This is a genomic window from Labrys methylaminiphilus subsp. lupini (assembly GCF_051161885.1).
Taxonomy (GTDB): Bacteria; Pseudomonadota; Alphaproteobacteria; order Rhizobiales; family Labraceae; genus Labrys.
The window spans coordinates 3,217,963-3,668,538 of the sequence record NZ_JBMDIH010000001.1; the positions used below are offsets into that span (position 1 = coordinate 3,217,963).

Consider the following 450,576-nt stretch of genomic DNA (forward strand, 5'->3'; position numbering starts at 1 on the left):
CCGAAAGACGCCTTTTCGGTCTGGTACGCGGCCTATCCCCGGAAGAAGAGCCCTGACGCCGCTGAGCGAGCTTTCACCAAGGTACGGCGCTCGAAGCGGGTCACATGGGAAGTCCTACTGGCAGCTACCAGACGATTTGCTGCCCAGCCCCATGATCCGAAATTCACCCCACACCCCGCAACTTGGCTCAACTCCGGAAGCTGGAACGATGAACCAGATAGCGAAGCTGTCGCAAACACCCGTCGCCCCGACGCCGGCCGATCTGCCGCTGATCAGGTCATTTCCGCAACCCGTCGCCGACTTGCTCAAATCGATCCAGGCGGATGGTCGCCTCCCGATCGGGGCTTTGATTTCGACCAAGATGCGTCAGCAAATGGCGGAAGCAGCCGACCGGTTGTCATCGATCATGACGGACAAGAGACCAGCCGTCGAGACGATGACGGTGGGTTTTCTACTCTCTTCCTTCGCACGCCAGACAGGCTCTTCGGAGGCCACTGACATGATGATGCGAGCCTATGAAATGGCGCTGGATGAGGTCCCTACGTGGGCCGTTGAGGAAGCTGCGCGGCGTTGGAATTCAGGCAAGAGCGGCCCTCAGCGCTTTGCTCCTTCGCCGCCGGAATTGCGCTGCCTGGCCGATGAGGTGGTGTTGATCACCAAAGGCAAGATCGCTGCGCTTCGGCGCCTCGCAAAGATCGAAGTGTCCATGGCGTTCGGCGATGTGCCGCAAGAGACGCGAAACCGCATGGCCGCTGAACTCCTCAAAGCCATCGACCACGCCGACGTAGGCGACAAGAAAACCCGCACCGCCGCCCAATCAGGAGTTGCAGCATGACCGACTACAACGCGATGAACCTGGATGAGCTGTACGGGGAGTTGGAGACCCGTTGGTTTGATAGCATCCACGAGGCTGACGAAATGGAGCGAGAGGCTCAACGTCGTTCTGCTGTTGTTACTGCCCTCTGTCATCTCGCGGCAGATCTGGATGCCGAGGGACTCGTGGTGGTGCCGAGGGAGGCAACTCTGATGATGGCTCACCGAGGATACTATGATCACGAGCCGTCGCCGGTAGACGCACGCAATTCTTGCGCTGACATCTATCGCATCATGGTCGAGTACGCGCCCCTTCCGATCGCCGCCGCTCCCCTCGCTCCGGAGGTGGGGTGATGCGTGAGTATTGGGTTGTCTACTTCAGCCATCTGCGCACGAAAGGGGTTCGTCACTCCTGCCGCGACAGCCTTCTATCAACGAGCAACGGCCGAATAAAAGCCATGCGGTATCTCGGCCATAAGGTTCTCTACCGCATCCACGTCAAGCTCAAGGAGGGCGTGTGATGGTGACGGTCTCAAAGCATACCTGTGACGGCTGCAGCAAGATTGAGGAAACCAGGGCTGGGGGAAATCCAGCTTACTGGAGCCGCGTCTCTCTCTCGATTGAGGGCATACCAGCATATCAATCGTCCCACTGTTATCCCCGCCATATGGACCTGTGCCCCTCCTGCCAGAGCCAGATCATTGACTGGTACGAAAAGCAGGCGTGGAAGAAGGAGGGCGTATGATGGACTGGCTCCGCATAATATACCCACCAGCTTGGTTCCAGAACTCTCCCACCTCATTGGAATGGGATGCAGAGCTGAACAAGGCTCTCGATCATTTCGAGGTCATCAATGGCTGCGGCTATATTGTTGAGATTGGGCCGTACAAGGTTTGGATCCGCAATTGGCCCTATGCATTTGGTGGACCGAGTGACGACACCCACATTGCTGGGTGTGTCCTTCCTCGATTGGCGACACGTTTCCGACTGAAAAGAAAACTCAAATCATGGAGGCCTCGGCAGTCCGTGGACGAGTTCCTTCGCGCCCAAGCAAAGGAGCCCTGAATGCCTCGCCGCACCCGCAAGCGCAAAGCAGTCATCCGAGAACCAAACGGAAGAGCATCACGCCGCAAGGAGGATATCCAAGTGCACCAGGAAATGAGCGAGCGCGAAGCAAAGTCGGTGGGGCTGTCCGCCCGCATGCGCAAGACCGGCCTCCCCGAGCATCTCGTCGACGGCAAGCCCGAGACCGGCAAGCCCAATGTCGGAACCCAGCAAGGCTATCTCTGCCTCATGGGCTACATCGACGCCGATCAATGGACCGCCGCTGAGTGGTATCTGCACCGCCGCAACGAGTACCTCCAGGCCGTGAAGGCGCCCGGGGCACAGTGGCAGCGCCATGATGAGCCGGTCTCATCCGATCCTGATGCCTACGCCCGCTGGTGCGAGAACGCCAAGGCTGCATGGGCCTCGATCCGTGCCTGCCTCCAGCGTGTAAGCATCGAAGCTCGCTCGCCTGTCATGGCGGCGTTCGATCATATCCTGGATCGGCAGACTGAGCGCCTACCCCACATGCATGGCGATCTCCGCATCGGGCTCAATGCGATTTCCCGTGAATTTCTTGTGGGAAGACGTGCGGCGGCTTGACGAAGCAGCCCGTAACTGTCATCTAAATGATAATCGGACGCATTAGGTCCCGATACTGATTTTGCGCCCGGCCGGAAGGTTGGGCGTTTTGACTCCTAGGAATGGAACTGCGTCAGGAATCGGGTCGACCACCCGGTTGCTTTCGCTACCACGAAAACCGGCTCTCCTATTGCAAGTAGGAGCAAGCCGGTTTTCTTCAATTCAGAGTTATAGCCCGTCTTTCGGGTGGCATTGGAAGTCCGAAAGACGCTGAAGGCGCGAGCTCCTAACCTCGCGTCTTTTCTTACTCCGCTCGCAATCAGGGATATGGGATGGGGATTCTCGTCCGGCGGCCCTGCCTATTCTGCGATTAGCTGCGTAACTCAGGGGAAGAGTGGTAGCGGTCCATTTGGATGTTTAGCACCGGGCGTTGGTTCGAATCCAACCCAACTAATCGCAGATCCAATTTCATGCGGCGGCGCTGAAGGAAGCGCTGGGAGAGCCCATAGCAGCTAGGCCGAGGTGATGCGCACGCGAGCCTCGGTGGACAGAGTTAGCAGGTATCAAGCCCTGCCCGCATGATGCCCTCGATACTATCGACCTCACCACACCCCTCCGGTTCGCCCGCGGGGCATTCGCATTTGGAGAGAGCTATGAACGCTGGTGATCCTGGCGCCTCTATACGCATCTGGGACTTGGTCAAGCTGGATTCCACTCACTCCTGCGGCTGCATCGGCCCGCAGAACGGAGAGCCCCTCTGCCCCTGCATGATGAGAGGCGTCCAGATCAAAGACGGGCGCTATGTCAGGGTGGAGGATCTTGGTCCAGCTCCTGGGCCGAATGCCAAGATCGACTGGCAGAACAAGATGATCGAGATGCAGCGGGAGTACAATTCGACGGCTGCAAAATGGCTGAGTCAGCGATGACCGACCCCGAAAAGCTCTCCATCGCCAAAGCCTCTATCCAGGCAAGCACCAAGGGCGGTGAACCCCTCGCTCATCTTCTCCGCAATGTCGCAGACGGAATGTTCGGCCCAGAGCCTAAGGGCGTCAGCATCGAGCATTGGGACTTCATTACCCAAACGCCAGATTTGAATGCCAACGAGGTTCGGAACCGTATGGCAGAAGCCCGCGCCGAGATCATGAAGCGCGATGCTGATGTGCTCAAGGCATTGAAGGACGATGGACCCAATGGCTGACAACGTCGTTTGGTTCGGTGGCGGCACTACGTTGGATGTCCCCGCTGATCGCGTTGTCGATGCTGCCAAGGGCCTTAAGAGCGTCGTCGTGGTTGGCCAGAATGAGGATGGAAGCCTGTACTTCGCCTCCTCCCTTGGCGAGCTATCCAAGACCCATTGGCTTCTCTCGCTAGCCCAGAACCAAGTCATGCAGATGGTGAACGCAGATGGCTGATATCCTGCCTCTCGCCACCATCAAGGCAGCACTGGCCCCGCCTCCCCTCGCTGCAATGGTAGAGGCTGAACTGTTTGGCGCCTCCGATCTGCTCGACCAGGGGAAGGATCCGATAGAGGTCGCAAAGGCCACGATCAAGGCGCTGCAAGAGATTGTGGATGTGAGTGATGGGCACCCTTCAAAACGCTAGGCATGAGCGCTTTGCTCAAGAGCTTGCGAATGGTCGCAGCGCTGTTCAGGCTTACGAAATGGCCGGGTTCAAGGCCGATCGCCGCAATGCGGCTAAGCTACACGCTCAAGACGACATTCTACGCAGAGTGGGCGAACTGCTCGACAAGCGGGAGAAGATGGACGCTACCGCCACTGAGCGCGCCGTTGAAAAGCTCGCCATCACCAAGGAATGGGTGATCGAGCGTCTCGTCGAGAACGTCAGCCGGGCCATGCAGGAGGTCGAGGTCAAGAAGCCCGATGGCACTGGAACAGGTGAATACAAGTACGAGGGCTCCGTCGCCAACAAGGCCCTCGAACTCCTCGGCAAAGAGATCGGCATGTTCATCGAGCGCAAGGAGGTCGGCAAGCCTGGCGCCTTCGACGATATGACGCTGGACCAGAAGCGAGAACGAGCCATTGCACTCACAAAGCAGCTTGGCCTCAGCCGTTTCGGAACTACCGCCGGATCAGCTTGACGGCATTCTGGCGGAGCTTGAGGCACTTCGCTTCAACCGTATCACTCTGTATGAGCCGTACACAAAGCAGGCAGAGTTTCACACACACGGCGCCAAGTATCGTGAGCGCCTTCTTCGGGCCGGAAACCAGAATGGAAAGACCTACTGCGGCGGGTCTGAGGTCGCTTATCATCTGACTGGGCAGTATCCCGAGTGGTGGCAAGGCCGACGCTGGGATCGCCCTATCGTCTGCTGGGCAACTGGCGTCACCGGTGAGACCACGCGAGACAACCCGCAACGTGTCCTGATGGGCATGGTTGGGGAACAGGGCACGGGCACTATTCCTGCTGACTGCATCGTTGACACCGCTCCGGCTCGTGGTGTCGCCGATCTGCTGGACTATGTGAAGGTCCGGCATGTGAGTGGCGGCGTCTCAACGCTGCGCTTCAAATATTACGAGCAGGGCCGGCAGAAGTGGCAGGGCCCCCCTGTTGATCTGGTGTGGTACGACGAAGAGCCACCGGCCGATATCTATGACGAAGGGCTGGCTCGCACGATTGCGACAGGCGGCATTGCCTTCATGACCTTCACTCCACTGCTCGGTATGAGCGATGTGGTGATGCGGTTTCTGTCTGGAAAGTCAGAGGATCGCAAAGACGTGAACATGACCATTGAAGATGCAGAGCATATCCCGGCTGAGGAAAGGGCTAGGGTCATTGCATCATTCCCGGCCCATGAACGGGAAGCCCGCGCCAAGGGTATTCCGATCCTCGGCTCCGGTCGTATCTTCCCTGTCGAAGAGGCGATGATTGAGGTCGATCAGGTCAAGCCAGAACCATTCTGGCCGGCGCTTGGTGCCATGGACTTCGGTTGGGATCACCCCTTCGCCGCGGTCAAAGGCTTCTGGGATCGTGACAGTGATATCGTCTACATCACGAACGCCTTCAGGGCGCGAGAGCAGACGCCGATCATGCACGCTGGCGCCTTGCGAGGCTGGGGCGAATGGTTGCCATGGGCATGGCCGCACGATGGCCTGCAGCACGACAAGGGCTCTGGCGATCAGCTCGCAGAGCAATACAAGGCACAGCGCCTCAACATGCTGCCTGTCCGTGCCACCTTCCAGGATGGGTCAAACGGCGTCGAAGCTGGCCTCATGGAAATGCTGGACCGGATGAACACTGGCCGGCTCAAGGTATCGAAGCATCTGAATGAGTGGTGGGAGGAGTTCCGCCTCTATCACCGCAAGGACGGCAAGGTGGTGAAGGAACGCGACGACCTGATGAGCGCCACGCGCTATCTCATCATGATGCTGAGGTTTGCCACGCTTAATCCTGGGGCTCTCGATCAGATGCGCGTTGAGCAGCCCTATGATCCCCTGGAGTACTGAGCATGACCAAGAACCACACGGTCGTCACCATCCTCTTTTCGAATGGTCAGAAACTTGAAGCCTACTTCGAAGCTGATGGCCTGACCTTTGAGGAAGAGGCAAAGCAGGCCGTCATTAGCATCGATAGCATGAAGCTGCAGCTTGATCCGGCCAAGATTGGCGATCGCGAAGTTGCAATGAGGGCTGAGTTCGCCAAGGCGTTTCCTTCGACCACATGACTACCGATCCAGCGCCACTTTGGTACGCAATTGGATCTGGCACGCTGATCGCGATGATGCTGGTCCTCATTGTTCTCATGCTCATTGATGGCTTGCGGCATTGATCACCATCCGCAAAGAGGCAACCATGACCGACGATCTCACAACAGATGAGATGAAGCTTGTACGCCAGTTGAATGGCCTGACACAGCAAGAGGCAGCTGATCTTATGGGTGTGAGCTTGCGCACTTACCATGGCCTTGAGGCTGGCACGCAGCCAATCCGCAAGCTTCACTCGAACGCATTTCGTTGGGCTCTCATTCACGACCGGCTGATGCGAGAGACTGTCGAGGAAGCGTGCCTAGAGATGGCGAATAGCTTCGCGCAGGACACAAGGCTTGTCGCGCATATCAATTAAGCCCGCCACCCTCCGCGACATGACATGGATCGCGGTTCACATGCGGGAGCAAGACAGGCGTGAAATCCGAGCCGTCATCGACGAGAGCGACACCGCCATCGGAGCCATGCTCTACGGATCGTCTCAGGGCCTCGCCTGGTGCGCTTGGATTAATGACACGCCGGTGTGTGCCTTCGGAGTGACAAGGCTGTTCCATGGTCTCGGCAGCGCATGGGCGTACGGTTCCAAGAGCATGGTACGGACGATCCCAGCCGTGACACGCTTCGCGATGCGGACCATGAAGCCGATGCTGGTTGCAGAGGGGTTCCGGCGGATCGAGGTCAGGACGGCGATAGACCACGACATCAGCCATCGTTGGCTTGAACGATTGGGGTTCACCCTTGAAGGCACCGCTCGTGATTACGGCGCTGGCGGCCTCGACTTTCTCACTTACGCGGCAACGCGCCAAAGGAAAACCTGATGGCAAAGCTCGTCACCAAGTCAGTGGTTCGTCGGCGTATGGATTGGCAGCGCCTGCAAGAAGCCACCAGGCGGATGAAAGAGGCAGAGCGTCGACTGGAAGAAGCCGAAGCACGGCAGCGTCGGGCAATCACAGTCCACAAGATCATGTCTGAAGCACAGTGTGCTTCTGCTCCTACTGAGGATTGACCATGTGCTTTAGCACCCCCTCGCCTCCCAAACTCCCGCCGCCTCCTCCGGTCCCGAACAGGGCGGATGATGCCAACCAAGCCGCGGTTCAGACTGCGCTTCGCCGCGCCCGCAATCAGAACGGCAGTGATCAGACAATGCTGACTGGAGGGTTGGGAGACCCAAATTATGGGCGCAATGTGAGCGCAACTCAGCTGGGCCGTACCGCATGACATTGACAGTCAGTCGGCTCAAGCAACTTGTCACATATGACCCCCTTATGGGGGTTTTTTATTGGGCCAAAGGCTTGAGCGCTCGGAGGCAGTATGGCCGACGTGCTGGCTGGTTCGATATGGAATACGAGCGCATCCAGATCGATGGGAAGGCTTACCGGGCGCATCGGCTGGCATGGCTCTATATGCATGGCGAGTGGCCTGCCGAGGAAGTCGACCATATCAATGGCGACAAATTCGACAATCGAATTGCAAACCTCCGTGCCTGTAGCAAGTCACAGAACCAAGCGAACTGCGGCACTGGCCGAAACAACACCTCCGGCTTCAAAGGCGTGAGCTGGCACAAGGGACGCGGTATGTGGGTGGCTCGCATCCAGGTCGAAGGCCGCCCTCGTTCGCTTGGGTATCACGCCGACAAGAAAGTGGCCGCTGCGGCCTATGATCGGGCAGCCAAAGAGCTTTTCGGCGCATTCGCCCGAACCAATGAAATTATGGCGGCGTAACGATGACCATCGAGAACGACCTCGTTCAACGCATGGACGCGCTCGCTAATCAGCGGACGCAATGGGAAAGCGTGTGGCAGGAGATCGCCACGCTGTGCCTTCCCGATACCTATCGATTCATGCCTGGAACGTCGTCGCTCAATCCGTCCGCCTATGACAACATGGCCAACGCTCCTGCCTCGGTTGAGCGTGGCCGCAAGCGCTATGATGATACGGCGATGCGGGCTGTCGACCGGCTGGCGTCAGGCATGGAAAGCCTCGTCACGCCTCAGTCTGAGAAGTGGCACGGGCTGGCCAGCACCGATCCATTGTCGCCCGAAGAGAGCGATGAGGAGAAGGAATATTTTGAGCGGTATCGCGACTACATGTTCGCCGTGCGCTACAATCCCCGCTCTGGCTTCATTGGTGCCCATCAGAAGGCGCTGCGTTCCGCCATCGCCATGGGAACCGGCATCAGCTTTGCTGAGGAGAACATCGGCGCTACGAGTTCCGCTGCCCCTGTCCTCTATCGCCATATGCCGCTGAGCCAGTGCTATCTGGCCGTCGACAACCAGGGCGAACCCGACACGCTCTATCGCAAGTTCACGATGACGGCTCGCCAGATGGTGCAGCAGTTTGGCGAGGACAAGCTATCCGATGCCGTGAAGCGAGCTGCTGCCAGCCAGGCAGAGAAGGATCGCAACTTCACGATCATTCACGCCGTCCAGCCTCGCAAGGAAACTGGAACGACAGGCTCGACCAACCGCAACGCGGCCTGGGCTTCGTTCTATCTTGATCGAGACAACATGAAGCTCATTGGCGAGAGCGGGTTCTATGAGTTCCCGTTCATCGTCTACTATTGGGCTCCGGTCGATGTGGACAGCCCTTATGCCCAGTCACCTGTCATGTTGGCTCTTGCTGATATCAAGGGCCTGAACGCGATCCGCAAGCTCTCCCTCAAGGGGTTGCAGGGCTACATGGACCCCCCTTGGGGCGTAGCGCACGACGGCGTCATGAACCGGCCCAACATGAACCCAGGCAAGATAAATTATCGGGCCGTCAGCCAAGATGGCCATCAGCTCATCGTGCCGCTCCAGCCCGGAGCTCGCCCCGACTTCGTGAATGAAATTCTTGATGCCGAACGCAAGAACATCAACGACAGCCTCTATGTGACCCTGTTCCAGATTCTTCTGCAGAACCCGAACATGACCGCCACCGAGGCCATGATACGGGCGAATGAGAAGGGTGAGCTGCTTGGTCCTGCTGGCGGCCGCATTCAGATCGCCATGGGGCGCGACGTCGACCGCCTTGCTGGGATCATGGAGCGCAAGGGTGCAATGAAGGCAGGCTCTCCCTTGGCCCCACCTGACAGCCTCCGTGGCCGTGATTTCGGTGCTCGCTTCACGTCGCCGCTCGACAGGCTTCGTCGCAGCCAAGAAGGCATCGGCATTCAGCGTACGCTCTCTACCGTGCTACCGCTGGCACAGGTTGATCCCAGCGTGGTCGACAACTTCGATTTGGATGAGATAGCGCGGTCCGTCACTGAGATTGAAGGCGCCCCGCACAAGATCCTCAAGACCACCGATGAGCGCGATGCCGCACGACAGGCCAAGCAGCAGATGCAGCAGGCCCAGGCCGCCCTCGAAATGGCCAAGACAGGCGGCGAGGCGGCCAAGAACATCGTGCCGGCTGTCGGGCAGGCTGCCGCGATCTTGGGTAACGGCATGGCTGGGGCGCCGGGTCAGTGATCAAATGGCTACCGCTGGCTAAGCGCTTCCTTCGGCCGCGAGGCAGTGAGGCTCATCTCAGGCTAGCCCTCGCCTACCACAACGTTTTCAAGGCCAGCGACGAGGACGTGCAACTCGTCCTTGCCGATCTGGCCGACTACACCGGCTTCTACCGTGTGAACGGTGAAGGAATACCACCCGATGACCGCGCGTTTTCGGATGGCAAGCGAGCCGCCTTCGGGCGGCTTTTTCGTTTCCTCAACCTGACTGACGACGAAAAGCAAGCGCTGGTGCAAGCCGCGCGTGTGGAAGCGATCGCCAGTTCGAACGAAGGCATCATCTGATGACTGATCCGGCAAACCCTGGGGCCGCTCCCGCGGTAACCCCAGCAGACGCCAACGCTTCTCCGGGCAACAATGGGTCGCCGCCCGGCGACGCGCCTGACATCTTTGCGGGCCTGCAGAACGCAGAAAGCCGGCAATGGGTCGAAAGCAAAGGCTACAGGGCTCTTGATCCTCTGGTTGAATCTGCCCGCCACGCGGACAAGGTTCAAGCCGAGTACAACGAGTTCAAGGCGAAGGCCCTCGCACCACCCGCGAACGATGCTCCCAAAGAGCAATGGGACGCGTTCTACGCCAAACTGGGTCGCCCCGAGAAGGCCGAGGCATACGAATTCAAGATGCCGGAAGGTCTGCCCGAGGGCTTCGCCTACGATGGCGAGAGCGCCAAAGCCTATCAAGGCTGGGCTCATGAAGCAGGCCTCAATCCGAGGCAGGCTCAGGCCTTGCACGATCGCTTTGTCCAGTACCAGGCCGGCCAGCAAACCGCCTACGCGCAGTCCATCGTCCAGAAGGGCGAGACCGCACAGGGCGAGTTGGTGAAGGTCTGGGGTGATAAGGCGTCCGAAGGCTACAAGCAGAATGTCCAGTTCGCCGATCGCTTCATTCGTCACAACGGCGGTGAGGCATTGCTTGGCGAGATGAAGGCAAACGGCCTGCTTGATCCCGATGGCTTTGTTCTGTCCCCCGTCCTGGCTCAGGCCATGGCGAAGGCTGGCAAGGCCCTCTACGCGGAAGACCAGTTCGCGACTGGTGGTGCTGCGGCTCAGCCGAAATCGGCCGCTGAGACCCTTTACCCGGTCGATCCGTTCAAACGGTAAGACCTTCCATTAAGGAAGATACCAATGTCCACCATTGGCAACACCTACCCGACGCTTGTCGATGTGGCAGCGCGTTCGGGCGAAGACGGTAAGGTGCAAACCACCATCGCCGAACTGCTCTCGCAGACCAACGAGCCGTTGCAGGATATCCCGTGGATCGAGGGCAACCTGCCCACCGGCCATAAGACCATCGTGCGTACCGGTCTGCCTCAGGCCACGTGGCGCCGCCTGAACTATGGCGTTCCCGCCGGCAAGAGCACCACGGCTGCTGTCACCGACGTGACCGGCATGCTGGAAACCTACAGTGTGATCGACAAGGATCTAGCGGACCTCAACGGCAATACCGCTTCCTTCCGTCTCACTGAGGATCGTGCCTTCCTGGAAGGCATGAACCAGCAGTTCACGCAGGCTCTCTTCTACGAGTCCATCGGCGCCAACCCCGATCGTATCACCGGCTTGTCGCCGCGCTATTCCTCGCTCTCGGCGGGCAGCGGCGCGAACATCGTGGATGCGGGCGGCACTGGTTCGTCCAATACTTCGATCTGGCTGGTTGTCTGGGGTCCTGACACGATCCATGGCATCTATCCCAAGGGGACGATTGCCGGCCTCACTCACATGGACGTGACCACTTCGGCACCAATCCTCGATGTGAACGGCAACCGCTTCCAGGCCTACCAGACCAAGTACCAGTGGAAGTGCGGCCTCACCGTTCGTGACTGGCGTTATGCGGTTCGCATCTGCAACATCGACACGACCACGTCGGCCGGTGGCCTGCAGTCCACGACGCCGCCGAACCTTTATCGCCTGATGATCAAGGCGATGAACAAGATCCCGAACTTCCCGGCGAATGGGAACACTTCTCCCAATCTGGCACCCACCGGCAAGGCGGCGTTCTATGTCAATCGCGCTGTCAAGACCTGGGGTGACATCCAGGCCATGGAGAAGACCACCCTGGCATTCCAGACCATTATGGATGCACAGGGCCGCCCCTTCCTATCGTTCCGCGGTGTTCCGGTCCGCTTGACCGATCAGCTTCTCAATACCGAGACGCGCGTGGTGTGAGGCCTCCAGGCCTCCTCCTTCCCTCATCCCAACATCGGAGATACGTCCATGATCATGGACCAACAGCTTGTGTTGTCGGACAAGCAGGCGCTCACCACGGGCACTGTCGTTTCGACCAACACTATCGACCTGGGCCAGGCCCGCGATCTCGGCATCGGAGATCAGGACCTCGAATTCGTCATTCAGGTCAACACGGCACTCACTGGTGGCACGTCCATCCAGTTTGCCTACATCACGTCGGCCAACGCTGACTTGTCCTCGCCAAATGTGATCGTGCAGACGCCTGCCATCGTCGCTGCTAGCCTCACCGCTGGCACGGAATGGCTGCGTGTGCAGATCCCGGCCCTGTCTCTGTCGACCCAGATGCAGCGCTATATCGGTGCGCAGTACACCATCGTCGGCACCTTCGGCGCCGGCACGGTGAGCGCCTTCATCGTCATGGATCGGCAGGGCATCGTCTACTACCCATCCGGCCTGAACATGGGGGGCTTCTGACATGGCTCGCTATTTGGTGTTGGCCAAGGCCTATATTGATGGCCGCATTGTCGAAGAAGGTGAAGAGGTCGAATTCGCGGGCAAGGTCCGTGAGGAAGACGAGCACCTTTCTTTGATCGATGGGGCCGCCAACAAGAGCCAGGCCAAGGCTGACGCCGAAAAGGTCGATGCCGATATCAGGGCCGAAGCCATCAAGGCCAAGCTTTTGGACGACGGCAACAAGCCGATCGACGACAAGACGTCTATGGAAATCGTCGCGCGCAAGCTTGCCGAGTACAAGCAGGCGAACGTCTTCAAGTGACACCAGGCCGGAGCCAACGCTCCGGCCTTTCTCTTTTCGGAGTTGCGACATGCAAATCACTGATGGCAATGGGAACATCCTTGGCGATGCCGCAGCCCGGCCTCTCTATGTGACGCAAGGCGGAAGCACTGGTGGTGCCCCGGCAGGGTCTACCGCTGTTGCGGCCTCATCCGGCAATGTCGCGGCGGCCACGGCCACGGCCACGCTTGCAGGCGCCGCAGCGAAGACCACCTATATCAGCGGCTTTGAGATCACGGGTGGCGGCGCTACGGCCGGCGCAATCGTGACGGCCACGATCACCGGTACTCTTGGCGGCACGCTCTCCTACAACATCGCAGTGCCCACTGGTGCCACTGTCGGCATCACGCCGCTTGTGGTGTTCTTCAACCCGCCGCTGCCAGCCAGCGCGGTCAACACGGCAATCGTCGTATCATCCCCCAGCTTCGGCGCCGGCAATACCAACGCCGCCGTCACGGCCCACGGCTACCAAGTCTGATGTCCGTCAATCTCGACATCACCGAGATTTCCAATCTCGCATTGGACTATCTGGATGAGGCTCCTTTGACCTCGATCGATGATAATTCCGCTGTCGGACGTTGGTTCAAACGTAACTTCTGGCCCATCGCCTGGAGCCTGATGCGCCGGCATCCGTGGAACTTTGCCATGACGCGGACCATGCTGCCAGCCTCGGCAACGGCGCCTGCGTTCGGCTGGTCCTATGCCTATGATGTCCCGGTTGATTGCCTCCGCGTGATGCCTCTGACCTGCGATGGTGGCGAGGAGAGCCAGACCATCAAACACAAAGTCGAAGGCACGCAGATCCTTACCAATGAGCCGGCGCCACGCCCGGTTCGCTATGTGCGCCGTGTCGACAATACCGGGCAGTTCGATCAGCAGTTCACCGATGTGTTGGCCATGGCCCTGGCTCAGAAGGCTAGCCATTTCATCACAGGCAAGGCCTCCTATGCCCAGCAGATCGGGCAGCAGTTGCAGGCCGCCATGCAGGATGCCCAAGGCATCGATGCTCTGGAGGGCACGCCTGATGATCCCGAAGATTCATTTTGGGAGAACGCCCGCCAATGACCGATTTAACGCCTGATGATGTCCGAAGCGTTCTTCAATATGACCCCGATACCGGGGTTTTTTTTAGCCTCAAAACCAAGAAGAATATCGGAGCTACAGACGGCATTGGCTACCAGCGCTTCAAGATCGGAGGCAAGCTTTACAGGCTTCATCGCCTCGCCTGGGTAATAATTTATGGAGAATGGCCCGCTGGTGATGTTGATCATATTAATGGGAACACTTTCGATAATCGTATTTGCAATTTACGTGTAGCGACGCGCGCCCTGAATATCGCAAATTCAAAGCTTTCAAAGAAAAATACATCAGGATACAAGGGCGTAAGCTATAGCAAATCCAGAAATAAATGGCAGTCATACATTACTGTTGCAAGGAAGCACATTTTTCTTGGCAATTACGACTGTCCAACTAAGGCCCATGCCGCATATTTCGAAGCCGCGAAAAGATATTTCGGCGAATTCGCGAGAGCTTCCTGATGGCCGTCTATGACCTCAAGCCCGTCTTCAGCCGCGGTGAGCTTTCCCCAAAGCTGCACAGCCGCGCCGACTTGGAGCACTTCAAGACCGGACTCAAGGAATGCCAAAACTTCATGGTGATGCGCCAGGGTGGCCTGACCCGCCGCCCCGGCACGCAATTCGTGCAGGAGGTGAAAGATAGCACTCGCCCCGCCCGCTTCATTCCCTTCATCTTCTCTGCCAGCCAAGCCTACATGCTGGTGTTCAATGCCGGCGTGTTCCGGGTCTATACCCTTGGTGGGCGGGTAGGAACGGTTGAGGTCGCGCATCCTTATGCTGATGGCGATCTGTTTCAGCTCGATTTCGACCAGACAAACGACGTCCTGGACATCACACACAAGAGCTACGCGCCGCGGCGGGTGAGGCGCCAGAGCGACACGTCCTGGTCGATCGCAACCGTGAACTTCCGGTTTGGTCCCTTTCTCCCCATCAATGATACCGCTACGTCGCTTACGCCTTCAGCGACCGGCAACCCGATCCCAAAGATGACCAGCAACACCACTCCGAGTGGCACGGCTGATGCATCATCCGTCAATACTTTTCCAGCATGGGGAGCCTTTGATCGAGATAGCTCGACAACGTGGAATGCATCCAGCCCTGCGAACGAATGGCTCTCCTATACGTTCCCATCAGCGCGTATCATCGTTGGATATTCCGTCCAGAGCGGAACCGGCCTCGTTGGTGGAGAGCAATGGATATTGCGAGCACCAAAGGCTTGGACGTTCGAGGGTAGCAATGATGGCGTTAACTGGACGGTCCTAGATAGCCAGTTCGGACAATCAAGCTGGAGCGATGGTGAAATTCGCTTCTTTCGCTTCACCAACACGACTGCCTATGTCGGCTATCGCATCAATATCACGTCCAACAATGGCGCGGTGAACGTCGGCATTGCCGAGATGGCCTTCACCGAGGACATGGCCACTGCGCCAGCGATCCCAATCACCGCATCGTCAACGGCAGGCATCAATGGTGGTGCTGGCTTCACCTCCGATGACATCGGCCGGATCGTTGCTATTCTCGGTTCGAACGCGGTCTATCGCGCATTCGTCATCACCGCGGTTACCTCCACCACTGTGGTGCAGGCCAAGCTCGACGACGCTCCACTTCCGGTCGCTCAGGGCACATTGCAGTGGCGTCTCGGCGCTTGGGGTGTCACGCCTGGATGGCCGGCGCATGTTGCCACCTTCGAACAACGCAAGGTCTACGCCCGCACCAATGCCCAGCCCTCGGGCATCTGGGCCACCAAGACGGGTGGCTATGGCTCCTTCCTGGATTTCTCGGTCACCGTCCCGGTCAAGGATGATGACGCGATCTCCTTCACGCTGACCGATGTGAATGAAATCCAGTGGATTGCGGAGGGCTCTGATCTCCTGATGGGTACGGCCGGTGCCGCTCGCACCATGGGCCGCGATAGTCCGAACCTGCCATTCTCGGCCAACAACTTCCGGCAGATGCTCGCCTCGTCCTTCGCCTCTCAGGCCATCCGCCCGGTGAAGGTAGGCAACTCGACGGTCTTCATATCGAGCTTCGGCAAGGCTATGCGGGAGTTCGTGCAGAGCGATAACGGCGTCGGCTATGCCACTCCAGATATCTCGATCCTCTCCGAACATCTCCTGACCTCAGGCGTCACTGAGGTCTCCTATTCCCAGGAGCCCGATAGCATTATCTGGCTCCCCAATGGCAACGGCGCTCTCATCGGCATGACCTATGAGAAAGAACAGTCCATGGCTGGATTTCACCGTCACCCTGTCGGCGGCAATGGTTTTGTGGAGAGTTCCGGCACCATTCCAGGCCAAGGGCGCAATGAACTGTGGCTCATCGTCCGGCGCACCATTGGTGGCGTCACGAAACGCTACATTGAGCGCATGGCGCCAGCGTTCAACCTCGCCACCATGCCGCTTGCCAATGCCTGGTATCTGGATTGCGCCCTGCAGACCGTAGGAGCGCCGGCAACGGGAGTCACGGGGCTTGGGCACCTTGAGGGCATGACCGTCTCTATCCTGGCGGATGGCGCCCGTGAGGACGATCAGGTTGTCACCGGAGGTGCTGTCACACTGGCCTCGGGCCGGCCAGCGAGCACGATCACCGTGGGGCTGCCTTATACCTCTCGTGCCCGCCTGATGCCGTCCTCTGTCTCCGCGGGCGATGGTTCCGGTCTCGGGCGCCGGAAGAAGATCGTCTTTGCCAAGATCGACTTTCTGGAAACCGGCTCTCTGCGCGTCGGGCGCGACGATGCAACGGCGGAAGAAGTCGCATTCCGCAGCACGAGCGATGACCTCGGAGAGGCTCCGTCCCTTCACACCGGTTTTCATGATGCGCGACCTGAAACCAAGTGGGGCGACAAGGGTGAACTCGTCATGATCGCCGATGGCCCCCTACCCGCAACCATCCGCTCCATCACGCCTGTCACAGATCCGGAGCCGTAGAATGTGCCCACCGATCCTTATCGCTGGTCTCAGTGCTGCCATGGGCGCAGTCGGCGCCATCCAGCAGGGCAGCGCGGCCAAGGCGCAAGCTGATGCTCAGGCGGACGCCTATCGCAGGCAGGCTTTGATCGAGACGCAGACCGGAGAGTATCAGGCCGCCCGCCGTCAGGATCAGGTCAACAACACGATGGGCACGCAGACGGCCCTGGTTGGCGGATCTGGTGTTACTCTTGATGGCAGCCCGTCCGACGTCATCAGCTCAACGGCAAGCGAAGGTGCGCTCGATACATCGGCAATTCGCTGGAACGCCCGCAATCAGGCCGACACCCTGAACTATCAGGCCAAGCTCTCGAACATCTCCGGCAAGAACGCTCAGACTGGCAGCTACTTCAATGCGGCCGGCAGCTTGTTCGGCGGCCTCGGGCAGATCGGCAAGATGTATGACCCGAAGCGCACGATGTTCGGGAATGTCTTCGGAATGGGTTCGTAAATGCCTCGTTTCCCGACTGAGCAGGCCAGCGTTGGGCTCAACCCAGGCTCGACGCCACAGGTGCGCACTGGTGCCGAGGCTATTGGCGCCGGGCTGCAGAACCTTGGCCAGGGGCTGAGCGAGGCGGCTGTAGGGCTGCATCATTACCAGAAGATCCAGGAACAGAAGCGGGCCTTCAATACCGATAACAACACCGACGTTTTCGCTGCGCAACAGAAGACGCTCTATCAGGATTTCCAGCAGAATAGCGCGCCTCAGGATGGCGATGGTCTCCACGGCGCCTGGATGGCCCAGTTCGACGAGAATGCTAAGACGTATGTCGCGAGTGTCCCTGCCGATCAACGCGAGAAAGTCGCGGGGCAAATCTCGTTGCTACGTCAAGGCTGGGAAACGCAATCGGCAGGTGACGAATATACGCTCGGCAACAATTACAGCCTGAACACCGTGAAGGGGCTGTATGAGGCCACTCAAAACGAGGTTCGCAACAATCCTGCTGGCCGTGATGTGGCTGAAAAGACCCTCTTCGACCGCATCGACAATGCCCCTTATCTGACCCCGCAGCAAAGGGCGCTGACAAAGGACAGCTATAAGAATGGCATTGAGATTGCACAGGTCAAAGGTCTAGCCGGCGATGACCCCGATAAGGTCAAGGAAATGGCCGGTCGTGACGGGGCTTCTATTGCTCTCCCCAAGGGCGCCATTGGCCCAGCACAGGCTGACCGTGAAAGCGCTGCGATGTCCTATTTCATCGGCCGCGGCTACAGCCGTGAGCAGGCGGCCGGCATTGTTGGAAATCTCGTGCATGAAAGCGGGGGCCTGAACGTCAAGAGCCGGAACCCCGGCGACGGGTCGGATGGCACCGATAGCATTGGGATCGCCCAGTGGAACAGCACCCGCGCGACAAACCTCAAGGCTTTTGCCGCAGCGCAGGGCAAAGACTGGCATGACCTAGGTGTGCAACTTGCCTTCGTCGATCATGAGTTGAACACCGGCTATTCTGGCGTGAAGCAAAAGCTTCTGGCTGCTAAGACGCCAGACGAAGCGGCAGGTGTGTTCGTTACGGGTTATGAGCGTCCGCAAGGGTCAGAGAGTGGCGCTACTGCCTCACATGGGTGGAGCAACCGTCGCGATCAATCCCGGCGTTTGGCGGGTGGTGACTATAAGCCAGGCGAGACTGAAGCTGGATCGTCGACACCTAATCCTCAGTTCGCTTCCATCACCATGGATCAATGGGATGGCCTCATCAATACGGCCCGCACTGCGCAGAACCAGAACCGTGCTATCGCGCAGGGTGAACTGGAGCCGCGCGTACAGGACGCCTCAGCCGCCCTGATGACCACGGGCCGCTATGATGGGCGCATGCCTACGCAGCAGGACTTCGCTGCCGCCTACGGTCCTCAGGAAGGCGCGCAGCGGTATTCTAGCTTCCGCCAAGTCCAGGACATTGGCCAACACATCGACGCCTTCAAGTCGATGACGCCTGAGCAGATTCAGTCTGATATCGAGGCCTCGAAGCCTATCGGCGCTGGCGATGGTTTCGCCATGGCCCAGTCTCGCTATGAGGCGATGGCAAAGGCGGGCGCCACTACGATCAAGATGCGTCAGGAAGATCCAGCTGGCTACATCAAGAGCATCAATCCGAAGGTCGCAGCATTATGGCAGAGCGCCAACACGCCGGATGGATATCGGAATGCCCTTGCCGCCATGGCTGCTGCACAGTCTCAGATCGGTATCACGCCGCAGAACCAGAAACTGCTGCCAGACGATTTCGCCAAACAGACCTTGGATGCATACAAGAACGATGCCTTGACCGTGCAGCAGCGCATGGCGCCTGTCTTGGGGGCCATCCTCCGCACCAACAACCCCGATCAACAGAAGGCGATCTTCGGACAGCTCGTAAAGGCCGGTCTGCCGACAACGATGACCGGGGCGATCGAGGCCTATTCCCGCGGCGATCAAGGGGCCGGCGATCGGTTGATGTCTGCTGTCATGCTCGATCCTGCCAAGCTTCCCACGGATGGGGCAGTGAAGACGGCTGATATCAATACAGCAGTCGCGGCGCTCATGGCTCCCGGCCAGATCGGCAACATGGCCTATGGTCTCCAGAACGGCAACCCAGACAATATCGGCCGCGCCCAAGATGGCATGGAGATCCTGAAGCGGTCGGCACAGCTTCGCATCGCTCAGGGTGAAACGGACGCCACCAAGGCCGTCAAGGATGCTGCCCAAGATCTATTCGGCAAGCAGCACGCCTACAGCAATACGTTCGGCGGCATGAACTTCTCAGCCATCATACCCGATGGCGCAGACCTGGGCTCTCTCTCCCGCGGCATGATTGCGATGCGGCCACAGATCGAAGCGGCTGCAGCCAATGCTGCAACGCAATTCATTCGTGAGAAAAACATAGCCAAAGGCAACCCGACGACTGAGGCTGTGATGGCGGCCGATATCAAAGCGCAAACCAGCAACGTTATGAACGGCGGCCAGATCATCAACTATGGCCGTGATGGCTTCGCCTTCCTCGACCCCTACACCAACAAGTTTGTTCCCGGCACAGACGGCAAGCCCCTCGTGTTCAAGCTCGGTGATTTCCAGGCAGCAGATCAGGCTGCTCAGCAGCAGAGTCAGCCAACCCAGTCTCAGGGCGCGCCCTGGTTCCTCGGAGGGGCCGGCCAGACAGGCATGAACTTCCTGCCGCCTCAGGCCGCGCCAAAGGCGGGAACCGTGCCACAGATCAAAGCACCGGAACCCCCGACCAACGGGGTTCCAACGTCTGGTTCTGATGCCTTTCAACGGGCCCGGGACATGGTCGATCCTAGTCAGCTCGGAAACTGATAGATGGCATTTTCCTTCATGGATGGTCCTAGCGGCGATGCCTACACGCCGCAGGAGTTCCTGACGCACGCCTTCGATCAGCCGTTCTCGGCCTCGCAATCGTTCGGGGCAGCTGTAACGCAGGGTGCGCTCGATTCCTTCGGCCTCGGCACCACCATCAAGTCGCAGACCATTGATCAGGGCAGGCAGTTCGTCCCGACCGATGATGCAAGCCGCGTTCCGCCGGTCAACATGAATGATCTGCTGACCGATGTGTCGCCGGCGATCAGGCAAGAGACCGATCCGGAGATCAAGCAGCGCGGCGACCAGCCGCTAAACCAGCAGCAATATAAGGCATCGCCCTATTATCGCGAGGCGATCCCGTGGTCAGATAACATGACCGTCAACCGTGCCCGCGATCTCTCGGCCTATTGGGACGTCAAGGCCGTGCGCGAGGAGATGGCAGCCAGTCACCCAATCGTGGCGTTCGCCGGCACGTTGACGGGGAGCGCCCTCGATCCCATCAACTATATCCCTGTCCTTGGTGAAGGCGCTGCATCAGCTGCCGTCGCACGGTTCGGCGTCATCGGCGGGCGGGCTCTTGTGGCCAGTGCCGATGCTGCATTGAACCAGGGCATTGCTGGGCTTCTGACGGCAGGCACCCGAGCGCAGTACGGCGATGATGTCTCCTGGCAGTCTCAGGTTTCACAGATGGCCATGGGCGCCGCCCTTGGCGCTGGCTTTGGTGCTATCGGCGGCATCTTCCATGTCCGCGCCAATGCACGTGCGGCCGCCCTTCGTACGGAACTGGAGCAGAGATTTTCTACGATCCGTGAAGGCCAACAGTCCATGGCCAATTTGCGCGAGGCTGTTGCAGGTCTTGCCAATGATGGCGTCGTTGATCTCAGCGATAACGCCATCACCCATGTGAACGATCTTGCGGGGCGAGTGCAGCGGGAATTGCCATCGGCTTATGCCAGCCGTGTCCTGTCCGAAACGATGCCAGAGGATCTGCGCCGGCTCTCTGAACTCGACACTGCCATTGCAGGCAATCAGGGCGAACTGGCTTCTCTTCGTTCCGAGAGCATGGACAATGAGCGTTTTGGATCGACGCGAGCCGCCTTCATCGAGGCACAGCAGCTCGACGCCACCTATCAACGCCTGTCGGATGCGGCCGATAAAGCCAATTCGGACAAGCAGCGCGCTCAACTGCAGAAGCAAATGGATGACGTCCAAGCCAAGGTGAAGGCCGTCTTCGATAGGCTAGACCCTGCAACGGTCGACCGGCTGCAGGAACTGGAGCAAGCCATTCCCCTTCGCGAAAAGGCTTTGGCTGATGCCAGGGCCGCACGCGAGCCTGTGGTTGACAAGATCGAAACGGCCCGCAAGGATATTCAGGATCGGTATATCAAGGGCGACTTCTCGCCCGAACCGGTGGCCGCACCAGAGCTTCAGCCTCTCAAGGATTTCGAGCGGACGCCCGAAACAAGCTCTCTCGCCAAGAACATCGAAACGCCTACGGCCCAATGGGCACCGGAGAGCAAGGCGCGCAATGATGCCGGCGAATTGGTGTCTGTCTATCATGGCACCTTCAATCGCTTCGAGAAGTTCGACCGCGAAAAGCTCGGCAAGGAAACCGGTGCAGGCTCAGCCAGGGAAGGCTTCTTCTTCACCGAGAACAAGGATGTGGCCGGCGGGTATGCCAAGGACGACCCTTATGAAGTCAGCCCGCTTCTCCGCACTCTGAACAAGCTCACCCTTGGCGGCTATAAGAAGCTGAACGAGGCGGTCACCAAAATGTTTGGCAAGTCGGCGATCACCGAAGGCCGGGTCGTCACTGCACATCTTGATGCCAAGAACCCGCTGGTTGTCGAGTATGGCGGCAGGGAGATCAACGAAAAGGAAGTTGCTGATATCCTCCGCAAGGCCAAGGAAGACGGCCACGACGCGGTACAGTTCAAACAGATCAGCGACCCAGGCTATACCGATGCCAGCAGCGCCGTTGCCGATAATTGGGTGGTGTTCAGCCCTGATCAGATCAAGATCGTTGACCATGGCGACCCCAGCCTGAATGCTCGTGCCGAGCAAGGACGCAAGATGGAGACCGAGCGCGCCAGCCTAATCCAGCGCTTTCAGGAAGAAGGCTCTCGCCCGCAAGAGGCGGCTGCTACCGCCCGCCCCGACACTGTATCATCTGCACCGGCCCCTCTGTCTCGCGACAATATCGCCATGAAGCCGGCACAGGAACGCACCTCTCCCCAGGCCCTCCAGGCGGCGAAGGCCGTCGGCAAGCCAGCCAAACCGGAAGAGGTTGCCGAGGCGAATGGCGTCAACTATGAGACCGGAGAATTCAAGGAACAGGCGTGGCTCGATCAGTTGGACAAGGAAGGCCGCCTGACGGAAGCCGACCGTGCCGCAATGCAAACTGCCAATGACAACTTAGAGACGGCGAAAAGCTGGGGCGAAGCTCTCCGTGCTGCCGTGGCGTGTCTGATATGAATTATCGTCCTGACGCTGCCTGCTTCAATGCCGCCAAGGAAGCCAGCGGCGGAAAGCTGACTGACGATGAAATCCTCCAGGCCTTCCAGAAGGTATCGGACGAGAAGGAACGGCTGATCGCCCGAGGCGAGACAGGCAATCTTGCAGACCGTTTGCAGCAGAAGGCCGAGGTCGAAGCGCAACGTGCCCAGATCGCCGCCTCCATCAACAAGCGGATCGAGGCCATCAACATCCTGACACTCGACAAGCTGGTTGAGGTTTCGGACAAGATGAAGGCCCAGGGCATGAAGCCTCATACGGTGCTTCAGAGCCTGATGCGTGGCACGGAAAGCCGAGTGGAAGGCAGCCGCGTTTCGGTCGATGCCAACTCCCTTTCCTTCCGTGGCATGTTCCTGGGAGACATGTTCGGCCAGATCCAGCGCGAGCGGCCGGAAGTCTTTGAAATGCTGCGCCATCGCGAGTTCGACAATGATGTCGTCCGCGAGATGATGGAGTTGCGCGAAGGCGGAACGCCAGGCATCACCAAGAACAAGGACGCCCAGTACATCGCCAAGGTCTATGCGACTTATGCCGAGATGAGCCGCGTCCAGTTGAACAAGCTTGGAGCCTCGATCGGCAAGCTGGACGGCTGGGCCGGCGCACAGACCCACGATGATCATTTGCTCATGCGCGCCGGCAAGGTGAAGTGGGTCGACGATATCACCAAGCTTCTCGACATGGAGCGCACCTTCCCTGAAGCCCAGTCCATGGCAGAAGTCCGCGATATCCTGGATGATGTGTACGACACCATTGTCACGGGCATCTCATCCAAGCCTGTCGAGCGCCAGTCTTCCGGCCGCGTCAATCCGGCCAACCTCGCCAAGTCTCTTGGCAAAGAACGCGTCCTACACTTCAAGGATGCCGATGCGGTGATCGCCTATCGTGATACCTATGGCTACGGCAACACTTCCTCCTCAATCATGGCGCATCAGAGCAAGGCAGCCAAGCTAGCCGCGGCCATGCAGATGTTTGGCGCCAATCCGGAAAACATGGTGATCAAGCTGGCTGACAGGATGGCCCGCGATATCCGTGACGATCCCAAGATTGACCCGGCCCAGAAGCAGAAGCTGATCCAGAAGTTGCGCACGGATGGCGGTTCGATTCGTGTCGATCTGGACATCATGTCAGGGCTTGCCTCTCGCCCGGTGAACGCCAACATGGCGATGATCAGCAGCAACATCCGCGCTGTTCAGTCCATGGCCAAACTCGGTGGAGCGACGATCTCCTCCATGCCGGCCGACGTTGTGACAAACGCTATCGCCGCACAGTTCCGCGGTAGCGGCTTCTGGAAGGGCTTGACCGATAGCCTCGGCAGCATCCTGGAAGGTCGCCCCAAGGGCGAGCAGAAGGAAATCACCTACCTTCTGAATGAGGGCTTTGAAGGCATCATCGGTCATATCAATGCCGACGCAACGGCGAATGACGCACCTCTGGGAAAAGTCTCCACGCTGATGGAGAAGTTCTTCAAGATGAACGGCATGACGTGGTGGGATGGCATCATGCGTGGTGGCTCCGTCCGCACCATTGCCGCTGAGATGGGCATGCGAGCTTCGAAGGAGTTCTCCAAGTTGCCTCCTGCCTATCAGCATGTCCTGCTGCAAGGCGGCATCGATGAGGCTCGCTGGAACGTTCTCAGGCAGGCAGAAGCGCGGCTTTCAAATGGGCGCTCCTACATCCTCGGTGACAGCATGCGCGATCTCAGTGACGAGGCTGTTGCGCCTCTGATTGGAAAGACCGTTCGCGATGCTGACGAGGCTCGCTTCGATTTGGAAATGAAGGTCCGCGCCTTTGTGGCCGATCAATCCAGGTACGCCATGATCTCCACGGATGCCCGATCGCGCGCCTTCTCCACTCAGGGGCTCAGGGCCGGCACCAAGGCTGGCGAAGCCATTCGCTACATCGGCCAATTCAAGGGCTTCCCCATTGCCTTCACACAGCGAGTTCTGGGCCGCGCCGCCTTTGGTCAGCGGACCGGTGCATTGTCATGGGAAGGCGGCGCACATATCGGCACGATCATTGCTGGCCTTGGCGCTGCCGGATACATGGCCATGGTGATGAAGGATGCCTTGAAGGGCAACTGGCCGCCGCGCGATCCATCGGACCCGAAGACCATGCTTGCAGCCTTCCAGCAAGGCGGCGCGCTTGGTATTTATGGCGACTACCTGTTTGCCCAGAACAATCGTTTCGGTGGCGGCCCTCTTGAGACATTGGCCGGCCCTACGATTGGTACGGCAGCCGATGTCATCAAGGCAGGATTGACCACCCGCGATTATCTGCAGGGTAAGCTGGAAGGTGGTAAATCAGCCAGTCCGGCGGCCCAATGGATCAGCCTGCTCCAGGGCAACGCGCCGTTCGCCAATCTGTTCTATACCAAACCAGCTCTGGACTATCTCATCCTGAACAATGCGCGGGACTGGGCAACGCCTGGTGCTACCGCTCGAGCTGCCCGCCAACGCTTCAAGGATTATGGCCAGACTACTTGGGGGCAGAGGTAGGAATGAGCTTCTTCGCAATGACAGTGGCTATGCCGCCCCATACGATGCTGGCGAACAGACAGGCCAGAAGCAAATGGGATGGGATATCACCTTTGCGCAGAAGCATCCCAATCCCGAGATAGGCAACTGCCGTTGCCACCATTGTTGCTGCCAATGACTTATCCCAGGACAGTTTTCTGAAAAGGATGGCGGCCACAATGGCCACGATCCATCCCAATGGGTCAAGTGTCACACCCGTGAAATAGCCGATGATTGCAGCCGCATTCATCCTTGCCGCCCTCTGCTTGAAACGAACAGCTCTTCTACCACAGCCCGCCCTCACCCGGCGGGTTTTTCTTTACCCGGAGCCCTCATGACAATCCCCAGCTATGACAACCGCCGGAGCTATGCGGGCGACGGGACTACGACCGTATTTGCCTTCCCGCCTCCGTTCACGACGAACACAGATCTTGTTGTCGCAATCAAGGACGCTTCAGGCAATTACACGACCAAGATCCTGGCCACAGACTACACGCTGACCGGCGCCGGCAATCCGGCTGGTGGCACGGCGACAATGGTGGCGGCGCCCGTCACTGGCTCGACACTGATCATCCTCCGCAAGGTGCCGCCTACGCAGAACATGAACCTGCAAGACGGCGGCCCGCAACCATCCAAGACCGTCAATGGCGCCCATGACCGCCGGGCCATGGTCGAGCAATACATTCTCGACATGATGGCACGCTCGCTTACCAAGGGCGAACTGGACGACGGGACTGGCCCTTTCAATGCCGGTGGATCGCAGGTCATTGGCGCCGCGGATGCAACGCGCGGCGACGGGCTGGTGACTTTTTCTCAGCTTGCGATCGCGATCGGTACCGGGGTGATCGGCCCGGCCGGGTCGGTGACGAAACGCCAAGTTTATCTTGCACTACAGGATACGAGCAATCCGGCCGGGTCGAACATGGTCCCCAACGTGAATGCCTATGCCGATCCGTTGTCGACCGATCCAACTATAGCGGCTCAAGCTGCGCAGTGGTTCGCCGGCTCGGCCATGGCCCCGAATGATCCCCTCTATACCCTAATCCAGACTGCGACTGGCTGGAGTAGCCCGCAGATGGCCACCTTCATGACACTCGCCCGGAGTAAGCCAGTATGACCCGTTTCCTCGCCTTTCTCCTGGCACTCTTTGCGACCGTTGCCGTTGCGCAAGCTAAGGGCACGCCGACATTCCAGATCGACAACTCCGGCACGACCCGCTGCCTCACCATCTGGGATCTGACGTCGCCGAATGTCGATAAGGGCATTCAGATCGGGTGCACAGATACGCGCATCGGATCTTGGGATCTCCCGATTGCAACGCGGAACCTGTCTCAAATCACCGAGCGCGAGCTGAGGGCCTTCGGCTACCGCGGTGATAATACATCGCGCACGCTGGCCTCCGCTCCCACGATCAATGGGCGCCCAACAACGGGGTGGACCCTCGGCCAATGGCAGGCGATCTTGCCAGCGGCTACGGCCCTTACCGATGAACTCGATTGGGTGGTTCTGCAATCGTTCATCACCGCTGCTGGCTCCAATCCCATCTCGATCAACCTTGGCCCCAGCAAGCCCACAGTCAACAAGACGCTGTCGGCGTGCGGCCCCAATGTCCGCATTAATGGCTCAGGAGCACAGGCGACGATCTTCAACGTCAATGCAGATGTGGATCTCATCAACTATTGCCAGGGCGGCTCTGATCCGCTCGTCTCTGCACGCCTGGAATTGGAGAACTTCGGGGCGATCAAGACAGCCAATACCAGCGCCAATTATGCCATTCAGGCGCGCTTTCGCCCCCAGACAAACTTGCTGGCCAAGAACCTTAATTTCCAGGGGTTTAACAATTGCATCCGCACCGAGAACGGCGCTGGCATGGTCATCGACTCGGTGTTTTGCTACACGCAGCGCGCCGGCGGCTCCACCGGGCTCGGTACTGGCTTGGAGATCCAGGGCGGCCCGCACACTGACACAGGCACTGGCCAGGCTGTTGGTGGCACCTTCATCAACCACATCTCCAATAGCCTGATGCAGGGGTACGAACTTTGCTATCGGTTCTATGCCCTTGGTGCTGGGCTTGAAGATCAGCGTATAACCAATTCGGGTGGCGGCGGCTGTCGCCGTGGGCTCCAGATCACTGGTGCGATGACCGGCACTGCCGGCAATTACTCGCCATTCGAGTTCTCCATCGACAACTTCTCCTGCGATGCGACGACGACTTGCCTTGATGTCGATCGTGGCTGGCACGTAATCGTTCGTGGCGGCGATTTCTTGCTTGCCCCGGCTATTCCGGCAACCACCTGGAACGGCACCGGAGCAGACTTCATCCGCATCTGCCGGGCGAATACGGTCAATATCCGGGACGCCTTTATTTCGAACAATGCCCAAGCTATCGGGATCGGCGACTTCATCCATGTCCGCTCTGACAATGCATGCGGTCTGACTGGTCCGATCAATCCTCTGGTTTCCCAGATCACCAATAACACCATCGAGGTTGGCAACCTCGCTTTTACGTCCAGCGTATTCAAGGCGGATGCTGGCTCAGTCGGCATCCTGTTCAAGGACAATGTGTTCACCTCGGCCTTCGTGCCGATTGAGCCGGCTGCGAACTATATCGTCTGGAACAACACCGACAACAATTCGGCGCTTTTCCGGAACGTCAACCTTGGGTTCACTGCTCAGAGCAACCCGGCCGCCTTTGCGATCACAACGAATGTGAACTTCAACGCGGCTTCGCTGGCTCTGCCTCCTGGTAAGTGGCTATGCCAGGGGAATATCCAGTATCTGCCAGCTGGTGGCACAACCCTGGCTGTTGTCCAGGGGGCCTTGAACACGACCTCGGTAACGATCCCGGCCAATGGCGTCCAAGGTGGTTTTCAAGAGGTCACCAATCAGGCGGCGGGCCAAGGCGGCATCTTCAACACCGGTAGCTATGCCTTTGACCTGACAGCCTCAAGCACGATTTATTTGGTGGGTGTCGCTCAGTTCTCCGGTAGCACCTCCAACGCCAACGGCAATCTTCAGTGCGTCCGCATCAGATAACCCTCTTAGCGGCGTCGTGCCTGTACATCCATCTGAGATGGAATTCTCCGTCATCTTCCCTGACGTAGATATCGGCGTCTCTGCGCTGCGCCGCCGATTGTGCCTCTGATGAGCTTTTGGCGAACTCAAAGGCCTCATCCTTGGTCGGGTAAACCCTTGATCTCATGCCGTCCCGCTCGATTTGGACGTCGAAGCCAAAGCCGGTCGGGTCGCGGTCGACATAGTAGCTTCTGCGAATAGTCATCTCTCAACCTCTCAGCGGCCATGCATCCTGCCGATGACGGTAGGCCGGCGCAATACCCGATCCCCAACAAGGACAACTTCCATGTTCCGCACCCTGCTTCTCGGGGCGACTTTGCTCGCCCTGATGTCCTGCACCACGATCTGCTTTTCGCCCTCAAATTGCGGATGGCGCAGCACCAGCGGCGATATGTCGAACCGTGATGCTGCCGCGCTGTCCAAGATGATTGGGGGCAAGTGATGATCGGCGCCCCCTTCTTCGCCAAGGTGAAGAGCGCGTTCGGCAAGCTCACTCAGGATCAGGTCAATGGCTTCAATGTCCTGTCGGCCGCATGGGATAAAGATGGCGACGGCGATCTCCGAAAGTTCGCCTATGTGCTGGCAACCGCTTGGCACGAGACGGCCGAGACCATGCAGCCCATTGCTGAGTACGGAAAGGGCAAAGGCCGCGCCTATGGCTCGCCGGACAAGGTGACGGGCAAGACCTATTACGGCCGCGGCTATGTCCAGCTCACCTGGAAATACAACTATGAGCGCGCCAGCAAGGAACTAGGCGTCGATCTGGTGAGTAACCCAGACAAGGCCATGCAGCCTGAGATCGCCGCCCCTGTCGCTGTGCTTGGCATGATGGAGGGCTGGTTCACCGGCAAGCGTCTGGCGAGCTATTTCAACAGCACAAAGAGTGACCCGATTTGGGCAAGGTCAATCATCAACGGAAAGCGCAAAGGCGAAACGCTTCCTGACCGTGCCGTCCTGATCTCTGCCTACCACATCAAGTTCCTCTCAGCCCTGAAAGCTTCAGCATGACTGGCTTTCTTCTGCTCTGCCTCGTCTGCGGCGTCTTCTATTGGCTCGCCGGCCGCGTCGGCGTGTAACCGCGTCTCCCCTCCCCAACAAGGACCATTCCTCATGAAACTTCGTGCTCTCCTTGGCGCGGCGATGCTGGTGCTCGCCCTCGCCTCGTGCTCGACCCTCAACAAGATCGCCGGCTACACCGTCTCTCAGAAGCAGGTCGCTATCGCCGTCCAGGGCTTCGACGGTGTGAAGGCTACCGCCACCAACGTCCTCAACCTGCCCGACTGCAAAGAAGGCCAGAAGGCCATCAAGGACGGCTGCATCACGCAGAGCCTTGGCCGAACCATCGTCGCAGACGTGGATGCCGGTACAGCGGCCCGCAACAGCCTGTGGGTGGCTTCCAAAGGCACCACCGAGGGCATCGGTGTTCGCGCTGCCTATGACGCCGTGGTGGCCGCGACAGCCGCCCTCAACAAAGACATCAAAGGCTAGGAGCCATCCCCATGGATATCACCACCATTGGCCTCGTGCTGAACATCATCCTGAACCTCGTCCAGAACCTCACCGACAACAAGACCGTCGACAAGATCGTGACACTGCTCGAACAGTGGATTCCGGTCATCCTGAAAGAGGCACAGGATCTCATCCCGGTTGTGACCGGCATCATCGCCACCCTTCAGGGCAACGATGTGCTCACACCAGAACAGGTCGCCACGATCGATGCCTTGAACGCGAAAGTCGACGCTGATTTCGATAAGGCTTCCGCTCGCTTCCGGACTGGAGGCGCAACATGAAACTCTCGGATTATCTCAACTGGCAGCAGATGCTTGCCGCCTTCTGGAAGCTCATGCCTCTCATCGCCGGCATCCTGATCGGCAAGGGCTGGCTCTCTCAGGAGCAGTTCGACTACATCATGCAGAACCAGAGCGCTGTCACCACGGCGGTTGGTGGCGTGATCGCCGGCGCGACGGTCTTTTATTCGTTCTGGAAGAACCGGCCCAACAAGCGCGCCGCGGATGTCGCCAATGATCCCGGCAAGGCTGTCGTCGTCGATGACGCCAAGGACGCCGCGAACATCGTCAAGATCGACCCCAAAACCGCATCGTCGGTCACGGTGGCGCCATAGCCTGGCGCCTCCATCCTCCACCTGTTGTGCCACTGCTTAACTGAAGGATACTCCACCAGTGGAGGACATTGCGAACCAACCAGAAGAGGATCGCCCCATGCATATGCAACGGCCATCATGGATCAGTTCAACCTTCGACGCAGGGAATCTGATCACGCTTGCCGTCATCCTCGTAACCGTGGTCACCGCATGGAATAGGATGGAGGCCAACCAGGCGGCCAATCTGGCCTGGCAGATCAACCAGGACAAAGCCTATGCCGAGATACGGAGCAACACCGAAGCTCGGTTTGTCGCGATAGAGACCAAGATTGCCCCGGTCGATTCGATCGTCTACCGCCTCACCAAAGCGGAAGGAGAGATCATCAATACCAATGTCAGGGTTGACCGCATCGTCGACAGCTTTGGCGACCGGTTGGAGGTCCTGCGCAAGGACATCAATTCGGTGGGTACCAAGGTGGAGGTCCTGACAACCACCATCGCCGATCAGAACCGCCGCCTGCAGGGCATCACGCCAACGCGCTAAGGGAGGGGCCTTGACTCTCCTCCTCCCCAAGAACAAACTGGGAACATGGAGGCGGCCATGTCCATTCAGGTCTCAGTTTTGATGCATATGTTTTTCCGGCCGCGACCGGGTGGCCTGAACTATTGCGTGGAGGATTGGGGCCATGTTCACGAGCCGGAGAAGGATTACGAGACCATTGCCGCCTGCGATGGAATTCTGATGGCGCGCCGTGCCTTTGGTGCTGCCGTCGAAGAGCACCCGCATAAGCGCATCCTATTGCGCCACGGCATGCGGGTGGTGTTGAGTTCGGAGAATTTCTCAGAGCGCCATGATCCGCTTAACTATCCGAGTGGGGAGTGAGCCCATTGGCGCGGACAGCATCCAAAGCGCTCTGGCCAGCCTTGGTCAGGCTCCACATGCAATGGTAATAGGGGCTATTTTCCTTGCCGTTGCTCACCAACCCGCGAGTTTTGAGCTGGCGCAGCGTTGCCGATATCTGAGGGGCAGTCATCGGCGTATGGCGGCTGAGCCAATATGAAGAGGCCCCTGTTGCGCTCGCTTCCTCGCAACGCTGCAATGCTCGAATCTGGCGCGGCGAAAATTCCTTTTTTCTCATGGCTACACCTCACCTCTTCGGCATTGTGGAAGTGGCATCCAGCAATCCGGCCCGTACTTTCCCTCTTGCCTGCCATTGGTCATATTGGTTGGATCAAGGATAACCCACGGGTATTTTTCATCACCCCCAGTAGTGTTTGGGGCGAGGCCCCAGTATGCGGCTTCGACATAACCATCCGATGAGATGAGGATTACGGTGCCATCCTTCGGCGCCGTCACAATTGGTTGCCAATCACTCATCGCCAAGCCCTCCCATTCAGCCAATCACGGCTTTGGCTTCCTGGCGTCGGGAGGGGATAGGAGAACGAATCAGGCCGAACGCTTCCCCACTTTCCCCCACTTGGGGAGGGATGTTCCGGATTCGTTGCGCACCGGTAGGCACAAGCCTGGATAGGTGGCCCGAAGGCCAACCTATCGCAAGACATTGATATGTTGAGAGTTTTTAAGTGGTCCACTGGAGCGGGAGAAGGGATTCGAACCCTCGACCCCAACCTTGGCAAGGTTGTGCTCTACCCCTGAGCTACTCCCGCATCCGTGGGCCGCAGATGCTCGTTGCATCGGCGTGGGCGCTCTATGCCAAAGCCCGTGACGGATTGCAACAGGCAAGTTTCAGTTTTTTTGCATTGCGTGATCAATCCACAGGCCGCGCTTATATCGCCGGGGGTGACGCGAGCCCCGTTTCGTGCCAAAAGCGCGCCAATTCCCGATGATCGCCCCCGCTTCTGGGCCTCAAACTTTTCTGTGGTTCCGCCTTGAACGATCTGTCACACACTTCGGCCATCACCCCGCTCGCCCGCGAAGTCGAGCGGCGGCGCACCTTCGCCATCATTTCCCACCCGGACGCCGGCAAGACCACGCTGACGGAAAAGCTGCTGTTGTTCGGCGGCGCGATTCAGCTGGCTGGCCAGGTCAAGGCCAAGGCAGAAAAGCGCAATACCCGCTCGGACTGGATGTCGATCGAGCGCGAGCGCGGCATTTCGGTGGTCACCTCGGTGATGACCTTCGAATATGAGGGCCTCGTCTTCAACCTGCTCGACACGCCGGGCCACGAAGACTTCTCGGAAGATACCTATCGCACGCTCACGGCCGTCGATTCGGCGGTAATGGTGATCGACGCGGCCAAGGGCATCGAGGCGCGCACGCGCAAATTGTTCGAGGTCTGCCGCCTGCGCGACATTCCCATCGTCACCTTCATCAACAAGATGGACCGCGAGGGGCGCGACCCCTTCGAGCTGCTCGACGAGATCGAGAAGACGCTGGCCCTCTCCACCGTGCCGATGACCTGGCCACTCGGCCGCGGCCGCGACTTCGCCGGTACCTATGACCTGGCCGCCAGCCATGTCCGCCTGCTCGACAAGGACACCGCGCCGATTCCAGTCGAGGCTGGCGATGCGGCCGCCCTCGCCCGCGCCGTGCCTTCCATCGACGCCGAAGCAGCATCCGAGGAGATCGCGCTGGTCCAGGAAGCCTGCGGCGAGTTCGATCTCGCCGCCTTCCGCGAAGGCCATATGACGCCGGTGTTCTTCGGCTCGGCCATCAAGAATTTCGGCGTGGGCGACCTGCTCAAGGGCCTGGGCGATTACGCGCCCCAGCCGCGCGACCAGGAGGCGGCCACCCGCATGGTCGAAGCGACGGAGGACAATTTGTCCGCCTTCGTCTTCAAGATCCAGGCCAACATGGATCCCAATCACCGTGACCGCATCGCCTTCGTACGGCTGTGCTCGGGCAAGCTGACGCGCGGCATGAAGGTGAAGCAGGTGCGTACCGGCAAGTCGATGAGCCTCAACGCGCCACAATTCTTCTTCGCCCAGGATCGCGCTCTGGCCGAGGAGGCCTATGCGGGCGATGTGGTCGGCATTCCCAACCACGGTGCCCTGCGCATCGGCGACACGCTCACCGAGCGCGAAGAGATCGCCTTCCTCGGCGTACCCAGCTTCGCCCCGGAAATCCTGCGCCGGGTGCGCCTGCCCGACGCCATGAAGGCCAAGAAGCTCAAGGACGCCCTGCAGGACCTCGCTGAGGAAGGCGTGGTGCAGGTGTTCCGTCCGCGCGACGGCTCCCCTGCCCTGGTCGGCGTGGTCGGCGCCCTGCAGCTCGACGTGCTGCAGGGCCGGCTGGCCGCTGAATACGGGCTGGAGATCCGCTTCGAGCCCTCCGAATTCGCGCTGGCGCGCTGGGTTTCGGCACCGACGAAGCAAGAGCTCGACAGTTTCCTCACTTCCCACAACTTCTCGATCGCCGACGATCTCGACGGCGATCCGGTGTTCATGGCCAAATCCGCCTTCGACCTGCGCTATCAGGGCGAAAGGTCACCGGCCATCGTCTTCGCCGACATCAAGGACGTGAAGAAGGCTAAGTAAAGGAGCGCGGAGATCCTAGAGCAAAGCGCGTTTAGACGGAAACGCTGTTCTTGGTGATTCCACCAAATCGCAAAACGCTTTAGCGACATGCCTGCATGTCGCGATGTCCGCTCTTGGAAACGCTGCGCGTGCAGGACAGGAAGAGCGGACTGGAAGTCCGCGCTCCCAGGAGGATCACGCCGGCACTTCTTCCAGCGCCGGATAATCCGTATAGCCCTCGGCGCCCTTGGCATAGAAGGTCGCGGCATTCCACGGGGTGAGCGGTGCGCCGAGCGACAGGCGCTTGGGCAGGTCCGGATTGGAGATGAAAAGCTTGCCGAAAGCCGCCGCATCGGCTGCGCCGCTCTCGACCAGGGCTTCGGCGTCTGCGGCCGTCAGCTTTTCGTTGGCGATGAAGACGCCCTTGAAATTGCTGCGGATCACCGGAGCAACGCTGGAACCATCGGCGTATTCGCGAGCGCAGATGAAGGCGATCCCGCGGGCGTCCAATTGCCGGGCGACATAGCCGAACAGAGCCGGCGCGTCGGAATCGCCCATCGAATGCGAATCACCGCGCGGGGCGAGATGCATGCCAACCCGGTCGGCACCCCAAACCGAAATCACCGCGTCGGTGATCTCAAGCATCAGCCGCGCCCGGTTCTCGATCGAGCCGCCATAGGCGTCGGTGCGCTTGTTGGTGGAATCCTGCAGGAACTGGTCGAGCAGATAGCCGTTGGCGCCGTGGATCTCGACGCCGTCGAAGCCGGCCTCCTTGGCATTGGCAGCGCCCTGGCGATAGGCCTCAACGATAGCGGGGATCTCGTCGAGTTCGAGTGCACGCGGCGTGACATAGGGCTTTTCGGGCTTGATGAGGCTGACATGGCCTGCAGGCGCGATGGCGCTCGGCGCTACCGGCAGGGCCCCGTCGAGATAGACAGGATCGGAAATGCGACCGACATGCCAAAGCTGCAGGGCGATGCGCCCGCCGGCCTCGTGCACGGCCTTGGTGATGACCCTCCAGCCCTCGACCTGCTCCCGCGACCAGATACCGGGGGTATCGGGATAGCCCACGCCCATCGGCGTGACGGCGGTGGCCTCGGTCAGGATCAGGCCGGCCGAGGCGCGTTGGACATAGTAATCACGCATCAGCGTGTTGGGCACGCGGCCTGCGCTGGCGCGGGTACGGGTCAACGGGGCCATGACGACGCGGTTGGGCAGGTCGAGCGCGCCGATACGAATGGGATCAAGTAAGGAGGGCATTGGAAGAACCTTGTTCCAAATGGCTTTTCTGGGTGATCGCTTGACACTCCTGCACCTGGCTTACACAGACTTAACTGGTGGTCGGCTCGCCGAGGCGTTAAAGTTTCAAAGTTCGATGTTCGTCGAATATAGGTATAAGAAGCCATGAAGCAACACCCTCACCCCGATGTGAACAACATCAATCTGATCGGCGTTCTGGCCGCCCTCGGTGATCCGGTGCGGCTGCACATCGTCACCACGCTGCTCGCGGAGGGCGAGAAGGGATCGACGGAATTCGATTGCCAGGTCGCCAATTCGACGCTGAGCCATCACATCAAACAGTTGCGCGAGGCAGGCGTCGTCAGCCACCGCAAGGAAGGCACGCGCTGCTTCGTCGCCCTGCGCCCGGATATCGATGAAAAATTCCCGGGTTTGCTACAATCCGTGCTGAAATTTGCCGACTAAACTTCTTAGATCGCAGGCTTTCAGCCCATAGGCGCTCACTTTGTGGAACTCGGTGCTTATCTGGTGGGTCGATCTCCAGATCGACCATCTTGGAAGCGCCGTGCTTGCCGGCAGGAAGATGCCGATCTGGAGATCGGCACACCTCGTTTCAGGCGCCTCCACTCGCAAAGTTGGCGCCTATGGGCTTCCAGCCTGCCTTGGACAGGCTCCGGCTAGGAAGAAGCAGGCTGGAAGCCTGCAATCTCAGGAAGAGCTACCCGCCGTAAAAGCGCGCCCGATAGGCCGCAGGACTGACGCCCACGCGACGCCGGAAATGATGGCGCATCGTCTCCAGCGAATTGAAGCCGCAGCTTGCGGCAACGTCACCGAGCGAGGCGCCGAGATTGCGCTCGAGCTGTTCCCGAGCCAGCCGCACGCGCTCGGCCACCAGCCATTCTCCCGGCGGCAACCCCGTCGTCTCCTCGAAACGGCGCTGGAAGGTGCGCTGGCTCATGCCGGAACGAGCGGCAATCGTCTCGATACGATGGGGGAGGGCCAAATTCTGCCGCAGCCAGTCGATCAACGGGGCGAGCCGGGCGGACTCGCGCTCGCGTGGCACCGGCCGTTCGATGAACTGGGCCTGGCCGCCATCGCGATGCGGGGGCACCACCAGCCGGCGCGCCACGGTGTTGGCGGCATCCGGCCCGAAGTCCCGCCGGATCACATGCAGGCACAGATCCAGCGCCGCCGCGCTGCCGGCAGCGGTGAGAACGTCGCCGAGGTCGACATAAAGCCGGTCCGGGTCGAGCACGATACTGGGATGGCGAGCGCCGATATCAGCCGCATAGCGCCAATGCGTGGTCGCCTCCCGGCCATCGAGCAGGCCGCAGGCGGCGAGCACGGCGATACCGGAACACAGCGACATCAGGCGGGCACCGCGCCGATGCACGGATTTGAGACAGGCGATCAGATCCGCCGGCACCGGCGTGTCGATACCACGCCAGCCCGGCACGATGACGAGATCGGCCTCGTCCAGCAGTTCCAGGCCGGCATGCGATTCCACCGTCAGCCCGCCTGCCGCCCGCAACGGGCCGGGCTCGATGGCGCAGGTGGCATAGCGATACCAGAAAGGCCCCATCTCGGGGCGCGACAGGCCGAACACCTCATAGGCCACCCCGAACTCGAAGGTGCACAGGCCATCATAGACGAGCACGGCCACGAGGGGACCGGCGGGAGAGGAAACATCTGGCATGATCTTGACGGAATGTGCCAGTTCGGCCAGGACGGCGCAAGGGACTGTAGGTTTCCAACCTCCTTGGAGGGTCGATCTCCAGATCGACCTCTTTATCCGCACACTCAGCGTTTCCAAGAGGTCAATCTGGAGATTGACCCTCCAGTACCCCTAATCCTGCCGAACCTCGTTACGACGCATGCGCTGCTCCAGCCGGCGCACCAGGAGGGTCAGGCCGATGGTCATCACCAGATAGAAGAAGGCCACCACCGTATAGGTCTCGAAGAAGCGGAAGGTGGAAGCGGTATAGGTTTTGCCGTTCTGGGTGATGTCGGCGATGCCGAGCACGGACACCAGCGAGGAATCCTTCAGCATGGAGACGAGGTCGTTGCCGAGCGGCGGCGTCATCGTCTTGAAGGCCTGCGGCAGCACGACCAGGCGCATGGTCTTGAAGCGCGTAAGGCCGAGGGCCTGCGCGGCTTCGAACTGTCCTGCGGGGATGGATTGGATACCGCCGCGCACGATCTCGGCGATGAAGGCCGAATAGGCCAGGGTCAGCGCGAAGATCGCGCGCCACTCGAAACTAAAATCGCGGATGGTGATCTCCGGCATGAAACCGGCGGCGATGGCTGGGCCGAACAGCGCGACATAGCCTTCGATCAGTGCCGGGCCGACCGCAAAGGCGATATAATAGAGCAGCACGATCATGGGCACGCCGCGCATGACCTCGACATAGGCCTTGAGCGCCTCCCCGAGCCAGCGCGAGTGCGACACCAGGCCCAGCGCAAGAATGGTGCCGAGAACCAATGAAGCGGCGAAGGCGATCACGGTCACCCGGATGGTGACGAAGAGCCCCTGCCCGACCACGCCGAAGATGATGCGATATTGCTCGCTGGCCAGGCCGCCGATCAGGACGGCGGCCCCCAGCACGACGAGGATCACCAGCCACCAGGGCACTTTCGACAGGAAGGAGGGCGGCGGCGGTGGCGCGTGGCGGGGCGTGCCGGCGGCGGGAGATGTCGTCATCTGCAGAAAGGAAGATCCGGAAGTGAGGCAGGCGGCCCGAGGATCGGACCGATGGGCATTTTCGTCATCGCTTCGTTCCGCCCGCCATGACGCCATGGCACCAGGCGGCCGGCACCGGCTCAGTTCGCGGTCTTGTAGTCGAAGAACCACTTCTTATCGAGAGCCTTGGTCGTCCCGTCGGCCTTCATGGCAGCCAGGGCAGCGTTGACAGGACCGATGAGATCGGAGCCCTGCTTGAGGATGAAGCCGAACTCGTCATGGCCGAGGCCATTGCCGACGATCTTGAAGCTGTCGGGCGAAGCGGCGATGTTGCCTTCGGCGCCGGCCTTGTCCATCAGCACCGTATCGACATCGCCCGATTTAAGCGCCTGTACCGAGGCCCCGAACGTCTCGAACAGCTTGAGGCGTGGGCTCTTGTCGTTGCCGCCAAGCAGATCGGTGACCGAGACGAAGAAATTGGTGGTGCCGGACTGGGCACCGACGAACAGCTTGTCGTCGGTTGCGAAGCTCTTGGCGTCGGTGAAGCGCTTCTCATCGGCCCGCACCAGCATGAACTGCTCGGACACCAAATAGGGGTCGGTGAACGCGACCTGCTTCTTGCGCTCATCGGTGATGGAGATGCCGTCCATGCCGATGTCGAACTGGCCATTCTGCACGGCCTGGATCATGGCGTCCCAGGACGAGGTCTTCCATTCGATCTTGGCATTGAGGCGCTTGCTGATCTCGTTGATCGCATCATATTCCCAGCCGATGCCCTGCCCCGTCTTCGGATCGGTAAAGTTCAGCGGAAAATAGGCGTTCTCGGTGACGGCGACGATGGTGCGGCCCTTGAGATCGGGTAGCGTCTGGGCCTCGGCCGGTCCCTGGGTCAATCCAAGGGGAACGGCCATGGCGGCGAGGGCGCCAAGGGCAAGAAAGGTGCGGCGAAGCATCGGGAAACTCCGGTGTGGCGGGCTCAAGCCGCAACCTTGCCACGCAGGTTTCATGCCGAACAGGGGATTTTCACGGTCCCCACATGGAAAAGGCCGGTCTCGGGACCTAATACGGTTCACTTAAGGAACAAACGCTCCGAATTGTCATAGCCTGGCTTGACCCGGCGATGACAAAGGTCGCGCTAACTCGAAGACGTTTAAGTGAGCTGCATTGGGTCTCGGGACCGGCCTTTTGGCTATTCCGCGATCTTCGTGGCCAGCAACGCCACCGTCTTGCGATAGAGCTCGCTGCCATTCCAAGCCTTGAGGGCATCGAAATTCGGCTCGCCAGGGTTCCAGCCGGCGCCGCGCTGCCAGCGGCCTGACAGGAACTTGGCCACGGAACCGATTACGTCGGCCTGGCTCTTGACCAGATCCTTATGGCCATCGCCGTCAAAATCCACCGCATGCTTGAGATAGGAAGTCGGCATGAACTGGACTTGGCCGATCTCGCCCGCCCAGGCGCCGCGCATTTCGTGCAGCGGCACGTCGCCCTTGTCGACGATGGTGAGGGCGGCAAACAATTCGGGGCGGAACCTGTCACCGCGGCGGCAATCGAAGGCGAGGGTCGCCAACGAGCGGATGCTCTCGAACTTGCCGACATTGGCACCGAAATCGGTCTCGAGCGCCCACAGGGAAGCGATGATCGGCGCCTGCACGCCATATTCGGCCTCGGCCTTGTCGAACACCGCCTGGTACTTCTTGATCACCTGCTTGCCGCGTTTGATGCGGTAGGCATTGACCATGCGGCCCGAGAATTCCTCGAAGGTCTGCGAAAAGGTCTTCCGTTGGGCGCGATCGAGCCCGATCACCTTGGGGTCGTAGCTGACGCCGTCCAGAGCCGCCATTCCCTGAGTGCCGATGCCCCTGGCCAGCGCATCCTTCTTGAAATTCTCAAGCCAGGCCGGGAAGCCGGCGGGATCGGTGGGCGTGGTGCAAACCTGGACTTGAGTCTGGGGCTGCGGCTGTGCCTGCCCCTGGGGCTGTACGGCGGGCTGCGTCCCGGATTGCGGCTGGGCTTGGGGAGCAGGTTGGGCTTGGGGAGCGGGTTGACCTTGAGGCTGCTGTTCGGCCTGAGGCTGTGGCTGGGCTTGGGGCGGCGAAGGTTGCGGCTCCGTCTGGGCCAGGGCTGGCGAGGCCATCAGCAACAGGGCAGCAAGCAGGGGGGCAGTGCGCATGAAACCATCTCGGAGGGAAGAAGAGCCACAAAAGCCAAACAAGAATGCGCAAAATGTGGCGGTTGCCGGGAAAGAGCAAGGCCTAGGCGGATTCCCTCTGGTCGAGCCCGTGGCTCGACCAGAGGGAATCCGCTGGATCTCAAACGCCTGCAGAATTTCCTGATAGTGCCCGTTCGTGGGTGCTATCAGGAAATTCTGCTTGACCGGAAGGCGCGCTTCTCATGGCTGCAATCGTGGCATGACGCAAGAGGAAAGCGGCAACCGGCGGAGCGTCGCATTGTTGCGGGCACGAATCTGTGGCACGGGAGGCGCTTTGGGGCATCTCGAAGAGCTGCCCGTCGTGAGGAAGCATGGCCTATCGTCCCGTTCTGTGTGCAGGGGGCTGCGTCATCGACCGCGTCGGCGAGACCGCCGATGCGAAGGAGCGCCTCTACACCTCGAACATCGGCACGATGCGCACCAGCCTGGGTGGCGTTGCCCGTAACGTGGCGGAGAATTTGGCGCGTCTTGGCGTCGATGTCGGCCTCGTGTCGCTGGTCGGCGACGACCTGGAGGGTCGCCGAGTCATGGAGGAAAGCAGCCGGGCCGGCATCGACATGACCAGCGTCATCGCCACAAGCGGTGCGACGACCGCCTCCTACACCGCCATCTTCAGCGGCGAGGGCGAACTGGTGATCGGCCTCGCCGACATGGCGATCTTCGACCGGATCGCGCCCGAAGCCATCGCCGCCCGGCTGGCTGCCTTCCCTTCGGATGGCTATGTGTTCGCCGATGCCAACCTGCCGCCAGCTGCATTGCAGGCCGTGGCAGAGGCCAAGGGTGCCCGTCCCCTCGCCTGCGTGCCCGTCTCGGTACAGAAACTGGCCAAGCTCGTACCCATCCTGGCTGCGATCGACATCCTCTTCCTCAATCTCTACGAGGCGCGCGCCCTGCTCGGGAGCGAGGACGAAGCGGAGGATCTGGCTGCCAGGCTCGCTGCCGGCCCGGTGCCGCGCGGACTGCTCACGCTCGGTCCCCGAGGGGCTCTCGCCTGGGAGGGGGGCAAGGTCACGCCGATCGCGGCGCTTCCCTCCCGCCCGACCAACGTCAACGGTGCCGGGGATGCGCTGGCCGGCGGCACGCTGGCGCGCCTTGCCGCCGGCGACACCTTTCTCACGGCAGCCCGTCGCGCCATGGCCGCCGCCGCCCTTACGGTCGAATCACCCCAGACTGTGCGCTCCGATCTCACCATGCAGGCCGTGCTGGCCCGCCACGCCCTTTCCCATCCCCTCGAAACGATAGAGCCATGACCTCCATTACCCATTCGCCCGCCGTCGCCGCAGCCCTCCGCGAGGGCAAGCCGGTGGTTGCCCTCGAGTCCACCATCATCACCCATGGCATGCCATGGCCCCAGAATGTCGAGACAGCCCGCAAGGTCGAAGCTGCCGTCAGGGCTGGAGGCGCCGAACCGGCGACCATCGCGGTGCTGGAGGGCGTCATCCATGCCGGGCTCGAGGACAGCCAGCTCGAAGCCATGGGCCAGGCCACGGGCTTCCTGAAGCTCAGCCGCGCCGATCTCGGCTATGCCGTGGCCACCAGGAAGAACGGCTCCACCACGGTGGCAGCCACCATGATCGCCGCCGACCGTGCCGGTATCCGCGTCTTCGCCACGGGCGGCATCGGCGGCGTGCACCGCGGTGTCGAGAAGACCTACGACATCTCGGCTGACCTGCAGGAACTGGCGCGCACGCCGGTCTGCGTCGTCTGCGCCGGCGCCAAGGCTATTCTCGACCTGCCCAAAACCCTGGAAACGCTGGAAACGCTCGGCGTGTCGGTTGTCGGCTACGGCTCCGACGAATTTCCCGCTTTCTGGAGCCGCAAGAGCGGCCTGGCGGCGCCGATTCGCCTCGATGATCCCGCCGACATCGCCGCCCTGATCCGCGCCCGCGCCGAATTGCGCCTCGATGGCGGCGTGCTGGTCGGCAATCCCATCCCGCTGGCCGACGAGATCGCCGCCAATGAGATCAATCCCGCCATCGAGGCGGCCGTGGACGAAGCCGATGCCATGGGCATTTCCGGCAAGGCTCTCACGCCGTTCCTGCTCTCGCGCATGCTTGACCTCACCCAGGGGCGCAGCCTGATCGCCAACATCGCCCTGGTGGAAAACAATGCGCGCCTGGCGGCGAAGATCGCCGCCGCGCTTTAAGCCCAGATCATTATACCGGGTCGCGAAAAGAGTGACTCACGGCAAGCCGATACGGGAGGCGACATTTGGAGGGCGGGTCTGATGACCACCCCTTTCAAGATGTTGAGTTCTAAAGTCCAGATAGAGCGGTGCAACCCCTCATCCGCTTGCCAGCACCTTCTCCCCTTGCGGGTATCGTCCACTCCACTTGGAGTGGACTGGGTGCCCCGAGGGGGCGGATGAGGGGTCGCAATGCCCTATCCAGCCTTCGCCGGGTTTTAGATTCGAAAGACCTTGAAAGGCGTGGGTATAACTACAAGCCGAGAATGCATGGGCAACGCCGTCAGCGGGGCGCGGCTTCCCGGCTGTCTACAGCGTGCGGCTCGTTCGCCGCCAGATCGTTCGCCGCCTGGCGCTCCGGTCCGGGCACCACGCCGACGGCCCTGCGGGTCGCCGCCTCGCGGGCGATCTCGGCAGCGACCTGTGCCATTTCACGCCGCAGCAGGCTGTTGTCGGCTTCGATGCGCAGCCAGGATTCATGAGCCTCTTCGCGAAGAGCGGCAAGTTCGGCCTGCAAGCGAGCCCGCTCGATCTTGAGGGCACCGATTTCTTCCTCGGCCGCGCTCGGCTCCGCGCTGCGGCGCAGGCGATTGAGCTCGGCGATCAGTTCGGCCTCCCGTCCGGCCGCCAGCGCAAGCCGCGCATCGCGCTCGGCCAGCAGGGCGTCCTTGCGGCGCAGGTCTGCCTCCCAATCCGAGAACCGGACCTGACTGTCCGATTTCTCCGTTTCGGCCACCTGCCTCCTGTCGGCCATCGTCTGCAATTCGCGCTGCAACGAGGCCGTGCGCGCCTCGAGGGCGGCGATCGCAGTATCGCGCCGCATCAACTCGATGGACTGGGTGGCGAGGCGATCATCCTTGCCGGACGCCAGTTCCAGCACTTCCTGCAATTCATGCTGATGCAGAACCGCGCCATCTTCCGCCGCAGCGAGCTTGGTGCGAAGAGCGACCACTTCGATGCGCAGGCTGTCATTGCTTCCCCGCGCCGAGGCAAGTTCGCGGCCATGATCGAGCGCTTCGTCGTCGCGCAGCGCAATGGTTACCCGCGCTGCCGCCAGTTCTGCCTTGAGGGCTGCAACATCCTGCTGGGCGGCGAGCACGCCGCGCTGGGCGTTGGCAGCACCTTCTTCCATCTGGGCAAGCCTGGCAGCATCAACTCCGAGCAGGGTTTCGAGCCGGCGCAGCCTTTCGGTCTGCCGGCCATGTTCAGCCATGAGCTGATGGCGCCGGGCTCTCTCGTTCTCAACCTTCTGCTCAAGGCGGCGATGCCGTATGGCCGCTTCCGCGCGGACATGATCCTGAGCAGCCCGAACCTGCGCCATCGACAGGGGCAGCGCAGTTTCCATTTCACGGCGGATCAAGCGACGCGCACGGCCCCAGATCGCGGGCACCATGGCCAATGCGGCCAGGGCGGCGAGCGCTCCTCCCAGGAAAAAGGCAATCGCATAATCGAGCACGGCAGAGTCTCAGTACGGCGATATCTTCGCTGTACTATACGTCAATTCGACGACATTGCAGGGTGAAAACGCACAGCGTGCTTAAAATCGCACTTCGATGTCCCGCCAGCATCCATGACGTGCGGTTTGCCTAGATGATCTGATGGCGGCTCTGGCATCGGCATTTTTCTGCCAAGATCAAAGCCAGCAACCGCCCTCAGGATCCCGCAAGGTTGTGCGTGATCAGAAGGGATTCCACGTCGCGGACGGCGTGAATTTGAGATAACCCAGATTGATGCCGAGGCGGGCTCCGACGCCGGACTTGATGGGCACCACCATCATATTGCCATCGCCCAGCGCGGTCATGCCAAAGCCACCGATAATATAGGCTGAACCGGCGATTCCGGGGAAGCGGCTGTAGATCTCGTCGATCCGGTCCATATTGTAGACCAGCATCATGGTGCGCGCGCCGTCGCCGCCGAAATCCCACCCGACGGAGGGGCCCTGCCAGTAGACCTTGCGGTCGCCGACATTGCGGGTGAACATCGTGCCCTCGCCGTAGCGAAGCCCTCCGATGAAGGCGCCCGAGCCTTCCTGGCCGAGGATGTAGCCGTTGGGCTCACCCCAGCGCGCCACGGCCTTCTGAATGGTGAGCGCCAGGTCCCTCGACACGGTGCCGAAGAAACGATGGCCTGAATTGACGAGTTCGTTGGAGGAGATGCGCTCCGGCCGCTCCGACTGCGCAAGCGCCAGAGACGGGGAGACGAAGCCGGTCGCGGACAGAGCCATGCCGGCCATCATGGTAAGAGCCTTGCGGCGGGGAAGAATATCGTTCATCGCGAGCCTCGTTGGCTGAGGGTCTGGCCTCTGTGAGCCCTATTTTGTGGCCCATCAGCGTTAACAAATTGCTTCCAAGGGCAAAGTGCGTCTGCAAGGCAGCGCTGCCTTGCCCTCGTTCTTCGTTTCGACGCGTCCGCGCGGGTCCCGGTGAGGCCACCAGATCGCAGGAGGCTTTGGCGATACGACCATGCGATTCCAACAGGCAAAACGCCCGGAAGCATGGCTAGATTTACGCAGGATTGAGGCAAGGAGGCCTGCAGGATTGCACCGACCCGGGATCGAGCGGGGCCGCCGCAAGGGCTCGACCGTGGCTATTTACGGGGAGCGAGCTTATTTGCCAGGAGTGTCTTGCTTGGGAGGCGTGTCTTATTTGCGGGGAGTATCTTGGCCCCAGGCCACGAAGGCGACATTGCGGAAGCCGGCCTCGGTCTTGCCATAGAGAAAATCTTCGCCATCGGGCATCAGAACCTGCCCCCCAGCAGCGGAGAGCACGGCATGGCCGGCGGCGACATCCCATTCCATGGTCGGCCCGAAGCGCGGATAGACATCGGCGACGCCTTCCGCAACCCGGCAGAACTTCAGCGATGACCCCGCCTCGCGCCGGTCGGCAATGGGGTATTCAGCCAGAAAAGCCTCGCTCTTGGCGTCAGGATGCGAACGGCTGCACAGGGCCGTCAGTCCTTCGGCCGGGTAGGCCCGCGTGGAGATCGACTCTTCGACGCCGTCCTGCACGCGCCACGCCGTGTCGCCGCCAGCGTAAAGCGTATCCACAGCCGGCGCGAACACGCAGCCCGCCACCGGCTTGCCATCTTCGATCAGGGCGATGTTGACGGTGAACTCGCCGTTGCGGTGAAGGAATTCCTTGGTGCCATCAAGCGGGTCGACCAGGATGAAGCGGGTTCCGACCTCGGGAATTACGCCCTTGGCCGCGCACTCTTCCGCCACCACCGGCACATCAGGCATCACATCCGCCAGCCTTCGCAGGATGATCGCCTCGGCCAGTTCGTCGGCCTCCGTCACGGGCGAGCGGTCATCCTTGATGCGGGCCGTGCATTCCTTGGCATAGACCTGCATGATGGCGACGCCCGCTTCACGGGCAATGTCGGCAAAGACACGCGCAATAGCATCGGGCGTGGAAGCGAGCGGGGACGAGGACTGAGCGGTCTGGTTCAAAGGGGCCTCCGATAACAGGGCCTGTTTAGTCTCATGGACACCATGCCGCAAGAATATTGGGTCTGCCTTGCCTTTCCGCATCCCTTCGAGATCGCTCTTCTGGGTTGTACAAAGCGCGGAACGGAAAGGCGGAATGCCCAGGCCGTGCTTACCGATATCGCCCATGAACAGGCGATATCGGTAAGCACGGCAACCGTTTGAGATTGTGCCGATTCCCCCTGATCGAGCCTGGCTCGATCAGGGGGAATCGGCTTAGCGCCTTCACATCCCGTGCGGCAGAGTCTATCTGAAAACCTTATTTCCGAGACTTGATTCTCTCTTGATTTACCCTGGGTGCTGCGATGACCGCTGGTTTTCAACTCGATGCGCTTGATCTGGCCGCCCTGCTCTGCTCTCGCGTGTGCCATGATGTGATCAATCCGGTCGGCGCCATCGTCAACGGGCTCGAAGTCCTCGAGGACGAGGACGATGCCTCGATGAAGGCTTTCGCCCTCGACCTGATCAAGAAAAGCTCCAGGAATGCCTCGGCCCGCCTGCAATTTGCACGGATTGCCTTCGGTGCCGCCGGCTCGGCCGGAGCCTCGATCGACCTCGGCGATGCCGAGAATGTGGCCAGGGGCTTCATCCAGGACGAGAAGGTGACGCTCAGTTGGTCGGCGCCGCGCCAGTTCATGCCCAAGAACAAGGTCAAGCTGCTGCTGAACCTGCTCGTGGTCGCCACCACCACCATTCCGCGCGGCGGCTCCATCAATGCCAAGGTGACGGGAGATCCCGAGGCTCCGACCTTCGAGGTGATCTCGCTCGGGGGCAATTCGCGCATTCCGCCCGGCCTGATCAACCTTCTCGCGGGCGAGCCGGAGAACGGCACGCTCGATAGCCATCTGATCCAGCCCTATTATACCGGGCTGATCGCCCGCGCCGCCGGCATGTCCGTCGCCGTCGAGACGATCGATGGCGGCGTGCGCATCGCGGCCACGCCGGTGTGAGGAAATATCCATGCCCCGCAAACTGATCTCGACCGGCTCCCCGCTCGAACGCAGCGCCGGCTATTCCCGCGCCGTGGTGCAGGGCGACTGGTGCTTCGTTTCAGGCACCACCGGCTATGATTATGCCAGCATGACGCTGCCGGAAGATGTCGCCGCCCAGACCGAAAACACGTTGGCGACCATCGAAAAGGCGCTGGCCGAGGGCGGCTTTGCCATGAGCGAGGTGGTGCGCGCGACTTATTATGTGACCGGCACCGAGCATGTGGAGACCGTGATGGCGGTGACTGGCCGGGTCTTCGGCGAGATCAGGCCGGCAGCCACAATGCTGATCTGCGATCTCATCAAGCCAGAGATCAAGGTTGAAATCGAGGTTACGGCATTTCGCGGCTGACGCACTTTGCTCTAGGATCCCCACCGAGAAGGCCGATTGCAGGGAGTATGTCTCATGCGCAGCGTGCTGATCCGCCTGTGTCTGGCTGCGGCCCTGCTGACCGTCGGCCAGGGATGGTGGCCGGTGCTGGCGCAGGACAATCAGGCCAAACCGGCGGAGCCTCCGGCTCCTTCCCAGCCTGTTGCCCCTGACGACCGCGTGTTTTCCTTCATCGCCGGTCACCCCGATTGTACTGAAATCACCGATGAATGCATCATTTGTGCGGTGGTGAACGGCAAGCCGATGTGCTCGACCCCGGGTATCGCCTGCGTGCGCAAGGATCTGCGCTGCACCAGTACCAAGCCGCCGACACCCAAGCAGTGAGCGGCGGCCCCGTATCATCCCGATGGTACCCAAGCCGGAGGCCGGCCGGGCCTGTACGTCCAGCGTCGGTATCTATTGAGCGGCGATGCTGCGCTCGCTTGCCTTCTCGCGGTCATCGAGCGTCTCGACCATCTTCAGATCCTCCAGGGCATCGGCGAGCGCGCTCCTGGCATCTTCCAGCTTGACCTTCAGATCATCGGCAGAGCCACGCAGATTGTCCCGACGCGCAGTCGCTGCGCGGGCATAGGTCGGATAGGCAAAATGGCTTGGATCGGTGATGCCGGCCTTGGCTTCCTCAGCCTTGATTTCGCGGTCCAGTTCGGCTGCCATGCGCTCGAACTCAGCCACCATGGTTTCGATCTGGACGACCTGGCGGCGTCTCTCGTCTGCCTGGAAGCGCTTGAGACGAATAAGGGTATCGCGCGACTTCATTACTCATTACTCCATCAGCCGCATCGGCCCGCCGCCCTATGGTGGAGGACAGGCCGCACAATCGGATCGCCAAGCCATCGGCCCGGCGAAGACCCACACCATCCGGCATGGACGTGAATTCTTCCTTACTCGCCGCAAAAAAGCCGCGAACCAAGGCGGGACAGTCGACAGTCAAGAAAATCGTGCGCCATGATTTACCAAGTCGATACATCACTTCTCCATGCGGCGGCCGCTTTTCTTAAGATTTCTCCTGGGATCGGCCGACTGCGGAAAGACTACCGGCTCCGGTCGGCACTATGCTTCACACTGGGCAGCGACGGCAGAATTAATACTGCGTTCACTTGTTTCTAACAGCTTGAAGAAGCAAGCAGATTCGATGAAGCGGCCCCGCAATGAACCGACCAGCCTCTTTCCTCGCCGATGAAGCAGCCGCCGCTCTCGCCATGGGACGGGGCACTCGAGGAAAGCTGTTGATTCGTTCTAAATCCCTAAGAACCTGCCCCGACGGTAACCATTAATTTACCTGCCTCGTTAATGATCCCTAACAACGGTCAACGAACTCACCGCCACGTTTGTCCAAATCCTGCGGCGAATGGGTGAGTCGGTTGAATCGCTTAGGCAGGTTTCTTCATGTGAATGTTGACGCTTGCTGCTCACCGAATCTGTCTTTCAGGCAATGTGTTACAGGGAGTTTTGTACCTTGTTTTCAAGTTTCGCTTGCATGAGAGAATCACAATTTGTTAACCATGCCTGCGTAGCGTCGCGGTTGATCATCGACGAGGTGACTTCACCGTGCCGTCTGCGCATTCGCGACGGCGGTCGACCCTCCGAGGCCGCAGTGGGGGATTGAGATGCGCGTACTTCTTGTCGAAGACGATAGCGCCACGGCGCAAAGCATTGAGCTGATGCTCAAGTCAGAGAGTTTCAACGTCTATACGACGGATCTGGGCGAGGAAGGTGTCGATCTCGGCAAGTTGTACGATTACGACATCATTCTGCTCGACCTGAACCTTCCCGACATGTCGGGCTACGAGGTTCTGCGCTCCCTCAGGGTGGCCAAGGTCAAGACGCCGATCCTGATTCTATCAGGCCTTGCCGGCATCGAGGATAAGGTGAAGGGTCTCGGCTTCGGCGCCGACGACTATCTGACCAAACCTTTCCACAAGGATGAGCTGGTTGCGCGCATCCACGCCATCGTCCGCCGTTCCAAGGGCCATGCCCAGTCGGTGATCGCCACCGGCGACCTCGTGGTCAATCTCGACACCAAGACGGTCGAGGTCCATGGCTCGCGTGTGCATCTGACCGGCAAGGAATATCAGATGCTGGAGCTGCTCTCGCTGCGCAAGGGCACCACGCTGACCAAGGAGATGTTCCTCAACCATCTCTATGGCGGCATGGACGAACCCGAGTTGAAGATCATCGATGTCTTCATCTGCAAGCTGCGCAAGAAGCTCGCCAACGCCACCAACGGGTCCAATTACATCGAGACCGTCTGGGGTCGCGGCTATGTGCTGCGCGAGCCCAACGAGATCGAAGAGCGCATCGCGGTCTGACGCCGCGCCTCCCCCATGAACGAGACGAGGTGGCCGGGCTCAGTCCCGGCCTTTTCTTTTGGCAAGGCCGGCGGCCGCCTCGGAATGGCTTGACATCAAGACGATGAACGAATGGCCTATGGTGTCTGTTCCCGCCTTCGCCGAACCGCCCTCCCCCGGAAGCCCCCATGACAATCTCTTCTACCTCGCCCCTCGGCATTCTCGTCCCGCTCGCCGAGGAGGCCGAAGCGCTTTTCGCCCTGATGAAGCAGGACGGCGCCACACAGACACTGCGCATCGGCGGCAGGGATTATCACAGCGGCCATCTCTTCGGCCGTCCCTGCGTGCTGACGCTCTCGCGGGTCGGCAAGGTCGCCGCCGCCACCGCCACTGCGGGCCTCATCCATGCCTATCAGGTCGGCGCCATCCTCAATGTCGGCGTGGCCGGCGGCGCGGCCCGATCGGTGAAGGTCGGCGATATCGTGGTCGGTGATGCGATGCTCCAGCACGATCTCGACGCGAGGCCGATCTTCCCGCGCTATGAGGTACCCTTGACGGGCATGTCCCGCTTTGCCGCCGATGCCGCCATCAGCAACAGCCTGTCGCGGGCGATCGAGGCCTTCCTGGCCGAGGATCTGCCGCAGCTCTCCGCCGAGATTCGCGACCGGTTCGCTCTCGCCGCCCCCCGCCTCCATCGCGGCCTGATCATCAGCGGCGACCAGTTCGTCAACGGCCATGCCGCGGTCGCAGCCCTGCGCAACGACATTCCGGACGCTTTCGCCATCGAGATGGAAAGCGGAGCGATTGGCCAGATCTGCCACGACTATGGTGTGCCCTGTGCCGTGCTGCGTACCATCTCCGACAGCGCCGACGACAATGCCCATGTCGATTTTCCGGCTTTCCTCGCCACAGTCGCCAGTTTTTACTCCCATCACATCCTGCGCCGCTTCCTGCAGCACACGGACTGGTAATCGGACCGAAGGGCCTGTGCATGCGCGCGCCTGCCGGACTGGCCGAAGCCGAACGGCATGCTATAAGGACGCCGTGCATTCAGCGGAGCGTGACGATGGTTGGCAGTCAGTATGGCGTCTGGGCGGCTCGTAGCGCCCTGTTGGCAGGTGTGGTCGCCCCGGCGCTCCTTCTCGGCGGCTGCACCAGCAGCATGATCACCGGTGTCTATGGCACGCCGACGGAAACGGCTGCGCCAACGCAGACGCAGACCGCCTCCCAAGCGCCGCTGCGGGTGGATTTCGACCCCGATACCGAATGCCCGCAGATCAACATTCCTACCGGTGCTGCGGCCTATGGCCCTCCCAGCGCGCAATTCTCGATCACCAATTTCGCCCGTGAGTGCGACCTTGCCAGCGGCAATACCGTTACCATCAAGATCGGCGTGGAGGGCCATGTCGCCTCGGCCGGGGGCGGCGGCTATTCGGCGCCGGTGCGCATCACCATCCGCGACCGCGACGAGAAGCCCGTCTACACCAAGGTGATCCGCGTCTCAGCCGCGGCGACGCCTGGCGGCGGCCCGGGCAGTTTCCGGGTGGTCGATACCTCGGCACCGATCACCATCGGCCTCGAACAGCCACTCAGTTCCTATGACATCGTGGTCGGTTTCGACGGCAAGGGCGGCACGGTCACCAAGAAAAAGCGGCGGGGCTGAGCGCCTTAAAATTCCTCAGACCTTTTCTCATCGCGCCGTATTCTGTTGGGTTGACGACAGGTGAGGCCAGGGATAGCTTCCCGGCATTCGGCCGATCCCCGCGGAAGAGTTCGGTCTGATTCTCTTGGGAATCACGGACCGGCGCCGAAGGAGCAACCGCCCCGGAAACTCTCAGGCACCCGGACCGCGGGGGAACGAAACTCTGGAAAGCGGCACGAATGCGCAAGCATTCGGGCTCACCGAAGGGCGTAAGTGGTTCCCCAGGGTGCGGAATCGCGAAATCTCTCAGGTAACCGCGACAGAGGGGGCACAACCGGACATTCGTCCGGCGTGCACCCTTTTGCCGGAGTCCCCATGGCCGAGCCAGCCGCAAGCCCAGATCCGCAAACGCTCCTAAAGACTCCTCTTCATGCCGAGCATGTCGCCCTCGGCGCGCGCATGGTGCCGTTTGCCGGCTACGACATGCCGGTCCAGTATCCCACCGGAATCATCGCCGAGCACAACCACACGCGCAGCGCCGCCGGCCTGTTCGACGTATCGCATATGGGGCAGGCCTATCTCATCGCCGACAGCCATGACGCCGTCGCTGCGGCCCTGGAAACCCTGGTGCCGGCCGATATTCTCAATCTCGCCCCTGGCCGCCAGCGCTATACCCAGTTCCTGAACGACGAGGGCGGCACGCTCGACGATTTGATGGTGGCGCGCTCGACCGACCCCGCCGAAGACGGCAAGCTCGCCCTGGTGGTCAATGCCGGCTGCAAGGAAGCCGATTTTGCGCTCCTGCGCGACAAGATCGGCGACAGTGCCCAGCTGGTCGTCGCCGCCGACTATGCCCTGCTCGCGCTGCAGGGCCCTCTCGCTGCCGCCGTGCTGGCGGATCATTGCCCGGACGCTGGAGCCATGCCCTTCATGGCCTCCCACCGCTCGACCTTCGACGGCATTGCGGTCGGCCTCTCCCGCTCGGGCTATACCGGCGAGGACGGCTACGAGATTTCAGTTCCCAACGACAAGGCCGTTGCGCTCTGGCGCACGCTTCTCGCGGACGAACGGGTCAAGCCGATCGGCCTCGGCGCCCGCGACTCGCTGCGCCTGGAAGCCGGCCTGTGCCTCTATGGGCATGAACTCGATCCCACGATCTCGCCGATCGAGGCCGGTCTTCTCTGGTCGATCCAGAAGCGCCGGCGCGAACAGGGCGGCTTTCCCGGCGCTTCCCGCATCCAGCGCGAAATCGCGGAAGGGCCCGCTCGCATCCGCGTCGGCCTCAAGCCGGAAGGGCGCTCGCCCGTACGCGAGGGCGCGGCCCTGAAGAACAAGGCCGGCGAGACCGTCGGCATCGTCACCTCGGGCGGCTTCGGCCCCACCGTGGCCGGCCCCATTGCCATTGGCTATGTGGCCCCTGCCCTGGCGGCCGAAGGCACCGGCCTCACCGTCGAATTGCGCGGCAAGGATGTGCCGATCCAGGTCGTACCGCTGCCCTTCGCCCCGCACCGCTTCCACCGTTCCTGAGCTATCCAGAGATTGAGGAAAACCATGGCCACGATTAAGTTCACCAGCGACCACGAATATGTGTCCGTCGAGGGCGACGTCGCCACGATCGGCATCACCGACTACGCCCAGTCGCAGCTCGGCGACGTGGTGTTCGTCGAGCTTCCGGCCACCGGCAAAGTGCTCAAGCAGGGCGACGAAGCCGCGGTGGTTGAATCGGTGAAGGCCGCCAGCGAAGTCTATGCCCCGGTATCCGGCACGGTGATCGAGGCGAACGAGGGCCTGCCCGACTCTCCCTCCACGGTGAACGAGGACCCGCTCGGCAAGGGCTGGTTCATCAAGATAAAGCTCTCCAATCCGGCCGAGCTCGATGCCCTCATGGACGATGCGGCCTACAAGGCCCATATCGGAGCCTGATCCATGCGCTATCTACCCCTGACCGCCGATGATCGCAGCGCCATGCTGGCGAAGATCGGCGTCAACGGCATCGACGATCTCTTCGCCAACGTCCCCGCCGACAAGCTTCTGAAGGCGCCCCCCGTTCTGCCCAATACCAAGAGCGAAATGGCGGTCGAGAAGATCATGATCGCCTTCGCCTCGCGCAATGTGACGGCGTCCTCGGTGCCCTTCTTCGTCGGGGCCGGCGCCTACAAGCACCACGTGCCGGCAACCGTCGACCATCTGATCCAGCGTTCGGAATTCCTCACCTCCTACACGCCCTATCAGCCCGAGATCGCCCAGGGCACGCTGCAATATCTCTACGAGTTCCAGACCCAGGTCGCGTTGCTGACCGGCATGGAAGTCGCCAATGCCTCGATGTATGACGGCTCGACCGGCACGGCCGAGGCCGTGCTGATGGCCCATCGCGTCACGCGCCGCTCCAAGGCGATCCTCTCCGGCGGCCTGCATCCGCACTACACCGATGTGGTGCACACCATCTCGAAAATGGCCGGCCATCACGAAGTGGCCATGCCTGCCGACGTCGACGGCAGCGAGGATCTGATCGCTGAAATCGACGGGGAAACCTCCTGCGTGGTGGTGCAGAACCCGGACGTCTTCGGCAATCTGCGCGACCTTACTCCGATCGCCGAGGCGGCGCACAAGGCCGGCGCCCTCTTGATCGCGGTGTTCACCGAAGCGGTTTCGCTCGGCCTCGTCAAATCGCCGGGCGAAATGGGCGCCGACATCGTGGTCGGCGAAGGCCAGTCGATCGGCAATGCCCTCAATTATGGTGGGCCCTATATCGGCCTGTTCGCGACCAGGCACAAATATGTACGCCAGATGCCGGGCCGCCTGTGCGGCCAGACGGTGGACGCCGAGGGCCGGCGCGGTTTCGTGCTGACCCTGTCCACCCGCGAGCAGCATATCCGCCGCGACAAGGCGACCTCCAACATCTGCACCAATTCCGGCCTGTGCGTGCTCGCCTTCACCATCCACATGGCGCTGCTCGGCGAGAAGGGCCTGCGCAAGCTCGCTCTCGTCAACCACGCCAATGCGGTGAAGCTGGCCGACATGCTGACCAAGGTGAAGGGAATCGAGATCATCCAGAAGAGCTTCTTCAACGAATTCGCCATTCGGGTGCCCGGCAGTGCCGCCTCGCTCTTAGAAAAGCTGGCCGCCAGGGGGATTCTGGGAGGCGTGCCCTATTCGCGGCTGTCGCCCAATGCCGAGCTGAAGGATCTGTTGATCATCGCTTCCACCGAAGTGAATACCGACGAGGACCGCACCGCCCTCGTGAGTGCCCTGAAGGAGCTGGTCTGATGTTGAACCGTCAGGGACGCCCCTCCTCCCCCGGCGATGGCGCCGAGGCGTCCCATCCCACCTTCACCGGCAACCGCGCCCTCATCATCGAGGAAGCTTTGCTGTTCGAGACCGGCCGCACCGACGTGACCGGCGTCGACGTCGAGGAGGTCGAGGATTTCGAGCCGAGGCTCGGCGCCTTCGAGCGCAAGGATCCGATCGGCCTGCCCGGTTTCTCCGAGCCGGAGGCGATGCGCCATTTCGTGCGCCTGAGCCAGAAGAATTTCGGCATCGATACCGGGCTTTTCCCGCTCGGCTCCTGCACCATGAAGCACAATCCGCGCCTCAACGAGAAGGTGGCGCGACTGCCAGGCTTTGCCGATATCCATCCGCTGCAGCCGATCTCGACCGTGCCCGGCGCGCTGGCGGTGATCGACCATCTCGCCCATTATCTGAAGACCCTCACCGGCATGCCGGCCGTAGCGATGAGCCCGAAGGCCGGGGCACATGGCGAGCTTTGCGGCATGATGGCGATCAAGGCCGCCATCGCGGCCAGGGGCGAAGGCGATACGCGCAAGGTCGTGCTGGTGCCCGACTCGGCCCATGGCACCAATCCGGCCACTGCCGCTTTGATCGGCTTTTCGGTGGAATCCATCCCCGTGCGCGAGGACGGCACCGTCGATCCGGCCGAAATCAAGAAGGCTTTGGGGCCGCATGTCGCCGCGATCATGCTGACCAACCCCAACACCTGCGGCCTGTTCGAGCGTGATATCCGTGCCATCGCCGATGTGGTGCACGAGGCGGGCGCCTATTTCTACTGCGACGGCGCCAATTTCAACGCCATCGTCGGCAAGGTCCGCCCCGGTGATCTCGGCGTCGATGCCATGCATATCAACCTGCACAAGACCTTCTCGACGCCCCATGGCGGCGGTGGGCCGGGCGCGGGGCCGGTGGTGCTTTCCGACAAGCTCGCGCCCTTCGCGCCCTTCCCCTATGTCGTCAATGCCCGCGTGCTGGTCGAGCGGGCCGAAGAGGTGATGAATGGCGAGACGCCCTTCGGCCGCCTCACCGCCTTCCACGGCCAGATGGGCATGTTCACGCGGGCGCTGACCTATATGCTCTCGCATGGCACGGACGGCATGCGGCAGGCCTCGGAGGACGCGGTGCTGTCCGCCAACTATATCCGCGCCAGTCTGCAGGATTTGATGTCCGCCCCCTTCGGCGACCAGCCCTGCATGCACGAAGCGTTGTTCGACGACACCTGGCTCAAGGACACCGGCGTGACCACGCTCGATTTCGCCAAGGCGATGATCGACGAGGGCTATCATCCGATGACCATGTATTTCCCCCTGGTGGTGCACGGCGCCATGCTGATCGAGCCGACGGAGAGCGAATCCAAGGCCTCGCTCGACCTCTTCATCGCTACGCTGCGCGACCTTGCTTTGGCCGCCAGGCGCGGCGAGACGGAGCGCTTCTCCGGCGCCCCCTATCACGCACCGCGCCGGCGCCTGGACGAAACCAGGGCCGCCCGCCAGCCCGTGCTGCGCTGGACGCCGCCGGAGCCGATCAAGGACGCAGCGGAATAGGGGCGAAATAGGAAACGATCATTCCCGCCGGGCTCAGATCCGGCGGGATTTTTACATCTACGGGCAAGGCATGGGCTTCTTCCAGCTTTTCATCGACCGTCATCTCGATACCGAGACGATCAAAGGCGCCGTCCGACACTATTTCGAGCCGGACCGGACGATCGCCTATTTCGGCTCCAAGGACGAGATGATTGAGAGCTGGGGTGCGGGTGGCGACACGCCGCTCGACGTCCATGTCATCGTGCGGCCCCTGAGCGAAACCTATCCTTTCCTGATGGAAATCTGGCAGCCCGGCGCTGACTCGATCGAGGAGGAGCGGCGCTTCGCCCTCTATTTTTCGAAGGCCGCGGATTGCCGCTCAATCATCACAGACGAGGAACTGAACCCCTATAGCTGGTATTGCGTGCATCCATCGGGAACGATCGAGACGATCTACCTCACCGATGCCGATATGGGCACCGAGGAGGGCTGATGCCTGCAGGGCAATTGCCCTATCCCCGCCGATGCTCGCTTACCTTCACCCGCCCTGGCGCGAAATGAGCCTCCAGCACCGGCAGGGCCTGGCGGGGATCGCAGCGCCCGCACATGAAGATGTCGAGGGCGGCATAGCCGGTCTCGGGCCAGGTGTGGATGCTGATATGGGACTCGGCGAGCAAGGCGACGCCGGTGATGCCGCCGGTGTCGCCGAAGCCATGCAGCTTGACGCCGAGCACCGTGGCCCCACAGGCGGCCGCAGCTTTGCACAAAGCGTGCTCGATGCCCATGGCGTCGGTGAGGCCCTGGCAGTCCCAGAAATCGATGAGCAGATGCAGGCCGGGGGCAAAGGCCCGGGCCTGGACGGCGGCTCCATCCGCCATCGAGTCTGGCTCGGCTCCCGAGGTTTGTGCCTGCACTGCCAATGGCTTTCCCTGCTCTGCCCGCGCCATCACAGCACCGTTTCGAAGGGATGGGCAAGAGAGGCCATGGCGTTCTCGGCCGCACGCACGCCATGCGTATAGGCTTCCTCGAAGATGGAAACGCCGCTCATGTCGGAATGGGCGGTGAAGACCGGCGGCCGCTGCTGCAGTCCCGCCCGCCGCTGTCCACCCCAGATGAAGCCCGGCACCGGCCGGATCATGGCGTGTCCCCAGATCCAGACATCGGCCCGCTCGACATGGCCTTCGAGCTCGGGATGCACGGCAAGGAGTTCCTTCAGGAAGACCGCCTGCCATTCCGCCAGGGGACGGGCAAGAGCCTCGCGGCGGGCGTCCTCGGGCGGCAGATGGCTGATCGGCCAGTAATAGGTCAGCACCGTCTTGGTCGGGCGCATCTGCGTGATCTGATGGGTGGCGACGACATAGCCGAGCAGGGGGCTGTCGAATACGACATTGTCCCAGCTCAGATTGGCGCCGGTGCCGCCGGGCAGGCGGCTCAGCGTAATGTTGGCGACCGCCCAGGGCGCATAGGAGAAGCCGGCGGCAAGGTTCTGGTCGCGCAGCAGCCGCGCTGTGACGAAATGCGGCGTCGCCAGGATGGCGGCCTTCGCCTCGATGCGGAAGACCTTGTCTTGAGCCGCGTCCCAGACGTCGACGGCGACGCCGCCCTCTCCGGTCTCGACGGCGTAGGCCAGAGAGCGCGTCCGTATGCGGGGACCGAGCGCTTCGGCGAGGCGGCGCGCGAGATAGCCATTGCCCTCCGGCCAGGTGACCAGGCCCTGGTCCTCGGCATCGGCGCCGCGGCCATTGCGGGCAGCGAAATAATGAATGCCGGCCCAGGCCGACACGTCGCGCGAGCGCGTGCCGTAGTCGTCGCGGCAGCAATAATCGACATACCAGGCCAGGGACGGCGAGCGATACCCCTCCCGCTCCATCCAGGCCGTCATGGTGATGCCGTCGAGCGCCATCAAATCGGCATCCTGCGAGCTCAGATCGAGCGGGATGGCGAAGGCGCGCCGACCGTCACTGCCGATACGCTGGCGAAACGCCTTCATCGCGGCAAAGAAGCGCTTGCCGTCGGCCTCTTCGTCGGCGTTGAGACCGATAGCGGGCATCAGGCCTTCCTGCCAGCGCCCATAGCGATAGAGCCGCTCGGAGGGATCCGCGCAGAGGGCATAGTCGTCATAGATGGCCGTGCCCTTGGCGTCGTAGCCGGTGATGATGCCGAAATCCCGGAACAACGCCCTGACAGCCCTCGCCTCCTCGGTGAGCAGCGGCACGTAATGGGCACCCCAGGGGAAGGCACAGACCTCGTTGCGGCCGCTGGCGGCATTGCCGCCGGGTGAAGCCTCGAGATCGAGCAGCAGGAAATCGTCATAACCGGCCTTGGCCAGGCGGTAGCCCGCGCCGAGACCTGCGATCCCCCCGCCCACGATAAGGATGCCGGTTTTCAGGATCTCCCCCGGGCTGGAGAAGCCACCGCTCCGCAGCCTGTGGCCGATGCGAGAGGAGGCGCCGACCAATTCACCGGGAACAGCGCCGCCCTCGCCGCCTCCCGGCAGCCCCTTGCCCGCCAGCAAGTCTCCTCCGACCAGCCCGGCACCGGCTAGTCCGAGCGAGGCAGCCCCCAAAGCGAGGAATTGCTTGCGGCTGATCCGGGTCACGGTGAAGGTCGCCCTGAAAGCGGTAAGCTCGAAGCCGAATGTCTAATAAATGAGGTAATTGCCCCACTCCTCGTCGAAATAGCGCACCAGCGGCTGGTCATCGAGGCGCTGGATGGCGGTGGCGACATGGGCCATGTCGGGCGGGAACTGAAACATCGCCTGCATGGTCGTGAGGTCGAGGAAGCGCAGCCCCTCGGGCAGGCGGTCCGGCTGACGATAGGGCGAGAAGGAGCCGATTATGAAGCCCCACTCCCCGAAAGAGGGCACGAAGAGGTGATAGGCCGCGGTCTGATAGCCGGCCGCCGCCAGCGTGTTGTTGACACACCAGAAGGATTTGCGCGCGACCAAAGGCGAGGTGCTCTGGATCACCACCAGGCCATCTTGGTTCAGCGCCGATTTCAAGAGGCGGTAGAAGGTGAGCGAATAGAGCTTGCCGATCGAGAAATTGGATGGGTCGGGCAGATCGATGATCACCGCGTCGAAGCGCATCTCGGCCGGTTTCTGCTCGCGCAGCCAGAGGAAGGCGTCGGCGTTGATGAGGGTTAGCTTGGGCGAGGACAGCGAACCCCCATTGAGGCCCGTCATCATCTCGTTGTGCGAGAACAGGCGAGTCACGGCCGGATCGAGATCGACCATGGTGACCGCCTCGACCGCCGGATATTTCAGGACCTCTCGTAGCGCCAGCCCGTCGCCGCCGCCGATGATCAGCACCCTGCGCGGTGCCTTGAGCGCGCTCATCACCGGATGCACCAGCGCCTCGTGGTAGCGATATTCATCGAGTGAGGAGAATTGCAGGTTCGAATTGAGGAAGAGGCGGACGTCGCGCTGCTGGCGCGTGACCACGATGCGCTGATAGGGCGTGGATTCGGCGTAAACAACCGTGCCCGGATAGGCACTCGCCTCCGCTACCGACTGGATGCGTTCGGACCAGACGAAGCCGGCGCCGAGCGCGATCAGAACGACAAAGGCAGCCACCTTGTGCGCGCCGCGGCGGAGTATCGGCGCCTTGATCGCATACAGCACCCAGATCGCCACCAGGGTGTTGAGGATGCCGAACAGGAAGGCCGAGCGGATCAGGCCGAGATAGGGCACCAGCACCAGCGGAAACAGCAGGGAGGCGAAGAGCGCACCGATATAGTCGAAGGTGAAGACCTTGGAGACCAGGTCCTTGAAGGCGAGCCGCCCTTCCAGGATGCGCAGCAGCAGCGGAATCTCGATGCCGACCAGGATGCCGATCACCCCGACCAGGGAATAGAGCCAGAGGCGGAAAGAGGCGACATGGTCGAACAGGATGAAGAGGGCAGCAGCCGAACTGCCACCGACCGCCCCGACCAGCAGCTCGATACGGACGAAATGGCCGAGCAGGTCGCGCTCGATATAGCGTGAGAGCCAGGAGCCGACACCCATGGCGAAGAGATAGGTACCGATGATGGTGGAGAACTGCGTGACGGAATCGCCGAGCAGATAGCTCGCCAGCGTGCCGGCGATCAGTTCGTAGATCAGCCCGCAGGTTGCGATCACGAAGGCCGAGAAGAGCAGCAGGATTTCCACGAACGCGCCTTACCCCAATCTGCTTCGAGACTGCTTCTTCCTGGGACCACAGGAGTCTCGCCTGCTCTTTCTATCGGCCTGCCTCTGCGCTTCCAAGTGCAGGCGAGACGCCTGCGGTCCCTGGAGCATTAGGGCCATCAGCCATGGATGGCCGAGGCGATGATGATGGCGATGCCGAGCGCCACGGCGCCCAGGAAGATCGCCAGCGCCGTGTTCCGTTTCTCGCACAATTCCTTCCAGACCTGCACCTTCGGGGTCAGCAGGTCGAGCAGCCAGAAGGCGATGACGAAGACGACGAGGCCGATGCCGGAATAGACCAGCGAGGCAACCACATATTTCAGTTCGATCAGGCCCGAGACATCCATGAAAGCCCCCTATTTATGATATGAATAGCCGCCGCCGGAGCTTCTACCGCCGCCGAACCAGCCGGAGGAGCCGCCATCGTCGCTGCTCCTGATGCCGCGGCTGGTCGTCTGTTTGCCGTGCCACATAGTGGCCAGCGAATAGCCGCCGAAATTGCCGAGGGTCATGCCGAACACGACCGCAGCGGCGTAGATCATCTGCATCCTGCTCACGTGTCCTCGCTTTTGGAACTGCTGCTGGAATCATCGCTGGACGAGGAACTATCGTCGTCATCGTCGTCGCTCGACGACCACCAATTGCCGGTTCCGGAATCGGAGTCGCTGCTGGCGCCGCCGGCGATGAAGCCTCCCGCCGCCAGACTGCCAGAAACCGAGGGCGCTTCCTCATCGATGCCACCCTGTTCCCAGCGGTTCTGTTCGAAACGCCTGTCCCGGAGGAAACCGAAGCCGGCACCAACGGCCAGGAGGCCGACGGCACCGAGATAGTTCGACCAGATCGGCACGTCGTGGCGGACCGTCACGGTGAACGTCTCCGAAGGCAGGGGCTTGGGCGGTGCGGGGGCGATGGCGGGCTGCGAGGCAGGTGTACTGCCGGCCTGGCCATTGTTGCGCAGCCAGGTCTGCAAATAATCCTCCCGCGCGACCATCGGCGTGGTCTCCGCCACCTTGCTGAACAGGCCGGCATTGGCATCGATCAGCAATTTGTAGGTGCCCGCCGGCACCGGCGCCAGCAATTCGCTGGTGCGCTCGGTGACCCGCCCGCTGCTGTAATTCTCCAACCCCTGGGTGGCGCGATAGCTGCGATTGGTCTCGACATTGACCAGAGCGACGTCGAGCTCCAGCCAGTCATCCTTCAGTTCGGCGCTGGTCTCGAACTCGACATTGCCACGGCCGTCGAGGCGGAACGGCTCGGAAGCGAAGGTCTTGCCCTTGTCGGCGGAGGTCAGGGTGAAGGTCTGCGAGGCGACCTGGCGCCCGGGCGAGAGGGCGAGCGAGCCGAACTGCAGCAGCGTCGCCACGCCGAGAGCGGCGAGCGGTACCCTCAGCCAGCGCCGGTGCGGATTGGGCTGGTTGACGCCGGGTCTATGGCGTTCGTCCGCAAGCGGCAGCTTGAAGGCTTCGGCCACCTGACTGGGTTCGAGATAGATGCCTTCGGAGACGATGATTTCCTCGTCGTTGCTCTCCACCATCAGCCGATGAGGCGACGCGATATAATCAGCCGTCTCGGTGACATCCGCCGTGGAAGCCCGCCAATAGAACTCGCCGGCGACATATTTGGTGCGCGCCTGCCCCTTGCTGAAGAAGGCGTAGCGGCGCCCCTCGACCGTGAGGTCGATGGTGCTGCCGGCCGCCGGCACGTCGCGGGTGAGCATCTTCACCACGGTCCAATGGCCGGCTTCCCGAACCAGGAAGCGATAGCCCCGATAGGGATTGAAGAGCAGATATTCGATCCACTCGTAATATCCCGTCCGGTCGCTCCGGCGCATATAGCCGACGACCTCCCATTCGACGTCCTGCAACCGCCCGCGGGTGCCGATCGGAATCTCCGAGGGTTCGAGCACGGCCTCGGCCTTCTGGATGATGCGCAGATTCTCGTCGGCGACGTCGATCAGCGAGGAGCACTGGCTGCAGGTGGCGCTGATCGACTGGCCAACGGCGCGCAGCGTCACCGACCCGCCGCAATTGGGGCAGGCAAAGGTTCGCGGCCGACCGGGAGGCCGCGGCGCAGGCACGGATGGTGCCGATGGTGGCGGTGCGAGAGGCTCCTCCATCACCAGCCCTCCAGCGGCCTGAGATTGGAGAAGCGCAAGGCATCCCATTCGAGATAGCGACCCAAATAGGCACTGGCCTCCTCGCCATCATGTTCGAGCGTGGCGAATTCGCCATCGGCACCGACACAATCGATCGACACGGTGCGCCGGCCCTTGGGGGCTGCGAAAGGCAATTCGCCTTCCGAGCCCAGGCAGGTCGCCAGCTTGATGTCGACGGCCCTGAGCTGAACGCCATTCACCGACACCGAAAAGCCCGGCCTTATGTCGGCAGCGCCATTCTCGCTCGCCGTCAGCAGCGGCTGGCAGCGATCCAGCGCCTCGCGCACGCCGCCCCAGGAGGTCTCCTCCGCCTCCAAGCTCACCGAGAAGAAGCCTTGCGCCTCGCCGATCCAGCCTTCCCGGCCGTCATCCATCAGCATGTGCCATTCATTCCACAGCCCGTCGCTCCAGCCGATCTTCAGGCGCCCGATAATGGTGAAGGACTGCCCGTCGAAGACACCGCCGGTGCCGAGCTGCAGGGGGCTCATGTCGTCGGGCAGCGCCGCCATCACGCCGAGCGACGTCACGTCGACATCGGTTCGCACCACCATGGACTGGCAATAGGCACAGACGGCATAGACCGACTGCGCCGACCGGAACACGACATCCGCTCCGCAGGAAGGGCAGGCGAATTTACGCATTGGGCCTCGTATGGATCACGGGATTGACCGGCCTGTTCGGCCAAGATGACCGTTCCGAAATTAGGGCTTCGTCATCCCCGGCGAGGCCATAGGCCGAGGGAAGGGGATCCAGGGGCCAATAGGTGTGATTCATGGCCCCTGGATCCCCTTCCCTTCGCTCTCCCTCGCTACGCTCGTGAGTAGCTCAGCCGGGGATGACAGGCTCTTCAATTCGTTTATCGGCAAACGGTTCTCAAGCAGAGTTTCCCGGCGAGCGGGGCGAAGTCCTGTCTATTTGATCCGTGACAGCAGTTCGGCTTTCTTGGCGTCGAATTCCTGCTGGGTCAGAATGCCCTTGGCCAGCAGCCCGCCGAGCTTTTCCAGGAGCTGGATCGGATCCTCCGCCGGCTGCGCAGGCGCGGCCGGCTGTGCCGGCGCTGACGGGGCCGGCGCCGGCGCCGCATTGGCAAAGCCCTGCGCCATGGCCTGGCCTATCGCCATGCCGGCGCCGAGCCCTGCCCCAGCCCCTGCGAGGCCACCCGGATTCTCGGCCGCCAGCGGGATGGATTCGGCCGTCTGGAACTGGGCGTAGCGATTGAGGTCGCCCAGCATGTTCATCGAACTCGCCTTGTCGAGGATACGCTGGAGTTCCTCCGGCAGCGACAGGCTCTGGACGTAGAAGCTCTTGACGTCGATGCCATAGTCCCGGAGCGCCGGGCGGATGGCTTCCGCCAGCTTCTGCGAGAAGGCCTCCTGATTGGCGGCCATGTCGATGAAGGCGACATTGCTCTGGCCGAGCGTCGAGGCGATGGCGGTGAGCACGGCGCCGCGAAGCTGGCCCTCGATCATCTCGGAGGTGCAGCGCTCGGCCGTACCGACCAGGCGCGACCAGAACGCGCCGACATCGCCGATGGCATAGGAATAATTGCCGAAGGCGCGGATGCGGATCGGGCCGTATTCCTTGTCGCGGATGGTGAGGGGCTGGGTGGTGCCCCATTTGCGGTCGATCTGATCTTTGGCGTCGAAGAAATAGACGTCCGACTTGAAGGGCGATTCGAAGAACTTGTCCCAGTTCTTCAGATAGGTCAGCACCGGCAGGGTCTGCGTGGTGAGCGTATAGGTGCCGGGGCCGAAAATATCGGCGATCTTGCCTTCGTTGAAGAAGGCCGCCTTCTGCGTCTCGCGCACCACGAGCTGGGCGCCGTTCTGGATTTCCATGCCGGACATCGGGAAGCGGTAGGCCAACAGCCCCGCTTCCTCGGCCGTCCATTGGATGACATCGATAAATTGCTTGGAGATGAAGTCTAGAATGCCCATGCCCGTATGCTCCATACCGACGGATCGCAAGCCGCAGACAGCCTACTCTACCTAGCACGCGTGGCAATGGGAAAGGGTAACCCAAGGGACAGGCATCATGCGCGTCAGTATAGAACCTGCAGGAGCCCCCACCCGAGAACGGCGCACGCCTCAATCGCCTGTTTGCGGGAGAATATGACAATCAGTGACGGATCAAGGGCATCGCCGCGGTCGATATAGTCTTTTCGTGTCTTCCTGCCTGCCGGTCTACCGGCAATGCTGATGTCATGTCGAACCCTGCGACGGGAGAAGATACCGTGACCCTGAACCCTGCTGCATGCGGATGGAACCGGCGGCGCCGGCGAACGTGACATTAACGCACCAATTGGTTACTTAATTCAGGAAACCCTGGCAGCTTTGTTTGCACCGATTCCAAAAACGTGAAAAAAGCACGGGCACTCCAAGCTATTTCAAAACCACCGGAGACTTCTCGATGACCGACAGTGCCGATCTCGGCCCCCGCGAGGCGATGGAATATGATGTCGTCGTGGTCGGCGCCGGACCTGCCGGCCTGGCGGCCGCGATCCATTTCAAGCAGCTCAACCCCGAGACCAGCGTGGTGGTGGTGGAGAAGGGCTCGGAGGTCGGCGCCCATATCCTCTCCGGCGCGGTGATCGATCCCATCGGTCTCGACAAGCTGCTGCCCGAATGGCGCGAGGCGGAGGACCGCCCGCTGGTGACGGAGGTCACCGAGGACCAGTTCTACTATCTCGGCCCATCCGGCGCCCTGCGCCTGCCCAATTTCGGCATGCCCAAGCTGATGTCGAACCATGGCAATTTCGTCGGCTCGCTCGGCAATGTCTGCCGCTGGCTGGCTGTTCAGGCCGAAGCGCTGGGTGTAGAGATCTACCCGGGCTTTGCCGCCGCCGAAGTGCTCTATGACGACAAGGGTGCGGTGATGGGCGTCGCCACCGGCGACATGGGCATCGGCCGCGACGGCCAGCCCAAATCCGGCTTCACCCGCGGCATGGAACTGCACGGCAAATACACCCTCTTCGCCGAGGGCGCCCGCGGTAGCCTGACCAAGACGCTGATCGCCAAGTTCAATCTGGCCGACGGCCGCGAACCCCAGAAATACGGCATCGGCATCAAGGAACTCTGGCAGATCGATCCGGCCAAGCATGTCCCCGGCCGGGTGCAGCATTCCTTTGGCTGGCCACTGGATTCGAAGACGGGCGGCGGCTCCTTCCTCTACCATCTGGAGAACAACCAGGTGGTGGTGGGTTTCGTCATCCACCTCAACTACACCAACCCCTATCTCTCGCCCTTCGACGAGTTCCAGCGCTTCAAGCACCATCCGCTGATCGCACCGACCTTCGAGGGCGGCAAGCGCATCGCCTATGGCGCACGCGCCATCACTGAGGGCGGCTACCAGTCGGTGCCCAAGCTCTCCTTCCCCGGCGGCGCCCTGATCGGCTGCGCGGCCGGCTTCGTCAACGTGCCGCGCATCAAGGGCAGCCACAATGCCGTGCTGTCGGGCATGCAGGCGGCCGAGCATATTTCCAAGGCGCTGGCCGAGGGCCGCTCGCATGACGAGCCTGCCTCCTATGAGGCGGCCTGGCGTTCCAGCGAGATCGGCCGCGACCTCTACAAGGTGCGCAACGTCAAGCCGCTGTGGTCCAAGCTCGGCACCATCGCTGGCGTAGTGCTCGGCGGCATCGACATGCACCTCAACGAAAAGCTCGGCTTCTCCCTGTTCGGCACGCTCAAGCATGGCAAGCCCGACTACGCCACGCTGAAGCCGATCGCCGAAAGCAAGCCGATCAACTATCCCAAGCCCGATGGCAAGCTGTCCTTCGACAAGCTTTCCTCTGTCTTCCTGTCCTCGACCAATCACGAGGAAGACCAGCCTGTTCATCTCACATTGAAGGATCCCAAGGTTCCGATCGAAAAGAACCTGCCCCTCTATGGCGAACCGGCCCGGCTCTATTGCCCGGCCGGCGTCTACGAGGTTGTCTATGGCGACGAGGCAGCCAAGAAGGATCCGCGTTTCGTGATCAACGCGCAGAACTGCGTGCACTGCAAGACCTGCGACATCAAGGATCCCGCCCAGAACATCAACTGGGTGACGCCGGAAGGCGGCGGCGGCCCGAACTATCCGAACATGTAAGCGGATCTCGGAGCTGTCTTTATGAAAACCTTCCTTTATGCCGGCCTCGGGATCGTTCTCCTGGGTGTCGGCCTCTATCTGCAGTTCGGCACGGTTGGGGTTTCCCCGGCCGACCGGTTGCGCTGCGAGCAGGCCATCGAGAAGATCTATGGCGACAGCGACGAAGCCAAATACACGCTCCTGCCCAAATGCGGCGAGCCGGGCATGGTCGCCATGATGGATGCGAGGGCCGGGGGGGCCGGCGCCGAACAGGCTGCTCAGGCGATCGCGACCGCCAATCGCAGCGATCTTATCGGCATACTGCTCAATTGCGCTCTGATCGGCGCCGGTATCGGCGCCTTGGGCGCGGCCGCCGCTGCCTCCCGACAGTCGAAAAAGCGGGCCGCATAACGGAGCGAAAATGGGGGGCGGGTCTTCATGCCCGGCTTCCTATGAAGCGGCAGCGCAGGCGGGTCCGAAGACCCGCCCCCAAGAGCAAAGCGCGTTCACGACTGAACGCTTTTTCGCTCTAACTCATTGTTTCGACGCGTCTTTGCGGTTCTTGGTGACTCCGTCGAATCGCAAAACGCTTTAGAGCAACGCCTCAAGCGTAGATGGCCTTGATGGCGGCCTTCTCCAGCAGATCGCGGGTGCGGGGCGTATCTTCGGTGACGAGCGTGTCGATCGACGATAGCGCAGCGAAATGGTGTGCCGCCGCGGTGCCGATTTTATCCGGGGTCGCCACTGCGACGATCTCGGCAGCCGCCTTCATCATGGCGGCCTTGATCGCGGCCTCGTCATAGCCGGCGGTGGTCAGCCCGAACTCCTCATGAATGCCGTGCACGCCGATGAAGCACAGATCGGCATTGATGGCGTGAAGCTGATCGAGCACGCGCGCGCCCAGGACCATCTGGCTGCGCTTGTCGAAGACGCCGCCGAGCAGGATGACCTCAAGATGCGGATGCTCGGTGGTTGATGTCGCCACCAGCGGACTGTTGGTGACGATGGTGGCCCTGAGATCGCGCGGCAATTGCCTCGCCACTTCGAGATTGGTGGTACCGCCGTCGATGATAACCACCTGACCCGGCAGCACGAGCTGCGCCGCCGCCCTGGCCAGGCGCGTCTTCAAGGCGGCCGCGATCTTGTAGCGTCCCTGGAAGGGCAATCCTCCCGGCGAGACCGGCAGGGCAGCACCGTGGACACGCTTGATCAGGCCTTCCGCCGCCATGTCCCGGAAGTCGCGCCGGATGGTGTCCTCGGAAACCTCGAAATGCGCCGAGACCTCCTGCGTCGACAGCCTGCCCTTGGCCTCCAGCTTCGACAGGACGAAGGCGCGCCTCTCGTCAGGCGTTGATTCGATGGGCAAGGCGATTCCTCAATTGCACGTTTGTGACGATATCGCTAGATACATGCATTCCCTATCACAACAGCTATCGCCGGATCCAGCATGAAAGAGCTTCTCCTGAAGGGGAACGTTATCCTCGAAGATGCCATTCTCGAAGACGCCGTGATCCACTGCGTAGACGGCCGGATAGAAGCGATCGAGCCGCCTGCTTCCAAGCATGAAGGCAAGGAATGTCTGGATTTCAGCGGCCGCTACCTGTCGCCGGGTTTCGTCGACATTCACGTGCATGGCGGCGCCGGCGCCGACTATATGGACGGCACGGTGGAAGCCGTGCGGCGAACGAATATCGCCCATGCCAGGCACGGCACCACCTCGATCTTCCCGACCACCACGACGGGGTCCTTCGCCCAGCTCGATGCGATGGTGAAAGCGTGCGAAAACGTGCAAGCCTCCTGGACACCTTCGGATGGCGCCCGCATCGCCGGCATCCATTTCTACGGTCCCTATTTTGCGGAAGACAAGGTCGGCATCCACGCGCCCGAGGGCCGGCGTGATCCAGTGCGGGAGGAATATGAATATTTCCTCGGCCGGGAGATCATCAAGATCGCCACCTGCGCCTCGGAACTGCCCGGCGCCCTCGATTTCTTCGACCATGCCCGCGAACGGGGCTGCTTCATCACCTGCGGCCATTCCAACGCCTGCTGGGATGAACTCGAGGCGGCCTTCGCGCATGGCATGCGCCATGTCGACCATTTCTGGTGCGCCATGAGCTCGGTCGCCTCCCTGCGCAAGCGTTTCGGCACGCCGATGCAGGCGGGCATGGAGCAATATGTCCTCGCCAATGAGGGGATGAGCACCGAGGTGATCGCCGACGGCATCCACCTCTCCGACGACTTGCTACGCTTCGCCTTCCGCCTGATCGGGCCGCTGCGCTGCTGCCTCGTCACCGATGCCAACCGCGCCATGGACATGCCGCCGGGCAAATATCGCTTCGGCTCTAGCGAGGATGGCAGCTGGGTCTGGAGCGACGGCCATTCCGTCCGAGGCGAGGACGGCAGCCTGGCAAGCTCGATGCATGGCATGGACCGCATGGTGAAGACCATGGCGCACGCCGTTGGCAAGGACCTCCCCGCTGTCATCCGCATGGCCTCGCTGACGCCGGCCGAGCTTGCGGGCATCGCCGGCCAAGTCGGCAGCCTCGCGCCAGGCAAGTGCGCGGACATCGTGGTTCTGAGCGCGGAGCTGGAGGTCGAGCGAGTGTTCATCGGCGGCGAGCCCCTGCCTGCCGCATATGCGAGGCCCGATCAGGCAGCCTGAACCCGGACCACCTGCGCACGCCGCACCCAACAGCGGGCAGCGAGAGCGATCAGGGCGAGGATGATGCCGACGACGGCTGGCTCCGCGTGCTCGTAAAGACGAAATCCTCGGGAGGCAGCGAGCCGTAGACGAAAGGTTCCTGCCGGTTGTCGGTTCGCGACATCACATCACTGGTCACGAAGCGAAACACCTTGTTGATCTCCAGCCCCGGCTCCACCAGCCGTCTGGCAAAGGCCTCCGCGAAAGCGCTGTGCTGGCTATCGCCATCCTCGGCCACCGTGCCCTCCTTGGCCGAATAGACCACCAGCGTCGCCCCCGAGGGCTCGACCCGTGAGAGACCGCGCCCGACCGAACGGGTGGGCGTGGTCATCGTCATCTGTGCGGCGAAGGGATTGTTGCGGCAGGCATCCAGCACCACCAGCTTCAGGCGCCGCGCGCCGCTCAGCGCCGACAGCACACGCTGGAGGCTGACGGTCTCGTCGGGGACATCGCGATCGGACTGCAGGCGGGCATCGACGGGTATGAGATAGTTCTGCCCCGTCAGCTCCATGCCATGGCCGGCATAATAGAGGATGGCCCAGTCGGCCGCGTCGGCCTTGGCGGAAAAGGACCGGAGGGCGTCGACCATGCCGGCGCGCCCGAGATCGTAGGCGACCGTGACGTCCTGCACGCCGGCTGTCCGCAGAGCCCCGGCGATGAGATCGGCGTCTCGCCTGGGATTGGGCAGTTGCGACACCCCCGCATAGCGCGAATTGCCGATGACGAGCGCGACCCGCCGAGAGCCTTCCGCAGCAGCCTTCTGCGTGGGTACAGGCTCATTCTTCTTGCTGGCCCCGGCCTGCTGCACCGCCTTCGAGGCACGAAAGAGCGTCACATAGCGCTGGACATTGGGCAGGTTCGGATTGATCGAGAAGGCCATCTCCATGTCGGACAGGCCAGCTTCTCTCTCCTCGAGGCGCCAATGCGCCAGCCCGCGATTGAGGTAGGCCTCGGCATAGTCGCGCCGTGCCGCGATGGCCGTATCGCAATCCGTCAGTGCCTCCCGCAGCGCTCCCTTCGCCAGATAGAGCGCGCAACGGCCCGAATGGAATTCCGCCATGCCCGAATTCAGGGCGATCGCCTTGCTGACATCGGCAATGGCTGCGTCGATCTCCCCTTTGGCGTAATGCAGGTTCGCCCGGTTGTTATAGGCATTGAAATTGCCGCCATCGGCCGCGATCGCCTTGTCGAAATCGGCCATGGCGAGGTCGTAGTGCTTGAGATTGACGTAGGAATTGCCGCGATTGTTGTAGATCAGCGAGACACCCTGCTTCAGCGCGATCGCCTTGGTATAATCGGCAACGGCCTTATCGTGGCGGCCGAGCCGCTGCTGCAGATTGCCACGATTGGCAAAAGCAGACCTCATGCCCGGATCGAGATCGACTGCGCGCGAATAATCGGCGACGGCGTTTTCGACATCGTCCTGCTCCGAGCGGGAATTGGCGCGGTAGAAATAGACTTCCGCCGATCCCGGCTTGATGGCGATGGCCTTGTCATAATCGTCGATCGCCGAATTATGGTCGCCGAGCTCGGCATAGCTCAAGCCGCGAAAGACATAAGCGAGGTAGCTCTTGCCGTTATGCCGGATCGACGCGCCTAGATCGTTGATCGCCAGACCATATTGCTTCTGCCGGTAATAAGCGCGCCCACGCTGCAGATAGGCGGTAGCCTGGCTGCCGGGCGTCACCGCGATGCGATTGATGGCGGTGGTGCAGGCAGGAATGGCAACAGCCGGATCATCCGAGGCGCAGCCGCCTTTGGGAGCTGCGAACGCCGGCGCGGCCAACCATAGGGGCATAGCAGCAACCAAGATCATCAGGCGAAATGCGTTCATGATCCCGCTCCCCGGCGCCCGTCTCGATTCTACTAGAGTAAAAGTGCGATTTCTCCGAACCGCACTTTTACTCTAACTCTTTGTTTCCAAGCCAATCCAACGGATCGGGCTAGAGCGTCTTTGCGATTCCAGGTGACTCGGTCAAATCGCAAAACGCATTAGCGGCACGACGACGACATAGTCGCTCGCCTCCCCCTTGTCTGTATCGCGCCGAACATGACCGTCAACCAAACGCAGGTCGATACCTTTGTTCACCTGAAGCTGTCTCCTCGCATCCGGCATCGAGGCAGGCGCGTTTGCGAACTGCCGGCTCCTTCATCATCGCAGGCGGCTGCTCCCTAGCCGCACCGCGCATCCGATGGCGAGCCCGATCAGGAGCAGTGTGAATCCGACCACGGCCGGCCATCCTCCTACACTCCAGAACCAGCCACCGGTCGAGCCCACGATGCTGGCGCCGAGATAATAGGCGAGCATGTAGAGGGAGGCGGCATGACCCTTGCTGTCACCGCCCAGCCGGCCGACCCAGCCGCTCGCTACCGCATGGCAGGCAAACTGGCCCGCCGTCAGCACCGCGATGCCGGCAATGATGCCGGTGAGGGTCGAGGAGAGCGTGAGGCCGATGCCAACAGCCATGGTCACGAGGCTGGCGATCAGCACCGGTGCCCGCCCCAGCCGGTCGGCCGCCATGCCGCCGAGCGAGGAAGAGATGGTACCGAACAGATAGACGGTGAAGATCAGGCTGGTCTGCGTCGGGCTGAGATCGAAGGGCGGTGCCATCAGCCGGAACCCGGCGTAATTGTAGACGGTCACGAAGCTGCCGAAACCACAAAAGGCGATGGCGAACAGCAGGGGCTTCGCCAGCACGGCGCCGGGCCTTTCCCGGCCGAAATGCGAAAGCCATGCCCTGAGGTGATAGCGAAGATCGAAGCCCTTGCGCGGTGTGAAATGCCGCGAGGGCGGCAGGAGCAGCACGAAACCGAGCGCCAGGACGAGGCCGCCGATGCCGACGATCGCCAGAGCGAAGCGCCAGGTCAGGAATTCGGCGAGGATGCCGGTCAGCACCCGGCCCGACATGCCGCCGAGCGCAGTGCCGGCGATGTAGAGCCCCATGGCGAAGCCGAGGCCATCAGGCTCGATCTCCTCGGCCAGATAGGCGATGGCGATGGCCGGCACCCCGCCAATGGCCAGCCCCTCGACCGCGCGCAAGGCGAGGATGGCGTGCCATCCCGACGTGACCGCCACGGCAAGATTGAGCAGGCTGGCGAGGCCGATGGATGCGAACATCAACTCGCGTCGACCGAAGCGCTCGGACACCGCCGCAGCAGCGAAGATGGCAAAGGCGAGAGCGCCGGTGGTCAGCGATAGGGCGAGTGAACTCTGGGCTGCACCGACATGGAATTCCTCGGCCAGCAGCGGCAACAGCGGCTGTACGCAATAGATCAGCGAAAACGTGCCAAAACCGGCGAGAAACAAAGCGAGGCTGATCTTGCGGTAGGTGGCCGAACCACGTGCGACATGGGGCACGGGCGAGGAACAAGCGGCGGGAACTGACATGCCCAAGGCGTCGTCCCGTAAGGTGAGCTTGTCAAGCGCCGATCCCGGACCAACCCAAGAGGGACGGGCGATACCCCTGCACAAAGCCGCTATCTGGAGTTGTCATGCCTGGCGCCGAGGGCTGAAAGCTCGTCGGGCCCACATGCAAAATCGCGGTTTTCGAGCCCCAGACGGGTTGTTCCCTCGCCTCAAAGCAGCCATGGTAGCGGCGAATAATTCGCGACTGCGTCGCCTGTGTCGAGGCGGCCGGCTGATTCGGAGTTTTCTTAGCAGTGCCCCTGTCTTCCCGCACGTCTTTTTCCGCCGCTTTGCTGGCGATCGCCTTCTCGACGACCCTGATGGCGCCGGCATTGGCGGCCAAGGCGGTCGAGCGCCCGTTCCGGCCGACCTCCGCCTCCGGCAGCCTGTTGGCCGGGCGACTGGCCGCCAATGTGCGTGACGACGACAACGCGGCCTCCTTCTATGCCAAGGCGCTGAGCAGCGGCCTGTTCAAGGACGAACAGGCTCGCCAGGAGCTGACCAATCGTACCTTCATTGCGCTGCTGACCTCGGGCGAGATGGACAAGGCCGTCACTTTCGCCCGGCGCGTCGTGGCGATCGACAAAAAGAACCCGATCGCCCATCTCGTACTCGGTATCCGGGCGCTGAAGGGCCGGGACTACACCAAGGCCCGCGACGAACTCGCCTTCACGCTCGACAAGCCTATCCTGCAACTGGCGACGCCCCTGATCTCGACCTGGACCTATGCGGGTGCCGGCCAGACCAAGAAAGGCGTGGTGGCCGGCGACGACATTTCGTCCAATGACGGCTTTTCCACCTTCAAGAATTTCTCCACCGGCATGATGCTCGACATGGCGGGCATGCGGGATGAGGCGATCGCCCGGCTCAAGGACGCCCATGAGCGCGACGCCAATGCCGTCTCCATCGTCGACGCCTATGCGCGCGCGCTGGTGCGTGCCGGCAAGAAGGACGACGCACTCAAGGTGCTGGACGCCTATTCGGCCAAGGTGCCGCGCCAGCCGATCGTCACGGCGCTGACCACCGACATCAAGGCCGGCAAACGCATCGGCCCGGCCGTGACATCAGCCCAGCAGGGCGCCGCCGATATTCTGGTTTCGGTCGCCGCCGGCATCGCCAAGCAAGGCGGCGCCGACTATGCTGTGGTGTTCTACCGTCTGGCGCTCTATCTGGAGCCCAACAACGCCACTGCCCTGATCGGCCTCGCCGAGCTTTACAGCGATCTCAAGCAGCCCCAGACTGCCGAAACCCTGTTCAAGGCCGTGCCTGCCTCCTCGCCGCTCAAGCGCAACGCTGAGATCGAGCTTGCCACCACGCTGGACGAGCTCGACAAAACGGATGAGGGCGTTGCGCATCTCAGGAAGATCATCTCGGCCAATCCGCAGGATCTCGACGCCATCATCTCGCTCGGCGGCATCTTCAATCAGCGCAAGCGCTGGGAAGAGGCTGCGGTAGCGTTCTCGCAGGCGGTCGACGCAATCGGCAAGCCCACCCGCAATGACTGGCCCACCTTTTACTATCGCGGCATCGCCTATGAGCGCACCAAGCAGTGGCCGAAGGCCGAGGCCGATTTCAAGAAGGCTCTCGAGCTCTTTCCCGACCAGCCATCGGTGCTGAACTATCTCGGCTATTCCTGGATCGATCAGGGTATCCATCTCCAGGAAGGCATGGAGATGATCAAGAAGGCGGTCGATCAGCGTCCCGATGACGGCTACATCGTCGACAGTCTCGGCTGGGCCAATTACAAGCTCGGCCAATATGACGAGGCGGTCGAACAGCTGGAGCGCGCCGTCTCCCTCAAGCCGAGCGACCCCACCATCAACGACCATCTCGGCGATGCCTATTGGAAGATCGGGCGCAAGCTGGAGGCGACCTTCCAGTGGCGCCACGCCCTCGACGCCAAGCCCGAACCTGACGAGAAGGCCAAGATCGAGCAGAAGATGAAGGACGGCATGCGGGACACGGCCTCGGCCGATGCCGGCAAGGCCGGTGACGCAGACAAGTCCCCTGACGCACCCAAGCCCGTGGATGAGGCAAAACCTGCTGATGCTCCGAAGGCACCGGATGCCGCCCAACCCTCGCAGCCCGAAAAGCCAGCCGAGCCCAGCAAGCCGACCGGTGCCGACAAGCCCGTAGAAGCGCCCAAACCGGCGGATGCGCCTAAGCCCGCAGACGAGACGAAACCGGCCGACACCCCCAAACCGGCCGACGCGCCCAAGCCGATGGAAGCTCCCAAGCCCGGCGATACACCTAAGCCTGCTGACGCACCCAAGCCGACGGACGCGCCTAAGCCGACGGACGTGCCTAAGCCGGCAGAGCCCGTAAAGCCTGCCGCACCGTCCAACAACAATGGTGGCTGACGTTCCGGCGGCCGGAGAGGCGGGAGCCTCGCCTGTCCGGCTGAACGAGAAAGCCCGCGCCAAGGTCAATCTGACCTTGGCCGTTCTGGGGCGGCGCGCGGACGGCTTTCATGTGCTCGACAGCCTGGTCGCTTTTGCCGATATCGCTGACGAGCTCAGTCTCGAACCAGGCCTCGGCCTTTCCCTGGAAGTCTTTGGTCCCCGCGCGAATGAGGCAGGTACCACCACCGACAATCTCGTGCTCAAGGCCGCCAGGGCCCTCGCCGAGAGGCGTGATGGCCTCACTCTCGGGCATTTCAGACTCGACAAGCGCCTGCCGGCAGCGGCCGGCATCGGTGGCGGCTCGTCCGACGCCGCGGCGGCCCTGCGTCTCATCGCTCGAACCAACGGCCTGCCGCTGACCGACCAGAATATCCTGGCCGCCGCCCGCGCCACGGGCTCGGACGTGCCGGTCTGCCTGGAAGGTATGAGCCGCTGGATGCGTGGTGCGGGGGAAACCCTGTCCGCTCCAGTCCCTCTGCCGTTCCTGCCCGCCGTCCTCGTCAATCCGGGGGTTGCCACGCCGACGGCGGACGTCTTCCGTGCCCTTGCCCGCCCTGCAGGCTCGGTCGCTTCTGCGGATCTTTCCCTGGCCGCAGCCATAGAGGGCGAGCGCGACCCGATGGCATTGATCGACAATCTCGGCCAGGGGCGCAACGACCTCGAGCCGCCAGCCCTTGCCCTCCGCCCAACCATCGGCGAGGCGCTCGCCGCCCTGCGTGACCAGCCTGCCTGCCGCCTCGCCCGCATGTCGGGCTCGGGCGCCACCGTGTTCGGTCTGTTCCAGACGGCCGAGGCCGCAACGGCGGCAAGACAGGCGATCGCAGAGCATCGGCCGGGTTGGTGGGTGGTGGACACGGTCATCGGTTGACGCTTCGACATTGCATCACGGCGCCCGATCGGGCAAAGGTCCGGCCAATGAGTTTCAGCACTTCGAGCAGGCGGTGACGATGAACATTCTTCTGATCGGATCGGGCGGGCGCGAACATGCCCTGGCCTGGGCTGTTTCGGCGAGCCCGCTTTGCGAGAGGCTCTATGCCGCGCCCGGCAATCCCGGCATGGAGGAATGTGCGATCTGCGCCGCCGTCGACGCGACCGACCATCAGGCCGTCATCGCCTTCTGCCGCGAGAACGAGATCGACTTCGTGGTCGTGGGTCCGGAGGCTCCGCTGGTTGCCGGCCTGGTCGACGATCTCGCTGCTGCCGGCATCAAGGCCTTCGGCCCTTCCAAGGCCGCCGCCCAGCTCGAGGGCTCCAAGGGCTACACCAAGGACCTCTGCCAGGAATTCTCCATCCCGACTGCTGCCTACCGCCGCTTCACCGACGCTGCCGCCGCGCGCACCTATGTCCGCGAACAGGGTGCACCAATCGTGATCAAGGCCGATGGCCTGGCCGCCGGCAAAGGTGTGGTGGTGGCGATGACCCTGGAAGAGGCTCTCGCCGCCGTCGATGCCATCTTCGCTGGCAGCGTCGGAGAAGCCGGCCACGAGGTGGTGGTCGAGCAGTTCCTCGACGGCGAGGAGGCGAGCTTCTTCGCCCTGTGCGACGGTACCACCGCCATTCCCCTCATCTCCGCGCAGGACCACAAGCGCGCCTTCGATGGTGACAAAGGCCCAAATACCGGCGGTATGGGTGCCTACTCCCCTGCCCCCATCATGACGCCCGAGATGGAAGAGCGCGTGATGGAGACCATCATTCGCCCCACGGTCCAGGCCATGGCCGCCCGTGGCACGCCCTTCAAGGGCGTGCTCTTCGCCGGCCTGATGATCACCAAGGACGGGCCTGAGCTGATCGAATACAATGTTCGCTTCGGCGATCCGGAAACGCAGGTGCTGATGCCGCGGCTGCGCTCGGATCTCTTGCCGGCCCTGATCGCTTCGGCCGACGGCGTGCTCTCCACCATCTCGCTGCGCTGGAAGACCGATGCGGCGCTGTGCGTTGTGATGGCGACCAAGGGCTATCCCGGCAGCTTCCTCCGTGGTTCGGAAATCCGGGGCCTCGCCAAGGCGGCCTCGCTCGATGAGGTGTTGGTCTTCCATGCCGGCACCAAGCGCTCGGGCGATCACATCCTGGCCAATGGCGGGCGCGTGCTCGGCATCACTGCCAGCGGCAAGAGCGTGGCAGAGGCGCAGAAGCGCGCCTATGAGGCCGTCGATCTCGTCGACTGGCCCGAAGGTTTCAGCCGCCGCGACATCGGCTGGCGTGCCATAGGCAAGGCCTGACATGACGACCACGGTCAAGAGTTCTGCCAAGACCGTGGCATTGGCCCTGGGCGGTGGCGGAGCACGCGGCCTCGCCCATATCCCCATGCTGGAGGTCTTCGACGAACTCGGCATCCGGCCGGTCGCCATGGCCGGCACCTCGATGGGAGCGATCTACGCCGCCGCCTATGCCGCCGGCCTCTCGGCCGCCGAACTCCATGCCTATACGCTCGCCACGCTCGCCGACCGGCGCGGCACCCGCAGCAAGCTGATGGCGGCCCGCACCGGGCGGTTGGCCGATCTGTTCTCCGGCCTCGGCAATCCGGTGATGATCGATGCCGAAGCCTTCTGCGAAGCCTTTCTCCCTGAAGCCGTCCCCCAGACCTTCTCCGAGCTTGCCGTCCCGCTCACCATCGTGGCCACCGACTATTACGGTCGTCGCGAACGGGCGTTCACCTCGGGCCCGTTGCGCCAAGCCGTCGCCGCCTCCATGGCGATCCCTGGCGCAATCCGGCCGGTGCGCATCGACGGCCAGGTGCTGATCGACGGCGCCACCGTCAATCCGCTGCCGCTCGACCATCTCGCCGGCAAGGCCGATATCCTCGTGGGCATCGATGTCTCCGGCGCAGCCACCATCGCCATGGAGACCGATATGCCCGGCACCTTGGAGGCGATGTTCGGCGCCCTGCAGATCATGCAGGCGGCGATCGTCGACGCCAAGGCCGCCCATTATCGTCCCGACATCCTGATCCGGCCCAATGTCGGCAGCATCCGCGCCCTCGATTTCGCCCGTTCCAGCGTGGTCTTTCGCCTGGCGCGGCCAGCCAAGGATGAATTGAAGAGACGCCTCGGCGAACTTATGGAAAGCCCATAAGGCGTAAACCGGGCCGGCGGCCCAGCGAGCGCACAAGCCTGCGCGGCCCCTTGTCTCTTCCCAGCCCGGCTTCGAGGGCTTATGTGAGGGACACCGACATCCTGCCGCCCCTGACTTCATTCGACCGAAAGGCCCTGTCTTGGCTTCCTCGCCCCGTCTCATCCATGGCTTTCGCGAGATTGCCAGCGCCTATGACCTGATCTTCTGCGACATCTGGGGCGTCATCCACAATGGCCACAGGGTGTTCGACGGCGTTGCCGATGCGCTCATCGCCTATCGCCGGCAGGGCGGCACCGTGGTGCTGGTCTCCAATGCGCCGCGGCCGGCCCAGTCGGTGATGCCGCAGCTCGACCGGCTCGGCCTGCCTCGCGAATGCTGGGATGCCATCGTCACCTCGGGCGACGTGACACGGGCGCAGATCGCCGCCGTGGCAGCCAAAAAGGTCTTCCATCTCGGCCCGGATCGCGACAGGCCGCTTTATGAGGGCCTCGGCATCCGTTTCGCCGACACGGCCGAGGCAGCCGAAGTGGTTGTGTGCACCGGCCTGTTCGACGACACCACGGAGACGCCGGAGACCTACAGGGACATGCTGGCTGGCTTCAAGGCACGTGATGTGCCGATGATCTGCGCCAATCCTGACCTCATCGTCGATCGCGGCGGCACCATCATCTATTGCGCCGGGGCGCTGGCAGAAGCCTATCGCGCCGTCGGCGGCGAGGTGGCCATTTGCGGCAAGCCCTACAAGCCGATCTATGACGCCGCCTTCGAGGCCGCCGCCTCGCTCCGCGGCAAACCGACACCCTCCGAGCGCACTTTGGCCATCGGCGATTCGGTCCGGACCGACCTCGCCGGCGCAGCCGCCATCGGGTGCGGCGCGCTGTTCATCTCCGGCGGCATCCATGCGCTCGAAGCCGGTCACGAAGGCGATGGCGTCGACCCCGAGGCGCTCGCCGCCTTCCTCGCCGACAAGGGCGTCATTCCCGACGCGGTCATGCCGCGGCTGATCTGGTAGACATCATGGCCTTCGAGCAGTTTCTCGATCCCGTCACCTTACCCTCGCGTCTCACCGGCGCCGCCATCGCGATCGGCAATTTCGATGGCGTGCATCGCGGCCACCTGGCGGTAATCGAGGCAGTCGAGGCTCTCGCCAGGGGCTCGCAGCCGGGACCCCATCATCGGCCGCGCCCCGCCATCGCCCTCAGTTTCGAGCCGCATCCGCGCAGCCTGTTCCGGCCGGACGAACCCTTGTTCCGGCTGACCCCGCCCGCCTTGAAGGCCCGCCTCCTGGAGAAGGCCGGCCTTGACGCCCTGGTCACCCTCACCTTCGACCGGGCGCTTGCCGGCATGACGGCGGAGGAATTCCTGGAAGAACTGGTGGTGCGGCGGCTCGGCGCCCATGCCGTCGCCGTGGGTTACGACTTTCATTTCGGCAAGGACCGACGCGGCACCCCTGAATTCCTGGTGCAGCATGGCCGCGCCCTCGGCCTCGACATCGCCATCGTGGCGCCGACGCGCGAGAGCGGCGAGGCGGTATCCTCCTCGGCCATTCGCCGTGCCCTGGCGGCGGGCGACATCACGCGCGCCAATCGCTTGCTCGGCCATGAATGGTCGGTGCTATCAACCGTTGTCCACGGCGAGAAACGAGGCCGCGAGCTCGGCTTTCCCACGGCAAACATGGCGCTCGATCCGCAATGCGGCCTGGCTCTCGGCATCTACGCCGTGCGTGCGATGATCGACGGCGTCGTGCATGCCGGTGTCGCCAGCTTCGGCCGACGCCCGACCTTCGATAATGGCCCGCCCCTGCTGGAAACCTTCGTGTTCGATTATTCCGGCGATCTCTATGGCAAAGAAATCGAGATCGCCTTTGTCGGCTATATCCGCGGCGAGCTGAAATTCGATTCGATCGAGGCGCTGGTCGAGCGCATGAACGAGGATAGCCGCATCGCCCGGCAGATGACGGCACTGGACGCACCATGAAACTCGGATTCATCGGTACGGGCGCGCTGGCATCGGCGATCGTGACCGGCCTCAAATCCGTCGCCGACAATGACGTGTCGGTTCTCCTGTCGCCCCGCAACGAGGCTATTGCCGCCGACCTGGCGTCGCGCTTTGCAGATGTTCGGATCGCAGCCGACAATCAGGCCGTCCTCGACGCCTGCGACACCATCATGCTCGCCGTCCGGCCCCAGATCGCACATGACGTGCTGCCGAGCCTGCGGTTCCATCCGGACCATCGCATCATCAGCCTGATCGCCACCTTGTCCCGCGAGGAGATCACTTCGCTGGTCTCTCCCGCCAGGCATGTCACCAAGGCGCTGCCGATGCCGATGGTCGCCCAGCGACAGGGCCCTACGATCATCTATCCACCCGATCCCGACGTCGTGGCCTTCTTCGCCCGGCTGGGCAAGACGATCGCGGTGGCGGATGTCGGCGAGTTCGATGCGTTGAGCGTCGCCACCGCCACCTTCGCCACCTATTTCAAATATCTCGATACGCTTCACGGCTGGCTGCAGGGCCATGGCGTTGCCGATCCGACGGCCCGCGACTATGTCGCCGCCCTCTTCAAGGCCCTGGCTCACGCTCCGGAAGCCGCGCCCGATGCTGATTTCATGCATCTGGCGCAGGAATATGCCACACGTGGCGGCATCAACGAGCAGGTCCTGCGCGAACTGACCGATCGCAAGCTCTTCGAGACTTTCGCCGAGAGCCTCGACGGCGTGCATCGGCGCATTACCGCGCCCTGAGTGTTCCCTCGGACGAGTTTCGATATCGGTCACGCCGCCATATGGCTGTGGCAAGCCTGGTTGATCATGCGCAAAGCCCCCAAGGGGGAAAGGCGGGATATCGACAATGCTGGAGGATTTCGGCGACGGGATTTGGATTGCGAATGGCCCGACCACCTCGGTGGCCGGCTTTCATTATCCCACCCGCATGGCCGTGATCCGATTATCGGGCGGCGGTCTCTTCGTCTGGTCTCCGATCACCCTTTCGCAAGATCTGCGCGCGCAGGTCGATAAACTGGGCGAGGTGCGTTACCTGGTGCCGCCCAATTCCCTGCACCACCTGTTCCTGGGCGATTGGCAGCGCGCCTATCCGAAGGCCGAAGTCTATGCGCCGCCTGGCCTCAGGGCCAAGCGCAAGGACATCCGATTCGACGGCGATCTCGGCGAGGCCCCCATGCCAACCTGGGCTGGTGACATCGACCATGTCCTCGTGCCGGGCAATCTGATCACGACCGAGGCGGTGTTTTTCCATCATGCGAGCAGAACGGCCCTATTCACCGATCTCATCCAGCATTTCGACGCCGCCTGGTTCGACGGCTGGCGGGCAGTGGTGGCGAAACTCGACCTCATGGTCGCCGCCGAGCCATCGGTGCCCCGGAAGTTCCGCATGGCCTTCGTGAACCGGCCCGCCGCGCGCGATGCCATTAAGCGCATTCTGGCATGGCCGACCGAGAAGGTGCTGATGGCGCATGGCGAGCCTGTAACCGGGGTCGGCCAGGCTTTCCTCGGCAGGGCTTTCACCTGGCTGGTCAAATGATCCGCCGATCAGGCGTCGGGGGTCCGGCGAGCCATGATGGCCGGCGACCGCGCCACGATGACGATACCGGCCAGGGACACCACCAGCCCCGCAACCATGGCCCATGACAGCGGCTCGCCAAACATCAGCCAGGCCCAGATCATCGTCACCGGCGGGCTCAGATAGAGAACCGAGGTGACACGGGTGGGCGACGACTTGCGAAGCGCGATGTAGTAGAGGCTCCAGGCGCCGAAGGTCGCGACGAAAACCAGCCAGAGGATGCCGCCGACAAAGCCGGGATCGAGCCTGGGCAATACGCCGCCCTCATGCCAGGCGAACAACGCAAAGATCGCGGACGCCGACAGGCACTGGATGCACAGGCTCTGATGCACCGGCATGGCGCCGGCCGGGCTGCGCTTCTGCAGCAAGGTCGCCAGGGCCAGCGACAGCGTGCCGAGGACCGGCAGGCCATAGGCCCAGAGCGGCACGTGCCCCATGTCGAGGGACCAGCCCGAAGCGATCAGGACGCCTGCCAGCCCGAGAATGGAACCGAGCCACTGGCGTGCGCTCAGACCTTGCCCAAGCACCGGCCATGACAGCAGCGCCACCGCCAGCGGCAGCATGTCTGCGATCAGGGCGACAAGGCCGGTTGGGACCCCGAAGGCGATCGCCAAGGCGAAACCGGCGAGGTAGCCCGACATGGCCAAAGCGCCGAACAGGATCTGCCGCCAAATGTCTTTCCAGCGCAGCGGCGGCCCGATCGCGAGTGCGAAGGGCAGCAGGACGAGGCCGGAGACCAGGCTTCGCCACAGCAGGATCAGGAAGATCGGTGCATGGTCGATGGCAAACCGCACCCCGACGAATCCGGCGCTCCACGAGACCACCAAGGCGGCCTCGAGCACGAGCAGCGTGGCGACCGCCAAAACCCGGTTCTCCCGGCGACAGGGCGCGGTGACGGCTTCGCTCATCGGTGCGGCCCAGCCTCAGAATTGATCGAGAATCGAGGCGGCGATCCTGCGCGCGGTTTTCAGGCGCCCGTCATGGCCGTCCAGCCCCGCCCGCGCCATCGCGCCTTCGAGCATGAAGGAAAGATGCTCGGCGGTCTCGTCGATCGCCGTGCCTGCGTCCGGCCGCATCTCGCCGAGATAGGCCTTGAACAGCCGCTCGACCTCTTCCTTCTGCGAAGCGACTGACGCGCGGCCGGGATCGCCGACGGGAAGTTCCGCGGCCGCATTGAGGAGCCCACAGCCTCGGAATCCCCAGGCATAAGCCCCTGTCGCATGATCCAGATAGGAATCGAAGATCGCGAGCACCCGTTCCTGGGGGGTCGCTGCAGCCTTGAGTCGTTCCTGATAGATCCCCCGCCATTCGGCATGGCGCCCCTGGAGATAGGCGTTCACGAGATCCGCCTTCGAGGAGAAATTGTTGTAGAGGCTCATCTTGGCGACCCCCGCGCGTGCCGTGATGGCATCGATCCCCGTCGCACCAACCCCTTCGCGATAGAAGAGTTCAGCTGCCGCCTTCAGCAGACGCTCCCTGGCTGGCATTCTGTCGGTCATGAGCTCGGCTCCAAAATTATGTAGACCGATCTACCTAATTTTGTCTTCTGTCAAGTTCCTTCTTGACGACGGGACGCCCCCGCGAGTGCCTACTCTTCGGATTTACAGACAGCCTCGATGCGATGACCGTCCGGATCGATCACGAAAGCGGCAAAATAGGTCGGGCCGTAATGAGCACGAAGACCGGGCGCACCATTGTCGAGGCCGCCATGCACGAGGGCCGCCTGGTGAAATTGCGAAACGGCCGGGCGGCTGGAGGCGCCAAAAGCGAGGTGAAAGCCCGCTCCCGGCGAGCGCGCACTCTTGGCACGCAGCTTGATCGTGAATTTGTCGCCACCGCCGGGCATCCCGTAGCCGACCGCCTGATCCGGATCACCCGGCTCTAAGTCCTCCCAGACCCGCATATAACCGAGCGCTCCGAGAACGGCGTCGTAGAATGCCGCGGAACGCTGGATGTCCGCGACGCCGAAGGAGATATGATGCAGCATGTCGGGCTTCCCTGAAGCAAAGTGCGATTTCTCCGAACCACACTTTTCTCTAACTCTTTGTTTCCAAGCCAATCCAACGGATTGGCTAGAGCGTCTTTGCGATTCTGGGTGACTGCGTCTAATCGCAAAACGCTTTAGCCAGCGGCCGGTCGACGCCGGCGGGAATCACCCGGCGATCATAATGCGTCATGTCTCCCGAGTGCCTGCCGGTGATGATCAGACGGCATCCGCCTGCGACACGGCCTCTCCGCTCGCCTCGACCCGCTCTTCGGCGGGACCGGTATGCCGCGCAAGATTGAGGGCAGTGTTGATCAGCCCGATATGGCTGAAGGCCTGCGGAAAGTTGCCGAGCATGCGCTCTGCGATCGGATCATATTCCTCCGACAGCAGCCCCACATCGTTGCAAAGGCCCACCAGCCGCTCATAGAGGCGGCGCGCGTCGTCCTCGCGGCCCTGCAGCACGTAGACATCCGCCAGCCAGAAGGTGCAGACCAGGAAGGCACCCTCGCCCGGCGGCAAGCCGTCATCGACGTGGTCGGTGTTGTAGCGCAACAGGAAACCATCACGCATGAGCATGTTCTCGACCGCCTTGACCGTGCCGATCACCCGAGGGTCATCCGCCGGCAGGAAGCCGACAAGCGGGATCTGAAGGAGACTGGCGTCGATCGTCCTGGAGCCATAGGCCTGCACGAAACTATCGAGATTGGTATCGAAGGCCTTGCTGCAGACATCTTGGTGAATCTCGTCGGCCACGCGCTGGCAGTGCTCGGCAAAGGCAGGCCTGTCACCGGATTTGATCGCCATGTTGGCAGCCCGGTGGAAGGCGACCCAGGCCATCACTTTGGAATGGGTGAAATGCTGCGCCCCGCCGCGCACCTCCCAGATCCCCTCGTCAGGGCGGCGCCAGGCCGTTTCGAGGAAGTTCATGATGACTTCGCTGAGCGCCCGCGTCCTGGGGTGACGCGCCAGGCCGCCCGCGGCCGCCTGCATCATGGCATCAGCGACCTCGCCATAGACGTCGAGTTGGAATTGCTCGGCGGCGGCATTGCCAATCCGCACCGGCCGCGAGCCCTCATAGCCGCTGAGCCAATGGGGCTCCCATTCCAGCAGGTTCCGCTCGCCCGACAGGCCATACATGATCTGCATCTGCTCGGGCGCGCCAGCGATAGCCCGCATCAGCCATTCACGCCAGGCGGAAGCCTCCTCGTAATAGCCGAGCTTCATGAAGGCCTGCAGCGTCATGGTAGCATCGCGCAGCCAGCAATAGCGGTAATCCCAGTTGCGCGGGCCGCCGATCTGTTCAGGCAGCGAGGTGGTGGCTGCCGCCACGATGCCGCCCGTCGGCATATAAGTGAGTGCCTTCAGGGTGATCAGCGAGCGTTTGACGACATCGGTCCAGGCACCGACCGATGGGCAGCGCCCGGCAAAATCGCGCCAATAGCTCTCCGTATTCGTCAGCGCGGTCTGGACATCCGGCTGGGCTAGAGGCGGCGTCGTGGAAGGACTGTAGGTCAGGACGAACGGCACCTGTTCACCGGCGCTGACCTTGAACGTGCCGGCGGTATGCAGATCTTCGCCTTCCAGGGGCACCGGGGTCGAGAGAATCAGCCGATCGGGTCCGGCCACGGCCGTGATGGTGCCGTCATCGGCCCGGGTAACCCAGGGCACGGTACGGCCATAGTCGAAGCGCACGACGAAATCGATGCTGAAATCGACGCTGCCCTTCTGGCCGACCACCAGCCGGATGAGGTCGTTGCTGCCATCGCGTAACGGCATGAAGTCGATCAAGGTGGCAACGCCCTCCTCCGTTTCGAATGTCGTTTCGAGGATGAGGGTATCGGGCCGATAGCGGCGGCTGACGCGGGCCTTCCTGTCGGTGGCGGCAATACGCCAGCGCCCATTCTCCGACGTGCCGAGCAAGGCCGCAAAACTGGCGGGCGAGTCGAAGCGAGGAAAGCAAAGCCAGTCGATGGAACCGTCGCGGGAGACGAGGGCTGCCGTTTCGCAATCACCAATCAGGGCGTAGTCTTCAATCCGAGACGTCAAGGGCATCACTCCTTTTGACAAATGGGGATGAGGCTTGGCTATTCTCTTGTCCTGAATGCGGCGATTTAGCGCCAAAAACGCAATTCATCCCCGATTTGGTCCGTTCAGGCTCCGGCACCACCCTGTCCCTGGTTCGGCATGGAGGCAATCGCCCACACTCTTTAGCTCGTTGCTCTCGACCATGACTACCCCTGCCCTTTGCCGCAAGCTCGTCAATTTGATGCCTCGGCGGGGTTTCGCAGCACGCAGCCGCGCGAGAGACCCAAAGAAAGCCACGAAAGTATAGGCTGGTAACGGGATAGTATGATTAACACATCACGCGAGGTAAAATATTACTTTTGTGGCAAAAATAATCCAATCCTAAAGACTTAATTTCAATGGATTGAAGTTATGAAGATTACAATATATAGGTGAATTATATACTTTTATTAAAGCATGTCTTCGGCAACGAGAGTATATTAACTATCCTTGAAACAAGGAGGAAAATAGACTTACTGAGGAATCCGCATGAGCGATCTGCAATATGTTGGCAATATAGCCTTGATCAGCAGCAATGTATTAATACGGGATTGCCTCAATTTTATTCTTACTCTTAATTTTCCACAATACAGAATACAAGTATTTTATGCCGTAGATGAATGGGGCATTTCTTCTTCGCCTGTGCAGACGCGATTGGTGATCCTGCACGACCGGGGGTATATGGATGCCTCAAGGACCCTGGCGACCGCGCGCGCCAATGACCCCCACATTCCCGTGCTCGTCCTCGCAAATGCCAGCGACGCGGCGAGCATCGTCCAGGCTATCGATCTGGGCGCCAGAGGCTATGTCCCCAGTTCCTTGCCCGTCAGCGATCTGATCTTTGCGGTGAACCGCATCCTGGCGGGAGGAACGTTCGTTCCGCCTGAAACGAAGTTCGGCAAACAGGCATGGAAGCCCCTGACGCCTCGGCAATTGTCCATTGTCGCCGCCATCCGGCAAGGCAAGACCAATGCGCAAATAGGAAAAGAGCTCGGCATCAGCGAAAGCACCGTCAAGGTGCATGTCCGCCGAATCATGAAGCAGATGCAGGTCATCAACCGGACGGCTATCGCCCATCGATCGAAGGACATTCTGTCCACCGACGAGGATTAGGGCGTTTCGGCTTAAACGCACCTTGCTCTAGAGGCAGTGGTGTCGATGCAGATGCGAGGGCCTTGGCGAGCACAGCCTTCGATTGCTATGGTTCACACCGAAATGGGCACCGCGGCGTGTCGGCATCGTGAGGTTGCAAATTTGTCGGCGCTCGCCAAGCTTCCACCCACATGGATGGCGCTGCTGCGGCGCTACTGGCCGCATTTGATGGCGCTCTGGCTGGTTGGCGTGTTGGCCGAGGACGTGTTGACCGAAATCGCCGTGCGTGTCGGCTTCCTCAACCAACTGGCCGGGCTCTCGACGCTCACATTGGTGGTGCTGGTCAAGCTGGTGGTGATCGTCGCCCTGTTCGAGATCGTCCGACCGGGGCTGCCCTCGCTGCAAGCCGCGGCCAAGGCCGCCGAAACATCGCACGCCGACAGGCCCGAAGGAGAATCGGCCGGCTTCACTACGGCGCTCTCCCTGGCCTTGGTTCCCTTCTTCGCCTTCTACGCAGCCTGGGGCTTTCTCGGCGACACGGTCCGCGAATATTCCAAGCTCGCGCTCGACCTCACCCCCTTTGGCCAGAACGCGCGTATCCTCGAGGTGAGTGGCGGCTGGCTCCTTCTGGCCTCCGTGGCCATCGCCTGGCTGGTACGGCTCGGCGCCAAGCAGATGCACAAGCGCTCCAAACATGTGTTCTGGCCGTTTCTGATCGTGGTGTGCGAAGCGAATTGGGCTTTCATTGCGCTCTATGTGCTGTCCAACTGGCACAATGAGATCATGGCGTGGGTCTCGCACCTGCCCGAGACCTTGAATGGCTGGCTGTTCCCAGCCGCGCGAGCCGCGGCGATCGCACCGCCCGTGGAGTATGCGCCCGCCTCGTGGTTCGACATGCTGTCGGCCCTGTTTATCTATGCGCTCTATCCCATGGTCTGGCTGACGCTGGCCGCCCTGGTCTACGGCTATGACATCGGCCGGGCAGGCCTGCCGGTTGAAGGTCGCTGGAGCAAAGCAATCGGGCATTGGGGCCGATTGCCCAAGTTCTTGCGCGATTTTCTCACCCATTTCGTGGCTGGTACAGCCAAGCGCTACCGCGCGCTTGCAGAGGGCGTCGGCCTGACCTTCGGCACGGGCCTTACCCTCGTCGTCACCGTCATCGTCGCCTTCCGTCTCCTCGACTGGAGCGCGGCCTGGGCCTGGTACGGTGCTGCACGCCTGATCGGGCCGCATGAAATCGGCCTTTGGCAGATCATCGCCCATGCCCTCTCCGTCTTGCTGGGCAGTCCAAGTGCGCCCGGCAACGGAGCGTTGGTCATGCCCTTGAAGATCACCCTGCTCGCCGCAGGATTGGAGACGGGCTTTGCTCAGGGACGGCAGTGGCGTAGCGCCCGTCGGCCGATCAGCGCAATTCCAGCGGGAAGCTGAGGGCGTCCGGCAGGGCCGAACGGAAGGAGAGGCGCGCAGAAAGCCCCGCAGCGGCCTCGGCCGGGATCAGGAACTTCTCTTCGACCAAAGTTGGCTGGCCATCCAGCCCGATGGAGCGAGAGGCTTCCAGGCACCCCGCCACGGGCGTCGCCGTCGGCTCCAGCGCGCGGCTGATGTCTCGGGACAAGACGAAGGATAGCGGGCTCCAGCGCTGCCCCCCGCCATCGACCAGGGTCAGGCTGCAGCCCATCCAGGCCGACTGCCGATCCGCTTCATCGATGATCTTCCCGTCAGGTACCGCCTTGAGGCGAACAATGAGAAGCTTTCGGTCTTTCGATAGGGGCAACCGCGCGCCTTCGCCGCCATCGACGAGTTGTGCCGATGCGAGCGACCAGGTAGCGCGGGCATAGGGAGCGGCCTCACCCGGCTTGACAGCGGCGATACGAAACTCATGCGAAGCGAGATAGTCCGTGATGTCGACCCGGGCACCGAAGGCGAAAACGGCGACAAAAAGCACGGGTATCGCAATCATGCTGCGCCAATACCAGCGCGCCGCAGGCCGGCCTTCGGGAGCTGCCTGTTCAGAGAGGGTCACGGCCGATCTCCAGGACGGTACGACGGATGGCGGTGCCCCCATCCAGCGCCACGGCGAGCTGGGATGTGAGCCGGGGAAAGACTTCCCGCGAGACCACCAGTTCCGCACCCGCGAGTTCATCGGCTGGCAGTTCGAACACGAAAAGGCCACGCTGCCGCAGGCCGGGCTGCAATTCCTTGCCGGAGAGCAACTGAGACATGCCTTCGATCCGGGGGCTCTGCATATAGGTCCGCCCGCTTGCTCCCCGAAGCGCGACACCACCCAGCATCAGAGAGCGCTGTTTGCCCGACACGTCGGCGGCGACCACCGCCCAGATGCCGCCGGTGCCACGCTCGACCCTCTTGCCATAGCGCTGGAAGATCAGCAGCTCGGACAGGATCAGCCTGTCCACCTTGAGACTGAACTCGCTGGTCCCGGCGCGCGTCCCCTGCCTGCCGGCCGTCTCGATCGGGCCAGTGAGGACGGCATAGCCAGGCGTCGTCCAGCGCAGCAGCGCCAGCACGGCAATGCCGATCAGCACGATCGCCACGGTGACGGCGGCATTCTTCATCCCGGGCTCCCCGCGGCATTGAGCGGTACGCTCACGCGCGCGACGTCATGCGGGTTGAACCAGCCCGGGGCACCATAGAGATTGTCCCTTGGCTTGAAGGTCGCGCCGGCCACGGTGAGCTCCAGAGCCTTGGGCAAAGCACCATCGCCCGGCAGGGTCCAGACGGCCTGCAGGCGTTCCGGCAGGCGAGGCTGCAAATCCATCAGCCGCTCCTTGTCGCGGACGAGGTAGAAATCCGGTCCCTCGGCATTGGCCACATTGGTGAGCTTCAGGATGCCGGCGACGGCATTGGAAGTGCGCTCCGTCCGGTTGGTGAGCACGAGCTCGAGCACCACGGCCCGGCGCCCGGCCTTGATCGGGCGACCGTCGGGCAACGCCGTGGCGAGGGCGGCCGAGTTCGGCGTGACGAGCCAGCGCCCCGCCTCGACCGCCTGCCCGGCCGTCATGACCGGCACTTGCTCGGGATTGCGCAGGTGATAGAGCGAGGCGCCCAGCGAAATCGCCGCCGCTGCAAAACCGCCGATGCCGGTCAGCACCTTCGCCTTGAGGCTCTGGCGCGAAAACCCGGCGCGCAGCTTCGACAATGTCCCGTTTGCATCGGCCATGAAACCGACTTAGTCGCTGAACGTCGCCTGGGCAAGATGCCGCGAACGGGGAGAAGACCGGACTCGCGCGCATTTTCTGCGCCATGCACGCGTCATGATCGTCACATTCACCGGGTTCTGCCGTCGCGGCATTCAGAGCATGATGCCTGATGTCGCGAGTCGCGGGAGGGAAGATGGCCGATGCGGATGCCATTGTCGTGGGGGCGGGCCTGGCCGGGCTGGTCGCGGCCACCGAGCTCACCACCGCCGGAAAGCGGGTGATCCTGCTCGACCAGGAGCCGCGCCAGAATCTGGGCGGCCAGGCCTTCTGGTCGCTCGGCGGCCTCTTCCTGGTCGACAGCCCCGAACAGCGCCGCCTCGGCATCAAGGACAGTTTCGAGCTCGCCTTGCAGGACTGGATCGGCACGGCAGCCTTCGACCGCGAGGAGGATTACTGGCCTCGACGCTGGGCCGAGGCCTATCTCGCCTTCGCGGCCGGCGAGAAACGTGCCTGGCTGCGATCGATGGGCCATCGGATTTTCCCGGTCGTCGGCTGGGCCGAACGCGGCGGCGGCAGCGCCGGTGGCCCGGGCAATTCGGTGCCGCGCTTCCACCTCACCTGGGGCACGGGTCCGGGCGTGGTCGAGCCTTTCGAAAGGCTCGCATCGGCGGCCGAATCGGAAGGCAGGCTGGCGCTGCGGTTTCGCCATCGCGTCGACGGCCTGATTCGGAGCAGCGGTGCGATCACCGGCGTGGAGGGCAGCCTGCTCGCTCCCAGCGAAGTCCCGCGCGGGGTCGCCACATCACGCGAGGTGGTGGGTCACTTCTCCCTGACCGCACCGGTGACGATCATCGCCAGCGGCGGTATCGGCGGCGACCTCGATCTGGTGCGCCGCCATTGGCCGCGGCGCCTCGGCCAACCACCAGAGACGATGGTCACCGGTGTCCCCGCTTATGTCGACGGGCGCATGCTCGCCCTCGCGGCACAGGCCGGGGCACGGCTGATCAATCGCGACCGCATGTGGCACTATGTCGAAGGTCTCAGGAACTGGGATCCGATCTGGCCCGGGCACGGCATCCGCATCCTCCCCGGCCCCTCCTCGCTCTGGCTTGACGCGCGCGGCAACCGCCTGCCCGGCCCGCTCTATCCGGGCTTCGACACACTGGGAACGCTGGCCCATCTGCGCACCACCGGCTTCGACCATAGCTGGTTCATCCTGACCCAGAGCATCATCCGCAAGGAATTCGCACTATCGGGCTCGGAGCAGAACCCCGACCTCACCGGCCGCGACTGGAAATTGACGCTACGCCGCGCCATCGGCCGGCGGGCGACCGGACCGGTGGAGGCCTTCAAGCAGCATGGCGCCGATTTCGTGGTGGACGAGGATCTCGAACGCCTCGTCGCCGGCATGAACACCCTGACGAAAGAACCCCTGCTCGACGCCGCCGCGATACGGCAGCTGATCGAGGCGCGCGACCGCGACCTTGCCAACGGCTTCGGCAAGGACGGCCAGATCATGGCTATCCGCAATGCCCGACATTATCTCGGCGACCGGCTGATCCGCACGGCACGGCCGCACGCTTTGCTCGATCCCGCCCACGGGCCCCTGATCGCGGTCAAGCTCAACATCCTCACGCGCAAGACTCTAGGAGGCCTGGAAACCGATCTCGACGGCCGGGTCTTCGGCGAGGATCTCGCTCCTCTGCCCGGTCTTTATGCCGCCGGCGAAGCCGCCGGGTTCGGCGGTGGTGGCATGCACGGCTATCGGGCCCTGGAAGGCTCCTTCCTCGGCGGCTGCCTGTTCAGCGGCCGGCAGGCTGGCCGTGCCGCGGCGGGCGCGGTATAGTCGCGGATCTGGTCTTGGGTGCGCCTCAGGCGCTGCCGAGGAAGCGGCTCACAGGCCGCCGAGGAAGCGGCCGAGATCGACGATGCCGACCGAATAGGCAAGCTGGACCAGGCAAATCGCGGCCGCGACTGCGGCAAGCGCCGTTCGCGGCAACCAGCGCTGCGCCCAAGGCCCGTCATTCCATAAGAGCCTGGCCGTGATGGCCAGGCCGATGCCGGCCAGCACAAGGCCGAGAATGTTGAAGCGCGACTGCGAGACCAATTGCCCGTTCACCGAGAAGCTCTCGGAGGTCCCCACGAACAGCCAGAGAGGCAGAATGCCAAGGACAAGGCCCGCCAATGGCGGGCGCAGACGCTGAAAGGGGGTCTGCGCTGCAAGGGGAAGCTCCATGTCACATCCCTCATGAAGACTGAACCGGGCAGCAGGCACGCTGCCAGCCCATAATTGACCTTGGGAGAAGGCACTCGCTGTTCCAAAAGGGACAGGCGCCGGCAGCACCCTCGCCCCCAGGGCTTCCCGGCGCCAGTTTGCCGCTCGACGATATCGACAAGCGTTCCAGGCGGCGGCAGAATGCCGGCATGAGCATTCGCCTGCCCCAGAACCTCTCCCCTGCTGCCGCGCGTACAGCCCTCGATGTCCTCGGCGCCGAAATCCACGTGGAGAAGGCCGCATCGCTGGGGCGCGCGGGCGAGGCCGCCGGCCGGGCCATGGCGGCGCTGCTGCGTGCGGCGCCCGACGATCCAGACCGCCCAAATCTGTTGGCTGAGGCCGTCGACGCGGTCTATGGCTATTTCATCCAGAGGGAGCTGATGGGCATGGCCTCCCATGGCGGTGTCATCCGCGAGCTCAAGATACCGCCCGAAGTGCTGGCGAGACTGGGCGTCAGGCGCTGACGCGTCCGATCACTTACAAGTCACCGATGCTGCCATCAGCCAGGCGCCGCGCATAGACGGCAAGGACCAGGCGCTCGGAATGGACGAGGTAATCGCCGAGCAATGCCGCCGCCTTTTCGAAACTGCCAGCTTCAGCCAGTTCGAGAATGGCGAGGTTCCTGTCGACGAAGGGAGCGTGCAGGAATTCGGCATCCTGCAGCATGCCGAAGGCGAGCCGCAGCTCGGCCAGGACCTGGGCGAACAACAGGTTCAACCTTTCGCTGTCGGCCAGTTCCACTACGGCCATATGAAAGGCCATGTTGGCGGTACCCACTCCAGGCCAGTCATCCGCCACCCGGCAACGCATGGCCTCTTCGAATGCATCGCGCATGCGCTTCTTGGCAGGATGGCGCGGATAGGCCTGCGCGAGAGCCTGACACTCGATCAGGCGCCGGACCCGGTAGATGTCGATGATCGAGGCGATACTCGGCACCGCCACGAACACACCGCGATTGGGAACATGCCTGAGCAGGCCATCCTTCGTCAGCACCCGGAAGACCTCGCGCAGCGTGTTGCGGGAAATGGCAAGATCATCGCTGAGCGCCTGCTCGGACAGCCGCTGCCCGGGCGCGAGTTCGCCTTGGGTGATCTTGCGCCGCAATTGCTCGGCGACGCGTTCGCCCAGCGTCAGGGCGAATGCCGCGGGACGGGGATCACCCCGCGGGGTCATGGGCGGTGCCTGGTGCCATTGTCCGATCTTCACTCAACGCTGCCATTCCGACTGTCCATGACGCCGGGCTGGATTGTAGGGCAATCCTGGGGATTCACAACGAGGCAGCGCCAAGATCTCGACAGGGATGGACCGTGGAGCTCCCCTTTGAGCGGAAGATGCGCTGGCCGGCGAGCCACACAAGGCCATCCCTGCGCAGACTAAAGCCCACCTGCCACCGGCTGCGGATTGGGCAGACCTGCCGCCTGCCCTTTCGGCCCCGCTTTTTGATCGCTCGGGAGCATCGACATATTGTTGAACAATATTAGTGTTACGTTCAATCAAAATGCTTGATCAAGCCATCAATTTAGATGATATTGCCGACAGATCGGGAAATATCACCCTACAAGAACCGGTCGAAATTCCAGACCATCCAATGTCCCCGGGGAGCGAACACCGTGCCTAGTGACATCAGCCTATGGCCCCTCATCGGCGTGGCCATCATCGTCGTGGGCTTCGTCCTGCGCTTCAATCCCATGCTCGTCGTGATCGTTGCCGCCATCGGCACGGCTCTCGCGGCGAGCTTTCCGCCACTGCAGGTTCTCTCGGCCATCGGCACCGGCTTCCTGAAAACGCGCAATCTGGCGGTGATCCTGCTGCTCCCGCTCGCCGTAGTGGGCCTGCTTGAACGCCATGGCCTGCGCCAGCATGCACAGGCCTGGATCAGCAAGATCCGCTCGGCGACATCGGGCCGCCTCCTCATCGTCTATCTGGCCGCCCGGCAATTGACCGCTGCGGTGGGCTTGACCAGTCTTGGCGGCCATCCCCAGATGGTAAGGCCGCTGATCGCGCCCATGGCGGAGGGTGCGGCCGAGGTTCGGCATGGCTCGCTCACCGAGCGCGTGCGCCATAAGATCAGGGCCTTTGCGGCCGCTACCGACAATGTCGGCCTGTTCTTCGGCGAGGACATCTTCGTCGCCTTCGGCGCCATCGTGCTCATGACGACATTCCTGAGGGAGGCTGGCGTCGAGGTCGAGCCGCTCCATGTCGCCCTATGGGGCATTCCCACTGCTGCCACCGCCTTTGTCATTCATGCGTTCCGGCTGTCTCGCCTCGATGCGGCTATCGCCCGCGAGCTGGCCGAAGCGCCGTCCGAAACCGGCCTGCGACCCGAAACGCAGTCGGAGAGCTGACATGATCCTCTCGCTTTCCCACCTGTTCTATCTCGTCGGGGCAATCCTCGCCGTCACAGCCGCCATGACCCTGGCCGACCGCAACCATCCCAAACGCTTCAGCAGTGCCCTGTTCTGGGGTCTCTATGCGTTGGCCTTTCTGGTCGGAGATTTCCTGCCGCCGGCCGTGGTCGGCGTGGGTGTTGCCGCCCTGGCGCTGATCGCGGGGCTCGGCGGAGTCGGCGCCGGCCATCACAGCATTCCTAGCGTCGCCGAAGCGGTGGCCAGTGCAAAGCGGCTCGGCAACAAGCTGTTCGTGCCGGCGCTCGCCATTCCGCTGCTGACCGTGGCGATCACGCTTTCGGGCCATTACGTCACCCTCGGCGGCACGCCGCTGTTCGATCCCAAGAATACCACCCTGCTCGCCCTCGGCCTCGCCTGCATCGTCGCGCTGGGGCTCGCCTGCTGGCTGACGCGCGAAACGCCGGCACAGGGCCTGCGCGAATCCCGCCGTCTCACCGATGCGCTCGGCTGGGCCCTGGTCCTGCCCCAGATGCTGGGCATGCTTGGCCTGGTCTTCTCCGATGCCGGCGTCGGCAAGGCGGTCGCCCATCTCACCACCAGCTATGTCAACATGGACCTGCGCCTGGTGGCAGTCGCCCTCTATGTCGTCGGCATGGCATTGTTTACCGTGATCATGGGCAATGGCTTCGCCGCCTTCCCGGTGATGACGGGCGGGGTCGCCGTGCCGGTCCTGATCGGTGTCTATCACGGCAATCCGGCGGTCATCGCCGCCATCGGCATGCTGTCGGGCTATTGCGGTACGCTGATGACCCCCATGGCCGCCAATTTCAACATCGTGCCGGCCGCGCTCCTGGAAATCGACAAGAACGCGGTCATCCGTGCGCAAATTCCGACGGCGCTAGCCCTGCTCGCCGCCAATATCGTACTGCTCTATGTCCTGATGCCCCTGTAGGACATTATTCGCGGAAAGCCGTCATGAGCCCCAAAAAGCCGCCAGACAAGACGCCGCCAAACGTGTTGATCACCGGCTTCGAGGCGTTTGAAGACGATGAGACCAACGCCTCCTGGGAGATTGCCCGGGCGTTGGACGGCTGGATCTGCAAGGGAGCTCGCGTCCGCGCCGTGCAATTGCCCTGCGTGTTCGGGGCAGCCATCGAGCGACTGGACGAGGCTCTGAGGCAATGGCAGCCCCGTCTCGTCGTCAGCCTCGGGCAGGCGAGCGGGCGCCCCGAGATCACGCCCGAGCGCGTTGCTGTTAATCTCGACGATGCGCGCATTCCCGACAATGAAGGCCGCCAGCCGATCGATATCCCGGTGATATCAGGTGCGCCGGCCGCCTATTTTTCTTCCCTGCCGGTCAAGGCGATCGTGCGGGACCTCCGGGCGGCGGGGCTGCCGGCCTCGCTGTCCAACTCCGCCGGCACCTTCGTGTGCAACCACATCTTCTACGCCCTGATGCATCGGCTGGCGACACAACGCCCACTCGCCAAGACGCGAGGCGGGTTCGTGCACGTGCCCTGTCTGCCCGAGCATGCCGCACGCCGGCCTGGACTGCCGAGCTTGGCGCTGGGGACGCAGGTCGAGGCTATCAGACATCTCACGCACACCGCCCTCACCGTCCAAGAGGACGTGCGAGAGAGTGGCGGACAAATCCATTGAGCCGCCAGGCATCTGAGCAGCAAAAATTATCGGGAGCTTCGTGCCATGAACATCGACCTCAACAGCGATCTCGGCGAAAGCTTCGGCGCCTGGCGCATGGGTGATGACGAGGCGGTGCTCGGCATCGTCTCCAGCGCCAATGTGGCCTGCGGCTTTCATGCCGGCGATCCCACCGGCATCCTCGCCACGCTGCGGGCCGCCAAGGCCAAGGGCGTGACGGTCGGGGCGCACATCGCCTATCCCGATCTCGGCGGCTTCGGGCGGCGCAACATGGATGTCGCCAGCGAGGACCTGATCGCCGACGCCATCTACCAGATCGGCGCGCTCAAGGGCCTGGCCACCGCTGCCGGCACCACCGTGCGCTACGTCAAGCCACATGGCGCCCTCTACAACACCATCGCCAAGGACCGGCGGCAGGCCGAGGCCATCATCGAGGCGATCCGGCAGATCGATCCCGAGCTCACGCTGGTGGCCCTGGCCGGATCTTCCCTCATCGGATGGGCCCGCGCCGCCGGCCTCACCGTGGTCGCCGAGGCCTTCGCAGACAGGGGCTATATGCCCGATGGCTCGCTGGTGTCGCGCCGCGAGCCCGGCGCGGTGCTGCATGACCCGCAGGAGGTGGCGGCGCGCATGCTGCACCTGGTGACGGAAGGCACGGTTCCCGCGATCGACGGCAGCGCGGTCCGCATCGAGGCGGATTCGATCTGCGTCCATGGCGACAGCCCCGGCGCCGTCGCCATGGCACGCGAAATCCGCGCCTTGCTGGAGCGATCGGGCGTAGCCATTCGCTCCTTCATGGCCTCGACGGGCGGAGAGCGTTGATGCGCTTCCTGCCGGTCAATCTCGATGCCCTCATGGTGGAGCTCCCAGACCTGCCGCAGACGTTGGCTTTGCAGGCCTCCCTGCGCGCCGAGCCCATCGCCGGCATCGAGGATATCGTGCCCGCGGCCCGGACCCTGCTGGTGCGCTACCGTCCAGCGGCGATCACGCAGCGGGACCTGATCACCGCCATCGGCCAGCGACGCCTCGATGCCGATGTCGAACAAAGCGGCACTCTGATCGAGATCCCGGTCCGCTACGATGGGGAGGATCTCGCCGAAGTCGCCGATTTCCTCAAAATTCCGGTCGACGAGGTGATCCGGCGCCATACCGGCAGCGAATACGCAGTGGCCTTCACCGGCTTCGCACCGGGTTTTGCCTATCTCAGCGGCGGCCATCCGAGCTTCGATCTGCCCCGGCGTGCCACGCCGCGCCCGCGCTTGGCCGCAGGCTCCGTGGGCCTGGCCGGTCGCTTCAGCGCCGTCTATCCGCAGGCGAGCCCCGGCGGCTGGCAGATCATCGGCGTGACGGACCTGCCGATGTGGGACCTTGCGCGCGAACGCCCCGCTCTGCTGCAGCCTGGCGACCGTGTGCGCTTCGTCGAGGTCGGCGAAGGTGAGAGCCCCCACCCCCTCTCACCATCGGGGAGAGGGGAGATGGCGAGACCTGCACCCCTCTCCCCGGTGGGGAGAGGGGCCGGGGGTGAGGGAAACGACCCCGCCTCCCCCCTCTTCGAGGTCATCAAGCCAAGTCCCCAGATGCTGTTCCAGGATCTAGGGCGCCCCGGCCAGGCGCGGCAGGGTGTCAGCGTTTCCGGCGCGATGGACCGCGCCGCCCTGCGCAGCGCCAACCGGCTGGTCGGCAACCCCGGCCCACTGCCTGGCCTCGAGATCGCCTATGGCGGCTGCGAACTTCTCTGCCTCGGCGAAACGGTGGTCGCCGTCACCGGTGCCGACGGGCCGCTCACTTTGACCACCGCCGAAGGCTCCCGCCACCCCGTACCGCGTCACGCCGCCATCGCGCTTGCCACCGGCGACAGACTGCATTTCGGGGAGCCGCAGGCCGGCATGCGCTTTTACCTCGCCGTGCGCGGCGGTTTCGCCATTGCCCCGGTACTGGGCAGCGCCGCCACCGACACGCTCGCCCAGATCGGGCCGCCGGCCGTCATGGTCGGCGATCGCCTATCCGGGCTCGCGCCGCCGCCCGGCGCCGTGACGGCGTTGCCGGATGTGCCACCCGTGCTGCCTAGGCTCGGCGAACTCGTCATTCTCGACGTCGTCATGGGGCCGCGCAGCGACTGGCTCTCCGAGGCAGCGCTCAAGGATTTTGCAAATCAGTCCTGGTCGGTGACGCCCCAGTCCAATCGCATCGGCATCCGCCTCTACGGCGAGCGGGCGCTGAAGCGCGCGCCGGCGAGCGAGGGCAAGGAACTGCCGAGCGAGGGCACGATCCAGGGCTCGGTCCAGGTGCCGCCGTCAGGCCAGCCGGTGCTGTTCCTCGCCGATCATCCGCTGACCGGCGGCTATCCCGTCATCGCGGCGGTCGCCCCCTACCATCTCGACCGCGCCGGCCAGATTCCCATCGGAGGGCAGATCCGTTTCCGGCCGATCACCCAATTTGCCGAAGCGTCTTGCGATCTGGCGGAATCGCCTGGAGTCGCAAAGGCGCGTCGAACCAAAAAACCAGAGTAAACAAGCCTTTCCGCTTTAACGCGCTTTGCTCAAGGGGACGATAATGCCCATCAAGAAGGTCCTGATCGCCAATCGAGGCGAGATCGCCGTGCGCGTGATACGGGCCTGCGCCGATTACGGCGTCGCCTCGGTCGCGGTCTATGCCGATGCCGACATCGACGCGCTGCACGCCCGCATGGCGGACGAGGCCTATGGTCTGGAAGGCGACAAGCCAGCCGAGACCTATCTCGACATCGACAAGCTCATCGCCATCGCCCGCCGCAGCGGCGCTGATGCCGTGCATCCAGGCTATGGCTTCCTCTCCGAGCGCGCCGGTTTTGCGCAGGCCGTCATCGATGCCGGCCTGACCTGGATCGGCCCGCCTCCATCGGCCATCGAGCAATTGGGCGACAAGGTACAGGCCCGCAAGCTCGCCATGGCGGTCGGAGCGCCCCTGGTCGCCGGCACCGCCGATCCCGTTGGTGGCCCTGACGAAGTTCTCGCCTTTGCCGAACAGCACGGCCTGCCGATCGCCATCAAGGCCGCCTTCGGTGGCGGCGGGCGCGGGCTGAAAGTCGCCTGGCGCATGGACGAGGTCGCCGAACTCTATGACTCGGCCGTACGCGAGGCCGTCACCGCCTTCGGCCGCGGCGAATGCTTCGTCGAGCAATATCTCGATCGCCCCCGCCATATCGAAGCGCAGGTGATCGCCGACAGCCATGGCAATGTCGTGGTGCTCGGCACGCGCGACTGCTCGCTGCAGCGCCGCAACCAGAAGCTGGTGGAAGAAGCCCCGGCGCCCTTCCTCAGCGACGAGCAGCGCGCCCGCATTCACCAGGCGGCGCGCGATATCTGCGCCAAGGCCGGCTATGTCAGCGCCGGCACGGTGGAATTCCTGCTGAGCGCCTCGGATGCGATCTCCTTCCTGGAGGTCAACACCCGTCTGCAGGTGGAGCATCCGGTAACGGAGGAGACGGCGGGCATCGATCTGGTGGTCGAGCAGTTGCGCGTCGCCGACGGTCATCCTCTCAGCATCAGCGAAACGCCGGCGCCACGAGGCCATGCCCTGGAGTTCCGCATCAATGCCGAGGATGTCGGACGCGGCTTCCTGCCGACGCCGGGCCTCATCACCGCCTTCGAGCCGCCCTCCGGCCCCGGCGTCCGCCTGGATACCGGCGTCACCACCGGCTCGACCATTCCCGGCAGCTTCGATTCCCTGATGGCCAAGCTCATCGTCACCGGCGCGACGCGGGGCGAGGCCATTGCGCGAGCCCGGCGCGCCCTCGCCGAGTTCCGCATCGAGGGGGTCGCCTCGGTCCTGCCCTTCCATCGCACGGTGATCGGCCATACCGACTTTACCGGTGAGCGGGATTTCAAGGTCCACACCCGCTGGATCGAGACCGACTTTGCCGCCACCCTTGCAGCCGCCACGCGGCCAGAACCGCTGCCGGCGGCGACATTGCTGCGCACCGCCGTGGAGATCGACGGCCGGCGCGTCACTCTGGGTCTGCCCCCCGCCTTGCTGGGCGGCCTCCAGGCCGTGCCATCAGCGGCGCCGGCAGCAGCCGTGCAAGCCGAAGTCTCGCCCGATGCTGTGGTCGCGCCGATGGCCGGCACACTGCGCTCCTGGCAAGTGGAAGACGGCGCCGAGGTCGCGGAGGGCGATGTCGTCGCCGTGATGGAGGCGATGAAGATGGAAATGCAGGTCAAGGCACACAGGACCGGAAAGCTGGCGCAGGAAGTCCAAGCTGGTGCCACCGTGACGGCCGGCATGGTGATGGCGCGCATTGGATTGGACAACGATCTATAGGAAAGGCACGGATAGCCTTCTCCCCCTTGCGGGACCGGGCACTTCCGATAGAAGTGCCATGGGTGGCCGAGCGTAGCGAGGTCGGATGAGCGGTCGCACCATTCTTTAAGTACTGTCGCGAAACCCCTCATCTGCCCCTTCGGAGCACCTTCTCCCACAAGGGGAGAAGGCTATCCGCGCCTGTCTGGAAAGAGCCTGCCGTGATTCCCTGGAAACACCTCGACACCGCGACGATCCCCAATGGCGGCGCAGAACTGCGCCTCAAGCAGCGCGGTAGTGAATTCTCGATCAGGCTCGGCAGCATCGAGCTGATGAACAGCCGGCTCAGCGGCTCGGAAGAGGCGCTGGCGACGATGACCGCCGAGCGCCTGGCGGCACGCAAGCATCCGCGCATCCTGATCGGCGGGCTCGGCATGGGCTTCACCCTGCGCGCCGCCCTGGCAAGCTTTCCCGAGGATGCCGAGATCGTGGTCGCCGAACTGGTGCCCTCTGTCGTCACCTGGGCCCGGGGCCCCATGGCCGAGATCTTCGCAGGCAGCCTCGATGATCGGCGCGTCAGCATCGAGCTCGGCGATGTCGACAGAATGATCCGCTCCGGGCGCCGTTTCGACGCGATCCTGCTCGACGTCGACAACGGTCCGGAAGGGCTGACCCATGCCGGCAATGATCGCCTCTACAGCCTGGAAGGCCTCGCGGCGGCACGGGGAGCACTGACCGCAGGCGGCCTGCTGGCCGTGTGGTCGCAAGGTCCTTCCTCGGCCTTTGCCCGGCGGCTGCATCAGGCGGGCTTTGCGGTGGACGAAGTTCGCGTGCGCGCCAACAAGGGGCGCAGCGGCGCCCGGCACGTGATCTGGTTCGCGAAACGGAGCTGAGTGCGGTCCGGCCGATACGGCGCGAAACTCGCCAGGAAGAAGCCTTCAAGCGACCAGATCGGCCAGCCGCGATCGGCCTCCCGTCATCATGGCGCTTCCCCTTATGCCCTTGCAGCACGACGCCAGGCTGCATACCTCTAGGAAATCTTCATTGCCCGGATTGCGGGTGTTGCGCATGCTGCCTTGCTGCAGGCGCCCTTCACCAAGATGAAAGCGATGACACTTCGTTCGATCATGCGCTCGGTCGTGGCCGTGCGGGCCAGGATTCCACAGGACGCCTTCACCGCGGCTGCGCTCGGCACCGAGCGTGAAGGCAGTGGCGTGGTCATCCGCGACGACGGGCTGGTGCTCACCATCGGCTATCTCGTCACCGAAGCCGACGAGGTCTGGCTGACCACGCAGGAGGGGCGTGTGGTTCCCGCCCATGTCCTGACTTATGACCAGACAACAGGCTTCGGCCTGTTGCAGGCGCTCGGCCAACTCGGCCTGCCGGCCCTGGGGCTTGGCAGTTCCGGCAAGACGGCGGTCGGCGAGGAAGCCGTTTTCGTCGACGGCACGGGGCGCCATGTCGAGGCCCGCATCGTGGCCAAGCAGGAATTTGCAGGCTATTGGGAATATCTGCTCGATGAGGCGATCTTCATCGCACCCGCCCATCCTGCCTGGGGCGGTGCGGCGCTGGTTGGCGAAGACGGCAGGCTGCTGGGCATAGGCTCCCTGCTCCTGCAGATGGAACGGGGCGGCGAGGATTTCGACATCAACATGGTCGTGCCCATCGACCTCCTGCCGCCCATTCTCGACGATCTCCTGACGCGTGGCCAGGTCGATAAGCCGCCGCGTCCCTGGCTCGGCGCCTTCTCGGCGGAAAGCAACGGCAAGGTCGTGGTCGCCAGCGTGGCCAAGGGCTCACCGGCGGCCAAGGCGGGACTGAAGGCGGGCGACGTCATTTCGGACATCCGCAACGAGGAAGTCCAGGGCCTTGCCGACTTCTATCGCAAGGTGTGGAGCGGCGGGCCCGCGGGCGTAGAAGTGCCGATGCGCGTGCTGCGCGGTGGCCGGGAGAGCTGGCTTCGCGTCAAATCGGCCGATCGCAACGCCTTCCTGCGCAAACCGCCCTTGCAGTGAGGCCGACCCGTCCTGGGATCGCAGGCATCCTTGCCTGCTCTTCCCATCCATCTGTCGCAGTACTTCAAGAGCAGGCAATCGTGACAATTTTCGATGAAGATTGTCACTGAGATGCCGACGATCCCGAGAGAGCCGCGCCTCAGCCCGCGGCTTCCAGCTTGTCCTGCGTCTTCGTCTCGAAATCGCTGGCGTCGTGCCGCTCGCGCAACTGGCTCGCCGGCTCGCCTGAGGTGCGGTTGACCATTCGCCCGCGCTGCACGGCCGGACGCTGGAAGATCGCCTCGGCCCAGCGCTGCACGTTCTTGTAGTCCTCGACCTGCAGGAACTCGGCCGCGCCATACTGCCAGCCCCTGGCGAGGCCGCCATACCAGGGCCACACCGCCATGTCTGCGATGGTGTAGTCGCTGCCGGCCAGATATTCCAGCTGCGCCAGACGGCGATCGAGCACATCGAGCTGGCGCTTGACCTCCATGGCGAAACGATCGATGGCGTATTCGATCTTGGTCGGCGCATAGGCGTAGAAATGGCCAAAGCCGCCGCCGAGATAGGGGGCGCTGCCCATTTGCCAGAACAGCCACGACATGCACTCCGCGCGCGCAGCGGCATCCTTGGGCAGGAATTCCCCGAACTTCTCGGCGAGATAGAACAGGATCGAGCCGGATTCGAACACCCGGATCGGTTCGGCGCCGCTGCGATCGAGCAATGCCGGGATCTTGGAGTTCGGGTTGACGTCGACGAAGCCCGAGCCGAACTGGTCGCCCTTGCCGATCTCGATCAGCCAGGCATCATATTCGGCGCCCTTGTGGCCGCGAGCCAGCAATTCCTCCAGCAGAATGGTGACCTTGACGCCGTTCGGCGTGCCCAGCGAATAGAGCTGGAGGGGATGACGGCCGACCGGCAATTCCTTGTCATGGGTGGGGCCCGCAATCGGCCGGTTGATATTGGCGAACGCACCGCCATTCGCCTTGTTCCAGGTCCAGATCTTCGGGGGCGTGTAGTCGGGCGAACCGGTCATTCTCGAACTCCAGATCAGAGCATGTCAGTGAAAGGGCCAGCAAGCGCAAAGGCTGCCTTCATGGCAGATAGGGAGGGGCTGAAGCTCATGCTAGGGCAACGTAGGCGGCTCTGCCCCAGAAAATCCCGGCCTCTCCTTCCCTCCGCGCTTTATCCCGAGCGCAGAGCCTGCTATCACGCGCGCTATGAATTACGCGTTGCGCATAGCCCGAATTATCGTCCCGGCTTCCGCGTGCGGGCTCGGCTGAGCTCCGCGGAAGGTCCGGGTTTGCGCCGCTTTTCCTTTTCCTCCGTATCGACGGACCACTGTTCATGACCGATGTTGCGTCCCCCTCCAGCGAGACCGCCGAAGCCTCGAAGGCGAGTCCTGAGGGTTTCGACTATTCCAAGACCCTGTTCCTGCCGCAGACGGCCTTCCCCATGCGCGGCGGCTTGCCGCAGAAGGAGCCTGAGATCCTGGCGCGCTGGCAGAGTCAGAATCTGCGCCAGCGCCTGCGCGAGGCTTCGGCCGGCCGGCCGAAATTCGTGCTGCATGACGGCCCGCCCTATGCCAATGGCAACATCCATATCGGTCACGCGCTCAACAAGATCCTGAAGGATTTGGTGGCGCGCTCCCAGCAGATGCTCGGCTTCGATTCCAACTATGTGCCGGGCTGGGACTGCCACGGCCTGCCGATCGAATGGAAGATCGAGGAGCAGTACCGCGCCAAGGGCAAGAACAAGGACGAGGTGCCACTGGTCGAGTTCCGCCGCGAATGCCGGGCCTTCGCCGAGCATTGGGTTGGCGTGCAGCGCGAGGAGTTCAAGCGCCTGGGCGTCGAGGGCGACTGGGCCCATCCCTATCTCACCATGGCCTTCTCAGCCGAGGCGCAGATCGCCCGCGAGATCATGAAATTCGCCATGAGCGACCAGCTCTATCGTGGCTCCAAGCCGGTGATGTGGTCGGTGGTGGAGAAGACCTCGCTCGCCGAAGCCGAGATCGAGTATGAGGATCATACCTCCGACATGATCTGGGCGAAATTCCCGGTGCGCTCGGGGGCCACGCGCGACGAGGTGGCCACGGCTGCCTTCGTGGCCTGGACCACCACGCCCTGGACCATTCCCGGCAACCGCGCCATCGCCTATTCGAGCCGCGTCGCCTATGGCCTCTACCGCGTCACTGCTGCACCCGAGAACAATTGGGCCAAGGCAGGCGACAGCTTCATCCTGGCCGACAAGCTCGCCGAAGAGGTGTTCAAGGCCGCCAAAGTGGAGGCCTATGAGCGCGTCGGCGGCGTCGAGGCCGGTGAACTCGCGAGCCTTACGGCCGCCCATCCGCTGGCGGGCTTCGACCCCTTCTATGGCTTTGTCGTGCCCCTGCTCGAGGGCGAGCATGTCACCGACGAGGCGGGCACCGGCTTCGTGCACACCGCCCCCAGCCATGGCCGCGAGGACTTCGACGTCTGGACCGCGCATCAGCGGGAACTGAACGCCCGCGGCATCAGCACCTATATCCCCTATCCCGTGGATGGCGACAGCTTCTACACCGCTGATGCTCCGGGCTTTGCCGGCAAGCGCGTCATCACCGAGAAGGGCGACAAGGGCGATGCCAACGACGCGGTGATCAAGGCGCTGGTGGCCGAAGGCAACCTCGTGGCCCGCGGCCGCATCAAACATCAGTACCCGCATTCCTGGCGCTCGAAGAAGCCGGTGATCTTCCGCAACACGCCGCAATGGTTCATCGCGATGGACAAGCCCATCGATGTCGTGCCGCCAGGCACGGTGCCGGCAGCGACGCCGGTCCGCATGGAAGGCGGCGCTTTGCGCAACGATATCGGGCCGACGCTCGGCGACGGCTCCTCGCTGCGCGAACTCGCGCTTAACGCCATCCGGCAGACGCAATGGGTGCCGGCCGCCGGCGAGAACCGCATCACCGGCATGATCGCCAACCGCCCGGACTGGGTGGTCTCGCGCCAGCGTGCCTGGGGCGTGCCGATCGCCGTGTTCATGCGCGACAAGCCGGGCGGCGCCGTCGATATCCTCAAGGATGAGGCCGTCAACCAGGCCATCGCCGCGGCGTTCGAGGCCGAAGGCGCCGATGCCTGGTACCAGGAAGGCGCCGCCGAGCGCTTCCTCGGCGCGCGGGCCGGCGAAGGCTGGGTCAAGGTCGACGACATCCTCGACGTCTGGTTCGATTCAGGCTCCACCCACGCCTTCACGCTCGAGGATCCCAGGCACTTCCCAGGCCTTGCCGGCATCCAGCGCAAGATCGACGGTGGCGATGATACCGTGATGTATCTGGAAGGCTCCGACCAGCATCGCGGCTGGTTCCATTCCTCGCTCCTGGAAAGCTGCGGCACGCGCGGACGGGCGCCCTACGACATCGTCCTCACCCATGGTTTCACCATGGCGGAGGACGGCAAGAAGATGTCGAAGTCCCTGAAGAACGGCGTCGATCCCCAGGACGTGATCAAGCGCTCGGGCGCCGACATCCTGCGCCTGTGGGTGGCAACCTCCGACTATACGGACGACCAGCGCATCGGCCCCGAAATCCTCAAGACGGTGGAGGATACCTATCGCAAGTTGCGCAACACCATGCGCTGGATGCTGGGTACGCTCGCCCATTTCGAGGCCGGTGACACCGTTGCCGCCGCCGAGATGCCGGAACTCGAGCGGCTGATGCTGCACCGGCTGGCCGAGCTCGATCGCGAAGTGCGCACCGCCTATGAAAGCTATGACTACAAGCGCGTGGTCGCACTGCTCGCGACCTTCATGACGGCGGACCTGTCGGCCTTTTACTTCGACGTGCGCAAGGACGCGCTCTATTGCGATCCGAAATCGTCCCTGCGCCGTCGGGCGGCGCTGAGTGTGGTCGACAAGCTCTTCACCTGCCTGGCCACGTGGCTGGCGCCGGTGCTGTGCTTCACCATGGAAGAATCCTGGACCTCGCGCTTCGGTGAACAAGCTTCCGTGCATTTGCAGCCCTTCGCGGCGGCCGATCCGGCCTGGATCGATCCGGCACTCGCCGAAAAGTGGGACCTGGTGCGCGAGGCACGCCGCGTGGTCACCGGCGCTTTGGAGCATGAACGCGCGGCCAAGCGCATCGGCTCCTCGCTGGAAGCCGCGCCAACAGTCCATGTCGCCGACGAGGCGACGCTGGCGGTGCTGCGCAGCGTCGATTTCGAGGATGTCTGCATCGTCTCAGGGTTGACGCTGGCGGCCGGCGAGGGTCCCGCCGAGGCCTATCGCCTCGACGGCGTCCCCGGTATCGCGGTGGTTCCCGGCCGGGCGGGTGGCGTCAAATGCGCGCGCTCCTGGCGCTATTTCGATCCCAGTACCGCTGATCCCGCCTTCCCCAACATCACGCCGCGCGATGCGGCGGCGATGCGTGAATGGCAGGCGGCGGCAGGGGCTCAGCAATGAAGTCCTGGTTTATCGGACGGCATTCATTCCTTGGCGTGGTGGCGGCAATTCTCGCCGTCGCCATCGACCAGGGCCAGAAATATTGGGCGCTCTATATCCACGACATCGCCAATTCAGGCCCGGTCGACTGGACTCCCAATCTGCAATTCGTGCTGGTGTGGAACCGCGGCGTTTCTTATGGCATGTTCCAGCAGGAAACCGAGTTCGGCCGCTGGGCGCTGATATCCTTCCGCATCGCCGCGGTGGTGCTGTTGCTGGCCTGGCTTGCCCGGATATCCACGAAAATCGGCGCGATCGCCATCGGCCTGATCATCGGCGGCGCACTCGGAAATGCCATAGACGGCGTGCTCTACGGCGCCGTCGCCGACTTCTTCCTGCTCCATGCCGGCGATTTTTCCTGGTATGTCTTCAACCTGGCCGATGTCGCCATCGTTGCGGGCGTGGCCCTGCTGTTGTATGACATGGTGGTGAACAAAGAGCCACAGACGCACGGGTCCTCCTGACTTTTCAGGTACTGGTTGCCCGAAAGTGTATCGGTTTCTTGGTTTTGACGCATTTTTCGGGCAGTAGAGCGAAGATCTCTCCCGGAATTTGCACCGAAATCTAGCAGTGATTGGGATATAGGATGCGGACAAAGATTTGGCTTGGCCTGGCTGCGGCGACGGCACTGGTTGCCCTGGCGCCGGCCGGCGCGGCGAATGCGCAGTCCCTTGGGCAGAACTTCTTCCAGAAGATGCTCGGCACCGGCGACGATGCCCCGGCTATCAACTATTCCGACCGTGCGCCGCTGGCAAAACCGGGCAAGCTCGACCTGCCGCCGCCTGGTACGGCCGCGACTTCCGACAATGATCCGAACTGGCCGGTGGACCCAGACTACAAGAAGCGCAAGGCCTCCGGCGTCATTCCGCGCGGCAAGGCCGAGCATGGCGATGGCCGTCTCTCCCCTGATGAGATGGCGGCTGGCCGCGTTCCGGGCGCCGGTCGGGTCGATGCGCCGGAGCCGTTCGACGCGGCCAAGGCCAGCTCCGTTCCGCTCAAGCCCAGCGAACTGCAAAAGCGCCTCAACCTGGGTGAGGACACCACACCGCTCGCGGCTGGCGTCGAACCGCCGCGTCGCTCACTGACCGAGCCGCCGGTGGGTTACCGCAAGCCGCTCGCCTCGGCGCCGCTGGCCGGCAATGAGCCCCTGCCCTCCGAGGGCAACAAGAGCGAGTCCTGGTTCGACCGAGTGTTCAAGACCCAAAAGGTCAAGTAAGAAACGCTCAAGCAAGCACAATGCCGAAGGCCGGTCCAGCTCCATCTCTCGATGGAGCTGGACCGGCCTTTTCATTTGTATACCGCCGAGCTTATCGCCGCCCGAACAGGGCCTCGATGTCGCTGAGCTTCAGCGTCACATAGGTCGGCCGGCCGTGATTGCACTGGCCGGAATTGGGCGTGATCTCCATCTCGCGGAGCAGCGCATCCATCTCGGCTGGCAACAAGCGTCGCCCGGCCCGCACGGAACCGTGACAGGCCATGGTGGCGGCGACATGGTCCAGGCGCCGTTCCAGCACGATCTCCGACCCCCATTCGGCAAAGCCGTCGGCGAGGTCGCGGATGAGCGCAGCCGGATCGGTCGTGCCCAGTGCGGCCGGCGTAGCCCGGACTAGCAGGGCACCCGGCCCGAACGGTTCCACCACCAGGCCGAGGGCCGCCAGATCCTCACCCGCTGCCGTCAGGCGCTCGACATCGGCGGGATCGAGATCCACGACTTCCGGGATCAGCAGCAATTGCGACTTGGCGCCGGCAGCCGCGCGCTCCCGCTTCAAGCGCTCATAGACGAGGCGCTCATGGGCGGCATGCTGGTCGACGATGACGACGCCCTCCCGGGTCTGCGCCACGATATAGGTCTCATGCAGCTGGGCGCGCGCCGCGCCAAGCGGCCGGTCGAGGCTGTCGGGCGCGGGAGATACCACCGTGGCCCGCGCATCGGCGGAAGGCAGCACCAGCGTGTCGAATCCGGCCTGGGCCGGCGCGGCAAAGCCGCTTCCACCGCCGCCCGTGCCGATCCCCCCCGGGCGAGGCGCTGCGGGCGAAGCCCGCCAGTCCCAGTCGAGATCGGCGGGGCGCTCGAGACTGCGCGCAAGCAGGCCGAGGGCGACATCGGCATTGCCGCTTGAGCTGCGGCCGGACTCGCGTTCCAGCGCAGAGCGGATGGCCGAGACGATCAGGCCGCGCACCAGGCCGCCGTCCCGGAAGCGGACCTCGGCCTTGGCCGGATGGACATTCACGTCGACATTCTGCGGGGCAATGTCGAGGAAGAGGGCCAGAACCGGAAAACGGTCCTTGGGGAGATGATCGGCATAGGCGCCGCGTACGGCGCCCAGCAGCAGCTTGTCGCGCACCGGCCGCCCGTTGACGAATAGATATTGATGCTGCCCCGTACCCCGATTGAAAGTCGGCAAGCCGATATGGCCATGCAAGCGGGTATCGCCGCGCGTCACGTCGATGGCGATCGCATTGTCGATGAAATCGGCCCCCAGCAAGGTACCCAGGCGCGTCTCCTCGTCACCACCAGGCCAGGTTGAGGGCGAATGATCTTCGCCCGCGAGGGTAAAGGCAATGGCGGGATTGGCCATGGCGAGGCGCTTGACGATATCGCCGATCGCCGCCGCCTCGGTACGCTGGGTCTTGAGGAATTTCAGACGGGCCGGCGTGGCATAGAAGAGATCGCGCACCTCGATGCGAGTGCCCTCCCCGATGGCGGCCGGGCGGATCGCCTGGTGCTCGCCCGCCTCGATGGCGATCATCGCCCCCGTCGCGGCGCCACGCTCGCGTGTGGTGATGCTGAGGCGCGACACCGAGGCGATGGACGGCAAGGCTTCGCCGCGAAAGCCCAGCGTGTTGATAGCGAGCAAATCTTCCGTCGGCAGTTTGGAGGTGGCATGCCGCTTCACGGCCAAGGCCAGATCCTCGGACGACATGCCCGAACCGTCATCGACGATGCGGATCAGGCGCTGCCCGCCTCCCTCGGTGACGACCTCGATCCGACTGGCACCGGCATCGATGGCGTTCTCCACCAATTCCTTCACGGCGCTTGCCGGCCGCTCCACCACTTCGCCGGCAGCGATGCGGTCGATCAGGATCTGGGGAAGAGCGCGGATGGCCATGGGGCGAATCGTCCATCGGCGGCTGATTTTCACCAGTGAGAAATCAGGCGCGAAATCAAAGACTTGATACATTCTATCCCCCACCTGGGGAACGAATGCATCACGTGCTTGAGACAATACACCATGGGACCGGCCATCGGAACGGCCGGCAGACGCGCCTCAGACTCCAAGGCGTTTTGCGATGAGACGGACTCGCTTCACCGAGACGTTCCAGCCAATCCGTAGGATTGGCTGGAAACGAGGAGCTAAAGCATACAGGCGTTCAGTCATGAACGTGCTTTGCTCATTGCACGTCGACATTGACGACGACGTCGAGCACCTTGCCGTCGGGAAAAGCCTTGCGATAGGCAAATTGATCGGGACCATGATAGCCGGGGGCAGAGCTGTAGAGTACTTGCCAGACCGGCACACGCTTCGAATTGCAGCCGGCACTGGAATTGCCGGCCTCATAGGGCGAAAAGTCGCGCGCCCGGCGGATGCTCGCCCGGCCATAGGCTGCCTGCTTGGTGACATGGGCCGCAACGCCGGGCACTTCCCTGCAGGCGGGGGTGATGTAGGAAAATTGATCGATCTTGCTGACGCGCCCGGACGACACGGCAACGGCAGCGCCGCTGACGTCGGAACCACGCGAAGTTCCAGAACCACTGGTCGCACAGCTTGCTGCCATCAGGCCAACAAGGACGACAGCCGAAACACTCCAAAGCGTCATGACATCCTCCCGCATCAGCGACCCCCGCCGCTTCTCGACGAGCGACAGGGTGATGCAGACAGCCCCTTCGTGCAATAGTCAGTGTGACGTAAGCAGAACGATTTAACCTTGCTCGGCGAGAAGAGAACGATCGGGACGGCTCGCTTTTCTCGCCATTTCTTGCGGATCACCGCTATTTTCTTGGCGCTGTTCCGTTGGCCTCGCCGAAAAGCTCGGCTTAGGACAATCCCTCCGGACGCCCGACGGCGACGACGAAGGGCTTGCCGCCCCCGAACATGCGTCGAGCCACGCGCTTGGTATCGTCCAGTGTCACCGCTTCGACCAAGCCGTTGCGGCGGTCGATGAAATCGATGCCGAGCTGCTCGATCTGGATCATGGTGAGCTGGTTGGCGATCTTGGTCGATGAATCGAAGCGCAGCGCATAAGAGCCGATGATGTATTTCTTGGCGCTTTCCAATTCGGCGGCGGCGGGCCCATTGCGGGCGAGTTCGGCCATCTCAGCCTCGATGATGGCGAGACTTTCGGCAGCCTTGTCATTGCGGGTGGCGACGCCACCACCGACGAAGGCAGCCCGGGCAAGTGCGCCGAGCTGGGTGGAGACCGAATAGGCCAGGCCCCTCTCCTCCCGCACTTTCTGGAACAGGCGCGAAGAGAAGCTGCCGCCACCGTAGATGTGATTGAGCAGGAAGGCGGCCATGAAGTCTGGATCGTCGCGCTTCACGCCGGGCGTAGCGAATTGCAGCACCGTCTGCGGCACGTCGAGGTCAATAATCTTGCGCACGCCCAAGCCGGCGAGTTCCGCTTCGGGCACCGGCTGCAGCAGGGCCGTGGTCGGTAGCGAGCCGAACACCGTGTCCAGCATTTCCTCGGCGTCATGGGCATCAATGGCGCCGACGATGGACACCGTCAGCCCATCCTTTGCCAGCAGGCGCCGATGCTGCGCCGCGATCTCGTCGCGGCTGACGGCGCCGACGCTCTCCAGGGTGCCGCGCGACGGGCGGCCATAGGGATGGTCGGGGAAAAGCCCTGCAAAAAAAGCCAGCGATGCCATGGCGTTGGGATCACCGGCCTCGCGGCGCAAGCTGGCAAGCAGGCTCTGGCGCACGCGCTCGACCGCGGCTTCCTCGAAGCGCGGTTCGCTGACGGCATAGTGCAGAAGATCGAAGGCGAAGGCCTTGCGGTCGGCCAGGGTGCGCAGCGAACCATTGATCTGGTCGCGCGCGGCATGGAACGACAACTCGACCGCATTCTCCTCCATCAGGCGCTGGAAGGCCTCGTCGTCATGGGGACCGGCGCCCTCGTCGAACAGCGCCGACATGATATGGGCCAGGCCTGGCCGGTCGGCCGGATCCTGTGCGGCTCCCCCCTTGAAGGCGAAGTCGATTGCGATGACGGGCACGGCATAGTCCTCGACCAGCCAGGCTTCAATGCCAAGGGGCGAGACGATCTTCTGGATCATGGAAACACTCGTTCACAAAAGCCGATCGTCATGGCCGGCAAAGCCGGCAATGACGGCAAGAGCGTCTGGCGATCTGGCGGAACCGTCAAGAATCGCAAAGACGCGTTGAAACAAAGAGTTAGAGCAAAAAGACGTTTCCACTTAAACGCGTTTTGCTCCTGGACTGACGCGCCGCTGCAAGACTGTCCCGCCATTGGAGGCGCGGCGAAGCAATCCAGATAATCAAATGCGGCGCGGCCGGATTGCTTGGCTGCGCCCGCGATGGCGGTTCGAAACGGATCAGGCCTGCCCTTCGAGCAGGCCGACCACCGACTTGCCCTCCAGCAGGACGGCACGGCCCAGTTCCGGCAGCCGCCCGGCCGGCACAGCGGCGATGCGCTGCGGCCAGAGCTGCAGATCCTCCACCTTGCCGCCGACGGACAGGGTGGCGCCATAATAGCGCGCCAAGGTCGACTGATTGTCCTGGGCATAGATCGCATCGGCGACAAGGCGTGTCTTGGCACGCTCCAGTTCCGCCTCGCTGACGCCCTCCTCGACGACACGGCCGATCTCCTCGTCAACAGCCGCCTCCAGCGCTTCGAAGCTGACGCCTGGCATCGGGATGGCCCAGACGCCGAAGCGCGTCTCGTCCACGGCGGAGCCGCCATAAAAGGCGCCGGCCGCCGACGCCACCTTCTTGTCGACCACCAGGGCGCGATAAAGCCGCGAGGTCTGCCCGCCGCCAAGGATCTGCGACAGAAGATCGAGCGCCTCGCCCTCGCCATTGTGGGCCTGGATATAGGAAGGAGCGCGCCAATGACGCTGATAGATCGGCTGCTCCACCCGCTTGTCGGCCAGACGAACGCGGCGGTCGGCACGCTGCCTGGGTTCCTGCGGTCGCCGGCGTGGCGGCGGATCGGCGCGCCGGGCCACCAGGCCGTAATGGCTCTCGGCCAGTTCGCGCACCTCCTCGGCCGTCACGTCACCGGCCACGATCAGCGTGGCATTGTTCGGCGTGTAGAAACGGTTGTGGAAATCGATGGCGTCCTGCCGGGTCAAGCCCTCGATCTCGTCCTCCCAGCCGATGATCGGCGTGCCATAGGGATGGTGCGTGAACAGGGTCGAGGCAATCTCCTCGGCCAATTGGGAATTGGGATCGTTGTCGACGCGCATCTTGCGCTCTTCGAGCACGACATTGCGCTCGGGATTGACGACCTCGTCGGTGAGGGCCAGCCCGGTCATGCGGTCGGCCTCGAACGCCATCATGGCGCCGAGATGCTCCTTGGCCACCCGCTGGAAATAGGCGGTATAGTCATAAGAGGTGAAGGCGTTCTCCTGCCCGCCGAGTTCGGCGACCTGCTTGGAAAAGCCACCCGGATTCTTCTCCGTGCCCTTGAACATCAGATGTTCAAGGAAATGCGCGATGCCCGACTTGCTCTTGGGTTCGTCCGCCCCACCCACCTTGTACCAGACCATGTGGGTGACCACCGGCGCACGGCGGTCGGGAATGACCACGACATGCAGGCCGTTGGGAAGCGTGAAATCCGTGATCGCCGGGCCCTGGGCATGGGAAGCACCGCCGAGACCGGGGATAAGCGCAAGCGTCATAGAAGGTCCGATCGGGAGGGAAAGCGAAGGGGTCCACCCAATATGGGTAGAAAACGGGTGAAGTGAAGTATCCCTTACCTCCTGGAGCATGGACCTAGCAAGGTATAGGTCAGAAGAAAGCCATCCGCCTGGCTTCTGCGATCCTTTTCGGCACGCTTCTCCAGAATGCGTATGTCGCCGATGCGCCCGTTCACGCCGCCATCTCGATGCTGGCAGGCATGCCGCGGTGCAGAGAATTGGCCACCACGCACATCGCCCTTGCCCGCTCGATCACCGGTTGCGGATCGGACCCGTTACGCATGCGGCAACGCACTTCCAGCGTCACAGCCGTCGCGATAGCCTTTTCCCTCTCCGTGATGTCGTCGGACTAGGGCAGCAAGGCAGGGGGAGCGGAAGCGACTGAAGTAGCGGTCAGCCCGGCTCGTAGCTGAAGAAGGTCAGCCTGGTGCCCGTATAATCGCGCTGATCGGCCAGGGCGAAGGAGGGCGGCGCTTCCAGAGGCGCATCCGTCGCTTCCTCGACCACGCACAAGGCTCCCTTGGCCAGCCAGCCGCCATTGGCGAGGCTGGCGAGGGCAAGGGAAGCCAGCCCCTTGCCATAGGGAGGGTCGAGGAAGGCAAGCGAGAAGGGCTCGCTCGGGCCGATCATGCCGAGCTTGGTGGCGTCCCGGCGAAACAGTCGGGTGCGTCCGCCCAGGGACATCGCCTCGATATTGCCGCGGATCAGGCCGCGTGCCTCCGCGCCCTCGTCGACGAAGGTGGCAAAGCTGGCGCCACGCGACAGGGCCTCGAAACCGAGAGCCCCGGTGCCGGCGAACAAGTCGATCACCCGGGCATCGCGCACGGGATTGTCATAGCCATGGGCCAGGATGTTGAACAGGGTTTCACGCAGGCGATCCGAAGTCGGCCGGATCGCGTCCGACTTCGGTGTCGCCAATTGCTTGCCGCGAAATTGCCCGCCGACGATACGCATCGACCAGCCCGTCAACGCCCCCGGCGCGGCGAGCCGCCCGGCTTACCGCCGGGACGCGGCTTGGAGGGACGCTCACCGCCTTCATTGCGATCCCTGAAGGGGGCACGCGGCTTGAACGGACGATCACCGCTCCCCTCATCACGCGAGCGAAAAGGTTTGCGCGGACGCTCGCCATCTCCATCGCGGGAGGGAGTGCGCGGCTTGAAGGGACGATCACCACCCTCTTCGCCCCGCGGGCGGAAAGGCTTGCGCGGGCGCTCGCCACCTTCGTCGCGATCACGGAAGGACGGACGCGGCTTGAACGGACGATCACCGCCCTCCTCGCTGCGCGCACGGAAAGGCTTGCGCGGGCGCTCGCCACCTTCGTCGCGGTCACGGAAGGACGGACGCGGCTTGAACGGACGATCACCGCCCTCTTCGCTGCGCGCACGGAACGGCTTGTGTGGACGCTCGCCACCTTCGTCGCGATCACGGAAGGACGGACGCGGCTTGAAAGGACGGTCGCCGCCCTCCTCGCTGCGCGCACGGAACGGCTTGCGCGGACGCTCGCCACCTTCGTCGCGATCACGGAAGGACGGACGCGGCTTGAAGGGACGGTCACCGCCCTCTTCGCTGCGGGCACGGAACGGCTTGCGCGGACGCTCGCCACCTTCGTCACGATCACGGAAAGCGGGGCGCGGCTTGAAGGGACGGTCACCGCCCTCTTCGCTGCGGGCACGGAACGGCTTGCGCGGACGCTCGCCACCTTCGTCACGATCACGGAAAGCGGGACGCGGCTTGAAGGGACGATCGCCGCCCGCCTCATCACGCGAGCGGACAGGCTTGCGCCGAGCCGGCTTGTCATCAGGAAGGTCGGTAACGCGCTGAACGAGCACACGGCGGCCATGTCGATCCTCGACCAAACTGCCGCGCATCACGCGTTCCTTGCCCCCCTCCTCGGACTTGACCCGCAGCCCGCGCACCGGACCGCCTTTGGCGGGCTTGGCTGCAGCCTTGGTCGGTTTCTCGCCGACGGCTTCATGGATCGGTGCTTCGAATTCGCAGCCGGCCTCGGCAATCAGGTCGGGACCGAGCTGATCCATCAGAACCCGGGTCTTCACTTCCTCGACGGCACCCTCGGCAAGATCGCCGAGTTGGAACGGCCCATAGGAAACTCGGATCAGGCGGTTGACCTCCAGACCAATGGAGCCCAGCACATTCTTGACTTCGCGGTTCTTGCCTTCGCGCAGCCCCAGAGTCAGCCAGGAATTGGACCCCTGCTCCTTGTCGAGGCGAGCCTCGATGCGTCCGTAGTCGACGCCGTCGATCGTCAGCCCTTCGAACAGTGCGTCGAGCTGGACCTGGTCGGTCTCGCCGAAGGCCCGCACGCGATAGCGCCGCAGCCAGCCGGTCTTAGGCAATTCGAGCTGACGCGCCAAACCGCCGTCATTGGTCAGCAGCAGCAGCCCTTCGGTGTTGATGTCGAGTCGGCCGATCGACATCACGCGCGGCAGGGACGGATCGAGGTTCTCGAACACGGTAGGACGCCCTTCGGGATCCTTTTCCGTGGTCACCAGGCCGCGCGGCTTGTGATAGAGCCACAACCGCGTGCGCTCACGCCGGGGCAGGAGCTTGCCGTCGACCGTGATCTTGTCATCAGCCAGAACGTTGAGCGCCGCGCTGGTCAGCACTTCGCCATTGACGGCAACCCGGCCTTCCTCGATCCAGGTCTCGGCGTCGCGGCGCGATCCGAGGCCAGCTCGCGCGATCACCTTGGCGACGCGCTCGCCGGCAAAGGCGCCTGCCTCGGCTGCGGCCGCAGCTTCGGCCTTGGGCTCGGCACGACGCGGCGGACGCTTCGGGCTGCGTTTTTCCTGCCCGCGTTCTTCCTGCCGATCATCGAAACGCGGCTCGAAAGCCTTGCGGCCGCCCTCCCGCGGTTCGACGGAAGTATCGAAGCGGCGCGGCGCGAAGGGCCGTTCCCCGTCGCCGGTGCTCCGGCCGGGCTTGCGGCTGAAGGAGCGCTCGCCACCCTCCCCGCGCTCTGCATCGCGGCGCGGCCGAAAGCCACCCTCCACGCGCTCGCCGCGGTCCTCGAAGCGGCGAGGCTTGGGACGCTCCTCGCCGCCGTCGCGCTCGCGGAACGGGCGGCGGGCGGGGCGGGCCTGGAAATCCCCACCTTCCCGCGGCTTGGAACGGGCCGGACGACGCTCGCCATCCTGTCGTTCGGCAAAGGAACGGGCCGGACGCTCCCGGCGGCTCTCGCCGCCCTCGTCGCGATCCCGGAAGGAACGGCGTGGGGGCGCGTCGCCATCCACGCCGCGCCGACGAGGTCCGGCGTCAGAGGAGGTCTTTTTGGGGCCAAATGGCTTCTTGCCCCCGCTTGGGGGCTTGCGGCCGCCGCCGCCAGATCGTTTATCGTCGGACATGGATTGTTGCTGGAATGGCCCCCGCTACCATCGTATCGGAGGGTATTCCAAAACTCCTTGAAAAGAGGGGCGTCCTTCCGATCCGCAGGGATCGTGAAACGCTTTAGCAGAAAAGGCGGCTTGTCACGAGATGAAGCGCTCGATCATGGAACTGGCGCTGGAGGAAGCACGTGCTGCCGCAGGTCGCGGGGAGGTACCCGTCGGCGCGGTTGTCGTCAAGGACGGAGTGGTGCTTTCGCGCGAAGGAAACCGCACCTTGGCGCTAAAGGACCCCACCGCCCATGCCGAAATGCTTGCCATCCGCGCTGCCGCGCAGGTGCTGGGCAGCGAGCGCCTCATCGGCGCCGACCTCTATGTCACGCTCGAACCCTGCCCGATGTGTACAGCCGCAATCTCCTTTGCCCGCATCCGGCGACTCTATTTCGGCTGCGACGATCCCAAGGGCGGCGCAGTGGAGAACGGCGTGCAATTCTATGCTTCCCCCACCTGTCATCACCGTCCCGAAGTCTATTCCGGCATCCACGCCAGCGCGTCGCGCACCTTGCTGCAGGATTTCTTCCGCCAGCGACGTTGACCCGCGTCCACTTTCCGGTGCGACGCTCTGTAAAATCCGTCAGGAGCCCAGATGTCCGGGCTCCCTCGGCACGCCCTTCAGCGAAAGATGTTCTGGAGGCTCGGCCGGCGAGCCGTCGCTGGCATAGTGGGATATCTGGTATTCGTCGCCCGGCAGGCGCTCGACCTTCATATATTTGGCCTGGCCGAAGGGCATGGTGCCGTTCACATAAAAGACCGACGGATCATATTGCTTGATCGCAACCGTCTTGCCCATCGCTTGCGCCGTCAATTGCATGAGCTGGAACTGGGTGGGACGATCGAGTTGGCGGAAGGCGTTGGCGATCGCCGAGTCCGGTCTATTGGTCATCAGCATCACTGGCACGACTGCCGTCCGCAGGTGGCGGATCAGGTGTCCCCACAGCCCATCCTCGCCCATCAGCTCGTTATGATCGGAGGTGACGAAGATATAGACCGGATCCTTCTCGGCCAGCATGGTGTCGATGATATCGCTAGTGCTGCGGTCCCAGCACTGCAGGCCGGTGTCGTAGCGTGCCCGCCGCGCCTCGTCCGCATTGGCGTCGGGTGGCGAGAATGCCTGGAACTCGCCCGCATATTTCTTGCAATTGTCGAGATAGGGCTCGTGATCGGCGCGCTGATGGACATAGACGAAGCGCCGCGCGGCCGGCGGCACGCCCTTGACGTCGTCGGCAAGCGACTCCTCGGCCGATTTTTCGGCCGTTTCGTCATAGGTCTCCACCGTCTTCGACTCACGGGCATGCCGGGCTCCACCGGCAATCTGCATGGTGTGAATAGCCTGTGCCGAATAGTAATAGCTGGCGAAATCGCCATCCTTGGCGATGTCGAAAACGTTCACCGGCTGCCGTTCCGGCAAATTGGGGAAATAAACGAGCCTCAGAGCGGAGGGAACGCTGGCAAGCGTTGCCACGCCGCCGGAAAAGCCAATCTTGGCAAACATCCGCCACCCTGCCGGCGGCTCCCTGAACAGGTGATCGAGACGGGGGGTGGTCTGTCGTGCCGCGCCGAAAAGCGACATCCGCACCGGATTGATGGATTCCCCCATCACGAACACGACGGTCGCCCGGCCCTCCGGTATCTCGGCCTTGCCGAAGACATGATCGGCCAGGCCATTGAGGGAAGCCGGAGGCGCGGGCGCCCGGCTGGCGCGATACGCCAGCACGCCCGCATTGGCACTGGAGATGAAGGAAGCGGAATAGGTATTGGCCTGCACCACACTCGGCAATTTGTGCAGTTCCCATCGCGCCGCGACGCCGCCGAGCGCCAATACGAGCAGGAAGGAGAATGCCCAGGATCGACCGGTCCGCAAGGAGCGAAGCAGCGTGAGCACCCCGAGCAAGACGGCCGTTGCCAGTGCCAGAAGTATCGGCAGCAGGAATTCGCTCTGGACCTGCAACCCGGTCGAAACGGAATCGGCCGTATCGCTGAAAAACAGCCTGACCTGCTCGGGCGTGAGCGGCGCCCCGAAATAGGCGAGAGAACTTAGCCAGATGGCCTGATTCAAGAACACCACGACAATGATGAGTATTCTGAACCATGTGCCGGCCGAGAGGGCGAAGAGCACAGAAAATGACAATAATGTTACAAAATATTCCCTCGTCCGGAACGGAGCGATATCCCACCCGAAATAAGAAAATATTACATCAGGAATACTCAAGAGAGCAACCACAAGGCCAATCTCTAGTATCTTTTTAGCAAAGATTCGTGAAAATGAAGTCATGTAAACCGCGTGCATCAAGATTATATTCTTAGATCCGATGCACCTGCCGAGCGCATCTGTATCGGTCCGGCTGAAGATTTAATCCAAATTGCTTAAAAACAGAACAATAATGACAAAATTAGGAACTGCCCCGTGCATTGGCAAGGGCCGCATCAAACGCTGTCACCCCAGCGTCACTCCTGCTAACCTTCAGGTTCTCAAATTCTGGAGGTCACCATGGGCGGGTTCGCGATCATACATTGGCTCATCCTGATCGCGTTTCTTCTCGCCTTCATCTATGTGGTGCGTATCGTCACGCGACGCCGCTGAAACGCCGTTTCGCTCCGGCCCGGTCAGGCTTCGGTCGCCAGGACATCGACGAGCCATTCGATCAATGCCTTCCCGGCTGCGTGTCCGGGATCGCGGCTGGGATCGTAGATCGTCACCTGCAGGCCAAGAGCGCCCCGTTTCAGGGCGGTGGCGAGCAGCGCAGCAGCCTCCTTCCAATCGAGGCCGTCCGCCTGCGGGGAGTCGACCGCCGGCATCAGCCGGCTGTCGATGGCGTCGACGTCGAAATGGATCCAGAACCCTTCCCTGTCGGCATCGATCAGGTTCAGGGCTGCGTTGACGCAGGCCTCCATCCCCTCGTCGCGAAGCCGTTCCAAGGGCCTGTAGACCATGCCGGACTCGGCAATAGCCGGAATAGAGCTCGGAGGCGCCCCCTCGTGATCGCGATTGGCCAGGGCGGCGACCCGCCGTGTCGTTACATAGGGCCAGCGCCCTTCCAGGTCGGTCAGGGCCGACGGACCCCATCCGGTCACCAAGGCCAGATCCATGCCGGCACCGCCGCCCGTGGCCGATTGCTCGGGCAGGTAGAAATCCGTATGGCCGTCGACATAGAGGAGAGCGGCCTCACGCTGCCGCGCCAGGCCGAGCATCGAACCGATCAGGATGCTGCAATCGCCGCCGAGAACCAGGGGAAAATACCCGGCCTCGACAGCCTCTTCCACGGCATCGGCCAGACGTATGGAATATTCGGCAATGGCGTCAATGTTGCGGATATTGATGCGACGTTGGTCGTCGCGGCTATAGGGCGGCGGCTCCACCGTGACGACGTGCTCCGCTGCCAGCCGGTCATGCAGGCCGAGCTGGCGCAACGTTGCCGGGGCATGCCGCGTTCCCGGCTCCGCATCGTCGCCCAGCGCCATCAATCCCAGATTGCTGGGGGCCTCGATGATCGCCAGCCGTCGTTTCGTCATGCCGTCCAGCCTCCCCACCACGATCATTCAGCACGCCCAAGAGATTCTTCCTGATATTGCCCATTCGTGGGTGATATCGGGAGGCTGTGCTTAGGGTTCCGCTATTTGACCCAGCAAGGCAAGACACAGACTGCGTCTTCATCGCAGGCTTTTGACCGGCAATTGCGGATCGCCAGCGATAATTCTTGCGCCAAAACTTGCCCCAGCCGGTTTTGCTGCCTAAACAGCGGCAAGAATTTTGAAGGTTTGCAGCGATGTCGGGCGAGAAGAAGCAGAAATTGAAGGCAAGACAGGCACGCGGTTTTGTCGACCGCAATGCCGGCGAGATCGCGGCAACGCGCGCCATGGTTTCGGTGATCCAGGAAGTCTATGAGCGCTATGGCTTCGACCCGGTCGAGACGCCCTTCGTCGAATATACCGATGCGCTCGGCAAATTCCTGCCTGACCAGGACCGGCCCAATGAAGGCGTGTTTTCCTTCCAGGACGATGACGAGCAGTGGCTGTCGCTGCGCTATGACCTGACCGCACCGCTCGCCCGCTACGTCGCCGAGAATTTCGACGCCCTGCCCAAACCCTATCGCAGCTATCGCGCCGGTTATGTCTTCCGCAACGAAAAGCCCGGCCCCGGCCGCTTCCGCCAGTTCATGCAATTCGATGCCGACACCGTGGGCTCGGCTTCTGTCGCGGCCGATGCCGAGATCTGCATGATGGCCGCCGACACCATGGAGAAGCTCGGCATACCCCGCGGCTCCTATGTGGTGCGCGTCAACAACCGCAAGGTCCTCGACGGCATCATGGAGGCGATCGGTCTCGCCGGCGATGAGAACGCCGCTGGCCGTCTTACTGTGCTGCGCGCCATCGACAAGTTCGATAGGCTGGGCCTGGAGGGCGTCAGGGCGCTGCTCGGCGCCGGCCGCAAGGACGAGTCCGGCGACTTCACCAAGGGCGCCGGCCTCGATGACAGCCAGGCGCAGACCATCCTCGACTATGTGGCGGGGCAGAGTGGCAGCAACGCCGACACGCTGGCGCGGATCCGTCCGCTGGTCTCGGGCTCGGCCACGGGCAGCGAGGGCGTCGAGGAACTCGCGCGTATTGCCGAGCTGGTCGAAAAATCGGGCTACGACACCGACCGCATCCTGATCGACACCTCGATCGTGCGCGGCCTCGAATATTACACCGGTCCTGTCTACGAGGTGGAACTCACCTTTGAGGTCAAGGACGAACAGGGCCGGCCGGTGCGCTTCGGTTCGGTCGCCGGCGGCGGGCGCTATGACGGCCTCGTCGCCCGCTTCCGCGGCGAGCCGGTACCGGCGACGGGCTTTTCCATCGGTGTCTCTCGCCTGCTCTCGGCCCTGACCGCGCTCGGCCGGGTCGACACGGCCGGTGTCGCCGGACCTGTGGTGGTCTGCGTGATGGATCAGACCCGTCTCGCTGATTATCAGGCGATGGCCAACGAATTGCGCCAGGCCGGCATCCGCGCCGAGGTCTATCTCGGCGGTTCCGGCATGAAGGCCCAGCTCAAATATGCCGACCGCCGCAAGGCCCCGGTTGCGGTGATTCAGGGCTCGGACGAGGCCGAGAAGGGTGAGGTCCAGCTCAAGGACCTGGCGCTCGGCGCCGAAATGGCCAAGGGCATCGAAGGCAACACCGAATGGCGCGAGGCACGGGTCGCCCAGCGCCTGGTTCCGCGGGCCGAGTTGGTCAAGGTGGTGAAGGAGATGTTGGGGTAGGCGACACGCTGTCATCCCCGGCGAGCGAAGCGAGGGAAGGGGATCCAGGGGCCGAGAATGCGTTCTAGCCTCAGGATTGCTTTTTCCGGCGACAACCCCGCCAGAAATGGTAGGAAAGCCCAAATATTGGAGCGGGCGCGCGCGATTGTACTTCGTCTACATGCTCGCCAGCCAACGCAACGGAACCCTCTATGTCGGTGTGACAAACGATCTTCATCGACGTATCGAGCAACACCGCTCCGGCACTGTTCCAGGTTTCACAAGGAAATACCGTGTTTACACTCTCGTTTGGTTCGAGATTTTCGAACGCATCGACGAAGCCATTATGAGAAAGAAGCAGCTCAAGGGATGGAATCGCGCCTGGAAACTCAAGCTCATCGAGGATGCAAATCCTCAATGGCTCGATATGGAATATAGCATACCGAACGAATGAGGCTGCGGCCCCTGGCTCCCCTTCCCTCGCTTCGCTCGCCGGGGATGACAACTCGCATAAACCTCGTTTGCCCTTTCCAGTCGCACCCCGCCGCCTGCCCTGCTAGAAGACCCCCGACATTCACTATGGACCGCCGGCATGCCCCATCCCGCCTATGAAGCTTTCGACGCGCTCGCCTCGCGCTCGGGCTATCAGCTGGTCGATCCGCCGATCCTGCAGCCGGCGGGCCTGTTCCTCGATCTGCTCGGCGAGGACATGCGCCGCCGCGCCTTCCTGACCACCGATGCCGAGGGCGGAGAATTCTGCCTCAGGCCCGATTTCACCATTCCGGTGTCGCTGCATCATCTCAAGGCCGTAAAAGCCGGGGATGTCGGCGCCTATGCCTATCGCGGCCCGGTGTTCCGCTTCCGCACCGACGGTCCGAGCGAATTCCTGCAGGCCGGGTTCGAGAATTTCGGCCGCAACGACAAGCCGGCCGCCGATGCCGAAATGCTGGCCATCGCACTGGAAGCGGCTGGCGATCTCGGCCTTGCCAGACCAGACATCCGCATGGGCGATGCCGGCATCGTCACCGCCATGCTCGATGCACTCGATTTGCCGCCGGTATGGCGCCGGCGCCTGACCAGCGACCTCAGGCGCTCCAAGGACCTCGACGAAGACCTTGCCCGCCTCGGCAGTTCCGCGCCCAAGAATGGCGCTGCCGCCTATGCCGGCTTCCTCGCGGCCCTCGAAGGCTCAGACCCGGGTTCGGCCCGTGCCGCCGTCGCCGACCTCCTGTCGATCGCCGGCATCCAGCCGATTGGCGGGCGCAGCGTAGACGAGATCGCCGACCGCTTCCTGGAACAGGCGGCGCTGTCTTCCGGTCTTGGCGTCGATGCCGACAAGGTGGCGATCACCCGGCGGATCTTTGCCGTCACCGGCGATCCCGACAGCGCCAGCACCGAATTGCGCGCCATCGCCGGCGAAGCCAGGCTCGACCTCAACGCGGCTCTCGATGCCTTCGACGAACGCACCGGCTTCTTCGCTGCCCGCGATATCGACGTTGTCAGGATCAAGTTCGCCACCGGCTTCGGGCGCCGCCTCGATTATTATACCGGCTTCGTCTTCGAGCTGACCGATCCGGCAGAGCCGGAAGCCCCGGCCCGCGTCGGCGGCGGACGCTACGACCAGTTGATGGCGCAGCTCGGCGCCGCCGAGGCCGTGCCGGCGGTGGGCTGTTCGATCTGGCTCGACCGGTTCGGCGGAGACGCATGATGACTAACCCCTCTCCCTCTCCGCTGCTTCTGGGCATCCCGTCGAAGGGCCGGCTGCAGGAAAACTGCACTTCCTTCTTCGAGCGCGCCGGCATCCGTTTCGTGCAAGAACGCGGTGCACGCGACTATCGCGGTTCCGTGCCCGGCATGGACGATGTGGAGGTGCTGTTCCTCTCGGCCTCCGAGATAGCCGGCCAGCTCGCCTCGGGCGCCATCCATTTCGGCGTCACCGGCGAGGACCTGGTGCGCGAGAACATTCCGCGCGCCGATGAACGCGTCACGCTCGTACAACCGCTCGGCTTCGGCCAGGCCAATGTCGTGGTCGCGGTGCCCCAAGCCTGGATCGACGTGCGCTCCATGGCCGACATCGAGGACGTCGCCGCGAGCTTTCGCCAGCGCCATGGCCGCCGTCTCAAGGTCGCGACCAAATATATCAACCTCACCCGCGCCTTCTTCTCGGCGCACGGCGTCGCCGACTATTTGATCGTCGAGAGCCTCGGCGCCACCGAAGGTGCACCGGCCTCCGGGGCAGCCGATCTCATCGTCGACATCACCACCACCGGATCGACACTCACCGCTAATGCGCTGAAGGTGATCGAGGACGGCATCATGCTGAAGAGCCAGGCCAATCTCGTTGCCTCGCTCGGTGCCGACTGGAACGAGCGTGCCCGCGCCGGCGCGGCCGCCATGCTCGGCCGCCTCGCCGCCAAGGCCAAGGGCAGCGCCCAGCGCGAGATCCGCTGCCTCCTGCGCGGAGTCAACCAGCAGCATCTGCGGGATGCCGGCGAGCTCTTCGGCGCCAGCGCTCCCTTCGGCCTGCCAGCCCAGGGCCAGCCCCTCACCTTCCTCGTCCCGGCCGGACAGGTCTTCGACTTCGCCGCCTGGCTGACGGCACAAGGCGCTGCCTCGATCGCAGTGACCAGCCTCGATTTCGTCTTCGAGCCGCAGAGCGCGCTTTACGCGGAGTTGGAAAAGAAGCTGGGATAATCCCTGGGATCGCAGGCATCTCTGCCGGCTCCTGGAAACATCGCAGTTTCAGGACAGAAAGAGCAGGCAGGCGTACCTGCGATCCCCGAAAGAATTCACGCCTCGAACAGTTCCGGCAGGAGTGCCTTGGCGACGGGACGCAATCGCTCCGCCTCGCTCTCGGCAATCCAGCGGTAGGGACGCCTGAGGCGCGGGCCGACCGGGCCCCAGGCGCCGATAGCCGCCAGGAGCTTGTCCAGTGCGGCGTTGGAATAGCCGAGATCGCGCCTGAAGGGTACGATGTGCTCATCCATGAAGCGGCGGAGCCGCCGCTCCAGATCGAGTGCGGCCTCAATGTCGTCCGTCATGCCATCGGTCCAGGCCTGCGCACCGCGGGGGCTGAGGCAAGCGACGTTGGAAAAGGCGCCGGCCGCCACGCCCGCCTTGATGCCGGTGGCGAGATGATGGCCGGGAACGAAAAGCGCGATGCCGGCCAAATGCCGGCGCGCAGCGGCGTACCAGGCTTCATCCCCATCGGCGAGCTTGATGGCCTTGACGGATGGCACCGCCCGCGCGAGCCCACCGAGCGCCTCCGGCGGCAGGACGCGCTTGGCATGCGGCGGATTGTAGAGCACCAGCGGCAGGCTCCGCGCCGCCTCCGCCATCATATCCAGGAAATCGATCGCTTCCTCGTCGGTCACCGGCCACCAGTCCGGCAGGATGATTTGGATCGCCACCGGTTGCAACCCGGCCGCCCGCTGCAGCCGCTCCAGCGACTGGCGGGGATCGCCCTGGCAGGCACCGATCACGAAGGGCATGCCGGCCGCTTGGCATTTTTCAGCCAGCAAAGCCTGGATCGCCTCATATTCGGCTTCGGTCTGGTTGTGGAACTCGCCGGCCGTGCCGTTGGAGTAGATGCCGTCGACGCCGGCCGCGATCAGGAGGTCGATCTCTTCTCCGAGGCGGCCGAAGTCGATCGCATCGTCGGGTGCGATCGGCAGCAGCAGAGTCGCCCAATTGCCGCGAAGGGTCATGCGCTGATGTCCTGGCGAACACAGGCCTTGAAATGACCCGGCTCGACTTCCTCGAGCTTGGGGATTTCACGGGCGCAGGCCTCGATGGCGTGCGGGCAACGGGTGCGGAAGACGCAGCCCGAGGGCGGATTGGCGACGGAGGGAATGTCGCCCTTCAGGATCTGGCGCTCGCGCGGCCGATCTGGGTCCGGTTCCGGGATCGCCGACAGCAGCGCCCGCGTATAGGGGTGCTTGGGCGCCTCATAGAGCCGGTCGCAAGGCGCGATTTCCATGATGCGGCCGAGATAGAGCACGATGACGCGGTCGGCGATGAACTCCACCACGGCAAGGTCATGTGAAATGAACAGCATGGTCAGGCCGAGGCGGACCTGGAGATCGCGCAGGAGATTGACGATCTGGGCCTGGATCGAGACGTCGAGGGCAGAGACCGGCTCGTCGGCGACGATCAGGTCCGGTTCGAGGATCAGCGCCCGCGCGATGCCGATACGCTGGCGCTGACCGCCGGAAAATTCGTGAGGGTAGCGATCGAGCGCATCGGGCGGCAATTCGACCGCTTCGAGGGTGGCGCGAGCCTTGTCGAGGCGCTCGCGCCGGGTGCCGATGCCCTGGATGGAAAGCCCCTCCATCAGGATCTCTCCGATGGTCATGCGTGGCGACAGGCTGGCGAAGGGGTCCTGGAAAATATACTGCATGCGCCGGCGCTGCCGGCGCAGATGCCCGGCCGACAGGCGGGCGATGTCGTTGCCGTCGAACAGAATCTCGCCGGCGCTCGGCTCTATCAGGCGCAAAATCGAACGTCCGATCGTGGTCTTGCCGGAGCCGGACTCACCGACAAGCCCGACCACCTCGCCGCGCTTGACCTCGAAGGAAATATCCTCGAGCACCCGTACCGGCGCTGATCGACCGGAGCCACCGTACTGCTTGGCAAGTCCACGCACACTGAGAAGCGGCGTGAGCGCACTGAGAAGCGGTGAAGATGGGCCGAGAGAAGACGTCTCCATGTCACAACTCCTGCGAACGGATGCAGCGGCTGGCATGCCCGGCCCCGATTTCGGCCAGCGCCGGCATGGCCTCGCGGCAGGCCGGCAAAGCAAGGGAGCAGCGGGGCGCGAAGGCACAGCCCTGCGGCATGGTGGCAAGGCTGGGAACGGCGCCGGGAATGGCGGCCAGGCGCCCGCCGGCCTTCTTGAGCCGCGTCGCCTCGCCCAGCCTCGGCACAGAGGCCAGCAGGCCCTTGGTGTAAGGATGTCGGGGATGTCTGAAGACATCGCGAACGGAACCCTGCTCGACGATGCGGCCGGCATACATCACCGCGACACGATGGGCGATTTCGGCGACCACGCCGAGATTATGGGTAACGAACAGGACGCCCATGCCTTTCTCCGCCTGCAGGCGCTGCAAGAGGTCGAGGATCTGGGCCTGGATGGTAACGTCGAGCGCCGTCGTCGGCTCGTCGGCGAAAAGCAGCACCGGGTCGCAGGCGAGCGCCATGGCGATGGTCGCCCTCTGCCGCATGCCGCCGGAGAGTTCGTGCGGATATTGGCGGGCCCGGCGGGTGGGATCGGGGATGCCCACCTTGTCGAGCAGCTCGACGGCGGCGGCCATGGCTGCCTTGCGGGACCAGCCCTTGTGCACGCGGAGCGGCTCGGCGATCTGATCCCCGATGGTATAGACTGGATTGAGGCTGGTCATCGGCTCCTGGAAGATCATGCCGATCTCGTTGCCGCGGATGCGCCGCCGCGCCTCGGCATCCAAGGCGACGAGATCGCGAGTGGTGCCATCCCTGCCCCGGAACCGCATCGTCCCGCCGGCCACGCGTGCGATCTTGCCGGGCAGCAGCCCCATGATGGACTGGCCGGTCACCGATTTGCCGGAGCCGGACTCACCCACCAGCGCCAGCGTTTCGCCGATGCCGATGGCGAGGTCGAGATCCGACACAGCCGGCACTTCGCGCCCGCTGACGCGGAACACCGTGTTCAGGCCTTCGATGGCGAGGATCGGCTGCGCGGCCATCACCATGCTCAGCTCAACAGGCCGGTCTGGCGCAGGATCGTCTCGATCGTGGCTGCCTCGGCTTCGTTCAGCGCCCGCTGCGGACGCGCCATCTCATTGGTTTCGATGATGCCGAGCCGGCGCATCGCCGTCTTGAAGGCACCGACGCCTGCCGAACCGGCACTGACGCGCGGGGCCGCGACCCAGACCATCTCGAACAGGCGGCAGAGGCGCTCCTGTTCCTGGCGCGCACCTGCCCAGTCACCCTTGCGGCAGAGGTCATAGAGCCGGACATAGCCGGCTGGGTCGACATTGGCGAGGCCGGGCACGATGCCATGGGCGCCCATCAGCAAGGCACTGTCGCAGACGATTTCCGAGCCCGTCATCATCATGATCTCGGGACGGTCGGCGAGATCCATCAGGGCATAGCGGAAATTGCCGTCGTCGCCGCTCGAATCCTTCAGGCCGACGATGCTGCCTTCCCGGGCCAGCGTCACCACCGTATGGCGGTCGAGCTTGAAATGCACGCAGACCGGTATGTCGTAGGCGACCACCGGCACGTCGATCGCCTGGCGCAGATAGCGGAAGTGGTCGATCACCTCCGGCGCGCTCGTACGGGCATAGAAGGGAGCGGTGGCGACCACGGCGCTCACCCCGATCGACTGGGCCGTCCTAGCATGGGCGATGACGCGATCGGTGGTGGGATCGACGACGCCGGCCAGGACCGGCACCCGGCCGTTGACGGTTTCGACCGCGAATTCCAATACCATCCGGCGCGTCGCCTCGTCGTGAAAGACGACCTCGCTGGTCGAGCCCAGCACGAAGAGGGCGTGCACGCCGCCGGCGATCAGATGCTCGATCACCCGGGCGAAGGAGGGATAATCCACTTGGAGATCGGCGGTCAGGGGCGTGACGACCGGCGGCACGACGCCATGAAACAAAGGGGATGGAAACAGAGGGGATGCGGGGGACATGGAGAACCTTTTTGCAATCAGTTGAGTTCGGAACGAGGATCGAAGGCATCGCGCAGGCCGTCGCCGACAAAATTGATGGCGAGCACGGTGAGGACGAGGGCGCCTCCGGCGAACAGCCATTGCCAGGGGTATTGCTCCAGCACGACGGTGCTGCGGGCGGCGTTCAGCATGTTGCCCCAGCTCGCTTCCGGTGGCGGAATGCCGAGGCCGAGAAAAGAGAGGCCGGCCTCCAGCAGGATGGCGGCGGCGAACTGCAGGGCGGCATAGACGACGAGGATGTCGATCGTGTTCGGCAGGCCATGCCGCCAGAGCAGATGGCCGAGCGAGGCACCCATGCCGCGCGCGGCGATGACGAAGTCGCGCTCGCGCAGTTCCATCAGCCTGGCCCGTACCATGCGCGCCAGGACCGGCCAGGACAGCAGCGAGATCACGGCAATGGTGGAGACGATGCCGGCGCCGGTGATCGAGGCGATCACCAACAACAGGATCACCGGCGGCAGTGTCATGGCAAGGTCGACCAGGCGCATGACCACGGCGTCGACGATGCGCCCGGCCATGGCGGCGAGCGCGCCGACAACGTAGCCGATGACCAGCGAGATCACCACCGAGCTGCCTGCCACCAACAGGGAGATGCGACCGCCGCGCAGGACGCGCGCGAGAATATCGCGCCCGACACCGTCCGTGCCAAACCAATGGACAGCGCTAGGGCCCTTGTTGATGGCCAGGAGATCGATGTCGTTGGGCTTGTAGCGCAGCAGCCAGGGATGGAAGACCACCAGCGCCAGCATGATCAGCAGAATGGCGAGGCCCACCAATGTGACTGAGTTGGCGGCAAAGCGTCTCATCGCCCGAGCGAGCGGGCCGTTGCCGCGGGACCGGAGCTGTGTCGAAACCGCCATCTCAAGCAACCTTGATGCGCGGATCAACAGCCGCATAGGCGACGTCGGTGAGGATGTTGACAACGATGACGCAGGCGCCCACCACCAGGGTCGCGCCCATGATCACCGGATAGTCGCGGGTCGAGACCGCATTGACCAGCAGCAGCCCCATGCCGGGCCAGTTGAACACGCTTTCCAGGAAGATCGCGCCGCCCACGGCAATGCCGATGGTAGAGCCGATCAGCGTGACCACCGGCAGCAGGGCGTTGCGCAGCGCATGCTTGACGATGACCCAGAACTCCTTGACGCCCTTGGCGCGGGCGGTGCGCACATAGTCCTGGTTGAGAACTTCCAAGAGCGAGGCGCGCATGTAGCGCATGATCAGGGCAGCATGGCCGATCGACAGCAGCAGGGCCGGCAGGATGAGATGGCGCAGCAGGTCTCCCACCGAAAAGGGCGCGCCCGGGGTGAGCATACCGCCCGAGGGTGCCCAACGCAGCAGCACCGAGAAGACGTAGAGACCGACCAGGGCCGTCAGGAACGCGGGACTGGAGATGCCGAAGAAGGCAGCGATCGACAGGCTCACATCCGTCGGTGAGTTGCGCCTGACAGCACCGAGAATGCCCGTGGCGATACCGACGACGATGGCGATCGCCAGGCCTGCTCCCATCAGCAGCAGTGTCGGTCCGATGCGGTCGCCGATCAGGCCCAGCACGGTGTCGCCATTGCGCTGCAGCGAGAAACCCAGGTCCCCCCTGGCGGCGCTGGCGAGCCAGGCGGCGTATTGCACCGGCAAAGGCCGGTCGAGCCCGAGCCGGCTGCGCACGGCTGCCATTTCCTCCTGCGACATCGCGACATTCGGATTGATATAGGCGTCGATCGGATCGCCGGGCGCCAGGCGCAGCAGCACGAAGACCAGCAGGCTGAGGGCGACGAGCATGGCGGCCCCGACCAGCAGGCGATTGAGGTAATAGCGCAGCATGGCGTTCCTCGTTGGGAGCGGGGTTTGATCTATCGAGGTTCCAGGATAGCGCGCGAGAATCCTTCCCCGACTTCGGGGAAGGTGTCGACGCGTAGCGTCGACGGAAGGGGGAGAGTGGTGTAGGTGATCGGAAGAAGGCGAGACCGCACCACTCTACCCCACCCGAGCCGGCTCTGCCGGCCCACCCTCCCCGAAGTCGGGGAGGGATTCTCGCCTCTCTATTCCACCGCCCATTTCTCCGGATGAGCCGCATAAGGCCCACCGCCGGGAGCGGGCAGCCACACGAAATTCTTGAGCTTGCTCGAAGCCACGCCATAGCGGTTGGCGACCCAGAGCGTCGCCCAGGGCAGGTCCGCATTCATCGCCTTGCACACCGCCTGGTAGCGTTCGGCCTGCTTGGCGTCATCGGCCTCGTTCAAGGCCGCGTCGAAGGCCCCACTCACCGACGGCATCTTGATGCGCAGGAAATTGGCGCCCTGCGGCGGGATCTGCTTCTCGTTGAGGCCCATGTTGAGGCCGCCGGGATCCGGGCCGTTGCGCAGGCCGGCATAGACCAGCGGGAATTGCGACCAATCCGGCTTCTGGGCATAGATGGTGCCGTTATAGGTCGGCGTGTCGACGGCACGCGGCACCACGTTGATGCCGACCTGGGACAACATGGCCTGCACGGCGGCAAGCACATTGGTGGCCTGTGGGGTATTGTAATAGGTCAGCAGGGTGATCGGCTTGTCGCCATTGATCTTGTCCCAGCCGGCCTCGGCCAGCAATTGCTTGGCCTTTTCAGGATCATAGGCATAGGGGTCGAGATCGGCGGACTGAAGCCGGTCCGCGACATAGCCGCAATTGGCTGTTTTGGCGGCCCCGCCATAAAGGCTCTGGACGATCGCATCGCGATTGATGGCATGCATCACCGCCTGGCGCACCTTGAGGTCCTTCCACAGGGGCGCTTCCTGGTTGAAGCCGAGATAATTGACCACGAAGGAATTGCCGTCGATGACGCGATAGGCGTCGTTGCCCTTAAAGGAGGCGGCGTCATCGGCCTCCACATAGCTGAAGCTGATCTCCCCGGCGCGCAGGGCCGCTACGGCTGCCGCCGTATTGGCGAAATAGCGGTTGATGATGCGGCCCGTCACCGGTTTGCCGCCGCGATAATCGTCATTGGCGGCGAGTTCGACATATTGGTCGGTGACATAGCGCGAGAACTTGTAGGGGCCGGTGCCAACAGGCGTCTTCGACCACCAGGGGTTCTTGGCGAGCGTCTCCGCCGGAATGTCCTTGAGCGCGTGCTGGGGCAGCATCATCAACTGGGTCAGCGTGTCGAGCAGGCCGGCATTGGGGGCCGACAGCTTGAGGACCACGGTACGGGGATCCGGGGTCTCGACCGCCTGGATCGCCGCCAGGCGGGCGGCGAAGACCGAGCCGCTGGCGCCGTTCTTGGCGGTTTCGATAGTGAATTTCACATCTGCCGAGGTGAAGGGCTGACCGTCATGCCATTTGGTGTCGGCCAGGGTAAAGCTGTAGGAGAGCCGGTCGGCACTGACATCGAACTTGGTGGCCAACGCCCCCTCGATCTTCTCCAGCTTGCCGTCATAGATGACTAGAGGCTCGAAATAGAGATTGAGCCAGGTGAAGCCACCGGTGGCCGCCAGGGGGTTGAAATTGCCCTGGAACCCGCCCGGGCCGACATCGAAAGCGCCGGTTATCGCCGGACTGTCGGCGGCTTGGGCCTGTCCGGCGGCAGGTATTGCCATGATCGTCGCGGCCAAAAGCGCGAGCGCAATCTTCCTCAGTGCCATGATCTCTCCCCTCGTCTCTTGTTGTTTGATCGCGCCGGCCGCAAGGCCCTCAATCGGGCGTCGGCGCTGTCTTCCTGGTCGCAAGCAGGCGGGCGATGCCGTCATAATGCTGGTCGAGGCGGCTGCGGGCGGCCTCGACGTCCCGCGCGGCCACGGCGGCATAGATGTCGTAATGATCCTGCCAGGTGGCCATCGGATCGATATTGGCCAGGTTGACGAAATCCGAGGCCTTGTAGAAGGCCAGCCAGAACACATCGATCAGGCTGGTCAGCATGCGATTGTCCTGGCAGCGGAACAGCAAATTGTGGAAGCGCTGGTCTTCCGCGGCGAAGCTCTGATTGCGCTCGGCGGCCTGGCGCATCTGCTCGACCGTCTGGCGCAATTCCTCGACGTCGTCCTCGCCGATCAACGCAATCGTCTTGGCGATCAGGCCGACTTCCAGCACGCGGCGGATCTCCAGCACCTCCTCGACCTCGCGCAAGGCTCCGCCCAGGCCATAAGCGAGATTGTCGAGCAGCGGCGCAAAGGAGAAGGCCTTGACGAAGACGCCGATGCCTCGCCGAGTCTCCAGGATGCCGACCGACTCCAATGCCTTGATCGCTTCGCGCACCGAATTGCGGCTGACGCCCAATTGCTGCCCGAGGAAGCCTTCCGGCGGCAGCGCCGAACCGGGCCCGAGCTGATTGTCGGCGATATAGCTCTTCAGGCTCTCCTGCACGGAGACATGCAGAAGCGGCGGCCGGTCGAGCGGCTTGATCGCCTTCACCTTGCCTGCCCTCGTCATGTCTACAGCCATTTGCCCGCCTCGTTGTCCGTTGCTTGATAGTGATTGACTTGTAGGATATCTGTCAAGTCGATCTTCAAAAGATGGAGGAAGCGACCATGCGCATCGCCCTGGCCGGCGTCGGACATTGGCATGCGAGCATGCAACGGGAGGCGGCCCATCATGCCGGAGCTACCGTTACGGGCGTCTGGGACGAGGATGCCGACATCGCAGCGCGCTTTGCCCTGGAAAACGGCATTCAGGCCTATCTTTTCTTCGAAGCCGTGGTGGCGGCCCGGCCGGATCTCGTGGTGTTGATGGGCAGGCCGGCAGGTTTGGTGGAGCGCGCGCTTGCCCTGGTCGATGCGGGCCTGCCCGTGCTGCTGGAGAAGCCGGCAGCGCTAAAAGCGTCCGAACTCGAACCGCTCAGGGACCGCGGCCGGCATGGCGCCTTCATCGCCGTGCCGCTTCCCAATCGTTGCAGCCCGATCTGGGCGCGCATGACAGAACTTGCCGCAAGCGACCGGCTTGGCAGACTTTCCCACGCCCAGTTCCGCCTCGTGAACGGGCCGCCGGAGCGCTATCGCATCGATGGCGTGCCCTGGCTGCTGGCGCCGCAGGCCAGCGGCGGCGGCGCCTTGCGCAATCTCGGTATCCACGGCATCGACGCCGCGCTGGCCCTGGCGGGTGACAGCGACCTGGAACTGGTTTCCGCCTCTCTCGGCCATCTGCATGGCGAGGCGGTCGAGGACTATGCGGTGGTGACCCTGCGTAGCCGCCAGGGCTTGATCGTCACGGTGGAGGCCGGCTACACCTACGCCTCGATGGCGGCGGGCGGCGACTTCGAATGGCGGGTCTCCAGCGCAAACGCCTACCTCGTCGACCGCGGAGACCATTGCCGCATCACGACGCTCGACGACGAGGTCACACGCGAAGAACCGCCCCTTCCGCCAGGCGAGCGCTACAGAGCCTTCATGGCAGATACGCTCGGCCGCCTGTCGCGGGGCGAGGCCCCACTCGTCGGCATCGAGGATTATTGGCGGGCCATGGCAATGATCGACGAGGCCTATGGGACGGCGATGGCATGATCGGCATCGGCATCATCGGCGCAGGCCATTTCGGCACGGTTCACGCCAAGGCGATCGCCGCAACCCGAGGCCTGCGTGTCGCAGCCGTCTGCCGCGAAGACGCCGCGGCGGCGCAGACCTTCGCCCGCGAACATGGTGGCAACGTCCACACCGACTGGCGGGCAGTGCTCGACGATCCCGCCGTCGACGCCGTCGTCATTGCCACGCCCCATCAGTTGCACGCCGAGATGGCCGTGGCGGCGGCTGAGGCCGGCAAGCATATCCTCCTGGAAAAGCCAATGGCACCGACGATCGCCGAATGCGACACCATAAATGCTGCGGCTCAGCAGGCCGACATTCAACTGATGGTGGGCCATGTCATGCATTTCGCCCGTCCTTGCCTCATCGCCCGGGAGATTCTCGACAGCGGGACGCTCGGCCAGCCGGTGCTTGGCAGCAGCTGGATGATCAAATTGTGGATGGAAGCCAACCGGCGCCCCTGGCATCTCTCCCACGCATCGGGCGGCGGCATGCTGATGACGGCCGGTATTCATGCCCTCGACCGCCTGGTCTGGCTGATGGGCGGCGAGATCGCCGCGGTGAGCGCTCTCTCCGGTACCTGGTTCCACCGGCAGGAGGCCGACGACAGTGCCTTGATGCTGCTGCGCTTCACGGATGGGCGCATCGGCCAGGTCGCCAGCATCGGCTATCGCGATGGCGCCGTGAGCTTCGCCATGGATCTCGTCTGCGAAGGCGGCACGCTACGCATCGATTTCGAGCACGGCGTCTCGATCGGGCGTGGCGGCACGTGGACCCCGATCGCCCATTCCGCCGATCCCGACTGGATGCAGCGTGCCGTCGAAGCCGAATGGCGGGCCATGGCGGCGGCCATCGAGGGAAACACGCCGGTTCCCGTCGATGGGGCCTATGCACGACACCTGATCGCCTGCCTCGACGCTGCCAACCGCGCCAACACCGAAAGGCGGGAGATAGTCCTGACCCGATATGGTTAAAAAAAGGACAATTAAAAGCCGGCTATTCATCAGCCAAACTATATGGCCTATATGATTTTACCGCGCTTATTGAGACAGGCCCCTGCTTCTATGTAAGATGCCTCACCTTTGCTTTCCAAAGAGATTGTCATGTCAGAAATTGCAAAGCCCGTCTGGTTCATCACCGGCTGCTCCACCGGTTTCGGCCGCGAACTGGCGCGCCATACGCTTTCGCTGGGCTATCCCACCGTGGTCACGGCCCGCAACCCTGCCCAGCTCGAGGACTTCGTCATGGAGTTCGGGGACACGGCGCTGGTGCTCAAGCTCGACGTGACGAAGCAGGCCGATATCGATGCCGCCCTGGCCGTGGCACTGGAGCGGTTCGGCCGCATCGACGTCCTCGTGAACAATGCGGGCATCGGCTATTTCGGCTCGTTCGAGGAAAGCGACCTCGGCGAGGTCCACAAGATGTTCGACATCAATGTCTGGGGCCTGACGGCGATGACGCGTGCTGCGCTTCCGGCGATGCGCGAGCAGCGCTCGGGAACCATCGTGAACATCTCCTCGCTCGGCGGGCTTCGGGCGGCCCCCTCCGTCAGCTTCTACACCGCCACCAAATTCGCGGTGGAGGCCCTGTCGGAAGCCCTGTCCCAGGAGGTCGCTCCGCTCGGCCTCAAGGTGCTGATCGTCGAGCCCGGCCCGTTCCGGACCGATTGGGCCGGGCGCTCGGCCAACGAGGCGCCGCAGACCATCGACGCCTATCGCGAGACCTCCGGCGCCCGCCAGAGCCAGATTCGCGGCTATAGCGGCCAGCAGCCTGGCGACCCCGTGCGCGCCGCCCAGGCGATCATCAAGGCCGTCGAAGCCGACAGCCCGCCCCTGCGCCTGCTGCTCGGCAACATCGCACTCGAAGGCGCGCGTACCAAGATCGCCCAACTCACGCAGAACTTCGATGCCTGGGAAGAGGTGACCAAGGGCGCCGATTATCCCGAAGGACAGTAAGCGGAACGGCGCCATTCATGCGCGCCGCCTCCGGCCTTGCCTAGGGCGTCGCGCGATTTGACGGGATCGCCGAGAATCGCAAGGCGCCCTAGCGATAGCGAGCCACGCATTGCATCAGCGCGCTCAACGCCGACGATGTGCCGTTCAGGGTGACCGAGAAGGACTTGTTGCCGCGAGGCTGGAAATAGAGGACCCGGCCGCCGCGGATCTCCTGGAAGAGCTGGGTCGAGTCGGCCAGCGGAATCAGCAGCCGGGTCGGCGCCGTGGCTTTGGCGCCACTGGCACGCGAGCGGTAATTGTCGACCCAATAGGTGACATCGCCGCGCGAATCCCTGACCCAGTTCCAGTTCGGATTCTCGATGACCATGCCCCAGGCCGTCTCGCGGGTCAGCAGGAAATGCACCGCCGCTCCCCTGGAGTATTTGCCGCTGGAAGCGCAATATTCGAAGCGGCCATTGCTGGCATTGGCTTCGATCACCCATTGCCCCATGTCGTAACGGCCGATGACCTCGCTTTTCGCGCTTCCGATCGGGAGCAAAGCAATACTCGCCGCCACGAAAGCGATATAACCTTTATGCTGCATGCCAGCCCCTTCCCTGTTCACGATTCAATCGAAATCGTCGGAGATCATTCGAGCTTGCTTTCGTGCTCGGCAAGAACTCCTCAGCCCCTCGCAATGAGATACATGCCACGGCATTTATAAGTGTCGGGGGGACTTAGTATAGATGCGGGGTCAACCTCTGTTCCCTGCGGAACTTTTTATAAACCGACTGCGCTTTTCGAATGACGCTTCCTCCCAGGAAGACAAACCGCGGCCTCAGGGCCCGGGTTCTAATTCTCAGCCAACTCTGGTCCAAACAGGACGAATCCTGCTATTGCGCCTGTCATGACTGACCGTCCCAAGCTCGTCCTCGCTTCCGCCAGCCCGCGCCGTCATGCCCTGCTCGAGCAGGCAGGTTGCGAGCCGGATGCCTTGCTGCCCACCGATATCGATGAAACGCCCCGGCGTGGCGAGGCGGCGCGCATGCTGGTGCAGCGGCTTGCCAGGGGCAAGCTCGAGGCGGCCCTGACCACTCTCGCCAGCCGGCCCGATCTTGCCGGCGCCTATACGGTGTCGGCCGACACGGTGGTGGCCTGCACCGGGCGGATCCTGCCAAAGGCCGAGACCCGCGAGGATGCCGAAGCCTGCCTCAGCCTGTTGTCGGGCCGCAGCCATATCGTGATGACCGGTGTCGCCGTCGCCGATCCGCATGGCACAATCCGGACCCGGCTGGTTGAAACACGGGTGCGCTTCAAGCATCTGTCGCACGACGAGCTCAATGCCTATCTCGATTCCCGCGAATGGCACGGCAAGGCGGGCGGCTACGCCATCCAAGGCCGCGCCGGCGTGTTCGTATTGCGACTTGTCGGATCCTACACCAATGTCGTCGGCCTGCCGCTCTATGAGACGGTGAGCCTTCTCGAAGGGGCGGGCTTCCCGGTCCGTGGTACCTGGAGGGACGAATTGTGAGCGAACCGACCCCAACCCCTCTGCGCAAGCGCAAATGCCCGATCTGCGGCAAGCCCAGCGTCGAGGCCAGCAAGCCTTTCTGCTCGAAGCGTTGCGCCGACATCGACCTGTCGCGCTGGCTGAAGGGCGTCTACGCCATTCCCGGCGAGGAGACCGACAAAGTCGATCCGAGCGACCAGGATGATTATCCGAAGACAGAGCATGACCGATGAGCGAACCGCAGCGTTATACGAGTAGCAGCCTCGAACCCTTTCTCGAATCCGCCCTCCTGGCCGGCGGAGCCGACGTGCCCTCGGCACGGGCCGCCACCCGCGCCATGATGCATGCCTCGCGCCTCGGCGTGGACAGCCATGGCGTCCGACTGCTGCCCTATTACCTCTCGGTGCTGGCCAGTGGCGAGATCAACGGCCATCCGCAGCTCGAAGTATCACGCGGCGAAGGTGCGACGGCCATTCTCGATGCGGATGGCGCCATCGGACACCTGGCCTGCTACCGGGCCATGGAAGTGGCCGTCGACATCGCCAGGACGCAGGGCATCGGCGCCGTCACCATCCGGCGCTCCTCCCATATGGGCGCTGCCGGTGCCTATCCGATGTGGGCTGCCGAACAGGGTTTCATCGGCTTGCTCACCGCCAATTCCGACGCAGCCGTGCGGCTGTTCGACGGGCGTGACGCCTTCCATGGCACCAGCCCGATCGCCATCGGCGCCCCGGTCCCCGGCCAGCGCCCCTGGCTGATGGACATGGCGACCAGCGCAATCCCGCAAAACCGCGTGCTGCTTTACCGTTCGCTCGGCCTCACTCTGCCTCAGGGCGTGGCCGTCGACGAGAAGGGCGTCAACACCACAGATCCCGAAGCGGCCCGCGTGCTCTCACCGGTAGGCGGCGAGCAGGGTTTCAAGGGCGCCGCGCTCGCCGGGCTGGTGGAGATCCTGTCCGCCCCCCTCACCGGCATGGCACTCTCCACCGAGCTGGTGCCGATGTACGGTCAGCCCTCGACCGGCGCTCCACGCGACATGGGAGGCTTCGCCCTCGCCATCAATCCTTCGGCCTTCATCGCACCCGAGATCTATGGCGCGATCATGACACGCTACCTCGCCAATATCCGCGCCGCCATGCCGGCCGAGGGCGCGAGCGGCAAGCCGATGGCGCCGGGTGATCGCGAATGGGCCGTGGAGGAAGAACGGGCGCGCAAGGGTGTGCCGGTCGATCCCGTCAGCGAGGAGGCCTTCGTCGAGCTCGCCGCCAAATATGGGCTGACCTTGCCGCAGAAGGCGTGAAGTCCGCGCTCCAAGGAAGTTCTTGACTCTTGTACCGATTGGTCCACATTGTACCAACCGGTACAGATAAGGAAATTGCCATGCCCGAACAACGCCCGCCGCTGCCTCCCTTCACCCGGGAAGCGGCGATACAAAAGATCCGCGCCGCCGAGGATGGCTGGAACAGTTGCGATCCCGAGCGCGTCTCGCTCGCCTACACGACTGACAGCCGCTGGCGTAACCGCTCCGATTTCCTGACCGGACGCACGGAGATCGTGAGCTTCCTCACTCGCAAATGGCAGCGGGAGCAGGACTATCGCCTGATCAAGGAGTTGTGGGCCTATGGCGACAACCGCATTGGCGTGCGCTTTGCCTACGAATGGCATGACGATGCCGGCAATTGGTTCCGCTCCTATGGCAACGAGAACTGGGAATTCGACGAGAACGGCCTGATGGCAGTGCGCCATGCGTCCATCAACGATGTGCCGATCCGCGAGAGCGAGCGCAAGTTCCGCTGGGATCGCAGCGCTCCGCGCCCCGCCGACCATCCCGGACTCAGCGATCTCGGCCTTTAGAGCAAAACGACTTCTCTCCGAATCGTCGTTTTGCTCTAACTCTTTGTTTTGACGCTTTTTCTTAATCGAAAAGTCTGTCAACTTTTCTGGAAAACGCTCTAGATGAAGACGGTCCGCGAGCGCGCCGATATCCTGCCCGCCCTCACCGAGGTCTTTCGCAGCCATGGTTATGAGGGCGCCAGTCTCGCCCTCATCGGCCAGCAGACGGGCCTCGGCAAGGGCAGCCTCTACAACTTCTTCCCGGGCGGGAAGGAGGAGATGGCGGGCGCCGTGCTCGACCATATCGACGGCTGGTTCCGCACTCATGTCTTCGAGCCATTGCGGACCACTGCGGATCCTGAAGCCGCGATCGCGGCCATGTTCGAGGCGACGGACCGCTATTTCCATTCGGGCGGGCGTGTCTGCATCGTCGGCGTGTTTGCCCTGTCGGATGTGCGTGACCGTTTCGCAGAGCGCATCAACGGCTATTTCGCCGAATGGCGCGACGCGCTGGCGCAAGCCCTGCAGCGCCTCGGCAAAGATCCGGATTCCGCAAGCGAACTTGCTGAGGACATCGTCGCCGGCATCCAGGGGGCGCTGGTGACGGCGCGCGCCCTCGGCAACCCCTCCCTGTTCGGCCGCAGGCTGGCGCGGCTGAAAGCGCTCATTCCGTTGCGCTGAATCCTTCAGGCATTGGACAGCGGCAGCACCGTAGTGTCCTTGAACATCTCCATCGAGATATAGGAAGAGATGTCGTTGAATTGCAGCTTGGCGACCAGCTTCTTGTAGACCAGGTCGAGGCTTTCGACGTCGGGCAGCACGATCTTGAGCAGATAGTCGATATCCCCCGTGAGGCGGTGCATCTCGACGATCTCCGGCGTGTCGGCGACGAGAGCGCGAAAACGCTCCAGCCAATCCAGTGAGTGGTTCGCCGTGCGGACCATGACATAGACCGTGGTCGGCAGCCCCACCTTCTTGCGATCGAGCAGCGCCGCGCGCCGCACAATGTAGCCCTCCTCCTCCAGGCGCTTGACGCGCCGCCAGCAAGCCGAGGGCGATAGATGAGTCTTCTCGGCGAGATCGGCGAGAGGATGGTCGGCCTGGAGCTGCAGCAGGGCCAGGATCTGTTTGTCCCGATGGTCGAGCTTCATGACTCCCTCACGCATCCAGATTGTGTAGAAGAAATCTACGACGCAAAATCTTTGCCTGTTCTAATTTCAGACGCAATATACTTGTTCCTTCAGCATCCCAAACGCCCAAAAAATGCAAACCATTTTCATCCATTTCGAGGCATTATTCAGGCATGATAACCAACCCCGGATGGGAGACGGATATGCGGAAAATCGGCCTGATCGGCGGCATGAGCTTCGAGAGTTCGGCGATCTATTACAAGCTCATCAACGAGGCAGTGCGCGCTCGGCGCGGCGACCTGCATTCGGCCGAGGTCATGCTGCATTCGGTGAATTTCCAGGATATCGTCGACATGCAGAAGGCCGGACGCTGGGATGTGGCGGCCGAGAGGCTGGCAAGCGTGGCCCGCGACCTCGAAGGCGCCGGTGCCGGCTGCGTGCTGATCTGCACCAACACCATGCATCTGGTTGCCCGCCCGGTGCAGGAGGCGATCGCCTGTCCGCTGATCGACATCATCGACGAAACCGCCAAGGCATTGACCGCAGCCGGCCGCAGCCGGCCTCTCCTGCTCGCCACCCGTTACACCATGGAACACGGCTTCTACGCCGACCGCATGGGCCAGCATGGCATCGAGGTGATGGTTCCCGATGCCGAGGGCCGGGCCATCGTGCATGATGTAATCTTCTCCGAACTCTGCGCCGGATTGGTGAAGGATAGCTCGCGCCGCAAGCTCGAGGCCCTGATCGAGCGGGCCAAGGCCGAAGGCGCCGACAGCGTGATCCTTGGCTGCACCGAGATCTGCCTGATCCTCTCCCCCGACAGCCTCGGCCTGCCCGGCTTCGACTCCACCACGATCCACGCGGCCGCCGCCGTCGATTTTTCGCTTGCGCCAGGCCCCAACGCTGCCCAACTGGCAGCATGATGGATCAGCGAACAGGAGGCAGGTCATGAAGCAGGCAGCAGATCCCGACAGGACGGAAAGCGCGAAGGCCGTCATGGAGGGCGAGATCGGCATTCTCGCCCGCCGGCGGATCGAGGCCGGCATCATCGCGCCGATCTATGAGGAAATGCGTGAACGCCTCGGCGAGGAACTGGCGCAGTCGATCCTTGATTCCGCCATCCGCAAGGCCGCCATCGCGGCCGGCCGCAGCTTTGCCGCCAAGACCCCGGGCGGCACCGATCTGCGCAGTTTCCAGGATTTGCAGGCCCTGTGGACCCAGGACGACGCGCTGGTGATCGAGGTAGTCAAGGCCACCGACACCGAGTTCGACTACAACGTCCATCGTTGCCGCTATGCCGAGACCTACAAGGAGATGGGGCTCGGCAAGATCGGGCACCTGTTGTCCTGCAACCGCGACGGCGTGTTCTGCACGGGCTACGATCCGCGTATCACACTCGAGCGCACGCAGACGATCATGGACGGCTCCAGCCACTGCAATTTCCGCTACAAGCTGCAAGAAGCCGCCAAGGCGGAATGATGGACCAGCCTCTCGCCAGCCGGATCGGCCCGACGCCCCTCCTCGATGCGGCGCAGCTCAATGCCGATATCGAGGCCACCGCCCGTTTCGGTGGCACCGGGAATGGCGGCGTCTCCCGCCTCACGCTGACGCCGGAGGACAAGGCCGTCCGGGACTGGTTCGTTGCCCGCGCCAGCGAGCTCGGCTGCAGCGTGACCATCGATCCGATCGGCAATCTGTTCGCTTCCTATCCCGGGCGCAATGCCGCCCTGCCCGCCATCATGACCGGCAGCCACCTCGACACCCAGCCAGGTGGCGGGCGCTATGACGGCATCCTCGGCGTGCTGGCCGGGTTCGCCGCTCTCCGCGCCCTGAAGAGCTCAGGACTTGTCACCGAGCACCCGCTGACGGTGGTGAACTGGACCAATGAGGAAGGCTCGCGCTTTTCCCCGGCCATGTTCGGCTCGGGCGTGCATGCCGGCGCCATCGCGCTCGACGAGGCGCTCGCGGTCCGCGACCAGTCCGGCGTCAGTGTCGGCCAGGCCCTCGACTCCATCGGCTATCGCGGCAGCCGATCCCATACGGAGAATCCGGCCGCCTATGTCGAACTCCACATCGAACAAGGGCCCGTTCTGGAGGCCGAGGGGATCGCGATCGGCGCCGTCACCGGCGTGCAGGGCCTGCGCTGGTTCGACGTGGAGATCAAAGGCACCGAATCCCATGCCGGCTCGACCCCGATGGCGAACCGGCGCGATGCGCTGACCGCCGCCGCCCGCCTGATCCTCGATGTCGAGGCGATCGGCCGCGCCCATGCCCCCGGCGTGCTGACGGTCGGCCGCGCCGGTGTCTTCCCGAACTCCCGCAATGTCGTTCCGGGTCGGGTCAGCCTGCAGATCGACATGCGCCATCCCGGCGAAGCCGGGCTGGAAGCCATGGAAACCGCATTGCGACAGGCCGTTGCCGGCCAGACCGACAGCCGCATCGAGCGGATCTGGGCCAAGAAACCGGTCGCTTTCGATCCCGCCTGCATCGATGCTGTCCGCCAGGCCGCCGCCGATTGCGGCCTGTCCTGCCGCGACATCGCATCTGGCGCCGGCCATGACGCCGCCCATCTGGCGACCCTCGCGCCGACGGCGATGATCTTCATCCCGTCCCGCGACGGGCTTTCCCACAATGAACGAGAATATTCATCGCCCCGGCAATGCGCCGACGGCGCCGAGGTGCTGCTGCGCACCCTTCTCAAACTCGACCGTCGGCTGGCCTAGCGCCACCCGTCAGACGCCGTAGAGCGTCCCCGGCGCAATAGCGCCGCCGGGGCCTTTGCATCGTTCAGCTACTGCTTGGGCACCAGCACACCGAGATCGACGGCCTTGGCCATGGCCTCGTAGCCGGCGTCATTGGGATGCAGGTGGTCGCCGCAATCATAGGCAGGATTGATGCGACTGGAATCCTTTGTATCCTGCAATACCTTGTCGAAGTCGATCAGCCCGTCCGCCGTCTTGTTGGCCCGGATCCAGGCATTCACCTCCTGGCGGATCTTTTCCTTCTCCGGCGTGTAGTAACCGGAGGTCGGCAACCCCTTGAAGGTGTCGACGAAGGGCGAGAGGGTGACGCCGACGAAACGGATGCCATGGGCATGGGCGCGATCAATGATCTGCTTGTAGCCGGCGATCACGTCCTCGGCCGTCGGTTCGGGATCGGCCGGGGTGATGGCATCCTTGCCCGGCCAGCCGATATCGTTGATCCCCATCATCATCACCACGGTCGAAACCTTGGGATGGCTGAGCACTGACATGTCGAACCGGCTTAGGGCGTTGGTTCCCATGCCGTTGGAGAGCACGCGATTGCCCGAATAGGCCTCGTTGACCACCGCAACATCCTGATGCCCCTCGGCCTGCAGCCGCTCGGCGATATGATCGGGCCAGCGATTGTTCTTGTCCGGCGAAGAACAGGCGCCATCGGTGATGGAATCGCCGAAGAATACGATGGCCTTCGACTCCGGCTTGGCCGTGGTCAGGATACGGCTGAGCAGCAGGCGCGACTTGTTGGTGCTCACCGCCTTAAAATCGGCCTCCTTGGTCTTGTCGCCGGGCTCTGACACATAGCCGGTCTGGGCCCCATCCCAATGAACCGAGGTGATGCCGGCCCTGTTGGGCAGGTAGAAGCTGACCGCCAGGCTCGACAGGGCCTTGACCGGCAGATCCACGGGGTCGCTGAGCAGGGGCGCGCCGGGCGGAATGACGGCCGATGGCTTACCGCCGAAGGTCAAGGGCTTCACGGAGCCCTCATCGATGGCGCTGCCGCCCTTGGACAGCGCCACGCTGGCCGAGCCAATCGCAACCGGACGCGTGCCGAACTCGTTGGAGATGACGACACGCACTTGTTCGCCCCCGACGCTGATGCGTGCGATCTGGCGGACGGTCTGATCACCGAGCACCTCGGGCACATCGAAGGGCGCCGGCAATTCCTCGGCCCAGCGTGGGGCTGGCGTGGCGGCCCATGTCGTGATCCAAGGCTCCGGGCCTTCCGCGCTTGCCGGGGTCGCAGCCACGGCCAGGGTCAGTGTCCCCGCGACAAATGAAGTCCTGGCGGCCGATCCGATCAATCTGACATGCGTGATCCGATGCAGACTTAATCCGGGCCAATAATAATCCGAATAGGAAACCATGGCGCTTTCCATCCCGCTTTGACAATATTGTAGAATGACGTTGTCTTGATTGCGTATAGAGATGAAGTATCCGGCATTGCAGCGCGGGAGACTTCTAAAGCGCCGGGAGAGTGTGACGTTTTCCTGGATCTTGCAAGCTGAATACCGGCCGGCATGCTCGCACCGGCCTGATGTGCGAGAGGCCGGAGCGTGGCGGTCGACGTGTCGGATCCCTGTGTGGAACCGCTTAAACTTGGCATGGGGCAAAACGCGTTCCGCTCGAACACGCCTCACCCGGGGGCTCAGAGCCGGTCCCTCAGCGCATAATAGCTCATGCCGGCCGCCAGGGTCGGCCAGCGCAACAGGCGCCCGCCCGGGAAGGGCGGTGTCGGCAAAGCGGCGAGGCGATCGAATTCGCCGAGGGTGGCGGCGGTGACATCCGCCAGGATCTTGCCGAAATAGGGCGCCAGCATCACCCCCTGCCCCGAATAGCCCGAGGCCGTCAGCACGTTGGGCGCCAGTCGCCGCACGAAGGGCAGGCGCGTGGTGGTGATGCCGAGCGTGCCGCCCCAGGCATAGTCGATGCGCTTGTCGGCAAGCTGGGGGAAGACCTTGAGCATGCGAGTGCGTACGAAGGCCTTCATGTCGGCCGGAAAGCCCGAGCGATAGTTCTCGCCGCCGCCGAAGATCAGGCGCCGATCCGCCGACAGGCGATAATAGTTCACCACGAAGCGGCTGTCGGCGACGGCATAATCGTTGGCGATCAAGGCCCTGGCTTCATCGTCCGAGAAAGGTTCGGTCGCCAGGATGAAATTGTTGATCGGCATCACCCGCGCCTCGGTATAGGCGTCGAGCCCGGAGAGGTAACCGTCGCCCGCCAGGATCAGCCAGTCGGCGGAAACGCTGCCTTGCGCAGTACGGACCACCGCCCTGCTGCCCTCGGCCCGGTAGCTGACGGCACGCGAACGCTCGAAGATCCGCACACCGGCGCCAATCGCGGCCGCGCCCAGCCCCAGAGCCAGGTTCAGTGGGTGGAGATGGCCGCCATCATGATCGACGAAGCCACCGTAATAACCGGTCGCACCGAGGACGGCGTCGAGCTCGGCCTTGCCGATGGCCTCGACCTTGTCATAGCCGTAGACCGTCCTGAGCTTCTCGGCATAAGCGTGCGACATCGCCACATAATGCGGCTTGTGGTCGGCGATCAGGATGCCCTGCTTGTAGTCGCAGGCGATCTGGTGCCTGACGATCAGGCCCTTGAGATGGGCCTTGGCGTCCTCCGCCATCCGCCATAACGCTTTGGCGCCGTCCAGGCCCGCCAGTTTCTCCAGATAATCCTGGTCGCGGCGCTGGCCCGAATGAACCTGGCCGCCATTGCGCCCCGAGGCTCCCGAGCCGATCTCGGCAGCCTCGAGCACGATCACCGAAAGCCCTTTTTCGGCGAAGGCGAGCGCGGCGCCGAGCCCGGTATAGCCGGCGCCGACGATACAGACATCGGCCCGCTCCTCGCCCAGGAGCTGAGGCTGGGCGGGAAGGCGGTTGGCGGCGGCGGTGTAATAGGAATTGGCCGGATGGCCGGTGTTGTCGGTCATGATCCTGGGAGCGCGGACATCCTGTCCGCCCTTGGAAACGTTATGCCAAGCGATGGGAAGAGCGGACATCGCGACATGCCGGCATGTCGCTGTGAAAGTCCGCGCTTCGAATTCTACACGTTCAAGAGCAAATGCTCGCGTTCCCAGGGGCTGATCACCTTCATGAAGGTCTCGTGTTCCTGGCGTTTGATCGCGGCATAGGCGGTGACGAAGGAAGTCCCCATCACCTGGCGGATCGCCTCGCTCTCGTCCATTTCCGCGACCGCCTCGAGCAGGCTCTGGGGCAGCTCGAAATCGCGGTTCTTGGCATCCGACTCGATCGGCGCCGTCGCATCGAGTTCTTCGGTCATGCCGAGATAGCCGGCCGCCAGGCTCGCGGCGATGGCGAGATAGGGATTAGCGTCCGAGGAAGGAACCCGGTTCTCGACGCGCCTTGCGTCGGGGCCCGAGGGCGGCACACGCAGGCCCGCCGTGCGGTTGTCATAGCCCCATTGCACGTTGATCGGTGCCATGGAATCGCGCGTCAGCCGGCGGTAGGAGTTCACATAGGGCGCCAGCATGCACATGATCGCCGGCAGATATTTCTGCTGGCCGGCCAGGAAGGAGAAGAACAGCGGGGTCGGCCCGCCCGTCTCCGGATCGGAGAAGATGTTCTGGCCGCTTTCGGCGTCGACGATCGACTGGTGGATATGCAGCGCCGAGCCCGGCTCGCCCGACATGGGCTTGGCCATGAAGGTGGCATAGATCTTGTGCTGCAGCGAGGCCTCGCGGATGGTGCGCTTGAACAGGAAGACCTGGTCGGCCAGTTCAAGCGGATCGCCATGGCGCAGATTGATCTCCATCTGCGCCACGCCGTCCTCGTGGATCAGCGTGTCGATCTCCAGGCCCTGATGTTCCGAATATTTGTAGATGTCCTCGAACAGGGCGTCGAATTCGTTGACGGCCGAAATCGAATAGCCCTGGCGGCCAAGTTCCGGGCGGCCGGATCGGCCGATCGGCGGCTTCAGCGGATAGTCGGGATCGGTGTTGGGCTCGACCAGATAGAACTCGATCTCCGGCGCCACCACCGGCTGCCAGCCCTTCTTGCGGTAGAGTTCGCGGATGCGGCGCAGCACCTGGCGGGGCGCCTGCTCGACGGGGCGGCCGTCGCGCGTCATCGCGTCGTGAATGACCTGCGCTGTCGGATCCATCGCCCACGGCACCGCGGTCAGGGTCGACCAATCAGGCTGCATGAACATGTCGGTATCGGCTTCCACCGCGTCCACCAGACCGTCATAGGCGGGATATTCGCCGGTGATGCACTGATAGAAAATCGAAAGCGGCAGGTTCATCACCGGCGAGGCCAGGAATTTCGACACCGGCATGATCTTGCCGCGGGCCACCCCGCCCTGGTCTGGAACGAGGCACTCGATTTCCTCGATATTGCGGGCGCGAAACCAGTCTCTCGCGTTCTCCATACCGGAGATGCCACGCGCGGATTCGATATCCGGCACGCTAGAATGCTCGGGCTTGTCTGACTTTTTCTTTTTGCTCATCGTCGCACACATGCGGCTTCCACCCCGCAGGAAATGCGGAGCGGCGACCCGAAACAAGCGCCGGCGACCTGTTTGACAGCCCACGAGGGGCCATCACGCGACTAACCTCCGGTTCGGGCCCTTGGTTTAGGAGGGCGGAGGCGCACGCGCCGCGCATCGGGGAAGACGCGCAAAAGAGGCATCGGTGGACCGACGCTGGCGCACACTGCCTTTAGCCGCGTCCAAAAGTCAAATGGGTTGGCCAAAAAATGTGATCACAAAAAATGTGATCACATTTTTGCGTGGAATCGCATTTCCCCTGTAGACCACCGCCGACTTCCCGGTCTAGGCTGAAACCAATCACCACAAACAGATGGGATACCATGCGTGATACAGGCGGGGATGGCGCTACGGCGCCCGTGAAGTCGCAGAAGGCGATCGGGGGCGTTCGCCGGAAATTCCAACCCTGGTCCGATCCAACCGCCGTTCCCCTCATTCGCTTCGAGAACGTCACCAAGCGTTTTGGCGATTTCGTGGCGGTGAACGACGTTTCGCTGGACATCCATCAACGTGAATTCTTCTCCCTGCTCGGCCCCTCTGGCTGCGGCAAGACCACCTTGATGCGCATGCTGGCCGGCTTCGAACAGCCGACGGGCGGACGCATCACCCTGGCGGGCAAGGATCTGGCCGGCGTCCCGCCCTATGAACGCCCGGTCAACATGATGTTCCAGTCCTACGCGTTGTTCCCGCATATGAGCGTGGCCGACAATATCGCCTTCGGCCTGAAGATGGACAAGATGCCCAAGGCCGAGATCGACACGCGCGTCGGGCAGATGCTGAAGCTGGTCAAGCTGGAGAAATTCGCCAGCCGCAAGCCGCACCAGCTCTCCGGCGGCCAGCGCCAGCGTGTCGCCCTTGCCCGTGCCGTCGCCAAACAGCCCAAGGTGCTGCTGCTCGACGAGCCACTGGGCGCCCTCGACAAGAAATTGCGCGAGGAAACCCAGTTCGAGCTGATGGACATCCAGGTCGAGCTCGGCATCACCTTCGTCATCGTCACGCACGACCAGGAAGAGGCGATGACGATGTCCGACCGCATCGCGGTCATGGACCATGGCAAGCTGGTGCAAGTGGCGCCGCCCGGCGAAATCTACGAGCAGCCCAATTCACGCTATGTCGCCGACTTCATCGGCAACATCAACATCCTCGAAGGCAAGATTTCCGCCCAGAACGGCAGTTCCCTCACCATTACTTCGCCGAGCAGCCAGGCCTTCAGTGTCGACAGCGCCGAAAGCTGCTCCGTCGGCCAGAGCGTCTTCCTGGCCATCCGCCCCGAAAAGATGCGCATCTCGCTCGATGCGCCCACCACACCGGGCAATTGGCTGGCGGGAGAGGTCTTCGACATCGGCTATCTCGGCGACTGGACCAATTATCTCGTCGACATCGCCGGCACCGGCCAGCGCATCCGGGTGTCGCAGGCCAATATGAGCCGCTTCGTCGAGCGCCCGATCACCTGGGAAGACAAGGTTCATGTCAGCTTTGCGCCGGATGCCGGCGTCGTCCTGACCAAATAGGAGGGCGGCGGGATGACCGACAATCTGGCCGACAAGACCCGAAAGGGCTTCTTCTCCGGACGCACCGGGGTGATCGCCATTCCCTATCTGTGGTTGACGATCTTCTTCGCCCTGCCCTTCCTGATGGTGCTGAAGATCTCGCTGAGCCAGACGGCGCTGGGACAGCCGCCCTATACACCGGTCTTCAATTTCGACGGCACCTGGCAGAGCATTACGGGCTTCATCTCCGAGCTGAACCTCGACAATTACTGGACGATGTTCAACATCTGGGGCGAGGACGGCGATACGCTCTATCTGAAAGCCTACCTGTCCAGCGTGATGATCGCCTTGGTCTCGACGATCCTGCTGCTGATCGTCGGCTATCCCATCGCCTATGGCATGGCGCGTGCCCCCAAGAGCGTGCGTCCAACCCTGCTGATGCTGGTGATCCTGCCGTTCTGGACCTCGTTCCTGATCCGCGTCTATGCCTGGATCGGCATTCTCAAGCCGGAGGGCCTGCTCAACCTGGCGCTGATCAAGCTCGGCATCATCGACCAGCCCCTGCAGATCCTCAACACCAATTGGGCGATTTTCATCGGCATCGTCTATTCCTACCTGCCCTTCATGATCCTGCCGCTCTATTCGACCCTGGAGAAAATGGATGACACTCTCCTGGAAGCGGCGGCCGATCTCGGCTGCAAGCCGATCAAGGCCTTCTGGCTGGTGACCTTCCCGCTCTCCCTGCCCGGCGTGATCGCCGGCTGCATGCTCTGCTTCATTCCGGCGGTCGGCGAATTCGTCATCCCGGATCTGCTCGGCGGATCTTCCACGCTGATGATCGGCAAGCAGATGTGGGACCTGTTCTTCTCCAACCGCGACTGGCCGGCGGCCTCCGCCGTCGCCGTGATCCTGTTGATTATCCTGGTCGTGCCGATCACCTATTATCAGCACAGCCAAGCCAAGGCGCTGGAGACCGACCGATGAGAAAGGGTTCCTCCTGGTTCAGCATGACCTCGGTCGCCCTCGGCCTGGCCTTCCTCTACCTGCCGATCGTGATCCTGGTGATCTATTCGTTCAACGACTCCAAGCTGGTGACGGTCTGGGGCGGCTGGTCGACGCGCTGGTACGTCGAACTCTTCCACGACGAAGCCTTCATGAACGCCGCCAAGATCACGCTGATCGTGGCCGCCGTATCAGCCACCATCGCCACCATACTCGGCACGCTCGCCGCCGTGGTTCTGGTGCGCATGGGACGCTTCCGCGGCCGCATGACTTTTTCGGCCATGGTCTATGCGCCGCTGGTGATGCCCGAGATCATCATCGGCCTGTCATTGCTGTTGTTCTTCATCTCGCTGGGCATCGACCGCGGCTTTTGGACCATCACCCTGGCCCATGTCACACTCACCATGTGCTTCGTGACCGTGGTGGTGCAGTCGCGCCTGCTCAGCTTCGACCGCTCCATCGAAGAGGCGGCCCTGGATCTGGGCTGCCATCCCTTCAAAGCCTTCTTCCTGATCACGCTGCCGATCATCGCGCCGGCCGTGATCTCGGGCTGGATGCTGGCCTTCACCTTGTCGCTCGATGATCTCGTGCTCGCCAGCTTCACTTCCGGCCCGGGCTGGAACACGCTGCCGATGCGCATCTATTCGTCCGTGCGCCTCGGCGTGACGCCGGAGATCAATGCCGCCTGCACGCTGATGCTGGCCGTGGTCGCGCTCGGGGTGGTGGCCGCCGCCATCTATACCAGCCGTGCGGAGAAGGAGCGCGAACGCGCCGAGAGGCTGGCCGCAGCCGGCTGATCCGGCCCAACCATCAGCAGCCCGAAGCTTCAGGCCCTCGCCCCCTCCACGGGGCGGGGGCTTTGTCATTTACGGGCATGTCCCAACGTGGCAATGGCCGAACCACCCATCGCTTCACTGTAGATTCACGGGCCGAGACAGATTCTAACATTTTCTAACATAATCGCTCTTGCGATGTTATATTTTGTTGAATAGCATGCCTCATCAATCGTGGAGTCGGGGCTCGCCTCTGATGACGAATACGACATCAGACCAGGTGAATAACCGCCGCGCACCTCAGTTTTTGGGTGTTCCCCGTCAGAAAAAGGGAGCAACATCAAAGAAATGAGGAGCAAAATTGTACCAGGGAATGGAACATTGGTAGTCGGAATCGTTGCTTTACATGTTTGATTCTGTTCTTTCCTGTGTCTCGACGCCCGCCCCTCTTGAACGTCGCCGCAGCGTCTTGTGATCTGGCGAAACCGCCGAGACTCGCAAAGACGCGTCAAAACAGGGAGTTAGAGCAAAAAGGCGTTTTCAGTTAAACGCGCTTTGCTTGGGAAGGCACCATGGCGTCCATCGAACTCGATCATGTTTCCAAGCTCTACGCCAATGGCGCCTATGGCGTACGCAACGTCGACCTGACCATACCGGACGGCGAGTTCGTCATCTTCCTCGGCCCCTCCGGCTGCGGCAAGTCGACGACGCTGCGCATGATCGCCGGGCTCGAAGGCATTTCTTCCGGCGATCTGCGCATCGGCGGCAAGAGCATGACCCATGTCGCCCCACGCGACCGTAACATTGCGGTGGTGTTCCAGAGCTACGCCCTCTATCCGCATATGAGCGTGCGCCAGAACATGGCATTTGGCTTGAAAATGCGCGGCGTCGACGCCACCACCATCGATGCCAAGATCGCCGACGCCGCTCACTTGCTCGGCCTGCAGAACCTGCTTGGCCGCAAGCCGGCGGCGCTTTCGGGCGGCCAGCGCCAGCGCGTCGCCCTCGGCCGCGCCATCGTGCGCGAACCCGCCGCCTTCCTGCTCGACGAACCGCTTTCCAACCTCGACGCCCAGCTTCGGGCCGAGATGAGGCTCGAGCTCATCAAGCTCCATCGCCGCCTCGGCCGCACCATCGTGCATGTCACGCATGACCAGGTCGAGGCGATGACGATGGGAGACCGCATCTGCATCATGCGCGAAGGCCAACTGGTCCAGGCCGGGCGACCGCTCGAGGTCTACGCCAACCCGGCCAACACCTTCGTCGCCCGCTTCCTGGCGACCCCGCCGATGAACCTGATCCCGGCCAGGCTGGAGAGTGCGCCGGCGGAGGGCCTTGCAGTGGTGAGCGACGCGGGCGCGAAGCTGAGCGTGCCGGCCCGCCACCACGGAGCCTATGGTGGCCAGGCCGGCCGCCGCGTCATCCTCGGCATCCGGGCCGAGGATTTCTACGAAACCCAGCAGCACCCCGAGTGGCAGAAGATGCCGATCCGTGTGGTCGCCATCGAAGCCCTCGGCGCCGAGAACATCCTGATCGGACAGATCGCCGGCGAGCAGGAGACCAGTGACAGACCGCTGGAGATCGCGGCGCGGCTCGGGCGCAATTTCACCGCCCCGATCGGATCGACGGTGGAACTCTATGTCGATGCGCTGCCCATGCACCTGTTCGACCCCGAAACCGAACAGGTGATCGCCAGGCCGGCGCTGACGGGAGGGATGTGATGACGATGCGTAGCGACAGCCAGACCGTTCCCTTCCGCCGACGTTTCGGCTTGCATTTCGGCCTTGTCCTCGTCTGCGCCCTCATCCTGCTGCCGCCACTCTGGGTGCTCAGGACCAGCTTCCTGCCCGAGCAGCTCTCCTATAGCAACGAGTTGATGCCGGCCTTCACCACCGAGAACTATGCGGCGCTGATCTCCAGCCGTTTCGGCGGTTCCTATCTCAACAGCCTCATCGTGGCACTCGGTTCGGTGCTGGTTGCCCTGCCCTTCGCGGCGACCACCGGCTATGCCTTCGCCCGCTTCCGCACCGGCGGGCGCTGGGCACGCTTCATCGTGCTGGCCACCCAGATGCTGCCGCCGGTGGCGCTGGTACTGCCGACCTTCACCCTCTTCCGCAGCCTGGAACTCTCCAATTCGCTGACCGGGCTGATCATCGTCTACGCCGCCCTCAACCTGCCCTTCCTGACCTGGATCCTGATGGGTTTCTTCGAGGGCGTCCCGATCGACCTCGAATGGGCCGCCATGACCGACGGTGCCACCGCCTGGGGTGCGTTCTGGCGCATCGTGCTGCCGGTGTCGCTGCCCGGCATCGCCGCCGCCGGCGTGCTCGGCTTCATCCTGGCCTGGAACGAGTTCCTGTTCGCCCTGGTGCTGAGCGGGCCGACCACGGCGACGATACCGGTGGCACTCGCCGCGCTGCAGACCTCCAACGGCGTGCAGATCGCCAAGGTCTCGGCCGGCGTCATCCTCGCCATCCTGCCCCTGGTGATCGCCTCGCGCTTCATCCAGCGCTTCATCGTCCAGGGACTGACCTTCGGCAGCGTCAAATAAGCCAGCAATATGGAGAGCGGCGACAAAGCCGCACATTACGGAGAGAGGGATAGAGCCATGATCTGGAACGAAAATCGCCTGAAGACGACCCTGCTGGCGGCTGCCGGCGCGGCGATGCTGCTGGGGGCGTCGCTGTCGTCGGCCGCCGCCGAGACCGTCACTCTGCGCGCCCTGATGGAGGACGTACCGGAGACCAAGATCATCGAGGCATTGCTGCCGGAATTCGAAAAGAAGACCGGCATCAAGGTCGAGTTCGAGAAGATCGGCTATCCCGACATGCACGACAAGCTGGTGGCCCAGCTCACCGGGCCGCAGAGCTACTACAATCTGCTGGAGGTCGACTTCCTCTGGGCCGGCGAATTCCCCGCGGCCAACTGGCTGGTCGACCTCAAGCCATTGGCCGAAAAGAGCAAATACGACCTCGGGGCCTTCATCCCTTCCACCATCGAGTTGCTCGGCGGCAGCCAGGACAAGCTCCATCTCATACCGATGTACAATTATTCGATGGGCCTGCTCTATCGCAAGGACCTCATCGCCGACGAGAAGCTGAAGGCGGCCTATAAGAACGCCACAGGCAAGGAGCTCGCTCTGCCCGCCACGCTGGAAGACTATGTGGCGATCTCCAAATTCATGAAGGCCAATGCCAAGGTCGCGGGTGCGGCGATGCAGGGCCAGCGCGGCGATCCGAACAGCATGGAATTCTCCAACTATCTGTTCTCGGCGGGCGGGGCCTATCGTGACGCTGGCGGCAAGGCCAATTTGAACACGCCGGAGGCCAAGAAGGCACTCGACCTCTATGTCGACAATATCCAGAACGGAGCCCAGCAGGGCGCGATCTCGGCCACGCTCGACGACACCATGCGCCTGATGTGTTCGGGTTCGGCCTTCAGCATGGTGACCTATTGGTGGATGCTGCCGCAGATGGACGATGCCGCCAAATGCCCGACGGTGGCCGGCAAGGTCGGCCTTGCGGTGATGCCCGGCGGCCATGGCGAGAGCGGCGGCTGGGGCTGGGGCATTCCCAAGAACACCACACCGGAAGAGCAGGAAGCGGCCTGGACCTTCATCCAGTGGGTGCAGAGCAAGGAGGTCTCGGTGAAGCGGGCCCTGCAGGGCCACGCGCCGGTGCGCAGCGATGTCTACAAGGACGCCGAAGTGCTGAAGAAATACCCCTTCTACCAGACGGCCGAATCCGTGGTGGCGAGCGGCAAGTCCTTCCCGATCTTCACCTATTCGGCCCAGTACGAGGACGTGCTCGGCACGCAGCTCTCGCTTGCGGCCGGCGGCCAGGCGACATCCGAAGCGGCCCTGAAGGCGGCCTCGGACGGCTTGCAGCAACTGCTCGACAAGTGACCTTCTTCCGGCGCGGTCCTTCGGCCGCGCCGGTTCTACAGACCTGAGCAAAGTGCGATTCTCTAAATTGCATCTTTTCTCTAAATCCTTGTTTTGACGCGTTTTCTTGATCGAAAAGTCTATCAACTTTTTTGGAAAACGCTCCAGTGGTGTAACAGATGAGCGCGATGGGATTGGCCGGACGCAGCCGGGAATGGCGGATCGGATGGGCTTTCGCCCTGCCCGGCCTCTTGCTGCTCGCTATCGTGATGGGCTTTCCCCTCGTTTATGCCTGTATCCTGTCGATCTCGTCGATGACGCTGATCAAACCCAGCCTGATGCCGCTGGTCGGCTTCAAGAACTTCGCGTCGATGCTGGCCGACCCGTTGTTCTGGAACGCCCTATGGCTCACGGTACGCTATTCGGCCATCACGGTGATCGGCGAATTCGTGATCGGGCTTGGCATCGCCCTGATGCTCAATCGCACCGTGCACATGAAGCCGGTCTATTTCGCCATCCTCACCATCCCGATGGCGATGTCGCCGATCTCGGTGGCGCTGATCTGGCGCATGCTGCTGCAGCCAAATCTCGGTATCGCCAACCATCTGATGGAAAGCTTCGGCCTACCCCGGCTCGACTGGCTGGGCACGCCGGGCATGGCGCTGTGGACAATGGCGGCCATCGACATCTGGCAGCAGATGTCCTTCGTGGTGCTGATCCTGGCCGCGGGCCTTGCCGCCCTGCCGCGCGACCCCTACGAGGCGGCCGAGGTCGACGGTGCCAGGGCCTGGCAGCAATTCTTCTACATCACCCTGCCAATGCTGCGGCCGGTGGCGGCCATCACCATCATCATCCAGCTCATCAACGAATTCCGCACCTATGACCTGCCCTATGTGCTCACCAAGGGCGGGCCCGGCAACGCCACCGAGGTGCTGAGCTTCTTCGCCTATCGCCGGGCTTTTCTCGGCCTGTCGCTCAATGAAGGTGCGGCAGCGGCCTTCGTGCTGCTGGTGATCGTGCTCGTCCTCACGGTGATCTTCTTTGCCGTATTGGAACGCTCGCAAGCCAGCGAATCGGGGCGCTGAAACGTCTCCTACTGCGCCGCCGAGGCAGGTGGATTCTTGCCGGTGTCCTGCGTGACGTCACGGCCCGGCCGGATGAAGCTGCGCAGCAGAGGAGCGGCGGCACCCGAACGGCGGATCAGCGCCTCGGTATCGGGCTCGACCACCGGCACCTCCCACCCCCCATAGACGCGGAAAGGCAGTCGGAAGGGATTGGCGGCATCGGCGTCGCTCCAATTGGCCACGCCAGCCATGTCGAGGCTGCGCAGGGCGATATTGGCATCCCCCGTCAGCGAAACTGAAAGGGAGCCGTTCTCCATGCGGCAGTCGGCGGTCTTGGCCATGCCGTCGGCGATTTTGAAGCTCGCCTTGGCAAGGTCGAAGGTGGTGCGGCCGCCATAGGAAGATTCAAAACGGGCAGAGAGCGGCCGCCGCTCGATCTTCTGCATCAGGCTGGCGAGATCGATGCCGACTAAAGAGCCTCCGGAGACGCTGATATTGGCCTGTCCCTGCAGCGAGCGCGACAGCTCGGCGATGGAAGCGCCGGTGCCGTTCACCGCCATCGTTCCCGTGCCGGTTCCTTCCAGACGCCGAAAGGCGAAGAGATCGCCCAGCGCACTGCCCATGTCGATGCCTTCGAAGCTGGCAGTCGCGGCGAGTACGGTCATTTTGTCAGCGGGCTTGAGCGCGATATTGCCCTTGAGCGTGCCGCCATAGGCGACAGCCTCGCTGAGGGCGAGTTCGAGCTGGCCGTTGCGGGTGGAGACGGTGGCCGCAGCACGGCCGAGATGGACCTTGTCGATGGTTGTCTCGCCGGCGGAAATGCGCAGATCGAGATCACTGACCAGCAGACTGTTGATGCTGATATGATCGGCACGCCATTTGCGTGGCCGACCGTCCGCGAGCTGGAGTTCGTTGGAATAGGCACTCAGATCGAGCGTATCGGCGGCAAGCGTGCCGCTGACCTTCGGGCGCTCCCTGCCGAATTCGACGGTGAGCGAGCCTTCGGCTTCATTGCCGTCGAGCGAGAGTTGCACCTCGTTGAGGGAAATGGCGCTGCGGTCGAGCGACAGCGGCGACTGCAGGTCATAAGCGGCAAGGCTGTGTCCGGCGGGCAAGGCAAATCCGAGCCAGCGCAGCGTGTCACGCAGCGAAGCGCCGCTGGCCGAGACCTTGCCGTCAAGCCGCCCCTCCCCGTCCAGCATGCCGCTGGCGGCAAGGTTGAGCGTGTCACCCTTGATGCGTGCCCGCAGATCCGACTTGCCGCCGGCAATCAAGCTGGCGGGATCGGCAAGCGCCACGGCGATCTCGGTCTCACGGTCACGCCAATTGATTATGCCGGCCGCCGACATCGCGTCACTGCGGCCCGCCCAGGCGAAAGTAACATCGCCGACCGAAACGGAGGTCGCCCGGCCCGAGGCATTGTCGTTATAACGAATGGTGCCGTCCACGAGCCGGATGGTCTTGACCGGCATCGGCTTGTCGAAGTGCCCGGCAGCCGCCTCGGCCAGCACACCTTCCTTGAATTCCCAAGAGCGCGCGCCACCCTTGCCCGCGGTAAGGCCAATGCTGGCGCGCTTGAGCATCAGGCTTGATATCTCGATGCGTCCGATCACCAGCGGCGCCAGGCGGAGCGTGCCCTGCATCTTGTCGGCCACCAGCAATGGCGGCAGGCCCTCCTGCCCGGACAAGCCCTCCTGCCCGGGAATGGTCACCTTCTCGATCATCAGCGTCGGCAGCGGCGCCCAGGCCAGATGCACCTGCCCCTCGATAATGGGCGTGCGGCCGGTCAGGGCGACGATTTCGCGGGTGAACGTGTCACGCAACACGCTTTCCGGCGTCAGCCAAGGAACGGTCAACACCAGTGCAACAAGCGCAGCGGCGATAGCGGCCAGGGATAGCCCAATACGCTTCATGCCGTTTCCGCGCCTCGCTCGATCAAAGAGTGGTTGGTGACATTTGCCATGCGCCCGGGCGACGGAGCTGAATCACAAACTCGATCCATTATAAATGGCAGTCCATCATGGTAAAAGCGAGGCTTGGTTGTGGCAAAGCCGCCATGCGGGAAAAGCGGCGCAGCAGGTCGTCGACCAAGCACAGTTTTCTGGCGCGGTCCACGGATGCGTCGCGCCTGAAAACTCTGCAAATGTTCGATATTTTGCAAATTCCTCCTGATCGTGCCCATGGGCACGATCAGGAGGAATTTGCTTAGACGGGTACGATACAATCGCGTGCCTCCAATCCCGCCATGATGGGTCGGCATGGTTAAGAAAGCCGGAAGAGAGAGGCACCGTGTTCGGCCCTGCGGCTCGTGCATTTCTCATCCGGCAGGCGCGCCGATCACATATACCACGTGAAACGGCTCCTGCCCCGGTTCCCCAAGCGATACCCGCTCGCGCCGCCAGGGCCATGCCGAGGCCACCAGATTGGCTTCGAAAGCCGCCGACTGGGTGGCCGACCACAGGCCGGCGATACCGCCCGGTGCGAGGGCCCGAACAATGCGGGCAATTCCCTCGCCTGAATAGAGCGCGTGGTTCGGCTCGTGCACCACATAATCGGGGCCGTTGTCGGTATCGAGCAGGATGGCATCGAAACCGCCGGGCTTAGCGGCAATGATATCGGCGACGCTACCAGTGTGCACGATCACGCGGCCGTCCGCCAGCGGATGCTCCGCGAGCGGGGCAAGGACGCCCCGATTCCAGGCGACGACCTCGGGCAGGAGTTCGCAGACCAGGATGCGCGCCCGAGGGCCGACGGCGTCGAGCGTCGCCCTCAGCGTGTAGCCCATGCCGAGGCCGCCGATCAGGATGCGCGGTTCCTCCTCGCCCAGACACTGGCAGACGGTTCGAGCCAATGCGATCTCCGAGCGGGGATCATGGTTCGACATCAGCTCCCAGCCGTTGAAACGGATGTCAAACAGACCGCCGCGCCGGCGCAAGGCGATCTGGTCGCCATCCGCCGTCACCACGCTGTCGAGTTCCGTCCAGATCTCCATCGGCCCTGCTCCCCGGCCCGAGAAGCGGCCCTTATAGCAAGAGTAATGGCAAAGGGGCGGTCTTTGGAGCGGTCGGGATGAATATCGCCGAGCCTCACCGGCACGCCTTCTTTGGCAAGCTCGAGATAAATACATGCCTTGCCGATATCCCGGCGAAACCATCAAGCCTCTTCCTTAGCGAGCAAAATCGTCATACTGCAGTTGCGAAGAGCGATGCGCGCTGTGGCTTAGGGAAGCGCCGAAGCAAAGGGAAACAGCCGAGGACATGGTCAAGGAAACCACTGCCAAGGAAACCACCAGCAAGGAAACGACGGCCAAGGACGACAAGGCCCGGAAACCATCCAAGCCAGTGTCCGACGAAGCGCTGGCGGATGCCGCAGAGGCGCCTGCCGAACCGGCCGACGACAAGCCGTTATGGATCCCCTCGCCAGCGCGTGTCGCGGGAACGCAGGTCGCGGCCTTCATCGCCACCGCCAATGCCCGGCATGGCCTGTCGCTGAAGACTTATCACGACCTGCATCGCTGGTCCGTCGAGAGCGCCGCCGACTTCTGGAACCTGATCTGGGACGACAGCGGCATCAAGGGCGAGAAGGGCGAGCGGCTCACCAGCGATCTCGACGACATGCTCAAGGCGCGCTTCTTCCCGGATGCCAGGCTGAATTTCGCCGAGAACCTGCTGCCGCGCAGCGACGACGAGCCCGCCTTGATCTTCCAGGGTGAGGACAAGGCAAGCCTGACCCTGAGCTGGCGCGAGCTCACCGACCTCGTCTCGCGCCTGCAGCAGGCGATGCGTGCCGAGGGGGTCCAGGTGGGTGACCGTGTCGCCGCCATGATGCCAAACCGTCCGGAGACGGTGGCAATCATGTTGGCAGCCGCCTCGATCGGCGCAATCTTCTCCTCCTGCTCGCCCGATTTCGGCGAGCGCGGCGTGCTCGACCGCTTCGGTCAGATCGCCCCCAAGCTGTTCTTCGCCATCGACGGCTACTGGTATGCCGGCAAGCGCATCGACAACGGCGCCAAGGTGATCGCGATCGCCGCAGAACTCGGCTGCAAGACGGTGGTGGTGCCTTATCTCGGCGAGGCCGAGACGGTGGCGGCCAAGATCCCGGAAGGCACCACACTGGCCATCCTCACCGCGCCCTACCGGGCCAAGCCGGTGGTATTCGAGCCGCTGCCCTTCAACCAACCCCTGTTCATCCTCTATTCCTCCGGCACCACGGGCGTGCCCAAATGCATCGTGCACGGCGCCGGCGGCTCGCTCCTGCAGCTCGTCAAGGAGCATCGCCTGCAATGCGATTTGCGGCCGGGCGAGCGCAGCTTCTACTTCACTACTTGCGGCTGGATGATGTGGAACTGGCTGATCGCAGGCCTGGCCAATGGCGAGACGCTGCTGCTCTATGACGGCTCGCCCTTCCACCCCGAGGCGAGCGTGCTGTTCGATTTCGTCACACGCGAGAAGGGCGTGATGTTCGGCACCTCGGCCAAATATATCGATGCGGCCCACAAGGCCGGGCTGAGCCCGCGCCAGACTCACGACCTGAGCGGGCTGAGGCTGATGACCTCGACCGGCTCACCCTTGTCGCCCGAGGGCTTCCGCTGGGTCTATGAGGAGGTGAAGGCCGATCTCCACCTCGCCTCCATCTCGGGCGGAACAGATATCGTCTCCTGTTTCGTGCTGGGCGATCCCACCGGGGCGGTGTGGTCAGGCGAGATCCAGGCGCCGGGCCTCGGCATGGCGGTCGACGTGTGGAACGACGACGGCAAGAGCGTGCGCGAGGAAAAAGGCGAGCTGGTGTGCACCCGTCCCTTCCCCTCCATGCCGGTGATGTTCTGGAACGATGAAGGGGGCCACAAATACCGAGCGGCCTATTTCGAGCGCTTCGACAACATCTGGCACCATGGCGATTTTGCCGAATGGACGGTTCATGGCGGGCTGATCATCCATGGCCGTTCGGACGCCACGCTCAATCCGGGCGGGGTGCGCATCGGCACCGCCGAACTCTATGCCCAGGTGGAGAAGATCCCGGACGTGCTGGAATCGCTCGCCATCGGCCAGGATTGGGAAGGTGACGTGCGCATCGTGCTGTTCGTGCGCCTGCGCGAGGGCGTGGCCCTGGACGATACCCTCATCGACCGCATCAAGCGCCAGATCCGCACCGGTGCCTCGCCACGCCATGTGCCGGCCAAGATCATCGCCGTCGCCGATATCCCGCGCACCAAGTCCGGCAAGATCACCGAGCTTGCCGTGCGTGACATCGTCGCCGGCCGCACCGTCAAGAACCAGGAGGCCCTGGCCAATCCCGAGGCGCTGGCCCTCTACAAGGACCTGCCGGCGCTGAGGGATTGACCCCCGCGGGTCGGCATGCACCGACTCGGCTTAAGATACGCGACAAAGTTGTTTCTTGCCGGGCCGAGCCCGGCAATGACAAGATGATCATGGCGCCGGCATTCATCCGGCGCGCCTCGGCAAGACCCATCAGGAACCGGCAGCAGTGCTCGCTTCGCGCATAAGCAGGGACATCACGAAGGCCGCCATCACGGCCCTCGCTGTCTATGCGCTGCTGGTCAACAGCCTGCTGATGGGCGTGCTGATGGCCCCGCAATTGCGGGCCGACACACTCGACCGCAATCTCGCCGCGCTCGAAATCGTCTGCGCCGGCGACGGCATGGGCATCACCGATGCGGGGTCTGGCCCGCCCTTAGACCATCGCGGCCATGAGGCCGAGTGCTGCATACTTTGCCCCGGCTTCGGCGGGCCTGCCTCGCCGGCCGGCATCGACCTGCCGCGGCGCCTGGCCGTCCTGGCGGCCCTCGCCCCCTGGGCGGCGGACACCCACATTCCTCCTTCCCTGCATCGCACGGCCGCCCAGCCGCGCGGACCACCGATGGCGTGACCTGAGAACGACCTCCCTTTTGTTTTCGGCCTGACGCCGTACGCAGCCCCTTGGCTATGCGCGGGCGAAGGGCAACTCAGGACACAACCATGACCGTCTCCCATGGCGCGGACGCCCTCGCGGTCGCTCCGCCTTCGCGCCTGTCGCTACAGCGCGCCATCTGGCGCTGGCATTTCTATGCCGGCCTGCTTTGCGTCCCCTTCATGATCCTGCTGGCCGTCACCGGCTCGCTCTATCTGTTCAAGGACGAGATCAACCACACGCTCTTTGCCTACCGCACCATCGTCGCCAATCCCGGTACGCCGGCCTTGTCGCCGGAAGAGCTGGTCGACAAGGCCCTCGAAGGCAAGCCCGAGGCCGCCGCCACCGCCTATACCGAACCCGCGGACGCAACTTCCTCGGCCAAGGTCACCTACAAGGACGACGGCGGCAAACATTATGTCTACCTTGATCCCTATAGCGGCGCGGTGCTCGATACCGTGCGCGCCGACCGTGAGCCGATGTGGCTGATCAAGAAGATCCACAGCCTGGAACTGTTCGGCACCTTCACCAACCGGCTGATCGAGGCTGTCGGCGGCTTTGCCCTCATCCTGGTGACGACGGGGATCTATCTGTGGTGGCCCCGCGGCCAGAGCGGCGGCGTGGTGAGCCTTCGGGGCACGCCGGCACGCCGGGTGTGGTGGCGTGACCTCCACGCCGTCACCGGCGCCTTCGCCGGACTGGTGATCTTCTTCCTGGCGGCAAGCGGCCTGCCCTGGGCCGGGTTCTGGGGCAAGCAGCTCAATGGCTTCGCGACCCAGGCGGGGCTGGGCTACCCTACCCAGCTCTGGGACGAGACGCCGACGTCCACCGTGCCGCTACAGGACGTCGTCAGCAAGGCCGGCTGGACGGTGGAGAATTCGCCGGTGCCGCAATCTGCCCAGCCCTACACCCGCGCGATCGGGCTCGACCGCGCGGTTGCCGTCGCGCGCGGTTTGGGCATCGCACCCGGCTTCGAGACGGCGCTGCCGACCGAAGAAAACGGCGTCTACACCGCGGCGATCTTCCCGGACGAATTGGCCAAGGAGCGCACCATCCATATCGACCAATATTCGGGCAAACCGATCGTCGATCTCAAATTCGCGGATTTCGGCGGCGTCGCCAAGGCGATCGAATTCGGCATCAACGTGCATCAGGGCCAGCAATGGGGCCTCGCCAACCAGCTGGTGATGCTGGCGACCTGCCTTGCCATCATCCTCGCCAGCGTCTCCGGCGTGATGATGTGGTGGAAGCGCCGCCCGAGCGGCAGGCTCGGCGTGCCGCCCTATCCCAGCGATCCCCGCGTCTATCGCGGCCTGTGGATCGTGGCCAACGCCGTCGGCCTCGCCTTTCCCATCACGGGGCTCGCCATCGCCGTGATGGTGGCGCTCGATCTCCTGGTCATCCGCACCGTGCCGCCTTTGCGCCGCGCCTTTGCCTGAACGGCGCCATTCGCAGCTTCGAGGCGGCGGGGTCTGCCTTCACCGCCTCGCTATCGCTTCCATCCTGCCCCGCCGATGATGGCGGACTAACCATGAAAGTTCACATCATGTCTCTCATGCGCAATCTCTCGCTTCTTTCGCTCACCGCCGCCCTCAGCCTGACGGCAGCCGGCTCGGCTCTGGCCCACGCCCATCTGAAATCCGCGGCACCGGCCGACAATGCCGTGGTCGCGGCTGCGCCCGCCGCATTGGAACTGCATTTCAGCGAAGGCGTCGATCTCAAATTCTCGGGTGTCAGCCTGACCGGTCCGGATCAGAAAGCCGTCGCCACCGGCGATCCCACCCATTTCGGCGATGACGAGGCCAGCCTCTCCGTGCCCGTTACAGCCAAGCTCGCGCCGGGCAAATATACGGTGCAATGGCATGTCCTTTCCAAGGATGGCCATAAGGTCAAGGGCAGCTATTCCTTCGACGTGAAGCCCTGATGGATCTCGAAGCCGCTCTCCAGGCCTGCCGCTTCCTGCATTATGCCGCAGCGATGGCCCTGTTCGGCACCAGCGCCTTCCTCGCCATACTGGCGCCGAAGGAACTGGCCGAACGGCTCGGGGAGCGGTTGAGAATTATACTGGTCGTGGCGGCAGGCCTTGCCGCCGCGACCATCCTGGCTTGGCTCCTGCTGAAAACCGGCGAGATCGGTGACGGTTGGGCCGACACGCTCGATCCAGCCCTGATCACCTCGGTGCTGACCGACAGCAGCTTCGGTCGAGCCTGGCAATGGCGCCTCGTCTTTGCCGCGTGTCTGCCAGCCGTGTTTCTGCTTGGGCCGCGCCGGTTGCCCGCACTTGCCCTCTGCTCGGGCCTGCTTCTCGCCAGCCTGGCCTTGACCGGTCACTCCGCCATGCTGAGCGGCTGGCCTGGCCTGCTGCAGAGGGGCAACCACATGCTGCATCTGCTCGCGGCAGGCGCCTGGCTCGGTGCCCTCATCCCTCTCCTCCCTTGCCTGATCATGCTCGGGGATGCCTTTCCTGCCCCTCCCGCCACCCAGGCGCTTCGCCGTTTTTCGACCGCCGGCCATGTCGCGGTGTCGCTCGTGGTCGTCACCGGCATCGCCAATACCACCCTCGTTCTCGGCCGCGCACCGACGGATTGGTCCTCCCCCTACCAGGCCCTACTCGCCGCCAAGATCGGCCTCGTCGGTGTCATGATCGCGATCGCCCTGATCAACCGTTACTTCCTTGTTCCCCGAATCCGCCTGGCGCGGACGAGGTCGCTGCGGCTGCTGAGCTGTCTCACCGTCGCGGAATTGCTGCTCGGATCCGGCGTACTCGTCCTCGTCAGTCTCTTCGGCATGATCGAGCCGACTTGACAGGCACGCCGTATCACGGTTTGCCTTGCCGGAGAGCTGCCCTCGGGGGCAGAGGCAGTCGAAGGCAGGGCCGGATGCCGGGCAGGAATACAACAAGCGGAGTGCTCAGCCTCGCCGGCCGCCTCATCGGAGCCCTGCTGCTTGCCCTGCTGGCGACCTCCGCCTTCGCCCATCGCCAGACGTCCGATGGCGATGGTACGGGGGCAGGCATTCCCATCCCCAATCTCACCCATGGCCAGATGGCTGTCATCGCCGACAATATGCCGGCGATTCTCGCCGTCGCCGACCGCCAGACCGGCCTCGACGAGACCGCGCGCCGGCTACGCGCCTTCGTCGACTGGCAGTATTTCTTCTGTTTCCGTGGCCTGGTACCCGGCAGCCTGAAGGACGAGGAAAGCCCCTTCAACGAATGCAGCCATGCCTATCTCGCCGGCACCCAGGCCCTGCTGCTCGAACTCAGGCAGACCCGCGGAGACCGCGCTGACGTGCGCGCCCTCGTCGACAAGGTCGGGCTCGACATGGTCAGGAACAATGCCGCACTGGTGCTTTGCCGTTTCAGCGGCGAGGCGTTCAACACTGCCGACGTCGTATCGCCGCGCTGGAGCGAGGTGCCCGCGCATCCGCCAAGCCTGGCAACCTTCGGCGGCTTCGCCTTTCTGGTCGGCGGTGTCCTCTGGCTCGGCCTGCGGCGACGCACCGCGCCTGTTTCGGGGCCTTTGCCGGCCGGATGAGGGTTTCGGAGCGACAATAGGGCTTGCACGAAGCGATGATTGCTTGTCGGATGGTCTGACCATTCGATTATTGACGGCTTTCATCCCGCCATGCGCATCCTCGTCCTCCAGCATCTTGCCTCCGAGCATCCCGGCATTTTCCGCTCCTTCTTCGCCCGCGACGGCATCGAATGGGATGCCGTCGAACTCGACGAAGGCGGCACCATCCCCGCGCTCGATCCCTATGATGCGCTCTGGGTCATGGGGGGTGCCATGGATGTGTGGGACGTCGACCAGTTTCCCTGGCTGGTCGAGGAGAAGCGTGTCATTCGCCGCTGGGTGCGCGAGCTCGGCAAGCCCTATCTCGGCATCTGCCTCGGCCATCAGCTTCTCGCCGACGCGCTTGGCGGGACCTGCGGGCCGCAGACACCGCCCGAGGTCGGCGTCTTCGATGTGGATGTAACGGAAGCCGGCCAGGCCGACCTGTTGTTCGAAGGCTTCGCGCCGCGCTTCCGCGCCCTGCAATGGCATTCGGTGCGCGTCGCCCAGCCGCCCGAGGGCGCCGCGGTGCTGGCCTCTTCGCCCCTTTGCCCGGTTCAGGCCATTCGTGCCGCGCCACGGGCCTGGGGCATGCAGTATCATGTCGAGGCCGAAAACGCCGCCGTGCAGCAATGGGGCTGCGTGCCCGAATACAGGACCGCGCTCGAGCGCACCAATGGCGAAGGCGCCATGGAGCGCCTGCAGGCCGACATCGCTGCCCATGCCGAGGGCTTCGAGGCCAACGCGGCCATTGTCTATCGAAATTTCATGCGGCTCGCGCGATAATGGCGGCAAAAATTCAATAAAGCATGCATGGTTACTACCTTGAGGCCGTAAAAATGGCCCCTGGTAGGGCCTGACACATCGGCGCGATGCCGGATTCGGCATCGCTGGAGGAAACCAACCATGCCTGAAGGCACGCCATCGACCACCGGCATTCCAATGCCGCCTCCCGACCCCGCCATCCTGGCGCGGCGGCAGGCTGTCATCGAGGGCCTGGCCAAGCTGGTGCCCGCGGCGAACCTGATCATCAGCGAGGACGAGCGCCGCGCCTATGAGACCGACGCCTTCACCGCCTATCGGGCCGTACCGCTCGCCGTGGTGCTGCCCGAGACCACCGAGGAAGTCGCGGCGATCCTGAAATTCCTCAACCAAGAGGGCGTTCCCGTCATCCCGCGCGGCGCCGGTACCTCGCTCGCCGGCGGTGCCCTGCCCCAGGCGGACGCCGTGGTCGTCGGCCTCTCCAAGATGAGCAAGGTGCTGGAACTGCGTTTGCCGGACAGGCTTGCGCGCGTGCAGGCCGGCATCACCAATCTCGGCATTTCCGGCGCCGTGGCGCACGAGGGCTTCTTCTACGCGCCCGACCCTTCCAGCCAGCTCGCCTGCACCATCGCCGGCAACATCGCCATGAATTCCGGCGGCGCCCATTGCCTGAAATATGGCGTCACCACCAACAACATCCTCGGCGTACGCCTGGTGACGATGGCAGGCGAGATTCTCGACATCGGCGGCGACGCCATGGATGCCGACGGCTATGACCTGCTCGGCATCGTCATCGGCTCAGAAGGCCAGTTCGGCATCGTCACCGAGGCGGTGGTGCGCATCCTGCCGATGGCCGAGGGCGCCCGGCCCATGCTGGTGGGCTTTGCCGCACCCGAGGAGGCGGGGCGCTGCGTCGCCGCCATCATCGCCTCTGGCATCATTCCCGTCGCCATCGAATATATGGACAGGCTCGCCATCGAGATCACCGAGGACTTTGCCCATGCCGGCTACCCCCGCGATGCCGGCGCCATGCTGATCATCGAGGTCGAAGGTTCGGACGCCGAGATCGACCGGCTGCTCGACCTGATCTCGACCATGGCGCGCCAGCACGGAGCCACCACCATCAAGATCTCGAAGTCGGAGGCCGAAAGCGCGGCGATCTGGAAGGGACGGAAATCGGCTTTCGGTGCCACCGGCCGCATCGCCGACTATATCTGCATGGATGGCACCATCCCGACCGGCCAACTGCCGATGGTGCTCAAGCGCATCGATGAGATCACCGCAGCCCATGGGCTGCGCGTCGCCAACGTCTTTCATGCCGGCGACGGCAATCTGCATCCCCTCGTACTCTACAATGTCAACGACGCCGACCAGCGCGAAAAGGCCGAGGCCTGTGGCTTCGACATCTTGCGCCTATGCGTGGAAGCCGGCGGCTGCCTGACCGGCGAACACGGCGTCGGCATCGAGAAGCGCGACCTGATGCGCGAGCAGTTCGATCAGGTCGATCTCGACCAGCAACGCGACCTCAAGCTCGCCTTCGATCCCAAATGGCTGCTCAACCCGGCCAAGGTCTTCCCGCTCGACATGAAGCCGGGAGGCTGGGCGGCATGACGGCGTTCTCCCCTACCAGCGAAGCTGAGCTGGCCGGCATCGTCACCGAGGCCTTCCGGAACAAAATTCCACTCGCCGTGACCGGCGGCGGCTCGAAGGCCGGCATCGGCAGGCCTGTGGATGCCTCCGCCATCCTGGAAACACGCGGCATCACCGGCATCACGCTCTATGAACCGACCGAGATGGTGATCGGCGCCCGGGCCGGCACCTCCCTGGCCGAGCTCACCGCAACCCTCGACGCCCGCGGCCAGATGCTGCCCTTCGAGCCGGGCGACTGGCGCCGCCTGCTCGGCACCGCCCCGACCGAGCCGACGATCGGCGGCCTGGTCGGCGCCAATCTCTCCGGTCCGCGCCGGATCGTCACGGGTGCCTGTCGCGACAGCCTGATCGGCGTCCGCTTCGTCAACGGCAAGGGCGAGACGGTCAAGAGTGGCGGACGGGTGATGAAGAACGTCACCGGCTACGACCTGACCAAGCTGATGGCGGGATCCTGGGGCACGCTGGGCATCCTTTCCGAGGTGATCTTCAAGGTCCTGCCCAAGCCGGAGGCCAGCACCAGCCTGGTCTGGCAAGGTCTTGACGACAACCAGGCCATCGAACTGATGTCCTCGGGCCTCGGCAGCCCCTTCGAGGTCTCGGCCGCCGCCCATGTCCCGGCCGACCTCTATGCCGGCACGGCTCTGACCGCGCTCCGGCTGGAGAATTTCGAAAGTTCCGTCGCCTATCGCCGGGACCAGCTTGGCCGCCTGCTCACGCGCTTCGGCGACCATGCCGTGCGCGACCGTGACGATTGCTGCAGTTTCTGGTTCGATATCGCCGATGTCGCGCCGCTGGCGCAGCAGGACGGCATGATCTGGCGCCTCTCGGTGGCCCCTTCCAAGGCTGCCGCCCTCGGGGCCTCGCTGCGCTGGCTCGGCGAGATCAAGCTGTTCTACGATTGGGGCGGCGGCCTGATCTGGCTGCTGGCCCCCGAAACGACGGAATTTTCCAAGGCGATCGTCTCGGCAACCAAGGCCGAGGGCGGCCATGCCATGCTGATCAAGGCCAGCGCCGACTTCCGGGCCGAGGCCTTCCATTTCGGCGCTCAGGAGGGCCCGCTCGCCGCCCTGAGCGCCAGGGTGAAGCAGGCCTTCGACCCCGCCAACATCCTCAATACCGGGCGCCTGGGAGGCTGACCGTGCAGACGAATTTCTCGCTCGCCCAACTCGCCGATCCGCATATGAAGGAATCCGAGCAGATCCTGCGCACCTGCGTGCATTGCGGCTTCTGCACCGCTACCTGCCCAACCTATGTGCTGCTCGGCGACGAGCTCGATTCTCCGCGCGGGCGCATCTACCTGATCAAGGACATGCTGGAAGGCGGCAAGCCGGCCACGGCCGAGGTGGTCAAACATGTCGACCGCTGCCTGTCCTGCCTGTCCTGCATGACGACCTGCCCCTCGGGCGTCAATTACATGCATTTGGTCGACCACGCCCGCGCCCATATCGACAAGACCTATCGCCGCCCGGCCAGCGAAGCCCTCTTGCGCACGCTGATGGCCAAGGTCCTGCCCAACCGCCGGGCCTTTCGCTGGAGTATGGCGCTGGCGCGGCTCGGCCGTCCCTTTGCGGGCCTTGCGGCGAGGCTTCCCCAGGGCAAGCGGCTGGCCGCCATGCTGGCTCTCGCACCGACGTCCCTGCCATCAGCCTCCTCTGCCACACGCCCCGGCAGTTTCGCGCCGAAGACCGCCAGGAAAGGCCGCGTCGCGCTCCTCACCGGCTGCGCCCAGGCCGAGCTCGCCCCCGGCATCAACGAGGCCGCGATCCGTCTGCTCAACCGGCATGGTATCGAGGTGGTGCTGCCCAAGGGCGAAGGCTGCTGCGGCGCGCTCGTCCACCACATGGGCAAGGAAAAGGACGCCCTCGCCTACGCCAAGGCCAATATCGACGCCTGGACGGCGGAAATGGCCAAAGGACTCGACGCCATCCTGATCACTACGTCGGGATGCGGCACCACCATCAAGGATTACGGCTTCATGCTGCGCGGCGACCCCGCCTATGCGCAGAAGGCGGCCGCGGTTTCCTCCATCGCCAAGGACATCAGCGAATATCTGGAGACGCTGCCGCCCCTGCCGGTGACGGTCGAGACCGGCCAAAGCGTCACCTACCATGCGGCTTGCTCGCTGCAACACGGCCAGCAGATCAAGACCGCGCCCAAGACCTTACTCAAGCGCGCCGGTTTCCAGGTGAAGGAGGCGGCGGAGGCCCATCTGTGCTGCGGCTCGGCCGGCACCTACAACATGTTGCAGCCCGAGATTTCCGAGCGCCTGCGCGAACGCAAGCTCGGTAATATCGCCGCCACCAGGCCACAGATCATCGCCGCCGGCAATATCGGCTGCATGACGCAGTTGGCGCTGGGGACCACGACGCCGATCGTGCATACGGTGGAACTCCTGGATTGGGCGACCGGAGGACCGAAACCGAAGGGGCTGTAATTCCTGGGATCGCAGGCTTCCAGCCTGCTCTTGCCTTGCCTGCATGCGCGATGTTTCCAAGAGCAGGCTGGAAGCCTGCGATCCCAGGACAAGGATGGAGAACTCGATGACGAAGCTCGGCAGCCTGTTCCTCGCCATGCTCCTTGCCTTGACTGCCAGCGCCTTCGCTCAGGACGAGCGGTCTCCCAACGAAAAGCCGGTCAAGGTCATCGCCGACGGGCGCATTGCCGTTCCCGGCGGCGGCGAACTGCCGCTCTATGTCTCGGCGGACTGGTCCAAGCCGTTGCCGCAGATCGATCGCGCCGTCCTGGTGCTGCATGGGAGGCTGCGCGATGCGGATGTCTATTTCCGCTCCGCCCTCAAGGCCCAGGCTGCCGCCGGGCCGGCAGGGCAGACAGCCTTGATGATCGCGCCGCAATTTCTCGCCAAGACGGATGTGAAAGCCTTCGACCTGCCGCCCGATATCCTGCGCTGGACGCTGACGAGCTGGCAGGGTGGCGAGGATGCCCTCGGCCCCAGGCCGGTCAGTTCGTTTGCAGCCCTCGACGCCATCCTGGCCCGCCTCGCCGACCGTCGGCTGTTCCCGCATTTGCGGGAAGTGGTGGTCGCCGGCCATTCCGGCGGTGGGCAGGTGGTGCAGCGCTACGCCATTGCCGGCAAGGGCGAAAGCACCCTAGTCGCGATGGGCATCGGCGTGCGCTATGTCGTCGCCAATCCCTCTTCCTACGCCTATTTCTCGTCTGAACGGCCAGCGCCTGATGTCGCCGCTTCCTGCCCGGGCTTCGACGACTGGAAATACGGCATGCAGGCCCGCCCGGCCTATCTCGCCTCCCCCTCGCCGGATATGCTGGAGAAGACCTATATCGCCCGGCGCGTGATCTATCTGCTCGGCACGGAGGATACCGATCCCAATCATCCCGCGCTCGACAAGACCTGCATGGCCGAAGCCCAGGGTCCTTATCGCCTGGCCCGCGGCGAGGCCTATGTCTCGACGATGCGCCAACGCGACGGCGGTACGCCCCGTCACAGCCTGTGGCTGGTGCAGGGTGTGGGCCATAGTGGCGACAAGATGCTGACGTCGTCCTGCGGCCTCGCCGCCCTGTTCGACCTGCCGGGCTGTCCGACAGCGAAGGCGTCGCCCTGAAGGCTGTTTGCTTCCGCTCTCACGACAGCCACGTTTCGGCCATCACCGAAGCATCCCAGTCTCCGCGCTGCTAGATTCGAGCATCTCAAAAGCATTTCGCTCTCGGAGATCTCCCATGCGGTATACTGAATTCCAAATCTCTGCGCAGCTCTCGAAAGCCCACTCTCAACTCGGTGTGGCCTCGACCTCGGCAACGAGCCAGGCTAGAAGGCCGGGAAATTTCGCCTCGATATCCGCCCGGCGCAGATAGGTCTTACGGCAATTGCCATAGTCGACCATGCCGATCAGGCCAGCCTCGCGCAGCATGCGGAAATGATAGGTACGGGTCGCCTTGGTCACCGGCAAGCCAAAGGACGAGCAGCCGATCTCCGTGCCATCGGGGGCAAGGACGAGCGTCGCCACCACGCGTCGCCGATGCGGATCGGCAAGGGCTGCCAATACAGGGCCGAGAGTGATCTCCTCGCGGCTTGGAGGATCGTCCTGGTCAGGTATTGCCGCCTCCGTTGCGATCCAAGCCCCATCCGAAGAAGTCGTCCCGCGTTGGCTGATTGCCAATGGGTGCACTTCCAGGTATGAATAATATCATACTTAAATGACATCGCAGATGCGATAAATTTTCAAGAAGAGATTTCATCATGACAAGCCTGCAGCCGGCTGTATCGGAACCATGCGCAGCAGGAAGCGAGCCGGTTTGGGCCTCGGCAGCCGGGTCGACCGGTTCCGGACTCGGCAGGCCGATCCGCCCAGCGGCTCGGCTGACCGCTCTCAGCCTCGGGGTCGCGCTGGTGCAGCTCGACGTCAGCATCGTCAATGTCGGCCTCGACCAGATGCGCGGCCTGATGGCGGGCGGCGTCGCCGGGCTGCAATGGGTGGTGAACGGCTATACGCTCGCCTTTGCCGGGCTCCTGCTCACCGGCGGCGCGCTCGGAGACCGGTTCGGTGCCAAGCGCCTCTATCTTCTCGGTCTCGCGCTGTTCACGCTTGCCTCGCTCGCCTGCGGCCTCGCACCGAGCGGCACCACTCTCATCGCCGCTCGCGTGCTGCAGGGCATCGGCGCCGCCCTGTTGATGCCTCCTTCGCTGGCCCTGGTTGTTCATGCCTATCGCGACCCCTCCGAGCGCGCCAAGGCCATCGGCGTCTGGGGCTCCGTCGGCGGTCTTGCCATGGTGGCCGGCCCCGTCCTCGGCGGACTGTTGATCGCCCTGTTCGGCTGGCGCAGCATCTTCCTGATCAACCTGCCCGTCGGCCTGCTCGCCCTTTGGATGGCGTATCGCTTTACCGAGGAGACGCGCGAGCGCCATGCTCGCGCCATCGATTTGCCGGGCCAGGTTCTCGGCATCATCACCGTGGTGGCGCTGACGGCGGCGATCATCGAGGGAGAGCCCCTGGGCTGGAGTCACCCTGTCATTCTCGGCGCTGTTGCCGTCTTCCTCCTGGCGGGCGCACTATTCCTGGCCGTTGAATCCCGTACGGCGGAACCCATGATGCCGCTCAGCCTGTTCCGCAACCCGATCTTCACGGCCGCAGCCCTGGTCGGTACCCTGCTCAATGTCAGCTTCTACGGCACCATCTTCCTGCTCAGCCTGTATTTCCAGGATGGTCTCGGCATGTCGCCACTGAACGCAGGCCTCGCCTTCCTGCCGATGACCGGTCTCATCGCGATCACCAATATCCTGTCGGGACGCGTTGCCGTGCGTTGGGGCAATCGGTTGCCCATCGTGCTCGGCCTCGCGATCGACACTTTCGGTTTCGTCGTCCTCGCGCTGCAGCTGCGAGGTGATGCCGGCTACGGTCATATCTGGTGGCCGCTGCTGCTCATCGGCTGCGGCATGGCGCTCGCCGTGCCCGCCATGATCGGCGCCCTGCTCGCCACGGTCGAGAAGACCCGGGCTGGTATTGCCTCCGGCGTTCTCAATGCCCTGCGTCAAACCGGAGGAGCGGTCGGCGTGGCGGTGTTCGGCGTGATCGGCGCCGGCGGCAGCTCCCTCTCCGGCATGAGCACGGCGATGTGGGTTGCCGCCATCGGTCTCTTCATCGCCCTGCTGCTCGGCGCGTCGTGCATCAAACGAATGCCCACGCCATAAGGCAGGCTTTCATGCCTATGCGGCCGTCTCCGTTGTTCGACGAGGAGGCTGTGTGGAGAAGACAAAAACTGTGCCGAGACGAGCCAACTGGTGAGCTTCACACAGAATCCGTTGCAAAATTCAGATGCAAAAGGAATACTCTAATCGGGATGGAGGCGCCAATTCGGTAGCCATCCACACCCAAGATATACGTGCATCCGCCATGTCCAATTTTGTCTACAATCTCATTACCATTGCGGGAAAGCAGGTCGAGATTGATGCCTTTGTCCAACGGTTCTGTGAGGCCTCGGATAAGAAGATTGAACTAAGTCTCGAAAAGGCGGTGCCAATGCCCCGGTCGGCAGGAGTCGCTTGGGCCCGCGCCAATTGGGGCACGCCGGAGGTCGAAGACACACTGGTGATGCACAAGAAAAAAGGTCGGCTCACGCTTGGCTTCTGCAGTACCGATGGGCCGCCTTTTCCGGTCTACGAAATTTACACCAAAGCTTTCCCCGACCTCACTTTTGATGCTCGCTATATCGATCCCGCGAATGAGACCGGCATGGCGGCGCTGGGACAGAAAGGCGAGGTCACGCTGACGGAACTTCTCTTCAGCGAAGAACTTGAGGCAGAATTCGAGCCCATCATTTATGCGGGTACAGAGGACGAAGCCGCATCCGAGAAAACTGAACCACCGATCCCTACGGCTGCGCAGGGTTTCTTCGAACGACCGTTGTCCCCCTTCAAGCATTGGCGTTTTCGCAGAATACAGCACCAATTGGCCGACTATCCCGCCTATGCCCCACCAATCCCGATCCAAACGCATGCCGCCTATCTCAGTACCGCCGAAGGGAGGGTGAACTTCGATGCGCTGATGGCTTCAAAAAACGAGCGTATCAGTTATTTGAAAGCTCTTATGGCGAAGCAAGGGCTGACGCTGGCCCCTACGCAGGAAAGCTTGGCTGACGTCGCCGCTTGGTTTGATCGCAATGGTGGCTACCTCGTTCCCTATGGAGGCCATTACGTCCTTTCCTCTAGGAACTCGGGGAGAAACTTTTCTCGCGTCTGGCATGAACACGCTGTGCCCTGGATCGGCCGATGGGCCGGGCTCAATGTCATTCTGGACCTGTCACTCTATTTCGGTGACCGGCTCATTTCCGCGAATCCCGGGCTGCAGTGGAAGCAATATATTTCGAAAAGGCGCCACAAAGAGCCGCCGTCATGCGAAAATCTTGCCTGTATAGGAAGTGCGGCAAACGACGATCCCTTCTCCATCATCGAATACGTTGAACGCAGGGCCTTGAGCCTTTCTTACGTCCTTCAAGGAGAGCATCGCACGCCGCGCGAGAGTACCTGTGGGGAGCTGAACGCGATGGTGTCACTGCACGAGAGGCCTCGCCCAAATCGGTTTCTCTAGAGAGGCGACATCAATGAAGAACGACGTGCGAATACAACCTCTAAGCAATTCGAAATCGATCATGCGAACGAGTTTTCGGGATGTTTTGACCCACAACTGAACCGTTCAAACAGGTTCTGGAAAGAGCCGGCTCCAAGGCTAGGGTAAAACACGGCGTTAAAGCCAAGCGGCAGTTTGGCTGAAAATGGACATTGCTCGAGGAGGGCGAGGCCGTCGCAAGGTTTCCGTCAGATGGAAATTCGATACCCAACCGTGGATGTTTGGCGTATCCACACGGAACCCGCCATGATCATGACAATTGCTGACTGATAAGGGAGCACCATGAACGATACGGCTGAAGCCGGACACTCGGCCACTCGCGTGGCGCGCGGCGATTTGCTTGTCGCGCCCGAGCTTGCATCCTTTCTGGAGCAGGAGGCCCTGCCCGGCACCGGTTTGGAGGCGCAGGCCTTCTGGGATGGGTTCTCAGCGCTGGTCCGTGACTTCGGACCGCGCAACAAGGCGCTTTTGCAGCGGCGCGATGAACTGCAGGCTCAGATCGACGCCTGGCATCTCGCGCGCCACGGCCAGCCGCATGACCGCAATGCCTACAAGGCTTTCCTCACCGAGATTGGCTATCTGCTGCCGGAGGGCGACAACTTCACCATCGCGACCGAGAACGTGGATCCCGAGATCGCCACGGTCGCAGGTCCCCAGCTCGTGGTGCCGATCACCAATGCGCGATTCGCGCTGAACGCCGCCAATGCGCGCTGGGGCAGCCTCTATGACAGCCTCTACGGTACCGACGCAGGGGGCGGCCCACCGCCGGCCGGCAGCTATAACCGGGGCCGCGGCGCCCGCGTCGTGGCAAAGGCACGGGTTTTTCTCGACGAGGCCTTCCCACTCGAGGGCACGAGCCATGCGGATGCCCGGCGCTATCATGTCCACAACGGCGCGCTTCTTGTCGACGACATGCCACTGGTCGAGCCGGAGAAATTCATCGGCTATCGCGGCCATCCACGCGCGCCCGACGCCGTGCTGCTTCGCAACAACGGATTGCACGTCCAACTGATCTTCAACCGGGCCCACTCGATCGGTAGTCGCGATCAGGCCGGTCTTGCCGACATCCGGCTGGAAAGCGCCATCTCGGCGATCATGGATTGCGAGGATTCGGTTGCCTGCGTCGATGCCGAGGACAAGGTGGTCGCTTATCGCAACTGGCTGGGGCTGATGCGGGGCAACCTGACGGAGACCTTCCGCAAGGACGGTGCCGAGATGACGCGCAAGCTCAACCCCGACCTGACCTTCACGGCACCCAATGGCGGCGAAGTCACGATCAAGGGTCGGGCGCTGATGCTGGTGCGCAATGTCGGCCATCTCATGACCAATCCAGCCATCCTCGACCAGGATGGCGGAGAAGTCTTCGAGGGCCTGATGGATGCGATGGTGACCACGCTGATCGCAATGCATGACCTGAAAAAGTCCGAGGGCCTGCGCAATTCGGTCGCCGGCTCGGTCTATGTCGTCAAGCCCAAGATGCACGGGCCCGACGAGGTCGCCTTCGCCGACGAGGTCTTCGCCCATGTCGAAGCGGTGCTGGGCCTGCCCAAGCATACGGTCAAGCTGGGGGTGATGGACGAAGAACGGCGCACCAGCGTCAACCTGATGGAGTGCATCCGAGCGGCGAAGCATCGCATCGTCTTCATCAATACCGGTTTCCTCGATCGCACCGGGGACGAGATCCATACCTCGATGGAGGCCGGCCCGTTCAGCCGCAAGGACTTCATCAAGCGCAAGGACTGGATCGTCGCCTACGAAAACCAGAACGTCGACATCGGCCTGCAATGCGGCTTTTCGGGCAAGGCCCAGATCGGCAAGGGCATGTGGGCGATGCCGGACCGGATGGCGGCCATGCTGGAAGCCAAGATCGAGCACCCCAAGGCCGGCGCCAATTGCGCCTGGGTACCGAGCCCGACGGCGGCAACGCTCCATGCCCTGCATTACCACAAGATCAACGTCTTCGCGGTGCAGGCCGCGCTGGCGAAAGGCGGCAGGCGCGCCTATGTCGAGACGATCCTCGAAATTCCGGTCGCAAGCTACCAGAAGTGGCTGCCCGAGCAGATCCGCCGTGAGGTCGAGAACAATGCGCAGGGCATCCTCGGCTATGTCGTGCGTTGGATCGATCAGGGCATCGGGTGTTCGAAGGTGCCAGATATCAACGATGTCGGGCTGATGGAGGATCGCGCGACCTGCCGCATCTCGGCGCAGCATGTCGCCAACTGGCTTCACCACGGCATCGTCGATGAGGACGAGGTCAGGCAGATCATGCGTCGCATGGCGGAGGTCGTGGATCGCCAGAACGCCGGCGATCCCCACTACCGTGCGATGGCTCCCGCTTTCGACGGGGTGGCATTCCGTGCGGCATGCGATCTGGTCTTCGAGGGCCGCTCGCAGCCGTCGGGCTATACCGAGCCGCTGCTTCATGCGCGCCGGCGCGAATTCAAGGCAGCCCAGGCGCTTAGTTCTGCTGAGTGAAAGAAGCATCCTTACCCTCTTCTCCCGAGGAGGGTAAGGAAGGCTGGTTATCCCAGCTCGGACAGGGTCTGCCTGGCCTCCACATGCTCGGGGTCGAGCTCGACCAGCCTCTCGAAGATCTTCCGGGCTTCCTCGCTCTTGCCGAGGGCGCGTGCCGAACGGCCAAGGCCGACAAGGGCCTCCGGCGAGGAGGGCCTCAAGGCCACGGCCTGCTGGTAATGGGCAGCGGCCGGCTCGGCCCGTTCATTGTGCAAGAGGAGATCGCCAAGGCCGATATGGGCTTCGGCATGGTTCGGTTCGAGCTTCAGGCAGGCAAGATAGGCCTGCAGCGCCTCGTCGCCTCGCTCGAGCGAGGCAAGCAGATTGCCGTAATTATAATGGGTGTCGGCCGCCTTGGGATCGAGCTTCAAGGACGAACGGAAGCAATATTCCGCACGCGAGGCATTGCCGAGGCCACGATTGGCGAGGCCCAGCCGCATCTGTGCGTCGGCGCTGCCGGGATTGATCTCGACCGCCCGGCGGAGCACCTTCTCGGCCTCGTCATGCACGCCGCGCTGCAGCAAGAGCGTGCCAAGCAGGTTCAGGGCGTTGAAATCCCCAGCGCGACTGGCCAGGATCTCGCGATAGCCGGCCTCGGCGGCATCGAGCCGGCCTTCGCGATGATGCTCGACGGCTTTCTTCAACTTTGCTTCGGCGGCCATGCTGCGGTGTCCGGATGGTGCGGGAGAGATTGCCGGACCTTGTGGCGGATCGGGCTGCAAAGGTCAATCCAGACCCGCACCTAAGCGTTTTGCGATTTGGTAGATTCACCGAGAATCGCAAAAGCACAGCGAAACAAGGGCTTAGAGCAAATGGACGTCCACACTCGAGGCGTTTTGCTCAGAGGGCGTCGAATGCTTTGTTCAATGCGTCCTGCCTGGCATAGAGATCCTTCAGGATGCCCTGCATCTGCGCCAGGATCGCCGGATCGTCGGTGAGCAGACCGTTGCCTTGTACCTGGATCTTGCTCTGGTTCTGCCGCACGAAGGTGACGAGCTTCTTCATCTGGTCGGTCACCCCCGTCCATTGCGGCTCCAGATTTGCCCAGTCGCGACCGCGCTTGGACACAGTACGATCATAGGCCTTGTCGTAGACGGCCTTCAATTCATCCGGCAACTGCAACCGGGCCCTGGCCGTATCCGCCGTGTCGACCAAAATCTTGGTTTCCTTGACCCGTCGCAGGAAGCTTTCACTGAACTTGTCGAGCAAAGTCGGATCGGCGATCAACTCCGGTGCGCCGGGCATGCGCATGGCCTTGTTGCCGTTGCGACCCACGCCCGTGCGCTGGTTCATGCCATCGAAGAACGCCTGCATGACCTTGAAGCTGTCCGCGTAAGGGCCGAAGGCTTCTTCCTGGCGGGGTGTCATGACCGGAAATGTCGTCTCATCCTTGTTATCGACCAAGCGGGCCTGCAAAAACTCCATATAGGCCTTGCGCTGCTCTGGCTCCTTGCTGAAGCAAGCCGCTAGAAGCAGGCACAGCCCGATGGACAGCCACAACGGCGATTTGCGAAGCATGGTTTTCACGTGACCCTTGATTGGAAATGAGTGGATAGGGCTATGGAACAGCTGCCCTTGTTTTGGCAATAGGCTCATCCGCCGAAATTACCTTCCAAGAATGTTGGGAATTTCTTCGGTAACTGTCCTTACGGAATCGCTCCAATGATCTCGGACAATGACGCTCCTGACGTGCGTCTTCTGCCAGATCAGAGCACAGAACATTGTCATTCTCGCGAGAATAACCCTACGTCTTAGCGAGCCGTGCCCCCGCTTGGTTGATATGGGGGTGTAGTCGAATACTCCTTGTCCACGACACCTGGATGTAACGTACGGGACTCTGTTTCTCCATCGGAGCCACTAGGATAGCTTGCGTCAGGGCCCCCAGCCTGCCGAAATGCATACTCACTTCTATTGAATTGTGTTGGCGCCTTGCTCGTATAGGCTGGTGCGAGTGCGCTCCGGAATTGATCATGAGCAAAGGAACTCTCATGTCCGTCGTCTCGCCGTCATCCGACCAGCCAGGAAGCAAGCCTCTAGGCATCGGACAGATCATCGCCGATGCCTTCAGCGTCAGCCTGAGGAATTATGGCTGGGTGTTCCTGCTCCAGCTCGCGGTGTTCGCCATTTTCTTCGGCTTGCTCGGCTCGTTTTTCTGGGCGGCATTGAGCGGTGACCGGTTGGCGGCCCAATTGGCGATCCAAAGGAACATCGCCTTATTCTACCTGCTGCTCCTGGCGGCGGGCTTCCTGTCGCTCGCCTTCTATTGCGCGATGATCCGCTTGCTTCATGATCGTTACGCCGATCCCGCCAAACCTTTCATGGCAGCCTGCCTGGCCGGCGCCAGGAGATTCCTGCCCGTCTTCGGTTTATTGCTGATCTATATTCTTGCCTACATCGCGTTCTACCTCATCGCCGCTTTGATCAGCCTTGTGTTCCTTGGCATTGGCGCTCCGCCCGGCTTCCTCATCGTCGCTGCGTTGATCATCGGCATTCTTGGTCTCTTCCTGGTCTTTCCCTACCTTCTTTCCTTCGTCATCTGCATCAACGAGGATGTGGGGCCAATCCGCGCGCTCCGCCGCAGCCGCTATCTCAGCGCCGGATACCGCTGGCCTCTTTTCGGCATGATGCTCCTCACCTGGGTGATCTGGCTCGCTTATCTCGTGGTCGTGAATGTCCTGGCTCGCATATTCGGTCCCGGCGGCGGCATCGCGGCTTTGATCATGATGCTGCTGATTTTACCCCTGATGTATGCGTGGCTGATCGGGGTCTATTCGATCGCGGCCTATCGCCTGCGCCTGCTCAAGGACGGAATCGATTTGACCGGCTCCGTCGCGAATGTGTTCGATTGAGACCTCGCGCCTAGAAAAGTTCCCTCTTCTTAGACTCGGGCCGCGAAGCCGTTGCGGCGCTCGCGGCCTCTGCTTATCCAACCATCTTTCAGGCGGGCGGCATCCGATTCCCGGTATGCGCCCTGCCGATCCGGGAATGACGATGCGCTATTTGCTGACATGGGCCGCGGCCGTCACGATGACGGTGGTGTTCTCCTTCGCACCGGCCAGGGCCGACAGCCCGGCCTCGGCCCTGTTCCAGAGCTATCTCGGCCAGGGGCGTATCAGCGAAGCGGACGAACAGATGCTGGCCCTCGCCACCAAGGCCAGCGGCAATGCCGACGCCAGGCTCGGCCTCGGCATGGTGCGCACGGCGCGGGCGCTCGAACATTTGTCGCAGGCCCTCTACAAATATGGCTTCGCCACCGAAATGCCGGCGATGCGGGCGCTCGGCCTCTCGGGCACCGTCTTCAGCACCAATCCCGATCCGCAGCCCATCACCTATAAGGACTTTCGCGGCATCCTCGCCACGTTCCTGGCCGATCTCGAAAAGGCCGACCAGACCCTGGCTGAGGTCGGCGACAGCCCCGCCAAGCTGACGGTCGATCTTTCCGTCACCCGCTTCGACTGGAACGGCGACGGCATCATCGACGAGCGCGACCATATCGGAGCAGCCATTTCCGACATCGACGATGCCGGCAAGCCCAAGCCCTTCATCGTCGCCTTCGACACGGCCGACGCCAAATGGCTGCGTGGCTACTGCAATTTCCTGATGGCCCTGACCAAGACCCTGTTGTCGCACGACATGTCGCGCAGCTGGGACGCGGGCTTCGGCAGCCTGTTTCCACATGCCATCAGCGGCCTTGCCAAGGCCAATGGCGGCGATGGTGGCGACGGATTGGGCATGACCCTGTTCGGCACGAGCAAGCGTGACACCGACGCCATCGCCGATCTGATCAGCCTGGTGCATACGATCGACTGGCCGGTGGCCGACAAGGCGATGTGGCTGGAGGTGCGCGACCATATCAAGACGGTAATCCGGCTCAACCGTGAGACCTGGGCGCTGATCGGCAAGGAGACCGACGACGATCACGAATGGCTGCCGGGCCCGCGGCAGAAGAGCGGCGTCCTGCCCTCCCTCGACGTAACGCAGGAGCGTATCGACTCATGGCTTGCGCTGCTCGGCCAGGTCGAGCAGGTGCTGGACGGCAAGTTGCTGATGCCGCATTGGCGTTTCACCAAGGGCGTCAATCTCGCCAGGGTCTTCGAGCAGCCCGGCAATTTCGACCTGGTGCTGTGGATCACCGGCCCAGGCGCCTTGCCTTTCCTCGACAATGGCAAGGTGATGGATGCAGAGGCCTGGGGCCAGGCGACCAGTATCTTCGGCGGCGACGTCGCGAGCTACGCCTTCTATTTCAATTGAGCGGGCGCCCGGCCGCGGCATCCGGCGCAAGCAGGCGTCTCTTCAGGCGAACGATCGCCTCGCGCTGCAAATCGCTGGCCTCGCCATAGGCATTGGCGACCTCGCCCAGCATATCGATAAGCTGTTGGCGCTCCGGCAGGGACAGGCGCGCCCGCAGAAGGGGCGCCAATTCCTCGGCGACCGGCGTGAACACCCGGCCGCGATCCGTCAATTGCAAGGCCTGCTCATACACATGCTCGCGATCGCCGATCCCGAGTGGATCGGCCATAAGAGCGAGGATCGTGTCCCGCTCGGCCCGGGTCAGCAAGCCATTGGTGCGGACAAGCTGTATCATCAGGACGACGGCCGCGAGCCTCGGATCATCGATGGTCTTGAGAGAGGCGCGCTCGAGCGCCTGCGGCCGAACCGTGTCGGAACCCCGGTCGAGCGGAAGGGGGACAACTTTCGGCACGGTCTCGAGGCGGCGGCCCGCCGCCGGCTTGCGGGCCTTGCCGCGCAACAGCCAGAACAGACCGACGAGGGCGGCCACGAATGCCCCGATCAGGATCGCCCTCGGCCCCTCCAGCAAGACCAGGCTGGTAATCAGCAGTGCGATAATCCAGATCGCATTCTTACGCAGGAAATCCATCGGCCGTGCCACCCGATCGAGACGGCGCGCATCTGCGCCGGCCACCCCAAAGCGTCTTTGCGCTTTGCTCTGTCAACCAGCATCCCCCATAGCCGTCCGCATGGCGGCGAGCAAGGGATGGTCGGGCCGCTGGCCGTCCCAGGCGTCGAAGCTCAGCACGGCCTCCGGCGGCAGGCGCTGGCGCCAGCCCTTCACTTCCAGCTCCGGCCGGGCATAGGCTTCGTGCACATAACCAAGGCACAGATAGGCGACCGGAATTACGCGCTCGGGAATGCCCAGTGCCGCACGCAGGCGCACGGGATCGACGATGCTGACCCAACCGACCCCAACGCCCTCGGCCCGTGCCGCCAGCCAGATGTTCTGCACCGCGCAGACGGTGGAGTAGCGGTCCATGGCCATGTCATGGGTGCGGCCGAGCACCACGGGGCCGGCGCGGTCTGGATCGCAGGTGATGCACAGATTGACCGGGGAATCGAGGATGCCGGCAAGCTTCAGCGAGCGGTATTGCGCCTGCTTCTGCGGCGGAAACATCGCCAACGCTTCCGCATTGGCCTCCTCGAAGAGGGCCTGCACCTTGCCCCGGGCCTCAGGGCACCGCAGCACCAGGAAACTCCAGGGCTGCATGAAGCCGACCGACGGCGCATGATGCCCGGCCACGAGGATGCGCGCGAGGACATCGTCCGGAACGGGTTGCGGACTGAATTGGCTGCGGACGTCCCGCCTGGTGAAGATGGCGCGATAGACGGCGTCGCGTTCGGCCGGTGAAAACGGCCCGGAGGGCGCAAGCGCTCCCGTGGATGGGTCCATCGTCATTCCCCTTGCGATGGCAATCGCCGCGCCGTCCACGCGCGCCGATCTATCGCCTCCGGCCGGTCTTCTGACTTGGGATCCACCCATCCGGACGCCTTCCCCGCAGAGCGAGTGGCCTGAAACCTGCCCGGATAGTCCCCCTTACAGCGTTGGGCACGTCGCGGCTTCAAACCGCGTTCCCGATTCTCCCGCAAGCGGGCACCGAAGGTCTTGCGGATGTAGCATGGGAGGTGCCGGCTGCCCAGCCGTTTGGGACGCTGATGCCGAGCGGCCGGCGGCGAAGTGGACAGGGTGCAGGCTTGTGGCCTAGAATCGTCGGCTAGGCTTTCGGGCAATGAAGCATCCTGGCAATCGCGCAATGAACAAGATCGACCTCAAACGACGCGCCGGCGATCACCCCGATCCCCTGGAACAGGCCAATCCCGTGCGGCTCGGCACCCGCCTTCGCCTGGCCCGGCAGACAAGGGGGCTGACGCTGAAGGCCCTGGCGACGGCCGCGGACTGTTCGGAAAGCCTGCTGTCCAAGATCGAGAACGGCAAGGCCTCCCCCTCCCTGCCCATGCTGCATCGCCTCGTGGAGGTCCTCGGCACCAATATCGGCTGGATGTTCGAGGAATCGGATAGCGAAGAGGGTATCGTCTTTCGCGCCGGCTCGCGCCCCCTGATCTCGCTGGACCCGCTCCGCCGGGGCGAGGGCATCTCGCTGGAACGGGTGATCCCCTATTCGCCCGGTCATCTCCTCCAATGCAACATCCACCACATCGAGGCCGGCGGCGAGAGCGCCGGGCCGATCCAGCACCAGGGCGAGGAAGTCGGCTATGTGCTGACCGGAACCGTGGAGCTGATGGTCGGTGAGCGTACCTTCAAGCTCTCTGCCGGCGATACCTTCGTGTTCAAGTCGGAATTGCCTCATTGGTACCGCAACACCGGAACGGAGCGCGCGAGCATCTTCTGGGTCAACACGCCTGCCACCTTCTAACGCCTCACGCCGTCGGCGTTTCAAGAATCCCCGAGACCGCCATTCAAGTAACTTGACATGAATTCAAGTCTCTTGAATGATGCTGATGTCAGAACTGAGAATGAGCCCGGCACGGGCCATCCATGAAGGGAACTGAAATGCGGCTTTCAAAATATCTCGCCGGCTGCTCGGCAGCGGCAGCCCTGGCGCTGTCCCTAGGATCGGTGTCCGCTTTGGCCGACACCTTCGCCCTGGTCACCATCAACCAGCAGGCCCTGTTCTTCAACCAAATCAACGAAGGCGCTGAGGCCGCCGCCAAGGCGGCCGGCGCCAAGCTCGTCATCTTCAACGCCAACAATGTTCCGAGCGCCCAGAACGATGCGATCGAGAACTACATCACCCAGAAGGTCGACGGCATCATCCTGATCGCCATCGACGTCAACGGCGTGAAGCCCGCCATCACCTCCGCCAAGAAGGCCGGCATCCCCGTCATCGCCATCGATGCCCAGATCCCCGACGGCGACAATGTCTCCTTCGTCGGCGTGGATAATCTCAAGGCCGGCGAGGACATCGGCAAGTTCTACGCCGACTACGTCAAGTCCAAGCTGGATGGCACCGCCAAGATCGGCGTGGTCGGCGCTCTCAATTCCTACATCCAGAACCAGCGGCTGGATGGCTTCAAGAAGGCGGTGACGGCCAGCGGCCTCAAGGTCACCTTCCTCGACACCGTCGACGGCCAGAACGTGCAGGACGTGGCGCTGAGCGCGGCCGAGAACCTGATGACGGCCAATCCCGACATGACCACGCTCTATGCCACCGGCGAACCGGCCCTTCTCGGCACCGTGTCCGCCGTGACCAGCCAGGGGCGCACCGAAGGCGTCAAGGTCTTCGGCTGGGACCTGACCAAGCAGGCCATCGAAGGCATCGACCAGGGCTGGGTCACCGGCGTGATCCAGCAGGATCCGGCCGGCGAGGGCAAGGCCGCGGTGGAAGCCCTGGCCAAGCTCAAGAAGGGCGAGAAGGTCGAGCCGATCATCAACGTTCCCGTGACGATCGTCACCAAGGAGAACGTCGACAAGTTCCGGGGCATGTTCAAGTAACGGGCTGACAGGCCCCCACGCATAGTTGGGCCCAGGCCCGCTGCTCTTCGAGCCGCGGGCGGGGCATCTCATTGCCAGGCGGAACCATGATGGACAGTGGCGACCCCTACCGCGTCAAGATGACCGGTATCTCCAAGCGATACAACACGATCCAGACCCTGGACGACGTATCGCTGATGCTCAGGCCCGGCGAGGTGCTGGGACTGGTCGGCGACAATGGCGCCGGTAAATCGACCCTGAGCAAGGTGCTTTCGGGCGCCGTGATCCCCGACACCGGCACGATCGAGATCGACGGCAAGGTGCAGTCCTTCGCCTCCCCTGCCGATGCCCGCGCGGCGCGGGTGGAGATGGTCTATCAGGACCTGTCGCTGTGCGACAGCGTCGATGTCGCCGGCAATCTCTTCCTCGGCCGCGAGCCCAGGCACCGCATCCTCGGCGTTCCCTTCCTCGACCAGCGCCGCATGCACGACCAGGCCCGCGACATGCTCGACAAGCTCGGCATCGTCATCGCCGATACCAGGCTGAAGGTCGAGAACCTCTCCGGTGGCCAGCGCCAGTCGATCGCCATCGGCCGCGCCGCTTCCTTCAATCCCTCCGTGCTGATCATGGACGAGCCTACGGCCGCCCTGGCCGTCGCCGAAGTCGAGGCGGTGCTCGAACTGATCCGCACCGTCAGCGCCCGCGGCGTCAGCGTCATCCTGATCACCCACCGCCTGCAGGACCTCTTCCTCGTCTGCGACCGCATCCAGGTGATGTATGAGGGTCGCAACGTCGCCGAGCGCCGGATCGAGGACACCAATATCGAAGAGGTGGTCAACCTCATCGTCGGCCGCAAATTCAACGCCCGCTCCGCCGGCGCCGCCCAAAAGAACGGCTCTCCCCAGGACAACGGAGCCCGCGCATGACGGCCTCATCCACCACCCCCGCCCATCGCCCCCGCGTCCACAAGGCGCGCTGGCGCGACAAGGCGATGGCGAATGGCAGCATCATTTCGATCGCCCTGTTCTTCATCTTCGTCTGCCTGGTCTTCTCGATCTGGACCGACGCCTTCCTCACCACCCCCAACCTGCTCAACATCGTGCGCCAGTCGGCACCGCTGCTGATCGTGGCGGCCGCAATGACCTTCGTGATCACGACGGGCGGCATCGATCTTTCGGTCGGCTCGGTGCTGGCGCTCGCGGCGACTCTGTCGGCGGCCTCGCTGCAGGCCGGGATTCCCTGGCCCCTCGTCATCGTGCTGATGCTGGCAATGGGCGGCGTGATCGGCGCCATACAGGGCTTCTTCATCGCCTATGAACGCATTCCCGCCTTCATCGTCACCCTGGCGGGCCTGTCGGTGATCCGAGGCCTCGCTCTCCTGATCACCGCCGGCTATTCGATCCCGGTCGAGGCCCAGAGCCCCTTCACTGCGATCGGGCGCGCCTGGTTCCTCGGCGTGCCCGTGCCCGCCCTGATCGCCCTCGTGGTGCTGGTGATCGCCTTCCTCGTCTTCAACCGGACGCCCTTCGGCCGCTATGTCACCGGCGTCGGCGCCAATGCCGAGGCTGTCCGGCGCGCCGGCATCAACACCCGCTTCGTGGTGCTGTGTGTCTATATCCTCTCCAGCATGGCGGCCGCCGCGGCCGGCGTCATCCTGGCGGCGCGCCTTGGCTCCGGCTCCTCCAATGCCGGCCAGGGTTTCGAGCTCGACGTCATCGCCGCGGTGGTCCTGGGCGGCACCAGCCTGTTCGGCGGGCGCGGCACCGTTGTCGGCACGGTGCTGGGCGCCCTGACGGTGGCGGTCATCGCCAACGGCCTGGTGCTGGCGCATATGTCACCCTTCCTGACTCCGATCGTCACCGGCTCGATCATCCTGATCGCCATCTGGCTCAATTTCCGCCTGTTCAAGGGCGCGATGAGGAGCCATTGAGCATGGATCACCTGTTCCAGCCCCGTCCCGCCGAACGCAAGCCGATCGGCATCCGATCCGGCACCGCCATGACCGTGCTCGGCCCGGTGCCGGTGGACGACCTCGGCATCACCCTGATGCACGAGCACATCCTGCTCGATGGCGCCCGCACCTGGAAATGCCCCTGCCATCCGGACGAGAAAGCGATCGCCGAGCAGGCGGTGAATATCGAGATCATCGGCGAGTTGCGGATGAACCCCTATATGAATCGCGACAATGTCTCGCTCGACGACAGTGACCTCGCTTTGTCCGAGCTCAAGCGCTTCCAGGCGCTCGGCGGCCATACGGTGATCGAGGCCACCAATATCGGCATCGGCCGGGCACCCGAGAAGCTGGCACGCATCTCCCGCGCTTCCGGCATGAAGATTATCATGGGTACCGGCTTCTATCTGGAGCCGACCCATCCGGACTGGCTGAAGGCAATGGATGTCGAGGCGGTGACGCAGTTCATCGTCAACGATGTCGGCGGCGGGCAAGAGCAGCCGCAGATCATGGCGGGGATCATCGGTGAGGTCGGCGTCAGCAAGGACTTCACGGCGGAGGAGGAAAAGTCGCTGCGCGCCTCGGCGCGCGCAGCCGGGATCACCGGCCTGCCGCTCTCCATCCATCTGCCGGGCTGGGAGCGTCTCGGCCATCGCGTGCTCGACATTGTCGAGGCCGAGGGCGCCGATCCCAGGCATACCGTGCTCTGCCACATGAATCCGAGCCATGCCGACCTGCCCTATCAGCGGGCCCTGGCCGAGCGCGGCGCCTTCCTCGAATACGACATGATCGGCATGGACTATTATTTTGCCGACCAGGACGCCCAGTCCCCTTCCGACGAGCAGAACGCCACCGCGATCCGCGCGCTGGTCGACATGGGCTTCACCGACCGCCTGCTGCTGTCGCAGGACGTCTTCCTGAAGATCATGCTCACCCGCTATGGCGGCTTCGGCTACGGCTTCATCCTCAAGCATTTCGTGCCCCGCCTCCTGCGCCACGGCGTGGAGCAGGCCGCGATCGACCGCGTGCTCGTCGACAATCCCAAATCGGTGTTCTCCGCCGCGGCGTGAGCCCACGACCCCTTTTCCTGGAGCAAAGCGCTTTTTATCGAAAACGCACTTTTGCTCTAACTCTTTGTTCGAACGCGTCTTTGCGATTCTTGGTGATCCCACCAAATCGCAAAACGCTATAGGAGTGACCATGTCCAAGAAGAAGATCCTGCTCGCCGGCGAATCCTGGGTCTCGACCTCGACCCATATCAAGGGCTTCGACCAGTTCCCGACCGCCACCTATCACACCGGCGCGGACGAGCTTCTCGCCGCCCTGAAGGACGGCGCCTTCGACGTGACCTTCATGCCTGCGCATGAGGCCCAGCGCCATTTCCCGCAGACGATCGAGGCGCTTTCCGCCTATGACGCCGTCGTGCTCTCCGATATCGGCGCAAACACGCTGCTGCTCCATCCCGATACCTGGATCCACTCCAAGCCCACCCCGAACCGCCTGCGCCTTCTGCGTGACTATGTGCAGAACGGCGGCGGCCTGTTGATGTTCGGCGGCTATTTCAGCTTCCAGGGCATCAATGGCGGCGCGCGCTACCGCAAGACGCCGGTGGAGGACGTGCTGCCGGTCGAATGCCTTGCTTTCGACGATCGCGTGGAAGTGCCCGAGGGCTACGCCCCCGTCGTCACCGGCGCGGCCGATCATCCGATCTTGCAGGGTCTCGGCACGGAATGGCCCATCCTGCTCGGCTACAACGAGGTGACGCTCAAGCCGGGCGCCGAGGTGCTCGCCACGGTCTCGTCCGACTATGGTTCCCAGCCGCTGCTGGTGACCGGCACCTACGGCAAGGGCCGCACCGTGGCCTGGACGTCCGATGTCGGCCCGCATTGGCTGCCGCCGGGCTTCATCGCCTGGGACGGCTACAAGAAACTGTTCGAGCAGATGCTGGCTTGGGCGACCGAGAAGAATCGGGCGACCACGAAGGGCTGAACCATGGCAGTGCATGTCGTCGGCAATGTCTGTGTCGACACGACCTTCCGGCTGGAGCGTTTCCCGGTTCCCGGCGAAACGCTCAATGCCTCCGGTCACGCCGACGGCATCGGCGGCAAGGGCGCCAACCAGGCCATTGCCGCCTCCCGCACAGGCGCGGACGTGACGCTGTGGGCGGCTGTTGGCGACGACCTGGCGGGAGGCTGGATCACCGATCGTCTCGCCGCGGAAAGTCTCGCCTGCCGCCTCACCGCCAAGCCCCTGCCCACGGATCGCTCGGCGGTGCTGGTGGAAACCGGCGGCGAGAACATCATCGTCACCGGAAGCCTGTGTGCCGAAGCCTTCGATCCCAACGCGGAAACGGATATCGCCGAGCGGATTGCGCCCGGCGATATTGTGGTGATGCAGGGCAACCTGTCGCCCCGGGCCACTTCGGCTTGTCTTGATATGGCCAGGCACCGCGGCGCCTGCACCATTCTCAATCCCAGCCCTCTCCCCGCCGAAACAGGCCCGGCACTGCCGTCGGCCGATATCGTCATCGTCAATGAGGGGGAAGCCCAGGCGCTGACCCGCTGCGACGATCCCGAGCAGGCCGCCGCTGAACTCCTCCGCCAGAAAGCCGGCATCGTCCTCGTCACCCTCGGCCCCCGCGGCTGCCTCATTGCCGAGGGCAGGACCGGAAGCATTCGCCGCCTGCCAGCCCCGGCGGTCACCGCTATCGATACCAGCGGCGCGGGCGATGTCTTCTGCGGCATCTTCGCCGGCGGCATCGATCTCGGCATGGCGCCCGTCGAGGCGACCAGCCTCGCCATTGCCGCCGCTGCCATCGCGGTTGGCCGCAGCGGCACATCGGAGTCCTGCCCCAGCCGGGCGGAGATCCGCGACCTCATCAGGAAATTGGAAACGGAAAAGCCATGACACCCTCCTCCAAACCCATCGGCCAGGCTGCCGGCGATGCGCTGACCAGCCTCTATGGCAGAACCAAGGTCGTCATCGGCGTGGTGCATCTCGCCCCGCTTCCCGGCTCCCCGCGCTATCAGGGCGAAGCGATCGAAGCCATCTATCAGCGCGGCCTCGACGATGCGAAAGCCTATCTGCATGGCGGCTGCGAGGGCGTGATCGTCGAGAATCATGGCGACATCCCCTTCGCCAAGCCCGACGACATCGGCCCCGAGACATCGGCTTATATGTCGGTGATCTCCGACCGCATCCGGCGCGAACTCGGACGCCCCATCGGCATCAACGTGCTGGCCAATGCCGCCATCCCCGCCCTTTCCATCGCCAGCGCCGCCGGCGCGGGCTTCATTCGAGTCAACCAATGGGCCAACGCCTACGTCGCCAATGAAGGCTTCGTCGAGGGCGAGGCTGCCCGCGCCATGCGCTTCCGGGCCAAATTGCGCGCCAACGGCATCCGCATCTTCGCCGACGCCCATGTGAAGCACGGCTCTCACGCCATCGTCGCCGACCGACCGGTGGAGGAACTGGTGAAGGATCTCGTCTTCTTCGACGCCGATGCCATCATCGCCACCGGCCAGCGTACCGGCCATGCCGCGGATCTTGGCTATATCCGCATGATCAAGGAGGCAGCCGGCCTGCCGACCCTCGTCGGCAGTGGCGTTACCCCGGACAATGCCAACGACATCCTCTCGATCGTCGACGGCGTGATCATCGCCAGCGCCCTCAAGCATGACGGCGTATGGTGGAACCCGGTCGACCCCGCCCGTGTGACCGCTTTCATCGCCGGGCTGGCCCGATGACATCTCCGGCTATCAATGCCGAACGATTGCAGCAGCGTCTCGAGGCCTTCGCCCGCATCGGTGCCACGCCGGCGGGCGGCGTCAACCGCCAGGCCCTCAGCCCGGAGGATCGCGCCGCGCGGCGCCTGCTGGCCGAACTGGCCCAGGCCCGAGGCTTCGGGGTCTTCCAGGACGCCATGGCCAATCTCTTCATCCGCCGCGGCGGGCGTGACGACAGCCTGCCGCCTTTGCTGATCGGCAGCCATCTCGACAGTCAGCCCACCGGCGGGCGCTATGACGGAGCGCTCGGCACACTGTCGGCCTTCGAGGCACTCGAAGCATTGGAGGATGCAGGCCTGCAGACGCCGGGTCCCGTCGAGGCAGTCGCCTGGACCAATGAGGAAGGCAGCCGCTTCGCACCCGGCGTGATGGGATCGATGGCCTTTGCCGGCGCTGCGGATCCGGCGCAATGGCAGTTCCTGACCGGGAGCGACGGCGCCTCCTTCTCGGGCGAGTTGGCCGCGACGCTTGCATCCCTGCCTGAAGCGGCCCTGCGCCCCCTCGGCCCCCCCCTGTCGGGCTATATCGAGCTGCATATCGAGCAGGGCCCCTCGCTCGAAAAGGAAGGTCTCGCCATCGGCGTGGTCACGGGCGTCCAGGGCACGCGCTGGCTCAAGGTCACCGTCACCGGCGAGGCCGGCCATGCCGGCACCACGCCGCTACCTTATCGCCGCGACCCGATGGTGGCGGCCGTCGGCATGATGCATCAACTCCAGACCAGCGTGATGCCCTCCGATGCCGATGCGAGGCTGACGGTCGGGCGGATCGCCACCATCCCGGGATCGGTCAACGCCATACCCAAGGCCGTGATCTTCAGCCTCGACCTGCGTCATCCCTCGGCTGGCCGGCTCGAAGCCATCGAGGGCGAGGTGCGGGCCATCTGCCGCGCCGAGGGTGAGAAGCAGGGCTGCTCGGTCGAGATCGCCACCGCCTTCGACATGCCGCCCGGTGTCTTCGCGCCAGAGATGATCGACACCATCGAGGCAACGGCCAACCGTTTGTGCCTGCCCAGCAAGAGGATGGTCTCGGGCGCCTTTCACGACGCGCTGTTCCTTGCCCGCGTGGCGCCGACGGCAATGATCTTCGTACCCTGCCGAGACGGCATCAGCCATAACGAGGCCGAGCATGTCGAGCCTGCGAGCATAAGGGACGGTGCTCGGCTGCTGCTCGAAGCGACGATCGCGGTGGCGCATGGATCGGCAAGGACGGCGTGAAGAAACCTGGTCGGGAAAGAGCACGCTATATGAATAGGACAGGCTGCTCTATTTGATGAATTGGCCCTGCCAGTCTTTAGGACGCCAGTCGGGCTCATCGACCCAGAGCTTGAACGTCAGGGGCTTGTCCGTATCGCCGTTGACGGCAAGGCGGCGGGCATCGCGCAGGGCGATGGCTTCATCGTAAAGTGCCATGTCGCTATCCATAAAGCGGACTTCGACGACATAGTGAGGCGGGGCATCGGCCGGCCGTTGCGCGGTGAGGGCTGCGGGCTCCATCATCCCCGGTCGCACATCGCTATGATTGACCAGGGCAATGGCGACCACGAGGCCGGCTTCATTGCACGGCACCCATTCGCCGAGCTTCTCCTGCGTCTTGTTGGGACCGTTTTTGCCGAAATTCTCCGCCGCAATGGCGGCATTGTAATTGAGGCGCTTCCAACCCGCCTTGTCGAACCTCGCAGCGATCTCCTGCGCCAGAGCCATCATTTGATCGAACGACAGTGGTTCACGCGGCAATGTCGCGGCAAAATTCGTCAGAAAGCCAGCCGTCTGCCCGAAAAAGACGTCACGTCCGGCCGGCAAGGAGACCGCACAATCGCCTTTCTCATAGCGCAGGATATAGCCATCAGGCTCGGCCGGCCGATCGGCGAAGGCATGCAGAAACATAAATCCCATATCGGGTAATTCGGCCCCGGCTTGCCCGAGATGGGGCTTGGGATCGATGGTCGGATTGGCGGCGAAGAACTGGCCAGCCGCCTGACCCAATTGGGCGGTGACCATGATGATTGGCCTCGCGGCTCCAGGCTCTACAGAGGCCGCTTCTTGGGCGAAAGCTCGGGCGCCGGCAGGGAGCTGAAAAGTCAAGACAGGCACGACGAAGGCCACCGTCAGAAACGCCCGGCAAGAAGTTTTCGTCGTGGGCAAGGAACCCATACCGACTCGCTCCTCCAAACTCACCAATTTCGGCTGGAGCCCCCTACTCCGCCAACACCCGCGTCGAGGGGAAGGTCACTTCCACCAGCGTTCCCGAATTCTTGGTGGACTGGATGGTGAAGCTCGCCCTGTTGGCTTCCACCAGCGCCTTGGTCAGGGGCAAGCCAAGACCCGTGCCGCCCAGGGTGGTCGAGGCGACCTGGCGGAAAGGTTCCATGGCGATGGTGAGCTCGCGTTCGGTCATGCCGACGCCGGTATCGCGCACACGCAGCACGGCTTCGCCACGCTCCGACAGTGTGGTGGAGATGATCGCCTGGCCGCCCGCCTGGGTGAACTTGATCGAGTTGGACAGCAAATTGAGCACGATCTGGCGGATGCTGCGCCCATCGGCCACGACATTGGGCAAGTTCCCGGCCAGCGCCATGCGGATGATGATGCGGTCGCGGCTGGCCTGGGGCTGCATCAGGCTGACCGACTGCTGCACCACCTCGTTGAGATTGACGCTGGAAAAGCTGAGGTCGAGCTTGCCGGCCTCGATCTTGGAGAGATCGAGCAGATCGTTGACCAGGCTGATGACGTGCTCGCCGGAGGTGTGAATGTCGCGGGCATAGGAGCGGTAGCGCTCGTTGCCCATTGGACCGAAACGCTCCTCCATCATCACCTCGGCAAAGCCGATGATGGCGTTGAGCGGTGTGCGCACCTCATGCGAGATCTTGGCAAGGAAATCCGATTTCTGCGAAGAGGCTTCCTCGGCCTGGCGTTTGGCGGCCGTCAGTTCGCTTTCGGCCTTCTTGAAGCTGGTGACGTCGCGCAGTACGGCGCAAAAGCGCTTGGCCTCCTCGCCCGTCTTCTCGCTCCCCAGCCGGCCGATGGTCATGAACAGCGGCACGGCGCCACCCTGGCGCACGCGGCCGATCACCTCGCGGCCGTCATTGAGCAGGCTCGCCACGCCGTTGGAGCGTAGGCTGTCGAGATAGTCGAAGGCCGCGCGATGGCTCTCCGGTGCGAACAGCAGCAGGAGGTCCTTGCCGATGATCTCGCGCTGCTCATAGCCGAACAATGCCTCGGCGCTGCGGTTGATGCTGACGATGCGTCCTTGCTCGTCGAGAATCACCACGCCGTCGGTCGCCGTGTCGAGCACGGCTTGAAGTTCGTCGGCACGGCGTTCGGCCGCATGCAGCTTGTCGGCACCGACCTCGCCGAGCGGACGGCGAACGGAAATGAGTAGAGCGCTCTCCCCATCCCAATGCGTGGTCTGCACGCGGCCGTCGACGGCGATGGTCTCGCCCGAAGCGGTTTTCAGGAGCACGCCGGGATTGGTATCCTCGCCCGTGGCGATGGGTCCGCTGCCGGCAAAGACATGGTCGAGGCCGCCGGCCTGGCGGATCGCCTCGACATCGGGATAGCCCAGCAGTTCGAGCATGGTCCGATTGGCAAATTGCAGTTCCTCGCCGCGCGCGATGAAGATGCCGATCGGAAGCCGGTCGATCAGGGCGACCGGCACCTTGTCGAGACGCCCAAGCTTGATCGGGCGCGCCACCGGCTCTGGCTCGCCTGCGGGCAGCGTTTCGGGCGAGACTGCCTCCGGTTCGGAAGCGGCGTCCTCCAGCCAGCGGATCTCATCGGCACTCAGGGCCGGCGCAACGGCGGGGTCGGCGGGCTTGGGGTCGGCGGGCTTGGGATCGGGCTGCGCCAGGGCTATCACGGCGCCGGGCTTTTCAAGGCGCGTTTCCGGTTCCGCGTGAGCGACCGGTTGCTCCAGACCAGCGTGATCGGGTTCGGCGGCCGGGGGCGCTTCCTGCTTCGCCGGTTCGACCCGACGTTCACCCTCGATACGCGCCCCCAAGGCCTTGGCAATCTCGTGGAAAGCGGTCCGTTCCGTCGCCGTCAGGCTGTGCCGCTCCGGCCCGGACCGTTCGGATATATGTTTTTCAGATACAGGCCGCTCGGGTGCGTGTTTTTCTTGGGTCACCTTGCTCGGCAAGCGTACCACATTGCTGTCGGCATTCCGCGGGGGCGTACGAACCGACAATGGTTCAGGAGCGGGTGCCGGTTCCTGCCCATCCGCCGGTTCGGCATCCTGCCAGACGACCGCGGCTTTCGCCGGCGGCACTTCAGCCTCGATCGGGGTGGATAGCGCCCTCGGCATACCGGCAATGCCGAAACCACGGAAACCGGCGAACTGACCTTCGCCCTGGAATTGCGGCGAAGCGCTCAGGCTGATCGGCGTTTCCTGTCGGGTGGCAGCATCGGGCCAGAGCACGGACAGCCCGGTCCAGGTCCGGCGCCCGGCAAGGGCCGAGACGATGGCCGTGCTGTCGCGCAGACCATGCGCCGCTGCGATATCGGCGAAACGCCGGCCGGTCCAGTCGGCGGCCCGCTGGCCCAGGGCCTGCGCCAGTTCGGCCGATACGGAGACGAAACGTCCCTCGGCATCGGTCTGGAAGACGAAGCGAAGAGGCTTGGTGCGAGCGATGGGCAACGGCTCGGCGGGCTTGTTCTGCGCGGCCTCCACGGGCGAGGACAGCGGAGCGTCCGGCCTTGCCGGCTCGCTGCGCTCGCCTTCGGCTTCGACCCAGCGCCAGGCGCCGTTCTGTTCGAAGGGTTTGGCCGCAGCCGAGTCACCGGGCGGAATTGCCTCCGTTCCTGCGGCCGGTAAGGGCGGCAGCGTATCCGTCACCGAGGGCGGAGCCCAGCTCTGCTGCCGCCGTCCGCGCGGCAGATCGAGCGATTGCACGAGCAGTCCCAGAAACCCTTCCGGACCGTCGAAGGATCGGCAGGCGCAGGACAGGGTGTCGAGCGCGCCCATGCCGGGCAGGCGCAGGCGATCGAGCCGCATGGCCCCTGGCCTCGGGAGTTTGCGGGCGATGGCCGCGATCTGCGGCGAGAGCGAAACCAGGGCGGAACTCGATTGCTGACGCAGGATGTCCGCCGGCGCCAGGCCCAGGCTCTGGGCTGCGGCGCGGTTGGCCCAGGCAAGCGCACGCCCGTCCAGATGCCAGACGAAGGCTGGGCGCGGGTCGTCCATCAGCGCCTGCAGGCGCTGATCGGCCATCAAAGCCGTCCGCAACATCGCCTCGATCATGCCGTTTTCCAAGAACCTGCCGAAATGACTAACAAAGTATGAATACAGATGGAAAACAAAAGGGTAAATCGCCGGCCCGCCGTCATCCCCCGCTGATCTCAGGCATGGTTAAAACGCCAAGCCTGCGCTATCGTCACCTGCACCGTCACCGGCCTGGGGGCGGGGGCAACGGAGGATACGCCAATGACAACCAAGCCGCCGAACTTCGAAATTCCGTCCGAGATGCGCGACATGGCGGAAAAGAGCGTCGATCAGGCCAAGAAGGCATTCGACGGTTTCATGGGCGCGGCCTACAAGGCAGCCGGTACCCTCGAAGGCACCAGCGATGCAATTCAGACCGGCGGCAAGGATATCGGCCGCAAGGCCCTGACCTATGCCGAACAGAACGTGGCGGCTGCTCTGGACTTCGCCTCGAACCTCGTCAAGGCCAGGGACCCTCAACAGGTACTGCAACTGCAGAGCGACTTCATCAAGGCGCAGCTCCAGGCTTTCGGCGAGCAGGCCAAGGATATTGGTGCCACGGCCAGCAAGGTGGCTTCGGACGTCGCCAAGCCGAAGAAATAGAGATTATCAAGACAGCCGGGCCGGGATTGCCCTGACGGGCAGCCCCGGCAGTGCCGCATTCCTATCTCAACTGGCGCAGGTGCGAGGTAATATATTGCTTGGGGCCCGCACGCTAATAATTCAAAATAACTGAGCTATTCTTGGCGACCCTGCAAAAAGACAGCCCTGTCTTGCAATCCCGGCATATCTCTTCGTCGCGGTGATACGTAATACTTTCCGCCGCGTAACGTTGCGTCTCTCCTCTATGGCGGCAAAGCGCTAATTCGGCCACCAATTGTCATAAAAGTGGCAATTGCAGCGCAATATCGGGTAAAAACCCGTCAATCACCCCTGATCTGACCAAGCGAAAAATTCACCAATAGGCATAATTTTGGGCATGAATCGCCCAAAAATTGCGCTTTGATCTGACGATTGTGCACTGCAACAAAGTTATTGCATCGCACAAAGGCATTTGATATAGATTGCGGCAGGTGAGGTCGCCGCTCGTTGCAGCACGTCATGCCGACGCTTCCTCAAAGTCGTTTCGTTAAGTCCACTGATCCAATTTCACCCTTATCCCAAGGAGCGTTCTATGGTTGCCGCCAAGAACAAGACTGAAACTGAGCTGGCCTTCGAAAATCTCTCCAAGCTGGAAATCCCTGCTTCCGTCCGTGACTTCGCCGAGAAGGGCGCTGCCCAGGCCAAGGACACCTATGCCAAGATCAAGGTTGCTGCCGAGGAAGCCTCCAGTGCTTTCGAAGGCGCTTACAGCACCGCTTCCAAGGGCGCTTCGACCCTCGGCCTGAAGGTTCTGGAGTCGGCTCGCACCAACACCAACGCTTCCTTCGATCATGCCATCGCCCTGTTCGGCGTGAAGACCTTCTCCGACGTGATCGAGCTCAACACCGCTTTCCTGCGCAAGCAGGCTGAAGCGGTCTCTGCTCAGACCAAGGAATTCGGCGAGCTCGCCCAGAAGGTTGCCAACGAGGCGATCGCTCCGGTCAAGGCTCAGGTCGAGAAGACCTTCAAGAGCGTCGCCTGATTTTTCAGCACGTACAGCTCTTTCGAGGCCCGGACATGGTCCGGGCCTTTTCTTTGAGTGGGACGGATTAAAAAATCCCGCGTGCCACACTTGAAATAGCGGATCGATCCCGCTAAACGCATGCCCAGATGCAGTTGTAGCTCAGTTGGTTAGAGCGTCGGATTGTGGCTCCGGAGGTCGGTGGTTCGAGACCACCCAACTGTACCATCACAAGGCTTGATGCGGTGGTGGTGCTTGCGACGTGACCGTCGAGAAATTTCTCCGGTTTGACGTCATTTAAATCAGGTCAAGTCGAGTTCACGCGGATCATGCTGCGCGTCTTGCCTCGACAGCCCGGCAAAACTCAATCTCACTCATGCGACCGATGAAGATTCCCACACCAGCGCGACAATAGAGCATTCGATGGCTATTTTGCGCGGATAGACTCGTTTCCATCACCATAGCAGCCATATCCGGCCCGGAAGGAATCACGACCAAAGCAGGCTCGATATCCCTGCTGGCCCGCGACGAAACTTCTTTCACCGGTACCCGCCACTCTCATCATCAGGCACAGTTGGTCTATGCGGCGAGCGGCGGCGTCTCCGACACCACCGATCGCCGCGGCACCTGGGTTGTGCTGCCGAACAGCGCCGTGTGGGTGCCTGCCCATGTCGGCATGCGGCTGTCGCGCGAGTTCCGTGTCGTGGAAATCTCACCATTCGTGCGTGAATCGATTCTCAGGCTCGACGGCGGCAGGGCCTGCTCGTGCTGATTTTGCCGGGCGCCTTTCGGCGTTGCTCGTCGAGGAACTGGTCTTCTCACCCACGAACCGCTCGGCCCGCCCTTGCCGCGGGCAGCGCAGTTCGGCCAACTCAGCGGAAGACAGTCTCCTGTCAGTACCTCAGCCCATGACGGCTACCAGGGCGATCACGCTGGCGAGCCCGAGCAACCTGCCGAGTAAGAAGGGACTTAGGAGGTCCGCCTAGTCGGCGAACGCTGGTCGCGTCGGAAGTCGCTGGGGTCGTCACAGATTGTTCTCGGCTTTGGACGTCGATGGCTCGGCCGCCGCCGGCGCTGCGCCGGGATCACCCATTCGAACCGTCGGGACGGCATGGGAGAACAACCTTTGTCGAGAACACGCCAGCCGTTCTGGCAGAGCCCTCAGGCAATAAAAAACGCCCCCGGCTATCGCCGGAGGCGTCAAACGAGCGTTCGCCCGTCTTGAATTGAATCAGACGCGTCCTGCGACGCGCCCGCAGGGCTTAGGCAGCCTGGAGGCGATCAGCCGACATCTTGCCGGAACGACGATCCTCGACCAGCTCATAGCTGACCTTCTGGCCTTCCTGCAGATCACGCAGGCCGGCGCGCTCCACGGCGCTGATGTGAACGAAAACATCCTTCGAGCCGTCATCCGGCTGAATGAAGCCATAACCCTTCTGGGAGTTGAACCACTTAACGGTACCTGTGCTCATGACGAACCTTTCCTATGGGCACGATCGAACTTCCTGCAACCGACCGGCGGCACGAAGCTCCATGGGTCGAAATTGGTAGGAAGGTCATCAGCGAGCGTGGTCGCAAAACCACACAGCCAAAACGTCCGGCCGAGATCGATGGGCTTTTATGCTGATATCGGCGCAAAAATGCAAGCGTGACCGTGCCCGTCATATTTGACATTGATTTCGCCTCGAATCGAGCCGTTTTCAGGTCAAATCGGGTCAAGATAGGGGTATAACTGCTTCGGACCAAGTGTGGGCAGATCCACAAGGCGTGCTGGATTCTCGCCACGCGAGTGCCACAAATGGCTTTTTAGGGCGAGCGCCGCCTCTTCCACTCGCCCCCCGGCAAGATGTTCCAGCACAGTTTTATGCATCCCGATCATCTGAGGAATGTCGGTGCGCTCGCCATAATTGCCGAAAGACAGATGTACCGAAATCAGCGGTAATTGACAGCGATAAAGCGTGGCACGCAACTCCTCATTGGCACAGCGCAGCACGATGTCCTGATGCAGATCCGTTTCGAGCCGGTGCAACAAGGATGTATCCGATCGCGCCTCGGCGGTGTGCGCCTGCGACACCCGTTCGAGTCTTTCCTCGATTATCGACGGTTCGAGCCCTGGCGCGGCCTGCCGAAGGGCGGCCGGCTCCAGCAGGATGCGCATTTCGTAGAGCTCGTCGATTCGAGCCGGTGTCAGCGGACCCGCATACCAGCGCGCATTGGCCTCCTGGCGCACCAGGCCGACGCGTTCGAGCCTCAGCAGGAGTTCATGGGCAACGGTGCGGCTGACGCCGAAATGCTCTGCCAGTGCGAGGGTACGAATCTGGAAGCGTCCGAACAGCAGGCATGACGCGACCTGGCGCTCCAGCGTGGGATAGATCAGGCTGCGCCAGTTGCGCTGCCCGAGCTCACTGCCAAGGCCCTCCGGCAGCGTGACGTGGCCGGCGAGATCACCCGGCCTTGCCGGCACCGCTTGGCTGAGGCCTACGACCACCCCCCGCAGCGCCGGCCTGCGATGGACCAGGCGTTCCGCCTCCAGGCGGGTCAGCGCGACCACGGCCGGCATGCGGCCGACACCGAACAGATCGGTGACCGCCTTTTCCCGGATGACGAACCCGGCCGGCAGCGCACCGGAGCGAATATGGGAGGCCAGCGTTTCGCCGACGATCTCGTTCAACCGTCGTCTTGTCGCCGGGATGCCCATGCCGCCCCTCCCCTCGCATCGTGCGTCACGCGCTCAACGGTAGCCCGCTTCCGACAGGGTCCTGATCCGGGCTGCATTGTCGCGGTCGACGATGGCGGCTCCGGCATCGAGGCTTGCCGGCATCAAGCCATACCGCAGATTGAGCACGAGCTGAATCACCGGATAGAAGCCCTGCGCATAGGGTTGCTGGTCGATGGTGAAGGCAAGCTGTCCCGCTTCGATCAGCCGCAATATGGCGGGCGACAGGTCGAAGCCGGCGACATAAAGCGCCCGGCCTTCCTGTTCCGCCGCCAGCCCGGCTGCTTCGGTGTCGGCCTGCCCGGTGGCGAGAATCGCCGAAATGCCGGGCTCTCTGGCCAGAACCGCCAGGATATGCCGGGTGGCCTCCTCGACCTGATGGCCGGTTACCGTCTCGATCCACTCGATGCCAGATCTTTCCAGGGCGGCCGTGATGCCGTCGCGCCGTTCCTCCAGCGCCGAGATGCCGGCATCGTGGAGAGTGAGCAGCACGCGGCTGCCTGGAGCGATGGAAGCGGCTGCCCGCCGGCCAAGGTTCCGGCCGGCCGCGCCGAAATCCTGCGCGATACCGCTGAGCGTGCCGGCGCTGCCGCTGCCCTGGTCGATGTTGAAGGCCACCACCGGAATGCCCCTGGCATGGGCCTCGGCGACCACGGGAGCGAAGGCGGCGCCGTCGAAGGCGACGAGTGCCAACCCGTCCACACCATCAGTCATGCCCCGCCGTGCGAGCTCGGCCATTTCCTCGGTGTCCACCCCCTTGGTTCCCGTGAACACCGCCTCGACATCCATCAGGGCGGCAGCATCCATCATGCCCTTGCGGACGGGGCGAAAGAAATCCTCGTCACAGGTCACGGCGATGAACTGGAGCCTCAGCCGCCTTGCCATGACATTCCTCCTTCCCCTCTTTCGATCAGCGCGCCGTGATCCGCCTCGCCGACCCCTCGGCCTGCAAGGCGGCAAGGGCCCCTTCGTCCCAGTCGATACCTAGACCCGGTTCTGGGGAGGGCAGCGCATAGCCGGCTTCGATGCGCATTGTTTTGCCCGTCACGCCGTCGAGCTGGGGAATGTATTCCACCCAGCGTGCATTGGGCACGGCACAGCACAGGCCGACATGCAGTTCCATCAGGAAATGCGGGCAGACCGCGACATTGAAGCTCTCCGCCATATGCGCCACCTTGAGCCAGGGCGTGATACCGCCGATGCGGGCGACATCGACCTGCACCACCGAGCAGGCGCGCCGCTGCAGATAATCGCGGAAATGGGACGGGCTGTAGATGCTTTCCCCAACCGCGATCGGGATCGAGGTGGAAGCGGCCAGGCGAACGTGCCCATCGACATCGTCGGCCGGCAGCGGCTCCTCGAACCAGCCGATATCCGCCTCGCGATAATGATGGGCACGCCGAATCGCCTCGTCCACAGCGAAGGCCTGGTTGGCATCGGTGAAGATTTCGAAGCCCTCGCCGACGGCTTCACGCACGGCGATGAGGCGATTCACGTCTTCGCGCACCGGACGGCCAACCTTGATCTTGCAACCGCCGAAACCGTCGGCCTTGGCCTTGAGGGCGTCGGCGACAATGGCCTCCTTGTCGAGCTGCAGCCAACCGCCCTCGGTGGTGTAGAGCCGGACCCTGTCCTGGGCACCGCCGGCCATGACATGCAGGGGCAGTCCGGCCTTGCGGCAACGCAGGTCCCACAGCGCGGTATCGATCGCAGCGAGAGCGAGCGAGGTAATGGCGCCCACTGAGGTTGCATGGCTGAGGAAGAGCAGATCGCGCCAGATCTGCTCGACCATGGCGGCTTCGCGCCCGATCAGCGCCGGCGCGAACGTGCGCGCCAGGAGTTCCAGGACGGAATGCCCCCCCGTGCCGATCGTATAGCTATAGCCGATGCCGACGGCACCATCGCTGTCGAAGACGCGGACGATCGGTGTCTCCTGGGCCACGAAGGATTGGATGGCGTCGACCCGCTTCACCTTGGGTTCGAGCACCACCATCGACAATTCGATGCGTTCGATCCTGGCCATGCGAGGCCTCCCCCCTTCTTGCCGAGGCATTCTGCTATCCCGGATCCCGGCCCGCGCAGACGCGGCTGAAATCAGAATATGTCCTGGCTCTGTTTCGAGGTCATCAGAGCGGCCGGCATGCGCAAAGTCAAGCATAGTGCATGGAATATGCATTATGACGCGGGCATCGTCTGGGAGGGGCTGCAGGAATCGACGGATTTGTCGGCGCACGCGCCATGCAACCGGTTCCGTCCCATCGGCGGGCAGCGTATAGTCGTGATCGCTATCCGATCATCCGATAAGAGAGGGGACTGACGTCATGCATGCTACCCCGATTACCGGTGCGCAGATCCGGGCCGGCCGTGCCCTATTGCGCTGGACTGCCCAGAAGCTGGCGGATGCCTCGAGCCTCGGCGTGGCGACAATCCGGCGAGCCGATGCCTTTGACGACATTCCGCAGATCACCAGCGCGAACGCCGCCGCCATCCGCCGGGCGCTCGAAACCGGAGGGGTGGAATTCATCTCGGAGCATGGCCGGGGCGTCGGCGTCCGCCTGGCCCGTCATCGCCTGCTACAAGGCGCGCAATTCGATCATGTCAGCGACGGGAATGAAGGGTGAGGAAGTTTTATCTGGCGGCGGCAGCGGCGGCTTTCATCGGTACGCCGACCGCCCAGGCTTATGACTATATGGCGCTCGGCCTCGGCACGATGCCGTGCAAATATTGGCTCTCCACCACCCGCCTCGAAGGGGAAGGCAATAGCTGGATTCTCGGCTGGTGGACCGGGCTCAACAGCCGCAACGACAATCACTGGGTCGGCAGCCGCACCGATGGCAACGGCATCATCCTGGCGGTGAAGAGCGAATGCCAGCACCAGCCCGACAGGCTGTTGATGAACGCCATAGACAGCGTATTCAAGAAGATGGCCAATCCGAGCAAATAGGCTGCCCCTTCGGAGAAATACCGGAAATTTACCACATAGTCCGCTGTGCGAGCCTATTTTGGCCCGGCAGATTCGTGTGCATTGACACCTGTCGCTTGTATCCCTATACCGGATAACGTAACATTCCCTTACGTTACATAGGCTGGGCGGCAGTTAATATTCACCAACGGAGACGGATACTATGTTAAGAATTGTAAAGATTGCTGCCGCTCTTGGATTCATCGCCGCGACGGCTGGGGGTGCGCAGGCCATGCCTGCCTCCACGCCGATGACGAAAGGCTCTCTGATCGTCAACGAAGTTGCTTTCCGCTGTGGCCCGGGCATGGAGCGTAATCGCTTCGGGCGCTGCGAATTCCGCCGCGCCGACCGTTTCGAGCGCCCTGCCCCGGCCTATCGTCGCCCAGCTTGCCCTCGCGGCATGCACCCGGCTCCGTCCGGCCGGCGCTGCGTTCCCAATCGCTTCTGATCGAAGGCACAGCTTTCCGATGCCGATATGAAAGGGCGGTGTGACCGGTTACGCCCGGGAGGCGTGGCCGGTCACGCTGCCCTTTCCTCAAGCGTTACTCGGCACCGGTGTGCCAGGGGCCATGATGGGCACCGGGCTGGTCGATGCGTTCGAAGCCATGGGCCCCGAAGATGTCGCGCTGGGCTTGCACCAGGTCCACTGTGGCTCTGCTGGCCCGCAGTTGCTGCAGATAGTTGAGGGCCGAGGTCAGGGCCGGCACCGGGTGGCCATTGGCGAGTGCAAGGCCGAGAATCTTGCGCGCGGCCGGCAGGCTCGCCTTGAGCTCGCCGGCAAAATCCGGATCGAGAATCAGCGATTCGGGCGCCGGCGTCGCCGAATAGGCGCGCGACATGCTGTCGAGCATACGCGAACGGATGATGCAGCCGGCGCGCCAGATCTTGGCGATCTCGGCAAGCGGCAGGTTCCAGCCGAACTGCTTGGAACCGGCGGCCAGGACGTCGAAGCCCTGGGCATAGGCCAGGATCTTGCCGGTCAGCAGAGTCTTCTCGATCTCGGCGATGATCTCGGGCGTCGCCGTGCCGATCGCGGCCCGCTCGGCATCGCCGAGGACACCGTTCACCGCCTGGCGCAGGCTGCGCATGCCGGAAAGGCCGCGCGCCTCGACGGCCGCGGCGATGGCGCTTGCCGGCACGCCGAGATCGAGCGCCTCGATGGCGGACCAGCGACCCGTGCCCTTTTGGCCGGCGCTGTCGAGAATGATGTCCACCAGCGGCTTGCCGGTGGCGGGATCGGTCGTGCGCAGGGCCTGCACGGTTATCTCGGTGAGATAGGAGGCGAGTGGGCCCTTGGTCCAGCCCTCGAACACGTCGGCGATGGCCGATGGCGTCATGCCCAAGCCGGCGCGCATCAGGCCATAGGCCTCGGCGATCATCTGCATGTCGGCATATTCGATGCCGTTATGCAGCGTCTTGACGAAATGGCCGGCACCGGCCGGGCCCATATAGGCGCAGCAGGATTCGCCCTGATAGCGGGCGGCGATCGCCGTCAACACCGGCTGGACCCGCTCCCAGGCCTTCTGGCTGCCGCCCACCATGATCGAAGGACCGTGGCGAGCGCCCTCCTCACCGCCGGAAACGCCGACGCCGAGGAATTCGAAACCCTCCGCCGAGAGGGCCTGGTCATGGGCGACGCTGTCGCGGTAATTGGCATTGCCGGCATCGATGATGATGTCGCCCTTGGCGAGATGTGGCTTGAGCTGGGCGATGGTCTCGTCGACGGCAGCACCCGCCTTCACCATCAGCAGCAACGCACGCGGCGGCTTGAGGGCGGCGACCAGTTCCTCGATCGAACGGCAGGCAATCATGTTGCCGGCGAGATCACCTGCCTCGACCAAGGCCTCATCGGTGCGGGCCGAGGAACGGTTGTAGACGGCAACCTTGAATCCCTTCTCGGCAATGTTCATGGCGAGGTTGCGACCCATGACCGCCATGCCGATGACTGCGATATCTGCCTGTGCCATTTTCGGCTTCTCCCTGTTTGCCCGGGGTGCCCCGAGCACATCGATCCTTTCCTTGCGCTATGCCGCCTTTGTCCCAGGATGTACAGGCCTCCCCACCCGCGGAAGCGCTGAATATTTGGGCAATCGCGCCATGAAGTCTTTCCAACAAACCGGTAAGCCGCCCGCTCGTTCAACGGCAGGCCGTCCCGACCGATTTGACAAAATACGGCATTTGCCGCCAGGTCCAGCGCCTTGCTACCAAAGCCCGGGGCTCTCTGCGTGGATTTGACCGCCATCGCCAAAACCGTCGCGCAGGCGCTCGCCGCTCTCGCCATCATCGTCGTGCTGGCCTGCCTCTCGCTGGGGCTGGCCGACGGCCTGCGCCGGCCCGAGGCCATCCAGGAAGCGGTCCGGGCGGCCATCGCCAGCCAGTCCTTCGGCGATCGGGAAGGTATCGAGCGCATCGGGCAGCACCGGCTCAGCCATTTCAGCGAATGCATCGGCCTCTCGACGGCGATCGCTCCAGCCGCGGCCAATCCCATCACCTTCACGCTGCAATCCCCGGCCCTGCTCTGGCAGCCGCCGAGATCGATCTGCGACAGCTTGCGAGAACAGCTTGCCGGCACGGAGCAGCCGCATTTCGCCTATTCGCGCTACTGGCACGGCTATCGCCTCGTCACCGAACCGTTCCTGTCGTTCTTCTCCTATCGCAGCCTGCAGCTTTGGGGCGGCGCCTTTCTCATCCTCTGCGCCTTTCTGGTGCTTGCTCCGTTCCTGCCTCCCGTCATCCGCGGCACGGCGAGCCTGGCACGGATCGCCACGCTGGTTGCCGTTATGGCCCTGGGCCTAGTGATGACGGACCTGCCGATATCAGGCCTCACCCCGACCCACATGGTCTCCCTCTCGGTCCTCCTGCTGTGCTGGGCGGTGGCCTTGCGCAAACAGGGCCCGATGGAACTGCTTCGCTTCGCGCCCTGGGCCTTCGCCATGGGGGCGATCTACAATTTCTTCGACTTTCTCTACAATCCCGACCTTCTGGCCTACGTACTCGGCTGGACCTTTCTGCTGCGCGCCGTGCTGGCCGAGCAGCGCCCGCTCGGCGCCAGCCTGGTGCAGGCGATCCTTCTGCAGGGCGTTGTTATCGCCGGCTATATCGCCATGTGGGCAGCGAAATGGGTCCTGGTGGTGGTCGTCGGCAGGATCTTCGGCGAACAGACCTCGGTGCCGAGCCAGGATTTCGCCCGCTGGTTCGGCGGCGGCGACGGTGTCTACCGGCCCCTGCAAAGCCTCTACGAACTGCTGCTCGAGAGCGCCACCATGCCTCTGGGCTGGTGGCCGATCGCAGCCTGCCTCCTGGCCGGGCTCGCGCTATTCTCGGTAGCGCTGCGGCGCGGCCAGGCAGCGGCCATGCTCGGCGTTCTGGTGCTGACAGTCCTGCCGCTGCTGGTGCTGGAGCTGAAGGCCAACCATAGCATCCAGCATGCGCCCTTCACCTTCCGCCTTATTCCCTTCGCCCTGGTGCTCAGCCTTGCAGGGGCGGCGGCGATGCTGGGCCGCTCGGCACGCATCACCACACTTGCGCCGGGGCACGCGGGACGGGTTCAGTCCTGAAGCCGAAGAGATAGCGTGTCCTGGTCTCCAGGGCCTGCGCCAACTGCTCCATGGTATCGAGGGCGCGCCGCAGTTCGGTGTTGGTGAAATAGGTGAGCAAATGCGCGGCGAGATTCGGCTCGCCGGCTTCGATCAGCACCGCGGCGCTGCGTGCGATTCTCGCATGCTCCACCGCCAGCATCTCCTCCATCGCCTGCCACAGCGTCAGGGCTTCGGGCAGGAAGGCTTCGTGGTGCTGGAAGAGCAGATTGAGCAGCCGCTTGCCGGCGAGGCTGGCCGAGCGGGTCGATTCGATGCCCTGCGGCACCGCCGACAAGGTTTCGGGGCGCCCCTTCTCGGCATGGCGTGTGTCGAGGAAGCGCGAGGCCTCCCCGTCGCTGAGATAGCGGTGCTGACGATATTCCTCCGCTACGGTCTCGATGCCCAGGAACACCGGCACGAAAGGTGCCGCCACCGCGCCGACCTGGGTGTGCCAGATGAGGCGCAAGGCCTCGGGAATCACGCCCAGCAGCGGCACCACCTGGCCGTAGCCGGCAGTGTCGCCGGTCAGCCGCTCCGTGCGCACGGCCCAAAAGATGTCCGCCAGGCCGATCTTCTCCGGCCGGGCTGCCCGTGCCGTCATTTCCTCTTCGATCCATTGCACACCGGGCCAGCGCCCCTTGCCGTCGCCATAGACGGCATTGGCATCGAAAGGCGCACCGGGCCGGTGCCAGCCGCGCTCCTGCGCGAAGGAGACGAAATGCGGTGGATAGAGAAAATCCGTCTGCGCCGGGTCCTCGACCGGCACCTGCCCGACATAGCCGGGCCGGGAGGCGCGAATGGCATCCGGCCCGAGACGCTCCGCCACCCACAAGCCCTGGCCGCCCGAGAACTCGATCACCACCCAGGCCTCGTCAGCATCGGCGATCAGATGCGAATTGCCGCCATAATCGGCATAGCCATGGCGGGCGATCAGATCGGCGATGATCTCGACGCCCTCGCGGGCCGTGTGCGCCCGCTCCAGCACGAAGCGGGCGAGGTCACTGTAATTGGGGCCGGTCTGGTCCGATGGCGTCATCGCCACCAGTTCGGCGCGGGAGGATGACCAGATGTCGCGCACGGCGACGCCATGTTCGTTGAGGCCGCCATTGGTGAGCGGGGCCGGCACCCCCTTGTAGTAGCTGTAGCTGACGCGCAGATGCCGCGCCGTTTCGGGAACCTGCGGAATCTCGCTCATCTGTCCCGGCAGATCGGCCTGAGGCGTCACGCCGACCGCAATCCGCGCATCCGCCGCATGCCGGCATCGAGGCACGAGTTCGAGCCAATGGCTCGAGGGCTCGTCGCCATAGCCGGCGAGATAGGCGATCCCATCCGCCGTATGGTTCCTGCCGATATAAAGACCGTAGCTCACCACCGGCCTCCGCCTTGGAATTCAACAGCCCTGAGGGGCGCCGACAAGGTAGGCCGTCATTCCGCCAAAGGTCACGCGGCATCGTGCCGCGCGCCCTGTGCGCGCCGTCACGGTCGAATAACGAGACATGCGTTAACCTTTGTGCAACCTAATCATCCCTAGCGTAAGGCTACCGGGCGGCGGGGCGCTGCAGGTGAACTGGAGTTCAACCAGGGAATGACAGATATTTCGCAAAACGCTCAGATTTCCAGCGACTGGTTCAGTTATTTTTTTAATTCGACCATGCTCAGCATGATCGTCCTCGATCTTATTGTAGCTCTCGTAATTTTAATTGCTCATCGCTGGTTCGTCTTGAACGAGCGGAAGATTAACGCAACGTCAACCACATCAGCAACTTCAACGGCTTCAGAACAGATCGAAACGCGCCTCCCTGGCATCGCCATACGTCCCGTTGCGCTCGCCTGAGCAGGACGATCGGCTGCCCCCTCATTCGGGGCCAGCCTTTCCACCTCGTTGCCTTTGCGCCTGGCATCACAGACTTTCCTTGATACGGCCTCATCATGGCCCCGGGCGAAGCGTACTCCCTTCAGCCTAGTCCTTTCGGGGCAGGCCAACTCCTAATTGCTGACTTGGCCGCGCGACGCCTCGCTTTATCATGGCGATGTCCGTTTCTTTTCACCCAATCGATTGCAATGACCTCCGAACAAGCCAATCTTCTTCGCGCCTGCTATCTCTCCGGCCAGATGAGCGAGGCTCAGTGGCAGGAGCATCTCCGCAACGGCGATGTGACCGAGGAAGCTCCTTCTCTTGCGGCCGGCGCGAAGCCCTTGCCGGATATGCTCGCCGAACTGGAAGCGACCTATGATCTGCGCCCACCAGCCAAGAAGCTGGCCCGCTCAGAAGTTTGAGGGGGATTGGCGTTCGCCGAGCCACAGGACGATGCTTATGCGGGCCGGACATCCGGCCCGTTTCATTTTGCCCGCGTCTCTTCCTCGGACGAGGACGATTCCCGGCGAATCTGCTTTCGCCCGAACAGCCTCGACCTCCCCGTTTTCGGAGAGCCCGGCCGAGGGCGGACAGGTTGAATGGACGGCTCAACCAGCCGAAGCCACAGCATGAACAATCAATTGTTTCAAGGATTTAGATGGTGCTGCAAGAGAGGATTGAACTCTCGACCTCTCCCTTACCAAGGGAGTGCTCTACCACTGAGCTACTGCAGCATCTGCCAAGGTACTTGCCCGGCGCGGCGCTCTAGTGCCACAAGGGAGGCTTCCGCGCAAGCCGGTTGCTGCATAAAGTCGTCATTTGATGAAAACACCCGTGAAAACCGAGGCCGATAAGCGAGCCGAGCGCCTCGCCAAAGCCCTGCGCGCCAATCTCGGCCGGCGCAAGAGCCAGTCGCGCGGGCGTGACGCCGTGTCGAGTGAAAACCGGGAAAACGCCGATGCGAAAATGCCACAGGACGATGCCGAATAGACCCCGCCGCGATTCCGCCCCGGCTTCGCCCTTGTCCGGCCTTTGCGCTTCGTTTACTCAAACCGGTTAACCTTATCTCTTACGTTGCTCGACTGCTTGCCTTCCGGCCGCCAATGCGCCGATCACGGGCGAGGCCGAAGCCATTCCGAAGGATCGAACATGGATCGAATCAAGATCACCGGCGGCGCGCCGCTTCACGGCGTCATTCCGATTTCCGGCGCCAAAAACGCTGCCTTGCCGCTGATGATCGCGAGTCTGCTCTCCGAGGACGTGCTCACCCTCACCAATGTGCCGCGCCTGGCCGACGTCGCCCTGCTTGCCCGCATCCTCGGCAATCACGGCCTCGACGTCACCATCGCCGGCAAGCGCCCGGGCGAGCTGGAACTGACCGGCCAGACGGTGCGCCTCGATGCCCGATCCATCGTCGATACCACCGCGCCCTACGAGCTGGTCTCGCGCATGCGCGCCAGCTTCTGGGTGCTCGGCCCGCTGCTCGCCCGCATGGGCCGTGCCCGTGTCTCGCTGCCCGGCGGCTGCGCCATCGGCACGCGCCCGGTCGACTTCCTGCTGATGGCAATGGAACGGCTCGGTGCCAAGATCGAGATCGAAAACGGCTATGCCGTCGCCGAGGCGAAGAACGGCCTGAGAGGCGCAGAGATCGATTTCCCGAAAGTCACGGTCGGCGGCACCCATGTCGCATTGATGGCCGCGACCCTGGCCGAGGGCACCACCGTCATCCACAATGCGGCGCGTGAACCCGAGATCGTCGATGTCGCCGACTGCCTGATCAAGATGGGCGCCAAGATCAAGGGCGCCGGCACTGCCACCATGGAGATCACCGGTGTCTCGCGCCTGCAGGGTGCGCATCACCGCGTCATCTCCGATCGTATCGAGGCCGGCACCTACGCCATGTGCGTGGCGATGGCCGGCGGCGACGTCATGCTCGAAGGCGCCCAGCCCGAGCTGTTCGAGAATGCGCTCGACGTGCTGCGCGAGGCTGGAACCGAGATCGCCGCCACCAATGAGGGCATCCGCGTGCGCCGCAATGGTCACGGCATCGATCCGGTGGCCGTGACCACCGAACCCTTCCCGGGCTTCCCCACCGACCTGCAGGCCCAGCTGATGGGCCTGATGACCAAGGCCAAGGGCAAGTCGCGCATCACCGAGACGATCTTCGAGAACCGTTTCATGCATGTGCAGGAACTCGCTCGCCTCGGCGCCCATATCCATCTCGACGGCCAGACGGCGATCATCGAAGGCGTCAGCACCCTCAAGGGTGCCCCGGTGATGGCGACGGATCTGCGTGCCTCGGTGTCGCTGGTGATCGCCGGCCTGGCGGCCCAGGGCGATACCGTGGTCAACCGGGTCTATCACCTCGACCGCGGCTTCGAGAGCCTGGAGCGCAAGCTCGCCGCCTGCGGTGCCCAGATCGAGCGCATTTCCGGCGAAGGCTGAGATTTTCCACTTCGCCAGCGTATGCCGGCCTGGTTATCTTCTGAAGGGGCGCTGCCATGTCGGTTCGCGCCCCTTTTGCGTAACGGACCGTCGAGCATGCTGAGAATCTGGGGACGCCAAAATTCCTTCAACGTCCAGAAGGTGATGTGGCTGGTCGGCGAACTCGGAATCGCCCACGAACATATTCCGGCGGGCGGCGATTTCGGCGGCCTGGATACGTCTGAATTCCTGGCGCTGAACCCGCATGGCCGAGTGCCGCTTATCGAAGATGCGGGCACTATCGTGTGGGAATCACACACGATCCTGCGCTATCTCGCCGCTCGATTCGGAGCCGGACGTTTCTGGCCTGATGGCGCCGGCGACCGCTCACAATTCGAGCGCTGGATGGATTGGTCGCAGACTGCCCTGCAACCGGCCTTCCTGTCCGACGTGTTCTGGGGCTTTTACCGCACGCCGGAAGCACAGAGGGACTGGTCACGCATCCGCCGCGGCATCGAGCACTGCAGTGCTCATTTCCTGCTGCTCGATCGCTGGCTGAAAGGCAGGGACTATATGCTGGGCGATCATCTCAGCCTGGCTGATATCACCGTCGGCACCACGCTCTATCGCTATTTCAATCTCGATATTCCGCGCCCTGAAATCCCGAATGTGCAGGCATGGTACGAGAACCTGGCGACACGTGCCCCCTATCGGGAGCATGTGATGATGCCATTCGACGATCTTCATGGCCGGCTCGCCTACTGAGAAACATTGATCCGCTCCCAAGCTAGAGCGTCTTGTCGAGGCGCTCCTTCAGATAGGCGCTGAACTCACTGGCAAAACGCTCCGCCACCTCGATACCGGTCTGGTTTGCCGCGCGAATCATCTGGAAGCCCGCATCGATGAAGATGCTGAAGGGGCGAAAGACGATGTCCCGGCTCGTGAACTCGCTTGCAGAAGCCGGATCGACCAGTGCGATGCCCGCGCCTTCGGCCACCAAGGTGAGGGCCGTATAGGAAAGCCCTGTTTCGAGCTTGGCCAGGCGTGGCACCCCGGCAAGCGCCAATTCCACCCGCATCGAAAACAGCGTGCCGGGATCCAGGTTGATGACGCGCTCGCCGGCAAGATCGCCTGGTTCGATGACCGGCCTGCCGACCAGACGATGGCCTGCCGGAAGCGCGGCAATGGCGGCAGCCGGATAAGGCTCGATGACAAAGCCGCGCCTGTCGAGCGGCTCATCCGCATAACCGATATCGGCCTGGCCTGACGCCACCGCCTCGATCACCATGGCGGAAGGAAGCGCATTCAAGGACACGTTCAGGCCCGGCTTGTCGCGCAGGAAGCGGGCCAGGAAGCGCGGCAGCAGGCTATTGCCCAAGGCCGGCATGGCTGCGATCCGCAGGGTACCGGCCGAATGCCGCCTGATCTCCTGGGCGAGGAAGGCAATCCTGTCCAGGCCGATAAAGGCCCGTTCCACTTCCTGTATCAAATCGATCGCAGCGCGGGTCGGCCTGATCTGATTGCTCTTGCGTTCGAACAGGATGAGGCCCGTGGCACGCTCCATATCGGCGATCAGGCGGCTGACAGCCGGCTGCGTCACCGACATCAGCTCCGCCGCCAAGGTCATCCGGCCGGTGCGCATGACGGCCCTGAAGGCCTCGATTTGTCTCAGATTGATCGGAGGTCCCATAACATCTGCTTATTCGTGAGCGTCAAATTCGAATTTGCGCGAATACGCTGCCGATGCAAGTCTGCTGCAGCCGAACAAGACGGAGAGACGGCATGGGCTCGCAGACCCTTCTGATGTCGCTATATCGCTACAAGTCCTGGGCCGACGATCTCATGCTGGACGCGATGATCGAGGTAGAGCGCGCCGGCCCGCTCCCTGGTTTCGGCGCGGCGCTGCGTATCCTCTATCATGCCCATATCGTCGATCGCATCTTCATGGCGCATCTTGAGGGGCGCAGCCATGGCTATGACGACAATGAACCGGACGACCTGCCGGCCTTGAAGGATCTTTCCGCTGATATTCGCCAGACGGACAGCGCCTATGTCGATTACATCGCCGGCCTGCCGGCTGAGGAATTACGGGAGACCGTTCGTTTCAGGTTCACGGATGGACAGCCCGGACGCATGTCGCGCGAGGAAATGCTGGCCCATGTCGTCACACATGCCGGCTATCACCGCGGTGAGATCGGCCGGCTTCTGCCGCAGATTGTCGAGGCTGCTTCCGTGGACGTTTTCGCGGGCTATCTGCACCGGTCCGATCCGGATCGCAGAATCTAGAGCAAAGTGCGATTTTTCTGAATCGCACCTTTTCTCTAACTCCTCGTTTTAGCGCGTTTTCTTAATCGAAAAGTCTATCAACTTTTCTGGAAAACGCTCTAGCGGCAAGATGGTGGTTGAAACCCTGCGACTGCTGACAGGCTGCGGTCAGCAGACAAATCCTATATTCTGTCGGACAACGGTTAGCGGAGTTCGACACATGTCCAGCACCGACTATCAGGACGATCCCTGGGGCCGCCATTGGTGCCATGCACCCCGGCATAATGGCTTCCTCCTCACTGGCGGGAAACCGAAGCCGGGCATCTTCCGCATGCTCCTGCAACGCATCAAAGCGATGGCGAGCGGCAAGCCGGTGCCCTCCGATCACGAAGAGCGATCGGCATAGATTGCCGCTTCACGCTTTCTTGCGCGTTCTCGGAGCAGGCCGGGAAACATTTTAGGCATGAGCCGGACTTGGCAAGCCCGTGCTCATTTCCCGTCGAGGAACCCGATCAACGCAGCATTGAACAGGGCCGGATCCTGCAGGAAGGCGAAGTGACTGGCATTGGGCAGGATCAAAAGGCCGGCGCCGGGGATGGTGGCGGCGATGTATTCGGTATGCTCGCGCTTGATCGCCTCGTCACGATCGCCATCAACAACCAGCACCGGCGTCTTGATCGCCTTGAGCTGCACATCGGTCCAGCTCGGCTGTGTCGCCCACATCTGGCTGATCTGGCCGACGAAGGCCTCATACTCCTTCGGGGTCTGCGACAGCTTGGCATATTCCTTGCCGGCCCGTTCGATATAGGCGGCGAAGGTAGGATTCTTGTCGACCCCGTCCTTGACACCGGAGGTCACGGTGTTCGCCGCGAAGGCGAAGATCTTGCCGACGCGGTCGGGATGACGGATGGCGAGATCGATGCCGAGAATGGCGCCGTCGCTCCAGCCGACGACATCGGCCCGCTTGATCTTGAGCTTGTCGAGCAGGGCGACCACGTCATCGGCCATCAGGTCATAGCCATAGGGCTTGGTATCCCGGCTCGAGCGGCCATGGCCGCGGCTGTCGACAAGGATCACCTTGTGACGGCGCGCCAAGGCCTTGGCCTGCAGGCCCCAATAGTCCGAATTGCCGAGGCCGCCATGCAGCAGCACGACCGGCGCTCCCTTTCCCAGGGTGGCGTAATAGAGCTTGATGCCGTTGATATCGGCAAAGCTTCCCTTGGTGACGGGTGCCGGCGTCGGCGGCAGCGTCTCCCAGCGCTCGGCCGCCCGGACCGCACCGAAGGAGGCTAAAAGCAGGACGCAGGCGGAAAAGGCGGCAAGGATGATGCGCATTGGAAGGCCCCTCGACTCGAAATCCGATCGAGCCGACGATCCATCATTTACACACCAACGTCAAAGTCTATTAAAATAGTGATCTATTCTCGGGATGCATAACGGTCGGAGCCTGGGCTTCCTCCACCGGTATTCTGATCAACCCAGCGATACCACGCTTCGGCGCTGCCGTTGAAGACGTTGAGGTCGATCTTCTCGCTGACACCATGCGAGAGCCCCGATCCCGAATATTGCCAGAAGATCCATCTCCGGCCTTCGAACACCTTGGAAGGATGCTGGGCGACCGAGCGCAGCCAGAAGGGATAGTCCAGGAAGGCGCCTTCCAGATTGTCGTGATAGAAGCCCGGCGCCGTGTAGATGATGGGTCGCTGGCCGTAATGCTGTTCCACCATGGTGAGGAACACGCGCATCTTTTCAACGATTTCGGCGGGCGACGGCCGCCGCTTGCAGGCCGAGTCGGCATTCCATTCGACATCGAGCACTGGCGGCAGCGCCCCGTCGACACGCGGTACGTTGCGGATGAACCAGCGTGCCTGCTCGGCGCCGCTGCGGCACCAATAGAAGAAATGATAGGCGCCGCGCCTGAGCCCGGCCTCGTGCGAAGCCCGCCAATTGCGCCTGAAGAGGGGATCGAGATGGTCGCCGCCATCGGTCGCCTTGATGAAGGCGAAGTTGGCACCTTGCTGGCGCAGCGTCTGCCAGTCGATGTCGCCCTGCCAGCGCGAGACGTCGACACCGTGAACCGCGAAGGCGCGCGGCGAAGCCTTGCCGAAATTGATCGGCTTGGCATCCCGGAAGCGGCGGCCATAGATGCGCTCGCGCAGGCTCTGCTTGATCACCGGCGCGGCCATGGTCGCTGCCGCGGGCTCGACGGGGAGTGTCACGGGCCGCAGTGGCGGCCTGGAAATCGGTGGCGACGCCATGGCCACCGTGTCCGGCGGCACGCCCTCGGGGAGTGGCTGCTGGATCGGTTCCGGCTCCGGCGGCGCCGGAATGGAGGAAGCAACCGAGCCCGTGGTCTCCGGCGGCCGGATGGGCCGGTCAGGATCGCCGCTGATGGCACTGCAACTCGCCAGAGCGAGGCAGGCGACGAGAATGGCTGGCAGACCCAGTACGCGCATGGATACTCACGTCAACAAACGCCGGAACGATCGGCCCCAGTCCCCCCGGAAGCCGTAACGAAACGTTTGTGCGCAAATCGCCAACAAAGATTGAATCAGGGCGCCTCACCGTTGATTTCGCGCCACAAGGCGCGCCATTCCCGGAACATGGTAACTTTTCGGCTAGCAATCATGGTTACCACCACGGCTTGTTTTCGGCCGGCTGCTCCGTCTCGGCCCATGCCGTCATCGTAAGCGCCGCCAGGCGCTCGCAACGCGCCGGAGTGCTTCACGCCGTTCGCAATAAGGAGAAGCCGAGTTTCAGAGGCGGGCTTATTCCGCCGCGGCACGCAGCCGGAAGGGCAGATCGAGCTTGTGCCACACCGCCACCAGTGCCTTCGTCAACTCGGCGATCAGTTCCTCGCCATGGAAGGGTGTCGGCGTGATGCGCAGGCGCTCGGTGCCGCGCGGCACGGTGGGATAGTTGATGGGCTGGATGTAAATGCCGTGTTCGGCGAGAAGCAGATCGCTGGCAGCCTTGCAGCGTTCGGCATCGCCCACGATCACCGGCACGATATGGGTTTCGGAAATCGTTACCGGCAGGCCGGCATTGGCCAGCGCCGCCTTGGTGCGGGCCGCATTGGCCTGCTGGGCCGCGCGCTCGCTCTGCGAGGCCTTGAGATGACGGACGGAGGCCTGAGCCGCCGCTGCCACGGCCGGCGGCAGCGCCGAGGTAAAGATAAAGCCCGGTGCATGTGAGCGCACGGCGTCAATGATGGGGGCATTCGCAGCGATATAGCCACCGAGCGTGCCGAACGCCTTGGCGAGCGTGCCCTCGATCACGTCGACGCGTCCCATCTGACCGTCACGCTCGGCGATACCGCCGCCGCGCGGGCCATACATGCCCACGGCATGAACCTCGTCCAGATAGGTCATGGCATTGTAGCGCGCGGCCAGATCGCAGATCCGTCCGATCGGCGCGACGTCTCCATCCATGGAATAGACGCTCTCGAAGACGATCAGCTTGGGACGCTCCTTGCCAGCCTTGCGCAGGAGGTCTTCGAGATGGTCGAGATCGTTGTGGCGGAAGATCACCTTCTCGCGGCCCGATTGCCGTACGCCCTCGATCATCGAATTGTGGTTGAGCTGGTCTGACAGGATCAGACCATCAGGCAGCAGCCTGCCGAGGGTGGAAATGCCGGTCTGGTTCGAAACATAGCCGGAGGTGAAGACCAATGCGGCTTGCTTGCCGTGGAGATCGGCAAGCTCGCGCTCCAGCGTCACCACCTGGTGGCTGTTGCCCGAGATGTTGCGGGTACCGCCGGCGCCGACGCCCAGATGCTGCGCGGCCTCGACCATGGCGGCGATCGAGCCGGGGTGCTGCCCCATGCCGAGATAATCGTTGGAACACCACACCACGATTTCGCGCGAGCCTTCGGGCGCATGCCAGAGGGCGTGGGGAAAACGCCCGGCGATCCGTTCGATATCGGCGAAGACACGATAGCGCTTCTCACGCCGGAGAGCGTCGACAGCCGTTTCGAAAATCGCGGTGTAGTTCATCATCTCAACCCAAACTCGCCTTGAACCGGATTTACGGGGCCTGCCCCAAACCCGGCGACGCTGACCGAAGAAGCCAATGCTCGCTTCGAACTCTTCCAATCTAGCCCAGTCATAACCCGAATTTTGGGCCGATGCACCAGGATGGACAGTAAAGACGGCGATTGGTCGCGGGTCCTTGCGCTTTCGCACGCATCGCAATCTCACGCACCAAGCATAGGAGCAAGCCATCGGCCCGTCTTGCTTCGATTGCTGGAAAGTGCTTCCCGCCAAACGCGTGGGAAAGAATCCGGTCGCGGAAAGGAAGCGAAGCCGAGAAATATTTTCGCCGCCCAATGGACGATTCACCCCCTTCCTCATTAATGAAAGGAAACAAGATTTCCTGACACGCAGCGGTTGTTCCCGTGTTTTTGCCCGATATCGAGATCCGCGCAGCCCGTAACGGTGGCGGCACCGCTGTCGGGCCGCCGACAAGCCGCGCCTGCGCATATCGTGGCCCAAGCAGATTCCTCCTGATCGGGCCACGGGTCCGATCAGGAGGAATTTACAAGATATCAAACATTTGCAGCGTTTCCTGGCGAGACCCATCCGTGGGCCGCGCCAGGAAACTCTGCTTAGCCGTCGCCCCGAAGGTGCGGCCATGAGGAACGAGGCGTCGTTGCGCCCCATCCTGATGTCGGGGCTGGGCGTCACCTTCCTGGCCTTTCTCGACACCGGCATGAAGGTGATCTCGACCACCTACCCGCTGATGCAGGCCATCACCATGCGCTATGGCGCCGGGGCCGTGGTCGCATTGGTGATCTACCTGCTCTTTGCCAAGGGCCGTCCCAGTCCCGCAGCGCTCAAGCGCAACGCCCTGCGCGCCGTGGTAGTCCTGGCGACGGCGGCCTGTTTCTTCACGGCGATTTCGCGGCTGCCGCTGGTCGAGGCAATCACGCTCACCTTCCTCGCCCCGCTGCTGATGGCCGTGCTGGGGCGCATCATCCTGAAGGAGGCGATCGCCGTGCGGGCGCTGGTGGCCATCCTCGTCGGCTTTGCCGGCGTGCTGGTGATTGCTCGCGGCCAGGAGGCCAGCCAGGCCCATGCCTTCGACGTGATCGGCCTCCTGGCGGCGCTCGGCTGCGCTTTCTTCTACGCTCTCTCCATGGTGCTGATGCGTCAGCAGTCGAGCCAGGATTCGACGCTGACCATCGTGATGCTCTCCAATTGCTTCGCCTTCCTGTTCGTGCTGCCGGCCGGCCTGTGGCAATGGCAGCCGGTCAAGCTGGAACATTGGCTGATTACCGCCACCGTCGGCCTGTTCGGCACATTCGGCCATCTCTGCCTGGCCTGGGCCTATGCGCGCGGCCATGCCGCACGGCTCGGCATCATGGAATATACCGCCTTCGTCTGGGCGATGATCTTTGGCTACTATATCTTCTCCGAAGTGCCGACGAACTGGACGCTCGCCGGCGCCACGCTGATCATGGCCGCCTGCCTGTTTGCAACTTTCAGCGTCCCACGGGCTCGCGCGGCATAGAGCAAAGCGCGTTCAGGCGAGAACGCTTGTTTTGCCCTAATTTGCTGTTTCGATGGGTCTTTGCGAGGCGCGGCGTCCGCGTCCAATCGCAAAATGCTTCGGGCGCGCCATTCACCAAATTCGCTTTGGCTAAAATTGTTTACGGGCGCGCTCCTTGACAGTCCCGAGGGGGCTGACTAAATCCGGGTCAGTCGTTAGCACTCGCATTCAATGAGTGCTAACGATCTTTCATAAAATCCCTTCGATGTGGACCAAGGGGCCTAGCCCCTCGCACAAGAGGAAGACCAACATGAAGTTCCGTCCGCTCCACGACCGCGTGGTCGTACAGCGCGTCGATGCCGAGGAAAAGTCCAAGGGCGGCATCATCATTCCTGACACCGCCAAGGAAAAGCCCCAGGAGGGCAAGGTCATCGCCGTCGGCCCCGGTGGCCGCGATGATTCCGGCAAGCTCACTCCCCTCGATGTCAAGGCTGGTGATCGCGTGCTGTTCGGCAAGTGGTCGGGCACCGAGATCAAGCTCGATGGTGAGGATTACCTCATCATGAAGGAATCCGACATCATGGGTATCGTTGCCTAAACGGCAGCTACCATCTCCCCATTCATTCTGAGGACACCCAAATGGCTGCCAAGGAAGTTAAATTCTCCACGGAAGCGCGCGACAAGATGCTGCGCGGCGTGGACATTCTCGCCAATGCCGTCAAGGTCACGCTCGGCCCGAAGGGCCGTAACGTCGTGATCGAAAAGTCGTTCGGCGCACCCCGCATCACCAAGGACGGCGTCACCGTCGCCAAGGAGATCGAGCTCGCTGACAAGTTCGAGAACATGGGCGCCCAGATGGTGCGTGAGGTCGCCTCCAAGACCAACGACACCGCTGGCGACGGCACCACCACCGCTACCGTGCTGGCCCAGGCCATCGTCCGCGAAGGTGCCAAGGCCGTTGCCGCCGGCATGAACCCGATGGACCTCAAGCGCGGCATCGACCTCGCCGTCACCGCTGCCATCAAGGACATCGCTGACCGCTCCAAGAAGGTCGCGAACTCGGCTGAAATCGCCCAGGTCGGCACGATCTCGGCCAATGGCGACGCCTTCATCGGCGGCGAAATCGCCAAGGCCATGCAGAAGGTCGGCAATGAGGGCGTGATCACGGTCGAAGAGGCCAAGAGCCTCGACACCGAAGTCGACATCGTCGAAGGCATGCAGTTCGACCGCGGCTACCTGTCGCCCTACTTCATCACCAATGCCGAGAAGATGATCGCGGACCTCGAGGATCCCTATATCCTCATCCACGAGAAGAAGCTCTCGGGCCTCCAGGCCATGCTGCCGGTGCTCGAAGCCGTCGTGCAGACCGGCAAGCCCCTCCTCATCGTCGCTGAAGACGTCGAAGGCGAAGCTCTCGCCACCCTCGTCGTCAACAAGCTGCGTGGTGGCCTGAAGATCGCCGCCGTCAAGGCTCCGGGCTTCGGCGACCGCCGCAAGGCCATGCTGGAAGACATCGCCATCCTCACGGGCGGCCAGGTGATCTCCGACGACCTCGGCATCAAGCTCGAAACCGTCACGCTCCAGATGCTTGGCCGCGCCAAGAAGGTGACGATCGAGAAGGAAAAGACGACGGTTGTCGACGGCGCCGGCAAGAAGAAGGACATCGAAGGTCGCGTCGCTCAGATCAAGGCTCAGATCGAAGAGACCACCTCAGACTACGACCGCGAGAAGCTCCAGGAGCGCCTGGCCAAGCTCGCCGGCGGCGTTGCCGTCATCCGCGTCGGTGGTTCCACCGAAGTGGAAGTCAAGGAGAAGAAGGACCGCGTTGATGACGCTCTGAACGCCACCCGCGCGGCCGTTCAGGAAGGCATCGTTCCCGGCGGCGGCACGGCTCTGCTCCGCGCCAAGGCTGCGGTTTCGAAGCTGACCTCCGACAACTCCGACATCCGCGCCGGCATCAAGATCGTCGAGAAGGCTCTCGAAGCCCCGATCCGGCAGATCTGCGAGAACTCGGGCGTCGAAGGCTCGATCGTCGTCGGCAAGATCCTCGAGAACAAGTCGAAGACCTTCGGTTTCGACGCGCAGAACGAGGAATATGTCGACCTGCTCGAGAAGGGCATCGTCGATCCGGCCAAGGTCGTGCGCACCGCGCTGCAGGACGCCGCTTCGGTGGCTTCGCTCCTGATCACCACGGAAGCGATGATCGGCGAAGCGCCGAAGGACAAGGGCGCTGCTGCTCCGGCAATGCCGGGCGGTGGCATGGGCGGCATGGACTTCTAAGAAGTCCATTCGCCCAAAAGCGAAAGATCATCAAGTCCGGCAAGCCGGACTTGATTGGGCGGCATGGACTTCTAAGTCCGGCTTCCTCTCTGGCTTGACGAAGGGCGGTGCCGCAAGGTACCGCCCTTTTTCTTTTCCGTGAGCAGACCGATCAACAGCTGCCCTTGAACCGGCATCCGAGGAGATTAAATCTGGGAGACCTCCTCTCTTTTTTCTACCATCCTCCAAGTACCTCCGATCCCTTTCCGGACACTGGTCGTCCCCAAGGAATTGACCTGACCGCTCTCCAATTGCATGAAGGCTCATGGAACATTCCAACGCCAGTTTTCTTCCCAGCCTTCTGCTCTTCCTCGGCGCCGCGGTCGTCGCGGTACCCATCTTCAAGCGCATCGGTTTCGGCGCCATTCTCGGCTATCTGATCGCCGGGCTCGCCATCGGCCCCTCCGGCTTCGCGCTGTTCACCGACACCGTCACCATTCAGCATATCGGCGAGATTGGCATCGTCCTGCTGCTTTTCGTCATCGGGCTCGAGTTGCAGCTCTCGCGCCTTCTGGCGATGCGCAAGGATATTTTCGGCCTCGGCGGCCTGCAGCTTCTGGTCTGCGCCCTCGTGATCGGCGGCATCGCCAACGCATTCGGTCTGTCGGTGATGGGAGCTGCGCTCACCGGCATTGCCTTGGCTCTCTCCGCTACGGCGATCGCCTTGCAGGTTCTGGGCGAACGCGGCGAATTGCAGGCACCCTATGGCCAGCGCAGCTTCGCCGTCCTGCTGTTCCAGGATATGTCGGTGGTGCCGATCCTGGCGCTCATCCCGCTTTTCGCCGTCGAGGCCAGCCACGTCGCCAGTGAAGGCGGCGGCTGGCTGCGCACCGGCATCATGGTCGGCTCGATTGCCGTGGTGGTGCTGGCGGGCCGCTATCTGCTCAATCCGCTGTTCCGCATCCTCGCCACCACCGATGCCCGCGAGGTGATGACGGCCGCGGCCCTGCTGCTGGTGCTCGGCACCGCCCTCCTGATGCAGTGGGCGGGCATGTCGATGGCGCTCGGCGCCTTTCTCGCCGGCGTGCTGCTGGCCGAATCGAATTTCCGCCACGAGCTCGAGGCCGACATCGAGCCCTTCCGCGGTCTCTTGCTCGGCCTGTTCTTCATGAGCGTGGGCATGGACATCAATGGCGCGCTGGTGCTGCAGCACTGGCTGGCTTTGGTGATCGCCGCCCTCGGCCTCATCCTGGTCAAATCGGTCTCGGTCGCCGCCGTCTTCCGCCTCACCGGCTCCACCAGGCTCGATGCCATCCGCTCCGGCATCCTGCTCTCGCCCGCCGGCGAATTCGCCTTCGTGCTGATCCCGCTCGGGCTTTCCTACGGTTTCCTCCAGGGCGAGCAGGCCGGATTCGTCAAGGCACTGGCTGCATTCACCATGCTGTTCGGCCCCCTGATCGCAGCCGGATCCGAACGCCTGCTCACGCGTTTCGCCCCGGCTGAGCTGACCCGGGAGGAGGATTATTCCGACGCTCACGGCAAGGCCCTGGTCATCGGCTTCGGCCGCTTTGGCCAGGTCGTCTCCCAGGTCCTGCGCACCGCCGACATCGAGACGACCATCATCGACAAGGATGTCGAGATGATCGACGTCGCCGCCCGCTTCGGTGCCAAGGTCTATTTCGGCGATGGCGGCCGGCTGGACGTGCTGCGCGCGGCCGGGGCCGGCGAGGCCCGCGTGATCTGCGTGGCGATCGATGACCGCGCCACGGCGGTGAAGATCGTCGAAATGATCAAGGCCGAATTTCCGCTCACCGAAGTCTATTCCCGCGCCTATGATCGCCAGCACGTGCTGGCCCTGCTGAGCGCCGGCGTCGACTTCCACATGCGCGAGACCTATGAGAGCGCCCTCGCCTTCGGGCGATCAACCCTGGAAGCCCTCGGTATCGACAATATCGAGGCCGAGGAGATCATCGAGGACGTGCGTGACCGCGACGCAAGACGCATCGTGGCGCAGCAGCAAGGCGGCATCTATGCCGGCATGGACCTGGTCAATTCCAAGCGCCTGATGAAGCCCGAGCCGCTGGAACGCCCGGACACGGTTGGCGTCACCCTGAACAAGGAAGCCATCGACGCGGCAGAGGAAGCGAAGGAAGACGAAGAGACCGGCTGATACCCCTCGCAATCGCTGCTTCCCTTGCAAGCGATTGTGTGGGGCACAGGCTTGAGCTCTCCCAAATTGTTTGTAGACTAACGATCTTGAACAATTCGGGAGGAGCGCATCATGGCGCATGAGGAAGCCAAGGCCGGCGGTGCCAATGACAAGCTTGTCATCCGCAATATCGGCCTGCTCTTGAGCGGTGACATCGCCAATCCCATCCTCGATGCCGATACGATCGTGGCGGTCGGTGGCCGCATCGCCGCTATCGGCAAGGCGAGGGATCTCGACCTTTCCGGCGCCGCCAGCGTGATCGACGCCTCCGGCACCGCTGTTACACCCGGCCTGATCGACAGCCATGTCCATCCCGTCGCCGGGGATTGGACGCCGCGGCAGAACCAGCTCGGCTGGATCGAATCCAACCTCCATGGCGGCGTCACCACCATGATATCCGCCGGCGAGGTGCACACGCCCGGCCGCCCCAGGGATGTCATCGGCCTCAAGGCAATGGCTGTTTATGCCCAGCGCACCTTCTCGGCCTTCCGGCCCAGCGGCGTGAAGATCCATGCCGGTGCGCCGGTGATCGAGCCCGACATGGTCGAGGACGATTTCCGGGAACTCGCCGCCGCCGGCGTGAAACTGCTCGGCGAAGTCGGTCTCGGCGGCGTCAAGGACGGCCCGACCGCGCGCAGGATGGTGGGCTGGGCCCGCAAATACGGCATCCAGTCGACCATCCATACCGGTGGCCCCTCGATCCCCGGTTCGGGCCTGATCGACAAGGACGTCGTGCTGGAGGCCGACACCGATGTGATCGGCCACATCAATGGTGGGCATACCGCCCTGCCCCTCGACCAGATCCGCTGCATCTGCGAGGGCTGCGGCCGCGGCCTGGAACTGGTGCACAATGGCAATGAACGGGCCGCCCTCTACACGCTGCGCACCGCGCGCGAGATGAACCAGCTCGAACGCGTCATTCTCGGCACGGATGCGCCGGCCGGCTCGGGTGTGCAGCCGCTCGGCATCCTGCGCATGGTCTCGATGCTGTCCTCGCTCGGCGATGTGCCGGCAGAGATCGCCCTGTGCTTTGCCACCGGCAATACCGCGCGCATGCGCTCCCTCGATTGCGGGCTGATCGAAGTGGGCCGGGCTGCAGATTTCGTGCTGATGGACAAGGCCCAGCATTCGGCGGGCAAGAACCTGCTTGAAAGCATCGAGTTCGGCGACCTGCCCGGCATCGGCATGACCGTGATCGACGGCGTGGTGCGCACCCAGCGCAGCCGCAACACGCCGCCGGCGACGAAGGTGCCGGTGATCGAGGGGGCTTGACGGCCGGTCGCGGCTAAGCAGATTCCTCCTGACCGGGCCTCGCCAAGAAACTCTGCTTACGGGCGGACGAACGCCGCTCTCATCGAAACGACGGCGGAGCCACCAATACGGCCCGCTTCAGCGTAGCAGTGCCTTGTCCTGTGCCACAAGGGTGCCCCCGGTCACATAGTCGGTACGCGGGTGCTGTGCTTGGCTGAAGGCCCGCGCGCCCCGATGTCCTGTCTTCCCCTGCATCCCTGTTCGGGGTCTCAGCGCGCCATGTCGGGCGGCGGGGCCAATGACGGATGAGGGCCTATTGGCCCCAGGAGGGGTGACATGAATTATCTTGGTAAAGCATTCGCCATCGCCGGCCTGCTGGTGGGCGTTTCCGCGCCTGCCTTTGCGGGCGAACCGGAAAGCTGCAAGGCGGTGCGGTTCTCGGATGTCGGCTGGACCGACATCACCTCGACCACCGCCATCGCCTCATCCATCCTCAAGGGGCTGGGCTATCAGCCGGAGACGACCGTACTCTCCATCCCGGTCACCTATGCCTCGATGAAGGCCAAGGATATCGACGTCTATCTCGGTGACTGGCAACCAAGCATGGAAAATGACCGCAAGCCCTATCTTGAGGACAAATCCATTACGGTCATCGGCGCCAATCTGCCGGTGGGCGCGAAATATACCCTCGCCGTGCCCGAGTACACCTATGACAAGGGCCTGCACGACTTTGCCGACATCGCCAGGTTTCGGGACAGCCTTCAAGGCAAGCTCTATGGCATCGAACCGGGCAATAATGGCAATCGCCTGGTGCAGGGCCTGATCGACGCCAACAAGAACGGCCTGAAAGGCTTCCAGGTGGTCGAATCCTCCGAGCAGGGCATGCTGGCCCAACTCCAGGGGGCCGTCGCGCGCCACGAGGACATGGTATTCCTGGCCTGGGCGCCGCATCCGATGAACGTCAACTTCAAGATCCGCTATCTTGCCGGCGGCGACGATACCTTCGGGCCTGATTACGGCAAAGCCGTCGTTTACACCAATGTGCGGGCCGGCTGGGTTGAACAGTGCCCGAATGCCGCCCGTTTCATCGCCAATCTGAAGTTCACGGTCGAACTCGAAAACCAGATGATGCAGATGATCACCGGCGATGGTCTGGACGGCCCGACGGCGGCGGAGAAATATCTCAAGGCTAATCCTGCTATGCTGGAAGCCTGGCTCGCCGGCGTCACCGCCTTTGGCGGGCAGTCCGGATTGCCAGCTGTGCGGAAAAGCCTCGGTTTGTAGGGTTGGGCGTTGACGGGCGGGTCCGCGGCTCCCATCCGTCAACCTTCACTTGACATGACCCAGGACCTCGATAATTTATTTGTACACTAACAATTTCTCACTGCGTCGCGAGGTGGGATGTATCTGCGCCCCAGAACGGTGAACGAAGCCTGCGCGGCCCTCGCGGCCGAGCCGATGCGTATTCTCGCCGGCGGCACCGACATCTTCCCCGCGCTCGGCGACAGACCGCTCACTGGCCCCGTGCTCGATCTTTCCGCCGTTGAAGGCCTGTCGGGCATCGATCTTGGCGCCGATGTCATTCGCATCGGCGCGCGCACCAGTTGGTCCACCATCGCCAGGGCAACGCTGCCGCCAGCCTTGCGCGCCCTGCAGCAAGCTGCCCGCGAAGTCGGCGCAATCCAGATCCAGAATGCAGGAACCATAGCCGGCAATCTATGCAACGCCTCCCCGGCCGCGGACGGCGTACCGCCTCTGCTCGCCCTCGATGCGCGCGTCGAACTGCGCTCGGCGGCGGGCAGGCGCGAGCTCCCTTTGGCCGATTTCATCACGGGCTATCGCAAGACGGCCCGACGGCCCGACGAATTGGTGAGCGCCATCCTGGTACCGCGCTGCATCGAGACGGCCCGCTCGGCCTTCCTGAAGCTCGGGGCCCGCAAATATCTGGTCATCTCCATTGCGATGGTTGCCGTCATCCTCGCTTGCGATAACAGGGGTATCATTCGCGATGCACGTATTGCCGTCGGCGCCTGTTCGGAAGTCGCCCGGCGCCTGAACGCCCTGGAGACTGCCCTGATCGGCACCAAGGCGGAGCCTGGCCTGGGTGCGGCGATCCGGCCGGAGCACCTCGCCGGCCTGGCACCGATCGACGACGTCAGAGCCAGCGCGGACTATCGGCGGGATGTGGTGAGAACCTTGATCGCCCGTACACTCGATGCGGCCCTACAATAAGGAGAGGCGGGATGGACCAGAAGCTGCCCGGCTTCACGCTCAACGGCGGGGCCGCCACCATCGCCGCGGCGCCCGGCGCCCGCCTCAGTCAGGTCCTGCGCGAGACATTCGGGCTGACGGGCACCAAAGTCGGCTGCGACGCGGGTGACTGTGGGGCCTGCACGATCCTGCTCGACGGCGAGGCGACCTGTTCCTGCCTGGTTGCGGTTGCTCAGGCCGAGGGACGCCGCGTCGATACCATTGAAGGGCTGACCCGCAGCAACCCGCTCACTCGGGCCTTGCAGGCCTCTTTCCTGCGGCACGGCGCGGCCCAATGCGGCATCTGCACGCCCGCCATGCTCACGGCTGCAACGGCTTTGCTGCAGGATGGCAGCGCGTGCACCGAAAGCGCTGTCGCCGATGCGCTCGGCGGCGTCCTCTGCCGCTGCACCGGCTATCGCAAGATCATCGACGCAGTGCTCGAAGTGGCCTGTGGCTCTTCAACCGCCGCTTCTTCCAGCTCCGAGGGCCCTGTCGGCTCGCGCATCGATCGTCTCGACGGCCTTGCCAAGGTGGAAGGGCGTGACATTTTCGGAGCGGACGAGAAGCCCCGGGATGTCCTGGCGCTACGGGCCATACGCAGTCCTCACCATCGCGCTGCCTTCGAGATCGGTGACATCGACGCCTTCCTCGCCGCGCATCCCGGCCTCCTCAGGGTCTTCACGGCACGGGACGTCCCCGGCCGCAATTGCTACGGCGTCATCCCGGCCTTTGCGGATCAGCCTGTCTTCGCCAGCGGCGAAACCCGTTTTCGCGGCGAGGCCATCGCTGCCGTGGTGGGTGAGCCGGCCGCCGTCGAGGCGCTCGACCTCTCGGCCTTCCCGGTCAGCTGGACGCCGCTCGCCGCCCTCACGGCCATCGACGAGGCCCTCGCCTCGACCGAGCTCCTTCATCCAACCCGCCCCGGTAACATCCTCACCCGCGGCCGCGTCGTGCGCGGTGACGTCGAAGTCGCCCTTGCCGCGGCCGATGTCGTGGTGGAAGGTGAATTCGAGACCGGCTTCGTCGAACATGCCTATATCGAACCGGAAGCAGGCTTTGCCCGCCGCGTGGGGGACCGCATCGAGATCCAGGCCTGTACCCAGGCGCCTTATATGGATCGCGACGACGTCGCCGGCCTCCTCGGCATCCCGCCGGAGAATGTGCGCATCATCCCCACCGCCGTCGGCGGCGGCTTCGGCTCCAAGCTCGATCTGTCGATCCAGCCCTTCATCGCGGTCGCCGCCTGGCAGCTCGATCGTCCCGTCCGCATGGTCTATTCGCGCTCCGAATCGATCGCCACCACCACCAAGCGGCATCCGGCCCGGATGAAGCTGCGGATCGGCGCCTCGCGGGAGGGCAGGCTCACCGCGATGGACTTTTCCGGCGATTTCAACACCGGCGCCTATTCCTCCTGGGGCCCGACGGTGGCCAACCGCGTGCCGGTGCACGCCTCCGGTCCCTATTACATCCCGCATTATCGTGCGCTCGCCAGGGCCGTGCACACCCATCTGGTGCCGGCAGGCGCCTTTCGCGGCTTCGGCGTACCGCAATCCTCGATCGCCCAGGAACAGCTTTATGACGAGCTTGCCGACAGGCTCGGTATCGACAGGCTGGAATTTCGCATCCTCAACGCCCTAACCAATGACCAGCCGACCGTGACGGGCCAGGTGCTTGGCAAGGGCGTCGGCATCAAGGCCTGCCTGGAGGCTTTACGCGCTCCCTGGCGGCGCGCCCGCGAGGAGGCCACCGCCTTCAATGGCGCGCAGGCGGGTCCATTGCGGCGAGGCGTGGGCGTCGCCGGCATGTGGTATGGCTGCGGCAACACCTCCCTGCCCAATCCCTCCACCATCCGGCTGGGCCTCAAACCTGATGGGCGATTGGCATTGCACCAGGGGGCCGTCGATATCGGCCAGGGATCCAACACGGTGATCCCCCAGATCTGCGCGCAGGCCCTTGGCGCGCCGGTGGAGGCCTTCGACCTCGTCTCCGCCGATACGGACCTCTCGCCCGATTGCGGCAAGACCTCGGCCTCTCGCCAGACCTTCGTCACCGGCAAGGCGGCGGAACTCGCGGGGCGGGACCTGCGCGCGCAGATCCTGCGCCAGACCAATGCCGGCGAGACTGCCACGATCCGCTTCGGGGATGCCGTGCTCACGGTGGAAGACGGCGAAAGGGTGCGCACGCTCGCTCTGGCGGACCTGCCGACCAACGAGCTCGGTTATGCCCTCTCCACCGAACAGACCTTCGATCCACCCACCAGCCCCCTCGACGCGGATGGCCAGGGCGACCCCTATGCTCTCTACGGCTTCGGCGCCCATATGGCGGAGATCGAGGTCGATTGCGAGTTCGGCACGATCAAGGTCCTGAAGATCACCGCCAGCCATGATGTCGGCCGCGCCATCAATCCGACCCTGGTGGAGGGCCAGATCGAAGGCGGCGTCGCCCAGGGCCTCGGCCTGGCCCTGATGGAGGAGTTCCATCCCGGCCGTGGCGAGAACCTGCACGATTATCTCATCCCCACCATCGGCGACGTTCCCCCGGTGGAGACGATCCTGATCGAGGATGCCTCACCTGTCGGTCCGTTCGGTGCCAAGGGCGTCGGCGAGCAGGCTCTCATTCCCACCGCGCCAGCTATCCTCAACGCCCTGCACGATGCGGCAGGGATCAGGCTGCGCCGAGTTCCGGCGACACCGGACCGGGTACGGGCGGCGATCTTGGAGCGCGGACTTCCAGTCCCGAAATAGGATTTCCCGGGTGCGCGGGCATCTTGCCCGCTCTTGGAAACATCACGCGTGTGGAGAAAAAAGGGCGGACGGAACGTCCGCGCTCCAAATCACCGCTTGAACAGGCGCGCATCCGCCGGCGTAGGATCACCAGGCAGTTGGGCGGCGCGATGGCAGGCCTTGGCCTCCTCGATGAGCTGGTCGAGCAAAGCTGTGAACAGCACCGGCTTGGCCGCAGCCTCCCAGAGGAAATAGCCGAAGGAGCCCGGGCAGGGATTGACCTCGTTGAGCCAGACCTCGCCGGTCCGTTCATTGGACAGGAAGTCGATGCGCGGCGCGCCGGTGCCGTTCACGGCATCGAAGGCGTCCGTTGCCCATTGCCGGATATTGTTCTCCAGCACCGCCGGCAGTTCGGGATTGATGTCGCGCGTCAGCGACAGCATGCCCTGGCTCGAAGCCCCCGGCTGCTTGCTGCCGCCGGTCTTCTTGGAGCCACCGGACATGTATTTGGTCTTGAAGTCGAGCAGGTCGCTCTGGCGCTTCGGCCGCTCGATGGCCGAGGTGACGATCTCGCCCTTCTCGCGGCGCACGGCGACATTGTATTCGACCAGATTCTCGACGAAAGGCTCGATGATCGCGTGGGTGTCGAACTTGAAGATGCCGGGCAGCACCTGGCGCACGGTGTCGACGTCCTCAGCCCTGGCGACGCCGATCGAGGAGCCCAGATGCGCCGGCTTGACGATCACCGGGAAGGCAATGTTCTTGAGCGCGGCTTCCAGGCCCGCCTTGTCCGGCACCAGGCCGGTCGCGGGGCGCGAGACCACCACATCCGGGAGCATGACGATGCCGCGCCCGGCAAAGGCCCGCTTGGTAATGGCCTTGTCCATCAGGATGGCCGAAGCCATGGTGCGGGCGCCGGTATAGGGCACGTTCGCCGTCTCGAACACGCCCTGGATCTGGCCGTCCTCGCCGATATTGCCGTGGAAGGCGAGCAGGGCGACGTCGAACTCGATCGGCTCGGGCTTCTTGGCAAAAAGGCCCGTCTTGCCGCGCGGAACCAGAAGCCCCTTGCCAGCCGACAGGTCGAGATCGACCCGCGTCAGCGCGCGCCGTGCTTCCTCATCCGGGATGTAGTTCGCGCGATTGCGCAGGGCATCGCCGGTGAACCAGGCACCGTCCCCCGCGATATACACGGGAAAACCCTCATATTTCGAGCTGTCGAGCGCGTTGAGCGCCTGCAGACCTGAAACGATGGAGACGTCATGCTCCGGCGAGCGCCCACCGAACAGTACCGCGACGCGCGTTTTCGACATCGTGTTTCCTTATAGCATTTTGCGATTTGGCGGAATCGCCAGGAATCGCAAAGACGCGTTCGAACAAAGAGGGAGAGCAAAGTGCGTTTCCACTTAAACGCACTTTGCTCCAGAGATTGAACCGAATCGTTGCCTCGAAAATAAGGTGCTGCAAGCGACGAGGCAAATCGCGATCCTGTTGCCGTTCCATGGAAATTCTGTGGCTGGTACACCGGTAGCGGCGATCTTGGGTGCCCGGGCTTGCCACGAGGCGCGCCATGAAGCACTTTGCGCGGCGATGGAGGCCCGCCACGATCGAATTCCGGTCGTGACATTCATGGAATGAACGCGCCTTTCCGATCCCGAAGCGCTTTGCGATTTGGCGGACTCGGCAGGCGCTTCAGCGGAGGAACGATGTCGAATACCCTGTCTCAGATTCCATTGTTCCAATCGTTGGACGAAGCCACGATCAAGGCCTTCGACGGCCGAGTACGCTGGGCCAAGTTCGAAGAGAACGAACTCGTCGTCGACTATGACGACAATTCCAACGACGTCTATTTCCTGCTCTCCGGCAAGGTGCGAGTGCTCTACCGCACCATCACCGGCAAGGAAGTGATTCTGGCCGAACTCGGCGGCGGGCAGTTCTTCGGGGAATTGTCGGCCATCGACGGTGTCGGGCGCTCGGCCAACGTCACCGCGCTCAACCGCTCGCAGATGTGCATCATCTCCGGACCGGTCTTCATGGAGATGCTCACGCAGAACGCCTCGGTGTGCAAGCAGATCCTGCTGCTGCTCGCCGGCCGCGTGCGAGCCCTCAACACCAAGCTCGCCGAGCATTCCTTCCTGCAGACCAAGCACCGGCTCTATGCCGAACTCATCCGCCTCTCGCAGCCCCGCGCCAGCCATCCCGGACAGCGCGTGCTCTCACCGCCCCCCTTCCATCACGACCTCGCCGCCCGCATCGGCTGCCGCCGCGAAGCCGTTTCCCGCGAACTTTCGGCGCTGGAGAAGGAAGGTCTGGTCAGCAAGACCCGCGGAGCCCTCGCCTTGGTCAATCCGGAAGAACTGAACAAGCGGATTTCGGCAGCGCTGGCGGACTAGAATAATCAGTGGCGTACTTAGCCTCTCTGGTCGAGTTCCTTAATTCGGGAAAGCTCGGTCCCCTCTATCCGGGCGTCGGCATCCAACAAGTCATAGACTTGCTCGGACCACCGAAATGGTGGGTTGCGAAAGACGAATGGAATTTTCGTCCAGTTCCGGACTATTGGGGATATGGGCGCCTGGAGTTGCAGCTCGACTTTGGCTCAGAACCGAGCTGCGAGTGGTTCCAACTTGAGGATATCAATCATCTCCGAGGCGAGGTGGATGTCATAACAGGCAACTTTGCGATCACCCTCGACGGCTTGAACGGCGATTCAAACATTTCGGACGTCATCAAATCCATTCGCGACCTCTCCTCGATCTCCATCCACCTTGCCGATGTGACGGGAAATCTAAATCCAACCCTTTTTATCGGCCCACATATACATTTCGGCTTCGGAATCCAGGAAGACACTCATGTCCCCGGAGAAGATCTCAAAACATTGTGTGGGCGCCTCGATCGAGAATGCGTTCCTCTCGACATCTATTCGATGAATGAGACGGTCAGTCAGGAACACGGGAAAAAGGTCCTTCGGGAGAAGGGGTTGCAAGACCTGATCCTGAGCGGATCGGACTTTCTCCGGCTGGTTCAATAAAGGCGCGTATTTGTCAATCCTGCCATCTCGGCTTGAAGCCGTTGCGGAGCGCCGCGACGCTGGCCGGCGGGGTCAGCAGCCGAGCCGCTCGATCCTGCCATTGGACGGCGTGCCAGCCTTCGGGCGACCAGTGCAGCACTCTGCCCTCGCGCCGGGTGAAGGCATCCTTGCCATCGGCCCAAACGGCACCGTCGGGGAGGTCCCCGCTGTCTTCCAACCGATGTTCAGCGAGACGCTCGGCATGCAAGATCTCGTCCATGCGATCGGCACCCGCTCCCTGCTCGGGAAAGGCAGCCTGGTAGGCGAGCGCGTCAGGGCGGCGGCATTCGAAACAGGGGCGATGCCCGGCGGCCAATGCCGTAACCTCATCCAGGAAGAACAAATGCGTGTAGCCGGGGCCCATGACCTCCCGCCAGCGCCCCTTGAAAGAGAGCTCGCAGCAGATCCAGCGCTTGGAGGTCCAGCGCCGGCGCGTCAGGCGCTTGGTCTCGTCATGGATGCGGCCTCCGCGAATGCCCATCATCGTGCCACGTGCCGTCATGGCAACGATCTCACCGAATGGCGTGACGCGATTCTGGAGCGGACGGCTCATGGCTTGGCTTTTCCTTCCGCGTCGAAGGTCGCGAGATAGGCGATGACATCATCCACCGTCGCGTCATCGCGAATACCGGCAAAGGTCATCTTGGTACCGGGAACGACAGCCGAAGGGTGGGCAAGGAAGAGGCGCAAAGAGGCCTCGTCCCAAATCTTGCCCGACGTCTTCAGCGCTTGCGAATAGACATAATCCGGCGCGGAGGCGGCGGGGCGTCCGACAATGCCATTGAGTTGGGGTCCGACCACGTTCTTGGCGCCCTCGCCGACCCGATGGCAGGCCGCGCAACGGGTAAAGCCAGCCTTGCCTTTCACGGCATCGCCGGCAAAGGCAGGCGATGACAGGAGAAGAAGGGCGAGAAGCGCTCCTGGGACCGCCGCGCGAAGCCCGGTGTGCCGATCTCCAGATCGGCATCCGCTTGCCTGATCGACGCACCGTTTCCAAGTATGCCGATCTGGAGATCGGCACACCATTGTCACGCCTGGAAGCCAGTGGTCCCAGGAAGAACCTGTCATTTCGCCAGCGCCTGCTCGCGGATCCTTGCGATGGTGGTCATCGGCGTGATCGCCTCCGGATCCATGCGGCAATGCAGGATGGCGGGCTTACCGGAGGCCGCCGCCCGCTCGAAGGCCGGACCGAATTCGGCCGCCGTCGTCACCGTCTCGCCATGGCCGCCAAAGGCGAGCGCATAGGCGGCAAAGTCCGGATTCCTGAGCTTCGTCGCCGAGACCCGCCCAGGGAATTCCCGTTCCTGATGCATGCGGATGGTGCCGTACATGCCGTTGTCGACGACGACCACGATGATCGGCAGGTCATACTGCACGGCGGTGGCGAATTCCTGGCCGTTCATCATGAAGCAGCCGTCGCCGGCGAAACAGACCACCGTTTTCGAACGGTCGAACGCCTTGGCCGCCACCGCAGCAGGCACGCCATAGCCCATCGAGCCCGATGTCGGCGCAAGCTGCGTGCCGAAGCGGCGGAAGCGCAGATAGCGTTGCACCCAGATGGCATAGTTGCCGGCGCCGTTGCAGATTACCGTGTCCTCGGGCAGGCGGTCACGCAACCAGAGCAGCGCCTCGCCATATTGGAACGTGCCGGGAATGGGCTTGGGCTCGTCGGTCCAGTCGTGGAAGTCCCGGTTCGCCTGGCGCGTCTGCCCCGACCATGACAGGCTGCCCGAGGGCTGAAGCCCGTCCAAGGCTGCGGCGAAGGCCTGGGCCGTCGCATGGATGGCGAGCGTGGGCTGGTAGACCCGTCCCAGTTCCTCGGCTCCGGCATGGATATGCACCAGGCGCTGGCGCGGAGTAGGAATATCGACCAGCGAATAGGAAGAAGACGGCATTTCCGAAAGCCGTCCGCCGGCCAGGATCAGGAGGTCGGCCTCCTTGATACGCTGGGCGAGCTTTGGATTGGGGCCGATGCCGACATCGCCGGCATAATTGGGATGGTCGGCCGGAAACAGCATCTGGCGCCGGAAGGAGGTGCCGACAGGCAGGTCGAAGCGCTCGGCGAAGCGGGTGAGATCAACCACCGCCTCATCAGACCAGCCCGACCCGCCGACGATCAGGAAGGGATTTTTCGCCTCCCCGAGCAGGCCCTCGAGGCGCGCCATCTCGGCCTGGCCGGGATAGGTCTGAACCGGCTCGACGAAAGCGGCGTCGGCAACCGTGGCTGTTTCGACCAGCATGTCCTCCGGCAGGGCGATCACCACCGGGCCGGGGCGGCCTTGCATGGCGACGCGGAACGCGCGGGTCACCAGTTCGGGAATGCGCTCTGCCTTGTCGATCTCGACCACCCATTTGGCCATCGAGCCGAAGAAGGCCTTGTAGTCGACCTCCTGGAAGGCCTCACGCTCGCGCATGCCCGTCTCGATCTGGCCGATGAAGAGAATCATCGGCGTGGAATCCTGCATGGCGATATGCACGCCATGGGAGGCATTGGTGGCGCCCGGCCCGCGCGTCACCATGCAGATGCCGGGCCTGCCGGTGAGCTTGCCGACCGCTTCCGCCATCATCGCCGCGCCCCCCTCCTGGCGACAGACGGTGACGTCGATCGGGGCATCATGGAGGGCATCGAGCACGGCGAGATAGGATTCGCCCGGCACGCAGAAGACATGTTCGACACGCTGCGCGACCAGTGCATCGACGATCAGGCGGCCGCCATTGCGGGGTTGAGACTCGGATCTGGGCTCTACTTTGGACACCGACATGGGCATTGGCACTCTTGGATGAACAGCCCGAGTCATACGCCCAGGATCAGCTTCGTGGAACCGCCATTCTTCCGGGCAGTCTCGGCATCTTGCCATCGGCGCCGGCGTTGTTGCGGAAGGCGTGTCTTGGCGCCCTCGATCTCCGCGACCTCTTGCCGCGAGGCCTGCGGAACATTACATGCAGCTCATGTTGTCGCCTGAACCCCTTAAGCTGCTTGCCTTCGATGGAGAGGACCTGGAGGTCATCTCTACCCATCTGCAGGAGGCGGCCGTCGTGCCGGCCGAAATCGCCTGGTTGCCGCGCGAGAAGCGCTTCGCCTTGGTGATGGATCGCTATGACTGGTGCCGTGCCCAGAGTGGTGAGCGCACGAGGCGGCGCTCTGGCCTGCATTTCGAGCGGGTTCTCGGGGTCAAGCGTTCGCATTTCGAGCAGAACGCCGGCCAGAAGGCAGTTCTGCTTTCGATCTCCTTCGAGGTCAGCGACGATCCAGCCGGGCTGGTGACCCTCTATTTCGAGGGCGGCGGCGCCATCCGCCTCGAAGTGGAATGCCTGGAAGCGGCGATGTCCGATCTCGGTCCGGCCTGGCCCTGTGGCTCCCCGCCACCGGAGCGGGTGTGAGGCAAAGTCTCTCGCCGACGTATTTTTCTTGAAGCGCCCCGGCATTTCTTGTCATTAGCGGCCCGCCCCTTTCGTTCTTCCCGCCGCACAAGGAAATGCCATGCCGGTTCGGCTCCACAGCGTCCAGGCCGATTTCGCCGACGCCTTCGCCACCCTTCTCGCCGCCAAGCGTGAGATCTCGGAGGATGTCGACGCCTCCGTCAAGGCCATCATCGAGGATGTGGTCGCGCGTGGCGACGCGGCGGTGATCGACTATACCGCCCGCTTCGATCGCCTGACGCTCAGCGCCGAGACCATGCGTGTCACGACGGCTGAGATCGAAGCGGCACATGCCCAATGCGATGCCGGTGCGCTCGAAGCCCTGGCACTGGCCGCCAGCCGCATCCGCGCCTACCATGAGCGCCAGAAGCCTGTAGACACGCTGTTCAAGGATGCGCTCGGCGTGGAGCTAGGCTGGCGCTGGACGGCGATCGAGGCCGTCGGCCTCTACGTGCCCGGCGGCACCGCAGCCTATCCCTCCTCCGTCTTGATGAACGCCATTCCGGCCAAGGTCGCCGGCTGCCCACGCCTGGTGATGGTGGTGCCGAGCCCCGGAGGCGTCCTTAACCCACTGGTGCTCGCAGCAGCGAAGCTCGCCGAGGTCGACGAAATCTATCGCATCGGCGGCGCCCAGGCCGTCGCCGCGCTGGCCTATGGCACCCGGACCATCGCGCCGGTCGCCAAGATCACCGGGCCCGGCAATGCCTATGTCGCTGCCGCCAAGCGCCGTGTCTTCGGTCATGTCGGCATCGACATGATCGCTGGCCCCTCCGAGGTGCTGGTGATCGCAGACGACAGCGCCAATCCGGCCTGGATCGCCGCCGACCTGCTGGCCCAGGCCGAGCATGACAGCGCCTCCCAATCGATCCTGATCACCGACAGCCCTGCGCTGGCGGAGGCGGTGGAGCGCGAGGTGGAAGCCCAGCTTGCCACGTTACCCCGCGCCGAGATCGCGGGGGCGAGCTGGCGCGACTACGGCGCCCTGATCACCCTCTCCTCGCTGGACGAGGCTCCGCCCTTGGCCGACCGTCTCGCCGCCGAGCATCTGGAGATCGTCACCCGCGATGCCGAGGTCCTCGCGGGCCGCATCCGCAATGCCGGCGCCATCTTCCTCGGCGGCCACACGCCCGAGGCGATCGGCGATTATGTCGGCGGCTCCAATCACGTGCTGCCCACGGCCCGCTCGGCCAAATTCTCCTCCGGCCTGGGCGTGCTCGACTTCATGAAGCGCACCTCCATCCTGAAATGCGGACCCGAGCAGCTTGCGGCTCTCGGCCCGGCCGCGATCGCGCTCGGCGAGGCGGAAGGGCTTGCCGCCCATGCGCGTTCGGTCTCGATCCGCAGCAATCGCCTTTGAGATTCGTCGGGCAATAAACGGACCGAATTGGCTCGACCTTTGTCATTGCCGGGCTTGACCCGGCAATCCAGCCCTCCTTCCGGGCATGGAAGACGGGGCCGCTCGATGCCCGGATCAAGCCCGGGCATGACAAAGCGGCGTTTCAATTGTTTCTGGACAACACTCCAGGCTGACGCGAAGCCACGTTCCGTTTGACCGCGCTTTGCTCTATGAGAGCCCATGCACCGTGCTATGAGATGCCATGGACAATGAGGAATTCAGCCCCACCTGCCGGTTGATCGCCGTTCATCTCGATGAGCGCAGCATCGGGCGCGGCAATCAGGATCAAGAACATGAGCGGCGGGTCGCCGCCTATGACCTCATCGAGGAGAATGCGTTCTCGCCGGTCGGCTATGACGCAGGGCCCTACGGCCTGCATATCTCCTTGCAGGATGGCCGCCTCGTCCTCGATATCCGCAATGCCGACAGCCAGCCGGTCGTGGTGCATATCCTCTCGCTCACGCCGCTGCGGCGCGTAGTGCGCGACTATTTCACCATCTGCGACAGCTATTACGCCGCCATCCGCAGCGCCACGCCCTCCCAGATCGAAACGATCGACATGGCCCGGCGCGGCCTGCACAATGAAGGATCGGAGATCCTGCGCGAAAGGCTGGCCGGCAAGATCGCCCTCGATCTTTCCACCGCAAGGCGGCTGTTCACTCTTGTTTCCGCTCTCTACTGGAAAGGCTGAGGCGTGAAGGAGGGCCGCCGTCCACAGTCGGTCCTGTTCGCCTGCGCGCATAATGTCGTCCGCTCGCCCATGGCGGAGGCGATCGGGCGCTATTATTTCGGACGTTCCATCTTCTTCGGCTCGGCGGGTGTGCGTCCGGGCGAGCCGGACCCTTTCGTCGCCGCCGCGCTGGACGAAATCGGCATCTCACTCGGCAAGCACCGCCCCCAGAGCTTCGAGGATCTGGAAGAACTGGAAGGACTGAACTTCGACCTGATCATCACCCTCGCCCCGCAGGCTCACCACAAGGCGCTCGACCTCACGCGCACTCTGGCCGCCGACGTCGAATATTGGCCGACCCCGGACCCCAGCCTCGCCAGCGGCAACCGCGAGCAGAAGCTCGATGCCTATCGCGCCCTGCGCGAAAGCCTGATCGACAAGATCACTCACAGACTAGGCTGACGCCGCCTCACTCCGCCGCTGCTGCCCTGCCTCACGGCCTGTTCCACAAGATACAGTTTCGCGCCCGGGAACATCTTTCTCTCCAACGCGTGTATCATGTATAAGCCGCGTTGCGATTTTTCAGCTCCGCCTCTATCGTGCGCAGCAATGAACCGGAGGTTTTGATGCGCGTTCTGCGTTCCCTTGTCCTTGCCGCCCTGTCGGCCGTTACCCTGTCGAGTTGTTCGATGTTCGGTTCGGTGCCGCCGAACAATGTGCCGCCGACTTTGCCCAAGCCCATGGACAGCAAGGCCTCCCGTCCCTTCCCGATGAACCGGACCTTTGCGGCGATCTCCTACAAGGATCAGACCTTCAAGGACGACCGGCCGACCATCCTGGTCTCGGACAGCTATCGCGGCACCGGGTTTTCGGCGTGCAACAACTGGTCCGCCACCATCATTCCACGCGCCGACCAGCGCATGGCCATCGGCCCGGTGGCGATCAGCAAGCGCAAATGCGCCGATCGCCTGATGCACAACGAGCAGGTCTTCCTGTTCGTGATGCGCACCTCGACCGATTGGTCCTATGACGGCTACACGCTGATCCTGCGTGGCCCCTACGGCGAGATGAAGTTCCAGCCGGCGGCGTAAGCCCGGGCTTCGGAACGGAATTGAAAAGGCCGGTCGCGAGAGACCGGCCTTTTGTGCTTCAACGGACCGTGCGCCCGATCATGCCGCCGCAGTGGGCTCGGAATGAGTCATCCTGCCGCTGGTATCCAGCGACGCCTCGAACGCCCGCAGACGTTTGTGAATGGACAGCAATTCGACGATGGTCGTCCACGAATTCACCAGAAACTGGAAGGAATTGGCGACACTGTTGAAGGCACCGGCGATTTGCTGATACAGGCCGAGCGTAAGCGCCCCGGCGGCAAAGGACGGAATCATTAGGAAGACCCCGAAGACATTGTCGGCCTGCAGATAGAGCGACCTCGCCGTATTGAAATAGGTGTAGTGCAGATAGATCCTGAAGTAGTTCTTCCTTACATTGGCGAACAATTCCTGCACCGTAATGGGGCTGGCGCGGTCGGCATGATCCTCACCATAGACCAGTTCCTTGCGATAGGCCGCTTCCACCTTCTGATTGAGGAATTGCAGTCCCGGCAGCTTAATGCCGATCACGCTAAGCAGCACTGTTCCGAATACAGCCCATAGGATTGCTGCTACGACCAGGGGTTGCGGGATGACGCCGACCACCGGCAAGGCAACGATATGTCGTGACAGGGACGACAAAAGCGGCAGAAACGCCACCAGGGTCATAACGGAGCTCACCAGCGAAATGCCGAGCGATTCAACGATGGTGGAGAAGCGCATCGTATCCTCCTGGACACGCTGAGCAGCACCTTCGATGGAACGTAACCTGGCCCAATTGTCCATGTAGAAATCGTTCATCGCCGTGCGCCACCTGAAGACATAGTGGTTCGTCACGAACGAGGTCAGCACGAAGACGGCAACGGCGACCGATGCAATGACGAGAAATGGCAGCAATCCTAGATACAATTCGGAGGCAGACACGGCGTTCGGCGCAGACATCGCCTTCTGGATGAGATTGAAAAAGGGCCCCCTCCAATTGTTGATCACAACGCTGACCTGAACGCCGAAATAGGTCACGAAGATCAGAAAGCCGGATACAAGAATCGACCAGTTCTGCCAGCGATGCGGGCTAAAAACAGCCCAAAATCCGTAGAAAATGCCCAAGAACACGGCAAAGTAGACATAGAACCAAAGAAAGGAATTGGTCCAGAAGTAGGATAGGTCGACCACGTCGCCATCGCCGTCGCTGGCGGGCAATCCGATATATTGGCCCCAGCCTCTCGCTCCTCCGTACCAAAGCAGGATTGCAACAAGCAGCCAGAGGCTGGCCGTCAAAAAGAAGACCTTTGGTTTTGGGAAGAAGGACGTGAACACCTAGAAAATTCCTTTGCGTGCGAGCGCAACAGCGCTCTTGTGGTTCTTGCACCCGCAGCCCGACCTATGGCGCTGCTCATCTGTCATGGAAATAACGGGCCGGAGACAACGGGTGGCTTGTATAAAACGGGCACGTTCTCCGGGCAGAGCCCCTTCTTTCTCGCGCGCGGGAAAGTAAGGGGCTCTGCCGCCTGGCATGAGGGGGTGTATCTTCATCGCGCACCGAATTCGGCCAGTGGGCGTTCCTCGATATGAGCCGCCGTCTCGTCCGGCACGACCGCAAGACGGCGGTCGTGCAATCCGGCAAGCGAGGAGCGGTGCCCGATCGAGACGATCGTGGTATCGGGCAAGGCCCGACGAAGCAGGCCGTAGAGATCGGCCTCGCTCGTTTCGTCAAGCGCAGAGGTCGCCTCGTCCAGCAGCAACCAGGCGGGCCGACGCAGGATGGCGCGCGCCAGAGCGATGCGCTGCTTCTCCCCGCCCGACAAGGTGTTGTCCCATTTGTCGTCGGCATCGAGGCGATCGGAAAGTTCACCAAGACCGACCTGCTCCAGTACGGCACGATAGTGCTGTTCTTCGAAGGCTTCGGCCCCGTGGGGATAGGCCAGAGCCGAGCGCAACGATCCCAGCGGGAAATAGGGCTGCTGCGGCAGCAGCATCACGTCTTCGGTCTCCGGCAGGGCAATGATGCCCTTGCCATAGGGCCAGATGCCCGCAATGGCACGGAACAGGGTGGTCTTGCCGGAGCCCGACGGCCCCGTCACCAAAGTTCGGACTCCCTTGGGGAGGCTGAAATCCGTCTTCTTGAGGAGATTGGCTCCATTGGGCAGCGCCACATCCACATCCTTGCCTTCGATGATCCCTTGCTGCGGAACGGGTATGGCGTGGACGCCCTCATCGCGCGCCGCGTTGGCCCTGACGATGGCCAAGTCGAAGCCGGTAAGACGGTCGATCGTGGCCTTGTAAGCCGCAAGGATGGCGTAGGACGTCACAAAAAAGGAAAGAGCGGGTATGATATTGCCGAATGCATCGGCAGTTTGCATGAGCGTTCCCGACTTCATGGCCTCATTGGCGAAATAAGCCGGGGCTAACAGGAAGAAGGGCAACACGAGATTGAACTGGCCGTAGGCGAAAGTGACCGAAACCAGCTTGAGCTGCCGCATCAGCAGATCGAAGCGTGTCTGATAGACGGACGCGAAACGTGCCAGCAGACCCCGCTTTTCTTCCTCCTCGCCGTGCAGGAGAGCAATCTGCTCGTCATTTTCGCGCACGCGCACCAGATTGTAGCGGAAATCGGCCTCGAGCCTCTGAACCTTGAAATTGAGCGGCACCAGCGGCCGGCCGATAAGATGTGAGAGATAGGTGAACAGGATGGCCCAGGCCAGGAGCATCCACACCAGGTAGCCGGGAATATTACTCAGATCATATCCAGCAATTTTGTAGGGAAATTCAGCCGATATGCCCCACAATATCGTGACGAAGGCGTAGATGTTGAGAAGTTGTGAGAATATGCCGGTATAATTGTCGTAGGAACCCTGGACGAAATCGCGAACATCCTCGGAGATACGCTGGTCCGGGTTGTCCGTCTTATTACCGGCAACCGACAAGCGATAATGGACCTTGTCGGAAAGCCAATCTTTGACATAACGGCCCGAAAGCCAATTGCGCCAACGCAGGGCGGCGTAGCTGCTGATATACAGATCGACCATGCCCCTCAGAACCCAGAAGAAGGCGAGCGCCCCATAAACGCCCATCTCCGTCCAAAAAGCGGCCGCGGCCTTGTCCTGGATGGCTGTATAAAAGCGGTTCTGCCAAAAATTGAAGAGAACGTTGAGATAGACGAACAACACGTTCGAAACGATGACGAGGCCGAGCAGGCCAAGAGCCACGTTCCTTTCCCGCATCGTCCATTTGCCGAAGAGGCCGAGGTTGAGTTCCGCCCGGTCTTCCGCCTCGAAATAGGGGTTTACCAAGTCGACGATCCGTCGAAGCACCGGCACGAAATAGATCAGGTAATGCAGCAGGGCGAGAATACTGGCGACGATGGCGGCGTTGGCAGGAGGCAGATAGGGCTGAACTGTCTCCGAAACTTTACCCGCCTCGTTCAGGGCCGTGACGCCACCGAGGATCAGAAATGAGAAGGCAAATAAGCTCACCAGGAAGCGCAGGACTGTCGGAATGCGGGCGGACAGAAACAAGACAACCGTGAGCACGAGGGATGCCAGGGGCAGATACAGGGGCACCGGACCGACGATGGAACCTGCAGCAAAACCAATCGTGGAAACAGCACTGAGACCCGCGAGGAGCCGGATCATGAAGACGGCCTTTCAGAAGTACGCCATCGGTCAGGCGAGGAATCCATTGCCTTTGACCATGCGGAATTAAGGTTAATACAACCCTGTCGTCCGCCCCCAAGCGGAAGGATATTGAGCATCCTTTGCCGCCTGCCACAAATGATCAAATGGTAAGGTGGTTCAGCATTTCGTGAAGGCCATCCGCGGTTCACAACCGTTTCGACCAATAAAAAAGACGCGCCGGGGCGCGCCTCTGAATGGGATTGGGTGAGAGACTGCCCGACCCTATGCGCCGGAGAGGCCCTCCATTCTTGTTATTCGTCGCTTGCCTTCACGCGAACCGGTGACCCTGCCGCTTGAAGATGCTTTGTCGGGGATCACACAGTCTTGAGGTTGCCGGCTGCCGCCTTGCCCGTCTTGCGATCGGTCAGGATCTCGTAACCGATCTTCTGGCCTTCACGCAGTTCGGGTAGACCGGCACGCTCGACGGCGGTGATATGCACGAATACGTCGTGACCACCGTCATCAGGCTGAATGAAGCCATAACCTTTCTGGGTGTTGAACCATTTTACGGTTCCCGTGCTCATAGATAGATAGTCCTTTACTTCGTTCCAAAGCATGGACGCCCCACGGAAATCCGTGCTTCGCCCGGTTTTGTGAAATTTGGGGAGGGTGTCCTGAACGTACGTCCCGCTAGAGCCGCCCGAAGGCAGCTCAAGTGCATGGATGTACCGGCCCAGTCGTCCGGCCAAATGACGTCAGATCGATAACACAGGTTTGTCGAAATTCACAAGTGCGTGGCCCAAGCAGGCTTAAGAGGCGGGAAAAATCACAGTTCTGCCATTCCCAGCTGCCACGGCTTGGTCTAGAGCAAAGCGCGTTTGGACAGAAACGCTTGTTTGCTCTAGCTCCCTGTTTTGACGCATCTTTGCGGTTCTTGCCGGTTCCGGAAAATCGCAAAACGCTATAGAGGCTGTGCCTGTCGCCTCCTTCTCTCGCCCCGTCAGTGGAACCGTGCCCGGTATGACCGCCCTTCTGCGCCCTGCTCTTATCCTGCTTGCTCTTTGCGCCAGCACGCCCGCTCTTGCCGACAGCGCCGACCGGGATTGCTCGAAAGGGGTGGCCGAGCAGCGCATTCCCGCCTGCACGCAATTGCTCGACCGGAAGCTGGCCAAAACGACGCGGGCGCTGGTGTATTTCCGGCGTGGACAGGCCTATGCGGAAAACAGCGACGACGCCAAGGCGGTGGCGGATTTCGGCGCGGCGCTCGAATTGCGGCCGCGCGACGCCGCCAGCCTGACCGCACGGGCCGATGCCCAGTCCCGCCTCGGCGAGATGGACGCGGCGCTGGCCGATTATGCCGCCGTGATCGCCGTCAATCGGCGTTCGGCCCTCCCGCTGGTCAATCGCGGCTTTGCGCTGCTCCAATTCGACCGCAACGAGGAGGCGATCAAGGATTTCGATGCTGCCATCGCCCTCAACGGGCGCGAGGAAGAGGCGTATAAGGGCCGTGGCGATGCCCATCGCGCCCTCGAGGAGCATATGGCCGCCATCGACGACTACACGCAGGCCATCCGGCTCGACAAGACCTACAAGAATGCCTTCTATGCCAGAGCCCGTTCCCTCATCGAGATGAAGGACTATACTCGCGCTCTGGAAGACCTGCAGAAGGCGCTCGACCTCGATAGCGATTTCGATTCCGCCTATTTCAGCCGCGCTTTCGTGCAGTGGCAGCTCGGCGACACCGAAGGCGCCATCGCCGACTATACCAAGGCGCTCGCGCTCGATACCAGTTTTCCGTCCGCGCGCCTGGAACGTGGACAGCTCTTTGCCGCCCTGCATCGCTATGACGAAGCGATGGCCGATTATGACGAGACTATCCGCGAGCAGCCGACCAGCGACCAGGCCTATGTCTCGCGCGGCATGGTCTGGCGCGAACTCGGGGACTACGACAATGCACTGGCCGATTTCGGCAAGGCGCTCGAACTCACCAAGGACAAGCCTGATACCCTCAATGAACGGGCCCTGACCTATCTCGCCGCCGATCGCTATGACGAGGCGCTGCGCGATGCCAATGCCGCCATCGCTGCCAATGCGCAAGTCACCGACTATTTCGTCACGCGCGCGCGCATCCATGAGAGCCGGGGCGAGCGCGACGATGCCATTGCCGATTTCAACAAGGCGCTGGAGCTCGACCCCGCTAACAAGCCGGCCAAGGGCGGCCTGTCGCGGCTCGGCGCCAAGCCGTAAGCTGCCCGGGACCGCCGGCTTCTCAGCGACATTGAGCTTGGCTCAATGTCGCGATACCCGCTTTTGAAAGCAGCGTGCTTGCCCGAGAGAAAGAGGCGGACGTCAGATCTTGTCCAGCCAGTCGACCAGGCGCTGCGTGGCGGCCTGGAGCTGCTCGGGGCTGCGCAGATAGCACAGCCGCATGAAGCCCTCGCCACCAGCGCCAAAGGCCGTGCCGGGCGCGAGGCCGACATTGGCCTGATCGACGATCTCGAGGCCCAGGCGACGCACGTCCGGCTTCCCCTCCACGGAGAAGAACAGGTAGAAGGCGCCGCTCGCCGGGGCGAAGCGCACCTTGCCGGTGGCGCTCAGGCCGTTGATGACGATATCACGGCCCTGACGGGCGCGGGCGATCTGATGCTCGACGAAGCTCTCGCCCCGCTCCAGGGCCGCGATGCCGGCGCGTTGCAGGAAGGTTGCTACACCCGAAGTGGAATATTGCAGCAGATTCTCGATGGTCTGCCCGAGTTCAGGCGGTGCCTCCATCCAGCCGATGCGCCAGCCGGTCATCGCCCAGTTCTTCGAAAAGGTATCGGTGAAGATGATGCGGTCTTCCGGCGTGCGGATGTCGCGGAAGGAGGGCGCGCGACCGCCGGCATAATGGAAGCGCGTATAGATCTCGTCGGCGAAGATCCACAGCCCATGCCGGCGGGCGAGATCGAGCACGAAGGCGATATCCTCCGCCGTGGCGACCCAGCCGGTGGGGTTGGACGGCGAATTGATGAAGATGCCGCGGGTGCGCGGCGTGATGGCGTCGGCGAGACGCTGGAAATCGAGCTTCCAGCCCTGTTCGGTGAAGATCTGGGGCACCATCACCGGCTTGGCACCGGCCACGCCGATGGCGGCCGCGAAATTCGGCCAGGCCGGCGTCGGCACGATCACCTCGTCGCCGGCACCGGCGATCAGGCGAACCGCGGTTTGGATCGCATGCATACCGGACTGGGTAACGAAAAAGCGATCGGCGGAGAATGGTTTGCCGAAAAGGTTGGTGTGATAGCGCGCCAGGGCTTCGCGCAAATCAGGAATGCCACGCTGCCAGGTGTAGAAGGTTTCGCCGGCGGCCAGCGACCGTGTCGCCGCTTCGGTGATGAAGGCCGGTGTGGGCACATCGCCCTCGCCGGCCCAGAGCGGGATCATGCCCTGGCGCGTGCGCCCATAATTCATCACCTCGACGATGCCGCTTTCCGGTGCGCCGAGCGCCTCCGGCCTGATGCCATCGAGGAAGGTGGGAGCGGAGGGAATCGTCTCGAAGGCGGCAGTCACGGCATTATCCTTGCAATGGGAATGCCGGACTTTATGACATCAGCGCAAACAGCAGAAACCAAAACTTGGAATGGAATCCATCGCCTGCATGCATGGATACCGATGGCAGCCTCTCCCGACTCGCGGAAAAGGCTGCCCACATGGCAGGCTCACCTCCTGGCGAGCAGGTCGCGGATTTCCGTCAGCAACAGCACATCGGCGGGCGGAGGAGGAGGTGCAGGCGCTTCGGCAGGCTTCTGGCTCTTCAGGCGGTTCAACGCCTTGATGGCCAGGAACAGCACGAAGGCGATGATGACGAAATTCACCACCAGTGTGATGAAATTACCATAAGCCAACACGGCGCCAACTTTCTTGGCATCCGCCAGCGAGGTCCCCTCCGGAACGGTTCCCTTCAACAACACATACATGTTGGAAAAATCCAGGCCACCTGTAATCCTGCCGATGATCGGCATGATGATGTCGGCAACCATCGAGTCCACGATCTTTCCGAACGCCGCACCGATGATAACAGCAATGGCGAGGTCGACGACGTTGCCCCTAAGGGCAAATTCCTTGAATTCCTTGAGCATGGAGCCTCCGCTTGTGCCTGCCTGGACCGACGTCAATGCAACCGATCCCTGGCTCTGTCACCCGATGATACCGGCGCCAATGCCAAGATTCGTTACTATAGGGAGGTAATGATTAGCCTCCTCACGCGGGGATGCAAGTCATTGTCCACCCGGACGTTCCAGCTCAAACGTGCTTTCCACTACGGAATAGTCCCGATAGCCCAGGCGCGAGACCACGCGCATCGCTGCGGTATCGACGCGCCCGTCACGGATGAAGCGGTCGTCGACATGAATGCCGACCACTTCGCCGCAAACGAGCCAGGCATCGCTCGGCGCGCCCTCCGCATCGACGAGCTGGATCGTCTGGGTCCAGCGGCATTCCAGCGCGGCAGCGGCCCGGGCCACGCGCGGCGGCTTTACCATGCGCGAGGGTGCGGCTTCCAGCCCGGCATGTTCCATCTCGCTCTGGCCGCGCGGCAGCCGGGCCGAGGTGGCATTCATCGCGTCCATCAGATCTTCGGTGACGAGGTTGCAGACGAATTCACGTGTCTCCTCGGCAAAGACGACGCTGTCCTTGCGGCCGTCCGCGGCAAAGCCGACGAGATGCGGACGCGACTGGAACGCATTGAAGAAGGAGAACGGGGCGAGATTGAGGGCCCCGGCCGCCGACCTCGTGGTGATCCAGCCGATTGGACGCGGCGTCACCAGCGCCTTGAAGGGATCATGGGGCAGGCCGTGATCGCCCTTGCGTGGTTCGTAAAACATCGCGTCAAACCTCCAGCGTCTGGCCGAGCCGTCGCAGGAAACCGGCACAGGCCTCGAGTTCGGACAGGGCGATCCACTCGTCGGCGCCATGGGCCTGCTTGATCGAGCCTGGGCCACAGATCACGGTTGGAATGCCGGCAAGCTGGAAATGACCGGCTTCGGTGCCGTAGGACACCGCCTGGGTGCGGTTGCGCCCGGCAAGACGCAGGGCCAGCGTCTCCGCATAGGAGCCGGGATCGGGCGACAAGGCCGGCACCGCCACGTCGAGTTCGGTCACGATATCGGCCTCCGGCGCATTGCGCCTCAGCCGCGGCAGCACGACCTCCTGGCTGAAGGCCCGTATCCGGTCCGGCACGAACTCCACCGGCAAGGAGGGCAGCCCGCGGCATTCCCAGACGATGCGGGCCTCGTCCGGCACGATGTTGATGGCCTTGCCGGCCTGGATGAGGCCCGCCTGTACCGTGGAATAGCCGGGCTCGAACCGGCCGGAAGGATCGCCTGCGGCCCGCAATTCGTCGGCAATGTCATCGAGATGGCTGATGATGCGGGCGGCCGCATGCAGGGCGTTGGCGCCGAGCGCCGGCATGGCCGAATGGGCGGGCCGGCCGGTGATGCGGGTGAGATAACCGGCAAGCGACTTCTGCGCATCGACCACTTCCATCAGCGTCGGCTCCCCGACGATGCAGGCGCGCGGCAAGGGCAGGTCCTGGCCGAAGCGGGCGATCATGTCGAGGCTGCCCAGGCAGGAGATCTCCTCGTCATAGGAGATGGCGATATGAACAGGCGCTTTCAGCTTCATCGCCAGGAAATCGGGTACCAAGGCGAGCGCGGTGGCGACGAAACCCTTCATGTCGCAGGTGCCACGGCCGTAAAGGCGCTCACCCTCCAGCCGCGCCTCGAAGGCCGGCGCGCTCCAGGCCTGGCCTTCCACCGGCACCACGTCGACATGGCCGGAAAGCACCACGCCCGGCCGATCTGCCGGGCCGATGGTGGCAAGAAGCGCAGCCTTGTCGCCAGCGGCGTTGGGCAGGCGGACGCTCTCGACGCCATGCCCGGCTAGATAGTCGGCAACGAAATCGATCAGCGCCAGATTGGAACGGGAGCTGACCGTATCGAAGGAAACCAGCTTGGCGGTGAGTTCGGCGGGGGTATAGCGAGAGGGCATGATGTCCACTCTTCCTCAATTGCAGGCGCTTCGTTTCCAGGAGTGGACGTCGCCGAGATAGCACAGGAAGCGGCGCGGCTGGGACCGCGGACAACAGCCACATGGAGCTACGCTCAATGTGGCGGCGACGTCCGCTCCTTCTTTCCCACTGGTGTCGCCACCTACGCGTTCACCAGCTCTTCCGTCTCGGCCTTGTCGAAATCGTAGCGGGCGTTGCAGAACTCGCAGGTCACCGTGATCGATCCGTCATCGGCGACCATGTCACGGCGATCGGCTTGCGAGAAATTGCGCAGCATGGTGGTGACGGCCTCGCGCGAGCAGCGGCATTTCTCGATGATGGCCGAGCTGTCGAACACCCGAGCTCCGCGCTCGTGGAAAAGGCGATAGAGCAGTTCCTCGGCCGGCACATTCGGATCGGTGAGTTCGTGATCCTCGACCGTCCCCATCAGGAGCTTGGCCTCGACCCATGCGTCGTCCTCGCGATGCTCCATCACCTCGGCCCCCTCGGGCGCATCGCCCGGCGGCAGGTCGGCCATGCGCATGCGCTCGGGCGAGGACGGCAGGAACTGGATCATCATGCCGCCGGCGCGCCAGCTCGTCCCCTCCCCGGCCACGTAATTTTCGGCCACGGCCAGACGGACGCGGGTGGGAATCTGCTCGGACTGGCGGAAATACTGGTCCGCTGCCGCTTCCAGGCTCTCGCCCTCCAAAGCGACGATGCCCTGGTAGCGCGCCATGTCCGGGCCCTGGTCGATGGTCATGGCAAGATGGCCACTGCCGAGCAGCTCGATGGTGCTGGTCTTGCCGGCATCGATGGCAGCAGCCACGGCCTCCTTGTCGAAGGTGGCGCAGGCCCGTACCCGGTCCGGTGCCTGGAAATCGACCACCAGCATCCTCACCGGCCCGTCGGTGCGGGTCTGCAGGATGAACCGGCCGTCGAATTTCAGCGTGGTGCCGAGCATCAATGCCAGCGCCGTCGCCTCGCCAAGCGCGCGCGAAACCGGCGCCGGATAGTCGTGCCGGCGCAAAATGGTGTCGATGGCCGGACCGAGCCTGACGACGCGGCCCCGCACGTCCAGCCCCTCCGCCTGGAAGGGCAGAATGTGATCGTCTTCCATCAGATGAGGCTCGCTCATGCCGCGGCCTGCCCGAAACACCAGGCGAGCACGCCCTTCTGGGCATGCAGGCGGTTCTCGGCCTCGTCGAACACCACCGATTGCGGCCCGTCAATCACCTCGTCCGTCACCTCCTCGCCGCGATGGGCGGGCAGGCAATGCATGAACAGGGCATCCGGCTTGGCAAGACCCATCAGCTTGGCGTTGACCTGGTAGGGGCGCAGCAGATTGTGGCGATAGCCCTCGGAATCGCCCATCGAGATCCAGCAATCGGTGACGACGCAATCGGCGCCCTCCACCATCTCGCGGGGATCCGTGCTGATTTCCAGCCGGCCATTGTTGGCACGGGCCCAGTCGACGACCTCCTTGCGCACGGAAAGGTCATGGGGCGCGGCGACGCGCATGGTGAAGTCGAAGCGTTGTGCTGCCTCGATCCAGGACGTCAGCACATTGTTGGCATCGCCCGTCCAGGTCACCGTCTTGCCCTTGATCGGACCGCGATGTTCCTCATAGGTGAGGATATCCGCCATGATCTGGCAGGGATGGGAGAGCTTGGTCAGGCCGTTGATCACCGGGATCGTGGCATTGGCCGCCAGTTCGCGCACCGCGGCATGGTCGAGCATGCGGATCATCACCGCATCGACATAGCGCGAGAGCACGCGAGCCGTGTCGGCGATGGTCTCGCCGCGGCCGAGCTGCATCTCAGCACCGGTCAGCATCAGGGTCTCGCCACCAAGTTCGCGCATGCCGACATCGAAGGAAACCCGCGTACGCGTCGAGGGCTGCTCGAATACCATCGCCAGCACCTTGCCGGTGAGCGGACGTTCGCTCGCCACCTTGCCCTTCACGCGCTTGGCCTTGATCGAGGCGGCGAGGTCGAGAACCGTCCGCAAATCCTGGGTGGGAAGGTCGGAAAGATCGAGAAAATGCTTTACCATCGTCAATGTCCGGCAGTCTTTGGCTTGCTCGAGAGGGCGACACAGGCAGCCTCGATTCGGCGCACGCCTTCGAGAAGTTCTTCATCCGAGATGATCAACGGCGGCAGCAGCCGCGTGACGTTGTCGCCGGCCGGAATGGCCACCAGCTTTTCGGCCCTGAGGGCGCCGACGAATTCGCCCGGCGTCACGCGCGTGCGCAAGCCGAGCATCAGGCCTTCGCCGCGGATCTCCTCGATGATGTCGGGGAAGCGGTCCTTGAGCTCGGCCAGGCGCTGGCGCAGCAGCAGGCCGGCTTTGGCGACATGCTCCAGGAACCCTTCCTCGAGCACGACGTCGAGCACGGCATTGCCGACCGCCATGGCGAGCGGATTGCCGCCGAAGGTGGTGCCATGCACGCCGGCCGTCATGCCCTTGGCCGCCTCGTCGGTGGCGAGGCATGCGCCCATCGGGAAGCCGCCGCCAATACCCTTGGCGACCGCCATGATGTCGGGAGTCACGCCAGCCCATTCATGCGCGAACAGCCTGCCGGTGCGGCCAACGCCTGTCTGCACCTCGTCGAAAATCAGGAGAAGCCCCTTGTCGTCGCACAGTTGGCGCATGCCCTTGAGGCAAGCCTGCGGGAAGGAGCGGATGCCACCCTCGCCCTGGATCGGCTCGACCAGGATGGCGGCGGTTTCCGCCGTGATCGCCCGGTCCAGCGCCTCGTGGTCGCCGAAGGCGATCTGGTCGAAACCGTCGACCTTGGGGCCGAAGCCTTCCAGATATTTGGCCTGGCCGCCGGCAGCGATGGTCGCCAGCGTACGGCCGTGGAAGGCGCCCTCGAAGGTGATGACGCGGTAGCGCTCGGCATGGCCGTTGGCCGACTGATATTTGCGGGCCATCTTGATGGCGCATTCGAGCGCTTCCGCCCCCGAATTGGTGAAGAAGACCTTGTCCGCGAAGGTGGCGTCGGCCAGCCGGCGGGCAAGCTTCTCGCCGCCCGGCATCTGGAACAGGTTGGAGGTGTGCCAGATCTTCTGGGCTTGCTCAGTCAGCGCCGACACCAGATGGGGATGGGCATGGCCAAGCGAATTGACGGCGATGCCCGCACCGAAATCGAGATAGCGCTCGCCGTCCGAAGCGATCATCCACACGCCCTCGCCTCGCTCGAAAGCCACGTCCGCTCGGGCATAAGTCGGCAGGATGGCCGACGGGGCGGGATCATGGGAGAGCTGAGATTTGACGGAGGCGTTCACGGGTGTGGCTTTCAAGTTGGCAATTCTAGAGGTTTGAGACAGTCCTGGGATTTGAGATAGTCCTGGAACATCATGATGACAGGAGCAAAGCGCGTTTTGGCGAAACCGCACTTTGTTCCAACTCTTGGTTCCGACGCGTCTTTGCGATTCTTGGCGATGCCGGCAAATCGCAAAACGCTTGGGCCAAAAAATCAAAACGCCGCCCCAAGGTTGCTGCTTGAGGGCGGCTGTTTCAACGAAAAATATATTAGGCGTGAGGGCGATGCTGTCAATGGCAGCGTTGGAGCGGACCGGCGCGGTCAGGTCAGGCCCGCGCCGTGTCCCCGTTCATGCACCCACCTTCAGCCGTTGTGCTTGGCATCGTCCACTTCCGGCGACCCGATTCCGTCGGGGCGGCCAACGGTCGGCGCCTTGTGTCCTGCGCCTCCGAGCGAGGCGGCCAGTAGTGCCTGGGTGGGATCGGCCCCCTTGAAGCCGGCCTGGGCCAGGATCTCGTCGAGGATGGGCTTTTGGGCGGTGAAGCTGAGTAGCTGGCTGGACAGGTCGCCGATCGGATGGCCGCCCTGATCACCGCCTGCTCCCGCACCACCGAGAGCACCGGCCAACCCACCCGCGCTGAAGATCCTGATGTCGGAAATCTTCTCGATCGGCTTCATCGCCTGTTCCAGTGCCAGCGGCACTATCGCCACTCGGGCCTTGGCGAGTTCGAAGCCGATGATGTTTTCCGCCAGTGCATTGCGCGCCTCGTTCTTGGCCCGCTCGGCCCGCGCTTCGGCTTCGCCCAGTTCGATCACGCCGGTAGCGCGGATCTTGGCCGCCTGCGCTTCGGCGTCGGCCTGGATCTTGGTGGCGGCGGCCACGTTCTCGGCCGCCTGCCTCTCCGCCTCGGCCTTGACCGTGATGGCGGTCGCCGCCTGCTCGGCCGCCTTGCGGGCATCGATAACGGCGATGCGCTTGGCGCGCTCGGCGATTTCAACCTCGCGGGCGGTGGTGACCTGCTCCTCGGCAGTGATGGCTGATGCTTTCGCCTCATCCGCCTTGGCGCGGGCAGCCTGCTCTTCCTCCATCTTGCGGGCCACCATGATCGCTGCGTCAATACGCGCGGTCTCGGTGATCTTGCGGGCCACCGCTTCACGCTCGGCGATGCCCTGCTCGGCCCCGATACGCGCAGCCTCGCGGGCCTGGCGCGCTTCCGCGTCGCGCTCGGCGATGCCCCGGTCGGTATCGAGCCGGGCGGTTTCCTGGCTCAAGCGCGCCAATTGCTCGGCCTTGGCCGTTTCGGCGCGGGTTTCGGCCGTCTTGTTGGCAATATCGCGTTCCTGGCTCAATTCCGCATCGCGCTGCTCGCGCTCGATGGTGAGACGCCTCAGCGCGGCCTCGCGGTCCTTGGTGGCGATCTCGACCTCGTTGTCGCGCACGATCTGGTTACGCTCGCGCTTGCGCTCTTCGGTGATCTTGGTGAGGGCGGTCAGGCCCTCGGCATCGAATGTGTTGTTCGGATTGAAATGCTTGATGTCGGTCTGGTCGAGGCGGGTGAGCGAGACCGATTCGAGTTCGAGACCGTTGGACTGCAGGTCGTGCGCCACCGCCGCCTGCACCGATTTGACGAATTCGGCGCGCTGCTCCTGCAGATCGCGCAGCGACATGGTCGCAGCTACCGAACGCAGGCCGTCGACGAATTTGGCTTCCACCAGAGCCTTGAGCGCATCGGCGTCGTTGGTGCGATCGCCCAGCGTCTGGGCGGCGAGCGCGATGTTCTCGGCATCGGGCTTCACCCGAACATAGAATTCGGCGGTGATGTCGGCACGCATGCGGTCCTTGGTGATCAGCGATTCATGTTCGGAACGCTTGACCTCGAGCCGCAACGTGCTCAGCGACACCCAGGAATAGGAGTGGAAGATGGGCAGGATGACCGAGCCGCCGTCGAGCACCACCTTCTTGCCGCCGAGGCCGGTACGCACATAGGCCTTGTCGCGCGTGGACCTGGTGTAGAGGGTCGTCATGATGATGCCGATGACGACGATGGCCGTCACGATCACACCGGCAATGAGCCCCAACGAAAGGAAGTCCATGGTCGTTCAGCTCCTGTTGTTGTCGAGATCGAGAGGCTGCGGCGCGGGAATGGCCTGGAAGAGACCATCGACCCCATCAACGATCACCACGAGCGCGCCTGTCTCGATGACATGCCCCGGCGCGGCTTTCGCGCGCAGGGCATGAAAATTGTCGTAGCGGTCCTTGACCCGCACGCTGCCGGGATTGCCCTGGTCGAGCGGGCCGATGGTCACCGTGCCGATCAGTCCGACGAACTCGTCCTGGCTGAGCACGCTGGTCTCGTCGCGCGGGATGATCCGGGCGACGCCCCGGCCGATCCAGCGTGTGGAGGGAAGGGCTGCCGCCAGCGCGCCAGGAACGGCAATCAGGCTCGGCAGCGGCCCGGCAAGGCCGGAGGCAACCGCCTGGATGGCGAAGCCGAAGGCCGCAAAGGCCGAAAGCAGGATGACGATGAGCACGAGGATGGGCACGCCGCCCGCATTGAGCCATGACGACCAAGCGCCGAGCACGCTGCTATCGTGATCGCCGGGGGCATGATGCCCGAGGCCTTGATGCTCGAAGCCCTGGAATCCGAAACTATCGTCGAGCAAGGCCGAGACGGAAGCGCCAAGCAGCACCGAGACGAGCTCGACCACGCCGATGCCGATCACCGTCAACAATGCCACCCAAAAGGGCGCCGTGCCCGGCTGGACCAAAGTTTCCATCATCACGGGGCTTCCATCAGCGCTGGCCTTCCCTGAACGCCTTGAGCCGCGCCTCGATCGCATCCTGGCGCTGCAGCCGCCCGAGTTCCTCTACCTCGACGGCCGCGGCGACGGGCTTGGTCGGGACCCCAGTCACACGCTCCACGGCCGCCAGCGCGTCGGCGAGCCGCTGGTCGTTGCGCTGAGAGGGCGTCACGGCTGCGGGAACGGCGCGCTCCGCCCGCTTGGCATCCTCCAGCCGCTTCATCGCATCGGCCCGGGCCGATGCTATGCTGCGCAGTGTGGTTTCGGCTTCGGCAATCTCGCCGGCGTTTTCGGCAATCGCCTTGGAGAGTGCCTCCCGTTGGGCTTCCAGATCGATCTGAACGCCCGTCGCGGCGCGGGCGAGATCCTCTCGCCCCTTCTCCAGGCCGATCTTGATCTTGCCGTCGAGGTCCCGGATCTCGGCATCGAGATCGTCGGCCTTGGCCCTGAGGCGGTGGCCGGCGGCAACGGCGACGCCGAGCGCGGCCCGCGCCTCCTCGGCGATCTTGCCGATCTCGCGCACGGCCTGTTGGGCAACCGCGGTGGGATTGGAGGCCTCAGCCGTATCGACCGCATTGTTGACGACACCGGCGATGACCCGCCCGAGCCGGGCGAGAATACCTTCGTTGGACATCGGGGTCTCCTTCTGAGAGTGGACGCTGGCCTGCACGCCGACATCGATATGCAGCGAGGGGCCTTCGAAGACGAGGCGGGCTTCGGCGAAATCGTCCCAGCCGCCACGATAGCCGCTGACCGAATAGGGCATGACCACCCGGCCATCGATGGTGGCGATGCTGACACTGTCCGGCCCCTTCACGGCGAACAGCTTGGAGTCGAGCGGAATGTCGTCGATCGGCACGCCCGACTGCCGCCGGCTGTGATCGCGCAGGGCCAGGGTCGCCATGCGCGAGGGTAGCCCGGTCTTCAGGCGGATTTCCTCATAGGCTTCCTCGTGCAAAGCGACGAGATTAGCCCCTTTGGTCCCGTCGAGAATGGCCATGGCCTGGCGATAGGCAATGAGGGTGGCCTGCAGCGCACCGCGATCTTCGGCGGTCGGCGCCAGGACGAAAACCATGGTGGCATCAGGCTTTCCGGTCATGTTTAATATAATAAAGCACTTCCTTGTTGCTTTCAAGGAAGAGAGGTGCATTTTTGGGCGTACTAGGTCAGAATCGGGGCGTAGACAGTGCGTTCGCCTCTTGCTTCCCAAGCGAGCGCTTCCAAAAAACGGACATCACGACATGCGGACATGTCGCTGCGATGTCCGCGCTCCTCGGGTTCAGTTGACGCTGCGCTTGGCGTAGGGGCTGTCGAGCGAGAAGGCCGGAATGGCGACCTCGAAATTCTCGCCGCTGTCGGCCACCATGAGATAGGTGCCCACCATCAGGCCGGACGGCGTTCCGAGGGGGCAGCCGGAAGTGTATTCGAAGCGCTCGCCGGGCTCCAGCACGGGCTGCTCACCGATGACGCCCGCGCCCCTGACTTCCTCTCGGCGGCCATTCTCGTCGGTGATTTCCCAGGCTCTCGACCGAAGCTGCACCGTTTCCGGGCCCATATTGGCGATCTCGACCGTGTAGGCCCAGAAATAGCGTCCCTCCGCCGGCCGCGATTCCTCGGCAAGGAATCGGGGGCGGACCGTCACTTTGATATGACGTGTGATGGCGCTGTACATGCCCTGATTTACGCATTCACGGGCTTCGCCGTCAAACCCGCTTATGGTCCGACCATTGCAGACTCCTTCGCGACTCTTCATGCTTTGCTGGTTTCCGTGCACAGGACCCGCCATGGCTGCCTCCGTCATTCTCGTCGATCCCCTGCCGCGTACGCTCGAACAGATCATGGCACCGCCGGTGCGAGCCCGGCTCGAACGTCTCGGACGCCTGGTCATCAGCGAAGCCAGGCCGATGAGTGACGACGAAATCGAGGCGCTGCTGCCCCACACCGTGGCCATCATCGGGCAGACGGCAATGCCCGCCGAGAGGCTGGAGCGCGCCCCGCGCCTCAAAGCCATCATCAATGTCGAAACGAATTTCCTGCCCAATATCGATTATGCCGCCTGCCAGGCGCGCGGCATCTGGGTGCTGACTCCGGCCTCGGCCTTCGCGGCTCCGGTGGCGGAAGCGACGCTGGGCCTTGCTCTCGACCTTGCACGCGGCATCAGCGCGGCCGACCGCACCTTCCGCGCCGGCACCGAAACCTATGGTCTGGAGGCCAATAGCGATACGATCCGCTTCGAAGGCGCCTCGGTCGGCATCATCGGCTTCGGGGATCTCGGCCGCAAATTCCGCGAACTCATCCGCCCGTTCCGCAACGAGGTCAGGGTCTACGACCCCTGGCTGCCGGCCGAGATCATCGAACGGCTGGATTGCCGGCAAAGCGACCTCATGACGCTGCTGGAAGGCAGCCGCTTCGTGGCGGTGTTCGCCGCCCCCACCACAGAAAACGCCCATTTCATCGGCGCATCTGAATTTGCCCGCATGCAGAAGGGCTCGGCCTTCCTTTTGATGAGCCGGGCTGCCGTCGTCGATTTTCCTGCCATGCTTGCCGCCGCGCGCAGCGGCCATATTCGCGTGGCCACCGACGTCTTTCCGGTCGAGCCGGTTCCGGCCGACGATCCCGTGCGGGCCACGCCGAACATGGTGTTCTCGGCCCATCGCACCGGCGGCACCAGGGATGCCCTGCTCGAGATCGGCAGCATGACGGTCGCCGATCTCGAACTCATCCTCAAGGGCTTGCCACCGCAGCTCTGTCGCCGCGCCGATCCCTCCCTTGCCAGCCGCCTGCGCTCCCAGCCGGTGAGCAAGACCTGATTCCGGCTTCCTATCCACGGCCTCTCCACTACACTCGGCAACGAGTCACGAGGACAGAGGAAACCGGCCCATGGATCGACGCCGCCTGGAAATGACCGTCTTGATGACACCGGACATGGCCAATTTCAGCGGCAAGGTGCATGGCGGCGCGCTGCTCAACCTGCTCGACCGCGTCGCCTTCTCCTGCGCTTCGCGGTTCTCGGGCCAATATGCGGTGACCCTGTCCGTCGACCAGGTGATGTTCAAGGAACCGATCCAGGTCGGGGAACTCGTCACTTTTTTGGCCTCGATCAACCACGCCGGCCGGACATCGATGGAGGTCGGCATCCGGGTGGAGGCGGAGAACATCCGCTCCGGTATGCGCCGGCACACCAATTCCTGCTACTTCACCATGGTCGCTGTTGACGACGAGGGTCGCCCCTCGGCCGTACCGGCTCTCGCAGTGAGCGGGCCGACAGAGGAACGCCGCTATAAGGCTGCGGAACTGCGACGAACCCTGCGCCGCGAGATCACTGCCCGTCTGGAAGCCGTGGCGGAGACCGGCGTCGACAGCGGCGGCTGACAGAGCTCCACCATCGACATATCAACTTGATCGAACCTAACGATCGAGATTATGCAGGTTTCCGATATGCCTATTTCAAGGCATGGAGTTTTGCAGTCGAGGTTGCGTTCGAGCGCCTCTTCCGCTTTGGCAAATTTTCATTGAGAGAAATTCTTCTCATGTCCAAGACCTTTATCGACCATATCAAGACCCGCCGCACGCAATATGCCCTGGGCAAGACGTTGCCCAAGAGCCAGGAAGAGATCTCACTGCTGATCCAGGACGTGATCAAGCACGTACCTTCCTCCTTCAACTCGCAGAGCTCGCGCGCCGTGATCCTGTTCGGCAAGCAGAGCGACAAGTTCTGGCACCTGACCAAGGAGATCCTGCGCAAGATCGTGCCGGCCGACAGCTTCGCCTCGACCGAGGCCAAGATGGACAGTTTCGCCGCCGGCGCTGGCACCGTGCTGTTCTTCGAGGACCAGAATGTGGTGAAGAACCTGCAGGAGCAGTTCCCGCTCTATGCCGACGCCTTCCCAGCCTTCTCCGAGCAGTCCGGCGGCATGGCTCAGTTCGCCGTATGGACGGCGCTGGCCGAGCATGGCATCGGCGCCAGCCTGCAGCACTATGCACCGCTGGTCGACGAGGCCGTGCAGAAGGAATGGCATGTGCCGACGTCCTGGAAGCTGCGCGCCCAGATGCCCTTCGGCTCCAACGAGCAGCCCTTCCCCGAGAAGAACTTCATGAGCGACAATGATCGCTTCAAGGTCTACAGCTGAGATCCGTCGATACGGGCTGGCGCCGTGAACCGGCGCTATGAGCGAATGATTGCGAGATCGTCAGGCCCGGCCTTGTGCCGGGCCTTGTCACATCCAATGAAAAGCGTGTGGGTGGCCTTGATCCACGCCCGAGAAACAGGCTACAAGATCGCAGCAATCGCTACGCGGGTGTAGTTCAGAGGTAGAACGTCAGCTTCCCAAGCTGAATGTCGTGGGTTCGATTCCCATCGCCCGCTCCAAAACCCCCTTTAAAGATCAACAGCTAAACGACTATCGCGCATTTGGCGAAAGCAGGTTGAACAAGGGCCCAGACGCAAAAGGCACCCCTCCAACCCGAAGATCGAGGGGGCGGATATGCCACTGTCCGCGCGGCAATGAGCTATCGTCGACGCGGCGGAAGCTTTGGCTGTGCGTTGGCCTTTTCCGAGGCCAAGGAAGGCGCTGCAATCTTGGCGACTGATACCCTGGTCGTGCCCGTCTCGATCATCCCGACGGCCTTGGCGGCTCCGTAGGAAAGGTCGATCATGCGACCCCGCTTGTGAGGGCCTCGGTCGGTGACGCGGACGACAACGCTCCTGTGGTTCTTGAGATTGGTAACGCGCAGCTTCGTTCCGAAAGGTAAGGAGCGATGGGCGGCAGTCAGTCCTGCTGGATTGAAGCGTTCTCCGTTTGCGGTACGATATCCCTTCAGCTCCTTGCCATAAAAGGATGCCGTGCCTAGGGTTTCTGCATGTCCAGAGACCATAGCCATGAATATAATGATCATGGAAAAGCTGAAAATTCCGCTTATGATACGCATGCCCATTCAGTCAATTCCTTCTGTAATTGACGATTAATTACGGTAGGAACCGAATGGTTTCGATTTTATTACCTGCCAGTTGCGACGGGGAGTGACGCGACCACTAACACGGCTCAAGAACTGCGAGGAGGCCCCCCCTAAGTCAAAATCACTACGGAACCTCGAAAGGACGCCAGCGTTTGTGAACTGGGGGTCTGCATTCAAGGGAGTAACCGAGTGAACAGCACAACGGACAAGGTCAAGGGTATCGCCAACAAGGTGGCGGGTTCGGTGAAGGAAGGCGTCGGCAAGGCCGTGGGTAATCAGGAGATGGAAGCCGATGGCGCGATTCAAAAAGCCAAAGGAGAGGTCCAGGAGGCCAAGGGCAAGGTCAAGGACGCGGTCAAGTCGGTAATCGACAAGGCGTGAATCCCAGACAATCCGATAGATGCAAAGGTGAATGAATGGATCGTCCCGAGGTTGGTTGGATCGCCGCGATAATCATTGGCGGCTTGGCCGGTTGGCTGGCTGAAATGTTCATGAAGAGCAATACCGGCGTCCTCATGAACATCATTCTTGGCATCGTAGGTGCGGCCCTCGCCAGCTTTCTGCTGGGCTTGCTAGGCGTGGGCTTCGGTGGGTGGCTGGGCTACCTTATCGCCGGCTTTATTGGCGCCTGCATCCTCATTGCCCTCGCGCGAATGCTCAGCGGCTCTCGCGTCTGATGCTCGAGGCCAGATGGGGCAAACGCCACCCCATCTGGCCTCTCTCGCGGCATACGACGGAAGATGCGCCTCGGCAGCGCCGAGCTTTTCCATTCAGCCTTGAAACGTCAGCATCATATCGTTGCGGCCTTGACTATTTCACCCCCGGGTGTTACCGGTAAGTAACATCAATGGAGAATCAGAAGGCTTTCGGGGGAAGGGGGTTCTCGCCGATTCAAACGGCTCCAACAGCCGCCCAAACATGGATCTTTTCGCCTGCATTGCGCATGTTTGAGTATGCGCCCACTAGGCAAGGGCCAGGTCGTTTCTTATTCAATAACGAAATAATATTTAATTTTTAGCTTGCGTGAAATTTCATCGCGCTTGTGGAGCATAAAACCTCCTCTTTGGAAGCTTTATCTCCGTATATTTTCGAAAGATTCCAGAAATGAAGATTATCATCACGTCTATATTTCTACTTCTTAGCGCCGTTACGGCCATCACGCTCACCTCGGTCTCGGCTGAACCTGCCGGCGACAACACGGCCATTACGCATGGGCAGGCCCACGAAGCCACGCCGGACACGCGTTTGCTCGCCTGACCAGCCAACGCCCTCCGGATCGGTCCAGCAGCCGGAGGGCGCTCCTTTAGCCGAATACCGCTTTCGTCAGCTTGTCCCGGTCGTAATTGGCCCCGCACAGCACCACCACATTGACCTGTTCGCGGCAAGCGCTCGCAACCTTGGCGAATCCCGCCAAGGCCAGGCCGGCAGAGCCTTCCACCAGCATGTTTTCCTTGAAGGCGAGATCGCGGAGTGCTGCGACGATTTCCTCTTCCGTGCAGATGATCGTCTCGTCGACCACCGACATTGCGAGACCAAGCGTCATCGTCTCCTCGGCGACACCGCCGGCGACGCCGTCGGCCAGCGTCTCCAGGTGCTCGGTCTCTACCACCTTGCCCGCCGCCATCGACATGGCGAAGGCGCAGGAATTGCGGGCTGCGATCCCATAGATGCGCGCGCCTGGCAGGAAGCTCTTCAACACGCTGCCGATCCCACTGATCAGCCCGCCCCCGCCCATCGCGATGAAGACATTGTCGATGGCGGGGTGCTGGTCGAGGAGTTCCAGCCCGATGGTGCCCTGCCCGGCCACCACATCGGGATCGTCATAGGCCGAGATATATTCATGGCCCTTGTCACGGGCGAGCTCGAGCGCATGCTGCTCGGAATACCAGGTCTCGGCGCCGAACAGCCGCGTTTCCACGCCATAGGAACGGATACGGGCGAGCTTGGCGGCAGCGACCGTTTCAGGCAGTACCACGGTGAGGTCCCGCCCGAAGGAACGGGCAGCCTGGGACGAGCCGATGCCATGATTGCCGGACGAGGCCGTGACGAGATGGCGTCCCGGCGCCATGGCCGAAATCTTGGCGCTGGCGCCGCGGATCTTGAAGGAGCCCGTGAGCTGAAAATTCTCGGCCTTGAAGAAGAGCTGGCTGCCTGCTTCGGCGCCGATCTGCCGCGACGGCAGCAGAGGCGTTTCGTAGATATGGGCCTTGATGCGCTGGCGCGCCTGCACGGAGCGGGCGGCCGAAGCCAGAACGTCGGGGTTCATGACAGTCTACTCCTTGGCTGACACCCGATATCCAGATCAGTGCCGCGCGATCTGGTGCAGGAAATCCCGGGTGCGGGGATGCTGGGGATTTTCGAAAAAGGCCTTGGGTTCGGCGCTCTCGACGATGCGGCCACCATCGAGGAAGACCACGCGGTCGGCCACATTCCTGGCAAAGCCCATTTCATGGGTCACCACAACCATGGTCAGCCCCTCGCGCGACAGATCCACCATGACATCGAGCACCTCCTTCACCATTTCGGGGTCGAGGGCGGAAGTTGGCTCGTCGAACAGCATCACCTTGGGCGCCATGCAAAGCGCCCGGGCGATGGCCACGCGCTGCTGCTGGCCACCGGAGAGTTGGCCGGGGTAGGAAGCGGCCTTATCGGCGAGGCGCATGCGCTCCAGCATCGCCATGGCGAGATCAGCCGCCTCCTTGCGCGCGAGGCCGCGCACGCGGCGCGGTGCCAGAATCAGATTTTCCAGCGCGGTTTTGTGCGGGAACAGGTTGAACTGCTGGAATACCATGCCGACCTCGCCGGCGAGGTCGAGCACATTGGTGCAATCGGGCGCAAGATGGTGGCCAGCGATGCGGATATCGCCACCACTGCGCGTCTCCAGGCCATTGAGGCAGCGGATCAGGGTCGACTTGCCCGAGCCCGACGGACCGCATAGCACCACCCGCTGGCCCTCCCCCACCGACAGGCTGACGCCCTTGAGCACGGTGTGGGGGCCATAGGCCTTGGTGAGATTGGAGGCCAGGATCATGGCGCGGCCTCCGCGGCCTGGCGGGAGGGCGCGCTCGCCTTGGACGACCCGAAGCCGGTCGAACGGAACAGCGCGCTCTCGCCGGCCCGGAAGATCAGGCTGAAGGCAAAGCCGACCAGGAGATAGACGAGGCCGGCGACGATGAATACTTCGAAGGGAGCATAGGTCTTGGCGGTAAAGGCACGCGCCGCGCCCGTCATCTCCATCACGGTCACGGCGCTCGCGAGCGAACTCGCCTTCAGGACGAGGATGAGCTCGTTGCCGATCGATGGGAAGATCGCCCGGTAGGCCTGAGGCAGCACAACATCGATAAAGGTGCGCCGGCGCGACAGGCCGAGCGACACGCAGGCCTCGAACTGCCCGGCTGGTATCTTGCGGATGCCGCCGGCGATCACCTCGGCGACATAGGCCGAGGAATTGATGCCGATCGCCAGGATGGCGCAATAGACGGGATCGCGCAGAACAGGCCACAGCACGCTGTTGCGAACCGCGGGAAACTGCGCCAGGCCGTAATAGAGAATGAAAAGCTGCACCAACAACGGACTGCCACGCAGCAGGAAGGTGTAGAGCCAAGTCGTCCCGCGCAGCAGGCGGAACTTCGAGGCCCGGCCAAGGGCGACCGGCAGCGCCACGAACTGCCCGACCGCAAAGGCAGCCAACGTGATCAGCAGCGTCAGCTTGAGCCCGGTCAAAACGACGGGAATGGCGCGCAGCAGCATTTCCAGGGACATGTCGCCTCCTAGAGCAAAGCGCGTTCATGAACGCTTGTTTGCTCTAACTCTTTGTTTCGACGCGCTTTGCGGTTCCAGATGACTCCGTCAAATCGCAAAACGCTTTACCGCATCCAGCTCAGACGGCTGTTTCCGAAGCTCAGAACAGCGGTCGAGACGGTGGTGATCAGGATAAAAAGGGCCGCGACGATGAGATAGAAGGTCATCGGCTGGTGGGTGGCACCGGCCGCCACCACGCCCTTGCGCATCAATTCCTCCAGCCCGACGATGGAGACAAGCGCGCTTTCCTTCAGGATCACCAGCCACTGATTGCCGAGGCCGGGAAGCGCGTGGGAGAACATCTGCGGCAGGATGATCTTGCGGAACAATTGGCCCTGCTTCAGGCCGAGGCTGCGCGCCGCCTCCCATTGGCCCGGAGGAATGGTTTGCAGGGCGCCGCGCATGATCTCGGTCAGATAGGCGCCCGACACGAAGGACAGCGCCGCGATGCCCGCCGCCAGCGCGCTGACCTCGACATAGGCTCCGACCAGTCCGGTGAGCAGCACCGTCCCGCCATAGAACACCAGGAAGATCACCAGGAGTTCCGGCAGGCCACGAATGACGGCCACGTAGGAGGCGACCAGCCAGCGCAGGGGCTTGGGCCCCGAACTCCAGGCGAAGACGGCGGCTATGGCAAGAACGAACCCCACCATGAAGCTGCCGACAGCCACTTGGAGGGTGACGAGAAGCCCCTGGAGGAGTTGCGGGAGATAGGCTGAAACCACGGACATGGAAGAGATCTCGCTTCGGGAGCACGTTGGAGTGCCCGTCCCCCTCCCCTGAAGCGGGAGGGGGCGTGCATTACATTGGCTCTAGGCGGTGCTCAGCGGCGCCGGCGGGTACGCTCATTTCTTCTTGAAGGAGACGTCGTACTTGAACCACTTCTCCGAAAGCTTGGCGACCGTGCCGTCGGCAAGCATGGCGTTGACGGCCTCGTCGATCCGCTTCTTCAGATCGTCCCGGCCCTTCTTCAGGGCAATGGCCTGCCCCCGGCCGAACTCGGCATAATCGGCACTGGTGATCAGCGGGCCAGCGATGGTGATACCGCTGTCCTTGCGGGACGACATCATGCCTTCCCAGGCGGAGCGCTCCATCAGTCCGGCATCGAGGCGACCGGCCACGATATCGTCGGCGACCTGCTCGGCCCGGTCATAGAGACGGACGTCGGCACCCTTGAAGTGAGCCCGGATCACGGCCTCGTGGGTCGACCCCGTCTGCGCGCCGATCACCTTGCCGGCCAGTCCTTCTTCGAGGGCCTTGGTATCCTTGGCCTGAGCAACGGGGCTCCCCGCAGCGACGACGATGTTGTTGGGCGCATCGGCATAGGGCGCCGAAAAATCGACCTGCTTCTCGCGCTCGTCATTGATCGACAAGCCCGACATGATCAGATCATATTTGCCGACCTGCAGCCCCGGCAACAGGCCGTCGAAAGCCTGGTTGCCCCAGCTGCAGTCGGCGCCGATGCGCTTGCAGACCTCGTTGCCGATATCGCGATCGAAGCCGACGATCTCATTGGCGGCATCAACCGACTCCCAGGGCGGAAAATCCGCGCTGGAGGCGATGCGCAGGCTCTCCGCCTTCGCGGCCGAAACGCTCAGCAACGCGGCGAGCGAAACCATCAATAGTCTCTTCACGGCAGTCCCCTCTCAAAACAAACTTGAACGGATGTGGGCGTGGCAGCCGCCCGCCAAGACGATGAAAAACGCCCTCACATCACCAGATCGGGCACCCTCTGCAGGGCGGTCCTGGCGATGGCGATGTCCTGGGTGGCAAGACCGGTGAGGTCGGCAATGGTGATCGCGTCGCTCGAACTGCGGCCCGGCTTCGATCCGTTCAGGATGGCACCGAGTTCGAGGCAGTCCTCCTGCCGGAACAAGCCGTCCTGGAAGGCGGTGGCGAACTCGCCATGGTCGAGGCTCTGGCTGGCGAGATCGGCCACCAGCAGATCGGCCCTTGCGATCAGGGCCGGATCCAGTTCCTGCTTGCCAGGCGCATCCGCCCCGACAGCGGTGACATGGGTGCCGGGCGTGATCCATTCGCTCGCCACATAGGGTGCGGTCGCGGGCGTGGTGGCGATGATCACGTCGGCCGAGCGGCAGGCTTCCTCCAGATCCGCGGCCTGCGACACCTGGATGGCGGAGCCAGCGAATTCGGCGACGAGTTCTCTTGCCTTTTGCGCCGAGCGCCCCCAGACGAGAAATTGCACGGGGCGCTTGGCCAGCGCCGCGGCGGCGCGGATCTGGAAACGCGCCTGCGTGCCGGTACCGAGCACGGCAAAGACCTCGCTGTCCGGACGGCAGAGAGCGAAGGTGGCGACGGCGCCACCGATGCCGGTGCGCAGATTGGTGAGCCAACCCTCGTCGTTCAGGATGGCGACGGTGGCGCCGGTAGCAGCTGAAATCGCGATCATCATGCCGCTGCTGGACGGCAAGCCACGTTTGGGATTGTCATAGAAGCCGGAAGCGATCTTCACCACGAAGATCGGATCGCCGGCGATATAGCCATATTTGATGTGGCAATCGGCATTCTGCGCGCGCAGCTCGAGATAGCCGACCGGCGGCACGTTGGCCCGTCCGTCCGCCACGGCGACATAGGCATCGGTGATGGCTGATATGGCGGCGGCGTCGATCGAAACCAACTCCTGGAGCTGGGCCAGCGAAAGGCTAATCATTTTTCATTTCTCAAATATTTGTAGACGGTCGCGCGCCCCATGCCGAGCACGCGCGAAATATAGGCGGCGGCATTCTTGCCGCTGAACGCACCGCTCTCGGCGAGCGCGACGACCAGGTCCTTGCGGTCGGCATGGGTCATCGCCGAAATCGCGACATTACGCCCATGCGTCCATTGCCGGATGAACTCGTTGATCCTTTCGTGCCAGTCCTCCTTGAATAAGGCGTCCGGCCGATAATGCGGCTCCGGCACACGCACGAGCGCCGACAGCGTCTGCATGACGGCGTGGAAATCGGAGACGTTGACATTGATGCACATCACGCCGAGCGGGCTGCCCGTCTCATCGCGCAGTACGACGGTAATCGATTTGAGAGCCCGGCCATCCCAATTGACCTTCTCATAGGGACCGATCACCGGATTGTGGCTGTCGAAGTCGACCTCATGCAGCAGCGAGGGTTCCCCGGGGACGCGCTTGGAGAAATTGCCGGCAAAATAGACGGCCTTGTCGGTGGAGAGCTCGTGCAGCACCACTTCGACATAAGGCTGAAACAAAGCAGCGATGGCGTCGCAGATCGGGCGATAGCGATGAAGGCTGTCCATTTGATCCGAGCAGGCTCCCGCCTCAATCCTGGCGGCCACCGCCAGCCTCTTCCAACACCTAGGATACTGGAAACAAAAAGTCCATAGAAGATTTTTTGTCTACGATAGAGCTTGCTCGGCGGTTGCCACCAACAAGCGGACGCCGGTGCCTATGATGGCATCGTTGAAATCGTAGTCGGGCTGGTGAAGCCGGCCATGCCGCTCCGACGGACCATTGCCGATCCAGGCATAGGCGCCGGGCAGATGCTCGAGGAAGGCGCCGAAATCGTCGCCCGCCATGGTCGGCACGCCGACATGCAAGGCCGGGCTTCCGGGCAATGCACGCGCAGCTCGCCTCATGATCTCGGCTTCGGCCGGTGTGTTCACCACCGGCGGGCTCGGCAGCTCGTCGAAGCCGATCTCGACCTCGGTCGAGGCGATCCTGGCGGCCGACTGAGCGATCTCCTCGATGCGCGTCCTCAGGAGAGCCAGAATGTCGGGGCGCAGGCCGCGGAAAGTGCCGGCCAGCGTAGCTTCGCGCGAAATCACGTTCTGAGCAAAACCACCCTGGAACGAGCCGACGGTGACGACGGCGGCATCGAGCGGATTGATGGCCCGGCCCACTGCCTGCTGGATGCCGGTGACGAAATGGCTGCCGGCCAGCACGGGATCGCCGGTCATGTGCGGCATGGCGGCGTGGCCGCCAGGCGCCTTGAACGTCAGGGTGAACTCCCCGGCCCCCGCCATCACCGGGCCGTCATGCACCACCACCTCGCCGGCCGACACATCGGGCCAATTGTGCAGGCCGAAAATATTGCGGACGGGGAAGCGCTCGAGCAGGCCGGCATCAAGCATGAGTTGGGCGCCGCCATAGCGTTCTTCCGCCGGCTGGAACACCAGATAGACCGTGCCGCGGAAACGGCGGGTCTGCGAGAGATGGGAAGCCGCGCCCAGAAGCATGGTCATATGCCCGTCATGGCCGCAGGCATGCATGGCACCTTGTATCTGCGAGCGATGGGCGAAGCTGTTGTGCTCGTCCATGGCGAGAGCATCCATGTCGGCGCGCAGGGCCACGCCCGGCCCCTCGCCGCTGCCCTCGACGACACCGACGACGCCATAGCCGCCGACACCGGTATGGACGGGAATTCCCATTTCGGTCAGGCGCTCGGCAACGAAGGCCGAGGTCCAGGCTTCCTCGCGGGAGATCTCCGGATGGCGGTGCAATTCGTGCCGCATCGCAATCAGGCGGGGCATGGCGTCGTCGACAATATCGGTCATCGCTGGAATCGTCCGTCAAATGGCAAGCATAGACGAACTAGTCCACAATGAATGTTTTGTCTATAAGTACGAGAGACGGTGATGCTGCCTCTACGGAGGCGGGCGCGAGATCGATATGCCGGCCCCGCTCCATCGGCATACCGATTGAGCGGGGCCGGCATATCGGATTTCGCACGCCTCACCCGCGCAGGCGCTTGCCGTTCTCGTCGAAGCGCAGGGTCCGTGCCGGATCCGGCGTGGCGTAGATGGCGGCACCCGGCTCAACCTGATACTCGCCCGAGAGACGCACCGTGATCGAGCCGGCCTTTTCGGTGTCGAGATAGAGATAGGTATCGGCGCCCAGATGCTCGGCATAGACCACAGTGCCCTTCCAGTCGCCGGCCTCGCGGCTGACGGTGACATGCTCGGGCCGCACACCGATGGTCTTCACGCTCTCGCCGAGGCGTCCGCCGTCGACGAAATTCATCTTGGGCGAGCCGATGAAGCCGGCGACGAAGGTGTTGTCAGGATCGTTGTAGAGCTGCATGGGCGCGCCGACCTGCTCGATATGGCCGCCATTCAGCACCACGATCTTGTCGGCCAGAGTCATGGCCTCGACTTGATCATGCGTCACATAGACCATCGTCGCCTTGAGGCGCTGGTGAAGCTGGGCAATCTCGATGCGGGTGTTAACACGGAGCGCTGCGTCGAGATTGGACAAGGGCTCGTCGAACAGGAAGAGCTTGGGCTCACGCACCACGGCACGGCCGATGGCGACGCGCTGGCGCTGGCCGCCGGAGAGCTCGGAGGGCCGGCGCTCGAGATAAGGCTCGAGAGCGAGCATGGTCGAGACCTTCTTGATGCGCCTGTCGATCTCGGCCTTGTCTTCGCCAGCCTGCTTGAGGCCCAGACCCATATTGTTGCGCACGGTGAGGTGGGGATAGAGCGCATAGCTCTGGAACACCATGGCGATGCCGCGCTTGGCAGGCGGCACGTCGTTGACAGGCTGGCCGTCGATCTTCACGGCGCCAGAGGTGGTGTCCTCCAGCCCCGCGATGATGCGCAGCAGGGTGGACTTGCCGCAGCCCGACGGCCCCACGAAGACGACGAATTCGCCGTCTTTCACGTCCAGATTGATCCCCTTGAGGATGTCGACCGAACCGAACGACTTCTTCACATTCTCGATATTCAGCGAACCCATGATACTTCCCCTAAAGGTTGACGGTGGGGCGCATGCGCGCTTCTTCATCCGCTCGATGCGGACCACGAAAGAATTTCATTGCAGATTGGGGGGAGGCCGGATGCCCTTAAGCCGGCTCATCACCATGCCGTCTCGCGCTGAGCGGGGCGGCATGGCGTGGAGCCAGGCTCTACTTGACGGCGCCCGAGGTGATGCCGCGGATGAGCTGCCGCGAGAAGATCACATAGAGCACCAGCACCGGCAGGATCGCGAGTGACAGCGCCGCCAGTACGGCATTCCAATTGGTGACGAACTGCCCAATGAAGACCTGCGTACCGAGCGTGATGGTCTTGGTGCTCTCGCCCGGTGCCAGGATCAGCGGGAACCACAGATCGTTCCAGATCGGGATCATGGTGAAGACCGCAACCGTTGCCATGGCCGGCCGCACCAGCGGCAGGACGAGGCGGAAGAAGATACGGTATTCCGACAATCCGTCGATGCGACCGGCGTTCTTGAGATCGTCCGAGACCTGTTTCATGAACTCGGACAGGATGAACACGGCCAGCGGCAGACCCTGCGCCGTATAGACCAGGATGAGGGACGTCAGCGTGTTGACCAGACCGCTGGCGACCATGAGCTGCAGGATGGCGACGGTGCCGAGTTTGATCGGGATCATGATGCCCAGGGCCAAATAGAGGCCCATTAGCGTGTTGCCTTTGAAGCGATATTCGGCGAGCGCAAAGGCCGCCATGCCGCCAAGCAGCAGCACGAAGAACAGGGAGACCACCGTGACGATCATGCTGTTCTGGAAGTAGAGGAAGAAGTCGCCCTGGGCGAGCACGGTCTTGTAGCCGATGGCGTCGAAGGTGGCCGGTCCCGGCGGTGTCAGGGGCGAGCGGAAGATCGCATCCCTCGATTTGAAGGAGTTGATCAGGACCAGGATCACCGGGAACAGGGCGATCGCTGTGTAGACGATCAGCACCGTATGGGCGGCGATCGAACGGGCCGGAGAGTGCGTGGCTTTGCTCATGTCGATCTCCTCAGAACTGATACCGCCGCAGCCGTGTCTGGATGGCGAACAGATAGACGCACACGCCGGCCAGGATGATGAAGAACATCATGGAGGCGATGGTGGCGCCCATGTTCGGATCGCCGAGTTGCAGCTGGAAGCCGAAGAAGGTGCGGTAGAGAAAGGTGCCGAGAATGTCGGTCGAATAGTTCGGCCCGGCCAGCGCTCCCTGCGCCGAGTAGATCAGGTCGAAGGCATTGAAATTGCCGACGAAGGTGAGGATCGAGATGATGCCGATCGAAGGCAGGATCAGCGGCAGCTTAATCTTCCAGAACTGAGCAACGCCGGTGATGCCGTCCATCTCGGCCGCCTCGACCACCTCCTCGGGGATCGATAGCAAGGCGGCATAGATCAGCATCATCGGAATGCCCACGAACTGCCAGACCGAGACGAGGCCGAGCGTGGTCAATGCATAGGCTTCCTTGCCGAGCAGCGGCGTGAACCAGCTCTTGAGGCCGATCAGGTCCAGCATCGAGGGCGCCACGCCCCAGAGCGGGGAGAGGATCAGCTTCCACACGAAGCCGACGATCACGAAGGACAGCACGGTCGGGATGAAAATCGCCGTGCGGTAGAAAGCCGCAAAGCGCAGCTTGGGATGGGAAAGCAGGGCCGCCAGCACGACGCCTATCGGGTTCTGGACCACCATGTGGATGAGGAAGAACCAGCAATTGTTGCGCAGGGCATTCCAGAAGCTGGAGGCCCAGCGCGGGTCGCCGAACAGCGTGCGGAAATTGTCGAGTCCCGCGAAATGCGACACACCATCGACGGTCCGGAACAGCGAAAGCTGCAGGGTGCCGATCAGCGGCAGGATCATCACGAGCGTGTAGATGATGACGGCTGGCGCCAGAAAAATTGGAATGTGCCAGCGAAACGCTTTTCTATTTGGTGAATCTTCGAGAGACATTGCAGCAATCCTCGCATGTGCGTTGCTGTTGTCGGAGACGGCGATGATGGAGGGGATGGCCGCGCCTTCTCGAGGCGCGGCCGAAGCAAGCTCTACTTAGCCGGCTTAAACCAGCTGTCGAGACCCTTCTGGAGCTTCTCGGCAGCGACTTGCGGCGTGTCGGTGCCGTTGATCACATTGGCGGATTCGACCCAGGTCTCGTTCTCGAGATTGGGCGTGCCGCGCGACAGGATCTTGTAGGTTGAACGGATGGTCGACCTGCACTTGCCGCGCCAGGACACGAATTCCTGCGCCAGGGGATTGTCCAGCTTCACCTCGCTTTTGGCGAGACTGAAGAAACCCGGCAGCGCATTGGCATAGAGCGTGGCGAATTCCGGCGAGGCCATCCAGGCCAGCAGCTTCTTGGCCGCTTCCGGATTCTTGCTCTTGGCGTTCAGGCCGAAACCGATGTCGTTGTGGTCGGAGATGTAGCAGGGATCACCGGCCTTGCGCACGGGCGGCGGGAAGGCGCCCATCTTGAACTGCGCCTGGGCGCCGAAGGGGGAGATCTCCCACGAACCTGCCGGATAGATGGCGGCGCGGCCGAGGGTGAACAGGTTCTGGCTGTCGGGATAAGTCTGCGCCTCGAAGCCGTCGCCCAGATAGGACTTCCACTTGGCCAGCGTGACGAAGGGCTCGACCCAATCGGCATCCGTCAGCTTCTGCGTGCCCTTGATCAGCGCCAGGCGACCGTCCTCACCCTTCCAATAGGTCGGGCCGATGTTCTGGTAGCCCATCGTGGCGGCTTCCCAGAGATCCTTAGTGCCCATCGCCATCGGGATATAGGTTCCGTCGGCCTTGATCTTGTCGAGCGCAGCGAAGAACTCTTCCTCGGTCTGCGGCGGCTTGAGGCCGAGCTTGTCGAAGGCTTCCTTGTTGTAGATGAAGCCGTGGATCACCGAGGCCACGGGCACGCAGAAGGTCGTTTTGGCGTCGTCGGTCTGCCAGGCGGCCTTGGCGGTGTCGGTGAAATTGTCCATACCCTGGAGAGCCGACAGATCCGTCAGATGCCCCTTCTTGTAGAGTTCGAGGGAAGCATCGAAGGGGCGGCAGGCGATCACATCGCCAGCCGAACCGGCATCGAGCTTTGCGTTCAACGCGGCATTGTATTCCGGCGGCGCCGAGGGCGTGAAATTCACCTTGACGCCGGGATTGGCCTTCTCGAAAGCGGGGATCAGTTTTTCCTGCCAGATGGCAAGGTCGTCATTGCGCCAGCTTTCGATCGTCAGCGTGGCGTCCTGCGCCGAAGCAGCCGTCGCCGCGAGAATGGTGGAGCCCAGGAATAGGGCCATCAAAAGTCGCTTCTTCATCCGTCTTCCTCCCTGTACCGGCCACTGCCAGGGCCGGCTCTGGTCGACTTGGGGGTCTCCAGCCCCAGCGGAACGCACGCTTTGCGCTGCCCTTCCGGCCGGCAACTGGCCTGTTGCCCGGAGGCCGATGAACTGCGCGACCGCAGCCGCCGGCTGGTGGCGCCAGCCTAGGCCCGGCACCGCCCCCTCCGATGGCCAGGACAATACCAAATAAATACCACTTGTCCAGAGATCTTATGACACTTTTCTCATCAAATTGCTTTTAATTGCATAATACATTGATTTTGCTTAGTTTAATTTTTTTACTGCAATCGCCACTTGACGAGTGGTAGCTTATTGGTATTGTCTTCTCATAAGGAGAAGACGGCGATGATGGTCCTTGGCGTCGATGGTGGAGGAACAAGCTGCAGGGCTGCGCTCGCAACAGCGCAGAGCCAGATCATCGGTCGCGCCAAGGCTGGGCCGGCGAACATCCGCACGGATCTGGACGGGGCCTGCGAGAACATCATGGCCGCTGTCCACCAAGCCTTCGCCGATGCGGGCCAGGATCCGGCTGGCATCCCCGACACGCCCATCGTGCTCGGCATGGCGGGTGCCAATATCGCCATCTATGCCACCAAGCTGCTCGCCCGCCTGCCCTTCTGCCATTGCCGCATCGAAACCGATGTCCTCATCGCCCTGGAGGGTGCGATCGGGGCGGGAGACGGCGCAATCGGCATCCTGGGCACCGGCAGCCATTATCTGGCCCGACAATCGGGACAGGCGCGCTATCTTGGCGGCTGGGGCCTCGCTGTCGGCGACCAGGGAAGCGGGGCGCGGATCGGACGCGACCTGCTGGAGGAGACACTGCTCGCCCATGACGGTATCGTCCCCCGCTCGCCCCTGGTCGAGGCGGTGCTGGCCGCCCACCACGACGATCCGCAGGAGATCGTCGAGTTCACCAAGACCGCCCAGCCGCGCGACTTCGGCACCTTCGCGCCGATGGTCTTCGACCATCTCGACCGTGGCGACCCGACTGCGGCCAGGATCGTCAATCGGGCCATCGCCGCGGTCGAGGTTTCGCTGGATGCCCTCGGGCTTGCCAATGCGACGCCCCGTTGCTTATTGGGCGGGCTGGCAACGCTGATCGGACCTCGCCTTTCCGCAAAACACCGGGAGCGGCTCGTACCGCCGCTGCAGGACGCCTTGGGCGGCGCAGTATCCATGGCTGCCCGACTATTCGGCCTCGATCGGTCATTGTCGGATGGCAAACAAGGACTGATCCAGCCATGATCGCCAGAGCGTTGAGTCACGCCGAACTCTTGCCCTCCTTCAAGGGACAGGTCCGAGATTTCGGCTCGGAAAGGCAAGCCATGAGTGACGCCATCGACCTCATCTTCCGCTCCCTGGCCGATGCCAAGGGCAGCAATGCGCCGCTCTACCTGCAATTGCGCAAAACAATCGAAGAAGCGGTCCGGGACGGCGTGCTGACGCCCGGCGATGCACTTCCCTCCGAGCGGGACATTGCCGTCAAGGCCGACATCTCGCGTGTCACGGTGCGCAAGGCGCTGCAGAACCTGGTGGAACAGGGGGTGCTGATCCAGCGCCACGGCTCCGGCACCTTCGTGGCGCCCCGGGTCGAACGTGTCGAGCAATCCCTGTCACGCCTGACCTCCTTCACCGAGGATATGGCGCGGCGCGGCAAGCAGGTTCATTCGGTGTGGCTAGAGCGAGGCGTCTACGTCCCCTCGCCGCAGGAGACGATGGTGCTCGGCCTGACGGCCAACGAGATGGTGGCCCGCGTGAACCGCCTGCGCTTTGCCAATGAAACCGCCGTGGCGATCGAGCGCGCTTCCATCGCCGCTTCGCTGCTGCCGAATCCGGAAGAGGTCGGCTCTTCGCTCTATGCCGCCCTCGCCGAGCACGGCAACAAGCCGGTGCGCGCTGTCCAGCGCATCTCGGCCGCCAATCTCGGGCCGGAGGATGCCCAGCTCCTGCGCATTTCTCCAGGTGCCGCCACGCTCAATATCGAGCGCGTCTCATACCTGCCCGGCGGCAAGGTGGTTGAATTCACCCGGTCGATCTACCGGGGCGATACCTATGATTTCGTAGCAGAATTGCGGCTGGCCGAGCCCAGCGAAGGAGAAACATCGTGATGTCCGAAACCCATATGCGCCGCGAGGTGCTGGAAATTCCCCAAGCCGTCGCACGGCTGTTCGAACAATCGGCCGCTGAGATGGAGCGGGCAGGCGCTGCGCTGAAGGACGTCGATCCACATGTCCTGGTCACCGTGGCCCGTGGCTCTTCCGACCATGCCGCCTCCTTCCTCAAATATGCGGTCGAGCTGACCACCGGCGTACCGGTCGCCTCGCTCGGCCCTTCGATCGCCTCGATCTATGAGGCACCGCTCAAGCTCGCCGGCGCCGCCAGCCTGGCGATTTCGCAGTCGGGCAAGAGCCCCGACATCGTCGCCATGGCAGAGGCGGTGCGTCGCAGCGGCGCGGTCGCCATTGCCCTCACCAACACAGCAGGCTCGCCCCTGGCACTTGCGGCCGACCATGCGATCGACATCGCCGCCGGCACCGAGAAGAGCGTTGCCGCCACCAAGACCTTCGTGAATTCCGCCGTGGCCGGGCTCGGCGTCCTCGCTCATTGGGCCAGCGACAAGGCGCTGCTATCAGCCCTCCACGACCTGCCTCGTCATCTCGAGCAGGCCGTCGCCTGCGACTGGACCGCCTTTGCCGATGCCCTGGAAGGCACCTCTTCGGTCTTCATCCTCGGGCGTGGACCGGCCCTGGCGATCGCCAATGAGGTGGCGCTGAAGTTCAAGGAAACCTGCTCAGTGCATGCGGAAGCCTATAGCGGCGCCGAGGTGATGCATGGACCGATGGCGCTGGTGGGACCGGGTTTCCCGGTGCTGGCCCTGGCGGCCCGCGACAAGGCGGAAAGCTCGATCATCGGCGCCGCCGACGCCCTGGCCGCCAAGGGGGCAGCCGCCTTCATCACCGCCGACGGCGCCCACCAGGCCACCCGCTTGCCCTTCGCGGCCACCGGCCACCCATTGACCGATCCGCTGGTGCTGATCGCCTCCTTCTATGCCTTCGTCGAGGCCTTCGCCCGTCGTCGTGGCCTCAATCCCGACGAGCCCCGCAATCTGCGCAAGGTTACGGAGACGGTATGAGCACGCAATCGGCCCTGCTGGCCCCACGCATCTTCGACGGCGAGGGCTGGCATCAGGATGCGGCCGTGATTGTCGATGGCGAGCGCATCGAGGCGATCGTGCCTCGCAGTGCCGTCCCGGCGGGCATCGCGGTCGAGACGGTGGAGGCCGGCTTCATCGCGCCCGGCTTCATCGACCTGCAGGTCAATGGCGGCGGCGGGGTGATGCTGAACGACCGCCGCAACGCCGAGACCATCGGCACGATCTGCGCAGCCCATGCGCAGTTCGGCACGACGGCCCTGCTCGCGACCTTGATCACCGATACGCCCGAAATCACCGCAGAGGCCCTCGAGGCCGGTGCGGAGGCCGCACGACGGAAGGTGCCGGGTTTCCTCGGCTTGCATATCGAGGGGCCGCATCTCGCCGTGTCGCGCAAGGGCGCGCATGACCCGAAACTGATCCGCCCGATGGAGGAGACCGATCTCGCCAGGCTGGTTGCCGCCAGAAGCCGGGTTCCCGTCCTGCTCACGACGGTGGCCACGGAGTCAGTGACGCCGGCCCAGGTCCGTCGCCTCGCGGAGGCCGGCCTGGTCGTCAGCCTCGGCCATTGCGATGCCGAATATGGCGATGTGGTCGCGGCGACGGAGGCCGGCGCTTCCATGGCGACGCATCTGTTCAACGCCATGAGCCAGATCAAGAACCGCGAGCCGGGACTAGCCGGCACCGCGATCGCCCTTGGCGGCCTCTCCGCTGGCCTGGTGGCCGACGGCATCCATGTCGATCCCATCACCATCGACATCGCACTACGGGCCAAGAGAGAGCCCGGCCGGATCTTCCTGGTCACCGACGCCATGGCCACGATCGGTACGGACATGCAGCAGTTCACGCTCAATGGCCGGGTGATCAAGCGTGAGAACGGCCGCCTGACGCTGGATGACGGTACTCTCGCGGGTGCCGACCTCGACATGATTTCGGCCGTGCGTTTCGTGCATGAGACGATCGGTGTCGATCTGGGCGAAGCCCTGCGCATGGCCTCGCTTTACCCGGCCATGGCCGTGAGCATGGATCAGCATTATGGCCGTCTGCGCCAGGGCAGCAGATCGGACATGGTGGTGCTGACCGATGAGCTGGCGATTGCTTCGGTCTGGATCGGAGGGGCGGCCGCTTTCCGATCGAAAACACAGCACTGATATAATAGAGCATCGACCCGCACAAGGGCGCCTTCTGAAGTTATAAATCAGGAAGCGTCCCTATCTTTATTTTACTCTCGGATTTTTTCAATAAACCTATATTATTTGCTATTGTTACCTTTACGGTAGATGGATGCATCTGCTTGTTGTTCGACTCAACAAATTTCTCAGATGATATATTTCGTATCACGCCCATGTCACAGCCCACCGTCATAGGGAAGGCAATTATTGGATTTGGCATTGGATGGTTGAATGAGCGTTCCTTCGGACCCGCTCGAAAGCGGAGACGGCTCGGTCGTCACGCCGCTTCTCACGAAATTTCGCGGCCTGACTTCGCCGGAGCATCGGCAATTTGCCGTAGCCGAATTCGAATTTGCGGATGGGGCCATCATCCGAATTCCAATCGCCAGCGACGCGGTCGCCTCCTTCAATGACGCGCTGGTGGTGTGGATGTCGAAAGGCAATCCGACCGGTGTGGTCGTGCATTAGCCATCTCATCGACAAGCCCGAGGACTTTTCGGTCAAGAAAATGCGTCAAAACAAAAAATTGGAACAAAACGCATCCCTGGTGCCTAGAGCAGAGCGCGTTTAGACGGAAACGCTGTTTTGCTCTAGCTCTCTGATTCGACGCGTCTTTGCGATTCTCGCTGATTCCACCAAATCGCAAAACGCTTTAAGGCTTGCCTTCAGCCATGCAGATGTCGCCTGCCCCATTTGCGTTCGGACAGCTCCGCATTGCAGCGTTCCTGCTTCCTATGCCAGAGATATCCCGACAGGATGACAGCGCCAATGGCCACATCGGCGGCCAGGATCTTGAGCAGGGCCGGCATCCAAAGGGCTGCCAGCAGCGCACTGACATCGATAGCAAGACTGGTCATCGGAACAACTCCCTCGATCGTCCCAAACCGGCCACAAACCTACGCCCCGACCCCGGCATTTTGATGTCGTAAACCATGAGGGCTGGAAAAATACCTCAAAGCCCGCCGAGGAAGCTGGCGAGATTGTCGCCGAGCGCGTCGCAGACATAGCCGCCTTCCTGCACGATCGCCATCGGCAGCCCGAGGCTGGCAATACGGGCGGCAATGCGGGCAAAGCCCTTGGTGGTCACCGTCAACTCCTGGAAGGGATCGCCCTCGAAGGCGTCGAGGCCGAGCGCCACCACCAGTACGCCTGGCGCGAAGGCGGCAATACGCTCCAGAGCCACATCGAGCGCGGCAAGGAAGCCCTCATCCCCCGTCTTGCGCGGCAGAGGCAGATTGAGATTGTAGCCGAGCCCCTCGCCTTCGCCGCGCTCGTCCGCGTGCCCCCAGAAGAAAGGGTAGAAACGGATGGGATCGGCATGAACCGAAACGGTGAAGATGTCGGGGCGGCCATAGAACATGCCCTGGCTGCCGTTGCCGTGGTGCAGGTCGACATCGAGAATGGCGACGCGGTCGTAGCGGCTGCGCAGGGCCTGGGCGGCGATGCCGCTGTTGTTGAAGAAGCAGAAGCCACCGGCAAGATCGGCGAAGGCATGATGTCCCGGCGGACGGCAGAGGGCATAGGCTGCGTGCTCGCCTGCCAGCACCAGGCCGGCCGCATGATAGGCCGTGTGGGCGCTGGCCAGGGCCGCCTCATAGGTTCCGGACGAGATCGGGCAGGCCGTGTCGGCCATATGATAGCCCGCCTGCCCCACGGCGGAAGCGGGATAGGCCCCGTTGCGGCGATCGGGATGGATATTGGGGATCACCTCGGCCGAAGCCCCATCGATCTCGCGCCAGCGCGCATGGATATGGCGCAGGAAGTGGATGTAGTCTGGCTTGTGCACGGCTGCGACGGGCGCCAGCCCCGCATCGTCGGGGGCGACCTGTGTCAGGCCGGCGCCAAGGGCAGCCTGCAGCAGGATGTCACAGCGACGTGGTACTTCCGGATTGGGCCGCTGCGTACCGCTCGATAGGAAGAAGGTCGGATCGTGGCGCCTCTGGGTTTCGCTGAATACGACTTTCATGCCCGATATTCCTCCCTCGGCTGCGACTCGATCCGCCCCTGTTTAGCCGATTTGGCTGTGACCGGCGAAACTGCCGTGCAGATCAACCGATGCGAAAAATAGACAGCATTTCCCCGAGGGCTTCCTTCATGCGTCCGAGTACCGGTTTCCTTGCGCTGCTGGCCCTCGGCTGCGCCATGCTGGTCTTTTTCGAGACGCGAGGACACTATCTGGCACGGCTGATCGACAGCCGGTTTCCCTGCCAGCAGAATCCCGCCAATTCGGCACCCTGCTATGTGATGACGAGTCTCACCGTCATCGTCGCAGCCGCTGCCATCGGGCTGGCGGCCCTGGCCGTGGTGCTGGTGCGGGCCCTGATAGCCCGCCGCTCCTGACGTTCGGTCAATAGGTGGCGCGGCCGCCGGAAATGTCGAACACCGCGCCGGTGGTGAAAGAACATTCCTCGCTGGCGAGCCAGGTGATGATGGCGGCCAACTCTTCCACGGTGCCGAAGCGGCCCATCGGGATCTTCGACAGCATGTAGTCGATATGGGCCTGGCTGACCTGCTGCAGGATCGGCGTGTCGACCGTCGCCGGCGTGATGGCGTTGACGGTGATGCCTTCCTTCGACAATTCCTTGCCCAGCGATTTGGTGAGGCCGATCACCGCCGCCTTGGAAGAGGAATAGGCCGATGCCGTGGGATTGCCTTCCTTGCCGGCGATGGAGGCGACGTTCACGATGCGGCCATAGCCATGCTTCTGCATCAGCGGCGCAACGAAGCGGTTGCAATAGAACAGGCCGTTGACATTGATGTCATAGACCCGCTTCCACTCCTCGATCGGATAATTGACCAGCAACTCGTTCTTGCCGGCCACGCCGGCGGAACAGACCAGGACGTCGATGCGGCCGAGTTGGCTTTCGGCCTGCTGTGCCGCCTTCTCGACGGCGGCAGGATCGGTGATGTCGATAGCGATGCCATGGGCCCGCGGCCCCAGCGCCTGGCGCACCGTCTCGACGCGGGCGGCATCCACATCCCAGATCGAGACCGAGCCACCCTCGGCCACGATGCGCTCGGCCGTCTTGAGGCCAATGCCGGAGGCCCCGCCGGTGATGATGGCGCCGCGGCCCTCGAAGCGAATGATCGTGGTCATGCCGGTCCTTCCCCTGCCTTCCAAATGCCGGCCATCCTGCCGGCGCCTGCGTGTTTCCCGAGGCAATCGGGTGATATCGGATTATTTGTCAGACAACAAGAGAGCGAGGTTTCGAGAATTTGTAAACTTGACTGACAAGTTTCTTACGTCACTATTCCGCGCAACCAAACGCAGGAAGGACGAGGCATGGCATCTCCCCGCATCAAGCAGGTCAGGACCTATCTGGTCCGCAGCGAGGGTGGCGGCGATTATTTCAGCCAGAAACAGGGGCATTGGCTGATCGACACGCTGATCGCCAATCCGATGTCGGGCTATGCCGATTACAAGGCCTCGCGCACCAGCTGGGGGATCAATGTCATGGGCTCGATCGTGGTGGAGATCGAGACAGAAAGTGGCCATGTCGGCCTCGCCACGGGTTTTGGCGGCGAGCCGGCGTGCTGGCTGATCCAGCACCATCTCCGCCGCTTCCTCGATGGCGCCGATCCGCGCGACCTCAATCGCCTCTGGGACCAGATGTTCCGGGCCTCGATGTATTACGGTCGCAAGGGGCTGCCGCTCGCGACCATCTCCGTGGTGGATCTCGCCCTCTGGGACCTGATCGGCAAGCTGCGCGAGGAGCCGGTCTACAAGCTGATCGGCGGGCGCACCAAGGAGGAGATCCGCTTCTATTGCACCGGTCCGCGGCCGGAAGCGGCCCGCCGGCTCGGTTTCTGGGGCGGCAAGGTGCCGCTGCCCCACGGCCCGGCCGACAGCATCGACGGCCTGCGCGCCAATGTCGCCTTCCTCGCGGCGCATCGCGAAGCGGTCGGCCCCGACTACCCTCTGATGGTGGATTGCTACATGGCGCTCGACGTGCCCTATGCGATAGAGCTCGCCACCGCCTGCAGGGACCTCGACATCTATTGGTGGGAGGAGGTGCTGCATCCCGACGATATCGACGGCTATGCCCTGCTCAAGAGAGCTTTGCCGGCAACCAAATGGACCACGGGTGAGCATGAATATTCGCGCTACGGCTTCCGCAAGCTGATCGAGGGCCGTCACATCGACATATTGCAACCCGACGTGATGTGGGTCGGCGGTCTCACCGAATTGCTGCGGATCTCCGCCCATGCGAGCGCCTACGACATTCCGGTGGTGCCGCATGGCAGCGGCCCCTTCAGCTATCACTTCGTGATGTCGCAACCCCATTCGCCCTATTGCGAATATGTCGCCAACAGCGCCGATGGCCAGGATGTGCTGCCGGTGTTCGGCCCCCTCTTCACCAATGAGCCGGTGCCCCGAAACGGGCGTCTCGACGTTTCCGACACGCCCGGTTTCGGCCTCACCCGCAATCCGTCGGCAGTACTGGTGGAAGCCGGGACATAGCGGGGCATGCGCCGTTCTGCTTCAACGCTTGCCCTCGGGCTGCCAATGTGATCACAGTCAGCGATGAGCACCGATAGTCTCGCTGCCGTCGAACCGGCCGACACCGCGACCAATCCGCTACACCAGCAGGTCTACAGGACGCTGCGTGAGCAGTTGATCATCGGCAATTTCCATCCCGGCAAGAGCATGAGCCTGCGCGGCATCAGCGACATGCTGGGCGTGGGCGTAATGCCCTGCCGCGAAGCCATCCGCCGCCTGGCGGCCGAGAACGCCCTGGAAGTCCAGCAGAACAGGCGGGTCTGCGTGCCGCATCTCACCGTGGCCCGTTTCGAGGAGCTGATGAGCGCGCGACTCGCCCTCGAACCCCTCTGCGCCCGGCGCGCTCTGCCTTTTGTAGACGGCGACAGGCTGGAGCGCATGATCGCTCATGACGAAACGATGAACCGGAACTACAAGACCGGCAACGCCGACGTCTACATGCTCGCCAACTATAACTTCCACTTCGAGCTCTATCGTGCCGGCAATTCCGACGTGCTGGTGCCGTTGCTCGAAAGCGTCTGGGTGCAGTTCGGCCCGTTCATGCGCACCATCTATGACGTGGTCGAAGGCGCCGAGATCATCGACAAGCACAAGATGGCGATCGAGGCGATCCGCCGGAACGACGCGGATTCTCTGCGCACCGCCATCGAGGCCGACATTCTCGATGGCATGTACCTGCTGCGGCATACGCTCGGCCTGGGAGCGAACTGAATCAGCCCTTGCGCTCCTGCAGGATGTTGCCGCCATCCACCACCAGCACGGAACCGTTGACGTAGCTCGCGCCGTCGGAGGCCAGAAACGCCACCGCTGCGGCGACCTCGTCAGGCGTTCCCGCCCGACCCGGCGGCGTAGCGCGGGCGGCAACGCGCTCTTCCTCCGTGGAGGAGCCCGTCTCGATCCAGCCCGGAGCGACCGCGTTGACGGTGACGCCGTCCCCCGCCACTTCCAGAGCGAGGGCGTGAGTCAGTCCGACCATGCCCGCCTTCGCCGCCGAATAGGCCGCCTCGCCGGGATTGGAGACATAGGGGCCGGTGACCGAGGCGACATTGACGATGCGCCCATGGCGCTTCGCGATCATGGCGGGCAGGAAGGCCCGGGTTACCAGAAAGGCGGTGTTCAGGCTGACGTCGATGCCGCGATTCCATTCGGCCTCGTCGAGGTCGACGAAGCGCTTCTGCACGGCCGGCTTCAGCATGCTGCCCATGCCGGCATTGTTGACGAGGATGTCGACATCGCCGGCCGCCGACCGCAATCGGCGCACCTCGTCGGGCCGCGTAAGATCGGCGACCGCGGCCCAGGCTTCGATGCCTTCGGCCTCGAGCTCCGCCGCGCGGCGATAGATCCGGTCGGTCGAGGCCGTGATCGCCACCGACAATCCGGCTCGTCCAAAGGCCCTGGCAATGGCGAAGCCGATGCCGTCAGAAGCGCCCGCTCCTGTTACCAGCACGGAGCGCGAGCGGACGAAAGATCCCGAAGCCATTTCACCCTCCCACCTGTTCGAAGCCGGTGAGGACGTTGACGGCGTTGACCCCGAGTGCACCGATGGCGTAGCCACCTTCCATCACGAACAGGGTCGGCAGGCCGAGCGCCGCGATCCGCGCCCCGATCTCAGTGAAATGCTGGGTATCGAGCTTGAACTGCGAGATCGGATCGTCCTTGTAGGTATCGACGCCGAGGGAGACCACCAGGGCCTGCGCATCGAAGGCCTCGATCTTGCGGCAGGCATCCCCTAAGGCTGCGGACCATTCCGGCCATTGCGTGCCTGAAGGCAGGGGATAGTTGAGGTTGAAGCCCTCGCCGGCTCCTTCGCCACGCTCGCGGGCATAGCCAAGATGGAAGGGAAACTCGAAATCGGGATCGCCATGCATGGAAGCGACCAGCACGTCGGCCCTGTCGTAGAAGATCTCCTGCGTGCCGTTGCCGTGATGATAGTCGACGTCGAGCACCGCCACGCGAGAGCGGCCGGCATCACGGAAGCGCTGCACGGCGATGGCGGCATTGTTGAGGTAGCAATAGCCGCCGAAGAAGTCGCGTCCCGCATGATGGCCGGGCGGACGGCACAGCGAGAAGGCCGTGCGCTCGCCGGCGAGCACGGCATCGGCGCCGGCCAGTGCGGTGTCGGCGGCGCGCTTGGCCGCCTGCCAGGTGGTGGCGGTGATCGAACCGGCCATATCGAAGGAATAGTAGGAAAGGCGGGCATCGAGGCCGCTCGGCGCCTTGTCGATGGGAGGCATGGAACGGTGGCGCCAACTATAGGGCCAGACCTCGCCATCGCGGCTGGCCGCCTGCCATTCCTCATACACGCCCTTGAGGAAGTCGACGTAATCGGGCGTGTGGATACGCTTGAGCGACGCGATCTCATAGTCCTGCGGGGTCAGCACCGGCCCGAGGCCCACTTCCTTGACCCGCGCCAGGATGATCTCAGCGCGTTCCGGCTTTTCGAAAGTCTCGACGATCTTGCCGAAGGAAAGCTCCATGCCGCTGTGATGGAGATGGTGGTCGGTGGTGTAGAAGGTCTTCATGCCATAAGCTCGGGTTCAATAGCCTGCGGTAATGCCGAAATCGATTGGGAGGGCGGCGCCGGTGATCGGCGCAGCACCGGGCTGGCAGAGATAATGGATGAGGCCGGCAATCTCTTCGGCCTTGATGAAACGGGCGCTCTCGCCCTGCGGATAGTTGCCGAGCAGGCGGCGCTTATAGGCATCGGGGTCGCCGCCGCCATAGGTCGCGGCCTGGTATTCGATCATTGGCGTGGCGACGTCGCCGGGGCAGATCGCATTGACGCGGATGCCCTGCGGCGCGAGCTCGAGGGCCAGGGCCTTGCTGAGCAGCACCAGCCCGCCTTTGGAGGCGCAATAGACGGCCGCGCCTTTGTTGCCGACCAACCCCGCATCGGAGGCGATGTTGACGATCACGCCGCGAGAAGCGGCGAGATGGGGAATGGCCGCCGAGATCAGGAAGAACGCGCCCTTGAGGTTGACGTCGAGCACACGGTCCCAATCCTCCTCGCCGACCGACGTGGCGGGCCCTTCCAGCCAGACGCCCGCCGCATTGACGAGCACATCGAGACGGTCGGCCTCGGTCGCCTTCGCCACCGCCTCGCGGCAGGCCTGGGCGGAGCGCATGTCGAGCGCCAAGGCGAGCACCTCGGCACCCGCATCCACCACCTTCGCCCGAGCCTCTTCGAGACGCGGGCCGGGAAGATCCGCCAGGACCACGCGCGCGCCATCCTGGGCAAAGCGCAGGGCCGTCGCCAGACCCATTCCACCGGCGCCGCCGGCAATCAGAACGTTCCGCCTGGCCATCTCAGACGATCTCTCCATAAAGCTGCAGCTCCAATGCGGTGATATCGGCGGCAAAACGCCGGTATTCAGCCCGTTTGAGCGCCAGCAGCACGTGATGAAGGCGCTCGCCCAGCGCTTCCTTCAGGAAGGCGGAGCCTGCCGCCGCCTCGATGGCGCTGCGCCAATCGGCCGGCAGGGCATCGTCGGCCGCGCTCGCATAGGCGGAGGCCGGGGCCCCCGGATCGCGCTGGGCGGCAAGGCCGCGGCGAATGCCCGCCAGCACGACGGCGCCGACCAGATAAGGATTGGCATCGACCCCGGCGGCACGCTGCTCCAGGTGCCGGCCTTCCGGCGAGCCCGCGGGAACGCGCACGGCGACGGCCCGGTTGTTGACGCCCCAGCTCGGCGCCGTCGGCGCATAGCTCTGCGCCGCGAAGCGTCGCCACGAATTGAGGTGGGGCGCGAAGACCAGCATGCTCTCCGTCATGGTCTCCAGCAGACCGGTGATGGCGTGATGCAGGGCCGGCGCAAGCTCCCCATTCCGGTCGGCGAAGAGATTGGCACCGTCGCGGCCTGTCAGGCTGGCATGGGCGTGCATGCCCGAACCGGCGCGGCCGGCGAAGGGCTTGGCCATGAAGCAGGCCTTCATGCCGTGGCGCACGGCGAGCGCCCGCAGCAGCCGCTTCAGCATGATGAGATCGTCGGCGGCGCGCAGCGCATCCTCGCGATGGCGCAGGGTCAGTTCGAACTGGCCCGGCGCATATTCGGAGATCAGCGTCTGCACCGGCAAGGCCTGGGCCTCGGCGGCGCGATAGACCGCGTCAACGAAAGGCTCGAGACGGTCGAGCTCGTCGACGCTGTAGACGTGGATGCCATCAAGCCTTTCGCCGGTCAGCGGCATGCGGAGCGGCTGAGGCCGGCCATTCGCCGTTTCGCGGTCGAGCAAATAGAACTCGAGTTCGAAGGCCGCAACGGGCTGCCTGCCCTCGGCCTGCAGCAGAGCCTGCTGGGCGGCCAGGGCATGACGAGGGTCGGCGGCCATCGGCGAGCCGTCGAGCTCGAACAGCGACAGGCGCACCTCGCCGCGCGGCGGCGAGGTCCAGGGCAGCGGCACCAGAGAGCCGGCGATCGGCCAGGCGCGCCTGTCGGCATCGCCATCCGACCAGACCAGGCCGGTTTCCTCGACATCCTCGCCGGTGACGTCGAGGCCGAGAATGGAGCCGGGCAGATGCCGGCCACCACGGAACAGCGGCAGCAATTCCTCGCGCCGGATGATCTTGCCGCGGGCAATGCCGTTGATATCGATCAGCACCAGATCGAAGGCGCCGATCTCGGGGTGATCGGCCAGGAAGGCCTCGGCTTCGGCGATATCGGCCGCCTGGGCCGGCCGCGTCGACAGGGCGTCGGCCATCACGCCGCCTCCCCGGCCTGGCAGAAGCGGGCGAGGATCTCGCCATAGGCGGCAACCAGCGCGCGGGCTTCCGCCTCGGCCAAGGCCGGGCTGACCAGGATCATGTTGTGGAAGGGGGTGAGCAGGAAGCCGCGATTGAGCAGGGAGAGATGCAGGCCCTCCTCGATGACCGAGAAGGCGGCTTCCCGGGCCTCAGCCGCATTGCGCACCGGCTCTGAGCTGAACACCACTTCCAGCCGGGCGCCGACGCGGGTGACATGCCAGGGCAGCCCCTGCGCCCCTATGGCCTTGATGAGGCCCGCTTCGATGATGTCGGTTCGCGCGGCCATGGTGGCATAGGTCTCGGCCGTCATCACCTTTTCGAGGCTGGCCTTGAGGCAGACCAACTGCAGCGCACTGCCGGACAAAGTGGTGCCGATGCCGGAATGGCCGTGGCTGTCGCGCGCGCGCCGCGCGCGGTCGAGGCCCTCGGCCACTGCGGCGCTCATGCCCCACACGCTCACCGGCACGCCGCCACCGATGGGCTTGCCCATCACCATCAGGTCCGGCTCCAGGCCGTGGAGCATCGTGTAGCCACCGAGGCCGGTGGAAATCGTGTGCGTCTCGTCGATCAGCAGCAGCGTGCCATGTTCGCGCGTCAGCCGCCGCAGCGTATCGTGGAAGCCGGGCGCAGGCAGGATCATGCCGCAATTGGTCATCACCGGCTCGGCCAGCACGCAGGCGACCTCGCCCGAAGCCAAAGCCCGACGCAGCGCCTCCTCGTCATTGAAGGGAATGGCGATGGTGGTCTCGCCGAGATCGACCACCTGTCCCAGCAGACTGCGGCGGGAGAAGGTGCGTCCGTTGACGAGATCGACCAGCGTGTCGTCGACGGCGCCGTGATAGCAGCCATCGAAGACCAGGATCTTGCGCCGCCCTGTCACGGCCCGCGCCACACGGATGGCGAAGCGATTGGCATCGCTCGCCGTGGCACCGATCTGCCAATGCGGCAGGCCGAAACGGGCGGCCAGCAGTTCGCCGACGATCTCGGCATCGGCGGATGGCAGCATCGTCGTCAGGCCGCGATGACCGACGGCCCTGAGCACCTCCAGGATCGGCTCGGGCCCATGGCCGAACATGGCGCCGGTATCGCCGAGGCAGAGATCGACCACTGCATTGCCGTCGATGTCGGTGAGGTGCACGCCGCTCGCCTGCTCGATCACCATCGGGAAGGGCATCGGCCAATCGAGCATCCAGTGCATTGGAACATTGTCGAAGAGGCCCTTGCCCTTACGCTCGGCCATAGCCTGCGCCTTGGGACGGCGCTCGGCATAAAGCTGCAGTTCCACCGGCAGCAGGGTCCGCACCCGCGCCTCGATGGCTGCATTGTCGATCGGCGTGCTGGACACGAGAAACCTCCGCTGGATGGATTGGCGCGCCGCTCATCGCCTAGTGATGCCGCGCTTGATTGTGATCACAATCAGCAGAAAAATCGACGATATGTCAACAAATTTTGGGATAATTTTATATACTGTGATCACACTTTAATTGTGAGATCGACATTTCCTCCGCGGACAGCTCGCAGCAAAGCCCGGCCTGGAGGTCGAACGGCCCTCGGGCGCAACCCAGCCGGTCACGCTCTTCGGCGATCTACGACGGAAAGTCGGGGCAGCCGTCTGGCCAGCCCGCCCGCTCAGGCGTGCGGCGGCAGGGACGCGCCGTCCATGCGCGTCTTCAGCCAGTCGCGCGCCCGGTAGTAGCGCAGCGTGAGCTGGGGCCCGAAGCTCATATAGAAGGGCGCCTTGTGCAGAGGCTCGACCTTGAGCGAGAGATCCTGCGCCGGCACGTCCAGCGCCCATTCCGAGAGGATGCCGCCGAGCATGCTGCCGGTGGGTACGCCTCGCCCCGAAAGGCCCGTAAGGGCGACGATGCCGGGCGCCAGGCCGTAGAGACGGGGAATGGTCCTGGCCTGCATGTCGAGCTCGCCGAACCAGAAATATTCCCAGCGGATCTCCTGCTTGATCTGCGGATGCAGCCATTTCAGGCGATCGCTCATCACCTGGTGCGTATAGGCAAGGTCACGCCCGCGTCGCCCCATCGGGAACATCGAGGCGACGATACGGCCCTCGGCATTGTATTTGTAGACATAGATGTCGCCGCGGCCGTCATGCATGGTGGTATTCTCAGGCAGGACGGAGCGGCGCTCCTCCTCGCTGAGCGGCTGTGTCGCCGCCACGAAGACGCGCATGATCTTGAAGCTCTGGTCGAGCTTCGGCCAGCCCTCCACCGTATAGGCGCCGGTGGTGAAGATCACCTTTTCGACCACCACGCTGCCATCAGCGGTGTGGGCCACCCAGCGCGTACCTTCGCGCGTGACGTTGGTCACCTTCGAGCCCGTATGCAGCACGCCGCCTTCCTGCTGCACCGCCCGCGCCAGGCCGCGTGCATAGCCCAGCGGATTGAGATGGCCCGCCTCACCGTGGAACCAGCCGCCGTGGAAACGCGGGCTGCCGGTGATCGCTTCCACTTCCGTCTTGTCGACGAAGCGGGTGCGGGCGCCGACGGCGTTGTACTGCTCGACCTTGCGCTTGATGGCGTCGATGGCACCAGGCCGAGCGGCCGCCTGGACATAGCCGTTCTGCTGCCACTCGCATTGGATCTGGTAGCGTTCGATCATGGCGCTGACACGGGCATTGGCCTGGGTCTGCCGGGCGATCAGCCTTTCGGCCCAAGGCTCGCCGAGCAGCCGGCGCAATTCGGGCAGGCTGAAATGGGTGAAGGTCGGCGTACAGTGCCCGGCATTGCGGCCGGACCCGCCGAAACCGGCCTGCTCGGCCTCCAGCAGCACCACACTGACGCCCTTGCGCACCAATTCGAGCGCGGTGGTGAGGCCGGTATAGCCGGCGCCCACGATGCAGACATCGGCCTGGACACGCCCGGTCAGCGGCATGGTCTGCGGCGCGGGAGCGGCCGTCGCATACCAGAGCGTCGCGTCGAAGGGAGAGAATTTCGACATGGCCACTCCTCAGTTCAGGTCGCTTCGGGCATCGAGGGCATCGCGCAACCCGTCGCCGATGAAGTTGAAGCTGGTGACGGCGAGCGTGATCGCCACGCCCGGCACGATGGCGAGCCAGGGCGCATTGGCCAGATATTGCTGTGCCCCGTTGAGCATGTTGCCCCAGCTCGGCAGCGGTGGCTGGATGCCATAGCCCAGAAAGCTCACATAGGCCTCCAGCAGGATGGCACGGGCCACCGTCAGCGTTGCCGCCACGATGATCGGGCCGATGACGTTGGGCAGCAATTCCCGGAACATGATCCAGCTGTTCGACAGCCCCACCATGCGCGCGGCCAAGACGAAGTCGCGTTCACGCAGCGAGCGCACTTCCGCCTCCACGATGCGCGCCACCTCCATCCAGCTGGTGACGGCGATGATCACCGTGATCATCAGGGGGCTCGGTTTGATGAAGGCCGCCAGCGTCAACAGAAGGAAGATGCTCGGAAAGGACAGGAAGGCATCGACGAAGCGCATCAAAGCGGAACCGGCCCAGCCGCCATAATAGCCGGCGGTGACACCGATGACCGTGCCGAGCGCCGTGCTGAGCAGCATAGCGAAGAAGCCGACTAGCAGCGAGATGCGCCCAGCCATGAACAGGCGGGCGGCGAGGTCACGGCCGAGGGGGTCGGTGCCGAAGATATGGTAGCCGGTGAAGGGCGGCGCGAAACGAGCTCTCAGATCGATGAAGAGCTCGTCATAGGGCAGCAGGCGCGGACCGAGGATGCAGGCCAGCGTCAGGATGACGATCATCGCCACGCCCACCATGGCGAGCCTGTGCCGGCAGAAGCGCTGCACCGCGCGGTTGCGCCACCAGCGCGGCTTCGGAGAGGGCGATGCGGGGGAAAGGGTTGCTGAGGCCATCACTATTCTCCCTAACCGAGCCGAATGCGGGGATCGACGAAGGCGACGAGCAGGTCGGCGATCAGATTGCCGATGAGCACCAGGATCGCCGAGAACATCAAAAGCCCCATGATCACCGGATAGTCGCTGTAGCCCAGGCTATCGAGGAACAGCCGGCCCATGCCGGGCCAGGTGAAGACGGTCTCCGTCACCAGCGCCCCGCTCAGGATGGTGGGCACTTGCAGGCCGGCCAGGGTGATCATCGGCAGGAGGGCATTGCCGATCACATGCTTGACCAGCACGCGGCGTGGCTTCAGCCCCTTGGCCTTGGCGGTACGCACGAAATCCTGGTTGATCACATCGAGCGTCGCCGTGCGCATATAACGGCTCCACACCGCCACATTGACCAGCGCCAGCACGATGCTGGGCATGATGAGGTGGATGGCATAGTCGGCGAAGCTGCCGTCGCCCACCGTGAACATGTTGCCCGCCGGCAGCCATTTCAGCTTGAGCGAGAAGAGGTAGATCGCCACCAGGCCGAACCAGAATGTTGGGATGGAGAGCGCCACCATCGCGCCCACCGTCGCCAGCGTGTCGAACAGCGAATAGCGCCGCGTGGCGCCCATCACGCCGATCCAGGTGCCGAGGATGACGGAGATCAGGGTGGAAAAGCCCATCAGCAGCAGGGTGGCGAAGAGATGCCCGCCTATGATGGCGAGCACCGGCTGGCCGTCGCGGTAGGAGCGGCCCCAATCGCCCTGCACGAGACGCCAGAGCCAGTCGAGATACTGGATGGGCAGAGGGCGATTCAGGCCCATCTGCTCGGCGATGCGATCGAGCGCCTCCTTGGTCATGCCCGGCGTCAGCGTATATTGGGAAAGCGGTCCGCCGGGCGCCAGGGTAAGCACCGCAAAACCAATGACCGAGACCAGCAGCAGCAGGATAAGGCTCTGCCACAGCCGGCCAGCGAGATAGCGCAGCATGGGATCGTCTCCACTCGGCCGGCCTTATGGGCCGGCTGTCAGCAGGGTGGCGGGCCAGGCCAACCACTTCGGGTTAACGCGGAGGCACCACTACCCTCCCCTGGAGGGGGAGGGTCGGCCTGAAAGGCCGGGGTGGGGTGAAGAGCGCTGACGTGATCATGCGAACAGGCCGCTAAACGAAGAACCACCCCACCCCGAGGCTTTGCCTCGACCCTCCCCCTCCAGGGGAGGGTAAGACGGCGCTCATTTACCCGAGGCAGTTGCCCTGGGTGGCAGGCCTATTTGACCCAGTGCCAGGTGTTGACGTTCCAGCTGTCGATACGGTTGTTGATGTTGGGCAGGAAGCCTTCCACCCCCTTCTTGCGCCCGCGGACGGTGGCGTATTGATACATCGGCAGGAAGGGCAGGTCGGCCCGCATGATCTCCTGGATCTTGAAATAGAGCTTCCTGCGCTCCTCCGGCACGAAGAGATTGCCGGCCTCCTTCAGGAGCCTGTCCACTTCAGGATTGGCATATTGCCAGGTGTTCTGGCCGTTGCCGCCCTTGGCTCCGCTCGAGGTGGACATGAAATAGTCCGAGGTGTCGGGATCGGGGCCGGTGAGGAAGTTCAGGCCGACGACGACGCTGTCGAATTTCGACATCATCCAGTAGTCACCCCACATCACGGCTGGAGGCAGGTTGGAGATCGTCATCTCCACGCCGACATCCTTGAAGGACTGCTGCATGAATTGCTGCGCCTGCTCGCGCAGATGGTTGCCGGCCGTCGTCGAATTACTGAACGACAGGCGCACGCCATCCTTGGCGCGGATGCCGTCGGCGCCGGGCACCCAGCCCGCCTCGTCGAGCACCTTCTTGGCCTTTTCGGGGTCGTATTCCTGCTTGGGCAGGTCCGGATTGTAATAATAGGACTGCTGCGGCATGTAGGATTCGGTCGGAGTCGGCAGGCCGTAATAGAGCGCCTCGATGATCGTCTTCTTGTCCAGCGCATGATAGAGCGCCTTGCGGACGGCCGGATCCTTGAACTGCGGACGCTCCATGTTGAAGGCGACCGACTCGATGGTGCCATTCGGCACCACGGTGACGATCTTGCCCTCGAGGGTCTTGGCCTCCTCATAATGATCGGCCGTGATCCATTGCAGGCCGACGAGGTCGACGTCCCCGGTCTTGAACTGGGTGTACATCACCGTCATGTCGGGGATGTATTTGTAGACGACACGCTCCAGATAGGGCCCCTCACCGAAATAATCCTCGTTGGCGGCAAGCTCGATATAGTCGCCGGCAACGCGCTTGCTCCACTTGAACGGCCCGGTGCCGACGGGCGCATTGTTGAAGGGTGCCGTGTTCTTGTCGGCCACCTCGCCCAGGATGTGCTTGGGCACGATAAAGGTAGAGGCCAGGATCGAGGGATAGGGCGCGAAGGCCTTTTCCATGCGCCAAGTGATCTCGGTGGGCGACACCACCTTGATGTCGCGCACATGCTCATGGCCGGTGCGCCGCCAGCTGCGGAAGTTCGGGTCGACCATCAGTTCCAGCGTGAACTTGACGTCCTCGGCCGTGAAGGGCTTGCCGTCATGCCATTTCACGCCATCGCGCAGTTTCACCTTCCAGCTGAGACCGTCGGCGGAAATGCCGCCATTCTCCACGCTCGGCACCTCGACGGCGAGGGAGGGCGTGAACTTACCCTCCGGATCGACGTCGAACAGCGGATTGAACACGCTGTAATGGATGCCCTCGTCCACTTCGATGTGAAGCAGATGCGGGTTGAAGACGGTCGGCTCCTGCGAGAAGCTGATGACCATCTGGCCCGACGGCTTGTCCTTGCCGGCCGCCAGGGCCTCCTCCCGCCCGAGCAGGGCCGGCATCAGCAGCGCCGAGGCGCCGGTCGCCGCCATCAGGCCGAGAGCCTGCCGGCGATTGGGATGGGGAAACTGGTTTCGCTCTTGTTTCGACATGATAGGTCCCTCTAGAGAGTGGCGATATTTTTATGATTGTTGCAGTCGTTTGCCGGTTCGGGACAGCCCCGAGCCGGCGGCTCAGAACCCGCTGATCAGCTCGATCTTTGATCCATCCGAGAAGCGGGAGAAACGGAAATTGGCTGGGTCGACCAAGGGCGGCCGCCCCGTGACGAGATCAGCCATCAGCTTGCCGGCGGCCGGGCCGATACCAAAGCCGTGGCCGGAAAAACCAGTGGCGATGTGAAAGCCGGGTATGGCCTCGACCGGTGAGATCACCGGCACAGCATCCGGCGTGACGTCGATATAGCCGGCCCAGCGCTGGGCGATCTCCGCCTTGGCAAAGACCGGGAAGGCCTTGGCGAGATTGGCCAGGGCGACGTCGGTCAATTCCTTCGCCGGCTCTGGATCCAGCACGCGGCAACGCTCGAAGGGGCTGACCTCGTCCATCGCCCATTGCTTGGGCACACGGGCTTCCTCGAAAAAACGGCCCCCGACCCTCAGATTGAGCGAGCGCCACTCCTTGCGCAGGGCCGGCAGGAAGTCGAAGAAGAAGCGGAAGCTGTTGGGCACGATGTCGACGACGTTCTCGTGCCCGGAGGCAATGGTGTAGCCGCCATCGGCACGCTTGCGCACGGCGAAGCCGTTAGACCAGATCGCCGGCCCCGGCCCGCCTTCGAGCGGCTTGGTGCGCAGGACCGAGTTCTTCACCTGCAATTGCGGCAGGCGAATGCCGAAACGGCCCGAGAACAGGCTCGACCAGGCTCCGCCGGCCAGGACGACGGCGCTGCAGGCGATCGGGCCACGTTCGGTAACGACGCCGCTGATCGCTCCGCCCGACGTCTCCACGCCGCGCACGGCGCATTCGGTCAGGATGGCAGCACCCTTGCGCCGGGCGGCCTCGGCGATCAGAGGGGCGGCGCGCTGCGGCTCGGCCCGCCCGTCCTCGGCCGTAAACAGAGCGCCCTTGATGTCCATGGTCGTGCCGGGAAACATCCGCTTGTATTCGGTGCCCGAGATCATGCGGGAGTCGAGCTGGTAACCGTCGAGATTGCGGTTCCAGCGCTCGTGGTCGGCATATTCCCTGTCGTTCTCACAGGTGAACATGATGCCGGCGCGGGTATAGCCGGTGTCTCCCTCGACCCGCTGGTCGAGCGTCTTCCAGATCCTCAGCGCCTCGGCCATCAGCGGCACTTCACGCGGGTCACGACGCGAGATGCGCACCCAGCCCCAATTGCGGCTCGACTGCTCCTGGCCGATACCGCCCTTCTCACAGAGCGCGACCTTGAGGCCGCGCTCGGCCAGTTCGAGCGCCGTCGAGGCGCCGATGATGCCGCCGCCGATGACGACGACATCGACCTTGGCGGGGAGCGTCGCATCGCCTTGAACGGGCATGACAGTGGGGCCGGGCATGTCAGTAGGACTCTTCGAGCTGGCAGTTGATGGTGAATTCGGCGACGCTGGCTTCGTTGGGCAGTTCGATCAGCATGGCAATGATGCGGGCGAGATCGCGCGGCGAGGTCATCTTCTCGGCGGCGCGGTCGGTCAGGCCGAGAGCCATGTCGGTGGCGACGAAGCCGGGGCAGATCGCGGTGGCGCGGATGCCGCGCTCGAAGCCCTCATGGCGGATGCCGTGCGCCAGCGCAACGGCCGCATATTTGGAGATCGAATAGAGCCCGGCGCGCGAGGATTTGACCCGCTTGCCTGACAGCGAAGCGATGACGATCACCCGCCCGCTCCCGCTTTCGGACAGCGCCTGCCAGGCTGCCTTGGCCAGACGCCGCGGCGCCTTGACGTTCACGGCCAGCATCGCGTCCAGGTCCTCGTCCTCGGCCTCGATGACGTTCTTGGGTATCATGATGCCAGCATTGGCGATAACAGCATCGATGCGCCCGAAACGCTGCAGGGCCGCCTCGGCCCAATCGGCCTCCGCCTGGGGATCGACAGCGTCATAGGCTTGCAAATGGACGTGGTCTGGATCCGCCCAGGTGGGTTGCTCCGGATGCCGCATGCCCAGTGAGAGCCGCCATCCCCGACGCGCGAGCTCGGCCGCCGCCGCCTGCCCTATGCCCCGATTGGCGCCCGAGATCAGGGCTACCCTCTGCTCACTCATGCCACTTGTCCTTCCTTGTCGGCACCGTTCCGAGGCGGCATGCCCACGAAACGGCAATAGGCCCGCTTCAGAATGTCCATCACCTGTCTCTGCTCATGCTCGGGAATGAAGTCGAAGAAGCGTTTCGACTGCTCCGTCGCCAATACGCGCACCTTGGCGGCGAGCTCCGCGCCCGCCGGCGTGATGTAGAGTTCGTGTGCCCGGCTGTCGTTGGACGAGATCCTGCGGGTGAGCAGCCCCTGCTCGATCATGTGGTCGACCAGCCGCCCCATGGCGGAGCGGTCCTTCATCACCAGATGCGCGATCACCGAGGGGCGGATGCCGGGATGGCTGTCGACCAGCAGCAACGTGGTGACCTTACCGGTGCCCTTGGCCACTTCGAGCCCGTCGAGCCATTCGTCGAGGTCGCGCGACACGGCCAGGCTGATCACCCGGATATAGAAGCTCAGCGTATTCTCGAGCACGTCGAGGTCGATATGCTCGGGTAGCGTCGGCGGCTTGGCCCGTGTTTCCTTCATGCGGCAGGCTCCCATTCGCTGCCCGGAATGGCTGCCACCAGGCGCTTGGTGTAGTCGTTCTGCGGCCTGCGGAAGACCTGCGCCGGCGGCCCGGACTCGACGATCCGGCCCTTGAACATCACCGCGACCTCGTCGCAGATCTGGCTCGCGACGCGCAGATCATGGGTGATGAAGATCATGGCCAGATGCATCTCCTTCTGGATGCGTGCCAGCAATTGCAGGATCTGGGCCTGGATCGAGACGTCGAGCGCCGAGACCGCCTCGTCGGCGATCAGCAGGACGGGATCGAACATCAGCGCGCGGGCAATGCCGATGCGCTGGCGCTGGCCGCCGGAGAATTCATGAGGAAAGCGGTCATAGGCGCCGGCGTCGAGGCCGACGCGGCCGAGCAGGCCGACGGCCTTCTCCTTGGCCTTGCCCGCGGCCATGCCCTGCGCCATGGGGCCGACGGTGAGGATGCGCCCGACGGTGTGGCGGGGATTGAGCGAGGCATAGGGATCCTGGAAGATCATCTGGATGCGCGGACGCAGCGGCCGGAACTCATCCTCGCGCAAGGGCGCGATGTCCCGCCCTTCGAACAGGATGCGGCCCCCATCGCTGCCCATCAGCTTCATCAGCACGCGCCCTAGCGATGACTTGCCCGAGCCCGACTCCCCGACGAGCCCGAGGGTGCAACCTTGCCGGACAGAGAAACTGACATCGTCGACGGCACGCACCGGCGTGCCCTTGGCGAAGAAGCGCCCCTGGCCCTGGTAGGTCTTGCTGATCCCATCGGCCTCCAGGATGACAGGGGGCAGTGCGGCAGGGATGGCATCCTCGGCCACCATGCGCGGCACGGCCGCGATCAGCGTCTTGGTATAGGGGTGCTGCGGGTCACGCAGGACCTGGGCAGCCGTGCCCTGCTCCACCAACCGGCCCTTTTCCATCACCACGACGCGGTCGGCAATTTCGGCCACCACGCCGAAATCATGGGTGATGAACATCACGCTCATGCCCTTGCGGCGCTGGATCTTGCGGATGAGCTCAAGGATCTGGGCCTGGGTGGTAACGTCGAGCGCCGTGGTCGGCTCATCGGCGATCAGCACGTCCGGATCGAGGGCCAGGGCAATGGCGATCATCACGCGCTGGCGCTGGCCGCCGGAGAGGCGGAAGGGATATTGATGGCGGATGGTGGTGGGATTGGGCAGCCCGACTTCGCCGAGGAGTTCGACGACCTTTTGCTGCCGCGCGGCCGGCGTGCCCACGCCATGGGCCTCCATCGCCTCGGAGATCTGGTCGCCGATGGTCATCAGCGGATTGAGCGCCGAGAGCGGATCCTGGAAGATGATCGAGACAGCCCGGCCCCTAAGGTCTCGCAGCTGTTCTTCCCGGGCCGCAAGCAGGTCCATGTTTTTGAACAGGATGCGCCCGCCCGTCACCGTCAGCGATGTCGACAGCAGGCCCATGATCGTGTTGGCGGTAACGGATTTGCCCGAGCCGGACTCACCGATGATGCAGAGGATCTCGCCGGCCTTGAGCTCGAAGGAAATGTCCTCGACGGCGTAGGGCCGTTCCATGTTGCGCGGCAGGCTGACGGTGAGCTTGTCCACCGACAGGATGGTCGCGCCCGGGGCTTTCGGCTCGGCGTCGGAGACCAGCATCGTGACCATCCTTCCCAATCACCGGCGGGGTGCTTGTACCCCGTCCTCGATATAGTGGACGATTACAACTAATTTTGTCGGCAGCGCCAAGCGGAAATTTCAGGCAGCGAAGATGTTGCGCTGCCGCAAACCGGGGCAGGCCGATCAGGCGGCCTTGGCCTGGATGCCGGAGAACGAACCTGGCAGCAGGCGGAAATAGGCCAGCCCCTGCCCCGCACCGCGCGCCACCAGGAAACCGATCAAGGCGAGCCACAAGCCGTGATTGCCGAGGGGCTGCAGCAGCCACCACAGCCCGAAATAGCAGGCGAGCGCCACTACCATCAGGTTGCGCATGGCTGCGTTCCAGGTGGCACCGACATAGACACCGTCGAAGGTGAAGGCGAGCGCGCCCGCGACAGGCGTGATGGCGGCATAGGGCAGGAATTGCCGGGCCAGCTCGCGAACCGAGGTGCTGGTGGTCATGAAATCGATGAAAGCCCCGCCCGCCACGAACAGCAGGGCAGACATGCCGATCGCCAGCGCCAGGCTCCAGATCACCGAATAGCGCACGGCCTTTTCGAAGGACGGCCGGTTGTTGGCACCGATCGAGCGCCCGCTGAGCTGTTCGGCCGCGGTGGCAATGCCATCGAGAAAATAGCCACCGACCAGGAAGAAATTGTTGAGGATGGCGTTGGCGGCCAGCGTCACATCGCCGGCCAGCGCGCCCTGGCGCCCAAAGAAGACGAAGGCTGCCAGCAAGGCGAAAGTGCGCAGCATGATGTCACGGTTGATCGCGATCATGCGCACGAATTTGGCCTTGTCGAAGACCAAGGTACGGGGCACACCGAGGCGCCCGCCGAAATGAGCTGCGACCACAGCGAGGCCAGCGACGACGCCGGCCGTCTCCGCCAGGGTGGTGGCCCAGGCCGTACCCGCAACGCCCCAGCCCATCGCCAGCGTGAACAGGACGCAGAGCAGGATGTTGACGAGGTTGATGCCGATCTGCAGGAACAGGCCGGTGGTGGTCCGGCCCAGCCCGATCAGCCAACCGAGCACGGCATAATTGGCAAAGGCGAAGGGCGCGGACCAGATGCGGATGGCGAAATAGATCTCCGCCGCATGGGTCACCTCGGGCGAGGCACCGAGCAGCGGGAAAGCGACCGCCGCAATTGCGCGCTGCAATGCCACCATGGCAAGGCCGAGCACGGCGGCCATCACCAGCGCCCGCAGGAACACCGCCCGCTGCTCCAGCCTGTCGTCGGCGCCGACCGCCTGCGCCGTCAGGCCGGCGGTGCCCATGCGCAGGAAGCCGAAGCCCCAGAACAGGAAGTCGAACAGGAGGGCATTGAGAGCCACCGCCCCGAGCAGGGCCTCGCTGCCGATCTGGCCGATCACGGCGGTGTCGACCAGCCCGAGCAGTGGCGTGGACAGATGCGCCAAGGTCATCGGCGCGGCGATGCCGATGACGATGCGGTGGCTGACGGGGACGGGACGAACGGGGGTATCGGGCGAAGCGACAGGCATGGGCGGTGATTTTCCTCACGCCTTGGTAGCCTCAATCAAGAGTCATTCCAAGGTGTTCGCCCAAGCCCGATTGCCGTTCCGGTCAGGTACCGCTTCCGGGAGCCGATTGCGCCAGGTGCAGCGCCCCCTGCCCCGCATCGTCCTTCTCGATCTCCTCGGTGAGTTCACGGCCCCGCGTCTCAGGCAGCAGGGCGATGGCGAGGAGCACGAAGAAATACGCGCTGACCGCGGTGACGGCCATGGCATCGCGCAGCAGGAGGACGCCACCTGCCGTCATCAGGCCGATGACCGTGGGAAAGAAGGCACCGGCGGCCCGGCCGAAATTATAGGCAAAACCCTGGCCGTTGCCCCGGATGGCGTTCGGAAACAATTCGGTGAAATAGGGCCCGAGCGCGCTGTAAATTCCCAGAGCGGCAAAGCCGAGCACGAAATCGAGCGCAAACATCACCACCCCGCCACCCGGCAGATAAAGGAAGGCCGGTATGAAGATCCAGTTCAGCAGGGCAAAGAGCAGGAAGTTGCGGCGGCGGCCGATGGCGTCGCACAGATAGGCGGCGACGATATAGCCGACGAAGGAGCCCACGGTGAGAACGAACATGTGATAGCCCACGCCCACCGTGGAGATTTCCCGTACCGTCTTCAGGAAGGTCGGCAGCCAGATCACCATGGAAAAGCCGCCCGCCTGCACGCCGAAGGCCAGGAGCGAGGTCAGGCAGGTGGTGCGGAGATAGCGCCGGTGGAAGATCATGAACGGGCTGGCGGGCGCTTGCCCGGCCTTCACCCTCTTCTCCCTCGCCGCCAGAAAGACAGCGGGCTCGGGGACGCCGCGCAAGGCAAGCAGGACAAGAATGGCCGGCGCCGCGCCAAGCCAGAACATCCAGCGCCAGGCCTGCGTATCCGGCAGGGTCGCGAACAGGATGGACGAGAGAACCGCCGCAATGGCATAGCCGATCGCATAGGCGCTCTGCACGGTTCCCACCGCCTTGCCGCGATATTCGGAACGGATGATCTCACCCATCAGGACCGAGCCGGCAGCCCATTCGCCGCCGAAGCCGATGCCCGACAGGATGCGGGCGGCGAGCAACTGCTCGAAGGAGTTGCAAAAACCGCTCAGCACGGTGAAAAACGAAAACCAGAGGATGGCGAGCTTCATGACGCGCACGCGCCCGATCCGGTCGCTCAGGATGCCGGCCGCCCAGCCCCCGATGGCGGAGGAGATCAGGGCCGAGGTTCCGAGAAAGCCAGCCTCGGCATTCGTCATGCCCCACACTGCGATCAAAGTGGGGATGAGAAAACTGTAGAGCTGGGTGTCAAGCGCATCGACGGCCCATCCGCCGAAACAGGCATAGAGCGTCTTGCGCTCGGTACGATCGAGACTGGTAAACCAGGCGAACATGCATTCCTCCCTGCTTCCGGCCTTGTGTTGAAGGCTGCGCGTCCAGCTCCGTTGGCAGGCGCGAGCGTGGGGCCGGTTATGTCGGTACGCGTAGATCGGCGCGGCACAGGCGCCCGCATTCGGGAGCCCGAAGGCGCCACAGGAGCAGAACGCTGCCCTGGGGCGCTGCTCAGGCTGCCCGGAGGACGAGTTCCTCCAGGCCGAGCACACGCGCCGTATTGGTCGAAATCATCCGGCGGATCGCCTCGTCGGAATAGCCGAGTTCCAGGCACAGCCGGACGCCGCGCCGGAACCCTTCCAGCGGGCTGAACACACCGACCTGTCCGAGATCCGAACACAGGATGGTGCGGTCGATACCGGCCGCCTCGATCTGCTGGCGAAGATCCTCCGCCGAGCGGGTCTTGAACTTGGATCCTTCCAGAAACATGCAGAGCGAATGCTCCACATAGGCACCCATGGCGGCGATGCCCTTCACATCCTCCAGGCTCGCGCCGACGATGTCCTCGGGGTGCGTGAAAATCAGGCGCTCGACACCGCGGCGCTGGGCTTCCTCGAACAGGATCCAGGTCTCGCTGACATGCAGGTGGCCGCTGGCAAGCGCCATGCGGTTGCGGGCGATGACGTCCAGGACGTCCTTGACCTCATCGAGCACCTGCCTGTTGGCGTCGAGGACCGGGACCGCCCGGGCCGGCCGCATCTTCTGGGTCGAGGCCGGATGCGACCAGGAGGATGTCTTCTCCCATTCGAGATGATTCTCGGCGGCCAAGGTCGGCATCCAGACGACCTTGCCGCCCATCGCCGCCGTATGCTCGACGGCATGGGGGTTGATGCCCCCCACCACATTGTTGAGCACGATGCCGGAAAAGACCTTTGTCGTCAGTTCCGGATGGTGCCGGGAAATCAACGCCGCCGTCGCCACGCCGGCATAGTCATGGTCCTTGGTGACCACCGCCGCAAAGCCCGCCTCCGACATCTGGCGGGCCAGTTCCAGGTGGTCGAGGCCGCGCGGCGCGATCGAAGGCCCGCTATGCACATGGGGATCGATCGCACCCTTGAGCAGCGCGTCGATGCGCTGGGTATCCCCGGTCGATCCGGTATCGATGGTCAGTGCATCCATGGTCTTGGCTCCCTAGAGAAAAGCGCGTTCAAGAGTGAACGCCTATTTGCTCTAACTCCTTGTTCCGACGCGTCTTTGCGATTCCCGGTGATTCCACCAAATCGCAAAACGCCTTGGGCCTGCCGGCTCTGCCGTGCGATCAATGGGCTAAGAGAGGATGCCAGCACCCTCAGCCGGCATCGGGTAGTCGGCGGCGTTCAGCACCCAGCCGGGCTTCAGCGAGAAATCCAGGCGCGGCGGGCAGAAGATGTCGACGAGCTGGTTCACCCCGGCCAGCATGCCGCGGGAGGTATGGATGGCCGGCGGCGGGATCACCATCACCGAAGGCGCTTCGCAATATTCGTGCTGATCGTCGCGCCAGGCGTTGAGATCCGTGGTCCAGGGCCAGCGCAGGTGATGGGTGAAGGCGCCCTCCAGCGCGAGGGAGATCTGTTCGAAATCATCATGATGATGCGGCGAGAGCTTGGTCACGTCGCGCGGCCCGTGTTGCACCGGCAGGACATTCACCATCATGGTCGAGCCGCGCCAGATGCGCCCGAACCGCCCCGGCTCGTCCGGCACGTCGAGCGAATAGACATGCAGCTGGGGCCCACCCTGCGCCTGCGGCCAGGGCTGGAACGGCCCGACATTGGGATGCGCCGTCTCATAGGATGCCGCGTTCACGCAGCGGGCCGCGAGATCCTCGGCCCTGGTGGTGAACAAGCGCACGACCGGCCCCGATCCCACGATCCGGATCGTGCTCGGGCCGGGCGGAACGAAGACGATGGAATAGCCCGGTACGCGCGCCTTGCCGTCGGCGGTCTCGACCTCGGCGCTCACGCCCGCATCGGGCAGCAGGAGCACATATTCGTCGGCCTGTGCGGCGCGGCGGAAGCAGGCACCATCCAGCGCTTCCGTATAGGCAACCACGCAATGCTGGCTGCGGATGAGCCAGCTGCGGCCATTGGCATCGTCCTCCTGGGGCGCGGCCTCGTAGAACTTGCCGCAATCGGCACCGGCGAACTCGGTCGCCGCCGGCGCGGCGTGGACCGACGCCAGCGTCGAACGCGGATCCGAAGCGTCATACATGGCAACCTCCCAGCGGGACCCGACGCACTTTGCGCCGCATCGACCGACTAGCTTATTGTTTCGTTAGTTGAAACGACGTTCTATTTATTTTTGAGACAAAGCTCTCCCTTGTCAAGAGGGCCACCAACGGCCGTCAATCGAGCACGTAGCCCAACGCTTCGGAAACCTGCTTTGCGGCCCTGACCGTTCGCTCGATCTGTTCGGCGGTGGGCGTTTCGGTAATGAACTGCACGGAGTCGACGATCGCCAGCGTGCCCACCAGGGAGCCGGCGGCATCGAAGACGGGTGCTGCCAGCGCATTCAGGCCGATCAGGATCTCGTTCGGTGCGGTGGCCCAGCCGGCCTGGCGCACGCGCTCGATCTCCTTGCGCAGGCCGCCGGGCGTGACGATCGTCGCCTGCGTGCGGCGCTCCAGGCGCATGCCGAACACAGCGGCCCGCAAGGCATCATTGCCGAAGGCCAGAGCGATCTTGCCCTGGGCCGAACTGTGAAAATCGAGCAGAGATCCAGGCCGGACGCCGATCTCGACGGTGGATTTGCCTGGAACGGTGGTGAGAACGCGCACCCCATCCGCTTCCAGCTGGGCAATCACCGCGGAATGGCCGAGACTGTCGCGCAATTCCCGCAGGGCCCGCGCGCTGGCCGAGACGATATCGCGCCCCTCCCCCACGGCCCGCCCCAGCTTGATCAGACGACTGCCGAGTTGGTAGCGCTCGGTCTCCGGCAGTTGGACGACGTAGCCGTGCTGCACCAGCGTCTGCAGATAGCGCCAGATCCGGCTCTTGGTGGTTTCCAGCGCGACGGCCATCGCCGACACGCCCATGGGCCGCCCCTCCTCCGCCAGCAATTCCAGGATGCGCATGGCCAGAACCACCGCCTGCACGCCGTCGCCACCCGGGCCGCTAACACGAGGCATTCTTCATTCCCTCACGAGGAAGGGCACATCTGCCCATTGACATGGGCGCCCTTTGAGTTGAACCTGATTATAGAAACGATGTTTCGACTAACGAAACAAGAGAAAACAATCCCATGCCTGCCAACAGCCTGTCACACCCCACAGACAATTTCCGCCAGCGCCTGCTTTCGCGAAAACCCCTCCTCGGATCGTTCATCAAGACACCGACCGTCCATGCAACCGAAATCCTCGGCGATCTCGGTTTCGACTTCGTTGTCGTGGACGAGGAACATGCCCCTTTCGATCGTGGCCAGACGGAACTGGTGCTGCTGGCAGCGCGCGCAGCCGGCACCGCCGCGATCGTCCGCGTGCCCGAGATCAGCCGCATCCTCGGCGCGCTGGACGACGGAGCGGCAGGGGTCCTCGTCCCGCACATCTCCTCCGCGGCCAAGGCCCGGGAAGCCGCCGAGGCCTGCCGCTATCGCGGTGGCCGGCGGGGCTTTTCCAATTCGCCGCGCGCCGGGCGCTATGGAGGCCTCGGCATGTGGCAGCATGTCGATCGACAGGACGCACATGTCAGTCTCATCGCGATGATCGAGGACCCGGAAGCGCTGGCGGAGATCGACGCCATTCTGGCCACAGAGGGCCTGGATGCCGTCTTCATCGGGCGGGGCGATCTTACGGTGGCGCTGCAGGCTGAGAGCACCGACGCGCCTGCCGTCCAAGCCGCCGTCGAGACGATCTGCACTGCGGCCGGACGGGCCGGCAAGCCCGTCTGCATGATGGTAGCCAGTGCGGCCGAAGCGAGGCGCTACCATGCCCTCGGTGCCTTCGCCTTCATCATGGCCTCCGACCAGGCCTTCATGCGCAAGGCAGCGGCCGAAAGCCTGGGTAGCTTTTCCAAGGAATTCGCCGCGTAACGGCACGCGGCGGCAAGGAGGCTTTCGCGTTCTATTTGCGCCCGCCGGAGGGGGCGGATTTCAAGAGGCGCAGCACGAGCCAGATCGGAACCACGATCACCGCTCCGAGCAGGAAATAGCCGAACAGGTCCTTGATCATGCCGAAGCCCTGCGCCGACAGGCGCTCGAGGAAGTGCCGGAGCCTGGCAAGGAGTTCCCAGGGGGTGAGGTCGAGCCAGGCCAGCACGAGGCCCACGGCGACGGAAACCACCACCAGCTTGATAATCGTGCCCATCACCGAGCCGCCCATGAACTTCTCCAGCCCAGCCATACCTAATCTCCTACCGTACCAGGGCCTATTTCGGGCGTGACGGCCCCGCGGTCAAGCAGGGCAGTGAGGCTTTCCAGCCTGTCCGCCTCGCTCGGCGGCTTGTCCCAGCGCAAGCGTGCCAGCCGAGGAAAGCGCATGGCGACGCCGGATTTGTGGCGGCTGGAACGCGCCAGTCCCTCGAAGGCAACTTCCACCACCAGGCCTTTCTCGGCGGTGTGGACAACTTCCCTCACTGGCCCGAAGCGGTTCACCGTGTTGTTGCGGACGAAACGGTCGATGTCGCGCAATTCCTCGTCGGTGAAGCCGAAATAGGCCTTGCCGACCGGCACCAGCTCCTCACCCTTCCACACACCGAACGTGTAGTCGGAATAGAAGGAGGAACGCTTGCCATGGCCGCGCTGGGCATACATCAGCACGGCGTCGATGCGGAACGGCTCGCGCTTCCACTTGAACCATAGCCCCTTCGGCCGGCCGGGCACATAGAGGCTGTCGCGCCGCTTCAGCATCAGCCCCTCGACCGCTTCGGCGTCAGGACCGGCCCCAGCGCTAGCGGGATTTTCCCGGGCCAACGCCAGGGCGTCCGGCCCGGCGAAGGCGACCAACGGCGAAAGGTCGAGGCGTGGCGAAGCAAGGCGTGCCACGAAAGTCTCCAGTCGGGCCCGCCTTTCGATGAAGGGACAATCGCGCAGATCCTCATCCCCTTCGGCCAGCAGGTCGTAGGCCCTGATATGGGCGGGATAGTCGGCGACCAGCTTGGGCGTCACGCTCTTGCGGTTGAGCCTCTGCTGCAGGGCATTGAAATTCTCGATGCGGCCGGCACCATCCTCGCCGAGCCGCCGCACCAGCAATTCACCATCGATGGCGCCCTCGAAATTGAGGGCTTCGACGAGATCGGGAAAGGCCGGGGCAATATCCTCGCCGGTGCGGGAGTAAAGGCGAAGCACGGGTCCATTTTCAGTGAGAGCGCCGACGGCCTGGACGCGGATGCCGTCCCATTTCCATTCCGCGACATGGCTGTCCGGCAGGATGGCCGCAAGATCGCCCTCTTCCAGGGCATGGGCCAGCATCACCGGCCGAAACGGGGCGGGGTTGCCGCTCTCGGGCCGCTCGCCCCTGCCTTCCGCCCAGGCGAACAGCTCCTGATAGGGTGGCTGCAGGCCTGGCCAGGCCAGCTCGATGTCGTCGGCCGAGAGCTTGCCCAGCGCCGCAACGGCGCTCTTGGCGAGACGGGCGGAAGCGCCGATCCTCAACGCTCCGGTGATGAGCTTGAGGAATGCCCAGCGCCCCTTCTCGTCCAGCGCGTCGAGATGGCGGGCGATCAGGGCAGGCATTTCCGAGCGCCCGGCCTGGCTCAGAGCCTCCACCACTTCCGACAAGGTAGGCGCATGGTTCATGCCCGGCCGGGCCGGCCACATCAGCGCGATGGTCTCGGAAAGATCGCCGACATAGTCGTAGGACAGCGCAAAGAGTTCGGGATCGGCCCGTTCGCCGATCAACTCGCGCAGCACGGCCGGCTTGGCGTTGCGGAAGGACAGCGCCCCGGTGATCGCCGCAAGCGCATAGCCGCGGTCCGGATCGGGCGTATCTCGGAAATAGCTCGTCAGCAGCCGCAGCTTGGCGTTGCGGCCCGGCTCATAGGCAAGGCGATCAAGCAATTCGGCGAAGCGGTTCATGCCTCCTCCGCCTCCTCGTCGCCATAGCCGATCATGTGCAGGGGCTGGGCCTTCAGCCCCTGGCTGCCGGCCCAATGCACCAGTGCATCTTCCTGGCCGTGCGTGACCCAGAGCTCCGAGCAGCCCGTCTCCAGGATCGAGCGCTGCAGATCGGACCAATCGGCATGGTCGGAGATCACCAGCGGCAGTTCGGCGCCACTCTGGCGCGCCCGCGCCCGGATGCGCATCCAGCCCGAAGCGTAGACGCTGAGGGGATCCGGCATCTTGCGCGACCAGGCTTCCTGGGCCGCACTGGGCGGACAGAGCACGATGGCACCAGCCAGTCCGGCAGGCTTGACGTCGCGCACCAGTTGCAGCGTTCCGAGTTCGATGCCGAAGGCTTCATAGAGGCGCGTCACCTTCTCCATGGCGCCATGCAGATAGATCGGCGCCTGATGACCGGCCTGGCGGGCCATGGCGATGATGCGCTGGGCCTTGCCGAGGGAATAGGCGCCAACGAGATGGGCCCGCTCGGGAAACAGAGCCAGCGACCCGAGCAGCTTGCCGATCTCCTGCCGGGGATCGGGATGGCGGAACACCGGCAGGGCGAAGGTGGCTTCCGAGATGAAGACATCGCAGGGTACCGGCTCGAAGGGCAGACAGGTCGGATCGGCCTGGCGCTTGTAGTCTCCCGAGGCGACGATGCGCAGGCCCTTTGCCTCGAAGGCAATCTGCGCCGAGCCCAGCACGTGGCCGGCGGGGTGAAACGTCACGCTCACGCCGCCGAGATCGAGCTTCTGGCCGAGAATGGCGGTCTGGCGCGTTTCGCAAAAATCCTCGCCATAGCGCGCCGCCATGATCGCCAGCGTCTCGGCGGTGGCCAGCACCTGGCGATGACCGGCGCGGGCATGATCGGAATGGGCGTGGGTGATCAGGGCCCGCTCGACCGGCCCGATGGGATCGACATGGACATCCGCCAGCGGGCAATACAGCCCCGACGGCGTCGGAATCAGCAAGTCCGAAGGCCGCATCGCGAGAACATAGGGTGAAAGCGGAACGGGGCCAAGGTGCGGGTGCCAGGAGGTGTGTGCCAGAAGGTGCGTGCCAGCGTCCTCCAGTTTTCAGGCTGGCATGGCCACGCCGAGCGCCTGTCCCGCCACTTCAAGTCCTGCCACTCCAAGTCACCTTGATTTGCTTTACCATCATCGCTCAGGTCACCAATCCATTGTGTGAACTGTTGCTCATTGCCGACATGAATCCGAACTCGAAGACCGGCTCAAGCCCAGCCTCGACCAGGGCGTCCATGAAGGCATATCTCGCGGCTTTGACTTTCCCCCCGTCGATCACCGCTTCAAGGCAGGCGCCTCGGGCAACCACATAGAGAGCTTCACCCATCTCAGGCCACCGATTGTCGAGAAAATCCAGTGCCTGCTGAACCGATCGGATCACAACCGTCCGATTGTGCCCGAGCTTGAACGAGACAGGATGATGGAAGGCAACTTCCGACATTTCACACCTCAACTAGTCCAATAAGTGTATGGCCGTTCGAAGCCGAGACAGAGATTTGAACCCGCAGCGCCGATTTCAAGGCGAATTCCCAAGCGCCGTCGGAAGCGGGTTTTTCTCCCCAAATTACGGATCAAATCAAAATATGCCCAACAGCTATGACGACAGCAGCAACGCTCCAAAGCTGGTTGGGTTCCCGAGCATGCGTGGAAAGCGAAGGCCGTCATGACCTGCATGGTCGATGCCTTCGGGACACTGCGGTGCATCACCGGCGGTGGCGGCCCGAAACAGCCAGGCAGCGGCTGGCCTGTCATCCTCGCCATCTAGCGCGCCTGCCGGCTCAGCGCCCCCTTGACGCATCAAATATGAGGCCGAAGCTTGAACGTCTGACCGCGAAGTGCCTGAGTTTCCGGGCGATCCATTACTGATGCAGCGGCTCGCAGTTGGTGCGCCCAGACGTCACGCAATTCAACAGGTCATTGTCGGCCTTCAGGGTTTCGAAGACCCAAATACACGCAGCGAGCAAGAGTGCCACGAACACGAGCACCGCGATTTTACGAAGGTCATCAGGGTCCATGGGCGGGCGTCCAATCTCCGCATCAATAGGCCCCCGCTCCCCAAAAACCACAAGCATCCCCCGCCAAGAAGCGGGAAAATTGAGCACGATCCGCCCTTCCTCAACTTTCTCGGCACTCCCGTCCACAAATGATGAACAAAATGCGGCGTCACCATCATGTGGAACAGGATGACATCGCCCCGCCCATGCGATACCGGAGAGGGCAACCATGGAGATCCCTTCCAGATGCTGTTCAACCGGACGCCGATGCTGGCCAAGGCCCAATCGCGGGTGCCATCCGCAAGCAAATATCTTGTCGGCGCCGGCCTGGTGGCGACACTGGCTCTCGTCGTCAGTACCCATGTCAGCGCCGCCGAACGGATCGCCCCCAAGGTGATGGTGATCACCATGTTCGGCGAGGAAACCAAGCCCTGGCTCGAGGCCCGGAAACTGACGACGAAAATCAAGGTTCCCGGCCTGTCGCGGGAATATCCCGACGTCGCGTGCGATACCGACGGCCTGTGCGTGATGACGACGGCCATGGGCTATGCCAATGCGGCCAGCTCGACGGCAGCCCTCGTCCTCGGCGGCAAGTTCGACCTGAAGCAGACCTATTTCCTGATCGACGGCATTGCCGGCGTCGATCCCAAGGACGGCACGCTGGGATCGGCGCTGTGGGCGCGCTATGTCATCGATGGCGGCCTGCGCCACGATATCGACCCGCGCCAGATCCCCGCCGACTGGCCCGACGGCATGCTGCCCCTCGGCGCCGCCAAGCCGAGCGACAAGGCAGGCTGGAACGCCGGTACCGAGGTCTATGCGCTCAATCCGAAACTGGCGGAAAAGGCCTTCGAGCTGACCCGCTCCGTCGAACTCGCAGACGGCAAGGACGCGCAGAATTATCGCAGCCGCTATCAGGACGAAGCCGCCCGCGACAAACCGACAGTGAAGCTGTGCGATACCGTCTCGATCGACACCTATTGGCACGGATCCAGGATCGGCGAGGCCATGGAACGCTGGGCCAAGCATGCCACCGACGGCAAGGCGAATTACTGCACCACGCAGATGGAAGATAATGCCACGCTGACCGCCCTCAAGCGCGGTGCCGAAGCCGGCCTGCTCGACTTCGACCGCATCGCCGTGCTGCGCACCGCCTCCAACTTCGATCGCGAGGCGCCCGGCCAGAGCGCGGCAGAGTCGCTCAGAGCCAAGTCCGGCGGCTTCGGCCCGTCGGTTGCCAATGCTTATCGTGTCGGCTCGACCTTCGCCGACGCGGTCCTCAAGAACTGGCCGTCATGGTCAGCCGGCAGGCTGTAGGCGTCTTTTGGCGCTTCCAGGGACGTCGTGGTGCTCGCAATTTTGATGAGAGCTGCCGGCATCACGAACTCTACATGGCCCGACAGGCCGTTCTGTCCGCTCGGCTTTCTCCCGCAGCCCCACCATGCTCAAAGCCCGTTCCTCCGGCAATGCCATCGCCGACCGCCGTTTCGCCTATGCCATGGACTACAAGACCGGGGGCGATCCTGCATCGGCCGCCGAACTGGTGGCGCAGGCCCTTGATGAGGCGCCTGGCTGGGCCGCCGGCTGGCTGACGCTTGGCGATCTCAACGAGACACTCGGCCGTCTGAAAGAAGCCATCGAGGCCTTCCGAAGGTCCCTTTCCCTCGACCCGACGGATGAAGCAGGCGCCGGAGCACGTCTGGCCCGGCTCGGCGAGATGCCGGCCAATGGCGCGATGACGCCGGCGCACATCGCCGCCCTGTTCGACGAATATGCGCCGCGCTTTGAGCGCTCCCTGGTGGACAATCTCTCCTATCGTGGCCCTGCCCTGCTGCGCATGGCATTGGACGGACTTGGCCGACAAGGGCCGTTCGAACGCGCACTGGATCTGGGTTGCGGCACCGGTCTTGCGGGCGAGATCTTCCACCCCTACTGCCAAAATATCGTCGGCGTCGACCTCTCCGCCGCCATGCTTGCCAAGGCACGTGCCAAGCAGATCTATCGTGAGCTGGAACGAGCCGATATCGCCGATTTTCTCCTCCGGCAGGACGCGGGCAGCGCCGACCTGATCCTGGCCGCCGACGTGTTCATCTATCTCGGTGACCTCGACACCATTTTCCGGCAAGCCGCGCGCGTGCTGGTGCCCGGCGGGCTGTTCGCCTTCACGGTCCAGAGTCAGGACGGCCCTGCCGCCTTCATTCTCAATCACGATCTGCGCTACGCCCATTCGCGTGAAGGCATCGAGAGCTGGGTGGCCGCGGCGGGCCTGCAGCCACGCCATCTCGATGACGCCTGGGCTCGCACCGACCGAGGCGTTCCGGTGCCGGGCCTGGTGGTCGTGCTGGAACGCTGACCGGTCCGCAAGACAAGAAACCTCGGCGCCACTCCTGGTACGTCGCGTGCCTTGGCAAAAGTACTTCCCCAACGTAAGGATGGCTCGGGGGACTTGGTTGCTTGCCAACCAACGGAGAGTCATGCGCTTGAAGGGGGCACTATGTTTTCGAGAATTTCCGCGGTCGTCCTGGCGGGCCTTGCCTGTGCGAGCTGTGCAACCAGCGGTGGTCTGCAGACCCTGACGAGGACGGCTGACCAGACGCCGCGCGGCCGGGTCGTCAAGGACACCACTCGCATCACCGACGGCATCCTGGCCGGCAATCTGATGGTGTCGAATTTCTATTATGTGAGCCGGCCCCAGCCGGTGACGACGCCGATCCTGCGCGACATGGACATCCGGGCTCGCCGTGCCGGCTGCCTCGACGGCAATGTCCCTGTGCGCAGCAGCGTCAGCGCTCGCTGGGGCACCTATACCTCGGCCTATCGCATCATCACCCACTACGACTGCGATTGAACACCGGGCCGACGACCGACCCGCTTCAAGCGGGTTTTTGCGGAATCCGCCTCTGGTCTCCGGAGAAAGAGCATGTACTCGAAAATTCTCGCTATAGCCGTGGCAAGCCTCAGCCTTGCCAGTTGCGCCGGCCGAAGCGACCTGAACCTCATCACCCGCACCTCTCAGGAGACTTCGCGGGGCGACGTGGTCAAGCGCATTTCGCGTATTGGCGATGGTAGTCACGCTGGAGGGCTCATGGTCTCCAATTTTTACTATTGGCGCAGACCTCAACCCATCACACCCGCCATCATGCATGACCTGGATGCACGTGCTCGCCGGGAGGGGTGCGAGGGGGCACGCCCTCCCATCCGCTACAGCATCACCAATGATCCAGGCGCCTATGGCGAGGCCCATGCCATCATGGCAATCTATGATTGCCGCTAGCACCTTGAGGTCGATAGTGGACATCTGACCCCGGCAGGCCAATATCTCCGCAGGAATCGGCGATAGCGGCATGAATGAACAGACCGGGACGCGAGAGACAGGAGATCTGGGCTCCAGCTCGCCGCTCCCAACCCTTCCGGCGATCTTTGCAAACTGGTTTGCGGCCCGCGGCTGGACGCCGCGACCGCATCAGCTTCAGCTCGTCGAGAAGGCGCGCAGCGGGCGCTCGGCCCTGCTGATCGCCCCCACCGGCGCCGGCAAGACCCTGGCCGGCTTCCTGCCGAGCCTGATCGACCTTGCTCCTCGTCGCGCCAACGCCCCCTCAGCGCTCCACACGCTCTACATCTCGCCGCTCAAGGCGCTGGCCGTCGACGTCGCCCGCAACCTGGAGCGCCCGGCCGGCGAGATGGGGCTGCCCATCCGCATCGAGACCCGCACCGGCGACACGCCCCAGGCCAAACGCCAGCGCCAGAAGCGCGACCCGCCCGATATCTTGCTCACCACGCCAGAGCAGCTTGCTCTGCTGCTGGCGAGCCGGGAGGCTGCCGACCTGTTCGGCGGTCTCAAGCGCGTGGTGCTGGACGAACTCCATTCCATCGTCACCTCCAAACGCGGCGACCTGCTTGCCCTCGGCCTGGCACGCCTGCGGTATTTCGTGCCGGATCTCGAAGTCGTCGGCCTCTCGGCCACGGTGCGCGACCCGGATGAACTCCGGCGTTGGATCGTGCCCCAATCCCCCGGCCACCAGATTCGGGGGGCCGACCGCCCAGCCATGGCCGACCTGGTGATCGCCGAAGGCGGTGCGGCGCCGGTGCTCGACATCCTGGAAACGGCGGAGCGTCTGCCCTGGGCCGGCCACACCGCCCGCCACGCCATGGCCGAGCTCTACGCCCTGATTAAGACCCACAAGACCACGCTCGTCTTCGTCAACACCCGCATGCAGGCCGAGTTCGTGTTCCAGGAACTCTGGCGGGTGAACGAGGAAAGCCTCGCCATCGCGCTCCATCACGGTTCGCTGGAAGTCGGCCAGCGTCGACGTGTCGAGGAAGCCATGGCCGCCGGACGGCTCAAGGCTGTGGTGTGTACCTCTACCCTCGACCTCGGCATCGACTGGGGCGATGTCGATCTCGTCATCAATGTCGGCGCGCCCAAGGGGGCCTCCCGCCTCCTCCAGCGCATCGGCCGTGCCAACCATCGCCTGGACGAGCCCTCGCAGGCGATCCTGGTGCCGACCAACCGCTTCGAGGTGCTGGAATGCAAGGCAGCGGTCGATGCCGCCAAGGCCGGCGAGCAGGACACGCCGATCGCCCGCACCGGCGCCCTCGACGTGCTGGCCCAGCACGTGCTCGGGGTTGCCTGCGGTGCTCCCTTCGACGCCGATGCGCTCTATCGGGAAATCGCCTCGACTGAAGCCTATGCTCAGCTCGACCGTTCGACCTTTGACGACGTCCTCGCTTTCGTGGCGACCGGCGGCTACGCCCTGAAGACCTACGATCGCTTCGCCAAGATCCGGCGGGGCAAGGATGGCCTCTGGCGCATCGCCAATCCCATGGTGGCGCAAGCCTATCGGCTCAATGTCGGCACCATCGTGGAGGAAGCCCTGCTCAAGGTGCGCCTTTCCAACAGAGGCCCTCGCGAGCCGACCCGCATGGCCGCCGACAAGCCGACGCCGTATCTGCCCTGGTTCATGGATCCCAAGGCTTCCGGCCCGCCCAAGCGCAAGCCGGGCGAAACATCGGCCCGGCGCGGCTTCGGACGCGTGTTGGGCGAGGTGGAGGAATATTTCGCCGAGGGACTTTCGGTCGGTGACACCTTCCTGTTCGCCGGGGAGATCCTGCGCTTCGAAGGCATCCAGGAGGAGGATGTGCTCGTCACCCGCGCGCCACCAGGCCGGGACCCGAAGATCCCCTCCTTCGCCGGTGGCAAATTCCCGCTTTCCACGCATCTGGCCGCCCGCGTCCGTTCGATACTGGCCAATCCCGACAGCTGGCCCGCCCTGCCCGATCAGGTCGCGGACTGGCTGCGCCTGCAGCGCGACATCTCCCGGATGCCGCCGGCCGGCGACCTCCTGGTCGAGACCTTTCCGCGCGGCAACCGCCATTATCTCGTCTGCTATCCCTTCGAGGGCCGCCTCGCCCATCAGACGCTCGGCATGCTGCTGACCCGCCGGCTGGAACGGGCGAAACTGAAGCCGATGGGCTTCGTCGCCAACGACTATGCACTGGCGGTGTGGGGCGTTTCCGACATGCACAGGGCCGCGATGGACCAGTTGTTCGACCAGGACATGCTGGGCGACGACCTCGAGGAATGGCTGGCGGAATCCGCCCTGATGAAGCGCATGTTCCGCACCTGTGCCATCATTTCAGGCCTGATCGAGCGCCGCGCTCCCGGCAAGGAGAAGACCGGGCGCCAGATCTCCGTCTCCACCGACCTCGTCTATGACGTGCTGCGCCAGCACGAGCCCAACCACATCCTGATGCGCGCCGCCTGGGAGGATGCGCGCACCGGACTGCTCGATCTCCAGCGCCTTTCCAGCATGCTCTCGCGCATCAGGGGCCGAATCATTCATAAGAGGCTCGATCGCATCTCGCCCTTGGCGGTGCCGATCATGCTGGAGATCGGCCGGGAGCCGGTTTACGGCGAGGCGACGGACAGCGTCCTCGCCGAGGCAGCGGATGATTTGATCGCGGAGGCCATGGTTGGACGGCAGGATCGAGCCGGCGATAGAGGAAGCGCCTGAGATGATCCGGCGGGACGAAGCCGTGCTCGGCGTCGCCGGGGTGGAATTCCTCGCCACCGCCGACGGCGCGCTGGTCTGGCCCGAAGAAAGCCTGGTCGTCGTATCGGACCTGCACCTTGAAAAGGGCTCTTCCTTCGCCGAACGCCGCGTATTGCTGCCGCCCTACGATACCGCCGAGACCCTGAAACGCCTGGCGCGGCTCCTGTCTCGTTTCAGTGCAAGGCGGCTGATCTTCCTCGGCGACAGTTTCCACGATCGCCGTGCCGATACTCGCCTCGCCTCGCGCGACCGGGAAGCGCTACAGCGTTGCATCCACGGGCGCGAAATATTCTGGATCGCCGGCAACCATGATCCCGATCCCCCAACCGACCTTGGCGGCACGGCAACGCCGGAACTGGCCATCGGGCCAGTGCTGTTTCGACATGAGCCATCGGCAAGAGCCGAGCCTGGCGAGATCGCCGGTCACCTGCATCCCGTCGCCCGGGTAGCCACGCGCGGCCGCTCGCTGAGACGGCGCTGCTTTGCCGGCGACGGCAGGCGTGCCATCCTGCCGGCCTTCGGCGCCTATGCTGGCGGGCTGAACGTGCGAGACGCCGCCTTCGCGCCGCTTTTCCCCGACGGTTTCACGGCCCATTTGATGGGCGACGAGCGCGTCTTCGCCTTCCCGAGAGCGCGCTGCCTGGGCGGGTGAGAGGGTGCCACTTCCTTCTCCCCTTGCGGGAGAAGGCTGGTTGCGCCTCATTTTGATGGAATAATGCCCCTCAACAGGGATGATGCCCTGTCCTGCCCGCCTCGGCTGCAGCGCGTTGCGACGGCGTCAGGCGCGGCTCGAGTTCGGCCAGCTTCATCAGGGCGTCCGCGTCCCCCGCCGCCGCCGCAAGCGCGAGGAAGCGATAGGAAACGGCAAGATCGCGCGGCGTGCCGAGGCCCCGGGCTGCCAGCAGGGCGTAATTGTACTGACTGCCGACATGGCCCTTCTCGGCGGCCTGATGGAACCAGCGAGCGGCCTGTTCGTAATCGGGAGCGCCCATCACGGCGCCATTGGCATAGAGCACGGCCAGATTGTACATCGCGTTCACCGAGCCATGCTCGGCCGCGCGCTGATACCACAGTCCCGCCAGCACGGCGTCCTGACCGACCCCCCTGCCCTTGTCATAGGCCAGCCCCAGCAGGAACAGCGCCTGCGTATAGCCCATCTGGGCCGCCTGGCGATAAAGCCCGGCCGCCTTGGCGAGATCCTGGGTGGAGGCCTCGGGCCGATCGAGCCGGCGGGCCTCCTCGAACCAGGCCAGAGCCTGCCCGGCCTGTTCCGGCTTGGGAATGGTGATTGCCGGCCGCACCTGCTGAACCGCCGACGTGCTCAGGCGCGGTACCGGCCGGTTGCCGCTGGGAGCAGCGCCGGCTTTTCCACCCTGCAACGCGCCCAGCATCATGGTCACGGCCGCCAAGCCTAGCAGGATCGGGCGCTTGTGCCGCTTGTAGAAAGGTTCATCTCCGGTCACGGGATCGTTCTCCTCGCGCGTGATGGCCCCCTCGGCCTCATTTGCAGCACGCGCCGCCCGCCGGGCTGCGGCGATGAAGGCGCTGCGCGTTCCACTCGACGGCAACGGGCTGCCCGCCCCGAGGGCGGAAACCTGGCTGGGGCGGCCGATATTTTGGGGTGCCTCTGCGGATGAACTCCGGGATCCGTCGCCCGCAAGGGATCGCGGCAGATCGTCGGACCATGAAATGTCATCGGGCCGCTCGCAGCCGAACAAGGGCGCGATGCCGGACATGTCGGGCGGCCCGACGATGACCGATCCACCCCGGCTCCTGACCATGTCTTCGACTGCGGCCAGACTGTTGCCGAGTTGGTGCAGCAGCGATTGCAAGGCTTCGAGGGCCGTGCGCGTATCCCGGACATCGTCCTGCTGATATTGGCGCAATTCGCTATAGAAACGCTGCAGTTCTTCCGGCAAGGCCGCCAAAGCCGATCCGGCCAAAGCCTCACCAAAAGTTTCCCGCAATTGTGCGGCGCCAAGCGTTCCGCTGCCGAGCCCTTCGATGCTCCCCGCCATCGCCGTGATCTGCCGCTCCAGGGCGGAGAAGGCCGCCTCGTCGATGACGCGCCCATCCAGGGCTTCGAGCTTGGTCATCAGCCCCGTCAGCGAGGCATTGGTCGAGGATTGCACATCGTCGACGGCCTGGCGCAGGGCATCGATCTTCTCGTGAAGATCGTGCACCCCCTCAGGCTGGCGAACAAGATCGCCAAGGCGGGCGCGGATGTCGGCCGTCTCACGCTGAAGAGCGGCCAGTACGGCCGGGTCCTGGGCCTGACGCGTCAGCAGATCGAGCTTCTTGTCGAGACGAGCGAACTGCTCGGGGGAGCGGATGTCGGCGATATGCCGGTTGAGATCCGCCATTTCCGTACGCAGGCCGGCGAGATCTTCCTGGCCGGGCGCGACGGCGGGATGGCTGCGGCGCAGTTCGGCGACCTCGCGTGTCAGCGCCGCGATCTGTTCGCTCAGATCGTCACGGGGCGCCGGCGAAACCGATGGTGCGGACGCAGACGGACCGAGCTTGGTGGCCATGCCGGCGATGCGCTGCTCCAGATCGCGTGCCAAATCGTCAAGACCATCGGTATCATCGACAGGCGCCGTAGTCGTGGATCGGGACGCGAAACCGTCCACGAGGGCATCGACCAGGGTGGCCATCTGGGTCTCGCTCTGCTCCTGCCTGTGGATAAGTTGCTCGATCAGCCCCGCCATTCTGGTTTCGCTTGCTCGGATATGGCGCGCGAGCACGGACGCGCTGACCTCTACTGTCTGGATCCTGCGTTTCGGGTCACTCGAACCACTACCGGCATACCTTTCCTGGCTGGCTGCCAGCTTCCGTGCAATCGCAGCCAAGGGCGATTCCGGGAGATCGCTCTGCGTCTCGAAAAGAGACGGTTCATGCAGTTTTTGCTCGGCAACGGTCGATTTCAGCCATTGAGCAAGCGTCATGCCCGAGCGCCGTGCCAGAATGGCGGCAGCCTCGCGCGTCTGGGAATCGACGCCCTCGACACTCCATGACACTGCTTGGCTCATTTAGCTTCCCGTGCCGGCGAACGGCCTGATTCTCACGCCTCTCCCGTCTTCCGCCCCGGAAAACCGGGCCGGAAACACGGAAAGAGGGCGGCACGCAGTGCCCGCAGCAGCAGCTTTCGCGCAACAGGGTAAATATCCCCTTAACCGTCACTGCCCTAGCGCTCTTCCTGGCAGCAACAACATTGTAGAGCATCCAAAGCGCTTTTTTTACTAAAAACCCTACCACCCAAGCTCCCGAGCGGACAGGAAAGTGGGGTACCGTGCAAGAACCGACATTAGACTTTGCGACAAGGCTAGAATTCTCTTGATGCCCGTGTTGTTCGAAACGCTTAACGCGCGCTAATTTAATACGTTACCCTTGAAAGGAAGCAGAGCGGGGGCTATGATCTCCCTGCTGGAGATCTAGGCGTTCGCTTGGTAATATATTAATTGCTGACGCCCCCCGGATTTCGTATTATGGTACCTGTTGCAACGAACGAGTAGCGGCGCTGCTAGCCTGTAACGGGCGCGAGAGAGAGACCATGTCAAAGTTGGAAGCCAGGTCGGCGACAAACACAAAAGGCCAACCGGTGACGGTATTCGTAGCAGAGACAGAAAACGCCACGAATAGTACGGTCACCTATACAATAGGTGACCTTGCGCGAGAGTTTGGCGTTACCTTGCGAACCTTGCGCTTCTACGAGGACAAGGGCCTTCTCAATCCAACGCGCGACAACCTGACTCGGCTTTATAGTGCACGTGACCGCGAGCATCTGCAACTTATCCTTAAGGGTAAGCGGCTGGGTTTTACCCTGGTGGAAATCGGCGAGATGATCGCCCATCATGGGGAAGGCAAGACGGCAAGTCTCGACATCAGCGCCAGCACCGTCCGCGAGCAGATCGAGCATCTGGAGCGCCAGCGCCGCGAGATCGACGAAGCCTTGGCTGAATTGCGTCGCAGTTATGAGGGATTGGCCAACGCCCTGCCGCGCTAAGTGGTCGCACTCACCCGTCGGAAGTACCTGATCGGCGGCACAGGTTTCCTTGTGTTTGCTGGCCTTGGCTTATGGGCCCTCTTCCTATCCGAGCAGAAGGCTACCAGCGTGATCGGCAAGCCGTTCATGTTGACGGATGCCGATGGCAGAGCCTTCGACTTCAAGGAATTGCAGGGCAAGCCGAGCCTGATCTATTTTGGCTTCACGCACTGCCCCGACATCTGCCCAACGACCCTGTTCCTGCTCGCGCAGGTGATGAAGAAGCTGGGACCGGACGCCTCGCAGATCAACACGCTCTTCATCACCGTCGATCCCGACAGGGACACGCCCGAGCAATTGAAGGCCAGCCTTTCCACCTATGACCCGCATCTGCGCGGCCTGACGGGCGACCCAGCACAACTTGCCGCGGTACGCGACTTCTACAGCATAGAAGCAAGAATTTTGCCGGGAACAGGCAAGAATTACAATATCGATCACACCAACACTGTCCTTGTACTCGACAAGGATGGCCGCCTGCGTTCGAGCTTCGACTTGCACGCGTCGTCGGACGAGGTGGTTGCGCTCCTGGAAACTGTCATGCAGGGTCGATAGAGTGCGAGATCAAGGGTCGGCCTTGCGATGGATCGCCATGGACGGATCCGGCATTCCCGACCCAAACAATGATCAGCCCCGCTGCAATAGGAATTCGACCTGTTGAAATTCGGCGCCCTCTCGACGCTTCTCCTCGGATTGATGCTCGCCATATCAGCCTATGGCGACGCCAGGGCCGCCTCGACCACCACCGGTCCCTATGGCCTGTGGGATCCGCACCGGCGCCCCGAGCGGCCAGACCTGAAATCGGTGCGCCGGATCCGCTTCCTGACCGAGGACGATTTTCCGCCTTTCGACTTCCAGGGGTCGAGCGGCACTCTGGAAGGCTTCAATGTCGACCTTGCCCGCGCGGTCTGCCGGCAGCTGAAACTGTCCTGCACCATCCAGGCCCGGCGCTGGGACACCATCGTCGCGGCCCTGGAAGAGGGCCAGGCAGATGTCATCGCCGCCTCGCTCGTGCCGAGCAAGGAAGCCCGCGAGCGGCTGCAGTTCTCCCGCCCTTATTACATGCGTCCTGCCCGCTTCGCCATGCGGCGCAAGGATCCGCCGCCGGTCTTCACGCCGGAGGGGCTGGCTGGCCGCCATATCGGCATCGTCGCCGACACGGCGCATGCCGACTACGCCAAAGCCTATCTCAAGACCGCCAATCTAGTGTCCTTCGTCAATGACGCGGCGCTGCGTGAAGCCCTCAAGCGCGGGGAGATCGACCTGATCTTCGCCGACGGCATCGGCCTGTCGCTCTGGCTCAACGGCTCGGACGCCGGCGATTGCTGCAGCTTCGTGGGCGCGCCCTATCTCGACAGCCACTTTTTCGGCGATGGCATCGGCATGGCCCTGCGACGCGAGGACGGCGATCTCAAGCAGGCGATCGACTATGCCCTTTTCCAGATCTGGGAGCAGGGCATCTATGCCGATCTCGTACGCCGCTGGTTTCCTGTCGATCCCTTTGCAGGGCTTCCGTGACGTAAACGGAAACTTATGCGCCCCCGCTGTTACCGAAAAGACTCACTTTGACGTCGAAGCTGGGGAAAACGCACACCGCGTCAGCAGGACTCTTGCGCTGGAGTCACTGCCTATTGTAGTTAAGGCTTCGTTAAGCACGACATCTCGTGCGGCGTCTCGTAACTCCTGTCAGCTCATGGCGTGCATGCGCAACGATGTTCTGTCGACATCGTGGCTGATGGGAAAGGATTCGGCGTAGCGAATTCGGGCGAAAACAAGGCGGAAGGCAGGAGAGGCTGATGCACTGGACAGACGAGCGGGTAGAACTTCTGAAAAAGCTGTGGTCAGAAGGTCTGTCTGCTAGCGCCATTGCCACAGAACTTGGCGGTGTCACGCGTAATGCCGTGATCGGTAAGGTGCATAGACTCGGCTTGTCTGGCCGGGCCAAGGCTCCTGCGCCGGCGCCACAGCGCCGTATCAAGCCCACCCGGGCTCCATCGCATCCTCTCCGCACCCAGACTTCCGTGCCCGTGGTGCGGGGCAACACCGCCCTTGCGCCGCAGATGATGCCGCTTGTCGCCATCGAGGAACGTCCCGAACCTACGCTGCGTCCGGTCGAGGAAGTCGTCATCCCGATGTCCGAACGCGTCACCATCATGGAACTGCGCGAGCATATGTGCCGCTGGCCGCTGGGCGATCCCGGCCGCGAGGACTTCCGCTTCTGTGGAAGCCGTGTCGGGCCCTCGGGTCCGTACTGCCTCCATCATGCTTCGATCGCCTACCAGCCGGTGCTCGACCGCAGGCGCGATCGCGACAAGGAGCGTCGCGCTGCCCGCGCCTGATCGTCGCATCCCATCCTATCCATTCGAAGGCAGGGTTTTCCCTGCCTTTTCTTTTGCGGGGTACCAGTACCTTTCCCAAAGGGAAACCCTTTCTTTTGCAGGTTCATTAGCCTAAGGGCCAGCCTGCCCCCAAACTCTTGTTGCGCGGCGTTGCAAGACAACACACCGGAACCGGAGCAATGACACGGAATGCGGATGGGGCTTCCCCCGACATCGCGGCAAAAAGCGTAGCCATCGACGGCAACACACTGGTCGCCTGGGGCTTCAAGCCCGGCAAATGGTTCAGCCAGGGCTTGGCCGAGGCCAATCGCCTGCGCCGCGCTGGCGCGGATGACGACGCCATTTTCATCGCCCTGCAGGGCCTGCAGCCGGTCGAGACACTGCTGCGGACCAATGGCTTGCCCTATGGCGTCTTCCTGGATGCCGAAGGCGAACTCGAACGCGCCAACCTCGCCTCGGTAACCGCGCATATGGACGCGCTCATGCGGGTGCCGACTATCGTCGCCGGCGCTGTGATGCCGGACGTTTGCCCGTCCGGCACCGCCCTCGGGACAATCCCGGTCGGTGGCGCGGTGGCGTGCGAGGATGCCATCCATCCCGGCTTTCATTCCGCCGACATCTGCTGCTCGGTGGCGATCACCGTGTTCGCACGCAAGGACGATCCCAGGCGTATCCTCGACGCTGTCCAAGCCGTGACCCATTTCGGTCCCGGTGGGCGCAAGACGATGATCGTCCCGGATTTCGCGCCCGGCATCGACGCCACGTTGCAGGCCAATCCGTTCCTGCGCGGGCTCGGCAACATCGTGACAGGCCATTTCGGCTCGCAGGGCGATGGCAATCACTTCGCCTATGTCGGGCATCTGCGTTCCAGCGGCCAGCCGGCATTGGTGACCCATCATGGCTCGCGCGGGCTCGGCGCCCAGCTCTACAAGCGCGGCATGGCCGCAGCGCGCAAGCACACGCAGATCGTGGCACCGCGGGTGCCGGCCCACAATGCCTGGCTGAAGGCCTCGAGCGCGGAAGGGCAGGCCTATTGGCAGGCCCTGCAATTTGCGCGGAGCTGGACCAAGGCAAGCCATTTCGCCATTCACGATCATGCCGCCAGGTCGCTGGGCAATGCCGTGGCCGACCGGTTCTGGAACGAGCATAATTTCGTATTCCGGCGCGACGACGGGCTCTATTATCACGGCAAGGGCGCAACGCCTTCCTGGGCCGGCTTTTCGCCGGATGATGACGGCCGCACGCTGATCCCGCTCAACATGGCCGAACCGATCCTGATCACGGCGCATCGCGACCGCAAGGAGGCCCTCGGCTTCGCTCCACATGGGGCGGGCCGCAACCTCAGCCGCTCGGCCTTTCTGCGCCGTGAAAAGCCGGATCTGCCCGAGGGTATCGACGTGCGCTTCTACTGCGGCAAGCCGGATCTGTCCGAACTGCCGCAGGCCTACAAGAATGCCGCCTCGGTCCGGGCCCAGATCGACAAATACGGGCTCGCCGAGGTGATCGACGAGGTCGTGCCCTATGGCTCGATCATGGCCGGCGACTGGGAGCAGGACGCTCCCTGGCGCAAGCGGCGCTGAGCGAAGCGGCGGCACCTCACCGCCGCTTCCATCCATCACAGGCTGTTGAAGAAGGCGATCTCGTCGGCAAAGGCCTCGTATGCCATCGGAAAATCGAAACCCTGGAAGACATGGCAGCCGCCCGGCCATAGCCTGAGCGTCGTATGGCTGCCGGCTGCCTCCCAGCGCCCCGCCATGAACATCGTGTCGTCGAGCAGGGCGTCATAGGTGCCGACAGAAAACAGGGCCGGCGGCATGTCTTCGAGATTGCCGTAGAGCGGCGAGACATCGGGCGAGCGCAGATCGACGCCGTCGGGCACGCAGGCCCGCACGAACAGTGCGATATCGCGCGACGTCAGGATAAGTCTGCCCCTGTCGAAATTGCGCGCGCTTGGAGTCATGCCGAGATCGTAGCAGCCGGCAATGAGGTTGGCGCCGGCGAAGGGCCTGAGGCCATGCCGATCGCGCAGGCGCTGCAACGTCAGCGCGGAAAGGTGGGCGCCGGCGCTCTCGCCGCCGATGAAGAAACGTTCGGTGCGGAAGCGCTTGCGCCCCTCGGACACCAGCCACAAGGCCGCCGCCTCGCAATCGTCCGGCCCGGCGGGAAAGGGATGTTCGGGCGCAAGGCGATATTCGACGGAGATGCAGGCCATGCCGGTGGCCTCGGCGATCTTCTCCAGCGTCTCGTCCTGGAAGTCGGACTGGTTGAACATCCAGCCGCCGCCATGGATGTGCATGTAGACCCCGGTCGGCACTTCCGGCGCAATGATGCGGATCGGCACCTTGCCCTGCCGGCCCTCGATTTCCAGCACCTGCGCCCGCGCGCTCTTGCCCTGCAGCGGGAAGATCCCCTTGCCCTGGCGCCGGGTCTCGCGGATCAGTTCGGGCGGAAAGGACCACAAATCCGGCAAGGCGCTCATCTTGGCGATGATATCGGCATTGAGGGCCGCCGTGGTTTCGGCCACGGCATCGGGAGCAAACACGGCAGGATCGACAGAGGGCATGAGCTTGAATCGCCTCGATGGGATGGCGCACAGTGCAGGGAACCGGCAAGGTCGGCAAGACCTGCCGCTCCACTCGGCCCGTCGCGCAACCTCTGACCATGGGAAGAGCCGGGACGCGGCAACTCAACCTCTTCTCATCAGGGCGGAAAACCGCTATCCCTAGCACCTTGATAGGTGGCTATAGCGAGACCATGATTCCTGACGAGACCGAAAGCAAACGCCCGCAGAAACCGCATGGTGATGCCGGCTCCAGGGACACGCGCGCCAAGAACCTTCCGGCAGAGACCCTCGACCTCCCGACAAAGACCGTCTTCATCAAGTCCTATGGCTGCCAGATGAACGTCTATGACAGCCAGCGCATGGCCGATACGCTGGCACCGCAGGGCTACGTCGAGACCTCCAGCCCCGAAAATGCCGACCTCGTCATCCTCAACACCTGCCATATCCGCGAAAAGGCGGCGGAAAAGGTCTATTCGGAGATCGGCCGCCTGCGCGTGGCGCGCGACGAGCGCCGCCGCCAGGGCGGCGATCTGAAGATCGCCGTCGCCGGTTGCGTCGCCCAGGCCGAGGGCCGGGAGATCATGAGGCGCGCGCCCGCCGTCGATCTCGTGGTCGGGCCCCAGGCCTATCATCGCCTGCCGGACCTGCTCGCCAAAGTGTCGACAGGCTTGGCCGATGGCACCAGCAAGCCTGTCGACACCGACTTCCCGGTCGAAGACAAGTTCGCCATCCTGCCCGCACCACGCCGGGAAAAGACCCTGGCGCGCGGGCCTTCCGCCTTCGTCACGGTGCAGGAAGGCTGCGACAAGTTCTGCACCTTCTGTGTGGTGCCCTATACGCGCGGTGCCGAGACCTCGCGGCCGGTCGCCGCCATCGTGGCAGAGGTCGAGCGCCTGGCCGAGGCGGGCGTGCGCGAGATCAGCCTGCTTGGCCAGAACGTCAACGCTTATCATGGCGAGGGGCCGGATGGACGCGACTGGACGCTCGGCCAACTCGTGCATCGCCTGGCCCGCATCGAGCCGGTGGTACGCCTGCGCTACACCACCTCTCATCCCCGCGACATGGACGACAGCCTGATCGAGGCCCATCGCGACCTGCCGGCGCTGATGCCTTTCCTGCATCTTCCGGTGCAATCGGGCTCGGACCGCATTCTGGATGTCATGAATCGCAAGCATACAGCAGCGGACTATCTCAAGCTCATCGAGAAGATTCGGCATGCCCGGCCCGACATGGCATTCTCCTCCGACTTCATCGTCGGCTTTCCCGGCGAGACCGATGCGGATTTCGAAGCGACCTTGCGGCTGATCGAAGAGGTCACCTATGTCTCGGCCTATTCGTTCAAATATTCGCCGCGTCCGGGCACACCGGGCGCTACGATGACCGACCAGATCGACGAAGTGGCGAAGGCCGCGCGCCTCGCCAGGCTGCAGGCGCTCACCGAAGGCCAGCAGAAGGCCTTCAATCAGGCCAGCATCGGCCGCACCATGGATGTGCTCTTTGATCGCAAGGGCAAACGGCCAGGTCAGATCGCCGGCCGCACCCCCTATCTCCAAGCCGTGCAGATCGAGGCGGATGACAGCCTGATCGGTACGGTGGCGCCCGTCGAAATCACGGCCACGGGTGCCTGGTCGCTGCACGGCATACTGGCCGGCGCTGGATTCAGGGAGGCCGTTGCTTGAAGGTGGACGAGGAACGACGGACACACATGACAACGCAAACCCCATCGCTGCCGACGACGGACGCACCTGCGGAAATCGTCACGGCCTTCGAGGACAATCGCCTGGCCACGCTTCTATTCGGCCAGCATGACCAGAACCTCGCCTTCATCGAGCGCAAGCTCGGCATCGAGGCGACGGCCCGTGGCAATCATGTCGCCCTGCGCGGTGCCAAGGACAGCGTGGAACAGGCCAAGCGCGTGCTGGAGAGCCTGTATCAACGCCTGCGCTCGGGCCAGCAGATAACGCTGGGCGATGTCGATGGCGCGCTGCGTATGGCTGGCTCGCAGGGTGTGCTGTTCACGCCGGAAGGCAAGCCGAAAGTGGCGCCGACCGGCGGCGCGGCCTCTGTCGGCACCCGCAAGAAGACGATCGCCGCCCGTACGCTGGCGCAGGACGCCTATATACGGGCGCTGCAGAAGCATGAACTCGTCTTCGCCACCGGTCCCGCCGGCACCGGCAAGACCTATCTTGCCGTGGCTCACGCCGCGGCGCTGATCGAGAAAGGCGAGGCCGACAGGCTGATCCTGTCCCGCCCCGCCGTCGAGGCGGGCGAGAGGCTCGGCTTCCTGCCCGGCGACATGCGCGAGAAGGTCGACCCCTATCTGCGCCCGCTCTATGACGCGCTCTACGACATGATGCCGCCTGAGCGCGTCGAACGAGGGCTGACCTCGGGCATGATCGAGGTGGCGCCGCTCGCCTTCATGCGCGGGCGCACGCTCGCCAATTCGGTGGTGCTGCTGGACGAGGCCCAGAACTGCACCTCGATGCAGATGAAGATGTTCCTCACGCGCCTGGGCGAAGGCTCGCGCATGATCATCACCGGTGATCCGACCCAGATCGACCTGCCTCCCGGGCAGAAATCGGGGCTGATCGAGGCCGTCGACCTGTTGAAAGACATACCCGAAATCGCCATTTGCCGATTCAACGCCGCCGACGTCGTGCGCCATGAACTGGTCGCCAAGATCGTGCGGGCCTATGAGGCCAGGGATTCGACCAAGCCTTTGGACGCTAGCAAGCCCTCGGGCGAAACCAAGTCATGAGTGACGCCGCCATCACCATCGAGATCGCTATCGAGAGCGATCTTTGGCAGGACCCCGATGCCATCGAGGCCTTGATCACGCGTGCAGTGGTCAAGAGCCTCGACGTCGCGGAGCTTGCGCATGCGCCGGGAGCCGAACTCTCGATCGTCCTGACCGACGATGCTTCGATCCGCGCCATCAACGCCGAGTGGCGCGGCAAGGACAAGCCCACCAACGTGCTGTCCTTCCCACAGGCTGTGGGAGACGCAATCGAGACGGCGCCGATGCTGGGCGACATCATCTTTGCCCATGAGACGATCGCGCGGGAAGCCGAGGAAACCTCCACGAGCTTTGCCGATCATCTCAGCCACCTCGCCGTGCATGGCCTCCTGCATCTGTTCGGCCATGACCATTTGACCGATGCCGAGGCCGAGGTGATGGAGGCGCTGGAAGTGCGCATTCTCGCTGAACTCGGTATCGCCAATCCCTATGCCGACGCGCCCTTGTTGCGCGAAGCGAGCTAGAGGCTGTTATGGACCGTGGATGGGGTTTTGATGAGGTCAAGACTGGCTGGATGGGAGGAGCAAGCGCTGCCAAGACTTCTGTCTTGGCAAGCGAAGCGACGCTGCAGGCGGCCAGTCTTCACCTCACCCCGCAGGGGCGTGGCGCTTTTGGCCGACGAGTACGTCCGATATCGTAGCAAGCCGAAAGGCTTGCGTCCTCACCCTCCCACGCACTTGCTTTGCAAGTGCGGACATCCTCGGCCAAAATCGCTCACGTCAAAACCCCATCCACGGTCCATAACAGCCTCTAACACACAGAGCCATGTCCGACAGCAACGATCGAAGTAGCAGCCAACCCAGCGCCTCCCAGGAGCCCCAGCACGAAGGCCTGCTGGGACGGATCAAGTCCGCGCTTGGGCTGAGATCCCAGCCCTCCATCCGCGACGATCTTGCCGATGCACTCGAGAATTCACGCGCTGCGGAAGATTCCAGCTTCTCCCCCGAAGAGCGTGCCATGCTCAAGAACATCCTCGGCCTGCGCGGCAAGCGTGTCGACGATGTGATGGTGCCGCGGGCCGACATCGTGGCCGTGCCGCTCGACATTTCGCTGGGCGACCTGCTCAAGGTCTTCCAGACGGCGGGCCATTCGCGCCTGCCCGTTTATAACGAGACGCTGGATGATCCGCGCGGCATGGTCCACATCCGCGATTTCGTGGCCTGGCTGGCGTCGCGGGCCGCCATCGCCGCGCGGCGGAGCCGCAAGGTCCGCGAGAGCGACCTCGCCAAGGACGGCGAGACCGCCAAACCCTCGCCCAGGGAGGCCGCCCTCGCCTTGGGCAACATTACCCTCTCGACGCCGCTGAGCTCGGTGAAGTCGCTGACGCGCAACGTCCTGTTCGTGCCGCCTTCGATGCCCCCCATCGACCTTCTCGCCAAGATGCAGGCCACCCGCACCCAGCTCGCTTTGGTGATCGACGAGTATGGCGGCACGGATGGCCTGGTCTCGATGGAGGACATCGTCGAAATCGTGCTCGGCGACATCGAGGATGAGCATGACGAGGATGATGGCGACATGATCGTCGCCTCGGGCGAGGGCATCTTCACCGCCGATGCCCGTGCCGATCTCGACGACGTCGCCACCGCCATCGGCCTGGAGATGCATGAGGACGAAATCGAGGCCGACGTCGATACGCTGGGTGGCTGGCTGGTGACGCTGGCCGGCCGCGTGCCGGTGCGCGGCGAGATCGTGCAGGGGCCGGGCCAGCTCGAATTCGAAATTCTCGATGCCGATCCGCGCCGGGTGAAACGGGTGCGCATCCACACGGCCGGCAGTGGCATCGTCAGGCCGCGCGATGGGCGCAAGCGCGAGAAGAAGCTGGCGCCTGCCGGCGATGAAGCGGCCATTGCCACCAATGGCGAGCGGAGCCCGGCGAGCGAAACCAGCGGCGACGGCGCCACGTGATCGCTGCGCTTGCGTCTCGCCTGGCCGGGTTGAAAGGCTGGCGCCGCATGGCCGTCGCCTTCCTGGCGGGCGCCCTGGCGGCGCTGGCCATGGCGCCCTTCAATGCCTTTCCGGTGCTGGCCGTCAGCTTTCCGGTGGCGATCTGGCTGCTGGATGGCATCGTCTTCCCGCCGGAGAACCCGGCTCCCGTGTTCTGGCGCAGCATCGGCGCGGCGGCCCGGCTCGGCTGGTGCTATGGTTTCGGCTATTTCCTGGCCGGGCTGTGGTGGATCGGCAATGCCTTCCTCGTCGATGCCGATCAGTTCGCCTGGCTGCTGCCCTTCGCCGTGCTGCTCCTGCCTGCCGGCCTTGCTTTCTTTCACGCGGCCGGGTTTGCCCTGGCGCGCCTGCTGTGGTCGCAGGGCAATGCCCGCATCCTCGCCTTTGCCGCCACAATGGCTGCCTGCGAATGGCTGCGCGGCCATATCCTGACCGGCTTTCCCTGGAACCTGTTCGGCTACGCGCTCGCCGAGGAGCTTCATCTGGCGCAGAGCCTGTCCCTGATCGGAGCCTATGGGCTCACACTCGTGGCGCTCGTCCTGTTCTCCACGCCGGCGGCGCTGGTGCGGCGGGGTGGTTGGCGCTGGCCGGTCTTGTCCGTCGCCATCCTGGTCGCGATGGCCGCCTTCGGCGTGTGGCGGCTTGGCCAGCACCCCACCGGTTTCGTCGACGGGGTGCAGCTTCGCATCATGCAGCCCGATCTGCCGCAGGACGCCAAGTTCAATCCGGCCCTGCGCAATGAAGTGCTGACGCGCTATCTGGCCTTGTCGCGCCAGCCGGCCGCCGACGGCAGTGACGGCCTTGCCAAAACAACCCATCTGATCTGGCCTGAATCGGCCTTCCCCTTCCTGGTGGCGCAAGATCCCGAAGCCCTCAAGGTGCTCGGGGACCTGGTTGCACCCAAGGCCGTGCTGCTGACGGGCGCCGGCCGGGCGGAGGAGAATCTCGACGACGGCGGCTGGCGCTTCTTCAATTCCCTGCATGTCATCGACGCCACCGGCACCATCATCGGCAATTACGACAAGGTGCACCTCGTCCCCTTCGGCGAATATCTGCCCTATCAGTCCGTGCTCGAATCCCTCGGCTTCGAGCAATTGACCAAGCAGCGCGGCGGCTTTTCGACGGGTCCGGGCTTGCGCACGCTCGATATTCCCAACGCGCCGCCCGCCGGCATCCTCATCTGCTATGAAGCAATCTTTCCGGGCGAGGTGATCGATCCGACCAACCGCCCCGGCTGGCTGCTCAACGTCACCAACGATGCCTGGTTCGGCATCACCCCGGGTCCCTACCAGCATTTCGCCGAGGTAAGGGCTCGCGCGATCGAGGAAGGGCTCCCCCTGGTCCGCGCCGGCAACAATGGCGTTTCCGCGGTGATCGATCCGGTGGGGCGCATCGTCGCCAGCCTGCCGCTGGGCACCAGCGGCGTTCTCGATTCGCGGCTTCCCACCACCCTGCCACCGCCGGTGTTCGCCACGGCCGGCACCGGCATTGTTACCGCATTGTTTCTGATTGCCTTAATCGGCGCCGGCCTTGGTTGCTTGAACCGACGCCGACAGCCCCGATAACACATATTTGTTACAACCGCGCCAAGCGGAAGGCGCGAGACCGACTGGATTTTCCCGCATAAGGAGGTATAGTCTCCCTGCTGGTTGCAGGATGCATTTGAACTACTTCAGATTGCGCCGCCGCAATTGTATCTCTGGCGCGCCGCGCTTCCGCCACGTTACGGCCGCAATTCATTTTCAAATTCGTCACTGTATTTTCAAATATTTGCTAGTGACCTGGAGTTAATATTATGATCAAGAAAGTTCCTAATCCCATTGATCAGCACGTTGGCAGCCGCGTCCGTATCAGGCGCGTCCTGGTGGGTATGAGCCAGGAGAAGCTCGGCGAGGCGCTTGGCCTCACCTTTCAGCAGGTACAAAAATACGAAAAGGGTACCAACCGCATCGGTGCGAGCCGGCTGCAGCAGATCGCCTCGATCCTGGGCGTCACCATTTCCTTCTTCTTTGAAGGCCTGCCGCCAGAAACCGGCTCCGTGCATACGGCTGAGCATGCCGGTGAGAGCGACACCTCCCATGTCATCGAGTTCCTGTCGACCACGGAAGGCCTGCAGCTGAACAAGGCCTTTGCCCGCATCAAGGATCCGAAGGTGCGGCGCCGGGTCGTCGACCTCGTCTCCACGCTCAGCCAGGAACACGCCGCCTGAGCCGCGAAGCGGCGCCCATCGGCGCCCTTTGGTTTCGATGCGCCCTGTGCGGTTTGGTGATGCCACCAAACCGCCGTTCGCGGCGGAAAATCGCTCCAGCGTTCCTTTAAACGAACAAAACGTACGATTTGCCGCTTGACGGCGAAGCCTACCCTCGCCAAAACGGGACGATACCAAGTTCCATTTTGGCGTGGAGAAACATTCGTGTCCCGTTCCGACTATTTGTTTACCAGCGAGTCGGTCGCTGAAGGCCACCCCGACAAGGTCTGCGATCGCATCTCCGACGAAATCGTCGACCTGTTCTATCGCGAGGCGGCGAAGACCGGAATGGATCCCTCCCAGGTGCGCGTCGCCTGCGAAACCCTCGCCACCACCAACCGCCTGGTGATCGCCGGCGAATATCGCGGTCCCGACACCATCACCAAGGGCAAGATCAAGAGCGCCGCCCGCCGCGCCGTCAAGGCGATCGGCTATGAGCAGGAAGGCTTCCACTGGAAGAAGGCCAAGATCGAGGTCCTGCTGCACGGCCAGTCTCCCGACATCGCCCAGGGCGTCGACATTTCCGGCAACAAGGACGAAGGCGCCGGCGACCAGGGCATCATGTTCGGCTATGCCTGCCGCGAGACGCCGGAATTGATGCCGGCTCCGATCTACTACGCCCACAAGATCCTCGAGGACATCACCAAGGCCCGCAAGTCGGGTGACCTCGGCATGCTCGGCCCCGATGCCAAGAGCCAGGTCACGGTGAGGTATGAGGGCGGCAAGCCGGTCGGCGTGACGCAGATCGTGCTCTCCACCCAGCATCTCGACGAGACTCTGACCTCCGGCGACATCAAGAAGCTGGTTGAGCCCTATATCCGCAAGACCCTGCCGGAAGGCTGGATCGGCAAGGATACGGTCTGGCACGTCAACCCCACCGGCAAGTTCGTGGTCGGCGGTCCGGACGGCGATTGCGGCCTGACCGGCCGCAAGATCATCGTCGATACCTATGGCGGCGCAGCTCCCCACGGCGGTGGCGCCTTCTCTGGCAAGGACCCGACCAAGGTCGACCGTTCGGCGGCTTATGCGGCACGCTATCTCGCCAAGAACGTGGTCGCCGCCAAGCTGGCAGACCGCTGCACCATCCAGCTCGCTTACGCCATCGGTGTGTCGGAGCCCCTGGCCATCTATGTCGACCTGCACGGCACCGGCAATGTCGCCGAGGAGAAGATCGAGAAGGCTTTGCGCGACGTGATGAGCCTGACGCCTCGCGGCATCCGCGAGCACCTCAACCTCAACAAGCCGATCTATGCCCGCACCTCCGCCTATGGCCATTTCGGCCGCAAGTCGGCCCGCGACGGCGGCTTCTCCTGGGAGAAGACCGACCTCGCCGACGCGATCAAGAAGGCCGTGCGCGCCTGATCCGAGGCCGACAATAGACACAAAGCCTTTCCCGCTCGCCGGGAGAGGCTTTTTTCATAGCGCTTTGCTTCGGTGGGTATGGGTCGTGACTGAAGACGACAAGCACAAGTTCGGCGACGGTATGGATGCCCCGTCTCGGGGCCATGGCGCTTTCTTCGGCCGCCGCAAGGGCAAGACCTTGCGGCCGGGGCATGCAGACCTGATGTCCGGCGCGCTGCCGCATTTGCGCCTCGACCTGACCGCCCCGGCTCCCGCCGACCTTGCCGGCCTGTTTCCGGGGCCTGTGGATGACGTCTGGCTCGAAATCGGCTTCGGCGGCGGCGAACACCTCACCCAGCGTGCCGGCGAGAACCCGAACGTCGGCTTCATCGGCTGCGAGGCCTATGTCAACGGCACCGCCAAGATGCTGGCCCAGATCGAGCAGAACGGGCTTGCCAATATTCGCCTGTGGGACAACGACGCCAAGCAAGTGGTGGATTGGCTGCCGGCCGGCTCGATCGGGCGCATCTATCTGCTCTATCCCGATCCCTGGCCCAAGCGCCGCCATCGCAAGCGACGCTTCCTGGGCGAGGAAATGCTGACGCATCTGGCCCATGCTCTCAGGCCTGGGGGCGAACTGCGTTTTGCCACCGACATTGACGACTATGCCGCCTATGCCCTGGCGCGCGTGGCACGCTCGTCCGATTTCGAATGGACGGCCGAGCGCCAGGCCGACTGGCTGACGCCCTGGGACGGCTGGCGCTCCACCCGCTACGAAGCCAAGGCATTGCGGGAGGGCCGGCGCGGCGCCTATTTCACCTTCAGGAGAGTTTAGGTCTTCCCGGGGACCACCCAGGCGGGCTGCCTCTATTGGGCTGTCAGCCGGGCCAGCACGCCTTCCAGGGCGGCATCGAAAGCCCCGTCTCCTCCTCCCTTGAGAGGCCGGTCGAGTTGCCCCGCCAGCAGGAGATGGGCATAGCCGTGCACGAGCGACCAGACATGCAGCAAGGTGTCGAGCCGCTCGCCCTCGAGCGGGCCTTCGCCCGCCCTGGTTACCAGGCGAATCGCGGTCTCGAGCTCGGCGAAGGCCTCCTGCCCGGCAGCCCTTAGGGCCGGATCCTCGATGTTGAGCCGATGCCGGTTGAAGGTGAGCCGGAACCTCTCCGGATATCGGCGGGCGAAGGCGACATAGCCGCGGCCGATCGCCCGCAATCGGGCCTGCGGCTCGTCGATGCCAGCGCGGGCCTCGCGCATGAACAGCGTGAGCGTTTCGAATCCTAGCGCCGCTACCGCGGTCAGGAGACCGGCGACATCACCGAAATGATGCGCGGGAGCGGCATGGGAGACGCCCGCCCGCCGGGCGCATTCGCGAAGGGTGAAGCCCTCGACACCCCGTTCGGCCAGGACGAGTTCAGCCGCGAGGAGCAGCGCGGCCCGCAGATCACCATGATGATAGCTAGCCTTGTGCGCCGTCGATCCCTGCTCCACTTCGTTTTCGCTCCGCATCATCAACACCACCGCCCCGCACCGTAGGGTCGCCATCACTATCCATCACGATCTTGACAATGTCAAAATTGCTGCCATCCTTATCTTGACACTGTCAAGTTGGAGATGCCGACATGACTCTCGATCAAGCTTTCACGCTCGACAACGTCTTTTCCTGGGCTGGCATCCTCGCTCTCTGTGGCTGGATCGTCCTTGCCCTCTCTCCCTTGCGTCCGGCCCTGGCCCAGGCGATTGCCGGCAGAATCATTCCGATCGCGCTTGGCCTTGCCTATGCCGCCTTGCTCCTTCGCTTCTGGGGCGAAGCTGCAGGCGGCTTTGGTTCTCTCAGCGATGTCGCCGCGCTGTTCGGCCATCGCGGCCTGCTCCTGGCCGGCTGACTGCATTACCTCGCCTTCGACCTGCTGATCGGAGCCTGGGAGGTGCGCGAGGCGAAACGGGCCGGAGTGCCGCAGCTGGCCGTCCTGCCCTGTCTCGCCCTCACTTTCCTATTCGGTCCCGTCGGCTTCCTGACCTTCCTGGCCCTGCGCAACGTCTGGCTCCGCGGCTTCTCCCGCCGTCAAGGAGAACCCGCATGACGACGAACATCTCCAGCCTGCGCCTTGCCTGCCGTCCCCATGCGCTTGCCTGGAGAGTGGCGGATGATCTGCTTCGACGCGAGCGCCGGCTGGCGCGCGGCGGCTTCGTCATCCTGGCGCTGATGGTCCCGACCCTCGCGGCCCTGATGATCGACGACAGGATGCTCAACGGCATCTCCGTTTGGATCAAGCCGCTGAAATTCCAGCTCTCGGTCGGCCTCTATCTCCTGACCGTGGCCTGGTTCGTCGGCGCCTTGCCGAAACAGGCCCGCCACGGGCGGGCGGTGCGGGTCCTCGTCGTCCTCGCTTTGGCAGCGAGCACGTTCGAGATCGGCTACATCATGCTGCAAGCGGCGCAGGGCCTCGCCTCGCACTACAACGTGGCCGATCCCTTCCACCGGCTGATGTACACGTTGATGGGCATCGGCGCGGTGACGCTCACGGCCGTGAGCCCTGCCTTGGCAGTCTTGCTGCTGCGACACCGCCCGCAAGCCTGGTCGACCGCCTTCTGGCTGTCGGTCCTGCTCGGGCTAACGCTCACTTTCGTGCTCGGCGCAGGCTCGGGCAGCGTTCTTTCCGCCGGCAATGGCCATTGGATCGGCGGCGCGCGCACGGACGCGACGGGCGTGCCGATCTTCGGCTGGTCGCGTACGGGCGGCGACCTGCGGGTGGCTCATTTCCTCGGCCTGCACGTCTTGCAGATCATGCCCGTCCTGGGCCTGATTGCTGAGCGCTGGGCCAGCGGCCGCATTGCCGCTGTCATCGTCTGCGCCGCCGCGCTCGCCTATGGTGCAGCCACGCTCTTCGTCTTCGTGCAGGCCTTGCTGGGCCTTCCCTTCATACCTGCGTGAGAACGAGCGAACGGCTCACTTCTTGCGGCCGAACCAGCCCTTCTTTTCCGGTTCGGCGGGGGCTTCCTCGCCTTCCGGCTTGGGCGAGATCGCCTGGCCGAACTTCTCGAAGAAATCGCCAGCGAGTTTCTTGGCCGTGCCATCGATCAGGCGCGCGCCGAGCTGGGCGATCTTGCCGCCGACATCGGCCTTGGCGTCATAGTGAAGGATTGTAGCCTCTTCGCCATCGGCCTCGAGACGCACGGTGGCGCCGCCCTTGGCAAAGCCGGCGACGCCGCCCTGGCCTTCGCCGGAAATGGTGTAGCCATTGGGCGGATCGAGGTCAGACAACGTCACCTTGCCGTTGAAGGTGGCCTTGACCGGCCCGATCTTCAGCACGGCCTTGGCGGTCATCTCGGTCGGCGAGACCAGTTCGATCGCTTCGCAGCCCGGAATGCACTGTTTGAGGACCTCGGGATTGTTCAGGCCCTCCCAGACCTTCTCGCGCGAAGCCTCGATGCGCTGCGAACCGCTCATATCCATGGAACTGCTCCTCCCGGGCCATATGCCCCTTTGCTTCATAGATCATGACCGACGGCCGCGGAGCAAGACAGGGATGTAAAATTGCTGCTGCCTGCTGTCGTCGCTCCCCACTCCCGTAATCCAGCCGCAACCCTTGTTTCCTATCGATGAGCCACAACAAGGACATTTCGAATCATGAATCGGAACACATCGCTTCGCGGATGGGTGGCCGTGGCACTCTGCGCCCTGGGTCTGCTGCCACCGAGCGGTCTCGCTTTCGCCCAGACGTCCCCGATTGCCAGCGGCGGCGAGACCGTGGCAGTTGCCGGCATCGAAAACATCCTGATCCGTCATGCCAATGCCAAGGGCAGCCTCATCCTGCTCACCGGCGGTGACGGCCGGCTCGATGTCGGGCCCAACGGCCAGTTTCGCAGCGGTGCCGACAATGTGCTCATCCGCAACCGCGACGCCTTTGCCGCCAAGGGCTATAACGTCCTGCTCGTGGACAAAGGCACCAACCTCGCCACAGCGGTCGAAACCATGGCAGGCCTTAAGCGGCCCGTCACGGTCGTGGCCACCTCCGCCGGCACGCCCCGGGCCGCCGAAGGCTTGGTAAAGGGCGCCAAGCCGGACCGACTGGTACTGACCTCAGCTTTCCTCAGCAAGGAGTCCGGCCCCTCCGAGAGCGTCATGGCGATCCTCGGCTCCTCCAAGCTGCTGCCATCAACCCTCGTGGTGCATCACCGCCAGGATGGCTGCCGCTTCACCAAACCGGCCGGCGTCTCCTCCTTCCAGGCCTGGGCCGGAGAGCGAGCGACGGTGAAATGGCTGGAGGGTGGCCTGCAAACCGGTAATCCCTGCCGGTCCCGCGCGCATCACGGCTTCAATGGCCAGGATGCGGAACTGGTCTCGCTCGTCACGGAATTCGCCGGGCAATAGAGCTAAAGCGTTTTACGATTTGATGGAACCATCTCAAATCGCAAAGACGCGTCCGACCAAAGAGCTGGAGTAAAAGGGCGTTTCTACCAAAACGCGCTTTGCTCCAGCCCGGCGCATCACTCTCCGAAGCCGAACGCTCCCTCCGGATCCATGGCCTGGTGCAGCCGCCCCGCCGCCAGGCGGGCAAGCAGCAAGGTCAACACCTTGCGCGTCGGCGCGGCAAGACGCTGCTCGGGAGCGTCCCGCAGCAATGTGCCGCCATAGGCGTCGGCCACGATGCTGCCGGCTTCCTCGGGAAGCAGAGCCAGTGGGAAATCCGGACCGACGGCGAAGAACAGCCGGTCGCAATAGGTGAGATAATCAGGCCATTTGTGGTCGACCTGGAAGTCGATCGCCGAGGACTTGATCTCCACGATCCAGATCTCGCCCTTGCGGCCGACGGCGAGCAGATCGGCGCGGCGGCCATTGGGCAGCGTCACCTCTGGTACTGGCGTCAGGCCGTATTGGCGCAGGAGCCGGCTGGCACCGCGCTGGATCGTCAGGGCCGCGGCGGACTGGCGGCCGTCTACGGGCAGGATCGGCAAACCGCTCGTCATCGTCCCGCCTTCTCCCGCCGCCTTTCCACCGAGGAGGCGATCCGCATGGATTCGCGATATTTGGCGACGGTACGCCGGGCAATGTCGATGCCGTCCTTGCGCAGCAACGCAACGATGGTGTCGTCGGAGAGGATGGCATTGGGTGCTTCGGCATCGATCATCTGGCGGATGCGATGGCGCACCGCCTCGGCCGAATGCGCCTCCCCCCTTCGGCATTGGAGATCGAGGCGGTGAAGAAATATTTGAGCTCGAACAGGCCGCGGGCCGAGGCGATGAACTTGTTGGCGGTAACGCGCGACACCGTCGATTCATGCATGCCGATGGCATCGGCCACGGTCTTGAGATTAAGCGGACGCAGATATTGCACGCCGAGGGAGAAGAAGGCGTCCTGCTGGCGCACGATCTCGGTGGCGACCTTGAGGATGGTGCGTGCGCGCTGCTCCAGGCTGCGGGTCAGCCAGTTTGCCGTCTGCAAGGCCTCGGTCAGGAAGGTCTTGTCCGTCTCGCTGCGGGCCGTCCGCGCCACGCGGGCATAGTAGTTCTGATTGACCAGCACGCGCGGCAAGGTGTCGGGGTTCAGTTCCACCATCCAGGTCCCGTCCGGTGCGGCGCGCAAGAGGACGTCGGGCACCACCGGCTGAACCGGCGTGGAGCCGAAGGCCAGGCCTGGCTTGGGCGTGAGGCCACGCAGTTCGGCGATCATCTCCGTCACATCCTCCTCGTCGACACCACATAGGCGCCGGAGAGCCGGGATGTTGCGCTTGGCCACCAGCTCCAGATTGTCGAGCAGTGCGGCCATGGCCGGGTCGAACCGATTGCGCTCCTTGAGCTGGAGCGCCAGGCACTCCTTCAGCGAACGAGCCCCGACGCCGCTCGGCTCGAAGCCCTGCACGATGACGAGCACGGCCTCCACCTCCTGGAGCGCCGCCGCCAGGCGTTCGGCCAGCTCGGCCAGATCGCCGACGAGATAGCCGCTCTCGTCGATCATATCGATGATGAAGCGGCCGATCAGCCGGTGCCTGGGATCCCGAGTTGCCAGATCAAGCTGCGTCTCCAGATGATCGGCCAGCGAAAGGCCGGCCGCGGCCATGCTCTCGTAATTGACGTCTTCGTCGCCACCATGGCCGCCCGCACCGACATTCGACCAGGACGAGACATAGGGGTCGCTCCCGGCCAGTTGCTCGATCGCCGCCGGCGCTTCCTGCCTGTCGGCGGGCCGCTCGTCGGGAAAGACATTGTCGAGATCGGTGCCGAGCCCCTGCTCCATCGCCTCGCGGGAGGGCGCCATGTCATCTTTCAGCCAATCGCCCGCGGCGGGATCGACAGGCGCTGTCGCAAGCGTCTCGGGTTCGCGCGAGATCTCACCATCGGCGCGCTCCAGGATCGGGTTACGCTCCAATTCCGCGTCGACATAGGCCGTGAGATCGAGATTGGACAGTTGCAGAAGCTTGATCGCCTGCATCAACTGCGGCGTCATCACCAGCGACTGGGTCTGGCGGAACTCAAGCCTTTGCGACAACGCCATGAACGCGGACGATCCTGATTATCAGTCTTGTTGCGGGCAGCATCCTGCATGGACGGCGGCCAGAAGCAAGTTTCACGCCAGATTTTTCGGCAGGCAAGCCGACAAAAAGAGGAAGACCGGAGGCACAACCTGACGCCGAGGGCGATGAAAGGCGTGGAAGGCGCATTATGATGCCTTACCCCGGCCGAGAAATCGGCTAGGTAAGGGCAGAATGTGAAGAAGGGGAACTCCGATGGAAGGCGTGATAGTCGTCGATCACCCGCTGGTGCAGCACAAGCTCACTTTGATGCGCGACAAGAATCGCTCGACCAAGGGGTTCCGGCAGTTACTCAACGAGATCGGGCGCCTGCTCTGCTACGAGGTCACCCGTGACCTGCCGCTGGAAATGGTCGAGATCGAGACGCCCCTGACCAAGATGCAGGCGCCGCGCGTGGCCGGCAAGAAACTGGTACTGGCGCCGATCCTGCGTGCCGGCGAGGGTTTCCTCGAAGGCATGCTGGACCTCGTGCCCTCGGCCCGCGTCGCCCATATCGGTCTCTACCGCGATCCCGCCACGCTGCAGGCCGTGGAATATTACTTCAAGGCCCCGCCTGATGTGGCGGAGCGCCTGGTGATCGTGCTCGACCCGATGCTGGCCACGGCCAACTCCGCCGTCGCTGCCATCGAGCGGCTGAAGGCCCGCGACGTCAAGGACATCCGCTTCGTCTGCCTGCTCGCCGCCCCCGAGGGCATCAAGCATCTGCGCGAGGCCCATCCCGACGTGACGATCTGGACGGCGGCGATCGACAGCCATCTCAACGACCACGGCTATATCGTGCCGGGCCTGGGCGATGCCGGCGACCGCATCTACGGGACGAAGTAGGCGGGAATACCTGGCGCGCTCCAAGGACGTTCCTGGGGCGTTTCCTTGATCAGCCCTCAATTGATTGCCATCCTCGCCGAGTTCACCCTGTTTCCACGGCGGCCCCATGCGCATTCTTCTGATCGAGGACGACCCGATGATCGGAAAGGCGCTGCTGCAGGCACTCGGCGATGCCGGCATGGCGGTGGACTGGGCCCGGGACGGTGCCGACGGCGAGGCCGCCCTGCAACGCCACGGCTATGGTGTAGTCCTGCTCGACAACGGCCTGCCCGGCAAGAGCGGCTTTGAATTGCTGCGCGATCTCAGGCGGGCCGGCGACACCACGCCCGTCCTGATCATCACCGCCAGGGACGACCTCGACCATCGCGTCGACGGCCTCGACCTCGGCGCCGACGACTATATCGTCAAGCCTTTCGAAATGCGCGAGCTGCTCGCCCGAATTCGCGCCGTACTGCGTCGCCGCCATGGCGGCCAGGCCGTCTCCACGCTGGTCCATGGCGATCTCGAACTCGATCTCGAAAGCCATCGTGTCACCTATCGCGGCCAAAGCCATGTGCTGACCGCACGAGTCTTTTCCCTGATACTGGTGCTGATGGAGCGTCCCGGCGCGATCGTCTCGCGCAGCCAGCTGGAGGAACGCCTCTATGGCTGGGGCGAGGAGGTCGAGAGCAACGCCGTCGAGGTCTTGATCCACTCCATCCGCAAGAAATTCGGCAAGGACATCATCCGCAATTCGCGCGGAGCGGGCTGGATGATCGAAAAGGACGCTCCCTGATGTCGTTGCGCTGGTCGAGCCTTACAGCCATCGCCGCCGTGCTGCTGGTGGTCGGCATCGGCGCGGCCCTCGCCTCCTACTTCGCCGTACGGCGTGAAGCCCATCGCTTTCTCGACAAGCAGCTGCAGCAAGTGGCCGTCTATGCCCTGGAAGCGCGCAATCTGCGCCCCGCCATCAAGAGCACCCGCAACCGCGAGGACGATCTGCTCGTCCAGGTCTGGGATGACGCCGGCGCGCCGATGCGCTCGACCAATCCCGCCATTGCCATTCCGCGCGGCGAAGGTACCGGCTTCTCGAACGAGATCGTCGCCGGGCATGAATGGCGGGTCTACACTCTCGCCGAGGGAGAACGCACGGCTCAGATCGCCCAGCAAATCGAGGCACGTACCGAGCTGGCCGAGCATGCGGCCCTCGGTGCCGTTCTGCCGATCATCATTCTCATCCCTGTCGCCTGGCTCTTCCTCGGCCTGGTCATCTATGTGGTGATGAAGCCGCTCGGCCGCATCGCGGCGACCCTGTCGGAGAGATCCGTCGCCGATACCATGCCCATCCCCGTGACGGGCGTGCCTTCGGAGGTCCTGCCGCTCGTTGCTGCGATGAACCGCGCGCTATCCCGTCTGCAGCAGACGCTGGAACGTCAGCGCCGTTTCATCTCCGATGCCGCCCATGAGCTGCGTACCCCGCTCGCCGCTCTCACCCTGCAGATCGGCAATCTCAGGCCTCTTGCCCGAGGCAAGGAACTGAACACCAGGCTCGACGACCTGGAGGCAGGCGCCAGGCGCGCCACCCATCTCACCAACCAGATGCTGCAGCTGGCCCGCCTGGAATCCGGTGCCAGCGGGCAGCAACGCACGCCTGTCGATCTCGGCGCACTGGCCGAGGCTTGCGTGGCCGATCTCGAGCCGATCGCCAAGGCTGGGGGGTTGCATCTGAGCTTGCGGCGAAACAGCGAGGTTCCCCTGGCCGGCGACACCAGGCAACTACGGACACTGCTCACCAATTTGATCGAAAACGCCCTGCACTACACCCAACCGGGTGGCGAAGTCACGGTCGAAACCATCGACGAAGGGCGTGGGATACGCATCACCGATACCGGGCCGGGGCTCGATCCGGACCTGCTCGGACGTGTCTTCGAACGCTTCTTCCGGGCCGCGCCGCAGCACGTCGAAGGCACCGGATTGGGGCTGGCGATCGCTAGATCCATCGCCAACGGCCATGGTATCGCCCTCTCTCTGGCCAATCGGGTGGATCGCAGCGGCCTGGTGGCCGAACTCCTGGTCTCGGCTCACCTGGACGGCGAGATCGCGAATGCCCCGACAGGGGCCTGAAATATGCCGCGGCCAGGCTGGTCGTGAGCTTCCTTCGTTGCCACATAATCGGCATATCCGGTTTGGTGATTGGAGCGATCATGAGTGCGGACTGGCTTGATACCATCGGCATCGCGGTCGAGCGCCGCGACATTGCCGCCGGCCTCACACAGGTGCCGGCATCCCCCTTCCATCGGCTAGGCGTTCATGTCGGCAGGCCGGTCAACGCATCCTGCCGCTGCGACGGCCAGCGCCACATCCGAATCCAGTCCGACGGCGATATCGACATCGTTCCGGCAGGATTGGATGGCGAGTGGGAGGATGACGCCGATTGCACCATCCTGCGCCTATGGGTAAGCCCTGCCCTCCTGCGCAAGGCTGCCGAGGACCTGGAGATCGATTCCGACCGCGTCAGGCTGATACCGCGTTTCCAGTGCCGCGACTCCAGGATCGAATATATTGCCAAGGCCCTGGCCGAGCCGGCGCGGCAGATCCCGACCGACCGCCTGGTTGCCGAAGGCCTCGGTTCCGCCCTTGCCGTCCGCCTCATCGACGGACATGCGAGGCTGGCCGCCATTTCGGCAAGACAGACACTGTCGGCAAGGCAGCGCAATCGTCTGGTCGAATTCATCGAAAGCCACCTCGAACACAATCTCTCCCTCGCGGTGTTGGCGGGGATCGCCGGCATCAGCGTGCCGCACCTCAAGGTCCTGTTCCGGCGCTCGTTCGGCCTGCCGGTGCACCAATACGTTATCCGGCGCCGGGTGGAGCATGCCAGGCAATTGCTCGCTGATGGCGAACTGCCGATCAGCCAGATCGCCCTGAGCGCCGGCTTTGCCCATCAAAGCCATCTCGCTCACGCCATGAAGCGCGTCCTGGGCGTGACGCCGGCCGGCCTCGTCCGCCTGAGGCGGGAGCGAGCGGCCTGACCGCAAAGAGCCCTTTTTCCATCCCTTTCTGTTCCTCGCCATCCTTTTGCGTGCGACGACACCTGCCGAAACGGCTTCCAATCGCGCCTCGACAGCAAGCGAGGACAGACACGATGTTCGTCATTCTGGGCGCCAACGGCAAAGTCGGCCGCCATTCGATCGAAGCGCTCCGCCGGCTCGGCGCACCGGTGAGGGCCGTCATTCGAAACGCAGGCCATGCGGCGGCCCTGCAAGCCCTCGGCTGCGACATCGCCATGGCCGATATCCATGACGGCGAGGCCCTGCGCCACGCCCTGCGGGAGGCGCAGGCGGTTCAGATCATCTGCCCCATCAGCCCGCGCAGCGACGATGCCAGCGCGGAGATGCAGGCCTCGATCGAGGCGATCAGCGCAGCCCTGGCCGACGCCGGTCCGGGATCCGTGCTGGCGATTTCCGACTATGGCGCCCATCACACCCGCGATACCGGCATTGCCCTGACCTTCCACCATCTGGAAGCGGCTCTTCGCGGTCTGGGCCTGCCCTTGACCCTGGTAAGATCGGCCGAGCACATGCAGAACTGGGCCCGCCTGTTACCGCGGGCGATCGAAACGGGCGTACTGCCAAGCCTGCACCATCCCGTGACCAAGCTGTTCCCCACCATCTCGGCCGCCGACCTCGGAGAGATTGCCGCCCAGCTGCTGACGACCGGCGCCAAAGACGGGCTTCGTATCTTTCACGCGGAGGGCCCGGAGCGCTACAGCACGGCGGATGTCGCCTCGGCGCTGGCCACCCTCACCGGCCGGGAAATCGTGGCACGGGCGCTGCCGCGCGCCCAATGGCTACCCGCGCTGGCACAGGGCGGGCTGAGTACGAGCTATGCCCAGCTCGTCGCCGACATGTATGATGCCCACAATGCCGGACGCATCGACGTGGAGGCGGCCATCGGGAATGTCAGGCCCGGCGACACCGGCCTGCACCAGGCCCTGGCGGCCATGCTCGGCCCCCCCTAAGTCTACCCTAATTCCACAGGGCTAGAACGCGCCGACGACAAGTGGTCGGAGGCGAAGGTTGAGCAACGGTTCTGCGTATGAAATCCCTTTCGGGCGCCGCGCAATGAGCACCGCCCGGTTGCGGAGTGCTCTCCTGACTGCGGTTCTCACCTGTGTTGCCCTCCTGGCCGTCGGCGCAACCTATCTCGGCCTGCAATATCTCGGCGGCAATTTCCACACCGTGGTCGCCGGTGAGCTCTATCGCTCGGGTCAACCCACGCCCGGGCGGCTCAGGCACTATGTCCGCGAGGCGGGCATCCGCACGGTGATCAATCTGCGCGGCAGAAATGCCGGCACCGCCTGGTACGATGCCGAGATCGCCGAATCAGCCCGGCTCGGCGTCACGCATGTCGATTTCGCCATGTCAGCGTCACGCCAATTGAGCGGCCTCCAGGCGGACGCCCTGGTGCAATTGCTGCGCAATGCGGAAAAACCCATCCTGATCCATTGCGAAGGCGGTGCGGACCGCAGCGGTCTGGCCGCCGCCCTCTATCTCGCCGCGATCACGAAGGTGAGCGAAGCGCAGGCGGAAAGCCAGATGTCGCTGCGCTTCGGGCATTTCTCGCTGCCTTTCCTGCGCAGCTACGCCATGGACGACACCTTCGAGAACCTCGAGGCCAGCCTGGGCTATTCGAAGAGCTGAGCCGGCTACACCCACTCGCCCTTGCGCATCAGGGGTTCGGCCTTGCCGTCGGCACCGATGCCGTCAATGTCGATCTCGCCCGAGCCGATCATCCAGTCGATATGGATCAGGCTGTTGTTGGCGCCGCGCGCTGCCAGCTCTTCCGGGCTGAGCGATCCGCCATTGACGAAGCATTGGCTGTAGGACTGGCCGAGCGCGATATGGCTGGCGGCATTCTCGTCGAACAGCGTGTTGTAGAACAACAGGCCGCTCTGGGAGATCGGCGAGGAAAACGGCACCAGCGCCACTTCACCGAGATGACTGGCCCCCGCATCGGTCTCCAGCACCTTGGCGAGCACGTCCTTGCCGCTTGCGGCGTCGGCATCGACGATGCGTCCCTCCTCGAAGCGCACGGCAATCTTGTCGATCAGCGTGCCCTGATAGGACAGCGGCTTGGTGGAGGAGACATAGCCGCTCACCCGGTCGCGATGCGGCGTGGTGAAGACTTCCTCCGTCGGGATATTGGGATTGCAGGTGATGCCGTTCTTGGCCTTGGACGAGCCGCCGAGCCATTCATGCCCATCGGCGAGGCCGATGGTGAGATCGGTGCCCGGCCCGGTATAGTGGAGGGCGGCATAGCGCTTGTCGTTCAGATAGGCGGCGCGGGCATGCAGGTTGTGATTATGCTCCGCCCAGGCGGCGACCGGGTCATTCGAATCGATGCGGGAGGCGGCGAAGATGGCGTCCCACAGCCTGGCGACGGCAACCTCCTCCGGCTCGTTGGGAAACACGGCCTTGGCCCAGGCCGATGACGCGTAGGAGACGATGTTCCAGTTGATGTCGAAGCCGACGATGCGCTTCTGTGCCGGCTTGTAGGCGGCCGAGCGCGCTTGATTGGCCCGCGCGATCCTGGCCGGATCCTGGCCTGCCAGCAGCGAGGGGTCCTCGCCGGCGATGGCGAGGCGGGCGGCGCCCCGGTCGAAGGCCGCGGCCATGCCGTCGAACAGCCAGCCCGAGGCAGTGTCGAAAGCGGCATCCGGCGCGAAGCGATAGCGCGCCAGCGTCGACTCTTCGTCGGAGAACAGGGTGGTGACCAGGCTCGCACCGGCCTTGTACGCATGCTCAGTGATCCGTCTCACCAGCGGCAGGGCCTCGATCGAGGCCGTCATCACCAATTCCTGGCCGGGCGCGAGACCGAGGCCGACCTTCACGGCCGTCTCGGCAAGCTTGTCGAGACGCTTTGAATGGCTCTCGGAGGAAATGGACATGGCAAACCTCAAAAGGGGAACAATCGAGCGCGCAGACCATCAATGATGCCCCGCGCCGTCAAGCCCTTTGTCGGCACAACGGACAAGAGAGGAAGATTAGGCCAGTCCACGACGGTCTGGAACTTGACAGCTCCGGCTTTCGCGCGGCATTTGCGGCAAGATTGTGTGAGGATACGCCATGGAAATCGCCCGCCTGCAGACCGTGATCGACGCCGCCTGGGAAGACCGGGCCCAGTGCAATTTCGAGACCAAGGGCGAAGTCCGGGCAGCCGTCAACCATACGCTCGGCCTGCTCGACGAGGGCAAGCTGCGCGTGGCCGAGAAAGTCCCCGGCGCGACCGGCCGGGAATCCTGGCACACCCATCAATGGCTGAAGAAGGCGGTGCTGCTCTCCTTCCGCCTCAACGACATGACCACCATCGCGGGCGGCCCGGGCGGCACTCTGTGGTGGGACAAGGTCCCCTCCAAGTTCGAGGGCTGGAGCACAACGGAATTCCGCCAGGCCGGCTTCCGCGCGGTGCCCAATTGCGTGGTGCGTCACTCGGCCTATATCGCGCCCGGCGTGGTGCTGATGCCATCCTTCGTCAATCTCGGCGCCTATGTTTCCACCGGCTCCATGGTCGATACCTGGTCGACCGTCGGCTCCTGCGCCCAGATCGGCAAGAACGTGCATCTGTCCGGCGGCGTCGGCATTGGCGGCGTGCTGGAACCGCTGCAGGCCAATCCGACCATCATCGAGGACGACTGCTTCATCGGCGCCCGCTCCGAAGTGGTCGAGGGCGTGATCATCGGCGAAGGCTCGGTGATCTCGATGGGCGTCTATATCGGCGCATCCACCACCATCATCGATCGGGCCACCGGCCAGATCTACAAGGGCTATGTGCCGCCCTATTCAGTGGTGGTTTCCGGCAACCTGCCGGGCAAGCCGCTGCCGGACGGCCGCCCCGGCCCCTCGCTCTATTGCGCGGTGATCGTCAAGACGGTCGATGCGCAGACGCGTTCCAAGACCAGCATCAACGAATTGCTGCGCGACGGAAACCACTGAGCCTTGGAAGCTCCCCGTTTTACCCTCCCCTGGAGGGGGTAGGGTCGGCCTGCAAGGCCGGGGTGGGGTGAAAATACGCAGATCTTGCCGCAATTGGTGACAACTCATTTTTACGGAGAAGTCACCCCACCCCGACGCTTCGCGTCGACCCTCCCCCACCAGGGGAGGGTAAAGGGAGCCCCATGACCGATCTCACCTTCGACCCCCGCGATCCTGTCGCGCTCACCCAAGCCCTCATCCGCTGCCCCTCCGTCACGCCGGCGGAAGGCGGGGCCTTGACGCTGCTGGCCGATGTGTTGCAGGCAAACGGCTTCACCACCCATTTGGTGCCGTTCAGCGACGAGGACACCCCGGATGTCCTCAATCTCTACGCGCGCATCGGACCGCCAGACAAGCCGGCCCTGATGTTCGCCGGCCATACCGACGTGGTGCCGCCGGGCGACGAGGCACGCTGGCGCCATCAGCCCTTCTCGGGCGACATCGTCAACGGACAGCTCTATGGGCGCGGCGCGGTGGACATGAAGGGCGGCGTCGCCGCCAGCGTCGCGGCGAGCCTGCGTCATCTCGACATCAATCCCGACGCGCCGATCGCCTTCCTGATCACCGGCGACGAGGAAGGCCCAGCCATCAACGGCACCGTGAAACTGCTGGACTGGGCCGTCGCCAAGGGCGACCGCATCGGCCATTGCATTCTCGGCGAACCAACCAACCCCGACGCTCTCGGCGACATGGTCAAGATCGGCCGGCGCGGCTCGCTGTCAGGCATCATCACCGTGCATGGCAAGCAGGGGCATGTCGCCTATCCGCATCTGGCCATGAATCCCGTGCCGCAGATGGTGCGCCTGCTCGCCGCCCTCACCCAAAGCGAACTCGACCACGGCAGCGACCATTTCGACGCCTCCAATCTCGAGGTGGTGTCGGTGGATGTCGGCAATCCCGCCTTCAACGTCATTCCCGCCGACGCTCGCGCGACCTTCAATATCCGCTTCAACGACCGCTGGACCCGGCAAAGCCTGGAAGAGTGGGTGCGGGCCAAGCTCGACGGCGCCGCGGGCAACGAGGTCGCCTATGACCTCGTCTTCGAGCGCTCGGCTTCCGAATCCTTCTTCACCCCGCCCGGTGCCTTCGTCGATGCGATCGTCACGTCGATCGAGGCGGAAACCGGCCGCCGGCCGGTGCTGTCGACCTCCGGCGGCACCTCGGATGCCCGCTTCATCAAGAATGTCTGCCCGGTGGTGGAATTCGGCTTGGTCGGCAAGACGATGCACCAGATCGACGAACGCGTCGATATCCTCGACCTGGAGAGCCTGACCCGGATCTACCAGCGCATCCTCGGGCAGTATTTCGGGTGATTTGGAGCACGGACACCACAGCCCCATGAAGTCATGGGGCGATGTCCGCTCCTGAAACCGGCGCGCTGGCGGAAAAGAGCGGACATCACGATATGCTGTGCATATCGCTGAGCTGTCAGCGCTCCTCTTCCACGCTCCTTTAGAGAGCCTTCACCGTCGGCCATGGCGCGTCCACGCGCCTGATCGGATTGGCAAGCGGCAGCCCGAACGGCTCGGCCGAAATCTCGAAGACGTCACCCGGTTCGGTCACCACGCCATCGGAGACGCTTAGCGTCGCCGTGCCGTAATAATGCACGTTTACATGCCCGGGCTGGCGGAACAGCTGGTATTTGAAGTGATGGCCCTCGAGGTTGGCAATGGTGTGCGACATGTTCGCCTCGCCAGTGAGGAAGGGCTTTTCCCAGATCACCTTGCCCTGGCGCAGAATGCGCGAGGTGCCGCGGATGTCGGCAGGCGCCTCGCCGACCAGAAGCTCCGGCCCGATGGCCGAGACGCGCAGCTTGGAATGGGCGAGATAGAGATAGTTCTGCCGCTCGGTGACGTGGTCGGAGAATTCGTTGCCGAGCGCAAAGCCGATGCGCCAGGGTGCGCCGTCGGGGCCGTTGACATAGATGCCGGCCAGTTCCGGTTCCTCGCCGGCGTCGAGGGCGAAGGACGGCGACGGCAAGGCACCTTGCGGGGGAATCAGCGTCGAGCCATCGCCCTTGTAGAACCATTCGGGCTGCACGCCTTCCTTGCCCGGCGCCGGCCGGCCGCCATCGAGCCCCATGCGGAACATCTTCATCGAATCGGTGGCCTTCGACAGGTCAGCCAGATCCTGATGCATCTTGTCGCGCCCCTCGGCGCTGCCGAGATGGGTCAGCCCGGTGCCGGCAACCATGACATGGCTGGGATCAGGATGGTCGATCGGCGCCAGTATCTCGCCGGCGGCAAGCGCAGCCGCAAGGTCGACAGTTCCCCCCAGGCCTCGCCGCTCGATTTCGGCCCGCAGGCTGTGACCCGAAGCGATCGCGGCATTGGCAAGGTCTAGTACCGACTCAATATCGCGGATGAGGCGAGAAACACCATCGTTTGTGGCGACGACAGCGCGCCGACCCTGATGGCGCAATTGGGCAAGACGTAAGGGAGTGGGAGACACCAGGCACATTCCTCAGACAAATTCGCAGAGGCGCATCATAGAAAGCATTCGACAGAGCGCAACGGTAAAATAGCGGCGGCGATCAATTGGCGGAGCAAGACGATCGGGCGAATTCTGATGCCCGGACAATATTCGGGACCAGCGCTGACCCGCGCGGTTTTGATTTTGTTTAGGACGTGCAGAAAAACAATTGCATCCCTGCTCAAATTGCGTTCAATTTGGGAACGGATCGTGTCGAATCTGCCAGCCGGCAAGTGGTGGTCCTCCCTGCACGGCAACAGTGGCAGGCGACCGAACGGGCTCCAGCGATGCGAATCCGCCAGGGTTTTTGCAGATGTTTATTCTAGATACTATGTTGAAGCGCCTGATTAAAAAGGGTGCACTTACGGTTATTGATCCCGAAGGCCACGTTCATACCTACGGATCTGATCAAGGTTTTTCCAGCACGATACGAATCGAGGACAAGGCGACAGCCTGGAAGCTACTCACCAACCCGGAACTGGAGGTCGGCGAAGCTTTCATGGACGGCCGGCTCGTCATCGAGAAGGGCGACGTCTATGAGATGCTTGCCCTGTTCATGCAGAATATCGGCTGGTCTGTTTCGATCGGGCCATTGAGCAACATTGCCTCCGCTGCTCGCAAGATCGGCCGGCGCATTGCTCAGTATAATCCGGCCGGAAAGTCGAAGAACAATGTCGCCCATCACTACGATCTGAGGGACGAATTGTTCGACCTCTTCCTGGATGTGGATCGGCAGTATAGCTGCGCCTATTTTCCCAGCCTCAACATCACGCTGGAAGAAGCGCAGGCTTACAAGAAGCGGCATATCGCCGCCAAGCTGCTGCTGAAACCAGGCGTGAAGGTCCTCGACATCGGCTCGGGCTGGGGAGGCATGGGCCTCTACATCTCCGAGGTGACCAAGGCTGATGTCACCGGCATCACCCTGTCGGAGGAGCAGCACCGGGTTTCCAACGCCCGGGCTCAGGCCGCCGGCATCGCCGACCGTGTGCGCTTCGAACTGATCGACTACCGCGCTCTCGACCGGAAATTCGACCGCATCGTCTCGGTCGGCATGTTCGAGCACGTCGGCGTCAATCATTACGATGCCTATTTCCGCAAGATCGCCGCGCTGTTGAACGATGACGGCGTGGGCCTCGTGCATGCCATCGGTCGGTCGGACGGGCCCGGCGCCACCAATCCGTGGATCCAGAAATATATCTTTCCGGGCGGCTATTCGCCGGCGCTGTCGGAAGTCTTGCCGGCAATCGAACGCGCCGGCCTGATCGTCACCGACATCGAGATCCTGAGGATCCACTATGCGGAGACGCTCAAGCATTGGCGCGAGCGCTTCAACCACCACCGCGACCAGATCCGCTCCTTCTATGATGACCGATTCTGCCGGATGTGGGAGATGTATCTGGCGGCCTCCGAGGCCACCTTCCGGTGGGGCGGCCACATGGTCTTCCAGATCCAGGTGGCCAAGTCGATCAACGCCGTGCCGCTGACGCGCGACTATATAGGCGACGCCGAACGCCGATTGCCGCTCGATCTGCAGCCGGTTCCCGCGCCGGCCCGCGAGGCGGCCGAGTAGGCGCAGGAGCATCATCCGCCCCCGCTGGATCGGATGATGCTCGGAATTAAAAAAGGCAGACGCGTCCTTCCGATCCAACCGGATCGAAAAGACGCTCTCGCAACCGATCATCGATGGCGGGTCGCCAGAGCATAAACCCAAAGAGTTGCACGACTTTTTGGACAAGACTATGCGTTCAAGCAGAGACTTGATGAACATGATCCGATCGTCTTGATCGGATCATGTTCCAGAGAACGCCATTCAAGCCATTTACAAGAAGAGGCGGGTCTTCGGGCCCGCCTCTTCTTTCCGCTCTATGAAACAGGAAGCCGCGATCGAGCTTCCGGAAAGCCGTTATGACCCAGTCCGAACAGGCCAGTTCCGCACTGAGCCCCCACGAGATACGCTCGATCATCATCGGCGTGCTGGTGGCGATGTTCCTTGCGGCGCTCGACCAGACCATCGTCGCCACGGCGATGCCGACGATCGGCCGTGTGCTCGGCGATTTCGAGAATCTGCCCTGGGTCGTTACCATCTATCTGCTGACCTCGACGGCGGTGACGCCGCTCTATGGCAAGATGGCTGATATCAACGGCCGACGCGTAACGCTGCTGGTGGCGATCGGCACCTTCATGGCGGGCTCGATCCTGTGCGCCCTCGCCCCGACCATGCTCACCCTGATCCTGGCGCGGGCCCTGCAGGGCCTCGGCGGCGGCGGGCTGATCTCCCTGGCACAGACCATCATCGCCGATATCATTCCGCCGCGGGAACGGGCTCGTTACCAGGCCTATTTTGCTACCGTCTTCGTCGCCTCGAGTATCGCCGGGCCTGTGCTCGGCGGCTTCATGGCCGAAAAGCTCCACTGGTCGGTGATCTTCTGGATCAATCTGCCGCTCGGCCTGCTCGCCTTCGGGATGACGAATTCCGTGCTCAAGAAGCTGCCGCGCCACGAAAGGCCGCATAAGCTCGATTTTCTCGGCGCGGGGCTGATGGCCGTGGCGACCATCGCCCTGCTGCTCGCCCTCAGCCTGGGCGGCCCGCATTATGCCTGGACCTCGGCGCCGATCCTCGGGCTGTTCGGCCTCTCGGTCCTATTCTGGATCGCCTTCGTCATTCGCCTGCGCACCGCGCCCGAGCCGCTGATCCCTACCGAAATCCTCGCCAATCCGGTGGTGGCGGCAGGTACCATCGCCGCCTGTTTCGGCATGGGCGTGTTCATCGGCATGACGATCTACATGCCGATCCTCCTGGAAGGCGTCTATGGGTTGACGGCCAGCCAGTCGGGCCTGGCCTTGATACCGATGATGGTCGGCACCGTCACCGGGGCAACGCTGTCTGGCCGGTTGATGGCGCGCATAACGCACTATAAGCGCCCGCCTTTGTTTGGTCTTGCCGTCTCGACCCTCGCCTTCGCCCTGATCTCGATCAACCCGCAGGCCCTCCCGCTGGCGGTGCTTGAAATCCTGCTGACGTTAGCCTCGCTGGGCATCGGCACCATGCTGCCGGTCACCACGGTTGCGATCCAGAACGCCGTGCTGCAGCATCAGATGGGCACGGCAACCGGGGCCATGAACTTCTTCCGTTCGCTCGGCGGCGCCTTGATCGTGGCGGTGTTCGGGGCGATCGTGATGGGAGGCCTGCCGGCTGATCTCGCCGCCAACGTCACCATCGAGACGCTGGCGACATCGATCGCCGTGGCCGGCAGCGATATCGGCTCGGTGTTCCGCTGGGTATTCCTGGCCGCCGCACTCGGATCGCTCGCCACGCTCTGCGCCCTGTTTCGCATGGAAGAGCGGCCGTTGCGGACCAAGGTCGAGCCGGCCTCGATGGCGATGGAGTGACCGCCCGAGCGCTTTGCGGTCTCGTGGAATCACCGGGAATCGCAAAACGCGCCGACGCACATTCGAAAGCAAAGAGCCATTTCCGCCTGAACGCGTTTTGCTTTCGTGCCAATCGCCTCTTTTCATGCCCGCAACATGCTGTAAAAGCGCTTCCAGTCTCTTTCGGATCCCCCAGCCATGAGCCCTAATTTGAGCGTCCACGACAAGGCCGAAATCCTTTCCGAAGCCCTGCCCTACATGCAGCAGCACGACGATGCCACCATCGTCGTCAAATATGGCGGCCATGCCATGGGCAGCGAGCAGGTTGCCCGCGACTTCGCCCGCGACATCGTGCTGCTCGAACAGGCCGGCCTCAATCCGGTGGTGGTGCATGGCGGCGGCCCGCAGATTTCGGAAATGCTGGAACGTCTTGGCATCAAGTCTGAATTCGCCGCCGGCCATCGCATCACCGACGCCGCCAGCGTCGAAGTGGTCGAGATGGTGCTGGCCGGCTCGATCAACAAGCAGCTCGTCGGCTTCATCAACGCCGCCGGCGGGCGTGCCGTCGGGCTATCAGGCAAGGATGGCCGCATGCTCACCGCCAAGAAGGCGACGCGCACGGTCTACGATCCCGATTCCGCCATTGAGAAAGTTGTCGATCTCGGCTTCGTGGGCGAGCCCGACAAGGTCGACACCACCGTGCTCGACCAGATCATCCATTCCCAGATCATCCCCGTCCTGGCACCGGTGGCGGCGTCGGATGATGGCGGCACCTTCAACGTCAATGCCGACACCTTTGCGGGCGCCATCGCGGGGGCGCTCGGCGCGACTCGCCTTTTGCTGATGACCGACGTGCCCGGCATCCTCGACAAGGACAAGAACCTGATCGAGGAAATCGACGTGGAAGGCATCCGCCACCTGATCGCCGACGGCACCATCACCGGCGGCATGATTCCCAAGGTCGAAACCTGCATCTATGCGCTCGAAAAGGGCGTCGAAGCGGTTGTCATCATGGACGGCAAGGTGCCGCACGCCGTGCTGCTGGAACTTCTCACCAATCACGGCGCCGGCACGCTGATCCGGCGCTGAGGCGCTTCGTCAAGTCCTGGGAGAGCGGACATCACGACATGCTTTCATGTCGTCGAGATGTCCGCTCTCCCAGGAACCGGCAATCCATCCTTAACTTTGCCACCGGATGCTGCGATAAGGATGGTAGAGACGAGCATGGATCAGAGCGTAGCCACAATCAGGGAAAAGCTGTCGGCGGATTTCGCCCATGTCGACACATGGGTCTTCGATCTCGACAATACGCTCTACCCTCACCACGCCAATCTGTGGGAGCAGGTCGACAACCGCATCACCACCTGGATGGCGAATTACTATGGCGTCGATGGCCTCACCGCGCGCGGGCTGCAGAAATACTACTATCAGCGCTATGGCACCTCGCTGCGCGGCCTGATGATCGATGAAGGCGTGGACCCCGCGCATTTCCTCGAATTTGCCCATGACATCGACCATTCGCCGCTGGAGCCCAACCCGCTGCTCGGCACGGCGCTCAGCCTGCTGCCCGGCCGCAAGCTGATCTTCACCTCCGGCACTACCCGGCACGCCTTGAACATCGTCAAGCGCCTGGGTGTCGAGGAGCATTTCGCCGATGTCTTCGACATCGTCTCAGCCGACTATCTGCCCAAGCCCGCCGCCGACACCTATGCGAGCTTCTTCGCCCGCCACGACGTCGACCCGGCCCGTGCTGCCATGTTCGAGGATCTTTCGCGCAATTTGATCGTGCCGCATGATCGGGGCATGCGCACCGTGCTGGTCGTGCCCAAGCACAATGCCGAGATCGTGCGCGATGCCTGGGAAATCGAGCGCGTCCAGGCCGAGCACATCGACTACATCACGGACGACATTGCCGGTTTCCTGACCGATCTGTCGGCTTCGCTCTGAAGCACCGCTGCTGGCAATCTACCAAATAATACCGAAATAATCGGCTTGCCCGCTTGGCGAGGGCGCCCGCCCGTTGCATTGTCGGCCGGGTCAGGCCGCTCCGGCTTTCCCTCAGGGCGGCTTCCACCGCACGGGGTTGCATGATGCCCTTAACTCAGCCCGATATGACGGGCCTCCTCATTCGTATCCCACGCCTGATCCGGGCCCTGCTCGTCGCCGCTTTAGCCAGCAGCGGCATCCTCCTGCTGGCAAGCGGCGCGCAGGCGGCCGTCCGGGGCTATGCCACCGCCAATGTCAATCTGCGTGCCGGACCCGGCACCCAATATCCGGCCGTCACCACCTTGCGTCCAGGCGAATCCGTGCTCATCCATGGCTGCCTGAGCGACCGATCCTGGTGCGATATATCGGTGCGCGGAGAGCGGGGCTGGTCGGCGAACAAATATCTGTCCGCTGCGGCGAACCGCAATGTCGGTATCGGCGCGCTGGCGATCCCCGCCATCGTCTTCAGCTATGCCTATTGGGACCGCTATTATGCGCGGCGTCCCTGGTACAACACCTGGTGGGGCCATGGCCGACCGCGGCCGCCGCATCACGGGCCGGGCTGGCGCCCGCGTCCGCCCGTCATAGGCCCGCCCGGGACACGTCCTCCGGTGGTCCGCCCTCCTGGCGTTCGTCCACCTGGCGTTCGCCCGCCCGGCGTCCGGCCACCTCATCATGGCGGCCCGCGTCCGAAGCCGGTCTTCCGTCCCGGCCGGCCGGGAAGGCCGATCGGCAGCACGCGGCCGATTATTCCGCAATGAGGGCAGCGTCACTCACCCGGGGTGGTGGCTGTCGAAAAAAGAACGCAATCCTTGTCATTGCCGGGCTTGACCCGGCAATCCAGTCTAGCGCTGTGAATGCCGGACGTCTGGATGCCCCGGTCAAGTCCGGGCATGACAAACACTGATGCTTCTATTGTTGCAAATCAGAGGCTTCAATCAGCCACGAAGCGCTCACGCATCCGCGTCGAAACAGGCGCGGATGCCTTCGCGATAGGTCGGATAGCGCAGCGCATAACCCAGCTCCTCGCGGACCCGGCGGTTCGAGACGCGCTTGTTCTCGCCGTAGAAGGAGCGGCCCATCGGCGTCATCTGCGCCTCGTCATAGGCGATCTCGGCCGGCGGCGCCACGCCGAGCAAACCGGCCGCGTAGGTGACTACATCCTGGGGGGGCGCCGGCTCATTGTCGGTGACGTTGAAGGCGGGCCCGGCGTCGGGTTTCTCCATGCCGGCCGCAACCGCACCCGCGATGTCCTCGACATGAATGCGGTTGAACACCTGTCCCGGCTTGACGATGCGCCGGGCAGTGCCCCGCTTCAAATTGACGACGGCGTTGCGTCCCGGCCCGTAAATGCCGGCCAGCCGGAAAAGCTGCACCGGCACGTCCCTGCCACGGCCAAGATCGAGCCATTCCTTCTCGACATCGACCCGCATGGCATTGCGCTCCATGGTCGGGCGCAGCGGCGCGGTCTCGTCGATCCAGGCGCCCCCGGCATCGCCATAGACCCCGACGGTGGAGAGATAACCGATCCATTGCAGCTTCGGTGCCTGCCGTAGGGCGGCACCGAAATGCCGCAATACGGAATCGCCGTCATCATCGGGGGCGATGGACGTGAGGATATGCGTCGCCTCGGCAATGGCGGCATCGACCGCAGGCGAGCCTGCCAGGCCGTCATAGGCCAGACGCGTGGCACCAGGCAGCTCCGGCAATTTCTCGTGGGGCGCCGACGAGCGGAAGGTACCAGTGATCTTGGCGAAGCGGTCGCCGTAGCGAGCCGCAAAATGCGAGGCGGTGTAGCCGAGGCCGAAGATCAGGAGATTCATGCAATACATTCCCGCCGTTTCGGGGGGCGGGTCTTCAGACCCGCCAGTCTCCCTTCCGGCCTCACGATAAAGGCGGGTCTGAAGACCCGCCCCTCATTACTGTCCGAGCCCGTCGAAGAAATCACGGACCTTGGCGAAGAAACCGGCGCTTTCTGGCTGTGTCTCCTTCGACGACTGCTCGTCGAACTCCGCCAGCAATTCGCGCTGGCGGCGCGTGAGATTCTTGGGTGTCTCGACAAAGAACTGGACATACATGTCGCCATGCTCGCGCGAACGAAGCACCGGCATGCCCTTGCCGCGCAGGCGCACCTGCCGCCCGGTCTGTGTACCTTCGGGCACTGCCACCTTGGCTTTGCTGCCATCGACGGTGGGCACCTGGAACTCTCCGCCGAGGGCGGCCGTCACCATCGAAATCGGAACGCGGCAATGCAGATCCGCGCCGTCGCGCTGGAAGAATTCGTGCGAAGCCAGCGACAGGAAGATGTAGAGATCGCCCGAAGGCCCGCCCCGCGCGCCGGCCTCGCCCTCATTGGCGAGACGGATGCGCGTGCCGTCCTCCACGCCAGCGGGAATATTGACCGAAAGGGTGCGCTCGCGCGTGGTGCGGCCGGCACCGCCGCAGGAAGGACAGGGATTGTCGATGACCTCGCCACGGCCCTGGCAGGTCGGGCAGGTGCGCTCGATAGAGAAGAAGCCCTGGGTGGCGCGCACGCGGCCATGGCCGGCGCAGGTTCCGCAGGTCTTGGGCTTGGACCCGGCCTTGGCACCGGAACCGGAACAGGAATCGCAGGTGACGGATGTGGGGATCTTGATGGTGGCGGTCTTGCCGTTGAAGGCCTCCTCCAGCGTGATCTCCATGTTGTAGCGCAGATCCGCGCCGCGCTCGCGCCCGCCCGAATTGCTGCGCCCGCGGCCGCGCCCGGCCAGATCCTCGAAGATATCGTTGAAGATGTCGGAGAAGGAACCGAAGCCACCGCCTGCGCCGAAACCGCCGCCTCCGCCTCCCATGCCGCCCTGCTCGAAGGCGGCGTGCCCGAAGCGGTCATAAGCCGCGCGCTTTTGCGGATCCTTCAGGGCTTCATAGGCCTCGTTCACTTCCTTGAACTTGGCCTCGGCATCCTTGTCACCGGCATTGCGGTCGGGATGGTGCTTCATCGCCTGCTTGCGGAAAGCAACCTTGAGTTCGACTTCGGTTACTTCGCGAGTAACCTCGAGCACTTCGTAATAGTCACGCTTGGCCATCGGAATCGCTCAAAGCACCCCAGCGAAGGCGTTTTGCGATGGTGGAATCACCGAGACCGCAAAGACGCGTTGAAATAACGAGTTCGAGCACTGTGCGTTTCCGCTTGAACACACTCTGCTCTGGAGGTGTGCGAAAGCCCCCGCCATATCCGATGCAGACCTTTCGGCCTGCATCGTTTGGCGAGGGCTCGCACAAGATCGTCGAAGATTACGCACGCTTCTTGCTGTCGTCGACTTCCTCGAAGTCGGCGTCAACAACATCGTCATTCTTCGTACCGGCTTCGTCGCCCGGGGCACCCGCGGCCTGCTGCTGCTGATAGAGGGCTTCGCCCAGCTTCATGGCAGCCTGCTGCAGATCGTTGGTGCGGGTCTTGATCAGCTCGACATCCTCGCCTTCCAGCGCGGACTTGAGCGCGGTAACCGCTGCCTCGACGGTCGACTTGTCGGCCTCGGAGATCTTGTCGCCAAGCTCCTTGATCGACTTCTCGGCCTGGTGCACCGCCGCATCCGCATGGTTGCGGACCTCGACGAGCTCGCGCCGCTTCTTGTCTTCCTCGGCATTGGCCTGGGCGTCCTTGACCATCTTCTCGATGTCGGCATCGGAAAGACCGCCGGAAGCCTGGATGCGGATCTGCTGCTCCTTGCTCGTCGCCTTATCCTTGGCCGAGACATTGACGATGCCGTTGGCATCGATGTCGAAGGTCACCTCGATCTGCGGCATGCCGCGGGGCGCCGGCGGAATGCCGACGAGGTCGAACTGGCCGAGCGCCTTATTGTCCTGGGCCATTTCACGCTCGCCCTGGAAGACGCGGATGGTCACGGCCGTCTGGCCGTCCTCGGCGGTCGAGAAGGTCTGGCTCTTCTTGGTCGGGATCGTGGTGTTGCGCTCGATCAGGCGGGTGAAGACACCGCCCAGCGTCTCGATGCCCAGCGACAGCGGGGTCACGTCGAGCAACAGCACGTCCTTGACGTCGCCCTGCAGCACGCCGGCCTGGACCGCGGCGCCGATGGCGACCACTTCGTCCGGGTTGACGCCCTTATGGGGCTCCTTGCCGAAGAACTGCTTCACGACTTCCTGGATCTTGGGCATGCGGGTCATGCCGCCGACCAGCACCACTTCGTCGATCTGACCAGCGGCCAGGCCGGCATCCTTCAAGGCCTTGCGGCAGGGCTCGATGGTGCGCTGGACGAAATCGTCGACCAGGCTTTCGAACTTGGAGCGCGAGAGCTTGAGCGCCAGATGCTTCGGACCCGAAGCGTCGGCGGTGATGTAGGGCAGGTTGATCTCGGTCTGCGCCGTGGAAGACAGCTCGATCTTGGCCTTCTCGGCCGCTTCCTTCAGGCGCTGGAGAGCGAGCTTGTCCTTCTTGAGGTCGATGCCCTGCTCGCGCTTGAACTCGTCCGCCAGATACTCGACCAGGCGCATGTCGAAGTCCTCGCCACCGAGGAAGGTGTCGCCATTGGTCGACTTCACCTCGAACACGCCGTCGCCGATCTCCAGGATCGAGACGTCGAAGGTGCCGCCGCCGAGGTCATAGACCGCGATGGTGCCGGCCTTCTTCTTGTCGAGGCCATAGGCGAGCGCAGCCGCCGTCGGCTCGTTGATGATGCGCAGCACTTCGAGGCCGGCGATCTTGCCGGCATCCTTGGTGGCCTGGCGCTGGGCGTCGTTGAAGTAGGCGGGAACGGTGATGACGGCCTGCGTCACCGGCTGGCCCAGATGAGCCTCGGCCGTTTCCTTCATCTTCTGCAGGGTGAACGCCGAAATCTGCGACGGGGAGTAGGACTTGCCGTCCGCCTCGACCCAGGCATCGCCATTGTTGGCCTTGACGATCTTGTAGGGCACCAGGCCGATGTCCTTCTTGGTCATCGGATCGTCATAGGTGCGGCCGATCAGGCGCTTGATCGCAAAGAAAGTGCGCTCAGGGTTGGTGACAGCCTGGCGCTTGGCCGGCTGGCCCACGAGGCGCTCACCATCATCGGTGAAAGCCACGATGGAGGGCGTGGTGCGCATGCCCTCGGAATTCTCGATGACCCGGGCACTCGTGCCCTCCATGACGGCTACGCACGAATTGGTGGTGCCGAGGTCGATACCAATAACTTTAGCCATAGTTTCTCATCCTTCCTATTCAGCAGACCGACGCGCCCCGAAGCAGCAGCGCCTAGGCCGGGAAAGCCCTCAGGAACCCGGCCGGTCCCTATCGGAAACCCCGTGATTGCGTTGGGATTAATCACGGGTTCGGCGGGTATATAAGGGGGGCTTTCACGGGCCGCAAGGCGCGAAAGCTGCCTGTCCGCTAAGGAATTTGCGTCTTCGTCACAATTCTTCGACGAAGTGCCCGGCCGGGTCCGGCTGGGACGAGCCAACAGGCGGTATAGCGATACATCAGCCTTTCTCCATGGTCACCCGGTTTTGGTGAGCTCCATCCGCCTCCAGCAGGCAACGCCGCCCCGGCGGCCGCACACAAAAAACTTGACTATAACAATTATATTATATAACATACTTGTTATAAATAAAACTCGGTCACCTCCATGCCCCACCTCGACGACACCTTTGCGGCCCTGTCCGATCCGACTCGCCGGGCGATCCTCAGCCGCCTGGCTCTCGGGGAGGCGACGGTGATGCAGCTGGCGGAACCCTTCGCGATGACGCAGCCCGCCGTCTCGCGCCATCTCAAGGTTCTCGAAGGCGCCGGGCTGATCGTCCGCCGCGCCGAGGGGACGAAGCGACCCTGCCGGCTCGCCCCGGAAGGCATCGCGGCCATCGACCAATGGCTGGGCATGCTGCGCGAGGCCCTGGCCCGCAATTACGACCGGCTGGACGTGCTCCTGGCCGCAGGACTTCCCGAAAAAGAAGAGGACAACCCATGACCAAATTGACGATCCGCACCGAAGGCGACACCCATGTCGTGGTCGCCAGGCGCTTCGCCGCCTCCCCCGAGGCGGTCTACCGCGCCCACACCGAGCCCAAACTCATCCAGAAATGGATGCTGGGGCCTGATGGATACACCATGCCCGTCTGCATCAGTGAGGCCCGGCCCGGCGGCAAGATCCGCTTCGAATGGCAGGACGGCTCCGGAGGCGGTTTCTCGCTGACGGGCGAATATATCGAGCTCGAGCCTCACAGCCGCATCGTGCATGTCGAGCGCATGCACCTGCCCGACCCAACGCCCGACAACCATGTCGAGACCCGCTTCGAAGCGGACGGCGCGGGCACGCTGATGACCTTGCGCATGACTTTGCCGAGCGCAGAGATGCGCGAGCAGATGCTGGCGACCGGCATGGAGAACGGCATGGAAGCCAGCTATGTCAGGCTCGAAGGCATTCTGTGAGGGGCGGCAAGACAGGCTTCCGGATGCACCCTCAATCCACCAATTGCCCCACGATCATATGCGCCGTCGCGGCATTGAGGGCCATGGGGATGTCGTAGACCAGGGCAAGCCTGGTCAGGGCCTTGACGTCGACATCATGCGGCAGGGGCGAGAGCGGATCGACGAAGAAGAACAGGCCATGGACCTGCCCCTCGGCGATCAAGGCGCCGATCTGCTGGTCGCCGCCGAGCGGCCCGCTCTTCAGCGGGGTCAGCGACAGCTCCGGACAGGCGGCCAATATGCGGCCACCTGTCGTGCCGGTGGCAACGAGGTTGAAGCGCGCCAGAATGGCCCGGTGCGTGAGCGCGAACTCGACCATTTCGTCTTTCTTGAGATCATGCGCGACGAGCGCCAGAGTGCGCCTGACCAGCTTCGACATCGGGTATCCTCATTTCAGATCGGCGTTTCCCATCTGATTCCATGTGAAAATCTGGGGCAACCGCACAACGCCTCTTCTCAATAGCGCAATCGGCGTGCCATGTTGACCATAAGGTCTGCATGGGAAGCCTTTCTCACGCGGCCTCCATCCAAGAGCGAGAACAAGCGCGGGAGAGCGTGATGAAATCGACCCTTCTTGGCCTGGCTGCCCTGCTGGCAGCCGGCGTTGCGGGATTTGGCACGGCACAGGCAGCCGACAAGCCCGGTCCGGCGGTCATCTATGATTTGGGCGGCAAATTCGACAAGTCCTTCAACGAGGCGGCCTATGACGGGGCCGAGCGCTGGAAGAAGGAAAGCGGCAAGACCTATCGCGAGTTCGAAGTCACCAACGCCTCGCAACGCGAGCAGGCGCTGCGCCGTTTCGCCAAGGACGGCAACAACCCCGTTATCGTGATGGGCTTCAGCTATGCCGACGTGCTGGAAAAGGTAGCCAAGGCCTATCCCAAGGTGAATTTCGGCATCGTCGACAGCGTCGTCGATTTGCCCAACGTCGCTTCTTACGTCTATCGGGCCGACGAGGGCTCCTACCTTGCCGGCTATCTCGCCGCCAAGACCAGCAAGACCGGCACGATCGGCTTCATCGGCGGCATGGACGTGCCCCTCATCCGCAATTTCGGCTGTGGCTACGCGCAGGGCGCCAAAGCCGCCAATCCCCAGATCAAGGTCATCCAGAACATGACCGGCACCACGCCCGCCGCCTGGAACGACCCGGGTCGCGGCGCCGAGCTGACCAAGGCGCAGATCTCGCAAGGGGCCGATATCGTCTATGCAGCGGCCGGCCAGACCGGTATCGGTGTCCTGCAGGCAGCCGCCGATGGCGGCAAGCTCGGCATTGGCGTCGATTCCAACCAGAACGGCCTGCATCCCGGCAAGGTGCTGACCTCGGTGCTCAAGCGCGTGGACGAAGCGGTCTATCAGGGCTTCAAGGACGGTGAGGCCGGCCAGTTCAAGCCGGGAACGCATGTGCTCGGCATCAAGGACAATGGCGTCGCCCTGGCCATGGACGACAACAACAAGCCCCTGATCGACGAGGCCAACAAGGCCGCGATCGCGGCGGTGACCAAGGACATCGCCGACGGCAAGGTGGTGGTGCACAATTACGAGAAGGACAATGTCTGCCCGGTGAACTGAGCGAGCGGCAGACTGATTTTCATGGCGTAAAAGGCGGGTCCAAGGATCTAACGCAGTTCACTTGAACGTCTTCGAGTTAGCACGACCTTTGTCATTGCCGGGCTTGACCCGGCAATGACAATTCGGAGCGTTTGTTCCTTAAGTGAGCCGCATTAGGTCCAAGGATCCGCCTTTCGCCCATGACCTACCGTTTTCGCCGATCCGGGATCGGCCCCCCTATTGCTCCCGCGAGGCTCCCTTTGCCAACTGCCCTCGAACTGAAGCAAATCGACAAACGTTTCGGCCCCGTCCACGCCAACAAGGCGATCGACCTCGTGGTCGAGACAGGCACCATCCACGGCATCATCGGCGAGAACGGCGCCGGCAAATCCACGCTGATGTCGATCATCTACGGTTTCTACGAGGCCGATAGCGGCGAGACCCATGTCAACGGCACCCGGAAGGCGATCCGCTCCTCGCAGGATGCCATCGATGCGGGCATCGGCATGGTGCACCAGCATTTCATGCTCGTCGATCCCTTCACCGTGCTGGAGAACGTCATGCTCGGCGCCGAGGGCGGCGGCCTGCTGGCGAGAGGACGCGACCACGCTCGTACCGAACTGGCGCGGCTGGAGGAAAGCTATCACCTGGAGGTCGATCCGGATGCCGTGGTGGGCGAACTGCCCGTCGGCGCCCAGCAGCGCGTCGAGATTCTCAAGGCGCTCTATCGCGGCGCCGATATCCTCATCCTGGACGAGCCGACGGGCGTGCTGACGCCCGCCGAAGCCGACCAGCTCTTCGAAATCCTGAAGGTCCTGCGCGAGCAGGGCAAGACCATCCTGCTGATCACCCACAAGCTGCGCGAGATCATGGCGATCACCGATCGCGTCTCGGTGATGCGGCGCGGCGAGATGGTGGCCACCGTCGACACCGCCAAGACCAACCCCACCGAGCTCGCCGAGCTGATGGTGGGCCGCCGCGTACTGCTGCGCGTCGACAAGGCGGAGGCCAAGCCCGGCGACGTCATCCTCGAAGTGAAAAACCTCACGGTAAAGGACGAGAAGGGCATCACCCGCGTCGACGACGTCTCCTTCACCGTGCGGTCCGGCGAGATCGTCGGCGTCGCAGGCGTGGCCGGCAACGGCCAGTCGGAGCTGCTCGAGGCCATTGCCGGCATCCGGCCGGTCCATTCGGGCGAAATCAGGCTGCGCGGCGCCAATACCGCCGCGGCGGACCCGGCGGAGCTGCGCAAGCTCGGCCTGGCCCATGTGCCCGAGGACCGCATGAAGATGGGCCTCGTCAAACCCTTCGCGGCCTATGAGAGCGCCATCCTGGGCTACCAGAAGGACCGCAAGCTCGGCAGCGGCCCCTTCCTCAATTACCGGCGCATCATCGCCGACCTCACCGACAAGATGGAACGCTTCGACGTGCGTCCGCGCGACCCGAAGCTGAAGACGGCCAATTTCTCGGGCGGCAACGCCCAGAAGATCGTGCTGGCCCGCGAGATGGAGCGCGATCCCGCCTTGCTGATCGTGGGACAACCGACCCGTGGCGTCGACATCGGCGCCATCGAGTTCATCCACCGCCGCCTGATCGCCATGCGCGACGCCGGCAAGGGCATTCTGGTGGTTTCGGTCGAGCTCGACGAGATCATGGGCCTGTCCGACCGCATCCTGGTGATGTGCGGCGGACGCGTCACCGGCGAATGCCTGGCCAAGGATGCCACGGAGAACGGACTCGGCCTGTTGATGGCCGGCGTGTCGGGAGAGGCGGCATGAGCGGTCAGACCACCACGCCATCAGCCCTTCTGGGCGCGCTCTTCTCCAGGCGCAGCAGCGCCAGCCTCGTCACCCTGCCCTGGTGGGCCGACACCGTCGTGCTGCCGCTGCTCAATGTGGTGGTGGCCTTCCTCGTCTCCGGCATCGCGGTCTGGGTCATCGTGGGCGCCGATCCGCTGACGGTCGGCGTCACCATGATCACGGGCGCATTCGGCGACGCCAACGCCGTGGGGACAACGCTCTATTACGCCACCACCTTCATCTTCGCCGGCCTTGCCGTGGCCGTCGCTTTCCATGCCGGCCTGTTCAATATCGGCGTGGACGGGCAAGGCCAGATCGCCGGCATCGGCATCGCCCTCGCCTGCCTGCATCTGGGCAGCGTTCCCTGGTTCCTCGCCATTCCGCTCGGCATGATGGCCGGCATGCTCTTCGGCGCCGCCTGGGCCTTCATTCCCGGCTATCTGCAGGCCACGCGCGGCAGCCACGTCGTCATCACCACCATCATGTTCAACTACATCGCCACGGCGCTGGTGCAGTATCTCCTGGTGAACGTGATGATGAAGCCGGGCTCCGGCGAGCCGAAATCCGAGCTCTTCGCCGATTCGACCGGCCTGCCGCAGATCAGCGATATCCTGGCAGGCATCGGCATCCAGCTCGACCTCACGCTGGTCAATCTCGCCTTCCCGATCGCGCTGCTTGCCGCCATCCTGGTCTGGGCCCTGATCTGGCGGACCCGGCTGGGCTACGCCATGCGGACAGTCGGCCACAACAAGACCGCTGCCGTCTATGCCGGCATTTCCCCGGCCAAGATCATCGTCATCGCCATGTTGATCTCGGGCGCCCTGGCCGGCCTGATGGGTACCAATGTGCTGATGGGTGAACAGCACCGCATGATCATCGACTACACCGCCGGCGCCGGCTTCATCGGCATCGCCGTCTCGCTGATGGGTCGCTCCCATCCCGCCGGCATCGTGCTCGCCTCCATCCTGTTCGGCGCGCTGATCCAGGGCGGCCAGGAACTCTCGTTCGAAAACCCCGTCTTCGACAAGAACATGATCGTGATGATCCAGGGCATCATCATCCTCTTCGTCGGCGCCCTCGAACTGATGTTCCGGCCGCAGCTCGCCATGCTGTTCCAGCTCTTCACCCCTGCCTCCAAGGGAGCATGACGCCATGGATACCGTGATCATGCTGGCCAGCGTGGCGGCCGCCGCCATCCGCATCTCCACGCCCTATCTGCTGTGCGCCCTCGCCGGCCTCTATTCGGAACGTTCGGGCATCGTCGACATCGGCCTCGAAGGCAAGATGCTGGTGGGCGCCTTCGCAGCCGCGGTCACCGCAGCGACCTATGGTTCGGCCTGGCTCGGCCTCGTCATGGCGATCATCGTCTCCATCGGCTTTGCACTGCTGCACGGCATTGCCTCCATCCGCTATCGCGGCAACCAGATCGTCTCGGGCGTCGCCATCAACATCCTGGCGCTCGGCTTGACCGCCTTCATCGGCAATGCCTGGTATGGCGAGGGCGGGCGTACCCCCAGCCTGAGCGGCGCCGCGCGCTTCCAGCCGATCGAGCTGCCGGGGGCGGAGGCGATCAGGGGCGTACCGGTGCTCGGCCAGCTCTATGCCGACGTGCTATCCGGCCATTCGATCCTGGTCTATTTCGCCTTCGCCTGCGTCCCGGTAACGGCCTGGATCCTCTACAAGACCCGCTTCGGCCTGCGCCTGCGCGCCGTCGGCGAGAACCCGCAGGCCGTCGACACCGCCGGCATCTCGGTGGCCTGGCTGCGCTATCGCGCCGTGCTGATCTGCGGCCTGCTCACCGGCGTCGCCGGCGCCTATCTCTCCACCGCCGATTCGGCCGCCTTCGTCTCCAACATGACGGGCGGGCGCGGCTATATGGGCCTGGCCGCCCTGATCTTCGCCAAATGGCGGCCCTGGCCGGCGCTCGGCGCCTGCCTGCTCTTCGGCCTGCTCGATGCCATCTCGATCCGCATGGGCTCGAGCTTCGTGATCGCCGGCATGCGGGTGCCCTCCGAGTTGATCTCGGCCCTGCCCTATATCCTCACCGTGTTCATGCTGGCCGGCTTCGTCGGCGCGGCGACGCCCCCCAAGGCCGCGGGCGTTCCCTATCTCAAGGAACGCTGATGGACGCGCTCGCGGATCTGTTCGAGGCTGCCAGAGCCGTGCGCGAGAAGGCGCATGCGCCCTATTCTCGCTTCAAGGTGGGAGCGGCCATCCGTGGCCGCTCGGGCCGGATCTATGCCGGCTGCAATGTCGAGAACGCCGCCTATCCGGTCGGTGCCTGCGCCGAAGGCGGCGCCATCTCGGCCATGGTGGCGGATGGCGAGACGGGAATCGCCGAAATCCTGGTGCTGGGCTGGACCGATGCCCATCCCGAAGCTCCCGGCCTGACCACGCCCTGCGGGGGCTGCCGCCAGCGCATCCGCGAATTCGCAAAGCCGTCGACTTCAATCCATGTCGCCGGCCCCGAAGGCATCCGCCGCAGCTTCACGCTCGACGAGCTGCTGCCCGAGAGCTTCGGCCCGGAAAATCTGGGTTGATCGATTAGATCGACACCAGGTCGAGGAAACTGGCTGCCAGCAGCAGGACGGTGGCGACGGCAAGCGTCAGCCCGACCCAGAACTGGGCCCTGTCTTCGGCTGATATGCCGCCCTTGAGAACCATCTGCATGCGCTCGATCATCAAACAACCCACCTCGAAACCGGGTCATGATGAAAGCGTCGCAGGTGCTCCGGCGTTAACGCGGCGCGAATTCGTCGCGCCGTCTGGAATCATGGTTGAGAAGAGGTGAGCGGGTCTCCGGGTGCGCAAGCATCTTGCCCGCTTCTCCCTTCGGCCGGGGCGACGCCCTTCCAAAAGCAGCCATGCATCCAAGATACCCATAGGCGCTAACTTTGGGTGGTGGCACCAGATTGGAGGGTCGATCTCCAGATCGACCATCTTGGAAATGTCGAGCCAGATAGAGGACAAAGGTGGTCGATCTCGCTCCATCAATTGATGGAGCTGTGGAGATCGACCCTCCACGCTACCCGCGCCGCCGGCCGCAACGTTAGCGCCTATGGGCAAGATGCCCGCGCACCCGGAACTACAAAAACGACTTCCCGGCCCCCTGCCAGTCCAGCCTGAGATGCTCTGCCACGCTGGCAGCCATGTCGGCGAAGCTGTCCCGCCGCCCGATCGGTCCCGTGCGCTTGCCGAGGCGCGCCAGCACCGGCACGAATTCGCGCGTGTGGTCCGTTCCCGTCCAGGACGGGTCGCAGCCATGGTCGGCCGTGATGATCAGGAGGTCATCCTCGCCCAGCCGCGAGAGGATCTGCGGCAGCCGCATGTCGAATTGCTCCAGGGCACCGGCATAGCCGGGAATATCCCGGCGATGGCCATAGAGCGTATCGAAATCGACATAGTTGGCAAAGAGCAGGCCGCCTTCGGGCAGGCGCCCCATCGCTTCGAGCGTGCGATCGATCAAGGCATCGTTGCTCGGGCCCTTGACGCTCTCGCCGGTGCCGCGGTGCGCGAAGATGTCGCCGATCTTGCCGATGGTGATGACGCCCCGTCCGGCGCGTTCGGCCACATCCAGCAGAGTATCGGCCGGCGGCGGCACGGCATAGTCACGCCGGTTGGCAGTGCGCGTGAAGCCACCGACGGCATCGCCGACGAAAGGCCGCGCGATCACCCGGCCGATGTTGAGATGGTCGACATGGCGGCGGGCGATCTCGCACAGGGACAGCAGCCTCTCCAGCCCGAACGCCTCCTCATGAGCAGCGATCTGCAGCACGCTGTCGGTGGAGGTGTAGAAGATCGGCTTGCCGGTCTCGATACTCTCGGCGCCGAGTTCGGCAATGATCTGCGTCCCCGAGGCATGGCGCTGGCCGAGCACGCCGGGAAGCTCGGCTTCCTTGACGATGGCGGCGATCAGGCGGGCGGGAAAACACGGCACTTCCTTGGGGAAATAGCCCCAGTCGAACGGCACGGGATAGCCGGCGATCTCCCAATGGCCCGAGGGCGTGTCCTTGCCCTTGGAGACCTCGGCCGCATAGCCCCACAGGGCCTCAGCCACGCCGCCTTCCAGGCCGGGCGGCAGCGTACCCGTTGCCGCTTGCGCAGCCACGCCGAGGCCAAGGCTGGCCAGCACGGGCAGGCGCAGAGGCCCGGTGCGATGCTCGTTTTCGCCCGCCCGCCCCGCCGCACAGGCGGCGGCGATATGGCCGAGCGTATCGGCCCCCGCATCACCATAGTGTTCGGCGTCTTCGGCTGCGCCGATGCCAAAGGAATCCATCACCAGAAGGAGCGCGCGACCCATCTCAGCTTCCTCCAATGCGTTCGAGCACCGGCGGCAGGGCTTCCTCACCCTCTCCGGTGCGATAGGCCGCTCGCAGGCCAGCCGCTGCGGCCTCGGCCGCCGCGTCGCTGCGAGCATGCACGAAGCCCAGGGGACGGTCGGGCCCGACCTCGGCGCCAAGCTCCGCCAGCCCGGTGAGGCCCACGGCGTGGTCGATAGCATCCTGCGGGCGGGTGCGTCCTCCGCCCAAGGCCACCACCGCGAGGCCGACGGCCCGCGTATCGATGCTGTCGACCCGCCCCGCTTGCTCGGCGAAGACGGGCTTCACCACCGGCGCGGCCGGCAGATAGCGCTCGGGCTGCTCGACGAAATCGGCCGGGCCGCCCAACACCGCGACCATGCGGGCGAAATGTTCGGCCGCCCGCCCGCTCGCCAGGGCTTGCTCGATGTGGGCCTGTCCCTCGGCGGTGTCGCGGGCAAGCTTGCCGAGCACCAGCATCTCGGCACACAGGTCGACGGTGACTTCGAGCAGGCGCACGTCCCGATGCGCCCCGGTGAGAAAATCCACCGCGTTGCGGACTTCCAGGGCATTGCCGGCGGCACTGGCAAGAGGCTGGTCCATGGCCGTGATCAGCGCGGTGGTCGGCAATCCGGCGCCCGTGGCGACGGTCGCGATCGATTCGGCCAGCTCGCGTGAGCCCTCCAGCGTCGGCATGAAGGCGCCCGAACCCGTCTTCACATCCATCACCAGGGCCTGCAGCCCGGCCGCGAGCTTCTTCGACAGGATCGAGGCGGTGATCAGCGGGATCGATTCGACCGTGGCCGTGACGTCTCGGATCGAATAGACGGTCTTATCGGCCGGAGCGAGGTCGGCGGTCTGGCCGATGATCGCGGTGCCGGCCTCGCGCACGGCGCGGCGGAACAGGGCGAGGTCGGGCTGGGTCGCATAGCCCGGAACCGAATCGAGCTTGTCGAGAGTGCCGCCGGTGTGGCCGAGGCCGCGGCCTGAAATCATCGGCACGAAGCCGCCGCAGGCCGCCACCAGCGGCCCGAGCATCAGGCTGACATTGTCGCCGACGCCGCCGGTCGAGTGCTTGTCCACCACCGGCCCCGGCAGGTCGAGGCCACGCCAGTCGAGCACGGTGCCGGATTGGGTCATGGCCCGCGTCAGCGCGATGCGCTCGTCCATCGCCATGCCGCGGAAGAACACTGCCATGGCAAAGGCCGCGACCTGGGCATGGGTGACGCTGCCGGCGACCAGCCCTTGCACGAAACTCTCGATTTCGGCCGCGGATAGAGCCGCGCCATCGCGCTTCTTGCGGATGATTTCCTGGGGAAGAAGGGTCACGAACTGGGCTCCCTGGAGCAGAACGGGGTCAAGCTGAATGCATCCTTGCGATTCCTGGCTGATAGGCCAGATCGCAAAACGCCTTGGCGGCCCCGTCCCTGCGTGGCCTTTCGATTTCGGGCCGCGACGATAGCCTCCACGATCCACGAAGGAAAGTCATGCGAAGGAAAGTGTCCGAGCGTTTACAAATCTATTGCGAGCTGACCTAAGCCCCGGTGCCCTGACGATGCCGTCCCACGCCCTGTTCCCCCTCGAACTGGCCAGCACCCGGCGGGCATGCCACAATCGATCCGGTGCTGCCGTGAATCCGGGATGGGGCGATGATCCGGCGTTGCTTGATGTTGTTGTGTCTGTTCTGGCTGGCCAGCGCCACGGCGGCGGTCGCCGACAAGCGTGTCGCGCTCGTCATCGGCAATGGCGACTATCGCACGCTCGGCCGTCTCGCCAATCCCGTGGCCGATGCCGACGCCATGGCCGCACTGCTGGCCGGAGGAACGCTCGGCTTCAAGGTGATCCGCGCCACGAATGCCGACCACGCCGTCATGCTGCGGGCGATGGCCGAATTCGGCAATGAAGCCACCGATGCCGATATCGCGCTGGTGTTCTATGCCGGCCACGGCATGCAGGTCGACCAGCGCAATTTCCTCATTCCCATCGGCGCCGACATCAAGAGCCGCGTCGATCTCGCCACCCAGACGGTCAGGCTCGACGACATCAGCGACATCCTGAGCGCCTCGGGCGCCAAGGCCAAGATCCTGCTCGTCGATGCCTGCCGCAACAATCCCCTGCCGGCGAGCGCAAGCCGCGGCGCCTCGCGTGGCCTGGCTCGTCTCGACGCCGCCAGTACCGGCACACTGGTCGCCTTCGCCACAGGCCCCAATGCCGTCGCCGATGACGGGGATGGCGCCCATTCCCCTTTCGCGGCCGCCTTGCTGAAGCGGTTGCCCGAAGCCGGCATCGAGATCCGGCGGATGCTGGCGCTGGTGCGCCAGGACGTTCATGCCGCGACGAACCAGCGCCAGACGCCCTGGGTCGACGAGGCCCTGCTCGGTGATCTCTATCTCGGCGGGAGCGCTGCCCCGGCCACGCCGCCCGGCACCGCACAGCCGCTCCCAGCAATTCCGGTGAGCCCGTCCCTCGACAAGGCCGACATGGCGGCCTGCAGCGATCTCGGCATCGATCCCACGCCGATCAAGCTCGAAGCCTATCTCGACAATTTTCCCAAAGGCTATTGCGCCGCATCGGTGCGCCGGCGGCTGGATGCCCAGGCCAAGCTCACGGGTGGGCAGGCCCCGATCGCCACCTCACCTCAGTCCGAACCGGCTCGATCCAACCTGCCGCCCTATACGGTCTCGAGTTATTGGGACCATAACGGCTCGCGCGTCGCTCTTTCAGCCAGCGAAGGCAATCGCCTGTTCTATTATGAGGCACCCCGACCAGGCCTTGCCGAGGCCGGGGTGCGCAAGGGAGCGCTGCTGTTCAAGGGCACGGCCAGCGGCGGCGTCTATCGCGGCCAGGCCTATGTCTTCTCGCGCGAATGCGGGCCGATCTCCTACCGAGTCGAAGGCTCGTCTGCCGGGGAACCGCCGACCATCACCCTGCGTGGAAAGGTGCCCCGGCGTGCCAAGGACTGTGCACAGACCGGCTGGCGCGACGACACACTGGTGTTTCGCTACGATTCGGCGGCGCGATAGCAGGCGCTACCCTGGCCGCCAGCCGATCCGTGGTCCGACAAGACCGCTTGAGTCCTTTTTAAGGGGGCAACATCGCGCCCACGACCCTCCCCCCGCTTTCGGCTGCGGGATTGCTATGTTAAGGGGAGGCCGTGGTGCGGGCAGGCTCGCCTGTTCGGCCACGCGATTTTGACTGGTCGATGAGGACTGAGACGCAATGGCGGAACGCCGTTCGAGCTTTGAATATGAAGATCTCCTCGCCTGCGGGCGCGGCGAGATGTTCGGACCCGGCAATGCGCAATTGCCCCTTCCCCCCATGCTGATGTTCGATCGCATCCCGGAGATCTCCGAGACCGGCGGACCGAACGGCAAAGGCTGCGTACGTGCCACGCTCGAGGTCAAACCGGATCTATGGTTCTTCTCCTGCCATTTCCAGGGCGATCCGGTGATGCCGGGCTGCCTCGGCCTCGACGCTCTCTGGCAGATGACCGGCTTTTTCCTGGGCTGGCTCGGCCAGTCCGGACGGGGCCGCGCCCTCGGTGTCGGCGAGGTCAAATTTACCGACCAGGTGCTGCCCAGCGTCAAACAGGTCGAATATGGCGTCGATCTCAAGCGGGTTTTCAAGGGTAAATTGATTCTCGGCATCGCGGATGGCTGGCTAAAGGCCGATGGCCGTACCATCTATGAAGCCAAGGATCTGCGCGTCGGCCTGTTCCAAGCTTGAGTTCCAGGCCTGATTTCTGGCCTCCACGCGGTGCGGATCGAGCGCATTTCCGGTCGAGCCGGCCATTGGCTTGCCTATTGCAATGTGCTTTGAAACATGCAGGGTGCGGCCCCGACGACGCTCGACGCGCCGACGGGGTTGACGCTTTGTAGGTCGTCCGTGATTGGGTCCTGCCCCTTCACGGGCAGCGAGCACAATTTCCGAGCTTGCCCAAAACCGGGCCGCTTGCGAAATTCTGCTCAAGCGTTTTGCGATCGGACGGAATTGCCTGAAGTCGCAAAGATGCTCTGGCCAATCCGTTGGATTGGCCTGGAAACAGAGAGCCAGAGCAAACGAGCGTTTCTGTCTAAACGCGCTTTGCTCTAAAGCGTTTTGTGATTTGGCGGTCACGCCAAGAATCGCAAGGACGCGTCCGACTAAAGAGCTAGAGCAAACAAGCGTTTCTGTCTAAACGCGCTTTGCTCTAGGGAACGCAGTGCCGGCCTGGCGGTCCTCTCGGAGAGGATCGTGGGTCGGTTACGAAACTGGAAGGGATCGCCATGAGACGTGTCGTCGTTACCGGCATGGGTATCGTGTCTTCGATCGGCAATTCGACGCAGGAGGTTCTCTCCAGCCTGCACGAGGCCAGATCCGGTATCACGCGCGCCGAGCAGTTCGCCCAATACGGCTTCCGCTCACAGGTTTATGGCGCACCCACGCTCGACCCCGCTTCAGTGGTCGATCGCCGCGCCATGCGCTTCCATGGCGGCGGCACCGCCTGGAACCATGTAGCGATGGAGCAGGCCATCCTCGATTCCGGCCTGGAGGCCAACGAGGTTTCCAACGAGCGCACCGGTATCATCATGGGGTCGGGCGGTCCCTCCACCCGCACCATTGTCGAGGCCGCCGACAAGGCGCGCGAGTCGGGCAGTTCCAAGAAGGTCGGTCCCTTCGCCGTTCCCAAGGCGATGTCCTCGACCGCCTCCGCCACGCTCTCGACCTGGTTCAAGATCAAGGGCATCAACTATTCCATCTCCTCGGCCTGCGCGACCTCGAACCATTGCATCGGCAATGCCTATGAGCAGATCCAGTACGGCAAGCAGGACGTGATGTTTGCCGGTGGCTGCGAGGAGCTCGACTGGACGCTCGCCGTGCTGTTCGACGGCATGGGCGCGATGTCGTCCAAATACAACGACACCCCTTCCACGGCCTCCCGCCCCTACGACAAGAACCGCGACGGCTTCGTGATCTCCGCCGGTGCCGGCGTGCTGGTGCTGGAAGAGCTGGAGCATGCCAAGGCTCGCGGCGCCCGCATCTATGGCGAGATCGCGGGCTATGGCGCCACCTCCGACGGCCATGACATGGTCGCCCCCTCGGGTGAGGGCGCCGAGCGCTGCATGCGCATGGCGCTGGCCAACATCAAGGCGCCGATCGACTACATCAACCCGCACGCCACCTCGACGCCGGCAGGCGATCCTCCCGAGATCGAGGCCATCCGCAAGGTGTTCGGCGCGGGTGACAAGTGCCCGCCGATCGCCGCGACCAAGGCACTGACCGGTCATTCGCAGGGTGCGACCGGCGTGCAGGAAGCAATTTATTCACTACTCATGATGAATAATGGCTTCATCTGCGAGAGTGCGCATATCGAGGAGTTGGATCCGGCCTTTGCCGACATGCCGATCGTCCGCAAGCGTATCGACAATGCCAAGCTCAGCCATGTCCTGTCCAATTCCTTCGGATTCGGCGGCACCAATGCGGCCCTGGTCTTCAAGCGCCTCGACGCCTGAGATTGGTCACCGCCTGTTCCGACCGGACTATCCGGGGCGAGCGCTCGTCCAGAGTTTGAAGACCGTGGATGAGCATGCCCGGTAACAAAGAGACAGATAAAGTGATCCGGGACCTGCGCAAATCCCCGGCTGCTTTGTCAAAACGTGGTAAAGAGGCGGAAATGCGGGCTGATCGGCCGATTCTGGTCTGATTGAGCCCCAAAGGGTTTTGCGATTTGACGGAATCGCGTCAAATCGCAAAACGCCTCGAACCTAGGAGCTGGAGCAAAGCAACGTTCACACAAAAACGCGCTTTGCTCTAGTGACTGATGACCAGGATTTGGAGTTGCAGGCCATGACAGGGCTCATGCAAGGTAAGCGCGGTCTGATCATGGGCGTAGCCAATGATCATTCGATCGCCTGGGGTATCGCCAAGAGCCTTGCCGCCCAAGGCGCCCAATTGGCATTCACCTATCAGGGCGATGCCCTGCGCAAGCGCGTGGAGCCGCTCGCCAATAGCGTCGGCTCCAGCCTGCTGGTGCCGTGCGACGTCGAGAATGTCGCTTCCGTCGACGGCGTCTTCGCCACGCTGGCGCGGGAATGGGGCAAGATCGACTTCCTCGTCCATGCCATCGCCTATTCAGACAAGAGCGAGCTCAAGGGCCGCTACGCCGACACCACGCGCGACAATTTCGCCAAGACAATGGTGATCTCCTGCTTCTCCTTCACCGAGATCGCCAAGCGCGCCGCCGACCTGATGCATGATGGCGGCTCGATCCTCACCCTCACCTATGGTGGCTCCACGCGGGTGATGCCGAACTACAATGTCATGGGCGTGGCCAAGGCTGCGCTCGAGGCTTCGGTGCGCTACCTTGCCTCCGATTTCGGCCCGCAGGCCGTCAGGGTCAATGCGATCTCGGCCGGGCCGATCCGCACCCTCGCCGGCGCTGGCATTTCCGATGCCCGGCTGATGTTCAACTATCAGCGCGCCCACGCGCCGCTGCGTCGCACCGTGAGCATCGAGGAGGTCGGCGGTTCTGCGCTCTATCTGCTCTCCGATCTCTCGACCGGTGTCACCGGCGAAGTGCATTTCGTCGATTCCGGCTACAACATCATCTCGATGCCGCATCCCGAGGCCCTCAAAGCCCAGGAAGCTGCCGAGGCGAGCGTGACGACGAAGGCTGCCGCCGAATAAGCCGGCCTATCCCCGTCGCGGAAGCGCTGGAAGCGAAGTATCCATGGAGATGCGGGCGTCGTCGCCCGCATTTTCTTTTCCATAAGCACAGAGCTTCCAGACGCGAACGAGAACGTCGGCATTTCCAGGAAACAGCCAACTACAGCCCGCTGAACCAGTTATAGCCCTGGGCTTCCCAGGTGCCGCCGACATAGTCGTTGCCGACCTCGATCTCGCCGATATGTTTGGGATTCTTGAAGCCGAGCTTGGTCGGCACGCGCAGCTTCATCGGAAAACCATAGGCACGCGGCAATACCTGGCCGTCGAACCAGAAAGTCAGCTGTGTCTGCGGATGCAGGGCGGTGGGCATGTCGATGCTGGTGACGTAATTGTCGTCGCAGCGGAAGGTGACGTATTTCGCGCCGAGATCGGCCCCGACGCGGTGCAGGAAATGCGAGAAGGGCACCCCCGACCAGCTGCCGATCGCGCTCCAGCCTTCTATGCAGATATGGCGGGTGATCTGGGTGATGCGCGGCAGAGCATGCAGCTCCGGCAGTGTCCAATCCGCCCGGCGCTCGACCAGTCCGGTGACGTTCAGGCGATAGGCCTCGGGATCGATCACCGGCGCCTGTTCCGGCGTGTTGGGCTGATAGAATGAATTGAACGGGAAAGGCCTGGTGATCGCGCTCGGCGGATATTCCCGCGCCAGACGGACGGGCGAGAACAGCCAGGCCTGAACGCGATCGTTGAAGTCGGAGATACGCCCCAGCATGGCTTCGGCACTATAGCCGTCGGTGACATCGCAGCCGGCCAGCAGCGTCAGGGTTCCCAGGCCGAGCGCCTGACGCAGGAAGTAGCGCCGGGTGGGCCTATCGAGCCGGCCTGCCGCCTCGCGCAGGATCATGCCGGTATCGGGATGGGATCTTCGCGGCTGGCGGGACATCGCAATCTCCCTCTCTCAGCGCCCGCGGACCATCGTCAGCAGGCTTCGCGGCACCAGCAGGGCCATGACGACATGCACGATAAGAAAGCCGACGATGATCGACATCGCACCAAAATGGATAAGGCGCGCCGTATCGAAATCGCCCAGCAGCATCACGAGCGGGCGCAGTTGCACGGGCTTCCAGATCGCCAGACCCGACAGCACCACCAGCACGCCATCAACGATCACGCCCAGATAGAGCAGGCGCTGCACGCCATTGTAGCCGCCGAGATCCGCATGGCCGAGCCGGCCGGCCAGAGCCGCCTTGAGATCGGCAAACACCGCCCCGGGCGAGATCGGCAGCAATTTTCGGTAAAACCGCCCCGAGGCCAAGCCATAGACGAGATAGATCAGGCCGTTGGCCATCACCAGCCACATCGCGGCGAAATGCCATTGCAGGCCGCCGATCAGCGAGCCGCCGAGCGTGAGGGCGGAGGGAAAGAGGAAAGGCAGGGTGGGATAAGCATTATGGATGGCCCAGCCGCTGGAGATCATCATCAGCATCGCAACGGCGTTGGTCCAATGCGTAATCCTCACGATGGTCGGATGGATCGGTGCGATGACAGGTTGGGAACGAGAGATGGGCTCGCTCATGACGAAAGGCCTCCCCGAAGAGGATGAGGGTGGCACCGGACCGCGGCAGAGCGTTTTTCAGAAAAGTTGATCGGTATTTGCTCCCCCTACCGTCGAGGTCGCGCAGCCCCTTACCTTGCCTCGCCCCGTGCTTACGGGGAGAGGATAGAGGTGAGGGGCGGCCCCCCCTGAGCAATTACGTTGATAGACTTTTCGATCAAGAAAACGCGTTAAAACAAACAGTTAGAGAAAAGGTGCGATTCAGTGAAATCGCACTTTGCTCTAGAAAGCGCGGTCCGGCGCGGTCCGTTATTGCGGCAGCAGCACGGTATCGATGACGTGGATGACGCCATTGCTCTGGTTGACGTCGGGGATGGTCACGGTCGCCTTGTCACCCTTGGCATCGGTGATGTCGAGCTTGCGGCCGACCTGCGTGACCGTCAGCGTGCCGCCCTGCACGGTCTTCAAGGTGGCCTTGCCACCGCCAGCCTTGACCTCGGACATCAGCTCTGCGGCCGAATGCTTGCCGGGGACGACATGATAGGTAAGAACAGCCGTCAACGTCGCCTTGTTCTCAGGCTTGAGCAGTGTCTCAACGGTTCCCTTCGGCAGCTTGCCGAACGCCTTGTTCACCGGCGCGAAGACCGTGAACGGCCCGGGGGTCATCAAGGTATCGACAAGGCCGGCTGCCTTGACCGCCGCAACCAGGGTGGTGTGGTCCTTCGAATTGACGGCATTCTGGATGATGTTCTTGGAGGGATACATCGGGGCGCCGCCGACATTGACAGTAGTCTCGGCCCGGGCTGCGCCCAGCGTGTAGAACACGGATGCGGCAAGAACGACGCCGATGGCGGCTGCATAGGAGGAAGTGCGACGGGTCATGGCAGATCTCCGGAAGGCAAGGTTGCACCGATCGTCGAGACCGGTGGAGAGCGAAACTGTTCGTGTCTCGTGAAGATCTACGCCTCGACTTTCCGAAGGTTTCAGTTTTCGAAAATATTCTTTTTTGAATTCAGAAAATATTTCATCGCACAAAAATAAACATATACGGTACGATCGAGATAAGGTTTCATCATAAAGAATAAAAATATTCTTTTCTTCGGCTGAAACCTTTCACCGCCCACGACGTAGTGAGTCACCCTGTCTGGAAGCCAGGATTCTTGTAGACGAAACCTGTTCCATCCATCTCGATTTTATTGTTTGATCGCAGCAGAAATCATTCCTGCGCCAGTGGGGAACCGGGACGGTCGGTTTGATCAGCATCAAAAGCTTCGAGGCAAAAGAAGGGACACTGGAAAGCCTGATGCGCGCCGTCGCCTCGGGCGACAAGGCTGCGTTCCGCAGCCTCTATGATGCGACCCAGGCGAAACTTTATGGGGTGGTCCTTCGTATCCTGCGCCAGAGAGCCACGGCCGAAGATGCATTGCAGGAGATTTATGTGAGGATCTGGGACAAGGCGGCGGATTTCGATCCCGGCAAGGCCTCCGCCATGACCTGGATGGCGACGATCGCCCGCAACCGCGCGATCGACATTCTGCGCAGTACACGGCACGCGGCCAATGCCGGTACCCAGGATCTCGACGAGTTGCCGGCCGAAAGCCTCGAACCACTTGAGGGCCGTCAACGCAGCGAGGAACTGCGACGCCTCATCGCCTGCCTCGCCGGCCTCGATGAGGAGCGGCGCCAGATGATCCTGCTCGCCTATTACCGAGGCACCTCGCGCGAAGCCCTCTCCCGGCGCTTCGAGCGGCCGGTCCCGACAGTAAAGACGTTGCTCCACCGTGGCCTCGCCCAGTTGAGGGAGTGTCTCGGTCATGACTGATCCCGACGACCTCGATCTGCTGGCAGGCGAATACGTATTGGGCACGCTTGATGCGGCGGAGCGGGCCGCCGTTGCGGCGCGGCGCCAGCGCGAACCGGCTCTCGATGTCGCCATCATGGCCTGGGAACGGAGCCTGGCACCCCTGGCCGAAACCATAGCGCCCGTGGAGGCGCCGGCCTCCTTGCTGCCAAGCATCCTGGCTCGCCTCGACAGTGGAACGGACAAGCTGGTTCCCCTGCTCGAAAGGCGCCTGCGGCGCTGGCGGATGACCGCCTTGGGTACCGGCGCGCTGGCCGCGGGGCTGGCCCTCTTCGCCCTCACGCCCATGCTGCACAATCCTGTGCAACCAGGCAGTTTCGTCGCCGTGCTGCAGAAGGACGCCGCCTCCCCCGCCTTCATCGTCTCGGTGAATGTCGAGGCGCGCTCCCTCACTATCCGGCCGGTAGCGGCCAGGCCTCAACCGAACAAATCCTATGAATTGTGGTTGGTGAACGACAAGCTCCCCGGCCCACGATCGCTCGGCGTGATCGGCGACCAGCCCTTCACGGTGGAGAAGGCGCGGCTGACCAGTCTGCCCGAACAGGTGGTGCAGCAGGCTGTCCTGGCCGTGACCCTGGAGCCGGAAGGCGGCTCCCCCTCAGGCCAACCCACCGGCCCTATCCTCTATTCCGGCACCTTGGTACAGGCGACGCCCTGATCCTCTGGCTGAGCGGACGTCTTGTTCGCGAACGGGACGTCCGCGCAGCCAGAGGATATTCGGGCAAAGAATTTATGCAAATCGATTTGCAAATGCATTCATCTTAGCTATCATGCCCAAGTGAGCACGATATCGAAAGTTGCCGAGAGAGCTGGCGTTTCACGCACGACCGTGTCGCATGCGATCAATCATGCCGATCGCGTCTCCAGGGAATTGCGCGAGCGCGTCGAGCAGGCGATCCGCGAATTGGGCTACCAACCCAATCCCCAGGCACGCAGCCTACGCACCGGGCGCACCGATACCGTCGCCATGCTGATCCCCGACATTCGCAACCCCTTCTATCCCGAACTGGTGAAGACGGCGCAGTCCGAGCTGGAGAATGTCGGCCTGGACATGCTGATCTTCAACACGGACGTGCCGGGCGGCCACTCCCAGGACCATGGCCGCGAATATCTCCAGCAGATCCGCAACCGCCGGGTCGATGGCCTCATCGTGGGCGATTTCGCCCTGCACGGCATGCATGACGTATTGGTGGGCATCGACATTCCCACCGTCTTCATCGGCCATTTGCCCAATCAAGCTGTCGACAGCATCAGGCTGGACGATTTCGGCGGCGGCTATCTGATGGGCGAATACCTCGCCCGCCAGGGACACAGGCGCATCGCCCATGTCACCGGCCCTGCCTTCTTCTCCGAGGCGATGGCGCGAGCCGACGGCTTCGAGAAGGCCCTGAGCGACAACGGCGTCACCATCGATCCTGCCTTGCGCTTTACCGGAAGCTATCTCGCGCCATCGGGCCGCGAGGCCGCCGCATGGCTCAAGCGCGAGCATGGCCATGCCCTGCCAACGGCCGTCTTCTTCGCCAACTACCTGATGGCTTCAGGCGCCCTCACCGAATTCTACGACAGCGACATTTCGGTGCCCGATGACATCGCCGTGTCCGTCTTCGACGACCTGCCGCAGCTCGAATATGTCCGCCCCCGCCTGACCAGGGTGGGCAACAGCCCGGCCGCCCTCGCCCGGCAGGCCACCGCCATGCTGCTGGAACGCCTGAGCGGCAGCTTCACCGGCGCGCCACGCACCACAACCGTGCCATCCATCCTGCACCCCTTCGATTCAGCCTGACGGGAACGCGGCGCGAGCCGCATCCGTTGAGAACGACAAGCCGGAGGCAAAACAGCCGGCAATAGGGAGGAAATCATGACTGTAAAGGCCGTGCGTCCCGAAAATCGCGTGGAAAAGGCCGGCATCAGCCGTCGCAGCCTGCTCGTCGCCGGCGCTGGCTTGGCAGGCGGGTTCCTGAACGCACCCTATCTCAACCGTTCCGGAGCCCAGGCCCAGGACGCCACCCTGAAATTCTGGCAGTTCTACGCGCCCGGTGGCGACGTAAAGCCCCAGGTCAAATGGTTCCAAGATCTGGTGGCAGCCTGGAATTCCGATCATTCCCCCAAAGTCGAACTCGAATATATCGTCAACAGCGAATACATCTCCGGCTCCAAGCTCGCCACCGCTTTCGCCTCCGGCCAGGGCCCCGACATCTTCCTGATCAGTCCCGGCGACTTTCTGCGCTACTACAATGGCGGCGTGCTGGCGGACCTGACACCCCATATCGAGGAAGCGGCCCGCACCGACTTTCCCGACAGCGTGATTGCCAACCGCAAGGTCGACGGCAAGATCTATGGCGTGCCCATGGAGGTCGAGCCGATGGCCTTCTATTATTCGGTCAAGGCCTTCGAGGAAGCCAAGCTGAACGAGAACGACGTTCCCAAGACCTGGGACGAGCTCCTCGAGCTTGCCAAGAAGCTGACGACGTCGAACCGCTATGGCGTGCTGTTCGAGACCACGCCCGGCTATTACCAGAACTTCACCTGGTACCCCTTCCTCTGGCAGGGCGGCGGCGAGATTCAGGGCAAGGACGGCAAGAGCGCCTTCGACTCGCCCGCCACCGTGCAGGCCCTCAAGCTCTGGCAGGATGCCATCCAGTCGGGCTCCGCGCCCCGACAGGTGGTCAGCGGCGGCTTCGACATCGTCTCCAATCTCGGTGCCGGCCTGACCGCCATGCAGAATGTCGGCATCTGGGGCATAGCCGCCATGGAGAACAATGCCAAGGACACGCCCTATGGCGTGTTCAAGCTGCCGATTCCGGCGAGTGGAAAGTATGTCACCGTCGGCGGCGGCTGGGCCTTCGTTGCCAATGCCAAGGGCCAGAATCCCGACGCGGCGGCCAAATTCTGCGCCTGGGCCCTGGCCTCGATGGACAAGGGATCGGTTCAACGGGTCGTCGACTGGTGCACGACCGCCAAGAGCGACATGCCGCCGCGCGCCAGCGCTCTTGCCGCCGGTTCCGCGGCCTTCCAAGCTGGCAGGATGGGCCTTTTCGCCAAGGAGATCTATCCGGGCACACGGGCCGAGCCGCGCGTGCCGCCCGAGGTCTACAAGATCATCTCCGACGCGATCCAGGCCACCCAGCTCGGCGGCACCGATCCCCGGGAAGCGGCAACGGCAGCCAGCCAGCAGCTCGACGCCTTCCTCGCCGGCTATAGCGGCGCGCCGATCCTGTGAGGGGCCGAGTGGGCTTTTTCCAGCCGAAATGCGCAAGGCGCGACCAGCCTTCTCCCCTTGCGGGTATCGTCCACTCCATTTGGAGTGGACTGGGTGCCCCGAAGGGGTGGATGAGGGGTGTTGGCAAAGACCTTGCAAGGCTGCGTATCTCCCCTCATCCGACATCGCCCCGCTCGGCCACCTTCTCCCACGAGGGGAGAAGGCTGGTCGCGCTTCATTCCGATCGCTCCGCCACGAGGCAAGGAGCCGCGCCATGACATCCACCCGCGCCTCCCGCCGCGATGTCCTCGCCGGCTATCTCTTCGTGCTGCCCGACGCCCTGGGCCTTGCCGTCTTCGTCGGCCTGCCGATGCTGCTCGCCCTCGCCATCGGCTTTTATGAGGTCGACGGTTTCGGCGGCTATCGTTTCGTCGGCTTGGCCAATTACTGGCGCATGTGGCGTGACCCGCTGTTCTGGACCTCGCTCAGGGTGACACTGCTCTATGCCGCCCTGCTGGTGCCCGCGCTCTACGTCTGCGGGCTCGGCCTCGCCTTGCTGGTGCAGCGTGGCGGGCGGTTCGAGACGATGATCCGCTCGATGTTCTTTGCCCCGCAAATGGTCAGCCTGGTGGTGGTCGCCATGGTCTGGCAGATCCTGCTGGTGGAGAAAGTCGGCATCCTTTCCCGCCTCCTCGGCTGGCTCGGCCTGCCCGGGCTCTCGCTGCTGGGCGATCCGAATCTGGCGCTATCAACTCTCGTGGCCGTCAGCGTCTGGTTCATGATGGGCTTCTACATGCTGATCTTCCTCGGCGGCCTGCAGGATATCCCGGCCGAATATTACGAGGCGGCCGAACTCGACGGCGCCGGCCCACTCGCGCGCTTTCGCTACATCACCCTGCCTTTGCTGCGGCCGACCAGCTTCTTCGTGGTGTTGGTCTCCGTGGTGACAGCGGCGGCCGGCGGCCAGGTCTTCGATCTCATCTATGTCATGACCAAGGGCGGCCCGGCCAATGCCACCTCGGCCCTGATCGTCTACATCTATCGCCAGGCCTTCCAGTTTGGCGCCTTCGGCTATGCCTCCGCCATGGCATCGCTGCTGGTGGCGCTGCTGATGACCGTGACCCTCATCCTGTTCAGGCTGACGCGGGGCGGGCGCTTCCATCATGCCTGAACGCAACGCCCCTGCCCTCGCCCCGCCGGGCCAGCTCGTGCGCTTCCTGTGGATGCTGGTCAGCCTGGTGCTGGCGCTGATGACGGTGTTTCCGCTGGTGTGGATGCTGGTGGTCGCCTTCAAGCCACCGGCCGAAGTGTTCCTGCCCGATCTCGTGCCGCAGCGGCCCACCATCGGCAATTTCCTTTATGTGCTGACCGAAATCCCCTTCCTGCGCTACCTCCTCAATTCCTTCCTGGTCTCGGCGATCGTCACCATCGTCGCGCTGTTCTTCCATTCCATGGCGGGCTACGCGCTGGCCCGGCTGCATTTCCCGGGGCGGGACGCGATCTTCCTCGCCATGTTCTCCACCTTCCTGGTCTCGCTGCCGGTGATCATCGTGCCGCTCTTCATCCTGGTCCGGGCGATGGGCATGCTGAATTCCTACGCCGGGCTGATCGTACCTTCGATCTTCAACGCCTTCGGCATCTTCCTCCTGCGGCAATACTATCTGTCGCTGCCGCGCGAATTGGAGGAAGCAGCCTTGATCGACGGCGCCGGGCGCTGGCGCATCTATTGGAGCATCGTGCTGCCGCTGAGCCGGCCGATCCTGGCGGCGCTGGCCATATTGTTCTTCCTGGCCAACTGGAACGCCTTCCTCTGGCCGCTCACGGTCGCCTCCGATTCCAGCCTGTGGGTGGTCCAGGTCGCGATTGCCAATTTCCGCAGCCAATATGCCGGCGCCTGGAACTATGTGATGGCGGCCTCGACCATTGTCGCGCTGCCGATGCTGATCCTCTTTGCTGTGTTCCAGCGCCAAATCACCGAATCCATCAAGACCAGCGGCCTGAAATGAGCCGAATTGTACGATCTCAAAAGCTGTCATTCCCGGCGTTGCCGCAGGCAACGGGAAGGGAATCCAGGGGCCATTACTCGGCAGCCCTGGATTCCCTTCCCTCGCCACTATGTGGCTCGCCGGGAATGACAGCGGTATTTCAAGTACCGTCCCATTGAGGAAGTGAGCATGACCCAGTCCGGACTTTCGCCCCTGCGTGGCCTCGCCAAACTGCGCGAAGGCCGCTCCCGCCGCTTCTCGAGCTATGACCGCACCGGCGGCAATGACGACAGGCTGCATATCGAGCCGGGGCAGACGGTTGTTATCGCCGAGCATGCCGGCACTGGCATCGTCACCCATATCTGGGCCACCCTCGCCTGCAAGAGCGAATTGTTCCTGCGCAAGATCGTGCTCCGGGCCTATTGGGACGGCGAGGAGCATCCGAGCGTCGAGACGCCGATCGGCGATTTCTTCGGCATGGGGCATGCCGCCACACGCAACTTCGCCAGCCTGCCGGTGCAGGCCAGCCCCGAGGACGGCAAGGCCTTCAACTGCTATTTCCCGATGCCGTTCGCCGGCCACATGAAGCTGACTGTCACCAACGAGGCCGAGGACGACCTGCTGTTCTACTATTATGTCGACCTCGAACTGCACGATGAGCTCGAGCCGGGGCTCGGCCGCTTCCATGCCCAGTATCGCCAGGACCGTCCCCAAGGCATGGACGAGGCGGGCCTCGCCAACGAGCAGTTCCTGTTCGGCGGCGAGACCGTCGACGGCAAGGACAACTACACCATCCTGGAGGCGGAAGGGCACGGCCATTATGTCGGCGTGCTCTACAGCGTCTATTCGCGGCGGCGCTCTGACCTGTGGGACTGGTATGGCGAGGGCGACGACATGATTTTCGTCGATGGCGAGCCAGGCCTGTCGGTCCCCGACACCATGCGCAAGCCCGATCCGCGCATCGGACCCAAGGCCGAGCCGATCGCGCCGCGCAACGAGAGCAGCCCCGGCGCCAACGATGCCTGGCCGCCCACTTTGCATGGTACCGGCACGGAGGACTACTTCAATACGGCCTGGTGCCCGACGCAGGACTACAGCGCGCCCTATCACGGTATCATCGCCGCCGGCGGCCCGAACTGGACCGAACCGGTGACGCTCTATCGCTGGCACATCGAGGACCCGGTGATCTTCCACAGATCGATCCGGGTCAGCATTGAGCACGGCCACGCCAACCGGCGTTCGGACGACCTCTCCTCGGTGGCGTTCTGGTATCAGGCCGAGCCGCACAAGCCCTTCGCGCCGCTACCCCCCATGACGGAGCGCCTGCCGACCTTCCGCCGCCCCTACGAGACCTGGAACCTGCGCATGGATGGTGGGAGCTGAGGAAGCGGGTTCGGAAGAGAGGTGACCTGCTGCTCACAAGAAGCCGTCAGGACTCCGCCGGGGTCCCCCTCCCCGAAACCGGGGAGGGATTCACCCGCCTCTTCCGGCAGCGATGAGGTCGTCCTTGCCGACCATTACTCCGCCGCGACAGCCACGGCTTCACCGCCGATCATCGCCAGCACGTTCTCGATTATCCGTCGGCCGATCTCGGGCCTCGTCATCACCGATTCCGGGTGGAACTGCACGGCGGCCAACGGCAGGGTGGCATGCTCCACCGCCATGATGACGCCGTTTGCGTCGCGCGCGGTAACCCGCAGTTCCGGCGGCAGGTCGTGCGCATCAGCATGGATGGAGTGATAGCGCCCTACCGAAAAGCTGCCGGGCAGGCCGGCGAAGAGCTGTCCATCCCCAGCTTCGATGCGTGAGGCCTTGCCATGCACGGGTTTCGGGAGCAGGTCGAGCCGGCCGCCGAAGTATTCGACCATGCCCTGCAGGCCGAGGCAGACTCCGAAAACCGGCAGCCCGCGCTGCAAGGCAAGCTCCAGGGTCCGGTGCATGGCGAAATCCTCGGGCCGCCCGGGCCCGGGCGAGAGCACCAGGAGGTCCACCGGCTCCCCATCCGCGAGCTTCTGCCGCGCCAGAGCCGGGCGCAGGGTTACGACCCCGGCACCGGCGGCGCGGAAATAGCCGGCCAGCGTGTGCACGAAACTGTCCTCATGATCGACCAGCAGCAGGCGCGGCCCGGACCCGGCCCTGCGTACCGGAGCTGCCGGCCGATCGGCCCGGACAGCATCCTCCTCGAGCACAGCCAGCATGGCGGAGGCCTTGAGCCGGGTCTCCGCCTCTTCCTCCCGGGGATCGCTGTCATGCAGCAAGGTGGCACCGACACGCAATTCTGCGATGCCGTCCTGCATACGGATGGTGCGCAGCGTCAGGCCGGTATTCATGGCGCCGTCGAAGGTGACCGCCCCGAAGGCCCCGCCATACCAGCGCCGGGCGCTCTTCTCCTCGGCCTCGATATGGCGGATCGCACCGCGCTTGGGCGCCCCGGTCACCGTCACCGCCCAGGCATGACTGAGGAAGGCATCGAGTGCGTCGTAGCCCGGCCGTATCAACCCCTCGACATGGTCGACGGTATGGATGAGGCGCGAATAGAGTTCGATCTGGCGCCGCCCGATCACCTTGACGCTGCCGGGCTCGCAGATGCGCGATTTATCGTTGCGGTCGACATCGGTGCACATGGTGAGTTCGGCCTCGTCCTTGACGGAATTCAGGAGTTCGCGGATGCGCTCGGCATCCTCCAGGGCATCGGCCCCGCGGCGGATGGTGCCCGAGATCGGGCATGTCTCGACACGCCGGCCGTCAACACGCACGAACATTTCCGGCGAGGCCGCCACCAGGAACTCGCCCTCGCCCAGATTGATCAGGGCGCCGAAGGGCGAGGGATTGGCGGCGGCAAGCCGGCGGAAGATCGTGCTGGGTTTTTCTGCACAGGCCACCGACAGCAATTGCCCCAGCACCACCTCGAACAGGTCACCCCGGGCGAAGGCGGCTCTGGCCCGTTCGACCATGGCGGCATACTCGCCGGGCGCATGATCGCTCTCGGGCGGCAGATCCGGGCCGGCCAGTTGGCGATAGGGATGGGGTTCGGTGGCACGAGGCAGGTTTCGGGTCGAGCGTCCGTCCACGCTGAAATCATAGCTCAGCCGTTGCGCCCGCTGGCGTGCATGATCGACCACCACCAGTTCGTCGGGCAGATAGAGCAGGAGATCGCGCTGATCCTCGGCCCGTGGCAACCGGAGATCCATCGGCTCGAACTGGAAGACGAGATCGTAGCCGAAGGCGCCATAGAGACCGAGATAGGGGTCGTCGGGCGCGGCGAAGAGTTCGATCACCGCCCGCAGCAACGAGAACAGGCTGGGCTGGCGGCTGCGCTCCTCCTCGGCAAACGCGCCTTGCGCCTCGCGCACCGTGCCCCCCAGATATCCCTCACCCGCGGCGAAAGTCTCGAAGAGGCCGAGCGAGCGCAAGCGCCCCTCGATCGTCGGCAGCAGGCAAGCGCCGCGCTGGTTGAGAGCCTCGATCCGAAAGCTCCGGCCCTTGCCGGTGATGACCAGCGGCGGATCGGCAAAGCCGACCTCCCCGCGCCGATAGCGCCCCGGCACCTCGCAGCCCGAGGAAAACACAGCGCCGCGCTGCTGGTCCAGGCTATCAGCGAGAGCGGACATGTTATGGGGGTAGTCGAGGTCGCGGCAGGCACGCTGGATCCGGATGCCGCCGGCCGAGTGGTAGATATGGTCCGTCATGGAGCCAACTCCGAGTTGGGGCCGTCTCGGATTGGGTGCTCCTGCGCTGATCTTTAAAAAATCAAAAGCCGCCCCTCCCGGGACGGCCAGATGAGCATGATCATGCGTGGCCGTCCGTGCTTAGACGGGCCACCACCAGCTTGCTGAGAAAGACGACATACGCATCCACGGATGCTAGCAGCCATGCCCAGCGAGAACAATCCCCTCCGGGTGGCCGAGCAAGGCATTTTTGTCTATTTTGTCTACAATCTTTATGTATTAATAAAATAAGGATCTGTTTTCGGAGATATGCCATGTCCCTCCCCGCTTTGCCGACCCGACGCCATTTCATTGCCGGCCTTGCCTCCCTCGTCGCGGGCGGCCTCGCGGCACCTCGGATCGCCAGAGCCGCCGACAATCCGTCCGAACTACGGATCGACTATGCCACCTACAATCCCGTCGGCCTGCTGATCCGCGACAAGGGTTGGCTGGAGGAGGAGCTCAAGGCCGACGGCATCGCAGTGCGCTGGGTCCAGTCCCTCGGCTCCAACAAAGCCCTCGAATTCCTCAATGCCAGCAGCATCGATTTCGGATCGACGGCGGGGGCGGCCGCCTTGGTCGGCCGCGTCAACGGCAACCCGATCAAATCCGTCTATGTCTATTCGCGCCCGGAATGGACGGCGCTGGTAACGCGTCCCGACACCGGCATTGCCAGCGTCGCCGATCTCAAGGGCCGGCGCGTGGCGGCGACGCGCGGTACCGATCCTCACATCTTCCTCATCCGCGCGCTGGCTTCGGCCGGGCTGAAGGAGAAGGACATCGCGCTCGTGCCACTCCAGCATGGTGACGGCAAGGCTGCCCTGATCCACGGCGACGTTGACGCCTGGGCGGGGCTCGATCCGATCATGGCCGGCGCCGAGGTCGAAAATGGCGCCAAACTCTTCTTCCGCGATCCCGCGCTCAACAGCTGGGGCGTCTTGAATGTGCGCGAGGCCTTTGCCGCCGCCCATCCCGAGCTCGTGCGCCGCGTGCTGGCCGTCTATGAAAAGGGCCGCCAGCATGCCCTCGCCAACCCCGCCGATCTCAAGCGGAGCCTGATCGCAGCCGCCAAGCTGCCCGATGCGGTGATCGAGCGCCAGCTCACCCGCACGGACCTGTCTACCGGCACCATCGGGGACGCCCAGCGACAGACGCTGATGGCCGCCGGGCAAGCCCTGCAGGGCGCCGGCGTGATCAAGGCCGAGATCGACGTGCCCGCGGCGGTGAACGGGCTGATCGACCCGCGTTTCGGCGCCCAGACGCAATAGGCCGGGCCATGACGGCACTCGAAAGCCCTATCGCGCCGGAGGCGTTGAAAGAGCGGCGCCCGGCGACCAGGCCCTCTCTTCGCCATGTCCGGCCTTATGTCGGGCTGCTTCTGCCCCTCACCCTCGCCTTGGCATGGGAATATGCCGTCCATTCCGGCTGGAGTGACGGACGACTGTTGCCGCCACCGAGCCGCATCGCCGCGACGCTGCTGGAGCTGGCGCGCAACGGCGACCTCACCACCCACATCCTCGCAACCCTGGCCCGTGTCGGGGCCGGCTTCTTCTTCGGCGCTCTCGCCGGCATCGCGCTCGGAGCTGCCTCCGGCTACTCGTCCTTGTTCCGAACCCTGGTCGATCCGACCCTGCAGGGCCTGCGCGCCATTCCCTCGCTGGCCTGGGTGCCGCTCTTCATCCTGTGGTTCGGCATTTTTGAGGAATCGAAAATCATCCTCATTGCCGTCGGCGTGTTCTTTCCGGTTTATCTCGGCGTCTCCAGCGCGATCCGCTCGGTCGACCGCAAGATCGTCGAGGTCGGTCAGGTCTTCCGGCTGAAGGGGCTGCGGCTGGTGCGGCGCATCCTCCTGCCCGCCATCCTGCCACAGGTGGTTACGGCCCTGAGGGTCGGCCTTGGCCTCGGCTGGATGTTCGTGGTGGCTGCCGAGATCATGGGAGCTTCCGAAGGGCTCGGCTATCTACTCGTCGATGGCCAGCAACTGGGCAAACCCGATGAGATCGTCGCCACGATCATCCTGTTCGCGCTGATCGGCAAGGCGAGTGACATGATCCTGGTCGCGCTCAGCCGTCCCTTCCTGCGCCATGAAGACAGTTTCGCCGGCGAGGATCGCTGATGCTGTCGCTACGCAATCTCGACAAGGTCTATGCCAATGGCACGCAAGCGTTGCGTGGCATCGACCTGTCCGTCGCGGCAGGAGAGGCCGTCGCCATCATCGGCGGTTCGGGAAGCGGCAAGAGCACACTTTTGCGCCTGGTCGGCGGCCTGGAGGCTGCGACCCGTGGACGGGTGGAGATCGAGGGCGCCCATCTCCGCGGCCCGGCCGAAACCGTCGGCTTCGTCTTCCAGGAACCTCGCCTGCTGCCCTGGCTGAGCGTTGCCGGAAACGTCGCCTTTGGCCTGGACGGCCTGCCCAGGAAGGAGCGCGACAGGTGGGTGGAAGAAGTTCTCGCACGCGTCGACCTGGAGGGACTGGGCGGAAGATGGCCCAAGGAATTGTCCGGCGGCATGGCCCAGCGCGTGGCCCTCGCCCGCACCCTGGCGGCACGGCCGCGCATCCTTCTCCTGGACGAGCCCTTCTCCGCCCTCGACGCGCTGACCCGCGCGAGCCTGCAGGATCATGTCGCCCGGCTTTGGCTGGAGGATCGGCAGACTCTCCTTCTCGTCACGCATGACATCGAAGAAGCGCTGCTGCTCGCCGATCGTGTCGTCATCCTCACGCCGAAACCGGGGCGCATCGAGGAAATAGTCACCGTCGACCTGCCCCGACCGCGAGATCGTGACGGCGCAGCCTTCGAACAGGCCAAGCGCTATTTGCGCAAGGCGCTCGATCGCTCCCTGCACAGCCAAGTGCCCGCCTTGGTCTGAAGCCTGCCCATGCCTGAAGCTGGTGGGATTCGATCTGCCCCCCAAAAGCAGAACGCGCCACCTTCAGGAAAGAAGGCGGCGCGTTCGAAATTCGTCCGTCGACGGAAGGCGGTGCTCAGGCAGCCTGGGCACCGTAGACCTGCTGGCGAGCGTGACGGATCATCTCCATACGGTCGGCGCGCAGATCACGCAGATCGCGGTCCGACAGGCTGTTGATCTCGTCGAGCAGGCGCAGGAACTCGGCCTGCTTGGCCATGCGGTCCTTGAAATAAGCAATGATGCTTGCGAAAATCATGATGATTACTCCTTTGTTGTCGGGGAGTATCCACCTTCTCATATTGCGGTGCAACATACATCGTCGCAATGCCGAATTGCATGGCTCGCATGGCTAACTGGCCGATTATGGCGAATTCTTAGCCAATTCGCTCAACACGTATGCAATATTGCATTCCTGACATAAATCCGCAACGCAATTGACATCTTCGCAGGCAGGCTGTGCCGCTGATTGCAGCACCCTGCCGCCTCAATGCCGATATAGCTCATTGCTTGGCGGCAGCGAGCTCCGCCTCGATGGTGGCGATCGATTCACGCAGCTTGGCCACGCGTTCTTCCGCCTCTCGAGCCAGGCGCTCGTAATGGGCGCCACGATTCTTTTGCACCGCCAGGACCTTGGCCTGCTTCTGGATGCTGGCGATCTCCGCGAGCATGCGAGCCTTCTTCATGGGCCGATCATCCATCGCGCCACTCCTTCATTCAATTTCGATAAGCCCTCCCTAAAGCAAAGCGCCTTTCGGTAGAAACGCTTTTTGCTCCGGAGCCGGAATGGAATGCGGCCAGCCTTTCTCCGCGAAAGGCATGTCCTATTGGATAAAATTCACATCAGGCGTTGGCTTTCGGCGCCCGGGGAGCTAATCCGGCATTCGACATCCCCAAGCGTTTTGCGATTTGCCGGTAACGGCAGGAAATGCAAGGACGCGTCGAAACGAAAAGACCGAGCAATGAAGCGTCGCGTCATGACGCTCCTTGCTCCAGGAGAGACAAAAGATGACCGATACCCTGCCCGATCGCCTCGCCTCCAATCCCGACAGCCCCTTCTTCGACCAGGCTCTGATGGAACGCGGCGTCGGTATCCGCTTCAACGGCGCCGAGAAGACGAATGTCGAGGAATATTGCGTCAGCGAGGGCTGGATCCGGGTCGCGGCCGGCAATGCCAAGGACCGGCGCGGCAATCCCCTGACCATCAAGCTCAAGGGCACGGTCGAACCCTATTTCCGCGACGAGGCGTGACTCTCGCGCCCCGACTCGTCCCCCGCCCGCACCAGATCGAGGCTGCTGAGGCGATCCTCGCCGCCCGGCGCGCGGGGCGGCCGGGCTTTCTCTTGGGGGATCTGACAGGTCTCGGCAAGACGCTATCGGCCTGGCTGGCGCTGAGCGCCATGCCCGAGCCGGAGATCCTGGTGATCTGCCCCAAGGGCGCCATCCCGCAATGGCGCCTGACCATGGCGCAGGCCGGCCTGCCGGCCAAGGCGGTCACCGTGATGAATTTCGAGCGCACGAAGACGCTGATGGCGCCGCCCGCCACCAGCACCAAGCGCTCGACCCGGGCCAAGAACAACGAGCTCGCCAAGCTCGGTACGCCCAAGCGCATCTGGCCACTGGTGGTCATCGACGAGGCGCATCGCATCCGCAACCCCAACTCGCAGCAGGGCCTAGTGTGCCGCCAAATGGCGGCGGCTGCCACTTTCACGCTCTATATGAGCGCCACCGCCGGTCAGGCGCCGCATGAACTCTCCTATCTTGCCCGCCTGCTCGCACGAGAAGACGACAAGAGGAAGGGCGAAGGCCTTAGCGGCGATCTCGACGGCTTCCGGGCCCTGATGAAGCGGCTCGGGATGGGGCGCGCCAAGGGGCGCTGGAAGAACTGGTCCTGGGAGCCCAACGAGGACGACCGCCGTACCATGTCCTCCCTGCTCTACAAGGGACACGATGCCATCGGCCTGCGCCGTCGCCCCGAAGAGATCGCCGGATGGCCGGAAGTGCAGCGCGAGGTGACCCCGACCGCACTCGATGCCGAAAGCCGGCGTCTCTACGAGGCAACCTGGCGCGAATTCCGCCGGGAACTCGGGCTCGCCGGCGGCTCGACGCGCCGGGCGGCGGGCTGGGCTGCCGATCTGCGCTTTCGCCAGAAGGGCAGCCTGCTGCGTATCACCGGTACCGCCGATTTCGCCGACGACCTGATCGGCAACGGCCAGCAGGTGGCCATATCCGTCGCCTTCCTGGAGACGAGTGCCCTCCTGGTCGAGAAATTGCGGGGCCATGGTTGGCGCGTCGATGCCATCAACGGCACGCAGAGCGGCGAACGCAACGAGGCGGTGCGCCTTGCCTTCCAGCGCGGCGAACTCGATGCCGTGGTGTTCACCGTCACCGAGGCGATCTCCCTCCATCGCGGCGAAATGCCGGGCGGGGAACGCGAGCGCTCGCTGGTGGTGCACGACATGCGCCACAGCGCCATCCAGCTCCAGCAGATCGAAGGACGCTGCCATCGCGACGGCCAGCGCGCGGTGATCTATTACGCCTACGCCGAGAACACGGTGGAGGAAAACATCGCCGCCACCGTGATCGGTCGCATGGCCGACATGGACGGCATGGCCGGCGACGATACCGCCATGCTCGATGCCATCGCCGGGGTGATCGAGGAAGCCGCCGAAGCGCGATAGTCTCGGCCAGTCACGGCCCGCGCCGATAGCGCAGGGCTTCGACCAGCAGGGCGAAAGCCGGGGACGCCTGGCGGCGGCTCGGATAATAGAGATGGTAGCCGGCAAAAGAAGCGCACCAGTCGTCGAGCACCCGGACGAGGCTGCCCTGTGCGATCAAATCCTGCACGGCGTCTTCCGGAACATAGGCGAGCCCCAGGCCGCCCAATGCCCCTCTCAGGCGCAAGGCGAGATTGTTGAAGACCAGCGGCCCCTCGACCCGCACCTTGAGTTCACGCCCTTCCTTCTCGAACTCCCAGGCGAATAGGCCGCCATAGGTCGGCAGCCGCATGTTGATGCAGCGGTGAGCGGTGAGATCCTGCGGCGTCACCGGCTTCGGCCGCCGGGCAAAATAGGCGGGCGCTCCGACCACCGCCATGCGCATGTCTGGACCGATCCGCACCGCGATCATGTCCTTGGCGACCTGCTCGCCGAGCCGCACGCCGGCATCATAACGCTCCGCCACGATGTCGGTGAGACCGTAGTCGACGATGATCTCGACATGAACGTCCGGATAGCCCGGCAGCAGACGTTCCACTGCGGGCCAGAGCACGGTTTCGGCGGCGTGCTCGCCCGCCGTGAGGCGGATCGTGCCGGCCGGCTTGTCGCGAAACGCGCTGAGGGCTGCGAGTTCGGCCTCGATTTCCTCGAAGCGCGGCCCGAGATTCGACAACAGGCGCTCGCCGGCTTCGGTCGGCGCGACGTTGCGCGTGGTGCGGACCAACAGCCGCAGGCCCAGCCTTTCCTCGAGGCCACGCATGGCATGGCTCAGAGCCGATTGCGAGACGCCGAGCTGTGCCGCGGCCCGGGTGAAGCTGCGTGCTCTTGCGACGGCCAGGAAGGCGACCAGATCGTTGAGGTTCTCGCGCATCACTCATGAACTTTCCTCATGATTACATGCCGATTTATCCACCTAATCGCAAGCTCTGCCTTGGCCTAGAGTCCGCGGCACATGGAACCAACACAACGAAACAGGACGAAAACCATGCAAAGACGCATTCTTGGACATGGCGGATTGGAGGTCTCGGCCATCGGCCTCGGCTGCATGGGGCTCAGCTATGGCTATGGGCCGGCCGTCGAACGGCAGGCCGGCATCGCTCTCATCCGTGCAGCGGTGGAGCGGGGGGTCACCTTCTTCGATACGGCCGAAGCCTATGGCCCCTTCGTCAACGAGGAACTGGTTGGCGAGGCACTGGCGCCGTTCCGCGACCATGTCGTGATCGCCACCAAGTTCGGTTTCAAGGACGGCGACGTCCAAGCCGGACTGGACAGCCGGCCGGAACGCATCCGGGCCGTGGCCGAGGCCGCCCTCACCCGCCTCAGGACCGATCGCATCGACCTGTTCTATCAGCATCGCGTCGATCCGGCCGTGCCGATCGAGGATGTCGCCGGCACCGTCCGGGATCTGATCCGCGAGGGCAAGGTCAAGCATTTCGGCCTGTCGGAAGCCGGCGCGAAGACGATCCGGCGTGCTCACGCAGTTCAGCCGGTCGCTGCTCTGCAGAGCGAATATTCGTTGTGGTGGCGGGAGCCCGAACGGGAGATCCTGCCGACACTCGAGGAGCTCGGCATTGGCTTCGTGCCTTTCAGCCCGCTCGGCAAGGGTTTCCTCACCGGGGCGATCACCGAGCGCACGAGCTTCGACAGCAGCGACTTCCGCACCATCGTGCCGCGCTTCTCTGCGGAGGCACGCAAGGCAAACCAGGTCCTGGTGGACCTGCTCACGCAGCTGGCGAAACAGAGATCAGCCACGCCGGCGCAGATCGCGCTGGCCTGGCTGCTGGCCCGCAAACCGTGGATCGTGCCGATCCCCGGCACCACCAAGCAGCATCGGCTGGAGGAGAACGTCGGAGCGATCGACATCGAACTGTCGCCGGCCGACCTCGCCGAGATCGAAGCGGCGGTCTCCGGGATTGCCGTGCAGGGTGATCGATATCCGGCACATTTGCAGGCGCGGGTCGATCGCTGAGCGCTATTGGCTCACCCGAGCGGGTCGTAGCCGGGCTTCTTATAGACGAGGTCCGGCTTGTCCTTGATGTCGGGGATATAAACCTTCTGGGTCCACTCGTCCTCCGGCACATCCTCGATCGAGACCGAAATCGACTTGTCCTGGCTGTTCAGACTGTCGATCACGGCCCGGGTCAAGGCGTCGGCGAGCTTGCGCTTCTGGTCCTCGGATCTGCCGGGCAGCATCTTCACGATGATGTGGGGCATGGCTCTCTCCGCTTTCCGGTGCCCGGCGAATACAGGCACGATTCCAGCAGCGCTCATAGACCGGTTGAGCCGGCCAAGCCAGGGCCCCTTACGGGGCGCCGTCTCGGAGGGCGGAAAAACGCGCCATCGCACCGATCCTCAATTGATCGCGGTAAAGGCCGCGACCAGCAGCATGCAGGTACCGAAGGCCCAACTCTGGGTCCGCTGGGCGCGCTCGGAGCGAAAGCGTCCGAGGAGGCTGGCGCCGGCATAGATCCAGAGAAAGTGACAGAGCACCGAGATCAGCACGAAGCCCGTCGTGAGCTGGATGACGGTGCTGGTGACCCCGGCGGCCGGATCCAGGAACTGCGTGAACATCGCCAGAACCATCGAATGGATCTTGGGATTGACGGCAACGGCCAGGATGCCGTCGACGAGGCCGAGATGCGGCTGAAGCCTGCGCTCCAGACTGGCGGCATGGCTCGCCGACCGGAAGAAGCTCCAGGCCAGATAGAGGAGATAGGCAATGCCCGCCAGTTTCAGCCCGAATGCGAAACCGGGATGGGCGCGGACGACCTCGCCAAGGCCAAAGCCATAGATCAGGCAAAGCGCCAGATTGCCGATCTCGAACCCCACCCAGAAGCGTACCGAACCGCGCACGCCATGCTGGGCGCCCATGGCGGTGAGCACGGTATTGCCCGGTCCGGGGCTGATGACCAGCGGCACCGCGTAACCGACGAAGAGAATCCAGACATTCCAGACGAGCATGGCGATCTCATTTCAACGAGCCGAACCGGGCGAGGCGCCGGTGCACTGAAGCGTTTTGCGATTTGGTGGAATCATCAAGAATCGCAAAGACGCTCCAGCCAATCCTACGGATTGGCTTGGGAACAGGGAGCTGGAGCAAATGGGCGTTCACGCTTGAACGCACTTTGCTCTAGGGGATGGAAACACCACTTTTCGGGCCCGACAAAACGATCTATTTTCACCGCCTCCATGAACTGGATTCATCGAGCATGCGTCGCCTTCCGCCGCTTGTGGCTGTCCGCGCCTTCGAGGCCGGTGCCCGGCACCTTAGCTTCACCCGGGCTGCCGACGAACTATGCGTGACCCAGACGGCGATCAGCCATCAGGTGCGCCAGCTCGAGACCTGGCTGGGCGTGCGGCTGTTCGAGCGCTCTGGCCACGCCTTGCGGTTGACCGAGGCCGGGCGCACTTTTCTTGCCGAAGCCGGCGAGTTGCTCGATCGGCTGGCCGCGGTAACCGAGCGCTTGCGCGGCCGTCGTGACGGCCCCCTGCGCATCACGGTGCTGCCTTCCTTCGCCACCTGTTGGCTGGTGCCCCGGCTTGGACGCTTTCGCCAGAGCCATCCCAATATCGAATTGAAGCTGACAAGTTCGCCGGAAGCGTGGGCTTTCACCGAGGATCGTTTCGATCTCGGCATCCGCTCCGGCCTCGGCCGCTGGCCGGGGCTCAAGGCCGATCTGATCGCGCAGGAGGCACTCAGCCCGGTCTGCAGTCCGAGGGTCGCGGCAGGCCTGCCCTCCCCCTGCACGCCTTCGGACCTGCTCGCCACCCATCTGCTGCACGACACGCCCAAGGACGCGTGGTCGCGCTGGTTCCGCCATGCCGGCCTGCCCGAAGCCACCATTGCCGCGGGACATGCCTTCGACGATCATAGTCATCTGCTACAAGCAGCTGCTGAAGGACAAGGCATGGCGCTCGGCAAGCTCTTCCTGGCCGAACGAGCCTTGCACGAAAGCCGCCTGGTACGCCCGGTCGATACGATCCTGCCCAACGACTACAGCTATTGGCTGGTCTATCCCCGCACCGTCGCCGGACGGCCGGAGGTCGCCCTCTTCCGCAACTGGCTGTTGGCGGAAGCCAAGGCCACCACGGCCCATCTCGCGATTCAGGGCGCGTAGATCACATCACAGACTTCCAGCTCACTTGCCGATCTCAGCGCATTTTTAATCGCTTGAGTTGCGCGGAGACGGAACGCAGCGGCTTCGTCAATCGCCAACTCGCGGACCCCCGCATGAGCGATGTAACCCGCTGCAACTGGGCATTCTCCTGCTGCAGAATGTCGATTTGAGCTTCCAGACGCGCACTGCGAGGCTCCAGATCCCCAATATAAGCTTCCAGTTTTGCAATGTGGGCCTCCAGGCTTGGGAGATGCTCGACCCAATCCACGGCGGTTCCCTCTTTGGAAGCCCTATAGCCAGAACTCCGGCTTCGAACATGGAGCGCGGCCATGTCGGCCGGCATTGCCGGCGCCACAGTTTCCTCGTCTTTTACAAGGGGCCCGAACATGGACCAGGCTTCCATCTGCTCCCAAATGCGTTGAAGCTGCAGGCGGCGGCGGATGGCCTGATAGGCTTCCTCCGACAGCGGCATACCGCCACCTTTCCTGAGCATGACGAGAAACTCGCAGCCCCGTGCCCGCGTGAGCGTTTCAACGGTTGCATCCAGAATTTCATATTGACGCAATTCCAGCAGAATCAGAGCCAACGCCGATGGCGTCAGATAATATTCGTGGCTGTCGACATAATCCGGTGCCGCTGATGACGCCTCGGCAGTGGAGCAACGATTGCGATCAAAGGAAGCAGCGAAGGCGAAGTCCTTGACCCACCCTTGCCCCCAGGCAATATCGGCCCTATCGCCCGAAAGGACCTCGATATTGGTTGCCCAGCGATAAAAAGCCTCGAAGGTGTGACGTGAGCGGTTTCCCCTATAGTCCGACATGACTTTGGCGATATCGGTCGTGGGCTGAAAGAAGTCGAAACAATATCGCTTGTCAGGAACGATAAGGGCCAGCCCGCCACCTTGCGAAAGCAAAGCCATGCAGTCGACGAGGAATCCGGCAAGATTGGTCGTGTGTTCCACGACGTGAGAAGCAAGGACCAGGTTGAACCGTCCTTCGCCGGTGAGGGCCGATATCGGGCCGCCGGTCCACACGTGATCGACGGTCTCGATCAGGGCAACATCAACACCGTGTGCCCTGTATATGCGCTGCAGCGTCTCCTGATCGGCGTGGTCGACTGTCTCGACATTGAAGCCTCGCGATTTCGGCAGCACGGGCCTGTAGCTCGGACCGATCTCAAGGACCGGCTCGAGCGAGGATATGCTGCTCCGAATGAAATCACGGAAATCACCGATGAGGCGATCCTGTTCGGCGTCGCTGTCGCGGGAGAAGAAAATAGAGGAGCCGCCCGCATGATCTCGAGTTTGGGTCGTTTCGCCGCCCATGCCAATCCTCAGCCCTTACCTGTCAGAACTCTCCACCCTCCGAACAAATATAACGAGATTCACTTGTTCGCACATGGCGCCTGATACTGGCTTCCAGGATTAACAGTGGCTTTGTTATCGCGGGCTCGAAAAATCATCCCGGGTTCGGCCCCCAAAAGCCTGGGATCAGGTTTAAGCCGAAAACCGACATCGCCGCTCTCGCGCGCTTCCTCGGCGCCCTGGTCCAGGGCATGTCCGTGCAGGCGCAGGACGGCGCCAGCGCCGACGACCTCGCCGGCATAGCGCGGATCGGTATCGCTCAACTGGAACAATATCGGCTTGATCGCAGGCCAGCCACCTCAAACGTAAAACGGGGCGCCGAAGCGCCCCGTGTATGATCGAGCCCATGCGGCCTTGTCAGAGAACGAAATACCAGTTCGCCAGCAGCACCACCGCCAGGCCGGCCACGAGCGTGAGATAGGGCAGGATGCCAGCCTTTTTCTGCTGAAGGTCGACGGACCGTAGACCGAGGTCGTCGAGCATATGCTCGGGGAACTTGCCACCATCCTGGATATAGTGCCGATAGCAGAACACCGGGATGATGAGGGAGGCGGTAAAAAGGCCGGCCCACAGCGCCAGAGGATTCCAGACCTTCGCGCCCGCCCCCATGAACATCGCATTCACATAGGCGAAGATGGCACCGATGGCGATGACGAAGGTGGGCGCCTTCCAGGGCCTGTTGATGTGGCCATTGTCCATGCGATGGATCCAGCCGGCGTTGAGGTTGAGGAAATTGAAGATGATGTAGCCGCAATTCGACACGGCCAGGATGAAGAAGAAGCTGGTGGCGTCAGCCGCGGCGATGGCGAGCAGCAGCAGATTGAAGATGAGGTCGGTCCACATCGCCCGCGTCGGGGCGCCATGCGAGTTCACATGACTCAGATATTTGGGCAGCCAGCCATCCACCGAGCCCTGGTAGAGCGTGCGGGAGGAACCGGCCATCGCGGTCATGATGGCCAGGATCAGTGCCAGAATCATCAGCATGACCAGGAGCTGGCTGATGAGGGCGCCGCCATGCACCATGTCGGCCATGGCTGCCGCCACGCCCGAGCCGTCCACGATGGGGGTGGCGAGCATGCCGTTCAATCCGAGCACACCCTGGAAGGTGAAGGGCACCAGGATGAACAGCAGCATGCACAGCAGGCCGGAATAGAAGATGGCCTTGAAGGTATCCCGGCCCGGGTCCTTGAACTCGCTGGTGTAGCAGACCGCGGTTTCGAAGCCATAGGTCGACCAGGCGGCAATGAACATGCCGCCGAGCACCAGGGTCCAGCCCGCTACGTTCCAGCTACCCGGCGCCGGCGCATAGGCCGTGGCGAGCGGCACCAGCGGGGAATAGTTGGCCCAATTGATCTGGCCGGTGACGATCGGCACGATGCCGACGATCAGCATCGGGATGATCACGACCAGGCCGATGATCTTCTGGGTGTTGGCGGTGCCGAGAATGCCGCGATGCTGGATCGCGAAGGTCAGAAGCATCAGCGCGGCACCGATGAAGAAGACCGAATTGAGGGAGAAGCCGAAGAGCGGGAAGGTATGGCTGAACAGCGTCCAGGTGCGGATCGCCGGGGTCGCCGCCGCCGTCACTGCCGTGATCGCATCGGCCGGCACCGTGCCGGCATGGGCAGCGATATAGGCCAAAACTTCGGGCGAACTGTCCGTAAAGACCGGAATCGGGAAGAGAGCATTGAGAATATAGCCGGCGGCGATCGAGCAGCCGAGCGACAGCACGGGCGACCAGGCGAACCAATTGCACCATACCGACAAGGGCGCGATGAACTTGGAGTAACGCAGCCACGCCGTGGCGCCATAGACGGAAGAACCACCCGATTTGTTGGGAAACAGGCCGGCGATCTCGGCATAGGTGAAGGACTGGATGAAGCCCATGATCATGGAGGCCGTCCAGATCAGGAAGGCCGGCGTGCCCGTCGTCCCGGCGATGCCGCCGATCGAGAACAGCACCAGCGGCGGCACGCCGCTTGCAACCCAGAAGGCTCCTCGCCAATCGATATGGCGCAGCAATTGGCTGTCGCCGCTCGCGCTCGTGTTTGCGTCAGTTGTCGCCGTCATTGTGTTCCCCGGATCTGATCGAATGCACTGGATGCTGGGGCGGTACTGGCTGCGAGAGTTCCATAACGGCTCTCGTCTTCACCCACCGTCTCTATTTTTTTCCTGCGAGTGAAGAGTGACACACTCTCAGGAAGCGTCAACCTTTAGTTTTCTGCGTTTCCTTCTCAAATGACGGTTTTTTGCTTATTTTTTGAGCATTCGCGCATTCCGGCCAGAACGATGCAAACGTCGTCCTGCAAAAAGAATCCGGGCCGATAAAATTTCCTGCTGGACAAACTTGTTTCTTCTCTGGAAACTTCAGCTGTCACCATGCGAGTAAAAAGCATGGGACCGAACCATTCGAAGGATGCCCATATGTCGTCACGCAAGATGTGGGGGAATGAGCCGTTCTGGGGCCTCGGTTTCGAGTGGGATCCGCAATGGATGCTGACCGAGCGCCAGAAGACGTTGCAGGCCAAGCTCATCGAGCTGTGCCAGACGGAGATGCGCGCCAACGCCATCGAAAGTGACAGGAACCGCGCCTATCCGCGCAAGAATTTCCAGATCCTGGCTGAGCACGGCTTTCTGGGTCTGATCGTGCCCAAGGAGCTCGGAGGCCAGGGCGAGAATCATATTTGCGTCGCCATGGTGGTGGAGACCGTCGCCCGCTATGGCTGCGCCTCCACGGCGATGTGCTATACCATGCATACTGGCGCCGTCGCCGCCGCCCTGCTGCGCCATCATGACAATGCAGCCCTCAAGGACATCCTCCGCCGTCTCGACAAGGACTGCCTGATCGGGACGCTGTCCTATTCCGATCCGGAAACCGGCTCGCATTTCTGGTATCCGATCTCTTCCAGCGTCGAGGAGACCAAGGAAGGCTGGCACGTCCGCAAGAAGGCGTCCTGGACCACCTCCGGCGGTTTTGCCGACTGGTACATCGTCCAAACGACCTCTCCCAATTTCAACGGCAATTACGCCGACCTCTCCTGTTTCCTCATCCTCGGCGACGAGATCACCAACGATCCCGGCAGCTGGAACGGCCTCGGCCTGCGCGGCAACCAGTCCGGCCCGCTGGAAGTCAACAAGGTGGTGCCGCGCAACCGTCTGGTCGGCCCGATCGGGGACGGCGCGCGCTCCAATGACGAGGTGGTCGATCCCTTCTTCCTGCTCTGCTCCTCCGCCTGCTGGAGCGGCATCGCCATGGGCATGATCGACATCGCCAAGGCCCATACCACCAAGAAGACCCACAAGGATGTCGGCATGCGGGTGGCCGACTACGCCACCATTCAGGACTATGTCGGCGAAGCCATCATCGACACCAACGTGGTGCGCTCGATGGATTTCCTCATCGCCAAGGCGCTGGACGACGCCACCGGCAACAATGACTGGTCCGTTCACAAGAACGATGTGTCCTTCCTGCCGCGTGCCGGCCTGCTGCACTGGCTCTGGCAGCTGAAATTCGCTGCCGCCAAGAACGTTGCCGCCGTTTCCGACAAGATGCTGCATGCCTGCGGCGGCACCGGCTACAAGCCCGAGCTGCAGATCGAGCGCTATCTGCGCGACGCCAAGGCCGGCTGGGTGATGGGGCCCACCAACGAGGTGCTGCGTCAATTTGTCGGCAAGACCTCGCTGCTCGGCTTCGAGGCGGTCGACTATTGGAACACCTCGATCAACGAGCGCGTTCTCAACAACGAGATCAAGAAGATGGATGTGGACGCCAAGCGCGCTCTGGCCGAGCGGCTACTGGCGGAAATCAATCCCCCAGCCATTCGGAAGACGGCGTAAGATGGGGGCCCCTATGACGCGATCCTCGGCGGGACGTGCGGTCCGTCATGATGCCCTCGCCGGCAGAGCGACGACGGCGTCGAGCGGCCTCCCGGATTCACGCGAATCCGGAGTATACCGGGATCGGCGCGCAAGCGCCGGCGACGGTAAGGGTGTGAGGCAAGATGGTCCAGGGTTCTGCAAAAAAGCCGGAGACGGCGGATATCGTCCAGGAATCCATCGATCCGCTGCGCTTTCGCGGAGCACTCGGGCTGTTTGCCACCGGCGTCACCGTGGTGACGGCCACCCATCCGACCGCCGGGCTGATCGGCATCACGGCCAATTCCTTTTCCTCGGTCTCGCTCGATCCGCCACTGGTGCTGTTTTCCATCGCCAACACGGCGCGCAGCCTGTCGGCCTTCCTGGAAGCGCCGGGCTTCTGCGTGAACGTGCTGCGCAAGGAACAACGCGCCCTTTCCGCCCGCTTCGCCCGGCAGAACCAGGACAAATGGACGGGCGTGGCCTACACGGCAGGGCGCTTCGGAGCGCCGATCCTGCCCGAGACCATGGCGGCCTTCGACTGCTTGCATCACGCCCAGTACGAGGGCGGCGACCATCGCATCATCGTCGGCCGGGTGGTCGACATGGAGCACAATGTCGAGGGCGAGCCGCTGCTCTTCTTCGGTGGCCGCTACCGGGTGCTGGGAGAGGAAGCCCAATAGGACTGCATATCGCCAATCATTCGGGCTCTTCCCGCCCGTTCGCTTGCTTGTAGGAGTGGTTTGCCATGCCTGAAGCCGAAATGCTTCGCGTCGCCGGCGGATCGAGCCAGGTCTTCGCCCTCGGCAAAGGGGATCGCCTGCGCCTGACCAATCTGGAAGGCGGCCAGAACGCCCTGCTTTATGCCTTCGCAGCGCAGGAAAGCCTGCCATCCGACCATCCCGCCGCTCCGCGCGATGCGCTGGCGGGCCTGATCGCGGCCAATGAGAATGCCGCGGCCACCCATCACCGGCTCGCCGGCCACGATCTTGCCAGCGCCAGCGGCATCGTATTGTCGGGACCGGACACCCAGGCGGGCGAGGCCTTCACTTTGTCCGCCGCTCACGACATGACCTGCGTGCTCATCGTGCCCGCCGGGTCTTCAACGGCGGATGCGGTGGTGCCCGCGACCGATTTCTCCCTGGAAATCGCGCGCAGCGACGATACCGCCAAGCGCGCGCCGCAAAGCCTGCCCGCGCCACCCCTTGCCACCCCAGTCCAGGACTTCCGGGTGAAGGCCGCGACCGCGGAGCGTTTCGAAGTCAAGGCTGGCCAATATATCCAGATCATGGACATCGACGGCCGCCAATGCTCGGATTTCCTCGCCTTCGACACTGAGCTGCTCAAGCAGGGCATCGAATGCGGCCTCGACGCCACCGCGACCCGCACCTTGATGGGACGCGCCTATCCGGGCCCGGGCCTGTTCTCGAAATTCTTCGACCAGCGCATGCGCGCCACGGTGGAGGTGGTGCAGGACACCTGCGGGCGGCACGACACCTTCGGCCTCGCCTGCACCATGAAATATTACGACGACATGGGTTATCCGGGCCATGATTCTTGCTCGGAGAACTTCAACAGGGTCCTGGCGCAGGACGGCATCGTGCCTCGCCCCGGCTGGCCGGCGATCAATTTCTTCTTCAACACGCAAGTCAACCATGACGGCACCATCAGCGCCGACGAGCCGTGGTCGCGTCCCGGCGACTATGTGCTGATGCGCGCGTTGATCGACCTCACCTGTGCCGCCTCTTCCTGTGCCGACGACATCGACCCCGCCAATGGCTGGAACCCCACCGACATCCAGGTCCGCGTCTATGACGCGCATCACGAATTTCCCAAGGCGATTGCTACGCGCATGACACCCGATTCCCCTCCGGTCTTCACCAAGGAGACGGCGTTCCATTCGAAGGTCGCTCCTCTTTCGCGCCGCATGGTCGAATATCGCGGCTATTGGCTCGCCAATTCCTTCCTCGCCGACGGCGCGGTGGCCGAATATTGGGCCTGCCGCGAAAAGGTGGCGGTGATCGACCTTTCCGCCCTGCGCAAGTTCGAGGTGCTGGGCCCTGATGCCGAGGCGCTGCTCGACTATGCCGTGACGCGCGACATCACCAAGCTTTCGGTCGGCCAGGTCGTCTACACCGCCATCTGCTATCCGCATGGCGGCATGCTGGATGACGGCACCGTGTTCCGCCTCGGGCCGCAGCAGTTCCGCCTCGTCTGCGGCGATCCCTATGTCGGCGTGCATCTGCGCCAGCTTGCCGAAGAAAAGGGCTTCAAGGTCTGGATCCGCTCCTCGACCGACCAGCTCCACAATCTCGCCGTGCAGGGCCCGAAAAGCCGTGACCTCATCAGCAAGATCATCTGGACGCCGCCGGCCCAGCCGGCTGCCAACGAGATCGGGGTGTTCCGCTCCACCGTCGGCCGGCTCGGCCATGCCCAGGGCCCTGCCGTGGTGGTCTCGCGCACCGGCTATACCGGCGAGCTCGGCTACGAGATCTTCTGCCATCCGCGCGATGGCGAGGCTGTGTGGGATGCCGTCTTCAAGGCCGGCAAGCCGCTCGGCGTGGTACCGATGGGGCTCGAAGCGCTCGACATGCTGCGCATCGAGGCCGGGCTGATCTTCGCCCATTACGAATTCTCCGACGAGACCGACCCGTTCGAGGCCGGCATCGCCTTCACCGTGCCGCTGGTCTCCAAGAAGGGCGATTTTGTCGGCAAGGAGGCCCTGGTCAAGCGCAAGGCCGAACCCCAGCGCAAGCTTGTCGGCCTGGAGATCGAGGGACGCGAAACAGCCCATCACGGCGATCATGTCTATGCCGGGCGCGCCCGCATCGGCGTGGTCACCTCCGGCATGCGCTCGCCCATCCTCGACGCGACCATCGCCCTCGCCCGCGTCGACATCGGCTCGGCCGAGATCGGCACCGAACTCGAAATCGGCAAGCTCGACGGCCACCAGAAGCGCCTCAAGGCCAAGGTCGTTCGCTTTGCCCATTACGACCCGGACAAGACGAGGGTGAGGATGTAGCGCAGCCTCATTCCTCCGGCCTTGCCAGCCCAACCGCGCCGATCCGAAGACCGGCACACCGATCACAGAAGGGAACATCCATGAGTGTCATGTCCTGGCGGCGTTCGCCGCTCGCAGCCCGCCATCGAGCCCTCGGCTCCACCCTGGAAGACTGGAACGGGATGGAGACGGCCTGGACCTATACCAAGTCGGACCTCGCCGACGAGCATGAGGCGATCCGCACCAAGGCGGCGCTGATGGACGTATCAGGCCTGCGCAAATCCCATCTGGTCGGCCCGCATTCGCATCAGGTTCTGCAGCGCCTGACTACGCGCGACGTGCGCAAGATCGTGCCCGGCAAGTCGGCCTATGCCTGCGTGCTCAACGATGCCGGCAAATTCACCGACGACTGCATCCTTTATCGCACCGGCCCCAACAGCTGGATGACGGTCTATGGTTCGGGCACCGGCTTCGAGGACATGGCGCGCGATGCGGCCGGCAAGAACGTCGCCGTCATCTTCGACGACGATTTGCAGGACCTGTCGCTTCAGGGCCCGCTGGCGGTGAAATATCTTTCAAAGCATGTGCCTGGGATCAAGGACCTCAAATATTTCCACCACATGCAGACCACCTTGTTCGGCAAGCCGGTGATGATCTCGCGCACGGGCTACACCGGTGAGCGTGGCTATGAGATCTTCTGCAAGTCCGAGGACGCCGTGGAGATCTGGGACACCATCCTGAAGGAAGGCAAGCGCATGGGCATCCTGCCCGCCTCCTTCACCGCGCTCGACTGGCTCAGGGTGGAGAGCTATCTGCTGTTCTATCCCTACGACAATTCGCAGATGTATCCCTTCGAGAATGAAGGCCCCGGCGACACGCTGTGGGAACTCGGTCTCACCTTCACCGTCTCGCCCGGCAAGACCGGCTTCCGCGGCGCCGAGGAGCATTACCGCCTCAAGGGCAAGGAGCGCTTCAAGATCTTCGGCGTCCTCGCCGACACCGACAAGATCCTCGATGCCGGCGACGAGCTCTGGGCCGGCGGCAAGAAGGTGGGCGTGGTCACCTGCGGCATGTATTCGCGCCTGACCAACCGGTCCATGGCAATCGCCCGCATGGCGGTCGACGTTGCCAAGCAGGGCACCAAGCTTGAGGTCAAGGGCAAGAACGTGCAGTGCTCGGCCATCGCGCACACCATCACCTTCGACGATCCGGAGAAGAAGAAGCGTACGGCGCTGTAAGGAAATACCCTCCCCTGGAGGGATCGGCACTTCCTCTTGGAAGTGCCTGGGGTCGGCCTGAAAGGCCGGGGTGGGGTGAAAACCACCACCTCGGCTGATCGAGGCCCGGTTTCGCGATCCTAGCAATTCTTGCGGAGCCACCCCACCCCGACGCTTCGCGTCGACCCTCCCCCTCCAAGGGAGGGTAAAACAAGGGCCTGATCCACTTCGTTCGCGCTGGAGTTTCGATAGAACCATGCTCGTATCCGGCATCAAGAGCCGTCCTGTCTATGGCACCCTTGCCATCCGCCCCGGCGCCAAGCGGCACCTCTTCGTGGCGGATGCCGAGGGTGCGCAGGCAATCCTGGACGCGACCGAAACGGCCGAGGCTGCTTTCCTCGACAAGGCTCACATCATCTATGTACCCGGGCACATCGACGATGTGCCCGGCGGGGCCGCTCCCAAGAATTTCGGCGAGGCGCTCCGAGCACTCGGCCCCGACATGTTCTATGAAGGCCCGAGCATCGCCGCCGCCCTGCCGCGCCTGGCCCAGACGTTGGCGACGGCCCATATGGGCACCCAGATCTATCTGGCAGGCACGGAAGGCCTGATCGGCCAGGCCATGAAGCTTGCGATCGAGGCCGGCGTTGACCATCTCTCCATCCAGACCGAGCATCGCGGCTCGGAAGAACGACGGGTGCAATGCGTGCATTGCAAGGGCATCACCGAGCATGTGCGCACGCAGCCGGTCAAATGTGCCCATTGCGGCCTGACTCTGTTGGTCCGGGACCATTATTCGCGCCGCATCGCCGCATTCCAGGGCGTGTGCATCGACGCCGAAGAGCCCGGCGTGGTGCCGCCGACCGAGGAGGCCTTTCCATGAGCGACAAGACACCCAAGATCGAGGTGCGCGTCAGCGAGATCCACCAGGTCACGCCCGAGATCAAGCGCTTCCATTTCAAGCCCGTCGACGGCTCCCTTCTGCCCAATTTCTCCGGCGGCGCCCATGTGGTGGTGGAGATGGAGGACGGCGCCACGCTGCGGCGCAACCCCTATTCGCTGATGAGCCGCCCGGGCGACACCGCCTGCTACACCATCAGCGTGCGGCGCGACGACAAGGGCCGTGGCGGCTCGATGTTCCTGCATGGCAAGGTCCGGCCCGGCGATGTCATCCGCATCAGTCATCCCGTCAACCTGTTCCCGCCGGACCAGCGCGCCAGGAAACACCTGCTCTTCGCCGGCGGCATCGGCATCACGCCCTTCATGGCGATGATGGCGCAGCTTTCCGACGAGGACCGCCCCTTCGAGCTGCATTACGCCGTGCGTTCGGACGAGCATGGCGCCTATCTTGCCCACCTGGCCGAACGTTACGGTCGCCGGGTGCACATCTATCGCGACGACAAGGGTGAGGCGATCGCGCTCGCCGAGTTGCTCGCGCGCCAGCCCCTCGGCACGCATCTCTATGTCTGCGGGCCCGGCGGTATGATCAAATGGGTGCTCAACACCGCCCGCAACGAGGGCTGGCCCGAGCAGAACCTGCATGACGAGCAGTTCATCGCCCCGGCTTCCGGCAAGCCTTACGAGATCACCCTGGCCCAATCGGGCAAGCGGGCCAGGGTCGGTCCGCACCAGAGCATGCTGGAGGCGATCGAGGCCGCCGGCGTCGATGCGCCTTATCTCTGCCGCGGCGGCGCCTGCGGCCAGTGCGAGACGCGGGTGCTCTCCTGCGACGGCACGCTCATGCACAACGACCACTACCTCTCGGAGGCCGACAAGGCCTCCGGCACCAAGGTCATGCCCTGCGTCTCGCGCTTCGAAGGCCGGGAACTGGTGCTGGATTTGTAACTGCTGGATTTGCAATTCCTGGGATCGCCGGCTTCTCAACGACATGCCTGCATGTCGTGATACCGGCTCTTCCAGGGCCTTCGTTTCAAGAGCCGGCTGGAAGCCGGCGATCCCAGGAGCTTCACCATGGGCATCCAATTCCGCCAGGAAACCTTCCGCGACGACTTTACCTTCCGCAATTCGGAAGCGGCGATCCGCCGCTTTCCCTTTCCCTTCGACAAGGACAACTACATGTATGCGGTCAATATCGAACCGCATATTTCAGGCCCGGAGGGTTCGGCCTTCGAGCATCCCATCGACGTCGACGAGCATTATGTCTCGGAGATGGCCGACCGGGCGCTGGTGCTGAAGGAAGACCCGCTGCGCTGCCAGTCCCTGCCGCATATGACATTGGCGGGATGGGACCTGCTCGAACTCCTGATGGAGAGCATGTCGACCTCCTATCCCGAGCATTTCACGCTCGAGCGGGACGGCGACCAGTGGCACTGGATCAACCGGCCGCTGGGCATCGACGACCGCTTCACCTTCGGTGACGTCGCCACCCTGCCCTATGGGCCGATGGAATACATCACTCGCCAGGCCCAGGGCGATTTCTGCCTGCTCGACCAGCGCGACGGCAATCTGTGGATGGATGCGGGCATCGTCACTACCCAGGCCGACTGGTCGCTGGATTTCGACATCGGCATGAATTTCATGGAATGGCACGGCCCGGTGCCGCTGGCCCACCAGCTCGGCGTGTTCGAGCGGGCTCTCAAATTCATGCTCAACCTGCGTCAGGGCTCGCCCACCAGGCGGCTCAACTGGACGATGACAGTCAATCCGCGGCTCGATACCTCGCCCGAGAACTATCACAAATGGGGCAAGGACCGCGCCACGCTGACTCCCGAAAACATCGGCAACAAGCTGCATCTGCGCGTCGAACTGCAGACTTTCTTCCGCCTGCCGCGTTCCAACGCCATTGTCTTCCCGATCCGCTGCTACCTGATCAAGCTTGAGGAACTGGTGACGGTGCCCAAATGGGGCCGGCGCCTGCACCGTGTGCTGCAGACCTTGCCGTCCGAACTGGTGGACTACAAGGGCCTCACCCGTTTCCGCGACACGGCCGTGGAGTGGCTGTCCAAATATGACGACGGCGCCGAAACCAGCCCCGGCGGCTGGCCGGATTGATGGACGGAAGTGAAAGCTCTTCCTGGGGTCACCGGTGTCGTGCTGGCAATCCCAGGAAGACGCGGACAGACCCCCATAGCGTTTTTCTATTTGGTGGAAACGTAAAGACGTGTCGGAACAATGAGTTAGAGAAAAGCAGCGGTTACGTGGAAACGCGCTTTGCTCCGGTCACGGCATTGGGTGCGCAACACGGACAGCTCGATCATAACGGAAGGCCGCTTCAGCTTGGCCGTTCTGTGTCGACCAGCTCTCTGGCAAGCCCGTGAGGTTGTTGACGTAGACCGTCAGGAATGTGCGCCCCTGCGCAATCCCGAACACGGAATGCCAGACACCCTTTTTGGGCGTGGACCCCATACAACTGGCTTGCCGAACATCTTTCGCGGAGAAAGGACGCCATTAGAAAGAGACATACGATATCGACCGCTCGTAGTCTCTCTCATCCAGCAACTTCCAGCCTTCACCACGATCAGACCAACGTTTGCCGCCAATATTGACCAAATCGATCGTTCCCCTGCCGTGACCTTCGAATCTCAGGTGAGCGCGAAAGACGTCGGGTCGTTCCTGATCATAAATGAGATAGGTGATTGTATTAGCGGCGGCCGAACGTGTCTCGGCCGTAAACGGCTGTGCGTTCAGCCTATCGAACGCCTGCGCAAGATAGTCCTGGCAAGCAGCACCGGCGCTGCCAAGGGATATCACTAGCAGCAGGACTGCCGTACAAAAGCGGCGCACGAGGCCTCGACTGGTCCACATAACCGAAGAGATATGCTGCCATCATTTCCAAAATGCCAGCCCAATCGGTCAATGCCGATGCAAATCAGTGATCGGGAGAGCTCGCCTGGCGCTTTCCCCTTTTTGGCCTTGCCTTGGAATGACCTGGCTAGAGGCTGCAATTCAGTGGATCCAGCAAAGGACCACTACCGCTTGATGCCGATGCTGCGCCCGGCATCCTTCGGCATCGGCAGGGTAGCGTGCTCCTTTAGCAGGCCCTCCAGCACTGCTGCGCTTTGCGGCAGCCAGGGCGCCGCATGGGGCTGCTCGGTCTGGTCGATCGACATCAAGAGCTGCTCGGAGGTCGCCACCACGAGATTGCGCACCTTGTCGTACATGCTCAGGAAGATGCGGACGCGCTTGGTGTCGAGGTCCAGCACCTGGCAGGTTACAGAGACGGGCGTGCCGAGCTTGACCTCCCACAGGAAGCGGACATGGGTCTCCATCGTATAGATGGTATGGCGCGTCGTCTCGCGCACGGCGGCGGTGAGGCAGACGCGACCGAGGAACTCGTCGACGGCCTTGGCGAAGATCACCGCGTAATAGCCGTCATAGAGATGGCCGTTATAGTCGATCCATTCCGGGCGGACGGTTTCGTCGAGAAGGTGCATGGGAATCCCCAAAGCGTTTTGTGATTTCTCGGAATCACCGAGAATCGCAAAGACGCGTCGAAACAAAGAGATGGAGCAAACAAGCGTTCACCTGTGAACGCTTGTTTGCTCTGGGATCGCAGGCGTCTCGCCTGCATCGCCTATCCTGCAAGTGTGACGGTTCCTAGAGCAGGCTGGAAGCCTGCGATCCCGGGAATCAGACCCTTCCTTCGAGTCCTTCGGCCTCCGGCCAGTATTTCTTGGCCAGCGCCATCACTTCGATGAGGAAGTCGTCGCGGCGGCGCTCCAGCGCCTTGATCGAGCGGCCGGCGGCCTGGTGCTCGCAGCCATCGGCGACGCGGTCGATCAGTTCTTCCGTCAGCTCGGGGGCCGTGAGCTTGGTCCAGGGCAGTTTCAGGGCCGGCCCAAACTGGTGCAGCATGTGGCGCATGCCGCCTTCGCCGCCGGCGAGATGGAAAGTGAGGAAGGTGCCCATCAGCGACCAGCGCAGGCCACAGCCATAGACGACGGCCGCGTCGACCTCCTCGGTGGTGGCGACGCCGTCATTGACCAGCCAGAGCGCCTCGCGCCAGAGCGCTTCCATCAGGCGGTCCGCGATGAAGCCTTCGATCTCCACCCTGACATGCAGCGGGCGCATGCCGATCGAGGCATAGAAGGCCTTGGCGGCCTCGACCGTCTCGGCCGAAGTCTTGCTGCCGCCGAGCACTTCCACCAGCGGCAGGAGATAGACAGGGTTGAAGGGATGGCCCACCACCAGCCGGGTCGGATCGGCCATCTTGGCCTGCAGCAAGCTCGGCAACAGGCCCGAGGTGGAGGAGCCGATGATGGCGCCGGGCTTGGCGGCGACGTCGATCTCGGCCAGCAGCGACTGCTTGAGTTCCTCGCGCTCCGGGGCGTTTTCCTGGATGAAGTCGGCCTGGCCGGCGGCCTCGGCCACGGAGTTGGCGAAGCTCAGACGCTTGCGGTCGGCACCGGCAGCCAATCCCTGCTTCTCCAGGGCCGGCCAGGCATTGTCGATGGTCGCACGCAGCTTTTCCTCGGCGCCCGAGGCCGGATCGTAGGCGACGACATCCAGACCGTGTGCGAGCGCCCGCGCCGCCCACCCCGCGCCGATCACGCCGGTACCGATAATTGCGAATGTCTTGATTGCAGACGTCTTGGATGTCGTGGCCATCGCTGTTCTCCCTGTCGGCGCGACTAGACAAGGCCTTGCCGAAAAGGCCTTTGCATGGCGCGACATCGCAGGTGCCGAACGCGACGGAAATATAGTCAACCATCTGGTTGACAGTTGGCCGATGAAGGCAGATGTTCAACCGTATGGTTGAATATAAAGATCCTCTCGATGCCATCTTTCATGCCCTGGCCGATCCGACCAGGCGGGCCATGCTGCGCAACCTCGCTGCCGAGCCCCGCAAGGTGGGCGAACTCGCCCATCCCTTCGCCATCTCGCTGGCAGCCGCCTCCAAGCACATCAAGGTCCTGGAGAAGGCCGGCCTGGTGGAACGCAGTGTCGAAGGACGCACCCACACCTGCCGGCTGAACCCGCGGCCTCTGCATGCCGGCCTGGAATGGATGCGCTTTTACGAAAAACTCTGGAATCAGCGACTCGACACCCTCGATGCCCTGCTGATTGCGGATGCAATCGCCAATCCTCAGAGGAGCTGAACCCGAAGCGCCTTGCAATTTGCCGGAATACAGGACGCTCTGGCCAATCCACCGGATAGGCTTGGAAACAAAAAGTTAGAGAAAACAAGCGTTCAGCCATGAACGCGCTTCACTCTAGGGAGCTGAACCATGTCCGACTACGGCGTGATCATCGACACCGAGACCGTGCGTATCGAACGCGTTCTTTCCGGACAGATCGAACGCGTCTGGGCCTTCCTGACCGAGGCCGAGAAGCGCCAGCAATGGCTGGCCGGCGGCGAAATGGAATTGCAGCCAGGTGGACGGGTCAACCATGTCTTCCGCAATGGCGACCTATCGGCACCCGATGATCCGCCGCCGCCCAAATATCTGCATCTGAACGACACGGTCGAGATGCATGGACGGGTGATCGCCTGCGAACCGCCGACCTTGATCGAATATGCCTGGGGTGACGGCTCGCAGGTCCGTATCGACCTCAAGCCGGAGCTCGGGCGCACCCATATCACCATTACCCATAGCCGCCTGCTCGCCCGCGATGAACTGATCAGCGTCGCCGCCGGCTGGCACACCCATCTCGATATCCTCGCCGCCCGCCTCGGAGGACAGACACCGCCGAGCTTCTGGGGTCTGCATACGCAACTCGAGGCCGATTACGAGAGCAGGATGAGCACAAGCTGAACCATGTTCGACGCCTCGCGCCGGTGCCGGACGGCAGCTGATGCTCGAAAAAAACGGCGGGGCGCGCTCGATCGCGCGAAGATCGATCGAGGACCGTCGGGACAGCGGATGAAGTGTGGGAAACACTCTCTTCGTCATCAAGCTTTTCTTGTCGTTCAAGATAGCTTTCCTCCCTTGAACGAAGCATCTGAAACAAGGAGATTGCGGCTGACCACACCTTCATCGGCCCGTTGGGAGTGCCGCTGAAAATCATGTGAGTTGCGTCCTCCCACCCCTGGTTTTCCGATGTCCGCCATCACCGCCTCGTCCGACGCCCGTTCCGTCCATCGGCTCGGTGTTTTTCTCGTCGTCGCTTCCGCTGTCGCCTGGAGCATCAGCGGCATCTTCGCCCGCATGCTGACGGTGGATGCCTGGACGACCGTGTCGCTGCGCGCGGCGATCGGGGCGATCTACATGGCGGCCGGTCTTGTCTATGTGCACCGCGCCGACAGCCTGGCGGCGATCCGCTCGATCGGCTGGTTCGGGCTCATCATTGCGGCCTGCGCCTCGCTGTCCATGCTGTTCTATGTCGGCGCGCTCTATCACACCACAATCGCCAATGTGGCGGTGATCTATGCCACCACGCCCTTCCTGGCGGCCGGCCTCGCCTGGCTGATCATGCGCGAGAGGGTCACCCGGCGCACGCTGATCGCCTCTGGTGGCGCACTCGTCGGCGTGGTCGTGATGGTGGGCGGCTCCTTCGGATCCAGCCATCTCTTCGGCGATGCCATGGCGCTCGGCATGGCTGCCTCCTTTGCCATCGTGGCGGTGGTGGCGCGGGCGCGCCCGAAGCTGGAAATGCTGCCGGTCAACCTGTTCTGTTGCCTGTTCACGGCGCTGGTAGGCCTGCCCTTCGCTTCGCCTGCCGCGGCAACAGCCCAGGATTGGCTGGTCCTGGCCGTGTTTGCCTTCACCTCGATTCCACTCGCCTTCTTCATGTTCCTGGCCGGCGCGCGCCGGATCCCTGCTGCAGAAGCCGGTCTGATCTCCACGCTCGACGTGGTGCTGGCACCGCTCTGGGTCTATCTGCTTTTCGCCGAGGATCCGGGTACGGCCGCAATCGTCGGCGGTGCCATCGTGCTCGCGGCCGTGGTCTGGCACATTCTCGGCGGCTTGCGCATCCGGTCGTCCTGAACCGGCAGAGCCAGCTCGATCAAACCGAGGCGCGCGCTGCCACTTCCGCTTCCTCTTCGCGCGTAAAATTGCGTCCCAGGGCGGCGACAAGCACGCCGGCAAGCAGCACGGCACCACCCAGGATCGTGGTCAAGCGCGGCGCCTCGCCGAAGAAGAGATAGACCCAGACGGGCCCGAGAATCATTTCGGTCTGGGCCAACAAGGTGAGTTGCCCGGCGCCGACATGGCGAGCCGCTGCATTGAGCAGATACATGCCGCCGCCGATGAACACGGCGCCATGGATCATGGCATAGGTATTTTCCAGCATCGGCGTGGCGATGGTGACGCCATGCAACAGCATGAAGGCGCCGCAGGTGAGGATGGTCAGCACCGCCCAGCCCAGCACCACGCCCGACATGTCCCTGTCGCGGCCGAGCCTGGCAATGATGGAATAGAGGCCATAGGCAAAGCCCACGCCGAAGCCGGCGAGATTGCCGATGGCATTGCCGCTGCCCAGTTCCCCCCAGGTCATGACCAGCAGGCCCGCGATGCCGATCGCGATGCCGCACCAAGTGGCGACAAGGATGCGTTCCTTCAGGATCACGCGGGCCAGGATGGCGCCGATCAGCGGCGCCGCGCTCGAAAACAGCAAAGCATTGGCGATAGTCGTCGTCTTCATGGCGAAGATGAACAAATCAGCCATCACCGTCATGCACAGCGCGCCGCCGAGCCCGAGCCAGCTGCCCGAAACCATCTGGCGCAGCGGCGACTTGCCCTGCAGCAGCGCCACCCCGAGCACCAGCGGCAGCAGGCCGAAGCTGCGCCAGATGAGATATTGCACGGCGTCGAGATGCGGCGACTCGCGAATGGTGACGCTGCCAAACGAAAACACCGTTCCCGCCGAGAGGGCGAGGAACGCACCGACAAGGTGAGAGCCACGGGAAGACATGACGGTGACGCAACCAGGAGGAAGGACCTCCACAATGCCGGGAATGCGAACGTCGAATAGTCCAGGCACGACATTTCTGGCTGATCCGGACCGCAAGTGAGATGGTAGCCTTCCTGGGAGCGGGGACGTCCGCGTTCCAAGGAGTCACGTCCCTGCCTTGCCAGCCCCGGTCCCTCTTTCTATTGTCCGACAAGATGGGCGCCGCCAGAGCGCGACGGAAGTGGGAAACGCCATGCTGCTGGGGGCCTTCGGAGACGACTTCACCGGTGCGAGCGACCTCGCCAATACGCTGGCGCGGGCCGGCATGCGCACCTCGCTCACTCTGGGCATTCCCGCCGGCACGGCCCCGGCCGGTGACGACGCGGTGGTGGTCGCGCTGAAATCCCGCTCCATCGACCCGGCCGAGGCGGTGCGTCTTTCGCTGAGCGCGACCGCCTGGCTGAAGGCGAACGGCGCCCGCCAGATCCTGTTCAAATATTGCTCGACCTTCGACTCGACCCCCTCAGGCAATATCGGCCCCGTCGCGGAGGCGGTGCTCGCCGTGCTCAACGCCCCCCTGGCTCTGGTCTGTCCGGCCTTTCCCGGCACGGGCCGCACGCTGTACCAGGGCCATCTTTTCGTTCATGACCGCCTCCTGTCGGAATCCGGCATGGAGCGCCATCCGCTCACCCCGATGACCGATCCCGACATCCGCCGTTGGCTGCAGCGCCAGACGCCGCTGAAGGTCGGCCATCTGCCGCACGCCGTGGTGCGGGCCGGGATTTCGTCTATCAGGACCGCGCTGGCGCACGCCGCGGGCCGCGGCGAACGCCTCGTCGTGGCCGATGCCACCAGCAATGAGGATCTGCTCGCACTCGGCGCCAGCCTTGCCGATCATGCCTTCATCACCGGCGCCTCCGGCATCGCCATGGGCCTGCCTGCCAATTATGGCATCGCGCCGGGCCGCACCACGCCGGCCTTCGCCGGGGCTGACGGCCCGGCCGTCATCCTTTCGGGCAGTTGTTCCGAGGCGACCCGCCGGCAGGTTGGCCTCTATGCCCAGGACCACCCGCATATGGCCATCGAGGCCGACGCGGTGATGAATGGCAGCCTCGGGCTCGATACCCTCGTCGATTTTCTCGAAGCCCACCGGGATGCCGCGCCGATGCTCTATTCCTCGGCCGATCCGGAGGTCGTGGCATCAGCCCAGGCGCGCCATGGCCGCGAGGCCCTCGCCCAACGCATCGAAGGCCTGTTCGCCGAACTCGCCCGCGCGGCCCTCAAGCACGGCTTTACCAGGATCGTGGCCGCCGGCGGCGAGACATCCGGTGCCGTCGCCGGCACGCTCGGCAATGCCGTCCTCGCCATCGGGCCGGAAATCGACCCCGGCGTGCCCGCCTTGCAATTGCGGGGGACGAAACCGGTGGCGATCGCGCTCAAATCCGGCAATTTCGGCGCGCCGGACTTCTTCGCCAAGGCCGTGGCCCTGCTGGCCGGAAAGGCGTGAGCATGTCAGGAGACGAAAACCGCCTGCGCGAACAGCTCTGCTTCCTGGCCAAATCCCTGTTCGATCGCGGCTTCACCGTGGGCTCGAGCGGCAATATCAGCGTACGCCTGCCCGACGGCTACCTGGTGACCCCGACCAATTCCTGCCTGGGGCGGCTCGACCCGGCCAGGCTTTCGCGCCTCGATACGGAATGGCGGCATCGGGATGGCGACAAGCCGACCAAGGAAATTCCGCTCCATCGCGCCATGCTCGCCGCAAGGCCGCAGGCCGGGGCCGTCGTCCATCTGCATTCGACCTATGCGACGGCGGTCTCCTGCCTCGACGATGTCGATCCCGTCGATGCCTTGCCGCCGCTCACGCCCTATTTCGTCATGCGGATCGGGCGCCTTGCCATCGTGCCCTACACCGCGCCCGGCGATCCGGCCGTGGAGCACCACATCGCCGCAGCAGCGCCCCGCCACAAGGCGATCCTGCTCGCCAATCACGGCCCGGTCATCGCCGACACCACGCTGGAAGCCGCCGTCAATGCGGCAGAGGAGCTGGAGGGAAGCGCCCGCCTCTTCATCGTCACCCGCGGCATGGCGGTGCGAGCGCTGACGCCGGCGCAGGTCGGCGCGCTGGAAAGCCAATTCGGCAAGGCCTGAAGATGACTCGTCACCCAACAACCGCTTCAGGTTAGCAAAGCGCTCGCTTTCGATAGGAACTCATCGCTGCTCGCCGGAGGCGATAGCCCTGTCCGTCACCCCTCGAAGCCGCGATAGCGCCGCTTGTAGTCGGTGTCGTAGAGCGCGCTCTCGCGAAAATCCTCGGTGGCGAGCGTACGCCCGATCAGGATCAAAGCAGTGCGCTCCATCGGCTCGGCCGCGATCTTGCCTTCGATGTCGCCGAGCGTACCGGTGACGACACGCTCATCCGGCCAGCTCGCCCGGAAGACCACTGCAACCGGGCAGACGCTGCCGTAATGCGGCGTCGTCTCCGCCACCACGCGGGCCAGCGCATGGATGGAAAGATGCACCGCCAGCGTCGCACCGGTCTGCGCGAAGGCCTCGAGCGTCTCGCCCTCCGGCATCGCCGAGGCCCGGCCCGAAGTGCGCGTCAGCACCACCGATTGTGCAACTTCCGGCAGCGTGAGCTCCTTGCCGAGCACCGCGGCAGCAGCCGCAAAGGAGGGCACGCCCGGGGTAATGGTATAAGGAATGCCGAGGGCCCTGAGGCGGCGGGTCTGCTCGCCCAGCGCGCTCCAGATCGAAAGATCCCCTGAATGCAGCCTGCTCACGTCGAGGCCTTCGGCATGCGCCCGTTCGATCTCGGCCATGATCAGGTCGAGCGTCAGGGGCGCGGTATCGACCACGCGTGCATCCCCAGGCGCCAGCGCAATGATTTCCGATGGCACCAGGGAGCCGGCATAGAGGCAGACCGGACAGCGCGCCACGAGATCGCGGCCGCGCACGGTGATGAGGTCGGGCGCGCCGGGACCGGCGCCGATGAAATGAACGGTCATGTCAGGCCTCGTTGACGGCGATGGCGCAGGTGGCATTCGCACTGGCGATGCGCGCCCGCTTGAGTATGGATTGCGGACCGGCGCCGGCGAGCGCTGCCGTCTCGGCCACGCTGCCGAGACCGGTCAGGACGACCACGCGCTCCGAACGGGTCAGCACACGTGGCTCGGCGGCCTCCAGTGCGGCTTGCGGAACCAGCACGAGCGGTACGCCGAGGCTGGCGGCGGCTTCCGCCAACCCCGCCTCGCCCTGCTTGAAGGCCGGTGCGAACAGGCCCGAAAGCGCCGAGAGCTCAAAGCCGGCCTCCTGCAGGGCCAACCGGACGAGATCGGCGATTTCATCGGCCGGACACCCTTTCCGGCAGCCGAGACCGGCGGCGACGAACAGCTTCACGGCTTGACCACGCTCCATTGCGTCACCGGCATGGCGGGGCGCCAGCCATGCATGCTGCCGACGGGCACCAGCCGCTCTACGCCGAGACGGATCAGATCGCCGCCATGCTGGGTGAAACGCCGGGCCAGGGCCTGCTCGCTTTCCAGCGTAACGGCATTGGCGACGAGGCGCCCCCCGGGGCGCAGGGCATCCCAGGCGGCCTCGAACACGCCGTCATCCCCCGTTCCCCCACCGATGAAGACGGCATCGGGGCGGTCCAGTGCGACCAGCGCGGCCGGCGCCGCGCCAGTGACGAGGCGCAGATGCGGCACTCCGAGATTGATGGCATTGACCAGTGCCCGCGCTGCCCTGTCGGCATTTTCCTCAATGCCGATGGCCCGGTTGGACGGGTGGCGCAACAGCCATTCGATGGCAACCGAACCGGCTCCCAGGCCGATATCCCAGAGCAATTGGCCCTTGAGCGGGGCCAGCGCCGACAGGGTCACGGCACGGATCTCTCGTTTGGTGAGCTGTCCGTCATGCTCGAAGAACGCGTCGGGCAGGCCAGTGGCAAGCGGCAATGGGCGGGCATCCGGGCCGGCAACCACCTCGATGGCCAGGACATTAAGCGGATCGATCCCGTGGAGATCGAAGGCTTCTGCCCGGGCGGAGCGGATCCTCTCGCCGGTCCCGCCGATGCGCTCCAGCACGGTCAGGCGGGACAAGCCGAATCCGAGCTCGGTAAGGCGGGCAGCCGCCTTGGCGACCGTGCGGCCATCCCAGGTCAGGGCCAGGATGCGGGCATCGGGCTGGACATGCGGTATCAGCGTCTCGAACGGCCGGCCATGCAGCGAGATCAGGGCGCACTCCTGCTGCGCCCAGCCGAGCCGCGCCGCTGCCAGGGAGAAGGACGAAGGCGCGGGATGGCAGGCGATCTCTTCGGGCGGGATGAAACGCGCCAGCGTGACACCGACACCCCACAGGAACGGATCCCCGGAGGCCAGCACGACGACCCGGCGCCCTCGAGCCGCCTTGATCGGGCCGATGGCATCGGTCAGCGGGCTCGGCCAAGTCAGCCTTTCCGCCAGCCTTTCGGCCGTTCCTTCCGGCACCATCGCCAGGTGCCTGGCGCCACCGACCAGCAGTTCGGCCCTGTCAACCACGGCGGCCGCCAGCGGCGACAAGCCGGCCATGCCGTCCTCGCCGATGCCGACGATCGACAGCCAGCGATCCGAGTGCTTGATAGGGCTCATCCGACCCTCACGAGACGACAGCGCATTTCAGTTCCAACGCAATTCACTTAAGAAGAAACGCTCCGGTTTGTCATAGCCGGGCTTGACCCGGCTATCCAGAAGCCACTCGCAATCGGGCAAAAAGCTGGATTGCCGGGTCAAGCCCGGCAATGACAAAGGTCGAACCAACGTGAGTGACGCTTAAGTGACCCGCACCAATTCCCGTCCCCATGTCCTGCTGCTCGGCGGCACCAGCGAGGCTTCGGCCCTGGCCAGGCTGCTGGCCGCGCGCCCCGACATTCCGGCCATGGTGTCCCTTGCCGGGCGGACGATCAATCCCATCGAGCCACCGATCGCCTATCGTATCGGCGGCTTCGGCGGCGTCGAGGGGCTTTGCGCCTTTCTCGACGAGCATGCTGTCACCGCGCTCGTCGATGCCACCCATCCCTTCGCCGAACGCATGTCGGCCAATGCGGTCGAGGCAGCCCGGCGCATGGGCGTGCCCCTGCTTGCCTTGCGGCGTCCTGCCTGGCAGGCGGCGGACGGCGATCGCTGGAGCGAAGTGGCGGACGCCGAGGCCGCGGTTCAGGCGCTGGGCGCAGCGCCGCGGCGCGTCTTTCTGACCACCGGCCGCCTCGAACTGCCGGCCTTCCTCGCCGCGCCCCAGCATTTCTATCTGGTTCGTTCGGTCGATCCGCCGGAAGAGCTGCCGCCGCGCGCCAAGCTGATCCTTGCCCGCGGCCCCTTCGCGGAGACGGACGAAATCGGCCTCATGCGGGAAGAGGCCGTCGACATCGTGGTCACCAAGAATTCCGGCGGCAGCGCCACCTATGGCAAGATCGCCGCCGCGCGGCGCCTCAGCCTGCCGGTCATCCTGCTGCGCCGGCCTGAGACGGCCGAGGTGAAGACGGTGGCGACGGCGCAGGAGGCCCTGGCCTGGATCGAGCGGCAGGGATAGCCGGCCTGCCCAGGGGGTCACGCTTCCCATCTCCTGGGTGAATAGATCCAGGGTTCCGCATTGCCGCGCTCGATCAGCCGGGTCTGGGAGGAGCCGATCAGCACGAGCGTGCGCATGTCGACTTCTTCTGGCTTCACTGCCGACAGGCTGGTCAGGATGATCTCCTCGTCCGGCCGGCCGACGGCCTTGGCGAGCACGACGATGCGCTCGCCGGCATGGCGGCGCAGCACGTCGAATGCCTTGCCGATCTGCTCGGGCCGGGCCTTCGAGGCCGGGTTGTAGAAGGCGAGCACGAAATCACCCTCCACCGCCGCAATCAGCCGTTTCTCGATGATGGACCAGGGCTTGAGATTGTCGGACAGCGAGACCACGCAGAAATCATGCCCGAGCGGTGCGCCGAGCCGCGCGGCAGCGGCCAGGACAGCGGTGACGCCGGGAGCGACCATGATGTCGAGGTCACGCCAGGCCGGATCCCCCGCCTCGACCGCCTCGAAGACCGCCGCCGCCATGGCGAAGACGCCGGGATCCCCGCCCGAGACCACGGCAACGCGTGCCCCGCCGGCTGCGAGTTCGAGCGCGTGGCGGGCACGATCGACCTCGACCCTGTTGTCGCTGGCATGGCGCTTCGCCGGGCCTGCCGGCACGCGGTCGACATAGGGGCCGTAGCCGATGATATCGGTCGCCTCCGCCAGCAACGCGCTGGCTTCGGGCGTGACCCACTTCGCCGGCCCTGGCCCGAGGCCGATGATCATGACGCGGCCGGTCACAGCCGCCGCCCCTGGCCGGGCACCAGCAGCATGGCGAAATAGGGCGCACCGGTGAAATCGGCTGGCGGCAGCTTCATGATCTTCTCGCCGGCCATGGTGCCGCGTTCGACATAGACGGTGCGCTCGGCGAGATTCAGTTCCTCCAGCACGGCGCGAACTTTCGAAAAATGCCGGCCGAGCTTCATGATCACCGCCGCGTCCGCAAGTTCGAGATGGCGCCTGAGCGCGGCCTCGTCCAGCGTCGCGGGCAGGACGGTGAGGATATCGTCGCCATAGGTGATAGGCGTGCGGGCCCGTGTCCAGCAGCCCGCCATGCCCGAAACGCCGGCGACAACCTCGGTCTCGTAGGAGGGAGCCAGACGATGGAAGATCGGCATGAAGGAGCCGTAGAAGAAGGGATCGCCCTCCGACACCACCACGACATCGCGACCGGCATCGAGGTGATCGGCCAGCCGGCGCGCCGATTCGTCATAGAAGCTGCCGAGCGCCGAATGGTAGACCGGATCGGCGGCGGACACTTCCGTCGTCATCGGATAGGTCAGTTTTTCCTCGATGACGCCATCGGCAAGAAAGCCTTCGATGATGGTGCGGCCATGGCCGCGCTGCCCCTGCTTGCAGAAATAGGCAATGACGGGCGCAGCGCGGATGAGGCGCGCCGCCTTCAGGGTCATCAACTCGGGATCGCCGGGGCCGACGCCAACGCCATAGAGACGACCCAAAGGAGACGTCGGGCTATTCATTCGATTTCGCTCGCCAGGGCGTTGATCGACGCCGCTGTCATGGCGCTGCCGCCCTTGCGGCCGCGCACGATCAGCCAGGGCACCTTGCCCCAGGCCTTGAGGTCGTCCTTGGATTCGGCGGCACCGACGAAACCGACGGGAATGCCGAGAATGGCAGCGGGCCTGGGCGCACCGCGGTCGATCATGTCCATGAGATGGTAGAGCGCGGTCGGCGCATTGCCGATGGCAACCACGGCGCCGCCGAGACGCTCACGCCAGAGTTCCATGGCCGCCGCAGTGCGGGTGTTGCCGATCTTGCGGGCAAGATCGGGCGTGCGTGGATCGTCGAGCGTGCAGATCACGTCGTTGTCAACAGGCAGGCGGGCACGGGTCACCCCATTGGCCACCATCTTCGAATCGCACAACAAGGGCGCACCGGCCTGGAGCGCGGCGCGCGCGCTCGATACCAAGTCGGAAGACATCTCGACATCGGCAGCGACCTCGACCATGCCGCAGGCATGGATGATGCGCACGACGACGGGGGCCTCAAGGGCCGAAAAGCGCGACAGGTCGCTTTCGGCACGGATCATCGCGAAGGAGCGGCGATAGATCTCGGCACCGTCACGGATATAGTCGCGTTCAGACATGGTCACAGCTCTTGAAACTCTTTTCGGCTGGAAGAAACTGCAATTCCATCGAATCGCAACTGTCTCCAACTCCTTGTTCTAGCGCATTTTCTTAATCGGAAAGTCGCTCAACTTTTCTGGAAAATGCTGTAGTCGCTTGGCCAAAAACGCCGTCAATTCGCCCAAGGACATCGGTTCCGTCTCGCTCGGCGCCTTGCTGTCGGCGTCGAAGGCGATGCCGTAGCGTCCGCCCTGCCCCACCAGCGTGATCGAGGCTGGCGCGCGCCGCGCGCAGCCCTTGGCACAGCCCGAGACATGCACGCTCGCCCCCCTTTCGATAAAACCGGCCAGCACCGGCGCCAGCCTGGCAGCATCGGCTTGTGCCGGCGCTTCGCCGGATAGACAAGAAGGGCTGCCGGGGCAAGCGGCGATGGCAAGACGAGGGTCGTCGGGGTCGACGACGAGGCCGAGGGACGACACCTCAGTGGTGACGTCGACGGCAAGCGGCGCCAGCAGGATGGCGCGCCAGGGCGTCAGGCGCAGCGTAGCGCCATGCCGCGCCGCGATGGCAGCGAGGCCTTCGAGCTGGCCGGCATCGAGCCGCCCGAACGGAGCCGCGGCGGTAAAGAAGCCCGCGTCGTGGGGGCCGGCGAGACGAGTGGGTGCAACTGCCTTCTCCACGAAGTGGGGAAGGTGGCCCGACGAAGTCGGGCCGGATGGGGTGGGGTTCGCTAGAAGCATATTATCCGGATAGAGTGCCGCTAGCGGGCCACACCCCATCCGTCGTTGCTTCGCAACGCCACCTTCCCCACTTCGTGGAGAAGGTAAGTGTGCCTCATCCTGCAACCGCCTCACCAGATCGCGCATGCGGCGTTCATCGGGCTGGCGCAAAGCGAGGAAGCGCTCGGCAACGCCGAGGGCCGCCTCCAGGGCTTCTTCCACCCTCACCCGTCCGAGTACTTCCCCACCGGCTTCCAGGCGGAGATGCCCGTCATCCTCGGCCCGGAGAGCGATATCGGCCTCGACGTCGTCAAGCGGCAGCACGCCGCCGCCGTCGAGCAGAAAGCCGAATTTGGCCGGGAGAGAATGGAAACGCTCGTTTCCAATCAGCCTCAGCTCCAGCGCTCGGATCATAGGGTGCACGTCAACAGGCGCGCTCGGATCGAGCCCGGCGAGCGGGCTTGCAATCACGTTGCGGACCTGTTCGGCGGCAGCACTGGCATCGAGCAGGCCCAGTTCGGCAAGCCGGTCGAGCAACGGCTGCAGGGTTTCGTCGCTGACGCCGCGCATCTGCAGATTGGCACGGGAGGTCAGATCGATCAGGCCATTGCCGAAGCGCCGGGCAGCCTCGGCCAGCGCGGCCGCGCGTTCCGGGCTGAGATCCCCGCCGGTGAGACGTACCCGCACGATCAGTCCGTCCCCCGAGCGCATCGGCCTGAGCGCCCCCGGACACCAGCCCTTGACCTGATTGGACGGCTCGCTCACGCCGCTCTCCCAGCTTCGTCCAGCAGGCGGCTGGCAGAATTGCGACGCGGCTGCCACAGCCCCCGGCGGATCGCTTCCGCCAGCCGCGCCCGGATCGCCCGACCCGCAGCGGGATTGGCTGAAGCGAGGAAGGCCGCGACCTCCTCATCCTCGACATAGGCTTCGTGCATGCGATCGAAGGCGGCATTGGTGACGATGCCGGCCGTCGCCGAGAAGGCGAACAGCGAATCCATGGCATTGGCCATCTCGGCGGCCCCGGCATAGCCATGCACCATCATGCCGTCGATCCAGCGCCGGCTGGCGGCCCGGCCATGCACGAGGCGGCCGACCTCCTCGCCGAGGCTGCGCAAACGCGGCGCCTGCGGATTGGAGAGATCGGCGTGATAGAGGGCGGCCTTGGCACCGAGTGCTTCCAGCGCCGCCGCAAAACCGCCCTGGTAGGCCGCGAAGGTGACGTCGTCGAGGATGTCGATCTCGCGATGATCCTGGCCATGGACATGGGCATCGGCCGAGGCGACCCGCTCAGCGAAGACAGCCGGTACGGCATCGCCCTCGATGCCGGCGCCATAGGCATGACCGCTGGCGGCGAGATAATCACGCCCGAGATCGGCTCGCGTCTCCCAGGCTCCCCGCGCGATACGGTCGGTGATCCCCGCGCCATAGGCTGATGGGGCAGCGCCGAAGATGCGCAGCGGGCGCTCGCCGCTCGCCTTCGCCGTGGCGGCCAGCGGATTCCATTCCGCGCTTTCCTCCAGGGCGGCGACGGCCCTGACCGCTTCGTCGAACAGCGCGATCTGCTGGGCGAACACATCGCGGAACAGGCCTGATATGCGCAGGGTCACGTCGACGCGCGGCCGGTCGAGCCGCGCCTGCGGCAGGATCTCGAAGCCCGAGACGCGATTGGAGCCGTTATCCCACACCGGCTTGACGCCCAGCAGGGCCAATCCTTGAGCGAGATCGTCGCCACCGGTGCGCATGGTCGCCGAGCCCCAAAGGTCGAGCACGATACGTTTGGGATAATCGCCGTGATCCTGCAGATAGCGCTGGATCAAGGCATCCGCCGCACGCGATCCAATCGCGTAGGCGGCACGGGTCGGAACCGCCCGTGGGTCTGTTGTGGTGAGGTTACGTCCGGTCGGCAGCACGTCGGCGCGCCCGCGCGTCGGCGCCCCGGCGGGGCCGGGCCGCACGAAAAATCCGTCGAGGCCGGCGAGAAGGCTTGCCATTTCGCTGTCACCGCAACTGTCGAGCCGAGCGGCCAAAACCGGACGCTCCTCCTCGCCGCAGGAGGCAGCCAGGACATCGAGGAGGTGGGCGCTCTCCTCCGGCCGACGCCCGAAGACATGCAGCCCGTCGCGGATCTGCAATTCCTTGACGTCGCACAGGAAGGCATCGAGGCGCGCCAGCGTCTCGTCCTCGTCGAGGCCGGGAGCGATGCCGCATTCGGCGCTCAGGCCTGTTTCGACGGCTCGCTCGAGGATCTCGCGCCTGAGATAGGCCATGCGGCGCTGGTCGAGGCCATCGGCGCTGGCATATTCGTCGATCAGGCGCTCGACCTCGATGGCCCCGCCGGAAAGGCCAGCCTCCCGCAAGGGCGGGGTGAGATGGCCGATGGTGACGGCGCCGAGCCTGCGCTTGGCCTGTGCCGCCTCGCCGGGATTGTTGACGATGAAGGGATAGAGCACCGGCACGGACCCTGCAGCCAGTTCCGGAAAGCACTGGGCAGATAGGGCCGCCGCCTTGCCTGGCAGCCATTCCAGCGTGCCATGCGTGCCGAGATGGATCATCGCGTCGATGCCGAAAACCTGGCGCAACCACAGATAGAAGGCGAGATAGGCATGGCGCGGCGGCAGATCGGGCGAATGGTGGTCGCCCTTGCGGTCAAGGGCCGAGCCGCGATCGGGCTGCACTGCCACCGCGACATGGCCGCAGAGATGGCCCGCAAAGCGGAAGGCGCCGTCGAGGCAAAGCGGATCGGTTGATGGATCGCCCCACTGGGCCGCGAGCTTGTCCCGGAGGGTAACGGGAAGGGTGTCGAGCCAGCTCCGGTAAACCGCGAGCGGGAGGGAAAGCTCCCTGGGGTCGGAGGCTTCCGGCGTGCTCTTATCGGCCGTGTTTCCGAGGGCAGGCTCGAGGCTTACAATCCCAGGAAGAGATCGGCCCAACCGCTCCAGCAGATCGGCACCGCTTTGTGGCAGATCACCAACTACATACCCCTCGTCGCGAAGCCGCTCCAGGATCGCCAGGGCCGAGGCGGGCGCATCGAGGCCAACGGCATGGGCGAGACGGCCGTCTGCACCCGGATAGTTCGAGAGGATCAGGCCGAGCCTGCGCTCCGTCCGCGCCTTGGCGGCGAGACGGGCCCAGGCGGCGGCCTTGGCGGCCACGGCGGCGATGCGCTCGTGATGGGGAGCATGGGCGAGACGGCTGAAGGTGCCCTCCTCGCGTTCGGCCTTGAAGGAGATCACGCCAGCCGAAAGGCGGCCATCGAGTTCCGGCAAGGCGACATGCATGGCAAGGTCGCTGGCCGACAGCCCGCGGGTCGAGGCTTCCCAGGCCTCCTGCGCCGAGGAGGAGGTGATCACCTGCAGGACGGGGCAGCCGGCCACGTCCAGCGGCGAAGCACCGTCGTCGGCCAGGGCCGAGAAGGCAGTGGCATTGAGGATCACCCGGGGCTGAAGGTCCTCAAGCTGCCGGCGCACCCATGCCGCCGTTTCCCCATCCTTGAGCGAACCGACATAGAGGGCGGATACGGCGAGGCCCTCGGCACCGAGGGCCAGCGTCAAGGCCTCGATGGGAGCAGTGTCGGCTGAGAGCAGGATGGAGCGATAGAAGAGGATGACAGCGCGCCCATACCCTCTCCTCGATGGGGAGGGTCGAGGCGAGGACGCCTGCGCTCCAAGGAACACCCCATATTTCAGCACGGCGACCGGTGCTTCCGGCTCGCCGAAATCGAAACCGCCCAGCCTTGCGGCATAAAGCAGCGACGCATGGGCATTTTGCGGGCCGCCTTCACGCCAGTAATGCGCGAGCCGGTCCAGGGCATCCTGGGGCACGGTGGAGAGCTGGGACAGGCGTCCATCGGGCCTGTCGTCACCGGGAATCAAGGCGAGCGCAATGCCATTGTTGCGTGCCGTCGCGGCCAGTTCCTCCGCGCCATAGCGCCAATAATCGAGTCCGCCGAGCAGGCGCACCACGATCACCCTGGCATGGCGAGCAGTCTTCTCGATATAGAGGTCAACAGACATCGGATGGCGCAGCTTCTGCAACGGCGCCAGGCGCAAATCGTCAAGGCCGGAAGCGGCCGCCAGAGCGAGGTCGCTATCGGTCAGCGAGGCGAACACGATCGCGCCGGGTGCCTGACCCAGATCGATGGCGGCCTCGCTGGCGTCGAGCGAACGCGTATCGGCCGGCAGCAGATGCATCAGCCCTCCAGCGTCTTGCGGATGCCGGCCTGGTCGATACCCTTCTCGCCGATGATGACGAGGCGGCTCGAACGGGTTTCCTCCGGCGCCCAGGCGCGGTCGAAATGCTGCGAGAAACGGGCGCCGACGCCCTGGACCAAGAGGCGCATCGGCTTGCCGTCGACAGCGACGAAGCCCTTGATGCGCAGGATATCATGTTCCTCGGCCGCCGCCTTCAGCTTGTCCACCAGGGCATCGGCATCGAGAATGGCGGGCAGGTCGACGATGAAGGTATCGAAGTCGTCGTGGTCGTGCTCGGCCTCGTGGTCGTGGTGGGAGGGACGCGCCTCCAGATCGTTCTCGGCCGCGGCCCCGAGGCCGAGCAGCACGGCGGCATCGATGCGGCCCTCGGAGGTGCGCACCACCTTGACGGCGCGCGGCACCGTCTTCTCGATGTCCTTCTCCACGCTGTCGGCTTCGCCGGCGGAAAGGAGATCGGCCTTGTTGAGCACGACGAGGTCGGCGCAGAGGAGCTGGTCCTCATAGACCTCCTCGAGCGGATTGTCGTGGTCGAGGGAGGCGTCGCCCTCGGCCTGGCGCTTGAGCTCTTCCGGATCATCGGCAAAGCGTCCGGCCGCAACCGCGGCGCCGTCGACCACGGCGATGACGCCGTCGACGGTGACACGCGAACGGATCGCCGGCCAGTTGAAGGCCTTGACCAGCGGCTTGGGCAGAGCGAGGCCAGAGGTCTCGATCACGATATGCTCGGGCGGGTTGGGGCGCGACAGCAACATTTCCAGCGCCGGCACGAAATCATCCGCCACGGTGCAGCAGATGCAGCCATTGGCGAGTTCGACGATGGCGTCTTCCGGGCAGCTCTCGATGCCGCAGGACTTCAGGATATCGCCGTCGACGCCGACATCGCCGAACTCGTTGACGATCAGCGCCAGCCTGCGGCCATTGGCGGTGGCCAGCAGATTGCGGATCAGCGTTGTCTTGCCGGCTCCGAGAAAGCCGGTGACGATGGTGCAGGGAACTTTGGTGTGCGCGTTCATTCGGCGGCGTCCTTGAGTGTTGGCATGGGTGGGATGCGCGCGATCATGCTGCGCTTGAAGACTTCAGGACGGCCGCGCCAGGGCATCAGGCCGTCGGTGGAATGGGCCAGCAGGCTGACGCCGGTGAGGACGTCGGGGCCGCTCTCGGCACTGAGATCACCGAAGACATAGGTCCAGGTACCTTCGGCCGTGAGCGCCACCGTGCAGGAACGCTTGCAATTGCCCAGACATTCGACCGGCTGCAACTCGACGCCTTCAGGCAGCATGCCGGCGAGCGCATCGCGCAGCCGTGCCCCCTGGCGCGGCGCGTCGGGATCGTCGCCCTCGCGCCTGCAGGTCACGCAGACGAGCAGCCGAACTGGAAGAGGTGTTTGTGGCATCGGCCCTGTTCATCGCCGCCGAAGCGGATGGAGGGCGCGGGACCGACGGCGAGGCCGACGATCGTCCGGGAAAACGGAACCGGCCTCCGAGGCGCCCCGCCCGGACCGGTGACAAGGTTGCGAACGGCAGGTCTCCTGGCTCGCAGCTCATCGCCCCCCGCCGCCTTCCCGGTTACCCAGTGGCCTCGAGGCGGGGCGCTCGCCGCTTACAGTTGCGGGGGCAGCCGCGGCTTTGGCATCCAAGGCAGCCATCGACTGGCCGCTCTTCATCCGCACCGCATTCCCTCTTCTCTCATAACGAGAGACCGATCGTGGCTGACATAAGGGGTGTGCGGACGGGCTTGTCAATGTTCCCGCTTCCAAAGCACGCGCAAAATCCGGCATAAAGGGCGGCGACGTCGCCACACCGACGAGGTTGCCATGCCCGAAGAGAAGCTGCCGCCGATACCGTCATCCGAGCCGCAGAAGATCGACGTCATCTTCCGTGGCGGTTCGGTGACGGCCATCGGCGTCGTGCTCGCCTTCTCGCTGGGCTTTCTCAACAACTGGGCATCGCAGCCAGGAACCTGGATCCCGGAAGACCTGGCCGCCGTCTTTCTCATCGGGGGCGGCATCATCTTCCAAGTCTGGGCGCTGGCCGGCATGCTCTCGGTCAAATCACTGGAGGCGCCAGTCTATCGCCGCATCGTGCGCACCTTCATGATCGGCCTCATCCTCGTCTCGGTCGGCGTCCTCGTCGCCATCGCCGGCGACGCGCTCGGCTATAGCCGGATCTGGTTCAAGCAATAGGCCGGGGGCCCCTTCGCAACTGGCGGCCACATTTCTCGACCGTTTCCAGACTGCACAAACTCTCACGTCTGCGTTACCCGTCACCCCGCCGCCATGATTGCCGCCACAATTCTGCCTTCCCGCAATCGCCCACCAGAAGGCCGACGCCGATGGGCCCGGCACTTCTGCCCGGCATCAGCCGCTGGAAGGCCTGCCCATGGTTGCCATCACCGTCAATTCGACCGTCCACCGGCTCGACATCGAGCCCGAGACCCCTCTGCTCTGGGTCCTGCGCGATGAACTCGGCCTCACCGGCACCAAGTTCGGCTGCGGCATCGCCCAATGCGGCGCTTGCACCGTCCATGTGAACGGCGCCGCCATCCGTTCCTGCCAGACCCAGATCGGTGACGTCGACGGCGCCACCATCACCACGATCGAAGGCCTGTCGGCGGACGGCAAGCATCCGGTCCAGCAGGCCTGGCTCGCCGAGGACGTGCCGCAATGCGGCTATTGCCAGTCGGGCCAGATCATGGCCGCCGTCGCCTTCCTGAAGGATACGCCCACCCCCACCGACGCGGATATCGACAACGGCATCACCAATATCTGCCGTTGCGGCACCTATCCGCGCATTCGCGCCGCCATCCATCGCGCCGCCGAACTGATGAAGGGATGAGGCCATGAACGCGATCGACCGCACGTCCACCGCGCTGAGCCGGCGCAGCTTTCTCGCCATCGGCTTCTCTGCCGCCGGCGGCCTGATGATCGGCGGGTTCATCCCCGCTGCATCACAGGCCCTTGATATCGCCGACCAACCCTGGGGCGGTGCTTCCACCGACGGCGAGATCAATGCCTGGATCCTGATCGAGCCCGACGACACCGTGATCATCCGCGTGGCGCAATCGGAAATGGGCGAAGGCATCTTCACGGCCCTGCCGATGATCGTCGCCGAGGAACTCGGTTGCGACTGGGCCAAGGTGAAGCCCGAATACGCCTCGGCCAACCGGAATTTGCGCGAGAACACCGTCTACAAGCGCATGGGTACCGGCGGTTCGGGCGCCGTGCGCCGCTCGCGCGAATTCCTGCAGGCAGCCGGCGCCAATGCCCGCGAAAGGCTGGTGCAGGCTGCTGCCTCGCGCTGGCAGGTGGCGGCCGAAAGCTGCAGCGTCGATGCCGGCAAGGTGCTGCATCAGGCCAGCAATCGCAGCCTGCGCTTTGGCGAGCTGGCCGGCGAGGCTGCCAAGGTCACGCTGACGAGGGAGCCGGCCATCAAGACGCCCGAACAGTTCACGCTGATCGGCAAGCCGCTGGCGCGTCTGGATACGCCGCCCAAGCTGACGGGGGCGGCGCAATTCGGCATCGATATCCGCCTGCCTGACATGGTCTATGCCGCCGTGGTGACCTGTCCCGTCTTCGGCGGCCGCGTGAAATCCCATGACGAAGCCGCCATCAAGGGGCGCCGCGGCATCCTGGCGGTGGTGCCGATCGAGGGCGGCCTCGCCGTGGTGGCCGACCGGTTCTGGCGCGCCAAGGAAGCGGCACTCGCCTTGCCCGTGATATGGGAAGAAGGCTCGGCCGCCGATACGGACAGCAAGGGTTTCGATGCCGACTATGTCGCAGCCCTCGACGGCCCCGCCGTCACGGCGCGCAAGGAAGGCGATGTCGACGCCGCCCTCGCTCGCGGCAAGCGTGTCGACGCCCTCTACCAGGCGCCGCATCTGGCCCATGCGCCGATGGAACCGCTCAACTGCACCGCCCATGTCCATGACGGCAAGGTCGAGGTCTGGATGGGCACGCAGAATCCCGACATGGCGCTCCAGCTCGCCGCCAAGGCGGCCGGTGTCGCGCCCTCCGAGGTGGAGATTCACAATTGCTTCCTCGGCGGCGGCTTCGGCCGGCGCGCCGTCAACGACGAACTGGTGCAGGCCGTGACGGTGTCGAAGGCGGTGGGCAAGCCGGTGAAGCTGGTGTGGACGCGCGAGGAGGACATGCGCCACGACCGCTATCGCCCGCAGGCCGCCATCCGCTTCCAGGCGTCCCTCGGTGACGACGGCCTGCCGGCCGCAATCCATGTCCGCACAGCCGTGGGTTCCATCCAGCGTTCGCTCGGCTGGGGCAAGGTGGAGAACGGGGTCGAACCTTCCGCGGTCGAGGGCCTTGCCAACATGCCCTACCGCTCCGGCGCGGCCCAGGTCGACTGCATCCTCAAGAACACCCATGTGCCGGTGATGTTCTGGCGTTCGGTCAGCTCGTCGCAGAATGCCTTCGCCCTGGAGAGCTTCATCGACGAACTCGCGCTGGCCGCCGGCCAGGATCCGTATCGCTTCAGGCGCAAGCTCCTCGAGGGCAAGCCTGATTTTCTCGCCGTGCTCGATAGGCTGGCTCAGAAGAGCGATTGGGGCAAGCCGCTGCCCAAGGGCCAGGGGCGCGGCATCGCCATCCATGAATCCTTCGGCACCATCGTCGGCGAGGTCGTCGAGCTCGCCGTCAGCCCGCAGGGTGAGGTGAAGGTTCAGCGCGTGGTAGCAGCCGTCGATTGCGGCCATGTCGTCAATCCGCTCACCGTGGAGATGCAGATCGAGAGCGCGGTGATCTATGGCCTCTCGGCCGCCCTGTTCGGCGAGATCACCATCGAGAAGGGCGCGGTGGTGCAGGGCAATTTCGACGACTACCAGGTCGCCCGCCTTGCCGATACGCCTGTCATCGAGACCCATCTCGTGCTCAGCGGCGGCAAGAAATGGGGCGGGATCGGTGAGCCCGGCACGCCGCCGATCGCCCCGGCGGTCTGCAATGCGATCTTCGCCGCTACCGGCAAGCGCATCCGCAGCCTGCCGGTCAGGAACACCGACCTGAAATGGGGACCGGTGTGAGCTTGTTCGGAGCGCGGACTTCCAGTCCGCATCTTGGAAACCTCGCGCTTGCGGTAGAGGAAGATGCGGACTGGAAGTCCGCGCTCCACTTGCCTTCCTGCCCAAGACCCGGCAGGAAGGCTCCATGTCCCAGCCTCGACTCACCCTGGTCCTCGGCGGCGCGCGTTCCGGCAAGAGCCGGCATGCGGAGAACCTGATATCGGCCCATCCCGCCCCCTGGACCTATATCGCCACCGCCGAGACCTTCGACGACGAGATGCGGGCCCGTATCGGCGAGCATCAGGCCCGGCGCGACGCCAATTGGCGCACGGTCGATGCCCCTCTCGCCCTACCCGGAGCACTCGCGGCAACGCAGGGCCCCGTGCTGGTCGACTGCCTGACGCTCTGGCTCACCAACCTCATGCTCGGCGGCCACGACCTCAAATCCGCCTTCCTCCAGCTTCAGGAGAGTCTCGGGGCGACGTCCGGCCCGGTGGTGATGGTCTCCAACGAGGTCGGTCTTTCCATCGTGCCTGACAACGCCCTGGGCCGCGCCTTCCGCGACGAGCAGGGCCGGCTCAATCAACAGATCGCAGCCCTCGCCGACCAGGTGATCTTCATGGTGGCAGGCCTGCCGATGGTGGTGAAGTGATTGGATGCTGACATGACCGACGATGCCGCGCGCCACAAGGCGAAGATGGAAAAGCGCAAGGCGGTGCAGGACGCCGAGGTCGCCTCCAAGACCATCACCGAAAAGGGCCTCTTGATCGTCAATACCGGTCCCGGCAAAGGCAAGTCCACAGCCGCCTTCGGCCTGATCATGCGCGCGCTCGGCCATGGCTGGCAGATCGGCGTGGTGCAGTTCATCAAGGGCGCCTGGTCGACCGGCGAGCGCAAGGCGCTGGAACGCTTCGAGGATCTGGTGACCTGGAAGAGCATGGGCGAGGGCTTCACCTGGGAGACCCAGGACCGCGAGCGCGACGTCGCCGCCGCCGGCCGCGCCTGGGAGGCGGCCAAGGCGATGCTGGCAGACCCCGCCATTCGCCTCGTCGTGCTCGACGAGATCAACATCGCGCTACGCTACGACTATCTCGACCTCACCGAGGTCGTCGAGACCCTGAAGGCACGCCGGCCGGACCTGCATGTCGTCGTCACCGGCCGCAACGCCAAGCCGGAGCTGATCGAGGCCGCCGACCTGGTGACGGAGATGACTCTGGTGAAGCATCATTTCGCCGCCGGGGTGAAGGCCCAGCAAGGCATCGAGTTTTAATGATTCGATACGATACTTGTCATGCCCGGCAAGGCCGCAGGCCTTGGGAAGGGGATCCAGGGGTTGCAGGCAGCGCTTTTAGGCCCCTGGATCCCTTTCCCCTCACGTTCACAAGCAAGCTTGTAAACGCTCGGCCGGGAATGACAGCCGGCTCCAGCGTCTTCATCGTTAGCAGAGCCTCGCAATCCTCATGATCCAACAGCATCCCGAGCGCTCGGCGCTGGTCGCCATCCTTTGCGTCGCCGGCGCGGCCCTGATCTTTGCCGTGCTAGCCGGCCTGGTCACGCAGGGAGGCACGGAAGCCTTCGATCGCGCCATTCTCCTGATGATGCGCAATCCCGCTGATCTCACCGATCCGCTCGGGCCGGGCTGGCTCGAGGAAATGATGCGCGATTTCACCGGCCTGGGCGGCGTCGGCGTGCTGACGCTGACCACCCTGGTCGTAGCGGGTTTTCTTGCGCTTTCGGGATCGCCGCGCAGTGCCGTCTTCGTCATCCTCGCCATCGGCAGCGGCATTCTGATGAGCTCGCTCTTGAAATACGGCTTCGACCGGCCGAGGCCGGACCTGGTGGCGCATGGGTCCAGGGTCTACACGTCGAGCTTTCCCAGCGGCCATTCGTTCATGTCCGCCACCGTCTATTTCACGCTCGGCATCATGCTGGCCCGCAGCTTTCCCTCGCGAGCCCTGTCGATCTACATCATGGTGGTGTGCACGCTGCTGACCTTCGTGGTCGGCATCAGCCGCGTCTATCTCGGGGTGCACTGGCCCACCGACGTGATCGCCGGCTGGGTGATCGGCGCCGGCTGGGCCCTGTTCTGCTCGCTCCTGGCGCAGCGTCTGTCGGGACATTGATCAGCCAGACTTCGCCGGCGGCGCATAGACTTCGATGGCGTGGCGCCGGAGCTTGAAATGCGCCGGCGTCCAGGTGGTAAGCTCGCCGTCGGTGTTGACCGGGCGCGGCCGGTTGGTGCGGATCACCAGTTCGGTGGTGGCGAAGGCCCGCACATCGTCCCACTGGCCATGGGTACCCTTGCGCAGGCTCGGCAGCAGCTTGAGCAGGCGCCACCAATGATCGACCTCCAGGCTGTAGAAATCCAGCTTGCCGTCGTCCGCCGTGGCGGTTTGCTCGACGCTCATGCCGCCACCGTAATATTTGCCATTGCCGACCGAGACCTGCAGGGTCTTGATCCTCTCGGTATGGCCGTCATGGTCGAGATAGGCGGTGAAAAGCTGCGAGCGCGCCAAGAGCCGGGCCGCCACGATGCCATAGCCGAGCTTGCCGAACATCTTCTTGGCCTTCTCGGAGAGCTCGGCGGCAAGGTCGGCACTGAAGCCGATGCTGGCCACGTTGAAATAGAGCTGGCCATTGACTTCGCCCAGGTCCATGGGTCTGGGCTGCCCCGATACGATGAGCTCGGCAGCTTGCACAGGATCGGCCGGGATCTCGACCGTGCGGGCGAAATCGTTGGCGGTGCCGAGCGGCAGCACGCCCAGCGGCAGGCCCGCCTCCATCAGCCCTCGGGCGGCGGCGTTGAGGCTGCCGTCGCCACCACCGACGATGACGAGGTCGCACTCCTCCCGGCGCCGCAGGATCACGTCGGCGATCTTCTCATCCCCTTCCGGGCTCGCCTCGAGGAGATCGATGCCGCCCGTCTCCAGCACCTTGCGGATCGCATCGGTGCCCTTGCCGCCATTGCGCGCGTTGGGATTGACGATGAAAAGGGCACGCCTGCCCTGTCGTGAATCAACCATACTCTTCCCCAGTGCCCCTCGCGCAAGGCGCGAGACCTAAAACCGAATTGCCTAATCGGCAATCTGGCGCATTCCGTGGCCATGGCACGGCAAAGTTCGGGATCTCGGGCCTGTCGAAAAGCGCGGCATCCGGTGTGCCGGCCACGCTCCATCGGCCTGATGGAGCTGGGAAGACCTATTCCGCCGCCTCGGCCTTCGTCGCCTCGTCCGCCTCGATATGACCGGAACGGATGCGAATCATGCGGTCGCAGCGGGCGGCAAGACCGAGGTCGTGCGTCACCAGCACGAGGGTGGCGCCGCGCTCGCGCTTCAAACGGAACATCAGCTCGACGATGCCCGCGCCGGTGCCCTCGTCGAGATTGCCGGTCGGCTCGTCGGCGATCAGGATGGCCGGCTCGGGCGCCAGGGCGCGGGCCAGCGCCACGCGCTGCTGCTCGCCGCCCGAGAGCTGGGCCGGATAATGGGCTTTGCGTGCCCCGAGCCCCACAGCCTCCAATTCGGCTTCCGCCCTGGCGAAGGCATCGCGCCGACCGGCCAGTTCCAGCGGCACGGCGACATTTTCGAGCGCCGTCATGGTGGGGATGAGGTGGAAGGACTGGAAGACGATCCCGATATGCCGCCCGCGGAACTTGGCGAGGCCATCCTCGTCGAGGACACCAAGATCCTGCCCGGCGATGCGGATGCTGCCGCTGTCGGGCCGCTCCAGGCCGCCCAGCGTCATCAAAAGCGTGGATTTGCCCGAACCGGAAGGACCGACGAGGCCAACCGCTTCCCCCTGCCTTATTTTCAGCGTAACGCCCTTGAGAATGTGAACGCGCGCCGCGCCGGTGCCGAGGCTGAGATGGACATCAGCCAGATCGATCGCTTCGCTCATTCGCATCCTGCCTGAAAGGTTTTCGTGATCGTGTATCGTATCTATGCATCGATTGTGGCAATTCTCACATTGCTTGTCATGACCCCGCTCACGAGCGTGTCGGCAGCCGCCGAACCGCTGCGGCTGGTGGCCCTGGGCGACAGCCTCACCGCCGGGCTTGGCCTGGAAGCCAAGGATGCCTATCCCGCCAAGCTGCAGGCCGCCCTCGCCAAGCTCGGCGTCGAGGTGGTGATCGACAATGCCGGCGTCTCCGGCGATACCACAGATGGCGGCCTCGCCCGGCTCGACTGGTCGGTGCCCGACGGTACCAAGGCGGTGCTGATCGAACTCGGCGCCAACGACATGCTGCGCGGGCTCGATCCCAAGCTCGCCCGGGCCAATCTCGCCGCCATGCTGGAGCGCCTCAAGGAGCGCAAGATCCCGGTCCTGCTCATGGGCATGCGCGCCGCGCCCAATCTCGGCGCAGACTATCAGAAGGCGTTCGATGCTGTTTACCCCGATCTCGCAAGCCAATATGGGGCTGTACTCTATCCCTTCTTCCTGGATGGCGTCGCTGGCACACCGGGCCTCAATCAGGCCGACGGCATGCATCCGACCGCCGCCGGCGTCGACGTGATCGTTACAAGGCTGGCGCCGGTGGTAGCGGAGTTCGTAAAGAAATTGCGATAAGGCTGCGCATCAAAGGTTGAGCGCGTCAGGCGCCGAGGCAATTTCAAGGGAGGCAGCACGAATGGGCATCGAGGCGCGAGCGAAGGGTGAATTGCGGCTCATTCCGGCGCGCAAGGGCGTGGCCGAGCGGGTGAAGGCCGGGCAGACTGTGACGGTGATCAACACCCATGGCAGCCAGGTCGTCGACAGTTGGGCCTTCAATGCCGAGGATCCCGGCGAGTTCATGTCGATGGAGCACAGCCGCGGCGCCATGCTGCGCGTCAATCCCCAGGTCGGAGACACGCTGCGCAGCAATCGCCGCCGCCCCATGCTCACCTTGACCGAGGACAATTCCGGCGGCATCCACGACACGCTGATCGCCGCCTGCGATCGCTATCGTTATGAGCAGCTAGGCCATGTTGGCCATCACGACAGTTGCACCGACAATCTGGCGAATGCCCTGGCTTCGGTCGGCGTCACCGACGCGGAGACACCGAGCCCGCTCAACCTGTTCATGAACATCCCGGTCGGTGAAGACGGCAGCGTCTCCTTCCAGCCGCCGGTGTCGACGCCGGAATCCCATGTCCGCCTCAGGGCCGAGATGGACCTGATCATCGTTTTCTCGGCCTGTCCCCAGGACCTGGTGCCGGTAAACGGCGCCGACTGCATCCCCCAGGATGCGCATTACACCATCGACTGACCGCCTCAGGCGCGGCTTGAGAGCAGAGTGCTCTGTCATCCCCGGCGCCGCCATAGGCGGCGGGAAGGGGATCCAGGGGCCGAAAGGACTTCGCCTGGAATTCCTGGATCCCCTTTCCTCGCCACTGCGTGGCTCTCCGGGGATGACAGTCTCTTCGATATAACCCTTCAGATAAGAGCCCTCTGGCTCCCCGGACAGGAACGAAAAAGTGAGCAGCAACAATTCCTTCCAGCCGCTCGATTCGGGCGTGGTGCCGCGCTTTGCCGGCCCCTCCACCTTCATGCGCCTGCCCATGGCAAGACCGGAGGAGGTCGAGATCGCCCTGGTCGGCATTCCCTTCGATGGTGGCGCGACCAATCGTACCGGCGCTCGGCACGGCCCCCGTGAGATCCGCAACCAGTCGAGCCTGGTGCGGCGGGTGCACCACGTCACCGGCATCTCGCCCTTCGACCGGGTACGGGCGGGCGATTGCGGCGATGCGCCGATCAATCCGCTCGATCTCATGGCCAGCCTGGAGAGCATCGAGGCCTTCTATGCCGAGATCCATGCCGCCGGCGCCCGCCCATTGACGGCGGGAGGCGACCATCTCACCACCCTGCCCATCCTGCGCGCTTTGGCAAAGCAGGTCCCAGTGGGCCTCATCCAGTTCGACGCTCATTCCGACACCTATGACAGCTTCTTCGGCAGCCGCTACAACCACGGCACGCCGTTCCGCCGCGCCATCGAGGAAGGGCTGGTCGATCCCAAGCGCATGATCCAGATCGGTATTCGCGGCGCGATCTCCGACGCAGCCAATTACGACTTCGCCCGCGCCGCGGGCGTCCGCATCGTATTCATCGAGGAGTTCATGGCCCGCGGCGTGGCCGATGTCATGGCCGAAGCGCGCGCCATCATCGGCGAGCACCCCGCCTATCTCACCTTCGACATCGACGCGCTTGATCCTTCCTTCGCGCCTGGCACGGGCACGCCGGAGATCGGGGGGATCTCCTCGCGCGAAGCCCAGGCGATGATCCGCCTGATGGAAGGCGCCAATCTGGTCGGCGCGGACCTGGTGGAAGTCTCTCCGCCACTCGACCCCTCGGGCCTCACCGCCCTGACCGGCGCAACGCTGATGTTCGAGCTGCTCTGCGTGATGGCGAGTGGCGGCTGAGGTAATCCTGTTTTACGGTTATCCTGGATCTGCGGCGCAACACTGCATGCCGCACCGCGCGAGGGATGACCGACGTCCTCACACCACCAGGCGCAGCGGCTTGTCGATGGCCTGCAGCACGCGCGCCAGATCGTGGCCGCGCTTGAGGATCATGCCCGTCGGCGCCAACACGCTATAGGCGCCCTGGCGCTGGGCGAGCGAGGGATCCTTGACGATGCGATAGAGCGGCATCTCCGAGGCGCGCCGAAAGATGGAAAACACGGCCTTGTCGCGCAGGAAATCGATGGCATAGTCGCGCCATTCGCCATGGGAGACCATGCGACCGTAGAGATTCATGATCTGGCGCAGTTCGTGCCGGTCGAAGGCGATGGCTGGTGGATCGGGGCGGCGCGAAGCGGGAAGGTGCGCGACATCTGCGCTTTCGCTTCGCGAAAACAGCGATCCAGGCGGATCAGCCTCCGTCATGACGCCTCCTGTGTAAGCGGCTTGTCGTCACAGTGTCATGATTGCGCCGATCCGCCTCGCATTCAAGTTTTATTGCCTCCCGAACCGGTCATCGCAGGGGAAGACTGCCGTCTCCGGTGGAAAGCCGGCCGTAAAGCTCGGGCCGGCGATCGCGAAACAGCCCCCAGGCGGCGCGTTCGGCGCGAATCGCCTCAAGATCGAAGCTTGCCGTCAGCACGGCTTCGCCGGAGCGCCCCGCCTCCGCCACCAGCTCTCCGTGCTGGCCGGCAATGAAGGAAGAACCGTAGAAGGTCAGATCCTGCTCGCCGAAGCGCTCGACACCGATGCGGTTGGCCGCCATCACCGGCATGATATTGGCGCCGGCATGGCCGCGCATCACCGTGCGCCAATGCTCCATCGAATCGAAGCCGGTGGCGGGCTCGGAGCCGATCGCGGTGGGATAGAGCAGTGCATCCGCACCCATCAGCGCCATGGACCGCGCCGCTTCGGGGAACCACTGGTCCCAGCAGATGCCTACGCCGATGGTGCCGAAACGGGTAGGCCAGACCTTGAAGCCGGTATCGCCGGGCCGGAAATAGAACTTCTCCTCATAGCCCGGCCCGTCCGGGATATGGGACTTGCGATAGAGGCCGAGGACGCCGCCATCGGCGTCCACCATGACGAGGCTGTTGTAATAGGCTTGGTTGGCCCGCTCGAACAGGCTGACCGGCAGGACCACGCCGAGCTCGGCGGCAAGGGCGCGCATGGCCTTGAGGGTCGGATGATCCTGGTCCAGCGTGCGCGCCTTGGCGAAATGCTCGGCCTTCTCCTCCTGGCAGAAATAGAGATCCTCGAACAGTTCCTGCACGAGCACGATTTGGGCACCAGCACCGGCCGCCTCGCGCACCAGCCGCGTTGCCGTGGCCACATTGTCGTCAACGCTGTCGGTGCAGGCGAACTGCACCACGCCGAAGGTCGTTTTGGCCATCATACCTCCTCGAAGCCGGTGAGGACGCCAACCGCATTCACCGCGATTTCGGCCACGGCATAACCGCCTTCCATCACGAAGAGCGTCGGCAGCCCGAGCTTGGCGATTCGCGCGCCGATGAGCGGATAATGCTCGGTTTTCAGCTTGAAGGCGCTGATCGGGTCCTTCTCGAAGGTATCGACCCCGAGCGAGACCAGCAGCACGTCGGGCTTGTAGGCCGCCGCCTTGGCGCAGGCATCGTCCAGTGCCGCGCCCCAGACCTCGAAGGTGGTACCTGCCGGCATGGGATAGTTGACGTTGAAGCCCACACCCTTGCCGGCGCCTGTCTCGTCGGCATGGCCGAGGAAGAAGGGATATTCGTTGGCGGGGTCGCCATGCAGGTTGAGCACCAGCACGTCGTCGCGCTCGTAGAAGATCTCCTGCGTGCCATTGCCGTGATGATAGTCGACGTCGAGGATGGCGACCTTGCGTGCGCCATTGTCCAGGAACCATTGCGCCGCCACGGCCGCATTGTTGATGAAGCAATAGCCGCCCATGAAACCGGAACCGGCATGATGGCCGGGCGGACGGCAGAGGGCGAAGGCCGACTTCTCGCCACCCTTGACCAGTCCGGCGGCCGTCAGCGCCACCTCATAGGAGGATTTGATCGCGTCCCAGGTGCCCTCCACGAAGGTCGCCCCGGCGTCGAAGGAATAATAGCCGAGCAGCGCCTCGATCGATTCCGGCGGCTTGTCGCCCCTCAGGCCGCGCGTCGGCCAGGTAAAGGGCATCGCCGTGCCCTCGCGCCCGGCAGCCTTCCACATCGGATAGGCCCGCCCGAGGAAATCGATGAAATCAGGCTTGTGCACGCGCAAGGCGGCATCGAGCGAATGGGTTTGCGGCGCCAGCACCGGGCCGAGCCCGACCGCGTCGATGCGGGCGCGGATGAATTCGGCACGCGAGGGCATCTCGAAGGCCGGCACGATGGCGCCGGCCACCAGTTCGACATTGCCGGCATGGCCCTTGTGACGCTCGGAATAGACGGATTTCATCGGGGAGCGGGTTCCAGTGACTGTTCCTGGAATTGTGATCACAATTTCCAGGCCTTAGCAAGGGCAACCAGATCGAAGGGGACAACCGGCGCCATTCTGCCCCTATTGCTTTTACCTAGGGGCAATGTTTCATTCGCCGGACGGGATGACATTTGCATGATACGAGCTAAGAAGCATTCCGATACCACCCAGGGAGGTTCTATGCGTTTCGTAAAATTCGCGGCCGGCGCATTGGCGCTGATGGCCAGCATGGGCATGGCCAGCGCCAAGGATTGGTCGACCATCAAGATCGGCACCGAGGGGGCCTATCCTCCCTTCAACAGCCTGACGCCATCGGGTGAGATCGTCGGCTTCGACGTCGACATCGCCAAGGCCGTCTGCGAGAAACTGAAAGCAAAATGCACCGTCGTCGCACAGGATTGGGATGGCATCATTCCTGGCCTGAAGGCCGGCAAATACGATGCCATTTTCGCCTCGATGTCGATCACGGACGAGCGCAAGAAGCAGGTCGATTTTTCCAGGTCCTATTACCAGACACCAGCCGTCTGGGTCGCTCCCAAGGACAGCAAGATCAAATCCTTCGACTCCGAAGGCCTGAAGAGCGCCATCGTCGGCACCCAGTCCTCCACCATCCATTCCAACTTCCTGGAGGGTGAGATCGGCACCGGCGGCGCGCAGGTGAAGCTCTATCCCGCCCAGGATGAGGCCAATGCTGACCTCGCCGCCGGGCGTATCGACGCCGTCGAGGCCGACAAGAGCGCCATGACGGAGTGGCTCAAATCCGATGCCGGCAAGTGCTGCGAGATCAAGGCCGAGATCGACATCAAGAAATATGTGAAATATTTCGGCACTGGCGTCGGCGCGGCCGTGCGCAAGGAGGATACGGATCTTCGCGACGCCATCAGCAAGGCGATCGAGGAAATCCACGCCGACGGCACCTACCAGAAGCTGAACGCCAAGTATTTTCCGTTCGACCTCTGGGTGCCCTGACGCCACCGCCTGAGACGCGTGACGCATAGGCCGCTGGCCCCGTATGAGGCCAACGGCCATGACGTGACGGCGCATTGATCGGCCTGGCATCGAATCCGGTGCCAGTGCCCTATCCCGATGGCTCGGCGGCGGGGAGACGGAATGGAACTTCTGGGATTTGGTGCAACGGGATGGGGCCCCCCGCTGCTGCAAGGCGCCATGATGACCCTGGGCCTGGCCTTGTGCACCCTGCCTTTCGGCCTGCTGCTTGGACTCGCCGTAGCGATGGCCAAGAACGGCGGCCCCATATGGCTCGGCGTCGTCTGCGGTATCTATACCTCGCTGTTTCGCGCCTTGCCCGAGCTTCTCACCATCCTGATCGTCTATTTTCTGGGCCAATCCGCCATCAATACGCTTCTGACGGCCCTGGGGATCGGCATCCAGATCGAAGTCAGCGGTTTTGCCGCCGGTTTCATGGCCCTCGGCCTGGTGCTCGGCGCCTTTTCCAGCGAGGTCTGGCTCGGCGCCCTGCGCAGCCTTTCCAGAGGACAGAGCGAGGGGGCGACCGCACTGGGCCTCAGCCGCGGCCAGACATTCCGCATGATCATCCTGCCGCAACTGATCCGCACGGCCCTGCCCGGCCTCGGCAACAATTGGATGGCGCTCCTGAAGGACACCTCGCTCGTCTCCGCCATCGCCGTCAGCGAACTGATGTACATGACCAACCGAGCCGTGTTTGCGACCAAGCAGCCCTTGATGTTCTATGCAGCCTGCTGCCTGCTCTATCTGGTGATGGCCATCCTGTCCGGCGTCGCCCAGACGATGCTGGAAAGGTATTTTAATCGCGGCCAGAACCTGGCGAGGGCTTGAGCATGGATACGCTCTGGTCCGGTTTTCTCGGCCTCGTCGGTGATATCGGCCTCAACGCCGATCTGCTGGCGACCTACGGCCCGCGCTTCCTGGCCGGCCTGCGCCTGACGCTGCTGCTGGTCGCCCTGGCAATGGTGCTCGGCGCCTTGCTGTCTTTCCCGATCGCTCTGGCGCGCATGTCGCGCAATTCGATCCTGAGGGGGCTGGCCTATGGCTATATCTATTTCTTTCGCGGCACGCCGCTGCTGGCGCAGGTCTATCTGATCTACAACGGCCTTGGCATCTTCCTTGGTACCCACAAATCCTTCTTCGAGGATCTCGGCCTGTGGTGGCTACTGCGCGACGGTTTTTACTACGCGGTGGTGGCCTTCACCCTGAATACTGCCGCCTATCAGGCCGAAATCCTGCGCGGCGGCATCGAGTCGTTGCCGAGAGGCCAGACCGAGGGAGGCCTCGCGCTTGGCCTGCATGCAGGCCAGATTTTCCGCAAGATCATTCTACCCCAGGCCCTGATGGTGAGCCTGCGCCCCTATGGCAACGAGTTGATCCTGATGCTCAAGGCGAGTTCGGTCGCCGCCCTTGTGGCGGTACCGGAACTGATGGGCGTGACACGTCTTGCCTTCTCGCGCACATTCGATTTCCAGGCCTATATGTGGACCGCGATCATCTACCTGATCATGGTCTTCGCCATCGCCCATGTCTGGAACCTTCTGGAGAAGCGGCTGACGCGGCACCTGCATCGTGCCATGCCGCAACTGGCGGCGACCGCTCAGGCGCATTGAGTCCCGGTGTGCCGGTCTTCTCGGCTCCGTCGAGAGATGGAGCGGAACCGGCACACCAAAGCTAGATCCTGTCGACCAGGGTGGCGCCAGCCTGCCGCATGGCGTCAATCCCCGCAGCGACGGAACCATCGAGATCGATGCCGCGGCAGGCATCGAGTACGACGATGGTCTCGAAACCCAGGCGCCTGGCATCCTCGGCCGAGAAGCGCACGCAGAAATCGGTGGCGAGGCCGACGCAGAACAGCCGGCCGAGACCGCGCTCCCTGAGATAGCCAGAGAGCCCGGTCGGGGTTTTGCGATCGTTCTCGAAGAAGGCCGAATAGCTGTCGATGGCGCGATTGTAGCCCTTGCGGATGATCATCTCCGCCCTGGGCAGGGCCAGGCCGGGATGGAATTCGGCCCCCTGGCTGCCCTGGAGGCAATGATCGGGCCAGAGCGTCTGCTCGCCATAGGGCATGGTCGTCGTGGTGAACGGCGCCTTGCCCGGATGGCTGGAAGCAAAGGAGGAGTGGCCGGGCGGGTGCCAGTCCTGCGTCAGCACACAATGGGCGAAATCCACGGCCATCCGGTTGATATCAGGCACCACTGAATCACCGTCGGGCACGGCCAGAGCCCCGCCCGGGCAGAAATCGTTCTGCACGTCGATCACCAACAGGACGTCGTTCGGGCCGGGCTTCATGAAATCTCTCTCTTCACGGCGTTATGCCTCTATCTTGATCACCCCGGCTGGAAGATCAACTTGCCTTTGATTCTCAGGGAGCTACACAGAAGAATAGGCTGCGGATTGCGACTCGCGGCCGGCAAAGGCAGGACCCCATGCGTCCAGATTTCTCTCCCGCCATCGTCGACGCCGAGCACAGCTATTTGCTGCATGGCCAGCGCTTGACCGCCCCCTCCCTGTTGCCGGGTCTCCATGTGGTGGCGACGCCCATCGGCAATCTTTCGGACATCACGCTTCGGGCGCTGACCACGCTGGCGGCCGCCGATCTCATCGTCTGCGAAGATACGCGCGTCACCAGCCGCCTCACCAATCATTATGGCATCAGCGCCCAGCTCCTGGCCTATAACGACCACAACGCGCCCCGCGTACGGCCCCAGATCCTGGAGCGCCTTACCAGCGGCCAGGGCGTCGCCCTGGTTTCGGACGCCGGCACGCCGATGGTGTCGGATCCCGGCTTCAAGCTGGTGCGCGAAGCGATCGAAGAGGAAATTCCCGTCTTCGCGGCGCCCGGCCCCTCCGCCGCGCTTGCGGCGCTGGCCGTCGCAGGCCTGCCGACCGACAGCTTCTTTTTCGAGGGCTTCCTGCCCAACAAGGACGGTGCCCGGTCCAACCGCCTCGCCGAGCTCAAGACCATTCCCGCCACCCTGATCTTCTACGAAAGCGGCCCGCGCCTCGCCGACAGCCTAGCCGCCATGGCGACGGCACTCGGCGACCGAGCAGCGACCGTGGCGCGGGAACTGACCAAGGCCTACGAGACCGTCTATCGCGGCACGCTGGTGTCGCTGGCCACCGATTTCGCCATTGCCGACGAGCCGCGAGGCGAGATCGTCGTGGTGGTCGGCCCGCCCGTCGAGGAACCAGCCAGCGCCGACGACATCGAGGCATCGCTCGCCGCGGCCCTCGAAACGCTTTCGGTGAAGGATGCCGCCGCCGCGGTCTCGGCCCGCCTTGGCCTGTCCAAGCGCGACGTCTATGCCCGCGCCGTCGAGATGGCCTCGGAGCGCCGCAGCAGGGCCTCTTGAGCAGGCTCGAACGCCAGGCTGCCTTCCGTGTCGGCCTCAATGCCGAGACAAAAGCGGCCTGGGTGCTGCGCCTCAAGGGCTATCGCCTGCTCGCCCGCCGCTTCAAGGTGCCGGGCGGCGAGATCGACCTGATCGCCCGGCGCGGCAGCACGCTAGTGTTCGTTGAAGTCAAGGCACGAGCGGATCTGGCGGTGGCGCTCGAAGCGATCACGCCCACCCAGCAGCGGCGTATAGCCACCGCCGCCCGGGCCTGGCTGGCGCGCCATCCCGATCAGGCCCAGCTCACCCAGCGTTTCGATGCGGTCTTCGTGATGCCACGGCGCTGGCCGCGACACCTGGAGAACTGGTTCGAAATGGATCTGGGATAAGGGGAGCTGATCTTCAAACGACTGCGTCACGAATGAGGCACGACCCCACCCTCCCCACGAAGCTGGGGAAGGATTACCGCGCCCTACCAGCAACCGCCACATTGCAGGCCGGTCCTGCAAACCAGTCCTCCAAGACTTACCGCCCCAGTACCCGGTTCAGCCAATCCGCGATCGGCCGGCCGGTGTTCCGCGGCGCATTGGCCGTCATCACCGGCTCGACAGCCACCGGCTGGTCCTCCGGCGCTCCGTCGAATTGCGGCTGCGCCGCGATGACGTCCTCCGGCGGCGGCGCCTCGCGCACCCAGGGCTTGCCGGGCAACGGCGCCGGCGACACGCCCTTGTGGGCACCGCGCATGAACTCGTTCCAGATCTGGGCCGGCAGGCTGCCGCCGGTCATGCGCGAGGTGGAAGTGCCGTCGTCGTTGCCGAGCCAGACGGCCGTCACCATGTGGCTGGTATAACCGATGAACCAGGCATCGCGATAATTCTGGCTGGTGCCGCTCTTGCCGGCCGATTGCCAGCCTGGCAGGCCATATTTGCGCGCCGTGCCGACCGTCAGCGTCTGGCTCATCATCGCATTCATCATGCCGACCTTGTCGTCCTCGATGACGCGCTGATTGCCGGGAGCCTGGCGCTGGAACAGCACCTTGCCCTTCTCAGTCTTGATGCTCCTGACCACATAGGGGATCACCATGCGCCCGCCATTGGCGAAAGTGGCATAGGCCGAGGTGATCTCCAGTGGTGTGACTTCCGAGGTGCCGAGGGCGATGGAGGGATTGGGCTCGAGATTGGAATTGATGCCGAGGCTGTGGGCAACCGCCACCACCGCCTTGGGGCCCACTTCGGCGCACAGGCGCACCGCGACCGTATTGAGCGAGAGGGCAAGCGCTGTGGTCAGCGAGACCGGGCCGCGATATTCGCGCGAGAAGTCCTTCGGGCTCCAGCCCGCCAGAGTGATCGGCGCATCGTCACGTACGGTTTCGGGCGTGGCGCCGTTCATCAGCGCGGCGAGATAGACGAAAGGCTTGAAGGTGGAGCCGGGCTGGCGATAGGCCGAGATCGCCCGGTTGAACTGGCTTTCGGCATAGGAGCGCCCGCCCACCATGGCGCGCACGGCGCCATCGGGATCCATCGCAACCAGGGCCCCCTGGCTCACGCGCAGCTTGCCGCCGGACTTGTCGAGGCCCTGGCGCAGGGATTGCTCGGCAAGGTTCTGCAGCTTGGCGTCGATGGTGGTCTCCACCACCACGTCGGTGTCGAGCGGGCCAGTGAGATCGCTGAGCTGGTTGGAAATCCAGTCGGCCGGATAATTGCCGGAAGAGCGAACCGCCAATTTGGAAACCTTGACCGGCGTGGCCTGAGCCGCCTTCTCGTCCTGTGCGGAAATCGCCCCGGTATCGACCATGGCGTCGAGCACGAGCTGAGCCCGGTCATGCGCACCCTTGGGGTTCTTGGTCGGGTCGAGTGACGACGGAGCCTTGACCAGGCCGGCCAGGGTCGCGGCTTCGGCAATGGTGAGATTCTTGGCAGGCTTGCGGAAATAACGCTGCGCCGCCGCCTCGATGCCATAGGCACCCGCGCCGAAATAGACGCGGTTGATATACATCTCCAGGATCTGGTTCTTGGAGAATTTGCGCTCGAGATAGACGGCGAGGATGGCCTCCTGGATCTTGCGGCGCAGGCTGCGTTCCGGCGTCAGGAAGACGTTCTTGGCCAGCTGCTGGGTCAGCGTCGAGCCGCCTTGGGTCAGGCGATGGGTGGTGAGATAGACATAACCGGCGCGGGCCAAGCCCTGCGGGTCGACGCCGTAATGGGAATAGAAGCGCCGATCCTCGATGGCGACGAAGGCCAGAGGCACATATTTCGGCAGATCCTTGAGCGAGACGGCGGCGCCGCCCATTTCGCCCTGATTGGCGAGCACGGTGCCATCAGCCGAGACGATCTTCACATTGGGCGGCCGCGGCGGCACTTCCAGGTTCTGGATCGGCGGCAAATTGGCGGCATACCAGGCCACCACGCCGCCAACGCCGAGCAGGCCCCACATGCACATCACGAAGGACCAATAGGTCAGGCGGTAGAGCATCGAGCGGCGGCGCTTGGGCTTGCGTCCTCCGCCGCCAGAACTACCACCGCCTCCGCCGCGGCGGGACGAACCACCGCCACTTCGAGAGGAGGATCCGCCGAACAGGCTCCAGCCCTTCTTCGAACGCACGGCCTTGGCGCGCGAGGGCGCGCGATCGCGCTGCTCCAGCGGTACGGGCGCGGGCCGATCTTCCCGGGTCAGGCGAAACGTATCGCCCTGATCGGCCTCCTGGCCTGCTTCCGGCTCGAAACGCGGCTCGACCCGCTCAACCATGCGCCGTTGCCCTTGCGCCATCCTTGCCTTCCAAAACTCCAGAACAAAGCGCGTTCAAGCGTGGACGCTCCCTTGCTCTAACTCATCATTTCCAGCCGATCCGACGGATTGGCTATCGCGTCATTACGATTGTCTTGCCAATTCTTGGCGATACCGCCAATCGCAAGACGCCCCTGCAATCAGACCAGTCATAGCAGCGTTGGGTTAACAACGGTTACCACCGGAATTTCCTCCTGCTTTCCGCTGCGCGAAAGGCATGAACAAGGCGTCAATCCGTCATTGTCGTGGCGCATTCAAGCATCGATGCCGTGCAAAGCGTGGAAAAACCATGCAGGCCGCGGCAGGCGAGAGCAAAACGCGTTTGGACGCAAACGCTTCTTCGCCCTCGCTCTATGTTTTGATGCGTCATTGCGATTCTTGGCGATTCCGCCAAATCGCAAAACGCTTTGGCCCTTTCGTAAAATCTCCGCGCCTTGTAGGAGACGTTTCCTGGAGCGTTTTGCGACACTTGGCTATTCAGCCAAATCGCAAAACGCTCCAGGAAACGGCAGGAGGATCTATGGCGCTCATCTACAAGATCTTGACGGCGCAACAATGGCGCAATGCCGAGGCCAGCGGGCGCTTCGATGGGGCGCCCGTCGATGTCCAGGATGGCTACATCCATTTTTCCTCCGCCGAGACAGCGCAGGAGACGGCCGCCCGGCATTTTGCCGGGCAGGACGATCTCATTCTCGCCGCCGTCGAGGCTGACAGGCTGGGCGAGGCCCTCAAATGGGAAGTCTCGCGCGGCGGTGCCCTGTTCCCGCATCTTTATGCCGCCCTGCCCCTCGATTTGGTCGAATGGACGGCGCCCCTGCCGCTCGGAGCGGACGGCCACCATGTCTTCCCGCTCGAGTTCCTTTCGAGCCAGCAGCCATGATCGGCGCAGCCTTCGCCCTGATCCGTCCCCGCTTGTTCCGGATGGATCCCGAGCAAGCGCATGAGGCTACGCTCTCCGCCCTGCGCAGCCTGCCGATGCCGCCTTCCCTCCCCGATCCGGCCTCGCTCAAGGTGAAGGCCTTCGGGCTCGATTTCCCCAATCCGGTCGGCGTGGCCGCCGGCTTCGACAAGAATGCCGAGGTCGTCGATCCGCTGTTCAAGCTTGGCTTCGGCTTCGTGGAGATCGGCAGCGTCACGCCGAGGCCGCAGGATGGCAATCCCCGCCCCCGCCTGTTCCGCCTGCCGGCGGACGAGGGTGTGATCAACCGCTTCGGCTTCAACAATCAGGGCCATGCCGCCGTACTGGCCCGCCTCAAAGCCCGCAAGGGCCGCGGCATCTTGGGTGTCAATGTCGGCGCCAACAAGGACAGCGAGGACAAGGCCGCCGACTATGCCGCCGGCATCATCGTCTTCGCCCCGGTCGCTTCCTATTTCACCCTCAATATTTCCTCGCCCAACACGCCGGGCCTGCGCAATCTGCAAAAGCGGGAGGCGCTCGACGAATTGCTGGCCCGTGCGGTGGAGGCGCGCGATACGGCCGCGCTCATCGGGCCGCGTCGCCCGCTTCTTCTCAAGATCGCGCCCGACGTCACCATGTTCGAACTCGACGACATCGTCGACCGCGCCCTCGCCCACAAGCTCGACGGCATGATCGTCTCCAACACCACGATCTCCAGGCCCGAGACGCTCAAGGAGCGTGAGACGGCCAAGGAAACCGGCGGCCTGTCGGGCGCGCCCTTGTTCGAACTCTCCACGCAGGTGCTGGCCGAAACGGCGCGGCGTGTCGGTGGCCGTTTCCCCCTGATCGGGGTCGGCGGCATTCATTCAGCCAGGACCGCCAAGGCCAAGCTCGAGGCCGGCGCCACGCTGGTGCAGCTCTATTCGAGCCTGGTCTACAAAGGCCCCGGCCTGATCCGGCAGATCAAGAAGGGACTGCGGTAATCGTCTGGGATCGCAGGCATCCTTGCCCGCGATCCCAGAAGTCATTACGCCGCCTTCTTCTCCGGCTTGAAGCGCTGGTAGAAACGCTCATCCTTTGCAGCCATGTCGCGCAGCAGCTTGTTGGGCTGGAAGCGCGGGCCAAAGGCGGCTGCCA

The 450,576-nt window shown here is 63.5% G+C and carries 436 protein-coding genes, 4 tRNA genes, 2 pseudogenes and 3 riboswitches (1 of these 445 only partly in view); of the genes and pseudogenes, 262 read left to right on the plus strand and 180 right to left on the minus strand.

The annotated features are described in order from the left end of the window. Positions 1-208 precede the first annotated feature (208 nt). The 29 genes from ACN6KF_RS15155 to ACN6KF_RS15295 all read left to right on the plus strand — a co-directional run bounded on the left by ACN6KF_RS15155 (position 209) and on the right by ACN6KF_RS15295 (position 24,962). Positions 209-835 carry a hypothetical protein gene (locus tag ACN6KF_RS15155; RefSeq protein ID WP_434957628.1) on the plus strand — a complete coding sequence of 209 codons (627 nt, stop codon included), beginning with the start codon at positions 209-211 and terminating at the stop codon, positions 833-835. Beyond that, positions 832-1,167 (plus strand): hypothetical protein, encoded by a 336-nt coding sequence (locus ACN6KF_RS15160; protein WP_434957629.1) that lies wholly within the window; start codon positions 832-834, stop codon positions 1,165-1,167. Before ACN6KF_RS15155 ends, ACN6KF_RS15160 begins: the two co-directional genes overlap by 4 nt. After that, positions 1,167-1,334: a hypothetical protein gene (locus ACN6KF_RS15165; protein WP_434957630.1), complete on the plus strand. Its 168-nt coding sequence runs from the start codon at positions 1,167-1,169 to the stop codon at positions 1,332-1,334. The genes ACN6KF_RS15160 and ACN6KF_RS15165 overlap by 1 nt, the downstream gene beginning before the upstream one ends. Before the next feature lie 544 nt (positions 1,335-1,878). Next, entirely contained in the window at positions 1,879-2,460 is a 582-nt protein-coding gene (locus tag ACN6KF_RS15170) for a hypothetical protein (protein WP_434957631.1), read from the plus strand. A gap of 632 nt (positions 2,461-3,092) precedes the next feature. Then, complete coding sequence (locus ACN6KF_RS15175) at positions 3,093-3,365, plus strand: hypothetical protein (RefSeq protein ID WP_434957632.1); 273 nt, start codon at positions 3,093-3,095, stop codon at positions 3,363-3,365. Continuing rightward, on the plus strand, positions 3,362-3,637 hold the full coding sequence (locus ACN6KF_RS15180) for a hypothetical protein (protein WP_434957633.1): 276 nt from the start codon (positions 3,362-3,364) through the stop codon (positions 3,635-3,637). Before ACN6KF_RS15175 ends, ACN6KF_RS15180 begins: the two co-directional genes overlap by 4 nt. After that, on the plus strand, positions 3,630-3,851 hold the full coding sequence (locus tag ACN6KF_RS15185; RefSeq protein ID WP_434957634.1) for a hypothetical protein: 222 nt from the start codon (positions 3,630-3,632) through the stop codon (positions 3,849-3,851). The genes ACN6KF_RS15180 and ACN6KF_RS15185 overlap by 8 nt, the downstream gene beginning before the upstream one ends. Further along, complete coding sequence (locus tag ACN6KF_RS15190) at positions 3,844-4,041, plus strand: hypothetical protein (protein ID WP_434957635.1); 198 nt, start codon at positions 3,844-3,846, stop codon at positions 4,039-4,041. The genes ACN6KF_RS15185 and ACN6KF_RS15190 overlap by 8 nt, the downstream gene beginning before the upstream one ends. Next, positions 4,019-4,537 (plus strand): terminase small subunit, encoded by a 519-nt coding sequence (locus ACN6KF_RS15195; protein ID WP_434957636.1) that lies wholly within the window; start codon positions 4,019-4,021, stop codon positions 4,535-4,537. The genes ACN6KF_RS15190 and ACN6KF_RS15195 overlap by 23 nt, the downstream gene beginning before the upstream one ends. Continuing rightward, the gene (locus tag ACN6KF_RS15200) at positions 4,497-5,903 is read left to right on the plus strand and encodes a terminase large subunit domain-containing protein (protein WP_434957637.1); all 1,407 of its coding nucleotides are present in this window, start codon (positions 4,497-4,499) and stop codon (positions 5,901-5,903) included. The genes ACN6KF_RS15195 and ACN6KF_RS15200 overlap by 41 nt, the downstream gene beginning before the upstream one ends. A 2-nt stretch (positions 5,904-5,905) precedes the next feature. After that, complete coding sequence (locus tag ACN6KF_RS15205) at positions 5,906-6,121, plus strand: hypothetical protein (protein ID WP_434957638.1); 216 nt, start codon at positions 5,906-5,908, stop codon at positions 6,119-6,121. 127 nt (positions 6,122-6,248) lie between these two features. Further along, positions 6,249-6,518, plus strand: coding sequence for a helix-turn-helix domain-containing protein (locus ACN6KF_RS15210; protein WP_434957639.1), 270 nt, complete (start codon positions 6,249-6,251; stop codon positions 6,516-6,518). After that, positions 6,499-6,978, plus strand: coding sequence for a GNAT family N-acetyltransferase (locus tag ACN6KF_RS15215; RefSeq protein WP_434957640.1), 480 nt, complete (start codon positions 6,499-6,501; stop codon positions 6,976-6,978). Before ACN6KF_RS15210 ends, ACN6KF_RS15215 begins: the two co-directional genes overlap by 20 nt. Next, complete coding sequence (locus ACN6KF_RS15220; RefSeq protein WP_434957641.1) at positions 6,978-7,166, plus strand: hypothetical protein; 189 nt, start codon at positions 6,978-6,980, stop codon at positions 7,164-7,166. The genes ACN6KF_RS15215 and ACN6KF_RS15220 overlap by 1 nt, the downstream gene beginning before the upstream one ends. 331 nt (positions 7,167-7,497) lie before the next feature. After that, positions 7,498-7,881, plus strand: a complete 384-nt coding sequence (locus ACN6KF_RS15225; RefSeq protein ID WP_434957642.1) for an HNH endonuclease signature motif containing protein — start codon at positions 7,498-7,500, stop codon at positions 7,879-7,881. 2 nt (positions 7,882-7,883) lie between these two features. Next, the gene (locus ACN6KF_RS15230; protein WP_434957643.1) at positions 7,884-9,608 is read left to right on the plus strand and encodes a portal protein; all 1,725 of its coding nucleotides are present in this window, start codon (positions 7,884-7,886) and stop codon (positions 9,606-9,608) included. Then, entirely contained in the window at positions 9,605-9,931 is a 327-nt protein-coding gene (locus ACN6KF_RS15235) for a Bbp19 family protein (protein ID WP_475422024.1), read from the plus strand. Before ACN6KF_RS15230 ends, ACN6KF_RS15235 begins: the two co-directional genes overlap by 4 nt. After that, positions 9,931-10,746 (plus strand): hypothetical protein, encoded by an 816-nt coding sequence (locus ACN6KF_RS15240; RefSeq protein ID WP_434957645.1) that lies wholly within the window; start codon positions 9,931-9,933, stop codon positions 10,744-10,746. Before ACN6KF_RS15235 ends, ACN6KF_RS15240 begins: the two co-directional genes overlap by 1 nt. 24 nt (positions 10,747-10,770) lie before the next feature. Then, positions 10,771-11,808: a major capsid protein gene (locus tag ACN6KF_RS15245; RefSeq protein WP_434957646.1), complete on the plus strand. Its 1,038-nt coding sequence runs from the start codon at positions 10,771-10,773 to the stop codon at positions 11,806-11,808. A 48-nt stretch (positions 11,809-11,856) separates the two neighbouring features. Continuing rightward, positions 11,857-12,303, plus strand: a complete 447-nt coding sequence (locus tag ACN6KF_RS15250) for a Bbp16 family capsid cement protein (RefSeq protein WP_434957647.1) — start codon at positions 11,857-11,859, stop codon at positions 12,301-12,303. Between the two features lies 1 nt (position 12,304). Continuing rightward, positions 12,305-12,604 carry a hypothetical protein gene (locus tag ACN6KF_RS15255; RefSeq protein ID WP_434957648.1) on the plus strand — a complete coding sequence of 100 codons (300 nt, stop codon included), beginning with the start codon at positions 12,305-12,307 and terminating at the stop codon, positions 12,602-12,604. A 49-nt stretch (positions 12,605-12,653) separates the two neighbouring features. Continuing rightward, complete coding sequence (locus ACN6KF_RS15260) at positions 12,654-13,100, plus strand: hypothetical protein (RefSeq protein ID WP_434957649.1); 447 nt, start codon at positions 12,654-12,656, stop codon at positions 13,098-13,100. A gap of 41 nt (positions 13,101-13,141) precedes the next feature. Continuing rightward, positions 13,142-13,687, plus strand: coding sequence for a phage connector family protein (locus ACN6KF_RS15265; RefSeq protein ID WP_434957650.1), 546 nt, complete (start codon positions 13,142-13,144; stop codon positions 13,685-13,687). Then, positions 13,684-14,160: an HNH endonuclease gene (locus ACN6KF_RS15270; protein WP_434957651.1), complete on the plus strand. Its 477-nt coding sequence runs from the start codon at positions 13,684-13,686 to the stop codon at positions 14,158-14,160. Before ACN6KF_RS15265 ends, ACN6KF_RS15270 begins: the two co-directional genes overlap by 4 nt. Next, positions 14,160-16,625 carry a phage tail protein gene (locus ACN6KF_RS15275; RefSeq protein ID WP_434957652.1) on the plus strand — a complete coding sequence of 822 codons (2,466 nt, stop codon included), beginning with the start codon at positions 14,160-14,162 and terminating at the stop codon, positions 16,623-16,625. Before ACN6KF_RS15270 ends, ACN6KF_RS15275 begins: the two co-directional genes overlap by 1 nt. 1 nt (position 16,626) lies before the next feature. Further along, positions 16,627-17,115 carry a virion core protein, T7 gp14 family gene (locus tag ACN6KF_RS15280; protein ID WP_434957653.1) on the plus strand — a complete coding sequence of 163 codons (489 nt, stop codon included), beginning with the start codon at positions 16,627-16,629 and terminating at the stop codon, positions 17,113-17,115. Beyond that, positions 17,116-19,950 carry a phage tail tip lysozyme gene (locus tag ACN6KF_RS15285; RefSeq protein ID WP_434957654.1) on the plus strand — a complete coding sequence of 945 codons (2,835 nt, stop codon included), beginning with the start codon at positions 17,116-17,118 and terminating at the stop codon, positions 19,948-19,950. It abuts the gene before it with no gap. A 3-nt stretch (positions 19,951-19,953) separates the two neighbouring features. Further along, on the plus strand, positions 19,954-22,428 hold the full coding sequence (locus ACN6KF_RS15290; protein WP_434957655.1) for an ADP-ribosyltransferase-containing protein: 2,475 nt from the start codon (positions 19,954-19,956) through the stop codon (positions 22,426-22,428). Next, complete coding sequence (locus ACN6KF_RS15295; RefSeq protein WP_434957656.1) at positions 22,416-24,962, plus strand: hypothetical protein; 2,547 nt, start codon at positions 22,416-22,418, stop codon at positions 24,960-24,962. Before ACN6KF_RS15290 ends, ACN6KF_RS15295 begins: the two co-directional genes overlap by 13 nt. On the opposite strand, the gene ACN6KF_RS15300 is transcribed toward ACN6KF_RS15295, so the two are convergent. Then, on the minus strand, positions 24,943-25,230 hold the full coding sequence (locus tag ACN6KF_RS15300; RefSeq protein ID WP_434957657.1) for a hypothetical protein: 288 nt from the start codon (positions 25,228-25,230) through the stop codon (positions 24,943-24,945). The genes ACN6KF_RS15295 and ACN6KF_RS15300 overlap by 20 nt on opposite strands. An 84-nt stretch (positions 25,231-25,314) precedes the next feature. Between ACN6KF_RS15300 and ACN6KF_RS15305 the strand changes: the two genes are divergently transcribed. Then, positions 25,315-26,097 (plus strand): hypothetical protein, encoded by a 783-nt coding sequence (locus ACN6KF_RS15305; protein WP_434957658.1) that lies wholly within the window; start codon positions 25,315-25,317, stop codon positions 26,095-26,097. After that, complete coding sequence (locus ACN6KF_RS15310; RefSeq protein ID WP_434957659.1) at positions 26,094-28,016, plus strand: hypothetical protein; 1,923 nt, start codon at positions 26,094-26,096, stop codon at positions 28,014-28,016. The genes ACN6KF_RS15305 and ACN6KF_RS15310 overlap by 4 nt, the downstream gene beginning before the upstream one ends. Here the strand turns inward: ACN6KF_RS15310 and ACN6KF_RS15315 are convergent. Further along, a complete protein-coding gene (locus tag ACN6KF_RS15315) occupies positions 28,009-28,260 on the minus strand; it encodes a hypothetical protein (RefSeq protein ID WP_434957660.1) in 252 nt (83 codons plus the stop codon). The two genes, ACN6KF_RS15310 and ACN6KF_RS15315, sit on opposite strands and share 8 nt — an antisense overlap. Positions 28,261-28,341: 81 nt before the next feature. On the opposite strand from ACN6KF_RS15315, the gene ACN6KF_RS15320 reads away from it, so the two are divergent. The 7 genes from ACN6KF_RS15320 to ACN6KF_RS15350 all read left to right on the plus strand — a co-directional run bounded on the left by ACN6KF_RS15320 (position 28,342) and on the right by ACN6KF_RS15350 (position 31,039). Then, positions 28,342-28,497: a hypothetical protein gene (locus ACN6KF_RS15320; RefSeq protein ID WP_434957661.1), complete on the plus strand. Its 156-nt coding sequence runs from the start codon at positions 28,342-28,344 to the stop codon at positions 28,495-28,497. Next, positions 28,497-29,063: a glycoside hydrolase family 19 protein gene (locus ACN6KF_RS15325; RefSeq protein WP_434957662.1), complete on the plus strand. Its 567-nt coding sequence runs from the start codon at positions 28,497-28,499 to the stop codon at positions 29,061-29,063. Before ACN6KF_RS15320 ends, ACN6KF_RS15325 begins: the two co-directional genes overlap by 1 nt. A 102-nt stretch (positions 29,064-29,165) precedes the next feature. After that, positions 29,166-29,543, plus strand: coding sequence for a hypothetical protein (locus tag ACN6KF_RS15330; protein ID WP_434957663.1), 378 nt, complete (start codon positions 29,166-29,168; stop codon positions 29,541-29,543). An 11-nt stretch (positions 29,544-29,554) separates the two neighbouring features. After that, on the plus strand, positions 29,555-29,845 hold the full coding sequence (locus ACN6KF_RS15335; protein ID WP_434957664.1) for a hypothetical protein: 291 nt from the start codon (positions 29,555-29,557) through the stop codon (positions 29,843-29,845). After that, positions 29,842-30,177, plus strand: coding sequence for a hypothetical protein (locus ACN6KF_RS15340; protein ID WP_434957665.1), 336 nt, complete (start codon positions 29,842-29,844; stop codon positions 30,175-30,177). The genes ACN6KF_RS15335 and ACN6KF_RS15340 overlap by 4 nt, the downstream gene beginning before the upstream one ends. Positions 30,178-30,235: 58 nt before the next feature. Then, positions 30,236-30,700: a hypothetical protein gene (locus ACN6KF_RS15345; RefSeq protein ID WP_434957666.1), complete on the plus strand. Its 465-nt coding sequence runs from the start codon at positions 30,236-30,238 to the stop codon at positions 30,698-30,700. A 57-nt stretch (positions 30,701-30,757) separates the two neighbouring features. Next, on the plus strand, positions 30,758-31,039 hold the full coding sequence (locus ACN6KF_RS15350) for a hypothetical protein (RefSeq protein ID WP_434957667.1): 282 nt from the start codon (positions 30,758-30,760) through the stop codon (positions 31,037-31,039). Between the two features lie 710 nt (positions 31,040-31,749). Here ACN6KF_RS15350 and ACN6KF_RS15355 read toward each other — a convergent pair. After that, positions 31,750-31,824 (minus strand) — tRNA-Gly (locus tag ACN6KF_RS15355). Between the two features lie 222 nt (positions 31,825-32,046). Between ACN6KF_RS15355 and ACN6KF_RS15360 the strand changes: the two genes are divergently transcribed. After that, positions 32,047-33,654 carry a peptide chain release factor 3 gene (locus tag ACN6KF_RS15360; RefSeq protein ID WP_434957668.1) on the plus strand — a complete coding sequence of 536 codons (1,608 nt, stop codon included), beginning with the start codon at positions 32,047-32,049 and terminating at the stop codon, positions 33,652-33,654. 174 nt (positions 33,655-33,828) lie between these two features. Here the strand turns inward: ACN6KF_RS15360 and ACN6KF_RS15365 are convergent, their stop codons facing one another. Further along, on the minus strand, positions 33,829-34,893 hold the full coding sequence (locus ACN6KF_RS15365) for an alkene reductase (RefSeq protein ID WP_434957669.1): 1,065 nt from the start codon (positions 34,891-34,893) through the stop codon (positions 33,829-33,831). A gap of 144 nt (positions 34,894-35,037) precedes the next feature. Here ACN6KF_RS15365 and ACN6KF_RS15370 point away from each other — a divergent pair, with 144 nt between their 5' ends. After that, positions 35,038-35,337, plus strand: coding sequence for an ArsR/SmtB family transcription factor (locus tag ACN6KF_RS15370; protein ID WP_434957670.1), 300 nt, complete (start codon positions 35,038-35,040; stop codon positions 35,335-35,337). Positions 35,338-35,590: 253 nt separating this feature from the next. Here the strand turns inward: ACN6KF_RS15370 and ftrA are convergent, their stop codons facing one another. From ftrA to ACN6KF_RS15390, 4 genes are all read right to left on the minus strand, one after another. Next, positions 35,591-36,589, minus strand: a complete 999-nt coding sequence (ftrA, locus tag ACN6KF_RS15375) for a transcriptional regulator FtrA (protein ID WP_434959684.1) — start codon at positions 36,587-36,589, stop codon at positions 35,591-35,593. Between the two features lie 129 nt (positions 36,590-36,718). Then, positions 36,719-37,573 carry an amino acid ABC transporter permease gene (locus ACN6KF_RS15380; protein WP_434957671.1) on the minus strand — a complete coding sequence of 285 codons (855 nt, stop codon included), beginning with the start codon at positions 37,571-37,573 and terminating at the stop codon, positions 36,719-36,721. A 119-nt stretch (positions 37,574-37,692) separates the two neighbouring features. Then, positions 37,693-38,505 carry a transporter substrate-binding domain-containing protein gene (locus ACN6KF_RS15385; RefSeq protein ID WP_434957672.1) on the minus strand — a complete coding sequence of 271 codons (813 nt, stop codon included), beginning with the start codon at positions 38,503-38,505 and terminating at the stop codon, positions 37,693-37,695. Between the two features lie 236 nt (positions 38,506-38,741). Then, positions 38,742-39,722 (minus strand): lytic murein transglycosylase, encoded by a 981-nt coding sequence (locus ACN6KF_RS15390; RefSeq protein ID WP_434957673.1) that lies wholly within the window; start codon positions 39,720-39,722, stop codon positions 38,742-38,744. Between the two features lie 350 nt (positions 39,723-40,072). Between ACN6KF_RS15390 and ACN6KF_RS15395 the strand changes: the two genes are divergently transcribed. Then, a complete protein-coding gene (locus ACN6KF_RS15395; RefSeq protein ID WP_434957674.1) occupies positions 40,073-41,011 on the plus strand; it encodes a carbohydrate kinase family protein in 939 nt (312 codons plus the stop codon). Beyond that, positions 41,008-41,907: a pseudouridine-5'-phosphate glycosidase gene (locus ACN6KF_RS15400; protein WP_434957675.1), complete on the plus strand. Its 900-nt coding sequence runs from the start codon at positions 41,008-41,010 to the stop codon at positions 41,905-41,907. The genes ACN6KF_RS15395 and ACN6KF_RS15400 overlap by 4 nt, the downstream gene beginning before the upstream one ends. Positions 41,908-42,229: 322 nt before the next feature. Here the strand turns inward: ACN6KF_RS15400 and ACN6KF_RS15405 are convergent, their stop codons facing one another. From ACN6KF_RS15405 to cysQ, 3 genes are all read right to left on the minus strand, one after another. Continuing rightward, the gene (locus tag ACN6KF_RS15405) at positions 42,230-43,402 is read right to left on the minus strand and encodes a coiled-coil domain-containing protein (RefSeq protein WP_434957676.1); all 1,173 of its coding nucleotides are present in this window, start codon (positions 43,400-43,402) and stop codon (positions 42,230-42,232) included. 222 nt (positions 43,403-43,624) lie between these two features. Further along, positions 43,625-44,218, minus strand: coding sequence for a DUF1134 domain-containing protein (locus ACN6KF_RS15410; RefSeq protein ID WP_068286233.1), 594 nt, complete (start codon positions 44,216-44,218; stop codon positions 43,625-43,627). Between the two features lie 369 nt (positions 44,219-44,587). Then, positions 44,588-45,394: a 3'(2'),5'-bisphosphate nucleotidase CysQ gene (cysQ, locus tag ACN6KF_RS15415; RefSeq protein WP_434957677.1), complete on the minus strand. Its 807-nt coding sequence runs from the start codon at positions 45,392-45,394 to the stop codon at positions 44,588-44,590. 341 nt (positions 45,395-45,735) lie between these two features. Here cysQ and chpT point away from each other — a divergent pair, with 341 nt between their 5' ends. From chpT to ACN6KF_RS15430, 3 genes are read left to right on the plus strand one after another with little or no spacing between them, the layout of a single operon-like run. Next, positions 45,736-46,380, plus strand: a complete 645-nt coding sequence (gene chpT, locus ACN6KF_RS15420) for a histidine phosphotransferase ChpT (protein WP_434957678.1) — start codon at positions 45,736-45,738, stop codon at positions 46,378-46,380. Between the two features lie 10 nt (positions 46,381-46,390). Beyond that, positions 46,391-46,771 (plus strand): RidA family protein, encoded by a 381-nt coding sequence (locus tag ACN6KF_RS15425; RefSeq protein WP_434957679.1) that lies wholly within the window; start codon positions 46,391-46,393, stop codon positions 46,769-46,771. Between the two features lie 54 nt (positions 46,772-46,825). Then, positions 46,826-47,134: a hypothetical protein gene (locus ACN6KF_RS15430; protein WP_434957680.1), complete on the plus strand. Its 309-nt coding sequence runs from the start codon at positions 46,826-46,828 to the stop codon at positions 47,132-47,134. A 72-nt stretch (positions 47,135-47,206) separates the two neighbouring features. Here the strand turns inward: ACN6KF_RS15430 and fliJ are convergent, their stop codons facing one another. After that, positions 47,207-47,566: a flagellar export protein FliJ gene (gene fliJ / locus ACN6KF_RS15435; protein ID WP_434957681.1), complete on the minus strand. Its 360-nt coding sequence runs from the start codon at positions 47,564-47,566 to the stop codon at positions 47,207-47,209. An 851-nt stretch (positions 47,567-48,417) separates the two neighbouring features. On the opposite strand from fliJ, the gene ctrA reads away from it, so the two are divergent. The 8 genes from ctrA to ACN6KF_RS15475 all read left to right on the plus strand — a co-directional run bounded on the left by ctrA (position 48,418) and on the right by ACN6KF_RS15475 (position 56,044). Beyond that, a complete protein-coding gene (gene ctrA / locus ACN6KF_RS15440; RefSeq protein ID WP_434957682.1) occupies positions 48,418-49,119 on the plus strand; it encodes a response regulator transcription factor CtrA in 702 nt (233 codons plus the stop codon). A gap of 167 nt (positions 49,120-49,286) precedes the next feature. Next, on the plus strand, positions 49,287-50,069 hold the full coding sequence (locus tag ACN6KF_RS15445) for a 5'-methylthioadenosine/adenosylhomocysteine nucleosidase (RefSeq protein ID WP_434957683.1): 783 nt from the start codon (positions 49,287-49,289) through the stop codon (positions 50,067-50,069). 95 nt (positions 50,070-50,164) lie between these two features. Next, entirely contained in the window at positions 50,165-50,761 is a 597-nt protein-coding gene (locus ACN6KF_RS15450; protein ID WP_434957684.1) for a hypothetical protein, read from the plus strand. Positions 50,762-50,852: 91 nt separating this feature from the next. Then, a riboswitch (glycine riboswitch) is annotated at positions 50,853-50,958 on the plus strand. 157 nt (positions 50,959-51,115) lie between these two features. Continuing rightward, positions 51,116-52,267 (plus strand): glycine cleavage system aminomethyltransferase GcvT, encoded by a 1,152-nt coding sequence (gcvT, locus tag ACN6KF_RS15455; protein WP_434957685.1) that lies wholly within the window; start codon positions 51,116-51,118, stop codon positions 52,265-52,267. A 24-nt stretch (positions 52,268-52,291) separates the two neighbouring features. After that, entirely contained in the window at positions 52,292-52,663 is a 372-nt protein-coding gene (gene gcvH / locus ACN6KF_RS15460) for a glycine cleavage system protein GcvH (RefSeq protein ID WP_322430885.1), read from the plus strand. A gap of 3 nt (positions 52,664-52,666) precedes the next feature. Next, on the plus strand, positions 52,667-54,007 hold the full coding sequence (gene gcvPA / locus ACN6KF_RS15465) for an aminomethyl-transferring glycine dehydrogenase subunit GcvPA (protein ID WP_434957686.1): 1,341 nt from the start codon (positions 52,667-52,669) through the stop codon (positions 54,005-54,007). Beyond that, on the plus strand, positions 54,007-55,572 hold the full coding sequence (gene gcvPB, locus ACN6KF_RS15470) for an aminomethyl-transferring glycine dehydrogenase subunit GcvPB (RefSeq protein ID WP_434957687.1): 1,566 nt from the start codon (positions 54,007-54,009) through the stop codon (positions 55,570-55,572). Before gcvPA ends, gcvPB begins: the two co-directional genes overlap by 1 nt. 70 nt (positions 55,573-55,642) lie before the next feature. Continuing rightward, a complete protein-coding gene (locus ACN6KF_RS15475) occupies positions 55,643-56,044 on the plus strand; it encodes a hypothetical protein (RefSeq protein WP_434957688.1) in 402 nt (133 codons plus the stop codon). Between the two features lie 19 nt (positions 56,045-56,063). On the opposite strand, the gene speD is transcribed toward ACN6KF_RS15475, so the two are convergent. From speD to ACN6KF_RS15515, 8 genes are all read right to left on the minus strand, one after another. After that, positions 56,064-56,429, minus strand: a complete 366-nt coding sequence (speD, locus tag ACN6KF_RS15480; RefSeq protein WP_434957689.1) for an adenosylmethionine decarboxylase — start codon at positions 56,427-56,429, stop codon at positions 56,064-56,066. 68 nt (positions 56,430-56,497) lie between these two features. Continuing rightward, positions 56,498-58,150 carry an FAD-dependent oxidoreductase gene (locus tag ACN6KF_RS15485; protein WP_434957690.1) on the minus strand — a complete coding sequence of 551 codons (1,653 nt, stop codon included), beginning with the start codon at positions 58,148-58,150 and terminating at the stop codon, positions 56,498-56,500. Between the two features lie 42 nt (positions 58,151-58,192). Next, the gene (locus ACN6KF_RS15490) at positions 58,193-59,701 is read right to left on the minus strand and encodes a polyamine aminopropyltransferase (protein WP_434957691.1); all 1,509 of its coding nucleotides are present in this window, start codon (positions 59,699-59,701) and stop codon (positions 58,193-58,195) included. A gap of 137 nt (positions 59,702-59,838) precedes the next feature. Then, complete coding sequence (locus tag ACN6KF_RS15495) at positions 59,839-60,066, minus strand: DUF350 domain-containing protein (protein WP_434957692.1); 228 nt, start codon at positions 60,064-60,066, stop codon at positions 59,839-59,841. 9 nt (positions 60,067-60,075) lie between these two features. After that, entirely contained in the window at positions 60,076-60,267 is a 192-nt protein-coding gene (locus tag ACN6KF_RS15500) for a hypothetical protein (protein WP_434957693.1), read from the minus strand. Positions 60,268-60,272: 5 nt separating this feature from the next. Further along, positions 60,273-61,835, minus strand: coding sequence for a DUF4178 domain-containing protein (locus ACN6KF_RS15505; protein WP_434957694.1), 1,563 nt, complete (start codon positions 61,833-61,835; stop codon positions 60,273-60,275). After that, positions 61,835-62,515, minus strand: a complete 681-nt coding sequence (locus ACN6KF_RS15510; protein ID WP_434957695.1) for a DUF4178 domain-containing protein — start codon at positions 62,513-62,515, stop codon at positions 61,835-61,837. The genes ACN6KF_RS15505 and ACN6KF_RS15510 overlap by 1 nt, the downstream gene beginning before the upstream one ends. A gap of 270 nt (positions 62,516-62,785) precedes the next feature. Beyond that, the gene (locus ACN6KF_RS15515) at positions 62,786-63,811 is read right to left on the minus strand and encodes an SPFH domain-containing protein (protein ID WP_434957696.1); all 1,026 of its coding nucleotides are present in this window, start codon (positions 63,809-63,811) and stop codon (positions 62,786-62,788) included. A 472-nt stretch (positions 63,812-64,283) separates the two neighbouring features. Between ACN6KF_RS15515 and ACN6KF_RS15520 the strand changes: the two genes are divergently transcribed. Then, on the plus strand, positions 64,284-65,960 hold the full coding sequence (locus ACN6KF_RS15520; RefSeq protein WP_434957697.1) for an electron transfer flavoprotein-ubiquinone oxidoreductase: 1,677 nt from the start codon (positions 64,284-64,286) through the stop codon (positions 65,958-65,960). Positions 65,961-65,981: 21 nt separating this feature from the next. Next, entirely contained in the window at positions 65,982-66,350 is a 369-nt protein-coding gene (locus ACN6KF_RS15525; protein WP_434957698.1) for a hypothetical protein, read from the plus strand. 193 nt (positions 66,351-66,543) lie between these two features. On the opposite strand, the gene ACN6KF_RS15530 is transcribed toward ACN6KF_RS15525, so the two are convergent. Then, a complete protein-coding gene (locus tag ACN6KF_RS15530) occupies positions 66,544-67,305 on the minus strand; it encodes a DeoR/GlpR family DNA-binding transcription regulator (protein WP_434957699.1) in 762 nt (253 codons plus the stop codon). Between the two features lie 81 nt (positions 67,306-67,386). Between ACN6KF_RS15530 and ACN6KF_RS15535 the strand changes: the two genes are divergently transcribed. Beyond that, entirely contained in the window at positions 67,387-68,601 is a 1,215-nt protein-coding gene (locus ACN6KF_RS15535) for an N-acetylglucosamine-6-phosphate deacetylase (RefSeq protein ID WP_434957700.1), read from the plus strand. Between the two features lie 49 nt (positions 68,602-68,650). On the opposite strand, the gene ACN6KF_RS15540 is transcribed toward ACN6KF_RS15535, so the two are convergent. Further along, the gene (locus ACN6KF_RS15540; RefSeq protein WP_434957701.1) at positions 68,651-70,474 is read right to left on the minus strand and encodes a caspase family protein; all 1,824 of its coding nucleotides are present in this window, start codon (positions 70,472-70,474) and stop codon (positions 68,651-68,653) included. Between the two features lie 318 nt (positions 70,475-70,792). Continuing rightward, complete coding sequence (locus tag ACN6KF_RS15545) at positions 70,793-72,028, minus strand: MFS transporter (RefSeq protein WP_434957702.1); 1,236 nt, start codon at positions 72,026-72,028, stop codon at positions 70,793-70,795. A gap of 272 nt (positions 72,029-72,300) precedes the next feature. Between ACN6KF_RS15545 and ACN6KF_RS15550 the strand changes: the two genes are divergently transcribed. The 8 genes from ACN6KF_RS15550 (at position 72,301) to ACN6KF_RS15585 (ending at position 81,060) form a co-directional block, all read left to right on the plus strand. Beyond that, the gene (locus ACN6KF_RS15550; protein ID WP_434957703.1) at positions 72,301-74,406 is read left to right on the plus strand and encodes a tetratricopeptide repeat protein; all 2,106 of its coding nucleotides are present in this window, start codon (positions 72,301-72,303) and stop codon (positions 74,404-74,406) included. Beyond that, positions 74,396-75,316: a 4-(cytidine 5'-diphospho)-2-C-methyl-D-erythritol kinase gene (locus ACN6KF_RS15555; protein WP_434957704.1), complete on the plus strand. Its 921-nt coding sequence runs from the start codon at positions 74,396-74,398 to the stop codon at positions 75,314-75,316. The genes ACN6KF_RS15550 and ACN6KF_RS15555 overlap by 11 nt, the downstream gene beginning before the upstream one ends. Before the next feature lie 79 nt (positions 75,317-75,395). Beyond that, entirely contained in the window at positions 75,396-76,667 is a 1,272-nt protein-coding gene (purD, locus tag ACN6KF_RS15560; RefSeq protein ID WP_434957705.1) for a phosphoribosylamine--glycine ligase, read from the plus strand. A gap of 1 nt (position 76,668) precedes the next feature. Next, positions 76,669-77,520 (plus strand): patatin-like phospholipase family protein, encoded by an 852-nt coding sequence (locus ACN6KF_RS15565; RefSeq protein WP_434957706.1) that lies wholly within the window; start codon positions 76,669-76,671, stop codon positions 77,518-77,520. A 139-nt stretch (positions 77,521-77,659) separates the two neighbouring features. Beyond that, entirely contained in the window at positions 77,660-78,532 is an 873-nt protein-coding gene (locus ACN6KF_RS15570) for a TIGR01459 family HAD-type hydrolase (protein ID WP_434957707.1), read from the plus strand. Between the two features lie 5 nt (positions 78,533-78,537). Continuing rightward, complete coding sequence (locus tag ACN6KF_RS15575; protein ID WP_434957708.1) at positions 78,538-79,497, plus strand: bifunctional riboflavin kinase/FAD synthetase; 960 nt, start codon at positions 78,538-78,540, stop codon at positions 79,495-79,497. Further along, positions 79,494-80,264, plus strand: a complete 771-nt coding sequence (locus ACN6KF_RS15580) for a pyrroline-5-carboxylate reductase (protein ID WP_434957709.1) — start codon at positions 79,494-79,496, stop codon at positions 80,262-80,264. Before ACN6KF_RS15575 ends, ACN6KF_RS15580 begins: the two co-directional genes overlap by 4 nt. A gap of 106 nt (positions 80,265-80,370) precedes the next feature. Beyond that, entirely contained in the window at positions 80,371-81,060 is a 690-nt protein-coding gene (locus tag ACN6KF_RS15585) for a DUF4336 domain-containing protein (protein ID WP_434957710.1), read from the plus strand. An 8-nt stretch (positions 81,061-81,068) separates the two neighbouring features. On the opposite strand, the gene ACN6KF_RS15590 is transcribed toward ACN6KF_RS15585, so the two are convergent. The 4 genes from ACN6KF_RS15590 to ACN6KF_RS15605 all read right to left on the minus strand — a co-directional run bounded on the left by ACN6KF_RS15590 (position 81,069) and on the right by ACN6KF_RS15605 (position 85,138). Beyond that, positions 81,069-82,007, minus strand: coding sequence for a DMT family transporter (locus tag ACN6KF_RS15590; protein ID WP_434957711.1), 939 nt, complete (start codon positions 82,005-82,007; stop codon positions 81,069-81,071). A gap of 15 nt (positions 82,008-82,022) precedes the next feature. After that, complete coding sequence (locus ACN6KF_RS15595; protein WP_434957712.1) at positions 82,023-82,598, minus strand: TetR/AcrR family transcriptional regulator; 576 nt, start codon at positions 82,596-82,598, stop codon at positions 82,023-82,025. Positions 82,599-82,687: 89 nt separating this feature from the next. Then, positions 82,688-83,086 (minus strand): VOC family protein, encoded by a 399-nt coding sequence (locus ACN6KF_RS15600; protein WP_434957713.1) that lies wholly within the window; start codon positions 83,084-83,086, stop codon positions 82,688-82,690. A 216-nt stretch (positions 83,087-83,302) separates the two neighbouring features. Further along, positions 83,303-85,138, minus strand: coding sequence for a glycoside hydrolase family 15 protein (locus ACN6KF_RS15605; protein ID WP_434957714.1), 1,836 nt, complete (start codon positions 85,136-85,138; stop codon positions 83,303-83,305). Positions 85,139-85,639: 501 nt separating this feature from the next. On the opposite strand from ACN6KF_RS15605, the gene ACN6KF_RS15610 reads away from it, so the two are divergent. Both ACN6KF_RS15610 and ACN6KF_RS15615 read left to right on the plus strand, forming a co-directional pair. After that, the gene (locus ACN6KF_RS15610) at positions 85,640-86,263 is read left to right on the plus strand and encodes a response regulator transcription factor (protein ID WP_434957715.1); all 624 of its coding nucleotides are present in this window, start codon (positions 85,640-85,642) and stop codon (positions 86,261-86,263) included. A gap of 141 nt (positions 86,264-86,404) precedes the next feature. Next, entirely contained in the window at positions 86,405-87,670 is a 1,266-nt protein-coding gene (locus ACN6KF_RS15615; protein ID WP_434957716.1) for a hypothetical protein, read from the plus strand. On the opposite strand, the gene ACN6KF_RS15620 is transcribed toward ACN6KF_RS15615, so the two are convergent. From ACN6KF_RS15620 to ACN6KF_RS15630, 3 genes are read right to left on the minus strand one after another with little or no spacing between them, the layout of a single operon-like run. Beyond that, on the minus strand, positions 87,645-88,265 hold the full coding sequence (locus ACN6KF_RS15620; protein ID WP_434957717.1) for a hypothetical protein: 621 nt from the start codon (positions 88,263-88,265) through the stop codon (positions 87,645-87,647). The genes ACN6KF_RS15615 and ACN6KF_RS15620 overlap by 26 nt on opposite strands. Continuing rightward, entirely contained in the window at positions 88,252-88,815 is a 564-nt protein-coding gene (locus ACN6KF_RS15625; RefSeq protein WP_434957718.1) for a hypothetical protein, read from the minus strand. Before ACN6KF_RS15625 ends, ACN6KF_RS15620 begins: the two co-directional genes overlap by 14 nt. Continuing rightward, positions 88,812-89,420 (minus strand): hypothetical protein, encoded by a 609-nt coding sequence (locus ACN6KF_RS15630; protein WP_434957719.1) that lies wholly within the window; start codon positions 89,418-89,420, stop codon positions 88,812-88,814. The genes ACN6KF_RS15625 and ACN6KF_RS15630 overlap by 4 nt, the downstream gene beginning before the upstream one ends. 173 nt (positions 89,421-89,593) lie before the next feature. On the opposite strand from ACN6KF_RS15630, the gene ACN6KF_RS15635 reads away from it, so the two are divergent. Continuing rightward, on the plus strand, positions 89,594-91,246 hold the full coding sequence (locus ACN6KF_RS15635) for an FAD-binding dehydrogenase (protein WP_434957720.1): 1,653 nt from the start codon (positions 89,594-89,596) through the stop codon (positions 91,244-91,246). 48 nt (positions 91,247-91,294) lie between these two features. Here the strand turns inward: ACN6KF_RS15635 and ACN6KF_RS15640 are convergent, their stop codons facing one another. Then, positions 91,295-91,636, minus strand: a complete 342-nt coding sequence (locus ACN6KF_RS15640; protein ID WP_434957721.1) for a hypothetical protein — start codon at positions 91,634-91,636, stop codon at positions 91,295-91,297. Between the two features lie 188 nt (positions 91,637-91,824). Here ACN6KF_RS15640 and ACN6KF_RS15645 point away from each other — a divergent pair, with 188 nt between their 5' ends. Then, entirely contained in the window at positions 91,825-92,139 is a 315-nt protein-coding gene (locus ACN6KF_RS15645) for a DUF6665 family protein (RefSeq protein ID WP_434957722.1), read from the plus strand. Between the two features lie 13 nt (positions 92,140-92,152). Here the strand turns inward: ACN6KF_RS15645 and ACN6KF_RS15650 are convergent, their stop codons facing one another. After that, positions 92,153-92,848 carry a GntR family transcriptional regulator gene (locus ACN6KF_RS15650; protein WP_434957723.1) on the minus strand — a complete coding sequence of 232 codons (696 nt, stop codon included), beginning with the start codon at positions 92,846-92,848 and terminating at the stop codon, positions 92,153-92,155. 437 nt (positions 92,849-93,285) lie between these two features. Here ACN6KF_RS15650 and ACN6KF_RS15655 point away from each other — a divergent pair, with 437 nt between their 5' ends. The 8 genes from ACN6KF_RS15655 to ACN6KF_RS15690 all read left to right on the plus strand — a co-directional run bounded on the left by ACN6KF_RS15655 (position 93,286) and on the right by ACN6KF_RS15690 (position 101,975). After that, the gene (locus ACN6KF_RS15655) at positions 93,286-94,020 is read left to right on the plus strand and encodes a DUF969 domain-containing protein (protein WP_434957724.1); all 735 of its coding nucleotides are present in this window, start codon (positions 93,286-93,288) and stop codon (positions 94,018-94,020) included. Between the two features lies 1 nt (position 94,021). After that, on the plus strand, positions 94,022-94,975 hold the full coding sequence (locus tag ACN6KF_RS15660) for a DUF979 domain-containing protein (RefSeq protein ID WP_434957725.1): 954 nt from the start codon (positions 94,022-94,024) through the stop codon (positions 94,973-94,975). 23 nt (positions 94,976-94,998) lie between these two features. Continuing rightward, a complete protein-coding gene (gene pcp, locus ACN6KF_RS15665; RefSeq protein WP_434957726.1) occupies positions 94,999-95,682 on the plus strand; it encodes a pyroglutamyl-peptidase I in 684 nt (227 codons plus the stop codon). 45 nt (positions 95,683-95,727) lie between these two features. Then, positions 95,728-96,504: a LamB/YcsF family protein gene (locus tag ACN6KF_RS15670; protein ID WP_434957727.1), complete on the plus strand. Its 777-nt coding sequence runs from the start codon at positions 95,728-95,730 to the stop codon at positions 96,502-96,504. Beyond that, the gene (locus tag ACN6KF_RS15675) at positions 96,504-98,192 is read left to right on the plus strand and encodes a 5-oxoprolinase subunit B/C family protein (RefSeq protein WP_434957728.1); all 1,689 of its coding nucleotides are present in this window, start codon (positions 96,504-96,506) and stop codon (positions 98,190-98,192) included. The genes ACN6KF_RS15670 and ACN6KF_RS15675 overlap by 1 nt, the downstream gene beginning before the upstream one ends. A gap of 49 nt (positions 98,193-98,241) precedes the next feature. Next, entirely contained in the window at positions 98,242-99,981 is a 1,740-nt protein-coding gene (locus ACN6KF_RS15680) for an acetyl/propionyl/methylcrotonyl-CoA carboxylase subunit alpha (RefSeq protein WP_434959685.1), read from the plus strand. Positions 99,982-100,181: 200 nt separating this feature from the next. Continuing rightward, positions 100,182-100,853: a spermidine synthase family protein gene (locus ACN6KF_RS15685; protein WP_434957729.1), complete on the plus strand. Its 672-nt coding sequence runs from the start codon at positions 100,182-100,184 to the stop codon at positions 100,851-100,853. 216 nt (positions 100,854-101,069) lie between these two features. Further along, on the plus strand, positions 101,070-101,975 hold the full coding sequence (locus ACN6KF_RS15690; RefSeq protein WP_434957730.1) for a S1C family serine protease: 906 nt from the start codon (positions 101,070-101,072) through the stop codon (positions 101,973-101,975). A 139-nt stretch (positions 101,976-102,114) separates the two neighbouring features. Here ACN6KF_RS15690 and yghU read toward each other — a convergent pair whose 3' ends face one another. Then, complete coding sequence (yghU, locus tag ACN6KF_RS15695) at positions 102,115-102,990, minus strand: glutathione-dependent disulfide-bond oxidoreductase (protein ID WP_434957731.1); 876 nt, start codon at positions 102,988-102,990, stop codon at positions 102,115-102,117. Between the two features lie 311 nt (positions 102,991-103,301). On the opposite strand from yghU, the gene ileS reads away from it, so the two are divergent. The 3 genes from ileS to ACN6KF_RS15710 all read left to right on the plus strand — a co-directional run bounded on the left by ileS (position 103,302) and on the right by ACN6KF_RS15710 (position 107,646). Then, positions 103,302-106,391, plus strand: a complete 3,090-nt coding sequence (ileS, locus tag ACN6KF_RS15700) for an isoleucine--tRNA ligase (protein ID WP_434957732.1) — start codon at positions 103,302-103,304, stop codon at positions 106,389-106,391. Then, positions 106,388-106,894 (plus strand): signal peptidase II, encoded by a 507-nt coding sequence (gene lspA, locus ACN6KF_RS15705; RefSeq protein WP_434957733.1) that lies wholly within the window; start codon positions 106,388-106,390, stop codon positions 106,892-106,894. Before ileS ends, lspA begins: the two co-directional genes overlap by 4 nt. A 122-nt stretch (positions 106,895-107,016) precedes the next feature. Further along, entirely contained in the window at positions 107,017-107,646 is a 630-nt protein-coding gene (locus ACN6KF_RS15710; protein WP_434957734.1) for a hypothetical protein, read from the plus strand. Between the two features lie 91 nt (positions 107,647-107,737). Here the strand turns inward: ACN6KF_RS15710 and mutL are convergent, their stop codons facing one another. The 6 genes from mutL to ACN6KF_RS15740 form a co-directional block, all read right to left on the minus strand. Beyond that, a complete protein-coding gene (mutL, locus tag ACN6KF_RS15715) occupies positions 107,738-109,540 on the minus strand; it encodes a DNA mismatch repair endonuclease MutL (RefSeq protein ID WP_434957735.1) in 1,803 nt (600 codons plus the stop codon). 283 nt (positions 109,541-109,823) lie between these two features. Continuing rightward, positions 109,824-110,249, minus strand: coding sequence for a hypothetical protein (locus tag ACN6KF_RS15720; RefSeq protein WP_434957736.1), 426 nt, complete (start codon positions 110,247-110,249; stop codon positions 109,824-109,826). A gap of 217 nt (positions 110,250-110,466) precedes the next feature. Beyond that, positions 110,467-111,708: a M16 family metallopeptidase gene (locus ACN6KF_RS15725; RefSeq protein ID WP_434957737.1), complete on the minus strand. Its 1,242-nt coding sequence runs from the start codon at positions 111,706-111,708 to the stop codon at positions 110,467-110,469. A 279-nt stretch (positions 111,709-111,987) separates the two neighbouring features. Beyond that, positions 111,988-113,295, minus strand: a complete 1,308-nt coding sequence (locus ACN6KF_RS15730) for a M16 family metallopeptidase (protein WP_434957738.1) — start codon at positions 113,293-113,295, stop codon at positions 111,988-111,990. Positions 113,296-113,706: 411 nt separating this feature from the next. Continuing rightward, a complete protein-coding gene (rsmD, locus tag ACN6KF_RS15735) occupies positions 113,707-114,267 on the minus strand; it encodes a 16S rRNA (guanine(966)-N(2))-methyltransferase RsmD (RefSeq protein WP_434957739.1) in 561 nt (186 codons plus the stop codon). Between the two features lie 11 nt (positions 114,268-114,278). Continuing rightward, positions 114,279-116,675: a pseudouridine synthase gene (locus ACN6KF_RS15740; RefSeq protein WP_434957740.1), complete on the minus strand. Its 2,397-nt coding sequence runs from the start codon at positions 116,673-116,675 to the stop codon at positions 114,279-114,281. Positions 116,676-116,805: 130 nt separating this feature from the next. On the opposite strand from ACN6KF_RS15740, the gene ACN6KF_RS15745 reads away from it, so the two are divergent. Beyond that, complete coding sequence (locus ACN6KF_RS15745) at positions 116,806-117,249, plus strand: nucleoside deaminase (RefSeq protein ID WP_434957741.1); 444 nt, start codon at positions 116,806-116,808, stop codon at positions 117,247-117,249. A gap of 39 nt (positions 117,250-117,288) precedes the next feature. Here the strand turns inward: ACN6KF_RS15745 and ACN6KF_RS15750 are convergent, their stop codons facing one another. Beyond that, positions 117,289-119,001 (minus strand): sulfatase-like hydrolase/transferase, encoded by a 1,713-nt coding sequence (locus ACN6KF_RS15750; RefSeq protein ID WP_434959686.1) that lies wholly within the window; start codon positions 118,999-119,001, stop codon positions 117,289-117,291. Between the two features lie 317 nt (positions 119,002-119,318). Then, the gene (locus ACN6KF_RS15755) at positions 119,319-120,224 is read right to left on the minus strand and encodes an arginase family protein (protein ID WP_434957742.1); all 906 of its coding nucleotides are present in this window, start codon (positions 120,222-120,224) and stop codon (positions 119,319-119,321) included. 254 nt (positions 120,225-120,478) lie between these two features. On the opposite strand from ACN6KF_RS15755, the gene hisS reads away from it, so the two are divergent. The 4 genes from hisS to hisG all read left to right on the plus strand — a co-directional run bounded on the left by hisS (position 120,479) and on the right by hisG (position 124,627). Continuing rightward, on the plus strand, positions 120,479-121,954 hold the full coding sequence (hisS, locus tag ACN6KF_RS15760) for a histidine--tRNA ligase (RefSeq protein WP_434957743.1): 1,476 nt from the start codon (positions 120,479-120,481) through the stop codon (positions 121,952-121,954). 145 nt (positions 121,955-122,099) lie between these two features. Then, positions 122,100-122,387, plus strand: coding sequence for a GIY-YIG nuclease family protein (locus tag ACN6KF_RS15765; RefSeq protein WP_434957744.1), 288 nt, complete (start codon positions 122,100-122,102; stop codon positions 122,385-122,387). 138 nt (positions 122,388-122,525) lie between these two features. Continuing rightward, positions 122,526-123,641 (plus strand): ATP phosphoribosyltransferase regulatory subunit, encoded by a 1,116-nt coding sequence (locus ACN6KF_RS15770; RefSeq protein WP_434957745.1) that lies wholly within the window; start codon positions 122,526-122,528, stop codon positions 123,639-123,641. Then, complete coding sequence (gene hisG, locus ACN6KF_RS15775; RefSeq protein WP_434959687.1) at positions 123,641-124,627, plus strand: ATP phosphoribosyltransferase; 987 nt, start codon at positions 123,641-123,643, stop codon at positions 124,625-124,627. The genes ACN6KF_RS15770 and hisG overlap by 1 nt, the downstream gene beginning before the upstream one ends. Positions 124,628-124,722: 95 nt before the next feature. Here hisG and ACN6KF_RS15780 read toward each other — a convergent pair whose 3' ends face one another. The 8 genes from ACN6KF_RS15780 to ACN6KF_RS15815 form a co-directional block, all read right to left on the minus strand. Then, entirely contained in the window at positions 124,723-125,640 is a 918-nt protein-coding gene (locus ACN6KF_RS15780) for a dihydrodipicolinate synthase family protein (RefSeq protein WP_434957746.1), read from the minus strand. Then, complete coding sequence (locus ACN6KF_RS15785; protein WP_434957747.1) at positions 125,637-126,641, minus strand: ABC transporter ATP-binding protein; 1,005 nt, start codon at positions 126,639-126,641, stop codon at positions 125,637-125,639. The genes ACN6KF_RS15780 and ACN6KF_RS15785 overlap by 4 nt, the downstream gene beginning before the upstream one ends. A 1-nt stretch (position 126,642) precedes the next feature. Then, positions 126,643-127,653: an ABC transporter ATP-binding protein gene (locus ACN6KF_RS15790; RefSeq protein ID WP_434959688.1), complete on the minus strand. Its 1,011-nt coding sequence runs from the start codon at positions 127,651-127,653 to the stop codon at positions 126,643-126,645. A gap of 8 nt (positions 127,654-127,661) precedes the next feature. Further along, a complete protein-coding gene (locus ACN6KF_RS15795) occupies positions 127,662-128,606 on the minus strand; it encodes a dihydrodipicolinate synthase family protein (protein ID WP_434957748.1) in 945 nt (314 codons plus the stop codon). Between the two features lie 17 nt (positions 128,607-128,623). Next, positions 128,624-129,505: an ABC transporter permease gene (locus ACN6KF_RS15800; RefSeq protein WP_434957749.1), complete on the minus strand. Its 882-nt coding sequence runs from the start codon at positions 129,503-129,505 to the stop codon at positions 128,624-128,626. A gap of 1 nt (position 129,506) precedes the next feature. Next, the gene (locus ACN6KF_RS15805) at positions 129,507-130,466 is read right to left on the minus strand and encodes an ABC transporter permease (protein ID WP_434957750.1); all 960 of its coding nucleotides are present in this window, start codon (positions 130,464-130,466) and stop codon (positions 129,507-129,509) included. A 218-nt stretch (positions 130,467-130,684) separates the two neighbouring features. Next, positions 130,685-132,262 (minus strand): ABC transporter substrate-binding protein, encoded by a 1,578-nt coding sequence (locus ACN6KF_RS15810; RefSeq protein ID WP_434957751.1) that lies wholly within the window; start codon positions 132,260-132,262, stop codon positions 130,685-130,687. 49 nt (positions 132,263-132,311) lie between these two features. Further along, positions 132,312-133,046 (minus strand): FadR/GntR family transcriptional regulator, encoded by a 735-nt coding sequence (locus ACN6KF_RS15815; RefSeq protein WP_434959689.1) that lies wholly within the window; start codon positions 133,044-133,046, stop codon positions 132,312-132,314. Positions 133,047-133,144: 98 nt separating this feature from the next. On the opposite strand from ACN6KF_RS15815, the gene ACN6KF_RS15820 reads away from it, so the two are divergent. The 3 genes from ACN6KF_RS15820 to ACN6KF_RS15830 all read left to right on the plus strand — a co-directional run bounded on the left by ACN6KF_RS15820 (position 133,145) and on the right by ACN6KF_RS15830 (position 136,086). Next, the gene (locus tag ACN6KF_RS15820) at positions 133,145-134,113 is read left to right on the plus strand and encodes a Gfo/Idh/MocA family protein (RefSeq protein WP_434957752.1); all 969 of its coding nucleotides are present in this window, start codon (positions 133,145-133,147) and stop codon (positions 134,111-134,113) included. Beyond that, entirely contained in the window at positions 134,110-135,105 is a 996-nt protein-coding gene (locus ACN6KF_RS15825) for a Gfo/Idh/MocA family protein (protein WP_434957753.1), read from the plus strand. The genes ACN6KF_RS15820 and ACN6KF_RS15825 overlap by 4 nt, the downstream gene beginning before the upstream one ends. Positions 135,106-135,234: 129 nt before the next feature. Beyond that, complete coding sequence (locus tag ACN6KF_RS15830) at positions 135,235-136,086, plus strand: oxidoreductase (protein WP_434957754.1); 852 nt, start codon at positions 135,235-135,237, stop codon at positions 136,084-136,086. 88 nt (positions 136,087-136,174) lie between these two features. Here ACN6KF_RS15830 and ACN6KF_RS15835 read toward each other — a convergent pair whose 3' ends face one another. After that, complete coding sequence (locus tag ACN6KF_RS15835; RefSeq protein ID WP_434957755.1) at positions 136,175-136,669, minus strand: hypothetical protein; 495 nt, start codon at positions 136,667-136,669, stop codon at positions 136,175-136,177. A 303-nt stretch (positions 136,670-136,972) separates the two neighbouring features. Between ACN6KF_RS15835 and ACN6KF_RS15840 the strand changes: the two genes are divergently transcribed. The 5 genes from ACN6KF_RS15840 to ACN6KF_RS15860 all read left to right on the plus strand — a co-directional run bounded on the left by ACN6KF_RS15840 (position 136,973) and on the right by ACN6KF_RS15860 (position 140,089). Next, positions 136,973-137,596, plus strand: a complete 624-nt coding sequence (locus ACN6KF_RS15840) for a Maf family nucleotide pyrophosphatase (RefSeq protein WP_434957756.1) — start codon at positions 136,973-136,975, stop codon at positions 137,594-137,596. Beyond that, positions 137,593-137,808, plus strand: a complete 216-nt coding sequence (gene yacG, locus ACN6KF_RS15845) for a DNA gyrase inhibitor YacG (protein ID WP_434957757.1) — start codon at positions 137,593-137,595, stop codon at positions 137,806-137,808. Before ACN6KF_RS15840 ends, yacG begins: the two co-directional genes overlap by 4 nt. Beyond that, positions 137,805-138,875, plus strand: coding sequence for an Ldh family oxidoreductase (locus ACN6KF_RS15850; protein WP_434957758.1), 1,071 nt, complete (start codon positions 137,805-137,807; stop codon positions 138,873-138,875). Before yacG ends, ACN6KF_RS15850 begins: the two co-directional genes overlap by 4 nt. 80 nt (positions 138,876-138,955) lie before the next feature. After that, entirely contained in the window at positions 138,956-139,429 is a 474-nt protein-coding gene (locus ACN6KF_RS15855; RefSeq protein WP_434957759.1) for a nuclear transport factor 2 family protein, read from the plus strand. A gap of 102 nt (positions 139,430-139,531) precedes the next feature. After that, positions 139,532-140,089, plus strand: a complete 558-nt coding sequence (locus tag ACN6KF_RS15860; RefSeq protein WP_434957760.1) for a TetR/AcrR family transcriptional regulator — start codon at positions 139,532-139,534, stop codon at positions 140,087-140,089. Positions 140,090-140,094: 5 nt separating this feature from the next. On the opposite strand, the gene ACN6KF_RS15865 is transcribed toward ACN6KF_RS15860, so the two are convergent. Next, entirely contained in the window at positions 140,095-140,559 is a 465-nt protein-coding gene (locus tag ACN6KF_RS15865; protein WP_434957761.1) for an Lrp/AsnC family transcriptional regulator, read from the minus strand. Between the two features lie 182 nt (positions 140,560-140,741). Here ACN6KF_RS15865 and ACN6KF_RS15870 point away from each other — a divergent pair, with 182 nt between their 5' ends. The 3 genes from ACN6KF_RS15870 to ACN6KF_RS15880 are packed head-to-tail and all read left to right on the plus strand — an operon-like array spanning position 140,742 to position 143,261. Next, a complete protein-coding gene (locus tag ACN6KF_RS15870; protein ID WP_434957762.1) occupies positions 140,742-141,461 on the plus strand; it encodes an aspartate/glutamate racemase family protein in 720 nt (239 codons plus the stop codon). Positions 141,462-141,486: 25 nt separating this feature from the next. Then, on the plus strand, positions 141,487-142,017 hold the full coding sequence (locus ACN6KF_RS15875) for an L-2-amino-thiazoline-4-carboxylic acid hydrolase (protein ID WP_434957763.1): 531 nt from the start codon (positions 141,487-141,489) through the stop codon (positions 142,015-142,017). Next, on the plus strand, positions 142,014-143,261 hold the full coding sequence (locus tag ACN6KF_RS15880; RefSeq protein ID WP_434957764.1) for a Zn-dependent hydrolase: 1,248 nt from the start codon (positions 142,014-142,016) through the stop codon (positions 143,259-143,261). Before ACN6KF_RS15875 ends, ACN6KF_RS15880 begins: the two co-directional genes overlap by 4 nt. A 68-nt stretch (positions 143,262-143,329) precedes the next feature. Here the strand turns inward: ACN6KF_RS15880 and ACN6KF_RS15885 are convergent, their stop codons facing one another. The 3 genes from ACN6KF_RS15885 to ACN6KF_RS15895 form a co-directional block, all read right to left on the minus strand. Next, positions 143,330-144,664, minus strand: coding sequence for an SGNH/GDSL hydrolase family protein (locus ACN6KF_RS15885; RefSeq protein ID WP_434957765.1), 1,335 nt, complete (start codon positions 144,662-144,664; stop codon positions 143,330-143,332). A 281-nt stretch (positions 144,665-144,945) separates the two neighbouring features. Then, on the minus strand, positions 144,946-146,235 hold the full coding sequence (locus ACN6KF_RS15890) for an NAD(P)/FAD-dependent oxidoreductase (protein WP_434959690.1): 1,290 nt from the start codon (positions 146,233-146,235) through the stop codon (positions 144,946-144,948). 113 nt (positions 146,236-146,348) lie between these two features. After that, a complete protein-coding gene (locus ACN6KF_RS15895; RefSeq protein ID WP_434957766.1) occupies positions 146,349-147,782 on the minus strand; it encodes a glutamine synthetase family protein in 1,434 nt (477 codons plus the stop codon). Between the two features lie 350 nt (positions 147,783-148,132). Here ACN6KF_RS15895 and ACN6KF_RS15900 point away from each other — a divergent pair, with 350 nt between their 5' ends. The 7 genes from ACN6KF_RS15900 (at position 148,133) to ACN6KF_RS15930 (ending at position 156,042) form a co-directional block, all read left to right on the plus strand. Then, complete coding sequence (locus ACN6KF_RS15900; RefSeq protein ID WP_434957767.1) at positions 148,133-149,320, plus strand: ABC transporter ATP-binding protein; 1,188 nt, start codon at positions 148,133-148,135, stop codon at positions 149,318-149,320. A gap of 12 nt (positions 149,321-149,332) precedes the next feature. Then, positions 149,333-150,283, plus strand: a complete 951-nt coding sequence (locus tag ACN6KF_RS15905) for an ABC transporter permease subunit (RefSeq protein WP_434957768.1) — start codon at positions 149,333-149,335, stop codon at positions 150,281-150,283. Next, positions 150,280-151,098 carry an ABC transporter permease subunit gene (locus ACN6KF_RS15910; RefSeq protein WP_434957769.1) on the plus strand — a complete coding sequence of 273 codons (819 nt, stop codon included), beginning with the start codon at positions 150,280-150,282 and terminating at the stop codon, positions 151,096-151,098. The genes ACN6KF_RS15905 and ACN6KF_RS15910 overlap by 4 nt, the downstream gene beginning before the upstream one ends. 548 nt (positions 151,099-151,646) lie before the next feature. Next, positions 151,647-152,795 (plus strand): ABC transporter ATP-binding protein, encoded by a 1,149-nt coding sequence (locus ACN6KF_RS15915; RefSeq protein ID WP_434957770.1) that lies wholly within the window; start codon positions 151,647-151,649, stop codon positions 152,793-152,795. Then, positions 152,795-153,625 carry a carbohydrate ABC transporter permease gene (locus tag ACN6KF_RS15920; protein ID WP_434957771.1) on the plus strand — a complete coding sequence of 277 codons (831 nt, stop codon included), beginning with the start codon at positions 152,795-152,797 and terminating at the stop codon, positions 153,623-153,625. The genes ACN6KF_RS15915 and ACN6KF_RS15920 overlap by 1 nt, the downstream gene beginning before the upstream one ends. 57 nt (positions 153,626-153,682) lie before the next feature. Then, the gene (locus ACN6KF_RS15925) at positions 153,683-154,978 is read left to right on the plus strand and encodes an extracellular solute-binding protein (RefSeq protein ID WP_434957772.1); all 1,296 of its coding nucleotides are present in this window, start codon (positions 153,683-153,685) and stop codon (positions 154,976-154,978) included. Between the two features lie 158 nt (positions 154,979-155,136). Next, positions 155,137-156,042, plus strand: a complete 906-nt coding sequence (locus ACN6KF_RS15930; protein WP_434957773.1) for a carbohydrate ABC transporter permease — start codon at positions 155,137-155,139, stop codon at positions 156,040-156,042. An 8-nt stretch (positions 156,043-156,050) separates the two neighbouring features. On the opposite strand, the gene ACN6KF_RS15935 is transcribed toward ACN6KF_RS15930, so the two are convergent. From ACN6KF_RS15935 to ACN6KF_RS15945, 3 genes are all read right to left on the minus strand, one after another. Beyond that, positions 156,051-157,934 (minus strand): AsmA family protein, encoded by a 1,884-nt coding sequence (locus ACN6KF_RS15935; protein ID WP_434957774.1) that lies wholly within the window; start codon positions 157,932-157,934, stop codon positions 156,051-156,053. Next, positions 157,931-158,245 carry a hypothetical protein gene (locus ACN6KF_RS15940; protein ID WP_434957775.1) on the minus strand — a complete coding sequence of 105 codons (315 nt, stop codon included), beginning with the start codon at positions 158,243-158,245 and terminating at the stop codon, positions 157,931-157,933. Before ACN6KF_RS15940 ends, ACN6KF_RS15935 begins: the two co-directional genes overlap by 4 nt. A gap of 93 nt (positions 158,246-158,338) precedes the next feature. Next, complete coding sequence (locus tag ACN6KF_RS15945) at positions 158,339-159,013, minus strand: polyamine aminopropyltransferase (RefSeq protein ID WP_434957776.1); 675 nt, start codon at positions 159,011-159,013, stop codon at positions 158,339-158,341. A gap of 265 nt (positions 159,014-159,278) precedes the next feature. Here ACN6KF_RS15945 and ACN6KF_RS15950 point away from each other — a divergent pair, with 265 nt between their 5' ends. The 11 genes from ACN6KF_RS15950 (at position 159,279) to ACN6KF_RS16000 (ending at position 171,472) form a co-directional block, all read left to right on the plus strand. Further along, positions 159,279-161,360 carry an acetoacetate--CoA ligase gene (locus tag ACN6KF_RS15950; RefSeq protein ID WP_434957777.1) on the plus strand — a complete coding sequence of 694 codons (2,082 nt, stop codon included), beginning with the start codon at positions 159,279-159,281 and terminating at the stop codon, positions 161,358-161,360. 145 nt (positions 161,361-161,505) lie between these two features. Then, positions 161,506-161,907, plus strand: a complete 402-nt coding sequence (locus ACN6KF_RS15955) for a DUF2946 family protein (protein ID WP_434957778.1) — start codon at positions 161,506-161,508, stop codon at positions 161,905-161,907. Between the two features lie 89 nt (positions 161,908-161,996). Next, the gene (locus ACN6KF_RS15960; RefSeq protein WP_434957779.1) at positions 161,997-163,367 is read left to right on the plus strand and encodes a PepSY-associated TM helix domain-containing protein; all 1,371 of its coding nucleotides are present in this window, start codon (positions 161,997-161,999) and stop codon (positions 163,365-163,367) included. 92 nt (positions 163,368-163,459) lie between these two features. Beyond that, entirely contained in the window at positions 163,460-163,852 is a 393-nt protein-coding gene (copC, locus tag ACN6KF_RS15965) for a copper homeostasis periplasmic binding protein CopC (protein WP_434957780.1), read from the plus strand. Next, complete coding sequence (copD, locus tag ACN6KF_RS15970) at positions 163,852-164,733, plus strand: copper homeostasis membrane protein CopD (protein WP_434957781.1); 882 nt, start codon at positions 163,852-163,854, stop codon at positions 164,731-164,733. The genes copC and copD overlap by 1 nt, the downstream gene beginning before the upstream one ends. A gap of 101 nt (positions 164,734-164,834) precedes the next feature. Beyond that, on the plus strand, positions 164,835-165,464 hold the full coding sequence (locus tag ACN6KF_RS15975) for a hypothetical protein (protein WP_434957782.1): 630 nt from the start codon (positions 164,835-164,837) through the stop codon (positions 165,462-165,464). A gap of 90 nt (positions 165,465-165,554) precedes the next feature. Next, positions 165,555-166,268 (plus strand): type 1 glutamine amidotransferase, encoded by a 714-nt coding sequence (locus ACN6KF_RS15980; RefSeq protein WP_434957783.1) that lies wholly within the window; start codon positions 165,555-165,557, stop codon positions 166,266-166,268. A 120-nt stretch (positions 166,269-166,388) separates the two neighbouring features. Further along, positions 166,389-167,855 carry an FAD-linked oxidase C-terminal domain-containing protein gene (locus tag ACN6KF_RS15985; RefSeq protein WP_434957784.1) on the plus strand — a complete coding sequence of 489 codons (1,467 nt, stop codon included), beginning with the start codon at positions 166,389-166,391 and terminating at the stop codon, positions 167,853-167,855. Further along, positions 167,852-169,030 carry a glycolate oxidase subunit GlcE gene (glcE, locus tag ACN6KF_RS15990; protein WP_434957785.1) on the plus strand — a complete coding sequence of 393 codons (1,179 nt, stop codon included), beginning with the start codon at positions 167,852-167,854 and terminating at the stop codon, positions 169,028-169,030. The genes ACN6KF_RS15985 and glcE overlap by 4 nt, the downstream gene beginning before the upstream one ends. Positions 169,031-169,032: 2 nt before the next feature. Beyond that, on the plus strand, positions 169,033-170,328 hold the full coding sequence (glcF, locus tag ACN6KF_RS15995; RefSeq protein WP_434957786.1) for a glycolate oxidase subunit GlcF: 1,296 nt from the start codon (positions 169,033-169,035) through the stop codon (positions 170,326-170,328). 106 nt (positions 170,329-170,434) lie between these two features. After that, positions 170,435-171,472, plus strand: coding sequence for an alpha/beta hydrolase (locus ACN6KF_RS16000; RefSeq protein ID WP_434957787.1), 1,038 nt, complete (start codon positions 170,435-170,437; stop codon positions 171,470-171,472). 165 nt (positions 171,473-171,637) lie between these two features. Here ACN6KF_RS16000 and ACN6KF_RS16005 read toward each other — a convergent pair whose 3' ends face one another. Next, a complete protein-coding gene (locus tag ACN6KF_RS16005) occupies positions 171,638-172,027 on the minus strand; it encodes an ArsR/SmtB family transcription factor (RefSeq protein WP_434957788.1) in 390 nt (129 codons plus the stop codon). Positions 172,028-172,107: 80 nt separating this feature from the next. Between ACN6KF_RS16005 and ACN6KF_RS16010 the strand changes: the two genes are divergently transcribed. The 3 genes from ACN6KF_RS16010 (at position 172,108) to ACN6KF_RS16020 (ending at position 177,466) form a co-directional block, all read left to right on the plus strand. Beyond that, the gene (locus ACN6KF_RS16010) at positions 172,108-173,556 is read left to right on the plus strand and encodes an MFS transporter (RefSeq protein ID WP_434957789.1); all 1,449 of its coding nucleotides are present in this window, start codon (positions 172,108-172,110) and stop codon (positions 173,554-173,556) included. A 202-nt stretch (positions 173,557-173,758) separates the two neighbouring features. After that, on the plus strand, positions 173,759-174,952 hold the full coding sequence (locus tag ACN6KF_RS16015) for a hypothetical protein (protein WP_434957790.1): 1,194 nt from the start codon (positions 173,759-173,761) through the stop codon (positions 174,950-174,952). 321 nt (positions 174,953-175,273) lie between these two features. Continuing rightward, a complete protein-coding gene (locus tag ACN6KF_RS16020) occupies positions 175,274-177,466 on the plus strand; it encodes a malate synthase G (protein WP_434957791.1) in 2,193 nt (730 codons plus the stop codon). Between the two features lie 47 nt (positions 177,467-177,513). On the opposite strand, the gene ACN6KF_RS16025 is transcribed toward ACN6KF_RS16020, so the two are convergent. Beyond that, complete coding sequence (locus tag ACN6KF_RS16025) at positions 177,514-178,167, minus strand: tetratricopeptide repeat protein (protein WP_434957792.1); 654 nt, start codon at positions 178,165-178,167, stop codon at positions 177,514-177,516. Between the two features lie 178 nt (positions 178,168-178,345). Beyond that, positions 178,346-179,101: a DUF3053 family protein gene (locus ACN6KF_RS16030; RefSeq protein ID WP_434957793.1), complete on the minus strand. Its 756-nt coding sequence runs from the start codon at positions 179,099-179,101 to the stop codon at positions 178,346-178,348. A 374-nt stretch (positions 179,102-179,475) separates the two neighbouring features. Here ACN6KF_RS16030 and ACN6KF_RS16035 point away from each other — a divergent pair, with 374 nt between their 5' ends. After that, entirely contained in the window at positions 179,476-180,354 is an 879-nt protein-coding gene (locus ACN6KF_RS16035; protein WP_434957794.1) for a DUF975 family protein, read from the plus strand. Between the two features lie 136 nt (positions 180,355-180,490). Continuing rightward, on the plus strand, positions 180,491-181,756 hold the full coding sequence (locus tag ACN6KF_RS16040; RefSeq protein ID WP_434957795.1) for a hypothetical protein: 1,266 nt from the start codon (positions 180,491-180,493) through the stop codon (positions 181,754-181,756). On the opposite strand, the gene ACN6KF_RS16045 is transcribed toward ACN6KF_RS16040, so the two are convergent. After that, positions 181,749-182,429, minus strand: a complete 681-nt coding sequence (locus tag ACN6KF_RS16045) for a TerB family tellurite resistance protein (protein WP_434957796.1) — start codon at positions 182,427-182,429, stop codon at positions 181,749-181,751. The genes ACN6KF_RS16040 and ACN6KF_RS16045 overlap by 8 nt on opposite strands. Positions 182,430-182,456: 27 nt before the next feature. Further along, positions 182,457-183,191 carry a 5,6-dimethylbenzimidazole synthase gene (gene bluB / locus ACN6KF_RS16050; protein ID WP_434957797.1) on the minus strand — a complete coding sequence of 245 codons (735 nt, stop codon included), beginning with the start codon at positions 183,189-183,191 and terminating at the stop codon, positions 182,457-182,459. A gap of 43 nt (positions 183,192-183,234) precedes the next feature. Further along, a riboswitch (cobalamin riboswitch) is annotated at positions 183,235-183,415 on the minus strand. Positions 183,416-183,552: 137 nt separating this feature from the next. Between bluB and ACN6KF_RS16055 the strand changes: the two genes are divergently transcribed. The 9 genes from ACN6KF_RS16055 (at position 183,553) to ACN6KF_RS16095 (ending at position 192,181) form a co-directional block, all read left to right on the plus strand. Beyond that, a complete protein-coding gene (locus ACN6KF_RS16055) occupies positions 183,553-184,173 on the plus strand; it encodes a cupin domain-containing protein (RefSeq protein WP_434957798.1) in 621 nt (206 codons plus the stop codon). Between the two features lie 137 nt (positions 184,174-184,310). Beyond that, complete coding sequence (locus ACN6KF_RS16060) at positions 184,311-185,252, plus strand: ABC transporter substrate-binding protein (RefSeq protein ID WP_434957799.1); 942 nt, start codon at positions 184,311-184,313, stop codon at positions 185,250-185,252. A gap of 86 nt (positions 185,253-185,338) precedes the next feature. Beyond that, positions 185,339-186,157 (plus strand): ATP-binding cassette domain-containing protein, encoded by an 819-nt coding sequence (locus tag ACN6KF_RS16065; RefSeq protein ID WP_434957800.1) that lies wholly within the window; start codon positions 185,339-185,341, stop codon positions 186,155-186,157. Further along, positions 186,154-187,161, plus strand: a complete 1,008-nt coding sequence (locus ACN6KF_RS16070; protein ID WP_434957801.1) for an ABC transporter permease — start codon at positions 186,154-186,156, stop codon at positions 187,159-187,161. The genes ACN6KF_RS16065 and ACN6KF_RS16070 overlap by 4 nt, the downstream gene beginning before the upstream one ends. A gap of 2 nt (positions 187,162-187,163) precedes the next feature. Then, positions 187,164-188,252, plus strand: a complete 1,089-nt coding sequence (locus ACN6KF_RS16075; RefSeq protein ID WP_434957802.1) for a phosphotriesterase family protein — start codon at positions 187,164-187,166, stop codon at positions 188,250-188,252. A gap of 130 nt (positions 188,253-188,382) precedes the next feature. After that, complete coding sequence (locus ACN6KF_RS16080) at positions 188,383-189,171, plus strand: glutamine amidotransferase (protein ID WP_434957803.1); 789 nt, start codon at positions 188,383-188,385, stop codon at positions 189,169-189,171. 3 nt (positions 189,172-189,174) lie between these two features. After that, positions 189,175-190,089, plus strand: coding sequence for a ribokinase (locus tag ACN6KF_RS16085; RefSeq protein ID WP_434957804.1), 915 nt, complete (start codon positions 189,175-189,177; stop codon positions 190,087-190,089). Continuing rightward, the gene (locus ACN6KF_RS16090; RefSeq protein ID WP_434957805.1) at positions 190,086-190,928 is read left to right on the plus strand and encodes a BtpA family protein; all 843 of its coding nucleotides are present in this window, start codon (positions 190,086-190,088) and stop codon (positions 190,926-190,928) included. Before ACN6KF_RS16085 ends, ACN6KF_RS16090 begins: the two co-directional genes overlap by 4 nt. Next, the gene (locus tag ACN6KF_RS16095; protein ID WP_434957806.1) at positions 190,925-192,181 is read left to right on the plus strand and encodes a Zn-dependent hydrolase; all 1,257 of its coding nucleotides are present in this window, start codon (positions 190,925-190,927) and stop codon (positions 192,179-192,181) included. The genes ACN6KF_RS16090 and ACN6KF_RS16095 overlap by 4 nt, the downstream gene beginning before the upstream one ends. Positions 192,182-192,229: 48 nt before the next feature. Here ACN6KF_RS16095 and ACN6KF_RS16100 read toward each other — a convergent pair whose 3' ends face one another. Next, on the minus strand, positions 192,230-192,964 hold the full coding sequence (locus tag ACN6KF_RS16100; protein WP_434957807.1) for a hypothetical protein: 735 nt from the start codon (positions 192,962-192,964) through the stop codon (positions 192,230-192,232). Between the two features lie 196 nt (positions 192,965-193,160). Beyond that, complete coding sequence (locus ACN6KF_RS16105) at positions 193,161-196,202, minus strand: PAS domain-containing sensor histidine kinase (RefSeq protein ID WP_434957808.1); 3,042 nt, start codon at positions 196,200-196,202, stop codon at positions 193,161-193,163. 183 nt (positions 196,203-196,385) lie between these two features. Between ACN6KF_RS16105 and ACN6KF_RS16110 the strand changes: the two genes are divergently transcribed. From ACN6KF_RS16110 to ACN6KF_RS16125, 4 genes are all read left to right on the plus strand, one after another. Then, complete coding sequence (locus tag ACN6KF_RS16110; protein WP_434957809.1) at positions 196,386-196,766, plus strand: phasin; 381 nt, start codon at positions 196,386-196,388, stop codon at positions 196,764-196,766. A 571-nt stretch (positions 196,767-197,337) separates the two neighbouring features. Next, positions 197,338-197,787 (plus strand): phasin, encoded by a 450-nt coding sequence (locus tag ACN6KF_RS16115; RefSeq protein ID WP_149253972.1) that lies wholly within the window; start codon positions 197,338-197,340, stop codon positions 197,785-197,787. Between the two features lie 130 nt (positions 197,788-197,917). Beyond that, a tRNA-His gene (locus ACN6KF_RS16120) sits at positions 197,918-197,994 on the plus strand. Positions 197,995-198,340: 346 nt separating this feature from the next. Beyond that, a complete protein-coding gene (locus ACN6KF_RS16125; protein ID WP_434957810.1) occupies positions 198,341-198,538 on the plus strand; it encodes a cupin domain-containing protein in 198 nt (65 codons plus the stop codon). A 490-nt stretch (positions 198,539-199,028) separates the two neighbouring features. Here the strand turns inward: ACN6KF_RS16125 and ACN6KF_RS16130 are convergent, their stop codons facing one another. From ACN6KF_RS16130 to ACN6KF_RS16145, 4 genes are all read right to left on the minus strand, one after another. Beyond that, positions 199,029-199,238 carry a cold-shock protein gene (locus ACN6KF_RS16130; protein ID WP_149253971.1) on the minus strand — a complete coding sequence of 70 codons (210 nt, stop codon included), beginning with the start codon at positions 199,236-199,238 and terminating at the stop codon, positions 199,029-199,031. 233 nt (positions 199,239-199,471) lie between these two features. Further along, positions 199,472-200,464 carry an FCD domain-containing protein gene (locus ACN6KF_RS16135; protein WP_434957811.1) on the minus strand — a complete coding sequence of 331 codons (993 nt, stop codon included), beginning with the start codon at positions 200,462-200,464 and terminating at the stop codon, positions 199,472-199,474. 33 nt (positions 200,465-200,497) lie between these two features. Beyond that, positions 200,498-201,367, minus strand: a complete 870-nt coding sequence (locus tag ACN6KF_RS16140) for a substrate-binding domain-containing protein (RefSeq protein ID WP_434957812.1) — start codon at positions 201,365-201,367, stop codon at positions 200,498-200,500. A 25-nt stretch (positions 201,368-201,392) separates the two neighbouring features. Further along, positions 201,393-202,505 (minus strand): mandelate racemase/muconate lactonizing enzyme family protein, encoded by a 1,113-nt coding sequence (locus tag ACN6KF_RS16145; protein WP_434957813.1) that lies wholly within the window; start codon positions 202,503-202,505, stop codon positions 201,393-201,395. Between the two features lie 298 nt (positions 202,506-202,803). Here ACN6KF_RS16145 and ACN6KF_RS16150 point away from each other — a divergent pair, with 298 nt between their 5' ends. Further along, positions 202,804-203,103 carry a transcriptional regulator gene (locus ACN6KF_RS16150; protein WP_434957814.1) on the plus strand — a complete coding sequence of 100 codons (300 nt, stop codon included), beginning with the start codon at positions 202,804-202,806 and terminating at the stop codon, positions 203,101-203,103. Continuing rightward, the gene (locus ACN6KF_RS16155) at positions 203,100-203,426 is read left to right on the plus strand and encodes a hypothetical protein (RefSeq protein ID WP_434957815.1); all 327 of its coding nucleotides are present in this window, start codon (positions 203,100-203,102) and stop codon (positions 203,424-203,426) included. The genes ACN6KF_RS16150 and ACN6KF_RS16155 overlap by 4 nt, the downstream gene beginning before the upstream one ends. 560 nt (positions 203,427-203,986) lie before the next feature. Here the strand turns inward: ACN6KF_RS16155 and gndA are convergent. Beyond that, positions 203,987-205,411 carry an NADP-dependent phosphogluconate dehydrogenase gene (gene gndA, locus ACN6KF_RS16160; protein WP_434957816.1) on the minus strand — a complete coding sequence of 475 codons (1,425 nt, stop codon included), beginning with the start codon at positions 205,409-205,411 and terminating at the stop codon, positions 203,987-203,989. Positions 205,412-205,669: 258 nt separating this feature from the next. Between gndA and ACN6KF_RS16165 the strand changes: the two genes are divergently transcribed. Further along, a complete protein-coding gene (locus tag ACN6KF_RS16165; RefSeq protein WP_434957817.1) occupies positions 205,670-207,001 on the plus strand; it encodes a hypothetical protein in 1,332 nt (443 codons plus the stop codon). Here ACN6KF_RS16165 and ACN6KF_RS16170 read toward each other — a convergent pair. After that, positions 206,958-208,391 carry a C69 family dipeptidase gene (locus ACN6KF_RS16170; RefSeq protein ID WP_434957818.1) on the minus strand — a complete coding sequence of 478 codons (1,434 nt, stop codon included), beginning with the start codon at positions 208,389-208,391 and terminating at the stop codon, positions 206,958-206,960. The two genes, ACN6KF_RS16165 and ACN6KF_RS16170, sit on opposite strands and share 44 nt — an antisense overlap. A 216-nt stretch (positions 208,392-208,607) precedes the next feature. Here ACN6KF_RS16170 and ACN6KF_RS16175 point away from each other — a divergent pair, with 216 nt between their 5' ends. Next, positions 208,608-208,856: a hypothetical protein gene (locus ACN6KF_RS16175; RefSeq protein WP_434957819.1), complete on the plus strand. Its 249-nt coding sequence runs from the start codon at positions 208,608-208,610 to the stop codon at positions 208,854-208,856. Between the two features lie 164 nt (positions 208,857-209,020). After that, positions 209,021-209,299 (plus strand): hypothetical protein, encoded by a 279-nt coding sequence (locus ACN6KF_RS16180; protein ID WP_434957820.1) that lies wholly within the window; start codon positions 209,021-209,023, stop codon positions 209,297-209,299. 237 nt (positions 209,300-209,536) lie between these two features. Here ACN6KF_RS16180 and ACN6KF_RS16185 read toward each other — a convergent pair. Beyond that, positions 209,537-209,611 (minus strand) — tRNA-Thr (locus ACN6KF_RS16185). 100 nt (positions 209,612-209,711) lie between these two features. On the opposite strand from ACN6KF_RS16185, the gene ACN6KF_RS16190 reads away from it, so the two are divergent. The 3 genes from ACN6KF_RS16190 to ACN6KF_RS16200 all read left to right on the plus strand — a co-directional run bounded on the left by ACN6KF_RS16190 (position 209,712) and on the right by ACN6KF_RS16200 (position 212,066). Beyond that, positions 209,712-209,867 (plus strand): hypothetical protein, encoded by a 156-nt coding sequence (locus ACN6KF_RS16190; protein WP_434957821.1) that lies wholly within the window; start codon positions 209,712-209,714, stop codon positions 209,865-209,867. Positions 209,868-210,026: 159 nt separating this feature from the next. Further along, positions 210,027-211,322, plus strand: coding sequence for a UDP-N-acetylglucosamine 1-carboxyvinyltransferase (gene murA, locus ACN6KF_RS16195; RefSeq protein ID WP_434957822.1), 1,296 nt, complete (start codon positions 210,027-210,029; stop codon positions 211,320-211,322). A 96-nt stretch (positions 211,323-211,418) separates the two neighbouring features. Then, a complete protein-coding gene (locus ACN6KF_RS16200; protein ID WP_434957823.1) occupies positions 211,419-212,066 on the plus strand; it encodes a glutathione S-transferase family protein in 648 nt (215 codons plus the stop codon). Positions 212,067-212,088: 22 nt separating this feature from the next. On the opposite strand, the gene ACN6KF_RS16205 is transcribed toward ACN6KF_RS16200, so the two are convergent. Then, positions 212,089-212,991, minus strand: a complete 903-nt coding sequence (locus ACN6KF_RS16205; protein ID WP_434957824.1) for a LysR substrate-binding domain-containing protein — start codon at positions 212,989-212,991, stop codon at positions 212,089-212,091. A gap of 92 nt (positions 212,992-213,083) precedes the next feature. Between ACN6KF_RS16205 and ACN6KF_RS16210 the strand changes: the two genes are divergently transcribed. Then, entirely contained in the window at positions 213,084-213,587 is a 504-nt protein-coding gene (locus ACN6KF_RS16210; RefSeq protein ID WP_434957825.1) for a DinB family protein, read from the plus strand. Positions 213,588-213,786: 199 nt separating this feature from the next. Beyond that, positions 213,787-213,972 carry a hypothetical protein gene (locus tag ACN6KF_RS16215; RefSeq protein ID WP_434957826.1) on the plus strand — a complete coding sequence of 62 codons (186 nt, stop codon included), beginning with the start codon at positions 213,787-213,789 and terminating at the stop codon, positions 213,970-213,972. A gap of 83 nt (positions 213,973-214,055) precedes the next feature. Here ACN6KF_RS16215 and ACN6KF_RS16220 read toward each other — a convergent pair whose 3' ends face one another. From ACN6KF_RS16220 to hemA, 3 genes are all read right to left on the minus strand, one after another. Next, positions 214,056-214,901 (minus strand): alpha/beta fold hydrolase, encoded by an 846-nt coding sequence (locus ACN6KF_RS16220; RefSeq protein ID WP_434957827.1) that lies wholly within the window; start codon positions 214,899-214,901, stop codon positions 214,056-214,058. Between the two features lie 83 nt (positions 214,902-214,984). Continuing rightward, positions 214,985-216,022 (minus strand): glycoside hydrolase family 25 protein, encoded by a 1,038-nt coding sequence (locus tag ACN6KF_RS16225; RefSeq protein WP_434957828.1) that lies wholly within the window; start codon positions 216,020-216,022, stop codon positions 214,985-214,987. A gap of 312 nt (positions 216,023-216,334) precedes the next feature. Further along, on the minus strand, positions 216,335-217,561 hold the full coding sequence (hemA, locus tag ACN6KF_RS16230) for a 5-aminolevulinate synthase (protein WP_434959691.1): 1,227 nt from the start codon (positions 217,559-217,561) through the stop codon (positions 216,335-216,337). A 637-nt stretch (positions 217,562-218,198) separates the two neighbouring features. Here hemA and ACN6KF_RS16235 point away from each other — a divergent pair. From ACN6KF_RS16235 to ACN6KF_RS16270, 8 genes are all read left to right on the plus strand, one after another. Beyond that, positions 218,199-219,077, plus strand: a complete 879-nt coding sequence (locus ACN6KF_RS16235; protein WP_434957829.1) for a DMT family transporter — start codon at positions 218,199-218,201, stop codon at positions 219,075-219,077. A gap of 289 nt (positions 219,078-219,366) precedes the next feature. Beyond that, positions 219,367-219,654 (plus strand): co-chaperone GroES, encoded by a 288-nt coding sequence (groES, locus tag ACN6KF_RS16240; protein ID WP_149253952.1) that lies wholly within the window; start codon positions 219,367-219,369, stop codon positions 219,652-219,654. 41 nt (positions 219,655-219,695) lie between these two features. Next, entirely contained in the window at positions 219,696-221,336 is a 1,641-nt protein-coding gene (gene groL / locus ACN6KF_RS16245) for a chaperonin GroEL (protein WP_434957830.1), read from the plus strand. A gap of 304 nt (positions 221,337-221,640) precedes the next feature. Further along, positions 221,641-223,485 carry a monovalent cation:proton antiporter-2 (CPA2) family protein gene (locus tag ACN6KF_RS16250; RefSeq protein ID WP_434957831.1) on the plus strand — a complete coding sequence of 615 codons (1,845 nt, stop codon included), beginning with the start codon at positions 221,641-221,643 and terminating at the stop codon, positions 223,483-223,485. Between the two features lie 111 nt (positions 223,486-223,596). After that, on the plus strand, positions 223,597-224,796 hold the full coding sequence (locus tag ACN6KF_RS16255; protein WP_434957832.1) for an amidohydrolase family protein: 1,200 nt from the start codon (positions 223,597-223,599) through the stop codon (positions 224,794-224,796). A 315-nt stretch (positions 224,797-225,111) separates the two neighbouring features. Then, positions 225,112-226,059 carry a choline ABC transporter substrate-binding protein gene (locus ACN6KF_RS16260; protein WP_434957833.1) on the plus strand — a complete coding sequence of 316 codons (948 nt, stop codon included), beginning with the start codon at positions 225,112-225,114 and terminating at the stop codon, positions 226,057-226,059. 117 nt (positions 226,060-226,176) lie between these two features. Further along, positions 226,177-227,007 carry an FAD binding domain-containing protein gene (locus tag ACN6KF_RS16265; protein ID WP_434957834.1) on the plus strand — a complete coding sequence of 277 codons (831 nt, stop codon included), beginning with the start codon at positions 226,177-226,179 and terminating at the stop codon, positions 227,005-227,007. Between the two features lie 11 nt (positions 227,008-227,018). Beyond that, entirely contained in the window at positions 227,019-229,772 is a 2,754-nt protein-coding gene (locus tag ACN6KF_RS16270) for a molybdopterin-dependent oxidoreductase (protein ID WP_434957835.1), read from the plus strand. An 89-nt stretch (positions 229,773-229,861) separates the two neighbouring features. Here ACN6KF_RS16270 and ACN6KF_RS16275 read toward each other — a convergent pair whose 3' ends face one another. Beyond that, positions 229,862-231,064 carry a D-alanine--D-alanine ligase gene (locus tag ACN6KF_RS16275; RefSeq protein WP_434957836.1) on the minus strand — a complete coding sequence of 401 codons (1,203 nt, stop codon included), beginning with the start codon at positions 231,062-231,064 and terminating at the stop codon, positions 229,862-229,864. Positions 231,065-231,457: 393 nt separating this feature from the next. On the opposite strand from ACN6KF_RS16275, the gene ACN6KF_RS16280 reads away from it, so the two are divergent. Together ACN6KF_RS16280 and ACN6KF_RS16285 are read left to right on the plus strand one after the other, a co-directional pair. Further along, complete coding sequence (locus tag ACN6KF_RS16280) at positions 231,458-232,144, plus strand: Crp/Fnr family transcriptional regulator (RefSeq protein ID WP_434957837.1); 687 nt, start codon at positions 231,458-231,460, stop codon at positions 232,142-232,144. An 8-nt stretch (positions 232,145-232,152) separates the two neighbouring features. Continuing rightward, positions 232,153-232,779, plus strand: coding sequence for a hypothetical protein (locus ACN6KF_RS16285; protein WP_434957838.1), 627 nt, complete (start codon positions 232,153-232,155; stop codon positions 232,777-232,779). A 13-nt stretch (positions 232,780-232,792) separates the two neighbouring features. Here the strand turns inward: ACN6KF_RS16285 and ACN6KF_RS16290 are convergent, their stop codons facing one another. The 3 genes from ACN6KF_RS16290 to ACN6KF_RS16300 form a co-directional block, all read right to left on the minus strand. Continuing rightward, positions 232,793-233,371, minus strand: coding sequence for a hypothetical protein (locus ACN6KF_RS16290; protein ID WP_434957839.1), 579 nt, complete (start codon positions 233,369-233,371; stop codon positions 232,793-232,795). Then, entirely contained in the window at positions 233,368-233,685 is a 318-nt protein-coding gene (locus tag ACN6KF_RS16295; protein WP_434957840.1) for a c-type cytochrome, read from the minus strand. The genes ACN6KF_RS16290 and ACN6KF_RS16295 overlap by 4 nt, the downstream gene beginning before the upstream one ends. Positions 233,686-233,882: 197 nt before the next feature. Continuing rightward, entirely contained in the window at positions 233,883-235,580 is a 1,698-nt protein-coding gene (locus ACN6KF_RS16300; protein WP_434957841.1) for a thiamine pyrophosphate-binding protein, read from the minus strand. Positions 235,581-235,758: 178 nt separating this feature from the next. Here ACN6KF_RS16300 and ACN6KF_RS16305 point away from each other — a divergent pair, with 178 nt between their 5' ends. From ACN6KF_RS16305 to ACN6KF_RS16325, 5 genes are all read left to right on the plus strand, one after another. Further along, positions 235,759-236,199 carry a DUF2948 family protein gene (locus ACN6KF_RS16305; RefSeq protein WP_434957842.1) on the plus strand — a complete coding sequence of 147 codons (441 nt, stop codon included), beginning with the start codon at positions 235,759-235,761 and terminating at the stop codon, positions 236,197-236,199. A gap of 100 nt (positions 236,200-236,299) precedes the next feature. Continuing rightward, positions 236,300-237,595: a histidinol dehydrogenase gene (gene hisD / locus ACN6KF_RS16310; protein WP_434957843.1), complete on the plus strand. Its 1,296-nt coding sequence runs from the start codon at positions 236,300-236,302 to the stop codon at positions 237,593-237,595. A gap of 241 nt (positions 237,596-237,836) precedes the next feature. Further along, the gene (locus tag ACN6KF_RS16315) at positions 237,837-238,325 is read left to right on the plus strand and encodes a UPF0262 family protein (protein ID WP_434957844.1); all 489 of its coding nucleotides are present in this window, start codon (positions 237,837-237,839) and stop codon (positions 238,323-238,325) included. A gap of 3 nt (positions 238,326-238,328) precedes the next feature. Beyond that, positions 238,329-238,766, plus strand: a complete 438-nt coding sequence (locus ACN6KF_RS16320) for an arsenate-mycothiol transferase ArsC (RefSeq protein WP_434957845.1) — start codon at positions 238,329-238,331, stop codon at positions 238,764-238,766. A gap of 164 nt (positions 238,767-238,930) precedes the next feature. Continuing rightward, positions 238,931-239,395: an META domain-containing protein gene (locus ACN6KF_RS16325; protein ID WP_434957846.1), complete on the plus strand. Its 465-nt coding sequence runs from the start codon at positions 238,931-238,933 to the stop codon at positions 239,393-239,395. A gap of 78 nt (positions 239,396-239,473) precedes the next feature. Here ACN6KF_RS16325 and sbmA read toward each other — a convergent pair whose 3' ends face one another. The 3 genes from sbmA to ACN6KF_RS16340 all read right to left on the minus strand — a co-directional run bounded on the left by sbmA (position 239,474) and on the right by ACN6KF_RS16340 (position 243,590). Continuing rightward, a complete protein-coding gene (sbmA, locus tag ACN6KF_RS16330; RefSeq protein ID WP_434957847.1) occupies positions 239,474-240,709 on the minus strand; it encodes a peptide antibiotic transporter SbmA in 1,236 nt (411 codons plus the stop codon). A 212-nt stretch (positions 240,710-240,921) separates the two neighbouring features. Further along, positions 240,922-243,024: an ABC transporter ATP-binding protein/permease gene (locus tag ACN6KF_RS16335; RefSeq protein ID WP_434957848.1), complete on the minus strand. Its 2,103-nt coding sequence runs from the start codon at positions 243,022-243,024 to the stop codon at positions 240,922-240,924. A 356-nt stretch (positions 243,025-243,380) separates the two neighbouring features. Next, the gene (locus ACN6KF_RS16340; protein ID WP_434957849.1) at positions 243,381-243,590 is read right to left on the minus strand and encodes a cold-shock protein; all 210 of its coding nucleotides are present in this window, start codon (positions 243,588-243,590) and stop codon (positions 243,381-243,383) included. A gap of 436 nt (positions 243,591-244,026) precedes the next feature. On the opposite strand from ACN6KF_RS16340, the gene ACN6KF_RS16345 reads away from it, so the two are divergent. Then, positions 244,027-245,253, plus strand: coding sequence for a tetratricopeptide repeat protein (locus ACN6KF_RS16345; protein ID WP_434957850.1), 1,227 nt, complete (start codon positions 244,027-244,029; stop codon positions 245,251-245,253). A gap of 102 nt (positions 245,254-245,355) precedes the next feature. Here the strand turns inward: ACN6KF_RS16345 and ACN6KF_RS16350 are convergent, their stop codons facing one another. The 11 genes from ACN6KF_RS16350 to apaG all read right to left on the minus strand — a co-directional run bounded on the left by ACN6KF_RS16350 (position 245,356) and on the right by apaG (position 256,773). Continuing rightward, positions 245,356-246,555: a pyridoxal phosphate-dependent aminotransferase gene (locus tag ACN6KF_RS16350; RefSeq protein ID WP_434957851.1), complete on the minus strand. Its 1,200-nt coding sequence runs from the start codon at positions 246,553-246,555 to the stop codon at positions 245,356-245,358. A 149-nt stretch (positions 246,556-246,704) separates the two neighbouring features. Beyond that, positions 246,705-247,124, minus strand: a complete 420-nt coding sequence (gene mscL, locus ACN6KF_RS16355) for a large conductance mechanosensitive channel protein MscL (protein ID WP_434957852.1) — start codon at positions 247,122-247,124, stop codon at positions 246,705-246,707. A 138-nt stretch (positions 247,125-247,262) separates the two neighbouring features. After that, positions 247,263-247,868: a flavin reductase family protein gene (locus ACN6KF_RS16360; RefSeq protein ID WP_434957853.1), complete on the minus strand. Its 606-nt coding sequence runs from the start codon at positions 247,866-247,868 to the stop codon at positions 247,263-247,265. Positions 247,869-247,872: 4 nt separating this feature from the next. Further along, entirely contained in the window at positions 247,873-249,033 is a 1,161-nt protein-coding gene (gene argE, locus ACN6KF_RS16365) for an acetylornithine deacetylase (RefSeq protein WP_434957854.1), read from the minus strand. Between the two features lie 161 nt (positions 249,034-249,194). After that, positions 249,195-250,169, minus strand: a complete 975-nt coding sequence (locus ACN6KF_RS16370; RefSeq protein ID WP_434957855.1) for an Hsp33 family molecular chaperone — start codon at positions 250,167-250,169, stop codon at positions 249,195-249,197. Continuing rightward, positions 250,166-251,086 (minus strand): ornithine carbamoyltransferase, encoded by a 921-nt coding sequence (gene argF / locus ACN6KF_RS16375; RefSeq protein ID WP_434957856.1) that lies wholly within the window; start codon positions 251,084-251,086, stop codon positions 250,166-250,168. The genes ACN6KF_RS16370 and argF overlap by 4 nt, the downstream gene beginning before the upstream one ends. Before the next feature lie 2 nt (positions 251,087-251,088). Continuing rightward, entirely contained in the window at positions 251,089-252,336 is a 1,248-nt protein-coding gene (locus tag ACN6KF_RS16380; protein WP_434957857.1) for an aspartate aminotransferase family protein, read from the minus strand. 326 nt (positions 252,337-252,662) lie between these two features. Continuing rightward, positions 252,663-254,393 (minus strand): flotillin family protein, encoded by a 1,731-nt coding sequence (locus ACN6KF_RS16385; protein ID WP_434957858.1) that lies wholly within the window; start codon positions 254,391-254,393, stop codon positions 252,663-252,665. Between the two features lie 6 nt (positions 254,394-254,399). Continuing rightward, entirely contained in the window at positions 254,400-255,080 is a 681-nt protein-coding gene (locus ACN6KF_RS16390; protein WP_434957859.1) for an OB-fold-containig protein, read from the minus strand. 13 nt (positions 255,081-255,093) lie between these two features. Continuing rightward, positions 255,094-256,200 carry a PspA/IM30 family protein gene (locus ACN6KF_RS16395; protein ID WP_434957860.1) on the minus strand — a complete coding sequence of 369 codons (1,107 nt, stop codon included), beginning with the start codon at positions 256,198-256,200 and terminating at the stop codon, positions 255,094-255,096. A gap of 180 nt (positions 256,201-256,380) precedes the next feature. Beyond that, entirely contained in the window at positions 256,381-256,773 is a 393-nt protein-coding gene (gene apaG / locus ACN6KF_RS16400) for a Co2+/Mg2+ efflux protein ApaG (protein ID WP_149253924.1), read from the minus strand. 112 nt (positions 256,774-256,885) lie between these two features. On the opposite strand from apaG, the gene ACN6KF_RS16405 reads away from it, so the two are divergent. From ACN6KF_RS16405 to ACN6KF_RS16420, 4 genes are all read left to right on the plus strand, one after another. Then, positions 256,886-257,911 (plus strand): hydroxyacid dehydrogenase, encoded by a 1,026-nt coding sequence (locus ACN6KF_RS16405; protein WP_434957861.1) that lies wholly within the window; start codon positions 256,886-256,888, stop codon positions 257,909-257,911. A 70-nt stretch (positions 257,912-257,981) separates the two neighbouring features. Further along, positions 257,982-258,473, plus strand: coding sequence for an acyl-CoA thioesterase (locus ACN6KF_RS16410; RefSeq protein ID WP_434957862.1), 492 nt, complete (start codon positions 257,982-257,984; stop codon positions 258,471-258,473). 158 nt (positions 258,474-258,631) lie between these two features. Beyond that, positions 258,632-259,231, plus strand: a complete 600-nt coding sequence (locus ACN6KF_RS16415; protein WP_434957863.1) for a nitroreductase family protein — start codon at positions 258,632-258,634, stop codon at positions 259,229-259,231. Positions 259,232-259,395: 164 nt separating this feature from the next. Then, positions 259,396-259,470: transfer RNA gene (locus ACN6KF_RS16420), tRNA-Gly, on the plus strand. Positions 259,471-259,610: 140 nt separating this feature from the next. Here ACN6KF_RS16420 and ACN6KF_RS16425 read toward each other — a convergent pair. Further along, on the minus strand, positions 259,611-260,036 hold the full coding sequence (locus ACN6KF_RS16425; protein WP_434957864.1) for a septal ring lytic transglycosylase RlpA family protein: 426 nt from the start codon (positions 260,034-260,036) through the stop codon (positions 259,611-259,613). A 210-nt stretch (positions 260,037-260,246) separates the two neighbouring features. Between ACN6KF_RS16425 and ACN6KF_RS16430 the strand changes: the two genes are divergently transcribed. The 3 genes from ACN6KF_RS16430 (at position 260,247) to ACN6KF_RS16440 (ending at position 261,314) form a co-directional block, all read left to right on the plus strand. Further along, a complete protein-coding gene (locus ACN6KF_RS16430; protein WP_434957865.1) occupies positions 260,247-260,438 on the plus strand; it encodes a CsbD family protein in 192 nt (63 codons plus the stop codon). A gap of 35 nt (positions 260,439-260,473) precedes the next feature. After that, positions 260,474-260,734, plus strand: a complete 261-nt coding sequence (locus tag ACN6KF_RS16435) for a GlsB/YeaQ/YmgE family stress response membrane protein (protein ID WP_068288273.1) — start codon at positions 260,474-260,476, stop codon at positions 260,732-260,734. A gap of 427 nt (positions 260,735-261,161) precedes the next feature. Next, complete coding sequence (locus ACN6KF_RS16440) at positions 261,162-261,314, plus strand: hypothetical protein (RefSeq protein ID WP_434957866.1); 153 nt, start codon at positions 261,162-261,164, stop codon at positions 261,312-261,314. 46 nt (positions 261,315-261,360) lie between these two features. Here the strand turns inward: ACN6KF_RS16440 and ACN6KF_RS16445 are convergent, their stop codons facing one another. From ACN6KF_RS16445 to ACN6KF_RS16500, 12 genes are all read right to left on the minus strand, one after another. After that, positions 261,361-262,323 (minus strand): pyridoxal-phosphate dependent enzyme, encoded by a 963-nt coding sequence (locus ACN6KF_RS16445; RefSeq protein WP_434957867.1) that lies wholly within the window; start codon positions 262,321-262,323, stop codon positions 261,361-261,363. 36 nt (positions 262,324-262,359) lie between these two features. Beyond that, a complete protein-coding gene (locus ACN6KF_RS16450) occupies positions 262,360-263,088 on the minus strand; it encodes an amino acid ABC transporter ATP-binding protein (protein ID WP_434957868.1) in 729 nt (242 codons plus the stop codon). Then, positions 263,085-263,819 carry an ABC transporter permease gene (locus tag ACN6KF_RS16455; RefSeq protein WP_434957869.1) on the minus strand — a complete coding sequence of 245 codons (735 nt, stop codon included), beginning with the start codon at positions 263,817-263,819 and terminating at the stop codon, positions 263,085-263,087. Before ACN6KF_RS16455 ends, ACN6KF_RS16450 begins: the two co-directional genes overlap by 4 nt. 104 nt (positions 263,820-263,923) lie before the next feature. Next, the gene (locus ACN6KF_RS16460) at positions 263,924-264,589 is read right to left on the minus strand and encodes an ABC transporter permease (protein ID WP_434957870.1); all 666 of its coding nucleotides are present in this window, start codon (positions 264,587-264,589) and stop codon (positions 263,924-263,926) included. 114 nt (positions 264,590-264,703) lie between these two features. Next, the gene (locus ACN6KF_RS16465) at positions 264,704-265,492 is read right to left on the minus strand and encodes a transporter substrate-binding domain-containing protein (protein ID WP_434957871.1); all 789 of its coding nucleotides are present in this window, start codon (positions 265,490-265,492) and stop codon (positions 264,704-264,706) included. 74 nt (positions 265,493-265,566) lie between these two features. Then, a complete protein-coding gene (locus ACN6KF_RS16470; RefSeq protein ID WP_434957872.1) occupies positions 265,567-266,529 on the minus strand; it encodes an ornithine cyclodeaminase family protein in 963 nt (320 codons plus the stop codon). After that, the gene (locus ACN6KF_RS16475; protein WP_434957873.1) at positions 266,526-267,128 is read right to left on the minus strand and encodes a helix-turn-helix transcriptional regulator; all 603 of its coding nucleotides are present in this window, start codon (positions 267,126-267,128) and stop codon (positions 266,526-266,528) included. Before ACN6KF_RS16475 ends, ACN6KF_RS16470 begins: the two co-directional genes overlap by 4 nt. Positions 267,129-267,227: 99 nt before the next feature. Further along, on the minus strand, positions 267,228-268,385 hold the full coding sequence (locus tag ACN6KF_RS16480) for a M20 metallopeptidase family protein (protein ID WP_434957874.1): 1,158 nt from the start codon (positions 268,383-268,385) through the stop codon (positions 267,228-267,230). Positions 268,386-268,563: 178 nt separating this feature from the next. Continuing rightward, on the minus strand, positions 268,564-269,565 hold the full coding sequence (locus ACN6KF_RS16485; RefSeq protein WP_434957875.1) for an ABC transporter ATP-binding protein: 1,002 nt from the start codon (positions 269,563-269,565) through the stop codon (positions 268,564-268,566). Between the two features lie 169 nt (positions 269,566-269,734). Continuing rightward, entirely contained in the window at positions 269,735-270,574 is an 840-nt protein-coding gene (locus ACN6KF_RS16490; protein WP_434957876.1) for a carbohydrate ABC transporter permease, read from the minus strand. 10 nt (positions 270,575-270,584) lie between these two features. After that, positions 270,585-271,517, minus strand: coding sequence for a carbohydrate ABC transporter permease (locus tag ACN6KF_RS16495; protein ID WP_434957877.1), 933 nt, complete (start codon positions 271,515-271,517; stop codon positions 270,585-270,587). Positions 271,518-271,609: 92 nt separating this feature from the next. Beyond that, positions 271,610-272,866 carry an ABC transporter substrate-binding protein gene (locus tag ACN6KF_RS16500; RefSeq protein WP_434957878.1) on the minus strand — a complete coding sequence of 419 codons (1,257 nt, stop codon included), beginning with the start codon at positions 272,864-272,866 and terminating at the stop codon, positions 271,610-271,612. A gap of 369 nt (positions 272,867-273,235) precedes the next feature. Here ACN6KF_RS16500 and ACN6KF_RS16505 point away from each other — a divergent pair, with 369 nt between their 5' ends. The 5 genes from ACN6KF_RS16505 to ACN6KF_RS16525 all read left to right on the plus strand — a co-directional run bounded on the left by ACN6KF_RS16505 (position 273,236) and on the right by ACN6KF_RS16525 (position 277,684). Then, positions 273,236-274,138, plus strand: a complete 903-nt coding sequence (locus tag ACN6KF_RS16505; protein WP_434957879.1) for a glucosamine kinase nucleotide-binding domain-containing protein — start codon at positions 273,236-273,238, stop codon at positions 274,136-274,138. An 80-nt stretch (positions 274,139-274,218) separates the two neighbouring features. Beyond that, entirely contained in the window at positions 274,219-275,001 is a 783-nt protein-coding gene (locus tag ACN6KF_RS16510; protein WP_434957880.1) for a GntR family transcriptional regulator, read from the plus strand. Continuing rightward, positions 275,001-276,026 (plus strand): SIS domain-containing protein, encoded by a 1,026-nt coding sequence (locus ACN6KF_RS16515; RefSeq protein WP_434957881.1) that lies wholly within the window; start codon positions 275,001-275,003, stop codon positions 276,024-276,026. The genes ACN6KF_RS16510 and ACN6KF_RS16515 overlap by 1 nt, the downstream gene beginning before the upstream one ends. Next, positions 276,023-277,195 (plus strand): N-acetylglucosamine-6-phosphate deacetylase, encoded by a 1,173-nt coding sequence (gene nagA, locus ACN6KF_RS16520; RefSeq protein WP_434957882.1) that lies wholly within the window; start codon positions 276,023-276,025, stop codon positions 277,193-277,195. Before ACN6KF_RS16515 ends, nagA begins: the two co-directional genes overlap by 4 nt. Positions 277,196-277,447: 252 nt before the next feature. Then, positions 277,448-277,684 carry a hypothetical protein gene (locus tag ACN6KF_RS16525; RefSeq protein WP_434957883.1) on the plus strand — a complete coding sequence of 79 codons (237 nt, stop codon included), beginning with the start codon at positions 277,448-277,450 and terminating at the stop codon, positions 277,682-277,684. A gap of 197 nt (positions 277,685-277,881) precedes the next feature. Here the strand turns inward: ACN6KF_RS16525 and ACN6KF_RS16530 are convergent, their stop codons facing one another. Together ACN6KF_RS16530 and ACN6KF_RS16535 are read right to left on the minus strand one after the other, a co-directional pair. Continuing rightward, positions 277,882-278,073, minus strand: a complete 192-nt coding sequence (locus tag ACN6KF_RS16530; protein ID WP_434957884.1) for a hypothetical protein — start codon at positions 278,071-278,073, stop codon at positions 277,882-277,884. A gap of 95 nt (positions 278,074-278,168) precedes the next feature. Beyond that, positions 278,169-279,182: a histone deacetylase family protein gene (locus ACN6KF_RS16535; RefSeq protein ID WP_434957885.1), complete on the minus strand. Its 1,014-nt coding sequence runs from the start codon at positions 279,180-279,182 to the stop codon at positions 278,169-278,171. A gap of 128 nt (positions 279,183-279,310) precedes the next feature. Here ACN6KF_RS16535 and ACN6KF_RS16540 point away from each other — a divergent pair, with 128 nt between their 5' ends. Continuing rightward, complete coding sequence (locus ACN6KF_RS16540; RefSeq protein WP_434957886.1) at positions 279,311-279,556, plus strand: hypothetical protein; 246 nt, start codon at positions 279,311-279,313, stop codon at positions 279,554-279,556. Between the two features lie 7 nt (positions 279,557-279,563). On the opposite strand, the gene ACN6KF_RS16545 is transcribed toward ACN6KF_RS16540, so the two are convergent. Continuing rightward, positions 279,564-280,313, minus strand: coding sequence for an SDR family NAD(P)-dependent oxidoreductase (locus tag ACN6KF_RS16545; RefSeq protein WP_434957887.1), 750 nt, complete (start codon positions 280,311-280,313; stop codon positions 279,564-279,566). 186 nt (positions 280,314-280,499) lie between these two features. On the opposite strand from ACN6KF_RS16545, the gene rhmD reads away from it, so the two are divergent. Together rhmD and ACN6KF_RS16555 are read left to right on the plus strand one after the other, a co-directional pair. After that, positions 280,500-281,678 carry an L-rhamnonate dehydratase gene (rhmD, locus tag ACN6KF_RS16550; protein WP_434957888.1) on the plus strand — a complete coding sequence of 393 codons (1,179 nt, stop codon included), beginning with the start codon at positions 280,500-280,502 and terminating at the stop codon, positions 281,676-281,678. Positions 281,679-281,741: 63 nt separating this feature from the next. Continuing rightward, positions 281,742-282,428 carry a GntR family transcriptional regulator gene (locus ACN6KF_RS16555; RefSeq protein ID WP_434957889.1) on the plus strand — a complete coding sequence of 229 codons (687 nt, stop codon included), beginning with the start codon at positions 281,742-281,744 and terminating at the stop codon, positions 282,426-282,428. Between the two features lies 1 nt (position 282,429). Here ACN6KF_RS16555 and ACN6KF_RS16560 read toward each other — a convergent pair whose 3' ends face one another. The 18 genes from ACN6KF_RS16560 to ACN6KF_RS16645 all read right to left on the minus strand — a co-directional run bounded on the left by ACN6KF_RS16560 (position 282,430) and on the right by ACN6KF_RS16645 (position 303,492). Beyond that, positions 282,430-283,197, minus strand: coding sequence for an SDR family NAD(P)-dependent oxidoreductase (locus tag ACN6KF_RS16560; RefSeq protein WP_434957890.1), 768 nt, complete (start codon positions 283,195-283,197; stop codon positions 282,430-282,432). 1 nt (position 283,198) lies between these two features. Further along, positions 283,199-284,239, minus strand: coding sequence for a histone deacetylase family protein (locus tag ACN6KF_RS16565; RefSeq protein WP_434957891.1), 1,041 nt, complete (start codon positions 284,237-284,239; stop codon positions 283,199-283,201). A gap of 15 nt (positions 284,240-284,254) precedes the next feature. Then, a complete protein-coding gene (locus tag ACN6KF_RS16570) occupies positions 284,255-285,022 on the minus strand; it encodes an SDR family NAD(P)-dependent oxidoreductase (RefSeq protein WP_434957892.1) in 768 nt (255 codons plus the stop codon). A 1-nt stretch (position 285,023) separates the two neighbouring features. After that, entirely contained in the window at positions 285,024-286,412 is a 1,389-nt protein-coding gene (locus tag ACN6KF_RS16575; protein ID WP_434957893.1) for a glutamine synthetase family protein, read from the minus strand. Next, positions 286,412-287,800, minus strand: coding sequence for a transaminase (locus tag ACN6KF_RS16580; RefSeq protein ID WP_434957894.1), 1,389 nt, complete (start codon positions 287,798-287,800; stop codon positions 286,412-286,414). The genes ACN6KF_RS16575 and ACN6KF_RS16580 overlap by 1 nt, the downstream gene beginning before the upstream one ends. A 284-nt stretch (positions 287,801-288,084) precedes the next feature. After that, positions 288,085-289,407 carry an NAD(P)/FAD-dependent oxidoreductase gene (locus ACN6KF_RS16585; protein ID WP_434957895.1) on the minus strand — a complete coding sequence of 441 codons (1,323 nt, stop codon included), beginning with the start codon at positions 289,405-289,407 and terminating at the stop codon, positions 288,085-288,087. A 9-nt stretch (positions 289,408-289,416) separates the two neighbouring features. After that, positions 289,417-290,307, minus strand: coding sequence for an ABC transporter permease (locus ACN6KF_RS16590; protein ID WP_434957896.1), 891 nt, complete (start codon positions 290,305-290,307; stop codon positions 289,417-289,419). Between the two features lie 11 nt (positions 290,308-290,318). Continuing rightward, positions 290,319-291,269, minus strand: a complete 951-nt coding sequence (locus ACN6KF_RS16595; RefSeq protein WP_434957897.1) for an ABC transporter permease — start codon at positions 291,267-291,269, stop codon at positions 290,319-290,321. A 278-nt stretch (positions 291,270-291,547) separates the two neighbouring features. Continuing rightward, entirely contained in the window at positions 291,548-293,221 is a 1,674-nt protein-coding gene (locus tag ACN6KF_RS16600) for a peptide ABC transporter substrate-binding protein (RefSeq protein WP_434957898.1), read from the minus strand. Between the two features lie 81 nt (positions 293,222-293,302). Then, entirely contained in the window at positions 293,303-294,634 is a 1,332-nt protein-coding gene (locus ACN6KF_RS16605; protein ID WP_434957899.1) for an NAD(P)/FAD-dependent oxidoreductase, read from the minus strand. Between the two features lies 1 nt (position 294,635). Then, positions 294,636-295,334 (minus strand): SDR family NAD(P)-dependent oxidoreductase, encoded by a 699-nt coding sequence (locus ACN6KF_RS16610; RefSeq protein WP_434957900.1) that lies wholly within the window; start codon positions 295,332-295,334, stop codon positions 294,636-294,638. Further along, the gene (locus ACN6KF_RS16615; protein ID WP_434957901.1) at positions 295,331-295,852 is read right to left on the minus strand and encodes a MarR family winged helix-turn-helix transcriptional regulator; all 522 of its coding nucleotides are present in this window, start codon (positions 295,850-295,852) and stop codon (positions 295,331-295,333) included. Before ACN6KF_RS16615 ends, ACN6KF_RS16610 begins: the two co-directional genes overlap by 4 nt. Beyond that, complete coding sequence (locus ACN6KF_RS16620) at positions 295,849-297,492, minus strand: ABC transporter ATP-binding protein (RefSeq protein WP_434957902.1); 1,644 nt, start codon at positions 297,490-297,492, stop codon at positions 295,849-295,851. The genes ACN6KF_RS16615 and ACN6KF_RS16620 overlap by 4 nt, the downstream gene beginning before the upstream one ends. A gap of 144 nt (positions 297,493-297,636) precedes the next feature. Continuing rightward, complete coding sequence (locus tag ACN6KF_RS16625) at positions 297,637-298,995, minus strand: MATE family efflux transporter (RefSeq protein ID WP_434957903.1); 1,359 nt, start codon at positions 298,993-298,995, stop codon at positions 297,637-297,639. An 82-nt stretch (positions 298,996-299,077) separates the two neighbouring features. After that, positions 299,078-300,391 carry an MFS transporter gene (locus tag ACN6KF_RS16630; protein WP_434957904.1) on the minus strand — a complete coding sequence of 438 codons (1,314 nt, stop codon included), beginning with the start codon at positions 300,389-300,391 and terminating at the stop codon, positions 299,078-299,080. Between the two features lie 169 nt (positions 300,392-300,560). Next, a complete protein-coding gene (locus ACN6KF_RS16635; protein ID WP_434957905.1) occupies positions 300,561-301,508 on the minus strand; it encodes a DUF6282 family protein in 948 nt (315 codons plus the stop codon). Between the two features lie 147 nt (positions 301,509-301,655). After that, positions 301,656-302,576, minus strand: a complete 921-nt coding sequence (locus tag ACN6KF_RS16640; protein ID WP_434957906.1) for a cupin domain-containing protein — start codon at positions 302,574-302,576, stop codon at positions 301,656-301,658. Between the two features lie 133 nt (positions 302,577-302,709). Next, complete coding sequence (locus ACN6KF_RS16645) at positions 302,710-303,492, minus strand: IclR family transcriptional regulator (RefSeq protein ID WP_434957907.1); 783 nt, start codon at positions 303,490-303,492, stop codon at positions 302,710-302,712. A 113-nt stretch (positions 303,493-303,605) separates the two neighbouring features. Here ACN6KF_RS16645 and ACN6KF_RS16650 point away from each other — a divergent pair, with 113 nt between their 5' ends. Then, positions 303,606-304,391 carry an HpcH/HpaI aldolase family protein gene (locus tag ACN6KF_RS16650; RefSeq protein WP_434957908.1) on the plus strand — a complete coding sequence of 262 codons (786 nt, stop codon included), beginning with the start codon at positions 303,606-303,608 and terminating at the stop codon, positions 304,389-304,391. A 31-nt stretch (positions 304,392-304,422) separates the two neighbouring features. Here the strand turns inward: ACN6KF_RS16650 and ACN6KF_RS16655 are convergent, their stop codons facing one another. From ACN6KF_RS16655 to ACN6KF_RS16675, 5 genes are all read right to left on the minus strand, one after another. Further along, the gene (locus tag ACN6KF_RS16655) at positions 304,423-304,701 is read right to left on the minus strand and encodes a DUF6460 domain-containing protein (RefSeq protein WP_149253881.1); all 279 of its coding nucleotides are present in this window, start codon (positions 304,699-304,701) and stop codon (positions 304,423-304,425) included. A gap of 2 nt (positions 304,702-304,703) precedes the next feature. Next, positions 304,704-306,374: a cisplatin damage response ATP-dependent DNA ligase gene (locus tag ACN6KF_RS16660; protein WP_434957909.1), complete on the minus strand. Its 1,671-nt coding sequence runs from the start codon at positions 306,372-306,374 to the stop codon at positions 304,704-304,706. After that, positions 306,371-307,384 carry a ligase-associated DNA damage response exonuclease gene (locus ACN6KF_RS16665; RefSeq protein WP_434957910.1) on the minus strand — a complete coding sequence of 338 codons (1,014 nt, stop codon included), beginning with the start codon at positions 307,382-307,384 and terminating at the stop codon, positions 306,371-306,373. The genes ACN6KF_RS16660 and ACN6KF_RS16665 overlap by 4 nt, the downstream gene beginning before the upstream one ends. A 178-nt stretch (positions 307,385-307,562) precedes the next feature. After that, the gene (locus tag ACN6KF_RS16670; RefSeq protein WP_434957911.1) at positions 307,563-307,862 is read right to left on the minus strand and encodes a DUF982 domain-containing protein; all 300 of its coding nucleotides are present in this window, start codon (positions 307,860-307,862) and stop codon (positions 307,563-307,565) included. A 418-nt stretch (positions 307,863-308,280) separates the two neighbouring features. Continuing rightward, positions 308,281-308,646: a hypothetical protein gene (locus ACN6KF_RS16675; protein ID WP_434957912.1), complete on the minus strand. Its 366-nt coding sequence runs from the start codon at positions 308,644-308,646 to the stop codon at positions 308,281-308,283. Positions 308,647-308,661: 15 nt separating this feature from the next. Between ACN6KF_RS16675 and ACN6KF_RS16680 the strand changes: the two genes are divergently transcribed. From ACN6KF_RS16680 to pdeM, 6 genes are all read left to right on the plus strand, one after another. Continuing rightward, the gene (locus tag ACN6KF_RS16680; RefSeq protein WP_434957913.1) at positions 308,662-309,732 is read left to right on the plus strand and encodes a purine-nucleoside phosphorylase; all 1,071 of its coding nucleotides are present in this window, start codon (positions 308,662-308,664) and stop codon (positions 309,730-309,732) included. 124 nt (positions 309,733-309,856) lie between these two features. After that, positions 309,857-310,768 (plus strand): methyltransferase domain-containing protein, encoded by a 912-nt coding sequence (locus tag ACN6KF_RS16685; RefSeq protein ID WP_434957914.1) that lies wholly within the window; start codon positions 309,857-309,859, stop codon positions 310,766-310,768. 141 nt (positions 310,769-310,909) lie between these two features. Beyond that, the gene (locus tag ACN6KF_RS16690) at positions 310,910-311,263 is read left to right on the plus strand and encodes a hypothetical protein (protein ID WP_434957915.1); all 354 of its coding nucleotides are present in this window, start codon (positions 310,910-310,912) and stop codon (positions 311,261-311,263) included. Between the two features lie 72 nt (positions 311,264-311,335). After that, positions 311,336-311,689: a hypothetical protein gene (locus tag ACN6KF_RS16695; RefSeq protein ID WP_434957916.1), complete on the plus strand. Its 354-nt coding sequence runs from the start codon at positions 311,336-311,338 to the stop codon at positions 311,687-311,689. A gap of 70 nt (positions 311,690-311,759) precedes the next feature. Next, complete coding sequence (locus ACN6KF_RS16700) at positions 311,760-314,429, plus strand: ligase-associated DNA damage response DEXH box helicase (protein ID WP_434957917.1); 2,670 nt, start codon at positions 311,760-311,762, stop codon at positions 314,427-314,429. Between the two features lies 1 nt (position 314,430). Next, positions 314,431-315,120: a ligase-associated DNA damage response endonuclease PdeM gene (gene pdeM / locus ACN6KF_RS16705; protein ID WP_434957918.1), complete on the plus strand. Its 690-nt coding sequence runs from the start codon at positions 314,431-314,433 to the stop codon at positions 315,118-315,120. A gap of 70 nt (positions 315,121-315,190) precedes the next feature. Here the strand turns inward: pdeM and ACN6KF_RS16710 are convergent, their stop codons facing one another. Then, positions 315,191-317,497: a tetratricopeptide repeat protein gene (locus ACN6KF_RS16710; protein WP_434957919.1), complete on the minus strand. Its 2,307-nt coding sequence runs from the start codon at positions 317,495-317,497 to the stop codon at positions 315,191-315,193. Positions 317,498-318,018: 521 nt separating this feature from the next. Here ACN6KF_RS16710 and ACN6KF_RS16715 point away from each other — a divergent pair. The 5 genes from ACN6KF_RS16715 (at position 318,019) to ACN6KF_RS16735 (ending at position 322,426) form a co-directional block, all read left to right on the plus strand. Next, a complete protein-coding gene (locus ACN6KF_RS16715) occupies positions 318,019-318,471 on the plus strand; it encodes a MerR family transcriptional regulator (RefSeq protein WP_434957920.1) in 453 nt (150 codons plus the stop codon). Continuing rightward, complete coding sequence (locus ACN6KF_RS16720; protein ID WP_434957921.1) at positions 318,472-319,062, plus strand: SCO family protein; 591 nt, start codon at positions 318,472-318,474, stop codon at positions 319,060-319,062. 102 nt (positions 319,063-319,164) lie between these two features. Further along, positions 319,165-320,025, plus strand: a complete 861-nt coding sequence (locus tag ACN6KF_RS16725; protein ID WP_434957922.1) for a transporter substrate-binding domain-containing protein — start codon at positions 319,165-319,167, stop codon at positions 320,023-320,025. A gap of 278 nt (positions 320,026-320,303) precedes the next feature. Then, entirely contained in the window at positions 320,304-320,846 is a 543-nt protein-coding gene (locus ACN6KF_RS16730) for a GcrA family cell cycle regulator (protein ID WP_434957923.1), read from the plus strand. A 179-nt stretch (positions 320,847-321,025) separates the two neighbouring features. Beyond that, positions 321,026-322,426 carry an RtcB family protein gene (locus ACN6KF_RS16735; protein ID WP_434957924.1) on the plus strand — a complete coding sequence of 467 codons (1,401 nt, stop codon included), beginning with the start codon at positions 321,026-321,028 and terminating at the stop codon, positions 322,424-322,426. Positions 322,427-322,461: 35 nt separating this feature from the next. On the opposite strand, the gene ACN6KF_RS16740 is transcribed toward ACN6KF_RS16735, so the two are convergent. After that, on the minus strand, positions 322,462-323,409 hold the full coding sequence (locus tag ACN6KF_RS16740; RefSeq protein WP_434957925.1) for an alpha/beta hydrolase: 948 nt from the start codon (positions 323,407-323,409) through the stop codon (positions 322,462-322,464). 191 nt (positions 323,410-323,600) lie between these two features. Between ACN6KF_RS16740 and miaB the strand changes: the two genes are divergently transcribed. From miaB to trmB, 8 genes are all read left to right on the plus strand, one after another. Further along, positions 323,601-325,088, plus strand: a complete 1,488-nt coding sequence (gene miaB, locus ACN6KF_RS16745; RefSeq protein WP_434957926.1) for a tRNA (N6-isopentenyl adenosine(37)-C2)-methylthiotransferase MiaB — start codon at positions 323,601-323,603, stop codon at positions 325,086-325,088. Between the two features lie 26 nt (positions 325,089-325,114). Beyond that, complete coding sequence (locus ACN6KF_RS16750; RefSeq protein WP_434957927.1) at positions 325,115-326,167, plus strand: PhoH family protein; 1,053 nt, start codon at positions 325,115-325,117, stop codon at positions 326,165-326,167. Continuing rightward, a complete protein-coding gene (gene ybeY / locus ACN6KF_RS16755; RefSeq protein ID WP_434957928.1) occupies positions 326,164-326,670 on the plus strand; it encodes an rRNA maturation RNase YbeY in 507 nt (168 codons plus the stop codon). Before ACN6KF_RS16750 ends, ybeY begins: the two co-directional genes overlap by 4 nt. A 301-nt stretch (positions 326,671-326,971) precedes the next feature. Further along, positions 326,972-328,111: a transporter associated domain-containing protein gene (locus ACN6KF_RS16760; RefSeq protein WP_434957929.1), complete on the plus strand. Its 1,140-nt coding sequence runs from the start codon at positions 326,972-326,974 to the stop codon at positions 328,109-328,111. 47 nt (positions 328,112-328,158) lie between these two features. Continuing rightward, entirely contained in the window at positions 328,159-329,715 is a 1,557-nt protein-coding gene (gene lnt, locus ACN6KF_RS16765; protein WP_434959692.1) for an apolipoprotein N-acyltransferase, read from the plus strand. 230 nt (positions 329,716-329,945) lie between these two features. Beyond that, complete coding sequence (locus ACN6KF_RS16770) at positions 329,946-330,359, plus strand: helix-turn-helix domain-containing protein (protein ID WP_434957930.1); 414 nt, start codon at positions 329,946-329,948, stop codon at positions 330,357-330,359. Positions 330,360-330,563: 204 nt separating this feature from the next. Further along, complete coding sequence (gene metK, locus ACN6KF_RS16775; RefSeq protein ID WP_434957931.1) at positions 330,564-331,760, plus strand: methionine adenosyltransferase; 1,197 nt, start codon at positions 330,564-330,566, stop codon at positions 331,758-331,760. 85 nt (positions 331,761-331,845) lie between these two features. After that, positions 331,846-332,574 (plus strand): tRNA (guanosine(46)-N7)-methyltransferase TrmB, encoded by a 729-nt coding sequence (gene trmB / locus ACN6KF_RS16780; RefSeq protein ID WP_434957932.1) that lies wholly within the window; start codon positions 331,846-331,848, stop codon positions 332,572-332,574. Between the two features lie 32 nt (positions 332,575-332,606). Here the strand turns inward: trmB and ACN6KF_RS16785 are convergent, their stop codons facing one another. Beyond that, a complete protein-coding gene (locus tag ACN6KF_RS16785) occupies positions 332,607-333,281 on the minus strand; it encodes a TetR/AcrR family transcriptional regulator (RefSeq protein ID WP_434957933.1) in 675 nt (224 codons plus the stop codon). A 77-nt stretch (positions 333,282-333,358) separates the two neighbouring features. On the opposite strand from ACN6KF_RS16785, the pseudogene ACN6KF_RS16790 reads away from it, so the two are divergent. Together ACN6KF_RS16790 and ACN6KF_RS16795 are read left to right on the plus strand one after the other, a co-directional pair. Beyond that, a pseudogene (locus ACN6KF_RS16790) lies at positions 333,359-333,820 on the plus strand (ABA4-like family protein). After that, positions 333,817-334,671 carry a hypothetical protein gene (locus ACN6KF_RS16795; protein ID WP_434957934.1) on the plus strand — a complete coding sequence of 285 codons (855 nt, stop codon included), beginning with the start codon at positions 333,817-333,819 and terminating at the stop codon, positions 334,669-334,671. The pseudogene ACN6KF_RS16790 and the gene ACN6KF_RS16795 overlap by 4 nt, the downstream one beginning before the upstream one ends. Positions 334,672-334,686: 15 nt before the next feature. On the opposite strand, the gene ACN6KF_RS16800 is transcribed toward ACN6KF_RS16795, so the two are convergent. Next, positions 334,687-335,193, minus strand: a complete 507-nt coding sequence (locus ACN6KF_RS16800; RefSeq protein ID WP_434957935.1) for an SRPBCC family protein — start codon at positions 335,191-335,193, stop codon at positions 334,687-334,689. A gap of 174 nt (positions 335,194-335,367) precedes the next feature. On the opposite strand from ACN6KF_RS16800, the gene ACN6KF_RS16805 reads away from it, so the two are divergent. After that, on the plus strand, positions 335,368-336,111 hold the full coding sequence (locus ACN6KF_RS16805; protein ID WP_434957936.1) for an alpha/beta hydrolase: 744 nt from the start codon (positions 335,368-335,370) through the stop codon (positions 336,109-336,111). A gap of 116 nt (positions 336,112-336,227) precedes the next feature. Here ACN6KF_RS16805 and ACN6KF_RS16810 read toward each other — a convergent pair whose 3' ends face one another. Both ACN6KF_RS16810 and rpoN read right to left on the minus strand, forming a co-directional pair. Continuing rightward, entirely contained in the window at positions 336,228-336,707 is a 480-nt protein-coding gene (locus tag ACN6KF_RS16810) for an MmcB family DNA repair protein (protein ID WP_434957937.1), read from the minus strand. After that, positions 336,704-338,232 (minus strand): annotated as a pseudogene (gene rpoN, locus ACN6KF_RS16815) (RNA polymerase factor sigma-54). Before rpoN ends, ACN6KF_RS16810 begins: the two are co-directional and overlap by 4 nt. A gap of 232 nt (positions 338,233-338,464) precedes the next feature. Between rpoN and upp the strand changes: the two are divergent. From upp to ACN6KF_RS16845, 6 genes are all read left to right on the plus strand, one after another. After that, complete coding sequence (gene upp, locus ACN6KF_RS16820; protein WP_434957938.1) at positions 338,465-339,094, plus strand: uracil phosphoribosyltransferase; 630 nt, start codon at positions 338,465-338,467, stop codon at positions 339,092-339,094. Positions 339,095-339,200: 106 nt separating this feature from the next. Continuing rightward, positions 339,201-339,869, plus strand: a complete 669-nt coding sequence (locus tag ACN6KF_RS16825; RefSeq protein ID WP_434957939.1) for a response regulator transcription factor — start codon at positions 339,201-339,203, stop codon at positions 339,867-339,869. Next, entirely contained in the window at positions 339,869-341,197 is a 1,329-nt protein-coding gene (locus tag ACN6KF_RS16830; protein WP_434957940.1) for an ATP-binding protein, read from the plus strand. The genes ACN6KF_RS16825 and ACN6KF_RS16830 overlap by 1 nt, the downstream gene beginning before the upstream one ends. An 80-nt stretch (positions 341,198-341,277) precedes the next feature. Beyond that, entirely contained in the window at positions 341,278-342,105 is an 828-nt protein-coding gene (locus tag ACN6KF_RS16835; protein ID WP_434957941.1) for a helix-turn-helix transcriptional regulator, read from the plus strand. 113 nt (positions 342,106-342,218) lie between these two features. Then, entirely contained in the window at positions 342,219-343,094 is an 876-nt protein-coding gene (locus ACN6KF_RS16840) for an NmrA family NAD(P)-binding protein (RefSeq protein WP_434957942.1), read from the plus strand. Between the two features lie 103 nt (positions 343,095-343,197). Then, positions 343,198-343,776, plus strand: coding sequence for a phosphatase domain-containing protein (locus tag ACN6KF_RS16845; RefSeq protein WP_434957943.1), 579 nt, complete (start codon positions 343,198-343,200; stop codon positions 343,774-343,776). Positions 343,777-343,781: 5 nt separating this feature from the next. Here ACN6KF_RS16845 and ACN6KF_RS16850 read toward each other — a convergent pair whose 3' ends face one another. Beyond that, positions 343,782-345,023, minus strand: a complete 1,242-nt coding sequence (locus ACN6KF_RS16850) for an aminopeptidase (RefSeq protein WP_434957944.1) — start codon at positions 345,021-345,023, stop codon at positions 343,782-343,784. Positions 345,024-345,201: 178 nt separating this feature from the next. Here ACN6KF_RS16850 and dapD point away from each other — a divergent pair, with 178 nt between their 5' ends. Both dapD and dapE read left to right on the plus strand, forming a co-directional pair. Next, the gene (dapD, locus tag ACN6KF_RS16855; RefSeq protein ID WP_434957945.1) at positions 345,202-346,068 is read left to right on the plus strand and encodes a 2,3,4,5-tetrahydropyridine-2,6-dicarboxylate N-succinyltransferase; all 867 of its coding nucleotides are present in this window, start codon (positions 345,202-345,204) and stop codon (positions 346,066-346,068) included. A 182-nt stretch (positions 346,069-346,250) separates the two neighbouring features. Further along, positions 346,251-347,420 (plus strand): succinyl-diaminopimelate desuccinylase, encoded by a 1,170-nt coding sequence (gene dapE, locus ACN6KF_RS16860; RefSeq protein ID WP_434957946.1) that lies wholly within the window; start codon positions 346,251-346,253, stop codon positions 347,418-347,420. Positions 347,421-347,559: 139 nt separating this feature from the next. Here dapE and araD1 read toward each other — a convergent pair whose 3' ends face one another. Further along, a complete protein-coding gene (araD1, locus tag ACN6KF_RS16865; protein WP_434957947.1) occupies positions 347,560-348,558 on the minus strand; it encodes an AraD1 family protein in 999 nt (332 codons plus the stop codon). Between the two features lie 334 nt (positions 348,559-348,892). Here araD1 and ACN6KF_RS16870 point away from each other — a divergent pair, with 334 nt between their 5' ends. The 5 genes from ACN6KF_RS16870 (at position 348,893) to ACN6KF_RS16890 (ending at position 354,695) form a co-directional block, all read left to right on the plus strand. Beyond that, positions 348,893-350,149 carry a class I SAM-dependent methyltransferase gene (locus ACN6KF_RS16870; protein ID WP_434957948.1) on the plus strand — a complete coding sequence of 419 codons (1,257 nt, stop codon included), beginning with the start codon at positions 348,893-348,895 and terminating at the stop codon, positions 350,147-350,149. A 335-nt stretch (positions 350,150-350,484) separates the two neighbouring features. Then, on the plus strand, positions 350,485-351,969 hold the full coding sequence (locus ACN6KF_RS16875; protein WP_434957949.1) for an MDR family MFS transporter: 1,485 nt from the start codon (positions 350,485-350,487) through the stop codon (positions 351,967-351,969). Positions 351,970-352,146: 177 nt separating this feature from the next. Then, positions 352,147-353,037: an acetylglutamate kinase gene (gene argB, locus ACN6KF_RS16880; RefSeq protein ID WP_434957950.1), complete on the plus strand. Its 891-nt coding sequence runs from the start codon at positions 352,147-352,149 to the stop codon at positions 353,035-353,037. Between the two features lie 135 nt (positions 353,038-353,172). Then, the gene (locus ACN6KF_RS16885) at positions 353,173-353,895 is read left to right on the plus strand and encodes a pyrimidine 5'-nucleotidase (protein ID WP_434957951.1); all 723 of its coding nucleotides are present in this window, start codon (positions 353,173-353,175) and stop codon (positions 353,893-353,895) included. A gap of 140 nt (positions 353,896-354,035) precedes the next feature. Continuing rightward, a complete protein-coding gene (locus ACN6KF_RS16890; RefSeq protein WP_434957952.1) occupies positions 354,036-354,695 on the plus strand; it encodes an SH3 domain-containing protein in 660 nt (219 codons plus the stop codon). A gap of 192 nt (positions 354,696-354,887) precedes the next feature. Here ACN6KF_RS16890 and ACN6KF_RS16895 read toward each other — a convergent pair whose 3' ends face one another. From ACN6KF_RS16895 to dnaK, 3 genes are all read right to left on the minus strand, one after another. After that, on the minus strand, positions 354,888-355,757 hold the full coding sequence (locus ACN6KF_RS16895; protein ID WP_434957953.1) for an SDR family oxidoreductase: 870 nt from the start codon (positions 355,755-355,757) through the stop codon (positions 354,888-354,890). A gap of 96 nt (positions 355,758-355,853) precedes the next feature. Beyond that, positions 355,854-356,999: a molecular chaperone DnaJ gene (dnaJ, locus tag ACN6KF_RS16900; protein WP_434957954.1), complete on the minus strand. Its 1,146-nt coding sequence runs from the start codon at positions 356,997-356,999 to the stop codon at positions 355,854-355,856. 208 nt (positions 357,000-357,207) lie between these two features. Beyond that, positions 357,208-359,109: a molecular chaperone DnaK gene (gene dnaK / locus ACN6KF_RS16905; protein WP_434957955.1), complete on the minus strand. Its 1,902-nt coding sequence runs from the start codon at positions 359,107-359,109 to the stop codon at positions 357,208-357,210. A gap of 422 nt (positions 359,110-359,531) precedes the next feature. Between dnaK and ACN6KF_RS16910 the strand changes: the two genes are divergently transcribed. Both ACN6KF_RS16910 and ACN6KF_RS16915 read left to right on the plus strand, forming a co-directional pair. Further along, positions 359,532-359,870, plus strand: coding sequence for an ArsR/SmtB family transcription factor (locus ACN6KF_RS16910; RefSeq protein WP_434957956.1), 339 nt, complete (start codon positions 359,532-359,534; stop codon positions 359,868-359,870). Next, the gene (locus tag ACN6KF_RS16915) at positions 359,867-360,331 is read left to right on the plus strand and encodes an SRPBCC domain-containing protein (RefSeq protein ID WP_434957957.1); all 465 of its coding nucleotides are present in this window, start codon (positions 359,867-359,869) and stop codon (positions 360,329-360,331) included. Before ACN6KF_RS16910 ends, ACN6KF_RS16915 begins: the two co-directional genes overlap by 4 nt. 31 nt (positions 360,332-360,362) lie before the next feature. On the opposite strand, the gene ACN6KF_RS16920 is transcribed toward ACN6KF_RS16915, so the two are convergent. Then, positions 360,363-360,749, minus strand: coding sequence for a methylglyoxal synthase (locus ACN6KF_RS16920; protein ID WP_434957958.1), 387 nt, complete (start codon positions 360,747-360,749; stop codon positions 360,363-360,365). A 179-nt stretch (positions 360,750-360,928) separates the two neighbouring features. Between ACN6KF_RS16920 and ACN6KF_RS16925 the strand changes: the two genes are divergently transcribed. The 5 genes from ACN6KF_RS16925 to ACN6KF_RS16945 all read left to right on the plus strand — a co-directional run bounded on the left by ACN6KF_RS16925 (position 360,929) and on the right by ACN6KF_RS16945 (position 366,257). Then, positions 360,929-361,939: a BMP family lipoprotein gene (locus ACN6KF_RS16925; protein WP_434957959.1), complete on the plus strand. Its 1,011-nt coding sequence runs from the start codon at positions 360,929-360,931 to the stop codon at positions 361,937-361,939. Positions 361,940-362,178: 239 nt separating this feature from the next. Beyond that, the gene (locus ACN6KF_RS16930; protein WP_434957960.1) at positions 362,179-363,696 is read left to right on the plus strand and encodes an ABC transporter ATP-binding protein; all 1,518 of its coding nucleotides are present in this window, start codon (positions 362,179-362,181) and stop codon (positions 363,694-363,696) included. After that, the gene (locus tag ACN6KF_RS16935; RefSeq protein WP_434957961.1) at positions 363,693-364,865 is read left to right on the plus strand and encodes an ABC transporter permease; all 1,173 of its coding nucleotides are present in this window, start codon (positions 363,693-363,695) and stop codon (positions 364,863-364,865) included. Before ACN6KF_RS16930 ends, ACN6KF_RS16935 begins: the two co-directional genes overlap by 4 nt. A 4-nt stretch (positions 364,866-364,869) precedes the next feature. Next, on the plus strand, positions 364,870-365,841 hold the full coding sequence (locus ACN6KF_RS16940) for an ABC transporter permease (RefSeq protein ID WP_434957962.1): 972 nt from the start codon (positions 364,870-364,872) through the stop codon (positions 365,839-365,841). After that, a complete protein-coding gene (locus ACN6KF_RS16945; protein WP_434957963.1) occupies positions 365,841-366,257 on the plus strand; it encodes a cytidine deaminase in 417 nt (138 codons plus the stop codon). Before ACN6KF_RS16940 ends, ACN6KF_RS16945 begins: the two co-directional genes overlap by 1 nt. A 4-nt stretch (positions 366,258-366,261) precedes the next feature. Here the strand turns inward: ACN6KF_RS16945 and ACN6KF_RS16950 are convergent, their stop codons facing one another. The 3 genes from ACN6KF_RS16950 to deoA form a co-directional block, all read right to left on the minus strand. Beyond that, on the minus strand, positions 366,262-366,399 hold the full coding sequence (locus ACN6KF_RS16950; protein ID WP_187829587.1) for a hypothetical protein: 138 nt from the start codon (positions 366,397-366,399) through the stop codon (positions 366,262-366,264). Positions 366,400-366,802: 403 nt separating this feature from the next. Then, positions 366,803-368,017, minus strand: coding sequence for a phosphopentomutase (locus tag ACN6KF_RS16955; protein WP_434957964.1), 1,215 nt, complete (start codon positions 368,015-368,017; stop codon positions 366,803-366,805). Between the two features lies 1 nt (position 368,018). Next, positions 368,019-369,344 (minus strand): thymidine phosphorylase, encoded by a 1,326-nt coding sequence (deoA, locus tag ACN6KF_RS16960; RefSeq protein ID WP_434957965.1) that lies wholly within the window; start codon positions 369,342-369,344, stop codon positions 368,019-368,021. Between the two features lie 320 nt (positions 369,345-369,664). Between deoA and ACN6KF_RS16965 the strand changes: the two genes are divergently transcribed. From ACN6KF_RS16965 to fabI, 4 genes are all read left to right on the plus strand, one after another. Beyond that, positions 369,665-371,038 carry a caspase family protein gene (locus ACN6KF_RS16965; protein ID WP_434957966.1) on the plus strand — a complete coding sequence of 458 codons (1,374 nt, stop codon included), beginning with the start codon at positions 369,665-369,667 and terminating at the stop codon, positions 371,036-371,038. Between the two features lie 196 nt (positions 371,039-371,234). Then, positions 371,235-371,741: a 3-hydroxyacyl-[acyl-carrier-protein] dehydratase FabA gene (gene fabA / locus ACN6KF_RS16970; protein ID WP_434957967.1), complete on the plus strand. Its 507-nt coding sequence runs from the start codon at positions 371,235-371,237 to the stop codon at positions 371,739-371,741. 539 nt (positions 371,742-372,280) lie between these two features. Beyond that, entirely contained in the window at positions 372,281-373,507 is a 1,227-nt protein-coding gene (gene fabB / locus ACN6KF_RS16975; protein WP_434957968.1) for a beta-ketoacyl-ACP synthase I, read from the plus strand. A gap of 334 nt (positions 373,508-373,841) precedes the next feature. Next, complete coding sequence (fabI, locus tag ACN6KF_RS16980) at positions 373,842-374,681, plus strand: enoyl-ACP reductase FabI (protein WP_434957969.1); 840 nt, start codon at positions 373,842-373,844, stop codon at positions 374,679-374,681. Positions 374,682-374,820: 139 nt separating this feature from the next. Here the strand turns inward: fabI and ACN6KF_RS16985 are convergent, their stop codons facing one another. From ACN6KF_RS16985 to ACN6KF_RS16995, 3 genes are all read right to left on the minus strand, one after another. After that, positions 374,821-375,603 carry a molybdopterin-dependent oxidoreductase gene (locus ACN6KF_RS16985; protein WP_434957970.1) on the minus strand — a complete coding sequence of 261 codons (783 nt, stop codon included), beginning with the start codon at positions 375,601-375,603 and terminating at the stop codon, positions 374,821-374,823. A 15-nt stretch (positions 375,604-375,618) separates the two neighbouring features. Then, positions 375,619-376,236 carry a cytochrome b/b6 domain-containing protein gene (locus tag ACN6KF_RS16990; RefSeq protein WP_434957971.1) on the minus strand — a complete coding sequence of 206 codons (618 nt, stop codon included), beginning with the start codon at positions 376,234-376,236 and terminating at the stop codon, positions 375,619-375,621. 288 nt (positions 376,237-376,524) lie between these two features. After that, complete coding sequence (locus ACN6KF_RS16995; protein ID WP_434957972.1) at positions 376,525-377,097, minus strand: fasciclin domain-containing protein; 573 nt, start codon at positions 377,095-377,097, stop codon at positions 376,525-376,527. Between the two features lie 421 nt (positions 377,098-377,518). Here ACN6KF_RS16995 and ACN6KF_RS17000 point away from each other — a divergent pair, with 421 nt between their 5' ends. From ACN6KF_RS17000 to ACN6KF_RS17030, 7 genes are all read left to right on the plus strand, one after another. Then, positions 377,519-378,037: a sigma-70 family RNA polymerase sigma factor gene (locus ACN6KF_RS17000; protein WP_434957973.1), complete on the plus strand. Its 519-nt coding sequence runs from the start codon at positions 377,519-377,521 to the stop codon at positions 378,035-378,037. Then, a complete protein-coding gene (locus tag ACN6KF_RS17005; RefSeq protein WP_434957974.1) occupies positions 378,030-378,734 on the plus strand; it encodes an anti-sigma factor in 705 nt (234 codons plus the stop codon). Before ACN6KF_RS17000 ends, ACN6KF_RS17005 begins: the two co-directional genes overlap by 8 nt. A 120-nt stretch (positions 378,735-378,854) precedes the next feature. Continuing rightward, the gene (locus tag ACN6KF_RS17010; protein WP_434957975.1) at positions 378,855-379,859 is read left to right on the plus strand and encodes a LacI family DNA-binding transcriptional regulator; all 1,005 of its coding nucleotides are present in this window, start codon (positions 378,855-378,857) and stop codon (positions 379,857-379,859) included. Positions 379,860-379,934: 75 nt separating this feature from the next. Further along, positions 379,935-381,296 (plus strand): ABC transporter substrate-binding protein, encoded by a 1,362-nt coding sequence (locus tag ACN6KF_RS17015; protein ID WP_434957976.1) that lies wholly within the window; start codon positions 379,935-379,937, stop codon positions 381,294-381,296. Positions 381,297-381,549: 253 nt separating this feature from the next. Then, on the plus strand, positions 381,550-382,446 hold the full coding sequence (locus ACN6KF_RS17020) for a carbohydrate ABC transporter permease (RefSeq protein WP_434957977.1): 897 nt from the start codon (positions 381,550-381,552) through the stop codon (positions 382,444-382,446). Next, entirely contained in the window at positions 382,439-383,281 is an 843-nt protein-coding gene (locus ACN6KF_RS17025; RefSeq protein ID WP_434957978.1) for a carbohydrate ABC transporter permease, read from the plus strand. The genes ACN6KF_RS17020 and ACN6KF_RS17025 overlap by 8 nt, the downstream gene beginning before the upstream one ends. Before the next feature lie 168 nt (positions 383,282-383,449). Further along, complete coding sequence (locus tag ACN6KF_RS17030; RefSeq protein ID WP_434957979.1) at positions 383,450-384,643, plus strand: glycoside hydrolase family 172 protein; 1,194 nt, start codon at positions 383,450-383,452, stop codon at positions 384,641-384,643. A gap of 134 nt (positions 384,644-384,777) precedes the next feature. Here ACN6KF_RS17030 and ACN6KF_RS17035 read toward each other — a convergent pair whose 3' ends face one another. Further along, positions 384,778-386,949 carry an anthranilate synthase component I gene (locus ACN6KF_RS17035; protein ID WP_434957980.1) on the minus strand — a complete coding sequence of 724 codons (2,172 nt, stop codon included), beginning with the start codon at positions 386,947-386,949 and terminating at the stop codon, positions 384,778-384,780. 293 nt (positions 386,950-387,242) lie between these two features. Between ACN6KF_RS17035 and ACN6KF_RS17040 the strand changes: the two genes are divergently transcribed. The 3 genes from ACN6KF_RS17040 to ACN6KF_RS17050 are packed head-to-tail and all read left to right on the plus strand — an operon-like array spanning position 387,243 to position 389,835. Continuing rightward, positions 387,243-388,235, plus strand: a complete 993-nt coding sequence (locus tag ACN6KF_RS17040) for an aliphatic sulfonate ABC transporter substrate-binding protein (RefSeq protein ID WP_434957981.1) — start codon at positions 387,243-387,245, stop codon at positions 388,233-388,235. An 8-nt stretch (positions 388,236-388,243) separates the two neighbouring features. Further along, positions 388,244-389,083, plus strand: coding sequence for an ABC transporter permease (locus tag ACN6KF_RS17045; RefSeq protein ID WP_434957982.1), 840 nt, complete (start codon positions 388,244-388,246; stop codon positions 389,081-389,083). After that, positions 389,083-389,835 carry an ABC transporter ATP-binding protein gene (locus ACN6KF_RS17050; protein WP_434957983.1) on the plus strand — a complete coding sequence of 251 codons (753 nt, stop codon included), beginning with the start codon at positions 389,083-389,085 and terminating at the stop codon, positions 389,833-389,835. The genes ACN6KF_RS17045 and ACN6KF_RS17050 overlap by 1 nt, the downstream gene beginning before the upstream one ends. 115 nt (positions 389,836-389,950) lie before the next feature. On the opposite strand, the gene ACN6KF_RS17055 is transcribed toward ACN6KF_RS17050, so the two are convergent. Continuing rightward, positions 389,951-390,130, minus strand: coding sequence for a hypothetical protein (locus ACN6KF_RS17055; protein WP_149253802.1), 180 nt, complete (start codon positions 390,128-390,130; stop codon positions 389,951-389,953). Between the two features lie 244 nt (positions 390,131-390,374). Beyond that, the gene (locus tag ACN6KF_RS17060) at positions 390,375-390,572 is read right to left on the minus strand and encodes a hypothetical protein (protein ID WP_434957984.1); all 198 of its coding nucleotides are present in this window, start codon (positions 390,570-390,572) and stop codon (positions 390,375-390,377) included. Between the two features lie 307 nt (positions 390,573-390,879). Here ACN6KF_RS17060 and ACN6KF_RS17065 point away from each other — a divergent pair, with 307 nt between their 5' ends. Beyond that, positions 390,880-391,122, plus strand: coding sequence for a DUF3297 family protein (locus ACN6KF_RS17065; protein ID WP_149253800.1), 243 nt, complete (start codon positions 390,880-390,882; stop codon positions 391,120-391,122). Further along, positions 391,119-392,552: a DEAD/DEAH box helicase family protein gene (locus tag ACN6KF_RS17070; protein WP_434957985.1), complete on the plus strand. Its 1,434-nt coding sequence runs from the start codon at positions 391,119-391,121 to the stop codon at positions 392,550-392,552. Before ACN6KF_RS17065 ends, ACN6KF_RS17070 begins: the two co-directional genes overlap by 4 nt. Positions 392,553-392,562: 10 nt before the next feature. Here the strand turns inward: ACN6KF_RS17070 and ACN6KF_RS17075 are convergent, their stop codons facing one another. Next, a complete protein-coding gene (locus tag ACN6KF_RS17075) occupies positions 392,563-393,459 on the minus strand; it encodes a LysR family transcriptional regulator (protein WP_434959693.1) in 897 nt (298 codons plus the stop codon). Positions 393,460-393,573: 114 nt separating this feature from the next. Between ACN6KF_RS17075 and ACN6KF_RS17080 the strand changes: the two genes are divergently transcribed. Next, the gene (locus tag ACN6KF_RS17080) at positions 393,574-394,557 is read left to right on the plus strand and encodes an aldo/keto reductase (RefSeq protein ID WP_434957986.1); all 984 of its coding nucleotides are present in this window, start codon (positions 393,574-393,576) and stop codon (positions 394,555-394,557) included. A gap of 11 nt (positions 394,558-394,568) precedes the next feature. On the opposite strand, the gene ACN6KF_RS17085 is transcribed toward ACN6KF_RS17080, so the two are convergent. Both ACN6KF_RS17085 and ACN6KF_RS17090 read right to left on the minus strand, forming a co-directional pair. After that, complete coding sequence (locus ACN6KF_RS17085; protein WP_434957987.1) at positions 394,569-394,802, minus strand: tautomerase family protein; 234 nt, start codon at positions 394,800-394,802, stop codon at positions 394,569-394,571. A gap of 138 nt (positions 394,803-394,940) precedes the next feature. Beyond that, complete coding sequence (locus tag ACN6KF_RS17090; protein ID WP_434957988.1) at positions 394,941-395,549, minus strand: LysE family translocator; 609 nt, start codon at positions 395,547-395,549, stop codon at positions 394,941-394,943. A gap of 248 nt (positions 395,550-395,797) precedes the next feature. On the opposite strand from ACN6KF_RS17090, the gene gcvA reads away from it, so the two are divergent. Beyond that, positions 395,798-396,706 carry a transcriptional regulator GcvA gene (gene gcvA, locus ACN6KF_RS17095; RefSeq protein WP_434957989.1) on the plus strand — a complete coding sequence of 303 codons (909 nt, stop codon included), beginning with the start codon at positions 395,798-395,800 and terminating at the stop codon, positions 396,704-396,706. A 34-nt stretch (positions 396,707-396,740) separates the two neighbouring features. Here gcvA and ACN6KF_RS17100 read toward each other — a convergent pair whose 3' ends face one another. The 3 genes from ACN6KF_RS17100 to ACN6KF_RS17110 form a co-directional block, all read right to left on the minus strand. Continuing rightward, the gene (locus ACN6KF_RS17100) at positions 396,741-398,030 is read right to left on the minus strand and encodes a hypothetical protein (RefSeq protein WP_434957990.1); all 1,290 of its coding nucleotides are present in this window, start codon (positions 398,028-398,030) and stop codon (positions 396,741-396,743) included. 59 nt (positions 398,031-398,089) lie between these two features. Next, entirely contained in the window at positions 398,090-398,332 is a 243-nt protein-coding gene (locus ACN6KF_RS17105; RefSeq protein WP_434957991.1) for a hypothetical protein, read from the minus strand. Between the two features lie 94 nt (positions 398,333-398,426). Beyond that, a complete protein-coding gene (locus ACN6KF_RS17110) occupies positions 398,427-400,139 on the minus strand; it encodes a trimethylamine N-oxide permease (RefSeq protein WP_434957992.1) in 1,713 nt (570 codons plus the stop codon). A 354-nt stretch (positions 400,140-400,493) separates the two neighbouring features. Between ACN6KF_RS17110 and ACN6KF_RS17115 the strand changes: the two genes are divergently transcribed. The 7 genes from ACN6KF_RS17115 to ACN6KF_RS17145 all read left to right on the plus strand — a co-directional run bounded on the left by ACN6KF_RS17115 (position 400,494) and on the right by ACN6KF_RS17145 (position 409,154). Next, positions 400,494-401,906, plus strand: a complete 1,413-nt coding sequence (locus ACN6KF_RS17115) for an acyl-CoA dehydrogenase family protein (protein ID WP_434957993.1) — start codon at positions 400,494-400,496, stop codon at positions 401,904-401,906. A 164-nt stretch (positions 401,907-402,070) separates the two neighbouring features. Beyond that, the gene (locus tag ACN6KF_RS17120) at positions 402,071-402,607 is read left to right on the plus strand and encodes a flavin reductase family protein (protein WP_434957994.1); all 537 of its coding nucleotides are present in this window, start codon (positions 402,071-402,073) and stop codon (positions 402,605-402,607) included. A 65-nt stretch (positions 402,608-402,672) separates the two neighbouring features. Next, positions 402,673-404,946, plus strand: a complete 2,274-nt coding sequence (locus tag ACN6KF_RS17125; protein WP_434957995.1) for a trimethylamine N-oxide demethylase — start codon at positions 402,673-402,675, stop codon at positions 404,944-404,946. Between the two features lie 89 nt (positions 404,947-405,035). Continuing rightward, the gene (locus ACN6KF_RS17130) at positions 405,036-406,163 is read left to right on the plus strand and encodes an aminomethyl transferase family protein (protein ID WP_434959694.1); all 1,128 of its coding nucleotides are present in this window, start codon (positions 405,036-405,038) and stop codon (positions 406,161-406,163) included. Positions 406,164-406,398: 235 nt separating this feature from the next. Next, positions 406,399-407,025, plus strand: a complete 627-nt coding sequence (locus ACN6KF_RS17135; RefSeq protein WP_434957996.1) for a dimethylamine monooxygenase subunit DmmA family protein — start codon at positions 406,399-406,401, stop codon at positions 407,023-407,025. Further along, on the plus strand, positions 407,022-407,987 hold the full coding sequence (locus ACN6KF_RS17140) for a PDR/VanB family oxidoreductase (protein WP_434957997.1): 966 nt from the start codon (positions 407,022-407,024) through the stop codon (positions 407,985-407,987). The genes ACN6KF_RS17135 and ACN6KF_RS17140 overlap by 4 nt, the downstream gene beginning before the upstream one ends. A gap of 126 nt (positions 407,988-408,113) precedes the next feature. Beyond that, positions 408,114-409,154: a heme-dependent oxidative N-demethylase family protein gene (locus tag ACN6KF_RS17145; protein WP_434957998.1), complete on the plus strand. Its 1,041-nt coding sequence runs from the start codon at positions 408,114-408,116 to the stop codon at positions 409,152-409,154. 917 nt (positions 409,155-410,071) lie between these two features. Here the strand turns inward: ACN6KF_RS17145 and ACN6KF_RS17150 are convergent. Together ACN6KF_RS17150 and ACN6KF_RS17155 are read right to left on the minus strand one after the other, a co-directional pair. After that, positions 410,072-410,536: a thioesterase family protein gene (locus tag ACN6KF_RS17150; protein ID WP_434957999.1), complete on the minus strand. Its 465-nt coding sequence runs from the start codon at positions 410,534-410,536 to the stop codon at positions 410,072-410,074. Between the two features lie 196 nt (positions 410,537-410,732). Beyond that, positions 410,733-411,710, minus strand: coding sequence for an L-carnitine dehydrogenase (locus ACN6KF_RS17155; protein ID WP_434958000.1), 978 nt, complete (start codon positions 411,708-411,710; stop codon positions 410,733-410,735). 143 nt (positions 411,711-411,853) lie between these two features. Between ACN6KF_RS17155 and ACN6KF_RS17160 the strand changes: the two genes are divergently transcribed. The 3 genes from ACN6KF_RS17160 (at position 411,854) to ACN6KF_RS17170 (ending at position 414,031) form a co-directional block, all read left to right on the plus strand. Further along, positions 411,854-412,201 (plus strand): ArsR/SmtB family transcription factor, encoded by a 348-nt coding sequence (locus tag ACN6KF_RS17160; RefSeq protein WP_434958001.1) that lies wholly within the window; start codon positions 411,854-411,856, stop codon positions 412,199-412,201. Between the two features lie 129 nt (positions 412,202-412,330). Continuing rightward, positions 412,331-412,858 (plus strand): SRPBCC family protein, encoded by a 528-nt coding sequence (locus ACN6KF_RS17165; protein ID WP_434958002.1) that lies wholly within the window; start codon positions 412,331-412,333, stop codon positions 412,856-412,858. Positions 412,859-413,143: 285 nt separating this feature from the next. Next, positions 413,144-414,031 carry a DMT family transporter gene (locus tag ACN6KF_RS17170; RefSeq protein WP_434958003.1) on the plus strand — a complete coding sequence of 296 codons (888 nt, stop codon included), beginning with the start codon at positions 413,144-413,146 and terminating at the stop codon, positions 414,029-414,031. A gap of 19 nt (positions 414,032-414,050) precedes the next feature. On the opposite strand, the gene ACN6KF_RS17175 is transcribed toward ACN6KF_RS17170, so the two are convergent. Beyond that, positions 414,051-415,028 (minus strand): DMT family transporter, encoded by a 978-nt coding sequence (locus tag ACN6KF_RS17175; RefSeq protein ID WP_434958004.1) that lies wholly within the window; start codon positions 415,026-415,028, stop codon positions 414,051-414,053. A gap of 163 nt (positions 415,029-415,191) precedes the next feature. Here ACN6KF_RS17175 and otnK point away from each other — a divergent pair, with 163 nt between their 5' ends. Next, positions 415,192-416,445 (plus strand): 3-oxo-tetronate kinase, encoded by a 1,254-nt coding sequence (gene otnK / locus ACN6KF_RS17180; protein WP_434958005.1) that lies wholly within the window; start codon positions 415,192-415,194, stop codon positions 416,443-416,445. 2 nt (positions 416,446-416,447) lie between these two features. After that, positions 416,448-417,089: a 3-oxo-tetronate 4-phosphate decarboxylase gene (otnC, locus tag ACN6KF_RS17185; RefSeq protein WP_434958006.1), complete on the plus strand. Its 642-nt coding sequence runs from the start codon at positions 416,448-416,450 to the stop codon at positions 417,087-417,089. A gap of 95 nt (positions 417,090-417,184) precedes the next feature. Here the strand turns inward: otnC and cobM are convergent, their stop codons facing one another. The 3 genes from cobM to cbiE are packed head-to-tail and all read right to left on the minus strand — an operon-like array spanning position 417,185 to position 419,569. After that, on the minus strand, positions 417,185-417,946 hold the full coding sequence (cobM, locus tag ACN6KF_RS17190; protein WP_434958007.1) for a precorrin-4 C(11)-methyltransferase: 762 nt from the start codon (positions 417,944-417,946) through the stop codon (positions 417,185-417,187). Position 417,947: 1 nt separating this feature from the next. After that, on the minus strand, positions 417,948-418,337 hold the full coding sequence (locus ACN6KF_RS17195) for a cobalamin biosynthesis protein (RefSeq protein WP_434958008.1): 390 nt from the start codon (positions 418,335-418,337) through the stop codon (positions 417,948-417,950). Further along, positions 418,334-419,569: a precorrin-6y C5,15-methyltransferase (decarboxylating) subunit CbiE gene (gene cbiE, locus ACN6KF_RS17200; protein WP_434958009.1), complete on the minus strand. Its 1,236-nt coding sequence runs from the start codon at positions 419,567-419,569 to the stop codon at positions 418,334-418,336. Before cbiE ends, ACN6KF_RS17195 begins: the two co-directional genes overlap by 4 nt. Positions 419,570-419,753: 184 nt before the next feature. Between cbiE and ACN6KF_RS17205 the strand changes: the two genes are divergently transcribed. Further along, on the plus strand, positions 419,754-420,506 hold the full coding sequence (locus ACN6KF_RS17205; RefSeq protein WP_434958010.1) for a cobalt-precorrin-6A reductase: 753 nt from the start codon (positions 419,754-419,756) through the stop codon (positions 420,504-420,506). 17 nt (positions 420,507-420,523) lie between these two features. On the opposite strand, the gene cobJ is transcribed toward ACN6KF_RS17205, so the two are convergent. The 7 genes from cobJ to ACN6KF_RS17240 form a co-directional block, all read right to left on the minus strand. Then, the gene (gene cobJ, locus ACN6KF_RS17210; protein ID WP_434958011.1) at positions 420,524-421,273 is read right to left on the minus strand and encodes a precorrin-3B C(17)-methyltransferase; all 750 of its coding nucleotides are present in this window, start codon (positions 421,271-421,273) and stop codon (positions 420,524-420,526) included. Beyond that, positions 421,270-422,013 (minus strand): precorrin-2 C(20)-methyltransferase, encoded by a 744-nt coding sequence (locus tag ACN6KF_RS17215; protein WP_434958012.1) that lies wholly within the window; start codon positions 422,011-422,013, stop codon positions 421,270-421,272. The genes cobJ and ACN6KF_RS17215 overlap by 4 nt, the downstream gene beginning before the upstream one ends. After that, positions 422,010-422,639, minus strand: a complete 630-nt coding sequence (locus tag ACN6KF_RS17220) for a precorrin-8X methylmutase (RefSeq protein ID WP_434958013.1) — start codon at positions 422,637-422,639, stop codon at positions 422,010-422,012. Before ACN6KF_RS17220 ends, ACN6KF_RS17215 begins: the two co-directional genes overlap by 4 nt. 78 nt (positions 422,640-422,717) lie before the next feature. Next, positions 422,718-424,103, minus strand: a complete 1,386-nt coding sequence (gene cobG, locus ACN6KF_RS17225; RefSeq protein WP_434958014.1) for a precorrin-3B synthase — start codon at positions 424,101-424,103, stop codon at positions 422,718-422,720. Then, positions 424,100-427,528 (minus strand): cobaltochelatase subunit CobN, encoded by a 3,429-nt coding sequence (gene cobN / locus ACN6KF_RS17230; protein ID WP_434958015.1) that lies wholly within the window; start codon positions 427,526-427,528, stop codon positions 424,100-424,102. The genes cobG and cobN overlap by 4 nt, the downstream gene beginning before the upstream one ends. Continuing rightward, on the minus strand, positions 427,528-428,562 hold the full coding sequence (gene cobW, locus ACN6KF_RS17235) for a cobalamin biosynthesis protein CobW (protein WP_434958016.1): 1,035 nt from the start codon (positions 428,560-428,562) through the stop codon (positions 427,528-427,530). The genes cobN and cobW overlap by 1 nt, the downstream gene beginning before the upstream one ends. Continuing rightward, positions 428,559-428,942 (minus strand): DUF1636 family protein, encoded by a 384-nt coding sequence (locus ACN6KF_RS17240; RefSeq protein ID WP_434958017.1) that lies wholly within the window; start codon positions 428,940-428,942, stop codon positions 428,559-428,561. Before ACN6KF_RS17240 ends, cobW begins: the two co-directional genes overlap by 4 nt. Positions 428,943-429,050: 108 nt before the next feature. Further along, positions 429,051-429,267, minus strand: a riboswitch (cobalamin riboswitch). A gap of 95 nt (positions 429,268-429,362) precedes the next feature. On the opposite strand from ACN6KF_RS17240, the gene ACN6KF_RS17245 reads away from it, so the two are divergent. From ACN6KF_RS17245 to ACN6KF_RS17270, 6 genes are all read left to right on the plus strand, one after another. Then, the gene (locus tag ACN6KF_RS17245; protein ID WP_434958018.1) at positions 429,363-429,731 is read left to right on the plus strand and encodes a hypothetical protein; all 369 of its coding nucleotides are present in this window, start codon (positions 429,363-429,365) and stop codon (positions 429,729-429,731) included. Between the two features lie 196 nt (positions 429,732-429,927). Next, entirely contained in the window at positions 429,928-430,383 is a 456-nt protein-coding gene (locus tag ACN6KF_RS17250; protein WP_434958019.1) for a (2Fe-2S)-binding protein, read from the plus strand. A gap of 4 nt (positions 430,384-430,387) precedes the next feature. Continuing rightward, positions 430,388-432,577: a xanthine dehydrogenase family protein molybdopterin-binding subunit gene (locus ACN6KF_RS17255; RefSeq protein WP_434958020.1), complete on the plus strand. Its 2,190-nt coding sequence runs from the start codon at positions 430,388-430,390 to the stop codon at positions 432,575-432,577. Between the two features lie 124 nt (positions 432,578-432,701). Next, positions 432,702-433,208 (plus strand): bifunctional adenosylcobinamide kinase/adenosylcobinamide-phosphate guanylyltransferase, encoded by a 507-nt coding sequence (cobU, locus tag ACN6KF_RS17260; RefSeq protein WP_434958021.1) that lies wholly within the window; start codon positions 432,702-432,704, stop codon positions 433,206-433,208. A 12-nt stretch (positions 433,209-433,220) separates the two neighbouring features. Beyond that, positions 433,221-433,826, plus strand: coding sequence for a cob(I)yrinic acid a,c-diamide adenosyltransferase (gene cobO / locus ACN6KF_RS17265; RefSeq protein ID WP_434958022.1), 606 nt, complete (start codon positions 433,221-433,223; stop codon positions 433,824-433,826). A gap of 190 nt (positions 433,827-434,016) precedes the next feature. Then, on the plus strand, positions 434,017-434,679 hold the full coding sequence (locus ACN6KF_RS17270) for a phosphatase PAP2 family protein (protein ID WP_434958023.1): 663 nt from the start codon (positions 434,017-434,019) through the stop codon (positions 434,677-434,679). Here ACN6KF_RS17270 and ACN6KF_RS17275 read toward each other — a convergent pair whose 3' ends face one another. Beyond that, positions 434,680-435,579: a lipid kinase gene (locus tag ACN6KF_RS17275; RefSeq protein ID WP_434958024.1), complete on the minus strand. Its 900-nt coding sequence runs from the start codon at positions 435,577-435,579 to the stop codon at positions 434,680-434,682. Positions 435,580-435,754: 175 nt separating this feature from the next. Continuing rightward, positions 435,755-436,453 (minus strand): ABC transporter ATP-binding protein, encoded by a 699-nt coding sequence (locus ACN6KF_RS17280; RefSeq protein ID WP_434958025.1) that lies wholly within the window; start codon positions 436,451-436,453, stop codon positions 435,755-435,757. Positions 436,454-436,531: 78 nt separating this feature from the next. Between ACN6KF_RS17280 and ACN6KF_RS17285 the strand changes: the two genes are divergently transcribed. From ACN6KF_RS17285 to speB, 3 genes are all read left to right on the plus strand, one after another. Next, positions 436,532-437,122: an arylesterase gene (locus ACN6KF_RS17285; RefSeq protein WP_434958026.1), complete on the plus strand. Its 591-nt coding sequence runs from the start codon at positions 436,532-436,534 to the stop codon at positions 437,120-437,122. A 61-nt stretch (positions 437,123-437,183) separates the two neighbouring features. Next, complete coding sequence (locus tag ACN6KF_RS17290; protein ID WP_434958027.1) at positions 437,184-437,801, plus strand: DUF1989 domain-containing protein; 618 nt, start codon at positions 437,184-437,186, stop codon at positions 437,799-437,801. A gap of 280 nt (positions 437,802-438,081) precedes the next feature. Then, complete coding sequence (gene speB, locus ACN6KF_RS17295) at positions 438,082-438,951, plus strand: agmatinase (protein ID WP_434959695.1); 870 nt, start codon at positions 438,082-438,084, stop codon at positions 438,949-438,951. 78 nt (positions 438,952-439,029) lie between these two features. On the opposite strand, the gene ACN6KF_RS17300 is transcribed toward speB, so the two are convergent. From ACN6KF_RS17300 to ACN6KF_RS17310, 3 genes are all read right to left on the minus strand, one after another. After that, positions 439,030-439,416, minus strand: coding sequence for a DUF2794 domain-containing protein (locus ACN6KF_RS17300; protein WP_311940882.1), 387 nt, complete (start codon positions 439,414-439,416; stop codon positions 439,030-439,032). 88 nt (positions 439,417-439,504) lie between these two features. Next, positions 439,505-440,383 (minus strand): N-carbamoylputrescine amidase, encoded by an 879-nt coding sequence (gene aguB, locus ACN6KF_RS17305; protein ID WP_434959696.1) that lies wholly within the window; start codon positions 440,381-440,383, stop codon positions 439,505-439,507. Then, positions 440,383-441,414 carry a histone deacetylase family protein gene (locus ACN6KF_RS17310; RefSeq protein ID WP_434958028.1) on the minus strand — a complete coding sequence of 344 codons (1,032 nt, stop codon included), beginning with the start codon at positions 441,412-441,414 and terminating at the stop codon, positions 440,383-440,385. Before ACN6KF_RS17310 ends, aguB begins: the two co-directional genes overlap by 1 nt. A 201-nt stretch (positions 441,415-441,615) precedes the next feature. On the opposite strand from ACN6KF_RS17310, the gene ACN6KF_RS17315 reads away from it, so the two are divergent. From ACN6KF_RS17315 to ACN6KF_RS17325, 3 genes are all read left to right on the plus strand, one after another. Further along, positions 441,616-442,404, plus strand: a complete 789-nt coding sequence (locus tag ACN6KF_RS17315; protein WP_434958029.1) for a transporter substrate-binding domain-containing protein — start codon at positions 441,616-441,618, stop codon at positions 442,402-442,404. 141 nt (positions 442,405-442,545) lie between these two features. Continuing rightward, positions 442,546-443,253, plus strand: a complete 708-nt coding sequence (locus ACN6KF_RS17320) for an ABC transporter permease (protein ID WP_434958030.1) — start codon at positions 442,546-442,548, stop codon at positions 443,251-443,253. Between the two features lie 2 nt (positions 443,254-443,255). Further along, the gene (locus tag ACN6KF_RS17325) at positions 443,256-444,035 is read left to right on the plus strand and encodes an ABC transporter permease (protein ID WP_434958031.1); all 780 of its coding nucleotides are present in this window, start codon (positions 443,256-443,258) and stop codon (positions 444,033-444,035) included. A 61-nt stretch (positions 444,036-444,096) separates the two neighbouring features. Here ACN6KF_RS17325 and pncA read toward each other — a convergent pair whose 3' ends face one another. Then, positions 444,097-444,714: a bifunctional nicotinamidase/pyrazinamidase gene (pncA, locus tag ACN6KF_RS17330; RefSeq protein ID WP_434958032.1), complete on the minus strand. Its 618-nt coding sequence runs from the start codon at positions 444,712-444,714 to the stop codon at positions 444,097-444,099. A gap of 137 nt (positions 444,715-444,851) precedes the next feature. Between pncA and rsmI the strand changes: the two genes are divergently transcribed. Together rsmI and ACN6KF_RS17340 are read left to right on the plus strand one after the other, a co-directional pair. Beyond that, entirely contained in the window at positions 444,852-445,778 is a 927-nt protein-coding gene (gene rsmI / locus ACN6KF_RS17335) for a 16S rRNA (cytidine(1402)-2'-O)-methyltransferase (protein WP_434958033.1), read from the plus strand. Then, positions 445,775-446,146: a YraN family protein gene (locus ACN6KF_RS17340; RefSeq protein WP_434958034.1), complete on the plus strand. Its 372-nt coding sequence runs from the start codon at positions 445,775-445,777 to the stop codon at positions 446,144-446,146. Before rsmI ends, ACN6KF_RS17340 begins: the two co-directional genes overlap by 4 nt. 136 nt (positions 446,147-446,282) lie before the next feature. Here the strand turns inward: ACN6KF_RS17340 and ACN6KF_RS17345 are convergent, their stop codons facing one another. Beyond that, complete coding sequence (locus ACN6KF_RS17345) at positions 446,283-448,523, minus strand: transglycosylase domain-containing protein (RefSeq protein WP_434958035.1); 2,241 nt, start codon at positions 448,521-448,523, stop codon at positions 446,283-446,285. 538 nt (positions 448,524-449,061) lie between these two features. Here ACN6KF_RS17345 and ACN6KF_RS17350 point away from each other — a divergent pair. Both ACN6KF_RS17350 and ACN6KF_RS17355 read left to right on the plus strand, forming a co-directional pair. Further along, complete coding sequence (locus tag ACN6KF_RS17350) at positions 449,062-449,421, plus strand: DUF952 domain-containing protein (protein WP_434958036.1); 360 nt, start codon at positions 449,062-449,064, stop codon at positions 449,419-449,421. Further along, entirely contained in the window at positions 449,418-450,422 is a 1,005-nt protein-coding gene (locus ACN6KF_RS17355) for a quinone-dependent dihydroorotate dehydrogenase (RefSeq protein ID WP_434958037.1), read from the plus strand. The genes ACN6KF_RS17350 and ACN6KF_RS17355 overlap by 4 nt, the downstream gene beginning before the upstream one ends. A 44-nt stretch (positions 450,423-450,466) precedes the next feature. Here ACN6KF_RS17355 and ACN6KF_RS17360 read toward each other — a convergent pair whose 3' ends face one another. Beyond that, positions 450,467-450,576 carry the 3' end of an FAD-dependent oxidoreductase gene (locus tag ACN6KF_RS17360; protein ID WP_434958038.1) on the minus strand. It continues 2,092 nt past the right edge of the window, so only the last 110 of its 2,202 coding nucleotides appear in the window; the start codon falls outside the window, past its right edge; it ends in the stop codon at positions 450,467-450,469.

Excerpts from the sequence above, each read along its gene's own strand:
- dapE (WP_434957946.1), top strand. The coding sequence starts at position 346,251 with ATGACCGATCTCACCTTCGACCCCCGCGATCCTGTCGCGCTCACCCAA.
- ACN6KF_RS15180 (WP_434957633.1), top strand. The coding sequence starts at position 3,362 with ATGACCGACCCCGAAAAGCTCTCCATCGCCAAAGCCTCTATCCAGGCA.
- ACN6KF_RS17240 (WP_434958017.1), bottom strand. The coding sequence starts at position 428,942 with ATGCCACAAACACCTCTTCCAGTTCGGCTGCTCGTCTGCGTGACCTGC.
- ACN6KF_RS15650 (WP_434957723.1), bottom strand. The coding sequence starts at position 92,848 with ATGACCCCGCGGGGTGATCCCCGTCCCGCGGCATTCGCCCTGACGCTG.
- ACN6KF_RS16480 (WP_434957874.1), bottom strand. The coding sequence starts at position 268,385 with ATGACCGATATTGTCGACGACGCCATGCCCCGCCTGATTGCGATGCGG.
- ACN6KF_RS17165 (WP_434958002.1), top strand. The coding sequence starts at position 412,331 with ATGTCCGACTACGGCGTGATCATCGACACCGAGACCGTGCGTATCGAA.
- ACN6KF_RS16445 (WP_434957867.1), bottom strand. The coding sequence starts at position 262,323 with ATGAACCCCGACGTTCTGGCTTCGGCCGCCCGCTCCGTGCAGGCGCGC.
- ACN6KF_RS15825 (WP_434957753.1), top strand. The coding sequence starts at position 134,110 with ATGATCGGCATCGGCATCATCGGCGCAGGCCATTTCGGCACGGTTCAC.
- cobO (WP_434958022.1), top strand. The coding sequence starts at position 433,221 with ATGACCGACGATGCCGCGCGCCACAAGGCGAAGATGGAAAAGCGCAAG.
- ACN6KF_RS15840 (WP_434957756.1), top strand. The coding sequence starts at position 136,973 with ATGACTGACCGTCCCAAGCTCGTCCTCGCTTCCGCCAGCCCGCGCCGT.
- ACN6KF_RS16950 (WP_187829587.1), bottom strand. The coding sequence starts at position 366,399 with ATGATCGAGCGCATGCAGATGGTTCTCAAGGGCGGCATATCAGCCGAA.
- ACN6KF_RS16435 (WP_068288273.1), top strand. The coding sequence starts at position 260,474 with ATGGATCGTCCCGAGGTTGGTTGGATCGCCGCGATAATCATTGGCGGC.
- ACN6KF_RS17110 (WP_434957992.1), bottom strand. The coding sequence starts at position 400,139 with ATGACGGCGACAACTGACGCAAACACGAGCGCGAGCGGCGACAGCCAA.
- ACN6KF_RS16455 (WP_434957869.1), bottom strand. The coding sequence starts at position 263,819 with ATGTCCCTGGAAATGCTGCTGCGCGCCATTCCCGTCGTTTTGACCGGG.
- ACN6KF_RS17250 (WP_434958019.1), top strand. The coding sequence starts at position 429,928 with ATGGTTGCCATCACCGTCAATTCGACCGTCCACCGGCTCGACATCGAG.
- argE (WP_434957854.1), bottom strand. The coding sequence starts at position 249,033 with ATGCCCTCTCGCTATACCCCCGCCGAACTCACCGCCAAGCTGGTTTCC.
- speD (WP_434957689.1), bottom strand. The coding sequence starts at position 56,429 with ATGGCGGATGGAGCCGCCGTCCAGGCCCGGGCCTTTGCCCCCGGCCTG.
- ACN6KF_RS15790 (WP_434959688.1), bottom strand. The coding sequence starts at position 127,653 with ATGGCCGCGCAGCCGATCCTCGCCATCGAAGGCCTGAACACGGTGTTC.
- ACN6KF_RS15885 (WP_434957765.1), bottom strand. The coding sequence starts at position 144,664 with ATGGTTTCCTATTCGGATTATTATTGGCCCGGATTAAGTCTGCATCGG.
- fabA (WP_434957967.1), top strand. The coding sequence starts at position 371,235 with ATGGCGGAACGCCGTTCGAGCTTTGAATATGAAGATCTCCTCGCCTGC.
- ACN6KF_RS16530 (WP_434957884.1), bottom strand. The coding sequence starts at position 278,073 with ATGACCAGTCTTGCTATCGATGTCAGTGCGCTGCTGGCAGCCCTTTGG.
- ACN6KF_RS16605 (WP_434957899.1), bottom strand. The coding sequence starts at position 294,634 with ATGCCCGGCCCCACTGTCATGCCCGTTCAAGGCGATGCGACGCTCCCC.
- ACN6KF_RS16280 (WP_434957837.1), top strand. The coding sequence starts at position 231,458 with ATGTCGAATACCCTGTCTCAGATTCCATTGTTCCAATCGTTGGACGAA.
- ACN6KF_RS15575 (WP_434957708.1), top strand. The coding sequence starts at position 78,538 with ATGGCCTTCGAGCAGTTTCTCGATCCCGTCACCTTACCCTCGCGTCTC.
- ACN6KF_RS15710 (WP_434957734.1), top strand. The coding sequence starts at position 107,017 with ATGCGGACAAAGATTTGGCTTGGCCTGGCTGCGGCGACGGCACTGGTT.
- ACN6KF_RS16175 (WP_434957819.1), top strand. The coding sequence starts at position 208,608 with ATGACAGATATTTCGCAAAACGCTCAGATTTCCAGCGACTGGTTCAGT.
- ACN6KF_RS16695 (WP_434957916.1), top strand. The coding sequence starts at position 311,336 with ATGTACTCGAAAATTCTCGCTATAGCCGTGGCAAGCCTCAGCCTTGCC.
- ACN6KF_RS15935 (WP_434957774.1), bottom strand. The coding sequence starts at position 157,934 with ATGAAGCGTATTGGGCTATCCCTGGCCGCTATCGCCGCTGCGCTTGTT.
- ACN6KF_RS15980 (WP_434957783.1), top strand. The coding sequence starts at position 165,555 with ATGCGCATCCTCGTCCTCCAGCATCTTGCCTCCGAGCATCCCGGCATT.
- ACN6KF_RS16570 (WP_434957892.1), bottom strand. The coding sequence starts at position 285,022 with ATGGCCAGGCGGAACGTTCTGATTGCCGGCGGCGCCGGTGGAATGGGT.
- ACN6KF_RS16785 (WP_434957933.1), bottom strand. The coding sequence starts at position 333,281 with ATGGCGACCCTACGGTGCGGGGCGGTGGTGTTGATGATGCGGAGCGAA.
- ACN6KF_RS15505 (WP_434957694.1), bottom strand. The coding sequence starts at position 61,835 with ATGGAGGAGCCTCTCGCACCGCCACCATCGGCACCATCCGTGCCTGCG.
- ACN6KF_RS17120 (WP_434957994.1), top strand. The coding sequence starts at position 402,071 with ATGGTCCAGGGTTCTGCAAAAAAGCCGGAGACGGCGGATATCGTCCAG.
- copD (WP_434957781.1), top strand. The coding sequence starts at position 163,852 with ATGGATCTCGAAGCCGCTCTCCAGGCCTGCCGCTTCCTGCATTATGCC.
- ACN6KF_RS15950 (WP_434957777.1), top strand. The coding sequence starts at position 159,279 with ATGGTCAAGGAAACCACTGCCAAGGAAACCACCAGCAAGGAAACGACG.
- ACN6KF_RS16995 (WP_434957972.1), bottom strand. The coding sequence starts at position 377,097 with ATGACCCGTCGCACTTCCTCCTATGCAGCCGCCATCGGCGTCGTTCTT.
- ACN6KF_RS15830 (WP_434957754.1), top strand. The coding sequence starts at position 135,235 with ATGTCAGAAATTGCAAAGCCCGTCTGGTTCATCACCGGCTGCTCCACC.
- ACN6KF_RS16055 (WP_434957798.1), top strand. The coding sequence starts at position 183,553 with ATGAACAAGATCGACCTCAAACGACGCGCCGGCGATCACCCCGATCCC.
- ACN6KF_RS15475 (WP_434957688.1), top strand. The coding sequence starts at position 55,643 with ATGGGCTTCTTCCAGCTTTTCATCGACCGTCATCTCGATACCGAGACG.
- ACN6KF_RS16405 (WP_434957861.1), top strand. The coding sequence starts at position 256,886 with ATGGCTGCCTCCGTCATTCTCGTCGATCCCCTGCCGCGTACGCTCGAA.
- ACN6KF_RS17345 (WP_434958035.1), bottom strand. The coding sequence starts at position 448,523 with ATGGCGCAAGGGCAACGGCGCATGGTTGAGCGGGTCGAGCCGCGTTTC.
- ACN6KF_RS16025 (WP_434957792.1), bottom strand. The coding sequence starts at position 178,167 with ATGGCCGCCGAAGCAAAGTTGAAGAAAGCCGTCGAGCATCATCGCGAA.
- ACN6KF_RS15205 (WP_434957638.1), top strand. The coding sequence starts at position 5,906 with ATGACCAAGAACCACACGGTCGTCACCATCCTCTTTTCGAATGGTCAG.
- ACN6KF_RS16020 (WP_434957791.1), top strand. The coding sequence starts at position 175,274 with ATGAACGATACGGCTGAAGCCGGACACTCGGCCACTCGCGTGGCGCGC.
- ACN6KF_RS16300 (WP_434957841.1), bottom strand. The coding sequence starts at position 235,580 with ATGTCGGTGTCCAAAGTAGAGCCCAGATCCGAGTCTCAACCCCGCAAT.
- ACN6KF_RS16030 (WP_434957793.1), bottom strand. The coding sequence starts at position 179,101 with ATGAGCCTATTGCCAAAACAAGGGCAGCTGTTCCATAGCCCTATCCAC.
- ACN6KF_RS16080 (WP_434957803.1), top strand. The coding sequence starts at position 188,383 with ATGTCCAAGAAGAAGATCCTGCTCGCCGGCGAATCCTGGGTCTCGACC.
- lnt (WP_434959692.1), top strand. The coding sequence starts at position 328,159 with ATGGCCGTCGCCTTCCTGGCGGGCGCCCTGGCGGCGCTGGCCATGGCG.
- ACN6KF_RS15675 (WP_434957728.1), top strand. The coding sequence starts at position 96,504 with ATGCGCTTCCTGCCGGTCAATCTCGATGCCCTCATGGTGGAGCTCCCA.
- speB (WP_434959695.1), top strand. The coding sequence starts at position 438,082 with ATGCGCCTGCCCATGGCAAGACCGGAGGAGGTCGAGATCGCCCTGGTC.
- ACN6KF_RS16060 (WP_434957799.1), top strand. The coding sequence starts at position 184,311 with ATGCGGCTTTCAAAATATCTCGCCGGCTGCTCGGCAGCGGCAGCCCTG.
- ACN6KF_RS15380 (WP_434957671.1), bottom strand. The coding sequence starts at position 37,573 with ATGACGACATCTCCCGCCGCCGGCACGCCCCGCCACGCGCCACCGCCG.
- ACN6KF_RS15660 (WP_434957725.1), top strand. The coding sequence starts at position 94,022 with ATGATCCTCTCGCTTTCCCACCTGTTCTATCTCGTCGGGGCAATCCTC.
- ACN6KF_RS16250 (WP_434957831.1), top strand. The coding sequence starts at position 221,641 with ATGGAACATTCCAACGCCAGTTTTCTTCCCAGCCTTCTGCTCTTCCTC.
- groL (WP_434957830.1), top strand. The coding sequence starts at position 219,696 with ATGGCTGCCAAGGAAGTTAAATTCTCCACGGAAGCGCGCGACAAGATG.
- ileS (WP_434957732.1), top strand. The coding sequence starts at position 103,302 with ATGACCGATGTTGCGTCCCCCTCCAGCGAGACCGCCGAAGCCTCGAAG.
- ACN6KF_RS15225 (WP_434957642.1), top strand. The coding sequence starts at position 7,498 with ATGGAATACGAGCGCATCCAGATCGATGGGAAGGCTTACCGGGCGCAT.
- lspA (WP_434957733.1), top strand. The coding sequence starts at position 106,388 with ATGAAGTCCTGGTTTATCGGACGGCATTCATTCCTTGGCGTGGTGGCG.
- murA (WP_434957822.1), top strand. The coding sequence starts at position 210,027 with ATGGATCGAATCAAGATCACCGGCGGCGCGCCGCTTCACGGCGTCATT.
- ACN6KF_RS16235 (WP_434957829.1), top strand. The coding sequence starts at position 218,199 with ATGAGGAACGAGGCGTCGTTGCGCCCCATCCTGATGTCGGGGCTGGGC.
- gcvPA (WP_434957686.1), top strand. The coding sequence starts at position 52,667 with ATGCGCTATCTACCCCTGACCGCCGATGATCGCAGCGCCATGCTGGCG.
- ACN6KF_RS15335 (WP_434957664.1), top strand. The coding sequence starts at position 29,555 with ATGGATATCACCACCATTGGCCTCGTGCTGAACATCATCCTGAACCTC.
- ACN6KF_RS15835 (WP_434957755.1), bottom strand. The coding sequence starts at position 136,669 with ATGCAGCATAAAGGTTATATCGCTTTCGTGGCGGCGAGTATTGCTTTG.
- ACN6KF_RS15445 (WP_434957683.1), top strand. The coding sequence starts at position 49,287 with ATGACAATCTCTTCTACCTCGCCCCTCGGCATTCTCGTCCCGCTCGCC.
- ACN6KF_RS16205 (WP_434957824.1), bottom strand. The coding sequence starts at position 212,991 with ATGGGACCTCCGATCAATCTGAGACAAATCGAGGCCTTCAGGGCCGTC.
- ACN6KF_RS17315 (WP_434958029.1), top strand. The coding sequence starts at position 441,616 with ATGCGTTTCGTAAAATTCGCGGCCGGCGCATTGGCGCTGATGGCCAGC.
- ACN6KF_RS15785 (WP_434957747.1), bottom strand. The coding sequence starts at position 126,641 with ATGGAGACGTCTTCTCTCGGCCCATCTTCACCGCTTCTCAGTGCGCTC.
- ACN6KF_RS15510 (WP_434957695.1), bottom strand. The coding sequence starts at position 62,515 with ATGCGTAAATTCGCCTGCCCTTCCTGCGGAGCGGATGTCGTGTTCCGG.
- ACN6KF_RS16955 (WP_434957964.1), bottom strand. The coding sequence starts at position 368,017 with ATGGGTCGCGCGCTCCTTCTGGTGATGGATTCCTTTGGCATCGGCGCA.
- hemA (WP_434959691.1), bottom strand. The coding sequence starts at position 217,561 with ATGAACTACACCGCGATTTTCGAAACGGCTGTCGACGCTCTCCGGCGT.
- ACN6KF_RS16500 (WP_434957878.1), bottom strand. The coding sequence starts at position 272,866 with ATGAAGAAGCGACTTTTGATGGCCCTATTCCTGGGCTCCACCATTCTC.
- purD (WP_434957705.1), top strand. The coding sequence starts at position 75,396 with ATGAACATTCTTCTGATCGGATCGGGCGGGCGCGAACATGCCCTGGCC.
- ACN6KF_RS16315 (WP_434957844.1), top strand. The coding sequence starts at position 237,837 with ATGGACAATGAGGAATTCAGCCCCACCTGCCGGTTGATCGCCGTTCAT.
- ACN6KF_RS16075 (WP_434957802.1), top strand. The coding sequence starts at position 187,164 with ATGGATCACCTGTTCCAGCCCCGTCCCGCCGAACGCAAGCCGATCGGC.
- dnaK (WP_434957955.1), bottom strand. The coding sequence starts at position 359,109 with ATGGCTAAAGTTATTGGTATCGACCTCGGCACCACCAATTCGTGCGTA.
- ACN6KF_RS15365 (WP_434957669.1), bottom strand. The coding sequence starts at position 34,893 with ATGCCCTCCTTACTTGATCCCATTCGTATCGGCGCGCTCGACCTGCCC.
- ACN6KF_RS16925 (WP_434957959.1), top strand. The coding sequence starts at position 360,929 with ATGAAATCGACCCTTCTTGGCCTGGCTGCCCTGCTGGCAGCCGGCGTT.
- ACN6KF_RS15900 (WP_434957767.1), top strand. The coding sequence starts at position 148,133 with ATGCGTGATACAGGCGGGGATGGCGCTACGGCGCCCGTGAAGTCGCAG.
- gcvA (WP_434957989.1), top strand. The coding sequence starts at position 395,798 with ATGCGTCGCCTTCCGCCGCTTGTGGCTGTCCGCGCCTTCGAGGCCGGT.
- ACN6KF_RS16840 (WP_434957942.1), top strand. The coding sequence starts at position 342,219 with ATGTTCGTCATTCTGGGCGCCAACGGCAAAGTCGGCCGCCATTCGATC.
- mutL (WP_434957735.1), bottom strand. The coding sequence starts at position 109,540 with ATGGCCATCCGCGCTCTTCCCCAGATCCTGATCGACCGCATCGCTGCC.
- ACN6KF_RS16945 (WP_434957963.1), top strand. The coding sequence starts at position 365,841 with ATGGACGCGCTCGCGGATCTGTTCGAGGCTGCCAGAGCCGTGCGCGAG.
- ACN6KF_RS17040 (WP_434957981.1), top strand. The coding sequence starts at position 387,243 with ATGTCCCTCCCCGCTTTGCCGACCCGACGCCATTTCATTGCCGGCCTT.
- ACN6KF_RS15195 (WP_434957636.1), top strand. The coding sequence starts at position 4,019 with ATGGGCACCCTTCAAAACGCTAGGCATGAGCGCTTTGCTCAAGAGCTT.
- ACN6KF_RS15910 (WP_434957769.1), top strand. The coding sequence starts at position 150,280 with ATGAGAAAGGGTTCCTCCTGGTTCAGCATGACCTCGGTCGCCCTCGGC.
- ACN6KF_RS16850 (WP_434957944.1), bottom strand. The coding sequence starts at position 345,023 with ATGTCCATTTCCTCCGAGAGCCATTCAAAGCGTCTCGACAAGCTTGCC.
- ACN6KF_RS15600 (WP_434957713.1), bottom strand. The coding sequence starts at position 83,086 with ATGCTGCATCATATCTCCTTCGGCGTCGCGGACATCCAGCGTTCCGCG.
- ACN6KF_RS16535 (WP_434957885.1), bottom strand. The coding sequence starts at position 279,182 with ATGAAAGTCGTATTCAGCGAAACCCAGAGGCGCCACGATCCGACCTTC.
- ACN6KF_RS17215 (WP_434958012.1), bottom strand. The coding sequence starts at position 422,013 with ATGAATAGCCCGACGTCTCCTTTGGGTCGTCTCTATGGCGTTGGCGTC.
- ACN6KF_RS16825 (WP_434957939.1), top strand. The coding sequence starts at position 339,201 with ATGCGCATTCTTCTGATCGAGGACGACCCGATGATCGGAAAGGCGCTG.
- gcvPB (WP_434957687.1), top strand. The coding sequence starts at position 54,007 with ATGTTGAACCGTCAGGGACGCCCCTCCTCCCCCGGCGATGGCGCCGAG.
- ACN6KF_RS15875 (WP_434957763.1), top strand. The coding sequence starts at position 141,487 with ATGAAGCAGGCAGCAGATCCCGACAGGACGGAAAGCGCGAAGGCCGTC.
- ACN6KF_RS16595 (WP_434957897.1), bottom strand. The coding sequence starts at position 291,269 with ATGCTGCGCTATCTCGCTGGCCGGCTGTGGCAGAGCCTTATCCTGCTG.
- mscL (WP_434957852.1), bottom strand. The coding sequence starts at position 247,124 with ATGCTCAAGGAATTCAAGGAATTTGCCCTTAGGGGCAACGTCGTCGAC.
- ACN6KF_RS16510 (WP_434957880.1), top strand. The coding sequence starts at position 274,219 with ATGAGTGACGCCATCGACCTCATCTTCCGCTCCCTGGCCGATGCCAAG.
- ACN6KF_RS16410 (WP_434957862.1), top strand. The coding sequence starts at position 257,982 with ATGGATCGACGCCGCCTGGAAATGACCGTCTTGATGACACCGGACATG.
- ACN6KF_RS16800 (WP_434957935.1), bottom strand. The coding sequence starts at position 335,193 with ATGGATATGAGCGGTTCGCAGCGCATCGAGGCTTCGCGCGAGAAGGTC.
- ctrA (WP_434957682.1), top strand. The coding sequence starts at position 48,418 with ATGCGCGTACTTCTTGTCGAAGACGATAGCGCCACGGCGCAAAGCATT.
- ACN6KF_RS15320 (WP_434957661.1), top strand. The coding sequence starts at position 28,342 with ATGTTCCGCACCCTGCTTCTCGGGGCGACTTTGCTCGCCCTGATGTCC.
- ACN6KF_RS16090 (WP_434957805.1), top strand. The coding sequence starts at position 190,086 with ATGACACCCTCCTCCAAACCCATCGGCCAGGCTGCCGGCGATGCGCTG.
- ACN6KF_RS16505 (WP_434957879.1), top strand. The coding sequence starts at position 273,236 with ATGATGGTCCTTGGCGTCGATGGTGGAGGAACAAGCTGCAGGGCTGCG.
- ACN6KF_RS15895 (WP_434957766.1), bottom strand. The coding sequence starts at position 147,782 with ATGTGTGCGACGATGAGCAAAAAGAAAAAGTCAGACAAGCCCGAGCAT.
- argF (WP_434957856.1), bottom strand. The coding sequence starts at position 251,086 with ATGGTAAAGCATTTTCTCGATCTTTCCGACCTTCCCACCCAGGATTTG.
- ACN6KF_RS15805 (WP_434957750.1), bottom strand. The coding sequence starts at position 130,466 with ATGCTGCGCTATTACCTCAATCGCCTGCTGGTCGGGGCCGCCATGCTC.
- ACN6KF_RS16845 (WP_434957943.1), top strand. The coding sequence starts at position 343,198 with ATGAGCACCGCCCGGTTGCGGAGTGCTCTCCTGACTGCGGTTCTCACC.
- ACN6KF_RS17270 (WP_434958023.1), top strand. The coding sequence starts at position 434,017 with ATGATCCAACAGCATCCCGAGCGCTCGGCGCTGGTCGCCATCCTTTGC.
- ACN6KF_RS17140 (WP_434957997.1), top strand. The coding sequence starts at position 407,022 with ATGAGCGACAAGACACCCAAGATCGAGGTGCGCGTCAGCGAGATCCAC.
- gcvT (WP_434957685.1), top strand. The coding sequence starts at position 51,116 with ATGGCCGAGCCAGCCGCAAGCCCAGATCCGCAAACGCTCCTAAAGACT.
- ACN6KF_RS16340 (WP_434957849.1), bottom strand. The coding sequence starts at position 243,590 with ATGAGCACGGGAACCGTAAAATGGTTCAACACCCAGAAAGGTTATGGC.
- ACN6KF_RS15260 (WP_434957649.1), top strand. The coding sequence starts at position 12,654 with ATGCAAATCACTGATGGCAATGGGAACATCCTTGGCGATGCCGCAGCC.
- ACN6KF_RS16255 (WP_434957832.1), top strand. The coding sequence starts at position 223,597 with ATGGCGCATGAGGAAGCCAAGGCCGGCGGTGCCAATGACAAGCTTGTC.
- ACN6KF_RS15425 (WP_434957679.1), top strand. The coding sequence starts at position 46,391 with ATGCCCCGCAAACTGATCTCGACCGGCTCCCCGCTCGAACGCAGCGCC.
- ACN6KF_RS15410 (WP_068286233.1), bottom strand. The coding sequence starts at position 44,218 with ATGAACGATATTCTTCCCCGCCGCAAGGCTCTTACCATGATGGCCGGC.
- ACN6KF_RS16470 (WP_434957872.1), bottom strand. The coding sequence starts at position 266,529 with ATGATTAGCCTTTCGCTGGCCCAGCTCCAGGAGTTGGTTTCGATCGAC.
- ACN6KF_RS16145 (WP_434957813.1), bottom strand. The coding sequence starts at position 202,505 with ATGGCCAGGATCGAACGCATCGAATTGTCGATGGTGGTGCTCGAACCC.
- ACN6KF_RS15690 (WP_434957730.1), top strand. The coding sequence starts at position 101,070 with ATGACACTTCGTTCGATCATGCGCTCGGTCGTGGCCGTGCGGGCCAGG.
- ACN6KF_RS16560 (WP_434957890.1), bottom strand. The coding sequence starts at position 283,197 with ATGGCTTCGGGATCTTTCGTCCGCTCGCGCTCCGTGCTGGTAACAGGA.
- glcE (WP_434957785.1), top strand. The coding sequence starts at position 167,852 with ATGACGGCGTTCTCCCCTACCAGCGAAGCTGAGCTGGCCGGCATCGTC.
- ACN6KF_RS15240 (WP_434957645.1), top strand. The coding sequence starts at position 9,931 with ATGACTGATCCGGCAAACCCTGGGGCCGCTCCCGCGGTAACCCCAGCA.
- copC (WP_434957780.1), top strand. The coding sequence starts at position 163,460 with ATGAAAGTTCACATCATGTCTCTCATGCGCAATCTCTCGCTTCTTTCG.
- ACN6KF_RS15185 (WP_434957634.1), top strand. The coding sequence starts at position 3,630 with ATGGCTGACAACGTCGTTTGGTTCGGTGGCGGCACTACGTTGGATGTC.
- ACN6KF_RS16070 (WP_434957801.1), top strand. The coding sequence starts at position 186,154 with ATGACGGCCTCATCCACCACCCCCGCCCATCGCCCCCGCGTCCACAAG.
- hisS (WP_434957743.1), top strand. The coding sequence starts at position 120,479 with ATGTCGGGCGAGAAGAAGCAGAAATTGAAGGCAAGACAGGCACGCGGT.
- ACN6KF_RS15160 (WP_434957629.1), top strand. The coding sequence starts at position 832 with ATGACCGACTACAACGCGATGAACCTGGATGAGCTGTACGGGGAGTTG.
- ACN6KF_RS16885 (WP_434957951.1), top strand. The coding sequence starts at position 353,173 with ATGGATCAGAGCGTAGCCACAATCAGGGAAAAGCTGTCGGCGGATTTC.
- ACN6KF_RS16740 (WP_434957925.1), bottom strand. The coding sequence starts at position 323,409 with ATGCCCTCTGTCGATCCTGCCGTGTTTGCTCCCGATGCCGTGGCCGAA.
- ACN6KF_RS16555 (WP_434957889.1), top strand. The coding sequence starts at position 281,742 with ATGAGCACCGATAGTCTCGCTGCCGTCGAACCGGCCGACACCGCGACC.
- ACN6KF_RS16370 (WP_434957855.1), bottom strand. The coding sequence starts at position 250,169 with ATGAGCGAGCCTCATCTGATGGAAGACGATCACATTCTGCCCTTCCAG.
- ACN6KF_RS15170 (WP_434957631.1), top strand. The coding sequence starts at position 1,879 with ATGCCTCGCCGCACCCGCAAGCGCAAAGCAGTCATCCGAGAACCAAAC.
- ACN6KF_RS15525 (WP_434957698.1), top strand. The coding sequence starts at position 65,982 with ATGAAAACCTTCCTTTATGCCGGCCTCGGGATCGTTCTCCTGGGTGTC.
- ACN6KF_RS17100 (WP_434957990.1), bottom strand. The coding sequence starts at position 398,030 with ATGGGCGGCGAAACGACCCAAACTCGAGATCATGCGGGCGGCTCCTCT.
- ACN6KF_RS16910 (WP_434957956.1), top strand. The coding sequence starts at position 359,532 with ATGCCCCACCTCGACGACACCTTTGCGGCCCTGTCCGATCCGACTCGC.
- ACN6KF_RS16150 (WP_434957814.1), top strand. The coding sequence starts at position 202,804 with ATGCATGCTACCCCGATTACCGGTGCGCAGATCCGGGCCGGCCGTGCC.
- ACN6KF_RS15245 (WP_434957646.1), top strand. The coding sequence starts at position 10,771 with ATGTCCACCATTGGCAACACCTACCCGACGCTTGTCGATGTGGCAGCG.
- ACN6KF_RS15635 (WP_434957720.1), top strand. The coding sequence starts at position 89,594 with ATGGCCGATGCGGATGCCATTGTCGTGGGGGCGGGCCTGGCCGGGCTG.
- ACN6KF_RS17080 (WP_434957986.1), top strand. The coding sequence starts at position 393,574 with ATGCAAAGACGCATTCTTGGACATGGCGGATTGGAGGTCTCGGCCATC.
- argB (WP_434957950.1), top strand. The coding sequence starts at position 352,147 with ATGAGCCCTAATTTGAGCGTCCACGACAAGGCCGAAATCCTTTCCGAA.
- ACN6KF_RS16305 (WP_434957842.1), top strand. The coding sequence starts at position 235,759 with ATGCAGCTCATGTTGTCGCCTGAACCCCTTAAGCTGCTTGCCTTCGAT.
- ACN6KF_RS17005 (WP_434957974.1), top strand. The coding sequence starts at position 378,030 with ATGACTGATCCCGACGACCTCGATCTGCTGGCAGGCGAATACGTATTG.
- ACN6KF_RS15270 (WP_434957651.1), top strand. The coding sequence starts at position 13,684 with ATGACCGATTTAACGCCTGATGATGTCCGAAGCGTTCTTCAATATGAC.
- ACN6KF_RS15605 (WP_434957714.1), bottom strand. The coding sequence starts at position 85,138 with ATGCCCTTGACGTCTCGGATTGAAGACTACGCCCTGATTGGTGATTGC.
- ACN6KF_RS15625 (WP_434957718.1), bottom strand. The coding sequence starts at position 88,815 with ATGAAGAATGCCGCCGTCACCGTGGCGATCGTGCTGATCGGCATTGCC.
- ACN6KF_RS15275 (WP_434957652.1), top strand. The coding sequence starts at position 14,160 with ATGGCCGTCTATGACCTCAAGCCCGTCTTCAGCCGCGGTGAGCTTTCC.
- ACN6KF_RS17355 (WP_434958037.1), top strand. The coding sequence starts at position 449,418 with ATGATCGGCGCAGCCTTCGCCCTGATCCGTCCCCGCTTGTTCCGGATG.
- ACN6KF_RS16610 (WP_434957900.1), bottom strand. The coding sequence starts at position 295,334 with ATGAGTGAGCAGAGGGTAGCCCTGATCTCGGGCGCCAATCGGGGCATA.
- ACN6KF_RS16985 (WP_434957970.1), bottom strand. The coding sequence starts at position 375,603 with ATGTCCCGCCAGCCGCGAAGATCCCATCCCGATACCGGCATGATCCTG.
- ACN6KF_RS15925 (WP_434957772.1), top strand. The coding sequence starts at position 153,683 with ATGATCTGGAACGAAAATCGCCTGAAGACGACCCTGCTGGCGGCTGCC.
- yghU (WP_434957731.1), bottom strand. The coding sequence starts at position 102,990 with ATGACCGGTTCGCCCGACTACACGCCCCCGAAGATCTGGACCTGGAAC.
- ACN6KF_RS16040 (WP_434957795.1), top strand. The coding sequence starts at position 180,491 with ATGACGATGCGCTATTTGCTGACATGGGCCGCGGCCGTCACGATGACG.
- ACN6KF_RS15905 (WP_434957768.1), top strand. The coding sequence starts at position 149,333 with ATGACCGACAATCTGGCCGACAAGACCCGAAAGGGCTTCTTCTCCGGA.
- miaB (WP_434957926.1), top strand. The coding sequence starts at position 323,601 with ATGATTCCTGACGAGACCGAAAGCAAACGCCCGCAGAAACCGCATGGT.
- ACN6KF_RS15860 (WP_434957760.1), top strand. The coding sequence starts at position 139,532 with ATGAAGACGGTCCGCGAGCGCGCCGATATCCTGCCCGCCCTCACCGAG.
- ACN6KF_RS15745 (WP_434957741.1), top strand. The coding sequence starts at position 116,806 with ATGAAGCGCTCGATCATGGAACTGGCGCTGGAGGAAGCACGTGCTGCC.
- ACN6KF_RS15155 (WP_434957628.1), top strand. The coding sequence starts at position 209 with ATGAACCAGATAGCGAAGCTGTCGCAAACACCCGTCGCCCCGACGCCG.
- ACN6KF_RS16085 (WP_434957804.1), top strand. The coding sequence starts at position 189,175 with ATGGCAGTGCATGTCGTCGGCAATGTCTGTGTCGACACGACCTTCCGG.
- pncA (WP_434958032.1), bottom strand. The coding sequence starts at position 444,714 with ATGAAGCCCGGCCCGAACGACGTCCTGTTGGTGATCGACGTGCAGAAC.
- rsmI (WP_434958033.1), top strand. The coding sequence starts at position 444,852 with ATGCGTCCAGATTTCTCTCCCGCCATCGTCGACGCCGAGCACAGCTAT.
- ACN6KF_RS16965 (WP_434957966.1), top strand. The coding sequence starts at position 369,665 with ATGATCCGGCGTTGCTTGATGTTGTTGTGTCTGTTCTGGCTGGCCAGC.
- ACN6KF_RS16875 (WP_434957949.1), top strand. The coding sequence starts at position 350,485 with ATGACCCAGTCCGAACAGGCCAGTTCCGCACTGAGCCCCCACGAGATA.
- ACN6KF_RS16870 (WP_434957948.1), top strand. The coding sequence starts at position 348,893 with ATGTTTATTCTAGATACTATGTTGAAGCGCCTGATTAAAAAGGGTGCA.
- ACN6KF_RS17285 (WP_434958026.1), top strand. The coding sequence starts at position 436,532 with ATGACCCCGCTCACGAGCGTGTCGGCAGCCGCCGAACCGCTGCGGCTG.
- ACN6KF_RS16750 (WP_434957927.1), top strand. The coding sequence starts at position 325,115 with ATGACAACGCAAACCCCATCGCTGCCGACGACGGACGCACCTGCGGAA.
- ACN6KF_RS17045 (WP_434957982.1), top strand. The coding sequence starts at position 388,244 with ATGACGGCACTCGAAAGCCCTATCGCGCCGGAGGCGTTGAAAGAGCGG.
- ACN6KF_RS16130 (WP_149253971.1), bottom strand. The coding sequence starts at position 199,238 with ATGAGCACAGGTACCGTTAAGTGGTTCAACTCCCAGAAGGGTTATGGC.
- ACN6KF_RS15390 (WP_434957673.1), bottom strand. The coding sequence starts at position 39,722 with ATGCGCACTGCCCCCCTGCTTGCTGCCCTGTTGCTGATGGCCTCGCCA.
- ACN6KF_RS15310 (WP_434957659.1), top strand. The coding sequence starts at position 26,094 with ATGACCCGTTTCCTCGCCTTTCTCCTGGCACTCTTTGCGACCGTTGCC.
- ACN6KF_RS16105 (WP_434957808.1), bottom strand. The coding sequence starts at position 196,202 with ATGATCGAGGCGATGTTGCGGACGGCTTTGATGGCCGATCAGCGCCTG.
- ACN6KF_RS15590 (WP_434957711.1), bottom strand. The coding sequence starts at position 82,007 with ATGAGCGAAGCCGTCACCGCGCCCTGTCGCCGGGAGAACCGGGTTTTG.
- ACN6KF_RS15880 (WP_434957764.1), top strand. The coding sequence starts at position 142,014 with ATGATGGACCAGCCTCTCGCCAGCCGGATCGGCCCGACGCCCCTCCTC.
- ACN6KF_RS15400 (WP_434957675.1), top strand. The coding sequence starts at position 41,008 with ATGACCTCCATTACCCATTCGCCCGCCGTCGCCGCAGCCCTCCGCGAG.
- ACN6KF_RS15190 (WP_434957635.1), top strand. The coding sequence starts at position 3,844 with ATGGCTGATATCCTGCCTCTCGCCACCATCAAGGCAGCACTGGCCCCG.
- ACN6KF_RS15255 (WP_434957648.1), top strand. The coding sequence starts at position 12,305 with ATGGCTCGCTATTTGGTGTTGGCCAAGGCCTATATTGATGGCCGCATT.
- ACN6KF_RS15305 (WP_434957658.1), top strand. The coding sequence starts at position 25,315 with ATGACAATCCCCAGCTATGACAACCGCCGGAGCTATGCGGGCGACGGG.
- ACN6KF_RS15640 (WP_434957721.1), bottom strand. The coding sequence starts at position 91,636 with ATGGAGCTTCCCCTTGCAGCGCAGACCCCCTTTCAGCGTCTGCGCCCG.
- ACN6KF_RS16095 (WP_434957806.1), top strand. The coding sequence starts at position 190,925 with ATGACATCTCCGGCTATCAATGCCGAACGATTGCAGCAGCGTCTCGAG.
- ACN6KF_RS15670 (WP_434957727.1), top strand. The coding sequence starts at position 95,728 with ATGAACATCGACCTCAACAGCGATCTCGGCGAAAGCTTCGGCGCCTGG.
- ACN6KF_RS15395 (WP_434957674.1), top strand. The coding sequence starts at position 40,073 with ATGGCCTATCGTCCCGTTCTGTGTGCAGGGGGCTGCGTCATCGACCGC.
- ACN6KF_RS15865 (WP_434957761.1), bottom strand. The coding sequence starts at position 140,559 with ATGAAGCTCGACCATCGGGACAAACAGATCCTGGCCCTGCTGCAGCTC.
- ACN6KF_RS16935 (WP_434957961.1), top strand. The coding sequence starts at position 363,693 with ATGAGCGGTCAGACCACCACGCCATCAGCCCTTCTGGGCGCGCTCTTC.
- upp (WP_434957938.1), top strand. The coding sequence starts at position 338,465 with ATGGAAGGCGTGATAGTCGTCGATCACCCGCTGGTGCAGCACAAGCTC.
- ACN6KF_RS16265 (WP_434957834.1), top strand. The coding sequence starts at position 226,177 with ATGTATCTGCGCCCCAGAACGGTGAACGAAGCCTGCGCGGCCCTCGCG.
- otnC (WP_434958006.1), top strand. The coding sequence starts at position 416,448 with ATGTCAGGAGACGAAAACCGCCTGCGCGAACAGCTCTGCTTCCTGGCC.
- ACN6KF_RS15500 (WP_434957693.1), bottom strand. The coding sequence starts at position 60,267 with ATGCAGATGATCTACGCCGCTGCGGTCGTGTTCGGCATGACCCTCGGC.
- ACN6KF_RS17145 (WP_434957998.1), top strand. The coding sequence starts at position 408,114 with ATGGGCATCCAATTCCGCCAGGAAACCTTCCGCGACGACTTTACCTTC.
- ACN6KF_RS15920 (WP_434957771.1), top strand. The coding sequence starts at position 152,795 with ATGACGATGCGTAGCGACAGCCAGACCGTTCCCTTCCGCCGACGTTTC.
- hisD (WP_434957843.1), top strand. The coding sequence starts at position 236,300 with ATGCCGGTTCGGCTCCACAGCGTCCAGGCCGATTTCGCCGACGCCTTC.
- ACN6KF_RS15315 (WP_434957660.1), bottom strand. The coding sequence starts at position 28,260 with ATGACTATTCGCAGAAGCTACTATGTCGACCGCGACCCGACCGGCTTT.
- ACN6KF_RS16275 (WP_434957836.1), bottom strand. The coding sequence starts at position 231,064 with ATGTCGAAAACGCGCGTCGCGGTACTGTTCGGTGGGCGCTCGCCGGAG.
- ACN6KF_RS15630 (WP_434957719.1), bottom strand. The coding sequence starts at position 89,420 with ATGGCCGATGCAAACGGGACATTGTCGAAGCTGCGCGCCGGGTTTTCG.
- ACN6KF_RS17000 (WP_434957973.1), top strand. The coding sequence starts at position 377,519 with ATGCGCGCCGTCGCCTCGGGCGACAAGGCTGCGTTCCGCAGCCTCTAT.
- ACN6KF_RS16515 (WP_434957881.1), top strand. The coding sequence starts at position 275,001 with ATGTCCGAAACCCATATGCGCCGCGAGGTGCTGGAAATTCCCCAAGCC.
- ACN6KF_RS15285 (WP_434957654.1), top strand. The coding sequence starts at position 17,116 with ATGCCTCGTTTCCCGACTGAGCAGGCCAGCGTTGGGCTCAACCCAGGC.
- ACN6KF_RS15350 (WP_434957667.1), top strand. The coding sequence starts at position 30,758 with ATGTCCATTCAGGTCTCAGTTTTGATGCATATGTTTTTCCGGCCGCGA.
- ACN6KF_RS15535 (WP_434957700.1), top strand. The coding sequence starts at position 67,387 with ATGAAAGAGCTTCTCCTGAAGGGGAACGTTATCCTCGAAGATGCCATT.
- ACN6KF_RS17325 (WP_434958031.1), top strand. The coding sequence starts at position 443,256 with ATGGATACGCTCTGGTCCGGTTTTCTCGGCCTCGTCGGTGATATCGGC.
- dnaJ (WP_434957954.1), bottom strand. The coding sequence starts at position 356,999 with ATGGCCAAGCGTGACTATTACGAAGTGCTCGAGGTTACTCGCGAAGTA.
- ACN6KF_RS16135 (WP_434957811.1), bottom strand. The coding sequence starts at position 200,464 with ATGGGCATCCCGGCGACAAGACGACGGTTGAACGAGATCGTCGGCGAA.
- ACN6KF_RS15810 (WP_434957751.1), bottom strand. The coding sequence starts at position 132,262 with ATGGCACTGAGGAAGATTGCGCTCGCGCTTTTGGCCGCGACGATCATG.
- ACN6KF_RS17085 (WP_434957987.1), bottom strand. The coding sequence starts at position 394,802 with ATGCCCCACATCATCGTGAAGATGCTGCCCGGCAGATCCGAGGACCAG.
- ACN6KF_RS16065 (WP_434957800.1), top strand. The coding sequence starts at position 185,339 with ATGATGGACAGTGGCGACCCCTACCGCGTCAAGATGACCGGTATCTCC.
- ACN6KF_RS15915 (WP_434957770.1), top strand. The coding sequence starts at position 151,647 with ATGGCGTCCATCGAACTCGATCATGTTTCCAAGCTCTACGCCAATGGC.
- ACN6KF_RS16215 (WP_434957826.1), top strand. The coding sequence starts at position 213,787 with ATGTCCAGCACCGACTATCAGGACGATCCCTGGGGCCGCCATTGGTGC.
- nagA (WP_434957882.1), top strand. The coding sequence starts at position 276,023 with ATGAGCACGCAATCGGCCCTGCTGGCCCCACGCATCTTCGACGGCGAG.
- ACN6KF_RS15220 (WP_434957641.1), top strand. The coding sequence starts at position 6,978 with ATGGCAAAGCTCGTCACCAAGTCAGTGGTTCGTCGGCGTATGGATTGG.
- ACN6KF_RS16220 (WP_434957827.1), bottom strand. The coding sequence starts at position 214,901 with ATGCGCATCATCCTTGCCGCCTTTTCCGCCTGCGTCCTGCTTTTAGCC.
- ACN6KF_RS16700 (WP_434957917.1), top strand. The coding sequence starts at position 311,760 with ATGAATGAACAGACCGGGACGCGAGAGACAGGAGATCTGGGCTCCAGC.
- ACN6KF_RS15720 (WP_434957736.1), bottom strand. The coding sequence starts at position 110,249 with ATGACGCTTTGGAGTGTTTCGGCTGTCGTCCTTGTTGGCCTGATGGCA.
- ACN6KF_RS15520 (WP_434957697.1), top strand. The coding sequence starts at position 64,284 with ATGACCGACAGTGCCGATCTCGGCCCCCGCGAGGCGATGGAATATGAT.
- ACN6KF_RS17290 (WP_434958027.1), top strand. The coding sequence starts at position 437,184 with ATGGGCATCGAGGCGCGAGCGAAGGGTGAATTGCGGCTCATTCCGGCG.
- aguB (WP_434959696.1), bottom strand. The coding sequence starts at position 440,383 with ATGGCCAAAACGACCTTCGGCGTGGTGCAGTTCGCCTGCACCGACAGC.
- ACN6KF_RS16015 (WP_434957790.1), top strand. The coding sequence starts at position 173,759 with ATGTCCAATTTTGTCTACAATCTCATTACCATTGCGGGAAAGCAGGTC.
- ACN6KF_RS15795 (WP_434957748.1), bottom strand. The coding sequence starts at position 128,606 with ATGTCCCCCGCATCCCCTCTGTTTCCATCCCCTTTGTTTCATGGCGTC.
- ACN6KF_RS16200 (WP_434957823.1), top strand. The coding sequence starts at position 211,419 with ATGCTGAGAATCTGGGGACGCCAAAATTCCTTCAACGTCCAGAAGGTG.
- ACN6KF_RS15325 (WP_434957662.1), top strand. The coding sequence starts at position 28,497 with ATGATCGGCGCCCCCTTCTTCGCCAAGGTGAAGAGCGCGTTCGGCAAG.
- ACN6KF_RS17130 (WP_434959694.1), top strand. The coding sequence starts at position 405,036 with ATGTCCTGGCGGCGTTCGCCGCTCGCAGCCCGCCATCGAGCCCTCGGC.
- ACN6KF_RS15850 (WP_434957758.1), top strand. The coding sequence starts at position 137,805 with ATGAGCGAACCGCAGCGTTATACGAGTAGCAGCCTCGAACCCTTTCTC.
- ACN6KF_RS16450 (WP_434957868.1), bottom strand. The coding sequence starts at position 263,088 with ATGATCCTGGCCTCCAATCTCACCAAGGCCTATGGCCCCCACACCGTG.
- bluB (WP_434957797.1), bottom strand. The coding sequence starts at position 183,191 with ATGGACCCATCCACGGGAGCGCTTGCGCCCTCCGGGCCGTTTTCACCG.
- fabI (WP_434957969.1), top strand. The coding sequence starts at position 373,842 with ATGACAGGGCTCATGCAAGGTAAGCGCGGTCTGATCATGGGCGTAGCC.
- ACN6KF_RS16895 (WP_434957953.1), bottom strand. The coding sequence starts at position 355,757 with ATGAATCTCCTGATCTTCGGCCTCGGCTACACCGCCTCGCATTTTGCG.
- ACN6KF_RS16290 (WP_434957839.1), bottom strand. The coding sequence starts at position 233,371 with ATGAGCCGTCCGCTCCAGAATCGCGTCACGCCATTCGGTGAGATCGTT.
- fliJ (WP_434957681.1), bottom strand. The coding sequence starts at position 47,566 with ATGAAGTCGCGCGATACCCTTATTCGTCTCAAGCGCTTCCAGGCAGAC.
- ACN6KF_RS15595 (WP_434957712.1), bottom strand. The coding sequence starts at position 82,598 with ATGACCGACAGAATGCCAGCCAGGGAGCGTCTGCTGAAGGCGGCAGCT.
- ACN6KF_RS17220 (WP_434958013.1), bottom strand. The coding sequence starts at position 422,639 with ATGTCTGAACGCGACTATATCCGTGACGGTGCCGAGATCTATCGCCGC.
- ACN6KF_RS15340 (WP_434957665.1), top strand. The coding sequence starts at position 29,842 with ATGAAACTCTCGGATTATCTCAACTGGCAGCAGATGCTTGCCGCCTTC.
- ACN6KF_RS16000 (WP_434957787.1), top strand. The coding sequence starts at position 170,435 with ATGACGAAGCTCGGCAGCCTGTTCCTCGCCATGCTCCTTGCCTTGACT.
- ACN6KF_RS16685 (WP_434957914.1), top strand. The coding sequence starts at position 309,857 with ATGCTCAAAGCCCGTTCCTCCGGCAATGCCATCGCCGACCGCCGTTTC.
- ACN6KF_RS16715 (WP_434957920.1), top strand. The coding sequence starts at position 318,019 with ATGTCAAAGTTGGAAGCCAGGTCGGCGACAAACACAAAAGGCCAACCG.
- ACN6KF_RS16395 (WP_434957860.1), bottom strand. The coding sequence starts at position 256,200 with ATGACCGGAAAGCCTGATGCCACCATGGTTTTCGTCCTGGCGCCGACC.
- cobW (WP_434958016.1), bottom strand. The coding sequence starts at position 428,562 with ATGAACGCGCACACCAAAGTTCCCTGCACCATCGTCACCGGCTTTCTC.
- ACN6KF_RS15855 (WP_434957759.1), top strand. The coding sequence starts at position 138,956 with ATGCCCGAACAACGCCCGCCGCTGCCTCCCTTCACCCGGGAAGCGGCG.
- ACN6KF_RS15565 (WP_434957706.1), top strand. The coding sequence starts at position 76,669 with ATGACGACCACGGTCAAGAGTTCTGCCAAGACCGTGGCATTGGCCCTG.
- ACN6KF_RS16425 (WP_434957864.1), bottom strand. The coding sequence starts at position 260,036 with ATGGGCATGCGTATCATAAGCGGAATTTTCAGCTTTTCCATGATCATT.
- ACN6KF_RS16345 (WP_434957850.1), top strand. The coding sequence starts at position 244,027 with ATGACCGCCCTTCTGCGCCCTGCTCTTATCCTGCTTGCTCTTTGCGCC.
- ACN6KF_RS16270 (WP_434957835.1), top strand. The coding sequence starts at position 227,019 with ATGGACCAGAAGCTGCCCGGCTTCACGCTCAACGGCGGGGCCGCCACC.
- ACN6KF_RS16710 (WP_434957919.1), bottom strand. The coding sequence starts at position 317,497 with ATGAGCCAAGCAGTGTCATGGAGTGTCGAGGGCGTCGATTCCCAGACG.
- ACN6KF_RS15890 (WP_434959690.1), bottom strand. The coding sequence starts at position 146,235 with ATGACCGACAACACCGGCCATCCGGCCAATTCCTATTACACCGCCGCC.
- groES (WP_149253952.1), top strand. The coding sequence starts at position 219,367 with ATGAAGTTCCGTCCGCTCCACGACCGCGTGGTCGTACAGCGCGTCGAT.
- ACN6KF_RS16335 (WP_434957848.1), bottom strand. The coding sequence starts at position 243,024 with ATGATCCGGCTCCTCGCGGGTCTCAGTGCTGTTTCCACGATTGGTTTT.
- rhmD (WP_434957888.1), top strand. The coding sequence starts at position 280,500 with ATGGCATCTCCCCGCATCAAGCAGGTCAGGACCTATCTGGTCCGCAGC.
- ACN6KF_RS17350 (WP_434958036.1), top strand. The coding sequence starts at position 449,062 with ATGGCGCTCATCTACAAGATCTTGACGGCGCAACAATGGCGCAATGCC.
- ACN6KF_RS15755 (WP_434957742.1), bottom strand. The coding sequence starts at position 120,224 with ATGACGAAACGACGGCTGGCGATCATCGAGGCCCCCAGCAATCTGGGA.
- ACN6KF_RS17015 (WP_434957976.1), top strand. The coding sequence starts at position 379,935 with ATGACTGTAAAGGCCGTGCGTCCCGAAAATCGCGTGGAAAAGGCCGGC.
- ACN6KF_RS17025 (WP_434957978.1), top strand. The coding sequence starts at position 382,439 with ATGCCTGAACGCAACGCCCCTGCCCTCGCCCCGCCGGGCCAGCTCGTG.
- ACN6KF_RS15555 (WP_434957704.1), top strand. The coding sequence starts at position 74,396 with ATGGTGGCTGACGTTCCGGCGGCCGGAGAGGCGGGAGCCTCGCCTGTC.
- ACN6KF_RS17020 (WP_434957977.1), top strand. The coding sequence starts at position 381,550 with ATGACATCCACCCGCGCCTCCCGCCGCGATGTCCTCGCCGGCTATCTC.
- ACN6KF_RS16460 (WP_434957870.1), bottom strand. The coding sequence starts at position 264,589 with ATGTCCGTGGTTTCAGCCTATCTCCCGCAACTCCTCCAGGGGCTTCTC.
- ACN6KF_RS16795 (WP_434957934.1), top strand. The coding sequence starts at position 333,817 with ATGACGACGAACATCTCCAGCCTGCGCCTTGCCTGCCGTCCCCATGCG.
- ACN6KF_RS17160 (WP_434958001.1), top strand. The coding sequence starts at position 411,854 with ATGGTTGAATATAAAGATCCTCTCGATGCCATCTTTCATGCCCTGGCC.
- ACN6KF_RS16115 (WP_149253972.1), top strand. The coding sequence starts at position 197,338 with ATGGTTGCCGCCAAGAACAAGACTGAAACTGAGCTGGCCTTCGAAAAT.
- ACN6KF_RS16675 (WP_434957912.1), bottom strand. The coding sequence starts at position 308,646 with ATGGTTGCCCTCTCCGGTATCGCATGGGCGGGGCGATGTCATCCTGTT.
- ACN6KF_RS15780 (WP_434957746.1), bottom strand. The coding sequence starts at position 125,640 with ATGACCCTTCGCGGCAATTGGGCGACTCTGCTGCTGCCGATCGCACCC.
- ACN6KF_RS16670 (WP_434957911.1), bottom strand. The coding sequence starts at position 307,862 with ATGTCGGAAGTTGCCTTCCATCATCCTGTCTCGTTCAAGCTCGGGCAC.
- ACN6KF_RS15290 (WP_434957655.1), top strand. The coding sequence starts at position 19,954 with ATGGCATTTTCCTTCATGGATGGTCCTAGCGGCGATGCCTACACGCCG.
- ACN6KF_RS15750 (WP_434959686.1), bottom strand. The coding sequence starts at position 119,001 with ATGCACGCGGTTTACATGACTTCATTTTCACGAATCTTTGCTAAAAAG.
- ACN6KF_RS16590 (WP_434957896.1), bottom strand. The coding sequence starts at position 290,307 with ATGGCCTCAGCAACCCTTTCCCCCGCATCGCCCTCTCCGAAGCCGCGC.
- ACN6KF_RS16600 (WP_434957898.1), bottom strand. The coding sequence starts at position 293,221 with ATGTCGAAACAAGAGCGAAACCAGTTTCCCCATCCCAATCGCCGGCAG.
- ACN6KF_RS15800 (WP_434957749.1), bottom strand. The coding sequence starts at position 129,505 with ATGGCGGTTTCGACACAGCTCCGGTCCCGCGGCAACGGCCCGCTCGCT.
- ACN6KF_RS16635 (WP_434957905.1), bottom strand. The coding sequence starts at position 301,508 with ATGGATGCACTGACCATCGATACCGGATCGACCGGGGATACCCAGCGC.
- ACN6KF_RS16940 (WP_434957962.1), top strand. The coding sequence starts at position 364,870 with ATGGATACCGTGATCATGCTGGCCAGCGTGGCGGCCGCCGCCATCCGC.
- ACN6KF_RS15730 (WP_434957738.1), bottom strand. The coding sequence starts at position 113,295 with ATGACGCTTGCGCTTATCCCCGGTCTCGGCGGTGCTTCCCATGCCCAG.
- ACN6KF_RS15495 (WP_434957692.1), bottom strand. The coding sequence starts at position 60,066 with ATGGATGTCTCGGGCCTGATCGAACTGAAATATGTGGTTGCCTCGCTG.
- ACN6KF_RS15930 (WP_434957773.1), top strand. The coding sequence starts at position 155,137 with ATGAGCGCGATGGGATTGGCCGGACGCAGCCGGGAATGGCGGATCGGA.
- ACN6KF_RS16835 (WP_434957941.1), top strand. The coding sequence starts at position 341,278 with ATGAGTGCGGACTGGCTTGATACCATCGGCATCGCGGTCGAGCGCCGC.
- ACN6KF_RS16730 (WP_434957923.1), top strand. The coding sequence starts at position 320,304 with ATGCACTGGACAGACGAGCGGGTAGAACTTCTGAAAAAGCTGTGGTCA.
- ACN6KF_RS16110 (WP_434957809.1), top strand. The coding sequence starts at position 196,386 with ATGACAACCAAGCCGCCGAACTTCGAAATTCCGTCCGAGATGCGCGAC.
- ACN6KF_RS17050 (WP_434957983.1), top strand. The coding sequence starts at position 389,083 with ATGCTGTCGCTACGCAATCTCGACAAGGTCTATGCCAATGGCACGCAA.
- ACN6KF_RS17150 (WP_434957999.1), bottom strand. The coding sequence starts at position 410,536 with ATGCACCTTCTCGACGAAACCGTCCGCCCGGAATGGATCGACTATAAC.
- cobN (WP_434958015.1), bottom strand. The coding sequence starts at position 427,528 with ATGCATCTGCTGCCGGCCGATACGCGTTCGCTCGACGCCAGCGAGGCC.
- ACN6KF_RS15515 (WP_434957696.1), bottom strand. The coding sequence starts at position 63,811 with ATGGGCATTCTAGACTTCATCTCCAAGCAATTTATCGATGTCATCCAA.
- ACN6KF_RS15300 (WP_434957657.1), bottom strand. The coding sequence starts at position 25,230 with ATGAATGCGGCTGCAATCATCGGCTATTTCACGGGTGTGACACTTGAC.
- ACN6KF_RS17310 (WP_434958028.1), bottom strand. The coding sequence starts at position 441,414 with ATGAAATCCGTCTATTCCGAGCGTCACAAGGGCCATGCCGGCAATGTC.
- ACN6KF_RS16440 (WP_434957866.1), top strand. The coding sequence starts at position 261,162 with ATGAAGATTATCATCACGTCTATATTTCTACTTCTTAGCGCCGTTACG.
- ACN6KF_RS15870 (WP_434957762.1), top strand. The coding sequence starts at position 140,742 with ATGCGGAAAATCGGCCTGATCGGCGGCATGAGCTTCGAGAGTTCGGCG.
- gcvH (WP_322430885.1), top strand. The coding sequence starts at position 52,292 with ATGGCCACGATTAAGTTCACCAGCGACCACGAATATGTGTCCGTCGAG.
- ACN6KF_RS16225 (WP_434957828.1), bottom strand. The coding sequence starts at position 216,022 with ATGCGCGTACTGGGTCTGCCAGCCATTCTCGTCGCCTGCCTCGCTCTG.
- ACN6KF_RS15580 (WP_434957709.1), top strand. The coding sequence starts at position 79,494 with ATGAAACTCGGATTCATCGGTACGGGCGCGCTGGCATCGGCGATCGTG.
- ACN6KF_RS16100 (WP_434957807.1), bottom strand. The coding sequence starts at position 192,964 with ATGGTCACCGCCCAATTGGGTCAGGCGGCTGGCCAGTTCTTCGCCGCC.
- ACN6KF_RS17255 (WP_434958020.1), top strand. The coding sequence starts at position 430,388 with ATGAACGCGATCGACCGCACGTCCACCGCGCTGAGCCGGCGCAGCTTT.
- ACN6KF_RS17030 (WP_434957979.1), top strand. The coding sequence starts at position 383,450 with ATGACCCAGTCCGGACTTTCGCCCCTGCGTGGCCTCGCCAAACTGCGC.
- ACN6KF_RS16010 (WP_434957789.1), top strand. The coding sequence starts at position 172,108 with ATGACAAGCCTGCAGCCGGCTGTATCGGAACCATGCGCAGCAGGAAGC.
- cobU (WP_434958021.1), top strand. The coding sequence starts at position 432,702 with ATGTCCCAGCCTCGACTCACCCTGGTCCTCGGCGGCGCGCGTTCCGGC.
- ACN6KF_RS16650 (WP_434957908.1), top strand. The coding sequence starts at position 303,606 with ATGCCTGCCAACAGCCTGTCACACCCCACAGACAATTTCCGCCAGCGC.
- ACN6KF_RS16475 (WP_434957873.1), bottom strand. The coding sequence starts at position 267,128 with ATGGACAGCCTTCATCGCTATCGCCCGATCTGCGACGCCATCGCTGCT.
- ACN6KF_RS16625 (WP_434957903.1), bottom strand. The coding sequence starts at position 298,995 with ATGCCTGTCGCTTCGCCCGATACCCCCGTTCGTCCCGTCCCCGTCAGC.
- ACN6KF_RS17125 (WP_434957995.1), top strand. The coding sequence starts at position 402,673 with ATGCCTGAAGCCGAAATGCTTCGCGTCGCCGGCGGATCGAGCCAGGTC.
- ACN6KF_RS15725 (WP_434957737.1), bottom strand. The coding sequence starts at position 111,708 with ATGATCCAGAAGATCGTCTCGCCCCTTGGCATTGAAGCCTGGCTGGTC.
- ACN6KF_RS16660 (WP_434957909.1), bottom strand. The coding sequence starts at position 306,374 with ATGAACCGCTTCGCCGAATTGCTTGATCGCCTTGCCTATGAGCCGGGC.
- ACN6KF_RS17035 (WP_434957980.1), bottom strand. The coding sequence starts at position 386,949 with ATGACGGACCATATCTACCACTCGGCCGGCGGCATCCGGATCCAGCGT.
- ACN6KF_RS17075 (WP_434959693.1), bottom strand. The coding sequence starts at position 393,459 with ATGCGCGAGAACCTCAACGATCTGGTCGCCTTCCTGGCCGTCGCAAGA.
- ACN6KF_RS15945 (WP_434957776.1), bottom strand. The coding sequence starts at position 159,013 with ATGGAGATCTGGACGGAACTCGACAGCGTGGTGACGGCGGATGGCGAC.
- ACN6KF_RS16140 (WP_434957812.1), bottom strand. The coding sequence starts at position 201,367 with ATGGCAAGGCGGCTGAGGCTCCAGTTCATCGCCGTGACCTGTGACGAG.
- ACN6KF_RS16545 (WP_434957887.1), bottom strand. The coding sequence starts at position 280,313 with ATGACCACGATCATTCGCTTCGAGGGCCGCGGCGCCATCATCACCGGC.
- ACN6KF_RS16830 (WP_434957940.1), top strand. The coding sequence starts at position 339,869 with ATGTCGTTGCGCTGGTCGAGCCTTACAGCCATCGCCGCCGTGCTGCTG.
- ACN6KF_RS16770 (WP_434957930.1), top strand. The coding sequence starts at position 329,946 with ATGATCAAGAAAGTTCCTAATCCCATTGATCAGCACGTTGGCAGCCGC.
- ACN6KF_RS15545 (WP_434957702.1), bottom strand. The coding sequence starts at position 72,028 with ATGTCAGTTCCCGCCGCTTGTTCCTCGCCCGTGCCCCATGTCGCACGT.
- ACN6KF_RS15820 (WP_434957752.1), top strand. The coding sequence starts at position 133,145 with ATGCGCATCGCCCTGGCCGGCGTCGGACATTGGCATGCGAGCATGCAA.
- ACN6KF_RS16920 (WP_434957958.1), bottom strand. The coding sequence starts at position 360,749 with ATGTCGAAGCTGGTCAGGCGCACTCTGGCGCTCGTCGCGCATGATCTC.
- ACN6KF_RS15645 (WP_434957722.1), top strand. The coding sequence starts at position 91,825 with ATGAGCATTCGCCTGCCCCAGAACCTCTCCCCTGCTGCCGCGCGTACA.
- pdeM (WP_434957918.1), top strand. The coding sequence starts at position 314,431 with ATGATCCGGCGGGACGAAGCCGTGCTCGGCGTCGCCGGGGTGGAATTC.
- ACN6KF_RS15385 (WP_434957672.1), bottom strand. The coding sequence starts at position 38,505 with ATGCTTCGCCGCACCTTTCTTGCCCTTGGCGCCCTCGCCGCCATGGCC.
- ACN6KF_RS17275 (WP_434958024.1), bottom strand. The coding sequence starts at position 435,579 with ATGGTTGATTCACGACAGGGCAGGCGTGCCCTTTTCATCGTCAATCCC.
- ACN6KF_RS15960 (WP_434957779.1), top strand. The coding sequence starts at position 161,997 with ATGACCGTCTCCCATGGCGCGGACGCCCTCGCGGTCGCTCCGCCTTCG.
- ACN6KF_RS15175 (WP_434957632.1), top strand. The coding sequence starts at position 3,093 with ATGAACGCTGGTGATCCTGGCGCCTCTATACGCATCTGGGACTTGGTC.
- ACN6KF_RS15430 (WP_434957680.1), top strand. The coding sequence starts at position 46,826 with ATGCGCAGCGTGCTGATCCGCCTGTGTCTGGCTGCGGCCCTGCTGACC.
- ACN6KF_RS16495 (WP_434957877.1), bottom strand. The coding sequence starts at position 271,517 with ATGTCTCTCGAAGATTCACCAAATAGAAAAGCGTTTCGCTGGCACATT.
- dapD (WP_434957945.1), top strand. The coding sequence starts at position 345,202 with ATGGAAATCGCCCGCCTGCAGACCGTGATCGACGCCGCCTGGGAAGAC.
- ACN6KF_RS17280 (WP_434958025.1), bottom strand. The coding sequence starts at position 436,453 with ATGAGCGAAGCGATCGATCTGGCTGATGTCCATCTCAGCCTCGGCACC.
- ACN6KF_RS17055 (WP_149253802.1), bottom strand. The coding sequence starts at position 390,130 with ATGATTTTCGCAAGCATCATTGCTTATTTCAAGGACCGCATGGCCAAG.
- ACN6KF_RS16585 (WP_434957895.1), bottom strand. The coding sequence starts at position 289,407 with ATGTCGAAATTCTCTCCCTTCGACGCGACGCTCTGGTATGCGACGGCC.
- ybeY (WP_434957928.1), top strand. The coding sequence starts at position 326,164 with ATGAGTGACGCCGCCATCACCATCGAGATCGCTATCGAGAGCGATCTT.
- pcp (WP_434957726.1), top strand. The coding sequence starts at position 94,999 with ATGAGCCCCAAAAAGCCGCCAGACAAGACGCCGCCAAACGTGTTGATC.
- ACN6KF_RS15540 (WP_434957701.1), bottom strand. The coding sequence starts at position 70,474 with ATGAACGCATTTCGCCTGATGATCTTGGTTGCTGCTATGCCCCTATGG.
- ACN6KF_RS16620 (WP_434957902.1), bottom strand. The coding sequence starts at position 297,492 with ATGCTGGTCTCCGACGCCGAGCCGAAAGCCCCGGGCGCGACCATCCTG.
- ACN6KF_RS16760 (WP_434957929.1), top strand. The coding sequence starts at position 326,972 with ATGTCCGACAGCAACGATCGAAGTAGCAGCCAACCCAGCGCCTCCCAG.
- ACN6KF_RS17060 (WP_434957984.1), bottom strand. The coding sequence starts at position 390,572 with ATGGATGATCGGCCCATGAAGAAGGCTCGCATGCTCGCGGAGATCGCC.
- ACN6KF_RS16325 (WP_434957846.1), top strand. The coding sequence starts at position 238,931 with ATGCGCGTTCTGCGTTCCCTTGTCCTTGCCGCCCTGTCGGCCGTTACC.
- ACN6KF_RS16615 (WP_434957901.1), bottom strand. The coding sequence starts at position 295,852 with ATGAAGGAAACACGGGCCAAGCCGCCGACGCTACCCGAGCATATCGAC.
- ACN6KF_RS16680 (WP_434957913.1), top strand. The coding sequence starts at position 308,662 with ATGCTGTTCAACCGGACGCCGATGCTGGCCAAGGCCCAATCGCGGGTG.
- fabB (WP_434957968.1), top strand. The coding sequence starts at position 372,281 with ATGAGACGTGTCGTCGTTACCGGCATGGGTATCGTGTCTTCGATCGGC.
- ACN6KF_RS16630 (WP_434957904.1), bottom strand. The coding sequence starts at position 300,391 with ATGTTCGCCTGGTTTACCAGTCTCGATCGTACCGAGCGCAAGACGCTC.
- ACN6KF_RS16645 (WP_434957907.1), bottom strand. The coding sequence starts at position 303,492 with ATGCCTCGTGTTAGCGGCCCGGGTGGCGACGGCGTGCAGGCGGTGGTT.
- rsmD (WP_434957739.1), bottom strand. The coding sequence starts at position 114,267 with ATGCGTATCGTCGGCGGGCAATTTCGCGGCAAGCAATTGGCGACACCG.
- ACN6KF_RS16415 (WP_434957863.1), top strand. The coding sequence starts at position 258,632 with ATGTCCAAGACCTTTATCGACCATATCAAGACCCGCCGCACGCAATAT.
- ACN6KF_RS17135 (WP_434957996.1), top strand. The coding sequence starts at position 406,399 with ATGCTCGTATCCGGCATCAAGAGCCGTCCTGTCTATGGCACCCTTGCC.
- ACN6KF_RS16665 (WP_434957910.1), bottom strand. The coding sequence starts at position 307,384 with ATGCGGCCTTCGGACTTGCTGATTCCGACGCCGTCGGGGCTGTATTGC.
- ACN6KF_RS16385 (WP_434957858.1), bottom strand. The coding sequence starts at position 254,393 with ATGGACTTCCTTTCGTTGGGGCTCATTGCCGGTGTGATCGTGACGGCC.
- chpT (WP_434957678.1), top strand. The coding sequence starts at position 45,736 with ATGACCGCTGGTTTTCAACTCGATGCGCTTGATCTGGCCGCCCTGCTC.
- ACN6KF_RS16640 (WP_434957906.1), bottom strand. The coding sequence starts at position 302,576 with ATGTATGACGCTTCGGATCCGCGTTCGACGCTGGCGTCGGTCCACGCC.
- gndA (WP_434957816.1), bottom strand. The coding sequence starts at position 205,411 with ATGGCACAGGCAGATATCGCAGTCATCGGCATGGCGGTCATGGGTCGC.
- apaG (WP_149253924.1), bottom strand. The coding sequence starts at position 256,773 with ATGTACAGCGCCATCACACGTCATATCAAAGTGACGGTCCGCCCCCGA.
- ACN6KF_RS15330 (WP_434957663.1), top strand. The coding sequence starts at position 29,166 with ATGAAACTTCGTGCTCTCCTTGGCGCGGCGATGCTGGTGCTCGCCCTC.
- ACN6KF_RS17300 (WP_311940882.1), bottom strand. The coding sequence starts at position 439,416 with ATGACGGAGGCTGATCCGCCTGGATCGCTGTTTTCGCGAAGCGAAAGC.
- ACN6KF_RS17115 (WP_434957993.1), top strand. The coding sequence starts at position 400,494 with ATGTCGTCACGCAAGATGTGGGGGAATGAGCCGTTCTGGGGCCTCGGT.
- ACN6KF_RS16360 (WP_434957853.1), bottom strand. The coding sequence starts at position 247,868 with ATGTTTTACGAACCACGCAAGGGCGATCACGGCCTGCCCCATGATCCC.
- ACN6KF_RS15280 (WP_434957653.1), top strand. The coding sequence starts at position 16,627 with ATGTGCCCACCGATCCTTATCGCTGGTCTCAGTGCTGCCATGGGCGCA.
- ACN6KF_RS16035 (WP_434957794.1), top strand. The coding sequence starts at position 179,476 with ATGAGCAAAGGAACTCTCATGTCCGTCGTCTCGCCGTCATCCGACCAG.
- ACN6KF_RS16990 (WP_434957971.1), bottom strand. The coding sequence starts at position 376,236 with ATGAGCGAGCCCATCTCTCGTTCCCAACCTGTCATCGCACCGATCCAT.
- cobM (WP_434958007.1), bottom strand. The coding sequence starts at position 417,946 with ATGACCGTTCATTTCATCGGCGCCGGTCCCGGCGCGCCCGACCTCATC.
- cbiE (WP_434958009.1), bottom strand. The coding sequence starts at position 419,569 with ATGAGCCCTATCAAGCACTCGGATCGCTGGCTGTCGATCGTCGGCATC.
- ACN6KF_RS15740 (WP_434957740.1), bottom strand. The coding sequence starts at position 116,675 with ATGTCCGACGATAAACGATCTGGCGGCGGCGGCCGCAAGCCCCCAAGC.
- hisG (WP_434959687.1), top strand. The coding sequence starts at position 123,641 with ATGACTAACCCCTCTCCCTCTCCGCTGCTTCTGGGCATCCCGTCGAAG.
- ACN6KF_RS15230 (WP_434957643.1), top strand. The coding sequence starts at position 7,884 with ATGACCATCGAGAACGACCTCGTTCAACGCATGGACGCGCTCGCTAAT.
- ACN6KF_RS17170 (WP_434958003.1), top strand. The coding sequence starts at position 413,144 with ATGTCCGCCATCACCGCCTCGTCCGACGCCCGTTCCGTCCATCGGCTC.
- ACN6KF_RS16575 (WP_434957893.1), bottom strand. The coding sequence starts at position 286,412 with ATGGCCGACGCCCTGTCGACGCGGCCGGCCCAGGCGGCCGATATCGCC.
- ACN6KF_RS15250 (WP_434957647.1), top strand. The coding sequence starts at position 11,857 with ATGATCATGGACCAACAGCTTGTGTTGTCGGACAAGCAGGCGCTCACC.
- ACN6KF_RS15610 (WP_434957715.1), top strand. The coding sequence starts at position 85,640 with ATGAGCGATCTGCAATATGTTGGCAATATAGCCTTGATCAGCAGCAAT.
- ACN6KF_RS16810 (WP_434957937.1), bottom strand. The coding sequence starts at position 336,707 with ATGACGAGCGGTTTGCCGATCCTGCCCGTAGACGGCCGCCAGTCCGCC.
- ACN6KF_RS16565 (WP_434957891.1), bottom strand. The coding sequence starts at position 284,239 with ATGAAGACCTTCTACACCACCGACCACCATCTCCATCACAGCGGCATG.
- ACN6KF_RS16655 (WP_149253881.1), bottom strand. The coding sequence starts at position 304,701 with ATGGCTGGGCTGGAGAAGTTCATGGGCGGCTCGGTGATGGGCACGATT.
- ACN6KF_RS16690 (WP_434957915.1), top strand. The coding sequence starts at position 310,910 with ATGTTTTCGAGAATTTCCGCGGTCGTCCTGGCGGGCCTTGCCTGTGCG.
- ACN6KF_RS15210 (WP_434957639.1), top strand. The coding sequence starts at position 6,249 with ATGACCGACGATCTCACAACAGATGAGATGAAGCTTGTACGCCAGTTG.
- ACN6KF_RS16260 (WP_434957833.1), top strand. The coding sequence starts at position 225,112 with ATGAATTATCTTGGTAAAGCATTCGCCATCGCCGGCCTGCTGGTGGGC.
- ACN6KF_RS16540 (WP_434957886.1), top strand. The coding sequence starts at position 279,311 with ATGCGTCCGAGTACCGGTTTCCTTGCGCTGCTGGCCCTCGGCTGCGCC.
- ACN6KF_RS16525 (WP_434957883.1), top strand. The coding sequence starts at position 277,448 with ATGAGCGTTCCTTCGGACCCGCTCGAAAGCGGAGACGGCTCGGTCGTC.
- ACN6KF_RS16210 (WP_434957825.1), top strand. The coding sequence starts at position 213,084 with ATGGGCTCGCAGACCCTTCTGATGTCGCTATATCGCTACAAGTCCTGG.
- ACN6KF_RS15450 (WP_434957684.1), top strand. The coding sequence starts at position 50,165 with ATGGTTGGCAGTCAGTATGGCGTCTGGGCGGCTCGTAGCGCCCTGTTG.
- ACN6KF_RS16915 (WP_434957957.1), top strand. The coding sequence starts at position 359,867 with ATGACCAAATTGACGATCCGCACCGAAGGCGACACCCATGTCGTGGTC.
- ACN6KF_RS15985 (WP_434957784.1), top strand. The coding sequence starts at position 166,389 with ATGCCTGAAGGCACGCCATCGACCACCGGCATTCCAATGCCGCCTCCC.
- ACN6KF_RS16890 (WP_434957952.1), top strand. The coding sequence starts at position 354,036 with ATGATGCCCTTAACTCAGCCCGATATGACGGGCCTCCTCATTCGTATC.
- ACN6KF_RS16490 (WP_434957876.1), bottom strand. The coding sequence starts at position 270,574 with ATGAGCAAAGCCACGCACTCTCCGGCCCGTTCGATCGCCGCCCATACG.
- ACN6KF_RS15165 (WP_434957630.1), top strand. The coding sequence starts at position 1,167 with ATGCGTGAGTATTGGGTTGTCTACTTCAGCCATCTGCGCACGAAAGGG.
- ACN6KF_RS15815 (WP_434959689.1), bottom strand. The coding sequence starts at position 133,046 with ATGACGAGGGCAGGCAAGGTGAAGGCGATCAAGCCGCTCGACCGGCCG.
- ACN6KF_RS15770 (WP_434957745.1), top strand. The coding sequence starts at position 122,526 with ATGCCCCATCCCGCCTATGAAGCTTTCGACGCGCTCGCCTCGCGCTCG.
- ACN6KF_RS17155 (WP_434958000.1), bottom strand. The coding sequence starts at position 411,710 with ATGGCCACGACATCCAAGACGTCTGCAATCAAGACATTCGCAATTATC.
- ACN6KF_RS16805 (WP_434957936.1), top strand. The coding sequence starts at position 335,368 with ATGAATCGGAACACATCGCTTCGCGGATGGGTGGCCGTGGCACTCTGC.
- otnK (WP_434958005.1), top strand. The coding sequence starts at position 415,192 with ATGCTGCTGGGGGCCTTCGGAGACGACTTCACCGGTGCGAGCGACCTC.
- ACN6KF_RS16390 (WP_434957859.1), bottom strand. The coding sequence starts at position 255,080 with ATGATGGAAACTTTGGTCCAGCCGGGCACGGCGCCCTTTTGGGTGGCA.
- ACN6KF_RS15585 (WP_434957710.1), top strand. The coding sequence starts at position 80,371 with ATGCTGGAGGATTTCGGCGACGGGATTTGGATTGCGAATGGCCCGACC.
- ACN6KF_RS17320 (WP_434958030.1), top strand. The coding sequence starts at position 442,546 with ATGGAACTTCTGGGATTTGGTGCAACGGGATGGGGCCCCCCGCTGCTG.
- ACN6KF_RS17245 (WP_434958018.1), top strand. The coding sequence starts at position 429,363 with ATGCCCGAAGAGAAGCTGCCGCCGATACCGTCATCCGAGCCGCAGAAG.
- ACN6KF_RS17065 (WP_149253800.1), top strand. The coding sequence starts at position 390,880 with ATGACCGATACCCTGCCCGATCGCCTCGCCTCCAATCCCGACAGCCCC.
- ACN6KF_RS15370 (WP_434957670.1), top strand. The coding sequence starts at position 35,038 with ATGAAGCAACACCCTCACCCCGATGTGAACAACATCAATCTGATCGGC.
- ACN6KF_RS16735 (WP_434957924.1), top strand. The coding sequence starts at position 321,026 with ATGACACGGAATGCGGATGGGGCTTCCCCCGACATCGCGGCAAAAAGC.
- ACN6KF_RS16485 (WP_434957875.1), bottom strand. The coding sequence starts at position 269,565 with ATGGGTTCGCTGAATATCGAGAATGTGAAGAAGTCGTTCGGTTCGGTC.
- ACN6KF_RS17090 (WP_434957988.1), bottom strand. The coding sequence starts at position 395,549 with ATGCTCGTCTGGAATGTCTGGATTCTCTTCGTCGGTTACGCGGTGCCG.